365 protein-coding genes, 1 other RNA gene, 5 pseudogenes, 2 riboswitches and 1 other annotated feature (1 of these 374 running past the window's edge) are annotated in these 377756 nt (G+C 39.9%); of the genes and pseudogenes, 59 read left to right on the top strand and 312 right to left on the bottom strand.

Annotation, left to right across the window (positions count from 1 at the left end; all coding sequences use genetic code 11):
• Nucleotides 1-580: 580 nt before the first annotated feature.
• From ACSR9O_RS10695 to yeiL, 5 genes and pseudogenes are all read right to left on the bottom strand, one after another.
• Nucleotides 581-988, bottom strand: a pseudogene (locus ACSR9O_RS10695) (FMN-binding negative transcriptional regulator); the annotation flags it as partial.
• Nucleotides 989-1162: 174 nt separating this feature from the next.
• Entirely contained in the window at nt 1163-2935 is a 1773-nt protein-coding gene (locus tag ACSR9O_RS10690; RefSeq protein WP_491724370.1) for an amidohydrolase, read from the bottom strand.
• A 1289-nt stretch (nt 2936-4224) separates the two neighbouring features.
• Nucleotides 4225-5037 (bottom strand): permease prefix domain 1-containing protein, encoded by an 813-nt coding sequence (locus ACSR9O_RS10685; RefSeq protein ID WP_491724369.1) that lies wholly within the window; start codon nt 5035-5037, stop codon nt 4225-4227.
• Nucleotides 5034-5375, bottom strand: coding sequence for a PadR family transcriptional regulator (locus ACSR9O_RS10680; protein WP_056527747.1), 342 nt, complete (start codon nt 5373-5375; stop codon nt 5034-5036). The genes ACSR9O_RS10685 and ACSR9O_RS10680 overlap by 4 nt, the downstream gene beginning before the upstream one ends.
• 862 nt (nt 5376-6237) lie before the next feature.
• Complete coding sequence (gene yeiL / locus ACSR9O_RS10675) at nt 6238-6909, bottom strand: transcriptional regulator YeiL (RefSeq protein ID WP_491724368.1); 672 nt, start codon at nt 6907-6909, stop codon at nt 6238-6240.
• A gap of 77 nt (nt 6910-6986) precedes the next feature.
• Here yeiL and ACSR9O_RS10670 point away from each other — a divergent pair, with 77 nt between their 5' ends.
• Nucleotides 6987-7682 carry a YjjG family noncanonical pyrimidine nucleotidase gene (locus ACSR9O_RS10670; RefSeq protein ID WP_402937807.1) on the top strand — a complete coding sequence of 232 codons (696 nt, stop codon included), beginning with the start codon at nt 6987-6989 and terminating at the stop codon, nt 7680-7682.
• 2 nt (nt 7683-7684) lie between these two features.
• Complete coding sequence (locus ACSR9O_RS10665; protein WP_491724367.1) at nt 7685-8314, top strand: YczE/YyaS/YitT family protein; 630 nt, start codon at nt 7685-7687, stop codon at nt 8312-8314.
• 181 nt (nt 8315-8495) lie between these two features.
• Here the strand turns inward: ACSR9O_RS10665 and ACSR9O_RS10660 are convergent, their stop codons facing one another.
• The 7 genes from ACSR9O_RS10660 to ACSR9O_RS10630 form a co-directional block, all read right to left on the bottom strand.
• Complete coding sequence (locus tag ACSR9O_RS10660) at nt 8496-8942, bottom strand: hypothetical protein (protein ID WP_491724366.1); 447 nt, start codon at nt 8940-8942, stop codon at nt 8496-8498.
• A gap of 190 nt (nt 8943-9132) precedes the next feature.
• Nucleotides 9133-9912, bottom strand: coding sequence for a CPBP family intramembrane glutamic endopeptidase (locus ACSR9O_RS10655; RefSeq protein WP_491724365.1), 780 nt, complete (start codon nt 9910-9912; stop codon nt 9133-9135).
• Between the two features lie 634 nt (nt 9913-10546).
• Entirely contained in the window at nt 10547-10981 is a 435-nt protein-coding gene (locus tag ACSR9O_RS10650; RefSeq protein ID WP_491724364.1) for a hypothetical protein, read from the bottom strand.
• 155 nt (nt 10982-11136) lie between these two features.
• Nucleotides 11137-11589 (bottom strand): hypothetical protein, encoded by a 453-nt coding sequence (locus tag ACSR9O_RS10645; protein ID WP_491724363.1) that lies wholly within the window; start codon nt 11587-11589, stop codon nt 11137-11139.
• Between the two features lie 105 nt (nt 11590-11694).
• On the bottom strand, nt 11695-12204 hold the full coding sequence (locus ACSR9O_RS10640) for an ankyrin repeat domain-containing protein (RefSeq protein ID WP_101226092.1): 510 nt from the start codon (nt 12202-12204) through the stop codon (nt 11695-11697).
• A gap of 1267 nt (nt 12205-13471) precedes the next feature.
• A complete protein-coding gene (locus ACSR9O_RS10635; protein WP_101226095.1) occupies nt 13472-14011 on the bottom strand; it encodes a GNAT family N-acetyltransferase in 540 nt (179 codons plus the stop codon).
• 182 nt (nt 14012-14193) lie between these two features.
• Nucleotides 14194-14628: a GNAT family N-acetyltransferase gene (locus tag ACSR9O_RS10630; RefSeq protein ID WP_491724362.1), complete on the bottom strand. Its 435-nt coding sequence runs from the start codon at nt 14626-14628 to the stop codon at nt 14194-14196.
• A 1007-nt stretch (nt 14629-15635) separates the two neighbouring features.
• Here ACSR9O_RS10630 and ACSR9O_RS10625 point away from each other — a divergent pair.
• Nucleotides 15636-15902, top strand: coding sequence for a hypothetical protein (locus ACSR9O_RS10625; protein ID WP_397330305.1), 267 nt, complete (start codon nt 15636-15638; stop codon nt 15900-15902).
• 33 nt (nt 15903-15935) lie between these two features.
• On the opposite strand, the gene ACSR9O_RS10620 is transcribed toward ACSR9O_RS10625, so the two are convergent.
• From ACSR9O_RS10620 to ACSR9O_RS10610, 3 genes are all read right to left on the bottom strand, one after another.
• Nucleotides 15936-16085 (bottom strand): hypothetical protein, encoded by a 150-nt coding sequence (locus tag ACSR9O_RS10620; protein WP_094246623.1) that lies wholly within the window; start codon nt 16083-16085, stop codon nt 15936-15938.
• Nucleotides 16086-17032: 947 nt separating this feature from the next.
• Nucleotides 17033-17281: a hypothetical protein gene (locus ACSR9O_RS10615; RefSeq protein WP_491724361.1), complete on the bottom strand. Its 249-nt coding sequence runs from the start codon at nt 17279-17281 to the stop codon at nt 17033-17035.
• Nucleotides 17282-17684: 403 nt separating this feature from the next.
• Nucleotides 17685-17894 (bottom strand): hypothetical protein, encoded by a 210-nt coding sequence (locus tag ACSR9O_RS10610; RefSeq protein WP_057276960.1) that lies wholly within the window; start codon nt 17892-17894, stop codon nt 17685-17687.
• A gap of 202 nt (nt 17895-18096) precedes the next feature.
• Here ACSR9O_RS10610 and ACSR9O_RS10605 point away from each other — a divergent pair, with 202 nt between their 5' ends.
• Nucleotides 18097-19554, top strand: a complete 1458-nt coding sequence (locus ACSR9O_RS10605) for a S8 family serine peptidase (protein ID WP_491724360.1) — start codon at nt 18097-18099, stop codon at nt 19552-19554.
• 397 nt (nt 19555-19951) lie between these two features.
• Here ACSR9O_RS10605 and ACSR9O_RS10600 read toward each other — a convergent pair whose 3' ends face one another.
• Both ACSR9O_RS10600 and ACSR9O_RS10595 read right to left on the bottom strand, forming a co-directional pair.
• Entirely contained in the window at nt 19952-20308 is a 357-nt protein-coding gene (locus ACSR9O_RS10600; RefSeq protein ID WP_260358911.1) for a VOC family protein, read from the bottom strand.
• A 211-nt stretch (nt 20309-20519) separates the two neighbouring features.
• Complete coding sequence (locus ACSR9O_RS10595; protein ID WP_260358912.1) at nt 20520-21710, bottom strand: YhgE/Pip domain-containing protein; 1191 nt, start codon at nt 21708-21710, stop codon at nt 20520-20522.
• Nucleotides 21711-21884: 174 nt separating this feature from the next.
• Here ACSR9O_RS10595 and ACSR9O_RS10590 point away from each other — a divergent pair, with 174 nt between their 5' ends.
• Nucleotides 21885-22502, top strand: a complete 618-nt coding sequence (locus tag ACSR9O_RS10590; RefSeq protein WP_491724359.1) for a TetR/AcrR family transcriptional regulator — start codon at nt 21885-21887, stop codon at nt 22500-22502.
• A 431-nt stretch (nt 22503-22933) separates the two neighbouring features.
• Here ACSR9O_RS10590 and ACSR9O_RS10585 read toward each other — a convergent pair whose 3' ends face one another.
• The 9 genes from ACSR9O_RS10585 to ACSR9O_RS10545 form a co-directional block, all read right to left on the bottom strand.
• A complete protein-coding gene (locus ACSR9O_RS10585; RefSeq protein WP_491724358.1) occupies nt 22934-25825 on the bottom strand; it encodes a hypothetical protein in 2892 nt (963 codons plus the stop codon).
• A 474-nt stretch (nt 25826-26299) separates the two neighbouring features.
• Nucleotides 26300-27388 (bottom strand): tetratricopeptide repeat-containing glycosyltransferase family 2 protein, encoded by a 1089-nt coding sequence (locus ACSR9O_RS10580; RefSeq protein ID WP_491724357.1) that lies wholly within the window; start codon nt 27386-27388, stop codon nt 26300-26302.
• A gap of 622 nt (nt 27389-28010) precedes the next feature.
• Entirely contained in the window at nt 28011-28328 is a 318-nt protein-coding gene (locus ACSR9O_RS10575; protein WP_491725460.1) for a YnaG family membrane protein, read from the bottom strand.
• 139 nt (nt 28329-28467) lie between these two features.
• Nucleotides 28468-28809 (bottom strand): hypothetical protein, encoded by a 342-nt coding sequence (locus ACSR9O_RS10570; RefSeq protein ID WP_101226114.1) that lies wholly within the window; start codon nt 28807-28809, stop codon nt 28468-28470.
• Nucleotides 28810-29056: 247 nt separating this feature from the next.
• The gene (locus ACSR9O_RS10565) at nt 29057-29554 is read right to left on the bottom strand and encodes a hypothetical protein (protein ID WP_230176865.1); all 498 of its coding nucleotides are present in this window, start codon (nt 29552-29554) and stop codon (nt 29057-29059) included.
• A 277-nt stretch (nt 29555-29831) separates the two neighbouring features.
• A complete protein-coding gene (locus tag ACSR9O_RS10560; protein WP_230176866.1) occupies nt 29832-30353 on the bottom strand; it encodes a hypothetical protein in 522 nt (173 codons plus the stop codon).
• Complete coding sequence (locus ACSR9O_RS10555) at nt 30346-33090, bottom strand: DUF3289 family protein (protein WP_230176867.1); 2745 nt, start codon at nt 33088-33090, stop codon at nt 30346-30348. The genes ACSR9O_RS10560 and ACSR9O_RS10555 overlap by 8 nt, the downstream gene beginning before the upstream one ends.
• 912 nt (nt 33091-34002) lie before the next feature.
• Nucleotides 34003-34665, bottom strand: coding sequence for a hypothetical protein (locus tag ACSR9O_RS10550; protein WP_232782907.1), 663 nt, complete (start codon nt 34663-34665; stop codon nt 34003-34005).
• 223 nt (nt 34666-34888) lie between these two features.
• The gene (locus ACSR9O_RS10545) at nt 34889-35434 is read right to left on the bottom strand and encodes a TetR-like C-terminal domain-containing protein (protein ID WP_101222270.1); all 546 of its coding nucleotides are present in this window, start codon (nt 35432-35434) and stop codon (nt 34889-34891) included.
• A 183-nt stretch (nt 35435-35617) separates the two neighbouring features.
• On the opposite strand from ACSR9O_RS10545, the gene ACSR9O_RS10540 reads away from it, so the two are divergent.
• The 3 genes from ACSR9O_RS10540 (at nt 35618) to ACSR9O_RS10530 (ending at nt 38647) form a co-directional block, all read left to right on the top strand.
• Nucleotides 35618-36364, top strand: a complete 747-nt coding sequence (locus ACSR9O_RS10540; protein WP_101222271.1) for an SDR family oxidoreductase — start codon at nt 35618-35620, stop codon at nt 36362-36364.
• A gap of 261 nt (nt 36365-36625) precedes the next feature.
• Nucleotides 36626-37798 (top strand): MFS transporter, encoded by a 1173-nt coding sequence (locus tag ACSR9O_RS10535; protein ID WP_491724356.1) that lies wholly within the window; start codon nt 36626-36628, stop codon nt 37796-37798.
• A gap of 141 nt (nt 37799-37939) precedes the next feature.
• Nucleotides 37940-38647: an SDR family oxidoreductase gene (locus ACSR9O_RS10530; protein WP_101222273.1), complete on the top strand. Its 708-nt coding sequence runs from the start codon at nt 37940-37942 to the stop codon at nt 38645-38647.
• Nucleotides 38648-38786: 139 nt separating this feature from the next.
• Here the strand turns inward: ACSR9O_RS10530 and ACSR9O_RS10525 are convergent, their stop codons facing one another.
• From ACSR9O_RS10525 to ACSR9O_RS10500, 6 genes are all read right to left on the bottom strand, one after another.
• Nucleotides 38787-39014, bottom strand: a complete 228-nt coding sequence (locus ACSR9O_RS10525) for a hypothetical protein (RefSeq protein ID WP_101222274.1) — start codon at nt 39012-39014, stop codon at nt 38787-38789.
• Between the two features lie 791 nt (nt 39015-39805).
• Nucleotides 39806-39964: a hypothetical protein gene (locus ACSR9O_RS10520; protein WP_260358924.1), complete on the bottom strand. Its 159-nt coding sequence runs from the start codon at nt 39962-39964 to the stop codon at nt 39806-39808.
• A gap of 81 nt (nt 39965-40045) precedes the next feature.
• Entirely contained in the window at nt 40046-40990 is a 945-nt protein-coding gene (locus ACSR9O_RS10515) for a sporulation protein (RefSeq protein WP_491724355.1), read from the bottom strand.
• Between the two features lie 803 nt (nt 40991-41793).
• Nucleotides 41794-42222 (bottom strand): MarR family winged helix-turn-helix transcriptional regulator, encoded by a 429-nt coding sequence (locus ACSR9O_RS10510; RefSeq protein WP_101222280.1) that lies wholly within the window; start codon nt 42220-42222, stop codon nt 41794-41796.
• Between the two features lie 250 nt (nt 42223-42472).
• A complete protein-coding gene (locus ACSR9O_RS10505) occupies nt 42473-43099 on the bottom strand; it encodes a fumarylacetoacetate hydrolase family protein (RefSeq protein WP_491724354.1) in 627 nt (208 codons plus the stop codon).
• 534 nt (nt 43100-43633) lie between these two features.
• Nucleotides 43634-44269, bottom strand: a complete 636-nt coding sequence (locus ACSR9O_RS10500) for an FMN-dependent NADH-azoreductase (RefSeq protein WP_101222282.1) — start codon at nt 44267-44269, stop codon at nt 43634-43636.
• A gap of 243 nt (nt 44270-44512) precedes the next feature.
• On the opposite strand from ACSR9O_RS10500, the gene ACSR9O_RS10495 reads away from it, so the two are divergent.
• Together ACSR9O_RS10495 and ACSR9O_RS10490 are read left to right on the top strand one after the other, a co-directional pair.
• Nucleotides 44513-45331 carry a histidinol-phosphatase gene (locus ACSR9O_RS10495; RefSeq protein WP_260358930.1) on the top strand — a complete coding sequence of 273 codons (819 nt, stop codon included), beginning with the start codon at nt 44513-44515 and terminating at the stop codon, nt 45329-45331.
• Nucleotides 45332-45649: 318 nt separating this feature from the next.
• A complete protein-coding gene (locus tag ACSR9O_RS10490; protein WP_161784845.1) occupies nt 45650-45811 on the top strand; it encodes a hypothetical protein in 162 nt (53 codons plus the stop codon).
• 320 nt (nt 45812-46131) lie between these two features.
• On the opposite strand, the gene ACSR9O_RS10485 is transcribed toward ACSR9O_RS10490, so the two are convergent.
• Entirely contained in the window at nt 46132-47112 is a 981-nt protein-coding gene (locus ACSR9O_RS10485) for an MBL fold metallo-hydrolase (RefSeq protein WP_491724353.1), read from the bottom strand.
• A 275-nt stretch (nt 47113-47387) separates the two neighbouring features.
• Here ACSR9O_RS10485 and ACSR9O_RS10480 point away from each other — a divergent pair, with 275 nt between their 5' ends.
• Entirely contained in the window at nt 47388-47552 is a 165-nt protein-coding gene (locus ACSR9O_RS10480) for a hypothetical protein (protein ID WP_153246145.1), read from the top strand.
• Between the two features lie 236 nt (nt 47553-47788).
• On the opposite strand, the pseudogene ACSR9O_RS10475 reads toward ACSR9O_RS10480, so the two are convergent.
• Nucleotides 47789-48313, bottom strand: a pseudogene (locus ACSR9O_RS10475) (transposase); the annotation flags it as partial.
• 236 nt (nt 48314-48549) lie between these two features.
• Nucleotides 48550-49176, bottom strand: coding sequence for a hypothetical protein (locus tag ACSR9O_RS10470; RefSeq protein WP_034311227.1), 627 nt, complete (start codon nt 49174-49176; stop codon nt 48550-48552).
• A 519-nt stretch (nt 49177-49695) separates the two neighbouring features.
• Between ACSR9O_RS10470 and ACSR9O_RS10465 the strand changes: the two genes are divergently transcribed.
• Nucleotides 49696-50316 (top strand): NAD(P)-dependent oxidoreductase, encoded by a 621-nt coding sequence (locus ACSR9O_RS10465; protein WP_491724352.1) that lies wholly within the window; start codon nt 49696-49698, stop codon nt 50314-50316.
• 201 nt (nt 50317-50517) lie between these two features.
• Here ACSR9O_RS10465 and ACSR9O_RS10460 read toward each other — a convergent pair whose 3' ends face one another.
• Nucleotides 50518-51258, bottom strand: coding sequence for a YybI family spore inner coat protein (locus ACSR9O_RS10460; protein ID WP_491725459.1), 741 nt, complete (start codon nt 51256-51258; stop codon nt 50518-50520).
• Nucleotides 51259-51675: 417 nt separating this feature from the next.
• Here ACSR9O_RS10460 and ACSR9O_RS10455 point away from each other — a divergent pair, with 417 nt between their 5' ends.
• Together ACSR9O_RS10455 and ACSR9O_RS10450 are read left to right on the top strand one after the other, a co-directional pair.
• Entirely contained in the window at nt 51676-52257 is a 582-nt protein-coding gene (locus ACSR9O_RS10455) for a TetR/AcrR family transcriptional regulator (protein ID WP_491724351.1), read from the top strand.
• A gap of 25 nt (nt 52258-52282) precedes the next feature.
• Nucleotides 52283-53485 carry an MFS transporter gene (locus tag ACSR9O_RS10450; RefSeq protein ID WP_491724350.1) on the top strand — a complete coding sequence of 401 codons (1203 nt, stop codon included), beginning with the start codon at nt 52283-52285 and terminating at the stop codon, nt 53483-53485.
• 161 nt (nt 53486-53646) lie between these two features.
• On the opposite strand, the pseudogene ACSR9O_RS10445 reads toward ACSR9O_RS10450, so the two are convergent.
• From ACSR9O_RS10445 to murQ, 10 genes and pseudogenes are all read right to left on the bottom strand, one after another.
• Nucleotides 53647-54372, bottom strand: a pseudogene (locus tag ACSR9O_RS10445) (GntR family transcriptional regulator).
• Between the two features lie 115 nt (nt 54373-54487).
• Complete coding sequence (locus ACSR9O_RS10440; protein WP_101222289.1) at nt 54488-55354, bottom strand: MurR/RpiR family transcriptional regulator; 867 nt, start codon at nt 55352-55354, stop codon at nt 54488-54490.
• 25 nt (nt 55355-55379) lie between these two features.
• Nucleotides 55380-56276 (bottom strand): N-acetylglucosamine kinase, encoded by an 897-nt coding sequence (locus tag ACSR9O_RS10435; RefSeq protein ID WP_491724349.1) that lies wholly within the window; start codon nt 56274-56276, stop codon nt 55380-55382.
• A gap of 51 nt (nt 56277-56327) precedes the next feature.
• On the bottom strand, nt 56328-57413 hold the full coding sequence (locus ACSR9O_RS10430; protein ID WP_491724348.1) for a DUF871 domain-containing protein: 1086 nt from the start codon (nt 57411-57413) through the stop codon (nt 56328-56330).
• 14 nt (nt 57414-57427) lie between these two features.
• A complete protein-coding gene (locus tag ACSR9O_RS10425; protein ID WP_101222292.1) occupies nt 57428-57757 on the bottom strand; it encodes a PTS lactose/cellobiose transporter subunit IIA in 330 nt (109 codons plus the stop codon).
• Between the two features lie 80 nt (nt 57758-57837).
• Complete coding sequence (locus ACSR9O_RS10420; RefSeq protein WP_290370116.1) at nt 57838-59184, bottom strand: 6-phospho-beta-glucosidase; 1347 nt, start codon at nt 59182-59184, stop codon at nt 57838-57840.
• Between the two features lie 35 nt (nt 59185-59219).
• The gene (locus ACSR9O_RS10415) at nt 59220-59504 is read right to left on the bottom strand and encodes a hypothetical protein (RefSeq protein WP_101222294.1); all 285 of its coding nucleotides are present in this window, start codon (nt 59502-59504) and stop codon (nt 59220-59222) included.
• A 69-nt stretch (nt 59505-59573) separates the two neighbouring features.
• Nucleotides 59574-60863, bottom strand: coding sequence for a PTS sugar transporter subunit IIC (locus ACSR9O_RS10410; RefSeq protein ID WP_101222295.1), 1290 nt, complete (start codon nt 60861-60863; stop codon nt 59574-59576).
• A gap of 49 nt (nt 60864-60912) precedes the next feature.
• The gene (locus tag ACSR9O_RS10405; protein WP_061463755.1) at nt 60913-61218 is read right to left on the bottom strand and encodes a PTS sugar transporter subunit IIB; all 306 of its coding nucleotides are present in this window, start codon (nt 61216-61218) and stop codon (nt 60913-60915) included.
• A 40-nt stretch (nt 61219-61258) separates the two neighbouring features.
• A complete protein-coding gene (murQ, locus tag ACSR9O_RS10400; RefSeq protein WP_260358938.1) occupies nt 61259-62143 on the bottom strand; it encodes an N-acetylmuramic acid 6-phosphate etherase in 885 nt (294 codons plus the stop codon).
• 341 nt (nt 62144-62484) lie between these two features.
• Between murQ and ACSR9O_RS10395 the strand changes: the two genes are divergently transcribed.
• Nucleotides 62485-64095, top strand: coding sequence for a glycoside hydrolase family 10-like protein (locus tag ACSR9O_RS10395; RefSeq protein ID WP_101222297.1), 1611 nt, complete (start codon nt 62485-62487; stop codon nt 64093-64095).
• A gap of 117 nt (nt 64096-64212) precedes the next feature.
• Nucleotides 64213-65385 carry an anhydro-N-acetylmuramic acid kinase AnmK gene (gene anmK / locus ACSR9O_RS10390; RefSeq protein WP_230176882.1) on the top strand — a complete coding sequence of 391 codons (1173 nt, stop codon included), beginning with the start codon at nt 64213-64215 and terminating at the stop codon, nt 65383-65385.
• A gap of 92 nt (nt 65386-65477) precedes the next feature.
• Here the strand turns inward: anmK and ACSR9O_RS10385 are convergent, their stop codons facing one another.
• The 10 genes from ACSR9O_RS10385 to ACSR9O_RS10340 form a co-directional block, all read right to left on the bottom strand.
• On the bottom strand, nt 65478-66917 hold the full coding sequence (locus ACSR9O_RS10385; protein WP_230176883.1) for an NAD-dependent succinate-semialdehyde dehydrogenase: 1440 nt from the start codon (nt 66915-66917) through the stop codon (nt 65478-65480).
• Entirely contained in the window at nt 66914-68305 is a 1392-nt protein-coding gene (locus tag ACSR9O_RS10380) for a DUF3360 domain-containing protein (RefSeq protein WP_230176884.1), read from the bottom strand. Before ACSR9O_RS10380 ends, ACSR9O_RS10385 begins: the two co-directional genes overlap by 4 nt.
• A 14-nt stretch (nt 68306-68319) precedes the next feature.
• Nucleotides 68320-69471, bottom strand: a complete 1152-nt coding sequence (locus ACSR9O_RS10375; protein WP_101222301.1) for an iron-containing alcohol dehydrogenase — start codon at nt 69469-69471, stop codon at nt 68320-68322.
• Between the two features lie 133 nt (nt 69472-69604).
• Complete coding sequence (locus ACSR9O_RS10370; protein WP_101222302.1) at nt 69605-71209, bottom strand: sigma-54 interaction domain-containing protein; 1605 nt, start codon at nt 71207-71209, stop codon at nt 69605-69607.
• Nucleotides 71210-72471: 1262 nt separating this feature from the next.
• The gene (locus ACSR9O_RS10365; protein ID WP_230176885.1) at nt 72472-73965 is read right to left on the bottom strand and encodes an aldehyde dehydrogenase family protein; all 1494 of its coding nucleotides are present in this window, start codon (nt 73963-73965) and stop codon (nt 72472-72474) included.
• Nucleotides 73966-74015: 50 nt separating this feature from the next.
• Nucleotides 74016-74981 (bottom strand): PDR/VanB family oxidoreductase, encoded by a 966-nt coding sequence (locus ACSR9O_RS10360; RefSeq protein WP_230176886.1) that lies wholly within the window; start codon nt 74979-74981, stop codon nt 74016-74018.
• A gap of 5 nt (nt 74982-74986) precedes the next feature.
• Complete coding sequence (locus ACSR9O_RS10355; protein ID WP_101222304.1) at nt 74987-75505, bottom strand: hypothetical protein; 519 nt, start codon at nt 75503-75505, stop codon at nt 74987-74989.
• 16 nt (nt 75506-75521) lie between these two features.
• Complete coding sequence (locus ACSR9O_RS10350; protein ID WP_101222305.1) at nt 75522-76508, bottom strand: heme-dependent oxidative N-demethylase family protein; 987 nt, start codon at nt 76506-76508, stop codon at nt 75522-75524.
• 47 nt (nt 76509-76555) lie between these two features.
• Entirely contained in the window at nt 76556-77968 is a 1413-nt protein-coding gene (locus ACSR9O_RS10345; RefSeq protein WP_230176887.1) for a purine-cytosine permease family protein, read from the bottom strand.
• Nucleotides 77969-78050: 82 nt separating this feature from the next.
• Entirely contained in the window at nt 78051-78281 is a 231-nt protein-coding gene (locus ACSR9O_RS10340; RefSeq protein WP_063593935.1) for a hypothetical protein, read from the bottom strand.
• A 168-nt stretch (nt 78282-78449) separates the two neighbouring features.
• Between ACSR9O_RS10340 and ACSR9O_RS10335 the strand changes: the two genes are divergently transcribed.
• Nucleotides 78450-80285, top strand: a complete 1836-nt coding sequence (locus tag ACSR9O_RS10335; RefSeq protein WP_230176888.1) for a sigma 54-interacting transcriptional regulator — start codon at nt 78450-78452, stop codon at nt 80283-80285.
• Between the two features lie 367 nt (nt 80286-80652).
• Here the strand turns inward: ACSR9O_RS10335 and ACSR9O_RS10330 are convergent, their stop codons facing one another.
• The 9 genes from ACSR9O_RS10330 to ACSR9O_RS10290 form a co-directional block, all read right to left on the bottom strand.
• On the bottom strand, nt 80653-81429 hold the full coding sequence (locus ACSR9O_RS10330) for a YibE/F family protein (protein WP_230176889.1): 777 nt from the start codon (nt 81427-81429) through the stop codon (nt 80653-80655).
• The gene (locus tag ACSR9O_RS10325; RefSeq protein WP_491724347.1) at nt 81429-82565 is read right to left on the bottom strand and encodes a YibE/F family protein; all 1137 of its coding nucleotides are present in this window, start codon (nt 82563-82565) and stop codon (nt 81429-81431) included. Before ACSR9O_RS10325 ends, ACSR9O_RS10330 begins: the two co-directional genes overlap by 1 nt.
• Nucleotides 82566-83201: 636 nt before the next feature.
• Nucleotides 83202-83540 (bottom strand): VOC family protein, encoded by a 339-nt coding sequence (locus tag ACSR9O_RS10320; protein WP_230176890.1) that lies wholly within the window; start codon nt 83538-83540, stop codon nt 83202-83204.
• A 254-nt stretch (nt 83541-83794) separates the two neighbouring features.
• Nucleotides 83795-85210, bottom strand: a complete 1416-nt coding sequence (locus tag ACSR9O_RS10315) for an amino acid permease (protein ID WP_491724346.1) — start codon at nt 85208-85210, stop codon at nt 83795-83797.
• Between the two features lie 51 nt (nt 85211-85261).
• Nucleotides 85262-86023 carry a dimethylarginine dimethylaminohydrolase family protein gene (locus tag ACSR9O_RS10310; RefSeq protein WP_230176892.1) on the bottom strand — a complete coding sequence of 254 codons (762 nt, stop codon included), beginning with the start codon at nt 86021-86023 and terminating at the stop codon, nt 85262-85264.
• 198 nt (nt 86024-86221) lie between these two features.
• On the bottom strand, nt 86222-87400 hold the full coding sequence (locus ACSR9O_RS10305) for an amidohydrolase (RefSeq protein ID WP_491724345.1): 1179 nt from the start codon (nt 87398-87400) through the stop codon (nt 86222-86224).
• A 45-nt stretch (nt 87401-87445) separates the two neighbouring features.
• Complete coding sequence (locus ACSR9O_RS10300) at nt 87446-88789, bottom strand: YfcC family protein (RefSeq protein WP_397315844.1); 1344 nt, start codon at nt 88787-88789, stop codon at nt 87446-87448.
• A 166-nt stretch (nt 88790-88955) separates the two neighbouring features.
• Entirely contained in the window at nt 88956-90572 is a 1617-nt protein-coding gene (locus tag ACSR9O_RS10295) for a M20/M25/M40 family metallo-hydrolase (protein ID WP_230176894.1), read from the bottom strand.
• Nucleotides 90569-91447 (bottom strand): dimethylarginine dimethylaminohydrolase family protein, encoded by an 879-nt coding sequence (locus ACSR9O_RS10290; RefSeq protein WP_230177085.1) that lies wholly within the window; start codon nt 91445-91447, stop codon nt 90569-90571. Before ACSR9O_RS10290 ends, ACSR9O_RS10295 begins: the two co-directional genes overlap by 4 nt.
• Before the next feature lie 176 nt (nt 91448-91623).
• Between ACSR9O_RS10290 and ACSR9O_RS10285 the strand changes: the two genes are divergently transcribed.
• A complete protein-coding gene (locus ACSR9O_RS10285; RefSeq protein ID WP_230176895.1) occupies nt 91624-92364 on the top strand; it encodes an IclR family transcriptional regulator in 741 nt (246 codons plus the stop codon).
• Nucleotides 92365-92440: 76 nt separating this feature from the next.
• On the opposite strand, the gene ACSR9O_RS10280 is transcribed toward ACSR9O_RS10285, so the two are convergent.
• From ACSR9O_RS10280 to ACSR9O_RS10265, 4 genes are all read right to left on the bottom strand, one after another.
• Complete coding sequence (locus ACSR9O_RS10280) at nt 92441-92689, bottom strand: biotin/lipoyl attachment domain-containing protein (RefSeq protein ID WP_101222318.1); 249 nt, start codon at nt 92687-92689, stop codon at nt 92441-92443.
• Nucleotides 92690-92706: 17 nt separating this feature from the next.
• Nucleotides 92707-92997, bottom strand: a complete 291-nt coding sequence (locus ACSR9O_RS10275; protein WP_101222319.1) for an SAV0927 family protein — start codon at nt 92995-92997, stop codon at nt 92707-92709.
• A gap of 34 nt (nt 92998-93031) precedes the next feature.
• Complete coding sequence (locus tag ACSR9O_RS10270; RefSeq protein WP_230176896.1) at nt 93032-94309, bottom strand: Glu/Leu/Phe/Val family dehydrogenase; 1278 nt, start codon at nt 94307-94309, stop codon at nt 93032-93034.
• 688 nt (nt 94310-94997) lie between these two features.
• Nucleotides 94998-96344: an APC family permease gene (locus tag ACSR9O_RS10265; protein ID WP_290370117.1), complete on the bottom strand. Its 1347-nt coding sequence runs from the start codon at nt 96342-96344 to the stop codon at nt 94998-95000.
• Nucleotides 96345-96747: 403 nt separating this feature from the next.
• Here ACSR9O_RS10265 and speB point away from each other — a divergent pair, with 403 nt between their 5' ends.
• Complete coding sequence (gene speB, locus ACSR9O_RS10260; protein ID WP_230176897.1) at nt 96748-97716, top strand: agmatinase; 969 nt, start codon at nt 96748-96750, stop codon at nt 97714-97716.
• A 230-nt stretch (nt 97717-97946) separates the two neighbouring features.
• On the opposite strand, the gene ACSR9O_RS10255 is transcribed toward speB, so the two are convergent.
• Both ACSR9O_RS10255 and ACSR9O_RS10250 read right to left on the bottom strand, forming a co-directional pair.
• Nucleotides 97947-99011, bottom strand: a complete 1065-nt coding sequence (locus tag ACSR9O_RS10255) for a M14 family zinc carboxypeptidase (protein WP_101222322.1) — start codon at nt 99009-99011, stop codon at nt 97947-97949.
• A gap of 249 nt (nt 99012-99260) precedes the next feature.
• Nucleotides 99261-100454, bottom strand: a complete 1194-nt coding sequence (locus ACSR9O_RS10250; RefSeq protein ID WP_230176898.1) for a M14 family zinc carboxypeptidase — start codon at nt 100452-100454, stop codon at nt 99261-99263.
• 248 nt (nt 100455-100702) lie between these two features.
• Between ACSR9O_RS10250 and ACSR9O_RS10245 the strand changes: the two genes are divergently transcribed.
• Nucleotides 100703-101461, top strand: a complete 759-nt coding sequence (locus tag ACSR9O_RS10245) for a GntR family transcriptional regulator (RefSeq protein ID WP_101222324.1) — start codon at nt 100703-100705, stop codon at nt 101459-101461.
• Nucleotides 101462-101499: 38 nt separating this feature from the next.
• Here ACSR9O_RS10245 and ACSR9O_RS10240 read toward each other — a convergent pair whose 3' ends face one another.
• From ACSR9O_RS10240 to ACSR9O_RS10195, 10 genes are all read right to left on the bottom strand, one after another.
• Entirely contained in the window at nt 101500-102336 is an 837-nt protein-coding gene (locus ACSR9O_RS10240; RefSeq protein ID WP_230176899.1) for a PfkB family carbohydrate kinase, read from the bottom strand.
• Nucleotides 102337-102353: 17 nt separating this feature from the next.
• Complete coding sequence (locus tag ACSR9O_RS10235; RefSeq protein ID WP_230177088.1) at nt 102354-103160, bottom strand: carbohydrate ABC transporter permease; 807 nt, start codon at nt 103158-103160, stop codon at nt 102354-102356.
• Nucleotides 103161-103246: 86 nt separating this feature from the next.
• On the bottom strand, nt 103247-104125 hold the full coding sequence (locus tag ACSR9O_RS10230; protein WP_101222327.1) for a carbohydrate ABC transporter permease: 879 nt from the start codon (nt 104123-104125) through the stop codon (nt 103247-103249).
• A 41-nt stretch (nt 104126-104166) separates the two neighbouring features.
• Complete coding sequence (locus ACSR9O_RS10225; RefSeq protein WP_230176900.1) at nt 104167-105453, bottom strand: ABC transporter substrate-binding protein; 1287 nt, start codon at nt 105451-105453, stop codon at nt 104167-104169.
• Between the two features lie 114 nt (nt 105454-105567).
• Nucleotides 105568-106554 carry an SIS domain-containing protein gene (locus tag ACSR9O_RS10220; protein WP_230176901.1) on the bottom strand — a complete coding sequence of 329 codons (987 nt, stop codon included), beginning with the start codon at nt 106552-106554 and terminating at the stop codon, nt 105568-105570.
• Between the two features lie 225 nt (nt 106555-106779).
• Nucleotides 106780-107865 carry a GerAB/ArcD/ProY family transporter gene (locus ACSR9O_RS10215; protein WP_230176902.1) on the bottom strand — a complete coding sequence of 362 codons (1086 nt, stop codon included), beginning with the start codon at nt 107863-107865 and terminating at the stop codon, nt 106780-106782.
• Nucleotides 107866-107878: 13 nt separating this feature from the next.
• Nucleotides 107879-108112, bottom strand: a complete 234-nt coding sequence (locus tag ACSR9O_RS10210) for a hypothetical protein (protein ID WP_063575803.1) — start codon at nt 108110-108112, stop codon at nt 107879-107881.
• Between the two features lie 6 nt (nt 108113-108118).
• On the bottom strand, nt 108119-109306 hold the full coding sequence (locus ACSR9O_RS10205; protein WP_230176903.1) for a Ger(x)C family spore germination protein: 1188 nt from the start codon (nt 109304-109306) through the stop codon (nt 108119-108121).
• Between the two features lie 25 nt (nt 109307-109331).
• Entirely contained in the window at nt 109332-111020 is a 1689-nt protein-coding gene (locus ACSR9O_RS10200) for a spore germination protein (protein ID WP_230176904.1), read from the bottom strand.
• Between the two features lie 672 nt (nt 111021-111692).
• The gene (locus ACSR9O_RS10195) at nt 111693-112046 is read right to left on the bottom strand and encodes a GNAT family N-acetyltransferase (protein WP_101222333.1); all 354 of its coding nucleotides are present in this window, start codon (nt 112044-112046) and stop codon (nt 111693-111695) included.
• A 754-nt stretch (nt 112047-112800) separates the two neighbouring features.
• Here ACSR9O_RS10195 and ACSR9O_RS10190 point away from each other — a divergent pair.
• From ACSR9O_RS10190 to ACSR9O_RS10180, 3 genes are all read left to right on the top strand, one after another.
• Entirely contained in the window at nt 112801-113934 is a 1134-nt protein-coding gene (locus ACSR9O_RS10190; protein ID WP_101222334.1) for a GerAB/ArcD/ProY family transporter, read from the top strand.
• 73 nt (nt 113935-114007) lie between these two features.
• Nucleotides 114008-114574: a DUF2238 domain-containing protein gene (locus ACSR9O_RS10185; protein ID WP_491724344.1), complete on the top strand. Its 567-nt coding sequence runs from the start codon at nt 114008-114010 to the stop codon at nt 114572-114574.
• Nucleotides 114575-114591: 17 nt separating this feature from the next.
• Entirely contained in the window at nt 114592-115167 is a 576-nt protein-coding gene (locus tag ACSR9O_RS10180) for a DUF2238 domain-containing protein (RefSeq protein ID WP_230176906.1), read from the top strand.
• 128 nt (nt 115168-115295) lie between these two features.
• On the opposite strand, the gene ACSR9O_RS10175 is transcribed toward ACSR9O_RS10180, so the two are convergent.
• A complete protein-coding gene (locus tag ACSR9O_RS10175) occupies nt 115296-115772 on the bottom strand; it encodes a hypothetical protein (protein ID WP_491724343.1) in 477 nt (158 codons plus the stop codon).
• On the bottom strand, nt 115762-116142 hold the full coding sequence (locus ACSR9O_RS10170) for a hypothetical protein (protein WP_232782911.1): 381 nt from the start codon (nt 116140-116142) through the stop codon (nt 115762-115764). Before ACSR9O_RS10170 ends, ACSR9O_RS10175 begins: the two co-directional genes overlap by 11 nt.
• Before the next feature lie 460 nt (nt 116143-116602).
• Here ACSR9O_RS10170 and ACSR9O_RS10165 point away from each other — a divergent pair, with 460 nt between their 5' ends.
• Entirely contained in the window at nt 116603-117049 is a 447-nt protein-coding gene (locus ACSR9O_RS10165; RefSeq protein ID WP_101222338.1) for a DUF5392 family protein, read from the top strand.
• Between the two features lie 162 nt (nt 117050-117211).
• Here the strand turns inward: ACSR9O_RS10165 and ACSR9O_RS10160 are convergent, their stop codons facing one another.
• The 12 genes from ACSR9O_RS10160 to hmpA form a co-directional block, all read right to left on the bottom strand.
• Nucleotides 117212-118243 (bottom strand): aromatic ring-hydroxylating oxygenase subunit alpha, encoded by a 1032-nt coding sequence (locus ACSR9O_RS10160; RefSeq protein ID WP_491724342.1) that lies wholly within the window; start codon nt 118241-118243, stop codon nt 117212-117214.
• A gap of 60 nt (nt 118244-118303) precedes the next feature.
• A complete protein-coding gene (locus tag ACSR9O_RS10155; protein WP_491724341.1) occupies nt 118304-119746 on the bottom strand; it encodes an aldehyde dehydrogenase family protein in 1443 nt (480 codons plus the stop codon).
• Between the two features lie 135 nt (nt 119747-119881).
• Nucleotides 119882-121312, bottom strand: coding sequence for an amino acid permease (locus tag ACSR9O_RS10150; RefSeq protein WP_101222341.1), 1431 nt, complete (start codon nt 121310-121312; stop codon nt 119882-119884).
• Nucleotides 121313-121370: 58 nt separating this feature from the next.
• Nucleotides 121371-122552, bottom strand: a complete 1182-nt coding sequence (locus ACSR9O_RS10145; protein WP_491724340.1) for a Glu/Leu/Phe/Val family dehydrogenase — start codon at nt 122550-122552, stop codon at nt 121371-121373.
• A 54-nt stretch (nt 122553-122606) separates the two neighbouring features.
• A complete protein-coding gene (locus ACSR9O_RS10140) occupies nt 122607-124271 on the bottom strand; it encodes a thiamine pyrophosphate-dependent enzyme (RefSeq protein WP_491724339.1) in 1665 nt (554 codons plus the stop codon).
• Between the two features lie 79 nt (nt 124272-124350).
• Nucleotides 124351-125031, bottom strand: coding sequence for a sodium:solute symporter family transporter (locus ACSR9O_RS10135; protein WP_260358965.1), 681 nt, complete (start codon nt 125029-125031; stop codon nt 124351-124353).
• 81 nt (nt 125032-125112) lie between these two features.
• Nucleotides 125113-126087, bottom strand: a complete 975-nt coding sequence (locus ACSR9O_RS10130) for a hydroxyacid dehydrogenase (RefSeq protein ID WP_260358966.1) — start codon at nt 126085-126087, stop codon at nt 125113-125115.
• A gap of 187 nt (nt 126088-126274) precedes the next feature.
• Nucleotides 126275-128209 (bottom strand): sigma 54-interacting transcriptional regulator, encoded by a 1935-nt coding sequence (locus ACSR9O_RS10125; protein WP_157830995.1) that lies wholly within the window; start codon nt 128207-128209, stop codon nt 126275-126277.
• A 660-nt stretch (nt 128210-128869) separates the two neighbouring features.
• The gene (locus ACSR9O_RS10120) at nt 128870-129304 is read right to left on the bottom strand and encodes a general stress protein (RefSeq protein WP_101222347.1); all 435 of its coding nucleotides are present in this window, start codon (nt 129302-129304) and stop codon (nt 128870-128872) included.
• Between the two features lie 80 nt (nt 129305-129384).
• Nucleotides 129385-130632: a glutamate-5-semialdehyde dehydrogenase gene (locus ACSR9O_RS10115; protein ID WP_491724338.1), complete on the bottom strand. Its 1248-nt coding sequence runs from the start codon at nt 130630-130632 to the stop codon at nt 129385-129387.
• Between the two features lie 34 nt (nt 130633-130666).
• Nucleotides 130667-131755 carry a glutamate 5-kinase gene (proB, locus tag ACSR9O_RS10110; RefSeq protein ID WP_491724337.1) on the bottom strand — a complete coding sequence of 363 codons (1089 nt, stop codon included), beginning with the start codon at nt 131753-131755 and terminating at the stop codon, nt 130667-130669.
• 57 nt (nt 131756-131812) lie between these two features.
• Nucleotides 131813-132027, bottom strand: a binding site (T-box leader).
• 62 nt (nt 132028-132089) lie between these two features.
• Nucleotides 132090-133298, bottom strand: coding sequence for an NO-inducible flavohemoprotein (hmpA, locus tag ACSR9O_RS10105; protein ID WP_101222350.1), 1209 nt, complete (start codon nt 133296-133298; stop codon nt 132090-132092).
• 170 nt (nt 133299-133468) lie between these two features.
• Here hmpA and ACSR9O_RS10100 point away from each other — a divergent pair, with 170 nt between their 5' ends.
• The gene (locus ACSR9O_RS10100) at nt 133469-133933 is read left to right on the top strand and encodes an RrF2 family transcriptional regulator (protein ID WP_101222351.1); all 465 of its coding nucleotides are present in this window, start codon (nt 133469-133471) and stop codon (nt 133931-133933) included.
• Between the two features lie 15 nt (nt 133934-133948).
• Here ACSR9O_RS10100 and ACSR9O_RS10095 read toward each other — a convergent pair whose 3' ends face one another.
• The 3 genes from ACSR9O_RS10095 to ACSR9O_RS10085 form a co-directional block, all read right to left on the bottom strand.
• Nucleotides 133949-134926 (bottom strand): HD-GYP domain-containing protein, encoded by a 978-nt coding sequence (locus ACSR9O_RS10095; RefSeq protein ID WP_491724336.1) that lies wholly within the window; start codon nt 134924-134926, stop codon nt 133949-133951.
• A gap of 79 nt (nt 134927-135005) precedes the next feature.
• The gene (locus ACSR9O_RS10090) at nt 135006-135191 is read right to left on the bottom strand and encodes a zinc-finger domain-containing protein (RefSeq protein ID WP_101222353.1); all 186 of its coding nucleotides are present in this window, start codon (nt 135189-135191) and stop codon (nt 135006-135008) included.
• A 5-nt stretch (nt 135192-135196) separates the two neighbouring features.
• On the bottom strand, nt 135197-135868 hold the full coding sequence (locus tag ACSR9O_RS10085) for a ribonuclease H family protein (RefSeq protein WP_491724335.1): 672 nt from the start codon (nt 135866-135868) through the stop codon (nt 135197-135199).
• Nucleotides 135869-136088: 220 nt separating this feature from the next.
• Between ACSR9O_RS10085 and ACSR9O_RS10080 the strand changes: the two genes are divergently transcribed.
• Both ACSR9O_RS10080 and ACSR9O_RS10075 read left to right on the top strand, forming a co-directional pair.
• The gene (locus ACSR9O_RS10080; protein ID WP_101222354.1) at nt 136089-136502 is read left to right on the top strand and encodes a reverse transcriptase-like protein; all 414 of its coding nucleotides are present in this window, start codon (nt 136089-136091) and stop codon (nt 136500-136502) included.
• On the top strand, nt 136486-137394 hold the full coding sequence (locus ACSR9O_RS10075) for a DMT family transporter (protein WP_491724334.1): 909 nt from the start codon (nt 136486-136488) through the stop codon (nt 137392-137394). Before ACSR9O_RS10080 ends, ACSR9O_RS10075 begins: the two co-directional genes overlap by 17 nt.
• A gap of 44 nt (nt 137395-137438) precedes the next feature.
• On the opposite strand, the gene ACSR9O_RS10070 is transcribed toward ACSR9O_RS10075, so the two are convergent.
• The 8 genes from ACSR9O_RS10070 to ACSR9O_RS10035 all read right to left on the bottom strand — a co-directional run bounded on the left by ACSR9O_RS10070 (nt 137439) and on the right by ACSR9O_RS10035 (nt 146253).
• Nucleotides 137439-137720, bottom strand: a complete 282-nt coding sequence (locus ACSR9O_RS10070) for a DUF6123 family protein (protein WP_230176922.1) — start codon at nt 137718-137720, stop codon at nt 137439-137441.
• Between the two features lie 121 nt (nt 137721-137841).
• Nucleotides 137842-138717 (bottom strand): 5'-3' exonuclease, encoded by an 876-nt coding sequence (locus ACSR9O_RS10065; protein WP_101223445.1) that lies wholly within the window; start codon nt 138715-138717, stop codon nt 137842-137844.
• An 85-nt stretch (nt 138718-138802) separates the two neighbouring features.
• Complete coding sequence (locus ACSR9O_RS10060; protein WP_230176923.1) at nt 138803-139630, bottom strand: sulfurtransferase; 828 nt, start codon at nt 139628-139630, stop codon at nt 138803-138805.
• 12 nt (nt 139631-139642) lie between these two features.
• Nucleotides 139643-140404, bottom strand: a complete 762-nt coding sequence (locus tag ACSR9O_RS10055; protein ID WP_101222357.1) for a nucleotidyltransferase domain-containing protein — start codon at nt 140402-140404, stop codon at nt 139643-139645.
• Between the two features lie 15 nt (nt 140405-140419).
• Nucleotides 140420-144133, bottom strand: a complete 3714-nt coding sequence (locus ACSR9O_RS10050) for a dynamin family protein (RefSeq protein ID WP_491724333.1) — start codon at nt 144131-144133, stop codon at nt 140420-140422.
• Between the two features lie 192 nt (nt 144134-144325).
• Nucleotides 144326-144490 (bottom strand): hypothetical protein, encoded by a 165-nt coding sequence (locus ACSR9O_RS10045; protein WP_157830996.1) that lies wholly within the window; start codon nt 144488-144490, stop codon nt 144326-144328.
• Between the two features lie 144 nt (nt 144491-144634).
• Complete coding sequence (locus ACSR9O_RS10040; RefSeq protein WP_230176926.1) at nt 144635-145165, bottom strand: isoprenylcysteine carboxyl methyltransferase family protein; 531 nt, start codon at nt 145163-145165, stop codon at nt 144635-144637.
• Nucleotides 145165-146253, bottom strand: a complete 1089-nt coding sequence (locus tag ACSR9O_RS10035; protein ID WP_230176927.1) for a type III polyketide synthase — start codon at nt 146251-146253, stop codon at nt 145165-145167. Before ACSR9O_RS10035 ends, ACSR9O_RS10040 begins: the two co-directional genes overlap by 1 nt.
• Before the next feature lie 249 nt (nt 146254-146502).
• Here ACSR9O_RS10035 and ACSR9O_RS10030 point away from each other — a divergent pair, with 249 nt between their 5' ends.
• Both ACSR9O_RS10030 and ACSR9O_RS10025 read left to right on the top strand, forming a co-directional pair.
• Nucleotides 146503-146691: a hypothetical protein gene (locus ACSR9O_RS10030; RefSeq protein WP_260358972.1), complete on the top strand. Its 189-nt coding sequence runs from the start codon at nt 146503-146505 to the stop codon at nt 146689-146691.
• A gap of 11 nt (nt 146692-146702) precedes the next feature.
• Nucleotides 146703-146894, top strand: a complete 192-nt coding sequence (locus tag ACSR9O_RS10025) for a hypothetical protein (RefSeq protein WP_491725458.1) — start codon at nt 146703-146705, stop codon at nt 146892-146894.
• A gap of 343 nt (nt 146895-147237) precedes the next feature.
• Here ACSR9O_RS10025 and ACSR9O_RS10020 read toward each other — a convergent pair whose 3' ends face one another.
• A complete protein-coding gene (locus ACSR9O_RS10020) occupies nt 147238-148551 on the bottom strand; it encodes a nucleobase:cation symporter-2 family protein (RefSeq protein ID WP_101222361.1) in 1314 nt (437 codons plus the stop codon).
• Nucleotides 148544-149143 carry a xanthine phosphoribosyltransferase gene (locus ACSR9O_RS10015; RefSeq protein ID WP_260358973.1) on the bottom strand — a complete coding sequence of 200 codons (600 nt, stop codon included), beginning with the start codon at nt 149141-149143 and terminating at the stop codon, nt 148544-148546. Before ACSR9O_RS10015 ends, ACSR9O_RS10020 begins: the two co-directional genes overlap by 8 nt.
• 161 nt (nt 149144-149304) lie before the next feature.
• A riboswitch (purine riboswitch) is annotated at nt 149305-149406 on the bottom strand.
• Between the two features lie 661 nt (nt 149407-150067).
• Between ACSR9O_RS10015 and ACSR9O_RS10010 the strand changes: the two are divergent.
• Nucleotides 150068-150400 (top strand): annotated as a pseudogene (locus ACSR9O_RS10010) (transposase); the annotation flags it as partial.
• A gap of 168 nt (nt 150401-150568) precedes the next feature.
• On the opposite strand, the gene ACSR9O_RS10005 reads toward ACSR9O_RS10010, so the two are convergent.
• From ACSR9O_RS10005 to ACSR9O_RS09955, 11 genes are all read right to left on the bottom strand, one after another.
• Complete coding sequence (locus ACSR9O_RS10005; protein WP_101222363.1) at nt 150569-152086, bottom strand: carboxypeptidase M32; 1518 nt, start codon at nt 152084-152086, stop codon at nt 150569-150571.
• Nucleotides 152087-152216: 130 nt separating this feature from the next.
• Entirely contained in the window at nt 152217-154133 is a 1917-nt protein-coding gene (locus tag ACSR9O_RS10000; protein WP_491724332.1) for an ATP-dependent DNA helicase, read from the bottom strand.
• Nucleotides 154134-154343: 210 nt separating this feature from the next.
• The gene (locus ACSR9O_RS09995; protein ID WP_034307871.1) at nt 154344-154544 is read right to left on the bottom strand and encodes a cold-shock protein; all 201 of its coding nucleotides are present in this window, start codon (nt 154542-154544) and stop codon (nt 154344-154346) included.
• A gap of 193 nt (nt 154545-154737) precedes the next feature.
• A complete protein-coding gene (locus ACSR9O_RS09990) occupies nt 154738-155886 on the bottom strand; it encodes a THUMP domain-containing class I SAM-dependent RNA methyltransferase (RefSeq protein WP_101222366.1) in 1149 nt (382 codons plus the stop codon).
• A 574-nt stretch (nt 155887-156460) separates the two neighbouring features.
• An RNA gene (gene rnpB / locus ACSR9O_RS09985) (RNase P RNA component class B) lies at nt 156461-156850 on the bottom strand.
• A gap of 80 nt (nt 156851-156930) precedes the next feature.
• Nucleotides 156931-157242, bottom strand: coding sequence for a cell division regulator GpsB (gene gpsB, locus ACSR9O_RS09980; RefSeq protein WP_061463822.1), 312 nt, complete (start codon nt 157240-157242; stop codon nt 156931-156933).
• A gap of 203 nt (nt 157243-157445) precedes the next feature.
• A complete protein-coding gene (locus ACSR9O_RS09975; protein ID WP_101222367.1) occupies nt 157446-157997 on the bottom strand; it encodes an SLOG family protein in 552 nt (183 codons plus the stop codon).
• Between the two features lie 64 nt (nt 157998-158061).
• Nucleotides 158062-158661 carry a CotD family spore coat protein gene (locus tag ACSR9O_RS09970; RefSeq protein WP_491724331.1) on the bottom strand — a complete coding sequence of 200 codons (600 nt, stop codon included), beginning with the start codon at nt 158659-158661 and terminating at the stop codon, nt 158062-158064.
• A 457-nt stretch (nt 158662-159118) separates the two neighbouring features.
• Nucleotides 159119-160375, bottom strand: coding sequence for a ribonuclease H-like domain-containing protein (locus ACSR9O_RS09965; RefSeq protein ID WP_101222368.1), 1257 nt, complete (start codon nt 160373-160375; stop codon nt 159119-159121).
• Between the two features lie 36 nt (nt 160376-160411).
• Nucleotides 160412-162688 carry a DEAD/DEAH box helicase gene (locus ACSR9O_RS09960; protein ID WP_260358976.1) on the bottom strand — a complete coding sequence of 759 codons (2277 nt, stop codon included), beginning with the start codon at nt 162686-162688 and terminating at the stop codon, nt 160412-160414.
• Nucleotides 162689-162811: 123 nt separating this feature from the next.
• Entirely contained in the window at nt 162812-163576 is a 765-nt protein-coding gene (locus tag ACSR9O_RS09955) for an alpha/beta fold hydrolase (RefSeq protein WP_101222370.1), read from the bottom strand.
• A 141-nt stretch (nt 163577-163717) separates the two neighbouring features.
• Between ACSR9O_RS09955 and ACSR9O_RS09950 the strand changes: the two genes are divergently transcribed.
• Nucleotides 163718-164167 (top strand): Hsp20/alpha crystallin family protein, encoded by a 450-nt coding sequence (locus tag ACSR9O_RS09950; RefSeq protein WP_101222371.1) that lies wholly within the window; start codon nt 163718-163720, stop codon nt 164165-164167.
• Between the two features lie 69 nt (nt 164168-164236).
• On the opposite strand, the gene ACSR9O_RS09945 is transcribed toward ACSR9O_RS09950, so the two are convergent.
• The 4 genes from ACSR9O_RS09945 to ACSR9O_RS09930 form a co-directional block, all read right to left on the bottom strand.
• Nucleotides 164237-164851, bottom strand: coding sequence for a YppG family protein (locus tag ACSR9O_RS09945; protein WP_491724330.1), 615 nt, complete (start codon nt 164849-164851; stop codon nt 164237-164239).
• A 77-nt stretch (nt 164852-164928) separates the two neighbouring features.
• Nucleotides 164929-165297 (bottom strand): YppE family protein, encoded by a 369-nt coding sequence (locus ACSR9O_RS09940; RefSeq protein WP_157830997.1) that lies wholly within the window; start codon nt 165295-165297, stop codon nt 164929-164931.
• 69 nt (nt 165298-165366) lie between these two features.
• On the bottom strand, nt 165367-165642 hold the full coding sequence (locus ACSR9O_RS09935) for a hypothetical protein (RefSeq protein WP_101222373.1): 276 nt from the start codon (nt 165640-165642) through the stop codon (nt 165367-165369).
• 356 nt (nt 165643-165998) lie between these two features.
• Nucleotides 165999-166946, bottom strand: a complete 948-nt coding sequence (locus ACSR9O_RS09930; protein WP_260358978.1) for a DUF2515 domain-containing protein — start codon at nt 166944-166946, stop codon at nt 165999-166001.
• A 142-nt stretch (nt 166947-167088) separates the two neighbouring features.
• Between ACSR9O_RS09930 and recU the strand changes: the two genes are divergently transcribed.
• Nucleotides 167089-167700: a Holliday junction resolvase RecU gene (gene recU, locus ACSR9O_RS09925; RefSeq protein WP_101222375.1), complete on the top strand. Its 612-nt coding sequence runs from the start codon at nt 167089-167091 to the stop codon at nt 167698-167700.
• Between the two features lie 27 nt (nt 167701-167727).
• Nucleotides 167728-170478, top strand: a complete 2751-nt coding sequence (locus ACSR9O_RS09920) for a PBP1A family penicillin-binding protein (RefSeq protein ID WP_491724329.1) — start codon at nt 167728-167730, stop codon at nt 170476-170478.
• Between the two features lie 42 nt (nt 170479-170520).
• On the opposite strand, the gene ACSR9O_RS09915 is transcribed toward ACSR9O_RS09920, so the two are convergent.
• From ACSR9O_RS09915 to ACSR9O_RS09890, 6 genes are all read right to left on the bottom strand, one after another.
• Nucleotides 170521-171060, bottom strand: coding sequence for a YpoC family protein (locus ACSR9O_RS09915; protein WP_101222377.1), 540 nt, complete (start codon nt 171058-171060; stop codon nt 170521-170523).
• On the bottom strand, nt 171057-171713 hold the full coding sequence (nth, locus tag ACSR9O_RS09910) for an endonuclease III (protein WP_101222378.1): 657 nt from the start codon (nt 171711-171713) through the stop codon (nt 171057-171059). The genes ACSR9O_RS09915 and nth overlap by 4 nt, the downstream gene beginning before the upstream one ends.
• A gap of 22 nt (nt 171714-171735) precedes the next feature.
• Complete coding sequence (locus ACSR9O_RS09905) at nt 171736-172431, bottom strand: DnaD domain-containing protein (RefSeq protein WP_101222379.1); 696 nt, start codon at nt 172429-172431, stop codon at nt 171736-171738.
• 116 nt (nt 172432-172547) lie between these two features.
• Complete coding sequence (gene asnS, locus ACSR9O_RS09900; RefSeq protein ID WP_491724328.1) at nt 172548-173840, bottom strand: asparagine--tRNA ligase; 1293 nt, start codon at nt 173838-173840, stop codon at nt 172548-172550.
• Nucleotides 173841-174097: 257 nt separating this feature from the next.
• The gene (locus ACSR9O_RS09895) at nt 174098-175957 is read right to left on the bottom strand and encodes a XylR N-terminal domain-containing protein (RefSeq protein WP_491724327.1); all 1860 of its coding nucleotides are present in this window, start codon (nt 175955-175957) and stop codon (nt 174098-174100) included.
• 152 nt (nt 175958-176109) lie between these two features.
• Nucleotides 176110-177642: a 4-hydroxyphenylacetate 3-hydroxylase family protein gene (locus ACSR9O_RS09890; protein WP_491724326.1), complete on the bottom strand. Its 1533-nt coding sequence runs from the start codon at nt 177640-177642 to the stop codon at nt 176110-176112.
• A gap of 205 nt (nt 177643-177847) precedes the next feature.
• Between ACSR9O_RS09890 and ACSR9O_RS09885 the strand changes: the two genes are divergently transcribed.
• From ACSR9O_RS09885 to ACSR9O_RS09875, 3 genes are read left to right on the top strand one after another with little or no spacing between them, the layout of a single operon-like run.
• Nucleotides 177848-178636, top strand: coding sequence for a fumarylacetoacetate hydrolase family protein (locus ACSR9O_RS09885; protein WP_101222383.1), 789 nt, complete (start codon nt 177848-177850; stop codon nt 178634-178636).
• Nucleotides 178633-179421, top strand: a complete 789-nt coding sequence (locus tag ACSR9O_RS09880) for a fumarylacetoacetate hydrolase family protein (protein WP_260358982.1) — start codon at nt 178633-178635, stop codon at nt 179419-179421. Before ACSR9O_RS09885 ends, ACSR9O_RS09880 begins: the two co-directional genes overlap by 4 nt.
• A 17-nt stretch (nt 179422-179438) precedes the next feature.
• Nucleotides 179439-179825: a 5-carboxymethyl-2-hydroxymuconate Delta-isomerase gene (locus ACSR9O_RS09875; RefSeq protein WP_230176936.1), complete on the top strand. Its 387-nt coding sequence runs from the start codon at nt 179439-179441 to the stop codon at nt 179823-179825.
• Nucleotides 179826-179903: 78 nt separating this feature from the next.
• Here the strand turns inward: ACSR9O_RS09875 and hpaB are convergent, their stop codons facing one another.
• On the bottom strand, nt 179904-181376 hold the full coding sequence (gene hpaB / locus ACSR9O_RS09870; RefSeq protein WP_260358983.1) for a 4-hydroxyphenylacetate 3-monooxygenase, oxygenase component: 1473 nt from the start codon (nt 181374-181376) through the stop codon (nt 179904-179906).
• A gap of 162 nt (nt 181377-181538) precedes the next feature.
• Here hpaB and ACSR9O_RS09865 point away from each other — a divergent pair, with 162 nt between their 5' ends.
• Nucleotides 181539-182408 carry a LysR family transcriptional regulator gene (locus ACSR9O_RS09865; RefSeq protein ID WP_101222387.1) on the top strand — a complete coding sequence of 290 codons (870 nt, stop codon included), beginning with the start codon at nt 181539-181541 and terminating at the stop codon, nt 182406-182408.
• Nucleotides 182409-182575: 167 nt separating this feature from the next.
• Here ACSR9O_RS09865 and ACSR9O_RS09860 read toward each other — a convergent pair whose 3' ends face one another.
• The 20 genes from ACSR9O_RS09860 to ACSR9O_RS09765 all read right to left on the bottom strand — a co-directional run bounded on the left by ACSR9O_RS09860 (nt 182576) and on the right by ACSR9O_RS09765 (nt 202478).
• A complete protein-coding gene (locus ACSR9O_RS09860; RefSeq protein ID WP_434167312.1) occupies nt 182576-184141 on the bottom strand; it encodes a solute symporter family protein in 1566 nt (521 codons plus the stop codon).
• 3 nt (nt 184142-184144) lie between these two features.
• On the bottom strand, nt 184145-184483 hold the full coding sequence (locus tag ACSR9O_RS09855; RefSeq protein WP_101222389.1) for a DUF485 domain-containing protein: 339 nt from the start codon (nt 184481-184483) through the stop codon (nt 184145-184147).
• 462 nt (nt 184484-184945) lie between these two features.
• On the bottom strand, nt 184946-185929 hold the full coding sequence (hpaD, locus tag ACSR9O_RS09850; RefSeq protein WP_101222390.1) for a 3,4-dihydroxyphenylacetate 2,3-dioxygenase: 984 nt from the start codon (nt 185927-185929) through the stop codon (nt 184946-184948).
• Nucleotides 185930-185958: 29 nt separating this feature from the next.
• Nucleotides 185959-187473 (bottom strand): 5-carboxymethyl-2-hydroxymuconate semialdehyde dehydrogenase, encoded by a 1515-nt coding sequence (gene hpaE / locus ACSR9O_RS09845; protein WP_491724325.1) that lies wholly within the window; start codon nt 187471-187473, stop codon nt 185959-185961.
• Between the two features lie 79 nt (nt 187474-187552).
• On the bottom strand, nt 187553-188470 hold the full coding sequence (gene hpaI / locus ACSR9O_RS09840) for a 2,4-dihydroxyhept-2-ene-1,7-dioic acid aldolase (RefSeq protein ID WP_101222392.1): 918 nt from the start codon (nt 188468-188470) through the stop codon (nt 187553-187555).
• Nucleotides 188471-188578: 108 nt separating this feature from the next.
• Nucleotides 188579-189256: a GntR family transcriptional regulator gene (locus tag ACSR9O_RS09835; protein WP_230176940.1), complete on the bottom strand. Its 678-nt coding sequence runs from the start codon at nt 189254-189256 to the stop codon at nt 188579-188581.
• Nucleotides 189257-189481: 225 nt separating this feature from the next.
• On the bottom strand, nt 189482-190666 hold the full coding sequence (locus ACSR9O_RS09830) for a pyridoxal phosphate-dependent aminotransferase (RefSeq protein ID WP_260358985.1): 1185 nt from the start codon (nt 190664-190666) through the stop codon (nt 189482-189484).
• A 19-nt stretch (nt 190667-190685) separates the two neighbouring features.
• A complete protein-coding gene (locus ACSR9O_RS09825; protein WP_063233239.1) occupies nt 190686-191162 on the bottom strand; it encodes a cell wall elongation regulator TseB-like domain-containing protein in 477 nt (158 codons plus the stop codon).
• 18 nt (nt 191163-191180) lie between these two features.
• On the bottom strand, nt 191181-191351 hold the full coding sequence (locus ACSR9O_RS09820) for a YpmA family protein (protein ID WP_064505144.1): 171 nt from the start codon (nt 191349-191351) through the stop codon (nt 191181-191183).
• A 155-nt stretch (nt 191352-191506) separates the two neighbouring features.
• Nucleotides 191507-194287 (bottom strand): ATP-dependent DNA helicase DinG, encoded by a 2781-nt coding sequence (dinG, locus tag ACSR9O_RS09815; protein WP_491724324.1) that lies wholly within the window; start codon nt 194285-194287, stop codon nt 191507-191509.
• Between the two features lie 161 nt (nt 194288-194448).
• Entirely contained in the window at nt 194449-194832 is a 384-nt protein-coding gene (panD, locus tag ACSR9O_RS09810) for an aspartate 1-decarboxylase (RefSeq protein WP_101222396.1), read from the bottom strand.
• A gap of 25 nt (nt 194833-194857) precedes the next feature.
• On the bottom strand, nt 194858-195706 hold the full coding sequence (panC, locus tag ACSR9O_RS09805; protein WP_491724323.1) for a pantoate--beta-alanine ligase: 849 nt from the start codon (nt 195704-195706) through the stop codon (nt 194858-194860).
• Nucleotides 195703-196539: a 3-methyl-2-oxobutanoate hydroxymethyltransferase gene (gene panB / locus ACSR9O_RS09800; RefSeq protein ID WP_491724322.1), complete on the bottom strand. Its 837-nt coding sequence runs from the start codon at nt 196537-196539 to the stop codon at nt 195703-195705. The genes panC and panB overlap by 4 nt, the downstream gene beginning before the upstream one ends.
• A 338-nt stretch (nt 196540-196877) precedes the next feature.
• Complete coding sequence (locus ACSR9O_RS09795; RefSeq protein ID WP_230176946.1) at nt 196878-197858, bottom strand: biotin--[acetyl-CoA-carboxylase] ligase; 981 nt, start codon at nt 197856-197858, stop codon at nt 196878-196880.
• A complete protein-coding gene (locus ACSR9O_RS09790) occupies nt 197843-199027 on the bottom strand; it encodes a CCA tRNA nucleotidyltransferase (RefSeq protein ID WP_101222400.1) in 1185 nt (394 codons plus the stop codon). Before ACSR9O_RS09790 ends, ACSR9O_RS09795 begins: the two co-directional genes overlap by 16 nt.
• Nucleotides 199028-199040: 13 nt before the next feature.
• Complete coding sequence (gene bshA / locus ACSR9O_RS09785; protein WP_101222401.1) at nt 199041-200180, bottom strand: N-acetyl-alpha-D-glucosaminyl L-malate synthase BshA; 1140 nt, start codon at nt 200178-200180, stop codon at nt 199041-199043.
• A 4-nt stretch (nt 200181-200184) separates the two neighbouring features.
• Nucleotides 200185-200898, bottom strand: a complete 714-nt coding sequence (bshB1, locus tag ACSR9O_RS09780) for a bacillithiol biosynthesis deacetylase BshB1 (protein ID WP_101222402.1) — start codon at nt 200896-200898, stop codon at nt 200185-200187.
• Nucleotides 200882-201307 (bottom strand): methylglyoxal synthase, encoded by a 426-nt coding sequence (locus ACSR9O_RS09775; RefSeq protein WP_101222403.1) that lies wholly within the window; start codon nt 201305-201307, stop codon nt 200882-200884. Before ACSR9O_RS09775 ends, bshB1 begins: the two co-directional genes overlap by 17 nt.
• Before the next feature lie 18 nt (nt 201308-201325).
• Nucleotides 201326-202126, bottom strand: a complete 801-nt coding sequence (gene dapB, locus ACSR9O_RS09770; protein WP_491724321.1) for a 4-hydroxy-tetrahydrodipicolinate reductase — start codon at nt 202124-202126, stop codon at nt 201326-201328.
• Nucleotides 202119-202478, bottom strand: coding sequence for a nucleotide pyrophosphohydrolase (locus ACSR9O_RS09765; RefSeq protein WP_101223448.1), 360 nt, complete (start codon nt 202476-202478; stop codon nt 202119-202121). Before ACSR9O_RS09765 ends, dapB begins: the two co-directional genes overlap by 8 nt.
• A 167-nt stretch (nt 202479-202645) precedes the next feature.
• Here ACSR9O_RS09765 and ACSR9O_RS09760 point away from each other — a divergent pair, with 167 nt between their 5' ends.
• Nucleotides 202646-203518 (top strand): YitT family protein, encoded by an 873-nt coding sequence (locus ACSR9O_RS09760; protein WP_101222405.1) that lies wholly within the window; start codon nt 202646-202648, stop codon nt 203516-203518.
• Between the two features lie 199 nt (nt 203519-203717).
• On the opposite strand, the gene ACSR9O_RS09755 is transcribed toward ACSR9O_RS09760, so the two are convergent.
• The 35 genes and pseudogenes from ACSR9O_RS09755 to ACSR9O_RS09585 form a co-directional block, all read right to left on the bottom strand.
• On the bottom strand, nt 203718-204212 hold the full coding sequence (locus tag ACSR9O_RS09755; protein WP_491724320.1) for a DinB family protein: 495 nt from the start codon (nt 204210-204212) through the stop codon (nt 203718-203720).
• 143 nt (nt 204213-204355) lie between these two features.
• A pseudogene (locus ACSR9O_RS09750) lies at nt 204356-204508 on the bottom strand (IS1595 family transposase); the annotation flags it as partial.
• 117 nt (nt 204509-204625) lie between these two features.
• On the bottom strand, nt 204626-205300 hold the full coding sequence (locus ACSR9O_RS09745) for a zinc metallopeptidase (RefSeq protein WP_491724319.1): 675 nt from the start codon (nt 205298-205300) through the stop codon (nt 204626-204628).
• Between the two features lie 85 nt (nt 205301-205385).
• A complete protein-coding gene (ypjB, locus tag ACSR9O_RS09740) occupies nt 205386-206171 on the bottom strand; it encodes a sporulation protein YpjB (RefSeq protein WP_101222408.1) in 786 nt (261 codons plus the stop codon).
• Between the two features lie 118 nt (nt 206172-206289).
• Nucleotides 206290-206886, bottom strand: coding sequence for a lipoprotein heptaprenylglyceryl N-acetyltransferase LhaT (gene lhaT, locus ACSR9O_RS09735; protein WP_101222409.1), 597 nt, complete (start codon nt 206884-206886; stop codon nt 206290-206292).
• A gap of 177 nt (nt 206887-207063) precedes the next feature.
• Nucleotides 207064-207831: a menaquinol-cytochrome c reductase cytochrome b/c subunit gene (locus tag ACSR9O_RS09730; RefSeq protein ID WP_101222410.1), complete on the bottom strand. Its 768-nt coding sequence runs from the start codon at nt 207829-207831 to the stop codon at nt 207064-207066.
• Nucleotides 207832-207887: 56 nt separating this feature from the next.
• Nucleotides 207888-208562 carry a menaquinol-cytochrome c reductase cytochrome b subunit gene (gene qcrB, locus ACSR9O_RS09725; RefSeq protein WP_034307974.1) on the bottom strand — a complete coding sequence of 225 codons (675 nt, stop codon included), beginning with the start codon at nt 208560-208562 and terminating at the stop codon, nt 207888-207890.
• A gap of 3 nt (nt 208563-208565) precedes the next feature.
• Nucleotides 208566-209072, bottom strand: coding sequence for a Rieske (2Fe-2S) protein (locus ACSR9O_RS09720; protein WP_034307977.1), 507 nt, complete (start codon nt 209070-209072; stop codon nt 208566-208568).
• Nucleotides 209073-209232: 160 nt separating this feature from the next.
• Nucleotides 209233-209694 (bottom strand): YpiF family protein, encoded by a 462-nt coding sequence (locus ACSR9O_RS09715; protein ID WP_101222411.1) that lies wholly within the window; start codon nt 209692-209694, stop codon nt 209233-209235.
• Between the two features lie 161 nt (nt 209695-209855).
• Nucleotides 209856-210407, bottom strand: coding sequence for a ReoY family proteolytic degradation factor (locus tag ACSR9O_RS09710; RefSeq protein ID WP_101222412.1), 552 nt, complete (start codon nt 210405-210407; stop codon nt 209856-209858).
• 41 nt (nt 210408-210448) lie between these two features.
• The gene (locus tag ACSR9O_RS09705) at nt 210449-211720 is read right to left on the bottom strand and encodes a tetratricopeptide repeat protein (protein ID WP_101222413.1); all 1272 of its coding nucleotides are present in this window, start codon (nt 211718-211720) and stop codon (nt 210449-210451) included.
• Between the two features lie 368 nt (nt 211721-212088).
• The gene (aroA, locus tag ACSR9O_RS09700; RefSeq protein ID WP_260358995.1) at nt 212089-213375 is read right to left on the bottom strand and encodes a 3-phosphoshikimate 1-carboxyvinyltransferase; all 1287 of its coding nucleotides are present in this window, start codon (nt 213373-213375) and stop codon (nt 212089-212091) included.
• 23 nt (nt 213376-213398) lie between these two features.
• Nucleotides 213399-214502 (bottom strand): prephenate dehydrogenase, encoded by a 1104-nt coding sequence (locus tag ACSR9O_RS09695; RefSeq protein ID WP_101222415.1) that lies wholly within the window; start codon nt 214500-214502, stop codon nt 213399-213401.
• Nucleotides 214503-214549: 47 nt separating this feature from the next.
• A complete protein-coding gene (gene hisC / locus ACSR9O_RS09690) occupies nt 214550-215662 on the bottom strand; it encodes a histidinol-phosphate transaminase (RefSeq protein ID WP_101222416.1) in 1113 nt (370 codons plus the stop codon).
• Nucleotides 215663-215743: 81 nt separating this feature from the next.
• Nucleotides 215744-216112: a chorismate mutase gene (aroH, locus tag ACSR9O_RS09685; RefSeq protein ID WP_101222417.1), complete on the bottom strand. Its 369-nt coding sequence runs from the start codon at nt 216110-216112 to the stop codon at nt 215744-215746.
• Nucleotides 216113-216137: 25 nt separating this feature from the next.
• A complete protein-coding gene (aroB, locus tag ACSR9O_RS09680) occupies nt 216138-217217 on the bottom strand; it encodes a 3-dehydroquinate synthase (RefSeq protein ID WP_491724318.1) in 1080 nt (359 codons plus the stop codon).
• A 3-nt stretch (nt 217218-217220) separates the two neighbouring features.
• Nucleotides 217221-218393 carry a chorismate synthase gene (gene aroC / locus ACSR9O_RS09675; RefSeq protein WP_101222419.1) on the bottom strand — a complete coding sequence of 391 codons (1173 nt, stop codon included), beginning with the start codon at nt 218391-218393 and terminating at the stop codon, nt 217221-217223.
• A gap of 245 nt (nt 218394-218638) precedes the next feature.
• Nucleotides 218639-219421, bottom strand: a complete 783-nt coding sequence (locus ACSR9O_RS09670) for a CheR family methyltransferase (RefSeq protein WP_260358997.1) — start codon at nt 219419-219421, stop codon at nt 218639-218641.
• Between the two features lie 188 nt (nt 219422-219609).
• Entirely contained in the window at nt 219610-220056 is a 447-nt protein-coding gene (ndk, locus tag ACSR9O_RS09665) for a nucleoside-diphosphate kinase (protein ID WP_034308008.1), read from the bottom strand.
• A 96-nt stretch (nt 220057-220152) separates the two neighbouring features.
• Complete coding sequence (gene hepT / locus ACSR9O_RS09660) at nt 220153-221115, bottom strand: heptaprenyl diphosphate synthase component II (protein ID WP_402938164.1); 963 nt, start codon at nt 221113-221115, stop codon at nt 220153-220155.
• A gap of 34 nt (nt 221116-221149) precedes the next feature.
• Nucleotides 221150-221860 (bottom strand): demethylmenaquinone methyltransferase, encoded by a 711-nt coding sequence (locus tag ACSR9O_RS09655; RefSeq protein WP_101222421.1) that lies wholly within the window; start codon nt 221858-221860, stop codon nt 221150-221152.
• Nucleotides 221861-221863: 3 nt separating this feature from the next.
• Nucleotides 221864-222694 (bottom strand): heptaprenyl diphosphate synthase component 1, encoded by an 831-nt coding sequence (locus ACSR9O_RS09650; RefSeq protein WP_101222422.1) that lies wholly within the window; start codon nt 222692-222694, stop codon nt 221864-221866.
• A 246-nt stretch (nt 222695-222940) separates the two neighbouring features.
• A complete protein-coding gene (mtrB, locus tag ACSR9O_RS09645; protein ID WP_076365643.1) occupies nt 222941-223189 on the bottom strand; it encodes a trp RNA-binding attenuation protein MtrB in 249 nt (82 codons plus the stop codon).
• Nucleotides 223190-223209: 20 nt separating this feature from the next.
• On the bottom strand, nt 223210-223776 hold the full coding sequence (gene folE, locus ACSR9O_RS09640; protein ID WP_063233209.1) for a GTP cyclohydrolase I FolE: 567 nt from the start codon (nt 223774-223776) through the stop codon (nt 223210-223212).
• A 36-nt stretch (nt 223777-223812) separates the two neighbouring features.
• Complete coding sequence (locus ACSR9O_RS09635) at nt 223813-223953, bottom strand: hypothetical protein (RefSeq protein WP_157830998.1); 141 nt, start codon at nt 223951-223953, stop codon at nt 223813-223815.
• 122 nt (nt 223954-224075) lie between these two features.
• Nucleotides 224076-224348: an HU family DNA-binding protein gene (locus ACSR9O_RS09630; protein ID WP_034308023.1), complete on the bottom strand. Its 273-nt coding sequence runs from the start codon at nt 224346-224348 to the stop codon at nt 224076-224078.
• Nucleotides 224349-224851: 503 nt separating this feature from the next.
• Entirely contained in the window at nt 224852-226330 is a 1479-nt protein-coding gene (gene spoIVA, locus ACSR9O_RS09625; RefSeq protein ID WP_101222423.1) for a stage IV sporulation protein A, read from the bottom strand.
• A gap of 232 nt (nt 226331-226562) precedes the next feature.
• Nucleotides 226563-227288, bottom strand: coding sequence for a YphF family lipoprotein (locus tag ACSR9O_RS09620; RefSeq protein WP_491724317.1), 726 nt, complete (start codon nt 227286-227288; stop codon nt 226563-226565).
• A 13-nt stretch (nt 227289-227301) separates the two neighbouring features.
• Nucleotides 227302-227499 carry a DUF2768 domain-containing protein gene (locus ACSR9O_RS09615; RefSeq protein ID WP_101222425.1) on the bottom strand — a complete coding sequence of 66 codons (198 nt, stop codon included), beginning with the start codon at nt 227497-227499 and terminating at the stop codon, nt 227302-227304.
• 692 nt (nt 227500-228191) lie between these two features.
• The gene (locus ACSR9O_RS09610; RefSeq protein ID WP_402938174.1) at nt 228192-229565 is read right to left on the bottom strand and encodes a putrescine aminotransferase; all 1374 of its coding nucleotides are present in this window, start codon (nt 229563-229565) and stop codon (nt 228192-228194) included.
• 303 nt (nt 229566-229868) lie between these two features.
• Nucleotides 229869-231974, bottom strand: a complete 2106-nt coding sequence (locus ACSR9O_RS09605) for a sigma 54-interacting transcriptional regulator (protein WP_230176956.1) — start codon at nt 231972-231974, stop codon at nt 229869-229871.
• 701 nt (nt 231975-232675) lie between these two features.
• The gene (locus ACSR9O_RS09600; RefSeq protein ID WP_101222427.1) at nt 232676-234010 is read right to left on the bottom strand and encodes an APC family permease; all 1335 of its coding nucleotides are present in this window, start codon (nt 234008-234010) and stop codon (nt 232676-232678) included.
• Between the two features lie 379 nt (nt 234011-234389).
• On the bottom strand, nt 234390-235442 hold the full coding sequence (locus tag ACSR9O_RS09595) for an NAD(P)H-dependent glycerol-3-phosphate dehydrogenase (RefSeq protein ID WP_101222428.1): 1053 nt from the start codon (nt 235440-235442) through the stop codon (nt 234390-234392).
• A 16-nt stretch (nt 235443-235458) separates the two neighbouring features.
• On the bottom strand, nt 235459-236769 hold the full coding sequence (gene der, locus ACSR9O_RS09590; RefSeq protein ID WP_101222429.1) for a ribosome biogenesis GTPase Der: 1311 nt from the start codon (nt 236767-236769) through the stop codon (nt 235459-235461).
• A 459-nt stretch (nt 236770-237228) separates the two neighbouring features.
• Nucleotides 237229-237849 carry a YphA family membrane protein gene (locus ACSR9O_RS09585; protein WP_101222430.1) on the bottom strand — a complete coding sequence of 207 codons (621 nt, stop codon included), beginning with the start codon at nt 237847-237849 and terminating at the stop codon, nt 237229-237231.
• A 111-nt stretch (nt 237850-237960) separates the two neighbouring features.
• Here ACSR9O_RS09585 and ACSR9O_RS09580 point away from each other — a divergent pair, with 111 nt between their 5' ends.
• Complete coding sequence (locus ACSR9O_RS09580; protein ID WP_101222431.1) at nt 237961-238092, top strand: YpzI family protein; 132 nt, start codon at nt 237961-237963, stop codon at nt 238090-238092.
• Between the two features lie 65 nt (nt 238093-238157).
• Here the strand turns inward: ACSR9O_RS09580 and fni are convergent, their stop codons facing one another.
• From fni to ACSR9O_RS09480, 20 genes are all read right to left on the bottom strand, one after another.
• The gene (gene fni, locus ACSR9O_RS09575) at nt 238158-239204 is read right to left on the bottom strand and encodes a type 2 isopentenyl-diphosphate Delta-isomerase (RefSeq protein WP_101223450.1); all 1047 of its coding nucleotides are present in this window, start codon (nt 239202-239204) and stop codon (nt 238158-238160) included.
• 19 nt (nt 239205-239223) lie between these two features.
• Nucleotides 239224-240363, bottom strand: coding sequence for a 30S ribosomal protein S1 (gene rpsA, locus ACSR9O_RS09570; protein WP_101222432.1), 1140 nt, complete (start codon nt 240361-240363; stop codon nt 239224-239226).
• 214 nt (nt 240364-240577) lie between these two features.
• On the bottom strand, nt 240578-241165 hold the full coding sequence (locus tag ACSR9O_RS09565) for a lysophospholipid acyltransferase family protein (RefSeq protein WP_202190568.1): 588 nt from the start codon (nt 241163-241165) through the stop codon (nt 240578-240580).
• On the bottom strand, nt 241162-241836 hold the full coding sequence (gene cmk / locus ACSR9O_RS09560; RefSeq protein ID WP_230176957.1) for a (d)CMP kinase: 675 nt from the start codon (nt 241834-241836) through the stop codon (nt 241162-241164). The genes ACSR9O_RS09565 and cmk overlap by 4 nt, the downstream gene beginning before the upstream one ends.
• 351 nt (nt 241837-242187) lie before the next feature.
• Nucleotides 242188-242385: a YpfB family protein gene (locus tag ACSR9O_RS09555; RefSeq protein ID WP_101222433.1), complete on the bottom strand. Its 198-nt coding sequence runs from the start codon at nt 242383-242385 to the stop codon at nt 242188-242190.
• Nucleotides 242386-242451: 66 nt separating this feature from the next.
• Complete coding sequence (locus ACSR9O_RS09550) at nt 242452-243111, bottom strand: flagellar brake protein (RefSeq protein ID WP_491724316.1); 660 nt, start codon at nt 243109-243111, stop codon at nt 242452-242454.
• A gap of 161 nt (nt 243112-243272) precedes the next feature.
• A complete protein-coding gene (gene ypeB / locus ACSR9O_RS09545) occupies nt 243273-244628 on the bottom strand; it encodes a germination protein YpeB (protein WP_230176959.1) in 1356 nt (451 codons plus the stop codon).
• 14 nt (nt 244629-244642) lie between these two features.
• Entirely contained in the window at nt 244643-245479 is an 837-nt protein-coding gene (sleB, locus tag ACSR9O_RS09540) for a spore cortex-lytic enzyme (protein ID WP_101222436.1), read from the bottom strand.
• Nucleotides 245480-245604: 125 nt separating this feature from the next.
• On the bottom strand, nt 245605-246291 hold the full coding sequence (gene prsW / locus ACSR9O_RS09535; RefSeq protein ID WP_101222437.1) for a glutamic-type intramembrane protease PrsW: 687 nt from the start codon (nt 246289-246291) through the stop codon (nt 245605-245607).
• 97 nt (nt 246292-246388) lie between these two features.
• Nucleotides 246389-247354, bottom strand: coding sequence for an asparaginase (locus tag ACSR9O_RS09530; protein ID WP_101222438.1), 966 nt, complete (start codon nt 247352-247354; stop codon nt 246389-246391).
• 26 nt (nt 247355-247380) lie between these two features.
• Nucleotides 247381-248349: a YpdA family putative bacillithiol disulfide reductase gene (locus tag ACSR9O_RS09525; RefSeq protein WP_101222439.1), complete on the bottom strand. Its 969-nt coding sequence runs from the start codon at nt 248347-248349 to the stop codon at nt 247381-247383.
• 152 nt (nt 248350-248501) lie between these two features.
• Nucleotides 248502-249779, bottom strand: coding sequence for a Glu/Leu/Phe/Val family dehydrogenase (locus ACSR9O_RS09520; protein ID WP_048681753.1), 1278 nt, complete (start codon nt 249777-249779; stop codon nt 248502-248504).
• Nucleotides 249780-250048: 269 nt separating this feature from the next.
• A complete protein-coding gene (locus tag ACSR9O_RS09515) occupies nt 250049-250624 on the bottom strand; it encodes a genetic competence negative regulator (protein WP_101222440.1) in 576 nt (191 codons plus the stop codon).
• Nucleotides 250625-250713: 89 nt separating this feature from the next.
• Nucleotides 250714-251607, bottom strand: a complete 894-nt coding sequence (locus ACSR9O_RS09510) for a MerR family transcriptional regulator (protein WP_101222441.1) — start codon at nt 251605-251607, stop codon at nt 250714-250716.
• A gap of 98 nt (nt 251608-251705) precedes the next feature.
• Nucleotides 251706-252521, bottom strand: a complete 816-nt coding sequence (locus tag ACSR9O_RS09505; RefSeq protein WP_491724315.1) for a metallophosphoesterase — start codon at nt 252519-252521, stop codon at nt 251706-251708.
• A gap of 94 nt (nt 252522-252615) precedes the next feature.
• On the bottom strand, nt 252616-253074 hold the full coding sequence (locus tag ACSR9O_RS09500; RefSeq protein WP_034308074.1) for a YpbF family protein: 459 nt from the start codon (nt 253072-253074) through the stop codon (nt 252616-252618).
• 142 nt (nt 253075-253216) lie between these two features.
• Nucleotides 253217-253999: a LysM peptidoglycan-binding domain-containing protein gene (locus ACSR9O_RS09495; protein ID WP_491724314.1), complete on the bottom strand. Its 783-nt coding sequence runs from the start codon at nt 253997-253999 to the stop codon at nt 253217-253219.
• Nucleotides 253977-254603, bottom strand: coding sequence for a CPBP family intramembrane glutamic endopeptidase (locus ACSR9O_RS09490; RefSeq protein ID WP_101222445.1), 627 nt, complete (start codon nt 254601-254603; stop codon nt 253977-253979). Before ACSR9O_RS09490 ends, ACSR9O_RS09495 begins: the two co-directional genes overlap by 23 nt.
• Nucleotides 254593-256095: a RecQ family ATP-dependent DNA helicase gene (locus ACSR9O_RS09485; protein ID WP_230176963.1), complete on the bottom strand. Its 1503-nt coding sequence runs from the start codon at nt 256093-256095 to the stop codon at nt 254593-254595. The genes ACSR9O_RS09490 and ACSR9O_RS09485 overlap by 11 nt, the downstream gene beginning before the upstream one ends.
• A 2-nt stretch (nt 256096-256097) precedes the next feature.
• Nucleotides 256098-257159, bottom strand: a complete 1062-nt coding sequence (locus tag ACSR9O_RS09480; protein WP_230176964.1) for a YpbB family protein — start codon at nt 257157-257159, stop codon at nt 256098-256100.
• A 290-nt stretch (nt 257160-257449) separates the two neighbouring features.
• On the opposite strand from ACSR9O_RS09480, the gene ACSR9O_RS09475 reads away from it, so the two are divergent.
• On the top strand, nt 257450-257698 hold the full coding sequence (locus tag ACSR9O_RS09475; RefSeq protein ID WP_034308087.1) for a ferredoxin: 249 nt from the start codon (nt 257450-257452) through the stop codon (nt 257696-257698).
• Nucleotides 257699-257823: 125 nt separating this feature from the next.
• Here ACSR9O_RS09475 and ACSR9O_RS09470 read toward each other — a convergent pair whose 3' ends face one another.
• Nucleotides 257824-258405: an ECF transporter S component gene (locus tag ACSR9O_RS09470; protein ID WP_101222448.1), complete on the bottom strand. Its 582-nt coding sequence runs from the start codon at nt 258403-258405 to the stop codon at nt 257824-257826.
• Between the two features lie 163 nt (nt 258406-258568).
• Nucleotides 258569-258704, bottom strand: a riboswitch (FMN riboswitch).
• Nucleotides 258705-259045: 341 nt separating this feature from the next.
• Here ACSR9O_RS09470 and serA point away from each other — a divergent pair.
• Nucleotides 259046-260620, top strand: coding sequence for a phosphoglycerate dehydrogenase (gene serA, locus ACSR9O_RS09465; RefSeq protein ID WP_491724313.1), 1575 nt, complete (start codon nt 259046-259048; stop codon nt 260618-260620).
• A 132-nt stretch (nt 260621-260752) separates the two neighbouring features.
• Here serA and ACSR9O_RS09460 read toward each other — a convergent pair whose 3' ends face one another.
• The 18 genes from ACSR9O_RS09460 to ACSR9O_RS09375 all read right to left on the bottom strand — a co-directional run bounded on the left by ACSR9O_RS09460 (nt 260753) and on the right by ACSR9O_RS09375 (nt 279122).
• Nucleotides 260753-261976, bottom strand: coding sequence for an RsiX family anti-sigma factor (locus ACSR9O_RS09460; RefSeq protein ID WP_230176965.1), 1224 nt, complete (start codon nt 261974-261976; stop codon nt 260753-260755).
• Nucleotides 261942-262502 (bottom strand): RNA polymerase sigma factor SigX, encoded by a 561-nt coding sequence (gene sigX, locus ACSR9O_RS09455; protein ID WP_230177091.1) that lies wholly within the window; start codon nt 262500-262502, stop codon nt 261942-261944. The genes ACSR9O_RS09460 and sigX overlap by 35 nt, the downstream gene beginning before the upstream one ends.
• Nucleotides 262503-262709: 207 nt before the next feature.
• Nucleotides 262710-264503, bottom strand: a complete 1794-nt coding sequence (locus ACSR9O_RS09450; protein WP_230177092.1) for an ATP-binding protein — start codon at nt 264501-264503, stop codon at nt 262710-262712.
• Entirely contained in the window at nt 264500-265216 is a 717-nt protein-coding gene (locus ACSR9O_RS09445; RefSeq protein ID WP_101222452.1) for a response regulator, read from the bottom strand. The genes ACSR9O_RS09450 and ACSR9O_RS09445 overlap by 4 nt, the downstream gene beginning before the upstream one ends.
• Before the next feature lie 296 nt (nt 265217-265512).
• A complete protein-coding gene (gene ccsB / locus ACSR9O_RS09440) occupies nt 265513-266691 on the bottom strand; it encodes a c-type cytochrome biogenesis protein CcsB (RefSeq protein WP_101222453.1) in 1179 nt (392 codons plus the stop codon).
• The gene (gene resB / locus ACSR9O_RS09435) at nt 266684-268333 is read right to left on the bottom strand and encodes a cytochrome c biogenesis protein ResB (RefSeq protein WP_101222454.1); all 1650 of its coding nucleotides are present in this window, start codon (nt 268331-268333) and stop codon (nt 266684-266686) included. The genes ccsB and resB overlap by 8 nt, the downstream gene beginning before the upstream one ends.
• An 18-nt stretch (nt 268334-268351) precedes the next feature.
• Entirely contained in the window at nt 268352-268882 is a 531-nt protein-coding gene (gene resA, locus ACSR9O_RS09430) for a thiol-disulfide oxidoreductase ResA (protein WP_144478468.1), read from the bottom strand.
• A 208-nt stretch (nt 268883-269090) separates the two neighbouring features.
• On the bottom strand, nt 269091-269831 hold the full coding sequence (gene rluB / locus ACSR9O_RS09425) for a 23S rRNA pseudouridine(2605) synthase RluB (RefSeq protein WP_034308106.1): 741 nt from the start codon (nt 269829-269831) through the stop codon (nt 269091-269093).
• Nucleotides 269832-270134: 303 nt separating this feature from the next.
• A complete protein-coding gene (locus ACSR9O_RS09420) occupies nt 270135-270662 on the bottom strand; it encodes a spore maturation protein (RefSeq protein WP_397315852.1) in 528 nt (175 codons plus the stop codon).
• A gap of 13 nt (nt 270663-270675) precedes the next feature.
• Complete coding sequence (locus tag ACSR9O_RS09415; protein WP_101222457.1) at nt 270676-271269, bottom strand: nucleoside recognition domain-containing protein; 594 nt, start codon at nt 271267-271269, stop codon at nt 270676-270678.
• Complete coding sequence (locus ACSR9O_RS09410; RefSeq protein ID WP_434167350.1) at nt 271262-272422, bottom strand: D-alanyl-D-alanine carboxypeptidase family protein; 1161 nt, start codon at nt 272420-272422, stop codon at nt 271262-271264. Before ACSR9O_RS09410 ends, ACSR9O_RS09415 begins: the two co-directional genes overlap by 8 nt.
• A gap of 158 nt (nt 272423-272580) precedes the next feature.
• Nucleotides 272581-274227 (bottom strand): FAD-dependent oxidoreductase, encoded by a 1647-nt coding sequence (locus ACSR9O_RS09405; RefSeq protein ID WP_101222459.1) that lies wholly within the window; start codon nt 274225-274227, stop codon nt 272581-272583.
• Nucleotides 274228-274405: 178 nt separating this feature from the next.
• Nucleotides 274406-274969, bottom strand: a complete 564-nt coding sequence (gene ahpC / locus ACSR9O_RS09400) for an alkyl hydroperoxide reductase subunit C (protein WP_034308115.1) — start codon at nt 274967-274969, stop codon at nt 274406-274408.
• 836 nt (nt 274970-275805) lie between these two features.
• Nucleotides 275806-276681, bottom strand: coding sequence for a superoxide dismutase (locus tag ACSR9O_RS09395; protein ID WP_230176969.1), 876 nt, complete (start codon nt 276679-276681; stop codon nt 275806-275808).
• A 122-nt stretch (nt 276682-276803) separates the two neighbouring features.
• Complete coding sequence (locus tag ACSR9O_RS09390) at nt 276804-277292, bottom strand: YpuI family protein (protein WP_101222461.1); 489 nt, start codon at nt 277290-277292, stop codon at nt 276804-276806.
• A 22-nt stretch (nt 277293-277314) separates the two neighbouring features.
• Nucleotides 277315-277731, bottom strand: coding sequence for a hypothetical protein (locus tag ACSR9O_RS09385; RefSeq protein ID WP_202190569.1), 417 nt, complete (start codon nt 277729-277731; stop codon nt 277315-277317).
• 55 nt (nt 277732-277786) lie between these two features.
• Nucleotides 277787-278368 (bottom strand): SMC-Scp complex subunit ScpB, encoded by a 582-nt coding sequence (gene scpB / locus ACSR9O_RS09380; RefSeq protein WP_230176970.1) that lies wholly within the window; start codon nt 278366-278368, stop codon nt 277787-277789.
• Nucleotides 278355-279122, bottom strand: coding sequence for a segregation/condensation protein A (locus tag ACSR9O_RS09375; RefSeq protein ID WP_101222464.1), 768 nt, complete (start codon nt 279120-279122; stop codon nt 278355-278357). The genes scpB and ACSR9O_RS09375 overlap by 14 nt, the downstream gene beginning before the upstream one ends.
• 214 nt (nt 279123-279336) lie before the next feature.
• On the opposite strand from ACSR9O_RS09375, the gene ACSR9O_RS09370 reads away from it, so the two are divergent.
• Nucleotides 279337-279429 (top strand): YjcZ family sporulation protein, encoded by a 93-nt coding sequence (locus ACSR9O_RS09370; RefSeq protein WP_081108854.1) that lies wholly within the window; start codon nt 279337-279339, stop codon nt 279427-279429.
• A 166-nt stretch (nt 279430-279595) separates the two neighbouring features.
• A complete protein-coding gene (locus tag ACSR9O_RS09365; protein WP_230176972.1) occupies nt 279596-280132 on the top strand; it encodes a DUF309 domain-containing protein in 537 nt (178 codons plus the stop codon).
• Nucleotides 280133-280160: 28 nt separating this feature from the next.
• Here ACSR9O_RS09365 and ACSR9O_RS09360 read toward each other — a convergent pair whose 3' ends face one another.
• The gene (locus ACSR9O_RS09360; RefSeq protein ID WP_101222466.1) at nt 280161-280505 is read right to left on the bottom strand and encodes a GNAT family N-acetyltransferase; all 345 of its coding nucleotides are present in this window, start codon (nt 280503-280505) and stop codon (nt 280161-280163) included.
• Nucleotides 280506-281086: 581 nt separating this feature from the next.
• Here ACSR9O_RS09360 and ACSR9O_RS09355 point away from each other — a divergent pair.
• On the top strand, nt 281087-281956 hold the full coding sequence (locus tag ACSR9O_RS09355) for a DUF1002 domain-containing protein (RefSeq protein WP_491724312.1): 870 nt from the start codon (nt 281087-281089) through the stop codon (nt 281954-281956).
• A gap of 38 nt (nt 281957-281994) precedes the next feature.
• Here the strand turns inward: ACSR9O_RS09355 and lysA are convergent, their stop codons facing one another.
• The 17 genes from lysA to spoIIM all read right to left on the bottom strand — a co-directional run bounded on the left by lysA (nt 281995) and on the right by spoIIM (nt 297724).
• A complete protein-coding gene (lysA, locus tag ACSR9O_RS09350; protein ID WP_101222467.1) occupies nt 281995-283323 on the bottom strand; it encodes a diaminopimelate decarboxylase in 1329 nt (442 codons plus the stop codon).
• A 275-nt stretch (nt 283324-283598) separates the two neighbouring features.
• Nucleotides 283599-285065 carry a spore germination protein gene (locus tag ACSR9O_RS09345; RefSeq protein ID WP_397315854.1) on the bottom strand — a complete coding sequence of 489 codons (1467 nt, stop codon included), beginning with the start codon at nt 285063-285065 and terminating at the stop codon, nt 283599-283601.
• Nucleotides 285046-285651 (bottom strand): stage V sporulation protein SpoVABEA, encoded by a 606-nt coding sequence (spoVAEA, locus tag ACSR9O_RS09340; protein WP_491724311.1) that lies wholly within the window; start codon nt 285649-285651, stop codon nt 285046-285048. Before spoVAEA ends, ACSR9O_RS09345 begins: the two co-directional genes overlap by 20 nt.
• A 43-nt stretch (nt 285652-285694) precedes the next feature.
• Complete coding sequence (locus tag ACSR9O_RS09335; protein WP_230177093.1) at nt 285695-286117, bottom strand: stage V sporulation protein AB; 423 nt, start codon at nt 286115-286117, stop codon at nt 285695-285697.
• Nucleotides 286107-286730 (bottom strand): stage V sporulation protein AA, encoded by a 624-nt coding sequence (locus tag ACSR9O_RS09330; protein WP_363320591.1) that lies wholly within the window; start codon nt 286728-286730, stop codon nt 286107-286109. The genes ACSR9O_RS09335 and ACSR9O_RS09330 overlap by 11 nt, the downstream gene beginning before the upstream one ends.
• A gap of 152 nt (nt 286731-286882) precedes the next feature.
• Entirely contained in the window at nt 286883-288172 is a 1290-nt protein-coding gene (locus tag ACSR9O_RS09325) for an NCS2 family permease (RefSeq protein WP_230177095.1), read from the bottom strand.
• 291 nt (nt 288173-288463) lie between these two features.
• Entirely contained in the window at nt 288464-289231 is a 768-nt protein-coding gene (sigF, locus tag ACSR9O_RS09320; RefSeq protein WP_101222470.1) for an RNA polymerase sporulation sigma factor SigF, read from the bottom strand.
• Between the two features lie 13 nt (nt 289232-289244).
• The gene (gene spoIIAB, locus ACSR9O_RS09315) at nt 289245-289685 is read right to left on the bottom strand and encodes an anti-sigma F factor (RefSeq protein ID WP_053346844.1); all 441 of its coding nucleotides are present in this window, start codon (nt 289683-289685) and stop codon (nt 289245-289247) included.
• 1 nt (nt 289686) lies between these two features.
• Nucleotides 289687-290037 carry an anti-sigma F factor antagonist gene (spoIIAA, locus tag ACSR9O_RS09310; protein WP_034308142.1) on the bottom strand — a complete coding sequence of 117 codons (351 nt, stop codon included), beginning with the start codon at nt 290035-290037 and terminating at the stop codon, nt 289687-289689.
• A gap of 131 nt (nt 290038-290168) precedes the next feature.
• On the bottom strand, nt 290169-291335 hold the full coding sequence (locus ACSR9O_RS09305) for a D-alanyl-D-alanine carboxypeptidase family protein (protein WP_230176975.1): 1167 nt from the start codon (nt 291333-291335) through the stop codon (nt 290169-290171).
• 206 nt (nt 291336-291541) lie between these two features.
• Complete coding sequence (locus ACSR9O_RS09300; protein WP_260359006.1) at nt 291542-292846, bottom strand: pyrimidine-nucleoside phosphorylase; 1305 nt, start codon at nt 292844-292846, stop codon at nt 291542-291544.
• Between the two features lie 66 nt (nt 292847-292912).
• Complete coding sequence (locus ACSR9O_RS09295) at nt 292913-293725, bottom strand: purine-nucleoside phosphorylase (protein WP_260359007.1); 813 nt, start codon at nt 293723-293725, stop codon at nt 292913-292915.
• Entirely contained in the window at nt 293726-294928 is a 1203-nt protein-coding gene (gene deoB, locus ACSR9O_RS09290; RefSeq protein WP_260359008.1) for a phosphopentomutase, read from the bottom strand.
• Between the two features lie 284 nt (nt 294929-295212).
• On the bottom strand, nt 295213-296106 hold the full coding sequence (gene xerD / locus ACSR9O_RS09285) for a site-specific tyrosine recombinase XerD (RefSeq protein ID WP_101222475.1): 894 nt from the start codon (nt 296104-296106) through the stop codon (nt 295213-295215).
• Between the two features lie 5 nt (nt 296107-296111).
• On the bottom strand, nt 296112-296339 hold the full coding sequence (locus tag ACSR9O_RS09280; RefSeq protein ID WP_101223458.1) for a YqzK family protein: 228 nt from the start codon (nt 296337-296339) through the stop codon (nt 296112-296114).
• Between the two features lie 159 nt (nt 296340-296498).
• Nucleotides 296499-296957 (bottom strand): ferric iron uptake transcriptional regulator, encoded by a 459-nt coding sequence (gene fur, locus ACSR9O_RS09275; protein WP_101223459.1) that lies wholly within the window; start codon nt 296955-296957, stop codon nt 296499-296501.
• A gap of 119 nt (nt 296958-297076) precedes the next feature.
• On the bottom strand, nt 297077-297724 hold the full coding sequence (spoIIM, locus tag ACSR9O_RS09270; protein ID WP_101222476.1) for a stage II sporulation protein M: 648 nt from the start codon (nt 297722-297724) through the stop codon (nt 297077-297079).
• Nucleotides 297725-297863: 139 nt separating this feature from the next.
• Here spoIIM and ACSR9O_RS09265 point away from each other — a divergent pair, with 139 nt between their 5' ends.
• On the top strand, nt 297864-298427 hold the full coding sequence (locus ACSR9O_RS09265) for a GNAT family N-acetyltransferase (RefSeq protein ID WP_101222477.1): 564 nt from the start codon (nt 297864-297866) through the stop codon (nt 298425-298427).
• 37 nt (nt 298428-298464) lie between these two features.
• On the opposite strand, the gene ACSR9O_RS09260 is transcribed toward ACSR9O_RS09265, so the two are convergent.
• Both ACSR9O_RS09260 and ACSR9O_RS09255 read right to left on the bottom strand, forming a co-directional pair.
• A complete protein-coding gene (locus tag ACSR9O_RS09260; protein ID WP_230176978.1) occupies nt 298465-299646 on the bottom strand; it encodes an endonuclease Q family protein in 1182 nt (393 codons plus the stop codon).
• Entirely contained in the window at nt 299647-300198 is a 552-nt protein-coding gene (locus ACSR9O_RS09255; RefSeq protein WP_230176979.1) for an NUDIX hydrolase, read from the bottom strand.
• A gap of 76 nt (nt 300199-300274) precedes the next feature.
• On the opposite strand from ACSR9O_RS09255, the gene mciZ reads away from it, so the two are divergent.
• The 3 genes from mciZ (at nt 300275) to ACSR9O_RS09240 (ending at nt 302085) form a co-directional block, all read left to right on the top strand.
• The gene (mciZ, locus tag ACSR9O_RS09250) at nt 300275-300436 is read left to right on the top strand and encodes a Z-ring formation inhibitor MciZ (RefSeq protein WP_076365517.1); all 162 of its coding nucleotides are present in this window, start codon (nt 300275-300277) and stop codon (nt 300434-300436) included.
• Nucleotides 300437-300492: 56 nt separating this feature from the next.
• On the top strand, nt 300493-301401 hold the full coding sequence (locus tag ACSR9O_RS09245; RefSeq protein ID WP_230176980.1) for an aldo/keto reductase: 909 nt from the start codon (nt 300493-300495) through the stop codon (nt 301399-301401).
• A gap of 258 nt (nt 301402-301659) precedes the next feature.
• Nucleotides 301660-302085, top strand: coding sequence for an organic hydroperoxide resistance protein (locus tag ACSR9O_RS09240; protein ID WP_230176981.1), 426 nt, complete (start codon nt 301660-301662; stop codon nt 302083-302085).
• A 44-nt stretch (nt 302086-302129) separates the two neighbouring features.
• On the opposite strand, the gene ACSR9O_RS09235 is transcribed toward ACSR9O_RS09240, so the two are convergent.
• Together ACSR9O_RS09235 and ACSR9O_RS09230 are read right to left on the bottom strand one after the other, a co-directional pair.
• Nucleotides 302130-302567, bottom strand: a complete 438-nt coding sequence (locus tag ACSR9O_RS09235) for a MarR family winged helix-turn-helix transcriptional regulator (protein WP_096337652.1) — start codon at nt 302565-302567, stop codon at nt 302130-302132.
• A 163-nt stretch (nt 302568-302730) separates the two neighbouring features.
• Nucleotides 302731-302991 carry a YqkE family protein gene (locus ACSR9O_RS09230; protein ID WP_101222483.1) on the bottom strand — a complete coding sequence of 87 codons (261 nt, stop codon included), beginning with the start codon at nt 302989-302991 and terminating at the stop codon, nt 302731-302733.
• 130 nt (nt 302992-303121) lie between these two features.
• Between ACSR9O_RS09230 and ACSR9O_RS09225 the strand changes: the two genes are divergently transcribed.
• Nucleotides 303122-304021: an alpha/beta hydrolase gene (locus ACSR9O_RS09225; RefSeq protein ID WP_230176982.1), complete on the top strand. Its 900-nt coding sequence runs from the start codon at nt 303122-303124 to the stop codon at nt 304019-304021.
• A gap of 43 nt (nt 304022-304064) precedes the next feature.
• Here ACSR9O_RS09225 and ACSR9O_RS09220 read toward each other — a convergent pair whose 3' ends face one another.
• The 3 genes from ACSR9O_RS09220 to ACSR9O_RS09210 all read right to left on the bottom strand — a co-directional run bounded on the left by ACSR9O_RS09220 (nt 304065) and on the right by ACSR9O_RS09210 (nt 306216).
• Nucleotides 304065-304388, bottom strand: coding sequence for an iron-sulfur cluster biosynthesis family protein (locus ACSR9O_RS09220; RefSeq protein WP_101222485.1), 324 nt, complete (start codon nt 304386-304388; stop codon nt 304065-304067).
• A gap of 209 nt (nt 304389-304597) precedes the next feature.
• Entirely contained in the window at nt 304598-304930 is a 333-nt protein-coding gene (locus ACSR9O_RS09215; RefSeq protein WP_101222486.1) for a YolD-like family protein, read from the bottom strand.
• A gap of 26 nt (nt 304931-304956) precedes the next feature.
• Nucleotides 304957-306216, bottom strand: a complete 1260-nt coding sequence (locus tag ACSR9O_RS09210) for a Y-family DNA polymerase (protein ID WP_101222487.1) — start codon at nt 306214-306216, stop codon at nt 304957-304959.
• A gap of 412 nt (nt 306217-306628) precedes the next feature.
• Between ACSR9O_RS09210 and ACSR9O_RS09205 the strand changes: the two genes are divergently transcribed.
• Nucleotides 306629-307288 carry a C40 family peptidase gene (locus tag ACSR9O_RS09205; protein ID WP_101222488.1) on the top strand — a complete coding sequence of 220 codons (660 nt, stop codon included), beginning with the start codon at nt 306629-306631 and terminating at the stop codon, nt 307286-307288.
• A gap of 50 nt (nt 307289-307338) precedes the next feature.
• Here ACSR9O_RS09205 and ACSR9O_RS09200 read toward each other — a convergent pair whose 3' ends face one another.
• The 3 genes from ACSR9O_RS09200 to ACSR9O_RS09190 form a co-directional block, all read right to left on the bottom strand.
• Entirely contained in the window at nt 307339-307866 is a 528-nt protein-coding gene (locus ACSR9O_RS09200) for a DUF3221 domain-containing protein (protein ID WP_101222489.1), read from the bottom strand.
• A 157-nt stretch (nt 307867-308023) separates the two neighbouring features.
• Nucleotides 308024-308839: an SDR family NAD(P)-dependent oxidoreductase gene (locus tag ACSR9O_RS09195; protein WP_101222490.1), complete on the bottom strand. Its 816-nt coding sequence runs from the start codon at nt 308837-308839 to the stop codon at nt 308024-308026.
• Complete coding sequence (locus ACSR9O_RS09190; RefSeq protein WP_230176984.1) at nt 308839-309807, bottom strand: MBL fold metallo-hydrolase; 969 nt, start codon at nt 309805-309807, stop codon at nt 308839-308841. Before ACSR9O_RS09190 ends, ACSR9O_RS09195 begins: the two co-directional genes overlap by 1 nt.
• Nucleotides 309808-310321: 514 nt before the next feature.
• Here ACSR9O_RS09190 and proC point away from each other — a divergent pair.
• Entirely contained in the window at nt 310322-311167 is an 846-nt protein-coding gene (gene proC, locus ACSR9O_RS09185; protein WP_057278877.1) for a pyrroline-5-carboxylate reductase, read from the top strand.
• A 74-nt stretch (nt 311168-311241) separates the two neighbouring features.
• Here proC and ACSR9O_RS09180 read toward each other — a convergent pair whose 3' ends face one another.
• Together ACSR9O_RS09180 and ACSR9O_RS09175 are read right to left on the bottom strand one after the other, a co-directional pair.
• On the bottom strand, nt 311242-311673 hold the full coding sequence (locus tag ACSR9O_RS09180; RefSeq protein ID WP_101222493.1) for a VOC family protein: 432 nt from the start codon (nt 311671-311673) through the stop codon (nt 311242-311244).
• Nucleotides 311670-311816, bottom strand: coding sequence for a hypothetical protein (locus ACSR9O_RS09175; protein WP_230176985.1), 147 nt, complete (start codon nt 311814-311816; stop codon nt 311670-311672). The genes ACSR9O_RS09180 and ACSR9O_RS09175 overlap by 4 nt, the downstream gene beginning before the upstream one ends.
• Before the next feature lie 139 nt (nt 311817-311955).
• Between ACSR9O_RS09175 and ACSR9O_RS09170 the strand changes: the two genes are divergently transcribed.
• Nucleotides 311956-312498, top strand: a complete 543-nt coding sequence (locus ACSR9O_RS09170) for a MerR family transcriptional regulator (RefSeq protein WP_101222495.1) — start codon at nt 311956-311958, stop codon at nt 312496-312498.
• Nucleotides 312499-312666: 168 nt separating this feature from the next.
• On the opposite strand, the gene ACSR9O_RS09165 is transcribed toward ACSR9O_RS09170, so the two are convergent.
• From ACSR9O_RS09165 to rnz, 5 genes are all read right to left on the bottom strand, one after another.
• Entirely contained in the window at nt 312667-313461 is a 795-nt protein-coding gene (locus ACSR9O_RS09165) for an ABC transporter ATP-binding protein (protein ID WP_101222496.1), read from the bottom strand.
• The gene (locus ACSR9O_RS09160) at nt 313436-314467 is read right to left on the bottom strand and encodes an ABC transporter permease (protein ID WP_095678594.1); all 1032 of its coding nucleotides are present in this window, start codon (nt 314465-314467) and stop codon (nt 313436-313438) included. The genes ACSR9O_RS09165 and ACSR9O_RS09160 overlap by 26 nt, the downstream gene beginning before the upstream one ends.
• 32 nt (nt 314468-314499) lie before the next feature.
• A complete protein-coding gene (locus ACSR9O_RS09155; RefSeq protein ID WP_101222497.1) occupies nt 314500-315495 on the bottom strand; it encodes an ABC transporter substrate-binding protein in 996 nt (331 codons plus the stop codon).
• A gap of 207 nt (nt 315496-315702) precedes the next feature.
• Complete coding sequence (locus ACSR9O_RS09150) at nt 315703-316518, bottom strand: squalene/phytoene synthase family protein (RefSeq protein WP_230176986.1); 816 nt, start codon at nt 316516-316518, stop codon at nt 315703-315705.
• A gap of 63 nt (nt 316519-316581) precedes the next feature.
• A complete protein-coding gene (gene rnz / locus ACSR9O_RS09145) occupies nt 316582-317523 on the bottom strand; it encodes a ribonuclease Z (protein ID WP_230176987.1) in 942 nt (313 codons plus the stop codon).
• A gap of 231 nt (nt 317524-317754) precedes the next feature.
• Here rnz and zwf point away from each other — a divergent pair, with 231 nt between their 5' ends.
• The gene (gene zwf, locus ACSR9O_RS09140; RefSeq protein ID WP_230176988.1) at nt 317755-319254 is read left to right on the top strand and encodes a glucose-6-phosphate dehydrogenase; all 1500 of its coding nucleotides are present in this window, start codon (nt 317755-317757) and stop codon (nt 319252-319254) included.
• Between the two features lie 44 nt (nt 319255-319298).
• On the opposite strand, the gene ACSR9O_RS09135 is transcribed toward zwf, so the two are convergent.
• Nucleotides 319299-319460 carry a hypothetical protein gene (locus tag ACSR9O_RS09135; RefSeq protein WP_230176989.1) on the bottom strand — a complete coding sequence of 54 codons (162 nt, stop codon included), beginning with the start codon at nt 319458-319460 and terminating at the stop codon, nt 319299-319301.
• A 304-nt stretch (nt 319461-319764) separates the two neighbouring features.
• On the opposite strand from ACSR9O_RS09135, the gene ACSR9O_RS09130 reads away from it, so the two are divergent.
• The gene (locus ACSR9O_RS09130) at nt 319765-319938 is read left to right on the top strand and encodes a hypothetical protein (RefSeq protein WP_034308217.1); all 174 of its coding nucleotides are present in this window, start codon (nt 319765-319767) and stop codon (nt 319936-319938) included.
• Between the two features lie 104 nt (nt 319939-320042).
• Here the strand turns inward: ACSR9O_RS09130 and gnd are convergent, their stop codons facing one another.
• The 5 genes from gnd to mce form a co-directional block, all read right to left on the bottom strand.
• Nucleotides 320043-321455 carry an NADP-dependent phosphogluconate dehydrogenase gene (gene gnd / locus ACSR9O_RS09125; RefSeq protein ID WP_101222501.1) on the bottom strand — a complete coding sequence of 471 codons (1413 nt, stop codon included), beginning with the start codon at nt 321453-321455 and terminating at the stop codon, nt 320043-320045.
• Between the two features lie 42 nt (nt 321456-321497).
• A complete protein-coding gene (locus ACSR9O_RS09120; RefSeq protein WP_491724310.1) occupies nt 321498-322772 on the bottom strand; it encodes a DNA polymerase IV in 1275 nt (424 codons plus the stop codon).
• A gap of 382 nt (nt 322773-323154) precedes the next feature.
• Nucleotides 323155-324276, bottom strand: coding sequence for a tripeptidase T (locus ACSR9O_RS09115; RefSeq protein ID WP_101222503.1), 1122 nt, complete (start codon nt 324274-324276; stop codon nt 323155-323157).
• A 231-nt stretch (nt 324277-324507) separates the two neighbouring features.
• The gene (locus ACSR9O_RS09110) at nt 324508-326058 is read right to left on the bottom strand and encodes an acyl-CoA carboxylase subunit beta (RefSeq protein ID WP_491724309.1); all 1551 of its coding nucleotides are present in this window, start codon (nt 326056-326058) and stop codon (nt 324508-324510) included.
• Nucleotides 326055-326480, bottom strand: a complete 426-nt coding sequence (gene mce, locus ACSR9O_RS09105; RefSeq protein ID WP_202190570.1) for a methylmalonyl-CoA epimerase — start codon at nt 326478-326480, stop codon at nt 326055-326057. The genes ACSR9O_RS09110 and mce overlap by 4 nt, the downstream gene beginning before the upstream one ends.
• Nucleotides 326481-326646: 166 nt before the next feature.
• Between mce and prli42 the strand changes: the two genes are divergently transcribed.
• Nucleotides 326647-326742, top strand: coding sequence for a stressosome-associated protein Prli42 (prli42, locus tag ACSR9O_RS09100; RefSeq protein WP_155726463.1), 96 nt, complete (start codon nt 326647-326649; stop codon nt 326740-326742).
• Between the two features lie 40 nt (nt 326743-326782).
• Here the strand turns inward: prli42 and ACSR9O_RS09095 are convergent, their stop codons facing one another.
• The 16 genes from ACSR9O_RS09095 to ACSR9O_RS09020 all read right to left on the bottom strand — a co-directional run bounded on the left by ACSR9O_RS09095 (nt 326783) and on the right by ACSR9O_RS09020 (nt 346518).
• Nucleotides 326783-327298, bottom strand: coding sequence for a L,D-transpeptidase (locus ACSR9O_RS09095; RefSeq protein WP_063233115.1), 516 nt, complete (start codon nt 327296-327298; stop codon nt 326783-326785).
• 31 nt (nt 327299-327329) lie between these two features.
• The gene (locus ACSR9O_RS09090; protein WP_230176992.1) at nt 327330-328319 is read right to left on the bottom strand and encodes an aromatic acid exporter family protein; all 990 of its coding nucleotides are present in this window, start codon (nt 328317-328319) and stop codon (nt 327330-327332) included.
• Nucleotides 328320-328510: 191 nt separating this feature from the next.
• Entirely contained in the window at nt 328511-329233 is a 723-nt protein-coding gene (locus tag ACSR9O_RS09085) for an amino acid ABC transporter ATP-binding protein (protein WP_101222507.1), read from the bottom strand.
• Nucleotides 329226-329885, bottom strand: a complete 660-nt coding sequence (locus tag ACSR9O_RS09080) for an amino acid ABC transporter permease (RefSeq protein WP_101223460.1) — start codon at nt 329883-329885, stop codon at nt 329226-329228. The genes ACSR9O_RS09085 and ACSR9O_RS09080 overlap by 8 nt, the downstream gene beginning before the upstream one ends.
• 117 nt (nt 329886-330002) lie before the next feature.
• On the bottom strand, nt 330003-330806 hold the full coding sequence (locus ACSR9O_RS09075; RefSeq protein ID WP_202190591.1) for a transporter substrate-binding domain-containing protein: 804 nt from the start codon (nt 330804-330806) through the stop codon (nt 330003-330005).
• A 561-nt stretch (nt 330807-331367) separates the two neighbouring features.
• The gene (locus ACSR9O_RS09070; protein WP_491724308.1) at nt 331368-331517 is read right to left on the bottom strand and encodes a hypothetical protein; all 150 of its coding nucleotides are present in this window, start codon (nt 331515-331517) and stop codon (nt 331368-331370) included.
• A gap of 114 nt (nt 331518-331631) precedes the next feature.
• On the bottom strand, nt 331632-332069 hold the full coding sequence (locus ACSR9O_RS09065) for a BrxA/BrxB family bacilliredoxin (RefSeq protein ID WP_034308239.1): 438 nt from the start codon (nt 332067-332069) through the stop codon (nt 331632-331634).
• Nucleotides 332070-332279: 210 nt separating this feature from the next.
• Nucleotides 332280-333407, bottom strand: a complete 1128-nt coding sequence (gene meaB / locus ACSR9O_RS09060) for a methylmalonyl Co-A mutase-associated GTPase MeaB (RefSeq protein ID WP_230176993.1) — start codon at nt 333405-333407, stop codon at nt 332280-332282.
• Nucleotides 333407-335599 carry a methylmalonyl-CoA mutase gene (gene scpA / locus ACSR9O_RS09055; RefSeq protein ID WP_101222511.1) on the bottom strand — a complete coding sequence of 731 codons (2193 nt, stop codon included), beginning with the start codon at nt 335597-335599 and terminating at the stop codon, nt 333407-333409. Before scpA ends, meaB begins: the two co-directional genes overlap by 1 nt.
• 1 nt (nt 335600) lies before the next feature.
• Complete coding sequence (locus tag ACSR9O_RS09050) at nt 335601-337511, bottom strand: methylmalonyl-CoA mutase family protein (RefSeq protein ID WP_491724307.1); 1911 nt, start codon at nt 337509-337511, stop codon at nt 335601-335603.
• Nucleotides 337512-338112: 601 nt separating this feature from the next.
• Nucleotides 338113-339399 (bottom strand): dihydrolipoamide acetyltransferase family protein, encoded by a 1287-nt coding sequence (locus ACSR9O_RS09045; RefSeq protein ID WP_491724306.1) that lies wholly within the window; start codon nt 339397-339399, stop codon nt 338113-338115.
• Nucleotides 339400-339425: 26 nt separating this feature from the next.
• Complete coding sequence (locus ACSR9O_RS09040) at nt 339426-340409, bottom strand: alpha-ketoacid dehydrogenase subunit beta (RefSeq protein WP_101222514.1); 984 nt, start codon at nt 340407-340409, stop codon at nt 339426-339428.
• Between the two features lie 12 nt (nt 340410-340421).
• On the bottom strand, nt 340422-341417 hold the full coding sequence (locus ACSR9O_RS09035; RefSeq protein ID WP_101222515.1) for a thiamine pyrophosphate-dependent dehydrogenase E1 component subunit alpha: 996 nt from the start codon (nt 341415-341417) through the stop codon (nt 340422-340424).
• Nucleotides 341418-341441: 24 nt separating this feature from the next.
• A complete protein-coding gene (lpdA, locus tag ACSR9O_RS09030; protein WP_230176996.1) occupies nt 341442-342863 on the bottom strand; it encodes a dihydrolipoyl dehydrogenase in 1422 nt (473 codons plus the stop codon).
• A gap of 131 nt (nt 342864-342994) precedes the next feature.
• Entirely contained in the window at nt 342995-344092 is a 1098-nt protein-coding gene (bcd, locus tag ACSR9O_RS09025; protein WP_101222517.1) for a branched-chain amino acid dehydrogenase, read from the bottom strand.
• A gap of 368 nt (nt 344093-344460) precedes the next feature.
• Nucleotides 344461-346518 (bottom strand): sigma-54 interaction domain-containing protein, encoded by a 2058-nt coding sequence (locus ACSR9O_RS09020; protein WP_491724305.1) that lies wholly within the window; start codon nt 346516-346518, stop codon nt 344461-344463.
• A 205-nt stretch (nt 346519-346723) separates the two neighbouring features.
• Here ACSR9O_RS09020 and ACSR9O_RS09015 point away from each other — a divergent pair, with 205 nt between their 5' ends.
• Entirely contained in the window at nt 346724-346960 is a 237-nt protein-coding gene (locus tag ACSR9O_RS09015; protein ID WP_101222519.1) for a DUF2627 domain-containing protein, read from the top strand.
• A gap of 43 nt (nt 346961-347003) precedes the next feature.
• Here ACSR9O_RS09015 and ACSR9O_RS09010 read toward each other — a convergent pair whose 3' ends face one another.
• The 28 genes from ACSR9O_RS09010 to ACSR9O_RS08875 form a co-directional block, all read right to left on the bottom strand.
• Nucleotides 347004-347738, bottom strand: a complete 735-nt coding sequence (locus ACSR9O_RS09010; RefSeq protein WP_101222520.1) for a glycerophosphodiester phosphodiesterase — start codon at nt 347736-347738, stop codon at nt 347004-347006.
• Between the two features lie 71 nt (nt 347739-347809).
• The gene (locus ACSR9O_RS09005) at nt 347810-348100 is read right to left on the bottom strand and encodes a hypothetical protein (RefSeq protein WP_260359025.1); all 291 of its coding nucleotides are present in this window, start codon (nt 348098-348100) and stop codon (nt 347810-347812) included.
• Between the two features lie 933 nt (nt 348101-349033).
• On the bottom strand, nt 349034-349825 hold the full coding sequence (gene spo0A, locus ACSR9O_RS09000) for a sporulation transcription factor Spo0A (protein ID WP_137016177.1): 792 nt from the start codon (nt 349823-349825) through the stop codon (nt 349034-349036).
• 329 nt (nt 349826-350154) lie between these two features.
• A complete protein-coding gene (gene spoIVB / locus ACSR9O_RS08995; RefSeq protein WP_101222522.1) occupies nt 350155-351447 on the bottom strand; it encodes a SpoIVB peptidase in 1293 nt (430 codons plus the stop codon).
• Nucleotides 351448-351608: 161 nt separating this feature from the next.
• Nucleotides 351609-353324 carry a DNA repair protein RecN gene (gene recN, locus ACSR9O_RS08990; protein WP_101222523.1) on the bottom strand — a complete coding sequence of 572 codons (1716 nt, stop codon included), beginning with the start codon at nt 353322-353324 and terminating at the stop codon, nt 351609-351611.
• 22 nt (nt 353325-353346) lie between these two features.
• The gene (gene ahrC, locus ACSR9O_RS08985) at nt 353347-353796 is read right to left on the bottom strand and encodes a transcriptional regulator AhrC/ArgR (RefSeq protein WP_034308279.1); all 450 of its coding nucleotides are present in this window, start codon (nt 353794-353796) and stop codon (nt 353347-353349) included.
• Nucleotides 353797-354125: 329 nt separating this feature from the next.
• The gene (locus ACSR9O_RS08980) at nt 354126-354953 is read right to left on the bottom strand and encodes a TlyA family RNA methyltransferase (RefSeq protein WP_101222524.1); all 828 of its coding nucleotides are present in this window, start codon (nt 354951-354953) and stop codon (nt 354126-354128) included.
• A gap of 4 nt (nt 354954-354957) precedes the next feature.
• A complete protein-coding gene (gene dxs, locus ACSR9O_RS08975) occupies nt 354958-356850 on the bottom strand; it encodes a 1-deoxy-D-xylulose-5-phosphate synthase (RefSeq protein WP_101223461.1) in 1893 nt (630 codons plus the stop codon).
• Nucleotides 356851-357098: 248 nt separating this feature from the next.
• On the bottom strand, nt 357099-357992 hold the full coding sequence (locus ACSR9O_RS08970; RefSeq protein WP_101222525.1) for a polyprenyl synthetase family protein: 894 nt from the start codon (nt 357990-357992) through the stop codon (nt 357099-357101).
• A 1-nt stretch (nt 357993) separates the two neighbouring features.
• A complete protein-coding gene (locus ACSR9O_RS08965) occupies nt 357994-358227 on the bottom strand; it encodes an exodeoxyribonuclease VII small subunit (RefSeq protein ID WP_034308286.1) in 234 nt (77 codons plus the stop codon).
• On the bottom strand, nt 358224-359576 hold the full coding sequence (gene xseA, locus ACSR9O_RS08960; RefSeq protein ID WP_101222526.1) for an exodeoxyribonuclease VII large subunit: 1353 nt from the start codon (nt 359574-359576) through the stop codon (nt 358224-358226). The genes ACSR9O_RS08965 and xseA overlap by 4 nt, the downstream gene beginning before the upstream one ends.
• Before the next feature lie 129 nt (nt 359577-359705).
• Nucleotides 359706-360581 (bottom strand): bifunctional methylenetetrahydrofolate dehydrogenase/methenyltetrahydrofolate cyclohydrolase FolD, encoded by an 876-nt coding sequence (gene folD, locus ACSR9O_RS08955; RefSeq protein WP_101222527.1) that lies wholly within the window; start codon nt 360579-360581, stop codon nt 359706-359708.
• 69 nt (nt 360582-360650) lie between these two features.
• Nucleotides 360651-361043, bottom strand: a complete 393-nt coding sequence (gene nusB, locus ACSR9O_RS08950) for a transcription antitermination factor NusB (protein WP_101222528.1) — start codon at nt 361041-361043, stop codon at nt 360651-360653.
• A 449-nt stretch (nt 361044-361492) separates the two neighbouring features.
• The gene (locus tag ACSR9O_RS08945; protein WP_222620245.1) at nt 361493-361897 is read right to left on the bottom strand and encodes an Asp23/Gls24 family envelope stress response protein; all 405 of its coding nucleotides are present in this window, start codon (nt 361895-361897) and stop codon (nt 361493-361495) included.
• A 37-nt stretch (nt 361898-361934) separates the two neighbouring features.
• Nucleotides 361935-363287: an acetyl-CoA carboxylase biotin carboxylase subunit gene (gene accC, locus ACSR9O_RS08940; RefSeq protein WP_101222529.1), complete on the bottom strand. Its 1353-nt coding sequence runs from the start codon at nt 363285-363287 to the stop codon at nt 361935-361937.
• Nucleotides 363288-363301: 14 nt separating this feature from the next.
• Nucleotides 363302-363793 (bottom strand): acetyl-CoA carboxylase biotin carboxyl carrier protein, encoded by a 492-nt coding sequence (gene accB / locus ACSR9O_RS08935; protein WP_101222530.1) that lies wholly within the window; start codon nt 363791-363793, stop codon nt 363302-363304.
• Nucleotides 363794-364408: 615 nt separating this feature from the next.
• Nucleotides 364409-365002, bottom strand: coding sequence for a SpoIIIAH-like family protein (locus tag ACSR9O_RS08930; protein ID WP_230177002.1), 594 nt, complete (start codon nt 365000-365002; stop codon nt 364409-364411).
• Nucleotides 365003-365016: 14 nt separating this feature from the next.
• Nucleotides 365017-365688: a stage III sporulation protein AG gene (spoIIIAG, locus tag ACSR9O_RS08925; RefSeq protein WP_230177003.1), complete on the bottom strand. Its 672-nt coding sequence runs from the start codon at nt 365686-365688 to the stop codon at nt 365017-365019.
• A gap of 7 nt (nt 365689-365695) precedes the next feature.
• Nucleotides 365696-366304, bottom strand: a complete 609-nt coding sequence (gene spoIIIAF / locus ACSR9O_RS08920; protein ID WP_101222533.1) for a stage III sporulation protein AF — start codon at nt 366302-366304, stop codon at nt 365696-365698.
• Nucleotides 366305-366320: 16 nt separating this feature from the next.
• Nucleotides 366321-367529 carry a stage III sporulation protein AE gene (gene spoIIIAE, locus ACSR9O_RS08915; RefSeq protein ID WP_101222534.1) on the bottom strand — a complete coding sequence of 403 codons (1209 nt, stop codon included), beginning with the start codon at nt 367527-367529 and terminating at the stop codon, nt 366321-366323.
• A 33-nt stretch (nt 367530-367562) separates the two neighbouring features.
• Nucleotides 367563-367943, bottom strand: a complete 381-nt coding sequence (gene spoIIIAD / locus ACSR9O_RS08910) for a stage III sporulation protein AD (RefSeq protein ID WP_230177096.1) — start codon at nt 367941-367943, stop codon at nt 367563-367565.
• A gap of 23 nt (nt 367944-367966) precedes the next feature.
• Complete coding sequence (gene spoIIIAC, locus ACSR9O_RS08905) at nt 367967-368170, bottom strand: stage III sporulation protein AC (protein WP_034308319.1); 204 nt, start codon at nt 368168-368170, stop codon at nt 367967-367969.
• Nucleotides 368171-368191: 21 nt separating this feature from the next.
• Nucleotides 368192-368707: a stage III sporulation protein SpoIIIAB gene (gene spoIIIAB / locus ACSR9O_RS08900; RefSeq protein ID WP_101222536.1), complete on the bottom strand. Its 516-nt coding sequence runs from the start codon at nt 368705-368707 to the stop codon at nt 368192-368194.
• Nucleotides 368700-369632: a stage III sporulation protein AA gene (gene spoIIIAA, locus ACSR9O_RS08895; RefSeq protein WP_491724304.1), complete on the bottom strand. Its 933-nt coding sequence runs from the start codon at nt 369630-369632 to the stop codon at nt 368700-368702. The genes spoIIIAB and spoIIIAA overlap by 8 nt, the downstream gene beginning before the upstream one ends.
• Before the next feature lie 753 nt (nt 369633-370385).
• Complete coding sequence (gene efp, locus ACSR9O_RS08890) at nt 370386-370943, bottom strand: elongation factor P (protein ID WP_034308328.1); 558 nt, start codon at nt 370941-370943, stop codon at nt 370386-370388.
• A 26-nt stretch (nt 370944-370969) separates the two neighbouring features.
• On the bottom strand, nt 370970-372031 hold the full coding sequence (locus ACSR9O_RS08885; protein WP_101222538.1) for a M24 family metallopeptidase: 1062 nt from the start codon (nt 372029-372031) through the stop codon (nt 370970-370972).
• Nucleotides 372032-372478 (bottom strand): type II 3-dehydroquinate dehydratase, encoded by a 447-nt coding sequence (gene aroQ / locus ACSR9O_RS08880; RefSeq protein WP_101222539.1) that lies wholly within the window; start codon nt 372476-372478, stop codon nt 372032-372034.
• A 95-nt stretch (nt 372479-372573) separates the two neighbouring features.
• Nucleotides 372574-373086, bottom strand: a complete 513-nt coding sequence (locus ACSR9O_RS08875; RefSeq protein ID WP_491724303.1) for a YqhR family membrane protein — start codon at nt 373084-373086, stop codon at nt 372574-372576.
• 332 nt (nt 373087-373418) lie between these two features.
• Between ACSR9O_RS08875 and ACSR9O_RS08870 the strand changes: the two genes are divergently transcribed.
• Nucleotides 373419-374372: a DUF1385 domain-containing protein gene (locus tag ACSR9O_RS08870; protein ID WP_491724302.1), complete on the top strand. Its 954-nt coding sequence runs from the start codon at nt 373419-373421 to the stop codon at nt 374370-374372.
• 137 nt (nt 374373-374509) lie between these two features.
• Nucleotides 374510-374884: an SA1362 family protein gene (locus ACSR9O_RS08865; protein ID WP_048677789.1), complete on the top strand. Its 375-nt coding sequence runs from the start codon at nt 374510-374512 to the stop codon at nt 374882-374884.
• 23 nt (nt 374885-374907) lie between these two features.
• On the opposite strand, the gene ACSR9O_RS08860 is transcribed toward ACSR9O_RS08865, so the two are convergent.
• Together ACSR9O_RS08860 and splB are read right to left on the bottom strand one after the other, a co-directional pair.
• Nucleotides 374908-375789, bottom strand: a complete 882-nt coding sequence (locus tag ACSR9O_RS08860; RefSeq protein WP_402938376.1) for a patatin-like phospholipase family protein — start codon at nt 375787-375789, stop codon at nt 374908-374910.
• An 83-nt stretch (nt 375790-375872) separates the two neighbouring features.
• Nucleotides 375873-376898 (bottom strand): spore photoproduct lyase, encoded by a 1026-nt coding sequence (gene splB, locus ACSR9O_RS08855; RefSeq protein ID WP_101222543.1) that lies wholly within the window; start codon nt 376896-376898, stop codon nt 375873-375875.
• 126 nt (nt 376899-377024) lie between these two features.
• Here splB and ACSR9O_RS08850 point away from each other — a divergent pair, with 126 nt between their 5' ends.
• Nucleotides 377025-377213: a hypothetical protein gene (locus ACSR9O_RS08850; protein ID WP_101222544.1), complete on the top strand. Its 189-nt coding sequence runs from the start codon at nt 377025-377027 to the stop codon at nt 377211-377213.
• Nucleotides 377214-377364: 151 nt separating this feature from the next.
• On the opposite strand, the gene ACSR9O_RS08845 is transcribed toward ACSR9O_RS08850, so the two are convergent.
• A protein-coding gene (locus ACSR9O_RS08845; RefSeq protein WP_101222545.1) for a vitamin B12-dependent ribonucleotide reductase crosses the window boundary here: on the bottom strand, nt 377365-377756 show its final stretch. The gene runs 2179 nt beyond the window's last position; the window shows 392 of its 2571 coding nt (coding positions 2180-2571); its start codon lies beyond the right edge, outside the window; the stop codon is at nt 377365-377367.

Raw genomic sequence — 377756 nt, 5'->3', positions numbered from 1 at the left:
TTCTTCAATATCTCCATCTGGCACAAGACTAACATACCTATCATACTCTGGATTTTCAATAGATAATGGTCGTGGTCGCACAAGAATCCTCCTCATCGGAATAGTTAATTATGGTTCTAGGCTAATATTCGACTGTCAGGAAGATATTTCCTTTATTTGATATTTAATTTCATTACCGCAAAATAATTGCAAATTAAACAACTTTATTATCTCTGTACAACTGATTTATGCAGTTAACTTAATACAGATAATAATGGATTAATTTTCACTTTTTATTCCACTAACCTGCCCCGATAGTTCTATAAGAAAAAGCTGCCTTAAAGACAGCTCCGATCTTCAGCTAACGCACCCGTTAGTTTAAGTGTATTTCTTCACAATCTTTCTTGTCTATCAAAAAGAGAGTAAATCCTTATTTGATTAACACTCACGTTAGTGCAGTAGCATTCAACGTTATTTTTTTAGGTTTACCTTCATTAAAAAAGGAAATTTTTTGGTAATCTGTATTTTGTACCTGTTCGTTTCTACCTTGAATAATCGAGAATCTTGAGAAGCTGTCAATATGACAGCTCCGTTCCGTTCTTTAATTCTTTCTCTTTTCCATCAGTTCCGCCATTTGCTTCGAATTTAGATCCCCTTCATTTTGTAACTTGTCAATGATATTATTATAATCCGTTTCGTTTTGGTGCTGACTTAATTTATAAGAAGCCTGAATTTCTTCGACCTTAATCTTAAATCCAACTAAGCCTTTCAGTTCACTTTCTAAGAGATGGGGAGAAAGTTTATCCCATAAAACAGGGTTTTCACGATTCCCTTCATATTTTTCCAGCATTATTGTTAATTCTTCTTTCTCTAAAATGCTTGCTTTACCATATACATGGACCGCTTGATAATTCCATGTTGGAACTTCTTCATGCCCATACCAAGAAGAAGCAATGTAAGCGTTCGGCCCCTGAAACATAACAAGGACATCATCACAGGTTTCAATTGTTCAAAAAAGAACTGCGAAGAAATATTGGATAAATCTTTTTCTAATTGTTTTAAGTTAAATGCCCTTTCCAAATAGGCATTCATATTTTCAGGTGTATTCTGATGCTTAAATGTCTCATTAAATGTTTCGAGGAGTTTTGGGAAATATACAATCAATATATTTTAAGATTGATTCTTATTTTCCTTTGTAAACAATCTTTCCGTCAACAATAGTGTAGACCACTGGAGTTTCAGAGATGTCTTTTGGGTCAATTTTGGTAATATTCTTTTTAAGAACTACAAAATCAGCCTTATTGCCAACCTTAAGACTACCTAGGTCATTACGGAAAATCTGGTAAGCCACATTTTTTGTAAAAGAATGAACCATTTCCTCAACAGTGAGAGCCTGAGAAGAATTACGAACTAAATCGGATTCCTGTTCTTTTAGATATGGACTATTTCTAGTGACTCCAGTTTCTATAGCGTTAAGTGGACGGTAATCGGGAGTTGGAGAATAGTCACTACTACTAGCAATAGTTACCCCGGTATCCCACATCTTTCGGGTTGGGTACATTGCAAGTGCACGCTTCTCACCTATCATTGACTTTTCCAACTCATAGTATTGATCCTTATAAAACCAGAAGGGTTGCATGCTTGCAATGACTCCCATTTCGGCCATACGGGTTATGTCACTATCTTGGATAGATGAAATATGAGTAATAGTATGACGGGAATCACGTTTACCGTTAGCTTTAATAGCCTTCTCGATGGAATTGAGACTCATTTTCACAGCTCCATCACCGATAGCGTGAAAATGCACCTGTATATCTTCTTTGTCCAATGTGGAAACCATATGATTAAATTCTTTAGCCTCCCAATTCGCTTCACCATGGTGGTTATGTCCCATACCAGCGTTCTTTGTATATGGATCAACGAATAGTGCAGTCTTACCTTCGGTTACACCATCGGCAAACAGTTTTACGGTATTGATTTTCAGCCAATCGGAGTTGTACTTTTGACGAGCATCTATAATCGTTTTTACAGCTTTATCTGGCTGGGTCCCTGGATCGAAGGTAATTGCAGTCGCAACTCGCATAGTCAATTTACCTTCTTTTTCTAGCTGATTCATTACTTTCAAACTCATTTCGCTACCGGACATGTTCATGATTCCAGTGATACCGAAACTATGCATTTCTTCCTGAATTGCTAAGAAAGCCTCTCTATACTGCTCCTCACTAATCTCAAACAAACTCCGTACATCAGCGAGCAAATCAATTGCACCTTCACGTAATACTCCTCGGGGAGATCCGTCTGGATTACGTTCAATCATGCCACCTTTTGGAACCTCTGAATCCTTTGTATCTTTGGTTATACCTGCCATTTCAAGTGCCTTGGAATTTACCCATACAGAATGGCCATCGATAGAATTAAGGATTACTGGAATATCGGAAACAACAGCATCCAAATCCTCTTTCTTTGGGCCTGGGTTTGTACCATCTGGTTGTTCATACTGTCCATTTAGCCATCCTGTACCTGTAATGATTTTGGCATCAGGGTTGTTCTTTCTAAATTTAGCGACAGCTTGAATATATTCTTTATGACTTTTTAGTTTTGAAAGATCTACTGCAAATAGCTTAGAGATCCATAGGCCTGGAGGATGAATATGACCATCCATAAAGCCAGGGGAAACCATCTTACCTTTTAGGTCAATGACCTGTGTGTCGTCCCCAACATATGTTTCCACATCTTTGATACTTCCAATAAAGATGATTTCACCATCTTTGGATGCTATCGCTTCAGCTGTAGGTTTAGCTTCATCCACGGTATGTATAAAACCGTTTTTAAGTACAAGTGTCGCCTTTTCCTTAGATGCCTCACTAGCTATTTCTTTATCTTTTTCCTTAGTTACGTCTGTTTGATTTGTACAGGCATTTAAGACCATCAACACAGGCAAAAGAATTGTAATCAAAAATGCAAGTTTGGAATTACGTAAGATACTGTTCAGAGTATTCACATCCTAATTTAATTATGTGCATTCACTATAGCTATAACTATCTGCCAAGAATTTCTATCATATGAAAAAGAAAACAAGTCTAGCTACTGATTTTTTCAATCAACTAAATAAATATCTCCTTTTAGATTAATATCTTTCATTTATCAGATTAGTAGAATAGAAAATGAAAGAAAAAATTATTTTATCATTCAGAAAGAGACCTATTCCAGTTACTAGGAAATATTTTCGTATAACTAGTTCATCCTTCACTTTTTATCTCTGATGATGACACTTCTTTTAGACAAATCTTTCAACATCAAAAGGTTTTTGTTATTTTGTCTTAATAGTGCATGATCAGTTTTGAAGCTAACATTTGAAAAGTGAGAGCGTCTTCATGTTACTCCATGTCATTTACGCTCATGTTCCAAAAACATAGTGCACGTCCATTTTCTTAGATCTAACTGAAAAACTTCTTTTTCCTCTCGCTGTTCCATACCAACTGATGATAATCGGGACATTTCCTCATGTTTATCGTGAATAAAGCAGGTTAAGCTTGATCAATAAGACCTGTAAAAGCATACTTGAAAAATAAACTTCAGCTTTTTTGTTGTGAATTCATATTAATTCCTCCTCTCAATAATTAAATTAGAGAATTATCAAGGATTATTTAAGAGCAAGTCCTGACATTTAGGTTAAGTGCAAATTTTATACCAATTGCGAGTAATAGAAATAATAATATAATCATTAAGAGTTTCTCTCAAAATAACATTTCAGATGGAATCAATCTTTTCCAAAAATGGAGATATATTTAATTCAGAACTTCATAATTTATGCAATTCAACATAGAAATTTGCACCATTCCTTCAGTGATTTCTTCATCTTGGCGTACCACCAACATTTCGCTGAAAACATACGCTAAGGGTATTTTCCTGACGGTACCACTACCATAAACCCTTGTTTTTGAGAATTTTCTATGACCAAAAGAAAAACCAAAAACAAATAACCAAAATAGTAGTTCGAGAACCGTTTTTGGTATAGATTTATAGACAAATTTTCCTTAACGTATGTTTTCCGCGTTTTGCTGGTAGGACCCTTTGTTGAACTATCCTGCCCCGTTAGTTCCATAAGAAAAAGCTGCCTTAAAGACAGCTCCGATCTTCAGCTAACGCACCCGTTAGTTTAAGTACAATATTTCACAATCTTTTCTTATGGAAAAAGAAAAAAGGCGACCATTCTTTTTGTCGCATCCGTTGTTCAAGAAGAAATCAACTAATTGTTTTAGATGGTACCTTTTTCCCAACTAAAAAATAAACCAAATAACCAATCAGATTGAATAAAGCAAAAGCAATAACCCAACCAGCATTCAATCGTCTATGATGATAAGCGTTAATGATTGCCCAAATTGCAAACAGTACCCAAAAAATACATACACTTAGAAACAATGCAGTATATGCTGTTTCTACATAACCTTTTGATTCAACCATGACATCCCAATTTTCGTTACCTGTACCATCAGCACGATAAGTTATAAAGTGGTTAAATATTGGTTTTTCTCTAAAACTATATTCTGGTTCTTCGCTTACAGTAGTATAAAATGTCTCATTACCATAATTGGTAACTTCAACAGCACTAATGGTTACTCCTGTAATGTTTTCATTTTCTTGTACAATTTTTTGAATATCCGTTTTAGCTTGCTCGGTTATTGTATTACCTAAACTATCAAGGATTTGTGAACTAAATTGATAACTCTCATTTTGTTGATTCCTTTCAAGTGGAATAAGAATACCATATCCGATAAAACTAATTAAAAGGAATGTTAATGCTGTATAAAGTACCCATTTTGCAAATGTTCTTTGTGCTTTAAACAACTGACCAACAATAGAACGCATTTCTTTCTCTCCGCCAAATCGTTCAATTGCAATTTCAATTGCTTCGTGTTCAGTCTTTCCTTCTGCTTTTAATTCGTGAACAGCCTCTATCAAATGACTTTTCATTTCTGCTTTTAGTTCTTGAATTTCTTTTTTATTTCCACCAATATTGTGGTAAAGCGCATCTACAAATGCTTCAATTTGTTTCATATTTTTTCTCCCCCTTCCAAAAACGAATCAATAATTTTTTTTACAAATTGCCATTCCGATCTCTTTTCTTTGAAACCATCTTCACCTAATGGTGTAAGTTTATAATATTTCCGCCTTCCTCCTGGTCCTTGTTCATCGCCCCAGTAAGATTCAATCCATTTATTTTTCTCAAGTCTTTTTAAAGACAAATAAAGCGTACCTTCTTTAAGTTCAAATTGACTTTCACTTTTTTCTCGCACGAATTTTGCCAATTCATAACCATACATATCCCTGCTATGTATTAACGATAGAATTAGTGTATCTATATGACCTTTCAAAACCTCTTTATTAACTTCCATAATTTCTCACCTCCTATTATTAATAGTAAATTGAAATACTATATAATACAAGGTACTTATTAAAAAAAATTCCAGTTTCTTTCTTCAACTAAACTGCCCCGTTAGTGCCATAAGAAAAAGGCTGCCGCAGCAACCCCTGTTATTGAAGTAAAGCACCCGTTAGCTCATTAAGGAATAGGCATTTTTTCAAACAGCAGAGGATCTTCTAATCAGAGATCCTTCGATTCTATGTTTATTGTGATTTATTAATTGATTTCTTTTCGTATCGTTTTGAAAAGTATAGAGTAAGGATAACACCTAATAAAACGATTCCTATACAAATATAAAGTGGAAAACCCCAACGAATGTAAGCAACTGTTGATGCTCCTAATACCGTGATCCATTCAAAAACTAAAAATGGTTTTATGTATTTATTCAATTAACTAACCTCTCCTTTCTTTATCCATATATTGTTAATTCATTTTAACATACCTGGAGTTAATAAAATCTAAAATAAATGGCTTCTAGAACTAAGTCTTATTAAACTATCCTGCCCCGATAGTTCCATAAGAAAAGAGCTGCCTTAAAGACAGCTCAGCTCTGATCTTTAGCTAACGCACCCGTTAGTTTAAGTGAGGAACATCACAAACAGAATATTAATTCATCTTAACAATATTTTTATTTTATTAGGCTATGTTAAAGACTTTGGTTGAATGAAAAAACGCAAAAGATTTGGTTAATCTTAAATTTTAATGGTGGTAGTAAATATTCTATTAGCTATTTTTTAATTTGAAAACGTATATTAGCAAAGCAGTATTCGTTTCTGTGATAAGAAAAAAGTGTAACAACTTGTTTATATTTCAAGTTATCAAATCATACTAAATTAATCCTTTTTTGAACTCAATCTTTCTAACTTTTCTTTATTAATGATAAAATATTTTCTTCCTTTTTTTTCTAATAATCCGTCTTCATGGAATTGATTAAGTGTGTATAATAAATGTCGATAGCTTACCCCCACGTATTCTGCTGTTTCGGTATGCTTCTCTTGAAAGCATCCATCGTTTTCTATTTGAAGAATATATTTGGCCAATCGATTTTTGAATTCATAATCCTGCATAGCTGTGTAATGATCCGTTCTTTTAAGTAATTTATCACCTAAATATTTTGATAAATTATGGAGGAAAAGATTGTCATTTAACAGACGCTCTTTCGATGAAGCCAATGGAACCGCTAAGCAAGTACAGTCATTTATAGCCACAACATCTTTTAAATTCTTTTCCACCTCAATCAAGGATAATTCACCAATAAAATCATCTTTCTTTAGAAACTGAATCAGCGCACGTTTTCCATTTTCGTGTACTATATATATTTTTGCCCGCCCATCCAATAATAAAAATAAGTACTGAATATCTTCATCAAAGCGCACTATATATTCATTAGAAGAAAACTTACAAATAAAAGCCTGATGTAAAACTGCTTTCGGAAAAGTTTCTTGAATATCATTATATATATCCACAAAATTTTCAGCGTAATCCTTCAAATTGATTTTTTCCATTTTATCACCTCAATATGAGATATCTCCTATTATTATATTGTTCCTTTCGATATATTACTACCAAGAGGTGGATAGGAATGAACAAATACAAACATATTATTTTTGACTTAGATGATACGATACTTGATTTTCAAGATTCAGAAGAAAAGGCTTTAAAACAAATTATTACGCTGTACGAGTTGCCCTATAACAAACAAACAATTGCATGTTATAAGCGCATTAATGATGGATTATGGCATCAATTAGAGGAAGGCTTGATTTCTCGTGAAGAAGTGCTGACAACGCGTTTTTCACTTTTTTTGAAGGAATTTCATATAGATGAAAACGGAGCAAAGGTTGAAGCTATGTACCGTGAGCATTTAAACCAAGGACATAAGACCGTTACCCATGCACATGAATTATTAAATGCTTTAAGTAAGCAAGATTATAAATTATATATTGGAACAAACGGTGTAGGAAAGACTCAAAGAAAAAGATTAGGAGGTGCCAAGCTACAAGGATATTTTGAACAACTTTTTATCTCCGAAGAAATTGGTTATGAAAAACCGAATCCCCATTTCTTTTACTATATTTTTGATGCCCTGCATACAAGCCGTAAAGAAGAATTCCTAATGATAGGTGATCGTTTAACATCGGATATTCAAGGAGCTATCAATGTCGGAATTGATTGTGTATGGTTTAACCCTAAGAGAAGCATGCCTAAATCATGTTCACCTAAGAGCACATATACGATACCAAATTTAATGCAAATAATGGACTTATTAGAGGAATAATCATGAAAAAAGTAATTCAATCGATTCTACTCTATATAGTAAGTGCTATTGGCATTAGTCTTACATTAAAAGCTGATGTTGGTGTCAGCAGTTTTAATGCGATGAATTTATCAATATCTGAATGGACTTCCATCAAAGTTGGCACAATTACATTCATTGCAAATCTCATTTTTCTATTCGGTTATATCTGCCTATGCGAAAAAAAGGATTTTAGAAAATTTACTTTGATGTTCATTTCCATCTTGTTCTTTGGAATGGTTATTAATTTTTTCCTCTATACTATTTTCGGTACGATTTACGTAGAGAATTATTTAGTAAGAATCGGACTATTTATTTTCGGTGCGATACTAGCCGGTGGAACAATAGGCATTATTTTATCATTAGATATTATTCCTTTTCCTATTGAAAGTTTATGTTTACGAATAGCTGAATTAACAAAACGCCCTTTCTCTCAATACAGATATTGTGTCGATTTATTCTCCATTATTCTATCAATAACAATATCACTACTATACAATTTACCAATCAATATTCGTGAAGGAACGATTATCAGCTTCTTCTTATTGTCCGGCATTATTTCATATACACGATTGAAATTTAAAAACTATCAACAGAAACCCCAAACTCAATAAATAGCATAACTAAAAAATAACCTCTTACGGTTGAGAATCCAAAGAGGTTATTTTTATCAAACTTTAATATAAATTATCGAACTTTATTCTAAATGATCAATTTTTTTTGTAACACTACAGTTAAACTAACCTGCCCCGTTAGTGCCATAAGAAAAAGCTGCCTTAAAGACAGCTCTGATCTTCAGCTAACGCACCCGTTAGCTGAAGAAGAAATTAATTTTTTCTCTTCTTTATGCGAAGGTCTTCTGAACAAATAAAACAAAATAGAACCAATAATTGTAATTGTATAAACTAAAGATAAGAACGAGGTGTCAGATTTAAAACCACCACCTTCGATTATTAAAATTATTGTTCCGTAAGTTACACCCAATAAACCAAATAAAATAACACCTGTTATGATTTTTTTTGATTTTACATATTTGTTATAAAGCATCTCTCCTAATAAGCACCCTGGTATGATTATGTACGAACCAAAAAAAATAATCCCTGGTAAATTAGAAGTGAAACTTTTAACTCCTAAATAGAAATTATGAAAGGATAGAGTTCGGTATGAACCTAAGCTATTATCAATAAAAAAATAAATAACTACAGTTAGATAAGCCCCTATACAGCCCTTTAAAAAACTCATTTTTCTCACCTCTCTGTCTTAAAATTGTATGTAATTATTTTAAACTAACCTGCCCCTTTAGTTCCAGAAGAAAAAGCTGCCTTAAAGACAGCTCCGATCTTCAGCTAACGCACCCGTTAGTTCATTAAGAAAAGCGATTCTTATTGAAGAGTCGCGCCCTTATGTGGAATAAGAGATTGCTACTAATAGATTATTCAATATATGTATCAACTTTTTTCATTATTAATGATCGGTTGCGATTGTTTGCGAATAGCAAGTAGATGAATAAAGAAAAAACTAATGCTATAATTCCTCCTAATAATGATTGATTGCTAACGAACACATTGAGAACACTATTACAAAAAGCGTGTGTCATAATACAAAGAAATATACTCTTTGTTTTGTAATAAACAGTTGATAAAAGAAAGGAAAAAGAAATAACACTTATGGAGAATACAGGAATATTCAAATATTCATATTGATAAGTTCCAATTATGAAAAACAATGGCAAATGCCAAAAAATCCAAACAATACTTACGAGTAATGTGCTTGTTAAAGCAGGTATTCTTTTTCTCAATTCTCGAAGCATAAACCCCCGCCATCCAATTTCCTCTAAACCGCCAATTAAAATAAAAATAGGAATTTGTAAAAGTATATATTGAACGGGTACAATTTGTTCTCCTCCGACTACGAAATACGGAAGTAAAGAAAAAACTAAAACGATCACGATAATAAATAAATACCAATTTAAATTTTTCGGTGGTTGATAACAACTCTTTAAAAACATACTAAAATCTTCTTTTGAATCAGACCTTTTGCTAACGGTTATACCAGCGATTGCAGGCCCTATTACACCTAAAATATAAAGAATATATAAAGCAATTGATGAACCAAAAGGAATATTTTCAATTTGCGTATAAACAGCAATCATTCCCCAAGAAAGAAAAGTGATTGAAAAAGTTGAAAATAGATATTTTTTTAATTTAGACAAATTTTTCTCTCCCTCAATCAAAACTTATTTTATTAAAATTTTCTATTCAGTTTGCAACAAACTTAATCACAAGAATTATCTTAACATAAAATCCGAAATTGGATTAAACTGTAATTTCTTTTATTTAAGAATTGCACCTCCGATTCTTGAATAACCAAGATAAATTGATTTCCCATTAAGGGTTTAACTTTATGAAGTTTCTTCAACAATATGGCCCAATTGTTGAACAAAGATCAAACAGCACTCTTGAACTAAACTGCCCCGTTAGTTCCATAAAGAAAAAGCTGCCCTTAAAAACAGCTCCGATTTTAAGCTAACGCACCCGTTAGTTACATAAGGAATTTCAGTGAATACCTATCGTTCTATCTCTTTGGTAAGAAGCTGTGGCGATAACGGTCCCTTTAATAATTGGTCTATTAGCATTAGGACATCTACTATCAAATTCAAATTGTCTTGTCAGACCAAAGCAAATACTTAGTTCGTCGGTGTTCAAAAGATTATATTTAAGTTGCTTTTTATTTGTAACATATTTCTCAGTATTGTTCAGGTTCCTAAAATATGAAATTTTCATAGATTTCCCCCCACTTTTTGAAGTAAAGCACCCATTAGCTTAATAACAAAGTGCCTAAATCGTTTACGGATGGTCTCTAGTCTCAGCATACAAATCAATCATATATTCACTATTATTTTCTGCCCCTTCTTCATCAAGTTCAAGGTCATCAATCCATTGATAATAATGTCCCACCTCGTGGGCAATAGTACCAAGAATAGCTGCAAGTGCATCATCTTGCCCATTCTCCGCCAATAATTCTAAATAGTCACCAGTAGCTATTCTTATATATGGTTCTTCACTTTTGTCAAAAGGACCAAAAAATGTACCCGATACTAATTCTTTATCGAACCTACTTTTAATTTGATAATCTTTTTTTAGATATACAACAACTCGAATGGGAAATTCAAATTCTATCCTTAACCACTTTGCAAATTCTAGACAAGCCCTTCTAACTTCTGGATAGACGCCTTGTTCACATCTTATTCTTAATCCTTGTCGTGGGTAATCTTCCTTCATTTAACCACCACCTCTAACATACCTCTGCTATACATAAAATAAAAAGGAATTATGCCTTTTATTTATTAGACTTCTTTAACTAACCCTTTAGTTCCATAAGAAAAAGGCTGCCTTAGCTCCCCCCTAATTGAATTAGGAATGAATATGGTAGTCTTTTAAACTGATTTTAGTTTTTCTTTTATGGATTGTAATTTTTTAAATTTCTTATCGTAGCTTTGTCTTTCTAACATCTTGTTTACTAATTCAATGGCATCTTTTTTACGATTTGCCTGCAAATAAGCTTCAACTACCTCGTCAAACCCTTTAGAGTAAGGAAACTTTTCTTCTTTTGCTAGTTCAAATGATATATCAAAGTAATCAGTTGCCTTTTTACATTGTTCTAACCTTAAATACATTCTGGCATTAGCTAAATTTAATTCAGCACGTTCCAGATTAGTAAGTGTATCTAATTCTAATGCTTGTTTTCTTAGATCAAGAGCTTTTTCATATTCCTTTTTTTCTTCAAGATAAAAAGCTTTGTCATAGAAATGTTCAAACTTTGTTAAAGGTCTTTTGGATTTATAAATTCTATATACGATATAAATTAGAAGTAATAGTAATGCTATCAAGTATTTTTCCCCCTAAATTAAATCTCCTTTATTGAAGTAAAAGCACCCGTTAGTTCATTAAGAAAAGTCTCCGTTTGTTGTATATTTGTAAATTCAAGTAATTCATTATGAACCTTGTTCTCTTAGAAATAATGCTACCTGTTCGTTTCCAAATCGCTCCGCAAATGAGAGAGCAGTATTTCCTTCATCTTCTTTAACGTTGATGTCTGCACCTTTTTCCACTAAATACTTTACTGTTTCTAAATTCCCGTAGCAGCTAGCTATAATCAATGGAGTAGTTCCATCGCTAGACCTAATATCAATTTTGGCATCGTTATTTAACAAAAATTCCACTAGTTCTATACGATCTTCAGAGGCTGCTTGATACAAAGGGGAAAAACCGTAATTATCCCTGGTATTGATGTTAGCTCCCATAGATAAAAGGAATAGAATAATCTCTTTTTGGCATTCTTGTGTTGCCCAATGGAGTGGAGCCCACCCATCCTCATCTTTGTTATTTGCATCTGAATCATTTCGTACTAACCGTTTCACTTTTCCAAAATGACCTTCGTAAATGGCTCTGACTAATTCTTCTCTAATCCTCTTTTTAAGTTTTTTTCTAATTCTTCTTTTCATAGGTTTCCCCCTTAAACTAATTAATTTTAACCCATCATTAATGTAGCCTCTAGGGTGATTGCAGTTAATTCAACAATCCTGCCCTGATAGTTGCATAAAGAAAAAAACTGCCTTTTTAAGACAGCTCCGATCCTAACCTAAAGCACCCGTTAGTTAAATTAGAATAGTGGTATTTCAATTCCCATTTATGTCATTGAAGATATATAAACCTACACCCAATATAAAAATAAGAATAAACACAATCCACTTTGTATAATACCAACCCTTTATTCTATCAATAACCACAGAAAGAGTAATAATAATAAGAGATATACCCAAGGATACACCCAATGCTGTCCATATGTTCCTATAATGGATAGGAAGTAATTCAGTTAATAGATAAACACTTCCAAAAAAAAACAAAATGCCTGGAGGCTGTTTCCTTTTATATTTTTCAGTTCGTTTAGGATATAATTCCATTTACTCTTACACCTCAATTATAATTCCTAAAGTGATAATGTTAAATTAACTCATATATTCTTCAACTCTTGCTACTGTTAGTGGAACAAGGTACTTACATTTAATAACTGTAATTTTATTATATCATCTTAATGAACTAAACTGCCCCTATAGTTGCATAAGAAAAAGCTGCCTTAAAGACAGCTCCAATCTTCAGCTAACACACCCTTTAGTTGAACAAGACAAATGTTTAACTCGTTAGCTTAACATTGAATTATTTCTTCATTTTTCTTAATTGAAAATATATTAAAACAGAAAGAAAAAAGCAGATTATGCTTATTATTCTTTCGACAATTTTATGGTCGAAAAACAAAAAAAGGTACTGATGCTATATCTAAGATTAGTTGTATATTAGGTACATCAATACCCATAATACCTAATATTACAGCACCTATAATAATACCAGCACAGCACAATACTAATATAATTAACAATTTTACGATATGTAATATTAAAATAAACGTTCTCTCAAAAAAATTTTGAAACATATAAACCTCTTTCTAACTACTTCTTATATAAAAGCAATTATAGGCTACTCTCCAAACTAGTAAAACAAATAAAAAACCCCAGTTTGTTCTTCAACTAAACTGCCCCGATAGTTGCATAAGAGAAGGAGATGCTGATCAGCTCCTGATAATGAAGTAGAGCACCCGTTAGTTGAAGAAGACCGATTGTAGAATTTTACATCAACTGTACATTAAATGAAAAAACCACTCATCTGCATTTGAGTGGTTGAAAATCAAATTGAAAGACGGGCAGACAATGAATATTAATCGTTGGGATTTATTATGGCTAATACCTGATGATCCTCCCAACGATCATTTATTTTTATATTTTGTTTTGCAATTCCTTCTTTATGAAAACCAGCCTTTTCTAAAACACGTATTGAACCTATGTTATGTGGCATAACTCCAGCCTCAATCCTATGTAAATTAAGAGTTCTAAAAGCATAATCTACAACCAATTTAACAGCTTCTGTAGTGTAACCATTACCATTATTTTTTTGATCTAAGTAATAACCTATCGTTGCACTTTGAAGGGGACCGCGAATAATTTCAAAAAGGCTGATAGTTCCTATTAGTGCATCATTCTTTTTTAGAAAAATCCCAAACTGGTATTTAATATTTTCTTTTGATTTTTGTTCCCAAGTTATTATTAATTCCTTTTGCTTTTCTAAAGAATAGTAGTTAGATGGACGTTTTATTGAGAATGGTTCAAAGAAATCCTTATTTTCCACTAGCAATTGTAGTAAATTTTCAGCATCTGATAAATTAAGTTCTTTTAAATAGACCATCTCACTGGAAAACACAATTAATCCCCTTCCTTAATGGAATATATTTCACTATATACTATCTATCAACAGCAAAGAGTATTTGTTTTTGCACAGTTCGTCTACACTACGCTTCTTCAACTAAACTGTCCCGTTAGTTGCATAAAGAAAGGCTGCCTTAAAGACAGCTCTTATAGAAGAGAAGAAAAACATATATATTCTTATAATTTTTTTTCATATTTAAATAACTGGAGTTTTTCAGTAACTTGTACTTCACCTATTTTTATATAACCTAGCTTTTCATAAAAATGGTGATTTCTTTTGTTTAAATAAGGAGTATATAAGCTCCAATCTTTTATAAACGGAAATTCGGACTCCATTAACTTGATTATCTTACTTCCAAGTCCTTTATTTTGAAATTCATTTCTTAAGAATAATTTACTTAATCTTAATCGGTTTTCATCCAAAGGGCGAATATCTATTGCTCCAATAATAGCATTGCCCGACAATATAGTGTAATGAAAAAAACGCTCAATGTTTTCGATTAATTTTGCTTCCGTTTCATTTACAGGGGTTAAATCGTGGTCTTCATATAAGGCATAATCTTCTGCAAAAACTTCTTTTTGTATAGCTAATAAATCTTCGACTTCATTCAATTTGGTCTTTTTGATACTGACTACCACCAATATTCACATCCCTATTGATAAATGATATAATATTCCAAATAATAACATATATCATAAGGGATAAATACAAAAACCATTCTTTTCATTAGAATGGTTTTCAGTTTTTTAATATATTCTTATTCAACTATCCTGCCCCTTTAGTTCCATTAGAAAATGGAGCTGTTTCCAGCCCTATAAAGAAGTTAAGCATGCGTTAGCAGCATAAGTAAGAGGTTTGAAAAAATAGCCTGTATATATTTGAACGATGAATAACTTACCTATTTTCTTGTGTTTACACAATATACAGAAAATTGGGAAAAACGTAATCAAAAACGTAACTAAGTTTATAAATTCATCAAAAAATACGTTAGAAACATTGATATATCAACAATTTAATAGATTGCATGTTATTTAATTGAGGTATATTTTTCCAATTATTTTAAATTATTCTATATTAGTTCATACGATGAATACAATGTTTCTTAACTATCGCAATTGACTAGAATTGATTTACAACCATTTAGAAACGTAACCAAAACCGTAACCATTTTTATAAAAAACTCGTCAAGCGTAAAATTGAAAGTATGAATTAAAGCAGCCGTTTCTATATTGGAATGCGTTGCTTTATTTTTTATTGGAGCACATCAGAAATGTTTTGCTGTGGTAAGAAAACTACTAGCAATAAAAGCTATTAAGCTAAACGCTGGTAGCTTGCTACATTCCATCTATGCTTATTAATCAGCTTTGTGTGTTCAGAAAACCATTCTAAGCGATTTTCAAACTTTCTAATGATGATTGATAAGCTAATTTTGACTAAGGCTAACTCTAACTCATCATCTATCTATTTTTTTATATAAAGAATTGCGTAAACCTGTAAACCTTTTAACCTATAAACGTTGATATAGTAGGTTTTTTAAAGGTTTACTCATTGGTTTACCTTTAAGTTATTAGAAGGAAATTCAGCGCATTGGTATTCCCTTACTTCCTTTGATTGTGGGGTGTTGAGAAAGTATCTTGCTGAAAAGATCGAGACTTATCTTTTTATTCAGCTACCTAAGCCAAGTGAGTATCCAAATGTTTTAAAAATTTCTGCTGGAGATTACTGGTGTATCCAAAATAACGGCTGGTCTATTGATTCTGCTACTGAAATTTTTAGTGAGGAATGGATATCTGATGACGAGTTTTTTGTCACCGAATCTGAAATTTATGGGAATAATAAACTCTATCATCAATTGAAAAAAGAACTTCGAATAAGAAAAACATAGGGAGATTTTAGTCTTCCTATGTTTTCATTCATATTATTTATCTGTTTGTTTTTGCTTCTTTTTCAAATACTCCGCACGTATTTTTTCAAGATGCTGCTTTTTATCAAATTTGGCAGGCGTCTGTTTTTCATGAAACTTTGTCACAGCTACCTTACCTTTGGTATCCAATTGATATTTTCCCACTTTGTTCACCTACTTTGCTTGTCTTTAAAGAAAATCTATTCAACAAATATAATATACCTTATTTTACTGAAGTAAACCTTATTACTTTATTAGTGTACTGCTAACTTTGCATATATATCAGTAAAAACATTAAAACTTAGTAAAATAATTCATCGCCAAATGGTATTCATTTCATTGTTATAATCAAAATAAAATGCCTTGACACTCTGCATAAGCCTCAATAATTCTATTTCTTGTTTGTTCAGCTCTCTTATAAATGCCAATTGTTCGGTAAATAAGGTTTAAAATATTAAAACAATCTAAGTCTACTCCATCTTTTAAATGGTTCTTAATGCTAATAACCATTACGTTCTCGATGACTGCCCCTTTAGTTCCATAACAAAAAGCTGCCTAAAAGACAGCTCCGATCTTCAGTTAACGCACCCTTTTTTGAATTAACACCTTAGAGAAAAATCACAATAAATAGTAATCCTACACCAATAAGAACTCCACCAATTAACTCAAAGTTACCCAATATGAAGAACAATTTACTTTTATTTTTTAAATCGAATGAAAGAATCCTTTTTCTTAACCAAAATCCAAAAATGACAATAAATAGAAAAGAAAAAAGAAGTAACATTGGATTATTTTTAATATAGAGTCACTCCCATTTTTTACACCTAGCAGCAATTATTAAATAATACTGATTGATTTTGTACTCATTCTTCATTGGAATAACTATACACTAAAATAATACCTTCTTGAACTAAGCTGCCCCTTTAGTTCCATAAGAAAAATAGCTGCTAATCAGCTCTTAGCATTGAAGTAAAGCATACGTTAGTTCAACAAGATTTTTTTATTTATTTCTTTAATTGGCACAATATTAGAAGGAGTTAATTCTTCAGACTCAATTACAATTGCAGTTAGTCCAGCGGGAGTTGGTGAATCATACTAAAAAATATAAATATTTACATTTTTTGATCTTTATCCATCCGTTTTGCCATTACGCCCCAAGAGAAATAAAGTAATAGAGTGATGGCTAAAATTATGATACCAGCTTGTGTGATATACATAAAGTCCCACTCTTTAATTTCCTTCTCTTCCTGACCATTAAAATCTTGAATTACATAGTTGGAAGTTTCATAATCCATAAAAACGCAACAAATTATTCCTCCTATTATTACTCCAACTAATAATGATAATAAGAACTTTTTCAATTTTGTGTCCTCCTGCCCTTTATCAAATATGAACTGAGGATAAAAATTAAAATAACCAAAAATCCCCATCACATAGTGGCTTTTTTCTTATAAAAATCTCCCCATAACCAACTTAAAAGTGAATGAAATACTACGAAACAGAATGCGTATGCTAAATTCCCTAACCAATTTATCGTTTGCCCCCTGAAGTATTGTAGACCAGAGTTTGCAATATATATGAGTATGAAACCCACTATATAACTAATGAAGAATCTTTTCTTTGTTATTGCCATAATACAAACCACTCCTATTCTTTGGCAGGTAATCCAAATAACCTGCCCCGATAGTTCCATAAAGAAAAAGCTGCCTTAAAGACAGCTCCGATCTTAAGCTAAAGCACCCGTTAGCTGAATAGTGCTTTATTTCAATCACTCTTTTTATCAACTTCTTCATAAGGTATTTCTTTTCTTGACTCTATTTCTTGAGGTTCGCTTGAGTAATTTCGAACTAATCCATTATTGATGTCATCAATAGGTGTATATTGATTACTTGGTATTGTTTTATTCTTCTTAAACATCCTAAAAAGAGTAAAAATAATCACCCCGATAATTAATGCAAGTACAAAGTATTGCATTTAACCTCCCCCAATCAAAAAGTCGATACCTAAATTTTACCATATATTTCATACTCCTTATGCAACTAACCTGCCCCTTTAGTTCCATAAGAAAAAGAGCTGCCAATTTCAATAATAGATTTATTAGGAAAACTTGGAATTTAAGTTGTTGTATATTAAGATAGTATATGATTAATATTTTCCATTATATAGGAGGAGACATATGAAAAAGAAAATTCTACATACGGTACTTTCGATAGCAGTAGGAGCAGGGATACTATCCGTTGGTGGTGATCCTACCCAAGCTAAGAGTCAAAATCAGGAGATGAATGACACATACGCAATAGCTTTTAAAAGTGGATTACCAGAGAATTATCAAGAGGTAATACGGAAAGCTGGTGGTAAAGTAACCAAAGTTCTTCCCGAAGTTGGAGGAATAGAAGCTCAATCTGACGAGCCTTCTTTTCTTAAAAACCTAAAAGGTAATTCTTCAATAGAAGCTGCTAACAGAGAAATTCCCCTAACCTTAAACAAATCTGCAGTCAGCCCTTATAACTATGGATCTAGTATCATCAGCCAGCAAAATTCAGAGAGCTATTGGGACTCCCAATGGGATATTCAAAGGGTGACCAACGACGGGAAATCATATGATTTAGAAACAGGCGGATATAAAAATAACGATGGCAGTATTACTCATAAAGCAGTGGTGGGAGTGATTGATACTGGAATTGATGAGTCTCATCCTGATTTAAAGAATAATATAATAGGTGGACGTAATCTTGTTCCTGCTGGAATGGATGAATCTGAAACAGGTGATCCTACTGATATAAAAGATCGCAATGGGCATGGTACTCACGTTGCCGGTATCATTGGAGCAAATGGTAAAGTAAAGGGTGTAGGACCAGATTTAGGAATCAGATCCTATCGCGTATTATACTCAGAGCAAGCCCTTGGATTACCAACTTGGATTATAGATGGAATAATTGCAGCAACAAATGACAAGGTAGATGTTATTAATATGTCTCTTCGTTTCTATAATAATAACAAAATGACAATTGAGGGAGAAAGTTATAAATCAGTCGCTGAAACGTTACTATGGAAGAGGGCAATTCAATATGCAGTAAAGAATGGAGTAACTGTAGTAGCCGGTAGTGGTAATGAAAGTTTAAATTTAGATGACAAGAAGGAAGTTAACGAATTTTTAAACAAATTGTATGAACCATATGGAATGAGCGTGAAAGGTCCTGCAACTGTGGTACCAGCACAAATGCCAGGAGTCATTAATGTGTCTGCCTCCACAAAATGGTCCACTCAACAGCTTGCTTTCTACTCTAATTATGGAAACAGTGCTATTGACGTGGCAGCTCCCGGAGGAGATTATGGGCCTGAATATGCAGAAACCAATGATCCTGCGGCGGCTGATCCAAGTAACTTAATCCTAAGTACTTGGCCTACCTATTTAGGTACTTCATATGAGTTTAATGCTGGTACTTCCATGGCTACTCCTCAAGTAGCTGGAATTGCAGGAGTTATTAAGGCAGCTCATCCGGATTATAAACCTGCCCAAGTAACAGCGCGCATTAAGCAAACAGCTGTTGACTATGGAAAGAAAGGACAAGATGCTTTATTTGGTTCAGGAGAAGCAAATGCTTATAGAGCATTAGAAAATATAAAGAAGTAGCTTATGTTTCAAAATAAGATGAAATATTAAAAGTACAAGGAAGATTCTTGATCAGAATCTGCAACACGAACAGTAATTGGACATGAATATATCCATAAAATAAGGTTTCTTTGCTCAACAAAGAAACTATATGCCCGAAATATAAAAAACAGAAACACATAAAATGCGTGAAGCCATATTCTAATTATCACAACTCACCAGTTAAAATTCATTCCCAACTTAATTGTTGGGATTTTTTTGTTTTATCGCTTAATTACAATTTCTAGTCCAAGTAAAAAAACATTCTCCAATTTGTGTTATGGACCTATACTGACCCCGATAGTTGCATAAGAAAAAGCTGCCTTAAAGACAGCTCTGATCTTCAGCTAACGCACCCGTTAGCTCAATAGCAAATGAATTACAACTCGTTATTCTCCCAAAGCTCGACCAGTCGACCTTCAGGATCTTCAATCCAAATAAACTTTCCAAATTCACTAATCTCTTTTTTCTTTGCAAGTGGTACACCAATATGTTCAAGATGCTTAATAGTCTCGTTAAGATTATGTACTTGGAAATTTAACATCACTTGTTGTTCTGTTGGAAAATAACTGTCATTCTCGGTAAAGAAAGAAAAGATAGTCTCATTCCCTAATTGGGGTTTTATCACAGTCCCATTCCAATTGTCTATTTCAATCTTCAACACTTCACTGTACCATTTTTTTATAACTTCAAGATTCTTAGTTCTCCAAAATATTCCTCCAAAACCTTTTATCATCGTATCTAACTCCTGTCTGTCTTCAAATTTTTAGCTATCCGATTACATTAGATATTCGAGATTTAAATTTAAGTTCCTTCTTCAACTATACTGCCCCGTTAGTTTACGTACATTTTTTCACTTACTCAATAAAAAGAGTCGTTTTCCCTATAAGAGAAACGACTCTTTTGGTAAATATGACAACAATTTGACCAACATTGTATCCCTGCAATTACTTTATATATATTTCAGAATCGGATACTACTTCCTTCACTCTATTGCGTTTTAAAGCAGTACTCATTATCACAATCATGCTTACTAATCCAATCCAAACAAGAACAGAAACAGGCGTACTCCAGGTTAAGCCTTCCCCAAAGAAGAATAATCCACGAAGCCCTTCTACCATAAATCGCATTGGCAACCAAGAATAAATCCAATCCCGATAAAATGGAGACATCATTTCAGGTGCCATTGCCAGTAAAGGTGCACCGAAGAAAAGCAGTAAGATAAAAATAGGCATACCTTTAAGCCCCAATAGTGAAAGTACAGCTAATATCATTAGAAAAAAGCTAAAGGATGTTATTGATAAAAATAAAGCCGTATCCATGAAATTCGGGATATTTAAACCAACCATACCATCTGCTATCCAGGTTAAGCCAAATCCAATTACCAGAGCTACAACGGCACCCATAAAAATTTGCCCCATCTTTGTGACAAGGTTTTCTTTTCTAGTGCGAATCGGCATTTTGCTAATGGAAATAAAGATTATCGCAGCACTTGCCAAACTAGCCATCCATAATGGCTGGAATAAGGAAACAGGAGCATTTCCATTCGCACTATTCGTGCCGATTTCATTGACATTTGTGACTTTCTTAGCGATTGGAACTGCAAGGCTTGCTGCCTGTTTTGCAGTCAAAGTTGCTCCTTGTTTTTCAAAACCATCAAGCAGTTGTTTTCGGACAGTGTTGTTCATGTTATCCACTACTCCATTCAAGAACTGTCCTGCCATCGTTGAAGCAGCCGTATTCATACCCTGATTAATAAATATTTGTACTTCAGTTGCAGAAGGTGCTGGTGTCCTTAATGATGCCTGATTAGCACTGAAGTCTTTCGGAATGACCAATGCTGCATAATATTTTTGTTCATCCATTCCAATTTGTGCTTCCTCTGCTGTTTTTACTTCAACCCACTTTACAACAGGGTCTTCATTTGTTGTTGTATTTTTATCCATTGTTTCAACGATGGTTTTACCCATATTCATTTCTGGTTGATTAGGAATTTCCACTCCTTCATCCTCATTTACGATTGCAATCGGCAGATTTTTCGGTTGTGATTGAACGGATGGAAATAATGTAAGTGAAAAAATAAAAATAACTGCCAATGCGATGATCGGCGAAACCAATACCAATTTATTTTTGAACATATTTTACTCTCCTTATTTGGGTTTATATTATAATAAAGAACAACCTGTTGTTTTATTTACTACATTCAAATTATAATTGGGGACTAGTTCTGTTTCAATAATCAAAAATGGCACATGTGTTGGTTACGGAACACCTTTTATAAATGTGTTGATTAAAATTAAGGAGGAAGTAGCTTGCGAGATAGTAATACGGATTTACGGGTCATTCGAACAAAAGAATCCATCCGAGATGCACTAGTTGAATTGATAGATGAAAAAGGGTTCGAAGCAATTACGGTTAAAGACATAACAACTAGAGCAAAAATTAATAGGGGTACATTTTATGCCCACTACAAAGACAAATTTGATTTAATGACGAAATGCGAAGAAGAAATCATGCTTGAAATGTCCAGACTTGTAAAACAGAACTTCCCAGGTGTTATTGCCGCACTTGAAACCAACTCACCGACTGCAACAACATTTTCCCTTTCAGTTTTAATATTTGAGTATCTTAATGAGAATAGTAGTTTTATGAAGGCTGTGTTAGGTCCAAAAGGCGATTTATCTTTTCAAACAAGATTGAAAGACTTTATGTGGAAAACATTTCTTGGAAATAATCCAAACGCACTTATTAAGGAGGAAAATTTACTTGTACCAGGACAATATTTTGCTTCTTACGTTGCATCTGCACATATAGGTGTAATTCAACAATGGTTGGATAGTGGCAGGAAAGAATCCCCTCAAGAAATGGCTCGTATCCTATCAACCATTACAGTTAATGGTCCCTTCTTTGCAGCTGGTTTGAAAAAATAAATCACACAGGGATTAAGGGACAATACTATGAAAAATAGGTACTGTCCCTTTATTATTAATATGATTATGCAACTAACCTATCACGATAGTGAACAATAAAAAAGCTGTCGCAATGGCAGCTCCTATCTTACTGTATGGCACTGTTAGTTTAAAAAATAATAGTTATTTTTAAAATAATCTTCTTATCAAGCCGTCACCAAAAAACAATACAATTGCACAAATTACTAAAAACTACCAACCAAGTCCTTTCCAATACGTTGTAGCTAAAATCGTAATCAGAAAATACCAACCTATAAAACCTTCATTTTAACGCCCTTTCTTATACAATTGTACTCAATCCAAATACAGTACATTCAAAAAGTATATGACCTTATAAAAAAGGCCATACCCTTCTTAAAAGGAATATGGCTGGTGATATAGAGTTACTTTCATTATGGAAAGCGTATTGCGTTAATATCGACATTTATAGCACTTGAGGAGGTTACATTTGTTGCTACTGTATAAGCGATTCTAATTTCATATGTTGTAGTCCCAGTGACAGCAGCAGTATTTACATTAGTAGATGCAACAGGAAATCTTGATGTACCTGCAGCACTTACACTTCTTTGAACGGAACGTGTATCGATTAAAACCCCATTACGATATAGCCTAACTTGAAAAGTGAAATTTGAGTTGGCCGTCGTGACCACATCAATTGATACTGCATAGTCCACTTTAATGGTCTGGCCAACAGTAGTTGGTACATTCATTGTAACCACTGTCGTTTCGGTTCCAGTAGATGTGAGAGCGATTGGACCAGCCACTTCTGCAAAAAATAATTGAGGAGTTGCACCTGTGGCTCCTGTGGCTCCCGTTGACCCTGCGACTCCCGTTGCTCCTGTTATTCCTGTGGCTCCCGTAGCCCCTGTAATTCCTGTGGCTCCTGTTTCCCCTGTGGCTCCCGTTGCTCCTGTTGCGCCGGTAGCTCCTGTGGCTCCTGGATCTCCTGTCGCACCTGGATCTCCCGTGGCTCCTGTGATTCCTGTGGCTCCTGTGGTTCCAGTCGCACCTGGATCCCCGGTGGCTCCGGTGGCTCCTGTGATTCCTGTGGCACCCGTAGCTCCGGTGGCACCTGTAATTCCTGTGGCTCCTGCGGCTCCTGTCGCACCTGGATCTCCCGTGGCTCCTGTGATTCCTGTAGCACCCGTGGCTCCTGTCGCCCCTGGATCTCCCGTGGCTCCCGTAATTCCTGTTGCTCCGGTGGCACCTGTAATTCCTGTAGCTCCCGTCGCTCCTGTAATTCCTGTGGCTCCTGTAATTCCTGTGGCTCCCGTGGCTCCCGTGGCTCCTGTGGCTCCCGTGGCTCCTGTAATTCCTGTGGCTCCTGTAATTCCTGTGGCTCCTGTTGCGCCTGTTGCTCCTGGATCTCCCGTGGCTCCTGTAGTTCCCGTTGCTCCTGTTACTCCTGGATCTCCCGTGGCACCTGTAATTCCTGTGGTTCCTGTTGCGCCTGGATCTCCTGTTGCGCCTGGATCTCCTGTCGCTCCTGTAATTCCTGTAGCTCCCGTTGCGCCGGTAGCTCCTGTGGCTCCTAGATCTCCCGTCGCTCCCGTAATTCCTGTCGCTCCGGTGGCTCCCGTAGCCCCTGTAATTCCTGTTGCTCCTGTTGCGCCTGGATCTCCTGTCGCTCCTGTAATTCCTGTGGCTCCGGTGGCTCCCGTAGCCCCTGTAATTCCTGTTGCTCCTGTTGCGCCTGGATCTCCTGTCGCTCCTGTGGCTCCTGCTGCACCGGAATCTCCTGTGGCTCCTGTTATTCCTGTAGCACCCGTCGCCCCTGGATCTCCCGTGGCTCCCGTAATTCCTGTGGCTCCCGTGGCCCCTGTGGCTCCTGGATCTCCCGTGGCTCCTGTTGCGCCTGAATCTCCCGTCGCTCCTGTAATTCCTGTCGCTCCTGTGGCTCCTGTAATTCCTGTAATTCCTGTTGCACCCGTTGCTCCTGTTGCCCCTGTTGCTCCTGAATCTCCTGTGGCTCCCGTAATTCCTGTTGCACCCGTTGCTCCTGTGGCTCCCGTTGCTCCTGTTGCCCCTGTTGCTCCTGAATCTCCTGTGGCTCCCGTAATTCCTGTCGCACCCGTAGCCCCTGTAATTCCTGTGGCTCCTGTTTCCCCTGTGGCTCCCGTGGCCCCTGCGGCTCCCGTTGCTCCTGTGGCACCCGTTACTCCTGTTGCGCCGGTAGCTCCTTTGGCTCCTGGATCTCCCGTGGCTCCTGTAGTTCCCGTGGCTCCTGTAATTCCTGTGGCTCCCGTCGCTCCTGTAATTCCTGTGGCTCCTGCGGCTCCTGTAGCCCCTGTCGCACCTGGATCTCCCGTCGCTCCCGTGGCCCCTGTAATTCCTGTTGCGCCTATTGCGCCTGGATCGCCCGTGGCCCCTGTAATTCCTGTGGCTCCCGTAGCTCCTGCGACTCCCGTGGCCCCTGTAATTCCTGTAGCACCCGTCACTCCTGGATCTCCCGTGGCCCCTGTAATTCCTGTAGCACCCGTCACTCCTGGATCTCCCGTGGCCCCTGTAATTCCTGTGGTTCCTGTCGCCCCTGGATCTCCCGTGGCTCCTGTAGTTCCCGTGGCTCCTGTGATTCCTGTTGCTCCTGTGGTTCCTGTCGCACCTGGATCCCCGGTGGCTCCTGTGATTCCTGTGGCACCCGTCACTCCCGTGGCTCCTGTAATTCCTGTGGCTCCCGTGACCCCTGCGACTCCTATAGCACCCGTCGCTCCTGTCGCTCCTGGATCTCCCGTGGCCCCTGTGGCTCCCGTTGCGCCTGTGATTCCGGTTGCCCCTGTTGCCCCTGTTGGCCCTGTTGGCCCTGTGGCACCCGTAGCTCCTGTTGTCCCTGTAATTCCACCAGCTATCGCATTAAAGCTCTCTGGACCAACACGCGTTACATCTGTATCAACTGAACCAGTAATGTTACGAACAAAAGCTGTATATACTAAAGATCCTGAACCTTTGGGGACATTGTAATCTGCAGCTGAAAATGAGTACTCATGCGGTCCGGCCTCAGAGCCATTAAGTACAATAGTCTTAATACCGGTAAAAATTGTATTAGCATTAGGATTGGTCCCTCTAACAATTTTAATTTCAATAGAATTCACAGGAACACTGGCTTGTGGATTTACTCTTAAGGTGATGATCCCATCAAATTGAACACGAATCATTGAAGTTGGATTTGCTTCGCTAACATTAAGGCCAACTTGTCCAAAAAATTGATAAGCAGACGAAGTGGGAATATTAATGGAGTTAGCATAGGAAGCATTTTGAGATGTTATTTCATCAAAGAATTCTGGCATACTTTGTTCCACCTACTTTTTTTATAAAAATACAAATGAATTTAATTTTCTCCAAATACTAGGTGTTTTAATTTGGCTTTAGAACCTTATAATACTTTATGAAATTTGCAACAACAGTGAAACGGCACAAACCCTTTGTCCTTGTAAAATACCCTGTGTTATACAAAAATAAGGAAAATATCAATCTGTATTTTTTATTTAGTCTAAAGATAATCAATATTTTTATAGAGCTATTCTGCCCTTAAATAAGGGTATTTTTTTCTTGGATTGCTGTAAAAAAAAAAACTGAAACCTACATTATGTAGTTTCAGTATTCATAAATTCTCGAACGAGTAAAAAAACCATTAGCATTCGTGTTTCTCCTTTTTCCAGTTTTCTACATGGCTAGTGGAATCATCCCCATTTTTACGATTAAAAGATCCAAATTAACTTTTCGAGAAGCAAAAAAAGGCTAATCCCTTGGCGTTCAAGGGATCAGCTTTTTTCCTTTTTTTCGATACTCTTAAAGTATCTGCGGTTAGAGTCGATGGAAGGGTGATCTGGAAAGTAATCAGCAGCTAACTCATTATGCCTTTTTGATTCCTCTAGCTTGCCGATGCGGTCAAAACATACGCAAAGCTGAATGTGCGGCAGCCATGTGTAACAATTCCGCTCGATAAAAGGGCTTTTTGTTTCAGGTATTTCTATTTGTGTTGCTAGATTGTACCAGAATATGGAGCGTTCATAATCATGTTGCTCCAAATGGATGTATCCGAGCCGACAGCAGATTTCCCCTCTTGGTGTATCGTACTCGAAAGACTTTAAACAGCTCTGGACTGCTGAAACCCAATCTTTAAATTGAATATGGCAGTCCGCCAACTTGCCGCATGCTTGAATGTTATCCTCACTCCATCCTTTACCCTCTTCAAGAAATTTACGATACCACTTGATGGCATCATCATATAAACCATGGTCATTGCATTCATTCGCATAGTAATATTTGTCGCGCGGTGAAAAATCAATTCCTGATTGAAGGAGCTTCTTGTAAATTCTCAAATTACGATCATTAAAGCTTTTTTCCTTTTTATGATGTATGGCAATATCCGATTGAAATGTGAGTCCGGTTACTTCAAGATACTCATGAACGAATCCTATCCATTGAAAGTTCTTTTCCCGTTTTACGAGCCGGTTCCGCCTGGAACTGAAGCTGGGGTTTCCATTCCCATCAAAAGAAAGATGATAAAACATCATGACAGAATCGAAGTGAGGAGGAAGCTCTTTTTTCAGGGTTGAAAATTTCTCCTGATTCTCTTCAGTTAAAATATCATCCGCATCAAGCCAAAATATATATTCTTTTGTCGCTTTAGAAAAAGCGAAGTTTCTCGCAGCTGAAAAGTCATCGATCCATTCAAAATCATAAACATGATCAGTGAAGGCTGAGGCAATTTGTTTCGTGTTATCTTTTGATCCTGTATCAATGATGATAATTTCATCGACTAGTTCCCTTACAGAAGCAAGACAGTTAGAAAGTGAATCTTCTTCATCTTTTACAATCATGCATAAACTAATTGAAATCCCGCCCATTAAACCACCTCCAATAACAGCATATTAGTTTCTGCCTGCTATAGTGTCTGGAGATAGCGTAAGTATGACCTAATTAAATTCAAGACATGACCAAGGAAAATCGTCAATTGCAGGAAATTTAAGATCTTTTTTTGCAAACGCATCTTTTGTTGCAATTCCTTTGCTGAAGGACTCTATTTGTTTATAATTTTGTTTATATTTTTAAACACCAAATGTATGATTATGTTAATGATCGTACATTCAAAAGGCCGCCAATTGGCAGCCCTCTTATGGCGCTAAAGCATCCATTAGTTTAAGTATAATACTTCAAAAAATTATTGAAATTGTTCAAAAATGAATTGAACAATACAGTATAAATTTAGTTAATGGTTAATAAACAAAATAGACAAATCAATACAAGATATTTGATAGGGGATATGTTTTTTCTTCTTAAAGGCACCTGTTTAAATCTCAATACTTAACACAAAAAGTAAAGATATCATGAGAAAACAAGTAACTGTTTCTTTCATAGAATACAGTCTACTTGATATTCCTATAAGAAGCCCTCTCCCTACTAAACACTCCAACCTTAACTCGTCCGAACATCTGTTAATTGAAGAAAGGTCTTCGGTATTATATAAACTTAAACACCAAATAAAAATGTTCCTAAAATCATATATACAAAAGGAAACATTAATAAGACCGAATTTAAAATGATAGCACCAAGCGTCAAAACATCCTTTTGTATTTTATGTGCTTTTAAAGCGAAGAAAAGACCAATAGCACAAAATACTAAAGGAAAAAATATAGGCAATCCTTGTATCTTTTCGAGTGTAACAATATCAAACAGAAAATTCACAATGAACATTAGAGGAAAAAGGAATAACAAATAAGAAACAATAATAAATGTCTTTTGCACAATGAGCTCCTTTGAAAAGTTATGTTTCTTAAACTTTAACATAAAACAAGTTATATTTGGGTCGATTTTCCATCCCTTTATGCAACTAACCTGCCCCTTTAGCTCCATAAGAAAAAGAGCTGCAAAAGCAACTCCCTTATTAGAAGTAAAGTACCTTGTTATCTGAATAAGTAGTTACCTTTTATTTCTCGTTTAATTGCTCTAACCACTCTATAAACCAATCTTGAGGTAACTTTACTTTTGAGAGGTCTAAGTTCAGCAATTCTTTTAATGAGTAAGTATTTACCAAAAATAAATCCCATTGACATTCAATATCTCGTGCTATTCCAAAAGCTATTTCATCAAATTCATTAAATTCTCCAGCTTCATCTTCCTCAAAAGCCATTGTGAGGTTATCACACCACTTAATTAACTCATATTGTGAAAATCTGTTTTCTTTTCTACATACGGTATTTAACAAGTTCTTTAAGTTTTTGGACGAGAATGGAAAATCTATAGTGGTTTCATTCCAGTTCCAATTCATATAAACATCCCCTATATCAACTGAATTACTTACTATCCGCATCACCTTTCAACTCTCTATTTTATAACATTTTCTTATTCAACTAAACTGCCCCGTTAGTTCCATAAGAAAAAAGCTGCCTTAAAGACAGCTCCGGTCTTCAGCTAACGCACCCGTTAGTTTAAGTAGATTTCTTCACAAACTTTTTAGTATTTCAGTTAATACAGGAATGCTACCCCGTTACTTGAAGAAGAACATGTATATAAAACTACCACAGTGCACTTCCCAACAAAATCATGCCAATAAATCCATATACAACAGTAACTCCCAAACCATACAAAAATAAGTTATCCTTTTTAAATAGTCTGATCAGTTCAAAGAAAGAAATTACAATCCGTATAACCAACAACAGTCCAAATATACTTAAAAATGACATTCCAATAGTCATTGGAATCTCTGTCACTAACCTCATACCATCTGACTTATCATTTGAGACTACCCCAATCCCCATTCCAATATAAATCCACAAAAATGACCTCAATATCAATGTAAAGAATAAAATGTAATAACGATGAACAGTAGGTGCCAAAGAAGAATCCACAGACGTTATCCATTTTATAAAATACTTGATACATAACCTACACGAAATAATAGGATGTAACCACGCAAATATAAAATCTGTTTCATCGTCCTTAACATAAGAATTCTTTCCAAATGTCATTTTAATTATATTTGATTCGTTTTTCTTCTTTTTCTTCCTTTTCATCTTCAACAACCAATCTAATAGTCATAGTATAATTCGATATTATTCAATCGAAATTATATCATAAACGAGAGTAAAACTTTTTCTGTGTTAGCGAACGAGTCATTTATGTATAAAACTACATTAAATCACTTGTTTCCTTCTTCCACTAACCTGCCCCAATAGTTCCAAAAGAAAAGAGCTGCCTTAAAGACAGCTCCGATCTTCAGCTAAAGCCAACCATTAGTTCACTAAGAAAGGTAATTTCCATTTTACCCCTTTAAGGGGTATGGATAGAGTATCACTCAACAAGCTGATCCTCAATAAAATGCTCACTCTTGATTACCTTTCCTTCCTTATTTTTATCATAAACATTGTATTCTTTTTGTGTTTCAGCATCTGACCAAATTATATATGCAATTAGATCATTCTTATGATGTTCTAGCCGATCTGTATTCATGTAACTTTCATCAAGCTGCCAGTCTCTTGGCAAATCCTCACTTTCCCTATAAAAGGATATATCAAAAATCCTGTTTTTTCCTTCCATTACTTTTATTTCTTCTTCAACTGGATGTTCCATACTGTATTTTTCAACTATTTCTTTCAATTCTATTAAATCTTTTGGTGGATTTAGAATCATATAATGCTTTTTAACAGTCACCTCTTCTTCATCCTTTTTACCAAAGATCTCTTCTGTATTTTCAATTTCGAAAATCTTTGTTTCCCCACTTGATTCCTCATTCTTTATACATCCAATTAAGTTTAATGGAATTAAGAATATACAAATCATTAAAACTATAATTTTCAAATTAACTTTAATCACTCAATTTCCCCTCAAATGGTACATCCATTTCCATTACAGTAACAAAGGGCTTATATTTGCCATTATATTCATCATAATGCTGTAAGACAAACCAGGAACGGAATCCTGCTAAGTTGACATACTCCTTCTCAACATCTGGCCGATCCAACCCAAAATGATCATATAAACGAACACGCATGACTCCTTTAAAGTGATTATTCTCTACAGAAAAATCTTTTACGGATACCGTATTCCCCCAAGTATCATTTACTGTAATTGTAAGTCCACCTACTCGATCACTCCAGGTGCTAAACGTCGGATAACTAGCATTTCTCTGTATCAAATTATAAAATTCATTTGTATTCTTTGTACTTTTATCCAACTTAAGTGCTGCCAAATTACCTCCATTTTTCTTTAGCTCATCAACTAAGGCATTTTTGACAAATTCAACATAGGCTTTCGTTGTTTCATGCTCACTTGCTTCTTTAGTTAAAGTCTGGTTTTTGTACTCTTTACCAGTTCCCTCTTTAAAATGATTAATCATATCTAAAATAACCTCTTCCATATCTCCCATGGAAAACAAGCTTGTTGTCATATCCTCGAACTCATAAAAGAGAATACCTGGGAAATAAGATTCAAGTAATTGGAATCTGAACATCCAGCTAATATCTTTTATTTCATCTTCTGTATAATCATTTGTTTTCATATCATTCGCTATATTTCCATTTTCATCATAGCCTTCTGGTCTATCTGATTGATAAATTTCTGTATCGGTAAAATCAGAGTACAACGGTCTCAAATCCTCATTATCAAACTTTCCATCTCCGTCACTATCTTTTCGGTCAGGGAAACTGGCTGGAAAGAAACCTTCATAATGAATTTTAACTCCAAAAATTTCTACCGTGAATGATTTTAATTGCCCCATTTCTTGCCCATCGGTTAATCCATCTCCGTCACTATCCTTCTTGTTAGGATCTGAGTAAATTATACCGTACGGTGTTTTCATTCCTTCAATTTCATAGCTGTCGTATAAGCCATCCCCGTCCGAATCTGTTTTATCAATTTCTACATCACCTGATATACCATTTTCGTCATCTCTTCCTACATCACCTACTGTCTTCGTTGCAAGATTGTTAAGCAGATCTTTATTTACATCATGCGTCCCTGAGTAGTCTATTTCCCTATTCCATAGCTCCAACCATTTTGCCTTATCAACAACCAGATATTCACCAAAGTGAGTAGTTTCCACACTTATTGTATTTTTACTTGTATCTAACACAGTGTTAATGCTTTCAAACATTTCCTCGTCTTCATTGTACCAAATGATGGCTAGATCATCTTCCAACGTGTCTCCGAGCTTCGCTTCATCAAACGTAAACTGAATGCTTGCTTTCTCAAATTCTGATTGCGTATTGATGCTTACAGGAGAACCAATAATACCGTGTAAATTAGTTGTTTTAATATTTATGTTGTTTGTGCTGCTAATTCTAGTCGTTTTATTAATATTATCCTTTGCACTAAACCCAACTTCTACGCTTTTAATTTCTGATTTATCAGGCTGAATCAATGATTTACTAATCGATTGTTTATAGAGTTCTTGTGAATCCTCGCTTCCGTCATTGTCGCCGTCTGCAGCATTCGGATTTGTCTTTAAAGCATATTCATCTCCATCACTTAACCCATCGTTATCTGTATCATACTTATTAGGTAATGAATCGAACTGATGTACTTCAAATCCGTCAGTTAAATCATCTTGGTCTGAGTCTCCTTTAATCAAATTTGTTTGATTAGCTTGCTCGTCTTTATTAATCAGGCCGTCTTCATCGATATCTTCATCTGCATCACTTATGCCATTACGATCTGAATCATATTTTGTCGGGGAAATAAATGATTTGACCTCATATTCAATATTGTCCTGCAATCCATCACCATCTGTATCCTTTTTAAATGGATTCATTCCCTCTAGGAATTCTATTCCATCTGTTAAAGTATCACCATCCGTTTCAGAGGTAGATTCAAAGAATTCTGTGTTAAATGAATAGCCTGCTTTTTCAAGTCCGAATAACACTTGTTTATATGCATTTTGATAGGATTTTGATGCAGGGACAGCTAGATCTTTTTCTAGAAACTCATTACCTTTTTCAGACATTTTACCAGCGTTATTCAAATGAGCTTTTAGTTTATTTCCTTTTTGATCTGCTTGATCGGAGATATCCTTTAAGATGCCGATAGCATTTTTATTGACAATTTTATCCGATAAATAAAAATTAAAGAGTATATCTGCAAGTAATACTTCAGTTGGTTCATTAAAATCGTTTTTTGTTACATACCCCCATAGACATATGGTTAACTTATGTTTGATTTCCAAGAGCCGATCACTTTTAAGAACCGACTCATGTATATACTCCTCTTGAACAGCTTGTTCATATTGGTTAATCAATTGTTGAAGTACATCAAGTTCATTAATATCTTTTTGTTTAAAGTCTCCGATTTCATCAAATTCCGCTATCAGTTTAGAATCAAACTTAGCATTAGTTTCTTTTATGACTGTCGCGAAACGCTTTAATTCATTTATTGCAATCTGATCATAGATTTTCGCAATTCTGGTGTCCTCATAGAATTCATATTCACTTAACCATTGTTTTACATTTTGCTGACTAGAGTTATTGCCCTTGGCAACCGCCGCTTGCCCAATTCCGCCGAAAATCATTGCAAAGATCAATAAAAAACTCAATATACTTTTTACTTTATTTTTCAACGTGATAATCACCTCTATAAGAATATTAATTTAACCTATTTACGATATGGTTCCCATCCAAAGAAATATTGTCAAAATCCTTGAGTTAACGTCATTAAATCAACGCCTTTACAATTGTAATTTTCTAATGCAACTAGTTAGTACCTATCAAAAGCATAAATAGGAATTTACTCCAAACGAAAATAATGCTGAATATTCTGAAATTTAATAAATCAGAAAGACACCTAGTTCATTGTCTTTTTAAATTAACCGAACATAAATAAATCTTTGATCCAATAGATTTTCGGACTGTAAACCAATTAATGAATCCCGTTTAGCTCCTCAACCGTTTATATGAAAAGTGTCAGGGGATGATGCTTTTTGTTCCTAAGACTGTGGCGAAAATGCAAAAAGCATTGAAGAGCATAAAATAAACAGTAACAGCTCTTATAGTTCCTTGAGGGATAAATTCATTTTTTCTCCTTTCCTCCCTAAAAATAATTTTTTCAACTAAGTATTAGTTTACAGATTAAAATTATGGAATATAAGGTAAAGATTTCCTATATATTTTTATCAGACTTATGAATTAATGATCTTATTTTAGAGATTGAACCAATATATAGCCAATTTTCTTTTAAGCCACCTTTTGATTCATATGTACTTTCCTTTTCCTATAAGAAAACCCCTTTAGATAACCACAAAGGGGCAAAGCATCGTAACTTTTTTGCAAACATCGCGACTTTATTCAAAATATCTCAGGTTTTATAAACAACGTGACTTTATTTTAGATACCACACTCTGTACAATTTTAGGGTTCATTTCTTTAGCCATTGCAGGTTTACTATGTAACCGATGAATGAACAAAAAAGACCTTCAATTGAAGGTCTTTACTCATATGAGGAACAATTTGGATAAAGGTCCCTCCTTAATGTGTCAATAAGACCATTTCTCATCATCTGTAACCCACTGATTTTTCTTTAAATCAAAGGATTCATAATCATCGTGAAGAGAAAAGTAGGCTGGCAATGTTATTGCTTGTCCATCTGCTTTTTTCCAGCAATCTGCGACCCAAGTAGCAAACGCTTGTTTTTCTGCAAGGTTAATTTCTTCTTCATTTTTTTCGTAGAAATCCCAAAAGTCTCCTGTTTGATTACCTAAAAGGTGGGTGTATCTTACATTTTCAATCATACCCTTACTACCTGCAAAGATAGTAGAATCCTTACCCTCGTTAAAGACTTCATTAGCCTGTCTATCCATTGAGAACATAGTAATGGATAAGTTAAACTCGGAAGGATCATCTACAAATGCTACAAAATCCAATAATTCCACTTTAGAGTAAATGGTGTATTTATGTAACTCCTTTATATTACTGATAAATGTTTCCGATTTTGCTTCAAGGTTTTCTTCGACTGACTTCATATAGCTGTCTACCGTATAAAGAGATTTGACTTCTTCATCTTCATTGACTGTTTTTTCTTCATCTTCTTTGACTATTTTATCTTCAGAATTGGCTTTCTTGTTCTCCGTGTTTAATGCTTCACAACCCAATAACCCCAATAATAAAATAGAAAATAAAACAAGTGATGCTTTTTTCAAATATTCTCCTCATCTCTATAACTTTTCCATCATACTTCAACCAATTATACCAAACCTTATACCTAAACGATCTCCGAAGCATACAAAAAAGTACCCGAAAAGGATTCCAAGCAGGTCATCTTTACCAGAGGCGCTAATGCCGTTTCCAATAATCCATAAGAAAAGAGCTGCCTTAAATACAGCTCCGACCTTCAGCTAAAGTAGATTTATCATGCGATACACTCTATAAAATCCTCTCTAATAAATCCCCCACTTTTTCTGCCATTTCCTCTGGTGGATAAGGCATGCCATTTTTTAGCCACCATTCCACTACACCTACGTAAGCATTTGCAACAAATTCAACAACTACATCTTCGCTTTGACCAAAATTTTTCCCTTTTGTTATATCGACGTCTTTTTTGAACTCTTCGATATTATGCTGAACAAACCGGCTGCGAAAGTACGGAGCTCCTTCACTCACCAACATCGTCGAAAAAAATAAATAATTACTTTCAAGATATTCCATACAGTGTACAGTCGATTCAATCCAATCCATTTCAGCTTCCGTTTCACAAAGGTTAACCATGTTATTTATATGTTCTTCTATGATCTTATCCAACAGATCAAATTTATCCAAGTAATGAAGATAAACCGTTGCACGGTTAATATTTGCCCTGTCAGAAATATCCTGAATGGTAATGCTATCGAAATTTTTTTCTGACATCAATTCAAGAAATGCTTTTTTTATTGCATCTTGAGTTCTAACAATTCTTCTATCCACTTTTGCCATGTTATTGACACCATACTTTCACTGAGATAGTCAACAATTTTTATTGATTTGTTGTTTAAACATCAAAACTGATTAAATTAACGATTTATATGCCTTGTTTTGTTTATATTTATATTTTAGATTATAGACAGGTGTAGAGAAAACATCAAATGTAGTTTTTTTTACATGAAGGGATGATACGAAATGACAATTGAAAACAAAGTAATTATAATCACTGGGGCCTCATCTGGAATTGGTGAAGCAACTGCAAAATTATTGGCCAGTAAAGGTGCTAAAGTTGTTTTGGGCGCTCGTCGCGAAGACAAATTAAAAGCATTGACTGAGGAAATTCAAAAAGCTGGTGGACAAGCTGCTTATCGCGTCACAGATGTTGTTAATCCAGATGATAGTCATCAGCTTGTTCAACAAGCTAAAGACACTTTTGGTGGTGTCGATGTAATCTTCTTGAACGCTGGAATAATGCCTAATTCACCACTTTCCGAATTAAAAACTGACGAATGGAACAGTATGGTTGACGTTAATATTAAAGGTGTATTGAATGGTATCGCCGCAGTATTGCCAACATTTACATCGCAAAAGTCTGGACATATCATCACTACTTCTTCAGTAGCTGGGCTTAAAGCTTACCCAGGCGGTGCAGTTTATGGCGCAACAAAGTGGGCTGTTCGTGATTTAATGGAAGTTTTGCGTATGGAATCTGCCCAAGAAGGTACTAACATCCGCACAGCAACAATTTATCCAGCAGCGATTAACACGGAATTGTTGGATACGATTACTGATAAGAATATTTCAGAAGGTATGACTGCGTTGTACGAACAATATGGTATTGCACCTGATCGAGTTGCCAATATTGTGGCATTCGCTATTGATCAGCCAAAAGATACGAACATTAATGAGTTTACAATTGGACCAACAAGTCAACCATGGTAATAATTACAAGATGAGATAAAACTAGCGCTATTCATTTTCTAAAGCTCAGGCTGTCGAGTAGACCTCGACAGCCTGGCACATTATACTTTGAAATTTATTCAGAGACAGGAACAAAGAGGATTTTAAAAAACTGATATTGTTTAAAAGGTCTGGATATTAATGGAGAAAACAGCTAAATTGAAAGTTATCTAATACCCTTAAAAATCTCCCCCTTTACGCAATTACAAAATGACACTGTACTGAAAGTAGGAGATCCATTTTATGACTAAACGAAATAACTTGCTGATTTTCATATTGACCATAGGAGTTTTCGGCATCTTAAATACCGAAATGGGGGTTATTGGGTTAATGCCCTCCATTGCTGATCACTTCAATGTCAGCATATCAAAAGCAGGATTGCTTGTGAGTCTTTTTGCTCTTACTATTGCTGTATCTGGACCAACGATGCCGTTATTGTTTTCCGGGATAAATCGTAAGAAGGTCATGTTACTTGTATTAGGAGTTTTCGTTATAGGAAACATTGTATCCATATTTACATCTAATTTTACCATTCTATTAATTGCTCGTATAATTCCAGCCTTCTTCCATCCAATTTATTGTTCTTTGGCATTTACAGTAGCTGCTTCCTCAGTAAGTAAAGAAGAAGCTCCAAAAGCTGTTTCTAAAGTATTTATCGGTGTATCTGCGGGTATGGTAGCCGGCGTACCGATCGCAAATTTTATTGATAGTGCCGTTTCGTATGAAATGGCGATGGCATTCTTTGCTATTGTTAATGCTATTGTATTCATTGCTACATTGATTTTTGTTCCATCTATACCTGTTGAGGAAAGAATTTCTTATGGTACACAACTTTCCGTATTAAAAAAACCTATTTTATGGCTTTCCATCGTGACTGTCATTTTATTAAACTCAGCTATATTTGGGGTTTATAGTTATTTTGCTGAATATCTGAAAACAGTTACGAATATGTCCCCGAATACCATAAGTTTAACGTTATTCGTCTTCGGTGGAGCCAGTATTATCGGAAACATTGTCGCAGGAAATTCACTTACTCATAGTGCCATTAAGTCTGTAGTATCTTTTCCTTTGTTATTGGGTGCTGTTTACATCATTTTATTCTTCACAGGACAATTTACCGTACCTATGGAAATTACAACTTTAATTTGGGGAATATTAGCCGGAGGAATAATGGCAAATATTAATCAATATTTGATTGCGTCTTCAGCTCCCGAAGCGCCTGATTTCGCCAATGGCTTATTTATATCATCCTGTAACGTAGGAACAACAATTGGTGCAGCAGCAGGCGGGTTATTTATATCAGAACTGGGTACACAATACGTCGTATTAGTAGGAATCCTATCATTGATACTAAGTTTGGTAACTATTTTTCTTAGAAACTACATGTTTACTCCTACACAACAACTATCTAGATAAGGAATAAGTTCAACATTCTATAAAAGTTCCCTGTTCATTATTGCTTTATTTTCCCTGCCCTACTTTCTTTTATTGAATTTATAGGGTGTGGAAAATTCTACTCTGGCCCAAGATTAGTAGCCGAAAAAAGGAGGATATATTATGTCAAAGGATATAAAAGTTGCACTTGTCACTGGTGGGAATCGAGGAATTGGATATGAGCTGGTCAAACAATTGGCTTTGAATAGTTTTAAGGTCATTTTGGCAAGTCGGGATCCAGAAAAAGGGCATGAAAGTACGCAAAGACTTAAGGATTCAAATCTTGACGTGTCGTTTCTGGTAATGGATGTAAACAATCAAGAAAGCATCCATCAAGCTGCGATTACTGTAAATGATCAATATGGAAGATTGGACGTATTGATTAATAATGCAGGCGTGTATTTGGATGAGAGTGAAAATTTAGTGACTATGGACACTTCCATTCTGGAGAAAACAATGGCAACCAATTTCTTTGGAGTTTACCATGTGATCCGTTCCTTTATTCCCCTCATGGAAAAGCAAGGCTATGGGAGAATCATTAATGTTTCCTCAGAATACGGGGCGATGAGCGAACTGTCATATCCAGGAGTAGGAGCTTATAAAATATCTAAATTTGCCCTTAATGGATTGACACGATTGGTAGCTGCAGAAATCAAAGGTGATATCACAATAAATGCGGTCGATCCGGGATGGGTAAGTACAGATATGGGTGGATCATCTGCTCCAAGAATACCCAAGCAAGCAGCTGAGTCTATCCTGTGGTTAGCAACTATTGGACCTGAAGGACCTAATGGTGGGTTTTTTAGAGATGGAAAACGAATCGATTGGTAACATTACAGTTTAAACACATTATTCTGTGTTTAAGTGTGGTTCGATACAATAAATACCTTATCTTTTATCATCAATATTAACAAGGCAAAATTTTTCCTCGATTAAGAAAATGACCAAAAAAAGAATCTAGTCCAATTGACTAGATTCTTTTTTTAATTTCTTCCCTTAATGATTCAATGATAGTACTTGATAAATTTGCTGGAAGAGATGAATTACCCTCAAAAACCCATGTATTAATTACTTCAAGATCTTCTTTTTTAAAAGTAATGCTATAATCTTTATATTTGTGAGTAAAATCAGCTGTAACCGATTCTTCACCATCAAACTCATCATCAATAATCATATTTTTTATTTCATATGGCTTCACGATGTAATCTCCTTTTTATCATTCTTGTATATAGAATTGGCTTTATATGATTGTTTATTCATTTTATTCACGCCAAAAACCGAAGGGCTATTTTCAGGTGATGAAAGCATTAAACCAAACAGCAATCAAAAAGTCGATATCAACATAACTTTGTGGTTATCTCTAAAGGAGTTATGTAGGTATAGTTGGGCTTTCTTATTTTCTTTTCTTCACTTCTACCCAAAAGGTTGTATAACAAAAAAACCTTATGTTTTAATTTAGGATGAAAAAGGTTACCTACATCAAACTGTAGAACCTCACGTCGATTGGAACTCCAGGCACTCGCTTTCCGCGGGCGGTCCGGGAGCCTCCTTTGCGCTTTTGCGCCTTTGGGGTCTTCTCCCCTCGACGCGCTTTTCCCTCAGGAGTCTCGCACCTTCCGTTCCAATCATACATTTGTCTACAAACTCAGTTACCTACATGTTTTTCTTTTCTTGACTCTTATTATCCACATAAAATGATTAGCTTCATGATTGCCTTCACCTAATCCTTTTATCACAATCGGCTAGATATGACTTCGTTTTTACTGAACTGTTCCGAGAAGGCATGAAATGAATGCTAAATTTTGGTGAAGAGTTTGCGCCGCCGTCCAGTTTCTTCAATAAAAAAAGCTCTGTAAAGTTTCCTTTAACAGAGCGTACCAACATATTAAAGTATTTTCACCAAGCCTTTTCTAGTACCCAAGCAAGCAATTTCCTGATAGCCTGATACACACTCTACCACTCTTTTTGAACCTAAAAAATGGACTTTTTTTATTTAGCCTCAAACGTAATTTGATTAGGCTGAAAGCGACTTTGACTAATGTTTAAGTGTTCAGGTCTTATTACAAGCTTTTTATCTGAATTCTTAACTTGCGAAAACTCTTTTGATAGATTTTCATTATTAAGGATTTCTAATAAATCCACTTCCATAACATTGGTTTCCCCAATAAAGTCGGCAACAAAAAGAGTCTTTAATTATATTGGTTAACATAGGACTATTTAATGGCTTACTTAGGATTCCCCATCCCCACTATCAAAAAATGAATCAAATCCCCCATCAAGATCTTCTATTGCTTCTTCAAACATTTCCCCAACATCAAAACCATCCATCATCTCAGTAAGTAACATCGACCCTAAAACACCTACTGCTAATCCACCAACCATTCCAGGTATAGCGTTTCCTAATTGGGAAGCGCGACCATGATGATGGTTGGTGGAATAAGAGAACGGCTGTGTAAAAGCATAAGGCTGATCAATAGCTTCCGATATATATTTTCCAAGTAGTTTATGAAGATCGGCTTCATGCTCGAGAACATTCTTACTTAAATAAAACTCACGTTTTGCTTCAATTTCCTTGTAGCCGCTTTTACAGTCAACTTCCATCCAGACCCGGATACCTGATTCTTCCTTGGCAAACCGCATTTCAACTTCATTTACCTGTCCCATGAATTGTTGAGTGGGAAAAAAAGCAAATTCCTGTCCATATTGGTCGAGTTTACCCGAGTTTGCTGTCTCGCGAAAACCTAATTGAGCCATTACATTAAAAATGGATGTGATAGATTTTTGGGATTGGATGACCAGCCGGTCTACATCTTTACGATCAACTCCGCCCTCAATATCAAGATGTGTATCCAGATAGTATGAGACAGTTCCCCTTGAAATAGGTATATTCGTAGGTAGGACGTAATGAAACGGAATGACCTTACGTTCTTTGGGGTGAATGCAATATCGATTAACTAATGGTATATGGGCAACTTCCTTAGAAACGCTTCCTTGTTTTAATACCACGTTCATCATCAACCGGACAGTCAATTGATTGATTTTCTGTTCCACTTCACCACCTTGAATGACTACCTCCCCTTGAATGCTATCTCCAGCTTGATAATTACGATTATCATATTGTAAATCTACAGTTGCTGCTCCTTTTCCTAAGCTTGCTAATATTTTCTTGAACATGCTTCCTCTTCCCTTCGTCAACCCTCTATTAGAATTCATATGTAAAATGGGCGTAATAAGATAGGACAAGAAATCTATTTATAATTCATGAGATTTCTTAATTTATCCCTGATAGTATTACGTCGAAAAATGAAAATAGTTTCAAATAATTTACCGCAGTAGGTGACTTCAGATTAATATGTTTTTAATGATATTGTTGATGGACTATTGGCTTTTATTTTTCATGTAATAGGCGAAAAAACAAATGATGTTCCTTTGACTGAATACAGCAAGTTAGGGTCACCCATTGAAAGACGGATGTATAATGCATTGGTGATGAATGGCTAATTATGTACAAACACAAGTGAAATTTGGTTCTTATCGAATTAAACTTTGCTAAACCTTTTATCGATTGAATGTGGTGGAATGGTGATGAGAATAATATATATTATTGTTTATTTAGGGTGAAAACCAGCAACTGTACGACGAAGCATATAGAGAGAGAGTTTAATTTTCGCTCAAAAAAATGCCAGGGGCTAACAATTTTGAAAGTACTCTAATAACAAGAACATCATCTTTGATAAGCTATTTTGAAATGGTCATATTCCCGATTTCTCCATTACTTTATAGCCATGGCCTTTAATTTATCCTCGCTGGTCAAAAAATCCCTTAAATGCATGCGCTTACATTTAATTCCGCATTATCCCTGCTCTCTTTCTCAACAGATCCTTTCATTATTACCTTACTGGGCTAAAGGGATATTCCTATCCAAGATATATAGAAATAACCGACTTCACTTATCACTTAAAATTACAAGAACCATATTACAATTTCTGGATTAAGGATTGTAATTCATCTTGAAGGTTTCCTTTTGATAGAGCAGAGTGAAGAATTTCATGAACAGTATTTAAGGAAATTTGTAGTTTTTCTTCTCCTAATGTGGTTAAACGTGTATAGATGCCTCTTCGATCATCTTCACATATATGCCTTTGTAATGCTCCGCAGCTTTTTGCTTCTAGCCTGCCCACCAGCCTTGATATAGCACTTTGGCTTAGTCCAACCATCTCCTGTAATTGTTGTAGCCTCAATTGTTTATCGCTTGTTTTGGATAAAAAGTAAAGAACGTAAAACTCTTTTAACGACAGGTTATGATTTTTTTGCAAAGCACTTTCAAGTTCATTCGTAATGCTCATTTGAATACTAGTAAGAGAAAGCCAATTATCTAAATACTTCTTTTCTTGGTTGTTCTTCATGCACATTCCACCCTGTTCTATCCTATATAATTAAAATATGGCACTTTAATTGATTTTCATAAGACATATAAATAGTTCTAACATACTCCAAAGCCAGAATTTAATGGTCAAACTTATTTGAAAAAGTGGTGTCATATTGGCCGTTTCCATGTATGTTATATGGTTCTTCTCATTTTAGACGAGTTTCTTCTTTTTGTCTAAGAATGAGTTATTCCATAAAAAAAACAGTCAAAATGACTGCCTTTATTCATTAACGCATTATAACTGAACAGGATCCTATTTCATTTCCACCCCAGTTAAGTGAAAGCTTGTCTTGATCTGAAAGAGGACCGACGCCACTTGGAGTACCGGTAAAAATTATATCTCCTTTTCCAAGCCCAAAATGCTCTGCTGTAAATTCTATAATGGTTTGCAAATCAAAAAGTAAGTCCTTAATATTTCCGACTTGTACACGCTCTCCATTTTTTAAAAGGGAAAAATCTGATTGTTCACTTGCTTCGACACCTGGAAACGGAATAAAATCACTAACAACTGCTGAATTTTTGAATCCTTTAGCCAAAAGCCAAGGATGCTGTTTTTGTTTTAACTGTGATTGAACATCTCTAAGTGTTAAATCCAACCCAATGGCCATGGCATCTACTATTTCATCTACTTTCATTCCTGATTCGTACTGTTTTGCGATATGTATAACAAGTTCAGTTTCAAAATGAACGGAACCCTGATTACTCGGCAACGTGATGGACTGTCCATTAGCTTCCACAAGCGAATGAGTCGGTTTTGAAAATAAAAAAGGGGAAGTTGGGATTTCATTATTCAACTCTTTTGCATGCAAGGCATAGTTTCGACCTACACAATAGATATTTTTAATGTCTTTCATTATTAAACTCACTCTTTTCTTAATAAATTTAATGATTCTAAAAATAGAAGTTTTATTAGTCTCCCAAATTACAATTTGTAAATAAAAAAAACTCTAATTTAAATACATTTTATATTTTTCTGATTTTTTATACAACCGTTATACTTATAATAAAGTATCCCTGCTACGGGAAAATACGTTAAATTTTCACTTGTGGTACTTTTACCAGTTACATATGGCAATATCATTGAGAAAAAATCTTATGTTGATATGCATGAGATTCTCCGGCAATTTGAACGCCTAACTTGATAACTTTAAATTATTTCTAAACTAGTCAATTTAGTTAATCAAGGTACCCTTATGGGCCTTTTTTAGCTTCTTCCCTCACTTTCAGCTATTTCTATTACAAGTTACCCCCTATAACCACTATTAGACTAAATAAAAAAGCATATTCCTTTATTAGAGAAATACGCATGATTGGTGTAGTGAGGGTAAATCCATATATCACCATTTCATTATGAAAAAAAGAGCCAACAAATTGTTGACTCTTTTTTTTTAAAAAGTAGAAGCTAAATCTTTTGATCGTGCTATTGCATTTTCTTTTATTTCTTGTGCTTTATCTGGCATTGCTGCATGTCCTTCAACGAATAAACCTTCAAAGGAAGGCACTCCGAAGAATTGCATAATGATATTTAGATATCGGTGACCCATTTCCAGTTCAGCTGCTGGTCCTTCTGAATAAATTCCACCACGAGCTTGAATATGCAAGGCTTTCTTATCAGTTAAAAGACCAACTGGGCCTTGTTCGGTGTATTTAAATGATTTACCTGCAACTGCAACGGAATCAATATATGCCTTCATTACTGGCGGAAACGAGAAATTCCATAAAGGCGTTACAAATATATATTTATCCGCCGCTATAAATTGCTCACATAACTCTGAAAGTCGACTAACTTTTGCTTTCTCTTCCGACGAGAGTTCTTCAAAACCCTTTCCAGATTGAAGTTTCCCCCAACCACTGAAAACATCCACATCAATTTCAGGAATATTTTCTTTATAAAGGTCAATATTCACAACTTCATGGCTAGGATTTACTTCTTTATAAGTGTCAAGAAATGCTTTTCCAACGGCCATACTGTAAGATTGCTTGTCATCATGAGGATGAGCCGTGATGTACAATACTTTTGTCATTCTATATATCCTTCCTTTCCTTTTACATATTTGAACATTTTATTTTGCCTAGGAAATTCAACACTTATACAATTACTCGAACTAAAATATCTTTAATTGATGGGTATAAAATTAAATCCGTAGGATATAAATTCGTTTTCGAGGGTAGTAAGGTATAAATCTTCTTTCATTTTGTGAGAAAGGATATGAATTTTGGATATGATAAAATAAGACAATCTGGTTCACTTTAGGAGGACTAAGTAAATGACGAATTCAATAAAATTTGATCTCCACACTCACCATGAACGCTGTGGACATGCTATCGGCACAATTGAGGATTATGTAAAGCAAGCCATCGAATACGACTTGCATTATATTGGGATTTCTGATCATTCTCCATATTTTTATAGTGAGGACGACCATCTCTACCCAACTATTGCAATGGCAAAAAGTGAACTTGTTCCTTATATTGAGGAAGTACTTCGCTTAAAAGAGAAATATGCAGGCAAAATTCACGTGTTATTAGGAATGGAAAGTGATTTCTTCCCTGATCACATTGAAGTCTACCGCGATCAATATCTTTTACACCCTTTTGACTACATAATTGGATCTGTTCATTATGTTCAGGATATTAGCATTTTTAAAAGAGGGCGTTGGAATGGCTTAACCTCTAAAGAACAGTCAAAAGTAAAGGATGAATATTATGAATTAATACAGAAATCGGCTAAAAGCGGAGTGTTCCAAATCTTAGGCCATATTGATGCAATGAAAGGTTTTTATCCAACCTTTTCTTCCATTGAGACAGACAGTATTGAAAAAACGCTAAAAATCATTAGTTCAGAAGATATCGCCATTGAGATTAATACCTCTGGTAAAACGAAAGATTGTGGTGGGTGGTATCCATCAGATGACATTTTAGAACGAGCTCTTTTCTATGATGTGAAGGTAACCTTTGGATCGGATTCGCATACACCGGAACGTATTGGCGATGAATTTGAACTAGTTAAAAAAAGACTAAAGGAGATCGGCTTTTCTGAGTGGGCTTACTTTGTTAAAAAGGAAAGGATTCTCACTCCACTTTAACCTTTCAATCAGAACAGGTCCGATCATTAGAGCTTCCTGTAACCACATGTGGAATGAACTTTTTCAATCCTTTTGCTACTAAGAAGGCCGAAGACCAAAACCCCTCAACTGATCAATGAATCGGTACCATTTTTTTTTATGGGCATAAAATAATCATTATGCATCCTGTCATAAAAATCATCACGATTGCTTACACGTTTTTCCCCGTTCATTTCAATGAATTCCAGTCATCACCATATTTTTTTGCATAAAATAAAAGTATTTAGGGAATTAATAACTAACCATTCGTTTATCTTATAAAAAGGAGTTGATTTTGGGATGATTGATAACCCATTGCATAAAGAGAATGACGAAACCCTTGTAGAGTCAGTTGAAGGTGGTATCAACTCTTCAATAGGGCGATCCGAAGCCCCTCCAAAAACCCAGTCAAAAGATCCTGAATTCGATCTTTTTGGCACAGTATTAAATGGGTATCTTTAATTTATACTTCCTTATTGAATAAACCTTATTTCAAGACCTAAAACATTATAAATTCCTAAAAAGAAGAGCACATATTAGTCACGCATAATATGTGCTTTCCTTTTATTAAATTCAAGCGCCCTTTTCGTTAATGATATTCCTTTTGCTCTTCATTGTTCTTCTGGAATTAACACTTCTCCAATTTTATCAATTGAGTTAACTATCGACATTTTTGAAACTGCCTGTCCCTTTATTAACATTAAGGAAAAGGTTGCATCAGCAACCTTCCTTGGAAGTAAGCCCTCTCATTCATGAAATAGCTGAAGCTGGTCCGTTTTAGCTTAGTTCGCCTCGTTAACCGGCTGTTGTACTTGTACCTTGTCCCCTATTTGAATGGAAAGCAAATCCTCCCCTACTAACACAGTTCCTTCATATGTCTTTTTAGTTCTTTCGAGCAAATCAGCTTTTTCTTCTGTTAATCCACCCAATAATACTATATGTGAGTACACAGCAAGTTTTGGTTGTATTTGTCTAAAGACTTTACCTGCTTCCTCCGGTGTAGTGTGAAGATCAAGTATATTGGCGATTGATTCTGATTCATTATCAGGTTTTGCCGCTGCAACCTCATGAATAACTACGTCAGCACCTTTAGCAAATGTAATTAGATTTTCATTATAGCGGGTGTCACCTGAGATAACTACTGAATGCCCTTTGTAATTAACCCGATAACCAAAAGCAGGCTCAATTGATTTATGGTCTACCTTGAAGGCTATTACTTCAATCCCCTTTTTGTTATAGACAACGCCCTCCTTGATATCATTTGCCATAATACTTGCTCCTTCAATGTTTCCATTTCCAGAGTCATCCCTTGCATCCAAATCGGCTTTAAATGCTTTATGCATATGTAACATCATTTTCTCGGTTCCCTTAGGTCCCCAAATGTTAAATGCTTGCTCCCTTTTCCCTCCTGTTGGTAAAGAACCTGTAAGCCATACGTCCGGTATGCCGATAGTATGATCCGAATGCAAATGAGTTAGAAATAACTTATCTACACTGCCTGGTAACATATTCGCTTTATATAATTGTAAAGCAGTTCCACGTCCAGCATCAAAGAGGAGTTTTTCATTACCAACTTCAACAAGAGTAGCTGGACCGGAGCGGGATGTACTTAAAAGTGGAGAACCTGTACCTAATAGGGTTACTTTAAAATCGGTTTGCTGGACCGCTGTTTGGCCAAATGAAGGAAGAAATAATGATAATGATAGAATTATGGTCACTACCAACAAAAAACCAAACGAAGTATTTCTTATTCTTTTCTTCATAACAAAAACCTCCTGTCAGATTATTTGACTGTACACAAGGAAAACCCAGTTGTTTTGAATATAAAACCTCGTTTCAAAAAAACAAATACGCAAAATAAATATTATAATATTTATAATATTCAGTCAATAATAACCGAAAGAATATCGTGTATGTTGTTTCAACCTTCCATTAAGACAACCGGACTCAATTTGGGAAAGAAGCGGAAATAATCTTAGTGAATATTGGATGAATCGTTCATACTAAATAAAAAATAACTGTTCAAGAAGGAGTTTATATGCCAAAAGAAAAAAATAATCCAGCTCAGCCAAAAAGTCAGGTTAGTCGATTAAACGACGTGATGGAAGTGGATACAGATGTCAATGAAGATCCTAATCGGGAAAAATTATTGGATGAATCCGTTGATGCTTTTCTAAAATCGAAAGAAGGACAGGGATATTAGGGGCAAAATTGTGGTCGCTATTGACTTGTTTTAAGACGTTTTTATATTTTTTTCACGTTAAATGGGCCCCTCATGAAGCTATTGAGCGGCCCGTTTTGTTTCCTTATCAACGAACGTTTTTCTTCTTGGGATACCGCCACATCGCCATCAAGGTACGCGCGCAAGAGATAATATACAAGGACGTTCTCTTTAATTTGCTATGGTAACGCTAAAAATACCGCATGACAAAAAAACCATCCATGTTGAAATTGATTCATAAGCTCTTCCGTTCTAACTGAATAAAGAGAGTACCTTTCTTCACAGTCCCATTCCAAAAAAACTCTGGTTCATCATTCTTACGATATATACGAGAATTCAACTTCAAACGTGAGATTTAGTAAGCACCTTCATCATTCATTTTCTGTAAGCGTGTAAGTCGAAATACCCTAAATCCCTTATGTATAAGCCTTTCGGTTGAATGGTTAGTAGACCCGTGGAACCGAAGGTGGTTTTATCATTTTCCCTCGCTTTTCCTACTAAACGTGGAGGAACTCCCCACCCCTCAGGGCTCATGAGGACACCTGTAGATGCTTCGAGGCGGCTACACAATTGTCTGAGTGGTGTTACTCGCGACTGTTGACTAAACCATACACATAAGCAATTAATTCTTGTGCTTGATATTTAGTTGTACGTTGAACAAAACCAACTTCTTTAGCTAATTGTTGTAGAGAAGATGGAGATAAGTAGTTTTGAAACTCTCGTTTTTTTATGATGATACAAATTCACCTTAGCTTGATGGCGATGGGGTCCCGCCAACATTTTAACGAAAATATACGCAATGCCTTCGGATGTTACCAGACCCGGCCGTCTCTCTTCTATAAAGTCTGTTTTTATGAAGTAAATCTTTTTGTTCGTGATAACAAAAAGGAAATATTTGTTTTTGTGTGAATAAGTCGAAAATATATAAAGGTGAACTAAACATTGTATATTTTCGACTTATTGCTAAAGTACCAGGGTTTCATTCACATCTGTACTTGAACTGAGGCTCTGTCTGTATATAAAAAGCATTTCTTACTTGTGCACTCCAATTTGCAAAGGCTGATCTCCATTCAGGAGTGTTAAAGAATTGATCTACAGTTTGAGTTTCAGAATGCCAAACTATAAATAGGTTGAGTGGGGCAATTCCTCCTGCCCAAATTCCATTATTTGCGTCAGTATCTTCTTCCCTTACTAATAATAAGGGTAGACCAAATTGAAAAGCCATTGAAGGTTCTACTTGTGAATAAACTGATCCTGTCCAGAATGGAGTGGAAGGTGGAAGGGGTCCTGCATTGACATCAACTGTTTGAATTTTAAAACGACGAAGGTTTACTGCCAACATTCCATAGCTTGATGAAACTAACCGACGAATATCAGTTAAAATGGATTCAGGATAACTTTCGCTTAATGGTAATGTACGCGGAAAAAGCAAAGCATTCTCAATCTCTAAAATTAGACGGTTTAGAAACCGTTGTTGGTTGTCATTTAAATGAGTCGTCGTACTTAAAAATATAGGAATACGATAAGCACGATCAATACACTCTTGGTGTGCCGATTCTATTTTCGCTTTATCTTTACGTAAAGAGCTATGCTCATTATTACTCACTTTCTCTTCATCCTTGCGTGAAGAGCTATTCTTACTTTTACTCACTTTCTCTTCATCCTTGCGTAAAGAGCTATTCTTACTTTTACTCACTTTCTCTTCATCCTTGCGTGAAGAGCTATTCTTACTTTTACTCACTTTCTCACCTCCTTTTTTTATTAGTATATGGAAAAGGAATAAGTGAGCTTGGACATAACAGGATTTCATATTAGAAAGGCTTTATAAAACAAAAATTAGTAATTTTGTCTAAATATGAATAATTTTATAAAAAATTTATTTAATTTATCTGAAGCAGGAAATAGGTAATCTTTCATTAAGCTATCCACAATAAGCTTTTGGATGAATTCAATGTTGAGGAAAAAATATACCCACAAAAAGATTGTGGGAAAATGCTCTTGGGCATGGGGTACCGCCAGCAAACACTGGATTATAATGATTTTATGCACAAAACTCCCCATTAGTTGAAAATGACGATACAATGTTAGTGGAATAATTATATTAGATAAAAAGGAGGTCGTTTCCATGAATATTTTAATTTTGGGTGCAACCGGACGAGTTGGGGGTCAATTAGTTACTTACGGCCTGCATGATAAGCATCATGTTACAGTTTTAGTACGCAATCCAGAGAAGATTGGAATAAGCAATGCCAATTTAACCATTATTCAAGGTAATGTATTAAATAAAACTGATATCGTTCGTGCCATGCATGGGATTGATGTTGTTATTAGTGCGCTTAATACTGATGGGACAACCACTTTATCAGCAAGTATGCCCCTGATTATCGAAGCAATGGAAAACGAAGGAATACAACGAATTATAACCATTGGAACAGCAGGAATCCTGCAAAGCAGAACAATCCCCAATTCTCTGCGTTATCAGTCTAGTGAATCGAAGCGAAGGTCTACCCGCGCAGCGAAAGAGCATCATAAAGTTTACGATATACTTAAACAATCAACACTTCAATGGACGATTGTCTGTCCTACGTATCTGCCCGATGGAGAAAGTGTTGGTACGTATCGTGTAGAAAGTGACTTTTTGCCGGAGGATGGGGTTGAAATATCGGTCCCGGATACAGCAGAATTTGCATTCAGCCAAATAAAAAGTAGCGATTATTTAAAATCACGTGTAGGCATTGCCTACTAATAATTCCAATTAGCGATACTCCCCTTTGAAAAAATTTGTTTAATCTTAGATGAAGTAAAGAAACCATCACGTCCTCTTTGAAAGCCGGTACAATTTTCGTAAATGCACACAATCAGCTGAACCATTGCAAAGAATATTTTCCGGTTTCATTAGGGCGAAGATTTCGCCTGTACCTTGTTCATGAACTTCTATTCCATTGTGCTATATTTCCCCTCCAAAAATAGCCACATTCTGCCGGTCAGGAGCAAAAGCAAGCCCGTTCCATTTCAATACGGTCTGTACAAATCCTAGTGAGTCGGCATTGTATCTCCCTGCGATCCTCTGATACGCTTCGAGCTCAAATATGCCATCCCTATTGTAATCAACCGGATATAAACCAGATAAAGGATTGACCCACCCTTCTATTGGCGCCTTCAGTACACCATCCTTGTTATATATTTCAGCTAAATAGTCCTTATCCTTATAAGTAAGGTCAAGAATGTACCTTTCTTTTAGGTAAGTACTATTCACCTTTGCCTTGTAATGGTTTTCATAATTCACATCGTATTTATAGGTTTCATTGAAAGTATCTGAATTAAAAATGGTCATGAGTTGACCGTTAAGATATGCAAAAACATACGCATAAATGGAGCCACCGCTTCCTCCTGTATCAATGACCACTAAAATGTCATCCCCCTTATTACCTGTAAAATCACCAAGAAAAATGGTCGGATTATATCCTGCGTTATTTTTCATGGGAACTTGTTGATATTGATGAGTCCTCCCATTTTGGATAACCAAAGTTATATCCCTCCAAAAGGGGCTATCAGGGGTTTTGTTTGCAGTTAGAAAAACATTGTCCTTTATCCCGTTCCCATCAATATCGCCTTGCTTTGATGTCACTATGACTGTTCTGTTGGAGTTCATTTCCCTTGTAAGAACAGTTTGGAGGTTCAGTTGCATGTCTTGCAGTTCCTGCCTTGAAGGATAAGGGTTTGGAAATGACAACGCGTTATCAATCGTTTGCATTGCTTCACTTGTTAACCCGGCCCTACTTTGAGTCTCAGCCAAACAGTACCAATAATAAGGATGATTCGTTTCTTGTATTTTTGTGTAATAGTATTGAATCACCTTTCTAATGTCATACGTATCCAACTTCATCCCACCTGTCTCTTTATTATCCATATAGAATTATATGCGGGAATTTAGTGAATAGCCTTGAGTGCATATCTATTGCTGGAAACAACAATATTGTCCTTCTAAAATATATCGCCTAATTATGATTTCTGGGCATAATACAATAAACAAATTCGCTTGCATAAATTTATTTAATTTGCTATTATAACTGACGAACGTTCGTTAAATTATGGGGTGATATTATTGAAAAGTAATGAAATTAAGGACGCCGCTCTAAAATATTTTACGATTCATGGTTATGAAGGAGCGTCGCTTTCTCAAATAGCTGAAGAAGTCGGCATGAAAAAGCAATCCATTTACGCTCATTTTAAAGGCAAGGATGATCTTTTTCTGCAAGTTTTACGTGATGCGAAAGAGACGGAGCTATCTTCGAAACTCCAATATTTCAGTAAAGTTGATTCAAAAAATCCTGAAAAAGATTTATTTGGATTCCTACAATTGGTCATCGATCTTTTCCAAGAAAATGAGCATATAAAGTTTTGGCTGCGTATGTCCTTTTTTCCCCCAGCACATCTTGAAAAAGAAATCGGGCAGGAAGTGATGGATATCGAGGAAAAAGTGCAGGAGATCCTTGAATGCAAATTCCATGATTGGATCAATGCCAAATTAATCGTCGATGAAGAAGCCATAACACCGACCTATGCTTTTCTGGGAGTTGTGGATTCCATTTTGCTTGAGCTTGTATACGGCAATGATGAGAAACGGCTGAAGGATAAATTAGCAGCCTCTTGGAAAGTTTTTTGGAGAGGTATTTCACAAGAATGATTCACAAAGAAAGTGGTGTTAAAACATGAATAAACCAATTAAAGAACAAAAGGCGGTATTAATCATTCTTCTAAGCAATATATTCATTGCTTTTCTGGGAATTGGACTCATCATCCCCGTTATGCCGTCATTTATGAATATCATGCATTTATCAGGAAGTACGATGGGCTATCTTGTTGCCGTATTTGCTGTTTCACAGCTTATTATGTCACCTTTCGCAGGTCGTTGGGTTGACCGTTACGGCAGAAAGAAAATCATCATCATCGGCTTATTCCTTTTTGGTGTTTCAGAACTTATCTTCGGTGTAGGGACAAACGTATCCGTGTTCTATTTATCAAGGATCCTTGGGGGTATCAGTGCTGCCTTCATCATGCCAGGTGTTACGGCATATGTTGCAGATATTACATCCGTTCAGGAAAGGCCAAAAGCAATGGGCTATATTTCAGCCGCAATTAGCTTGGGCTTTATAATAGGACCCGGGATCGGTGGCTTTGTTGCAGAATATGGTATACGCTTGCCCTTCTTCCTTGCGGCGGCCATTGCTTTTTTAGCATGCCTTTCATCGATATTCATTTTAAAAGAGCCGATGACAAAGGAACAGCTTGCAAAAGTTTCCGCTAATACAAAGCAATCAAACTTTATGGGCGATTTAAAAAAATCACTAAATCCGCTTTACTTTATTGCGTTCATCATTGTATTTGTACTCGCTTTTGGTTTATCAGCCTATGAAACGGTTTTTAGCCTATTTTCTGATCATAAATTCGGCTTCACGCCGAAGGATATTGCCATTATCATTACAATAAGCTCTATTTTCGGAGTTGTTGTGCAAGTCTTTATGTTTGGAAAGCTGGTAGATATTCTCGGCGAAAAGAAGCTTATTCAATTATGTTTAATCGTCGGTGCAATTTTTGCGGTAGCATCCACTATGATTTCCAGTTTTTCGGCAGTACTAGTGGTAACTTGCTTCATATTCCTTGCATTTGACCTTCTTCGTCCGGCTTTGACGACATTTTTATCAAAAGCTGCCGGGAAAGAACAAGGATTCGTTGCTGGAATGAACTCCACCTATACGAGCTTAGGGAATATCGCCGGGCCATCCATGGGAGGATTGCTTTTTGACGTAAACATCCACTACCCTTACCTTTTCGCTGCTGTCATTATCGTCATTGGCCTTGGCATTACAGTCATTTGGAAAGAAAACCGATTGACAGAAAGCTTAGCGAAATAATGAAAGTCCCGGATGGTTATTCGTACCTTTCCTTTTCGAGCTGGAAAACTCCCAAACTTGAAAGATGATATTCTACTAAAAACCCCCCTTGCCCATATTTGGGCAAGGGGGGTTTTTAGTAATCTTTTTGAGAACGGGATTCTTACTACTACTTTTTTTGCTCATGATAACCGCTCCAAATCGATTTCGAATTTATATCGATCTGCCCGGTAGACAGATCTGACAAGCCCAAGTGGTTGATTGGTATCCAGGGTACTTCTTCGTTCAATCAGCAATACAGGGGCACCTTCGACTACCTCGAGCATTTCCGCCTCTTTTTTTTGAGCAATCGCGGCTTCAATTACCTGGTCATGCTGAATTTTTAAACCAAACGTTTTTTCTACATAGTCATGCATGGAAGTTATGGCTATTTCTTCCGTTAGATCCAGGGCAAGATTTTTAGAGATAAATAGCCTTTCATATGCCATCGGCAACCGATCAGCAAGCCTAACACGTTCCAGCTCGAAAATAGGAGCTTCTGCTTCAACATCAAGCTTTGCAGCAAGATCATGATCAGCATTGATCTCCGTAAAACTGATAAATCGTGTACTTGGTTCAAGTCCTCTTGAAATCATATCCTTCGAAAAGCTTGTTAATCCTTGCAAGGGCCGCTCCAATTTTTGTTGGGCAACGAATGTTCCTTTTCCGCGCTGCCTATATAAATAACCGCCATTCACTAGGTTAGAAATGGCCTATCTCACAGTCATCCTGCTTATTCCATATTTTTCAGTGTATTCTTTTTCTGAAGGAATCATCTCTCCTGGCACCAATTCAAGATTTTGAATCGCTCCTTTAATCTCCTCTTCAAGTTGATGATAAATGGGACTGGGAGAATTTTTTTGGATCATTCAGCGTACATCTTCCTTTCATCGTTATGAAATTTCACAAGGCATACTGATTGGAAACATAACGCTCATCAATCTTATCCATGCATTTACACACGATAAGTAATGACTCGCCTTACTAAGTATCCAAATTCCTTTTTGTGAATTTCAATACCGATTCCCTTGAACGTTCAATTTCATTTTTATTTTCATTATAGAATTTTGAAACATATGCATAGAAAATGATGCTGACCGTTAGAAATTGTGCAAAAAGTGAACTTGTTGCAGCACTTCGGAATTTAGCCTCCGGGGCACGTACATGATTTAGGGACATATCAACTTTTTTAGTTAAGCCATTATTCCCCAGTCGCGATAAACCAATTGTCTTTATGCCATATGCTTTAGCAATATCAACGAGTTCAAGGACTTCTTCAGTTTCGCCACTATTGGAAATACAGAAAAAAACGGTATTCTTTGATGATGCAGCCAGTGCAGTTGCCGTAATATGCGGGTCTTGATTGGCACTTACAATCTTTCCTAACCGTAACCATTTTTGTGTAATATCTTCAGCAACGAGCCATGATGCACCTAAACCATAGACATAAATTACATCTGCACTCCTCATGGTTTCAATAATATTGTCAAGAACGGACTCATCCAAATAATGCGCAGTTTCTTGTATAGCTTGGACAGAGTTGGAAACTATTTTATTTTTAATGGACGCTATTGTTTCGTTAGGCTCAATGTCATGGAAACCTTTTTTCTCAGGTTGGGAAATTAGGGATGATAGGGATACCTTCAGTTCTGAAAAGCTGTTAACTTTTATAGAATGACAGAACCTCGTTACGGCCGAACTGCTGGCATTGGCATGATCAGCCAATTCATGTATCGTCATTCTTATAATGTCGTTTGGATTTTCTAAAATATATTGTGCAATTTTCCGTTCTGATTTAGGCAACTGGTTCAATAAGCTTTCAATTCTCAATATAATATTTTCGACGTGCATATGATTTACTCTCCTTGATCTATACTTACTTTAAATGCTTCATTGCTATGTAATAACAACCTAAGGTAGCTGATACGTCTTCCAAAACAAATTTCACATTTGGATTTTCAAGTTTAATATGATTGATGAAAGAGCTTTGCACCAATGGTATATTTGTCAAGATGCTACCTTTTATTGCAATTGTAACATTCCCACTTAACTTTAACTTCCTGATAACCTCAAGCGTTTGTTTTGAAAGGTGGTACCCAGCCTGATTCAGAATATTTTGCGAGATACCATCGCCCTTAACCGCATGTTGGACAATCAGGGGAACAAATGAGGCAATCTCGGATTTCGTGGCAGAATAAATGAATTTCTTCAGTTCCATTACACTATGATAGCCAAGTTTTTTCAGTATCGACTCGGTTAAATGGCTATATTCATACCCCTCATCCTCTTCTTTCGTCATTTTTATAAAAGCCTGCATGGCGATCCAATAGCCACTTCCTTCATCCCCAAGGATGTGTCCCCAGCCACCAGCCGATTTCTTGATTCCTTTATGGATGCCGATACTTACAGATCCAGTTCCGGATATGGTCAAAATGCCATCATTTCCTTTAAGCAAAGCAGCATGAGCGATAATTGCATCATTTACAATGGTGAACGGGGCCTTAAATGCCATGCTTAATGCACTTTTTATGCCCTGTGGATTTTCAACTCCTCCATACCCGGCTAATCCTAAGCAAATGTAATGGCAGCTTCCATTGATAATGGGCATTACGCATTCTTCAATCGCCTGTATAATGTTAGCGATGGCTTTTTTTTCATTAATAAGCAGGTTTCCAAATCCCGCTATGCCTTCACTAATTTTATTTCCATCTAAATCATAAGCCACTGCTTCAGTTTTAGTGCCTCCGCCGTCAACTCCGATAATATAATTCATATTATTCTCCTATTCAGTAAAAAAGGAAGGAATATCACCTTCCTTCCCTGATCAATTAATATTGAATTGGAATTTCCCCCATGGTTCCAAATAATCGAGAAGAAAAATTTCCTCTTCTGTTATTCGGCCAACCACATTTGTTTTCCCCGAATTCTTCATTTCCTTTAATGCAATCTGCAATTCCCCTTTATATTGTCCATAGAGCTCATTTTCAATTAAAATATCACCACGCCTGATATCAGGCGTATATGTTGGTTTAAATTCTTCGCTCTTATATTTCACACGTGATTGAGTCGAGCGAATTAAATAATCGGAAACATCTCCACGGTAAAAATGGAATTCTTCCAATACTATTTTTTTCTCTAGTGCTGTTATGGTTTCGTGAAGGTTAACATTAAATGTTAACAGACCGCTGTTTAACAGGCTAAGCTGCTTCAATTCATCTTCAGATGAGTAAGCATTTGCAATGATTACATCATCAATCAACCCTGTCGCATACAAATGTTTCGCTTGTGTTGTAATCGGCAATTCCCGGTGCATTTCTAAAGTACATAATCCTTCCGTTACAGGCCAAGGACCGTACGTTGCTGCATGTGAGCTGATGAAAGCTGCCGTGCGGATATTATGCTTTTTGAATGACTCACAGCATTTTATAAAATGAGGATAGCTCAATCCTGCATAGCGATGCGGATAGAAGTTATGCGATCCAACTAAATTCTCTTTATTTGGTTTGTAATCCATAATATTATCTAAATATTTTGTTGCATTGCTCATGTTTATTTCAATTTTCAGGTCATATGGATTATGTGTCATAACCGACTCTTCGTTACCTGTAAAACCCATGTCCAGCCTGATTCCATATGCACCTAATTCTGCAAAAAACGATAAGTCATTATAAGAAATGCCTAGCGAACCGAATACTCGGGGAGCAATATCGACCATCACTTCCATATTCAATTGATTGGCATAAACTATCGTTTCTTTAAATTCTTTTAATATCTTCTCTTTATCACCTTCGACAGAAAGCAAGCAAGTAAAGATCTTTTTGAATCCATATTTGTGTGCAAGTGCAATGTATTCCATGTCTCTTTCGACGGTTGAATGCTCTGGATAGATAGATATACCAAGTTTACCCATTTTTAATCACCTCTTTACTGTTGTGGGGCTAGCTTTTTTACAATGCGAATCATATGTTCAATTAGTTTTTGTTCGCTCATTGCCGTCATCAAGTGATCTTGAGCATGAATCATCAATAAAGTTTTCTCGCTTGGAACTCCATTCAATTCTGCTTGAATTAGCTTGGTTTGTGTCTTATGGGCCAAGTTCAATTCTTCCTGGCCTTGTTTAATTAGTTCTTCTGCACTTTCAAAATTAAATTCTTCCGCTTCTTTCAGTGCTTCGAATGCTAATCCTCTTGCATTTCCACTATGTGATATTATTTCAAAAATTTCCATTTCGTTATTGTTCATTTCAGTTGACATATCATTCCACTCCTATTTTAGGTTAGATTATGAAGGTTCATTGGATTACTGTAATCCATATTAACTGTTTAAAACACCATTCACTTGATGGTCGGAACAGCACTTTCACTGAAGAATCGCGGTAAGTATTCTTCATGCGCTTTTAAAAGTTTTTGTAAAACGATTTCCGCCAGGTCATCACTTGGAATAAGCGGGTTAATCGTTAAAGCCAATAATGCTTTATCATAAGAACCTGTAACGGCTGCCTCTGCACCAATTCTTTCAAATGATTTGATTTGTTGGATTAAGCCATGCACTTGTATGGGTAATTTCCCCATAGCCAAAGGAATTGGTCCATTCTTCGTGACGATACAGCTTACTTCTACTGCTGAATCATAATCAATATCAGTAAGCGATCCATTGTTTTGTACATTTAGCACTTGAATGTCTTTTTTATCATTATAAATAGAAGAAATGACGTTACACGCTGCATCACTGTAGTAAGCTCCACCGCGCTGCTCTAATTGCGGAGGCTTGATGTCAAGGGTTTCATCCTTGTATAGGTGAAACAAACCTTCTTCTAATCTTTTCACAATTTCAGCTCGAGTTTCCCCTGTTTTGAATGCTTCCAATTCTTCTTCTAAAATCGTTTTTGTTTTGTAATAATAACGATGGTACGGGCAAGGCACCACTCCTAAGGATTTCAAAAATCTTCTGTTCCAAGCCAATGGGGCAATATTCTTCATCGTCAGCTGAATCTCAGGATTGCCAAGCATTTCAAGCACTTTATCTGTTACTTCTTGATCATCAACGAATACATGCATCCCGAATACCATGTGGTTTAACCCGGCGAAATCTATATGAACTCTCTTCCTATCCACACCAAGCATGCTAGAAATAGACATATGCATATTAAATGGAACATTGCATACCCCAATGACTTTTTTATGCTTGCTGTAGCGGAGAAGGGCTTCCGTTACCATCCCCGCTGGGTTTGTGAAGTTAATTAACCAAGCATCAGGGCAGAGCTCCTGCATTTCTTCTGCAATTTCCAGAATAATAGGTATAGTTCGTAATGCTTTGGACAATCCTCCTGCACCGTTTGTTTCTTGACCAATCAATCCTAATTCCAACGGGATCCGCTCGTCCTTGATTCGTGCATCAAGTAATCCCACTCTCATTTGCGTCGTGACAAAATCGGCATTTTGCAAGGCTTGCCGGCGGTCTAACGTTAGATGTATTTCCATTGGAAGTCCTGCTTTTTCAACCATCCGTTTTGCTAAGGTTCCTACAATCTCCAGTTTTTCTTTTCCTGCCTCAATATCCACTAACCACAGTTCCCTAATTGGCAACTCATCATATCGTTTAATAAAACCTTCTATTAATTCTGGTGTATAACTGGAGCCTCCACCAATTGTGGCAATCTTCAACCCTTTTTTCATTTCCATTCCCCTAACACCTCATAGTTAGCTAATCTGAATTTTCATTTATAGATTATTACATAGCAAATCAGTGCGCTCACCGCTAATAAAGACAAGAATAATAGTGATGCATGTTTCTTGTTTTTAAACTTACCTTCAACAAAACAAACAACCATCGTCAATCCTGCGCTTATGGCAAAGGTATTTCCCAAGTACAGTGATAATTGTTTATTTATTTCAAAGGCATCCATTAATCCGTTAAAGATAAAATTAAAAACAAGAATGAAGCTAAAAAATAGAAAGGCACTTTTGTAACTAAAAAAGTGAATTCTGGATGTTGAATTCATATCCTTTCCCCCCTCAATTTATAAAAGGAGTTTGGAGCATTTAGTCCCAAACTCCCTTTTAGGTATTCCTTATAAAGCGATATTTTGATTATCCGTTGTTTCTACCACGTTTTCCTGCGCTAGAAGCTTTTTATCGTACATCTTAAAGAATGGCAGATAAATAAGGACTGAAATTGTTAAATTCACCATCACGAGAACAACGGCTCTCCAATCACCGCCTGTAGAAAGGTAGGCACCTATTGGAGCGGGCAATGTCCAGGGAACCATTACATATGTCGGGTTCACAAGTCCGATGGATGTTGCTATATATGCAAGTGTCGCACCAATTAGCGGTGTAATGATAAATGGAATAATAAGTACCGGGTTCAATACAATCGGCATCCCAAAGATAACTGGTTCATTGATGTTAAAAATGCTTGGCACAATTGTTGCTTTCCCCATTGCTTTACTATAGGTGGATTTTGCCGTTAAGAGCATGGCTATTACCAAACCCAAGGTTGCACCAGACCCACCAATCCAAATAAACCATTGGAAGAATGTTTCAGGAGCTATGTGGGGAATTGCCTTTCCAGCTGCAACTGCTGCCGAGTTATTCCCCAAGTATACTTCCCATACCGGACGAGCTACGGCACCTACTACTGAAACGCCATGAATACCAAATGACCAAAAGAATGTAATCAAAAATACTGGAATTAATACACCTGGCAATGTATCGCCTGCACTGATGAGTGGTGCAACCGCTTTATCAACAAGTGAATGTAAATCAACAGCAAAAACGACTGTAATTAAAGTCATGACAAGCAGTACAATTGAAACTGGTATTAATGCTTCAAATGAACGGGCCACTGAAGTTGGAACAGAATCAGGCATTTTAATCGTGATATTCTTTGTCTTACAAAGACGTAAAATTTCGACAGCAAAAATGGATACAATCATTCCTACAAAAAGACCATGGCCTCCGAGATTTGTCATTGGCAAAACAAACCCCACATCATCCATCATCTTTACACCAATTGTGAACAAGAAGGCTGCTAATGATAGTAAACCTCCAGATAGCGGGTCAAGTTTATAGCTTTGAGATAAACTGTAGCCTATACCAAAAGTAATATATAGCGTCATGATAAACATCGTTAATCGATATGGTATTAAAATTTCAGCGATATGTTTTGCAGACCATTCACCTAATGCAGTATCTGCTGCAACGGGCGGAAATGCAATGATCAAGAATAAACTTCCAAAGATGATGAAAGGTAACGCAGAAACCACACCATCCCGAATCGCGCGTAAATGTTTTTGCTCAGACAATTTAGCCATAGGTGTTGAAAGATTATTTTCTAAAAAAGCTACAAACTTGTCCATTCGTGTTTTCCCCTTTTACGTTTAGTGAAAAGAAATAGTAATTAGTTTATTATTTTGCTAGTTCCGTTACCAGTTTTAATAGTTTAGGTCCGCCAAGAGGGCTGTAAGCTTGGGCTGGAATGGCTTCACATGGGACGCCCGCTTCATCTGCCGATGCCTTAAAGCCATCGAAACGATGTTTGACTTGCGGGGCTACCATTGCAACATCCCAGCCATTTCGTACTTCTGCATCAAATTCTTGAGTGCCGACTGCCAATACTTCTATGGTTACACCCTGTTTTTCCCCTTCCTTTTTTAAAGCGCTTACAACGATTGCACTAGACATTCCACCTGAGCATACGAATAATACTTTCATTCTTTGTTCCTCCAATTTTTTTATTTTTTTATTAAAAGCGTTAAATCGTTTTTCTTATGAATCCTTGTGCTTTCACTAAACGATTTGAGGCTTCTTCATATGATACATTCGTTAAAATCATGACAATTGCAATTTTAGGCTGGGCATGTGCCTTTTCTAAGTATTCATCTGCAATTTCATAGCTACAGTCAGTAGCATCCATGATAATACGTTTTGCACGTTCAACCAGCTTTTCATTAGTTAACTGTAAATCTACCATTAAATTACCATAAACTTTTCCAACTCCAACCATTGAGGCGGTGGAAAGCATGTTGCATACTAACTTTTGCGATGTTCCAGCTTTTAAACGTGTAGAACCCGTCAGGACTTCAGGCCCGTTTACAACTTCAATCGCAACTTTTGCAATCTTACCTATCTCAGAACCTTTGTTACAGCTTATCGACACAGTTCCTGCACCAACTTGATTGGCATATTCCAATCCAGCAATAACATATGGAGTGCGTCCACTAGCTGCAATGCCCACTACGACGTCCCTGTTTGTTAATTCGATTTTCTTCAAATCTTCAGGACCTAATTCAAAACTGTCTTCAGCACCTTCAACCGCCTTAATGAAAGCCTTTTCCCCACCAGCTATAAGACCCACTACTTCACTCGGATCGGTATTGAATGTTGGGGGACATTCTACTGCATCCAATAAACCGATGCGCCCGCTTGTTCCTGCACCCATGTAAATTAATCTGCCGTTTTTATTCATGGCTTCAACGATCATCTCCACGGCTTTAGAAATTTGCGGAAGTTCTTTTTTTACACAATGGGCAACTTTAATGTCTTCTTCGTTCATCACCTCTAAAAATTCCAGTGTTCCCATTTCATCTAAACTCATGGTCTTTTCATTACGACGCTCTGTCGTTAAATGCTCAAGCATACATATCATCCTTTTTTATTTCAGTGGTGAAAGTGGTGAAACTTTATTTGCTATAGAGAATATATCACTATTAAAAATTAATTTCAATATTGTATATACATTTTTAAAATTTAATTTTAAAATAAAAGTAAGATACCTAAATTGATTGATTGAATGTTAGCTTTCTACTAAAAATAAAAACTGTAAACTGAGTAGCCATTTAGTGAACCAAACCTACGATTCTTTTTATTGTTAGATCTTATCTAACTATTCATAGATGACAAATTCATATATTCATTATTTGTTAACGCTTACAAATAATTAAATATAAATATTAGTAATGAAATGAGGTTGTACTATTGATGAATGAAAGAATTACTAAGAAAAAATTGGGTTCATTGGCTCTAGCCGCTTTGGTGGGGGGATCACTTCTCCTTCCAGCTGATTTGAAAGCAAATGCAGAATCTGGGACAATTCCTCAAACAACGACTTATGTAAAACAGGAACTTCGCGCAACTTGGATTGCAAGTGTGTTAAATATTGACTGGCCGTCCAAACCTGGTTTATCCATATCAGCACAGAAAGAAGAATTCATAAAATATTTGGATGAACAAAAAGCGATGGGAATGAATGCTGTCGTTATGCAAATTAAACCCACTGCGGATGCTTTTTATCCTTCTGAATACGGTCTTTGGTCAAAATATTTAACAGGAGTCCAAGGAAAAGATCCCGGGTATGACCCTCTTGCATTCATGGTAGAAGCAGCACATGAGCGTAATATGGAATTTCATGCGTGGTTTAATCCTTACCGCATTACTATGCCTTTAGGTAAAACCGCTGAAATATCGGATATTGATAATCTTCCAGAATCTCACCCTGCCAGAAAGCACCCGGATTGGGTCATACCATATGGACAACAATTGTACTTTGATCCAGGCATTCCTGGCGTACAGCGGTTTGTGATTGATGGAATAATGGAAGTTGTTAAGAATTATGATATCGATGCAGTCCATATGGACGATTATTTCTATCCTTACAAGATTGCAGGAGTACCTTTCCCAGATGAAATTTCCTATCAAAAATATGGAGCAGATAGATTTACAAATGTTGAAGATTGGCGCAGGGATAATGTAAATAACCTTGTTAAGAATATAAATGAAGAAATCAAGGCAGAAAAATCATATGTGAAGTTTGGTATAAGTCCATTTGGAGTTTGGCGCAACAAAGCAGTTGATCCCACAGGATCTGACACTGCCGCAGGACAAACGAATTATGATGATTTATATGCAGATACCCGAACGTGGATCAATAATGGATATATTGATTATATTGCCCCTCAATTATATTGGAATATAGGATTGCCAGTAGCTGACTATGCCAAACTTCTTGATTGGTGGACAAAAGAAGTCGAAGGTAAAAATGTTCAACTCTATATTGGACAAGGAGACTATAAAATTAATACAGAGTCCAACGGTGTGCAAAACTGGTTCAATCCTGAAGAAATGCCAAACCAGTTAAAACTGAATCGAACATATAAGGAATTTGATGGAAGCATGCATTTCAGTGCCAAAGATTTACGGAAAAACCCCCTTGGGATAGCAGATCGGTTAAGCGGGGATATTTATAAGCATCCCGCATTGGTTCCAGCCATGCCTTGGATTGATGATCATGCACCAAAGGCTCCAATGGTGAGAAATTCAACACAATCAGGAGATGGAATACAATTTGAAATTCACGATCATAAGAAATCAGATGCATCTTATTATGCCATTTATCGTTTTGATGGGAAGAAAAAAGGAAACATTGAAGATTCAACGAACTTACTTGCCACAGTGCATAAAGAAAATACAAGTCAATTGTTTAATGATGGCAGTGTAGAAAAAGGCAAGACTTACACATATGTTGTGACAGCATTGGACCGTACCCACAATGAAAGTAAACAAACTAGGCAGATTTATATAAAAGTAAAATGATCTTCAAGAAATAGCTTTATAGCTTAAGTGTTATATCTCAGTGAACAATGGCAGCATACACTGCTGCATATGCTGCTAAGTCAGGATTATAAAAGAATTGAAGTAGGTGGAATGACGATGTACATAGTTGGATTAATGTCCGGAACATCACTGGATGGAATTGATGCTGCACTTGTTCGGGTGAATAATAGTGGACTTGAGACTGAAATGGAAATGATTGAGTTCATGACATGCCCTTTTCCAAAAGATATTGAAAAAGAAATTATGCAGTCTTTATCTGCAGAAACATCCAATGTGCAGTTAATATGCAGTTTGAATTTTAAATTAGGAAAATTATTTGCCAATGCAGTAAAGGAAGTTTGTCATAAAGCTGGATTTCCCATAAATAAACTGGATCTTATTGGATCCCATGGACAAACCATTTACCACCAGCCTTTAAAAGAACAAAATTATATACCCTCCACTTTACAAATTGGGGAAGCTGCAGTAATTGCTCACGATACAAACACACTTGTAATCTCTGATTTCCGTACGATGGACATGGCTGCTGGTGGACAAGGAGCTCCTCTTGTTCCTTTTACCGAATACATTCTTTATAGAAGTGAAACGAAGGGAAGATTACTTCAAAACATAGGGGGCATTGGAAATGTAACCGTCTTACCCAAGCAGGCATCTCTGAATGACATGTATGCCTTTGATACAGGGCCTGGGAATATGATCATTGATGAAGTATGCCGCCAATTGTTCAATATTAGCTATGACGAAGGTGGTAACATAGCTAAACAAGGACAAATTAATGACGAACTTTTATCTTATTGTATCAGCCATCCTTATATTATGAGCCCTCCGCCAAAATCAACTGGCAGGGAATTATTTGGCAAGCAATATGTAGTAAAACTATTAAAGATGTTTGAATCACTTCCCAGTCATGATATTTTAGCTACAGTAACGATGTTTACAGCAAAGTCGATTGTGGAGAACTATCGAAAATTCATCTTTCCAAAAACCAATATTGAAGAAGTGATAATTGGCGGCGGAGGCAGCTATAACAAAACGTTATTAAATATGATGCAATCACTGCTTGGAAATTCTATTCAAGTTTTGACTCAAGAAGAGTTGGGGTACTCTTCTGAAGCGAAGGAAGCAGTGGCCTTTGCATTACTAGCAAATGAGACTTTCCATGGTAATACGAGTAACGTCCCCAAGGCTACCGGTGCTGACTTCGATGTCATCCTAGGAAGCATGACCTTCCCTCCTTCATATCTGAAGGAGCATAAAAATACTTTTTAACCATTTAAAAAAGTGGAAGGCACATCGATATTTGATGTGCCTTCCACTCTTTTTTGAACCTGAAGAATCATCGCGGACTCTTCTGTTTTATTTTACTGGCCAAGCTGCATGGATACATACTTCACTTCTAAATATTCATCCATGCCATAGTGTCCCCCTTCCCTGCCTAAACCACTTTCCTTCATTCCTCCAAATGGTGCTTGGGCAGTGGATGGGGCACTGTCATTAATACCGACAATCCCATATTCAAGAGCATCCGAATAGGCAACTGCCTTATTTAATGACTCGGTATACACATAAGCTGCCAAGCCAAAATTCGTATTATTGGCTCGATCTATCGCTTCTTGATCGGTTTTGAATGTACTGACTGGCGCAATTGGCCCAAACGTTTCTTCCTGCATGCACAGCATATCATCCGTTACATCGGAAAGTATGGCTGGTGCGATAAAATGGCCTTGTTTTTCATCGACTTTTGAGGTGTTATGGATGATAGCCCCCTTACTTGCAGCATCCTCTAATTGAAGCTGAACTTTTTTTACTGCGGCCCCATCTATCAATGGACCAAGATCGTTTCCTTCCATTCCATTTCCAACCTTCAAAGTTAAAACGGCTTCTTCAAAAGCTTGTAAAAACGGCTGTTCGATTGTTTCATGGACGAAAATTCGATTCGCACAAATACATGTTTGTCCAGCATTCCGGAATTTTGATTGAATCAAACCATTTACAGCTTCTTCGATATTCGCATCCTCAGCAATGATGAACGGAGCCAATCCACCGAGTTCAAGCGAGACTTTTTTTACTGTTTCTGCGGCTTTTTTCATTAGATGTTTCCCTACAGGAGTGGAGCCGGTAAATGTGATCTTTTTAACACGTGAATCATTCATCCACACGTCTGATACATCTCCCGGTTTCTGTGTAGTTACAATATTCATCACGCCTGCCGGAATGCCTGCTTCATGGGCACTTTCAACTAATAGCAAAGCGGTCAAAGGTGTTTGTTCCGCTGGTTTGATGACCACGGTACATCCTGCGGCAAGGGCTGGCGCCACTTTCCTCGTGATCATGGCAGCAGGAAAATTCCACGGGGTAATGGCAGCAACGACACCGACTGCCTGCTTTTGCACTAAAATACGCTTTGATGCAACGGAGGCTGGTATGATTTCCCCGTAGTTGCGCTTTGCTTCTTCAGCGTACCATTTCACGAAACTTGAAGCATATTTCATTTCACCTTTTGCCTCTGCCAATGGCTTTCCTTGCTCCAATGTCATGATCGTTGCGAGTTCATCCAGCCTGTTCTCAATGACCGTGTACCACTTCTCAAGTAATTCCGCCCTATGGTATGCACTTGTTTTCGACCAAGTATGAAAAGCAGCCTGAGCTGCATCCACTGCAGCCTTTGCCTCTTTTTCGTTAGCGTCCGGAACATAGCCCACTGGCTCCAACGTTGCTGGGTTTTCCACTACAAAATGACTTTCTGTATGAATAGATTCGCCGTTTATATAAATTGGCCATTTTTCCGCTACTTTTTTCATCCTGCTTTAATCTCCTCTTCTTCTTCTTCATGATCTGTAAATGTCTTATCATTTTCACCTTTGAAAAAGTCCTTGCCATATAAAAGGGCACATAATAAAATTCCTGCTGCAAACGCCATTCCAGCACCTTTTATAACAAGGATGGCAGCTACGACTCCTGCAATTCCCAGGTCGCGTTGGCTCTTTGCCTGCATGACGCCTACGCGTACGCTAACATATCCTTGAACCAAAAGCGTCAAGGCCAAGGCCACACCGAGAATTGGTTCCACCAGGCTTACTACCGGCAATAAGAATAACCCTGTATTCGTACCCCAACGGAACGAGCCGGCACCGCCGAAGAAAGAATTCATGGCTTTCTTGCCATTCTTGAATCGCTCCACAACCACGACCTGCATGGCTGCCCACAACGGACCGCACATTGTTATATCGGGTCCTATAAAACTCATGATCACATTTCGGCCACCAAAAATTAAATGGGCTCTGTTTGGATTATAGTCCACTTTTTCATCTTCCCTGACCTCATCGGATTCAGAAAGCAGCGCTTTCGTTTTGAGCACATCCCCGAATACGACTAAATAAGTAGCGAAAACAGCTGGAATCGCACTTAAAAAGAAAGTCAAGGCGGGAAAACCTAAACCAAAAACAGTATAGTCTGACCAAAGCGTAGCAAAATCCGGACTGCTGAATCCCCATTGGATATCAGGCCATTTTGCTTCTCCAAAAATGGGGGCTACAAAGACAGCAAGTAAGATTGCTGGCAATATCCCTAAATTGCCTATGAATATCCAAACTTTGTTTCGCATTTTCAATTTTCCAAAACTTTTCGAAAAAAGCAGATAAAAGGCAAAGCCGATACAAATGCTTATTGTATAAGGAAATAAATCAAACTTTCCACCCACTTCAAAAATGGAAACGACAGCACCAATACCCGCTCCTAAAATGATGCCTGATTTGATTGCATTCGGCACTAATCGCACGACCTTACTGGCAAGTCCGGTCATTCCTAGCAATATTGATAAAATACCTAATGTTAGTTGAAATGCAACGAGAGCATAGACCCGATCAGGTCCTTCGGGAAATTGCCCGACGAACAATACAAGCAATGGAACCGCAGGTGTAATCCAACCTGGTATAACAGGGTCCCCGAGTAAATGATGCGCCAAGTATAATAATCCATTCAAGACAACGACGGCTAGAGCCACATCAAAAGGCATACCAAGATGGTCTGCAAGCAGTGTAATCGCTCCAAGATCAACTGCACACATCAATAAGCCTTGAACATAGTCAGGCCACTCAAAACGATAATGGACAAATGGCAGTCTAATTTTAAAAGGTCCCGCAGGTATATACGATGTCTCTTCTCCATAGCGACGGTTTTTCCATTTCATGTTGTTTCCTCCACTTAAAAGCCATAGGCTGAACGGTAAATTTTTTCGATATCCCGGACGTTTAATGCACGGGGATTATTGCGAAGTAAACGGACTTGTTTGATGGCCTCGGCAGCCATTTCACTTAAAGCCGATTCAGGAATGTCAAATTCACTTAGTGACTCTGGTATATCAACATAACGGCATATTCTGGTCATCGCTTCTATAGCCTTATCCGCTGCCTCATCATCATTTAAATGATTGACTTTCTCTCCAAGTGCTTCAGCAATCTCGCGGAACCTTTCCAAACATGCAATTTTATTCCACTTCATCACAAATGGCAGTAATAATGAATTGCTGACTCCATGTGATAAATGGAAGCGGCCTCCAAGAGGATAAGCTAAAGCATGAACAGCTCCAACACCAGCATTTCCAAAAGCTAATCCTGCCATTAGGCTTCCAGTGATCATCGCTTCCCGTGCTTCCAGATTATCTGGCGCAGCATAAGCCTTTGGTAAATTTTTTGCGATTAACTTCATGGCCCCAATTGCCAAAGCATCCGTAACGGGCGAAGCAAATTTGGAAATATAAGCCTCGACCGCATGAACAAGTGCATCCACTCCACTCGCAGCAGTCACACTTGGCGGGCAAGTCAGCGTCATGACGGGCGATACAATCGCTACATCCGGTAAAAGATACGGACTTACAATTCCCTTCTTAACCTGTTCTTTCTTGTCCGATAAAATCGAAATATTCGTCACTTCTGACCCGGTTCCTGCCGTCGTCGGTATGGCTATTAAAGGTAGACCTGGGACTTCAATCAAGTTAGTACCGAAATATGTCTCGATGCTGCCTGAATTCGTAGCCATGACGGAAGAGGCTTTCGCAATATCCATCGCACTTCCACCGCCTACCGCAATCAGTCCATCATGTTTTCCATCCTTGATTGACCGTACACATTGCTCAACGATTTCAATTTCCGGTTCTGGATTCACATCCGAAAAAATACCACATTCTGCAGAAAGTAAATCCTCAACCCTTTGTACAACCCCAGCACCCACTAAAACTTTATCTGTAACTATCAACGGATTCTTCATCCCTAATCGCGTAACCTCATCAGTCAGCTGCTGTAAAGAATCTGCTCCTGTCACCAATTTGTTAGCCATAGAAAAAATAGAAATATTCATGGTTATCTCCCCTTTCATGTATTTACTAATGCAGGAATCATGCCAAAGTTTGAAAACGCTTAATTCATAAGGGGGATAACCTTTTTTTCATGGGTAACAGTATAAATAATGAGTGGAAAACAAATCAAATAAACTAATTCGATTCGTTTTCTAATCGCATGTGAAATTTTTTCATTTTTTGCACCAAAGCGCTTTGACTGATATCCAAAGAGATGGCAGCGGCCCTTGTAGTCCCATACTTCTTCATCGCATTCAGGATCAGGGAACGCTCCAGCTCGGAAACGGCTTCCTTCAAAGAATGTGTTGTCGTTTTTTTTGATAAGACCGGCTGGATGAAAGATGGTAAATTAGGCAAATCAATCGTATCATCATATGTCGTGACGACCAGCCGCTCTGCAAGACTCGCAAGCTCACGTATATTGCCAGGCCACGAATAGTTCGTCAGCCATTCATAGCATTCCGGTGTCATCTTTTTCTTTTCATCATATTTTTCATTGAATTTTTTCAAATACATTTCTAAAAGCGGGATCGTTTCTTCCTTTCGCTGGCGTAAAGGCGGGACTTCAAAGGAAACGATATTAAGCCGGTAATAAAGATCTTCACGGAAAGATCCTTCTTGCACGAGGGAGGCCAGATCGCGATGGGTGGCTGTAATTAACCTGACATCCACTTCTTTCATTTCGGTAGAACCAACTCTCATAAACTTGTTTTCCTCTACCACTTTCAAAAGTTTTACCTGTAGCTCTAAAGGTAAATCCCCTATTTCATCCAAAAATAACGTGCCACCATTCACTTTCTCAAAAATCCCCATTTTCCCATTCTTAAGGGATCCGGTAAATGCCCCGGGTTCATATCCAAAAAGTTCAGATTCCACCAAGTTCGCTGGGATGGCTCCGCAATTTAATTCAAGGAAAATTTTTTCCTTCCTGGAGCTTTTGGCATGTATGTATTTGGCGATTAAACTCTTCCCTACTCCCGTTTCCCCCTGTAACAAGATCTTCGCATCCGTTTTAGCTACTTTATCAGCCAATTTGAATAAAGGAGTTGTAGAGGGACCAATGATTATTTCCTGTAAATTCACCTGTTCCGAGCCAGGCAATAATTGAGAAATAGGTTGGAAAGATAACTTTTGGCTGTCAATCGTATACTTCATCCGGATTAATTCAGTAATATCCCTAACACTATTAATGACAAATATGACTTCATTCTGTGGCGATAGAATAGGTGTGGCCGATACGATGATCTTTCTTCCATTTCGAATTCTTTGTGTCAAAGTAACTTGATTCTTCGTTCGAATGGAGTCCAATGAAGCAGAGACGGATATCATGCCTTGCTCAATTAAATAACTCATTGGTTTTCCGATGATTTCCTCTTCTCTTATTCCAGTAATACGCTGATACGCTTGATTGATAAATAATGTCGTTCCATCACCATCCGTGATATACACCCCATCATACAGGGCATTAAATACAACCTTGCATAAATCACTCTCGAAGAATGCTTGAAATTGTTCATAGGGAATTGAGTAATTCCGTAAATTTTGCAGCGGTGCATTAACGGTAATGAAATGAGAAATTGGCTTCGTCAAATCACTCTGCTGCACTGCTGCAGATAACGCCTCTATAGTCAAAAATCCGATGAAATCCTCTGAATCATCCAAAACTTCCACTTCAGTGCTTCCTATCGGGAAACATGATATCGCTTCCTCCACTGTCATATCCGAATAAAACTTAGTCATCAATATCCACTCCCTGACCGGTCTTTAATATTTGATAGAGCACTTCCTCCTTGATTGAAGACTTTTTGAAAGTTCTGGCGGCTTCCTAGTCTTTTCAAATTAAAGAAGGCAATAAACTTATTAACTTATATTGTGTGAGCATTATGTAATGTCCATTTCTTTTTAATGATACTATGTACGACAATCAACGACACCAAGAATAAATGCTACACCGGTAAAAACGTTTCAATCTCAATATCCTATTTCTGTTTAAAACGATAAATAGCATTTGTATGTTACTTTTATCATATCAATGGTGTTTTTTATGCTCAAATCCATTTTCACTCATAACAGGAAATCTTGTCCTTTTGTTGTATAATAAAAATGCCTGCGAAATGGCTCATTCCTTGAGATTTTTTAATTCTCAGTTGAAGCTTAAGAGCAATTTTTGTTAAGTGCTTTAAAAAGCTTCTCTGCAGTTTGAAAAAACCTAATCCGTATTTGGATTAGGTTTCAGACTGTAGACAAACTCGATGAAAACTCAGTTTGCCTGCAGTTTTTTTATTGAAAAAAGTTGCAGCTGATTTAAGAGATCCGCCCCCTTTCCGCCGACTGTCTGCCAAGCCTCATCAAAGCAAGCGCCTGTGGGGTCTCGGCAGACAGTATTTCTGCAGGAGTGTCGCAAATCTCTTCAATCCAGTGAGGGTTTCATCCGTATAAACTAGTAAAAAACATGAAAGATACTCAAGTTTAATTTTAAAATCTTGGTTCGGGGCGAGTGCAACTCGAAACTCCTTTTTCCAAAAAATTGATGAAACCGCCAGACTGTAAACGAATTGGAGAAGAAGAGCCAGTTTCCCTACAATATTTCTTAAAAAGTAGTTCCGGTTGATTGGAACGTAAGGTACGAGACTCCTGCGGGAAAAGCGTGGCCAAGGGAGACCCCGCAGGCGAACAGCCGAGGAGGCTCCCGGACCGCCCGCGGAAAGCGAGTGCCTGGAGTGGAAATCATTACACATAACCCTTTCGGGAAATCCGCTCCCTTTCCGCCGACTTGTCTGCCAAGCCTCATAAAAGCAAGCGCCTATAGGGTCATGACTAGCCAGTAATTAGGCAGGAGTGTCGCAAATCTCTTCAATCCAATGAGGATTACAGTAAAAAAACATTCTCTCTAATCGGACTCCTAACCCCATTTTGTCGCCAAAATGAAACTTAATACTTATTTGGATTAGGTTTTTTGATTTGATTAAAGATAGTAATTTGCTTCCTTTCTAATCAGATGCTTAATTTGGAAACCAGCCGACCGGTTTTACATCGAGATTAATGTTGATTTGTTTAATTTCCTGGTATTCATCCAAGCCGTATTTTCCTAAACTGCGTCCAATCCCGCTCTGTTTGTAACCGCCCCATGGCGCTTCGACATATGTTGGATGATAATCATTAACCCATGTGATGCCTGCCCGTACCTTCTTGATCACTCGCAATCCTTTTGCCCCATCGTTAGTGAAGACGCCGCCTGCAAGGCCGTAGTCTGTATCATTTGCAAGTTTAATAGCTTCTTCTTCATCTTTAAACTTTTGAATGACAACGACCGGACCGAAGATCTCCTCTTGTACGATGCGCATGTCAGGTGTTACATCGGTGAATACAGTCGGTGCAATGAAGTATCCTTTGTCAAGGTCTTCATCAACAAGACGGTAACCGCCTGCTGCAAGTGTCGCACCTTCCTGTTTGCCGATTTCAATATAGTTCAAAATGCTATTCATTTGCGCTTCGCTGACAATTGCCCCCATGTTGCTGTCCTCCGCAAGGCCAGATCCTACTTTGATTTTATTTGCGCGTTCCACATAGCGTTTCACATATTCATCATAAATACTTTCCTCAACCAGGATGCGGCTGCCTGATGAACATACTTGACCGGCACCGAAAAAGATGCCGAATAATCCGTAATCGACGGCCGTCTCTAAATCTGCATCTGCAAAAACGATATTAGGTGATTTACCGCCAAGCTCAAGTGAAATTTTCTTTAAGTTGCCCGCGGCCGCCCTCATGATTGTTCGGCCAACATCCGTACTTCCTGTAAATGAAACAATGTCAACATCCTTGCTTTCTGCAATGGTTTGACCGACAACAGTGCCGCGGCCCATCACCATATTAGCAACACCTTTAGGGATGCCTACTTCCTCCAGTATTTCAAATAATTTCATTGCTGTAACAGGTGTCACTTCAGCCGGTTTATATACAATGGTGTTACCTGCCGCAAGGGCCGGTGCGATTTTCCAGACACTCATTAGAAGAGGAAAATTCCAAGGTACAATCAAACCGGCTACACCTACTGGCTCACGAACAACCATCGCTTGTACTGGAGCGGGAACTTGATAAGTTTCCCCTTCTGGATGAAGCACCAAACCAGCATAGTAACGGAAACACGCGGCGGCATCGGCAATATCGAAACCTGCCTCTGCTTTGAGTTTCCCATTGTCCATTGTTTCGAGAATCGTTAACTCTTCAGCACGTTCATCTATTTTATCAGCGATTTTATATAGGTAGGAAGCACGCTCCTGTGCTGTTAGGCCTGACCAGATTCCACTTTCAAAAGCTGCCTTTGCAACTGAGATTGCCTTTTCAGTATCTTCCTTGGTGGCACGCGGAGCCCTTGCAATGACTTCCTGTGTTGCAGGGTTGATTACCGGGATTACTTCATTTGAAGATGAGGTCTGCCACTTACCGTCGATGTAATTTTTAAGCTCTAAAACTGCCGTTTCTAAAATTGTCATGTTTCATTCCTCCGTTTTCATTATTTTTTAGTTTTATCTTTAAGGAACCGTTAAAGTTTTATAACAAGTCTGTCGTCCTTCGCACGTGAGCAGCATGTCAGGATTGAGTTGCGTGTTTGGCGGTTTTCTTCGCTAAGGAAGAAATCACGGTGATCCACTTCACCTTCTGCAACATCCACCTCACAACTTCCGCACCCGCCCACTTTACAAGAATAAGGTGCATCAATGCCTTCCCTTAAAAGCGCATCAAGCAGTGTTTCACCTTCATGAACACGGATGGACCGATCGCTGTCTGTAAGGTCGACAATGAAAGGTTCTTTCGGCCCGTCATGTTTTGTCGCAAATAATTCAAAATGAATCGCATGTTCCGGATAACCATATGAACTGGCAGCTTTTCGGTACTCTTGTACCATCTCGATTGGTCCGCAAAAATATACATGCGTGCCAATGCGATGATCCATCATCGTCTCAGGCATCATTCTGCGTTTATCTTCTGCCTGCGAAAAATAAAAGGTGCATTGATCAGGATATTTGGCTTTCAACAGATCATAAAAAGCACATAATTCCGGTGTGCGTGCTGCATAATGAAGTTCGAAGGTTTGTCCTTCGGCAGCCATATCTTCCATCATTGCCAGAAATGGAGTGATGCCGATTCCAGCTGCATAAAATGCATGATGCTTAGCTCGAAAGCTGAGAGGGAAGTTGTTTTTAGGGAAGCTGACTTCCAATCTGGAATCTATTGTTACATGATCATGCCAGAAAGCGGAACCTCCGCGTGACGCCTCATCACGCCGAATGGAAATAGCATATTTTTTACGGTCCCTTGGGTTGCTGATAAGGGAATATTCTCGCTCGATTATCGTATCCCCTACCGGCATGAAAGTGGTCAAATGCGAACCGCCAGTAAAAGCAGGCAATGGTTTTCCATCAACTGGAATCAATTCGAACTGTTTTACGAATGGAGTTTCTTGAATGATCTTGTTTACTTTCATTTGAATATTTCCTACTACCCGCATGATGATCAGCTCCCTACTTCTTCTTTTCCGATTGGGATGAATGGGTAACCAATATAACCTTCCCGTACGATTGAATAAAATGGTCCTATTTCAAGACTGGCTTTGCAATGGTCACATTCTGCAATTTCGGCTTCTTCTGCGATTTCCGACACTTCGAAACATTTCATGCAATATACATACCGCCGTTTAGGGCCGATAATCACCGTCTGGATCTCAGCTTCAGATAGACCAGCTTCCACCCCGAGCGAGAAGATCATTACGGCATTGTTCCAAGCTGCCGCAATATAAAATTGGGTGCCCATCTTTTGTGACAAGATGACTCTCTTAATCTCCTCTTTATCTTCCATTCCATTAATGGAAAGACATTCAACAGGCACTGTTCCTGCGATTTCAGAAGTGAAACTTTTCGCCTTTTCATATCCGGCTTGATCAGAAATGACGACAAACTTTCTTCGTTCATTCCGAGGAGTAAATTTATTTACGATCGTAATGGATTTATCAAACAATACTGGACTATTGTACAAGGCCCTATCCTCCTACTTATTGTTTATCTTCGCTTTTTTGTTTTTCATCAATACTCCTCAAATATTCGACCGATTGCGAAAGAAACGGGGCAATTCCTTTGTATTCAGCCATAGGTTCCGGAATATCCTGCAGTACGCTATATGTCAGATCAAACCACTCCTGGCGCATTGTCAAATCCTCCAGCGGCAGGAACTGAGTATTCAATACGAATAGAATGGCGTTGCTTCGTGGCATGCGATAAAATTTTTGTTCTTCAACGCGCAAACGAACAAGTTTACCTGCATTTTCCGGTGTTATTTCAGAGCGCTGCGGTCCCCATACATCCATCGTTTCATAGTTGACATCCCAACGGTCCGCCATCAGGTTCCAGTTAATGCGTGTCCATGGCTTTCCTGGCTCGATGGATAATAAAAACTTACGAACGCGATCTGCGAGTTCATCACCTTTCCGTGATACGAATGGAACAGGTGCATGGATCTCATCAAAGGACATGCCTTTATTCCAGTTAGCCGAGAAGAGTGCAGCGTATGAAACTTGCCCCACTTCCAAGTAGAAATTACTATCGCGATGAACCATTAAAACAAAATCATTATGGAAATGGCGGCCTATATAATCAAGCGGCTCATTTGGAAGCGTGCTGGCATCGCCATATACGAATGAATCGGATTCCCCGAATATGTGGTTCTTGAAAGTCCAGTTGTCACCATCTTTAATGACCTCGAAATGCTCCGGGTAGCGATCAGCTGCCATGTCAATCAGCATTTCCAATACTTCCCATTGCATTTCCATTGTGTGTGAAAAAGATTGAAACCTTATATGCGGCTGTTCTTGAAGGAGACGACGCTTCGTTTCCACTTGGAGTTTGTATTCTGGTGTAACTTCAATACAGTTAACGTTTGAGAGTTTTTTCAAGTCGTTTGAATAACGATAGTTACCTGAAGTGAATGGAAATGGGAATGTATCTAAATCTGTTGTTTTGAAATCTAAACTTTGTGTAAACATTAAACAATCTCCTCTCGTTCCCTAGATTCTTTAAAGTGAGTTTTTTTCTATTTAGCTTCCTTTAATTCCACGGATGGACGCTCCATGTCAACTTCATAACGGAAAATGTATTTAGATGAAACATAGTAGGTGACTAAAGCGACAAAGTATGTTGGAATTCCGGCAGCTGTATAAAGGAAAAAGCCACTTGCTTCAAAAGTCAATGGATTATAGAGTGCCCAGTAAACGGTCGTTCCGATAACCACCGTGAGAACGGCCGAAGGGTTAATGCCTTTCCAATAGGTATAAGAGCCTTGCGTGTCATACAAATCCCTTATTGAAATGCGTTGGCGCTTTACAAAGAAGTAATCTGCAACGACAATCCCGCCGAGAACAGCCATTATAAAAGAGATGACAGCAATGAATGAACCAAAGGCATCGTAGAACGTTGAGCTTAGAAGTAAGAATATAGTCGGTACGGTTGTACCCATCGCAATCATCCATGACTTTTTCGGGAATACAGTTTTAAAGCTGACAGCTTGTGAGTACATAAGGAATATGGCTGCACCGACATTCCCTACCGAAAGTAAAATCAAGCCAATGAAGCCGCCCCAACTTCCTGCGATGGAAAACATCCAGTCAGAAGGATTAAGAGAACCAGTGACTAATGCAGCAAGTGCCCCAACTAATGCGGCGATACAGACGATGATTCCATAGCTGTAAAATCCCGCTTTAAATGCTCCTCCTTCTGTTTTAGATAAACGGCTGTATTGGCCAAGGTACGGAAGCCATGAAAAGCCGAGACCGATGTTTAACTCCAGGGCTGTCGCGAATGAACGAGAACTCGTTTCAAATGGCTCAGAAGGAAGTATATGAGCCACTTCCGTGAACCCCTGTCCAAACAAGACTATTGCGAGCAGGCCAAACATGAGAACCATAAAAACTGGAACGGCTACTGCGGTATATTTTTGAATCGCTACCGGTCCCCTCACCGTTACAAGGAATGCACAGACGAAAAGCAAAATCGAGAAAAACGGCGCTCCCGTTGCTTGGCTTGAGAAAATCGCGGGCATGCCCATCCAATTAGCCGCCTCTGCTAACGCCTGGCCGGACATAAAAAGCGCGATGGAAATATAGCCGAGAGTTAAAATAAGAAAAACAAAGAAAAAGATATTCGATCCTAAATACCCAAGTGAACTTCTAAACCCTACAAAAGTGTCTATGCCATAACGCGCAAAATAAAGGGTAATGGGAACTATCAACAGCATAGGGAAGGCATTACCGAATAAAATCGCTGCAAGTGACTGCTTCGCGTCAAGCATTGTACCTGTGTATCCACCAGTTAACAGCCCAAAAGATGAGAGGCCAATAACAACTTGAACTAAAATTAAATCCCGAAGGTTAAAAATCCGGTCATTTTTACTTGCCGGTAAGAACCCAAAGGCCACATCCTTTGAAATGGAGGAATTCTCTTTGCTCACACGCTTCTCTCCCAACTATAGAATAGTGATTGTATTACTTGGAATAAGGCTGATATAGTTCTGGGTAATCGAAACAACTACATTAGACAAGTGAATAGATTAGGTAAGCGATGATTAAAATCATGAAAAAAATTGAACCTGCCGCATCACTCCATTTCATTTTGTCGATTTTCACGGCTTCTTCCTGCTCATACGCATTGATCCGCTCATTCAAATCTGAATATAGATTTTTAATAAAGGGATCTTCTGAATTGATATTCTGTTGAAACTGATTCTCTTTATTCAAAATCGCTTCTCCCTCCTTTGCAATCATGCTTTCTGGTCCCTTCTCTTTACTTTATTGCAATAACCATGCCAATCAGAAAACACTATGCTAACAGGGTTTTCAAAAGGAGGAATATTCATTTTTGAAACTATTGAACAATTGTGAAATTTCTGTAATATAAAACTAGGAAGTTAAATGAAAGGCAGGTAGACATAAATGGATCACTTCACCTCTGCACTCTTGTCTATTTACGATCAGCTTATTGTGACAGATAAAAATGGCACAATACTGAAATCGACCGGAACAGGGAATACCTTATTCCATACAATCAAATCCGCCAATATCGGTGGTTCCATCAAGGATGTTGAACAAGATTTATTTGCTACAAACTTTGCAGAAGAGATAATGGGCAAAAATGAAAAAAGATCCTTCATGCAGTCTACATGGCAGGGTCCAGAGCTTCTGATGACGGCATACCCGATTGAATCCGGGGCATGGGTATGGGCTTACAAAGAACTCAAAGATTCTTATCCAGATACATCAAGGGGGGAATCGTGGCCTTTATTGGAATCGAAGAAGCCATCTTTTCCATTTGTGATCCGCAGTAAACCGATGCTTGATGTTCTGCATAAAATGCAAATGGTTTGTGATGTCAGCGCAACCGTCCTATTATTGGGGGAATCCGGTGTAGGAAAGGAAATAGCAGCCAGGGCCATACATAATATGGGTAATAGAAGTGACGGGCCATTTATACCTGTCAATTGCGGCGCCATCCCGGAAAACCTGATTGAAAGCGAACTGTTCGGATATGTAGAAGGGGCTTTTACCAGCGCTCGGAAAGACGGCGCCAAGGGAAAATTCACACTTGCCCATAAAGGTATCTTATTCTTGGATGAAGTGGGCGAATTACCGCTTAATGTTCAGGTAAAACTGCTTCGCGTCCTTCAGGAGCGCATTGTCACGCCAATTGGGAGCACGGCCTCACACCCTGTTGACATTCAGGTGATTGCCGCAACTAATAAATCACTCGAAAAAATGGTAAAAAAAGGAGAATTCCGAGAAGACTTATATTATCGTCTTCATGTCGTGCCTATCCATCTTCCGCCGCTTAGGAATCGTGTAGATGAAATCCCTCACCTGGTTCAGTTTTTTTTACAAAAGTACAATACACTATACAATCGAAAGGTAGCTTTCACACCGGATGCAATCGACTTGCTATGTATCTATCAATGGCCCGGCAACGTGCGCGAGCTTGAAAATACAGTTGAAAGGCTTGTGATTACTAGCGGAATACCGGAAGTGGATGTTGCGTTGGTTAGAGAGGTGCTTCCTTTTAAAGGACCCAACAAACCCACTTCACTACCTGTCATCGATTTTCTAATGCCTTTGCAGGAAGCAGTCGACCTTGTGGAGGAACAGCTGATCAATATGGCGATGGAACAATACAAATCATTAAAACTAGCGGCAAAGGTATTGGAAGTCAGCCAGCCGACGATGAGCAGGAAATATAAAAAATTACGTAATAAAATCGAAGAGGCAAGCTTTTCACCAGTGGATAAACGGGCCATTTTAGAAGAACAAATAAACCAGCGGCTTCGATCCATAGCCGTTGTAACCGCAGCTATCATTCCAGCTGAGGAGGTAATCAGTCTACAAAAAAATATGAACCGGCAAAATTCCTATTCCCAGAAATTAAAACAAAAACTTACCATGATTCAAGAAAAGGAAGGCGTAATTGAATGGGTCTTTATATTTATCATGACGGATGATGGACGTCTGATTCACCTCGTTGCCGACAAGGGCTTTGTAATTGAACCGGGGGAAGAATATATGGGTCCCCCGGAAATGGTTAATGTCGCTTACCAGGCGTTTAATGGTAAAGCGGGTGTTACTCCCATATACGAAGACAGGTACGGTGAGTGGAAAACAAGCTTTGCGCCAATCATTGATGATGATGGCACTATCGTAGGTATTATCGGATGTGATTACAGCAAAGCCTATTTCAATTCGGAAATGCAGCGTCTCCGTAAGCAACTCAATATACATGTTTGATTTCGGAATGCAGTCATGCGGTGAGTCTATTAGACCAACTGAATACTAGGGTAAAAAAAGAAAAGCTGATTACAGGAGCCGTCTAGAACGGGCTTCTGCAGTCAGCTTTTTCATTATTACCATATACATCATGAACGTTATGGAGGAATTAAAATGGCAGTAATGCCACCCATTTTTCGGTCTAACTGGTTTTCCCAAATTGACCACACCTATATAGGCAATTTTATATGTTGTTCTTCCACTAAATATAAACTGTTAAGAGGATTTGGCAGAGCATATGGATACTCATTCAATGATTTAATGGAACAACCCAATGACTTATTCCTATTATACAAATGAGTGCTCATAAGCCTTATTGCCATGAAACTTATATAACTTTCTCTTTATTTTCTCTATTTTTCACCAAAAAATAAGCAGTAATCAAGGCAGTAATAGGAATTATCAGGGCTACACCTGTTCCAGCACAAAATATAGTGATCATTTCAGCACTGAATATTTTTGAGTTTACGATTTCTCCAACAGAATAGGATAAATCTTTAAACCATATAAGCAATGCCAAATAGCCTCCAAAGAAAGCAAAAAATAGTGTATTCGTAGATGTCCCTAAAATATCCCGCCCAATACTCAATCCAAATGTGAATAATTCCTTCTTGCTAATGGATGGATGGTGATGATACATTTCTCGCATGGGAGATGCAATGGCCATGGCTGTATCGATAATCGCGCCAATAGTACTCATAATAATTACTGAAGCTCCAATTTTAACAAAATCCACCCCAATATAAAGGGAAAAGATGCTAAGCTCTTCTATTTCTTCTTCACCGAAACCTTGTATCATCGCATTTTCCGTCACAATGACAATAAAAAAGAGTACAATAACAATCGTGATAATAGTAGAAATGAATGCTGTTTTTGTTGTACTGTTCACTTCGTTAATGAAAAATAAATTAATATAACTAATCACCGTACATGCAATCAATGTTACGATATACGGATCAATATATGGATTAGTCATAAAAATGATGGTGAAAAGTAACACACCAAAGTTTAGGAACAAAGCAAAAAATGAACGTGCCCCTTTTTTTCCGCCAATCAAGATCATTAATATAAATAGTATAAACGCTAGCAACACTAATACATTCATTATCTTTCCCTCTTTCGATTAATGAAAAAAATAGAGACATATAGACCGATCGGGATAGTTAACACGATTCCGATACCACCTGCAAGAGCACGGGCCAATTCCAATGTTAGGTTCATGGAAAGGGTAAATCCCAATGCAGAATTATTTTTCAAATACAAAATAATCATAGGAATGGAACCACTTATATAGGCAAAAAACAAAATATTTGTCATGGTCCCCATAATGTCTTTTCCAATCTCTAATCCTGAAGTTTTAAGTGCTTTTACTGATATGTGGTTATTCTTTTCATACAACCCGAAAATCGAAGAAGACATGGTAATGGCTATATCCATTACAGCTCCTAAAGAACCGATAAATAACCCTGCCAAAAACACCATTTTATAAGGACGAGTGATAAATTGCATCTCTTCATATCGAAGGCCCTTTTCGGAAGTTAACCACATAACAAGATAAGCAATGAACAGCGATAAAAAAGTCCCTAACAGTGTCGCAATAACCGCTGCATAGGTTTTTTCATTAAAACCATTAACGAGTAAAAGGGAAAAGACCGTAAATAGTATGATACTTATACTGCATATTAAAACCAAACCAATGTTTGATGTATTCAAATAAAAATCTAATGCATATGACAACAATATGGCATTGACTGCCAAACTAATAATTGAAAGCAGGCCTTGTTTTTTTCCAACGATAAGTAATGTAAAGATAAAAACCCATGCTATTATCAACACAAATTTATCCCGTTTTACGTCTTTTATGGTTCCAGTCAACTCTGAATTTCCTTTTGTCTTCGTATCAATCGAAACAAATAAATCATTTCCAACTCGATATTCTTGATCATAAGCTCCGGATTTGGAATATTCATTCTTTAAATGAATAAGTTTTCCTTTTTCTTCTCCATTTTGTAATTCGGCTATTATACTCTGGGTAAATAGGCGATCTTCATTTTGATACATATCATTCAATTCAGTTGTATTTTCCAGATTTGTTTTGATGACTTTGGCTATTGGGCGTTCATAGAATGAATAATTGTGATGAACAAAGAAAACAGACAAGACAAAACAAAGTGCTATGACGGCGTACAAAGAAACATGCTTGTATCCCATTTTTTTAAATTTATTTACGATAACATTCAAAATAAAACCTCCAAATATCGGGTGGGCAAAAAAGCAGGAAGGAGCCAGAATTGACTGACTCCACCCCGCCTTACTAGTATTTGATTTATTTATCTTATCATGAATAGATTTAGTATGCGAACAACGTCCGATCTACCTCCTTTACGCCTCCCCAGATAAAACGCTAAGAAGAGATTGAGGTGACATCTCAGGAAAAACAAGCAGAGATCACATTGCGGATCATGAAGACACCCTTACCAGTAACAATCCGCTGACTCAATACCCATTCACGCATTAATGGACATAGAATTTTACCAGAGATGTTTTGTCTTAACTCTTTTGTTGTCTACCCTTTGTTCTCCTTACATATTTACAAACCACCGCTTTGTGTATTATCAAATTAAATATTCTAGCGAGGTCTATATCTAAATATATAATATTCTCTTGTCACTATTAGGCGTATCGTCAGGAAAATGCGGATTTACAACGTTAAGAAAAATACCATTATTAAAAGCCCAATTTCTCACCCTTTAAATTGAGGAATTGGGCTTCTTATAATGAACCTAATGCTGAAAATATGAATATACTTCAGTTGTTAAATGCTTAACTTGTAATACGGTTCACCGTACCTCACAGAACTGCGTTTTTTACTCCAATTTAACATAGTACTTCAACATTAAATCCTCCGGGCGCTTCTACGTAGAAAGTATATCTGTGTAAGTGTTGTGGGAGTTTTACCTTGTATCCATCATCTTTCAACCGCTTATTGATCCTGTTAACTTGTTCTTCATTTTCTTGTATGAATCCAACATGAAATGTCTTGGGGTATTGTACATCGCTTCCTTTCATTAGAGTCAATATGGAGCCATCATCATCTTTCATTGCAGCGAACCCATCTCCTCGACTTCCTGCACATGTTAGTCCAAAATATGTTTCTAAAAAATCACGTGAAGCTGTAACATCATTAACAGTTAAATTTAAATGATTGATCTTCATTACTTCCCCCAATTTTGGTATTATTGTTTTCTCTCGGTAAAAAAGTTAATTTTCCACTGGCTCGTTGTGATGTTGTTAGTCACTTTGTAATCGGACTTGTTATTTCTCCCTCCCTATTTTGTAAGGTATTCCTTCTTTTTAGTGAAAATGACAGTATCATCTTTCCGATTCAGTAAATAATCATCCAAGTTACCGCAATTACAAGATTTAAAAAGGCCAACCAGTAAAAACTGGCTAGCCTTCGATCAACTCAATTACAATATTTTTTCATTTTCAAAGTTAGTGTTTGACTCTACTTTCTTAGCCAATTTAAATTTATAGAATAATATACAGGCTACCAAAAATCCTATTCCATAAAACAGTCCAACTCGTTGAGTAGGGTCAAAGGCAAGGAATACTAGAATCAGTAAACAAAAGCCTAAACAAAATAACGGGACAAATGGGTAAAATGGTACTATGTATTGTAAATCTGCCGTTTTACCACCCGCTTTTATAAACTTCCTTCTAAACATATATTGCGATAAAGCAATCCCCATCCAAGAAATCGTGACGGAAATTCCAGCTATGGACATTAGTATCACGAACACAGTATCCGCCGCAATGAAGCTGGTCAATAACGATAGGAGCGAAAAGCATATCGTAAAAAGAAGGGCATTCAATGGCACTTTCCTTTTGGACAATAGACCAAACATCTTAGGTGCCATTCCATCATGGGCCATCGACCAAAGCAAACGTGTGGAAGCATACAGACATGAATTCCCCACAGAAAGAATGGCTGTCAAAATAATGAAATTCATGATACTTGCTGCATAAGGTATCCCCGCTATCTTCATTAAAGTTACAAAAGGGCTTTCCAATAAGCCTAATTCCGAAGAAGGGAATATGGCGGAAAGGATGATAATGGACGAAATGTAAAAAACAATGATTCTAACTAGTACGTTTCGAATGGCTTTAGGGATGTTCTCTTCAGGTTTTTCACTTTCCCCTGCCGCTATTCCTATTAGTTCTGAGCCTTGATAAGAAAATATCACATTCATCATTGTTACAAAGATAATTGTAATGCCTCCTGCTGGAAAAAGACCAGAAGGTGCCAAATTCTCAAAGAATGGGGTTGGACGATCAGATAAAGAGACAAAACCAAAGATGCCAGCGATTCCAATCAAGATAAACAAAATCACTGCAACGATTTTTATTCCAGCGAACCAATATTCCGCCTCTGCAAAACCTCTTGTCGTTAATGCATTCAATGTAAATAAAAGCACTATGAACACAGCACACCAAATCCAGGTAGGACTATAGGGGAACCATTGTTTCATCAATATTCCTGCTGCCGTAAACTCAACTCCTGCAGTTGCTGCTGAGCCTACGAAATACATCCATCCTAGAGAGAAACCAGCGGAAGGCCCAATATATTCGGCAGCATATTTTTGGAATGAACCTGTAACCGGCATATGAACGGCTAGCTCGCCAAGGCAGACCATGACCATATACAAAATAAGACCGCCGGCTAGATAACCGATCAGGGCTCCTCCTGCCCCCGCTTGGTTAATTGTATAGCCAGCATTTAAAAAAAGGCCTGTACCAATTACGCCGCCAAGTGAAAGCATAAATAAATGGCGTCTTTTCATTGAGCGTTGCAGCTGATCATTATTCTCCAGTCCATACCCCATAAAATCACGTCCTTATCTTATCTATTAGCCTATGCCTTCTCCCAAACCATCTTAGAACCTCAATGAGAGACAACTAAGGCCGCCATCTTGTTTTTGAAATTCAGTCATCTCCACTTCAATCACTGTGTATCCCAAATCTTCAATTTTTTTCTTTGTACCATCAAACCCTTTCGGGACAATAACGCAGTCGTTCATTCTGACGCAGTTACCCGAATATTCTTCTTCCTCTTTTACGATGATTTGATTAAAGCTAGAAAAAGCCTCGTGATTAATGAATTCCCCGGCCACTAATAAATTATTGTCTCCCAGGTAATTGACACCCGTTTTTAAATGAAAGAATTCCTTAAGGGGGATGATGGTCGTATCATAACCATACTTACCCATGATATCTTTGAACTGCAGAGCACCTGCTTCATTCGTTCTGGTTGAAAGGCCGACATAGAAGTGATTTTCAACTTGCATTACATCTCCGCCATCTAGCATACCTGGTGATTGAATATATTCGATTGTTTCATAAAAGTCCTTCAAAACTTCTTTCATTTCAATAATTTCACCATTACGGCTATCTGCACCAGGATTGGTTACAAGTGCACATTTTGGGGTCAACACTGCGGTATCTTCTACAAACGTAGAATCAGGGTATCTTTCATCCGATTCGAGAACGGTCACTTTCACACCGCAGCGTTTTAATGCTTCTACATAAGCCTCGTGTTGTATAAGCGCTTTTTCATAATCCGGGTTTCCTAAATCCGATGTTGTTAAGCCATTTACAAAACTTTTTCCAATCTTTCTTACAATCGCGTGATTAAACATATATTTTCCTCCTAAATAGGTAGTTTATCTTTTTAAAATGTGGAATACCTTTTTGCTCCTGCCGTACTTTAAATGGAGTTTCTTTTATTCCTGAAGCGGAATTATAAAAATATAGGCATGATAGAGAGAAGAGACAACCAAATTCCTCTCTTAAACTATAACGGGTGCCTCTTCTTAGCCCATGCTTTCTCAATTATTTTAATGACTGCACAATTTATCCGCTATTCCTACAAAATAGCTTACACCGTACCCTAAAGCCTTCTCATCGATTTTAAATTTAGGATGGTGTAAAGGATAAGCTTTTCCAAACTCATTATTATGGACGCCTAGAAACTGCATGGAAGATGGAACGATTTCGGAAAAAGCCGAAAAATCTTCTGTTCCAAACATGGGATCATCAACCTTGATGATGTTATTCTCTTCAAAAATACCTTCCATGACCGTTCTTGAAATATCAACAGCAGCTTTATCATTTACCACAGCTGGATACCCTAAATACCAAGTAATTTCACATTTTGCCCCATGCGCTTCCGAAATCCCCTTAACGATTTGCTCAAGATGCTCCCTTGCTTTCACTCGGCTATCCGAGTCCAAGGAACGAATGGTACCACCGATTTCCGCATATTCAGGTATGACATTGAGCGCACTTCCGGAATGGAACTGAGTGACTGAAATGACTGGTGTCCTAAGTGCTGAAATTTTTCTGGAAACGATATGTTGAATATTCGTCGTAATTTCTGCACCAATGATCAGCGGATCTACCGTTAATTCCGGAGTCGACGCATGACCGCCCTGACCAATGATTTTAATTTCAAAATCATCGGCTGCAGCACAGAATACCCCTTCCCTTAAACATATCGTTCCTGTTCGTTCATAAGGAGTAACATGCAGTGCAAAGGTATAATCCACTCCTTCCATGACCCCTTTTTTCACCAACTCCTGAGCTCCACCAGGCAGTACCTCTTCTGCGTGTTGGAAAATAAACCTGATTTCTCCATCAATCGAATCTTTTTTTCCGGAGAGGACTTTAGCAGCACCTAATAACATCGCAGCATGTGCATCATGTCCGCATGCATGCATAACCCCAGGATTTTTTGATTTGAATTCAATTTCTGCTTCCTCTTCAATCGGGAGAGCATCAATATCTGCACGAAAAGTTATGGTATTCGATTTTCGGGAAGATTTTTTAGTTCCTTTAAGAACCGCTAAAACGCTCGTTTCGGTTGGTCTCGTCACTTCCAATCCTGAAAAGGTTTTTAATTTCCTGTAGATAAATTCAGAAGTCTGGTGCTCCTGATATGAGAGCTCCGGATTTTCGTGAAAATGTCGTCTCCATGAAATCACTTCATCCACAACCGTCTCCTGTATTGTCTTCATCATAAACGCCTCCTTTTAGTGCCAATATTCAGATTTTTCAGATCCTTAAAAAGGGCCATACTGTATGCTTTGAGCAATGATCAAAAAGATAATCGCTATCGCAAACTGAATCAGAAGATATGGAAACACCCATTTTACCCATTTCGTAAATGATATGCCTGCCACTGCCAATCCAGCCAATAGCACTCCAGAAGTCGGAAATATCATATTCGAAATCCCATCCCCTAATTGGAAAGCTAATACTGCCGTTTGTCTTGTCACACCCATTAAATCCGCTAATGGAGCCATGATCGGCATCGTCAATGCAGCTTGCCCACTTCCGGATGGAACAATGAAGTTAAGAAATAATTGGACAATGAACATTCCGATTGCATTTATGGCGGGAGGAAGTTGTTCAACCAATCCTGCAGCATAATATAAAATGGTATCCAACAATCCGCCACTTGTAATGATGACCAGGATTGTCTGCGCAACTCCTATTATCAATGCCCCAGAAACCATATCGCCTGCTCCTGAAATAAAACCATTAGCCATCTTGGATGGAGTTAAGCCTCCAATTATGCCCATAATGATCCCGCTTAATAAAAACAAGCCGCCAATTTCACTTATATACCATCCTAATTTAATAACTCCGTATATTAATAGGATGAAATTCACCAATAAAATAATTAAAGCGGCGCTATGTCTTTTACTTATCCTAAAGTTTTTATCAAAATGTGCATGATCTTCACGCCTGAATTTCCCATACTCCCCCAGTTCAGGGTTTCTTTTAACCTTCATTGCATGGAAATAGATGTACAATACTGTAACGACATAAAACACTGCAAGAAGAGCGATTCGCAATCCCATTCCCGAATACATGGGCAGTTCTGCAATGCTTTGGGCAACTCCTACATTAAAAGGGTTCGTGATGCCCGAAATGAATCCAGTCGCCAATGTCCCAAGCATGACGATCGCAAAACCCGTAAGTGCATCAAAGCCTAATGCAATCGTCATCGGAACAATGATTGCGATATAAACTAATGCATCTTCAGCAGATCCGATCAGTGTCCCTAATGAAGCGAAGATCAATACCATCAACGGAATGAGCAATTTCACTTTTGTTCCGAATCGGACAGCCACAAACTTAATGAAAGAATCCAGTGCTCCAGTTGCCTGCATGATTCCCAATGCCCCGCCAAACAAAAAGACGAATAAGATAATTGATGCTCCTTCAATCATCCCTGCGTGAATGCTGCTGAACATTTCCAATAATCCCACTGGTGTTGATTCAATGAATTCAAATGAAGTTGGATCGACTACACTTCGGCCATCCTTTTCAATTCTTTCATATTGGCCTGCAGGCAAGATATAGGTTAAAACCGTCACGATTACAATTACGATAAACATTAAGACAAAGGGATTAATCCCTTTTTCCGGTAACTCCGTTAGTTGGTTAAGTGGCTTATTATTCTGATTAAGCGGCTCGGAAGTGATTTGACCATTAGGCAGGTCATTCATATAAATACCCCCAGTTAAAGTTTTATACTACTAATCCAGTTTTCCTGTCGGACCATCACTTCTCAACCAAACACTTAAACATACTCTTTATTAACTTCTCCAGCATAACGGGCGTATGGACGAAGGCACTATCGATGTGAAGGCGCTCAGTACGCTGGTGGGCATCCTTGCCGAACGGCCCCACATTAAGTACGGGTGCCTGAAGCCTTTGCATATCAGCAAAAGGAATGCTGTAAGTATCGCCCCAGACCGGTGTATTTTTTTCAAAAGCCGTCCAGCCATCAGACTCATCAGTATATTGAACATAGCTTAAATCGCAAATGCCATTAAAATAATGAATTTGGCTGACTTCTTCATCAAGCAATCTAGCAGTTTCCTTCATTAATTTCACAGATTCCATGATAAGCGGATCATCGGACGTATTGACGGCTGGATAATATGGCGGTGCGAACAGCAATACGATGGCGGGTGAAAGCTCCTGACATTGTATCATCAATTTTTCTGCGACCCTAAATGATTTTTCCCGCTCATCCAAATCCATGTTTCCTTTAACTTCACTTTTTATTTGCTCAACAAAACTGCCGCCAAATTTGTCCTCGGCATATGAAAGTAACTTTTCGTAGCGCAATACTTGTACTTCACCTACACCTTCAATATGTTCTCGCAGACAAAGAGCTTTATAAGATTCATTGCATTTTATCGCTGCTTCGTTTGCAACCTGCTCGAATAAATCCATTATTTCTGCAGCTGTCCTTTTCATAATGAACACATTATATAGCGCTGCTGCACGATAGGGTGTCTGTGTTGAATATTGTAGTTTCAGATCTTTTTGCTGAAGCGATACTGGTAAAGGTGTTTCCTCGCCAAGATCACTTTCCTGAAAAAGAGTGTTCCACTCCATGAGCTGCGTAAGGAATGAGGCTATATAGTTAGCCGTTATGCCCTTTAATGGCTCACCCACATGAGTTTCTTTCCCATAAAAAAGGGCAGCCGGCATGATTTTCCCCAAAGTTCCGGAATAAATATAATGTCTATTATCGCCCGGCTTCTGTGAAAAGGAAGGTTCACTATTAAAAAACATTTTATAGGAAAGGTCATATTTATCACGTAAAGACACAAGTTCTTTAACTGCAGCCCTCATTCCCGCAGAATTCACTTCCTCATCAGGAACGGTTAACAGCAGGAGATTGATCGGCCATTTTTCAACGCTTGCCTTTTCGATGATAGCCATATGAAGGGCAAGCCCCATTTTCATATCCATTGTTCCTCTACCAAACAAGTACTTTCCTGATTCAAGATCAATGCGCGCTTCTTCCGGCAGATCATCTTTTCGGTCATGAAGTTTTTTCGTGAGCTCCTCCGGCTGAAATGCAAGAGTCTCAAGATCACCGTATTCTTCAGTATGAACCGTATCAAAATGGCTGATTAATACAACGGTCTCCTTGCTATCGGGATGTTTATAAAAGGCATTGACAAAGTTTCTCCCTAAATCAGCCTCGTGAAGCGATAAGTACGCCGGATTCCTTTTAAAATATTCAAGCTCCCTCAATTTCTCTTGAACCTTATAAGGGAACACTAGCTCCCCTGGTGTAAGAGTACGGCTTTCCCAGCTAACAAGTTCACACAACAAAGCACGAAGCGTTTCTGGAGTACCCCATAGTAATTGACTCATTTCAATCCCCCTTCATCAATATTTGTACGAACCACCGGGCAGGTTAAACAAGTTGGACCGCCAGTGCCTTTGTAACTGATTTCAGTTCCTTTGTATTCATAAACCGTTGCTCCGGCATCAAGAAGCTGTTGCTTCGTGTAAGCGTTACCAGAAGATATAACGCAAACCCGCGGAGCGATGGCAAGCACATTACAGCCCAAGTTCAAGTACTCATCAACCGGCACTTCGATAAGCTGAATGCCTCGTTCAATAAGCAGTTTTCTGAAAAAGACAGGCATAAGGCGGGAATGAACTACGGCTAAATCATGGTCGACAAGGCTGATGAAAGACATTAGATGGAGACACTCTCCCTCTCCTTGATCATGCGGCAGCTGAACTACGATGAAATCATCCACAAGATGTGCGGTCATTTCCTTTAATTGCCGAATGGCTTCTGCGTTTGTACGATAACCATGTCCGACAACCAGGGTTTTATCATCAAGCCAAATGATATCACCGCCATCCGCGACCGCATCACCCGTTAAATACCCAATAATCGGGATGTTCTTTTCCTTGCAAAATTCCTTGTATACATTAGCTTCAGGCTGCCTCAATTCTTTCCCTGACTTTAAAATAATGGCCCCTTGGCTTGTGAATTTGATCGGGTCATGCGCATATAAGGAGTCAATCCCGACTACCGAAGATGCTGGCAAATAATCGATGTTTGGAACATATTTCTCCAAAATGGAAATAAAGTCACCATACTCGGTTAGAGCTTCGTTAAAATCTGGCTCTTCCGCAAAGTTGAAGTTCCGCCATGCTTGGCTTAAATGCTCTTGACTAATAAAAGCTTCTTTCGGATGTTTTACAATGACACGTTCCAATGGTTTGTACATGGACGAACAATAAGTCACTGCCTCCCCCTCCTTTTCCGCATATCGGAAAACGTTTCCGCTAATAGGAATATTTTCTTTTATTATAAAATTAGTTTTGGTATAATGTCAATATGTTTTAAATATTCAAATAAATCAACGTTTTATACAACTTGGAATGAAAGATAGGTGGTTTGTTTATGCAATCGATCGACCGTGCCATGAACGTTATAAAGGTGCTCGTTTCCAATTCATCGGAAAACTGGCTGTCAATTACGGAACTTTCTCAAGAGTGTGATCTTCCTGTCAGCTCCATGCATCGTTTGTTAAAAGCGATGTCCTCGCATGGGTTAATCCAACAGGACGGGCAAACCAAACAATATGGTTTGGGGAATATTTGGCTCGAATACGGTTTACGTATGTATGACAAAATGGATTACATCAGCCAAATAAGGCCTGAACTGGAAAGACTGATGAACAATGTGGAGGAAAGCGTCTATCTTAGCCAGCCAATCGGAATGGAATCACTTGTTATCGAACGAATCGACAGTGAAAAAAGCCAAATCCGGGTTTATGACCAGCTTGGCTCACGAGTTCCTATGCATATTGGGGCAGCCAATAAAGCGATGCTCGCCTATATGCCATATAAACAAGCGAAAAAAATTGTAGATGCTCTTCTGCCAACTCAAGAAAGAGCAGCTTTTTGGGATATATTGCAAGAGACTAAAATGAAGGGACATGGAATCAGTCACAGTGAAAGAACAGAGGGAACATGTTCTGTTTCCGTGCCGATATTGAACCATTTTGGGGAAGTTCATGGTGCGGTGAGCATAGGTTTTGTCAGCTTTAACCTGACAGAAGAAAGACTTGATTTCCTCATTAAGAATGTGATGGAAACTGGCAATCGGGTTTCTGCAAAATTGGGGTATAGGGGACAATGAATAAGCGGGCAGTGGTGGATTATCGGATAAGCCAAAAAAAGAAGATGAATCATTTCATCTTCTTTTCGTTTTTATATTAATCGCTGCCGGTCACGAATAAATCTTCCCTGAAATAGGCAAGGACCTCGCCGGCCACAACAGGTTCTCCCTCCAATACCTCTAATGATTCTATCTTTCCGCTGACACCAATATCAATGATTTCCACACAGCCATCTGCCTTCTTAATCTGAAATAATTGTTCCCATTCATAAAACCTGGAATTTTTGGATATTGAAATTTTTTCAATCCTGCCTTCACAAGGACTTAGAATCACATCAACGTACATTTAAATCATTCCTTCCTTCAGTATTCTTCAAAATGAAATGGGGTTTGTAACACTAACCTGAGAAAGTTTTGGAACTCAGGTATATCTTCTTGTTCAATGCCCAGGGTCGGAGCCCAGTACTGATCTAAATTAATATCATTGGCACAAAGCAGGATCATTCTTCCGCTTTGCATGGAAGTCACCATTGCTTTACCGAAAAACTGGCCCGAATATACAATGGTCACATCATATCTATAATCTTGTGACAATAAGCAGTAATGATGAATAGCCTGGTTTTCTTTATTTTCGGAAAGAATATCAAAATTCAACGGATTGCCTCCTTTCTTGTAAGCCCTAATTCGTTCAGAACCTGATCCAACCCCGAAGCTGGGATGCTTCAGCTATTTTGCGGATCCCTTCAATATAAGCCGCAACTTTCATGTTCACGGAATATTTTTGTGAAGTATGGTAGACATTTAAAAAGCTGGCCGTTATCTTTTCCTTCAATCGTTCATCCACAAGCTCTTCCGTCCAGTAATAGCCTTGGTTGTTCTGGCACCATTCAAAATACGAGACTATCACCCCTCCTGAATTCGCCAAAATATCCGGAACTAGCACTATACCTTTATCATCAAGAATCTTGATTGCTTCCTTTGTGGTCGGACCATTTGCTGCTTCAATCAGGATTTCACATTTTAATCGTATTGCATTATCTTTATTCACCACTCCGCTGATGGCTGCAGGAATCAGCACATCACACTCTTTTTCCAATAATTCTTGATTGGATAACGAATCTTTGTATAAGTTCGAAACGACCCCAAACGAGTCCCTGTTCTCCAAAAGGTAAGGAATGTCCAGGCCATTCGGATCATATAAACCTCCAAGCTCATCCGCTATTCCGACAACCTTAGCCCCCATTTCATGTAAATACATGGCCAAATGACTGCCAACATTACCGAATCCCTGAATGATTACCCGCATGCCTTCAATAGGAATCCCCTTTAAATCACATATCATTTGAAGTGTGTATAATACTCCTTTGGAAGTGGCCTTTTCCCTGCCCTTCGATCCCCCTAACCTCAGAGGCTTTCCTGTAATGAAGCCGGGTGAATCAAATTCCCTGATGTGATCGTATTCATCCAGCATCCAGGCCATGATTTGTGAATTCGTATACATATCAGGTGCCGGGATATCTTTTGTAGGTCCCACTATTTGACTTACTGCCCTGACATACCCTCTGCTTAATCTTTCAAGCTCAGAGGAACTCATCTGTCTGGGATCACACACAATGCCGCCTTTCGCACCTCCATATGGAAGATCTGTTATTCCGCATTTCAAGCTCATCCACCCGGCCAATGCTTTAACTTCTTCGGGAGTGACATCCGGGTGAAACCGAATCCCCCCTTTAGTTGGACCGGCTGCATCATTATGTTGAGCCCGATATCCTTGAAACATCCTTGTCTCCCCATTATCCATTTGAATAGGAATACAGACTTCCAGAAAACGCATTGGCGCTTTTAGAAAATCAAAAACCTGATCTGGATAGTTCAAAACATGAATCGCTTCTTTTAAGATATCCTGGAATTCTTGCAGTGGATTATCCAATTGACGTTTTTCAATTACCTTAATTTTCTCTGTCATCTTAGCACCTCACTTATATTCTTATAACTTATTAAGCAACTTTCATGCCAGCTTTGAGGATATTATGTGGATAGCAATATACCGCCATTTCCCAATCATCAGCATCATCAGGAAATATGTATTAATTCATAAGCAATTCAGATTTGCATATATAAACAGTAATGATTAAATACATAAAAAAAGCATCCTTTTTAGGTTGCGTCAGATTGTAGACAAACTCGATTTTCATCGAGTTTGTCTACAGTCATTTAAGGGGTTGTACAATTTGAAAGTTGCCTCCAGGCACTCGCTCCTATCAAATTTGTATTAAAATTTAGTTAGAACTCCTTTTTTTACAAACTGGATATCGAAGCGATTTTTACCACATTCTTAAAACTAAACCATTGGTTACCCTTTATTTATTTTTACTGTTTTATATGATGAAAACTCGCTGGATTGAAGAAATTTGCGACACTCCTGCCGAATAGTGGCTAGCCGAGACCCGGGAGAAGCTTACTTTAGCTGCCATGAATTTAAAGAAGATTTCCAACTGACAGGCAAGGGACGAAAATGGTTGCGGTCATCTGTTCTCTATACCTGCTTCAAATCCAATTAAAAAATCAAAAAGGTTTCGGAATGAAACCATTCCGAAACCTTTTTGTCTATAAACTGAAGCATCCTTATCGGATGCGTTTTTTCTTGGAAAATCTTATAGCTGAATTTCTTCAACTTGGTATTGGGGCGGAGCTTTCCGGAATGCCTTTGTGATATATAATAGATAACAAAAACCGATAATGAACCAACTTGTCCCCATTATTAGGGAACTTGTCTCAAGGTTGATCCAAAGAATGCCAATTGCTATAGCACCAATTAAAGGCATGATTAAGTATTGAATACACCCCTTTATCGTTCGATGCTTCTTTTCCCGAATGATAAAATGGCTGATCACTGACAGATTTACAAAGGTAAATGCCATTAAAGCACCAAAGTTGATCAGTGACGTTGCTGTCACTAGATCAAAGAATAAAGCCGACATTGAAATGACTCCAACTATGAGTACATTAATGGCTGGTGTCTTCCACTTAGGATGAATAAATCCAAACCATTTTTCCGGAAACACTTTATCACGGCCCATAACATACAAAAGACGGGAAACGCTGGCATGTGATGCTAGTCCCGAGGCTAGCGTATTGACGAAAGTCGTACAAAGAAAAATGGATTGAAATAGCTTCCCGCCTACATAAAGGGCGATTTCCGGTAATGCAGCATCCGGTTCCTTAAAACGGGATATATCCGGAAAAAAGAGCTGAATAAAGAAAGATGCGGTAATGAAGATGATTCCACCCCAAAGTGCAGTTAAAAATATCGCTTTTGGAATCGTTTTTTTCGGATCCGGCGTTTCCTCAGATAGTGTCGTTACCGCATCGAATCCCAAAAAGGAAAAACAAAGGATCGTGGCCCCGGTTATTATGGCCGAGAAATCCATTCCTTCATTTACGAAAGGGATTATTGTAAACACTTCTCCTGTACCTTCTCCATTATTCAAACCTTTGACAACAAGAATGATGAACACTGCCATGATGGCAATCTGAATTAAAACAAAAAGCGCATTAAAGTTTGCAAGTACATTGACGCTCCTGAGATTGAGAATGGTGACGATTGCTACGAACAATAATACCCAAATCCATGTAGGGACTCCTGGAAATAATGCAGTCAGATAAATTTTGGTTAACAATGCATTTACCATAGGTAAAAACAAATAGTCTAACAACGAAGACCATCCTACCAAGAATCCTAAATGCGGGTTTATTGCCTTTTGTGTATAAGTGTAGGCAGAACCTGCAGCAGGAAAAACCTTTACAAGTTTTCCATAGCTGGCAGCTGTAAAAAGCATCCCCACCAATGCAACGATATAGGCAGTCGGCACATGGCCGCCCGTAATCCCAGATACAATGCCGAATGTATCAAATACGACCATGGGGGTCATATATGCTAACCCCATCATAACGATTTGCCATAACTTCAGTGATCTTTTCAATGTAACCTCATTTTCCACCTATCATTCCTCCTTGAAACCGCTTTCAAACTAGTGGGTTCATTTTCTTAACTAGATAAATCTCCATGCCTCCCTCTTTTTTAAAAGTTTTACCTATATACCTAAATGCAATTTCTGTGCCACATGATTTCTGTTTACTTCGACAAACGAAAAACGCCTAAAATGCTACTTAATTCCTGTATTTTTAATCGAAAAAGATTGATTCATAGAAATGAAGTCTTTCAGCATCTCTTCCATCGGCGATTCAATCTCCCATAAATTATTCGCCTTTGCATATTCCAAGCACATGTTACCTGGTTAGAAACCGCAAGAAATCACTGCCTGTGACTTGGCATGGTAATTGCATAAATACCTATATGAGTTTCAAAACTATTAAGTTATAAGAAAATGGAGGAATAGAAAAATGAAATATCCTTTATCACCTGATGTTCAACCAGAGTTTTGTACCACAGGGTCATTTATGCGCTTACCTTCTACAAGAGAAAATGCCAAATTGGCAGTGGTAGGTATGCCTTTTGATACAGCTGCTTCATTCAGGGTAGGAGCCCGTTTTGCTCCACAGGCAGTCCGCCAAGCATCCATGACGTTGTTTCCTTATCATCCCATTCACAAGGTATTTCCGTTTGACGAATGTAATGCAATTGATATTGGGGATGTTTCGGTGATTCCCCATAATATACATCGAAGCTATGAGTTAATTGAAAAGGCCATGTCAGACTTGATGAAAAACGGGATCATTCCAATAGGAATCGGAGGAGATCATTCAGTAACATTGGCTAATCTAAGAGCAGCCGCAAAAATACACGGTCCTGTTGCACTTCTTCATTTTGATTCACATACAGATACCTGGGATACTTATTATGAAGAAAAATACTGGCATGGTTCGCCGTTTATCCGTGCATATGAGGAAGGTTTGCTCCAAACGGATAAAGTTTTCCAGATTGGCATCAGAGGTACGCTCAATCATCCAGGAGATTTAGATTCCAGTACAGATCTAGGCTACAATGTGATAACAACGCCCGAGCTGAAGAAGAGAGGAATCGAAGATGTCGTGAAGGAAGTCAAGAAAACCATTGGGGATACACCATGTTTCTTGACCTTTGATATTGATTTTGTTGATCCATCCTGCGCTCCTGGAACTGGCACATTGGAGGTCGGCGGTCTAAATAGCTTTGAAACCCTAGAGATGATACGCTCTCTGCAAGGGTTCAACTTTATTGGGTTCGACCTGGTGGAAGTCCTCCCGCCGTATGATCCAACACAAATTACTTCACTATTGGCAGCCACCATCATTCATGACTTTGCCAGTTTAGTAGCCTTACAACTAAAAGAAGAACAAAAAAAGGAGAATTCAACCGAAAAAAGCTTATAGGAGCAAACACCCACTATTAACGTAGGGACAAATCAGGTACAAACTGTAATCGTTCAAAAGGCATCTGCTTTTAGTGAAAGCAGATGCCTTTTTTCTATGTAATCTTTTATCTTGTCCTGCTATTTCCACTATAAATCATTTCATATAGTCTGATGAACAAGTTCAAGCTACTAGGGTGTAGGATAATAAAAAAACACATCCCATCTGAAAGAATGGAATGTGTCTTCATTTTATTCGTCCGATTCTAACCCGGGACGATTGGATTGTGTTGGCAGGGTGTCCCAAAAGCTTGCATCAACCGTTTCAATTGAATCATCGGCAATAGCTCTGACAGCTGCATCCAAAGTGGTTACCGTTTGCTTTATTAGATAGCCATTACTTTTTTGTCCAAGCGCTACTGACTCGACATTGTGGTCCGACATACCTCGCATCTCAAAAAGAAGTGTAGCAATATCATAGCGAACGGCTGCACCATTACGGCCTATATTTTCTCCAGAACCGCCATCATACCTACCAATATGCCCCCAACCAGTTGGTTCAATGGAGTTATATACAACAGCACCCAGTTTTTTTGAGGCTTCTAACACTTCAGGCTTTACGTTTGCGTTTGTAGGATAAAGAATTGAACCTGAAACAAGTTCACCGTCCGTTTCGCTTAGCGTCCCTTGATGATGTAAATCTATCATGTAGTCTATATCGTATTTCGCAAATACATTTTCGTGTAAAGCCTTTACCTCTACTTGCATGTTATCAGTTTTTTTATCATGCTCACGGTTCAAGTCGATCCCATTTGCATTTGCCCGTGTTAGATGCCGATCACCTTTTGCTAAATAGTCATCAAGAGGGAAATTAACATCTCCCATGGCCCCATCTGCGTTTAACATGGGGATGATCAGTATATTAACATTTTCCAAAATACCTTTAGTCTTGTTCGTGCCTAGATGTTTAATGAATTCAAGTGCACCCTCAGTAGTCAGTTGTTCATTTCCATGCTGTTGAGTCAAAAATAGTATAGTAGGATTCTTAGGATTTGAGATGTACTTCGCTAGGTAAATATCCCTCCCTTTTACCGTTTCCCCGATTACTTCCAGTGCCAGCCTTTCTTGTTTTGCATCCTGCGTTTTAAGATAGCTTACAAGGCTTTCATATGTATGAAGATTTGAAGTTGTAACTTGTCCATTTCCAGCACTGGGGCCATTTCCAACCGCTCCGACTGGTAGCGCAACAGCTGTTACTGCGCTTAAGGTCATTAAACTAGATAATGAAACTGATAGAACCTTCTTTTTAAAATTCAATAAAAACCCTCCTTATCAAATATAATAAACAGAAAAATAACTATTAATAATATTCTGACATTTTTACTACTTTATGTTAATAGTGAAAAATAACTATGTTTCCAAATAGTTTTCTTCTACACAATATAACTTGAAGGAATTACTTCTGCAAAGGCGATATTCAAATGTTCCCGATGAAGAAAAACCAGGCGGACACCCGTCTGGTTACTTCAATCTAGGCTGGAAGTTGATACACTCACCAAATATTTATTATTGCCTGCCCTCCGTTAATGGAATTGACTCGTATTGTTCCGGATTGATTTTATATACAGATCCATCAGTAACTCCATCAATAATTCCATATAACCCTCTTTCAACTGCTTTAATGAGCATGCCTTTTTTCTTTTGGCCAAAGGACTGTGTTTGGCCTCTAACTTCAAAGAGCACTGTCCCACTTCCATTTAAAGCAAAGGCTCCTAAAGCCGTTCCAGGAAGGTTTTGGTTTTGCGGATATAAGGATATATTTCCATATGGAGAATTACCTTGTTCTTTCATAGCATTATATACCGCTACATTCAATTGTCTGGAAAAATCATAATTATAGTTTTTTGCATATTTGGCATAATCTTGTCCTGAAGACGAGCTTGGATCTGGAACAAATTGAGCGGAAATCGAGTATGTGACTAAATCATCCGTTCCATCAACTTCATAATAGGGAGCTTGGTGATGCAAGTCCACAAAAATCTCCACCTTTCCGTATTGCTTCAGTAGAGACTTGTAAACATCACGTGTTGTTTGTGATTCAGGTGTTATGAACCAGCCAGGGGTGGATGATTTTCCAGGGAAGTCTTTAGCTTGGGGAATATAATTCAAATCAGGATTAAAGTCACGATTGACATCGAAACCAGGTTTGGACTCATAATCGAATGATTCATTTTTGTATGTATAATAGTTCCAAGATGGATTCGCTCCTGCTAACTGTGGAAACTGTTCCACGACCTCTGCCCAGGTCATGTCATTTCCCCGACGGTTCAATTCAGCAGCATCTGGATTCATTTTAGGCAAAGCGACCAGGGTAATTTCTTTACGAATTTTCTCTGCTTCAGGAGAGTTGGTCCCCAAAAACTTCAAGATATTCAAGATGGCATCCGTACCGGTTTTCTCATTTCCATGAATCTCACTTTGAATTAAAACGACTTTGTCGCCAGTTCCCACGGTTGCTTTATAGATTTCTCTATTTCTATTGGAATATCCAGCTATATCCACTTTTACTTTACCTTGGCTATCACTCGCAATTTGTTCTAGCTTTTTCCCTAGTTCAGCATGATCTGTAAAACCTGAAACCGAATAAGTTTGTTGATTGGGTGTTCCCGGGGCTGTTTCATTAGCTGCAAATGTTGGTGCCGCAATACTCGCCGATAAAATGGCAACTCCCAGAGTTGAAATAACTTTCCTGTTTTTCATATTACAACAATCACTCTCCCTTAAATTATTTTTCTATCTCATTATACAAAATGGGAAAGTAGAAATTTGTTGGAATTTGATGTCGTATTATGGCTATTTTATGATTTGGGCATCTGCTTTAAGTTCACGCAAAAAAAAACGTGACATTTTTATCGAGGATTGTTGTTCGCGGTCTGTCGAATTGATGATTTGTACTATAACATCACATTACGTTATAATTAAAGGAAAAATACGAGAAAGGGGAAAATATGAAACTCAACACTAATAGTTCTACGCCATTATACATGCAATTAAAGCAATCTATCATCGAAGATATAAACAAAGGGATTTACTCTTCTGGCGAAAGATTGCCAACCGAAACAGATTTATGCGACATATATGGAGTAAGTCGCATTACTGTAAGAAAAGCGGTTTTGGATCTGGTGGAAGAGGGGCTGCTAATACGCCAACAGGGAAAGGGAACGTTTGTCCAATACCCTAAAGTAAAAAGAGAATTATTTGCTGTAAATGGGCATGCTGAATATATGTCAGAATTAGGGAAGATACCTCAAACTAAAATCCTTTCATTTGGAATACTGCCTGCACCGGCTAATATTTCCAAATCCTTGGAGATTACTCCTGAAAGTGATGTTCTTGAATTACAACGGATCTTATACTATGATAATCAACCTCTCACCTTAGAAATTTCACATTATTCCTTAAAGATCCTGCCAAATTTAAATCAACATGTCCATAACTCTGTTTCCATGTATGATATCATAAAGCATAAATATAATATAACTCCTGTTCATAACACGAAACTTTTAAATATGGTATTGGCAAATGCAGATGAAGCAAAATATTTAGAATGCGAAGTGGGAGATCCCCTTTTCAAAGTGGAGAAAGTGGCATATGACGGTAAGAAGCAGCCTATCCATTCATCCTTCCTATATTATCCTGCTAATCGCGTGACCTTTACGATTGATAGTTCAATATCGCAAGAAAAAGGTAACGAATCCCCCTCCTAATCCGGGATCTCGTTACCTTTATTCATCGATGCATCATTTTAAACCATCATATGATCTGGATTATATACTTTGCCATACCCAAAAGCACCATAATCCTGACAGGTTTGGGAGGCGACTGATGCTCCTTTTTGTAAAGCTTTATATACATCTTGTCCTTGAACGTACGATGAGAGAAAACCAGCAATAAAGGAATCTCCCGCCCCCAACGTATCTACAACTTTGGTTTGGATAATAGCTTGTTCATATATTTGATTTTCAGTCGATAAAAGTGCCCCCTTTTCCCCACGAGTAACACATATCACCTTTGTGCCGAATGAATGAACCTTTTGAATAAGTGCGTTGCACTCTGCCTCGTTTAAATTGCTTCCGGAAAAAAATGCATAATTCACAAACGGACAAACCTTTTGTAAATAGTGATCCTCTTGATTTGTCGAAAAATCAAAAGAAATTTCAATGAATTGGCTTAATATTGGAAGGTTATGCTCTATACGGCTATATACACTTGTATGAAGAAGGTCATGTTGCCGAATATAATTCAAATCCTTGTCATTCAGTACGATCCCCAATCTGGATTGAATTCCCCCTTTATTCGAACCAATAAAAATTCGGTCCCCGTCCTTATCCAACGCGACGACTGCCATACCATTCTCTCCTACTGCTTGTCTTACTCTACTAATCTCTATCTTTTCCTTTTGCAATGCCTCTAACACATGGTCTGCTGCCCCGTCATTTCCTACAATGCCAATATATGAAGATTGCTCATCATTTAAACGATTGCACAATACTGCCACGTTTAATGAATTGCCGCCAGGATATATCTTTCCTTGATCTTTATAAAAATCTACTACGTTATCTCCAATTCCAATTAATTTCATACCTGTTCCCCCTGTTATCATTTTACACTTCCACTAGCAATTCCACGGATAAAGTACTTCTGCATGAATAAAAATAAAATGACGATAGGTGCCGCTGAAATCGTTAATCCAGAAAGTAACACTCCCCAATCTGTTTGCAGTGCATCCCGAAATTGCATTAAACCGGCAGGTATCGTCCGTAAACTATCATCATCTATAAAGATGATCGCGAACATGAATTCATTCCATGTATAGTAGGCTGTTAAAATTGCCGTTGTTAATAAAATAGGCTTACTCATAGGAATGAAAATTCTAAAAAGGATTCCAAGGTTTGTGCATCCATCCAACCGGGCAGCCTCTTCAAGTTCTTTCGGAATGGACAGGAAGTAGGCCCGAATCAACAAGATGGTTAGCGGAATTCTGTATGCTACATAAGGTAAGATTAATGCCCAATGGGTGTTATATATACCTAGCTTCTGAATTATATTATACAAAGGGATCAGGCTTACTTGGGGAGATAGCATCAACCCCCCTAAGCATATGACCAAAATGAAAGCCTTTCCACGAAAATCAAAGCGAGATAATCCGTAGGCACCTAATGCACTTACTAATACCGTTAGAATACATGTCAAACCAGTAACCATGACACTATTTAAAAAGTAGGAAGAAATCCCACTATTCCAGGCTGTTACATAATTTTCAAACAACCATGTATGAGGAAGGGACCAACTATGGTTAAAAATTTCCTCTGTGCTTTTAAAAGAACTGATGACCATCCATAATAAGGGATAGGCTACAACAAGAAAGTATGCGATTAAACCTGCATAGACTAGTGCTACTCTCATATTATAGTCTTTTCTTTTCCTTGCATATTTTAGATTTTTAACAACTAATTCCGGTACTCTGATCGTTGATTTAGGCATCTCCATTATTAGTCCCCCTTTCCTGTTTTAAATATTTTCATTTGAACAAGAGAAATAAGTAACGTAATAATTAGGATAACCGTTGCAATGGCTGAAGCATATCCCATCATATCTTTTGAAAAAGCCGTTTTATATAAATAGGTACTTAGGACTTCCGAAGAAGTTCCCGGACCCCCTCCGGTTAAGATATATGGCTCATTAAACACTGTAAAAGCACCTGTCAGTGTTAAGATTACGGCTACAAATGTCATTTCCTTCGTTTCTGGAACCGTAATGTGAAAAAACGTTTTTATTTTATTCGCTCCATCCATTTCAGCTGCCTCATATAGCTCAGGTGAAATTTTTTGAATGGATACGATATATAACATGGCTATATAACCAATCGATTGCCACTGTGAGACAGCAATGACTGCATAGATTGCCGTATCACTATCGCCCAACCATGGCAGTGCTAAATTATTCAATCCAATCATTTTAAGAAACTGATTTAACAACCCCACTTCCGGGTTGTAAAAAAATGAAAACAGCAACGCTATGACTGTCATTGAAACGACGACTGGTAAGAAATAGACCGTACGAAAGATGGGTGAAAATTTACGGATCAATTTATCTTCTAAAACAGCTGCAACAATTAACCCTCCAAATACCTGGAAAACAATTGAAATGACTGCATAAAGAATATTATTTTTTAAAGCTTCATAAAATACGGGATCTTTAAACAAAGTAAAGTAGTTGTCCAACCCTACAAATGCTTTATTTGGTGAAAAAGTACTCCAATTATACAGACTGTCGCCAATATTCTGGAAAATGGGGATATAAACTAGCAGTAAAAAAACTAACGCTGGAAGAAGATATAGATAAGGTACAAATTTATCGAGTTTTATCATTAAAAGATCACTCCCTTAATAAAACGGAAAAATGATTTCCCTTATTTTCCCGCTTCGATTCTAACAGTATCGGCAGCTTTTTGAACATCACGCATGATTTGTTTAGGTGTTTTATCTCCATTTAACATCATTTGTGCTCCTGTTAAATAAGCATCTGCAATACGCGCATCAATACTCATGTCAAACCATGGAGCCATTTCATTGGCGTTCAATATGCTTTGAACCGCTTCCAGCTGTTCCGGGGAAGAATTATTTTCATTCACTGTACCTTCAACTGCACTATACTTGCCCACATCAGTGACTAGTTTCTCTCCCATCTGTTTAGTGGTTAAAAACTTTAAAAACTCCATCGCCTCTTTAGGATGCTTTGTCTTGGAAGAAATCATAAAGCCCTCAGGCGAACCCGTTAGATTTGTTTGATTGCCCTTTCCGTCTTCTACTTCAGGAAAGTTAAACATTCCAAGTTCAAACTTAGTGGGTCCAAATAGCTTGATTTCTGCCGATTCAGCATAAATCATGGGTGCCTTACCGTTTGAAAATTGCTGCCTAGCATATTCGTGATCTATTGAATTCGTATTCTCATTAAAATAAGGTAATAACTCTTGGAATTTTTCAAGCGCTTTTATGTAGTCGTCATCCTTGAATTTTCCGGTTTTTCGATTATAATCCATTGTCAGCACTTCCGGTCTAACAAGGCGTTGATTCAATGTGCCCAAATAATGTGAAATTGTCCAAGTGTCTTGACTGCCGAATTGAATGGCTGTGTAGTTATTCTTTTTTAACACTTTTAACACGTCGATTAATTCATTCCAGGTTTTAGGCGGGTTTATGTTCAATTTTTCGAAGACATCCTTGTTATAGAAAAACATTTTCCCATCCATTGTTACGGGGACACCATACACCTTATTATTAAATGTATACGGTTTGACTTGGGATGGAACGAGTTGTGAAGACCATTCCGGATCGTTTTCATAATAAGAAGTTAAATCCAAAGCTTTATTCCCTCGCACAAACTGACTGGCAAATTCATCACTCCATGAGAAATAAACATCAGGTGGATTATTTGTACCAGTCATTACTTTAATTTTGTCTTTATACGAATCATTTAGCACTGCTTCGGTTTTAATATTGATATCGGGGTTTTGTTTTTCAAATTCTTTTACAACTTCATTAAAGTAAGTTTTTTCAGGTTCCTTTGGCCACCTATGGAAAAATGTTAAGGTGGTTTTTCCAACATCTGATTCTGAAGATGTTTTTTCACCAGAACATCCCCCTAGCATTAAAGATAAACTTAAAAATGATGCGATTATAAGTTTTGTTTTTCTCATGAATACCCTCCTTATTATAAATGCTTTTATCATCAGGAAATTATACTATAATGTTATAAAACATTATAGTATAATTCGTAAAAAATATACAGAATATTAAGTTTTCTTTAATTATTAGTATTCTACTTTCCACATATAACGCCTCTTGCTTAAAGGATGATTACGCGCTTCCGCTAATTCTTCTGCATATTGACGCAATACACGATTTAAGATAAGCGGCGCAATATAACCTTTTACTTCTTCATCGATACCATCAAGATCATACTGTTTTGCATCTAGCACCGTTAGCTTTTTGCCATAACGCTGAGAAAAAGATAACGCTCTTTCTTCTAATGGTCTTGTTTCATCCAATCCCAATAGAATGATAAACGGTACATTTTCGTCAATAATTTCAAATGGTCCATGGAAGTACTCGCCCGCATGAATGGCATGTGAGTGTATCCATTGCATTTCCATTAAGATGCAAATACTAAAAGAATAGGCTGTCCCGTAGTTGGAACCACTTGCCATTGTATAGATAACAGGTTCTTTTGCGTGAGATTGGGCGAATACTCTTGCATTAGAAGCTTCTTGCTCTAGGGCTTTTTCATACACTGGTTGTAAATTCTCTAAACTAGATACTAGTTTTCCAAACTTCTCATTGTTTTCCGCTATATGAAGTACACCAAAAACTAGTTGATATAAAACACTCAGGTTTGTATCAAAGGCGTTTACACCATTACCCCATTCATATTTAATGAAAAGATCCGCATTTTGGGCTAATGGTGATCCTGGTTCGTTCGTTAATGCCACTGTAAACGCACCTTTACTTTTTGCAAACTTAGCCGCTTCTGCCGTTTCGGGAGTTGTTCCAGACATAGAGCATAAAATTACTAAGGATTCCTTCCCTAGTTGTTGTGGATTACGATGTATAAACTCATTTGAACTATATAGATCAGAAGTTATATTTTCAGCTTCACGATCCAGAATATACTTAGCTGAATACATGATGGCAGAAGATCCCCCGCATGCTACAAAATAAATATTGTTAATTTTCTTGCCCTTTAATTGATCCAATACTGTTTTTACATTACTTTTTACATTAATAACCGATTTACTCATTTTCCCACTCCTCTAATATTTGATATACAACATTATGTAATGTTATATATTGTTATATTAAATCATGAGCTTTCTTTAGTCAATCTATTTGTCAGAATATTTTATTTATTACTTTTTGTTGAATCAGTTAGTTACTATATCTCAGTTTTTTTTTCCATCAAGATTTTCATAAAAATTTATTTGTTTAAATAAACTTCCACTAGGACATCTAATGTGCTACACTTCTTACTTTTTTCTTATTTTCCCAACCATTAATAATATCAACGGCAGAATAAAACAAATCGTTAAGGATAATGGTGTCCAAGCTGTAGCCATAAAGTTTTGATAATGCACGATATCTGGATGCGAAAAGATGGTAAAAGTGAGAATTAGAAAAGCTAATGGGAATAGAAGAATTTTGTAATTTTTTAATCCTAGCAATTGAGCTATTCCTAAAGCGAGTCCATAAAAGCATATGGTCAACTTAAAATACTCTGTAAAAACCCAAATGAAGGCAACAATGACCTCGACCCTTTCAAAAAAATTACCGATGCTTATCCTCATCCCCAATTTATAAGAAGGATAGGACAATCTCGCTGTATTATCAGCACCCAATACTAGGATACTGAAAAGGATCACCAAGAATAGAACGCTGCCACCTAAAATTGTCCCTAAATAAAAGTTTTTCTTCACATTAGCCTTTTCGTTTACATATGGAGTGATCATTAAAAAGAAAACAAGCTGAACATAAGGCAGTGCTAAGGAGTGATATGATCCCCTCAATATCGGTTTCATGCCTTTTTCAAATATAGGTTGCAAATTTTCGATTTTGATATCAGGGATAAGAAATACGAATAATATGAAAAGCAGCAGTACAAGCCAAGGAAAAAAGATTAATGCAGTACGGCAGATAACTTCCAACCCTAGCCGTGCACCAAATAAGCTTGTTAATATAAACAAGATCATAATCATTTCCATAGGTGTCTCAACCAGAACCTGTGTTGAAAAAAAATTCCCAATTTCACTAAGTAACGCTGAAGAAAGGTAATATAAATAAAATAGGAAAAGGAGTGCAGAGATCTTCCCGATCCATTTCCCAAATATTTTTTCATTAACTTCTATATAAGTCATGGATGGGTAAAGTGATGCGAGCCGGGTAAATAAGAAAACGAAACATAAACCGATGAGAGTAGCTAAGATATAGGCAATCCAGCCATCCTGTTTTGCTAAAGAGACAAGTACGGAAGGTAAAGTAAGTATCGCTCCTCCTATGGTGAATATGATGACCATTATTAGAAATTCACCAGAGCTGATTTTTCCTTTTTCGAGCATATTCGATACCTCCCTAGGATAAAATACGATCCATGAAATGAGCGAGTGGACTATATATTTTCGTTATCCAGTCTATAGGAGTGGGAATGGTAACATCCTTGATAATTAAAATACTCAACGTCATGCCAACTAAAAGCAATAAAATGAAAATGACAATTTCCTTCCAGCATTTCTTTTTGATAAGGGGTGGTATTTCGAAAAATGAAATAATAGCTCCAGTACACACTGTTCCAATAATTGCCCACATTGATCTTTACTCCTCGATTTCTTTTTGAAAGGATTCTGATATGGTGCCTAAATTGCGAATCTTTGCTTTAACGGTTACATTCACGTCCAATTTTGCGAATTCCTGATCCCAATTTCCTTCTAAACGTTTCCATGCTTTAGGATCGGTTCTATGAATTTCGTCACCAAAACCGAAGATGTCACTTTGATACTTCTCTTGAAGCGTTTTTATCGATCCTTCTATTTTATCCTTAATGTCTTTTGCGTATCTTTTATTCAATTCTTCGATTTTTTCGGGTTTAGTTAAATCAATTGTGCATTCTACTTCACCTATACTCCCTTCTGACGTGACATTTATATCAATTTTCGGATTTCCTTTTTCCATTTTTCCCTTGATTTTCGTTTTTGTACTTGTCGTGTTGACCGTAATTTGGTCACCTTCACATGGAATATTTACCGCGGTGGACTTAACATGATCCGTAATGTAACTAACACCTTTACTGTCGTTCCTGTTTAACCAGCCGACAAGTTTATCCTTCTTGAATACTCCAAGATAATCCAATCGCAGGCCGGATTTCGGGGAGATATCTTGTGCATTCGTTACATTGCTTCCTGCTTCGGGATCACCATAAACGAGAATTCCCGTTAGCATGGCCTGTCTGCCTTTGCTGACGATACTGCTGACCAGCTCATCCAAAGTGACCGTCCTTGTAGGCGCCCATCTTGTCTCTGAATTTTCCAAGGAGTCAAAAACTTTATTTGCCGGTATTTTTTCAAGGGCCGTTTGCACATTAAGCGTATCAAAAGCAGTTGAACCCTTCGCAACGGTCATATAGAAATCGGAACGCAACTCCTTTTGCCGGGAAAGGACATCCAGAGGTTTTGCAATTCCTGCCCTGGCCATTTCCTCACCAAAGACAACTTCACGAAGATGTGCGACATATAACCTTCTTGGTACATCAGTTGATAGGCTTCTTATTGCTTCAGCAATGGTTGCACCGCTTTTCCTGAAGGTTACAACTTCCGTGCGGCCGGACCTGGCATCACCTGCAAGCTCACTCGAATTTAGAACTTGGACGGTTACAAGATACCCATCTTCTTTTTTATCAATTCCCATGGCAGTAACGATGGCAAGTTCGTTCAACTCAATGCTGCTCCAACAGCCGGATAAACAAATTATAGGTAGCATTAAAAATACCTTTAGCATTTTTTTCATCATGAACCCTCATAATCTCATCATTTTATCTAGGTGGTTTAGGAGTACTTACTTCTCCTCTGTCTGTATCATTTTTACTGATCAAACGAGGCCGCTTTAATAATGACCAATGTGGCATACGAATGATGTTGTCTTTTTGATCTTGTAAAATGAATGGTGCATTTGGAGCTAAATATGGTAAACCAAAAGATCTTATGCTATTTAAATGCAGGACCATCACGATCAGCCCTAAAATGATTCCGTATAACCCAAATGTAGCGGCAAGGATCATAAACAAGAATCGAAGCATCCGAAAAGCCATGGCCATACTATTGGCTGGGAACACAAAGCTGCAGATGGCTGTTAAGGACACGATGATAACCATTGTTGCTGAAACGAACCCTGCTTCGACAGCAGCCTGTCCAATAACTAATGCACCAACGATGGAAATGGATGAACCGATTGCCCTAGGCATCCTCACACCTGCCTCACGCAAGATTTCAAATACTACCTCCATCAGCATCGCCTCTACAAAAGCTGGAAAAGGAACACCCTCTCGCTGTGAGGCTAGACTTATGAGTAAAGGAGTAGGAAGCATTTCTTGATGAAAGGTCGAAACAGCAATATAAAGAGACGGTGTAAGCAAAGCAAGGAAAAAGGATAAATACCGTAATACTCGAATTAATGTTGCAATGTCCGCCCGTTGATAATAGTCTTCACTGGACTGGAAAAAATGCACCATCAGTGCTGGAACGATAAGGACAAACGGAGTTCCGTCAATTAGTATCGCAATCCTTCCTTCTAAAATGGCAGCGGCTACAGCATCAGGTCGTTCCGTATTATAAACGGTTGGAAAAGGAGTGTATACTTCATCCTGAATAAGCTCTTCAATGTAACCACTCTCTAGAATCGCATCTATATTGATTCGATTTATCCGGCTTTGCAATTCTGAAACCGTTTTATCATCGGCAACACCTTTTAAATACATAATCGCTACGTCTGTTTGCGTTTTTTCTCCAATCTGTTTTGTTTCAAGCCATAGGTTAGGATCTTTTATTCTCCGTCGTATTAAAGCAGTATTTGTTCGCAGCGTTTCAGTGAACCCATCCTTTGGTCCTCTGACTACTGTTTGGGAGGAAGGTTCCTGAACTCCGCGATCGGCCCAATCTCGTGATCCGAGTGCCATTCCTTTTGGGGAGCCGTCAATCAATAACATCGTGTCTCCCGATAAGACATGGTTAAAAAGCTTTTGAAAATCATTTATTTCCACTATCCCCCCGACAGGAAGAATATGTGATTTTATCATTTCAAAACAGTCAGTGTGATTAAGGAGCGCTACGTCCAACTCCGAATTCCGAATTTCAACCATCAAAGTGTCGAGGATGAAATCTTGGATGGAAGCTGAATCCGTTAATCCATCTGTATAAACGACGCCTAATTTAATTTGCCCATTTTTACCTGCTTGAAAATCCCTTATAACTATGTCTGAGCTATTTCCTACCGTTTTCTTAATATGGTCTAAGTTAAATTGAAGGTCAGAAGAGATAAGTTTTGTTTCATGTTTCTTTGAGTCTTCACTTCGGTTTTGGGCTTGAACCGGATTTTGGTTGTGATTATTAGTTTTGCTGGAGTTTGGATTTTCGTTTTGCTTTGGGTCTGCTTCTTGTTTTTTACTTTTCACTGATTGTTTATCTTCAATTAATTTCCTCAATGGGATAGGAACTCGAGATTTCAATGCTAACCCCCTCATAACCAAATGCCTGTTAAAATTATGTTTTCACCTTGGCAGCAATTATATCCATCTAAGTAAAATAAATTGCAATTAATTTTCAAGCGCAAAATCCAATTAAAGGTTGCTGAAGATGCCTCGAATATTAACCTTTTTGGACCTATTTTTTCCAACAAAATTAAATTACATTAACCACTTCCCGTCATTACTGCAAACTTGGAAGCAACTTCTCTTTTGGAGTCAGTTCAGTAAGCATAACATTAAAAATGGATTTTCTTTGACAACCCCGTTGTAGGCTTTTTCTGATGAAAATGCCTTAAGGTAATTTTGTATATTAATTGTCTTTTATTAATCTAAAACTTTCTTGCTGAAGCACAACTAATGAAATTTATTGGAAGTTATGTTTAAAAGTATCCTATGAGTAAATGCATAGATTGCCAATATTCGCATAATCTATTATCATTTTCGAGGCAACGATTTTAACTTTTGCTTGTTGGACTAAAGTAGTATGAAGTTGGGCTGGTTTAGGGGCACGAAAAAAGATAAATGAAGAAAAACCCTGCAGAGATATCTCCACAGAGTTTCTATAAGAAGCTTTTAACTAATTTTTTGGTGCAGGCACCTTGCCTTTGAAAAGGCGAATGGCGACGAACTATATATGGTAACAAGGCGCCGAATTCAAGATTCCAATGTAATATATTCAGCTCCCTGGTCTTTTGCCCAATTATGTATATAACTTAGCAGATTATATCCAAGGCCACTAGGACGATGATTTACATCAGTAACCAAATCTTGAACATAAACATAGCGCTCATTATGTGAATCTTCACGCCAGCTAATACCTGCTAACGCTACGATGCTCGTATCATGATATAAAGCAAATAACTTTTTACCCTCCTTACGCATATCATTTAATAATTCTAGATATTCCTTAAAAGTCAAATCAGTACGCAACTGACTTAATATAGGATAAGCCTGTAAGAATTGATGTTCTACAGTTAACTCTACTATATTTTCTACTGGTATTTTCATTCTAAAGTTCCCCTACCTTTTTTTCACTTTAATGGATTCGCCTTCCTGATTAAATTTCTGACATATAACCAAGGGCAAACTAAACATCAAATAAATGTTTCAATAATTGTGTGTCTAACAGTTTCCCATTCTTCTCCTTTCTCCATATTTATTAGAAATACACACATAGATATACACATAAATAATATGCAAGAATCGCGCCAACTCAAATCTATTACAAATCAAATATTGTTGCATTTTCCCTTATTTGACTTATCGAAGCAGGTTAATCGGAAAATCTCACCAAATGATATTTGAAGAAAAATTAGGTGTAAGTTAAATCAAATATTCAGTTCCTAAAAAATTATGATGTTGGGGAATTTAAATACTTTCTCTTGGACCAATAGGAGAAGCTGCATAATGGAAGTGGGACAAGTAAAATTATTCTGCTATGTTTTTTCCAGTAATTTACCCAACTCTCGTTTTCAAATTATTTTCCTATGTGTTTGACAATTGTATATTTTGTCTCAGCTTTGAGAAACGACCATATACACATATTTCAAATACAGATTGTTTATTTTTGATTTTGATTCCGGAATAAGAAATAAGAATAATATAAAAAGCAGCAAAATCGAGCCTGAATAATGAGATGGCAATGGATTGTCGAAGTAAAGCCATGACGATTCAAGTTAATTTCCTTGTGAATAACTTGAACATGAATAGCCAAAACTAAGTGGTATTAAGTAGGAAGGAACAAACATTAAGGTGAAAAATAATGCCTGGTAGTTTCAAAATTTCATCACATCAAATGATGATTTTAATCCTTTTGTATTCGGTAGGAACGGTTATTTTACATACTCCTTCTCCTTTAGCTGGTTTTGCAAAGCAGGATGCGTGGCTTGCTGCATTATTTGGGACAGGAATCGCATTAATTTTTGTATGGTTCTACATCAGGGTTGGTAATTTATATCCTGATCTCCCTTTAGATCAAATAAATGAAAAGGTTTTTGGTAAGTTAGTCGGAAAGATGATCAATTTCACATTTTTTATCTGGTCTTTTTCAACTGCTGCCGAGACTATTTATTATGTGGGGAAGTTCATTGAAACTTTTTGGATGCCAGATACCCCACTTGCAGCATTGAATTTATTGTTAGCTGCAGTTGTGATCTTGACAGTTCGCCTTGGTATTGAAACTTTTACACGCACGTTGGAAATATTCTTCATACCCGTATTAATATTACTGACTATTTTTTTGGTATCCATCATTCCTCAAGCCAATATCCAAAACATTCAGCCGGTATTTGAAAATGGAGCCAAACCTGTCATACGGGGGACACTTTTTTTCATAAGCGTGTTCACGCTGTCTCCTGTTATGTTTTTAATGATTTTCCCTTCAAAAGTCAATGATAGTAAAAAAGGGGGTAAAGCCTTTTATATTGGCACATTGATCGGTGGAATCATTTTAATTCTAGTTATCATGCTGGATATTTTGGTTCTTGGACCCGATAACACAGCAAGAAATATCGCTCCAAGTTATACGATGGCAAAAAAAATAAATGTAGGGAATTTCCTAATGCGAATCGAAGCTATAATTGCCACGATTTGGATCTTTACAACCTATACCAGGACGGTTATGTATTTTTATGTTTCGGTTGTTGTATTTTCAAACATATTCAATATAAAAGATTATCGTCCATTTACTACGGCTTTAGGGATGATAATGGTTTTTTATTCATTGATTGTTTTTCCGACGGTCCCTTCATCCGGGGAATTCAATAAAAATATATGGTTATTCCATGCAGCGACTTTTGGTCTGGTCATGCCTTTATTATTATTTATCACGGCTAAATTTAAAAACATCATTAAAAAGCACCATGGCACCAACAATGATAATATCCATAACGGTTAAAAAGAACATAATAAAAATATTCCAGAAGTCCTAATTTACCGGGTAATGAATATTTACGAATGAGGTGAGTATATTGAAACATAAAATAATCATCATTTTTAGTGTTGTTTTTATAGCGTTCATGACTGGTTTACTCATCTTTTACCTCATAAAAGATGATTCTTCCCGATGGATGGTAGCTCTTGGAGGAATATTGGTAAGTGCCCTGCCCATTATATTATTGTTTGTAAAAAATAATCCTTTTAACATTCCAATCATAATCGGTTACTATGTTTTTATTTTCTTTACGACATTTTTAGGGTCCATCGCAAATTTTTATGTGGATTTTAAATGGTGGGACTCTGGCCTTCACTTCTACAAAGGCATTTTCGTGGCCTTTGTTGGAATTGCTCTTTATAAACAATTCATTCCTCAAAAAGCGAGAAAAGATGTTTCAAGGTGGGTCACCTTTCTTTTTGCTCTCTCACTTTCAGCCATCGCCACTGTCCTTTGGGAGATATATGAGTTCGTAGGAGATCTCACTTTTACTCATACCATGCAACGAGGCGGTAATAAAGACACCATGTACGATATAATTTTCGGTCTTACGGGCGGCCTGCTTATCTCCGTTTATTCTATTTTACAAAAATCAAAATTATAATTTATTGAGGTAATCATATGAATCGTAAGCTAGTTATTTCTATAAGTTCAGTGTATGTACTTTTCATGGCAGCTTTATCTATTTTTTACTATACAGACGATGAAAATTTTAAATCACTGGTTTCGATAGGCGGTGTGGTATGTGGAGCAATTCCCCTTTTATTGGCCCTATTTACCAAGCTTCAATTCAATCTGCCAATTATCATTTCCTATTTAATCTTCTTATTCGGTTCACAATATTTAGGATCTATTTTAGGCTGGTATGGACTGGGATGGTGGGATACACTCTTACATTTACTAAGCGGTTCCCTTCTAGCTTTTACGGGAATTGCTTTATATGAACGATTGGTATACAGAAATGCAGGCAAAGATATATCCCCTTGGTTTGTCTTTTTGTTTACCCTCTCCTTCTCAGCACTTGGTGGTGTCATTTGGGAGATTTACGAATTTAGTTCTGATCAATTATTCGGAATGACCCTGCAAGGCGGGGGAAATAAAGATACAATGATAGATTTAATCGCAGATACTGTTGGAGGGCTTATTATTGCAGTATGGGCCGGAGTGCGGACAAAGATTAAGTTAAAGAAAACATAAAAAAACGTTCCAGTTGATTTCAGAAACCTGCTCCCTTTCCGCCGACTGTCTGCCAAAGGGTTGGGGATAACGATATCCCTTTTGTAGACAAACTGAAACGACCATCTTATCGATGGTCGTTTTTACGTTCATTTAAATATGATGGAAATTATTTTTTCCGTCGTCATCGCACTATCCACCACATATGTTCCAGGTCGTAAACCGTTGGCCTTGCCTTTCTTTTCAACCGCGTCAGAAAACTCATTGGCATTTTTAATGACCTTTGCCCTTTGTAGGTTTTTACCCACATCGATGCTTGTCGAGCCTTTAGACACAGTAAGAACTGTACGGTATATGATTTTTTCTGTTAGTTCTTTTACCGCTTCTTTTTCCGCTACCGCTTCCGCTTTATCTTTAACCAACTGCGCTTCAGCAATCTGATCTTCCCATTCTTTTTCTGAATGTATGACATACCCTTCTGAAGCCAGAGACTCTTTCATTTCATCTTCTGATAGTTTCTCTGATGTGCCGGTCGCTTCTCCTGGACCAAAGAAGTACACTGCACCGCATAAACCTGCTGCAACAACAAGGCCTCCGGCAAAGCTGCGCATTGATTTAGATGTCATTGGCCACATTTCTCCTTTCATTCTTCGTTTTTATGTAAGGAGTAAGCATGCTTTCAATTTCATCTTCCGGCTGTTTTGTCTTTAGTGCGATGCTTTCAAATGAGTAGCCTCGCTTATGTAGGTCGAGTACTTCACGCAACAAGTTCCGCTTTTCGGAAGTCATTGCTAGAACGCCTGCCTCTTGCACCGTAATTTCAGCATCTATCTCGATGTTCCTGATTTTTTCCTGTAATACATTCATTTCATCTCCAAAAGTGATAGCAAGCTGTTCCAATTGACTGTCCACTTTTGCAGAATCCTTTTTAATAAACGATAAAATGAACAGTAATACTGCTGCTGCAAACAAAATGATCAGAGCCCATTCCATCATTTTATGTCCCTCCTTAATCTTTGAATCTAATATCTCGCTTTCTAATTATATATGGATTTGTTCCAAAACTCGATTTAAAAGTACTAAATACCACAATAGTCACGTATTTATGACAAAAAAAGGCGCGGCAAGGCCATCCATAACTAATAATAAGCAAAAAACGAAAAATATAACTTCCATTTGAGGACCATTTTACCATAATCCATTCATCATTAATACCATTGTTAGTATATTAAGGCTACATACTGCAATAACGCTGTCTAACTGGGTTATCAAAGTATACATGGCATTCTTATTCACATCCTTGCTGTACTTTTCCCTTTATAAGAGTCCAAGGGTTATATTAAATGACAAACACGTTACCAAACGATAAGATATATATTATTAGGTTCCTTTTCCTGTTTCATTGAATAGGTACGATTTCTCAGTGCCATTTTTGAACAATATTAAGGAGGATACAATGAATATTAAAATAAATAATATACCGAGTTTCATGCAAGCCGAGATCGAACAACTTCAATCAAAATTATCCCCCTTGTTGAAGAAAAATATGAAATACGGTTTTTTTTCGACGGTGATGATAGGCTTTTCCGTCATTAATCTTTTTTTCCTTTTATTTAAGAACGAATCTTTACCCATCTCGAAAATTGCACTTGGAATCTATGCATTGGTGGGAGCTGTAGGATTTGCCTTATTAAAAGAAAACAAACACAACCAAAAAGAAATAGTGAAAATTAGTCAACAATATATGTTGGATAGAATCAAAAAAAGCAGCTATTTAACAGATGCCAGAAAAAGTAACTACTTTAAAAGAGTAAATGAGCATCCGCTTACTGCCATGAATGTTTTTTTTGAGTTTCTTGCTGAAGAACAACAATGGAAGAACAAATCCTCACACCCGGAATAATATCGGTAGAAATAAGCAAAAAACTCAGCACGAAAAAGACAACTCAACAAGTGTGATCCGATAAACTGCCGAATCACACTTGTTGGTTGCTTAGGCTATTAAATTCAAAAATCCTCTGTATCACGTTTCTTCTTTAAGTGCATTCCGTTTGCAGCTTAGTTGTTAGTTCTGGAGCTTTTTATCAATAAGTTCATGAAAATAGACTGCAGCATGTTCAGTTGGAGAAAAGATACCATTTGTAAATGCCTCGGAACTTAATCCTTTTTGCAGTTTTTCCACCAGTTCAAAGTCTTCCTGCCGTACTTGATCAACAAATTTAAAATATTCTTCTTTTTCTATGGTTATTTTTTCATCGAGGGAGTAATCACGATAAATTCCTAACGACGTCACGGCATCAACAGGAATTACTTGGATGGTATTCACATTCCCGTCTCCTGGATAAACGTTAATCATCATATTTGGCCAGACCCAATAAAAACGCGCTTGATCACCTTCGCCATTCTTACTTGCTGTCATATATTGATAGGTGAATTTGTCGTGTGTCGTTGTGCAAAAATTTGATATATCAAAGGATTTTGCAAAGCCAGGATGAGCAATGGAACAATGATCACATTCAAGGTAATTGTCAACAACGGCTTTCCAATTAGCTTTTACTACACGCCTAGTTTCCCTAACTAGTTTCAGTGAATCAAAGAAGGGATACTCTTTCATTTCCTCTAAAAATTCCTGATATGCTTCTGCCATAGGAGGTGCATTTTTATCTAGATTGACAAAAATCATAGCATTCTGAACTTCTAAGCGAATGGATTTCATACAACTGTGTATTCCCAGTTCATTCGTTTTAAAATTGGGAGCTTTATGCACACTTCCATCTAATTTGAACGTCCATCCATGGTAACCGCATTGTAAAATTTTCTTATTTCCTTTATCGGAGTTTTCCACTTTCATTCCGCGATGAGGGCAAATATTATAGAAAGCACGCAGTTCACCATCAGTACCGTGAGAAACGATAATAGGCTCTCCGGCGATGTCTATTGTCATGAAATCGCCTACTTTTTCAACTTGGCTTGCATGACCAGCTAATATCCAACTCTTTCTAAAGATTTTTTTTCTTTCTTCATTGAATGCCTCTGGTTCGACATACCGTGAATAAGGGAGTGTAGGGCTGAACTGTACATTTTCTTTAATAGACATATTGAAAATCCCTCCTGATTATCATCTAATTTAAAAGTTTAATGCATGGTACCATTTTAGTTATACCCGATCCATATAGACTGTCTTGACCTCTGTATAGAATTCAACGGCACTCTTCCCTTGTTCACGGCTGCCTGCACTTGAATTTTTACATCCACCAAATGGCATTTGCGGTTCGGTTCCTGCTGTTTCCGAATTGACATGAACAAGACCCACCTCCACATCTTCAATAAACCGTTGAGCCAACGTTAAATTGTTTGTACAAATTGCTGCGCTCAATCCATACTCTGTATCATTGGCCATCTTAACTGCTTCCTCATAATTTACGGCCTTAAAAAGGGCGATGACTGGTCCGAAGATTTCTTCACGTGCAATGCGGGCATGTTGTGGAACATTTTCAAAGATAGCCGGCCGGACATAAAAACCGTTCGCCAATTCCTCTTCTGCCGGAATCTCCCCTCCACACAACAGCGTAGCTTCTGATTTCCCAACATCGATCATTTCAAGCACGCCATCACGTTGTGATCTAGAAACCGCGGGACCGATATATGTTTCTTCTTTGAGCGGGTCGCCCACTTTTAATTCTTTAGTACGCGCGATAAGCCGTTCCCGGAATACTTCATAAATTCCTTCTTCCACAATCACCCGGCTAGTGGCTGTGCATTTTTGCCCTGTGGATTTAAAAGCTCCGCCTATAGCTATTTCCACTGCTTTTTCAAGATCAGCATCGGCGAGGACGACAAGCGGGTTTTTCCCTCCCATTTCCGCTTGCACTTTCTTTCCATGCTCAATGGCTTGTTTTTGAATTTGCTGACCTACTTGATTCGAGCCGGTAAAAGATATGGCCTTCACATCCGGATGTTCCACTAAAGCAGCACCAATGACGGAGCCCCTTCCGAATACACAATTGATGACACCAGGTGGAAGACCCGCCTCATCGAAGGCTTTCATCACATGGTAGACCGACTTAGGTGTAAAATCAGCCGGCTTAATCACGACTGTATTCCCGTAAATCAGGGCCGGCGCCAATTTCCATACAGGGATGGCGATAGGAAAGTTCCAGGGGGTAATCAACCCCACCGGACCTAGCGGGGTGCGAATAGTGTATAAAAATGTATTGGCATTTGCTGAAGGAATTACTTCCCCGATTGGCTGTCGGGCTTCAGCAGCATAATATTCAAGTATGCTGGCAGCACGATTGGCTTCCCCCATCCCTTCCAAGAATGTTTTTCCTTCTTCCTTTATCAAATCTTGACCTACTTCCTGAATATTCTTTTTCAAAATATCAGCTGCTTTCTGCAAGTATGAAGCCCGTTGCTGAAACGACAGCTTTTTCCAGTCAGGAAATGAATTTTTTGCTGCTGCCACTGCATCATGTAAATCAGCCGCAGCACTTGATGGAAATTCCCCTAATTTTTTTCCATTATGAGGACTAAGATTTTCCTTATACTCACCTGTAGTGGGTTCTTTCCATTTTCCATTAATATAATTTAAGTAACGCATACGATTTCCTCCGTATTCTATTTTTCTACTTTTAAATAATAGGATTACTTATAACCGGTAACTTCTAAATGGATACTTCAACGACTCCTGCATACCCTAACGTTTTCTTTTGTCGGGCACATTAAGAATATTCTCCTATTGAACAAAATCATTGGGCTGATCATTTGTTAAGGCTGGCACCTCCACTTTCCTTCTCGCATATCTAAAATAGTAAAAGATATAGCAAGCAATGACGAAACCTAATCCCCAATACAACGAGGTTCGCTGTGTCGGATCATAAGCGGTGAACACGAAAATACCTAGACACATAATGATGCAGAGAATCGGGGCAAACGGGAAAAAAGGTACTCTGAACTTCAGATTTTCAACCTTTCCGCCTGCTCTGATATACTGCTTACGGAATTTGTATTGTGCGAACGCAATCGCCATCCAAGTAAGCACCCCTCCAACCCCGCTTATGGAAAGTAGTACAACGAATAACGTTTCTTCCGCTACTACACTAGTAAGTAAGGACAGCAAGGCAAAGACCATGGTGACAAGTAAGGCGTTAAAAGGTACACCGCGCCGATTGAGCTTTCCAAATGCAGAATGCGCCATACCGTTTTGAGAAAGGGAGAAAAGGATCCTTGTACAAGCAAACAGACCCGTGTTTCCTACAGAGAGGACCGCCGTCAAAATTACGAAATTCATAATGTCAGCTGCATAAGGAATGCCTACCATTTCAAACACGGTAACAAATGGACTTTCCAGTACCCCAACTTCTTTCCAAGGAACGATGGCCGATAGAACAAAGATTGCCAGTACATAGAAAAGCAGCACACGTATTACGATATTTCTAATCGCTCTAGGAATGCTTTTTTGCGGGTTTTCCGTCTCTCCTGCTGCAACACCCATGATTTCCGATCCCTGGAAAGCATACACAACTGTCATCATCGATATAAACACACCCGTGAATCCTGTAGGGAATAGTCCATCTCCTATAAAATTGGAAAAGAACGGGGCAGGCTGTGCATCCTCCATATGAATCAATCCAAACATCGCTGCTGCACCGATAATAATGAATAGAATGACGGCAAGTACTTTAATCCCGGAGAACCAATACTCTGTCTCAGCGAAACTTCTCGTTGTTAATGCATTTATAGTGAATAAAAGTACCGTAAATATCACACACCATATCCATACTGGTGTATTGGGAAACCATCTAGTCATGAGCAAACCGGCCGCTACAAATTCCAGGCCTACGTAAAGAGCCCAGCTCAGCCAGTAAATCCAGCCAATGACAAATCCAGTGGCGGGACCGATAAATTTCGTTGCATGAACCTGAAAGGATCCGGATACCGGCATCACTACCGATAATTCACCGAGACAAATCATCGCCAAGTACATTAATAAACCACCGACCAAATAGGCAACAATCGCTCCTAAGGGTCCAGCTTCACCGATGGCATATCCTGAGCCCAGGAAAAGACCTGTTCCAATTACCCCACCTAAGGAGAGCATGAATAAATGTCTGCTCTTCATTGAACGCTGTAATTCTTTTGGCTGATTTTCATGTTCTGTTTGCATGATTTCCCCCCCGTTTCTGATCGATAATCAGCTTAAACACTTTTATGATTAACACAAGTTAACGAGAGTTCCACGATAACGCTTCGGAAGGCACTGCATATTCTGGAAGGTCGCTGATTGTCGGTTTAAATATTTCATAGGCTACTTCTCTTTGATATTTTTTTTGTTTTTTAGCTTGTGTAAATAAATGATACGTATTTTTCCTGCATAGTTTTTCTATATCATCAACGACAGCTTGTGGATTTGGTTTAACCAGTCCGAAAATAACCACATCATAAAATCTTATCGCCCCAAGGTTGGCAACGAAATCATTGACAACATCTATTCCTCTCTGTTTTATGATTTCGTCTCCCTCTGAAGAAAGGGGAATGTTTGCCGCCTCAACGATCAAGCTCGCTTTTACCCTTTTGGCATTGGATATGTGGATGACATCCTCCAATGCGGACGGAATTAAAATGTCGCAATCTATGTCGAGCCATTCCGTGTTTGACCTTACATCATAATGCGGTTCAAAAAAGGCCTTATCCATTTCCCCGTACATATTCTTATGATCAATAAGCTTTTGGACATCCAATCCTTCTTCACACGTAACCAAAAGGGCTGCATCGGAAATTCCCACAACTTTGTATCCTAACTGGGACATTTTCAATGCGCAGCTTGCCCCTACACAGCCGAATCCTTGAATGACAACTCTCGCTCCACCTTTTCCGCTTTTAAATTTCCATGCCTCATCTGCGGAAAAAGCCACACCATAGCCTGTTACGACATCGTTTAAAAACAACCCGTCGATTTTTGTCGTCAATAATTCATCGAAGTCTTTTATCCCTTGCAGAACATCCGGATTCTGCTTCATTGATTTCGTTAATGGGATATCAATGCCAAATTCATTAAATATTTTGAGCACATCTTCATACTTGGTACCTAAATCACTTCCTAACGATACCCCTATATCTATATAAGGCATCATCGCAATCAGAAATCTTCTTAACACTGCATATGCGTCTGGCGCTTTATAATCATAGGCAATGCCCGCTTTACAACCGCCAGTCGTCTCAGACTCACAGGCTACATACTTATAAGCCATAGCCTCGGCCAACCTCTCGACCTCTTCTCTTGTAACCGTTGGGTGCATTCTAGTACCGCCGCCTGTGTAACCTTTGACAAAGTTATGGACGACCAGCCAGCCTTTAGCATCTGTTTCCGTATCATTCCATTCCACAACTAAATATGGTTTTAACAACTATGAAACCTCCCTAAATATCTTCTTTTTATTGGTTCCTGCTAACTTCCAATGTTAATTGTTCGACATTAGCTTTTCGTGGACTTCCTTCTTGTCTTGGCCTACAGATTGAATCTTTGGATTGACTGCAACTTCGATTACAGCAGGCAGCCCTGAAGCAATCGCCCTTTGCAACGCTGGCGCAAAATCACTATTTTTTTCAACCTTTTCACCATGTGCTCCAAATAAACGCGCCAATTCAGCAAAATCAGGATTAGACAAGTCAGTTCCAACGACCCGATTTGGAAAATGCCTTTCTTGATGTACACGAATTGTTCCGTAAATATTGTTGTTCACAACAATTGATATAGTCGGAATTTTATACCGTACAGCGGTTTCAATCTCTTGGAGAGTCATCATAAAGCCGCCGTCTCCTGAAATAGAAACAACATGTTTGTGAGGCTGCGCCAGCTTTGCCCCAATAGCAGCAGGCAGTCCATATCCCATCGCACCCGACGTTGGCCCCACGTATGTGTTTTCTTGTTCAAAACGATAATATCTGGATAGCCATCCAAAAAAGTTTCCTGCATCATTTGTAATGATGGTATCCTTCGGCAGACCGACGGCAAGATCATGCATCAATCCGTCCATATCCACGAAATCTTCTGTATAGTCGGCCTTGAGTTCAGAAAATTCCATATATTTATCGTGCAATTCCTTCAAATGATCCTCGCTTGAAATAAAAGATTCTGATTCTGGCGTTAGCATTGCTTGTTCCAAGAAGCTCTTGGCGTCTGCTTCAATGGCAAGGGAAGGAGCATACACTTTACCAAAAATTTCCGGACAAATATCCACATGGATCAGTTTAGTATTTTTAGAAAGCAAGGTGTAATCTTGGGTTCCTACTTGAGAGAATCGTGTCCCTAATCCCAAAACTACATCTGCGTCACGGATTGCATCAAGTAAATATTGAGGTGTCCCAAACCCAAGCCATCCTGCATAGCAAGGGTGTGAGTTCGGAAACGCGTCAAATCGACGGAAAGCTGTAACGACAGGAAGTTTCATTGTCTCTACAAATTGTACAAGCAGCCTGTTGGCCTTAGCGTGAATCACACCTCCGCCTGCAATCAATACGGGGCGCTCCGCGTTTCGTATCGTATCCATCGCCCGCTTCACATCTTCCATATGTGGTTGAGGAGGACGCGGGCGATAAGATGGATTAATGTTCAACTCTGCCTCATCTTCTAACATGTCATGCGGTAAAGCCACTAATACAGGGCCCGGCCGACCCGATCGCGCAATATGGAAAGCCCGCTGCAATAATTCCGGGATTCTTTCCACACGATCGATCTCTACCGTCCATTTACATAAATGACTGAAAAAACCCGTCAAATTCACTTCCTGAAATGCTTCCTTCTCTTTAAAAGGGCGTTCGACTTGGCCAATAAGCGCAACCAAAGGGGTTGAATCTTGAGCAGCAGTATGAATGCCGATAGCTAAGTTTGTAGCCCCCACTCCACGCGTTGCCATACAAACTCCTACCTCCCCTGAAGCCTTGGCATAACCTTCCGCCATAAAAGAGGCACCGCCTTCATGCCTGGCGGAAATAAGTTCTATTTCAGGATGTTGATATAGTGCATCCATTACACTAAGATAACTTTCACCTGGTACACAAAAAGCTTTTTTCACCCCTTCTATAGCCATTACTTCTACGACTGCTCTTCCTCCACTGACTTTCATAATCAAGCCTCCCGCTTTCAAGTACGTGTTTTTGTTCTCGTAATTTATGATTATATTAATATTGAACTCATTCCCACTATCATTTAATAAGTTTTTCCATACCGGAAACTTGTTTTTTCTCTTCCATCCGAATTGAAGTTTTTCCAGTAACGGCACTCACTCCCAAAGTTACTGCAATGTTGATGAATAATACAGCTAACCCCACATCAAGATCTTGTATTCCTTGCGGTAGAGATGGAAATAAAGTAGCAAGCGTCGTACCTGAAGTAGTCGAGTATATGACAATTAGGATTCCAACGATCATTCCGGCAAAAGCTCCTTGAACGGTAATCGGATTCTTTTTCCACAGACTGAAAAATAGTGCTGGAAACAACTGTGCCATGAAGCTATATGCCATAAGATATAACGTAAAAATCGACTCCCCGCCATTGAACGTAAAATATAGAGTCACTATAGAAATGACAGGTACTAACATCCTGCTCAGTCTTTGAAGCTGCTCATCTGTTGTATTCGGCTTCCACACCTTATATACATTTTTTGAAAGGATCGTGGCCGTAGCCGTCAACACGAGTGAACTGGGTATAAGGGCGGCCATCGCCCCTGATGCTCCAATAACTCCGACAAACCAGGGATCAAATGACATCTTCGCCATTTTAAATAAAGCTAAGTCTGCTTCCGCTCCCTGTAAATTCGGAACTTGGAGAATCGCAGAAAAACCAATAAATAACGAAAAAATGATGATTACTTGATAAATTGGCATAATCATCCTTATCAACAAATGCTAAACTCGAATCTTCCAAACCCTATTTATCAGAAAAAACAGATAATTATCACTGTATTATTACATTGACACCCCTTTAGTTAAGGGCTCATTTACAGCCCAGTTCGGTTTTACGCCAGTAAGAACTTGTTCCACCTGCATTGCTGCATGTACAGCCATGCGTACGGAACCTTCCTTCGTCAATGCCGCATTATGAGGACTGACAATCACATTATCCAATTTAAAAAGGGGATTCCATTTATCAGGAGGTTCAACTTCAAATACGTCTATTCCAGCTCCGGCAATCTCGCCTGCTTGCAAAGCGTTTACTAAATCAATTTCCTTCACCACTCCGCCCCTGGAAGCGTTTACAAAAAAGGAGGAAGGTTTCATCCAGGAAAACTCACGGCTTCCTATTATTCCTTTTGTTGTTTTCGTTAACGGCAGATGTAGACTAATAACATCAGAGTTTCTGAATACCCGTTCTAAATCTGTTGCTATCTCCAGCTCTGAATTCGGGCTGGCTGTAACATAAGGGTCGTAGCCAATCACTTTCATATCGAAGCCTTCGGAAGCCTTTTTTGCCAGTATTCTACCGATTCTCCCTAGTCCGATAATACCCAAAGTCTTGCCTTCCAAGTCCATGCCAAAAAGTTGATTACGGATAGCAAAATTCCCGCTGCGCAGCTCTTTATCAGCCAAGCTTAAGTTTTTGGACAATGATAAAATTAATGCCATTACATGTTCAGCTACAGAATTCGCATTCGCCTCTGGGGTATTTGTTACATATATGCCACGCTCTGTAGCGGCTTCGATATCGATATTGTCCAAGCCCACTCCATACTTAGCTATTACTTTGAGGTTTTCAGCTGCTGTAATAACTTCTCTATTTATTACAGCCGTTGATCTCGTTAATACTGCATCACAACCCTTGATTTCTTCCATAAGAATTTCTTGCGACAAATCAGACCCTACTTTAATCTTAAAGCCTTTTTCTACTAAATAACTTTTCCCCTCTTTCTCAATATCTTGAGGAATATACACTAAATGACTCACATTCCCACCAACCTTTCATGTTAACCTTGAAGGAAAAACCTTTCCTACTACATTGTTTATATACAATTATTGTGCCAACATAAAAAAACATCCGTTTATTCAAGAAAGAAGCCAATTAGTCCTCAAATTAAGAGATAAATAAAGTAAACAATTTGTTTCATAATGAATTAATTTGTTTCAATACGTTTCAATTTATTTCAATCTTCAAGCTTTTCATCTTTCTCCATAATGTCGTGCGACTCATGCCTAACTCAAAGGCGGCTTTTCCTTTATTAAAATTAACCTTCGTTAACGTTTGAACAATTCTTTCACGCTCGGATAAATGTATTCCGGGTGACATATCGCTCTCTCCGTCTTGTTGCGACAGCGGTATTTTCTTTTTAACTCTATTCGGAAAATACATTTCGATATCGTACACATCAATTAATTTGTTCTTATAAAGAGCACATAATCGCTCACAAAAATTTTGCAATTGGCGAATATTCCCCTCCCAATTCCCTTCACTTAGCTTTTTCATGGCACTATCCGTGATCTTGATTTGTTTTTGTTCCGAATGACCTTTCCGAATAAAGGCATTCACCAATAACGGAATATCTTCTCTGCGTTCCCGAAGCGGAGGCAATACAAGGTCCAGCACACTCAAGCGATAATACAGATCCTCCCGAAAGTCATTACTTTTTACCATTTGCATGAGGTCTTTGTTCGTTGCCGACACAATTCTCACATCAACCGGAATTACTTTATCATCACCGATGCGCATGATTTCCCGCTCCTGCAGGACACGTAGCAGCCGGCTTTGCATTTTTGGGGAGATTTCTCCGATTTCATCTAAAAAAATCGTACCTCTATGGGCCAGTTCAAAAAATCCTTGCTTTCCGCCTTTCATGGCTCCCGTGAAAGCTCCTTCTGCATATCCGAAAAGCTCACTTTCCAATAGATTTTCGGGAAGGGCTGCGCAATTAATGGCTACAAACGGGTTATTTTTACGGTTGCTATGATTATGTATGCTTTGGGCGAATATTTCCTTGCCCGTTCCAGTTTCTCCAATTATAAGAATGTTTGAATCTACTTCACTATAACGTTGAGCCGTTTCAATCGTCCTCTTGATTTCCGAACTCCGATACAATATATCATCAAATGTGTACTTCGCCACATGTCCGCGTGAATGAAGCTTTCTAAAGAACTTCCCTTCCATCTCCTGAATGCGGGTAACATCTTGAAAGGCGACCATATCCCCCACTTTTTTACCTTTTAAAAATATCCCGACTTTTTTTACCGATAATTGAATGGATTGGTAAGCAACCGTATCTTTTTCGTATTCATCATCGCTTAAAAGCATATTACGAAATTTCCCGGGCTTTATTATATCGTATATGGAATTTCCAATTAAGCTCCCCTTGGCAATGGACAAAATCTCCTGAGCCGCCGTATTAAATACGGATATTTGTCCCTTTAAATCTATAGCAATAACCCCTTCATAGGCATAATTAAGAATCGTTTGGTAACGCTTGGTCTTCTCCTGTTCCCTTCTGCTGACAAGAGCTACTCGTTTCGCCTCAATCAACGCCTGCCGAAATGATTCCTTTCCAGTATCAACCAGAATGGCTCCCAACCCTATTTCTTCGGCATATTTACATGTACTTAAACCACTTAACACAACCTCACAGCCATCTCTGGCTGCTAAATCCACTAAACTGACTGAGGACTCGATATCATTTAATATATAGGATTGAATTGGCAAATCAACGATATCCGAAAGGTTTTCAACACCATAAATCATATTTAACGCACCTATGACAGCCACTTTTTTACTGCCAAAACGAGCCTTGCAATCATACAGGGAACGAATGAGATCGATACCCTGCACTGGTATATCAACGATTGGAATGAATTCATTGCTTTCTTTTAAAAGTTTCGTGATTAACCCCCTTGAGATGATTACATCAGCATCAAGCTTCAGCTTTCCAATCTTATCGGCATCCTCAACTACCTCCTCTAATACAAACTTCACCGATCCGTTATCATTGTTTTCCGATGCTTCCAACTTGTTGAATTCCTCAAATCTTTCAAAGGCGTCCGTAATATACCCTTTTCGAGGAACAACGAGTTTTATTTTTATCAAAACACCCACCTCCAACCTAAAATCATTTTGCTTTATTGGATAAAGCTCAAAGCCCTGGTCATACAAGGTCTTGATAGTTCGAGTTAGCTAAGAATGCCGTAAAGTTTTTCAAAGCCAGAATATGAAAAGTTAATGCCTTAAGTACGCATGAGATTAATTCCCCATTTTATCAAGATATTCCATCTTTCACTTTTAAAAATAAAAAACCCTGTTATCGTGGGTTTTTTCATCACAAGGATTTCGATTGGTATTAAATATCACAATAAGAATGGTCATTCAATTCTTCTCAATAAAACTTGCTTTTCATCACTGGAAAACGCTTTTTAACATTATAATCAGTATAATGATTCTCAAGGGGAAAATCATCATATATAAAATATCTATAATTTCTTAAAGTGGCATCGGCTTCTGCTTTTTCACCATAATCCCCCTCCCTTTCTCGCTAATAGGACTATATTCCTTTATTCTTCATACCAATGTGGAATTCCTTTTGATTTTATCGTTAGTGACAATAAAATTAGCCTACAAAAAGATTAACCCCGTTCAAGAATTCTGAACGGGGTTTTTAAATAAATAAGAGCTGTTTAATTTTGAGTTTTTATGGAGTTTAGTTCTCAAACATCATAAGTCTGTTCATTCAAGGTGGTTTTACTTGCGAACTTAAAAAGGATCGGCTATGACAAGGATTTTCCCTGCTTTAATATCCTCCATATATTGATCGACTTCGGCTTCCTCCAGCCCAAGATCCAATAATGGCTTCCTCAATCCGCCTGCTCCCGATGCTGCCCCGGCTGCGGCTCCGCCAAATGTGGTGAAAATCGGACCCGCTGCCAATATCGGACCAATTCCTGGTACGGCTAATGCACTCATTCCAATAAGCAGGCCTGTCAACCCGACAGCTCCGCCGGCTGCTGCCCCAGCTACTAATCCATCAGTTTTTGCCGGGCTGACTTCCTCGGCTTCAGTTGGTAATTTATCGATGTTTTTTGCCACTACTGATATTTGATCGGATGTATATCCTTGTTCCTTTAAATTTTTGACTGCTGAAGTCGCTTCATTTTCATTATCATATATTGCTATAAACCTCTTGTCCATGGTATCTGCTCCTTTAAAAGTAATGTATTGTACAATACCCTTAATTGAGGTTTAATAACCTTCCATGAAAGAAATGAATTTCATTCCCGGATTTGCCCCTGGCCGTATATGAAGTACTTGCTTGATGTTAAGGCCGGTAACCCCATTGGTCCACGTGCATGCAGCTTTTGTGTGGAAATGCCGATTTCTGCGCCATAACCGAATTCAAAGCCGTCGGTAAAACGGGTGGAAGCATTGTGATAAACTGCTGCGGCATCTACTTTATTCAAAAATGCGTAAGCATTTTGTTCATCCCTCGTTAGGATTGCTTCAGAATGCTTGGAACCGTATCGGTTTATGTGATCAATGGCATCGGATACACCTTTTACAGTTTTCACGCTTAGTTTTAAAGCCAGGTACTCAGTTGACCAATCTTCCTCCGTAGCCGTTTTCGCTCTCGGAAAGGAGCTGCAAACCGCTTCATCTCCATATAATTCAATACCCTTTTCGTCCAGGAGTTCCAGAATACGCACTCCATTTTCTTTAAACCATTCTTCATGGATTAGAAGCCCCTCAATAGCATTGCATACGGATGGGCGCTGAGTTTTTCCGTTTAAGACAATTTTCTCGACCATCGTGATATCTGCGGTCTGATCGATGAAGATATGGCAATTGCCTGCACCTGTTTCAAGGACAGGAACAGTGGACTCCTTAATGACCGTTTCAATTAAATTCTTTCCGCCGCGGGGAATCAAAACATCTAAATACTCATTAAGATGAAAAAGTTCCTTAGCGGTTTCACGACTTGTATCCTCGATCAACTGAACAGCTTCTACAGGGATTTCCGTATTCTCCAATGCTTTATGAATGGAAGAGACTAGTGCCATATTGGAGTATTTGGCTGACGAGCTGCCTCTTAAGATGACAGCATTCCCCGTTTTCAAGGATAATGTAGCTGCATCGATGGTCACGTTAGGCCTTGCTTCATAAATCATTCCGATTACCCCGATCGGTACCCGTTGCTTTTTAATCAATAAACCATTCTCTTTTTCAATCGTCTCCAATCGTTCCCCAATCGGATCATTTAAATCGATTAAAAGCATAATGGCCGCTGCCATGTCATCAATACGGTTAACATTCAACATAATTCGATCTAATATAGACTCGCTGAGACCTTTTTTCCTGCCATCTTCCAGATCCTTTTGGTTTTCCTTTATCAAAAAATCTTTATCGATAATAAGTTGTTTAGCAATTTTTCCAAGTGCCTCATTCTTCTTTTCCGTACTCAAACCGATTAGCTGATAACTGGCTTTTTGGGCTGCTTTTCCTTTCGCCGTCACTTCACTCATTTCTAATTCCCCCTTTTTTCTTGAAATTGATTTTTTATGCTTTCACCCATTTATCGCGATGGATAACTTCTATGGAAGTGATTATAAGCTCGGATGTCCTCTTTCCCATCGCCTGTTTTAATTCTTCGTCGGAATAAAGGACCTCACCCCGCCCTAATAACCCATTTGCACCAAAGACTTCGACAACATCACCCTTATTGAAGACTCCTTTAATTTCATAAATTCCAGCTGGCAGCAGACTGCTGCCATTTGAAACTAAGGCCCTTTCGGCACCTTCATCAACGAAAATTTTCCCTGATACTTTTGAATGAAGTGATATCCATTGTTTGTTTTTCGTTACCGTCGTCAAGAGATCATTCCCAATATACGTGCCATCACCATTGCCTTCAAGGATTGTTAGAAGTTTATCACTCCCCAAACCAGAACCGATGAATACTTTCACCCCTAGAGACAATGCAGTTTGCGCTGCAATCAGCTTCGATTTCATCCCACCGGTTCCGACATTGGAACCTGCACCTTCTGCCATTTGCAATAAATCATCCGTTATTTCGGATAGCTTATCAAATCGTTTAGCCCCTGGATTTGTCTGTGGATTGGAATCATAAAGCCCATTAATGTCCGTTAATATGATCAAGTTGGACGCGTGGACCAGGCCGCTTACTAAGGCGGATAGCATATCATTATCACCAAAAGTCAACTCCTCGACCGATACTGTATCATTTTCATTTATGATCGGAAGGATGCCGCGTTCAAGCAATTCCATCAATGTGGCATATGCATTTTTATATCTATCTTTTTTCGAGAAATCTTTCCTTGTTAATAAAATCTGCGCCGGAACGATTCCAAAATACCCCAATTGTTCCATATACGATTGAATCAATAGGCTTTGACCTACAGCTGCAGCAGCTTGTTTTCCTTTGAGAGTGACAGGTCTCGTCGGGTAGCCAAGCTTGCGAAAACCTGTTGCTACAGCACCTGATGAAACAAGGACAACTTCATGTCCGGCTTTCCTTAAAGCTGCCACTGCCTGGATATGATCGGAAAATTTATTCTGGTCGATTTCACCTTGTGTGTTGGTCAAAGAACTACTTCCTATCTTTACAACGATGCGTTTCTTTTCCATCGATTACTTCCTCCAATAAATATCTAAGACATGAAAAAAAGCCCTTTTCATCCTCGAAATAAGGACGAAAAGGGCTGCTCTCCGTGGTACCACCTTCATTGAATGCAAATTCATGCATTCCACTTTGCCTGATAACGCCAGGATTTGCGCCTATGTTTTGCATAGGACTCAAGAAGCAGGTTCTGCGCATTCCTGTCGCGGGCCTTCCAGCAATTGACGCCGCTCTCTGTCACAGTGATTCTCGCATACTAATCTTCTCTCAACGTTCATTGTTTTAATATAGTATGCAAAATTATCTTCTTGATGTCAATAACATTCCTTCGATGAATGAACCTTATAGCGCCATGGCTGGGCCGAAGAATTCATAGTGGATTTTATCCGTATCTACCCCAAGCTCTTTCAGGTAAGTGATGACGGCCTTCATGAAAGGCACAGGGCCGCACACATAATAATCAGCCTCAGGTTTAACAATACTGCTCAATAATTCCTTATCAACATACCCTTGCTTTGCAAAATTCGGCAGGTTCTTATCATCCTCACTTGGATTTTTAAAGACAAAGGATAAATGATAACTGGCAAGCTTGTGCGTTAGTTCTGTCAGTTCCGTTCTGAACGGCTGTAAAGTGCCTTTATCGGATGCGTGAATGAATTGGACATCACGCTCAGGTGTTTGTTCAGCTACTGCATGAACCATACTCATGAAAGGCGTTATGCCAACGCCTCCGCTCAAGAATACTGCCGGAGTTCGTTTTCCCAAATCAATGGTGAAATCACCTGCAGGAGCCGTTACTTCTATACTGTCACCCATCTGAATGGATTCATGCAAGTAGTTAGAGACCCTTCCATCAGGAGAGGTTCCAGGCTTTTCTTTTTTAACGGAAATCCGGAAGTGATCTTTTCCCGGAACATCAGACAAACTATACTGACGGTTGAATAAATAGCGTTCACCCGGTATCTCGATACGAACGGTAATATATTGTCCAGGAAGAAATGCTGGAACCTTGTCACCATTTGATGGCTTTAAATAAAAGGAAGTGATTACGTCACTTTCCCGTACTTTTTCCACCACTGTGAATCGTTTGAAATCAGACCATCCGCCGACCTGATTGGAAGCTTGATCGTACATTTCCTTTTCAATGCTAATGAAAACATCGGCAATGACTCCATAGGCCTCTCCCCAAGCTTGGAGGATCTCTTCTGTAGCCGAATCTTGTAACACTTCCTTGATTGCTCCTAATAGATATTCTCCAACAATAGGATAATGCTCAGCTTTAACAGCAAGACTTCTGTGTTTTTGTGCTATTTGCTTCACGGCAGGTAAGATTGTTTCAAGTTGATCTATATGTTTAGCCGCTGCCAAAACCGTGTTGGCAAGTGCAGTTTGCTGACGCCCCTTTTTTTGATTGGCGTGATTAAAGACATTTAACAATTCAGGATGTGCTTCGAAAAGATTTTTATAGAATACAGTTGTGATAGTTGCACCATGCACTTCTAATACGGGTACGGTTGATTTGATAACATCGATAGTTTTCTGGGATAGCATAGGTAAACCCCTCTTCATAAACAAGTATTTTAAATACATGTTTATATTAGAACTTAAATGCATTAAAAGCAATATTTTTTATACATCTTTTTATATAATAAGTTTTCATGTTTATAAAATGTTCACATTTATGATATAGTCTAATGGGGATAGAATGTGAGGCGATAAACATGAGGTTGACGAGTTATTCCGATTACTCACTAAGAGTGTTGATTTACCTGGCTTCCCACGACCAAAGCAAATTGTCAAATATTAAAGAGATATCTGAAGTTTATCAACTGTCTAAAAATCACTTGATGAAGATTGTTCATAATCTAGGTAAATTAGGCTATATTGAGACGATACGTGGAAGAAATGGCGGTTTCCGGCTTGCAAAATCACCCGCCGAAATAAATGTAGGGGAACTGGTACGGAGAACTGAAGAAGATTTTTATTTAGTGGAATGTTTTAAAGATCACGATAACTGTGTGATTTCTCCCGTTTGTTCATTGAAATTTGTCCTTAATAATGCCTTGGATGCTTTTTTAAAGGTCCTTGATCAATATACGATTGCAGACTTCAGCGAAAATAAAGTGATGCTCAAAACTTATTTCGATTCAGTTAAGCAGCATGACGAAAAGCCCGATTTTTTATAATCGGGCTCTTTTTCATTAACCGATGATTCGTTCAATCTGCCATTCCTTTTCCATTCGCAAATCCATGATCCCTGAACCCGTTTTCAATAGGACTTTAAGGGGATCGTATGGATTGATCATGATGATCGTCCCGTTTCGCCCATTGGTAAGCGTGACTTCTTTTCCGACTAAAGTGGACATTAATCGGTTTACAAACTCCAGCAGTATCTCTGGATTGAATTTACCGAACTTATCGCTGTTCATTTGCTCAATCACCTTATAAAACGGCATGGCCTGATGATATACACGATTTGAAGACATCGCATGGAATACATCGGCTATTGCGACGATTTTCGAATGATGATGGATATCATTCCCCATCAGACCATGTGGATAGCCTTTCCCATCTTCCCGTTCATGGTGCTGAAGGGCTGTTAATGCAATCGATGGTGGGATTCCTGGGATACTTTTAAGTAATTCATAACCATAAATGGCATGGCGTTTCATTTCTTCATATTCTGCCGCAGTCAGTTTACCCGGCTTTTCCAATATACTATCCGGAATCCTTGTTTTACCCACGTCATGCAGTGTGGCTGCCAGTGTCAGTGCTGAAAGGTTTTCTTTCGATAATCCAAGCTTCATCCCTAGATAAGTGGCAATGATTCCGACACCGATATTATGCTTATACGTGTACTCGTTATTTGCTTGCAGCTCTTCGAAAAGGTAATAAACATCAGGATTCTTTGCAGCTTGTGCAATGACAGGTGCTACCTCCGCTTTAATCTCTTCAACATTTTCAAGCTGTATTTTTCCTTCATTACGTATATCTTGAAAGATGTTTTTGATTTGAATAGAAGCTTTATTGATTCTTTCATGAATCTTTACTTTAGGTTGTACATGATCTTCAGTTAGATTAGATTCACCTTTTTTCAATTCTTCCATTTTGAAATCAATTTCAGGTATGGTAAGAGGCGGATTCGCTTTATTAATCAGCTTCCCTCTTCTATTTTTCATCGCTCTCACACTTTTCTCTATTTTTTACCTATAATACCATATCTGACATTGTGTCTTAATGAAAACAATTTTTTGGCACTTAAGTTCGGTCACTAAGTTCATTGCCTAGGCGTTTTAATTTTTCACCAACCGTACATTCTGAAATACAAAACTGATGGGCATACGTACGCCCCTTCTCTTTTCGAAAATGCTTTCGTAAAAAACAATCCTGGCAAAATGAAGCAAGAACATCTTCCACTTCTTCATATATTTTTTTCCTGTTCATTGTTGTTATGGCTCCTTTGATTCAACAATCTCTATTTTGCTGAAAATAGCTTTTCCCTGCAGTGCAAGTGTTGCCAGGCGATCAGCTTCCTGGTTTTCCTTCCGAGAAATTGGTTTGCAGACCGGAATGATCTTTAATTTATCCAGTTTCGATTCAATGCGGTCCAGCCATTTATTTAAGTTTTCTTCCATACAGGGCCATTCACCGGAAAGTTGATTTAAGACAACGAGAGAATCCCCTTTAAAGACACAGCTTTGATGATGCACCCCAAGTTCTTCCATCTGACTGACCGCTTCATGAAATGCCGCATATTCCGCTTCATTATTGGATTCGAATTGGTCCAATTTCACGTTGGTGCGTAACCGCCAGAACTTCTTACCTTGTCGAAAGTAAATAGCTACACCGAGTCCTGCCACCCTTTCATCTTTTTGAAAACCGCCATCAAAAAAAACCGTCACATCCTGCGGCTCTTCCTCAACTTCCGTCAGGAGTTTCTTTAGCTCTTTCTTCGTCCATGTTGTATCGAATTCATCCTTGAATTCCACTTCTTTCAGCCTTCCTGCCTTTTCAAGATCCTCCGTAATGACCAGTGCAGTCCCGGCATCAAGCCAATCTGAAACGAAATCGGCAGATGGTTTTTTTGAAGCATGATATGTCCATTGCATAATTACCTTCAAAGATTTCCAGCTCCTTATCCATTCACCATTCATGCAGAACAGCTTACAATTTTCATACCTTTTTTTCGTCATACCCTTTATAATATATTGTAAGCATTTGAATCACTCTTTTTAATTATAGTTCCCATATCAGCCTGAAATTCTCATGTTTCAATCTTATTTTATATGAAACATTTTTTATAAAGGCATATTGACAGTTAAACTCGAGGAGGAGCATATATTGATCGAAGTGTATATTGATGGTGCCAGTGCGGGCAATCCCGGGCCGAGCGGCGCAGGTGTTTTCATAAATAATAACGGTGTGGTCGAGAGGCATTCATTTCCGCTTGGAAATATGGAAAACCATGAAGCGGAATACCATGCTTTAATCAAAGCATTGGAAATTTGTGTAGCCAATAAGTATCAAGTCGTTTCTTTCCGTACTGACTCCCAAGCCATCAACCAGGCCATTGAAAAAAGATTTGCAAAAAATAAGTATGCGATATTGCTGGAACGGGCGCTAAAGCTTTCCGACGAACTTGAATTATTTTTCATGAAATGGATTCCAAACCTTGAAAACAAGTCCGCGGATGAATTGGCGAGACGGGCCATTCGCATGAATAAGGCTGAGGAAATTCATGAACAAGACAGCTGATTTTTCGTTATTATTCGTTGTATTCATCTGGGGCGTGACTTTTGTTATGGTTCAAAACGCCCTGTCATTTCTTGACCCATTCACGTTTAATGCCGTCCGTTTCTTCATGGCCTTCGTTTTCTTGCTCATTCCATATATATCGACTTTACACAAAAAGGGGAAAACTTGGAATAAGGGCCTCATTATAGCCGGGTTTCATATTGGGGTTTGGCTTTTTCTGGGATATGGGCTTCAAACGATCGGATTGAATTATACGACTCCTGCGAAGACAGGCTTCATAACAGGATTAAGTGTCGTCATGGTACCGGTTTTTTCCTTGCTGCTTTTAAAACATCGGCTTTCCCGCAATACATTGATCGGTGTCGCAGCGGCAACCATTGGGCTTTATTTAATGACTTTCGCTGACCGCTCCAATTTGAATATCGGTGATTTACTGGTATTTTTATGCGCAATCAGTTTTGCCATGCAGATCATTACTACCGCTAGATATGCCAAGACCCTACCCGCTTTACCGTTGACGCTTATTCAGGTTTCGACCGTATCTTTATTATCATTTGTTTCAGCCTTCATTTTCAACGAGAATCATTCCGTCATCTTCAGCTCAGAGGTCATGTTACAGAAGGATGTATGGACTGCTTTATTGGTTACTGCAGCCCTTGCCACGGCGTTCGCCTTTTTCGCACAAACCTTCTTCCAAGCTTATACGACACCTACAAGAGTGGCGCTGATCTTTTCTATGGAACCGGTTTTTGCTGCGTTATCCTCATACATATTGATAGGGGAAAAATTGAGTACCGCCTCCATCATCGGCTGCGCATTCATTTTCTTGGGAATGATTTTCGCTGAACTGCCTGTTAAGAAAAAGAAATCGGTGACACAGGAGTTTTCTTGAAAAGCCCAATTAAATAAATCGGACTCCCAGTTACGAAGTCCGATTTATTTAAGCAGCCCCTGTTCTTTTGCAAACGATACTGCTGCACTACGCGTTTCAATGCCATTTTGTTTTAAGTTTTCCAAAAAGGAAATATAAAAACTGCCATCAAAATTCTTTTGTACCTTCAATGTCAATTCTATTGCTGCATTGACTAAAATATCACTTGCATCCGTGTAGCGCTTACCAAAATAAATAAAACCAATAGCGTCATTACCAAAAGTGAATCCCTTACCCTCTAAAAAACTAACATACTCTTCAGTTGACTTCGCCAATTCTGCATCCACTCCATACTTCATACCTTATTTTCATCTTACCGTATATCAAAGATTTTGACTATCCATTTTTCGACAAAAAAATCACCATACAAAATAACGGAGCTCCCATTGGGAAGCTCCGCTTGTTTGATTAAATCATTCGCAGTAAAGCCCTGAATTCATGATCATTAGCCAGATTTTTTACCTTCTCGCGATCATACTGATAGACCGCATCGTCCAAAGAACATGAAATTGGTACATCACATTTTATTTCTGCTAGCTTTCTGGATAAATGAAGCATATCGACGGCGGATTCAATTTTAGCCCGCTGCCCATTCGTCAATGAAGCAACATTTTCAAGAATCCCTTCGATATTTTGATACTGGATCAATAATTTCAACGCTGTCTTTTCCCCTATTCCTTTAACTCCGGGATAGTTATCAGCTGTATCACCCATTAAAGCTTTTAAATCGATCATTTGTCTTGGTGTAATCCCTTTCCATTCAAAAAAGCTATCGGGATTATGCACCTCATAGTTACCATACCCTTTTTTTAACAAAAGTACGGAAATGTTTTCATCTATTAACTGCAGCATATCTTGATCGCCAGTCAATATACCCACCCGGCTATTTTGGGCAGATGCCTTGGCAATTGTCCCGATACAGTCATCCGCCTCATATCCAGAGAGCCCTATGTTAGGGATATCAAATGCTTCAACCGCTTTTTTCGCCAGGTCGAATTGAGGAATCATTTCGACTGGAGCTTCTGATCGATTAGCCTTGTATCCATCAAATAATTCATTTCTGAAGGTCTTGCTGCCCATATCCCAACAAACCGCTACATGACTGGGTGAAAAGTGATTCACCGCCGTCAGCATATGCTTCAAAAAACCTTGAACGGCATTGGTTGGTATGCCTTTCGAGTTAATCATGAATTGACCAGTAACAGCCGTTGCATAAAAAGCTCTAAATAAAAGCGCCATCCCATCGACAAGCATAAAGGAAGGGTGCTGCTCGTTTTCTTTCATTAACACATTATCACCTCTATCATGATGTACTTCCATTTTAACATAACCGTCCCCTTTTTTAAGGATCGTTTAATTGGAAAAAATATTATTCAATTGGATTATCATCATAGGAGATCCAGTCACTGAAACTGCCAATATAAATCTTCACATCTTTAAAACCCGCTTCTTTCAGGGCGATATAATTTGGTGATGCGGTTACACCTGAACCGCAGTATACAATGATTTCATTATCATTACCGATGCCTGTGAAATTCGACTGAAGATCTTCCTTCTTTTTAAAATAGCCATTTTCCAGAACGTTCGTCCACACCTTATTTACGGCACCAGGTATATGGCCGGCTTTTTTATCAATCGGCTCCTCAATTCCCTCGTAGCGTTTAGATTCCCTTGAATCGATTAAAATGACATCGTCTGGCCTATTCATTGTGTAATTCTTTACTGTTTGGAAAGAAGCAAAAACGGACTCATTTAAATCGATATGATATTCAGCTGGCACATAATTCGTTTGATTCGAGTCAATGGGATAGCCCGCATCCCTCCAGGCGCGATATCCCCCGTTAAGAACAAAAACTTTCCTATGTCCAAGGTAGCTCAGCAGCCAAGCAAACCTGGAAGCAAAAGAACCTTCTCCGCCATCATAAGCAATGAGTACCGTATCATTGGTGATTCCATCTGATTCCAGTTTACCTTTAATGGTTTCCAGGTCAGGAAGAGGATGTCTTCCTCCATGTTTTTTAACCTGACCCGATAAGTCCTTTTCTAGATCGAAATAAACAGCGCCTGAAATATGGTCTTTTTTGTATGCCTTATACCCTGCATCAGGAGTGCCTAGCTGAAAGCGGCAGTCACAAATTCTGATATCATTGGAATTCAACAACGGCAACAGCTCTTCTTTTTCGATTATTAAACTCATCTGTATAACCCCCTACTTCAAAATGGCCCAAATTAATTCATTAAGCTCCGTTTCCATGCTCTTCCCTTGATGTAGCCCAGTTATCTCATTCTTTAAGGAAAGTGATTTCCCTTCCAATAGCAAATGATTCTTTTCACTTTCATTGTTGCTTATACATTCTTCCATTTGTTTTGCCTTGAATATCCGGGTCATCCCGGTTTTCAATTCTTGATCAATTGAAACCAAATCAAGTAATTCCCATACCGATAAAGGTGGCAGTGAACCCCGTTGGATGATATATTCCAAGATTAAATATGAACGGCATACTTGTACCCATATTTTTAGTTCTTTTCTTTTGGATTCTTTTGTTTTTGTCAATTGTTGAAGATTGTCGCTCATCATCCGATAATAATGGTGCCCCAGTGCCTTTTTGGAATAGCAATCCGCTATCAAACCATTCATCTTCCTATAATAATCCGGATGCATAATCAACTTGATTTGCGACTGAAATAATTCAAATAAAGCAGGATTACTCTTTAAGGTAAGACGTGATGTTTTAAATAGATCCCAGCCTTCCATGTCAAATTGGCCTTCTTTCATTTGAATGACTTCAACTGGCTGACTTAAGCTGAGGTATGATCGCTTATCATTATGAACATATATAAATCGAACATCATAATCAGATTGGCCGGATGCTAAACCAAAAGAATGGCTGCCAGTAACAGCAGCCATCAAAATGGTCATATCCTCTTTCTTTTCCAGGTATCTCAATCTTGAAATAAGGTTTTCTTTCATGAATGAACCTCGTTTCTATTTCGAATGCATTTTTGCCAATTCAGCTACAGCATTTTCATAATACGGTAAATCGACCGTTTCCTCCAATGCTGCACGTAAGCCTGCAAAGATATCCGATATTTCCGTTTTAAACTCTTTTTGAATCGCGAGTAACTCTTGATCGAGGACTTCAGTATACATTTCGAAAATCCGCTCACCCTGTTCTTTAACATATATAAGGGCAGGTTCATCCAAACTCTTCTGAAGCCCTTCGCTCATTTTCGCTTTCTCATTTTTTTCAAAGAAAGATTTTGGATTTTTAAATAATGATAATTCCTTTTTGAATTCTCCCGTATCCAATTGGGCAAAAGCTCCTGTAAATTCAATGGACTCCCTCTCATTAGGCTCATATGGCTGCAATGAAAGGGTTCTTCTTACTTTTTGCATTTGCTGAAGCAAACTGCTTTGTTTCTCATTCAGTAATTTATTTACGAACATTTCCGTCCTTAATGCCGTTGCCCGCATTTCCTGGGCAAGGTCAAAGCCTAACGCATCCAATAAGTTCTTCATCGATTGCTTGAGGGCAATTTTCAGATCGCCTCCATCATCTTTTAAAACAGCCGGATTGAACGATTCTTTAAAGAAATCATTAAACCGGAAGAAGACTCGTTGTTTACTATAGAAGGTCAATTCGTCGACTTCTTTTTTCAAACGCTGCCTTTCTGCATCCCCTTTAATGACTGAGAGGAGTTCCGAAATGGACTGTGACTCTTGAGAAAGGGTTTCCAGGGCATTTCGTTTCGCTTTCTCATCCTGCCTTGAAGCTGTAATTACATCTCGTAGCAGTTCTTCCGTTCTTTTTACAGCCGCTTGAGCCGATTCAATTGCAAGTCCAGTTAAATCGTTTTCTATGAAAGAATCGAATTGGCCTTGGAATTCGGAAATTCCGCTATTAGGAAGGAAAGAATGCTTAAATGAACCAGGCGTTTGTTTTTCCATCAACGCTCCCTTACTCGTAAGCGGGAACAGTTTTGGAAAACGGATTCCGAATCCATTCAATTGATCTGTGACATAATCCATCACTTCGTCCAATTCGTCAGTGGTTTGAGCCAGATCGACGGCATTGACAATGAAAAACATCTTATCCATAGCGAATGAATCTTTCACACGTCCAAGTTGTATCAAGAACTCCCTGTCCGCCCGTGAGAATGGGTGATTATAATAGGTCACAAAAAGAATGGCATCCGAATTCTTAATATATTCGAAAGCTGCTCCTGTATGTCGTGCATTTATCGAATCCGCCCCAGGCGTGTCAACAAGGACCATCCCCTGCTTTGTCATTTCACAGTCATAACGCAATTCAATCAGATCAACAAGACATGACTTGGACTCTTCTGCAGCAAAACGTTTAAATCCTTCAAGATCTACCGTAACCACATTTCCTAGATCATTTTGGTACTCTGGCAGCCCTTGATGAAAAGCCCTTAGAAAGGATAAATGAGTCTTCCCCTTATCGACTTCCCCCGCCTTCGCAATGATTTGCCCTGCTAGTTGGAGGGCTTCATCTAGAGTCTTTGCCGATTTATCAAAAGCTGCCAAGGCCAGGCTTACATCTTCAAACAGCATCGCTTCGGTCTTTAATTTGACGGTTGCCGTTCCATGTGGATGCTCAGCGTCCGAAGACATGATTTTGTTGATTGCGGCAGTTGTCGGATTTGGTGAAACAGGAAGAACGCTTTCTCCCATCAACGCATTGGCAAAGGAAGATTTGCCCGCACTGAATGCACCGAAGAGGGCAACCGTGAACGTCTGCTGTTCCAAGCGATTTGCCTTCTCTTTCAATTCCTTATAAAGTGATTGAAATCCTCTCAAAGGTTGTATAAGCTTGGCTGCCTGTTGTAAACTCGCTGCAGTCTCCATCAGCTTTTCTTTTCCGCGTAAATCAGCAGCATCAGATGAAGAAACTGTCACGGAAGGTACAGCTTCCTTGTTTTCTTTATCATAATCACTTTCAGGTTGTTCGTTGACGGACCTTGAATTACTTCCTTTTTCGGTTTTCATGATTTTGACCGTAATATTTTTTTCCTCTTCATTCCATTGAGTTAACAGCATATCGATATCACGCTCATCTGCTAATGATTCAGTTTGATGGGCAATGGCCTCTAAACGCTCCGTTTGGTAAACGATTTCCGCGTTCATCGCAGCAGTAACTTTAAGGGCTTCCGCAAATTCAGAATATCCTTCAAGCTCCTTATCGATGGATATAGACTGCTGTTCCACTATTCCTTCCATAACGGTAACCATTTCATTCAAAAATCCTTCAGATACATCACGTGCTTTCTTTTTGATGGCTGATGCTAAATCATTCGTATAGTTTAAAACGTATTCACCCGTAATATCGACTTGAGGCCTCAAAGAATTTTTTATGTAAGATTCCGTTACCTCGATCTGAAGTGCCTGAGCCTTACCTTCAAGTGTTGAATCATGGATCTCCGCTTGATTAAGCATTTTAACTGCTAATTCTTTAATATGCCATTCAAGCTGGGTTTTTACCTTTTCTTGTAGATCGCTCAAGAACGCCTTGATACGTGCCTCACGTTCGGCATCCGTTTTTTTCTTGGCAAATAATAGACCCATTTTAAAATCTGGCTGAGCCGATTCCAAGAAAGATTTACCCAGGTCCCGTGTTGCCGCGGGCATGATGTACGCACCTTTCAAAATCGTTTCTAATGCATCAGCGTATTGGACCTTGATGTCCTCTATGCGTCCCGTTAATGATTTTTTTTCTTTCAATAGGCTGTCCACTTGATTCGTCAGGTGTACTCGTTCTTCATGAGGAAGTTCTGACAATACTTCAAAATCATCGGCATGTTCCTCTTCATACTGCTCCTTCAGCCAATTAAGATGCCTTTCGACAAGGGCATTAGCAGATTGCATGATGGCATCTTTGCCATCATTTAGACCTTTGCCAGCCATTTCATATATGAATTGCTTGACCACTTCTATTTCATTTTCACTATTGTTCAAGTCTCTTACGGAAGTATAAAAAATCCCGTCAGGATATACATTCCAGTTCGCAAATGCTTCAGAAACGGAAAGCTTGAAGTCTTGAAAGCTAAGCTCGTTCTCATCATGCTTATCAATCATATTGATAATTAAGTATGTCGGTTTTTCAGCCTCTAACAGCTCTTTAGTGAATAGGAAGTTCACCTCTGATTGGACGTGATTGTAGTCCATGACATAGAAGACGACATCAGCTAGATGCAAGGCAGATTCCGTAGAAACTCTATGTGCATCATCTGTTGAATCAATTCCTGGAGTATCCATGATCGCACATGAATCCGGCAGTGAAAAATCATTGGAGCTTATCGTTATTGCCGATACTGAGTCTCCATCCTTGGCAAATTTCTTGACCTCTTTAAAATCATAAGGTGCAGGAAATAATACTGGTGGCTGATGATGGTAATAGACCTTGGCATAGTCTTCGCCTTTTTGGACTTTTACCGTATTTGCACTCGTTGGAATCGGACTTGAAGGCAGTACTTGATCACCAAGGAAAAAATTGATCATACTGGATTTCCCCGCTGAAAAATGCCCGCAAAATGCAATGATGAACTCCTCTTTATTCACTTTCATGATTAACTGTTTCAGTTTATCGGCATTGCCTGTATCACCTGCCGATTGAAATTTCTCATACATGGCAGTCAAAATCCCCAATTTGGACTGTTGCTTTAATGTTTCTTGAATCATGAATCCATACCCCTTAATCTATCGTCATTTTGATATTCTTATTGTAAACGATTTCGTTTGTTATTCATACCATCAGCTTTATTTTTACTATATGATTCATTACAGTCCATGTTCAAAAAAAAAACCACCGATTGGTGGATTCATGCAGTTTGATTCATATTGACTTGGAATGCAAAAAAAAAACCAGGATGTTTACCTGGTTGTAGGGGTGGGGTTAAAAGCAGCTCGGTTTTCAATTGGTGACTCGGTATAAGGTTTTAATGCCTTTGCCGGTTTTTGAATATTATTCAATACATGTTTCATCACAAAACCATATGTAGCGATTGTCAATAAAATGAATACCCAAACCATTACCAACACCATCCTCTTATATATTGTTTAGCTTTTAGTTATTAGTTATTTAAATAAAATTATCGAGATCCGAATGAGAATAATTTTCATCTTCATTTAGAATCTTATCACGAACGATAATCATTTTCAATAAGAAATTAAATTTATTTATTATTTTCCCTTAAAAACTGTAGAATATTCCGTATGTTCCTTTAATGCCTTCTCTTCCAGCGGGATTCTTACCGTCATCATCCAAACATTCAATAAACTAAAGATGATAGCAGTATAATATGCATTGAATAATAAGGAAATAACTAAAATCTCAGTTGCGACTATGATATAGTTCGGATGTTTGAAATATTTATAAGGACCTTTAATGACTACATCGGCATCAGGAACCACTATGATTTTTGTATTCCAATGTTTTCCCAATGAACGGATTACCCAAATCCTGCCTGACTGCGCAATTATAAAAAGGGTCAGCCAAATTGGCCAAAGTCCAGACATATTCCTTTCAAGCACGATCACTTCAATAATGAGAACAATAAAAAAACTAAGATGCATTAGAACCATCCACCTGTAATGGGACTCACCGTATTCCACTGCTCCTGCAGCTTTCAGCTGTTTTTCATTTTGTTTGGCGATATATAATTCAACCAGGCGCTGTATAGCGATCAAGATAATGAGAATGGCAAAGATCATCACTTCCACCTCATTAACACAAGTTCAGATGAAAACCCAGGCCCTAATGCAGCAGCCAGGCCCATCTCACCTTTATTCCCGCCCCGCTGCATGAACCTCTCCAGAACATACAAAATAGTCGCTGATGACATATTGCCAAATTCACGCAATACGCTCATTGACTCTGCCGTCATGCTTTCATCGAACCCGAGAGCTTCGTGATATGCATCAATTACTTTCTTGCCTCCAGGATGAGCGATGAAATCTTTTATATCATTTAAATCGAATCCATTCTCCATTAAGAACTCTTGAACATTCGGTTTAAGCCAATCCTTGATGATTGTAGGGATATCTTTCGAAAAGATCACGTATAACCCTTGATCTTTTACATCCCAACCCATGACATCCAATGAATCCGGCATAAGCGTCGATTGCGAATCCAAAAATTGCAAATGTCTTACTTTTTTTGAAAACTGTTCATTCGGCACTTCATCACCGCAAACCAAAACACAGCTTACTCCGTCGGAAAATAAGGAAGTCCCAATTAAATTGCTTTTGGAGATATCATTCCTTTGAAATGTCAAACTGCATAACTCCACGCTTAAAACAATGACCTTCGCAGTCGGGTATGCTTGGCAATATTCAAAAGCACGTGATAGTCCACTCGCTCCCCCTGCACAGCCAAGCCCCCAAATCGGAATCCTTTTAGCATGCGGGTTAAATGGAAGTTCATTCATTATCCTGGCATCAATGGTCGGGGTCGCAATCCCCGTGCTTGAGATAAAGAAGAAAGCATCTAACTCGTTTGCCGGCAGTTCTTCTTTTAAAAATGCTGTGTTCGCTAAGCATTTTTCTATAGCTTCTTTCCCAAACTTGACTGCCTGCTGTATATATAAATCATTCCGCTCGGCAAAAGAATGATCCTCTTTAAACCAATCGAGATCATTTGAAAAATATCGATTCTCCACTTGTCCATTCTTAAAGGCCTTCAGTAACCGTTCTATATTCTTAAAAGATGTTCCAAATATTTCTCTCGAAAATTCCATGATTTTTTCCTGTGAAAGTAAATATGGCAGCTTTACATGTGATGCAGATAATAAATACGGCATGATTCCACCCCTAATTATTCATGATATGGTTAATATACCCACCAGGATATCAATTATGCTTTATAGCTAAATGGTTATATTTATCTGGATTTTATAATATTTTTTCTTTTTTTCTTATAGAAAAAAAAGACTATAAATTCGATAAAAGAACATAACCATACAAGTGGGAATGAAATTGGAAATCAACACTATAATCACAAAATTGTTATATGGAACCATCCAGGGCGGTAGTCCCTTATTCCTTTCTCTTTGGACATTCAAAAGCCTTACATTATAAGACAGCCTTTCGAACAGGAACCCAATAGCGTCCTTATTGGCATGACAGGGGATATCCGTGGGAGAATAATGATTGAGGGGACTAACGGATGCATGAGTAAAATAGGTGAAAGTATGTTTGGCATGCCGTTAGAAGGTGAAATGCTTGATCTTATGCAGTAGAATTCGGCAACATAATTGCCGGTAATATTACCGCCCCTTTAGCAGAAGAGAATCCATTGATTGATATTACACCGCCCACCGTCATTGTGGACAATGGCGAAATGCATGTTACCCATATCATAAAAAGGCGTAGGTACCCTTCTTATCATCTTAATGATCGAAATGTAATTCACGAAACAATAAAACCCCCTTACCGATTTTAGGTAAGGGGGCACTTTCATTCTTCCTTCTTTACTGAAGATTGATTTTGCACTTGTATGATGATATTTTGAAACTCCTCTTTTCCACACACACTGCACCTATACTCCTGGCTTAGAATGGTCCGACAATGAATACAATATTTTTTCTCCATCCCTATCACTACTTTCCTGAACATATACTATCAATATATTCAAAAAGTGAAGAGAGTTTCCTTTTATCTGACAAAACGCCAATTTGATTATCAATGATATTATTCGGCCTAAATGTAAAAATGCCCAAAATCCTCATCATCTGAGAAATTTGGGCATTTAATGGGTGAATCTATCAAGTTTAGCGAAACTATATTCAGGCTACATTTTGACCTTCAATACGCGTTTCCTTCACTTTACCTTTTGTAGGGACGATGTTAAAGACAATATTCAAGAAAATGGCTGTCAAACTTCCGGCTACAATACCGTTTTCAGTTAAGATTTGAAAGCTTTCCGGAATTTGTGCAAATAACTCAGGAACGACCGTCACTCCAAGTCCCATACCTACTGAACAAGCGATGATCAATAAATTTTCTTGAGAAGCAAAGTCCACTTTGCTCAACATCTTAATTCCAGCGGCAATTACCATCCCGAACATCGCAACCATTGCACCGCCAAGCACGGATGAAGGGATAATAGTCGTGAATGCACCGATTTTCGGAACAAAACCTATGAAAATGAGAATGCCGGCTGTTGTGTATATGACATTTCTTGTTTTAATGCCTGACAATTGAATCAAGCCGACATTTTGTGAAAAAGCTGTATAAGGAAACGAATTGAACAAACCGCCAATCATGATGGCAAGTCCTTCAGAACGATATCCGCGAGCTAGATCGTCTTCTGAAATCTCTTTGTCCGTGATTTCACCAAGGGCATAATAAACACCAGTCGATTCCACCAAGCTGACGATCGCCACCAATGTCATTGTAATGATTGCCGTGACGTTAAATGTCGGAGTTCCAAAGTAGAAAAAATGTGGCATATGCAGCCAATTGGCACTGACCACTGAGCTAAAATCCACTTTTCCAAGGAAGAAGGCCGCAAAGGTTCCGACTAACAGCCCCAATAAAATAGAAATGGAGCGTACGAATCCCGTCGAGAATTTATACATGAATATGATGAATAACAAAGTTCCAAAACCAAGAGCTACATTATTCAAGTCTCCGAAATCAGCAGCTCCCTGGCCTCCACCTAGGTTGTTGATGGCAACAGGAATAAGCGTAATGCCAATAATCAAAACGACCGATCCAGTGACAATGGGCGGGAAGAACCTTGCCAGTTTTCCGAAGAACTTACTAATGATAATGACGATCAATCCCGACGCCAAAATAGATCCATAAATGGAGTTGATTCCATATTGCGTACCAATTGCAATCATCGGGCTAACTGCTGTAAATGTGCAGCCTAGGACGACCGGAAGCCCAATTCCAAAGAATTTATTTTTCCACACTTGCAATAAAGTTGCTATCCCGCACATCAAAATGTCTATCGAAACTAAATAAGTTAACTGCGCTGCAGTCAATTCCAGCGCCCCACCGACAATCAATGGAATGACGACGGCACCGGCATACATGGCGAGAACATGTTGTAATCCTAAGGATGCAACTTTTAATGGTGATTGATTAGACATTGACGGCTGCTCCTTCCTTTTCATCAGTGAACGTTATCTCACCGAATTTCAACTCAGCAATTCTCGCAAGTGATTCCACTTGGAAGCCTTGTTCCCTAAGATCCTTACCACCACTTTGAAATGCTTTTTCAATCACGATGCCGATTCCGGCCACTTCTGCTCCAACCTGCTTACAGATTTCCACCAAGCCCCTGGCTGCCTGTCCGACCGCAAGGAAGTCATCGATGATCAAGACCTTATCTCCAGCTTCAATATATTTATTGGAAACCGTAATGGTATTGGTTTCTTTTTTTGTAAAGGAATGAACGGAAGCCGTCACTAAATCATTTGTTAAAGTAAGTGATTTACGTTTACGGGCAAAAATGAGCGGAACTCCCAATTCCAAAGCAGCCATCAAACCAGGACCAATGCCTGATGATTCAATTGTCAGCACTTTCGTGATTTCCTTGTGTTCGAAACGTTTAACGAATTCTTTACCAATTTCTTTCATTAGCATAGGATCCATTTGATGATTTAAGAATGAATCTACCTTTAAAATATCTTCTGATAAAGCTTGACCCTCGGACAAGATTTTTTCCTTTAAAAGTTGCATGAAGGTTCCTCCCAATCTTGGATGTTTATTGACCCATAAACCACACAATTATTTCCCGGCATATAAAAAAGCCCAAGAAACATTGCGGCACTTTTTTGGAGTGAAGCAATACTTCTTGGGCATGAATGAAAAATGAATCAACAAAAGCCTTCATTACGCAACAAGATCTATTACTCACCCATAGTCGAATTATTTACGGTAATTCGGTAGAAACTTGCAGGCCATATCCCTGCTATTATACGAGTGAAACATTATATTATATTAATATCTGAATTATACCAACGCTGGCTCTATTTGAAAAGTAATTTTTGATAAAAAGCCGAACTTTAAATTAAAAAAATAAATCATTATTCGTATTATTAGAAAATTGTGAAATCACCAAACCTAAATAACTTGGATTTCCTATCAAAAAGAACACCATTTTCCATTTTACTGGTATATACCATGCGTTTTTGTAGCGACCCTAAAAAAAGAAGAAGGGTTTGAGATTTAACCCAAGTCCTTCTCAGACTGTAGGCAAACTTCGATTAAAATCGAGTTTGTCTACAGTTATTTATGGTTTGTACAATTTGACCGTTGATTTCCTCTACAGGCACTCGCTTTCCGGGGACGGTCCGGGAGCCTCCTCGTCGCCTTTGTGCCTCCGGGGTCTCCCCTGGACTCGCTTTTCCCGCAAGAGTCTCGCACACCCGCACCAATCAACTTTTTTTTAACTTTTAGATAGAATCCTTTTGCTTAAAGTCTTGATTGTTTTTAAATTTATAAAACTTGAGGGAATGAGGATGCTTTCTATCATGATTCTATTCAGCGAAATCAAATGAAAATGATTCCTTTAAATCAACTAGTGCCAGCGAACCATTTGGTTCGTGAAATGGAGGCTGCCATTGACTTTTTTTCATTTATGATTTGGTGAAAGATATGTATTCAACATATAAAGAGGGCTATCGTGAGTACAAATCACCAAAACACCTCTGTGCAACATGCTCATCATCTTTATCACCGTGTACAAAAGAATATCAAAAAGTGGTGACACGGCCTATCTGGCAAACATATGCGGAAGAAGCAGATCATCTGCGTCATCATTAAGATGTAAAACCTATATATGCGAAACGTAAAGAAACGATTGAGCGTGTATTCGCAAATGCAAAAGAATGGTATTCAATGGACTACTTTAAGGGGACTTAAAAATTGTCAATGCAGGCGATGCTTACTTTCGCTGCTGTTATTTTAAAGAAGATGGCCAATTGGACATGGTAAGGTCCAAAAATGGCCTAACCTGGTGGGCTTGTAGAGCCCCAATCTCTTAATTTCAGGCGGAAATTTAAAGGAAATTTCAAAAGGGGTTTCGGAATTTTTAATTCCGAACCCCTTTTGTCTACAAACTGAGAAGGGCTTGAGATTTAATCCAAGTCCTTCTTCTTTGATTCATTTGATTTTATAAACTTCTTTATATTTATCTTCAAGATACTTTATTAAATACTGAACATTCAGGCCTTCCCCTGTCGTTTCTTTCAAAATCTCCAGAGGCTTTTTTGTTTTTCCGTATTTATGTATTTTTTCATTAAGCCATTTCCTGATTGGTTCAATATCACCCGCTTCCAACAGTTCATCAAAATCAGGCAAATCTTTAAGCATCGATTGCTTGATTTGAGCTGCATACATATATCCCAATGCATAAGAAGGGAAATAACCAAAGCTGCCATCTGCCCAGTGTACATCTTGCAACACGCCCATTGCATCATTTTCAGGCACAATTCCCAGATAATCCTTGTATTTTTCATTCCAGACTTCCGGTAAATCCTTCACTTCAAGTTCCCCATTAAAGAGGGCCTTTTCCAGTTCATACCGAATCATAATATGTAGAGGATACGTCAGTTCATCTGCGTCAATACGGATGAACGATGGTTTTGATTCGTTAATGCCCCGGTAAAATTCATCCAGCGTCACATCTTGGAATTGTTCGGGAGCATATTCCTTTAATAAGGAAAATTTATTTTTCCAAAAGCTATGGTTCCGCCCAATGAAGTTTTCAAAAAACAAAGATTGTGATTCATGGATCCCCATTGATGTCCCGCTATCGAGAAGTGTTCCGGTTAACTCTTCAGCGATATTCTGCTCATAAATGGCATGTCCACATTCATGAATGGTACCAAAGATTGCCCCCCTAAAATCATTTTCATCGTATCGGGTCGTCACCCGGACATCGCCCCTATTTATTCTAATTTCAAAAGGGTGAACTGTTTCATCAAGCCTGCCAGCCTTGAAATCGTATCCTAGCTGTTTTAAAATTTCCAAGTTGAATTGATGCTGTTTTTCTTTTGGAAATTCTTTATATAGGAACGCTGTTTCCGGTCTATGTTCGCTTTTTGCAATCTGTTTTACCAAGGGAACGATCCTCGACCGAAGCTCACTGAATACGCCATCAAGTATATCTACAGTCATTCCTGGTTCATATATGTCTAAAAGGGTATTATATTTCGTCCCTTCATATCCCCAGTACTCTACGAACCTGCGGGTATATGCTACAATTTGCTCCAGATAAGGTTGAAATAAAGAAAAATCAGCTTTTTCCCTTGCCTCTTCCCATGCACTTTCGGAACGCGATTGTAAAATGACGAATTCCTTATATTCGTTCACAGGAATTTTCTTATTCCTTTCAAACTCTTTTTTACACTCTTGTACCATCTTATTCGTCGATTCACCAAGAATGGCTTTATCCATCGAAAGTTCTGCAATGAAGGATTCCATTTCCTTACTTGTGCTCATATTAAACACTTCGGAGGAAAGCATACCGATAACTTCGGAACGCTGCTCAACTCCCTTTTTAGGTGCACCTGTACGCAAATCCCAAAAAATTAACGCGAGAGCTTCATTATAAGCAGAGATTTTCTTTACATATTCTTTAAACTCTTTTTCTATCAGATCTATACCCTTTTTTTTCATATTCACTGCTCCTTCCAACTACACTTTACCATATTATACAAAAGTCTTTCATATCAGAACCACTCCGATTAATAAATTAAAATAAAAAAGAGCCAAGGGGTTCCCTTGGCTCTTTTTTTTGGGGTTATATTTAAATCGTTACAGGAAGAATGGATACAATCTTCTCTTTCACATGTTCCGAAAGATTCTTTTCAATCAAAATCTGGACGGTTCCCGAATCATTGCTCGTCCTGATCAAACGCCCTATTCCCTGGCGCAATCGAAGGAGCATGTATGGAAGATCCACCTCTTCGAATGCATCGGTAACCGAGTTACGTTTGGCTTCGAAAACCGGATCGCGAGGCGGGAATGGAAGCGAGTGTATCACTACATTTTGTAATGAAGGTCCTGGAACATCAAGACCCTCCCATAAATGATAGGAGAAAAGGACAGATTGCTCATCCTCTTGGAACTTCTTAACAAGCTCGCTGATTTCCGCTTCCCCTTCAAAATAAAATGGATAGGATGATACTGGGCAGTTTTCCTTGAACCATTGCAATTCTTCTTTTGAGTGGAATAACACTAGTGTTCGACCTTCATTTTCCTCAATTGTATTCATTGTATATTGAAGTTTTGCCAATTGGTCTCCATTTTCGAAGACCGGCATGTTCATATTCATGACTTCATCGTAATCAAATGGTGATTCAACGGAAAAGCTGTCATACTTTTCTATCCCTAAACTATCTGCAATATATTGGAAGGATTTATTATCCGATAATGTTGCCGATGAAAAAATGTAAGGGATTTTTTTCGAGAATACCTGTTCAGACAAGATATCCTGCACTAGCCTTGGCATGATCACCAATGTTTTGGTCATTTCATTTTCTTCAAACCAGGAAACGGCCTGTTCATCCTTCACAAATAGAGAAAGGGAGTAGCCCAGCTGCTCTAAATACTCTTCCGTTACTTTTAAATCATAATCATTGATCGTGTACATTTCCGCTTCAAAAACTAGGTTCTCCTCTAACTCTTCAACCTTTTTATGAAGCTTTTGGGCAAAGCTTGTTATTTCTTTTGACATTGGGATTTCATAACGATTAGACCCGCTGACAAGTATCGCTTTTTCATCCAACAAATCAAAAAACTCTTCATTGATATCAATTAAGTCCTCGATGATGTATAAGGTTTCTTCACGAACCTGATTGGCTGTTAGCAATTCCAGAACCGAAGCGAGGGTTTGTTCCCCAACTTTATAAGTTAAAGCCTTTTGAGCAGCAAATTCCAAAAGATGGCCTTCATCAAAGACAACACAGCTATGTTCAGGCAGTAATGGTAACTGTCCTTCACGCTTACGCTTTTCCTTAGTCCATACATGCTCCATGAAGAAGTCATGTGAACAAATGATCAAATCACTTGATTTTCGATAGTGGTCCCGTGATAGGGTTTGCCCACAACGATGGCGTTTATCACAAGTAAAACAGTTTTGAAGCTGATCCCAGCCAACTTTAGACCAGTCTTCATCATTTAAATATGGATACTGTTTACGGTCCCCATATGGTGTATAGGCGTTCATGGATGAGTTATCATGAACAAACTTGGGAAGTTCATCATAGAGCTGATCTATCCCCTCTGAATCCTCATGATTCACAGCATAATCCAATTTCTTAAGACATACATATTGATCGTGATATTTGGCAAGCCGGACATCAACTTCAATACCTAAAGCATTCTTGATTTTTTGGATGTCGCCTTCCTCTTTGACAAGCTGTTCAATCAACGTTTCATCTGCACATGAAATAATTGCCGGTTTATTCGTATATCTCGCATAACAAATCGCATACAGTAAATAGACCAAAGTCTTACCAGTCCCTACCCCTGCTTCAGCAAAACTTATATTTTTTTCTTTAAAGGCTTTTTCTAACTGAAAAGCCATGAAGATTTGTTCGTCACGCAGCTCAAATCCTTTTTCGGGAAGAATATCGTAAAAAACATCACCGATCCATTCTGAAAGCTTATCGTAAAAAGAATCTTCCTTTGTTACCGAAAAAGGCAGTGTTTTAAGCATCATGGTCTCCCCTTTTATCTATCATCATTATATAAAATCCGAATCATTATTATCTTAGGCAAAAGTATATTATCCTTTATTTCACATTAGTAGTCAAGATATTTACCTATTATCAGAATGAAAGGCAATATTATGTATGCTGTCTGGTTGCCCGATTCGTAAAATAAAAGACAGGCTCCAAGAGAGCCTGTCTGTAAATAATATAGGGTTGAATTAAGCTTTGTTTACGTTTGATGCTTGTGGTCCACGTTGACCTTGTTCTACATCAAATGTAACGTCTTGGCCTTCTTCAAGTGTTTTGAAACCTTCGCCTTGGATAGCTGAGAAATGTACGAATACATCGTCTCCACCTTCACGTTCGATGAATCCAAAACCTTTTTCTGCGTTAAACCATTTTACTTTACCTTGTTCCATTTTTGTTGCCTCCTAGTGTGTTCTCCACACATTATATTACTATCCTTGCTCAAAAGAATATTAAGGTATTCCTTAAATCTGAACAAAAATAATTCATTATTAGAATAACAGAAAAGGAAATGATAAGCAAGACTGGAACCTATTATGAATAAATCGTCCTGACTAGCAAAATCCTCCATTATATTCTACCTACTCATTCACCTTGAGGCTGCCTTGGCGGCCTTTTCCCCCAATATTGATAAAGGTCAGCACGGATGAAACCATTGAACAATTTCCTTTTTTTCGTTGCAGGCTTACCATAATGCTGTTCGAAGTCAGGATTGGAGGTAATCATGTATACCGACCATGTATCAAGCTTCTTGAAGGCTTGGCCCATTTCCCTATACATCTGCTCTACCGCTTTTTTCTCACCAAGACGTTCTCCATAAGGCGGGTTCCCGACAATGACACCATACTCTTTCTTGGTTGAGATATCCCTTACCTGCATTTGTTTGAATTCAATCAAATCACCAAGACCGGCTTCAAAACTATTCGCTTTAGCTATATCGACCATTCGATGGTCAATATCACAACCGGTTATGTCCAAGTATTGATCATAGTCGGCTAAATCTTCAGCCTCAATCCGCGCTTCATCCCATACCTTGCTGTCCATCCATGACCAGGTTTCAGAAACGAATTCCCTGTTAAACCCCGGTGCTATATTCTGTCCAATTAAGGCCGCCTCGATGGGAATCGTTCCAGATCCACAAAATGGATCTATGAAAGGTTTATCAGGCTTCCAATTGGTCAGCATGATTAACGCAGCCGCCAATGTTTCTTTAAGGGGCGCCTCTCCCTGCCCTGTCCGATAACCCCGCTTATGCAAACCCGCACCTGAAGTGTCTATGGTAAGTGTCACTACATCTTTTAAAATAGACACTTCAATTTTAAACAAAGGACCTGTCTCTGCAAACCAAGATACTTGCTTATATTTACTTTTCAATCTATCAACAATCGCCTTTTTTACAATAGCCTGACAATCAGGGACACTGTATAGCTTTGACTTAACGGATTTTCCACTAACAGGGAACTCGACATCGGCTGACAAGAAATCCTCCCAATTCAAGGCCTTTGTTTTTTCAAACAACTCATCAAATGAATATGCTTTGAATTCCGCGACTTTAATTTTCACCCTATCGGCACTGCGCAGCCATAAATTAGAGCGGGCAATGGCGGATTGATCCCCTTTATAGGTGATCTTACCATTTTCGACTTGACAATCGTAACCAAGATCCCGCACCTCCTTGGCAACAATTGATTCCAATCCCATTGCTGATGTTGCAATTATATCGAATTGTTTCATTAATCCTGCACCTTCTTTCCATTAATCCAATCAATGGCACTTTTTCCCGAATTTCTTTCATTTATGTATTTAGAATCAGGCATTGATTTTTTACATGTAAACCTTATGGCCCACCGCGTTTTTATATTTCAGTTAGCCGATCATGTAGCGTATTAATCACCGTGATGTAAAGCTATACTCAATTATCCATGTACCTTAGGATACATGCTGCAATTAAATCATCCGACCAATTATGTATGCTTCCCATCCATTATCCTGAAGTTTGAAGTTCTGTTTTTGTTACCTTCATTTTAGGGCTAATAAGGAACCTTTATAAATAGGATACCCAGAATCAAAGAAATGCTTAACATTCCAACACTATTTTTAAAAACGTTACCGACAGACTTCATTTAAGCCATTTTCCTAATCATTCGAACGCAATGAAAAACTTGCCAAGTTTTAAGTTTAACACAGCCATGTTTCAGAAAACGAAAAATAAATGGAAATGCCCAATCTTTTTATTATAATGCATTCTCCATAAACAAAAACTCTCCTTTTAAAAGGAGAGTTGTGCTTTTGGTGTTATATGATAACGTTTTGTAAGCCATGTTTTGTTCCTCAGTACTGCAAGCGACTCGCGTCTCGTACTTCGGCGGTAATCATCTATCTACAGAAGCATATGCTTCTGTCCTTCTCCTCGTTCAATTCCAAGGAAGAAAGCGCCCCTACCATTAATTTGGGTTTCTCGCTCGTGGGGTTTACCTCGTTCCACCCTTTACATTTCTGTAAAGGCTACGTCACTGTGGCACTTTTATAGGTATTCATGCCATATCCAAAAGGACTTAGGCATTTTCCCAGCCGTCAGCAATCCAAGATTGCTGCCCAAGCTTATTTTTTCGCCAGGCACGAACACTACGGACATCGCAGTCCGTGCGAGCATGGACTTTCCTCAACTGCATAAATGCAGCAGCAATTACCCAAACGTTAACATAACATAATTGATTATACTCCATTATTCACGAAAACACAATACCAAAATCATTTTCACTTTTACAATGCAAAATCTCAGTCAAAAAGCTTGTTACCAAAAACGTGCTTTTCCAAGTTGGATAACCGTTTAAGGATGTCAAAGTTAGTGGTTCCCGGAGTGGCACTGGGAGCAGGTTGATTTGGACGTTTTGTACTCTCTTCGGCTTGTTTTTTCAATTTAAGATTTTCTTGTTTAAGATCTTCAATTTCCTGATGGAACACTTCATAATCTTTAATGATCAGATCCAGGAATTGATCCACATCTTCAGGTTTATAACCGCGCATGGCTGTTTTAAAATCTTTTTCAAGAATATCTTTAGCCGTTAATTTTATCTTATCGGATAGCATAAGACTTCACCTCAATACTTTCGCCAATACAATCGACTTTTTATTATTTTTTCAAATCTGCTTGGGTTTGTCAACGAAACACCATTTTGTAAGCTTACTGTTTCAGAGAACGATATGTAATCCCATTAAATCTGTATCTAAATTTCATCATAATATGATTATGCTTTAGAAACAACTTTTAATCCATAATTATTTTCACTCCATCATTCTTCGGACCAGCTGGCTTCTTCCGCAGCCAGTTGCAGATCATCAAAGTTTATCTGAAAGATGGGGTATGGCTGTGTTTCCGCCTTTTTCATCGCCTCGAAATAAGGATATCGGGCTGATCCTTCTTTTTCAGCTTCGAAAATGATGAGCATGGCATCGCTTTTATGGACCATATACCTATTTTTGGTTTTCAGCTGTTGTGGCCCTTCATATGGTTTGTTGAAAATGGATTCGACAAAATCGGCACGGGCCAATATGGATCGGTAGTAATCTTGATTCGTCTCGTTCCATGACTCTTCCTGTTTCAGAAAAGGAGTAAGCACCCCTAATTTAAGCTGATGATATTCTTCCTGTAATTCGAACACCACTTCGGCACCCCATAGTTCCGTACCCAACTGACCTGAGATGATCACCCATTCCAGCCCGTCTTCCACCAATGGCAGGAGACGCTCCTTCATCGCTTTCTTTATATATTTTACGGCTTCATGGTCATTTTTGAATATCCCGAATTCAAAAGCTTTGTAGCCCGTCATATACAAAACCTTCATCTCTTGGCTAATCTCCTTTAACATGATTATGTATGAAAACAAGGGCTTAATAAGCCCTTATTTTTTAGTATCCGAAATGCTTAGGTGGACAGCATGGGTTTTGCGGCGGCCTGCCACAAATCAAGTGTTGATTATAGCACTCGTTCACCACGGATTGAGTATGCGGGAAATAATGCTTATACGTGTTCACATGTTTATTGACATTTGTAGTATGTGATGGATGAACGACAGGGATCACTGTGTTCGATACATTCGTATTGACATATTGCTGTGTTGGAGAGACTTGCGCTGGGGCAACTTGAGATGGAGATGTTTGGGTTGGACCATATTGCGCTGGAGACACAGCCGATGGACCATATTGCGCTGGAGATACAGCAGATGGACCATATTGCGCTGGAGATACAGCAGATGGACTATAGGCTCCCATTACGTTAGAGTTTTTACCAGCTGACGCTCCCATTACGTTGGAGTTTTTACCGGTTGATGCGCCCATTACTCCAGGTGCGTTCCCGTATGCTCCCATTACATTGGATGCTCCCATTACATTGTTAGATGCGCCCATTACATTGTTAGATGCACCCATTACATTGTTAGATGCACCCATTACATTGTTGGATGCTCCCATTACATTGGGGTTATTTCCTCCACAATTACGAAAATACATTTATAATACGTCCCCTTTCATCATGATAAGTTTAGTCTTACCATTACAGACTATGAAAAAAAGGGGATACGTGTACTGATGAAATGACCTATTTATACAGAATAAGTATAAAACGATGGATGGCTGTCAATAAGTACACTATCATTATTATATCTGGCTAACCGTCAAATGAAATGAGGAATTTTCTATAAAAAGGAATAGAGACTGTCTTTTAATGAAGTAAACAAAACTATCGTTAAACAAAGAACTACAAAAAATAGAAATAAAGTCGTTTTATACATTTCTCCGCTCCGCTTTCACCTTAATTTTATATGATGTAAAGGCATGAAATGAACGCTTCGGAATTTCACCCTCAACTCTTTCCATTTTACACACAATAGTTGAAGGCTACAATAAATGTATACATATTTTTTATTTTCGGCCTTTTGCACTAAAAGAAGTTTCTCACTCCCTAATCTTATACAGAAATATCCTTTGATTCCTCTTTCTTTTCGAGCCGCCGGATCCTCTTTTCCAATTCCAACTGTTTTTTCCCCAGGGCGGTCCCTTCCCTAACCATCTCTTGATGCGCGATTATTGAACATTTTAGAGCATGACCGACGTCCTTAAATTGATGTTCGTATAATTTCGCACATTCAATCTGTGCCTGTACCCTAATTTGCACATTCCCTTTTAAGGCGACTTCCTTCCAAATTTCCAAAGCTTCATCGAATTGTTTTTGCTTCTTTTTCTGGAAGGCTAATGCATGGCCAGCTATAATCCGATCTTCCTCATTACCCGCTTCCAATATTTTTTGATATGTCTCAACTGACTCCTCTTTTTTCCCCAAATAAGCAAGCCATCGTGCAATTTCCATGGACTCTTCCGTATATCCATCGATTTGGAGGATTTTTCGGGACAAATGAATATACAAAGTGATCAATGATAAGATATCCAATTCATTATGCTTCATGATTCCAAACAGTATTTCCGGATTCTTCCTCTCAACAAAATCAAAATAAATCATCGGTGCCAAATATCCAGGAATATCATCCTCCCTATGTACACCTAGAATATCTGTTTCGACAGCTGATAATTTCACTCGTTCCAATTTGTTTCTCCATAGGCGTCTTGAAGCATGATACAAATCGAAATGTCCGAATTCCGGTAGTTTTGGCACATGTTCCTTTATCAAGGTATGTCTCGTTTTTAACTGTGGCCAATCAAAGGACTTACCATTATAAGTGACAAGTGTTTCGTAATTGATGTTTTCCAAAAAGCTTTGATAAAGCGGTATTTCACTTCCAGGCTGCGGAAGGATATGTTGCTTCACGACTACTTCTTCACCTTCTAAATAGGCATACCCTAGTAAAAAAATGGTATTGCCGGCTCCGCCTCCTAGTCCTGTCGTTTCCGTATCGAAGAAAAACAGATCTTCACTTTTAACGCCCCTGGCGGAAAGTGGATGCTCCAATGAAGTTTGATTCCACTCTTTTACGACCTTTTTCAGCTCGGAAAATTCATATAACCCGTGTTTGTGATTTATAGGGTAGCGGACTTCCCTAATGAAACAATAGTCACCGTCGAAATGAAAGGAAACGGTATCGTTCTCAAGCCACTTTTCAAAGTAAGGAATTTCTTCATTCACTTTCTGGTCATTTTCTTCTACAGGAGAAGGTTGTTTCCCTAGGTTCATATGCGTTTTCATACGGTTCAATTTATTTTTTAAAGACATGAAATTACACCTCTTTTCACCTATCAATGCAATCTATTAATGTTTTTGCTTACAAAATTGACCTAATAATTGTTTGGCATCACTCTTGGCTGTTTTCGTTGCGGATTCCGTACCGATACAGGAAGGGCAGCCACTCTCACAAGTGCAATTTTCAATCATTGATATTGTTTCCAGCAAAATGACTTCAGAGTTTTCATATACTTTATCACTTAACCCTATGCCACCCGGATAACTATCATAGATAAAAATGGTCGGTTTTTCATTATGCGCTGCTTTAACCTGCGGATAAACATGAATATCATGCGGATCGCACATAACATATAGCGGAATCATGTAATTAAGTGCATGCGACGCACCTATCATTCCTTGTTCTATTCGATTTTCGTCCCACTTAAATATATCAGGATCCATGGAAAGCATGGCCGAACTCGTATGCAGTTCCATCTCAGGGAGACTGATTGGACCTGAACCAATATTTTCATGAGTTTCGAATTTGATTTTTTTGAAGATCGTAGGCATCGCCCGGATTGCGACATCACCAAAAGCAGCTGCTGTGGAAGCGAAAGTTCGCTGTTTATCGACTTCCAATACAGACAATTGAACAGCAAGGTTAGCATCCGTATAATAGTCCACATTGACTTCACGTACATAAGCCTTCTTTTCATCCCAATCAAGTTCTTCCACCTGAAATTGAATACCCTGGTGCAAATAAATGGCTTCATCGTGAAGAAGGGTCATTGCACTGAAAGTATCCATTTCCCCTATGACCCGATTAACCGGTGCATTCGTTTGGTCGATGATCACGACATTTTCCTGTGCCGCTGAGCGCAGGCTGATATTGCTTGCGGGAAAAGCATCATTCATCCAATGCCATTTGTCCCCATTTAGGTGTAAGACCCTTTCTTCCGTAAGGAATTCAAGAACGTCGATAATCTCTGTTTTCCCAAAAGTATCGCCTTTTTTAAATGGCAGCTCATATGCTGCGCATTTTACATGATCAACCAAGATCAAAAGATTATCCGGATTGATTCTTGCAGTTTCTGGATTTCTGGTAAAGAAATAATCGGGATGTTGTACGATATATTGATCAAGGGCACTGGAACTGCCGACCATGATGATCAATGCTTCACCATGCCTTCTTCCTGCTCGCCCAGCCTGTTGCCAGGCACTCGATATGGATCCAGGGTAACCTGTCATTATGCAAACCTGAAGCTGACCGATATCGACACCCAACTCAAGTGCATTTGTGGAAACCACCCCATAAATGGAACCATCCCTGAGGCCTTGTTCAATTTCCCTACGCTGTGTTGGCAGATATCCGCCTCGATAGCCCCTGATCGATTTTGGCCCCAATTGCTTTGACACAAGTTCCTGTAAATATGTCAATAGAATTTCCACTCGAACCCTGCTTCGCGCAAAAACGATGGTTTGTATTTTATTTTTCAAAAATTCATTTGCCAGCTTCCTGACTTCCAATACCGCACTCCTTCGTATGTTGAGCGGTTTATTGACTATTGGGGGATTATAAAATACAAAATGCTTTTTCCCACTTGGGGCTCCGTTATTATCGATCAGGACCATTTGTTTTTCCGTAAGCTCTTCTGCTAACTCCTTTGGGTTATTGATCGTAGCGGAAGTACAGATGAAAACAGGGTCGCTTCCATAAAACTTGCAGATCCTTTTTAACCTTCTTATGACGTTGGCTGTATGACTTCCGAAAACGCCGCGGTAAATATGAAGTTCATCAATGACCACATACTTCAAGTTTTCAAACAAAGAGACCCATTTCGTGTGATGGGGCAGGATTCCCGAATGTAGCATATCAGGATTGGTGATCACGATATGCCCGGCCTGGCGAATTTTTTGCCTGATGTTTGAAGGTGTGTCCCCGTCGTATGTATAACTATTTATATTAGCATCCATTTCATCAATCATTTCATTCAATTCGCTTTTTTGGTCATAGCTTAGCGCTTTTGTCGGAAATATATAAAGCGCCCTGGTTTTTTCATTTTCCAGTATTTTTTGTAGGACCGGCAAATTATAGCATAATGTTTTACCAGAAGCTGTTGGTGTGACCGCCACAAGGCTATTGCCACTGACAGCAGTGTCGAATGCAGTTGCCTGATGGGTGTACAACCCATTTATCCCCCGTATTTCAAGAGCATGCTTGATCTTATCATTCATTGCAGCGGGAAAAGGGACATGTTTTGCCTCTTTCGCTTCAATTACTTGCCAATGTACGATGTTATCTTTAAAATCCTCATTAGTTTTTAAATCCTTAATAACTTCTTGTAAATTTTTTCGCAGTTTCATATAACCACCTCATAATCCTATTCTACCGAATGAACGTTCTATGCAAAAGGGAAACTATTTCCTATTCAAAAAAAAAAGCTGGAAACGGCAACATCCCGTCTCCAGCTCTGTCTTTTTTATCATTTAATTCTTTTCGGCAAAGCGAATGATTTCTTCGAGTAGTCTGCTTGGAGCTTCCAGCATTCCCATATGGCCGCTACCCTTAAGTATAACTTCATGGATATGGCTACCTTTTGCAGAAAAGGTTTTTTCAACGGGAATTAGCTTATCCTCTTCACCTGCAACCAATAAGACAGGCAGCTTTGTGTCTTTGAGTACATGATTTCTGTCTATTCTGTTCCTCATGGCATGTAAAGACCCTATCGCACCGCTTTCACTTGTTTTATATCCGATTTCCTTAGTTTGTTCAATATTGGAATCTTCGGGATTAGAGAAAAGCTTTGGTATAAGTCCGTCAATGAAAGCGGGAATTCCTTCACTTTTGATTTTCTCGACAGATTTTAAGCGCCCAGCCTTTCCTGTTTCATCGTCCGGCAAAGCTGTAGAATGTACCAATGAAAAACCAGACAATTTCCCAGGAAACCCTTCTGCGAACGCCAAGGTGATATATCCCCCAAGCGAATGACCAAACATATATACCTTTGCGATTTCCAGTTCGTCCAGTAACGACGCAATATCAGCAGCCATATCATCAATCGAGAAAGATTCCCCTATTTCCTCACTTGCACCATGCCCCCGTAAATCAACGGCAATAACCCGGTAATCATCCTTTAATTCAGCAATGATGTCACTCCAATATTCATGACTTCCGCAAAATCCATGAATAAACAACAATGTTTTATTTCCTTTCCCGGTATCTATGTAGGAAAGCTTGCCATTATCTTTCATATAAATCCCTCATTTCCTTTTCTAATCATTCAGTAACGTTATTCCCTATAGTCCTTTATCTGAAACCCAACAGCGCATTCACATTTCTTAATTCCTCACATAGCCTATAGGCAAAGGAATTTTTTAGAAAGGAGCACCGTGATGACCTCTTCTGAAAAAAATAATAATCGGAGAATAGAACCCTTTACCCACTTCATTAACAAAATGGATCGGCTGTTTTCCGAAAGGCCTCCTAAAGGCATGCTGCAATCTCTTGACGATTTCTTCGGTTCGGCGAAAGAACGCAGCTTTCCGGTTGATGTTCACGAAACGCATTCAGAATATACACTTACCGCTACTTTGCCTGGAATTGCACGCAGCCAAATATCAATTGATGTACTGGCCCATGCTGTAACCATAACTGCAAAGCAAGTAGATAGAAGACATAAAAATCAAGGAATGTTTCAAAAAGAAGTTTCAGCAGGTACTCTTTCAAGAACCATTTCTTTTCCAAAACCCATTGATGAAGCAAAAGTCACCGCTCGACATCGCGATGGCATCCTCACGCTTCAGCTACCCAAAATCAGGGGGAATCGGATTGAAATCCATTAGACATGAATAAAAGCAGACTTAAAAAAGTGGCTGGGTCACTTGTAAGTCTGCTTTTCCTTTATTCACCATCTAAGCTTTGAAGAAGCCCCCTACTCCTTTGACCATTGAAGATACTTGAGAAACTGTATTCATCATTTGTCCAGCTGTATTCATCATCTTCGTTATATCCATCGAGCCATCTTGTGTTTTGAATTGATTCATGACCGATTTGAAACCCGATGGCTGGGGTTTTTGCATGAACTGCTGCTTAGGATATGGATTATGAGCCTGCTGCTGACCTTGCGGAGGTCTTTTAGCTGGCTGTAGCGGATTGGCGAACGGGCTAAAAGTTTGCGGCTGCTGATTGGACTGGATTGGCTGCATTTGTGCCATTGGCTGGCTTTGTGCCATTGGCTGCATTTGTGCCATTGGCTGCATTACACTGCTGCCCGGATAAGCTCCCACAGGCATCGCCTGCTGCTGGACAGATTGGAATGGATGATAGGCCGCTTGCTGATAAGGATCATGATATGGTGTCATATAGCCCCCTGTATCCTGGAGATGATATGGATACATAAATGGTTGTTCATGATTATTGGGCGGAGGATACGGCATTGGCTGCTGGTACCCTCCCCAATATTCCGTCATTGATTGAGGAAACTGTCCTTGATTTGGGGAGATATGGTTAAAACCGGATCTCATCATGTCAATGAGCCCTCCTCTTTTTTCATTACATGGTTCTGATAATATATGAAAAAAAGGGGAATAAAGTGTAGGTATTTTTATGATAAAATCCGATTGATTTCCGTTCTTACATTATTAAGGATGAATTCCACCGATTGAACATGGCTTTTAAATCGCTTATAACTTGTTTTTGGAAAAAATGCCTGTACGGCCACATCAGAAAGGTTATGGGCGGTTTGTTCGATTTGCTCGGGGAAAAGATGCCTAAATTCAGTTTCTTTCATCCACTCCTTCATTCCGGTTTCCCATTCGATGCATGCGGTCCTTACCTGGTCTGCAAACGGCTTGACTTCCGAAAAAAAATCCTTTTCCTTTCCTTCCTTCCGTACACCCTCATAGATATCATCCACTTGGTCCGTATATTTTATTAATTGTTCTGTTAATAGCTGCAGTTTTTCTTTTTGCACAATATATTCCTCCGCACAATTGTTTACCTTATTATAATCCAGTTCATTATAAAATGATATTCCTCTGGCTTATACGTGCAATTCAGTGAGAACATTGTGCTTTATTATTGTTTTTTTCGGGACAATGGAAAAGGAATGGTTTACACCTTCAGCATTCACCCAATAATCCTCGGCTTTCTCAATGGCTTCCTGGGCTTCGTTAACTAATGTATATTGCTCCGCCCATAGTTTGCACCGCACTGTATTTACAGTTTCCCCATATGAAATTTCCAAACGATCCAGGCTGGTACTGATCTCAGCTATCATCCTTAATATCTCCTCTGTTGCGACACTTTTATTGACCATGCTGATCCCTCCCATTCTTTACCTGTACTATTCTTTTTTTTATCAGAAAGCCCTTCATGACTGACAAAACTAGAAGGGAATCGGCAAAGAAAGTGCAATTCGCTTAATTTATTATGCCCTTCGACAACAATGGCAGAATGAAGAATGAAGTTTTAAACAAGAATACAGACAGGAGGTGATTTTATGCAGTCGAATGAAAGCAGACAGCAAAAAAACGAAAAACGACAAAAGCCGCCCACTAAAAAGGCTGGAACGGGAAATCCGAAGCTTAGCGGAGAAAACCGCCCCTCTACGTAAGACATAAATACTGACTGATAAAACAGGGGAGGCTTACATGACGCCTTCCCTGTTTGCTATTATAATATCCAATTTTTAATCATTGCTGCCGTATGTAGCTGCTTTTGTTTAAGGTCATACCAATCGGTCAAATGCGGGTCTTCTTCCCATTTGGGTTCAATGAACCATTTTTTTTTAACCTTTTTTTTCATATCCCATTGCTCTGTCATTCCTGCTTGATGATGAATCAATGGATATACTCCCCTCAGCATCGGGGTTTCATGGTACCTAGGATTTTTTCGATATTGTTCATAATCATATCTGGCACCCGTTGGTTCTGTCCTGCAGGAAAATTCATAGAATAGCGGAAACAAATCTTCAGAAAATAAAAGGCCGGCCAACCTTTTCCCCAATTCAATCCTTTTATCGATATTTCTAAAATGCGAAACGGACGATCCATATAGTTCTCCATTGCAAGCAGGAAATAAAACCGTGCTAAAATGCATCCAGTCCTGCAGGAAAAATAAGAGAGAATGAAATACGAAAGATTGTTTTTTAATAACCGGTTCTTCTATGATGTTTTGTTCATTTATGATGAGCGCAGTGACTAATTTTTCCCGATTTCCATGTTTCCAAAAGGAATACCATTCGTTCGTCATGAATTTGGTAATAAAAAAATAATGACATAAGTGAAACAAAGGACGTCCATACTTCGTCGAATAATGATAGAGAAGTAATTGCGGATAAGCATCTTGGAATATTCTCCAGTTGGCTTCTTCATACGTCAGGAATAAAAGATGCCTGTATTTCTGGCCAAGCAAATGGGAAAACCAAATCCCTTCAAGATCACACATATTCCAGCCTGCATTTCTAGAAACCATCCCCGCTAAAAAAGACCATTGTATTTCGGGATGCATTTTGAAAAATCGTTCATATGCCTTTGTCCTTGATATATTATCCCTATTTCCTTTAGCGGTTTGGGCTTTTATGGAATGTAGCAATTGCTTTTCCGTCATTAATATTCGCATCTATGTGTCCGCCTTTCTATAGAGATGAATTGTGACATATAGTTGTACATAAATCCTATCGTTCTAAGAAACAATTCTTTTTATTCACATTTTGGATTCTTTTTTTGCTAATATAGATAAGTGAAAAAAAGGAGGGGTAAAAGTGGCATTTCATTATCCCAACGGACGAAGATTTGTACCGCAGGCTATGGAAGAAAAGAAAAGCCCACTTAAAAAAATCAGTTACAGCAACCGGGGAAAAACATTGGAAGACGATTTGAACGAAACCAATCAGTATTATTTAGCACACGGCATTGCCGTCATCCATAAAAAACCGACACCCATTCAAATTGTCGATGTCCACTATCCGAAAAGAAGTGCTGCAGTCATTAAAGAAGCTTATTTCAAACAAGCATCGACCACCGATTACAATGGTGTTTATAAAGGAAAGTACATTGATTTTGAGGCAAAGGAGACGAAAAACAGCAGTTCTTTCCCTCTGAAGAATTTTCATGACCATCAAATTGAACATATGAAACAAATCGTTCAGCATGACGGAATTGCATTTGTGATCATTCGGTTTTCAGCAATGGATGATATATATGTAATGAGTTCTGAACAACTGAGTTTTTATTGGAAGAGAATGAAAGAAGGCGGGCGCAAATCTATAACTCTTCAAGAGGTTGAAAGCAGTTCACGAAAGATTACTCTTGGCTTTCAACCGAGAATTGACTATATTAAAGTAGTAGATTCGCTCATCGCAGAAAATTTTTAGTTTTTTTAGAAAGGCAGGTTAGCTGTAATGGCTGAAAAATATAATACTAGAGAAGAACGCCGAAAGCAGGGGCAGACTCAAAAAAAGGGACAGAAAACAGGTCCTAAAAAGCCAACAAATATGCTTAAGCGAATTTTCCTTATACTTGTTACAATCGGAATAATAGGCCTTGTTGCCGGAGGAGCTGCAATGGCTTACTTTATCAGCGACGCTCCAAAACTTGACGAAAAGCTTTTGAAAGATCCGGTCACATCCAAGATTCTCGATGAAAATGGTAAATTGTTAGCTGAAATCGGAAAGGAAAACCGGGATTATGTAAATTATGAAGACATACCCGATCTTGTCGAGGAAGCTTTCCTGGCAACGGAAGATTCCCGCTTTTATGAACACCACGGGGTCGATTTCTTACGTCTGGGCAGTGCCGTCATAGCCAACGTCAAAAACGGATTCGGCTCAGAGGGTGCAAGTACATTGACCCAGCAGGTTATCAAGCGTTCTTATTTAACACCTGATAAGACCATCAAAAGGAAAGTCCAGGAAATGTGGCTATCCATACAGCTTGAAAGAAAATATACAAAAGAAGAAATTTTCGAAATGTATGTGAATAAGATTTTCTTTGCAAACCGCGCAAACGGAATCTTAACTGCATCGCAAACTTATTATGGAAAAGATCTAAACGAATTGAAATTGAACGAAGCGGCCATGCTTGTAGGATTACCGCAAAGTCCAAGCAGGTATGACCCGTATAAATACCCTGAACGTGCAAAAGAACGCCGTGATATTGTCCTGCACTTAATGAATAAACATGGATATATCACCGAAACGGAAATGAAAAATGCACAAAGCATCGATATAACAGAGGGACTTCAAGAAATCGATAAGAGTCAAATCGATACGACGGCTTACGATGCATTCATCGATTTGGTAATTGAGGAAGTCGGGGATATGGGTGACTATAACGTCTTTACCGATGGTTTGGAAATCCAAACGACAATTGATAAAGATGCCCAGGAATATGTCTATAACATGTTGAATAGTGATGAAATCATCAATTATCCAAGTAAAGATCTCCAAGCCGGAGTCACATTACTCGATACAGAAACTGGTGAAATTAAAGCAGTGGGCGGCGGCAGGAACACGACGGTTAAACGCGGCTGGAATTACGCAACGGATGCCAAGCGATCACCTGGTTCGACCATCAAGCCGATTCTGGATTATGGTCCTGCCGTAGAATATTTAAATTGGTCCACCTACCATCAAATCAAGGATGAGGAATATTCTTACAGTGATGGAACATCGCTTAAAAATGCTTCCGGACGACATTATGGTACTGTAACGACTCGTGAAGCACTGGCACGGTCATTAAATATTCCTGCCTTAAAAACGCTTCAAGCAGTCGGATTGGACCGGGCACGTGATTTCGCCACTGAACTTGGCATTCCTTTTGACAAGGAAATTACCGAATCTGCAGCATTGGGCGGCGGTAAGGATGTTTCAACACTTGAACTTGCCGGTGCATACAGTTCATTCGGAAACAACGGTATATATAATGAACCGCATAGTGTGAAAAAGATTGTTTTACGTGATAAAACAACCATCAAAAACAAGACGGAATCAAAACCGGTCATGAAAGATTCCACAGCTTTCATCGTGACGGATATGTTGAAAAGCGTCATGAAAGAACCTTATGGAACAGGAAGGTTAGCCAATATACCAAGTCTACCTGTAGCCGGTAAAACGGGTTCAACCAATTTCACACCTGAACAGCGTGCAGCGAACAACATCCCATCTTCCGGTGTAAAAGATAGCTGGATGGCAGGTTATACAACCAATTATACTGTCGCGGTTTGGGCTGGTTATGATAATGCATCTGGTGAGAAAATGGAATATCTGGGTGAATCATCTCAAAGGATCCCTAAATCCATCTTTAAGAACTTAATGGAACATATGGCTCAATCAAAAGAAACGAAAGACTTTGATCAACCTGACAGTGTTGTGAAGGTTGGAGTCATCAAAGGTTCGAATCCAGCTGTTAAAGCCAATGAATACACACCAAGCAGTAAAATCACTTATGAATATTATGTTAAAGGTCACGAACCGACACAAGTGACGACAGAATATGAAAAAATCGACTCACCTGGCATTAACGCTTCTTACAATCAGGAAAGCAATGAAATCAATCTTTCATGGTCATATCCTAAAGGAAATGGGAATACCCAATTCGAGGTTAAGATGTCCGTTGATGGCGGAGCAGAGAGCGTATTAAAAAAATCGAAGGATACTAGTTTAACGATCCCTAATCCAACCCCTGGTAGTAAATATACTTTCTCAGTGGTAGCTTTAGTGGATAACCAACAAAGTGATCCTGCGAGTACATCAGTCAAAATACCTGCTGAAGCGGAAGCTCCTGAGGATACTGAGGACGAGGAGATTAAAGATCCGGCCGAAGGTGAAGATCCTGAACAAGAAACGCCTGCTGAGGGCGAAGAAGATAAGCAAGACGAAGACAAAAATAACAATGGCGAAAACGGCAATAATGGAAATGACGAAAATAACGGCAATAATGGTAATAACGGTAATGGCAACAATGATAATAATGGTAATGGCAACAACACTGATGATGGAAATGGAAATGGAAATGGCAATAATGGTGGTGATGAGGACGTCGAAGGCGGGGATGATGCCACTGACCCTGGAACGGTAGAAGAGGAAAAACCAGTCGAGACCCCTGACCCTAACCCTAACCCGGACCCAGATCCAAACAAAGATACGGAATAAATATATATAAGGATTGACTTAAAAAACGTCTAAGCTAAAAGCTTAGACGTTTTTTTGGATGTTCTTATTTTTGATCATGAACTTCACATATTGCTTTTCAAATTCTCGGAACAACTCACTAAGCTGTCTATATGAATGAAAAAAAGCGGGTCTAGCAAGGATGAAAGAAAGCCTTTCAGCAAGGTTCACCGGAATATTGGTAAAGGATTCTATTTTTGCCCGTAAATCACTCAAAACCACTGGCTTTCCATGCATCCAGAAGATTGCGGTTAAAAATAAACCGATCCCCTGCTTCATGAGTAACAAAGTCTGCCCCACTTTTCGCTCGGAAAATAGCAAACTGCATTCTGAATCAATTCCCTTCCATTTTTCCAGCAGTTCCTTTATATGCAATGCCCCCATAGTCCAAGGAGCATAAGCCTCTACATTATTATAATAAAGTAACTCATACGGAAAAGCCTCGAATGGGATCGTTCCACTCCAACCTGCAAAACGCTCTTTTTCCAAGTTGGTTTCCTTTTCAGGAAAAAACAAAGGGTGGTCCAATACTTCAGGGACTTTTAATGATATGGACTGCGTCAATTGGCTTCTTTCCTTTTCATTCTTTTTTTTCCTTCACGGCATAATTCAAGAAGCGGGCAGGTTTCACATCTTGGTGACTGGGCCTTGCAATGATAGCGTCCAAAGAATATCAGGCGGTGATGCGTAACGGACCATTCATCCTTTGGTATCTTAGCCATCAACGTTTTCTCAACATCAAGGACACTATCCTTCCAACGGCATAATCCCAGACGCTTGGAAACACGCTCTACATGGGTATCCACAGCAATCGCAGGCACATCAAAAGCAACGGAAACGACTACATTCGCCGTCTTTCTGCCAACGCCAGGCAATTTAACAAGCTCATCACGATCTCTGGGAACTTCCTTACCGTATTCTTCGATCAGCATGCGCGACAACTTTTGTATATTCTTAGCCTTGTTACGAAACAAACCGATTGAGCGAATATCATTTTCCAGCTCTTCTATCGGAACGCTTATGTAATCCTCAGGCGTTTTATATTTTTGAAATAAATCCTTCGTTACTTTATTGACTAATACATCCGTACACTGAGCTGACAGGGCAACAGCAATCACCAATTCAAATGGATTGGAGTGATTCAGCTCACAATGGGCATCCGGAAACATTTCACCCATCGTATCCAGACAATATCGAATTTGAGCTTTATTCAACATATTGGTTCTCCTTCAATTTACATTACTGCTCGAGCCAGTTATAGAAAGGCACATCTTTCAATGGTCGTGCATTTTCCGTCTTTCGGTCCCTCTTTTGGTGAACTCTAAATTTTTGTCCTTGCTCCCTTGCCTGTTCCAAGGTTTTAATTCCATTCTTTTTCCACTCGAATAAAATTCGATCAATATATCGGAAATTCAATTTTCCGGAAATGACAGACTCCCTCAAAGCTGACTTAATGATTTCGGGTTGATGGTCATCCTCCATCCACATTGCCAATGTCTCACATTCATAAGGAGATAAAGGGCGGCCGAACTCCTGTTCAAAAATCGTATAAAGGCTCTCCCCCGCTTTTTGGATTTCAGCAGACTCTGTCTGTTTCAAAGTTTTCAAGAAACAGTCCATCATTTTTTCATAAAGTGGAGACAACGAGTATTTTTCCTGTCCGATTTCTTGGCTATCCTCAACCATCATTTCAATAAATCCCCTTTGGACCAAACGCTGGATCAAGAATAGACATTCCGTTTCCTGCAATGTCATTCGGTCAGAAAGTTGGGATGGTGCAGGGAAATGGTTACCTTTATCTATGAAGCTTTGCAATTGTAATAAAAGGACCATTTCTTGTTCATTTAGTCCCATTGTACTATAGTTAGTCAGCAAAAAGGATGGAATCGTTATCGTTCCTTCCTTAAACCACGCATATAAATGTTCTTTATTCATGTTTTTGGACACCTCTGGTTAAGTATAACATGAATACGGCTCCCCGAATAAGTTTATAATTTTAACAAAAAACGGTTATCTGCCAAATATGGCAAGATAACCGCTTCATTACGGAATCAAGGATATAATCGATTTAATAGGCGTGGGAACGGGATGGTTTCACGGACATGCTCGACTCCACTGATCCATGCAACGGTACGTTCCAATCCCAAACCGAAGCCTGAATGCGGTACAGAGCCATATTTTCTTAATTCCATATACCATTTGTAAGCATCCTCGCTCAAGCCATGCTCATTGATTCTCTGCTCTAGCAATTCCTGATCATGAATCCGCTCTGAACCGCCAATTATTTCTCCATATCCTTCTGGAGCGATCAAATCGGCACAAAGAACGACTTCTTCCCTGTCAGGGTCTGGCTGCATATAAAAAGGTTTGATTTTAGTTGGGTAATGAGTTATGAAAACGGGCTTATCATAACTTTCCGCAATCGCAGTTTCGTGCGGAGCCCCAAAATCATCACCCCATTGGATATCATTAAATCCTTGTTCATGAAGGAACTTAATGGCCTCATCATATGTAATACGCGGGAAAGGAGCTTGAATTTGTTCAAGCTTCGCTATGTCACGGCCCAGTGTATTCAACTCAAGCTGACAGTTTTTCAATACGGATTGGACGATCGAAGAAACGAATTGCTCCTGAACCTCCAGGTTTTCTTTAAATTCGATAAAAGCCATTTCTGGTTCAATCATCCAGAACTCGATTAAATGTCGTCTTGTTTTGGATTTTTCTGCCCTGAAGGTAGGTCCAAATGAAAATACCTTCCCAAGTGCCATGGCAGCCGCTTCCATATAGAGCTGACCACTTTGTGAAAGGTATGCATCCTCATCAAAGTACTTGGTCGCGAACAATTCACTCGTTCCCTCTGGTGCGCTTCCAGTTAAAATTGGGGGATCCACTTTAACGAAACCTTCTTCATTAAAGAATTCATATGTAGCACGGATTATTTCATTACGGATCTTCATGACTGCATGCTGCCGTTTTGAACGCAGCCATAAATGGCGGTTATCCATTAAGAATTCAGGACCATGCGCTTTAGGTGTAATGGGATAATCCAATGATTCATGAATGATTTCAATATCTTTCACCTGTAACTCAAAACCGAACGGCGAGCGTTCATCCTTTTGAATGACACCTGTTACATACAAGGATGACTCTTGCGAAACCGATTTCGCAAGAGCGAATATTTCTTCACCCACATCAGCTTTCACGACCACACCTTGAATGAAACCAGAGCCATCACGGATTTGAAGGAAAGCAATTTTCCCACTGGAACGTTTGCTGGCAAGCCAGCCTCCAATGGTTACTTCTTGTTCGACGAATTTGCTAGCATCTTTTATTGTAATTTTCACGGAATTTACCTCCAAAAATAGCTTAACTTACTAAGGAATTTACTCTACTTATTATACCCATAGCCCTGCTTACAAGCAAATAAATCAATTGAAGTAGAACTTCCATGCCTTTTCTATCACTCTTATTATGTTTGGAGCATACCCGCCAGATTATATGGTAGATTATTTTTCACTATCGCCCAAAGCTCATTACAGTAAAGTCATCTTGGTATATGTATCATTCGACATTTCCATTTTCAACAAGGGATTGAATCCTATCAACCAATGGTAATCATTTTCGCCTTCAACAAAGTTTCAAATGATGCATATAATTGAAAAGCACTTTTAGGATCTCTTATTTGGCAGGAAAGCAGCTCTTCAAGTCTTTTGATCCGATACCGTAAACCACTCATTGAAATGTTCAATTCTTTCATACTGCATTCAAGATTTCCACCACATTGCAGGAATACATAAAGCGTTTTCAATAATTCCTTCATTTTTGGGTCATCTTTAATTAATAAAGGAGCCAGCATTTTCTCTGCCTTTTTTAGTACCGCTGGAGTACTCCCCGTATGCATTAAAATGGATAGCAGATCTACTTCTTCAAATTTGATAATATCCCGAGTTCCTTCATTCATATTCAATGCGGTTAAAGCTTCTTGAAAAACCTCGTGAGCCCGTTCCAATTCATCACTTATTGTGCTAAGACCCATTTTAAAGTTATATCCGCTAAAAACAGTATATAAGTGATTGATGCATTCCTTGGTGCGAAGCTGATATTCAGTTCCCGGACTCAGCGGTATAAGCAATACGATATTACCATCCCTTAAGGCTGTTAAGACAACTTGATTCCGCTTTTTAAAGAAACTATAAATCTCCTCGATGATTTTCTGCTGAATGAAATAGTCATTCGCTGTCCCCCGATCGGAGGAAAAACCATAGCCAAGCAACGCAATGGTGAAAGGATGATCCAATGAAGCGTCTAAATACATGCTTTTTTTAATTATTTCTTCTCTGGAAGCAAACTCTCCATTTAATATTTGTTCAAGAAATAAACCTTTTACCCTTTCAAGGGCTTCAAAACTGCTTTTCTCATTTAAGAGGAATAAGGAACCGGTCATGGAAACCCTTTCAAGAATCATTCGATTGATTTCCAGGTTCGTTTTTCCTTCAACCGGATCCGATTGCGCAAAAACACAATAGCCGTAAGTTTTATTTTGTAACGTTATGGGAGTATAAAGCAGCTCCATCCCATCTTTTACGATTCTTCCGGTCCCCAATGTGACAGGACCATTTTCCCTCATCAGTTTGAGCTGATTCCTGACTTCCCTTACCTTCCCTATGTGAAACCCAGCATGATAAACCTGATTGCTATTGAAATTCTCCATCAACAAAGGAATTTTCGTTTTCTGATAAACCATCCTCACTATCGATTGAAGGCTTCTTCCGTTAATTAACTCCTCTGTCAGCAAATTATGAATATCCATCACTTTTGATAAACTATTGCGTTCCTCCAGCAGCTTTTCATATGTTACGGCAAGCTCTTGTACAATCGGTTTGGTTTTATAATATTTCAACTCATCTTGAATCTCCATGCCCCATAAATGTATCGATTTACCTTCGTATCTACACTCTGATTGCCCTGCTCCCTTACAGGCACTTTCTTTAAAAATCACTTCGTGACCGCAGACCGTCGAATAAAATCCACTTGCATAACCCGTCAATGTATAACAGACTGGCTTTTCCGCAATGCCTGTCTGGGTGATATGTTCCTCTGCCTCATAGGAATTCACCCAAACCCCTTCCACCTTTACAGAGTGTACATCCGTTTGATTATCCATTGATAATTCCAGGTTCGTAGTATTAACTTTTGTATAACCCTGCAGCATATGTAAGATTGGACCTTGCCTCAGTATTTCCTTTACCGTTGACAAATCCCTTTTTAGTACCTTTTTAGCATCATTGACTCCGATATTCCAGCCATAACGTATTAAAAAAGACTTCATTCTTTCAAATCCAATATTCTCGATCAAGTCTTTTCTTAGGGTACCGAAAATTGAAGAGGAAGTCAGGATCATCCTCTCATCATTTAAATGAATTTCTCCTTCATCATTCTTAAGATTCAAAAGATTCGTCATGATTCCCCACGGCTTTCCTTTTACATAATATTATACTTTTTCCACACCTTACCTATCAAGATAAAAATGTAAACGCATTCATATCATGCAGTGGTGGAAAAGCCGGTGGGAGTCCGATACAAACCATTCTTTTTCACGTTTTTCTACTCAGATTAATTCGTTCGGAGCCGGATCAAATCAGCATCAATGCCTTCATCTTCATTTATCCACTTATCGTTTGTCCAGCCATGAAGGTCATAATCGTCCATTGCCAAGTCCACAAAAGCTTTGAATTTATCTGATTGTCCATTTGAATCTGCCATTTTCATGGTTTCCAGCCTAATATTTTCATGGTTACCCGCATAATTGATTTCATATAATTCATTCCTGCCACCAAATTCCGTTCCGATGGAATCCCATATAAGTTTCATCAGTTTTACCCTTTCCACTGCCGAAACCCCGCCAGAACCCTTATAATATTTTTCGAGATACGGACGGACCTCAGGGTTTAAAAAATCCTTGGAGCTTGATGGGAGTTGAATGAGATTACCTGCTACAACCTGTTCAAATATCTGTTTTACCTTTGGCCATACCATAGGTGCAAACACCCTATATGCAGTTGCGTATGTGCTATTGGGCAGAACAGTGCCATACGGCCCTTCCATCGGATCTGTAGCCATCGCTGTCGAGATTGCCCAAAACATATTCCTGTAAGCAAGCACTTCCCCGATGTTGGCTTGTACTCCCCTAAATTGATTCGTTCCCGCCATCTCCGTAGCCTTCATCAGAAGCCCAGCCATAAAGTCCAATTTCACCGCATAGCGTGTACAGCCATGAAATGTATATCGGTTCATCCACCCAGTCTTGGATCTAAATCCATTGGCAATTTCCACATTATTATAGGCGAATACATTCTCCCATGGGATGAAAACATGATCAAGGACGATTACTGCGTCATTTTCGTCGAACCGACTTGAAAGCGGGTAATCGAAAGGAGTGCCTGTCTTGGAAGCCGTTTCTTCAAAAGATTGTCTGCTGATCATTTTTAAACCCGGCGCATTCATCGGCACAAAGAAAATCAATGCATGGCTTCTATCCCCTTCCCCAAGATCGACAGGAGAATAATTCGCGACAAAATTATAATTCGTAAGTGCAGCTGAAGTTCCAACCATTTTAGCTCCACTTACGATTATTCCATCATCCCGCTCTTCCACCGTACGTACAAATACCTCTTTATTTTCATGTAGCGGTTTATTCCTGTCCATTGCCGGATTTATAATTGTGTGGTTACAGAAGGGAACGTCCTTTGTGGTTTTTTCATACCATCTTTTCGCATTATCTTCAAATCCCTTATAAAAATCGCTATACGGTCCCAATGACCCTGTAAAAGCAGCTTTGTAATCAGGGGTACGACCCATGAAACCATAGCTCAATTTTGACCATTCTGCTATGGCATCCCTTGCTTCAAGCAGCTCTTTTGCGTTCTTTGAAGCCTTGAAGAACTTATGGGTAGTATGGCCTTCATCTGTCTTAGCCGTTAAAATCCGAGCACTAACCGGATCATGGAGAGCATCATATAGTTGGCCAATTGACCTGGCAGAATTGCGATATGCTGGGTGTGTCGTCACATCATCTACCTTATCGCCGTTCAAGAATACCGTTCTTCCGTCTCGTAAACTTTCTAAATACTCTTTGCCATTCATCATCGGAACATCCCCCATTCACAATCTTTCAATTTGGATTTCTAGCTTTATACTAACTAAATGTTCAAGGCATTTTTCTGTTGAAACCCATCTTTTTTCTAACATTTTTTGTCTGATTTTACTGAATAATCTAAATATGTTGAACTTGAACAAATAATCATATACGATATCATATATGATTATTAATAAAATCAAGGGGTGAGTGTCCATGGCAAAAGCAAGAGTGAAACTCAAACAGTCAGATTATTCGGAAGAAATGGAAATACTGTCGAACCGCTATATATTAATGAACGGTGATAAGTATGAGGTATCACAAATCAATTTGGATAACCCTATTTCAGGAACGGTATATGGAACATTATTAAACTATAAAGGATCATTGGAAGCATTGAAGGGAAAGATCGACCATCCTCCTTATAATGAACCTCCTAAAGGGCCGATCCTATATATTAAACCTAGAAACACGTTTTCTTCTTTTTCAAATCCAGTTCCCCTTCCAAACGGCATACCTGAATTGGAAATCGGGGCCGCACTGGGAATTGTAATCGGTAAAACGGCTACAAGAATCAAGAAAGAACATGCATTGGATTATATAGAAGGTTTTACGATCGCCAATGATATTAGCGTTCCACATGAAAGTGTTTTCCGTCCTGCTATCCGCCATAAAGCCCGTGATGGATTTTGCCCGATCGGTCCATGGGTCGTATCCAAGGAATCGATATCCAGCCCCGATTCTTTAGGAATCCGTGTATATATAAATGGAGAGCTAAAGCAAGAAAATTCAACTTCAAATCTAATTCGCTCCATATCCCGCCTTATTGAGGATGTAACAGACTTCATGACTTTGAGTACGGGTGACGTCCTTCTAGTTGGAGTTCCAGAGAATGCACCGCTGGCAAAAGCCAATGATCATGTCAGAATAGAAATAGACGAAATCGGGCATTTGGAAAATACTATCATTTCCGAGGAAAAACTATCACTGGAGGGGATTTTATGAAGAGAGCACGTGTAGCCTATGCAGGTGCCGTACATCCAGCAAGTGAATATTATGGCCAGCTCAAATTGGCGGATGGACGGATTGTCAATGAGCAGGATGTTGTCTGGCTTCCCCCGGTGGAACCACGAACTGTCTTCGCGCTTGGCCTGAATTATGCAGACCATGCGAAGGAGCTTGCTTTTAAAGCCCCGGAAGAACCCCTTGCGTTCTTAAAAGGTCCCAATACCTTTATCGGCCACCGGGGGCAGACAAGACGGCCTGCTGATGCAGCTTATATGCATTATGAATGTGAACTTGCAGTCGTCATAGGTAAAAAGGCGAAAAACATAAAAAAGGAAGAAGCCTATAAGTATGTAAGTGGATATACGATTGCAAATGATTATGCAATACGTGATTATCTGGAGAATTACTACCGACCAAACTTAAAGGTCAAAAATCGCGATACCTGCACCCCCATTGGACCTTGGCTAGTCGATGCCGAAGATATTCCAGATCCTTCGAACCTTGCCATCAAAACTTACGTCAACGGAAAATTGACTCAGCAAGGCAACACGAAAGACATGATTTTCGGCATTGCTGATTTAATTGAATATTTCAGCAGCTTCATGACATTGAGTCCAGGCGATATCATTTTGACAGGCACACCTGAAGGATTGGCGGATACCGCTGTAGGCGATGAAATCATTACTGAAATTGAAGGAATCGGGAAACTCGTCAGCACAATAGTCGGTGACGATGCATTTACTGAAGGCGGGGATCGGCCGCATCTAAAAATCCATAATTAACGGAAGGGACTAATCACATGCCTCATATAATTATTGAATATACGGATAATATCAAAGATGAAATCCAGATTGATGGCTTATTAAAGAAGGTGAATGATGTCCTGATATCTTACCCTTCCATCTTTCCAATTGGCGGCATTCGATCCCGGGCCATTGAATTGAAGCATTATCGTGTTGCCGATGGTACAGAGGATGATGCCTTTGTTCATGCCATCCTAAAAATTGGCGCTGGACGCCAGGACAGTGATAAAACCAAAGTATGTGACCATCTATTCGAAACGATGGAATCTCATTTGGCATCCCTCTTTTCAAAAAGATATCTTGCACTCTCCATGGAACTTACGGAATTCAGTAATTTTGGCACATATAAAAAGAATAATATCCATGATCGATATCATAAATGAACAAGATTTCATATTTAAAGGCCTCCCCCTTCATTGGGGAGGCCTTTAAATTATTATGTTTTGCCACTGCTGCCGCTATCAGTTGATTTCTGCAAGGTTTTCAGTACGGTTCAAGAACTCCTTGACACGATCCACATATTCCTGTTTATCATAGCCGTTATATAAAGCGCTCGCCATACGGACCGGATCTCCAAAAAAGAATCTTTCGTACAGCGTTTGCCTGGATCCAAATGAACTCATGCATACATCCCATGCGAGACGATACAATTTGACCCTGTCATATGCTCCACCATTCGCGGCTTGAAGATATTTATCCAAATCCGGTCGAAGCTCCGAATTGAAATCGGCTTCATTTGGAATCGCCATTAAGCCGCTAGCTCCAAGAAGCTGCATTATTTCACTGAATCTAGGGTAAATCTTCGGATAATAATTACGGGCAATGTTTAATGGTGTAAAATCAGGTGTCATCATTCCCCATTTATCCAATTTCGCGTTTGCCTCCGAAGCTGTTATGAAAGCCTTTAGCGTTTCAAGCGCCATGATGACTTCCGATATTTTCTCCTGAACATGCTGGTATTGCCCGATATTGATGGTTTCCGCCATAAGTTGCAAAATCCCCAGAATGAACTCGGTTTTGGCGATATTCTTCGATACCACCTGATGGGTCATATGAACAACTGCATTGCTTTCATTATATGCCTGGTTGCAAATGCCGACATCCCCATATGCAAATACCCGATTCCAAGGAACGACTACATCATCAAAAACGATAATCGTATCCATCTCCTCAAATCGTGAACCAAGTGGATGGTCAAAATGTGATTTGCCATAGTCGAATGATTCACGACAGATGAATTTCAACCCCGGTGTATTATTTGGAATGGAGAATGCGAATGCATAAGGGTTTTCTTCTTCTGATTGTTTTAGCAATGTCGAAGGGAAAACCATGATTTCATCCGTTATTCCTCCTTGTGTAGCTAATAATCTGGCTCCCTTTATAATAAGCCCTTCTGAATTCTTGCCAGCAATTCTTGCAGCGATGTAAGGATCCGGAAGCTTTGCGGCACTAACTCCCCTATTAACCTGTGGTTGAATCAAGGTATGTGTCAACGACAAATCCTTTTCCCGGCAGAGCTCATAATAATCCTTCATATTTTTTGAAAATGCCGAATCCTGAGTGCCGAACATATCCGCTGCAGTACCGTACGCCATCATCCCACTGTTGATATAGTCAGGGGAACGTCCCATCATTCCATTATTATGCCTTGCCCATTCTTGAAACATCTTCCTCCTTTTTTCAAGGTCTTCCTTTGTCCGCGGCTGCATGAATGAGGTCCCTACTCTTTCGTTTGAAGTTGGTGAAATATAAGTCATGATGTCATTTTTCGCGGAATCATGCTGCAAATCATATAATTCAGCCTGTGTTTTCATGACCCCTTTAAAAGCTGGGTGTTGACTGATCTTATCTTTTACTTGCTCTCCATTGATCCATACATTCGCCTTTGCTTTGTCTACCCTATCGATATATTCTTTACCTGTTTTAGCCGGCATGCTTGCATCCCCCTTTTAAATCGATATAAATGAAGCGCTTACAATTAAAATTCCAAATATTGAATTAATTTATATAACAAAATATACCATGTGTTATGATATATATAAAATACTTTAAAAATTCAATATGTATATGTAAATCATATGTATGAGGTGTATAAAATGGACATCCGGCAGTTAAAATATTTTGTGACAATCGTTCAGGAAGAACAAGTAACCAAAGCTGCAAAAAAATTACATATGGCCCAACCGCCTCTTAGCCAGCAACTTAAATTGATGGAAATGGAAATTGGTGAAAAACTTTTCGATCGGAATGGAAAGAAACTTAAACTCACTGAGACTGGTCAGGTTTTATATAAAAAAGCTGAAGCTCTATTGAATCAGTTTGAAGAAACACTTCTGGAAGTGAAGGAAGTCAGTAAAGGGGTAAAGGGCACTCTTTCCATAGGGTCTGTAAAAACCTGCTTTTCTTACATTCCGCAAAGGATGAGAACCTTTAGAGTAAAATACCCTGATATACGATTCAAGTTAATGGAAGGTGATACGTTCCGTTTAACGGAAGGCTTAATAAACAGGGAAATCGAGTTGGCCATCGTGCGACTCCCAATTAATGGTAAGCAGTTTTCGTCGGTTAACCTTCCACCGGAAGATTTTGTACTTGTCACCCCACATGATTGGGATATCCCAGACTTCATCGAATTTAAACAAATCAAGGAATTTCCCCTCTTGTTGCTGCATAGGGTAAGCGGTCAAGGTACATATGAGCTTATAGTGGATGAGTGCTTCAGACATGGATTTGAACCTACGATTGTATGTGAATGTCCTGATGCTGCAATGATATTATCTTTAGTGAAGGAAGGAATAGGAGCTACCATCATGCCACGTACCACATCCAATTCGTTTTCAACCCAGGGTATAAATATAGTCGAATTGATAGATTGTGAAGTACAATCCGAAGCCGCCCTTATTTGGCTCGAAGAACGCTATCTTTCCAAAGGCGCCGTCAAATTTCTAGAAACTTTTTCCGAATGAATGGCCAGTTATCCTTAAATCTTCATTTCATTTGCACCTTTTCTAATAATCTATGGTGTTGGTTGGAATTTCTATTCCATTGAAAAGAAAAAAAGCAACCTAGATGGCTGCTTTTAAAAATCGATTCACAAGTTCGATGAGCTGCACTTTATTTATATGCATACCATTCAATGTCGCAAAACACCCTTAACATCATGACCCGTATTGGACTTTACGAGGATTTCATTATAATTGTCTTTTGTAACCGTTTCCAAATCTGTCCTGCGGTTACTGAACAGGGAACCTAAATAGCATGCGAGGAACCCAAGAGGAATGGAAACGATTCCTGGTGAATTCAAAGGGAAAATCGGGTCACCTGTCATGATGGTGGCTCCGGGAACCGGGTTCCAGACATTTGGACTTAAGGCCACGAGCAAAAGTGTACCAAAAAGACCTGTCATCATACCGACCATTGCACCGGTTTTATTGAATTTTTTCCAATAGATGGTGAGAAGGATGACCGGCAAATTCGAACTGGCTGCCAATGTAAAAGCAATCGATGCCAGAAACGCTACATTGAATTCCTGTAGACCTAATGATAAAACGATTGCAAGTGCAGTCACACCAATGGACGCCCATCTAGCCATCGTCATTTGCTGTTTTTCCGTTGCTTTTCCATCTTTTAAAATTTCATTGTAAAAATCATGTGAAAATGCCGTAGCACCTGTTAAAACGATTCCCGCAACAACTGCCAGTATCGTTGCAAAGGAAACGGCCGCAATAAAGGCGAATAAGATGTCCCCGCCCACAAGTTGGGCCAATAATGGTGCAGCCATGTTACCCGCTGGATTAGCGGTCATGATATTCGATGTTCCAACCAACTTCGCAGCACCGAATCCGAGAAAAATGACCATGATATGAAAAGCACCCATAATCCACATCACCCAAACAACCGACTTCCTTGCCACTTGTGCATTCGGGACAGTCAGAAAACGTATTAAAATGTGCGGTAGACCTGCCGTTCCCAGAATTAGGCCCAGGGACAAGGAAGCTGCATCCCACCCACTGGCATATTTAATACCTGCCTTCAGGTAAGCTGCTCCCATGGGTGTCGCTGTTTTCATTTCCGTGAAAATTCCGATGAAACTAAAATTCAACTTCCACATGACGATCATAAATAATATAAACACGCCGCCAATCAGCAGGATTGCTTTAATGATCTGCACCCAGCTCGTCGCCGTCATCCCCCCAAATAGTACAAATACCAACATTACAATACCTACGATAATGACAGAGGTATTATACGGGATGTCTAAAAGCAATTTAAATAAAGCACCTGCCGCAACAAGTTGACCCAGCATGTACATCACTGATATCACCAAGGTATTAAAAGCGGTCACTCCCCGGACCTGTTTATATTTAAACCTTGTAGTCACCATATCAGCCAATGTGTATTTCCCTAAGTTCCTTAAAGGTTCAGCCACCAGGAATAATACAACAAGGAATGAAACAAGTGCTCCGTACATCAGGAAAAATCCATCATACCCCGTTAAGGAAAATGCTCCAATCAACCCTAAAAATGTGGAAGCCGACATAAAATCCCCGGCCAATGCAAGTCCATTTTGCCTAGCTGTCAAACCGCCCCCAGCCGTATAAAAAGAGCCTGCCGTTTTAGTTTTTTTGGAAGCGAAATACGTAATGAAAAGGGTGCCTATCGACATTAGTGCAAAAAGAATAATAACTGTCCAATTCATGTTTCAAAGCCCTTCTTTCTCGATGATTTCTTTTATTTGTTCATCGATTCTTTCGGATTTCCTTACATATACGCTGCAAACCCATACAGACATAACCGTGATGGAGACACCGTACACCCACGCCCATGTTATGTCTCCAATGAAAGGGTGATCCAGGATATCAGTGTAAAAAACTAAGAAGGGCAAAAGCAGGGAATATCCCATAAAGAATATCGTAAAAGGGATGACGAATTTCTTTTTATCGGAAAGCATATTCTGAAACTCTTTGGAAGCAACAATCCTTTCATAATCCACTAGATTAGTTTGTTCCGATTCTTGAAGGTTTTTTTCCAACCGAACCAACTCTTCACACCTCTTCTGATATTTATTTTTCAAAGGACGGTACTATAAATAGTATTGAGCCTTTCCATTGCCAAATCATTTTCCAAAAACCCAAACAACTTATCTGCACAAGAAGGGCTAAGCCCATCCCTAAGCTTTCCGAACGCATTTTGTCTAACCGGTGACACATACAGATAGGGCAGCAGTTAGTTCCCACTGCTGCCCTGTCCCAGACTATATCTTATAGAAGGCTTGCACTTTCGCAATAGACTTAGCTTGCATATCCTTCATCCGTTTTAGTTTATTTATACTTTCACGTTTCAAATCTTCCAGTTTTCCATCAAACTTTCACCAATTCCCTAAACGGTGACAATTGGTCTTGGAACAGGTATATATAAACAAGCGCCCTATCAAAATGACAATGTGCGGTCAATGTATGTTTTTGCCGAAACACTCGATCATTCATCCTGAATCCCGCTTTTTTCAGATGATGAATTCAGGCTTGCTTTTTGCCAGAATCGGTTCTTTAAGAGGAACTTCTTCGCCTGATATTATATCAAGGACAGCAGAAGCCTCATCAAACCATGAATCCGGGGCTTTTGCTCCCCAAAATGTCTGGCGTCTTGGATCATTCAAATCCCAATGAATCGGTTCGATATCCGGGTCAGATGTTAAGTAATCCCCATTGTATAATTCGATTCTGTGACCGTCCGGGTCTCTTAAATATAGGAAGAATGCATTGGATAGGCCATGCCTTCCTGGTCCGCGTTCTATGGACTGTGCATATCCAAGTGATGCCAGTACATCACAGGCATGGATAATTGCAAGGGGGTCAGGTAGAAAGAAGCCTACATGATGAAGTCTTGGACCGATTCCGTTCATGAATGCCTGGTCATGGACGGTTTGCTTTCTATGTAGCCACGTAGCCCATAATTGGCCCGACTCATCCACTGTATCTTCCGAGCAGGCAAAACCTAATTCTTTCACATAAAAATCATAGGCTTTTTGGACATTTGTTACATTACAATTCACATGATCGATCCTTTGGACCCTTGACCCCCTATGCATATCGAATCTTTGCAGCAATCTCTCTGCTTTATCCATTTTGCTGAAAAACTCGATTGGCAATCCGGAAATATCCTGAACTCGGAGCGACTTGCCTAGTGCATGCTGTGTTCCTTCCTTCATCCACTTCATTTTCATTCCCTTGGACAGGAAGAAAGATTCCAATTCTTCAAGGTCTTCCTCTTTTTCAACCTTGTATCCTATCGCTTCAACGCTTGGCTTTTCTGCCTTTTGCAAGATAAGCGAGTGATGATGCGCTTCCTCTAAACCACGTAAATATATGTGATCATTCGTTCTTTCCGTTTCAATAAAACCTAAAGCATCCACATAAAAGGCTCTTGATTTATCTAAATCCGTTACATTAAGTATCGTTCTCGCAACACGAATAATAGAAAAATTCATTGTATTCTCCCCTTCTTTATGACACCCGATTATTTTTCAGCAGAAGAAACGGCATTTCGTTTTATGTCCCCAAATTTCGGAATGTGATGTTCTCCAATTGCTACGTGGATAACTTGTGTTTCCGTATAGAATTCAAAGCTATAATGGCCACCTTCACGTCCTACCCCACTATATTTCGATCCTCCAAACGGTATCCGCAAATCCCTTACGTTTTGGGAATTCACCCATACCATCCCACTATCGACAGCTTGAGCAAACCTATGTCCCCGTTTCATATCATTTGTCCATACATATGCAGCAAGCCCATACTTTACATCATTAGCCATTCTCAGTACTTCCTCTTCGGTCTTGAAAGGAATGACTGCCATGACTGGTCCAAAAATCTCTTCTTGTGCTACCGTCATATCATTTGTACAGTTCAAGAGAAGCGTCGGGGCAATATAATTCCCTTCGTTGAACGCACTTGGTATCGCACCGCTTACAATTTCAGCCCCTTCATCTTTTGCTATATCCAGATAACGGGAGACATTATTAAAGTGGTCACGATGGATCAGCGGTCCGATTTCCGTATCTGGATCCATTGGGTTTCCAATTTTGATATTATGAACACGTTCCTTCAATTCTGCAACGAACTGGTCTATTATCGATTCATGGACAAATAATCTGGAATTGGCTGTGCATCGCTCCCCATTGAATGAATAGATTCCCCAAACCACCGAATCCAGGGCCTTTTCCAGATCGGCATCTTCAAAAATGACGGCTGGTGATTTACCTCCGAGTTCCATGGAAAAACGTTTCATCGTATCCGCACCATTTTTAATGATTTCAGCGCCAGTTGTCGTTTCTCCGGTAAAGGATATCAATTGGACCTCTGGATGGGCAACCAAGGACGCCCCAGCTGTCTCCCCAAAACCGTGAACGATATTGAATACGCCCTTTGGCAGACCGGATTGGTCAATGATTTGTGCTAATTTATTGGCAGTCAATGGAGACCACTCCGCCGGTTTAAGGACACATGTATTACCTGTAGCCAGAGCCGGGGCGATCTTCCAGGTTTCTAACATGAAAGGCGCATTCCAAGGAGTGATTAATCCTGCGACTCCTATCGATTTATGAATCGTATAATTGATGAAAGTGTCATCCACTTGATACGACTCCCCTATCAGCCTGCTTTTCACCATTTCAGAATAAAAACGGAAATTCTCCGCTCCCCTTGCCGCCTGTTTTTTTGTCTGGCTAATCGGCAACCCTGTATCAAGGGATTCCAAAAAGGAAATTTCTTCGGCATTCTCTTCAATTAAATCAGCAATCCTATTAATGTACTTCAATCTTTCTTCCACTTTCATCGTTCTCCATGGACCGTTATCGAATGCAGCTCTTGCGGCGGCTACCGCTTGATCAATATCCTCTTTAAATCCTTCTGCCACATTATTGATTGCTTGATTATTAAAAGGGCCTAGATTTTCAAATGTTTTTCCTGAGATTCCATCAACAAATTGACCATTGATGTAATGCTTGACATCTTGCACCGGAAAAGTTTGCATGAATAAATCCTCCTTTAAAAATTAATTCAGGAAGATGACAATAATCGTTTGGATTTGTGCAATCTTCCCAATCTAGCAATTATGACTGGATTTTTTGGTCAATCAAACCGTATGATTGAAGGGTTTCACGCAGTTCTTTTTCCAACGGTTCCGAAGGCGGTCCCATCGGCGGCCGTAATGCAGGATTGATTTTCCCCATCATCCCCATCGCAGCTTTTAATGGTCCTGGATTGGTTTCTTTAAACAAAACATCATTCAATGGCATTAATTTGTAATGGAGGTCAAGTGCCTTTTCCACATCACCCTCCACCCAATGGTTATAAATTTCAGCCACTTCTTTAGGAGTGATATTAGCTGTAGCACTAATATGTCCTGCTCCTCCAATAGCCAGCATCGGATAGCATAATAATTCGATGCCAGAATATAAGAGAAAATCCCTTCCGCAATTCAATAAGACACGGTTCACATGTTCAAAATCTTTATTAGATTCCTTTACGCCAATTATATTTTCACAATCTTCAGCAAGGCGTGCCAATGTCTTAACTTCCAAATTCGTTGCCGTTCTTCCGGGAATGTTATAAACGATAAGCGGGATATCAACGGAATCGGCCACCGTCTTAAAGTGATTGTAAAGTGCCTGCTGATTCGGCTTATTGTAATAAGGAACGATGACTAAAGCAGCATCAGCCCCCATTTCCTGTGCCCTTTTAGTCAAATGCAATGTTTCTTTCTGATTGGCAGATCCAGTACCTGGTGCAACCGGAACACGTGCTTTTGCTGCTTTGATTGCCGTTTCCATCACTAATTCCCGTTCCTCAATCGTTAGAGAACTCGGCTCGCCGGTAGTCCCGCATACCGAGATTCCATGGGAACCGCTTTCAATATGCCAGTTTACTAGATTTTCAATGGCCTTTACATCCACTTCCATCTTGTCATCAAATGGAGTGATAATTGGAGCTATGGATCCTCTTAAACGACTTTTGATTTCCTCGTACATTTTTTCTACCGCCCTTTCGTTATTTGAATATTCGGAATAATTAAACGAAAAAATCGGCCTTGCTTTTATGAATAATCGATTGACTATTATAAAACAAGGCCTGGGTCATCAAAGTGCCTGATCGTGATTAGTTTCCGACCTCTGCTTGAATGTATTGATGGCATTCAGTTTATGCTTTCTCACCAGAGATTCAATTTCTTCAAAAGATGCTTTTTCCTTTAAAAGCTTTATGATGCTTTCATGTTCGCGAATCGATTGGACTGCGCGTTGCGGTACCATGGTGAACATGGACTTTCTGACTCTATTCATTCTTTGTTGAGCCTGTTTAATTTCCTCCTTCAAAAAGGAATTTCCGCACTTTTCATAAATTTCCTCATGGAAACATTCGTTTAACTTACCAAACAGCTCTAATTCAAAGTTATGGAGGGCTTTTTCCATTTCCTTGTTTAAATTAATCAGATTTTCAAAATCATCATCTTTCATCGTTAAAGAACTAAGGGCAGCTGCATATCCTTCAAGTAAAGATAGAACTGAAAGAGTTTCAATGTATTCGCTCTCATTAATACTTGTAACCACTGCTCCACTATAAGGCTTATATTGAATAAGGCCGTCGGATTCCAGTTGTCTGATCGCTTCCCTGACAGGGATCGGACTTAGACTAAGTTCTTTTGCCGTTTGATCGATAATGATCCGCTGTCCAGAACCATATGTTCCATCCAAAATTAATTTACGAAGGTGCTCATAAGCTATTTGCTTTTTGCTGGGTATTTTGTTTTTCTCTTCCATATTTTCATCATATATGAAATCATATATGATTGCAACCGATTTTTATTAAAAATCATATATGATTTTTTCTTAATGTACTGTTTCTCTGCAGGACTTAATGGGACAAAAACTCATTTGATAAAAAGGGAGATCAGTAATCCACCTTTTCCTGTGCCATAGATATAATTCAACTAAAATAACCTGCAGACACTGATGTAGCCAGGTAGTCTGCAGGTTATTTAAAAATTATGCCATTTTTGAATTAACGAATGAATGTATTCTTTCAACTGCTGCTTCCAGCAGCTCCAGTGAAGTTGCATAAGAGAGTCTGATGTTATCAGGTGCACCGAACCCTGAACCTGGAATAACAGCCACTTGAGCTTCTTCCAGCAACGCAGTCGTAAAATCTTCGACATTGCTGTACCCTGTTAATTCAACTGCACGTTTAACGTTCGGGAATAAATAAAATGCCCCTTGTGGTTTAATGCAGCTTACGCCTGGAATTTCAACCAATTTATCATATATCTTATTCAAACGGCCTTCAAATGCCTGACGCATTTCCTCAACAGGCTCCTGCGTACCTTCATAAGCCGCAATCGCACCATATTGAGCAGTTGTGGTAGGATTTGATGTGCTATGGCTGGCAAGGTTCGCCATTGCTTTAATGATGGACTCATCACCAGCTGCATAACCTATTCTCCAGCCAGTCATCGAATGCGATTTAGAAACACCATTGATGATGATCGTTTGCTTTTTCAATTCAGGTGAAATCTCTGCAATGGATGTATGTTTAGCATTTCCATATACCAATTTTTCGTAAATTTCGTCGGAAACGATCAAGATATCATGAGCCAGGCAAACTTCCCCGATAGCCGCCAATTCTTCCCTGGAGTAAAGCATGCCCGTTGGATTGCTTGGCGAGTTGATGATAACCGCTTTCGTTTTTTCGGTAATTGCTTGTTCTAATTGTTCTTTAGTGATTTTATATTGATTTTCTTCCGTACCGACTACATAAACCGGCTTTCCGTCAGCAAGCTTGATTTGCTCAGGATAGCTCACCCAATATGGTATCGGAACAATGACTTCATCTTCTTCGTCCAGGATAGCTTGAAACAATGTGTAAAGCGAGTGCTTTGCACCTGAGCCAACTACAATTTCAGACGGTTTGTAATCCAAGCCTTGATCACGCTTCAATTTAGCCGCAATTGCTTCTTTTAGCTTCGGCAGACCAGCGGATGGCGTGTATTTAGTTTGACCTTCATTCATGGATAGAAGTGCTGCATCTATGATATGTTGGGGTGTATTATAGTCTGGTTCACCAGCACCCAAACCAATTATATCCAGACCTTGGGCCTTAAGCTCCTTTGCTTTTGCCGTAATGGCCAATGTTGTTGATGGCGTTAATGACTGAACCCGGTTCGCTAATTTCATATTAAATTAATCCTCCATTCTAAATGCTTCGATAATACTTTAGCCATTCCCCAGTTTTAAAATCATAATAGTCATAGTTAAAACGCTCGGATTCATCAAGATACGTTACTTCCCAAAGCGGAACGTTTTTTTCCATGCCTAGCTTAACCGAAATGATTTTTTGGGGATTAAGCTTTTCTTTGACAATGTTTAAAATCTCTTTTTTTGATTTACCATCTTTATAGTTTTCCACTACTATTTCTTTCTTCTTGTCCTCAGGAAGCCAGACTATTTTTTTAGTCCCTTTTTCTCCCTTACCAATGATGACGGAGTATGAATCCTGCCCATTATAAAGGTAGAATTCTTCCATGGTCACAAGGCCGCCCTCTTCCTTCGCCTTTTTAAAAGCCTCATTACCAGCCTCTTTTTTAGGCTGCAACGCTTTAATATATGCCCCGCTGACAAATCCGATAAAACAAAGGACCAGGATGGAAGCAATAATCAACCATTTTTTCAAAGCTGCTTTTCCCTCTTTCTATGTACGATAAATTGTAAATATCGCTTTTTCTTGATCTTCGGAATCCAATGCCAGACCGAACATTAAATCATCTTTTTTCAATGTTCGGTTCAAGGAATCCACAATTTTATACAGATCAGGAGAATGTTGCAACCTGACTGTTGAAATTACTTCGATTTTACTTTCCATGAGACGCCCCTCCATTTTAATAAATTGTCAACAACCACTGGTATGAATAGGATTTGAAGGCTTTACCACCTATCACATTATACCAGTTCAAAGGTTATTTTTCTTTATAAATTCATAAAAATCCATTTTAGATTAATGAAATATCTAAAGATTCTTTAAATCCACTTCTCTATCATTTCAGCCATTTCTGTTATTGAGGCTTGGTGCCAGTTCACTTCGGGAATGGCCTTTTGAAATTCAGGTCCGTATTTGGCAGTGATTATGCGGCGATCAAGTATAACCAAAACCCCTTTATCTTCTGGCGTCCGTATAAGCCTGCCGAATCCTTGCCGGAACCTTAACAGGGCCTCAGGTAAAGAAAAAGCAGAGAAAGGATTACGCCCTTGCTTCTCGAGAAGTTGACATTTTGCTGCTGTCACTGGTTCATCCGGTGGCGAAAATGGCAGCCTGACAATGATTAAACAAGATAAATCCTCGCCTGGGATATCGACGCCTTCCCATAGGCTGGTTGTTCCAAACAGGACTGCTTTCTCGAAGTTTTGGAAATTCCTGAGCAGCCTCATCCGGCTTCCGCCAGAAATCCCTTGTGCAAACAGGGTGAACTCATCCAGAACCCCACTGTCTTTGATGGAATTATAGGTCGCCCGCAGCATTTCATGCGAGGTGAATAATACCATCATCCTCCCTTTCGCTGCTTGAGCGGCAGCAATAATATGGTTTGCAGCGGTTTCGGAGAATTCCTCCACCGATAAGCAATTGATATCTGGTAGATCATTTGGAACCAGTACCTTTACGAGTTCCTTATAAGGAAAGGGAGAAGGAAAACTTGCTGTCTGCATCGGTTCATTCTCTAAACCGAGTTGTTCTTTAAAATACTTAAAAGAATCTTTCACAACGAGGGTTGCCGATGTCATGACCACACTTTTTTGGCGTCCGAAATAGGAATCCCATAACCGTTTGCTTCCTGCAATCGGCTGAACCGTCAAAGTCACCCCATGCTGGGGTGCTGCATTCGTATAATCAAGCCAATAAATATTTTCTTCATGCGGCTTGATGAAGAATTCATGCAAGGAGTCCCTGGTATCCTGTAAATGTCCAAGCAGCACCTCGATATCATTCAAATGAAATAATGAATTTTTTCCTAATGGGGACTCATTATTCAATAAAAGGGCCAATCTTTTCTCTAACTCCGTGATGATGTATCCTAATAAATCCACCAATCGCTCAGCGACCAGAATCGCTTTACCCCATCTTCCATCATCTATTTTGAATGAAAGCCGTTTCGGACTCATGGAACGTGAAAGTTTTTCCGCCTGATTGGAAATGTAATAAAAAAGCTGTTCGAATTCATAGGAAAAATCACTAAGCTTTTGATCTAATTCGTGCGTGGACTTCCCCTCGGCCAGTCCATTATTTAAGAGCATCCTGTCCAATTTATATAATAATTGCTTTTGATCTGATGTCCCTAGTCTGTTTAAAACCGTCTTCACCGAAATGTAATTTAGCCTGCTCCCAAGCTGTTTAGATGCTGCCTGTTCCAAATGGTGTGCTTCATCGAGTATCAAATACCCTTTTTTTGGAATCAAGGCATCTTCTGTAAGCAGATCCGTCATTAAAAATGAATGGTTAGTAATGATGATATCCGCCTTGGCGGCTGTTCTTTTTGCCCGTTCAAAAAAATCCAATTCAAGCCAGGGCTGTTTTAATCCTGCGTATGTAAGACCATCACTTTGCAGCCGATTCCAAAATAGCTGACCGCCGCTTGTAAGATTCAATTCATCTTTATCGCCTGTTAAGGTTTCGGTAAGCCAAACCAATATCTGCATTTTCGTTAATGCCGTTTCATAATTATCTTCCTTCTCACGCAATGCCCTTTCAAACTTTGCCAAGCTCAAATAATTACTTCTCCCCTTTAGCAAAACAGCTTGAAAGGTAAAGGGAAGTATTTTTTTAAGCTTGGGAACCTCATTTTGAAGAAGTTGATCCTGTAGCTGAAGCGTGTATGTTGAAACGACGACAGGTTTATGATGTTTTTTTGCAAAATAGACGGCCGGAAGCAGATAGCCTATGGATTTCCCAATACCTGTCCCAGCTTCAATGATTGCATCCTGGCTGGATTCGAAGGAATGGTGAATCATGTTCATCATATCAAGTTGTCCGCTTCTTGCTTCAAAGGCAGGGTATGCACTTTGAAGCATGGCTATTTTTTTCTCATCATCAAGCGGAAATTCCGCCCCCGTGTCTTTTTGATCACCTTCGTCTTCGGCCTTTTTAAATGCAAGGCCCCTATAAGTAATAAGATCAGGTGAATGGACTTCTGCTTTAGCAAGTTTGCTTGCAATGCAAGCATCTATCAATTCGGAAATCTCACTTTGTAAGGAATATGATAATCGATATAACTGTTTAAGTGTCATCACTGGAAGATTCATCAGCTTTTTTTTCAATTCCAATAATAATAAAGCGGTCGCATATGCATCACTATCCGCTTGATGGGGCCTGGAATGATCTAGATTTTCTTCTTTAGCCAGCTGGTGCAGCTTATATCCATCGGATGTTGGTTTTAATATTTTCGCTAACTCCACTGTATCAAGGGTGGAACCATAAAACGGCTCAAACCCGCATCGTACTAGTTCTTCCTGTAGAAAAGATAAATCAAATAATACATTATGGGCAACAAAACAAGCCCCTTCTATAAGCCGGGCAATATTTCCTGCAACATCTTCAAAGTCAGGTGCATTTTTTACCGTCTCGTTGCTTATTCCGGTCAACTCTTCAATAAACAAGGAAATTTCCTGTCCAGGGTGGATATATGTGGAGTATTCATCCACAATTTGGTCATTTTCGATGACCACGCCAGCAAATTGAATAATCCTATCCCCTTTTTTCGGAGAATTCCCTGTTGTTTCCAAATCGACCACTACATATCGTTGCATCATGAATTGTACACCTCAAACTTCACTTTCTCCACTTCCTGATGGAATTCTCTTATCTTTTTTATACCATAATAATCGTAATAAAGGAAACAAGCGGTTCATCAACGGGCGAAAAGGGCCGGCACCTGTATGCATGATCCATGCATATTGTGCCGGCCCTCCGCTTACATGACAGTAGCTGCAGGTTCGTTTGAAATCAGATCAATGATTTTGTTATTTTCATCCATGATCGCAACTTTTGGTTTATGATCCCCCAGTTTATCCTCTGAAACCATCACATAAGAAATGATTATCACGATATCATCCGGCTGCACCAGTCTTGCTGCCGCTCCGTTCAAACACACGACACCGCTGCCCCGTTCTCCCGCAATCACATATGTTTCAAGTCGTGCACCATTATTATTATTCACGATGGCGACTTTTTCATTAGGCAGAATACCCACCGCATCAATTATATCTTCATCAATCGTAATGCTGCCTACATAGTTCAAATTAGCCTCAGTAACCCTTGCACGGTGGATTTTTCCATTCATCATCGTTCGAAACATCTCAATACCCCCTGATTTTCATGAATTATTCTACATTTAAAGTGATATTATCAATTAGTCTTGCATGCTTGAACTTTACAGCCATTGCAATGATGATATTTCCAGCCAGCGATTCAAGCGGTTTAAGTTCAGGGTATTGATAGACTTCAATATAGTCGATCACTCCACTTGTGTGGGCACCAATATGTTCACTTAATAGAGCCGTGACTGTTGCTGCATTTCTTTCACCGGATTCAACCGCCTCTTTGGCCTTCAATAAACTTTGGTACAGCTCTTTAGCCTCCAAGCGCTCCTGAACTGATAGGTTCACATTTCGCGAGCTCTTCGCTAACCCATCTTCTTCACGTACAGTATCCACTGCAATAAGCTGGATAGGGAAATTGAAGTCTTTGATCAGTCCATCTATCACGGCGACCTGCTGGGCATCCTTCTTACCAAAGTAAGCTCTATCAGGAAGGATGATATTGAAGAATTTCGTTAAGACTGTCGCAACACCATCAAAGTGTCCGGGCCTTTGTCTGCCGCATAAAACATCCGTCCTGCTTTGGACAACAACTTTTACAGATGGTTCTTCACCGTACATTTCGTGGACAGTTGGATAGAAGAGATAATCAACTCCGCCATTGGCTGCGACTTTTTCATCCCGTTCCAAATCCCGCGGATATGTTTCAAAATCCTCATTGGGTCCAAATTGCGTCGGATTGACAAAAATACTTAATACCACAATGTCATTTTCTTTACGCGCCTTTTCCAAAAGGGTTGCATGCCCCTCATGTAAAAATCCCATTGTCGCTACATAGCCAATGCTTTTGTTATTGTTTTTTTTCTCTCTAAGTGCCAATTGCAAAGCAGCTGCTGATGTAAATGTTTTCATCTTTTCCCTCCGTAAAGTTCGGAAAGTTGCTCTTCCTTCATCGTGAATGTATGTTTCTCCGACGGAAAAACTTTAGATTTCACTTCATTCACGAAGCTTGTAAGCGATTGGCCAATCAGTTCATTTGCATCTCCATAAACTTTTACGAATTTCGCCAGCCGGTCTACCCCGTACTTGATGACATCATGGTAAACGAGGACTTGACCATCCGTTTCAGCTCCTGCCCCAATTCCAATGGTTGGAATGTCAAGGTTCCGTGTGACGAGTTCCCCCACTTGATATGGAACACATTCTAAGACTACTGCCATCGCCCCCGCAGCTTCACACTTTCTCGCATCTTCCAAGAGCTGTGCTGCACTTTCGGCATCTTTTCCTTGTACTTTATATCCGCCCAGAACGCCGACTGATTGAGGAGTCAAGCCAAGATGGGCTACAACCGGGATGCCCGCCTTGGTCAATGCTGATATTTTTTCAACAACATCATCCGCTCCCTCAAGCTTTACGGCATCCGCATGACCTTCCTGCATGATCCGGGCTGCATTCTTGAGTGTTTCATCCATAGATAGGTGATAGCTCATAAATGGCATATCCGTTACGACAAATGTATTTGGTGCCCCGCGTTTTACTGCCTTTGTATGATGGATCATGTCATTCACCGTAACTGGAATCGTTGAATCATATCCCAATACGACCATTCCTAAAGAATCTCCGACTAAAATCATGTCTACACCTGATTGTTCGGCTAACTTTGCTGACGGGTAATCATAAGCCGTCAGCATGACAACCTTCTCTTGATTTTGTTTCATTTTCAAAAAATCTCCGGATAATTTCATTACGTTTCCTCCTTTTGATGGAGGAGATGAAAACATCAGCGTAAACTGGTGTCTATACATTCATCCGCAAAAAAAGGACTGACTAAAAAAGTATCTGTTTCGCTACGAAAAATGGCTGAAAAAGCCACAATTCGATCAATAAACAGACTCATCTTTTAGTCAATCCCTTTGTTTCATCAGAAGTTTCATCCCTCCGTCCCCGTCCAGTTCTCTGGATCAAGGCAGATTTTCAAATAATTTGGTATTTATGGGGGTGCAGTTCACATGATACTGCCCACTTGCATTATATCAAGCCAAATTGAAAATTTCTATTTAATTTTCACGAATTTGACAAAAATCTACTGAATTTCAATATCTGCAGAATATATCGAATGTACGGTTCCTTTGCCGTCTTCAAGAAGTAAAACGCCTGAATCCGTTATGCCCAACGCTTTTCCGACAATCGTGTCATTAACGGTACTCGCTTTGATTACCTGTCCAAGACTGATCGCATAACTCTCCCATAAATCCTTTATTGGCATGAAGCCCTGATCTAAATAGAGTTCGTACAAATTTTCCAGACGAAACAATGCTCGTTGAATGACCTTGGACCTTGAAACCGTCACTCCACTTTCTATGAGAAGGGAAGACGCTTTTTCCTGCAGATCTTCAGGAAAATCCTCTAATTGCTGATTGATATTCATTCCAATTCCGATAATGACAGAATGGATCCTATCTGATTCCGCCTGCATCTCCGTAAGGATGCCCACCACTTTCTTGCGATTCACCAAAATATCATTCGGCCACTTTATTTGCGGCTTCAAATCAGTGGTATCCTCTATAGCCTGAGCAACAGCGACCGCGGCCAATAATGTAAGCTGTGGAGCCTCATGAATCGGGATTTTCGGCCTCAAGATGAGACTCATCCATATGCCGCTGAATTTTGGGGAATGCCAAGATCTCATTAGCCTTCCTTTTCCGGATATCTGCTCCTCGGCAACGACGAGGGTCCCCTCCTGAACGCCTTCATTTGCGAGTTGATGCGCAATTTTTTGCGTGGATTCTACAGTTTCCTGATAGTGGATCAGCTTGCCGATCGTTTTTGTTTCCAAGCCAAGCTGTATTTCGCTCTCGGACACTTTTTCCGGCGCTGATATGATCCGGTAGCCTTTTTTCCTTACGGCCTCAACATTATACCCTTCACTGCGCAGGTCTTCTATATGCTTCCAGACAGCTGTGCGCGAACAGCCAATGTATTCAGCAATTTCCTGACCGGATATAAACGCACCATCCGCTTTTGAGAGGGCTTCCATCAGCATTGTTCTTAACTCAGATTGCATTTCACCAGCCACCTCTTTATTTCTTCTTTATCATTTCTTAATTCTTCATTCAAGACAGCTTTCAATACTTTTCCCAAGTATTCCTTGACCCATGGACCTGGCTTTTCTTGTTGCCAATTCAATAAATCCGTTCCCGTAACGGCAAGATCCGACATTTGTTTAATAATAAGTCCATTATAGCTTTGATGTGCATTCTCCTCCGCATCCGATACATTCCCGCCAGTCATCGCCGCCCTGACTTTTGCAGCTTGTACAGTTACGTCATGCCCTGCCTGAAATACATCGATGGCTGATGGATCTTCTTTCTTCACTAGCTGTATCGTACGTTGAACGTTTCTTATGCTTTTCAATGGCAGCTTCCATTCCCTCAAAGCCTCTTCCATTTCCTGATCTTTTGTGTGAACCATGATTATAGACCATATTTCTGCCGCTTTCAGTTGATGAAGCGGCAGGTTCAGTAATTCCATTAAATGTTCCTTTTTACTGGAAAATAGAGGTAGGTATTGATATAAACCGCTTTCCAGCAAGAGTGAAAAAGCCCTTAACTTATTCGAGCCTGCCAATAGTTTCTCAAATTCAACCAGGATTCTTTCGACAGCAATTTCACTGATGATCTGGGCGTTTTCTTTAAGGGAATCAAAGGTTTCTTGATCCAGTTCAAAATCAAGTTGACTGATGAATCTTAATGCACGCATCATTCTCAATGCATCCTCATGAAACCTTTCATGCGGGTTGCCAACCGTGATGATCCTTTTTTCAGCCAAATCTCGCTTACCATTAAATGGATCGATGATTTTACCGGTCTTATCCATTGCCATTGCATTCATCGTAAAATCTCTTCTTTGCAAATCCTCAGTCAAAGAACGGACAAATTGTACAGCATCGGGTCTGCGAAAGTCCGAATACCCGCTTTCCGTTCTAAACGTCGTAATTTCGTATGTACCCGTATCCGTTATGACGAGCACTGTTCCGTGGTCAATCCCGATATCAGCCGTATTAGGAAAAATCCTTTTGATTTCCTGGGGTGTTGCGGAAGTCGCTATGTCCACATCGTTAATGGGTCTGCCAAGGATATAATCCCTTACAGAGCCGCCAACGAAATAAGCCTCGTATCCTGCTTCTTCAATCAATTCCAGAATGGGTACTGATTTTAAGAATAACCGATCCATTAGCATCCCCTCCCTATTCGATGGATTTACCTTCAAGTGCTTGAATATAGATGGCTTCATACTCAGCCATAATCGTATCACTGTGAAATTCAGTATTGGCCCTTTCCAGCGCAGCTTCAGAAAAGCGTTTATGTAAAACCGGGTCGCTTAAAAGTCCAATCGCTTTTTCAGCAACCATTTTGACATCTCCCAATTCACAAATATAACCAGTCTCCCCGTCAACGATGACTTCAGGAATTCCCCCGATATTTGTCCCTATACAAGGAACTCCACATGCCATCGCCTCGAGTAGCACAAGTCCGAAACTCTCTTTTTCCGATAACAGGAATATCAAATCACTGATTGAATATAATTCGGCAAGGTTATCCTGCTTACCAAGAAACAAGACCGAATCATCGATTCCAAGATCATTAGCCAATTTCAAAACGGTTGTCACTTCCGGTCCGTCCCCTACGAGCAGAAGCTTTGCAGGCATTTTCTTTTGAGTTAGATAAAAAGCTTGGATGACGTCTTTCACTCGTTTGACCGAACGGAAATTCGACACATGTATGATCACTTTTTCATCTTCACTGATTCCGTATTCATCCTTAAGGTAATCGGAATTGGATTTATGGTAATCTCTTTCATCAATAAAATTATAAACGGTTTTGATTTCCTTATCCGGTGCGATTAATTCGTGCGTCTGCTGAACTAGGGAATTAGATACTCCTGTAACGACATCCGATTGCTCTATCCCGAATTTTATCAAATTGGTCAATGAGGGATCATGGCCTAATACGGTTATGTCCGTACCATGCAGTGTGGTTACGATCTTTACTTCATTACCTGACATCTGCTTTGCAAGGATTGCACAAACAGCATGGGGAATTGCATAATGAACGTGGAGAATATCTAATTTCTCCCGTTTTACGACATCCGCTATCTTGCTCGCAAGCGCCAGGTCATATGGTGGATATTGAAAGACAGAATACGAGTTCACTTCAACTTGGTGATAAAAAATATTACAGTACATCTTATTCAAGCGAAAAGGGAGGCTTGAAGAAATGAAATGTATCTCATGTCCTTTTTCTGCAAGCATCTTGCCTAATTCAGTTGCTACGACACCAGAACCCCCAACTGTAGGGTAACAGGTAATTCCAATTTTTAATTTCATAAGATTATTTTTCTCCTAACAAGTCGGCATCGATCAGTAACGGTTTTTTAGTCATGAATCCCTCCGCATAGGCGACACCCACTTCTTTACCGAACATCCGCTCCCGTGCCTCGACAGTCTCGATATAGCCATTAACCAGCGGTGTTTCTACAGATACTTGACTTTCTTCGAATTGGCTGCGATATGCCCTAAGGCTATCCAGTTTTTTCGATATTGTGGAACTGATGTCCACGACGAAGTCCGGTTTGTGAAACCCATTGATCATATAATAGTACATATTTTGGACACGATGAGAATCCACGTCTGCTTCTTCCATATATTTCCTTACTCCTGCCGAAAAAACTGCTTCCTCCACTAATTTGGCACAGTTACCATGATCGGGATGGCGATCTTCCAAAAATGGTGCAAATACAAGTGCAGGCTTATATTGGCGAATGACCGTAATGATTTGATTTATGTATTCCGCTTTCATGTATAGGCCCCGGTCGGGTAAATCAAGGGAAATCCTCTTCACCCCAAGGATTTCAGCAGCCTTATGTGCTTCCTCCTGACGCAATGGAACGGTTCCATTGGAAGACATTTCAGCTTTTGTCAAATCACAAATGACAATTTCCCTGCCTTGTTGCGCATATTTGGCGATCGTGCCACCCATACCGATTTCAACATCATCCGCATGTGCGCCAAAAGCCAGAATATCTATGTTACTTTTGTTTATCATTTATCTCACCTTGTTTTTTCCGTAGTTTTAGCCAGTCCATATACCCATGCTTCAAACCTTGTATCAGCACTTCTGCCGTGCCCATATTTGTCGCCAAGGGAATTTCATAAACATCTGATAGGCGTATAAGCGCCGATACATCAGGTTCATGTGGCTGTGATGTCAATGGATCGCGGAAAAATAGGACCATGTCCATTTCTCCACGCGCGATCATCGCACCTATTTCCTGATCCCCTCCAAGAGGTCCTGAATGAAAACGATGGACAGGCAGCGATACTTCTTCCATGATTCTTTTCCCGGTCGTTCCTGTAGCATATAATTCATGCTGCTCAAATACATCTTTATAGGCTGTTACAAATTGAATGATATCTTCTTTTTTCATATCATGGGCAATTAAGGCAATTTTCATCGTAAACCCTCCTGATCCCTATTCAATAATATTTTCCAGGCCGTATACCAGAACATCCAATTTCATGACAGTATCGACAGCAAGTTTGACTCCTGACATGAAGGAAGTTCGATTAAAGGAATCATGCCGAACCGTCAATAACTCTCCATCACTTCCGAAAAGCACCTGTTGATGGGCAACCAATCCAGGTAGCCGGACACTGTGGATATGCATGCCATCTACATTTGCGCCTCTTGCCCCCTGGATGGTTTCTTTTTCATTAGGGTGCCCCTGTTGTTTCGTTTCACGTACTGCTGCAATCATGTCTGCCGTTTTTGAAGCAGTTCCAGAAGGTGCATCCAGTTTTTGATCATGGTGCATTTCTATGATTTCCACATCCGGGAAGTATTTTGCGGCCATTTGGGAAAACTTCATCATCAAAATGGCTCCAATTGCAAAGTTTGGCGCGATGATGCAACCAATGCCCTTTTCTTTTGTTAATGAATCCAGCTTCGTTAAATCTTCCTTAGTAAAACCAGTCGTTCCCACTACAGGGCGGATGCCATGATTAAGTGCCGTTTCGGTATGAAGCATCCCCACTTCCGGTGTGGTCAAATCAATCAATACATCCGCCTTTACGGAAGAAAAGCATTCATTTATATCAGAAAAAACAGGTGCTTCAATACCGTGAAAACCTTCTATTGCGGAGAGGCTTTCCCCGTTATGCTTGCGATCTATGACAGCTGCCAATTCAAACCCTTCTGTCCTATGTACAAGCTTCACCGCTTCATTACCCATTCTGCCACGTGGACCAGCTACAATCACTTTAACTTTACTCATCTTTACCTTCCTCCTCCATTTTTCCTTCTTTTCTTGTCCATCTATCTTTATCACGGGTTGTGAACTTTTTCATGACCAAATCATGCGAATTTTGAAGGTCGATCCCTAAAGAATTGGCAAAACAAATCAACACAAAAAGCATGTCCCCCAATTCCGCTTCAATCGTATTCTCTTCTTCTGTTGCCTTCTTTGGTTTTTCACCATGGTAATGATTGACTTCCCTAGCCAACTCCCCAAGTTCTTCAGACATACGGGCCAGCATGGCCAGAGGGCTGAAATATCCTTCTTTAAATTGTCCTATGTATTGGTCGACTTCCGCTTGCATTTGTTGAATCGTCTTATGGTTTTCCATATAGTCACCCATTCTTGAATTTCGTTTTCAAACATCATACCTTCTCCATGTTAGCTAAAAGTGAAACAGATGACAACAGATACGTTCACGAATCAAAATTGCCCATAGTTGGTTAATTAGTTATAATAAGTAAATTAATGAAATGTAAACCTTTGGAGGTATAGGACATGCTTTTGGGCTTAAAATTGAAAAATATCATCTTCATCCTTTTTGGGGCTGGAATCTTCGCCTTTGGCCTTGTGCATTTTAACATGCAGAACAACTTGGCCGAAGGCGGATTCACCGGTCTCACATTGATTATATATCAACTTATCGGGATAAATCCTTCTTATTCTAATTTGATTTTGAATATTCCCTTATTTTTAATAGGGTGGAAATATTTAGGACGCACTTCTTTCTTTTATACGATTATCGGAACGGTTGGCCTCTCCGTTTGGCTATGGGTTTTCGAGAGATACGAAATCGAAATCGACCTCGGAAACGATTTGATGCTGGTCGCATTGTTCGCCGGGGTCTCTGTTGGTGTCGGGCTGGGCATCATCTTTCGTTACGGCGGGACAACAGGCGGAGTGGATATCATTGCCCGTTTTGCCCACCGTTACTTAGGAATGGGCATGGGACGTACGATGTTCATCTTTGATGCAGTCGTCATTAGCCTGTCCATCCTTACCTACCTGGATTACCGTGAAGCGATGTATACCCTCGTTGCCGTATTTATAGGTGCCAGAGTAATCGACTTTATGCAAGAAGGAGCCTATGCTGCTAGAGGTGCAATGATCATTAGTGATAAAAACATGGAAATTGCAGAAAAAATCATGAATGATATGGAGCGGGGCGTAACTGTATTAAGGGGATATGGATCCTTTACACGCAATGACCGGGAAGTACTCTATTGTGTTGTCGGGAAAAATGAGTTAGTCCGCTTAAAAAATGCCATAACATCGGTGGACCCTCATGCATTTGTATCAGTAAGTGAAGTTCATGATGTATTGGGTGAGGGCTTTACCCTTGATGAGAACAAGAACCCCATTGAAAGGTAATCCATTGATTAATGTTGCCCTGTCTAACTGCATTTTATTAGCAATGTGCAGCAAAAACTCTTTAAAATGAAAGGCTTTGTTAAGTAGTATTGTTGTTGTTTTTCAGGAATAAGAATGGGAACGTCCGATTTGGACGTTCCATTCTTATTCCATTAAAGCCCCCTATAATGGAATAACCGTAAAGCTAATGAAGGTTTTTTTAAAAGCTGCGTTTCCCTGGCCAAGCTCCTTGCATTTTACTAAGGAATACAATTTGCCCAATATGATATGCGTCGTGCATTGCTAAACTCTTCAGTTCAAGCACTAATGAATTATCTTCTCCTGGGATCTGTCTATACAAATCTTCATGTTCTGATTTTGCTAGTATTTTTCCAAGTTCACGATGAACATGAAAGTATTCTTGTTTTGTTTCCTTCCAATTTTCTAACGTCTCAGTTGGTAATCGAAATGTAGATTCATTATTTTCTGCCTGTGGTTCATTCGCTGTTTCACCAAGAAATCGCATCAGAAATCTCTTTTCATAGAAAAGTAAATGACAAACTAATTCCCAAATGGAATTCATTGCCACATCAGCTGGTTTCCAAATTGCCTGTTCAAAAGTAATATCCTCTAGCACTTTTTCAAGTGGTGGAAACCAGTCTTCTTCATCTAAGCAGCTTGCCCATTGTTGTAGCAAAAGTGTCTTTACATCCATTTTCTATTCCCTCCAATTTAACCCCTTTAATAGATAATCCCTTTGGTCAAAATTCATTTGCGGCGTGTTGTAGATAGCTCACGGTGTCATGCCAATTCCTTGTTCAATTAAACTGGCCCTTTAACGGAACAATGAATGTTCCGTTATTTGGAAAATTCTGATAATATTAGTTTATCATAAGTTGTGTTAAGTGAGAAAGAACAACTGTCTAAAACCATTTTGGTTTTCGTAAAGTTATCTTTTATATGTTTGAAGGTGTCTAAGAATTGGAACCAGCTCAAAAAATGGTCTAGATATTAAGTCGCTACATCATCATTACTTAACGACCATTCGATCAAATCAAATAACAACATTATTCTTTAACAAAGCCAAATGAAAAGGACCCCATCCCAAGATGGAGTCCTTTTTTCAAATTAATCTTCTTCCCTCATTCCTGTATACATAAGCAGAAGACGAACTAATTCCAGTACAGCTACAAGAGCGGCAGCAACATAAGTCATCGCAGCAGCACTTAATACTTTTTTCGTTTCCCGTTCTTCATCATTCCGGATGACCCCAGCGGAAACGAGTTGATCCATAGCCCTAGAAGAAGCATTGAATTCAACCGGAAGTGTTATCACTTGGAACAATACAGCAGCTGACATAAATACGATACCCGCCAAAAGCAAACCAGGAAGTGAAGCTAGCATCCCGATTAAAATCAATATCCAAGATATGTTAGAGCCAAAATTAGCTACCGGTACTAATGCATGGCGGAAACGCAAGAATGCATATGCTTCTTTATCTTGAATCGCATGTCCCACTTCATGGGCTGCAACAGCTACGCCGGCAACTGAATGGCCGTGATAGTTATCCGTTGATAAACGCACCGTTTTATCCCTTGGGTCATAATGGTCCGAAAGCATTCCAGGTGTCTCTTCGACCCTGACATTGAACAATCCATTTTGATCCAAAATGGCACGAGCCGTCTCAGCACCATTCATTCCGGAGGAGGCCGATACCTTTGAATATTTTTTATACGTGCTTTTCACTTTCATTTGTGCATAAATCGGGATTAAAATAATAATCGCCAAATAAATGAAATACATGGAATCCTCCTATAACTCTTATTACCCTTAATTCTATGGATTGAAGGCAACCCTGTCAAATATAGTGTTCTCTACCCGTGTCTTTTTAATCATTATGCTCTTTCCTTGGTTTTTCCCTATCACCTTTATATTTTCTCCAGCCTACATAAGAAAGCGTCATGATAATAATTGAGCCTGTCGAAATGATGACCCACCAAAGGGAAGGATCTGCATCATCCTCACCCATATCATCAAAAATGGAGGTTAGTTCGTTTTGCAACGCATCCAGTTCCTCTTGATTATCGCCATCACTGATAACCTCCGGGCGGTATTGGTTGATGTATTGAATCCTCGTGTCCAGTTGCTGCATCGTTTCTTTTGAAAGGTCGACTTTCAAGCTTGGATATATCATTTCATATTGTGATAGGAATAAGTTCAATTGGCTATTGAATGTAATTGTGTCTTGTTTGATGGCGGCATTCTTTGTCTGCTGGAAAGAATTCATCATTTGATCCTCCATCTCTGTCCAAAGTGGCTGATGAGTGGACTTGACCGCATCAACAACAAGCCGGAACTTTGTAACAGAATTAACCTTTTCGGAATCTCCCTTGTTCATATCCTTTATTGTCATCAACGCCTCATTATGAGCTACAGTGATAATTCGAAGTTCGTCCATGTCAAGGATCTGCTCTTTCGCTGTATCTTTTAAAAACCGGTCAGAAAAAAACGTCAGCATCTTTTCCGAATCTCCATATCGCTTCAACTTGGTCATTTCCAAGGCTCTATCGGAAATGTCATCTAATTGCTCCAAACTTGAAGAGGATTCTGCATAGACAGGGAAATGTAAGACGACAAATAAAACAGCAATGGTTAATATGAATTTTTTCAACATGCTACTCGTCCCTCCTCATATCTCTACTAAAACGATATGAAAGAAAAAACATGAGTAGACCTCGTTCAACATAAAAAAGTTAACCATACTTTTACAAAGCTGTATTTAGTGTTGATTTTTAAGAGATGAAGGACAGGGTGAACCGCTTTTTCCTATATCCAAAGAACCAGCCGACAAAAATGGAAAGTATGCTGAGCCAAAAAGTGAAATAACCTATCGAGTCCATATACACCAATAAATCACGGTATATTGGCATCATTTCAAAAACATAGTCGATTATGTCATTATGTATGGTCCAAATCCCTGCAACTATCAAATGCCAGGGTTTTATTCGATAAAACGGTGCATATAATACCCCTTGAATCGCCATCCCCAAATGAGAAGCCATTAACATATAACCTTCCCAAGGCAATGAACCTGTTGTCACGAGGGTCATCAAATTCATTGCAACTGCCCATATGCCATATTTGAATAGTGTCATTATCGCCAACGCTTCAATAAGTCCAAAATTCCTTCTTAACAGGAACCCCAATAAAACAAAAACAAAAAACAGGCTAGCTGTCGGACTGTCCGGTACAAATGCCAAAAAAATCGCAGGAGTGTTTTCCAATTGACTGCCATACCAATAATATCCATAGGCAGTTCCGAATATATTTATTATTAATAACAAAACGAGCATTTGCCGATTTGCAAGCCAACTGTAGATAACATTCATTCTTTTACCCTCACTAACATTCTCATGTATTCTCATTTTACAGGCCATCAACCAGAAAACCAAGCATTCATTTCAATTTCTTCTCATTTACACTTCAATTTACCAATAAAAAAGCCGACAACCGTAGTCGTCAGCTTCATTTGCAGCATATGAAAGAAAATGCTGTGGATGGATATATTATTTTGCCGATAAACCAGATACAAATTCAGCTAATGTTGCCAATTCTTCATCTGTACCTTTGAACATGCCAGCTGGCATAGCGCCCTGGCCTTTGACTGCGATTTTAGAGATTTCTTCTGGGCTCAAGCCAGTGTCAATTAAGCTTGGCGCTCCTGCTCCACCAGTTAATTCTGCTCCATGACAGCTAATACAGCCATTAGAATCCATCAATTTATACCCATCGCTCTCTTTATCAATATCTGCACCTTCCACGATTGCTCCTTGCTTCTTGGAGGCTTCCCAATCGTGATGGGCTGCGGACTCCCATGTTAAATAGAAAACGCCGGCCATTGCCAATAGCATGAAGCCTACAGCAAAAGGACGTTTCGCCGGGCTCCGCTCTGGACCACGATCTAGAAAAGGTGCCAAGAGCAATGCCCCGAAAGCCAAACCAGGTATTACCATGGACCCGATTGCGTTATAAGGACCTGAAGCATAGGTATACTTAAGTAATTGGTAAAGGAATAGGAAATACCAGTCCGGCAGCGGAATATACCCTGTATCTGTAGGATCTGCTATCCTTTCCAATGGTGAAGGATGTGCAATTGTCAGGCAAAGATAACCTACAAGAAATACGGCTCCTACCATCCATTCTTTTAAAAGGAAATTAGGCCAAAATGCTTCAGTTTTCCCAGGATATTCTGAATAATCTTTCGGAATATTCGGTTTACGGTCCGCGGAGATACGCGAGTCACCTACGAATTTCATACCTTTCCCACGATGCATTGAACAATTCCCCTCCTTTATGAAAAGGTTTTTTTGGTTTTTGGTTCACCATTCTTTTATAGCGGACCTGAAATACCTTGTTTTCGGATCATCAGGAAATGAGCCGCTAGTAAAGCAAATAATGCTGCTGGCAGGAAGAATACATGAATCGCAAAGAATCGTGTCAATGTCTGTGCACCAACGATTGTTGGATCTCCTGCTATCAAAGTCTTGAGTGCCGGTCCCATTAAGGGTACCGATTCGACAATTGTCAAAGTAACTTTCGTTGCGAATAGCGCTTTCATATCCCATGGCAATAAATAACCAGTCAAGCCTAGCGCCAGCATAATGAAGAAAATCAATACGCCGACCATCCAGTTCAATTCACGCGGTTTTTTGTAAGCTCCCTGGAAGAAGACACGAAGAGTATGTAAAAACATCATAACGATAACTAGACTTGCTCCCCAGTGATGCATACCACGGACAATTTGACCGAAGGCAACTTCATTTTGTAAATAATAAACAGATTCCCAAGCGTTTTTAATGTCCGGGACATAGTACATCGTCAAGAACATGCCTGACAAGATTTGGATGACCGTAATAAAGAAAGTTAACCCACCAAAACAATATACGAATGCAGAAAAATGATGTGCGGGGTTAACATGTTCAGGAACCTCATGGTCAGCAATATCCCGCCATAACGGCGTAATATCTAAACGCTCGTCCACCCAGTCATATAACTTTGTTAGCAATGTTTACGCCTCCCCGTGCGGTTTTAGTTGACCCAAATAAAGTATTCCATCTTTTTCTTTCGTGTCAAAGACATCCAATGGTGAAACCGGCGGTGTCCCTTTGACATTCATCCCATCTTTCGTATACCTGCCATAATGGCAAGGACAGAAAAATTGATTCGGATTAGTCTTATCCGTATTCCAGCCTACCGTACAGCCTAAATGCTTACAGATTGGAGATAAAGCAACGATCTTACCGTCATCCGTTTTGTAAACCCAAGCTGTATTTGTTTCTTCAGACTCATACCACCCATCGACCTGTTTAAAACTAAAGTCGACACGGGTTGGTTCGGTAGTCAGTTCACCTACCTTCTGTTTAGTTGCAACGTAATCCCCGCCTTTATCTGCTGATAATACAGGATCAATTGCAAACCTAACCATAGGCATCAACATACCGGCCGCCATAAATCCACCAACGCCAGTAAGTGTGTAATTAAGGAATTGACGTCGTGAAACATTATGCTTGCTCATGCGTTTTCCCCCCCTCTATTACTATACTGAGAGCCCAAAGGACCAATAAATAGCGACACTATAAAACTAGGACATTTCCATGATATCTCAATAATTTACCAAGGTCAATATTTGTAAAACCCAAAAGGTGGCAACTATGTGTCAAATAATGCGAAAAATCCTACTTTTTTTCATTTTTCCAATTATAAGAGAAAATATCAAGGATTTGGAGAACTTGCTGGTTAATCATTTCCCTTGCTTGTTCAATTTCAAGCCCTTCCAAGGGGATGGCAGGAATCCATACTAAATTATTTTCTAATTCCCGCTCTTCCTTTTTCCACTCGAAATCCGATGTAAGAAAAAAAACATGCTCGAAATTATTTTCTTTCACTTCATTGGCCCAACGCTTTAACCGCTCAACCTTATCCAATTCACCACTTAAGTAGTGAAATGTTGGCAATAGAAGAATCCTTCCTTTCATCTGCTTTTCAATTTCCAAGCTTAAAATGGTAAGAAATTCATTCATTGAGCCCGTTTGCTTCATTTGCCCTCGAAAAGAAAGGGGAACCAAAGGAATTAAAACGGTATCCACATACTCTTTTGACTGCATATACATGTCAAGATCTTTTGCTGTCCACTTCATGTTTTTTCTTCACTCCCGATTTTTAAATCAACTCCTTATCATTTTACCATTATTTTTATAACATCTTTACCATATACCCATAGTCTTTACAAAAATGTGGATTTTATCAATGTTTTATAAAAAATAAAAACCTTTCCTGATTACGGAAAGGTCAATTTATTTCATCCAAGTACTTTTAATTGATTCAATTGTTCGGTTAAGTTCTTAAATGCTTGTTCATCATGCTTATCAAGGGCTTCATCGATTTCCTTAAGCAGACGGTCCCTTTGAAAATACAACATGCTTCTTTCCAAAAATTGTTCAGCAAGCAGCTGGTCTTTTTCATTCGATGCCGTTGATTTCGGCATGAAGGGATTGTTCTCGAGTACCGCTGCATATTGATAGGAAGAATAAGACGATTTAAAATTAAGCTGAATATAAATGTCTTCATCTCGATTTAAACGGATATCATGAAAAGATTTCTCTGCATCGGTCGTCATGATATTGGACTTATAGAACCTGAAAGGGACCTCATCCACACAATGTGTCGACATAATCAATCCACGTGGGCAATATTGTGCGTTTTCTACAAAATGAACCTTTTTCATTAGTTGATCATGACTCATTAAGTAATTCAATATCCACACACATTCTCTTCGTTTCAGTTGATAATGATTTAAAAACCACCGAATAAAATCCTTCTTCTCATTCACAGAAACAGGGGCAGCCACCATGAATTCCCTCCTCTGTCTAGATTTAGTTTCGTTTCACTTATCTACATTTCATCTTTGCTTTCACCTAGCCGCTCCAAAATCATCGCATACTCATCATTCGCCGGGTTCATCTCAAGGAGCTTATTAAATACTTCTCTAGATGTGGCTCTGTCTCCTTCTTCAATTAAAAAGAAACCATAATCTTCAAGGAAATCTTGATTGTTCTTGAATGAATTATATGCTTTATGATAGCTGGTTAATGACTCTTTAAATTGTTCAGTATGCTGATATGATACAGCAGCTATCCACTCAAACTGCGGATCATCCTCTCCATATCGCCTTACTTCACCAATACACTCCAATACATCTTCATACCTTTCGTGGTGCATATACAATTTCAAGAGGGTGAGTGCAGCTTCCAGGTATCCCGGATCAATGGCTAGTGCTTCTTTAAATAGATTTTCCGCCTCTTCATCAAGCCCGCTTTTCAAGGCAATCTTTCCACCGAAGAAGAAAAGTTCCTTATTGAATTCATCAGCCTTGATTCCTTCTTTGACTGTTTTCAAGGCATTTTCCAAATCTTCAAGATGTTCATAACTCTTTGCCAGGTACAAATATAAAGAATGGTATTCATGATCTAATTCTTTCAGTTCAATGAACTTTCGTACGGCTGTGTCATAAAGACCTGCCTGAAATGCTGTAAATGCATATTCAAATAGGGTATTGATTTCAAGTCCATCCTTTAAGGCCTTTTCAAAATGCGGAAGGGCCTCCTCGAACTTCCCCGAACTGCTTAATGCTTCAGCAAGCCTCTGATTGACATTAACACCAGCGATTTCTTGTTCCTGTTCCAAAACCTTTATGTAATTTGCAATGGCTTCCTGATCCCTTCCTTGATGAAAGAACAGTTCAGCTAGTGCAAAATCAATGATGATCTCATCTGGAAGCATTTCCTTGGCCTGCAGTAATTTCCTTTCGCTGACCTCGTCCATCCCCTGTAATTGATAGAGGTCCGCTTCCAAAAGCAAAGCACTTGGATATACTTCATCATCTGCACTTACTTTTTCAAGCATCAGCATCGCTTCATCTTCCTGGTCCATGTCAATCAGGATTTCTGCCAACGAAACAATTAATTCTCCTTCATTGGGATAGAGTTGCAGCAGATGTTCAAAAAGATCCTTTGCCTCCTCCGCAAAACCAAGCTGGAGCATTTCTTCGGCCAGCAACAATATGTCCTCTGCTGACTCTGATGATTTAATTCGATTTATATGTTTAAGAGCTTCTGTTAATTCCCCTTTTTTTAAATGCTGTATAACTTGTTCCACTGTGTTCATTGTTGAATCCTTCCTTTTGCATGATAGACTTGGTCCCTAGTCATACACACTCACGCCATAATGTAACATACTCTGCCATTAAGAACAAAATACCATATAATCGCGAGATGCATAGTAAACAGTATTCATTAGTTTACCATACTGTAGCCCTGTATTCCATCGATGAAGTCCCCTCCCATTCTCATTAAAAAAAGGTTACTAGTTAATTCTCCACGCTATGGTAAATCTCCTTTTTGATCATGAACACCATTTTCATTATTTTCATGATCAATACAGATAGAAAAAGCCCAAATGTTAGCGCTTTCAACACTTTCCGGCATTTAAAAAAAGTTTACAGACCAAATAAGGTATGTAAACTTTTTTTATATTCACTTTATCAATTGCGTCAAATGCCCAAAAAATTGTGGATATGATACATCTATGGCATCAGGGTCGGCAAGTTCCACTTCCCCATCCGTTATCAATGCCGCTACAGCAAGCATCATCCCGATACGGTGGTCCCCATGGCTTGTAACCTTACCACCATTCAAGGCTTTACGCCCTTTGATGATCAATCCGTCTGCTGTCGGGGTTATATCTGCGCCCAGGACGGAAAGCTCATTTGCAACAGTATCAATTCGATTCGTCTCTTTTACTTTAAGTTCTGCTGCATCCTTGATTGTCGTTATCCCTTCAGCCTGTGTTGCCAGGAGTGCAATTACCGGTATTTCATCGATGAGACGGGGAATTAAATCACCGCTGATGGTCGTTCCCTTTAGCCGGGAGCTTCTGACAGTGATGTCTCCTGCAGGTTCACCCTTACTCGTCTTCTTCTCAATCGTAATATCCGCCCCCATCGATTTCATGACTTCGATGATTCCAGTCCTTGTCGAATTAAGGCCGACATTCTTTAAAACCACTTCACTATTTTCCGTAATCGCTGCAGCCACCATGAAGAAAGCCGCTGAAGAAATATCACCCGGGACATGGATGGTAGTCCCCTTGAAGACTTGGTTTCCGCTTACTTTAATCGTTTGACCGTCTTTTTCGATTTTTCCGCCAAACTCTTGAATCATTCGTTCTGTATGATCCCGGGTCTCTTCCGGTTCGATAATGATCGTTTCACCTTCTGCCTGTAAACCGGCCAAGATTATCGCTGATTTCACCTGCGCACTTGCCACAGGCAATTCATAGCGAAACCCTTGTAACTTGCCTCCTCTAATGAAGAGGGGGGTGTATTCGGCTCCTTTGCGACCGTCAATGACCGCTCCCATTTGACGAAGAGGGTTGACTACCCGGGTCATTGGACGTTTAGCTATCGATTCGTCACCTGCCAAAACGGCCGAAAATTCCTGTCCTGCCAAAATGCCCATCATTAACCTGATCGTGGTACCAGAGTTTCCGACATCCAGTACTGATTCCGGTTCCTTTAATCCATTAAAACCTTTGCCTTCAATTTTGACGTGCTGGCCATCTTGTTCAATATGAACTCCAAGCTGCTTAAAACAGGAAATCGTACTTAAACAATCGGCTCCTGGAAGAAAATTAGTGACTGTCGTTTCCCCCTCGGCAAGGGCTCCGAACATTATCGAACGATGGGAGATCGACTTATCTCCAGGTATGGCAATCGAACCACGTAATGATTGGATGTTCGTTTGTAATTTTTTTGTATTCATAAAACCATCCTTCCCTATAAATGTTATGCCAGGATCGTTTCATAATCTGTATGTCTTGAAATACACTCTGCAGCTTTTATGCGGTCAACATCCGTTTGGAAGCTGATGACCAGCACACCGTATATCTCTTCCCTGGTTTCAATGATCCTTATGTTTGTAATGCTGATACCTTCTTGTGCCAAATATCCGGTAATCTCAGAAATTATTCCGGCATAATCCGGTATATCGATATATAAATCATAAAACGCTGGTATGGCGCCTTTCGCATGTGTTGGCAAATCATCCCTGAAGATCTTGGCATCGGTAAAGAATCGAAGGATTTCTTCACTATCTTCATTCGCGACCAGGCCTTTTATATGCTCCATTTCATTCAGCCAATCATTCATTAATTCAAGTAACACATCCCGGTTATGTAACAAAATGTCACGCCACATTTCCGGACTGCTTGAAGCAATTCTTGTAATATCCCTAAATCCACCTGCTGCAAGCCTTGAAATCAACTTATTTTCCTTACTGTAATTTTCTGCCTGCTTAACGAGCCCTGATGCGACAATATGCGGGAAATGACTAATGACCCCAGTCAGCTTATCATGCATGGCAGGACTCACAACCAGAAAGTTCGCTCTTGTTCCTTGCAGCCACCCTTTCAGCTGCTCGACTTTTTCTTCTTCGATGGAATCTCCAGGAGTAAGCAAATAAAATGCATGTTCGAATAAATGCAATTTGGCTGCCGCAGCACCGCTTTTATGGGAACCAGCCATAGGGTGCCCCCCGATGAAGGCCACCCCTTTATCTATCAATGGTTTTGCTGCCTTAACGACTGTATCCTTCGTACTTCCTGCATCCGATATAAGGACATCACTTTTTAAATCCATTTCAGCCAATTGAGCTAAAATCTTCACGGTTTCATTGACAGGCACAGCAAGTAGAATCAAATCAGCATCACATGCTCCCGCTTCCAATGATGATACAGAATCATCAATGATCCCCAATAGCATCGATAGTTGAATATTCTTTTCACTTAGGTCCGTACCAACAATCACGGCTTCAGGATGTGCATGGCGTACAGCCATGGCCAATGATCCGCCAATTAGACCTAGACCTATTACAAAAACCTTACCTTTCACTCTTCTCTCCCCCGCATCTATTGTGCTCCTCTAGGTTTGATGAAACGTTAAAGCAGCGAATCAGAAGGTGCCTCAACTTCATTCAAAAAAGTTTTAATAGCGTTAATCATTCCTTCATTTTCTTCCGTCGAACCAACCGTGACCCTTAGGCTGTTAGGAAAACCGAAAGATTTCCCCGACCTTGCAATGTATCCGCGCTCAAGCAAATATTGAAACACCACATCGGCATCCTGTTTAAAATGGATAAAGATGAAATTACCTTGTGACGGGTAATAAGCTAAATTTACCTTATTGCAAAATTCATAGTACTGCTTGAGCCCTTTTTGATTTTCTTCCTTGCATTTTTCAATGAAGGCTTGATCTTCCAAAGCGACGATAGCAATATTCTGTGCGAATGTGTTGACATTGAATGGTTCCCGGGATGGATCCAGTTTCTGGATGATATCCTCATCCGCCAATCCGTACCCTACCCTAAAACTGGCAAGTCCATAGATTTTTGAGAATGTCCGGAGTATGATCAAATTTTTATATTTATTAATCCATTGATTCGTTCTCGGGTAATCCTCAGCCGTTGCATATTCACAGTAAGCTTCATCCAAAACGATAAGTACATCTTCCGGCACTCTTTCAATGAAAGATAATAAGTCCTGTTCCGAAATGTATTTACCTGTTGGATTATTTGGTGTACAAAGCCAGACAACAGCTGTTTTTTCATCTATAACTTTAAGCATTCCTTCTAGATCATGAGCACCATCAATATGAGGAACTTCCCTGATTTCCGCACCTTCAAGCGTGGCATTATGGCGGTACTGTGAAAAAGTGCCTGTTGCCATGACCGTATTCTTTCCAGCTCCCAAAAGGCTTCTGGAGATGATTTGAATGTTCTCATCAGATCCATTTCCAAAAATAAGCTGAGTTTCTTTCACACCTGTATGTTTTGCAACAGCTTCCCTTAGCATCGTTGCATACCCATCTGGATAGATGGCAAACGAATGGGTTGAATTCCTAACGGACTCCTGTACCTTCTCCGAACAGCCGAAAGGATTTTCATTTGAAGCTAATTTCGTGATTTTTTCCAATCCGTATAATTTTTTCACTTCATCAGTGGATTTTCCCGGTTGATAAGACTTCAAGGAAAGGACCGCTTCATTCCATTTCATGTCAATCACCTCTATATTTTTATCACTTTAAAGTAAGAAAGTGTGAGAATAGTATATCATATTCATAGATTTAAAATCATCTTATATCTGCTTTGTCAAATCTGGCCGTAATACCGTAGCCCCTGCCTGGTATACATGCTGTATCTCTTTTTGAGATTTCGTCGTATTTACATGGATCATGACCCGAATGCAAAATGGCAAGGAATTGCTGACCGGTATTTCCTTCATGCATGTAACCGGTACATAAGTCCAGCCTTCGAATTTCCTCAAGGCTTTGGCAGGGAAGACAGAACGAATCTCTTCCGTAGCAGAAAAAAACACAGAAGCTACCATTTCGGGATCAATCTCGTTGACCTGAATGATCTCTGCCATCAACTTTTCGGCAGCGGAAATCACTTCCATTTCCGTGTCTCTTTCTACAGTAGTGGCACCCCTTATTCCTCTTATCATACATAGTCCCCCCTTCTCCTGAACTCTATATCATATCGGCCATTTCCTCTATCAGCTCAGTGTCGGCTATATCCATTAATAGCGGTGACCCCACTTCGTTTAGCAGGACAAAAGTAGCTGAATCATTGACCGATTTTTTGTCTGTTTTCATTAATTCAAGCAGCATTGCATGTTCAAGCCTGGTCGGAATCGTTATTTGATAGCCTAAAGAAGATACCCAGCTAATAAACTCATCCAGTTTAAAATCGAGATCCACTTTCTTTTTGCTTAATCTAAGAGCATATACCATCCCGATTAAAATGGATTCCCCATGCGTAAAGTTTCCGTATCCCATTGAACCTTCCACTGCATGACCGAGCGTATGACCAAAATTCAAAAAGGCACGAATGCCGTTTTCCTTCTCATCCTCTTCGACAATTTTAGCTTTGATTCCAATCCCTTTTGTAATCATTGTCAGAAATTGCTCATCCGTTATATCATTCAAATCAACAATATTCGACTTTAACCATAGATAAAATTCATTATCGGCTATCAATGAATGTTTAATGACTTCTGCAAAACCTGACCTTAATTCTTTAAGGGGCAGAGTTTTTAAAAATTCAAGATCATAAATGACCGCTTCAGGCTGATGAAAGGCCCCAATCATATTTTTCCCTAGCGGGTGATTGATGGCAACCTTGCCGCCCACTGCACTATCGTGGGCGAGTAAAGTCGTCGGAACCTGTATAAATGGAATCCCTCTCATAAATGTAGCCGCAACAAATCCAGCCAAATCACCTACTGCACCACCGCCAAGGGCGATTATCAATGACTTGCGATTAATCTGTTGAGTTAAGCAGAAGCTTTGGCATTCATAAAACACATCGAAGGTTTTAGCATGCTCCCCTTCTGGCACTACATGATGCAGAACAGGTTTCCCCGTCTTGATCAGGGCGTTTTTCACGGTCTGCAAATGAAGTGCCGCCACTTTCTCATCAGTTATGATCAGAATCTTGTTTAGATGATTTAATTCATGTGATATTAATTCGGGCAATTCATTTATTGCCTTCTTGCCAATTAAAACCGGATATTGCTTGGAAGCCGTTTTTATTTGGATGGATTCCATGATTTAAAACCCCTTTACTTCTTCCCGATATGATCTTATGTATTCCGCTAATTGCTCATAACGATCTGAAGGGAATTGATCAACGATGGCAGCCGCCAGTTCCCATGCTACTACCGCCTCAGCAACCACCGCTGCTGCAGGAACCGCACAACTATCGGAACGTTCGACACTTGCTTCAAACACTTCCTTCGTATCAATATCAACGCTTTTCAAAGGTTTATATAAAGTGGGGATCGGCTTCATCACACCGCGTACAACTATTGGCATTCCAGTTGTCATACCGCCTTCAAAACCGCCAAGGCGATTGGTTTTCCGGTAATAGCCCTGTTCTTCGTCCCATGCTATTTCATCATGGACATCACTGCCAAATAGATGGGCAGCTTCAAATCCAAGACCTATTTCCACCCCTTTAAATGCATTGATGCTCATTATCGCTGCGGCTAGTTTTGCATCAAGCTTACGGTCATAATGCACATAACTTCCTACACCTACCGGCATTCCTTCTACAATCACTTCAACGATGCCGCCGATGGAGTCTCCTTTTTGTTTCGCTTCATCAATTGCATCCTTCATCTGCTGTTCTACGTTCTTGTCAAAACATCTAACAGAAGATTCTTCTGTTACTTGTTGCAATTGCTGAATATTTTCGTATTTTGGCGGTTCTGCCTTCACTCCGCCAATTTCCAAGACATGAGATGCCACTTCTATCCCCAATAAAGACAATAGTTTTTTAGCGACAGCTCCTGCTGCCACCCTTACTGTCGTTTCACGGGCTGAAGAGCGTTCCAGAACATTTCTCAAATCGCGGTGCCCATATTTAATCCCGCCGTTCAAGTCGGCATGACCAGGACGTGGCCGGGTGATTTTACGTTTAATTTCTTCAGCTTCCTCTTCTGAAAGCCCTTCGCTTCCCATAATCTTTGTCCAATGCTTCCAGTCATCATTCTCAACCACCAAAGCAACCGGTGAACCGAGTGTGTAGCCATGTCTGATTCCCGAAGAAATAAAAGCCTGATCTTTCTCGATCTGCATCCTTCTTCCACGTCCATGCCCTTTTTGCCGGCGTCCTAATTCTTGATTGATATCCTCTTTCGAAATCGGCATTCCTGCCGGTAATCCTTCAATGATAGTAGTCAGTTGCGGACCATGTGATTCTCCCGCTGTTAAATATCTCATCTTCCAGCCCCCTTTTAGCACTTTAAAGTGTATATGTATCAATATACCACAATTTTATGAAATGTGGGTATATGTAAAACGTAAAAACCATATTGTTTGAATTTAATCACTTTTCTTTCTATTTTACAAGTACTTAAACATTTTCGATATAGTTTATTCTTTCAAATTAGAGTTCTACTGGAATTGCTATTACACGGCAAACGAAAAGGGACTGAATGCGCACGTGCAGAATCAGTCCCTTTTTTCTAAAGTATTTCCTTTTTCTTATAAAAAAATGTATCGATCGTTTCAAATTGATAGTTTCCTGGGGTGAATATTTGCTCTGTACTTCCTACAAAAAATACACCGCCGCTTTTTAGCGATACACTGAATTTTTCATATAATAAATTCTTGGCTTCTTCAGTGAAATAAATTAAAACATTGCGGCAAACGATTAAATCGAAGCCTTCGTCGAATCGGTCAGCAAGAAGGTTTTGTTTTTTAAAGGTCACCCTTCTCTTGATTTCATCATCGACACGATAATAATCCGCTTTTTTTTCAAAGCATTTCCTTTTTATTTCCTCTGGCACTTCATTTAAGGAACGTTCGGGATACAGCCCCAATTTCGCTCGCGCCAATACATTTTCATCCAGATCCGTTGCCAATATCTCTATTTGGCTAAGTGGGACCAGATTGGATAATATCATGGCAATCGTATATGGTTCCTCACCAGTTGAGCAGGCAGCACTCCAAATTTTCAACTTTTTTTTGCTTTCTAATAACCTAGGCAGGATTTTCCGCTCCAACACTTCCCATCTTTTCGCATTTCTATAAAATTCGGAAACGTTGATTGTCATTCTATCCAAAAACTCATTTAAAACACCGGGATTGGTTTGCATGTCTTTGTAGTATTCACGAAATGAATGATATCCTCTTTTTTCATATAGAGATGTTAGTCGCCTTTTCATTTGTCCTTCCTTATATAATGCCAAATCAATGCCTGTCAGCATTTTGATATTACGAATAAACTCTTCATATTCTTGAGGCATTCCCACGACTCCCCTGCACATAATTATTTTAGTGATTCTTACCTATATATATATATCGGAGAGTGCCATATTTTCTTTAAACTAAAATAATCCCTTACGTTGCTGCTTGAAACTAAAAAAGCAATTAAAAAAGCGGGTTCCATCGCATAATGACGATGGAACCCGCTTTTTTAAAGAAATCGTATTAATTAATAAACCCACTCGTTAACAAGTTTAGAGTACTCAACAAGTTCTTCTTCTTTGAAGAATAAACCGATTTCGCGTACAGCGCTTTCAGCTGAATCAGATCCGTGAATGATGTTTTTGCCGACAGTTACGGCAAAATCGCCACGAATTGTTGCTGCTGCTGCATCTTTAGGGTTAGTGGCACCCATCATTTGACGTGCAGTAGCGATTACGTTTTCACCTTCCCAAACCATTGCGAAGACAGGACCTGAAGTAATGAAGTCCACTAGTTCGCCAAAGAAAGGACGTTCTTTGTGCTCGCCATAATGTTGCTCAGCCAATTCTTGAGAAATGACCATTAATTTTGCTCCTGCAAGAAGGAAGCCTTTCTTTTCAAAACGGGAAACGATTTCACCGATTAAATTGCGTTGAACGCCGTCAGGCTTTACCATTAAAAATGTTCTTTCCATGAATGTCACTCCTAATATGTATCATTGTTATTTGCCTATATAAGGCAATACTTTTAGAATATTACCATTGTTTGATGAGTTTCGCAACTCCCATTATCAAAACTTTCTTTTTCCGATATTTTTCGCGATATCCGATAAAGTTTTTCTAGCTTTAATGGCAGGAAGACCTTTCAACTCGGTAAAAGCCTTTTCTAAATACATATCACTGATCCTCGCTGCCTGTTCAATGGCACCGGAAGTTTTTATCGCATGAATTATATGGGACATTTCGTCTTTTGGCGTATCTTCCCGAACTGTTTCGATAAGCTTTTTTAACTTTGGATCTTCCATAGCAATCAATACGGGTAAAGTGATATTACCTTGAATCAAATCACTGCCGGCAGGTTTCCCAAGTTCTTCTTCCGAAGCAGTAAAATCCAATATATCATCGGTGATTTGATAAGACATACCGACATAATATCCGAATTTAAATAGCTTTTGGTGAATTCTCTCTTCAACACCCGCTGAAATGGCTCCCAACTGGCAGCTGGATGCAATGAGCAGTGCTGTTTTCCGTTTGATCCTTCTAAAGTATATCCGCCAATTCTGTTCGAAATTGTATTTATCTTTTATTTGTTCAATCTCCCCAAGACATAGTTCAACCATAGTATCAGCGAGAATTTGATGCGCTAGCGGAGACTCGATAACCGCCATCATTTCCAGTGCACGAGCAAAAATGAAGTCGCCTGTGTACATGGCGACACGATTATCCCATTTTGATTTAATGGTAGCAGATCCCCTGCGTAAATCCGCATCATCCACAACATCATCATGCACAAGGGAAGCTGTATGAATTAGTTCCAAAGTCGCTGCGACATGCTTTACGACATGAATATCATAGTTGCCAAACTTCGCACCCAATAGGACGAATACCGGACGGATCCGTTTTCCACCGGATTGCAGCAAATGCAGGGAAGCTTCCCTTAAAACCGTGGAATCCGCTTCGATTGCGGCTTCCAGTTCTTTTTCTATTAATTGCAAATCTGCATTCAAAAATGAATACATCATTTTAAATTTCATACATTCCACCCAGCTTTGTCCATTGCTATTATGCTTATTTTGAAGGCTTGTACCCGAAATGTGTTGCTGCTACCCCACCGAAATGGGCCTTATAACTGACTTTTTCCATTCCCGCCTGCTTGAACATGTTTTCAAGCTTTTTCATGCCAGGGAAATCCCGAGCCGATTCTTGCAGCCATGAGTATTCACTATAGCTTTTTGCGAATAATTTACCGAACATGGGCATGATGAAACGGAAATAAAAATAATAGCCCTGTTTAAAGCCAAGCATCGTAGGCTGTGAAGTATCCAGGCAAACGATCATTCCACCCGGCTTGGCTACCCTGTTTAACTCTTTAAGCACTTTCATGTAATCGGGGACATTCCGCAGCCCGAAACCGATCGTGACATAGTCAAAGCTATTATCCTCAAAAGGAAGCTCCATTGCATTCCCATGCATTAGGGACACTTGCTCTAGATTGAGTTCATTTACCTTTTGTTCGCCGATTTTCAGCATGTTCTTACTAAAATCCAGACCAACAACCTTTCCTTCTGGTCCTACTTCATTAGCAAGGGCAATGGTCCAGTCCGCTGTTCCACAGCATACATCCAGTGCATGGGCGCCTTTTGGGACATTCATGATGGCCATTGTAGCCTTCCGCCATTTAAGATGCTGTTTAAAGCTGATGAGGGAATTCATCTTGTCATAATTTCCGTAGATCTTTTCAAAGACATGATGAACTTTTTGCTCTTTAGACTGCTCCATGATTCACCCTTCTTTCACATATGAATTTGCTATACTCTCTGTTTGTTCCAAGATGGCCTTCACTCTTTCAAGAAGTTCATCATCCAACTTTGCCAGCTTCCGCATCGAGCACTGTACGGATTGCCTGGCATCCCTCAGGCACTTGTCGAATTGGGTGCGTACCTGTTCTTCTTTTTCCGAAATGGTAACTTCCCCGCCAATCGAGTCATCGAGAGGCATTTCCCTTAGGACATCAAAAACTATCGATTGCCCCGACTCCATATAACTGCTCTTCTCGGCATGCAACCGTTTTAAAAGCAGCAGATCTTCCGCTACTTCTATCCAGGCAGGCTCATTATAGTAATCCGCGAGTTTATGAATCAGGGAAGCCTCGATCGCTTTGATCGTCATTAAAAGCGTTGGGACATCATTAATGGACCCTTGTTGGTAAAGAATGATTTTATTGTCATTTATTTTTTTTATTGCGCTCGAAAGTATACGGATCATATCAACATTACCTACACTGGCAAGCACTTGATAATATAAGCCACTATAGTAATCACCGGCAAGCACTTGTAATTGACGATTTTTCAATACCTCGGGCAACTCGGTTCCTTCTCCTGAATTCGAGACGATTTCATGGGTATCCAGAGCTATTTGCACTAACATGGTTGAAATGATGTATTGATTGCGTTTTTCGCTTAAAACGTCCAAATCGTTAAACAATCCCCAAAGCAATATCAGTTTATCTTCGTCCAGGCTTGGCTTTTGTATATACTTCAATAAATATGGATGTTGAGCTTTCGTTTCTATTAATCGCTTTAATTGCCTTATGTCGTCCGTTATGTTTAACAATTGAGATCACCCTTGCATCCCCGAAAGATAATTTTTTTCATACATATTGGTTTCTGTCTGTGTAAAATACACATTATTATACCATAAAAACAATCAGATGAAATGGTCAACGTTTATAAAATGAAACTTCCAAAGGTAAGGAAATTATCGACTTTTGCTCTTCAAAAAAATGGATGCGGGAAATTTACAGCTTGTTAAACGTGATATCAGATGATTGATTTACTAATTAACCAAGTATTGAGAATATCATTTGTCAGGTGAATTCTTTTTGGAATCACTTTCTATCTCGCCGAATGGAGTATAGACTTTTGCATGGCCCCTGATTTTAATTGCCGAGGTATGTTCCGTGAATTGTGCGATCATCACCTCTCCTGAGTCAAGTTTTTCGGAGTGATGAAACTTGGTGTCCGTTCCCCTTGTCAACCCGATGACGTTCACACTATCCTCAATGGCTTTGATTACGACAAAATCATTCAAGATCTTTTTTTCATTCATTTTTTCCTGCCCCCATGTCCTTAGTCTTTAATGAATGCCAGCACTTCAGCTCTAGTACGATGATCCTTCGCAAAAGTTCCCCTTACAGCTGAGGTCACTGTTTTAGATCCAGGTTTTTTTACACCTCGCATGGTCATGCACATATGTTCAGCCTCTACTACAACCATTACACCATGAGGCTCGAGCTTTTCCATTATCGAGTCAGCAACTGTGGAAGTGATGCGCTCTTGAAGCTGCGGACGCTTCGATACAGCCTCAACCGCCCGTGCCAATTTACTTAAGCCAGTCACTTTTCCGTTTTTCGGAATATATGCTACATGGGCTTTCCCGTAAAAAGGGACTAAATGATGTTCACATACTGAGTAAAACGGAATATCCTTTACAAGTACGAGTTCTTCATGGTCCTCTCCAAAAACAGTATCGAAATATTCCTTTGGATCCTGATTAAGTCCAGAAAAAATTTCTTCATACATTCTGGCTACACGGCCAGGAGTATCCAGCAGTCCTTCCCTCGTTGGGTCTTCCCCTACAGCCTCAAGAAGCATTTTAACCGCTTCTTCCAATTTGGCATGATCAACATTAGCCATTTTTGTACCTCCTAAAAAATCAATAATATTATGTATTCAGATAAAAAATCCAAAGCGCGTTGCACCCGGATATCCATAATTGCAATTATTAAAGAAGACCCCTACATTGAGCCCTTGAACGGCAGTTTCGCCGGAAGCGGTTTTTGGATGGTCATTTCCTTGTGACGGATTAACCATCTACAGCGTTCCTAAAATATTCACTGTCTTTTATATTATCACAGATGGAATTTAAGAAGCAAAAAAAGGGCCGCGTTTTCACGCGGCCCTTTTCGGTTAAGCACCCGTATGTAATGGTAGAATTACTTCACTGCATCTTTCAGCGCTTTACCGGGTTTGAAAGCTGGCACTTTGCTAGCTGCAATTTCGATTTCGTCACCAGTTTGTGGGTTACGGCCTTTACGAGCCGCACGTTCACGAACTTCAAAGTTACCAAAACCAATCAATTGGACTTTATCACCGTTTTTTAGAGCTTCTAAGATTGTATCAAAAACAGCATCAACAGCTTTTGTAGCGTCTTTCTTAGAAATTTCAGTTGCTGTAACAACTTCATTAATTAATTCTGTTTTGTTCATGCCATTCACCTCCTCCCAAAAGGAATCTTTATAAAAAATCATTATTACAACACTATAATAGTGATTTGATATTAGCTTCGGTCCAAAATTTTCATTCCCTGGCAATCAAGGATTACCAAGCCGAATTGATTTCCAAATAATTCATACGAAAAGTTTATAAATACGTTGAAATCGCTGTTATAACGCGTTTTCTGTATGTAGATTATCACAAACCCTATTAGCTTAGCAAGGGAATTCAAAAAATAATGGGAATCTTTTCATTAATAATTGTATATATTATAAATTTTGTCTTTCGCTATTCATCATTTCCCTTTTTTATAGAAATTAAACTTATTATATTGCTGAAAATCGCTTAACCACAGGGTTTTTTCAAGATTATACTAAAAAACAGCAGATTATTTCAAATTTTAGCGCTCATAAATGATATTTTTCTTGTGATCCTGAGTATTTCGCATGCAAAAAGACCAATCCATAAATGGAGTTGGTCCAGCTTTTAAACATTTTTATAAGATGATGGCAATCAATCCCCCACTGCCCTCATTGATAATCCTCTCCAGTGTTTCTTTCAATTTGTAGCGGGCATTGTCAGGCATCATCGCTAATTTCACCTGTATGCCTTCCCTTACATAGGAACTTAGGCTTCTGCCAAAAATATCTGAGTTCCAAATGGAAAGTGGATTGTCTTCGAAATCCTGCATCAGATACCGGACTAATTCTTCACTTTGCTTTTCAGTACCGATGATTGGCGAGAATTCGGATTCGACATCAACCTTGATCATATGGATGGAAGGAGCTACGGCTTTTAGCCTGACACCGAATCTGGCTCCCTGACGGATGATTTCCGGTTCATCAAGACTCATATCGTTGAGGGAAGGGGCTGCGACACCATATCCTGTTTGTTTGACCATTCTCAATGCATCGGCCACCTGGTCATACTCTGCTTTGGCATACGCAAAATCCTGCATTAAAGATAATAGATGATCCTTGCCCCGAATCTCCACACCGACAATTTCCTTCAGAATATCATCATAGAGTTCATCAGGGGCGTATAGGTCGATCTCTGCAACACCCTGCCCCATCTCAATGCCTGCAAGCGCTGCACGGTCAATGAACTCGAATTCATTGAAATGACCGACAACACGATCTACATCCCTCAGTCGTTTAATGTCCTTGACGGTCTCTTTAACCGCTTCCTGGTAACTTTCCCTCAACCAATGATCCTCGCGCAAAACCATTACCCAGCTCGGAAGATTAACATTGACCTCGAGAACTGGAAATTCGTACAGGGCCTCGCGGAGTACGCTGTAAACGTCCGATTCCCGCATACCTTCGACACTCATCGCCAATACAGGGATATCATACTTTTCCTGCAGGGATTCCTTCAGGGCTATCGTATTCGGGTGGTGAGGCTGAACGGAATTGACAATCATGATAAATGGCTTGCCAACCTCCTTCAATTCTTCGACAACCCGTTCCTCTGCCTCTAAATAATCACTTCGCGGGATTTCTCCTATCGACCCATCCGTCGTAACGACCACGCCTAATGTGGAATGATCCTGAATTACTTTGCGAGTACCGATTTCAGCAGCTTCATTGAATGGAATCGGCTCTTCATACCAAGGCGTATGAATCATCCGGGGACCATTTTCATCTTCATACCCTTTAGCCCCAGGTATTGTATAACCGACACAATCGACTAAGCGGATATTCACGTCGAGACCTTCAGCCACTTGAATCGATGCTGCCTGGTTCGGTACGAATTTGGGTTCCGTCGTCATGATCGTCTTTCCAGCAGCACTTTGAGGCAATTCATCCTGTGCCCTTGCGCGGTCCGCCTCTGACGGAATATTCGGAATGACGACTAGCTCCATGAATTTTTTAATAAATGTGGATTTCCCCGTCCTGACGGCACCGACCACCCCCAAATATATGTCGCCACCGGTCCGTTCAGCTATATCTTTAAAAATATCTACCTTTTCCAAGGTATCCCCTCCCGAATTAGAGTTTTGGGATTTCGTTTATCCATTTGCATTTATTTAGGACAATATATATCTATGATGTTGTCCTAAAAATTTATTCCAATTATTTCCCTGGTTCAATCCCTTCCTCCACCAGAAATTTTATATAAGGGTTGTTATTTTAAAAGTAAGATGAAATAAAGATAAAAGAAATAACCCTTCCCCTACAATATATTTTGTAGAAGAAGGGTTATGCCTATTTTGTAAGAAATATTGGATTTTTTGTTTTTTCATCAATTGTATATGGCAATGAATAGGCAGGGACGAACTCCGAACTCTGCACCAGCAGTTCCCGGATATCTTCACCTGGCTTCATTTCCCCCTCATGTTTCTTCAATGCCTCAATTAAATCCGGGGTATAATCAACAAAAATACTGCCTTGACCATCAACTACGAGATATAAGTCTTTTTGTGAAAATGGACTCGTGACCGTCGGAGCTTCCTTCAGGCCCATTTTTTCATAATCAAGCGTGAAGACATTACCGGATAACCTTTCCTTAAATGGCGGATATCCGTTGCTTTGCTGATAGGCAGTCAATCTCAAGGAAACATCCTGAATCTTTTGCGCCATCCTGACATCCAACAGCTTTACGGTCGGATCATTTTCAACATTAACGAGGATGTATTGAAAGACGCCTCCTGATTCAAATGCATTGTCCGGCGGTTCAGCCATATACCTCGGTGAAATCTTCGAAAATTTTATGACATATTTTTGATAAATCGGTGTATCAGCATCTTTTGTAACGATGGGCAGTATGCCACCTTCATCTTTCTGAAATTGATCCACTGCACTTTGGACGGATTGTATTTGCTCTTTATAAGGCAATTGGTTTTGCATTTTTTGCTTCTCTGGATATAAGCAGCCAGATAATGATACAAAGATGCAAAGTAAACATAATATTTTGAAAAAATTTCTCATCATTTCTCCTCACCTATCAAGTGGTTGGCCCGCTAAGAACAACGATAAGGATGATCAATCCGGCCAGAATCATAAGTATGTATGCGATAATTGCTGTCAAGACTCTCCAAAAACCTTTTAATTTATAGCGGCTTAAGTAAATTAGAAATATAGAGATAATCATAAAGCCCATTGCTATAAAGGATATCCACATTTTTTGCAGAGCAGGTGTCATATCTTCATCACTCCTTTTTCCAGAAATTATTATAACATACCAAATTACGTTAAAGGAATTAAATCCTTTTCCAATCTGGGTAATTCCCGTTTTCATGACGCATTTTCATGAAAAAAAATATAAAACGGGAACTAAGTGTAGTAAAAGTGATTTCCATACCTCCTCCCTCCAAGCAACAAAAAAAGCCCAAAGGCTGTTTCAGTTTATAAACAAACTCGATAATAACTGAGTTTGCCGACAATTTTTTAAGGCGTTTAAAATTTACCGTTGATTGGAACGCAGGGCATTCGCTTTCCGCAGCCGGTCTTTGGAGCCTCCCCGGTGCTATTAGCGCCTGCGGGGTCTCTCTTGGACCGCTTTCCCCGCAGGAGTCTCGTACATTCCGTTACTCCTTAATTAGAAGGATGAAAACTTGAGGTGATGAGGGTACCTTTGATCAGCTTGAAATGTTTACTTTAGACCACCTGGTGCAGCAAACCATTTGGTTAGTTAGGCTGCCATTAATGTAAAGAAGATGGCCGACTGGACTTGACGAAGGGTAGAAATGGTCTAAATAAATGACCTTGGAGTTCACTATTCCTAAAATTGCTACAAAGCAAAAAATAACAAAAAGGTTTCGGAATAAGACCATTCCGAAACCTTTTTATCTAAAATCCGAATCAGCCCAAAGGCTGTTTTTCTGCTTTTTTAAATTAAGATTGAAGCGTCGGCAAGACCTCTTTAAACGCTTTAATGACTGTATCGACTTCATCCAACTTAATAGTCAATGACGGCTCAATCCTGATTGTTTTGGAATTGATAAGCGTACCTGCCACCAAGATGCCTTTATCAAAGAGGGCTTTTGAGAATTCATAACCCACTTCATCTTTATGGAACTCAATACCAATCATCAATCCTTGGCCGCGGATTTCCAAAACCTTATCTTTGTGCTCAGCAGCAACTTCCCTTAACCCATTTAGGAAGTATTCACCAACTTCTGCAGCACGCTGCGGTAAGTTTTCTTCCAAAAGTACGTCGATCGTAGCAATGGCCGCAGCACAAGCGAGTGGATTTCCTCCAAATGTAGTTGTGTGCATGAATGGATTGTCGAACCAGCTTTTAAACACTTTCTCATTGGCTACGACAGCCCCTGCAGGCATTACTCCGCCGCCAAATGCTTTCGCTAAACAAATAATGTCCGGAACAACATCATATAGCTCAGAAGCGAACATTTTACCTGTCCGTCCCATCCCTGTTTGCACTTCATCCAAGATCAATAACGCATCATATTCGTCACATAATGCCCGAACCTGCTTTAAATAATCTTGCGGAGGAAGAATGACCCCTCCTTCACCTTGAATAGGCTCCAACAGCACAGCAGCAACATCTTCACCGACCAATGCACAACTTTCAAACGTTTTTCTCATCATATCCAGATCACCGAATGGTACATGACGCACACCTGGTACCAACGGGATGAAAGGTTTTCTGAACATGCCCTTTGCCGTTGCCGATAGGGAACCAAGGCTTTTCCCATGAAATGATTTTGTCGTGGAAATGATCGTGAATCGGTCACTGTACATTTTAGCCAGCTTAAGTGCAGCCTCCACGCTCTCGGTACCGCTGTTCGTAAAGAACGAGTATTTTAGATCTCCCGGTGTGATGTCGGCAAGGATCTTGGCAAGCATTGCACGTAATGGATCAAGTAAGTCCTGGCTATGAAGGGCTTGTCTTTGCAATTGATCGGTTACGGCCTTTACTACTTTAGGGTTACGATGGCCAACATTATAAATACCAAAGCCACCTAAACAATCAATATATTTTTTTCCATTTACATCGGTAAAACAGGAATCTTGATCAGACCACTCCACGGAAGCGAATTGCGTGTCTTTAGTGACCGTCTTCCGATATTCCAAAAATCCAGGGTTTACATGGTTACGGAAATTCTCGACCGTTTCTCTTGTTACCCACTGCGCGTCTTCTTTTGAAATTTCTTTTTGTTCGATTAATTGAAGCACTTTTTTAATATAATCTTGGGTTGCTGATTGGTTAGCTTGAGTGTTTTTACTTTCTACGTTAATTGACATTTTATAAGCTCCTTTTTTTTATAACTTTAGTGGATGGTTAATTGAGATTGCTTCTTTTATAAACTTTGATGCTTACCTCCCTTTTTTCTTATACTTACTTATCAAGCAAGAACCATGCCAAGTTAATTTACCAACAAAACAGCATTCTTTTTGTTAAATTACGTTATAATTATGCAAATTTGCATAACGATATTTCAATTCGCATAACCATCCTTGTAAATCATAAAAAAGACTGCCCAAATGCTACTATAAAAATAAAAGCCGTTGACAAGCGATTTTTCATCACTCGGCAACGGCTTTTATTCAATATGCATTTTTTTCGATTTTCTTACTCTGTTCAGCTAACACTTTTTGATACTTCCTGCTCACTGACGATTGACTTATACCGAGCGCTTTTGCCGCTTTGGTCGTAGTTTTATACTGTTTCATGGCAAGCATGATCAATTGCTCTTCGACATGATCCTGTGCTTCCTGCAGCGGAAGGATTCTCGTAATGATGGGTTTCGATTGTTTAAAGTCACTGCCCACAGGTATGAACCTTTGAATGAAATCAGCATCGATCGTCTCTTCATCTGCAGAAACAACCAACCTTTCAATCATGTTCTGCAATTCACGGATGTTCCCCGGCCATGTATAGACTTCCAGGATATTTAATGCATCAGGGGAAAAGTGGTAATTCCGCTGATACCTTTCATTCAGTTTTTGCAGGAAATGAAAGGCTAGTGGCGGTATATCCTCCGGCCTTTCCCTTAAAGGGGGCACATGTATGGGTATGACGTTTAATCTATAGAATAAATCTTCTCTGAACGTCCCCATCTCGACCATTTTTTCCAGACTCTTATTCGTGGCCGCAACAATTTGAACATCAATGGAAATGGGTGTAGTGCTGCCAATCGGAATCACTTCCTGTTCCTGGAGGACCCGCAGTAGCTTGACTTGCAGGTGTATGGGCATGTCACCCACTTCATCAAGGAATAAAACACCTTTATTGGCCTGCTGAAAGTATCCTACCTTCCCATTTTTATCTGCTCCTGTAAAGGAACCCTTCGTATAACCAAACAATTCACTTTCGAGGAGGTTTTCCGGAATCGCCCCGCAATTTATCTTTAGGAAAGGCTGCTTGGACCGCCTGCCCATTTTATGAATGGCTTCGGCTATCACTTCTTTACCTACTCCCGACTCCCCGTTGATCAATACGGTTGATGAGAAATGAGCGATTTTCTTGACTTGGCTGATTATCTGCTCCATTTTAGGACTTGCAAAAACCAACTCTTTATAAAATTGATCCTGTTTTTTGAATGAATCCAGTTCTTTCCTCATTTCATTTAATTCAGATTTCAATTGTGTCGTTTCCGTTATATCCCTTGATGCAATGACTATTCGATCTATATCCCCTTTTTCATTGAACACAGGGGTGCCGACGGAAAGGACTTTCTTATTCATTTTCGTATCTTGGACAATCGATACTTTCTTTTTTTGTTCAAGGACTAACCGGGTGACCGAAGGATTAAAAATCCCTTCATCTTCTAATTGCAAAAGATTCTTCCCAATATAATCTTTTAAATCCTTACCCCAGAATCCTGAGATGATGCTGTCACTATAACGCAGCAGCTCTCCTTTTTGATTGACTACAAGTATTTCATCATAGATATTCGCTAAAATGGCATTCAAGTCTTTATTCGAGCTTTTTATCAATTCTATTTCCATGGCCATTTCCTCAACCATCGGTAAATCCTGAACGATGATGATCAGGCCTTCAACTTCTTTTTCATGGTTCAGAATCGGGCTATAGTCGACAAGCACACTCATGACATCAGTAATCTCCAACTGATTCAGAATACTGCTCCCACTGGCAAACACGCTATGTATATGCTGCTTATTGAAGATGTCCGCAGCAGGTTCATTTAGGACTTGTTCAGAAGGCTTTTTTATCATCTTCAAGCCTGATTCATTGAAGTTCACGATATTTTTTTCTTTATCAGCTACAAAAATCCCCATAGGTATGGAGGTTAAAATAACATTTAGCAGGTCTAAATTCTGTTTGCTGTCCTGCTTGAATAATTCTGCTAACACATCTTCCCTTTTTACATAACCGGTAAGCAGGCCATCATCCGTTTTTATCAGCACGATAGGTTCTCCGATAATTTGAAACAGAAGCGGCAAGGATATGTTAGGGGTTAATTTACAGACATTATCAATCGAAAAAGCATACTGTAAAAGCTGATCGACTGTCGTTATTTTTTCATTTAACGGGAGGTCATCCATGCGGATATACGCAAACACATGATTTTCCTTCATAAGAAAGAAGAAAGGTTCCTGTATCTCATGAATTTTTTGGTCTGATAATGTAGGCTGATCAATTGTAATAGTTATGAATGGTCTTATTTTATCATCCGGAATAGATAACACAGTTTCACTCTCCTTTTGTAACCTAACCTATATTTTATCACAATTCTGAATTGCTAGATAAGAAATAACATGTACGATTACTCATATCCAGCATTTACCTTTATCCATTCCACAACAAAAGGGTCCTTTAACGGACCCTTTTGACCTAAAAACCTGCTATGCACTCTAGACTTATTTTATAAAGGATCATTCACCTTTTCTTATTATTCCTGATCAGGATAGATAAAGCGATGAATATGATAATGAAAAAGCAGCCTTAGTACAGAACTCAGCCGGCTTCACCTATATCATATTGATAACAGTCACAATAATCAGTAAATTCAGTACCTCTGCAAAAGCCGGTACAGAAGGTAAAGCTGCTGAAAAGAAAAATGCTGAACAAGTAATTGCCCTTTGAAATGAATAAATAATCCATCTAAGAAAACCGGCATATGTATTGATGGAACTTTGCGCATACGCTTATACCGAACCTGCCGCAGGAATGACCTTTTCCTTCTGTCCATAATATACGCTGTGAGAAGCATCACCATTAAAGCGAGCAGGCAGGCCTCCGGAACCATTCCATATGACATCTATGCAGCAATCCAATTTGCGCTAAATCACTGTTGCTAATTCCATGTACAAAAAAACGAATAGAAAGACCTTTTCATCTTCTAATCAGCGATATTAAACCTCCTTCGTTCATGAAGTGAGTAAATTCACTATGCCTCTTCAAAACGGAATAACGGAGGGGATTCCGTAAACCATTTTGTTCGATACAGAAGATAACCAATCCCAATTACCGCCCATACAATTCCTAGGATCAATGAACTCGTCTCGAGATTAAGCCAAAGGATGAAGACCGATGCAGCACCTAAAACCGGGGACAGAATTGTTGAAAGAAATCCTTTAATCGTTCTGAAGCTTTTGTTTCTTATTGAATGGACGATTACACAAATATTCACGAAAGTAAAAGCAATTAATGCCCCGAAGTTTATGAGGGAAGTGGCGGTAACCAAATCAAGGAATAAGGCAACCAATGATATGGACCCGACAAATATGACATTAAAAAATGGCGTGTTGTATTTTGGGTGGACAAACCCAAATAGTTTTTTCGAGATCATTTGGTCACGTCCCATGACATATAGCAACCTAGAAACACTAGCATGGGATGCAAGCCCAGAGGCAAGTGTACCGCATAAAGTTCCTGCAAGAAAGAAGGCTTGAAATAACTTCCCGCCCACAAAAAGGGCTATTTCCGGAGAAGCTGCTTCTGGATCGCTAAAACGGGAAACATCCGGGAAAAATAACTGTGTAAAGAATGATGCCGTCACAAATAAAACCCCTCCGATAAGGGCGGTCAAAAAGATGGCCCGGGGAACCGTTTTAGATGGATTCGGTGTTTCTTCCGATAAAGTTGTGACAGCGTCAAACCCCAAGAAAGAAAAACACAGGATTGTAGCACCAGTTATGAGCGTCGACATCTCCATATGATGCCCGAAGAATGGCTGAACCGATAAGACCTCTCCAGTCCCTTCTCCACCCATGACCCCTTTTACGACAAGCGCCACAAATATAAGGATCACCAACATTTGAAAAAATACAAGGAAGCTATTAAAGTTGGCTGCAAAATTAACATTGAATAAGTTAATGCCTGTCATTAAAAGGACAAATGCCACCACCCATATCCACGGGTACACCTCCGGAAAAAGAGCGGTTAAGTATATTTTTGTTAATATGCCATTCACCATCGGTAAAAATAAATAATCAAGTAACGAAGACCACCCGACAAGGAAGCCTAAATGTGGATTGATCGTTTTTTGTGTGTAAGTATAGGATGAACCTGCCTGCGGATAAATTTTTACCATTTTCCCATAACTTGCGGCAGTAAACAACATCGCTAAAAGAGCAATGACATAAGCGGTTGGCACATGCCCCCCCGTTTTTTCGGAAACTATCCCAAATGTATCAAAAACAACCATCGGTGTCATATATCCAACACCAAGCAATACGATATGCCACAAGTTTAAAGACCTTTTAAGATTACCTGTTTGCATGTATCATTCCCCTTCCTTTTTTAGCGAGAAAAGTTAACCAACTTTTCTGGCCTCCCTTATAATTCTTTGGTCATATTACACCTCGCAATTTTCATACCAAAAAAAATAGTCGATTTATAACAAAAAACAAGGAAATATGTAGAATGTTTTATGCAAACTTGAATAACCTATTCAATTATTCATAATAGAACAGATGATTTTTTGCCCATAAAAAAAAGCAGAAGATATTAGATATCTTCTGCTCATTTGACTAAATCCCCCGTGCCGAGGTCAAATTACTAGTTTACTTTCGTTGCATTGTATGCTGATACACGGCAAGGCGCATCATCAAATGCCTAATTTAATGAAATTCTTTTATGAAAATCAACAGATTCGGATTTCAATCGTGCTGTCTGCTATCCAAAATGTTATAAAGTTCTTCCATTTCATTCGTTTTTGAACGATTCATCAAGAGGTCAACTGCCTTTTTCACTTCTTCCCCATTGAATAAAACATCGTACAGGGCTTCAGTGATCGGCATGTTCACTTCGTACTTTTGAGCTAGTTGATAGGCGGCTTTAGTGGTTCTGACACCTTCAACGACCATACCCATGTTTTCCAAAACTTCTTCAAGCTTTTGCCCTTTTCCAAGCATATTCCCAGCTCTCCAATTACGGGAGTGTACGCTTGTACAAGTGACGATCAAGTCGCCAATCCCAGCTAAACCTGAAAACGTAAGCGCGTTAGCCCCCATGGCCACCCCTAGACGGGATATTTCAGCCAATCCTCGTGTCATTAATGCAGCCTTGGCATTATCCCCATAGCCTAAACCATCCGTAATTCCGGCAGCCAATGCTATGATGTTCTTTAATGCCCCTCCGATTTCAACACCAATCAAGTCCGGATTTGTATATACACGGAAATTATTATTGATGAAGATGTCCTGAACCCTTTCGGCAGCCTTCATATTCTTGGAAGAAACGGCAACTGTTGTCGGGTGACGTAGACTGACTTCTTCAGCATGACTCGGTCCTGAAAGAACCACTATATCTTTAAGCCAATCCGCCGAAGAGACTTCTTCAATCATTTCCGATATACGAAGCAGGGAATCAGGTTCAATCCCCTTACTTACATGAACGATTGTCAATGGCTTATCATGAGCCTCTTCAATCTGACCAAGCACTTCCCGGTAGGCTTTGGTCGGCACAGCCAAAATTATTATTTCAATCCCGACCAATGCTTCCTTAATCGAAGAATAACCTTTAATCCCCAAAGGCAATTCAATCCCAGGCAAGTATTTTTCATTCGTATGTTTTTGATTTATTTCATTGATTTGATTCTGATTATGTCCCCACAATCTCACTTCATGCTGGTTATCAGCGATCACGAGCGCTAAAGCAGTTCCCCAGCTCCCTGCTCCGATCACTGCGATACTTTCTTTATCTTTCACCATGGTATAACCACCTTTACTATTTTCTCTGACGTCCAAAAATTCGTATTGGTGTTCCTTCAAAACCAAAGGCATCCCTAATTCGATTTTCTAAAAATCTCTCATATGAGAAATGCAATAACTCCGGATCGTTAACGAATACAACGAAAGTTGGCGGCTTGATCGCTACCTGAGTCGTATAATAAATTTTCAAACGGTTGCCATTATGTGTCGGTGTCGGATTCATCGCCACGGCATCCATGACCACTTCATTCAATACATTTGTCTGAACCCGGATAGCATGATTCTCACTAGCCTGATCAATGACCGGTATCAAGGTATGTGTCCGTTTTTTCGTTAAGGCAGAAAGATAAATGATTGGCGCATAATCCAAGAATAGGAAATGGGCACGGATCTTCTCTTCAAAATCCTTCATCGTTTTTTCATCTTTCTCGATGGCATCCCACTTATTGACGACGATGATGACCGCCCTACCCGCTTCATGGGCATATCCGGCAATTTTTTTATCCTGCTCACGAATTCCTTCTTCAGCGTTCAGGACTACAAGAACAACGTCTGAACGTTCAATTGCCCTTAATGCACGAAGTACGCTATATTTTTCCGTGCTTTCATACACTTTACCTTTTTTCCGCATCCCTGCTGTATCAATAATGACATATTCTTTGCCATTGTATTTATACGGAGAGTCAATCGCGTCACGAGTCGTACCTTCAATATCACTGACAATGACACGTTCTTCACCTAACAATGCATTGACCAGAGAAGATTTACCTACGTTCGGTCTTCCAATCAAACTGAATTTAATGACATCATCAGCATAATCCTGGCCGTCGAATTTAGGGAAATGTTTAGCCGCTTCATCCAGAAGGTCACCAAGACCAAGTCCATGAGACCCGGAGATTGGGAATGGATCGCCAAAACCTAACGCATAGAAATCATAAATTTGATCCTTCATTTCTGGATTATCTACTTTGTTTACTGCAAGGACAACTGGCTTTCTCGATTTATAGAGAATCTTAGCGACTTCTTCATCAGCAGCCGTTACCCCTTCACGACCATTCGTCATAAAAATTATCACATCAGCTTCGTCGATGGCTATTTCAGCCTGCTGGCGAATTTGTTCCAGGAACGGCTCGTCACCGATATCAATTCCACCTGTATCGATAATGTTAAAATCATGTGTCAACCATTCACCAGAACTATAAATCCTGTCCCGGGTCACTCCAGGAACGTCTTCGACAATCGAAACCCGTTCTCCAACTATTCTATTAAAGATTGTCGATTTTCCCACGTTCGGACGACCGACTATCGCAATTACCGGTTTTGGCATTGCTCTTCACCCTTTCTGCTACTATATCTCTGTCAAAGTCACGAAATTCATGAATGCATTTATACGGTTGCTTTGCATTATTGATTTTCATTATTTCCTTTTAAAGGAAAGAGCTGTATCCATCATCATTTAAAGGAATCTTTCATCAGTAAAAAATTCGCAACTGATGTTCATTTAAATGCAAGTATTCACGGGCAGTTTGTCCACTTGACGCCCCAATTCCTGAGGTGACGTGAAGCTGACCCTCTGCTTGCTCAAACTTGATTATAAACAGCCCAAAAAAATGAAGAAAGCTTCGGCATACGGCTTCCTTTTTTATTGTTTAGAGCATTTTACGATTATCTACAGACCTCTAACTATCCTATAGTAACAAATTTCTCGCCAATCAACAATGATTGTATGAATAAAAGCCTTCTAATTCCAGTTTGCACCATTTTGATAAATTTTTCACCATACTCTTCATTGATTAAAATTCTCTTTTCCTTGTTTTGATAAAAATCTCGATTGAGAAATTGAATAAATGTATTGGCCAGCCAGTTCCAATATTCTCCACAATATGTTTGCGCCCAAAACCAGCACTGCATTATCATGCCATGCGTAAGCAAGGGCCACATAAGGTAAAGAGTGGTAAGCAAGCAATCCAGAATATATGATATCTCCCATCATCATCCCAATTAAAAGGACGAACAATCGATGTTTCCAATTTTTAAAAAGTAATAGGATAAGATAATTCAGGAAAATACACAAAAGATAAATCGGTTTCATGATGAGCCATATCGGATCAAGCAAAGAAAAAAGTTGAAAACTGGCATAAGCGAGAGTGATAATAAGACTTCCGCTGATCAGTTCCATCATCTTGATGATTGATTCCTTCCTAATATACACACACAGTATAAAGAAAAGATACGGCCCGCTCAAATGCACGGAAACCAAGGGAGCATCCAGTTTATAGCCAGCTAATACCATAACGGCTAATAGATGAAATAGAAAATCAAAACGAAAGGGAACCGTTTTCGGAATAAAAAACATGACAATGACCCAAACTATCCATGAAATCCAATAAAATATTATTCCATCCATGCAGCGCCCCCCTTTTAGGAACATTATGGCTTGTTTATTCAAAGTATAAACGTATAGCACGGCATTTAATGAGGAAACCTTTGTCCTATAATTAGAAAAGGAGGTGTAAACATGGGAAAAGATCGGCAAGAGAAGAAATTGAAAGAAAGTAAACGGGTGGAGTCCGACAGGGACCAATCACTGGAGCATAAAGGAGCAACTAGAATGGAAAGCCCTGAAGAGGCTCGAAAAAGGAATAGTTAAGTCTATCCCTGAACAAAAAGAAGCATCTCAATCCGTTCAATTGAGATGCTTCTTTTTCTGGTCATTCATTTAGCATATGCCGAACAATCAATGCCTCTTTGAGATAACCAATGATAGGTATTGCCCTTGATGACTAATTTCGATTTCCTTAGGTCTGAGATATTACCGCACCCGAGCGCAGTCATGATGATCTTTAAATCTTCATGTATGTAATTTATTTCTTTAATCAGTTGTTCCAAGCCCAGCTCTTTATAGAGCTTGAGGAAATGCCCGGCCAAGCCGACACCCTTCGCTCCTAATGCCAGGCTTTTTGTAATTTCCAGAGGACTTTGAATTCCGCCTGATCCAATGACTGATAGCTGTGGTGAAACATTAACTGCTTCGACGATCGAAGCGGCTGTCGGTATGCCCCATTCATTGAAATATCCGAGTATTTTTGCGCGTCTCTCATTCTCGATTTTAGCAAAATTCGTTCCGCCAAACCCGCCTACATCAATGATCGAAATACCAATAGAATGTAATTGCTGCACCGTTTCCATACTCATCCCAAATCCAACCTCTTTTACGATGACAGGGATTCCGATCGTTCTATTGATTTTTTCAATTCTCGAAAGGGTACCGGCAAAATCCCTGTCCCCTTCAGGCATCGTCAATTCTTGAATTACATTGATATGAATCTGAAGGGCATCTGCCCCGATCATATCGCTGGCCCGCTTAGCCTGTTCGACTGTTGCTTCTCCACCGAGATTACCAATCAACACACCATTAGGATTTTCCTGCCTTACAACTTTAAAAGAAGCCTGCTGGCTAGAATCCTTGATAGCTGCCATTTGAGATCCGACCGCCATGGCGATTCCTGTTTCCCGAGCAGCAATGGCTAGGTCACCATTCAATTTTTCGGTTTCAGGGCCCCCGCCCCCGGTCATGGCATTTATGAAAATTGGCGAACTTAATTCAAGTCCGCCAACTTCTGCTGTGAGGTTCACATTATTCAAGGAAATACCTGGTAAGCTTTGGTGAATAAACGAAATATCTTCTAATCCTGTTTTATGCTGCTGCCCTGTCTTTAGCGCAAATTCTATATGATCTAATTTTCGTTGTTTTCTCTCCAAGGACATCACCATTATTATCTTATTTTAGTTTTTTCAATTGATCGCCGATCATTTCACCTAGCTGAAAGCCCTTCGATTCCTCAGGGATCTCATAATCCGATGTATTGTAATTAGCTTGAGGTTCTTCAAGTTCCTTAATGCTCAATGATAGACGTTGATCCGTTTCATTGACTTCCAGTACCTTCACTTCGACAGACTGACCTTCTTTAAGCACTTCTTGCGGCGTGGCAATATGCTTGTGGGAAATCTGGGAAATATGAACAAGCCCTTCCACCCCTGGGAAAATCTCCACGAATGCTCCGAAAGAAACAAGGCGTTTGACGATCCCTTCCAGTGTAGAGCCTTTGGCCGCTTTTTCTGCAATGCCTGCCCAAGGTCCCGGAAGGGTATCTTTAATGGAAAGTGAGATCCTTTCGTTATCACGGTCGATGGATAGTACTTTAACTTGCACTTTATCCCCTTCGGAAACGACATCGGATGCCTTGTCGACATGCTGATGGGAAAGCTGGGAAATGTGGACAAGACCGTCTACGCCCCCAATATCCACGAATGCACCAAAATCGGTAATCCTTTGGACCACGCCCTCAAGCACTTGCCCGCTTTCAATCTTATCCAAAACGTTTGCTTTTTGCTTTTCCTTTTGTTCTTGGACGACTGCCCGATGCGAGAGGATTAAGCGATTCTTGTCTTTCTCAAGTTCAACGATCTTGAATGTTAAAGTTTTGTTTTTGTAATCAGAAAAATCTTCAACGAAATAGTCTTCTACTAGAGAAGCCGGAACAAAACCACGTACGCCTAGATCTACAACAAGCCCGCCTTTGACGACATCTTTAACTTCAGCCTCAAATACGTCTCCATTTTCAAATTTCAATTCCAGGTCATCCCATGCTTTAAGAGCGTCAATTTTACGTTTTGATAGAATGAGAGCTTCTTCTTCGACCTTAATGACTTCCAGCTCCAATGCATCACCTTCCGAAACGGCATCTGATGCCTTTTCGACATGAAGGCTTGAAAGCTCACTGATTGGTATGATTCCATCAGTCTTGCTGTTTTCCACATCGACAATGACCTGTTTTTCTTCTACCTTTGAAACGGTTGCTTTAACTTGATCCCCAACTTTGTAATTGTTCACTTCTACCTGGTTCATATCTTCTGTCATTACTAACTCCTCCTTAACCCATGACTGATCAGCAAAATTCCTCTTCATCGGCCACATTTTTTATTTAAAGTGGTTCAATAAAAACACTTTCCTAATAAAGATAAAAACAGTTTTTTTAGAGTAATAAAGTTATATTCCTTTTTATCGGCAATAAGGAACAATACCCTTATTTTATAAATTCTAACAAAATCAGAAAATTGTCAAGTATGAAGGACTATTTATGCTCGGAAATCAATTTCCCGATTTGGTCCATGATGATTTTGGTAGCTTCATCGGCTGATATTTTCTGTTCGCGATATTCAGTAAAATTTATTGGAGGACCGTAAACGACCTTCAACGGACGCAAAAATTTATATGGGCCGATGATTGCACATGGTATGATAACGGCATCAGACCGCAAAGCGAAAAATCCAGCACCCGCCAACCCTTCTCCCAATTCACCAGTCTTGCTTCTGGTTCCCTCGGGAAACAGTCCGATCGCCTTGCCCTCCTTCAAAAGCTTTAAACCTTTTCTCAGGGATTCCCGATCGCTATTGCCCCGCTTCACGGGAAATGCATTTACTCTGGGTAATATACCCTTTAAAACAGGTGCTTGAAACAACTCTTCTTTCGCCATGAAATGAATATCCCTAGGAGATGTCATTCCAACTACGGGCGGATCAAAATTATCAATGTGATTGGCACAGATCAATACTCCGCCCTCTTTAGGGATATGTTCCTTTCCGAGCGCTTTAACCCTAAACGAAGGCGTTAAAACGCCTTTTACGATGTTCTTGGCAAATGTGTAAAAATCCAATGTCATCTTTTCCTCTCTTCTATTAAAGACATGATACTTTCTGCAACTTCCTGAATCGATAATGAAGTCGTGTCGATTTCGATAGCATCCGCAGCCTTTTTCAGTGGCGATACCTCGCGTTCCGAGTCCAGCTTGTCCCTTGTTGCAATTTCCTCCCTTAACTTTTCAATATCTGAAGGAAAACCTTTCAATAAATTTTCCTGATGCCTCCGCTGTGCCCTTTCGTCCACAGATGCGATAAGAAATACCTTAACTTCGGCGTTGGGTAAAACATGCGTACCAATATCCCTGCCATCCATGACGACACCGCCATTTTCACCAAAGATTTGCTGCCTGCGAACCAATTCTTCCCGGATGCTTCGGTGCTTTGCCACTTCCGATACGGAACCAGTCACTTCATTATTCCTGATTTGGGCTGTCACGTCCTCATTATCCAAGAACACCAACTGTCCATTTTCACTTGGTCTTAATTCGATTTCCGTATTGATGAGAACTTCTGATAACGCTGGTTCATCATCAAGAAGAATCTTTTGATTAAGGGCCTTATAGGTAAGGGCCCTATACATTGCACCTGTATCCACATATATGTAATTAAACTTTTCTGCAACAATTTTAGCAACCGTGCTTTTTCCAGCAGCAGCTGGTCCATCGATTGCGACTGATAATTTTTTTTCCATAAATCCTCCCAAGCATCCTACAATCATGCTGATTATTTAGTACCCTTTCATTTTATCACAACTAGCGGGAAAATCATTAATAAAAGGGATGTGTAGGTTCAAAATCACCTTAGTTCTTTTTTTATCACTACAGCCATCAATAGTTATCCTTTTTTGAAAATCTTCATACAAAAAAGCGGATCACCGCTTCAGACTGTAGACAATTCATAGAAAAACGAGTTTGCCTGCAGTATTTTCATTAAATTGTTCAATCTAGGTAGGGGTTTTTTCCATATAAAAAGGAAAATAAATATCACTTCTAAATCACGGTTCGGAGGAGATTCCTAACCTCATTTTGTCGACAAGATGAAATTAATCACCGCTTTTACTATCGGTCCCATTGAATGTTTCAATGATTTTCGTATAATTATTGCTGGTGACACCTTCATATCTCGAGAGCTTGGTCAAATCAATGATTTGATCCTCCCTGCTCAAAAGGAACTGGAAAAAAAATAAGCAGGCCAATTGAATGATGATCACTTTAATTAATAGTCTTTCAAATGTTTTCATAAGCCGCACCCTCCATCTGTTTATATTAGCAGTATGGATGGAATCGCTGTTTTTCATTCAATCATGTTAAACGTGCAAGCCTTTTTTCTTTAATTCGACCTGCTTTTCAAATATAAACCTCATTAATGTCTGTACATCATTTTTTGTAGGTTCAAGAAATTTGACGTGCAGCAGCATATTTCCATGCTCTTTCTCCGTTACGCGAATGATTTTGCTTTTTAACCTTAAATAATGAATCTCACCTAATTTAAGCGTGAGCGCCATCCACAGGTATAAGTGGGAAACCGATGGTATATCAGTGCCTTTTAAAAGCCTTATCGAAGCCCCGCCTGCACTTATATCCTCTGTTAATGCGCGAAAAGGGGGAAACTCGGAATGTTCTGGATGAATGGCTGTATCCAGGGTTACATCCAGGCGCACGTATTGCCTCCGTTGGATTTTCACAAACGTTTCTGCTTCGGGCAGCAAAATTTGCATCATGGGTATCCTGCCTTTCACTTTTCCAAGCACTTCAGAATCAAATATATAAACAGCCTGCTCTTCATTGGAAAATGTGACGTTCAATAGTGTCCCATCCATAAGGAATGCAGTTTTACCAGTCTCTAAATTGATGGGAAAGTCGGTATAGACACAGCCCTGTCCCATTTCGACAACCATACAATTGAACTTTTCCTTCTGTGATGAGTATTTCGGTTCGAGCATTAATATATCACCAATTTTAAACATTGTTATCCACGTCCTTTGATAGAAAGGAAACTACGTAATATTACCTATTGATTCCCCATATTATCCAATGATCTTTTACGTTATTATGCCATGAAATAAGAAAAAGGGAAAGTGACTAAGCACTTTTCCCTACAACTAATGATTCATGTTAACAATTAACATTAAATTAAATTCTCGTATATCGGTTCGGAATTCTTTAATTTTTCCACCTTTTCTTCTTGACCGGTATCTGCATTAATGAAAATACGGTAGGTATCATCTTTAATCGTACCGAGAAATTCATAACATAGGACTTCTTCACCAATATCATTGGTGATTAACGCCTTTCCTTCTTCCATTATTTTTACATTACTGTTGATTTTGTCCTTAGCTTCTTTCTCGGATATGTTCGGATTCGCTAATTCCCTGGTTTTATGTGATTTTAAATACTCGTCGGCTGAAAATCCAATAATTGATCCATCATCCAATGCGACTTTGACCTTGACTGAATCCGGATAAATCTTGACGCCATTTTCTGATGTCACGAAATTCAATAACGCGATATTATCGTACTGAGCACTTTCAAATAATTCAAGTGAACTGAAATCATGTTCCTTTAAAAATTCTTCGGCTTTTGTATAGGCTTGATTCAAATCAATATTTGTTTTGTTCACGTCCCTATTATTGATATACCAAATAGGGTAACCGCCTTTTTTTGTCAAATCCATATTCAATTCGGTATCGGAATCTTTATCGAGGATGCTCACACTATAAAATCCAAAATCGGAACCTTTTCCGTTTTCCTCCACATTCACCTGCAAATTTCTGCTTTTTGAGTGTGCATAGTTTTTAGCTGTCGCAATGGCTTCTTTTTTTGTTATGGTTTCACCTTGCAAATTTTTAAAGTTTTCATCCCTCTGTTGTGCAGATGTAAAAGTCGGATTCATCTCATTCGTTTCGCCGTACCCAGATACTTTTTTCTCCACCGTCTTTAATCCGTCGATGATCGTGTTATCCGAATTTTCTTTCCCTGATGCAAGAGCCATTTCGACATCCATCCATCTTAAATTGTTTTTCAGGACTAGATATTGCACTTTTCTTAATTCGCCCTGGATGTCCCCTGCCTGTGTGTACAAGGATTGTAGAGTCGCATATTCCTTATCATTCAATGGTTCTTTTTCAAGGTCACGTACCGCTGTTTTATAACTGAAGTCTGCAATTTTCGATAAAAATTCTTCTGTCTTATTAAAAGGAAGCAAGGTCAATGGCAACTGCCCGACATCACTTTGGGCTTCGGAAGTGATACGCCAAACATCCGTTAAAGCCGGACTTAATGAATAACGTGAATTCATGGCCAAAGTACCGCCGACCTTATCATGCAATAAATCCACTTGATAGCTTAAATCATGAAAGGCTCGCTGATACGTATTTTCCGCGTTGATTAATACAGCATTTTTTTCCTTATGTTCTTGATAGCCCCAGAATGCAGTTCCCGCAACAACTACAACAAGCAGGGCAATCACTATATTCCTGATCATTTTCCTTCACCTCTTTACTTACAAAAGATATGTTTTCCGATTCTTTTAATTTGTTCCCTTGACCAGATCCATTTGCTTGTTGCCGTGTCGGGGTTAAAATAATATTCTGCATTACCGCTTGGATCCCATCCATTGATAGCATCCACCACGGCTTCTTTCGCCCTTTCGTTCGGTGTCAGCCAAATCTGTCCATCCGCAACAGCCGTAAACGCCCCAGGTTCAAAAATCACTCCCGAAATGGTATTAGGAAATGCAGCACTTTCCACTCGATTCAGTATTACTGCCGCAACGGCAACCTGACCTGTATATGGCTCCCCTCGTGCTTCTCCATAAACTGCATTGGCCATCAACTGTATATCGTTTTGAGAATATCCTCCTGGAAGATTGGCTGTAGTTGTTTTGGAAGGAGCTTTTCCGGAAGCGGCCCCTCCAGACGTAGTGCCATTTCCTTTCGCTTTTACCTGATTTTCAATGGGGACTCCCCCATAATAGGTGAACTCGTTCCCTTTATTGATCTGTTCGTGAACAAATTCTTTATTGAAATTAGAGGCATTCGTCAACTTCTGTTTTGTTGTAGTCCCTGCCAAACCATCTATTGGAAGCCCGAAATCTTGTTGAAAATTCCGAAGTGCCCAATAAGTGCCCCATCCATAGGCTCCATCAATCTTTCCATTATAGTAACCGATGTTTTGTAGGCGTGCCTGCAGTTCAATTACATCGTCTCCAACCGCACCTTTTTGAATGATTTGGCTCGAAAAGGCGTTTGTTCTTGTTTCCGGGTAAATTCCGAAACAAATAGTAATACACGAAAACAGCAAAAGCCATTTCCAATTTGACGAAATTCCTTTCATCAAAAACACTCCTCTTTTTCTTGAATTAATGTAATTCTATTTTCTTCTTTACTGGCTTTTTTATTCCAAACATAAAAAAAACGGAGCGGGCAAAATATGCCAGCACTCCGTTTTGATAGTATTCTTCATTTGCTAAGGAATTGATTTTGAGAAAGTTTTTCAGCATGAAAGTCAGACAACAAACGTGCTTTCTTTACTTTTTTCATGCCTAGCCACCATAGATAAATCATGAATGGCATGATAAAGTAAACCCAAAATTTTTGGGAAACTAAAATATAATCGTAAACCCCATGTAACGAAATTGGTATGATCAATGCCAATGATAAATAGACCTTATTATTCGATGCTGAAAATTTCGCCTTGCCCAAATAATATCCCATGATCACACCGAACAAAGCGTGACTGGATACAGGGAGAATGGCCCTGAGAAAAGCATGTTCCACCCCGTTGGCCAACAGGTACAAAATATTCTCCATTGTAGCGAATCCAAGGGAGACTGCAGCTCCGTAAACAATCCCATCATACGGCTCATCGAATGCTACATGCTGATAAATGACATAAATGAGTATGAACCACTTGAAGAATTCCTCAAGCAGTGCAGCCCATAAAAAAGCATTTGCTAAATCGGTATTCAAGATATGTTCGGTTTCGAGCACATACTGTATGAACATAATCGGCAATACAAGAAAGACACCGAATAAAAATGTTTTGACCACAACCGATATCGGTTCGGTTTCATATTGATCTTTCAAATAAAAATAGCTCAGTAGCGCCAATCCAGGCGCAATGGCCGCTGACAACATGACCAGCATTAGCTGACCCTCTTTTCATCTTCGTTTCCTTAATCGTACCATGGAATGAAGAAAAACTGAATCCAAGAATCAAGTCTTCCAAATTTTATTTTATCCTTCAGTATTTAAAGAAGGTCTCATCTATAGTGTTTTCGCTTGCCAGCATGACAGCTAACTTGATCCGGGCCTTCTTGCTGTCATAGTCTGCGCCTAATATCACACCGCGTTGTTTTAGATCAAATGCGCTGCCTTCATAATCATAAGCTGGGTAAACTTTTCCTTCTTCTGCACTTGTAGTCATGATGATCGTTATGCCTTTATCGATTGCAGCCTGTATGGAAGTTACCATTACAGGGGTAACCTGTCCCCTTCCTACACCCTCGAGCACGATGCCTTTCGCACCGTTTGCAACCGCAGCATCAATAAAGAGGCCATCAGCGCCTGTATGGCACTTGATGATATCCACCCTGGGAATGCAATCCCCAATATCATAACACTCCCTATGTAATGGTTTTTGATAGATGCTGACGACATCATTATCAATTATCCCCAAATATCCATAGCCAAAAGATACGAACCCCTGCAAATTGGAAGCATGAACTTTTTTGACATACTTGGCTGAATAGATCCGCTCATTAAAAACGACTACTACTCCGACATCCCTTATAAGATCACTCGCAGCGCATAATATCGAATTCCTTAGATTGGAGTATACATCGGTGCCCACGTCTTGAGGAGAACGTTGTGAGCCGGTTATTACGATTGGACGTTGATCCTTAGTCGTGACATCAAGGAAATAAGCCGTTTCCTCAAGTGTATCCGTACCGTGGGTCACGACGATTCCCGTAACATCAGGATCCTCCAATTCCTTTTGAATGGCTGATTTAAGCTGCTGCATTTTCTCGAAGGACATGGACATGCTTGAAATCTGGAAAAGATCAACCACTTTAACCTCGATATCGTTGGGCAATTCGCAAAGTGCTGCCAATTCATGGCCAGTCAATGCACCAGAGGCCAACATACCATTCGCTGTTGCTTTGCTGGCAATAGTCCCACCAGTCGTTATTAATGATATTTTTTCCATACGGTCCCAGCTCCTTATTTATATAATCACTTTTCTTTAACAGCCAAATGATAAGCAATCAATCCACCATGGAACCTGCCGTTCTCGATGAAGATTTCGTTCGCATTATTTCCGGCTGCCAGAACTCCTGCAATATAAAGACCTTTAACGTTCGTCTCCATCGTTTCCTCGTTATATGCGGGCCTTCCAGTCTCCTTATCAATAGTAATGCCCATTGAAGCTAAAAATGAATGATCAGGATGGTATCCAGTCATAGCAAATACAAAATCATTTTTAATGACTTTTTCCTCATCGCCGACATGATAGATGACGCTGTCTTCCGTTATCCTGTCAACATTCGCATTAAACTCCATCTTGATCGTTCCATTGCGTACCAATGATTCGAATTCGGGAAGGATCCAAGGTTTGACACTTCGAGAGTAATCCGATCCTCTATAAAGGACTGAAACCCTTGCTCCTGATTTGACCAATTCCAGAGCTGCATCCACGCTTGAGTTTTTGCCACCGATGACGGCAACATCACAATTAAAGTAGGGGTGGCCCTCCTTGAAGTAATGAAACACTTTTGGAAGCTGTTCACCCGGTATGCACATATAGTTCGGATGATCATAGTATCCGGTCGATACGATGACATGCAGAGCAGTATAGTCACTCTTCGATGTCTTGACTAAAAATTTCCCATCTTCACGCTTTTCCACTTTCTCCACTTTTTCGAATTTATTGACCCGCAATTCTTTCCTTCTGACTACCTCCCTATAATAGGCTAGCGCTTGATTGCGGACCGGTTTACGGTTTTCGATTATAAAAGCGATATCACCAATCTCCAGTTTTTCACTCGAACTGAAAAATGTTTGATGTGTCGGATAACGGTAAATGGAATCAACCACATTGCCTTTTTCAATAATCAGGGACTGTATTCCCACTTCTTTAAGAGCGATTGCAGCAGCCAATCCACAAGGGCCCCCACCTATGATAATGACTTCTTCAACATTCATCTTTATTCCACTGCCTTTCCATGCACTATGTAATTCGTTCGTCTAACTATAAAAAACTCCTATCAATACATGATAGGAGTTTTTACAAATCATTTCAATGATAAAGCAATGAACATGATTTTAACTATAAATTAATACATGATTTGAAGTTTTTAGATCCAACCGCGGAAGCGAGAAGCTTCAGCCATTTTTCTTACGCCAATCATATAAGCAGCTAGGCGCATATCTACACGTCTTGATTGTGCAAGTTCATATATATTATTAAAGGATTTCACAAGGATTTTTTCCAGCTTTTCGTCCACTTCTTCTTCAGACCAGTAATACCCTTGGTTATTTTGTACCCATTCGAAGTAAGAAACCGTAACACCACCAGCAGAAGCAAGGACATCAGGAACAAGAAGGATTCCGCGATCCGTTAGGATTTGTGTCGCTTCAATTGTTGTTGGTCCGTTAGCTGCCTCGACAACGATCGATGCTTTGATATCTGCAGCATTTTCTTCAGTGATTTGGTTTTCAATTGCAGCCGGAACTAGAATATCACATTCCAATTCAAGCAGTTCTTTATTAGAAATTGTGCTTTTAAACAATTTCGTTACGGTTCCGAAACTATCTCTCCGATCGAGAAGATAATCGATATCCAAGCCTTCAGGATCATGAAGAGCGCCATATGCATCCGAAATCCCAATAACTTTAGCACCAGCGTCGTGCATGAATTTAGCTAAGAAACTACCTGCGTTACCAAAACCTTGAATGACGACCCGTGCCCCTTTAATATCGATGCCGCGTTTCTTGGCAGCTTCATTGATACAAATCGTTACACCCTTGGCAGTCGCTGATTCACGGCCATGGGAACCACCAAGCACTAGCGGTTTACCCGTAATGAATCCTGGCGAGTTGAATTCATCCATACGGCTGTATTCATCCATCATCCAAGCCATGATTTGAGAGTTTGTGAAAACATCAGGTGCCGGGATATCTTTAGTCGGCCCAACGATTTGGCTAATTGCGCGAACATAGCCCCGGCTCAGCCTTTCAAGCTCACGGAATGACATATTACGAGGATCACATACGATACCGCCTTTACCCCCGCCGTATGGCAAATCAACGATGCCGCATTTCAAACTCATCCAAATGGATAATGCCTTCACTTCACGTTCCGTTACATTAGGGTGAAAACGGATACCACCTTTTGTAGGCCCAACAGCATCGTTATGCTGTGCACGGTAACCCGTGAAAATCTTAACCGAGCCATCATCCATGCGGACTGGTATCTTCACCGTTAATAAGCGCAATGGTTCCTTCAACAGCTCAAAAACTTCTTCCGGGTAACCCAGCTTATCCAAAGCTTTATGTATTACAGTTTGGGTAGACCTCAGTACGTCGTGTTTTTCTTCTTCATTTACATGGCTATTGCCTTTTGCCGATTCCATTAAAGTACCTCCTAGAAAATCTCATCCATATATAAAATCTATAATGTACAAATAGTCCTCTTCATGTGCTAGTATACACCTTCGATACAGATATGCAAGAGTAAAAATGGGAATTTAAAAGTTGGAAATATTCTAAAAATGAAAACGTTATCATATCAACTGTTTTCATACACTTTAACCGTATATCTTCTTCGGCCGAGGGCTGAGACAAATAAGGCAAACCGCATTGTTTTTTCCTAATGTGGCTGCCTTGTCTCATTCGTTTTACATCAACTGAAGTGTGTGAGCAAAACATGTATCGCTTCATTTTCGATTATACATGTTCCGTATTCGTTGATGCGGCAGAGTGTCAATGTAGATGCATGGCCATACTCAGCCGCTAAGGATATGACCGTGTCGTAGGTGGTGTCTTTAACATTTTCGATAAGTAAATAGTATCTTCCCTCAAAATGATAAAGAGTACTTTTAAGCAAACCTTGAAAAGATAACCTGTGAGATAATTGGACGATATCTTCAAAGTCATTGAAAACATACAGAATATGGGGGAAGTCATCAATTTTCACTTGTAAATCCAAGTACTCCTCTTCATCTGTCAATAATTCCTCTTCGTCCTTTGTCACAATGATTATCAATCCTTGAGCAGGCAAGGAGAAAATTTCAATTGCAATGGAGCCACTCATTTTAAAGCTGAGTTCTTCGCATGCTTCTTCGACCATATCCTGAAATAGCTTGTGGACCTTTAAGGAATTCCCTAAAATATCTTCTTTTGTAATGCCTCTATCAATTAAATCATCAAGGGTCAAAAAAATCTTGATTTTATTATTGGTTAATCGCTCCAGCTTCATAAAAAAATGCCCCCTGGTTACCATCTTCATACATCATATGAAGCCTTGGTCGCAGGGTGCATATCCATTATTTCGCCTAAGCGGCGCAGCTAACCTTTCAGCCATTCCTCCCATTTAGATTGCGTGTCCCCCATTAAAACTCCGCTGAAGGCCGTACGGTTTTCTTCGGATATATCGCTCAGCGCCGCACCGCCAAGACCCACCTTCAAATCCGGGAAATCCTTTATTAACGATTCAAGCAGCATAAATGTTCCATCAAGATTCTCTTTCAGTGAACATGACATGAATAGGTATGAGGGCTTTATGATGTTTAAAACGGTGAAAAGGTCCTTATCAGCAATGGATTCACCTAAATAAATGGTTTCATACCCTTTCCGCTTCAAAAAAATGGTGAAGACCAACAGTCCAAATTCATGTTTTTCACCGGGAGCACAAACGGTAAGGGCTTTCGGAAGGAAACCATTAGTCGGAATCGCATGCATGACTGAACTGATCCTGGATTTTAGGATGTTCGACGCAAAGTGTTCATGAGCGGAAGTAATTTCTCCCCTTTCCCACTTATCCCCAATCTGAACCAATATTGAACCGAGTATTTCAACTATGGTTTGTTCGATTGTATACATACTGAATGCTTGGCTTATCAGCATATGGGCTTTATTTTCATTGAAATTTAATAGAGCTTCAATCAATTCATCCGATAACTTAACCGTTTGTTCATCCTTACGGTTCGTTTCAGGAACTCCAGGCGCTAGAGTGCCTGTACTTTCGAGAAGTGAAACGGCTTGGCTTATTGTAAAACCTTGCTTTGTTTTAGTAATGAGCCACTTAAGGATTTGCAGATGTTTTTCAGTATACAGCCGGTGCCCCGATTCATTCCTGACAGGTTCGATAAATTTATAGCGCCTTTCCCAAGCCCTAAGGGTTCCCGACTGAATGTCCAGCAGTTTTGATACTGCCTTTATATTATATTTACCTTCTTGCATGGTTTTACAAGGCCTCCAATAACTGTACGATCATTTGATGAAATTATAGTGGATTTTTCAAGGTCTGTAAAATCCCGGTATGCTCGCTTAAAAGCAGCCTAATAGGTTTTTTCCACAGCTTCGCCTATTTCAGTGTCCGTCCCCCTTTTCAGGGTGAAGAGGTGCGTTTCAGGCTTAGCTTCAAGCCTTAAAGGCACTGCGCTTGTCCCATAGCCATTACTCGTCATATATATACAGTCCCCCTCTTTTTTAACGCTTCCGATTTGATAGGGCCCGAATCCGAATATGCGAATCTGCCCGCCATGGGTGTGACCTGACAGGACAAGACTAATATGGTGTTCCGGAGTCAACTGTTTCTTCACCAATGGATTATGGCTCACCAAAATCCGGAAATCTTCATTCCCGCAATCCGACAGGGCAAGGTCAAGCCTATCACGTTCTTCCGATATATCATCAATGCCCAGAAGAGCGATTTTACTGCCATTTTGAGACTCAAAAGAAACAGCTGTATTATCAAGGATCTTCACCCCATGTTTCAAAAGAGTCGCATCCAGTTCATGGAAGTCGCCTTCATAATCATTATTACCCCAAACAAAATAAAGGGGACCAAGTTCTTTTAGTTTCAATAAATTTTTTTCCACACGTTCTAAGGGAACCCCGCTTTCCCTAATGTCACCGCCGATTATCACCAAATCTGCCTTGTCACGTGTTTCCTCAATCAATTTATCCGCAACGATTCGCCGATGAAGATCGGATATAAAAAAAATCCGCACATCGCCAAAGCCTTCAGGAAAGTCTTTAAAATATAGGTCTTGAGAAATCACCCTATCTTGCATAGCCGTACGCCACATGTAAAAGATTGTGGCAAATGACAGCAGGATGATGATTAAAAATAATCCAGATAACCATAACATCTTCGTTAAACCTTCTTTCCATCCTTATCCAAACGTACTTTCATATAACCATAAAACGGTATTACCCGCAATTAAATATGATTTAACGCGAACATCATTTATTTTCATGATATAAGTTAATATCATAATTCTTCTTCATCATTTCAAAAACCTTATGGCGATTTTTCCATTCTTCCTCTTTTTCCCACAATTGCTTACTTTTATTAATGATTTCACAGCGTAGCAGTTGAAACTCCTTTTCAGCTTTATCTAGCTTTTTTTTAATTAAAACCATATATCCATATAGACCAATTGCTGCCGCCAAAAAAAGGAAATGGCTAAAATGGTCGACGAAAACACTAAACATACTGAAAAAGGAATAGGAATAAGGTACAACGATATAAAAATAAAGATAAATCATAAAAAGGACAGCAACAATCATGGTTGCCCATAAGCTTTGAAGGTGCTTCTTTTTAAGTGCCTCGAATTTTTTCTTCCGATCCACGACATTTTGCAGCATTTGTTTTGTTGCTTGATCCGTTTTCTCATCCAGTAAAATGATTGTCGATTCCATCGCATTTCCTCCTCTGCTCTTTCAAATCATGATATGAAAGAGTAGAGAAAAAAATGATAATGTACCTGACACGATTGCCTTCATACTTACCGAGTCAAACAATTTTAAAAACACCCTGCCTATAAAAGACAGAGTGCCATCATTATTTCTTGATTGGAATTTTCAATACTTGACCTTTGGAAATTTCATTGCCATTCAGCCCATTCCACTCCCTGATCAGAGCAATCCCTTCCTGTGATTTGTAGTAATTCATGGAAATGCGAAATAATGTTTCTTCACCTTGAACAGTATGTAAGACAACTTTGTATCCCTCTTTATCCGGTTTAGCGGCTTGTACATTTTTCTTTTCTGCTGCTGCTTTCTTTGCCTTTTCCTCAGCTTCTTGCTGTGCTTTGGCCTTTTCCGCTGCTTCTTGCTGTGCTTTGGCCTTTTCCTCTGCTTCTTGCTGCGCTTTGGCTTTAGCCTCAGCTTCTCGCTGCACTTTAGCCTTTTCTTCAGCTTCTTGCTTTGCCTTGGCTTTTTCCTCAGCTTCTTGCTGCGCTTTGGCTTTAGCCTCAGCTTCTTCTTTCTCTTTCTCCACTTCAGCCTTTGCCGACTCTTTTTCCTTTAAGTCCTCTGCCGTTGCTGTAGTTGGAATCGATTCTTTATCTTCCTCTTTTAAGACGATTTGGTCACTTTTAGTAACAGGTACAGGCCTATCCTGCAGATATGTATAAAGGGTATAAAATCCAATTGGAAGCAAAATAAAAAATAACGCTAATAATTGTATCATTGGGAACTTAATCTTCACTTTACTTTTTTTCTTTTTATTCTGGTGGACTTTGCTGCGCTTGGGCAATGATGATTTAGCCTTCTGACGTTCAATTCGCGAACGAAGTTCACCAGCCTGATCATTTTCTTTTTCATTCTTTTGTACCCGGCTCATTCAAGTCACCCCCTTTCTTGCTCAACCCTCTTTGCTTTTTGTTCCTGATTAAAATACCAAGGATAAAGTCAATCAAAAAGTGGGCCGTAATCGTCACGATGATATTATTAGTCATTTCAAATAGAAAACCGATAAAGAAGCTTAAAACCAAAACATTCAAAAATAAAAACCAATTAAAAAGGTAACGATAATGGACGGCTGCAAAAATGAGGCTCGTAAGAAGCAAACCAAAATGTGTTTGCAGCACTCCACGGAATAATAATTCTTCGCTAATCGCCACCACTAAAGCTACGACAAAAATCATCGGGTATGACAAATTACTGAAAATGCGTTCGTTAATACCACCATCATCCTGATAGGAAGAGGGTGTCACTTTCATAAGCAATAAGTCAAATAGCACGACAATGACTCCTGCGGGAATTCCAATCAGCAAAATGTTCAGGTCATCATAGATAAATAAGTCGAAAAAGGCAGAACGGTCTTTAAATAAAATAATACCTAAAAAGATGGCTAACGTTAAGAGAATAATTTGTGTAAGAAACAAATTAAATAGCAACTGTTTATCTGTAAGTTGTTTAATCATTTCAGCTTGCTTATTTTTCATTGCCATATTCCTTCTTTAATAAGATATAAGCCAATTCCTTTTTCCACGAGGAAAAGGAATTGACCGGATCCACCTTGACTTCCGGCCATACATCAGCCATTTTTTCGGTATCCATCCCACAAATATCACAACAGATGGGATTCACTTCCCGATGCTCTTCTCCAAAGTAGTCCAGTATTCCTAAACGTCGACATTCCGGTGCATAGATCCAGTGCAGGAAGTTATGCAGCTTTTCTTGATTCCTGGATTTCCTCTTTTGACAATACTCTTTCATCGCAGCCACTTGATGTAGGTTATTACCCGTAAACTGGGTAAAAAAACGCAGCTGGACTTCGTTTAACGAAAAGGATTGAGACAGCTGTTCTTTTTCTGAAAGGGTCAAATTCACCGGAATCTTTTGTGATGCATTAAGGAAAGAACATACACCATCGATTTGCGAATCCGAAGGCAACTGCTGCTCCATCAAATGCAGCGGAAGCCCTTCATCCCCTTCGCTATATAATAAGACAGCCACACTTTGCTTACGATCCCGTCCCGCCCTGCCTATCTCCTGAAGATATGCTTCCATCGTCGATGGGATATGAAAATGGATAACATATCTGACATCGGATTTATTCACACCCATTCCAAAAGCACTTGTTGCACATATAATCTTTAACTGGCCAGAAATGAATTGCTGCTGAATCAGCATCCTTTGTTCCTGTTCCATTCCACCGTGATAATAATTGACACTATCAATCCCGTTTTCCTGTAAAAATCCTGTGACAGATTCCGCCACTTTTTTAGAGGAAAAATAAATAATCCCGCTTCCGGTAAATTTCCTGACAAGCTCCAGCACACGTGCTAGCTTCTCATCGTAGCTGAACATTCGCTCGACAATAATTGCGATATTTTCCCGATCAACAGATGAGACTGTTTCATTGACCGGCTCAATATTGAGTTTACCAACGATGTCCCTCCGGACCTCAGCGGTTGCAGTTGCAGTCAGGGCAAGAGTCAACGGATTGTTCAATTCACTCCTCACTTCTCCTAAATTCAAATAATCCGGACGGAAATCATACCCCCATTGTGAGATGCAGTGAGCTTCATCTATGACGAACAAACCTATATCTATGGATTTCAAGGATTTTATTACACCATCCAGGCTTAACATTTCAGGAGATAAAAAGATAAAACGATAACTATGCAACCGGTCGAAAGCTTTCCTTTTTTGATTTAATGTCAAAAAAGAGTTGAGGGTCAATACACTTTTTTCGCCACTCATCTTCAGCTGATCTGCCTGATCCTGCATTAATGATAATAATGGGGAGACAATTAGGACAGTCTTATTTAAAAGATAAGCCGGCAGCTGGTAGCATAATGATTTACCTGATCCGGTCGGTAGCATCGCTAAGGTATGATTGCCGGACATCAATGATTCAACCACTTCCTTTTGTCCAGGACGGAATTCATCAAAACCGAATTTTTCTTTGAGGACTCGTTCTATATTCATCATCACTCACCTATTTTCGCAAGTACAAGTCTTATTTGGAAAAAGCTTATCTCTTTATTATCGACCATCTGCTTGATTGCTTTAAGCTTTTTTGTTCCAAGTTCCTTAATAGCTTCAGCAATTTTCCTCTCATCCTCGATATTCACATAATCTGAAATCGGAAAACTCTTGTCCGATAAGACAATTTCTACGAGGTGATCTTCGATGGTGTTGACTTTCAATCTGCGGATTTCAGCAATTTCACCCAGACTTTTCCCTTCATGGATGTATCGTAAAGTAGCCTGTGTAGATTGTGTCAAATGAGGATTCCCACTACTTTTCCAATCATTTGTTAATGTGGACAAGAGAGGGTAATCCTTTCCCGTTTCCATTTCAGCAAGCATTTGATGCAATGAATCAAGGAATGTAAAGCGGACATACTCTTCTTCTACATCCTTCCTTTTTGCAATCTGTTCAAACGTAAGTCCAATCCTGTTTATCCCGGTTATTTTCAAAATGAATATGTCTCGTTTCATATCACTTTGACTTTCTAAAAGGGATATCAGTTCATCATATAGATGTTGGGCAATCAATGCTCGATCCTGACGATTGGCATGTAAAAATTCCTTTACGAAGAATTGGATTTTGGGATTTCTTTGTATCGGATAAAAACGTCTTTCATTGTGGACAATATGGGATATGGTTTGAATGAGTAAGTTTAACCTTCCCCAGAAAACCGGGGTGATATTGTGATATTTCCAACCATTAATATACGCCGGAAAAGGATTATTTTTAAAGTAATCGACTAACATTCCTTCACCTTGCATACTAATTTCATATGCATCTGGTTTATCCGTTAATTTAATCAAGTCATGCTTAAGTAAATGTTCAATGTTTTGATTTAATTGCTGACGGGTAAATCGAGGTATTGTCCCAAAAATATCCGTTAGCCCGAATAAATGGGCATCCTGGATTGTTTGTGACGATTTCTTCCCCTGCAGCATATGGTATATAGCATAAATGGAGCGTTCGCCTTGAAATTTTTTTATCGCATATAGAATGATGGCCTGTAGATAATTATTCATGGGACTCACATCCTTGTTTCATTTAACCAATAAACCCATTGTAACAAATAACTGCAAAAATCGCCGTTATTATTGATGAATACAAGGAAAATTATGTGACTAAATGACGAATCATGGAAAGAACCAAGTTAAGTATTTCGATGTTTTCCGTTGACATTGTGCTACATGATAGTTATTATCAATACAATTTCTATTGAAAAGTTTGGCATTCGGTCTTACAATAAGAAAGAGATAATAATCTGAAATAAAAAGATTATCAGTTGTCAATCAACTTAGGAGGGGTTATATTCATGGCTAAATTTACTATTGTGGATAAAGAAACATGCATAGCTTGTGGAGCTTGCGGAGCAGCGGCACCAGATATATATGATTACGATGACGAAGGGATTGCATTTGTTACCCTTGACGATAACGAGGGAATCGTTGAAATTCCTGATGTACTTATAGATGACATGATGGATGCATTTGAAGGATGCCCAACGGATTCTATTAAAGTTGCTGACGAGGCATTTGACGGAGATGCACTTAAATTCGAATAACGTACAAGCCATTTTCAATCGAAAATGGCTTTTTTTTGCCATCTCCCCATCCCAAAATGAAACAGGCATAAAAAAACAACCGAATACGAATATCCGGTTGTTTTTTATTTCTATCGTTAATGCCATTAAGCATTTTTATATAATGTTTGTTTATTGATCCATGTCTGTAATTTAATGAACAGCAACATGAATACGGATGTGATGAGTACGCCTTTTATCACATTGAAAGGCAAGATTGCCGTCGTAACGAGCTTTCTTGACTCGGGTGCCGACATTGCATCCCATCCCATAAAGAAGGTATAAGCCGGTAAGAAGACATAATAGTTTAAAACACTCATGAATACTGCCATGGAAACTGTTCCCGCAAGTAAAGCGAATGTCATCCCTTTTTTTGAATTGATTTTCTGAAATACATAATAAGTCGGCAAGACAAACAGTATTCCGGCTATGAAGTTAGCGATATGCCCCACAGGTACAGCAGTCAAGGTCCCTGTCATGACTAAATCCAATAGGTTCTTAATGAACTCGACTAGAATTCCAGCCATCGGTCCGAAAATTAATGCCGCCATCAGTGCTGGTATGTCGCTAAAATCAACATTGAGAAAAGGCGGGAATCCCGGAAACGGGAAATTTAAAAGCATCAATAAATAAGAAATGCTTCCCATCATGGCAAGTGTGACCGTTTTTTTCACTTTGTTCTTTTTCATAGGTCTCTCTCCTTCTTTTTCCGATCTACCTGAAAAAGAGGTTAGGGTTCCATATGTTGATGTTCAATAAAAAAACCTTTAATTCCAATAGAATTAAAGGGATAAATTAAAGGTTACATCAAACAAACGTTCAGCAAATAACTGTTGAAACGCACTCAGGAACCTCCATCTTCTCCCATCCAGACTATACTGTCGGCTTTGGAATCGCACCAAATCCTGCCTTGTAAGGCTCGCGGGCTTAGAAGAAGAAACTCTTCATCACCGCCGGTGGGGAATTGCGCCCCGCCCCGAAGATAGATCTATAAAATTTTTTTATACTTCCCATTATATCTGAATTACTTGTTTTTTGATAGCACTTTTTTTCTCAGTTGATTCATTCAGGATGAATATCGATCATCACAGTGAATGGCTTAAAATAAATAGTGGATACACAAAATGAAAATTCGAAATAATGAAAATTATTTTTTATACTATTCAATCCTTGATGAAGCCATTTATATCGCGACATTAAACAGATGATCAGAAGATCACCATTCTATTAAGCGCTTACATCCGGTTAAGCCAAATTGACATATTCAGCATTTCAATTGTAAAATTAACTGAAATTTAAGATAATTTTTTCCTAGGAAGGTGTTAAGTCGTGTATCGGATTTTAGTAGCAGACGCCATTAAACCAGAAGGACTCGGACCGCTATCTGAGGCATCCAATATTCATCTCATTCAAAAGACCGTAGAGGAAGCTGCAAACGAACTTGATCAGATTGATGCAATTCTTGTAAGAAGTGCTACGAAGGTTTCAGAGGATTTAATGAACCGTATGCCGCAGCTAAAAATTATAGCACGCGCTGGTGTCGGTGTAGATAACATAGATATCCCCTCGGCGACAAAACGCGGGATTGTCGTGGTTAATGCACCTGACGGCAACACCATTTCAACAGCTGAACATACATTCGCCATGATGGCTTCATTAATGCGCCACATTCCGCAAGCTTATGCTTCACTGAAGAATGGGGAGTGGAAACGTTCTTCATATACGGGTACTGAACTTCGTGGTAAAACATTAGGAATAGTTGGCTTTGGACGTATCGGAGGGGAAATTGCCAAACGCGCTAAGGTATTCGGCATGGATGTCATTGTCTATGATCCGTTCCTTACTGTCGATCGTGCAAAGAAAATGTCCGTAACTGCCCTGCCGTTAGATGAATTGCTTCCTAAAGCAGACATCATTACTGTTCATACACCACTTACGAATGAAACTAGAGGATTAATCAATAAAGAAAAACTGCTTACCTGTAAAAAAGGGGTTTATGTACTTAACTGCGCCCGGGGCGGTATTCTGGACGAAGATGATTTATATGAAATGTTAGTTCAAGGACATGTCGCAGGGGCGGCACTGGACGTTTTCGTCGAAGAACCTCCAATTGGCCATAAACTGCTTGAACTGGATAGCGTCATTGCTACACCTCATCTGGGTGCTTCAACTAAAGAAGCCCAATTAAATGTTGCCGTACAGGTTGCCCAGGAGGTATTGACCTATTTCGAAGGAAATCCAGTCTCAAGTTCGATCAACCTGCCAGCCATATCTAAAGAAGTGTTTGAAAAGGTACAGCCATTCTATCAACTTGTCCAGCAAATGGGATCCATTGTTTCTCAGTGCATGAATGAAGGAATTCAGGAAATCTCCGTTACGTATGCCGGAGAATCATTGGATTTCGATACAGCGATTCTTACAAAAAGTCTAATCTCCGGCTTTTTCAGATCAAGAGTCGATGCATCTGTAAATGAAGTGAATGCCTTGTTGATCGCAAAAGAGCGTGGCATAACCGTTGGTGAAAAAATCTCTACGGACTCTTTAGGTTACTCGAATTTGATCAGCCTTAAAGTAAAAGGTGACCACCGTGAATTAACAATCAGTGGGACCTATATCGAAAATTACGGTTCTCGAATTGTAAGTTTGAATGGTTTCAAAATCGACTTTCATCCAGAACCGAATTTACTTTATATCCAGCATACCGATAAACCTGGTGTAATCGGTAACGTAGGTAAGGTCCTGGGTGATCACGGAGTGAATATCGCCACCATGCAGGTTGGCCGTAAAGAAGCTGGCGGGGAAGCCATCATGGTTTTGAGCTTTGATTTACCATTGGAAGATAACATGAAACAATTTTTAATGGAAACAGAAGAAATTACATTCATGGCCCGTATTTCATTATAAGACAAAAAAGTGCCCGTCAGCGCGGGCACTTTTTCTGTGAATGCAAGGGGCTTTTGCTTACCATGGACAGTGTGTTTATAACGCACCAACATATGAAAAACCTTCATATTTATTAAATCTTAGCCCGCTGCATCAATTTACTTGGTTCGGAGCTTTGGGCACCAATATGTCTTCAGTTAAATTCAGCTGGCCTACCTCTTCAATTGGAGCATTTTCAAACTTCACTTTTTCAAAACCAAAATCCTTAGCTATGAAGAGGATGGCTTCTAAAGCTTGAAGGGATTCCTCACTATTTTCAATAGCAGCTTGATCTGATAATTGAATGATCACAAGATCTCCATTCGAGCTTATCCTTTCCCATTTCAGGTCAGGCGGGATTGCAGGTGAAATTCCCTCGATGTCTGCCTCCCCTTTTCCAGCCTGCAGCGCTTCCTCAAAGTCCTGATATCCCATATTGCTTGGAACAAGAAACCTTGGGGAGGACTCATCCTTCTGGTAAAGCAGGTATGTGCGATTTTTTTGATGAGGTATATCCAACTCCTTTAAATATCCCGCATGCGCAAACATGGCACCTTGCTCACCATCTGTAGAAAATGTCATTTTCTCTATATTATTATAGGAAAGAGTTTCCTCCAACGAATGGAGAAAAAGTGTATCTTCATCCAATAGTTGGCTTTTTTCTTGAAAGTCAATATGAGCAGTGGCCGTATCGTTTCCTTGGCTAATCTTTATATCAAGTGGAAAATAATCAGATAGCCCATATTGCTCTTCATTGATGTCGGACATTTGATTAACTAACTGTTTCAATGTATCACTTTGATCGTAATGTTTGAGTTTAATTGAAATGGGAACGATGAAATTCATTTGATCATCTGGGATCCCCATCGTAATGATCGATGCATCGTTAAGGTCATTTTGATAAATCGCTTGTGCAAAGTTTTTTTCCTTTTTCCCTTTTCCGGGTTCCATTTCTGAAACCTCGTCTTTAGATTCAATTTTTGCTTGCTTACTCGAAAACTCTTGATAATCCTGTTTATCTTCTGGAGGAATTTCTTTGTTGCTTGCATCCTGCCGTTCATGATCTGCCGTTTCCTTATTTTCAGATAGAGATAATTTCCCACTACTTCCGCTGTCCTCTTGACTTGTCGTTCCTTTTTTTTCGATAATTAACGATGATGCCAAAACAACCATTAAGAATAAGGAGGCAAAACCCGCAATTAGAGGTATCCAGTGTTTCTTTCTCTTTTTATCATGTATTCTCGCAAACACCTCTGCCTTGGCTCGGTCATCTTTAAATTTCGGAAGCTCTCGGAGCAAGTCTTCAATTTCGCTTTCTTTCCAACGGGACCTTCTCAATGCGGTGGCCCTCCTTTCCTGATAAATCCTCCATCAACTTTTTAATAGCCTTCAAAGCACGGTGCTGGGTTGTTTTTACCTTACTTTCACTCCAATTCAATACTTCAGCAGTTTCCGTAATGGACAATCCCTGAATATATCGTAAAATGATGACGGATCTTTGATTCGTGGTACACCGGTTTAGGCATTGATAAATATCTTGGATTTCATCGTTCATGATAGCCACTTCTTCGGGAATGGGTTCTTTATCTTTTATCAATTGCCTATCCCATTCAAAGTTGGGAAAGATTTTGTCTTTCCACCCTTTTTGTTTCCGAAAGTAATCAATCGTCACATTTCTAGCAATCGAATACATCCACGTTTTTTCACTGCTCTTACCTTCGAAGCGTTCATAGGCCTTCATCACCCGGATATAGACCTCCTGAACAAGGTCCTCAGCCGTTTCTCGATTCTTGGTCATATAAAAAATGAATTGATAAATTTCCTGATGATATTTCTCATAAAGATCGTGGAAAACGGAATCCATCATTTCCCCACATCCGTTCATAAATATAGTCGTCAATCCTAAATAAAAGTTACATACTTCGGCTTTTATATTATTATAAAATTCCGTTAATTTCCACATATTCGGGACTTTCCTAAAAAAAAACAAAGGCAAGTTGGAAAGAAATCCAATTGCCTTTGTCTTCTCAGTTCCTTATGAAACAAGATTTTTTGGCAAGCCACCCGTCATTCATTCAGCATTCTCCAAAATTCGAGGCAGGATAAAACTGAACGTTGTCCCTTTATCAGGTAAACTGTTTACCGATATGAAGCCATCATGGGCATTGATTATATTTTTTACGATTGCCAAACCCAATCCGGTGCCCGAACGCCCGCGGGTCCTTGCTTTATCCGCTTTATAAAACCTCTCGAATACAAAAGGTAAATCTTCTTCGGGAATTCCAGATCCAGAGTCCTTCACATCAATGATCAGACCCCTTCGATCACTTGTCCTCTGAATGACATCAATGTTACCTCCTGGAGGAGTATGACGAATCGCATTATCAATTAAATTGGTCAAAACCTGTTCAATACGGTCCGGATCGAAATGCCATTGAATTTGATCATCTTCAAGACTGGCTGAAATTGTGATCCCTTTTTCTTTAGCTAGCCCGGAAAACTTACTTGTAATCCTCTTTAAATAAGGAGAAATAGGTACGCATTCATAGCTAAGGTTCATTTTACCCGATTCCAATTTAGCAAGATCGAGCAGATCATTGACCAACCGTCCCATTCTCAAAGACTCATCATAGATGATGCGGGCCATTTCCACCTTTTCCTCTTCACTGCTCGCAATGTCATCTACGATCGCTTCACTATATCCCTGCAACATTGAAATCGGCGTTCTTAACTCATGCGAGACATTAGCTATGAAATCAGTCCTAAGTTTGTCCATACGTCTTTCATCACTCATATCCCGTATGATGGCCACCGCTCCCCGAATATTGTCGGCATTTGTGTATAGGGGACTGACAATCAATCCCCAATCTCGGCCCTGCAAGGTAATTTCACCGACCTTCTCCTTATCGAAGGATTCTGATTCATCAAAAAGATTCATTAAAACCAACGGGACATTCACATTATCTTCCCGGTTATAGCCCTTTTCAAAGTACCAGGATTGCAGGAACCTTTCCGCAGGCGGATTCGTTTCAAGAATTGTGCCATCTTTATTGAAGGTAATGACCCCATCTGCCATACTGCTAAGAATGCTTGAGAGATGTTCCTTTTCCTGACTAAGTGCATTCATATTGAATTTCAGCTGCTTCCTCATCTGATTAAACGCTATGGCCAGCTCACCGATTTCATCTTGAGTCAGAATTGGAACCTTTGTATCAAATTTCCCCCGGGCAATCGCTAGAGCGGCTTCCCTCATCTTCACCAATGGGGCATTGATTCTTGTGGATAAAAAGAAAGCAAAAATCGTTGTCAAAATAATGGCGATGCCTGCTGCCAATAAAATGAACTGTGTAGTGGATTTTGTGGTTTCTTCCATGGACTCCAACGATTGAAATAGAAATACCTCATCCTGTTCTCCATTCAATTCAAGTGGAATGCCTACTACGATTGCTGACAATTCCTCGTTACCCGCATCATCGGAAAGCGACATTTCCTTTTTCACAGTCTTTCTTTCCGTAAAAACCTTGAGTAATTCGGAATCATTTTTTATGAGTTCCGGTGTGATTTCGAACTCCTTATCTCCTCCGATGGACGAGAATATCATTTTGTCATCATTTAGAATGATCATTTTCGCTTCGTTGCCTATTAGTTCCGAAGCTATTTGTAAAACCTCATTGCTGGATCCCTGATGTTCATTGGTAACCTTTATGATTTGTTCAGCGGTTTTGGTTAAATCATTTTCAATATTTTCAATTTGGAAATTCTCAAAGAATTCGACCAGCAGAACAGTTAACACGATTAATACAAACGACACGAGCAATAGGATCGTTGCCCATAGCTTCCCTACAACACTGCCCCATAGCATCAGTCATTAACGACTTCGAACTTGTAACCTACACCCCAAACGGTGACAATCATCTTGGCTGCGTTTTCGGATATGCGGTTTAATTTTTCACGTAAGCGTTTAACATGCGTGTCTACAGTTCGAAGATCTCCAAAGAATTCATAGTGCCACACTTCTTTTAACAATTGCTCCCGATCGAAAACCTTATCTGGGGATTTCGCCAAGAAATATAATAATTCATATTCTTTTGGTGTTAATGAAACCTCTTTGTTATCTGCAAGTACACGGTGGGCATCATTATCAATGGTTAGATGTGGGAAGACGATCACATCTTTCGCCGTCGTTTCCGTCTGCATGTAACTTGTGCTTGATGATCGACGTAATAAAGCCTTAACCCTTAACACCACTTCACGCGGACTGAAAGGCTTTACGATATAATCATCGGTACCCACTTCGAACCCTTGAACGCGGTTCACTTCTTCACCTTTAGCAGTCAGCATGATAATCGGTGTCGTTTTCTTTTCCCTTAATTCACGGCAAACTTCGATTCCATCTTTACCAGGCATCATAATATCCAATAAAATTAAATCATAATCATTTTCAAGGGCTTTTGTTAAAGCCACATCTCCATTTTCAGCTTCATCGATCATGTATTCTTCTCTTTCCAAATACATCTTTAACAGCCGGCGGATTCTTTCCTCATCATCCACCACGAGAATTTTAATAGCGTTATACATTATGTAATCAGCCTCCTATCATATATTCTACAAAATGAAAACTTCCATGACTAATACTTTTTCCTCACAAAGTACGATAAAGAGCGTATTTCGCATGGCTTCCATGAACCTTTCACCATTTTGTCACAAAAAAAGACTTTGACCGCCCACTTAGAATTCTTAAATGCTATTTCAACGAAATATTGTTTTATTAAAGGGAGCGACAAAAAAGGGGGCATTTTCCAGAAAAATCGATAAGCCTACTCCTCGACGTTTCTATCAAAAGACCCCCTTCATCTAAATATTACAATACAGAATCAAGCATATGAATGCAAACCAGCAATAACAAGATTTACGAATATCAAGTTAAACATTATGATGGCAAAACCGATTACGGCAAGCCAAGCTGATTTTTCCCCTTGCCACCCCTTTGACATGCGGAGATGCAAGAAAGCCGCATAAAACAACCAAGTAACCAGTGCCCAGACTTCTTTCGGATCCCAGCCCCAGAATCGTGTCCAGGCCACTTGAGCCCAGATCATTGCAAAAATGAGGGCACCGAGTGTAAAGATCGGAAAACCGATAAGGACCGAACGATAACTAATCTCGTCCAATAAATTCAAATTCACATTTTTAACGATCGGTTTAATCAATGCCGCCACTCTTTTGCGAGCGATCAACCTTATTAAACCATACAGGACGAGTCCCGCACCGATTGACCAAATTACAGTATTCAGTTTCTTGGCATTGATCAGTGCAGGCATGTCCACCAGAGGTTCAAACCGATCCGTCTCGATAAGTTTCCCTTCATGGGGACCTACCAATGCCGGCAGGTTGAATTCCTGTTTGACCTCGGCACCATGTTTATCGACCCAATCAAAATTTGCCTTATAATCCATGGCAGCAAAAGAAGAAGTGATGATGACGAAACCGAGGGTGCAGACTAATGTAAACATGATGGCTTCAAGCCAGAACGTTCTTTTGCTTGATTGTGTCTGATCGACGAATTTGATTAAATAAATGATGGCAGTAACGAAACTTATGGCAAGGATTGACTGTCCTGCCGCAGCAGTCGTAACATGAATATGAAGCCAATCGCTCTGCAAAGCAGGAATGAGTGGCGAAATTTCTGTTGGGAACATACTTGCATAAGCGATTATCAATAATGCGATCGGTAAAGCGAATAGCCCAAGGGCAGGTGTTTTATAAAGAAAATAAATTAATATGAAAGCACCGACCAGCATCATTCCGAAAAAGGTCGTAAATTCAAACAGGTTACTTACCGGGGCATGGCCTGCAGCAATCCATCTTGTGATGAAATACCCAATTTGCGCTGCAAATCCGATAATGGTAATGAAAATGCCCAGCTTAGCCCATTTGTTTTGTTTCTTTTCCTCCGCCCCGCGTTTATCCTTGATCGATCCCCCAAATAAAAAGGTAGCGATCAGATATAAAATGAAAGCGGCATATAAAAGGTTACTGCTTAATTCAGCCATTTAAAACTTCCCCCTTACTAGAAGATTTCTCCTCTTCAAGTTGATCCATTGGTTCGGAAAGTGATGTTGATTCTATCGCTTGTTTTATATCTCTTTTAATGCCATGCCAGTTTTTGTTTGTATGGCCGGCCAAAAGTATCTCATCATCTTTCCTCTTAATCCATATACGCCGGTGATTCCAATAAGACCCTTGGACAACGCCGATCATGAAGATGATCCCACCAGTGAATAGGATCCAAAGCGTTAAATCCTTCCTGACGGTCAAAGCCGTGACATCTTGGGTTTCCACACCATTAAAAGCCATTTTATAAGTGTTTTCCCCTAAGGGCTCCACAGTCTCCTTAATCGCCACGAAACTGACTTCACCCTCTGGCTTATCCGGAGTATGCATTTTAAAGATAAATGCTGGATTATTCGGAATCTTCGATATCGTTCTAGGCTCGCCTTTTTCATCGAACTCGAAATCTGGGAAGTAACTGATCAAGTCAACGGAATATCCTTCTTTCAACTCGTATTTCTTTTGAGGATTATTCAAATCAACCTTTAAGCTGCCATATTTCTCTTCGGTTTTTTTATTTATCAAATTAAAAGCCATCGTACTGAGCTCATCCAATTTATAGTCTACTTGGTAGAGAGCATAATGATCATGTTTCAGAGGTTCATTGACTTTGATTTTGTAATCTTTAAGCTTATCAAGGTCCACTTTTTCCCCTGGTAAGGTTTCTCCCTTGCGCTCATAGAGCGTAACATCGGATTGATAGGTTTTTGCGATCGTACCGGTTTTATCAATTGCAGCACTGTACTGCTCATCTTCTTCATTCTCTTTGTCATACACCTCTAAGGTAAATTCATTATTCTGGAGGTAGTATTCACCATTTGTACCCGGGATTTCTTTTCTCTCGCCTTCACGCAGCCAAAGTACTTTGTCGATATACATCCCAGGGACGGAACGCAATAATGCTCCAATTAAGAAAATGATAAGTCCAATATGATTTACATAGGGTCCCCAACGTGAAAAACGACCCTTTTCGGCAAGTATATGACCGTTTTCCTCTCGTATATGATAACGCTGCCTTTTTAGTCTATCCTTTACTCCTTCAAGGTTTATATCTTGGTCTTCAAGCTTTGTCACCCCATAAATCCGCTGACGTTTCATGAACCCGTCATGACGTGTGACCCCTTGTTTTTTTAACGATCGATATAACGGAAAGAACCGGTCGATACTGGCAATCAATAGTGATATGCCCAGCATGCCTATGATAATCAAATACCACCATGAGCTATACAAGTTATGAAACCCGAGTTCATAATACACCATTCCGAACCAGCCGTATTCCAGTTCATAATGCTCTGCAGGCGTAGCTGTTGAAGGAATGTACATTTCCTGGGGTAGAATCGTCCCGATAGCCGAAGCGATCAAGGCAATGACAATGAGCGTCACCCCGACCTTAACGGAAGAAAAGAAGTTCCATATTTTATCGATGATCGTTTTTTTATATGTTTGTGAACGCCTGGCACTTCCTTCATATCTCATATCAATAAGCTTGTTCTCTTTTTCGTTATCAAGCACCATACCGCATTTCCCACAAATCTTTGTGCCAAACGGATTTACATGACCACAATCGCATTTTACTTCTTTCATGTCAAAAACTCCCCAATATTATGGTTTAATTCTCTCCATATGCTTTTGGATGCTCTCTTCTGTCAAAGCTCCAGTGATGATATCTATCACTTTCCCCTCTTTATCAACCAAAAAGGTGACAGGCAATATATCCACGCGATAAGCATTTTCCACTTCCCTACCTTTATCGATCATGACAGGAAAGGTAAGATCATGCTTTGTAATGAAATTATTGACAGCATAGTCAGATTCTCCGACATTAACCGCCAATATCTCAACGCCCTGGTCTTTAAAGTTTTTATATTGATTTTCCATATAAGGCATTTCATATTCACACGGCTTGCAATATGTACCCCAAAAGTTCAGGAAGACGCCTTTTCCCTTGTAATCGGAAAGTTTATGCTCTTTGCCTTCCATATCAGTCAAGACGAAATTGGGTGCATCGGATCCTTTTCTCAGGCTTTCATTCTTATCTTTAGTGAAGTTCGTATAAAGGGCAAACACTAAAGCTGCACCTAAAAGCAGGAGAATGATGGTTCTGCTAATTAGGCGTCGCTTCTTCTTATCCATAGAGATCCTCCTAAGGCCACACTAAATTTAACCATACCATTATACCATTTAACGCCATGTCCTTTTTATTTACATTTCTGAAGGTTTTGTGACATTCTTTCCCGATTCATGAAGGAAAAGGTATTTACAGGTTGTTTTCCACCACCCATTCTTCCAGGAGAAGAATGGGGTAGTGGTTTCAACCTATCAATACAGGAAAAAATCTTGTCTACATTCTCCGCTGTTTAGGTTCGGTCGTTGCTAATGTCCGCATTAATTTAACTTCATGTGGAGTCAGCTCCCGGGAATCTCCTGCTGTTAAACCGTCCAATGTCAAGAAACCATATTGTTCCCTCTTCAATTTAATGACGGGATGGCCAATTGCTTCGAACATCCGGCGGACTTGCCTGTTCCTGCCTTCATGTATTGTGATTTCAACGATGGCCGTTTCCTTTTTCTTGTCGGTAGACAATACCCTTGTCTTGGCTGGAGCAGTCTTGCCATCCTCCAACTTGATACCTTTATCCAGCTTTTTCAAGCTTTCACGCAAAGGCATTCCTTTCACTTTTGCCACATACACTTTATCCACTTCATGCTTCGGATGCATTAACGTGTTTGCAAATTCTCCGTCATTCGTTAAAATCAATAAGCCCGAAGTATCGTAATCCAATCGGCCAACTGGATAAATCCGTTCATTGATGTAAGGGAAAAAGTCCGTTACGACTTTTCTGTTCTTATCATCAGAAACTGCCGAAATGACGCCGCGCGGTTTATAGAATAGGAAATAAACCGGGGCTTCTTTTTCAAGCGGGACTTCATTAACCTCGACCTTATCATTAGGCCCTACCTTCACACCTAATTCCTTCACTACTTTGCCGTTCACTTTTACCTTACCTTCTAAAATCAACTCTTCTGCTTTACGGCGGGAAGCCAGTCCAGCATGTGCTATCACCTTTTGTAATCGTTCCATCTATCTTCACCCCATAGTATAATCATTCGTTTGTTATTGTCTATACATACACAATCATACAATTATTACATATTGAGAGGCAAAAACAAAAGGTTTTTCGCTATTAAGAGCTTTTCTTTTATTATTACACCAATAATGGGACGGTTAAATGGGTTGGTTTCCATAATGAGTGTAACATAGCTTATTTTTCCATACAAAAAAATGTTTCTTTTGATGAAATTTTGAATGAACCCTATTAATGGAGGACTAATTTTAAGAAAAAAGACAAAAAAAAAAGAAATGGAATCGCCCATTTCCCTACCTTTAATTCATACCGAAAACCAGTGTGACGACAATAACGGCAGCTATGATTCCGATCAAGTCTGCCAATAGGCCGACCTTAAGGGCATCACCCATTTTTTTGATTCCGACGGCTCCAAAATAAACGGTCAATACATAGAAGGTGGTATCTGTACTTCCCTGAATCGTGGCAGCCAAGCGCCCAATAAAGGAATCCGGTCCATAAACCGATATCAGGTCGCTGGTGATTCCTAAAGCGGCGGTTCCGGATATTGGTCTAATAATCGCAAGGGGTAAAACCTCAGACGGAAAATGAAGAAAGGAAAGCAAGGGCTGCAGTGATTGTACAATGAAATCCAACGCCCCTGATGCTCTAAATACTGAAATCGCCACAAGCATCCCTACCAGGAAAGGGATGAGGGAAAAAGACATGCTGATTCCTTCTTTCCCCCCCTCAACGAAGGTCTCATAGGTGGGAACTCTTTTCAATGTGCCGTAGAGTAATATGCAGAGTATCAAAATCGGTATCATCCAAATCGAAATGGTGGTCATCCAGTGCAACATCCTATTCCCTCCCGTTCCTCTTTCTCCTGTAATAAAAATATCGATCTATCGCGATTCCTCCAACGGCAGAAATGGCCGTTGCTATTATGGTCGGAAAAACGATGTCCGTCGGGGAGTGGGCATCGTAATTCATGCGGATCGCAATGACAGTAGTTGGAATCAACGTTACGCTTGAGGTATTGATTGCTAAAAAAGTGACCATCGAGCGGCTGACCGTTGCTTTTCCTCCATTTAGTTTCTTTAGCTGTTCCATGGCTTTTATACCAAGAGGCGTAGCTGCATTCCCCAATCCGAATGTGTTTGCCATCATATTGGAAAGTATATACCCCATAGCGGGATGATTAGGAGGAACTTCTGGGAACAGCCATCTCATGAATGGCTTGAACAAGTTGGATAGTTTATCTAACAGCCCCGACTCCTCCGCTATTTTCATCAGGCCCAGCCAAAAAACTAGTATGCTCATCAATCCCAGACAAAGGGTGACCGCTTCCTTTGCGCTGACAAAAAGAGCTTCATTCACCTGTTCCATCGTCCCATTAACCATGCCAAAGACAATACCGATCACAAACATCCCGAACCAAATGTAATTAACCATTTCGTCCGATTCCCAATACCGCTTCAAATACCTCAGCCCATGAAGATTGGAATGATTGTTGCTTGAAGCTTTCTTTTGCTTCCCCATAAAAAATCGAACGAGTGCCTATTTTCTTTCCATCGAGATAGATGGATGCTCTGCCAACCACTTCCGGGATTTTCCTTTTATCTTTCCAAGCCTTCTGGGGCTTCAGCAATTTCATTTTCACATTGACCATTTCTCTCTCTTCTTTTGTCAGTGGGTACGAAAAATCATTTTTAATGTAGACATGCCCTTTATATATTTCATTTTCCATATTTTTTACCATGCCTTCGGGTAAAATTTCTGTCGGCTTATAATCCTTAAAGGCGGATTCGTACATTTGAATATGATCATTCCAATCATCCGGGCCATTCAATGTCACAGCAATCAGGTCATGTTCGTTTTTTGTTGCCGTCGTGACCAAGGTACGTTTTGCTAGTTTGGTATAACCTGTTTTCCCACCTGTGCAATACTCATATAGTTGTGTAAGCAAACGGTTTTTGTTCTTCCATACATAATCCCATTGTTCTGTGGAATTAGGTGCCCTGTGTTCCTTTGTGCCGGCAATCTTTACATACGTTTTATTTTGCATGGCATAACGAGTGAGTATGGCCATATCATATGCGGTTGAATAATGGTTCTTCGTATTATCCAAACCATGCGGATTTGAAAAATGGGTATTTTTCATTCCGATTTCTTCAGCTTTTTGATTCATCATCCAGACGAATCCATCCAGGCTTCCGCCAACCTTTTCGCTGATCGCGACTGCTGCATCATTACCTGAACGAAGCATCAAGCCATAAACCAAATCTTCGAGCTTAATTTTTTCTCCTTCTTTTAAATAAAGGGAAGAGCCCTCCGTCCCGAAGGCATTGCTGCTTACCTTCACTTTTTCATCCATTTGTCCCGATTCAATAGCCAAGATAGCCGTCATTATTTTCGTAATGCTTGCAATACGGTTCTTTTCATGGGCATTCACTTCATAAATGACCCTTCCGCTATCCTCATCCATTAAAATCGCACTATGGGCACTTACGGATACATTTGCTTTGGCGCTTTGTACAGGAGCCATAAAAGACAACAGGAGAATGACGATACACAAACTTGATAACCCTTTATATGGAAAACGCATGAGTGCCCCCTCGTCTCTTTACTTGTTTTTGTACAAGTTTATGCAAAGGGACAAGGGTTATGAATAAAAGAATGTAATCCTTCATGTCATCCACTGATTTTCTCAGTGATTTCCCATAAAAAAAATCGATAGGGGACCCCTATCGATTTAGTGTTCTATCATACTAATAATGCAGCGATTTCATCAATTTTCTTAGCTCCGAATACCACTTCTTCATCATTGATGATCATGGCCGGCACGCTCATGACTTTATATTTCTTCTTGATTTCCTGGAAATTGCTTATATCGACCATTTCAGCTTCAACGTTAGGGTTTTCAATCGCTATGCGCTGAGCGCCCACTACAACGTCAGGACAGTAGTGACATGCCAATGAAACCATAACCTTAATGTTCGCTTTTTTACTGATACCCTTGATTGAATTCAATACGACTGAATCCAATGCTTGACCAGGTCCGGCCAGGTTATAGATAGCCAGAATGAAGGAATTCAACTCATGGCCGCCTGGTACACCGTGGTATTTGACGCCACTGTATTCACCATTCGAATTTAAGAGGGAAACGACAGGGAACTTATCTGCATTGATTTTTTCTTCAATTTCCGTATTTTCCCCTTTGTTGTATAACTCAAGATGGAGCTTATCTCCTAATTCCGCAACATCCAACAAGAAGTCTCGCAATTCGACTGATTTTGGCAAACTTTCATCGACGATGGACACTAATGTAACGTCGCTCTCCATCTTGCCGAAGATTCCCTTTAATTGGCCACGTAACGCATCACTCAATAAAGCGCTCTTGCCTGCTGGGACAGCGGCCTGTTCTTTTTTCGCCGGTTTCTCAACTTCAGGTTCATCTTTGATTCCCAGGCGATCTTTTTCTTCTGCAATATATTTACCGGCATCCGTTGCTGCAATCGCTCCATCAGATACAGCTGTGATAATCTGGCGCAAGGATTTGGGTCTTAGGTCGCCCGCTGCATAAACACCCTTCACACTAGTCTTCATATCATCATCGGTTAAAATGTAACCAGCATCATCCATTTCGATATGGCCATTGAAAATCTCTGTTTTCGGCTCGTAACCTATGAAAACGAATACGCCAAACGTACTGTCTTCTTCCTTCGCCTTATATTCAAACTCTTCTTTAGTCGCATTATTGATGAAACGGGCACTTTGAATCATCCCGTCTCCATATACCCCAAGGATTTCCGTATTGAATTTCACTTCAATCTTATCATTTGCCATTACTTTATCAACAATGGACGGGGCACACGAGAAGCTTGATTCCCGGGCGATGATTGTAACTTTTGTTGCAAAGCGTGTCAGGAAAATAGCTTCTTCAGCAGCTGCATATCCTGCCCCGATAACGAAAACTTCCAACCCTTCAAAGAATTCACCATCACATGTTGAACAATAAGCTACACCGCGGCCGGTAAATTCCTCTTCACCTGGAAATCCTAGTGTTCTTGGAGAAGCACCCGTTGCAATGATGACTGCGCGTGCATGGTAGTCCCCTCCAAGGGTTTTTACGACTTTCACCTCACCGGAGAAATCCACGCCCGTTACATCGGCTTTGGCGAACTCAACGCCAAAATCTTCATTTTGAAGCTTCATTTCTTCAACTAACCTAGGGCCCGATATATGACGGATACCAGGATAATTGGCTATTTCCGACGTAGTTGCAGCTTGTCCGCCGCCAGTTCCTTTTTCTAGGATTATTGTTTTTAGCTTGGCTCTTCCTGCATAAACACCTGCTGAGAGGCCTGCAGGACCGCCACCAATAATTAATAAATCATATATTTTTTTCATCTTTTGTGCTCCTTGCTGAATGATTATAACGTGCTAAAATGATTATTTTGAAAAACAAAAGGCACTTATTTTAGGTAAGTGCCTTTTGTCATTAGATCATGTCGGACGAATTGTCCAGTAATCGTAATCAATGCTGGGTATGTCCATTACCTTTAGAAACGGACCCTCCCATTAAAAATTAAAGTTTACCTACAAGGTCTAGGCTTGGTTCAAGTGTATCTTCACCTGGAGTCCATTTTGCAGGGCAAACTTTATCTCCATGTTCCGCTACGAATTGTGCAGCTTGAACTTTTCTTACAAGTTCTTCTGCATTACGGCCAATTCCTAAATCATTGACTTCGTATGCTTTAATTTGTCCTTCTGGATTTACGATGAAAGTTCCACGTAGAGCCAAGCCATCTTCTTCAATCAATACACCGAATTGACGGGATAAAACGTTTGCCGGGTCAGCTAGCATTGGATATTGGATTTTACCGATTGTATCAGTAGCATCAGCCCATCCTTTGTGGCTGAAATGAGTATCTGTTGAAACTGAGTAAACTTCACAACCGATTTCCTTGAATGTTTCATAGTTATCTTGAAGATCAGCTAATTCAGTTGGACATACGAAAGAGAAGTCAGCTGGGTAGAAAAAGAATACTGCCCATTTTCCTTTAACATCTTCAAGTGTAACTTCTTTGAACTCTCCTGCATGGTAAGCTTGTACTTTAAAATCTTCAACTTGTTTATTGATTAATGACATAATAAATTCCTCCAATAGCTAATTTTTTTATCTGCTCCTATTTATAATAATTATTAAATAGAAACTAGTCAATAAATATACCTTAATAATTTTTAAGTTCACAAATTGGTCACAGTTTTTATATTGATATAAATTAATTATTTTTAAAAACCCATAGTACTTCAGATATGCAGTAATAACACATTTCCAATGTTATTTCAAGGATTTCAATAAGACATGTACTCACTATTTCGTGAGATGATATCATCTCCCTTTCAATCTAATTATAATATCCAAATGAGAATCATAAGTCGCTTTAAAATTAAATTAGCAGGTTCTCCTTTATATCCTTGCCATAATTTCCCTAAAAAATTCTTGATACAAAATTTCAGGCAAAAAAACACGAACCTTTACGGCTCGTTTCAGTTTGGTGGCAAAATGTTGTTCGGATTCCAAATAGTAAGGTGAAGGTCGAAAAAAATTTGTGAACGGTCGAATATAGTGCCTCGACGGTCGAATACTGTGCGAGGTAGGTCGAATAAAGTGTAGTTTAGGTCGATAAACTGCGTTAACGTCCCACGACAGTGCTGCGGGTCGAAAAAAGCTCTCCGGTCTTTATGGTTTTTACTGTCATCTTCATTGAATTGAGAAATTTACGACACTACTGCCGAAAAACTGGCTGCAGAGACACCAAAGGCGCTTGCTTTGTTTTTGCTTGGCAGACAGTCGGCGGAACTTTTCAAATAAAAAACTGCAGGCAAACTGAGTTTTCATCGAGTTTGTCTACAGTCCGGAACGAACCTTTACGGCTCTGTATTTGTATTTGGTTCTCCAAAAACTTTACTATATTTTATCTGTTATTGCATTTTCCAAATAAGCTTTTTCGCTTCGGTGAACCTTACGGCTGTTTTCGGCCAGTTTACAATGTCCCACCATTTGTCCACATAGGCTGCCCGATTATTTTTATATTGCAGGTAATAAGCATGTTCCCATACGTCAAGAACAAGGATCGGGATTGTATCCCACTGAGTCAAAACCATATGCAATTCCGATTGAAGTATTTCTAGCCGCCGCGCACGCGGAACCCAGACTAAAATCGCCCAGCCAACACCTTCCACTTGTTTGGCAGCTTCACTAAAATGACTTTTAAAAGCGGCAAAGCTTCCAAAATCCTTCTCAATCTGGTTAAGTAAATCCCCCCTTGGCTGTCCGCCTCCTCCCGGGATCATCTCTTCCCAGAACAGCGTATGGAGATAATGGCCTGACCCATGAAAGGCTGCTTCCTTTTCCCAATGTTTCAACAAGGAAAAATCTTTTGTTTCCCTCGCTTTTTTCATCATCAATTCCGCTTTATTCAGACCATCGACATATGCTTGATGATGCTTATCATGGTGCAGATACATGATTTCCCTCGAAATCGTCGGCTCCAACGCATCATAGGCATAAGGTAACGGCGGTAGCGTATGTTTCCCAATCGGCACCGATTGCCTTTCCTGTATATTGAATTCCCTAGCGAGCTCTTCAATTTCCTCGTAAACCCGAGCCATCTCTTCTTCAATCAGGACCATATCCTCATAATCCATTTCTTCTGCATCCATATCTTTTGTCATCTCGGAAAGCCGTTCAATATTTGACAGCAATGGCGAATCGGTGATATCGATCTTCTCAAGATATTCCATCACTCCATCAACCCAATCACTTACCTCTTTAGCATAATCTCTTACATCAGACATCTTGCAACCTCCTCTTAGCCTTTATACACATAAATCATCAAAGTATTTTATGTTTCGAATAAGCGGAGATTCCATTTATAGATAAAAAAAAACAGCTAGGCCTATTAAGCCTAGCTGTTTCATTATCTTGACTGTAACATTTTCGTCCGGTAATCCGTTTCATAAAACTCCAATTCTTCACGCATGGTCTGGAATCCACTTTCCACTGCCTTCAGAATGGTTATTATGCTGTCAGGTACACTTTGGTGAAATTTAATCGAGTTTTTCCCTGTATAGGCAGATCTGCTGTCCTCAAACCACCGATCTGATTTTGGGGAAAAGTATTCTTCGATACATTGATGATAAATTCTATAAAGCGTCTTTTCAGCTGCAGCTTTATTGAAAACATCATTTTTCAGAACGATTTGGCAAGCCTCCAAGCCCTCTTCACAACTTACAAGCATTCTTCTTAAACTAGAAAGGATCCCTTTATAATAGGTTTCATCCCCGCTTTTTTCTTCTTGCAGCTTAGAATAGGTCGTCTCATTTATAAATTCCTCTAGCTGAGCCACTGTCGTTTCTAAAAAGCCTTTTACATCCTCAAGCTGAGATTTTACCAATGTATTCCCCAACCGTGAACCCTCCTCAAAATGATTAAGATTGAATATAATAGTCAACATGTGATTCTATATCATATGGTTTAGCTTGGTCAATAGATATAAACACTTTCTCCAATTTTTCAAAATCCATATTTTCGAAATAACCAGCCAGCTCTTTTTCTGCATTTATATATATACGTTTTCGGTTAACCAGGCTCGGGTCCTTGAGTAAACAGACCATGGCAATGATATCAGCCATATAAATATCCCTGTTAGGGCTTTTGAATATGGGATTGGCGGGATATGGGGTCCAACGAGTGACCATCTCATCAAAATAGCGAAGATACAGTACATTCAGCGTCTTTTCTTCTCCATCCTTTATGTATTGTATAACGGATCGATTAAAAAAATCCTCAGGTGAATTTGACTTTGACTTTTCAAGCCCAAATCCATTGCATGCTACAATTTGCACCCGCAATCCCCCCGCATTCATTTTTTTCTATATTATCACAATTTAAAGAAAAATGTTATTCGATTGTTTGCTGAAATTTTTCAAAAAACAGATCGGCTTCACCATTTTCAAAGCTATCATCCGAATTATCGGCTAGTGGCGGTAATTCTTCTATGGAATTCAGGCCGAAGTAATCCAAAAACTCTTTTGTTGTCCCATATAAATAAGCCCGGCCGGAGCCTTCAGCACGGCCGACCTCTTTTATTAAGACTTTAGTGACAAGTGTATGAATGGGGCGTTCCGTTTTCACTCCCCGAATTTCATCAATTTCCGCTCTGGTAATCGGCTGCTTATAGGCAATGATTGCGAGTGTTTCCAAGGCAGCCTGGGACAAGCCTTGAGTGCTTGATGTTTCCACTAGCCTTTTCAAGTAATCCGAGTGCTCTTTCTTTGTCGTCATTTGATAAACACCCGCTATTTCGATCACCTGAATCCCGCGTACATCAGATATATATTCTTCCTTCAAACTTTCAACGATGTCCGTTGCTTGATATTCCGTAATTTCCAGGACAGAGGCAATTTGTTTGACGGAGAGCCCTTCATCTCCGGCAGCAAACAATAATGCCTCAAGAATCCCTTTCCAATTAATAACTTCCAACTGGTTCTACACCTTCCTTAGCAGCAATCATGATTTCCGAAAAGTTATCTTCCTGTTCAACGATGATTTCATTTAGTTTCATCAGTTCCAGCACCGCCATGAAAGTGATGACGATATGCTCCTTAACCGGGAGCGAAAACAGTTCAAAAAAACTTTTCTTCCCTTTTATTGATTGTAACTCAATCATGATTTCATCCATTCGTTTCTCGATCGATATCTCTTGTTTCGTTACTTTCGTGTATAGCGGCTTTTGAATTTTTTGCCTTCGCAGCAGTTTTTGCAGAGCACCCAACATATCATATAGACTTATATTCAACTCTTGTTTATCACTTTCCGCTTCTTTAACATAAACAGATAAATCACTTGGGGGTTTGGTGAACAGCAAGCTGCGTTCTTCTTCCATCCCTTTAAATTCTTCGGCTGCATATTTATACTTTTTATATTCTAATAGTTTTTCCACAAGCTCGTCCCGTGGATCTTCCTCAAATATTTCCCCATCTTCATCAATCAATTGTTCATCTTCATGCTTTGGAAGCAACATTTTACTTTTGATGGCAAGCAGTGTTGCAGCCATCACCAGATATTCGCTGGCCACATCCAATTCCAGATGCTGCATCGTATGGATGTACCCTAGGTATTGATCTGTTATGTCAGCCATCGGAATATCATAGATGTCTATTTCCAGGCGATTAATCAAATGCAGGAGTAAATCCATCGGACCTTCGAAAGCGTCAATTTTAATATTATAACCCATTAAATTACCTCATTTAAATCTAATTGGCCGATAAAGGCCTATTTCTTTTACTTATCAAGTATAGTGGATTGCCGCCCTTTATCCAAATAATAATTTACTGTCCTCAGAAAAGTTCTTTAATGGATTTCCGACAAATGGGTTGATGCCCAATCACATTCCGAAATCCAACATAACCTAGAAATGTAAGAATAGCAGAACAAAGGAGGTACTCATTATGGGTGCAGGTGGTTTTGGACACGGCGGCGGATTCGCGTTTATTGTAGTATTGTTCATTTTATTAGTTATCGTCGGTGCTTCTTGGTGTTAAATGAAGGCTGATGAATCAAGCTGATTGCCTTGCAATCGGCTTTCTTTATTTTCCAAGAAAAAATTCTATGCTAAACTTGGTGAGTATACATAGTGGGTGTTAGGCTATAAGAAAATGTTATTTGCCTTACCTTAGATAATTCCATCAAACAAAAGGGGTGCTCCTATTGAATTACGCGGAAGACTACCTTTCTTTCCTAGTCCATTTCCATGGGACTAGGGATTACTTCGAATGTCATGAAATTCTTGAAGAATATTGGAAAGAAACCGCACCAAAAGAGCGTGACTCTCATTGGGTCGGGCTCATTCAAATTGCGGTTGCCCTGTATCATGATCGTAGGGGAAACAAAAAAGGGGCTGCAAGGACCCTGTCTAAAGCCCTATCAAATCTCCACCATAAAAAGGCCGAGCTCCTGGAGTTGGGACTCGATCCAGAACGACTGTACAAATTGCTCGAGGACACACATGAGCGAATGTTATCTCAAAAGCCATATGAAAGCATTAATCTGCCTATTGCGGATCAAGGCTTGATCGAAATTTGCCAGACCATGTGTTTGCAAGAAGGGTACATATGGGGTGCAGACAGCGACATGGCTAATTCCTCCATAGTCGATAAGCATCTAATGCGTGACCGTTCGGATGTCATTTCTGAAAGGGCTCGGCAGCTATCCCTTCGAAAAACAAGAAAGGAGGACCGCCCTTAAAGGTGGTCCTCCTTTCCAGCTTTCATATTCAGAATTCTTCACATCTGTCAAGAAAGCTTTCGGTAAACTCATTTGCTTTTAATTCTTTGTCAGGATATTGCTCCTTGATGGCCCTGACCATCGTTTTACCGATACCTTGCTTCCGGAAGGATGGATTTACAGATATATGTTGTATCTCAATGTGGTTTGGAGAGACTTCTATTCCGATCAAGCCCGTAATCTCTTCATCTTTCCATAAGAACAGCTGTAGATTTTCATCCGTTTCATAATTCTTCATCGTATTCCGAAGTGTTTTTATCTCTTTTTCATTTGGCATGAAAGATAATAATCCCATGGCAAACTTCTCATAACTTTTCTTATACTTAATCAACATAATATCCCTCGTTACTAAATAACGTTTTTATTATCTTCCTGTTTCCAATTAATTTGCTTTGAATAATAATCCTCACATATAACATTTACATCATACATAAAAACCTCGTTCGTTTCAACATCACTTTCAGCACTTGATTTATCGATGTGCTATGTGCTAAGCGATAAACAGCCAGTAAACGATTCCCCACATCAAAGCGATAATAAGCATCATAAGTAAAAGAGTCTTATTACTTTTCCTCATCCCATACTCCCTTTATGAATGGTCCAAATATTTAAATAACGAATTCATTCTACTATAACTTAACACAATCTGACAAATATCCTTGCAATCTTGCTTCGATTTTACTACATTGGTAAAGTGATCTAGGTTCATAGAATGCCCTCATAGGTATAAAAGACAAAGATACACCAAACTTTTTCGTTAAAAAAAACGTAGCTATCTTGGGCTATATAAATTTTTTCTAGAAAATATGTATCTTTTTTATCCTTTGTTTCGTCAAATACTATGAATCTGATTTAAAGTGCCGCCCTTTTATTGAAAGATTCCCAATTCAGCAGGAAAGGTTAAGGAGGATTATCATGAAAAAAATGAATAAATGGGTCATTGTAACCATTTTATTATGCCTATTATTGCCATATAAGGCTTTTGCAGATGCAGCTGTTGGTGAAATGATCGTCACACTTGGTGAGAATCTGACGAATGAACAAAAAAATATGATTTTATCAGAAATGAAAGCACCTAATGATGTTGAGGTTCTTACGGTTACAAATGCGGAGGAACATGAATACTTAGGAGACTATATTGCTAGCCGTCTGATCGGTACAAAAGCGATTTCATCTTCTGCGATTACTTTGGAGGAAAAAGGGACCGGACTTAAATTGGAGTCGAAAAACATTAACTGGGTTTCCGATGAAATGTATATCAATGCACTGGCAACAGCTGGAGTAAAGGATGCTACCGTTTATGTCACAGCGCCAATACCCGTCTCCGGTACAGCGGCTTTGACAGGGGTCATTAAAGCCTATGAAATCTCTGCCGATAAGAAGATTCCTGAAGATGTGAAACAGGCAGCGAATGAAGAAATGGTGAAAACAGCAAAATTGGGTGACGAAATCGGTACAGAAGAAGCCTCTGCACTTGTAACGAAAATCAAAGAGGAAATGGCTACAAATCCACCAGCCAATACTGAGGAGGTCCGCGAGGTTGTCGAGTCTTCAGCAAAAGACCTTGGAATCACCTTAAATGATGCTCAAGTCCAAAGTTTAATTGATTTATTCAATAAACTAAAAGAATTGGATATTGATTGGAACGCTGTCGGTGATCAGCTTACTGCAGCTAAAGATAAGCTTTCCAATTTTCTTGAATCCGAAGAGGGTCAATCATTTCTGGATAAATTGAAAGAAGTCTTCAGTAGTTTAATAGACGCGATCAAGTCACTTTTCAGTTGACTCCAATAAAAAAAGGATGGCCAATGCCATCCTTTTTTCTATTCTTTATTGACGACTGCCTCTTCATGAAGGGCCAAATCCAAATGGATAAGATCTTCGTACGTCTCGCGTTTGATGACCAACCGGGCTTCTCCATTTTCGGCAAAGACGACTGCCGGTCTCGGAATCCGATTGTAATTATTCGACATGGAATATCCATATGCCCCTGTACAAAATACCGCCAAAACATCACCGCGGCCGGCTTTTGGCAATGGTAAATCCCAAATCAGCATATCTCCGCTTTCACAGCATTTCCCGGCAATGGACACTGTCTCTTCTACAGGGTCAAGCGGCCGGTTTGCCAGAATTGCATCATACTTCGCCTCATAAAGAGCTGGACGTATATTATCACTCATGCCCCCATCAACGGCAATATATTTACGGACATTAGGAACTTCCTTTTCAGAACCGACCTTGTACAACGTCACACCGGCATCTCCGACTAAAGAACGGCCAGGTTCAATCCAGATTTCAGGCATTACTAAATCGGAATCAGCAATCAGGTTCTGCACTTCCCTAACGATTTCCTCAACATATTGAGACGCCGGTAGCGGATCATCCTCTTGTGTATATCGAATCCCGAATCCCCCTCCAAGATTCAATACCTTTGGTTGATACCCTACCGAATCGTGCCAATCATTCAGCTTGCCAATAATTTTTTGGGCCGCGAGAAGGAAACCTGTCGTTTGAAAGATCTGGGAACCTATATGGCAGTGCAGCCCTAGAACTTCCAGGAATTCACTTTGCAGCGCTTGCCTAAGGGCTGCTTCGGCCTGGCCATTAATAAGATCAAAACCAAATTTCGAATCTTCTTGCCCTGTCAAAATATAATCATGCGTATGGGCTTCAATACCCGGTGTTACACGAAGAAGGATTTTCACCTTTTGTTCACGGTTTGTACAAATTTCTTCCAACAGTGTCAACTCTGAAAAATTATCGACTACTATACAGCCAATGTCATAATCCAAAGCCATATGTAGCTCTTCTTCACTTTTGTTATTTCCATGAAAGTGAATCCGTTCTGTTGGGAAATTTGCCTTAATTGCCGTATACAATTCCCCCGCTGAGACAACATCGAGAGAAAGTCCTTCTTGCTCAGCCAACTGGATCATGGCAATCGAAGAAAAGGCCTTACTTGCGTAAGCAACTTGAGCCGAAATCCCCAATTCCTCAAAAGTTCTCTTAAACCCTCTTGCCCGTTCGCGAATTAGCTCTACATCATAAACATATAATGGTGTGCCAAATTGTTCGATCAATTCGATCGTGTCCACTCCGCCAATCTCCAGATGTCCACGTTCATTGACACCACCGGTTCCGTACAAATGCATGATAGCCTCACCTTCCTGACTTAAAACTAAAGATTAATAAGAAATGAGGCAGCCTCAAATAAAGAAACCCTGCTGTAAAAGGTTCTCTATATGAACAAGCCTCATCCGAATCGATTATCCCATGTAAATATTGTCCTCTATGACTGCTTAGTAGTTCGAAGGGAAAGACAGATTGGTTTAAACTCCAAAGAGTCATAGTAGCTTTATCTCTTTGTGAATCCTAACTTTACCGCTTTATCCGAATAAAATTAAATTACCACAACTTTTCGACAACATCAACCTTTAGATTTTCTTGGCTGCCTATATAAATCCTGGGGATGTACAATACTCGGACGTTCTATAGAACCTGGATAAGGTCTTCTAAATATTATATGTGACAAGGCTTTCGGCTGAAACGGTAGAAGCGGCCATAAATAAGGTGTATTTAACGTCTTTATGCTAGTAAGCATAATAATGTAGAGCGTGATGCCTATGACTAGGCCAGGCACTTTAAATATAGCGACCAAAACTATCAGTGCCAAACGGGAAATTTTATTCGCAACCCCTAGTTCTAAACTCGGAGTGACAAATGTACCGATTGTAGCCACTGAAGCGTAGAGAACCACTTCAGGAACAAAGAGGCCAACATCTATCGCTATCTGCCCTATCAAAACTGCCGCAACCAAGCCCATCGCCGTTGAAAGCGGGGTCGGAGTATGAACGGCTGCCATCCTTAGAAATTCTATCCCAATATCGGATATGAAGATTTGGACTACAATGGGTATATGCGTTTTTTCATTCGGTCCGATAAACTCGAACTTTTCCGGCAGGAGGGAAGGCTCTAAACAAAACAATAACCATATCGGCAGCAAGAATAACGAAACGAAAATCCCTAGAAACCGGACCCAGCGCACCAATGTCCCAACGGCAGGTGCCTGCCGATACTCCTCAGCGTGTTGCATATGATGGAAAAGAGTGGACGGGGTAATGATGACACTCGGTGAAGTATCCACATAAATAAGGACATGCCCCTCAAGCAAATGCGTTGCCGCCACATCAGCCCGTTCCGTGTATCTGACAAGCGGGTATGGATTATACCTTTGATTGACGATGAACTCTTCGATCGTTTTATCAGACATCGTTATGCCATCAACCTCAATATTATTCAATTCCTTACGAACGATTTCTATTAAATCGGGATCGGCAATATCTTTAATGTAGCCGATGGATATATCCGATTTCGATCGTTCCCCTACATGCAGCATTTCGAAACGTAATCTTTCATCCCGGATTCTCCGTCTGGTTATCGCTGTGTTAATGATGATATTCTCGACAAAACCATCCCTTGATCCACGGACGACTTTTTCCGTATCTGGTTCTACTGGCTGTCTCCCGGGATAACTCCTGACATCCACAACCAATCCTATTGGTTTGCCATCAACAACAACGACTATTAAACCGGATAATACCTGATCAACAAGCTCATCCATCGTCTTTATTTCCTGAACGGATTGGTGTACGAGCAAGTCTTTGACTACATCAAAAACTTTAGTAGACACGATATCGGCATTTTTGTTATGAATAAGAGAATCGAGGATATCAATGATGTACTCTGTATCCGTCAGCCCGTTTATATAGTAAATATGAACATCTTTTCTATAGACCTTTATCTTTCTTACTCCTAAGTCGAAGCTGACGCCTAGACCTACTTTCTCTTCCATGTACGCGTCAACTTCCGCTACCCTACTCGGAATCGGCATCATGTCTTGAGGTTTTTCTGAAGTCATCATGACCACTCCTTTCCAATATGATTTCCACCGCTAGCTTCGTTATCGGTGCTCCTCTTTTAAAATCGTCCTGATGGGACATTTTCCCTATATCTCCTATCCCCACTACGATGGGAACATGTAATTGATCAATGCAATACACCGTATCTCCTGTTATCTTTCCCAGTTCAAATTCCTCGGCGCCGTATTTATCAACCCCGTTCGGTGTCAAATTACCATCACGGTCAATACAGATATCCACCTTGGTCCATTCTTCCCTTCTAGTCTTTGAAGCGACCGCTATTACGCCAAGGACATTAATCTCAGGGTGTCCGGCAACTACCTTCATTGCCTGTTCGCCTGATCCTTCTCCTATAAAACCGCTATCATCAAACATGACCAATACAGGATCATACTTCGCCTTTTTTATTAATTCAACTAACTCCAAGCCCGTATATCGTGATGGATTACCTTGGGACATGGAGATACATCTTCCCCCAATTTCCTTGGCTACATGCTCGACAGCCCGTTTCGCATACTCATCTCCATCCGTAATCAATATCACTTTTCGTTTGGTCACCATCTTGGGCCTACCTTTCATCATCAGGAATAGTTACCTCATAATCTTATAAATCGACAAAATAAATCCATTGGAATAATGATCCGGCTATTTTCCCCAATACGAGTGCCATCAACAGATAAATGATCTTCTCTTGAATTCCGATTCGTTTTGAAAGAACCGGAAATACATTAAGGACTTCAGTTAAGGCAGCAGCAAGCATCCCATTAAATATCCCGTCAGCCAAACCGATTGGAATTAATAAAAAATGCGGGAGGTAAAGTTCCGTCTCCTGTAATCCTAACCAAGTTCCTGCGACAACTCCGGCTATGATGGCTCCTTCGTAGTAATGTATCATTTTCATTGTTTTTGTCAGCTGAGTCAGCCTCGGAATCACCCCAAGTACAGTTAAAAACGCTACAAAACCGGCACCTGTCGCAAAACCCCCGGCTAAACCGACAAAGATTCCGAAGATGATTTTACCGGTCATCAAGGTGGCGCACGTTCTCCTTATTTTCATTCATGATTACATAGCGGTCCAAATCCTGCTGATAGTTGAACATTTCAACCTCGAGCGGACTAGGCTCCTCATTGAAGCGTTTTTTAAAGAAGTGATTAAAAAATAGAATCATGCCCATACCAAGGCCGAAGCTATATGGGATTTGAATCAATAACGGCTTATCATCCACTTTTCCCGTTATTATAGTAAAGATTTTTTGATGCACTTCCCCCATGCTGACATCCACATGAAAATTCATTATCGTCATTCCGCCGCCGACAAATAATAAAAACCAAACTAAGGCGAATGTCAGGTATGACATTTTCTTTTTCGAGAGGATGATTTCGATGATCGTTTGAGATGGCCCGAATGTCTCCACTTCAATAGTCGAATCCACCTTGCGGATGGCCATGATAACTTGAGCCAAATCAATGACAATAATATTCCTATCTTCCTTCTTGACCGTTAATAATATGATTTCTTCAATTAAGGTGATCACTTCTTCAGGTCCGATTATCCTTGCAATATCTTTTATCCTCACCGTTTGATTTCCCTTTACTTGTACACGGTTCCTCATCCTGATATATACAACTGCCACTATCATCACATCCCGACCTTTTATTTCCTTATGCTAGTAGTATGGATTGGAAGCAGTTTGAAAATGCAGGAAGTGAACCATGTCCATATATTACTAATTTGAAAACAAAAAAAGACATGCTGCAATGACAGCATGTCTTTTTGATTTAGATTCATACTTTAATGAGTGGGGAAGAAAATCAGCTGAACCAAAAATATCAATCCAAAAATATAAATGAGCGGATGTACGGATTTTCCTTTTCCACTAAATACCTTCATAAGGGGATAAGTAATGAACCCGATTGCAATGCCTGTAGATATACTTGAAGTAAGCGGCATCGTTAAAATAATCGCAAATGCAGGAAATGCCTCATCGAAAATTTTCCAATTGACTTTAGCCAGCCCTTCCATCATGAAACATCCCACGATGATCAAAACAGGAGCTGTGATTGCTTGAACTGAAGAAATTGCCGATATCAATGGAGAAAAGAAAATCGATGCAGCAAACAAGATTGCCACGACTGTAGAGGTTAATCCCGTACGTCCGCCAGCGGCCACTCCCGTACTTGATTCAACATAGGCAGTCGAAGGGCTTGTACCAAACATCGAGCCGACTGTTGTCGCAATCGCATCACCTAAAAAGGCTTTCTTGGCTCGGGGGATTTTCCCATCCTTCGTTAGTCCTGCCTGTTCCGTCACGCCAATCAAGGTTCCTGTCGTATCAAAAATCGTCACAAGTAAAAAGGCGAAAACAATAGAATATAAAGAATTCGTGAAGACCCCGGCAATATCGATATCAAAAAATACCGGTGTTGGAGGTACAGATAAGACCCCATCGAAGTTGAGCAAACCGATAAAGTAGCCAATGATTGCCGTAACGATCATACCAATGAAAATTGCCCCTTTAATATTACGGGCCATAAAAATCAAGGTAATGAATAAGCCTGCTAATGCTAAAACGGTTCCAGGCTGATGCAAATCGCCAAGAGTCACCATAGTTGATTCATTAGGAACTACGATTCCTGCATTTTTTAATCCGATAAACGCAATGAATAAACCAATTCCTGATGTGATGCCATATTTTAATGAATTAGGAATCGCATCAATTATCATTTTACGCAAGCTTGTCACGCTAATTAGCAGAAATAGCAAACCAGCAATGAAAACCGTACCGAATACGGTCTGGTATGAAAGACCCTGAGCACCCACTACGCTGGCAAAATACGCATTCAAACCCATCCCTGGTGCTATCGCAATCGGGTATTTTGCAACGAGTCCCATGATAAGGGTACCGATCACCGCTGATATGACCGTTGCCATGAAAACTTGCTCAAATGGTATTCCGATTGAAGACAATAAAGCCGGATTCACGATTAGGATATAAACCATAGTTAAAAATGTCGTAACACCCGCCATGACTTCTGTACGGACATCCGTCCCATTTTCTTTCAGGGAGAAAAACTTTTCCATAAACATATTTTAGACCTCCAGATCTAAAGGAAACACCGACAACCGTTTGCACGAAAAGACAAGGTGTCCTAATATTGTACTGCATCAACGTTTTTCCTAATCAATATTGATTAAAAGAAAGCTAAAAAAACGAATGAAAAACGCGACCTTTACTATAATATTCGTTTTTAATCCTAAATTCAACTAAAAAATTCGACCCCGCTCATATTTTCATTCTACTTGATAAGAACCACTTTTACTTTTTCCTAAAATCAATCATTTATTTTCAAGCTCAATGAAAAACCACATGAATCATTGATTCATGTGGTTTTTCATTTGCTGAAGAATCTTCTTTTCCAGCCTTGACACCTGGACTTGGGAGATGCCAAGCCTTGCCGCCACTTCCGATTGCGTCTGATCTTTATAATACCTCAGGAAAACAATCAGCCTTTCACGTTCATTCAATTCTTGTATGGCTTCTTTCAAAGCAATTTGATCGAACCAGGAGGTTTCATTATTGTCGGCAATCTGGTCAAGAAGAGTAATCGGATCTCCATCATTTTCGTAAACCGTTTCATGGATGGATGAAGGGCTCCTGCTAGCTTCTTGGGCCATGATGATTTCCTCTGGCGACAGCTCTAGATGTTCCGCCAATTCATTGACAGTCGGAACTCGGCCATACGTCTTTGAAAGCTCCTCTTTGGCCCTGCGAATTTTATTCGCCATTTCCTTTAATGACCGGCTTACTTTAACCGTTCCGTCATCACGGATAAAACGTTGGATTTCACCAATGATCATAGGCACAGCATACGTTGAGAATTTCACTTCAAACGATAAGTCAAATTTATCCACGGACTTTAACAGACCAATACAGCCTATTTGATAAAGGTCATCCGGTTCGTAACCTCGATTGAGGAATCTTTGCACTACTGACCATACAAGCCTCAGATTGCTGTTGACAATCAGATTTCTCGCATCTTGGTCACCGCTCTGGCTGCGTTGGATTAAATTCCGCAATTCCTCATCTTTTAAATGGGGCTGGCCTTTCTTGCCCTTCTCGTTTTTAACCTCCACATCCATATGCAAGTCTCCCTTAATTGCACAAAGCTCTGCTTGTAGTTAAGTGCTTTTTTAATCGAATGATCGTGCCTTCGCCCTTATGGGAAATTATATTGATTTCATCCATGAAGTTTTCCATGATGGTGAATCCCATTCCGGAACGTTCAAGTTCGGGTTTTGTCGTAAATAACGGCTGTTTAGCCTCCTCGACGTCTTCAATGCCCAGTCCCTCATCCCGGATGGTCAATTCCACAGTATCGCCTTCGATGATCACTGAAATGTATACCCAACCTTCCGGGTCACTCTCATACCCATGGATAATCGAATTCGTAACGGCTTCTGACACGACAGTCTTGATCTCTGTCAATTCATCCATCGTCGGGTCCAATTGGGCAATGAAAGCCGCAACAGTTACCCTGGCAAAAGATTCATTTTGGCTAAGTGCAGAAAATTTCGTTTCCATTTTATTTTTCATTTTAGGCAACCCCCAGTCTTTGCAAAGCGTTTTTTTCGGATAGTTCCATTTTAACAATTTTAAACAACCCTGACATCTCAAATAACCGCTTTACTGCCGGAGAAATTGCACATACCACCATTTCACCTTGCTTTTTATTCACCTGCTTATAGCGCCCTAAAATAACTCCAAGCCCTGAACTGTCCATAAAATCCAATTCTTCCATGTTAAGGATGATATGTTTGATATTATGCTTTTGAATGGCTGCCTCTGCCTGGTTTTTCAATTTTTCTGCTGTATGATGATCTAAATCACCTTTGAGACGAATGCACAATACGCGATTTTTCGCCTCCATATTAATCGTAAGACTCATTATATACAGCCTCCTTCACTGTCTTATAAAGAGTCAAATTCTCTTTTTCACCTGCCGATTCCTCCTTACTAGCAAAACTAGTGGAGTTTCGCCTAAATTAGTACGATTAACAGGCATTGCGACAATTTATTCTATTTCGCTTGGGTAAACATGCCGAAAGCCCGTTTATACAATTGCCACCAGCTGGCATTTTCAACAGTTTCCTTCGCAACAATCGGAGATTCGACATACACCTTGCCGTTTTTCTTCAATTCAAGCGTACCAATTTCATCACCTTTTTTAATCGGGGCATCCAAATCTTTATCAAGCGTGATTTTTTTTGTAAAGTCCTTTGCCGTTCCATTTTTGGCTGTCAAAACTGAAATAGGTTCACTTGTCACACCCACCACCGATTTCTTGTCGCCTTTACTTACCTTTGCTTCACCTAACACCTCGCCGCGTTTATAAATCGGGTATGTGATATATTGTGAAAATGCATAATCTAACATCTTTGTGACCTGAGCATTTCGTTCCTTAGGAGAAACGGCTCCGAAAACGACGGCAATGACACGCATATTCCCTTTTTTTGCGGTCGCTGTCAAACAATACTTCGCTTCATTTGTGAATCCTGTCTTCAGTCCATCGACCCCAGGGTAAAATTTCACTAATCTGTTCGTGTTGACTAGCCAGAATTTCTTTTCGGTATTTTCACGGAGATAATCTTCATATGTACCCGTGAACCTTGTAATCGTATCGTATTTCAATAATTCCTTCGCCATGATCGACATATCATGTGCCGAACTGTAATGATCTTTAACAGGAAGGCCTGTTGCGTTTTGGAACTTTGTATTTTTCAACCCGAGGTCTTTCGCCTTTTTGTTCATTTTCCTAACAAACTCTTCTTCCGATCCAGCTAGACGTTCTGCCATCGCCACCGATGCATCATTCGCCGAACCAATCGAGATGCCCTTGAGCATTTGTTCTGTGGTCATTTCTTCACCTGGCTCGAGGAAGATCTGGGAACCGCCCATTGATGCTGCATACTCACTAGTCCTGATTTTCTCCTTCATGCTAAGTTCGCCTTTATCGATCGCTTCCATGATCAGCAGCATTGTCATGATTTTCGTCATGCTTGCCGGCGAAAGACGAACGTCTGCATTTTTATCATAGAGAACAGTACCTGTATCCCGTTCAATCAAAATAGCCGATTTAGCATTTGCCGCCAATTCGACTCCTTTTTCCTCAGCTGCTTTTGTATGTGGGACGCTAAAACCCATTGCTACCAATACGGTTAAAAATAGAGAAAGAATCCGCTTCATCTCCATACCCTCCAATCTTTATAGGATTTATTTTTTCCATTAAACCCATTTTTATACAAATAAAGATGAATTTTGAACATATACTGGATATAGGGTAACGAAGTGAACCAAATTAAAAGAGGATGCGCATGGGCATCCTCTTTTAAACATTCAATGAAATAAACGTAAAAAGGCCACGCAAAAGCGCGGCCTTTTTTGGAAAATATTTATTCCATGATCTCTTTATAGATCAATGTAGGTTTTTCTACTTTCTCTTTTGAAATCGCAATGCTTTCATACAATTTTTCTTTTACCTTTGAAACATCTTCAAAGTTGCTGTAAATCGTCACAAGGGATTCACCTTTTGCCACGGTTTCCCCTATTTTTTTACGAAGTACCAGTCCGACTGCCAAATCAATCTCTGATTCCTTAGTCGCCCGCCCGGCACCTAACAGCATGGCTGCCGTTCCAACTTCATCAGCGATGATCTCCGATACATATCCGTCCTCTTTCGCTTCCAGCTCGAAAGTATGGGCAGCCTGCGGCAGTTTTTCAGGCTGATCCACAACCGAACCATCGCCTCCCTGCGCTTCTAGGAAAACCTTGAATGAGTTAAGTGCAGAACCATCCTTAATCGCATTTTCCAGCAAGGTTCTTGCTTCCTTCAGAGAACTTGCCTTTTTGGCAAGGTATACCATATGGCTTCCTAGTGTTAAAGAAAGTTCCGTTAAATCTTCCGGTCCTTCTCCTTTAAGTGTATCGATGGCTTCCTTCACTTCTAAAGCATTTCCGATTGCGTAACCCAACGGTTGGCTCATATCGGAAATGACAGCCATCGTATTTCGCCCTACATTGTTTCCGATGCTAACCATTGCATGCGCCAACTCTTCGGAATCTTCAAGCGTTTTCATGAAAGCGCCCGCTCCCGTTTTAACATCAAGTACGATTGCATCAGCACCAGCTGCGATTTTCTTACTCATGATCGAGCCAGCAATCAAACCGATACTGTTAACGGTAGCCGTAACATCACGCAATGCATATAGCTTTTTGTCGGCTGGAGTCAGGTTACCACTTTGTCCAATGACAGCTATCTTATTTTTATTAACAAGTCGTATGAACTCGTCGTTTTCTATTTCGACATGAAATCCCTTTACAGACTCCAACTTATCGATCGTTCCGCCTGTATGGCCAAGACCGCGTCCTGACATCTTTGCCACTGGAACACCTACAGCAGCAACCAATGGCCCAAGCACTAATGTTGTCGTATCACCAACACCGCCTGTTGAATGTTTATCGACCTTAATTCCTTCAATCATCGATAAATCAATTTGATCTCCTGATTCGACCATTGCCATGGTTAAATCAGCACGTTCCTGCTCATTCATGCCTTTGAAGTAAACAGCCATTGACCAAGCGCTCATTTGGTAATCCGGAATCGATCCGTCGGTAAACCCTTTGATGATGAACTGTATTTCTTCTGTAGTAAGAGCATTTCCATCACGCTTTTTCTCGATTAAATCTACCATTCTCATATTAGAATCCCCACTTTTTTAAGGACACCGCTTCTCTTTAGGTGTACTTGTATTTTTTGGTCCGTTTTATATGTCTTTAACGATGTGCTTAACAAATTCCAGAAAGCTGCTTTTCACTTTTTCCGTCGTTTCAATTACCTCTTCATGCGACAAAGGCTGATCCAGAATGCCTGCGGCCATATTTGTAAGGCATGAGATTCCGAGTACTTTCATATCGCTATGCCTTGCTACGATAACTTCCGGAACTGTCGACATACCAACTGCATCCCCGCCAAGGATCCGTGCCATTCTCACTTCTGCAGGTGTCTCATAGGTCGGTCCTGTATTCCCGATATAGACACCTTCTTTAATATCCAATCCTAGTGAAGCTGCTATTTTTTTCGCTTGTGACCGAAGGTCTTTATTATAAGCTTCCGACATATCAGGGAATCTAGGACCGAAACGCTCTTCATTAGGACCAATCAATGGGTTTGCCCCCATTAAATTAATATGATCCGTAATGAGCATCAAGTCACCTGGTTCATAGCTTTCATTAACGCTTCCGGCAGCATTCGTTACAATTAACTGCTTAACACCAAGAAGTTTCATTACACGTACAGGAAAAGTGACCTTCTCCATGGAGTAACCCTCATAAAAGTGGAAACGCCCTTGCATGGCTACAACTTTTTTGCCACTTAATTGTCCAATGACAAGCTGTCCAGCGTGTCCTTCAACAGTCGATACCGGGAATTCCGGGATTTCGTGGTATGGAATCGTAATGGGATTTTCAATTTCATCTGCCAATACTCCAAGTCCGGAACCAAGAATCAGGCCTATCTCCGGAGAGCCTTCAATTTTACTTTTTATGAATGACGCAGCAGTTTCTATTTTATTAAACATCTATTTAATCTCCCCTAAATTTAGATCGCCCAATATATTTTTCCCGTAGGCAGGCATTTTCACATCAAAGTTAGCAGCGACCGTCGCCCCGATATCAGCAAATGTATCTCTTATCGGGAGTTCGGCACCTTCTGTAAATCGTTTGGAATAGACTAATAAAGGTACAAATTCACGTGTATGATCGGTTCCTTCATGGACCGGATCATTCCCGTGATCGGCAGTGATGATCAATAAATCATCCTCTTTCAGTTTATCAAGGACTTCCGGCATCCTAGCATCGAATTCTTCCAATGCCTTTCCGTATCCCTCTGGATCGCGGCGGTGACCGTATAAAGCATCGAAGTCGACTAGATTAAGGAAACTTAACCCTTTAAAATCCTGTTCCACCGTTTGGATTAATTTATCCATTCCATCCATATTGGATACGGTCCTTAATGATTCAGTGACGCCTTCCCCATCAAAGATATCCGAGATCTTCCCGATTGCGAGCACGTCATATCCAGAATCTTTCAATTCATCCATTACTGTCCGATTGAAAGGCTTCAATGCATAATCATGACGATTAGGCGTTCTTTTGAAGTTTCCTGGTTCACCTGTGAAAGGTCTGGCAATCACGCGTCCAACCTTGAACTCATCAGCCATTGTCACTTCACGGGCAATTTCACAAATCTTGTACAATTCGTCTATCGGGACGATGTCTTCATGTGCAGCAATCTGTAATACGGAATCTGCTGATGTATATACGATCAGCGCACCCGTTTTCATATGTTCCTCGCCGAGCCTCTCAATGATTTCCGTGCCGCTTGCAGGGACGTTCCCAATAATTCCCCGACCCATCTTCGCCTCGAGTTCATTGACTAATAATTCCGGGAAACCATCCGGAAATACACGGAATGGAGTCGATATGTTCAAACCCATGATTTCCCAATGTCCAGTCATCGTATCTTTTCCTGTAGAGGCTTCCTTCATTTTCGTATAGTATGCGAGAGGTTGCTGAGCTTTTTCAATCCCCTTGATTTCACGGATATTGCCTAAACCCAATTTTGCGAGAGTCGGCATGTTCAATCCATTCATTCTTTCTGCGATATGGCCGAGTGTATCCGCCCCTTTATCACCGAATAAATCTGCATCAGGTGCTTCACCAATTCCAACTGAATCCATAACTATTACAAATATTCGATTAAATGCTGAATTCCCTTTCATAAGTCATTCCTCCTAAAATAGTAAATCACTTTTTATACTCTCTATAATACCCTTATTCTGCTCATTTACTCTTCATTTTAAATGAAACTGCGAGAACGTCAGAAGTCTGACCTCTCTACATTGTAAACGATTACCATGATGGAGACAAATAATATATTTCGGAATAAACAAACTGACACTAGAGCATGCTTTAGAATCATCAGTAGCCTTACTGAAATAAAAAGGCTGCTCCTTCAACCGCTTCGCAGTTAAATTCACAACCTTTCTATCATTCTACTATTCTTTTAAGCGCGCGGATGGAATTTTGAATATACATCCTTGATCCGTACGTTCGTAATATGTGTATAAATTTGAGTTGTCGAAATATCCGCATGACCAAGCATTTCTTGGACGGCACGTAAATCAGCCCCGTTCATCAATAGATGTGTCGCGAAAGAATGTCTTAGTGTATGCGGTGTAATTTCTTTTTCAATTTGTGCCGATTTTACAAGTTTTTTTAGAATTTTCCAAAATCCCTGCCTTGTCAGCCTGTTTCCATGATGATTCAAAAAAAGTGAATCTGTCCTGTGCTTAGGGCTGGCCATTTTTCCTCGGGAACTTTCCATATAATGTTCAATCGCACCCAATGCAGTTTGGCCAATCGGAATGATTCTCTCTTTATTTCCTTTCCCTACACAACGGACAAAACCCATGGATGCATGGACATCACTTACATCCATGGATATCAACTCACTGACACGCATACCCGTCGCATACATCAGTTCTAGCATCGCCTTATCGCGTAAGCCGAATTCATCCATTTTCTTTGGGGCTTCCAATAGTGCTTCAACCTCTTCCATGCTTAATACCTTTGGAAGACTTCGTTCTGGTTTTGGCGTTTCTATATGTATGGACGGATCCTGATCGGTTACTTTTTCCCTTAGAAGAAATTGATGAAAAGACCGAATGGAGGCTATATGACGCGCCACCGTCTTCGATGATTTCCCTTGATCCTTCAAATGCACGAGAAAATGCAGGATGTTGACCCGCCGTGAATCATTCCAATCTTCGATGGCTTCAGCTTCTTTCAGAAAGCTCCAATATGATCTTAAGTCACGCTCATACGAAACGAGCGTATTCTTGGCAAGCCCTTTTTCAATGGTTAAAAAATGAATGAAATCCCTAATTTGATTCTCCATATTCATTACTCCCCGTTTAAATAAAACAACATTAAGCGTTCAAGCCATGCATCATCACCCGTATCTACTGCCTTCGATACTTTTACAGCCATGCCTTTCGGTTCATCATAACGATGATAATCTTGATATTCCTGATTTAACCATACCATTCCTATATAAAAAAGAACAGTGAAGCTAACAAAGAGAATCATCACTTTAGCCGTATGCAAAACAAGCGATAATGATGTTTTCATCATCTTTCCCCTCCCATTCGATCCTTTGTATCAATCTATGCCCAACAGGACAAGTTTTATACGTGTTTCGGAAAGGAGAAAACAAAAACAACTCTTACTTGAGAAAATAGGTTTTAAAAATGCAGAAAACCTTCTCCATTAAATGGAAAAGGTCCGACTTCATTCACCTTTATTTTCTTCTTTGTCATGACATCGATGACAAATGCCATGAAAGGTTAATCTATGGTCTTTTATCTTGAAGTTCCAGTCGCGTTCCACAATGTCTTCTACGTCTTCAAGTAGGTCTTCCTGAATCTCATCTACCGCACCACATTCCACACAAACAAGATGATGATGGAAATGCGCAGCTCCTTCTTGTCTTAAATCATAACGGGAAACCCCGTCTCCAAAGTTAATTTTATCTACTATCTTCAATTCAGTCAGCAACTCTAGTGTACGGTAAACTGTTGCCAATCCAATTTCCGGCGACTTTTCTTTGACAAGGAGGTAAACGTCTTCTGCGCTTAAATGATCCTCTTCATGCTCAAGTAAAACGCGGACGGTCGCTTCTCGCTGAGGCGTTAATTTGTAGCTGGACGAGTGTAACTGCTTTTTTATCCTATCAATTCTGTTTTCTATTTCCATACCTAATATTCCCTCCCGCGCCGCTATCCTATCCATTATATCAAAAGAGGGAAAACTGTCAAAATAGATTTCTTGTTAATGATAAAAAAATTTGCGGGAACGGCAAATTTCAATCAATGACCCAATAAACTTACGACATTTTTCATTAAAGAAGGGGATAGGTACGCTTCAAATGCAGCAGCTGTAATCAAAAATATTCCCGACAAGATCAATGAGAAAATATACCGTGAAATTATCGGCTTCAGCGGTTCACGAACCTGCTTTAGGAAAATCCGGCTGATCATTTTCATTGATAGCGAGACGGCAAGCACGGTTATCACGATGAATATCGGGACGATGAATATGTTTTGGGGCAAAATAGCGACAAACGATAATAAAAAACCGCTCCATCCCATTTGATTGACTAAAAAGCCGACTGTGAATCCAACAACCATCCCTTTTATAAATAACAAAACCAGGATGACTGGCAAACCGATGACCGATATTCCGAGAATCCAGATGACCCCGATATATTTTATATTATGCATAATACTTTGGCTGAACATATCATGCGAAGAGGCAAATTCACCTTTGGATACTTGTCCGAAAAATTGCGACAAATAATAGAACAAGTCTTCCTTTTGGGTAAAGCTCAAACTATTCACCAATATTGCTCCAAAAATGACACCCATCAAAAAAAGCACAGTGATAAAGACATATAATGAGGAATGTTCGTTAATATGTTTCATTACGGCATTTTGTACGACAGATTTTTTTTTCATCTTTCATCCTCCCAACTCCGCTTACTAGAATCTATGTTTTCACTCTCTCATTTATGCTAAGAAAACTTTCTCCCTCAGCCGAACACCTTGAGCTCAATTCATGTTATAATTTTCCATACTAACGATATGGAGGCAGGATATGAAAGCTATATTAATGGATTTCCCCGAAAAAATTGAAACCCCACGATTATATCTAAGGCCCTGTCAGCCTGGCGATGGCCTGGACGTTCACGAGGCCATTGTCCATTCCAAACCTGAATTGAAACAATGGCTGCCGTTTGCCCATCAAGATGTTTCTTTGGAAACTTCTGAACAGAATGTCCTTAAGTCCTTTTCGGATTTCATTTTAAAAGAGGATATCAGACTCCATATTTATAGGAAAGAAGACGATCAATTCATCGGCTCCACCGGTCTGCACCGAATTAACTGGGATATTCCCAAATTCGAAATTGGCTATTGGATTGATACGAGATACAGTAAACAAGGCTACATAACGGAGGCGGTAGAAAAGTTAACCAAATTCGCCTTTTACCATTATGGAGCAAAGCGGGTCGAGATCCGCTGTGATCCTAATAATATCGCCAGCAAACGGATTCCCGAAAAGCTGGGGTATACCCTTGAAGGAATTTTGCGTAATGACTTTCTTAGTGCAGATGGCAAGGAAGTGCGGGACACCTCCATTTATGCAAAAACAACTAACTAAAAAAGCCCTGACAGATCTCCATCTGTCAGGACTTTTTTCAGGTTAATTCCTTTTTGACCTTTCCGTACTTTCCTCCGCCCCCCACTTCAAAAGATAGCGTCCCTTTTCTGGCAGAATCGATATAGCCCGCCAATTTTTCAGGAACGATTTCCTTGAGCTGTTCAAGCGTAACTTCATGTAGGATATTCATCTCTGTTCCAAATGCCACCAGCAGTTTTTCCATGGATTTAGGACCGAGTCCCGGGATGAAATCAAGTGGTACTTGGTGGATATACGGCGGCCTTTCCCTGCCATTTCTTCCGTCCGTCCCGGAAATGGAGAGCTCTTCAATCCTGGACGATACCCCTTTTATAATGGATTTATTACCGCATTCGGGACATTGTTCACTATCCCTCAATACCTGGTGTAAGCACCCTGAACATACAGTTTGATGATACTTTCCCAATAAGGGGTTCAATCCATAATTAACGGTCACCTTACGATTCCCTTTTTCTTTAAGGGCTTTTGCCAGCTCATTGAAACTTGGTTCCTCAAGCAGGACTTTTTGATATTCCCGAGCGATTTTCCCAAGCGAATGCGCATCGGAATTTGTTACGAATACATAGGAGTCCAACTCCTCGATATCCTTGACCATTTCTGTATCAGAACTTAAACCAAGTTCGATGGCATCAATTAGCTCCGGATCGAATACTTCTGTAAGACTGGATCGCACCCCTTTTCCATATAAGCTTTTAAATGGGGTGAAAACATGTGCCGGGATAAACAGGCCGCCCAGTGATTTCACGATCTTTTGCAGTGTTCTTCCATCACAATAAATCCTTTGGGAGCTCAAGGTAATATTTTTAACATGTCCGCTCATCCATGAGGAGAATTCCTTCATCGCTTTTATAGTGGGAAAATAAGCGAGGACATGGATCGGTCCATTACAATTCTGATCATAAATTTCAATCTCCGAGCCTGGAATGATGGTTGTATTCTTGTATTGAAGTCCGCCTTCAATCTTCTCCGTGATTTCGCCGTCCAGCATCCCCGCTTCGATTTCTTCGATAATTTCAGGAGAATGGCAATCGATTATCCCGATTAGATCAAGGCCCTTCCTTTCACTTGCCACTTGCAGCACATTGCTGAAGGTTAACGTTTTAGCACCTGTTATTTTCACGGCACTTCCGCTTCTCGTTCTGCCTATATGGATATGCAGGTCAGCGTAAAACTCTTTCATTTACGATTTCATCGCCTTTTTCAACTGTAGATACTGAACTGCATATGCCGTTTTGGCATCTTTGATCTTCCCTTCATCCATATAAGTTTGAGCTTCCTCCAGCGTGAGTTCAATCATCTCGACGAATTCATCTTCATCCAGCGGGGCTGCATTTTCTTTCTTTTTCAAATTGTGGGCCACATATAGGTGGACCAATTCATCGGCGAAACCTGGCGATGTATAGAAGGATATGATGTGCTCCATTTTTTCACATTCATAACCTGTCTCCTCTTCCAGCTCCCGTTTAGCCGACAGAACCGGTTCTTCGCCTTTTTCCAGCTTTCCTGCAGGAATTTCCACCAAGCTTCTCTCCAGCGCTTTACGGTACTGTTCAACCATGATGATTTTATTTTCTGCCGTGAGAGCTATGATGGCAACCGCTCCCGGATGCTTGATTATTTCACGTTTACCCGTTTTCCCATCAGGAAGCTCTACATCATCCACTTGCAGGCTGATTACCTTTCCTGTGAAGATTTTTTCCGAAGACAGCGTTTTTTCTTCAAATTTTTTCATCCTGACCACTCCTCTGTTCTAATTGCAGCATGATTCCTCATACATTTTACCATAATAGAGATGGAGGGCGATTTTAATGAAAGTTTACGTACTGGAAAAAAGCGTTACTTTATCCGGAAAGAGTTGGGAAATCCTTCAAAAACTAAAACAATTGCAAAATCAATATGTCTATATCAATGATTGGATAGCCGACATACACGATCAGGTGCCGCCCACTCCTTTAAAACGGATCAAGTGAATTCTTTGAGTGAAATGGATTTCTCCTTTACAATGAAATGTAAGGGAGTGGATAACATGAAAAAACGCAGACTAGGAAATTCAGACTTGCTAGTTTCTGAAATCGGGCTCGGATGCATGTCATTGGGGACTGTTGAAAATCAGGCATCCGAAATCATACAGGCCGCTTTAGATGAAGGAATCAATTATTTTGATACTGCTGACTTATATGATTTCGGCATGAATGAAGAAATCGTCGGAAAGAATTTAAAATCGGTCCGCGATAAGGTATACATAGCCACCAAGGTCGGAAACCGCTGGAATGAAAACAAAGATTCCTGGAGCTGGGATCCATCTGGCGAATATATTAAAACGGCAGTAAAAGATAGCATAAAGAGATTGGGAACTGACTATATTGATCTTTATCAGTTACATGGCGGCACCATTTCAGACAATATCGGAGAAACGATAGAAGCATTTGAAGATTTGAAAAAAGAAGGCTATATCCGATATTATGGAATTTCCTCGATTCGTCCGAATGTGATCAAGGAATTCTCGGAAAAGTCTAAGCTTGATTCCGTGATGATGCAGTTTAATCTACTCGACCGCCGCCCAGAAGAGTGGATGTCCCTTTTGGCCAACAAACAGATCAGCATTATTGCCCGTGGCCCCCTTGCCAAAGGGCTGCTCAGTGAAAAAATGCTTGAAAAGGCAAATGAGGATGGATATCTTGACTATAGCTATCACGAACTTAAAGATTTGCTTCCGGAAATAAAGGACAAACTTTCCGATAGGAAGTTAAATGAAACGGCACTTCAATATGTATTGTCCCATCCAAGCGTCGCTACCGTTGTACCAGGAGCAAGCTCAGTACAGCAGCTCCGTGAGAACTGCCAGGCCGCTAACAGTCCTTCACTGTCCAAAATCGAGTTGGATATCTTAAAGCAGTTGACCAAAGCGAACAAATATGAAAGTCACCGGGATTAAAAAGAATGGAACTAAACTAAATGTTTCAAATAAATTAGGCTGCACTATCTCCGTTTAACAACGTGATAGGCAGCCTTTTTCCGTTCCAACGTTTTTTTTCGCCATACTCTCTTCTGTACAGCTTTCAAGTTTCCGATCATTCTAATTCCTTTCCAAACCCATTTAACGGTTTTAAACTTTTCATTGGACATCCCAAAATTAATATTATACAATTCAGTTGTGCACAATTAAAAATAAAAAGATAAGGGAGAAAAAATGATGACAAAAACATTATTTACAACGTCTGTAACAGTTGATGGCGGAAGAGAAGGAACGGCAATTTCTGCTGACGGCAACTTCACGGTTGATATTGCGATGCCTGGAACACCAAGGGCTAAACAGATGCCTGAAGCATCTAATCCGGAACAGCTTTTTGCAGCTGGATATGCTGCATGTTTTGATAGTGCTTTGCAATCAGTTGGTAAAATTGAACGCGTTCCCTTCGATTCCAAGGTTACCGCAAGCGTCAGCCTATTGATGGGTGAGATGCATCAGTACAGCTTGGCTGTAACTTTGGCTGTGAAGGGTTCCGGGGTCGATAAGGCGACATTCGAAACCCTTGTTCATAAAGCACATCAAATGTGTCCTTATTCAAAAGCAATCAACGGCAATGTGGACGTCACTTTTGAAATAGATGTAGATTAAATCCGACAAAAAGACGCTGGGGAACCCCAAGCGTCTTTTCTTTGCTAAAATTGCTGTAAAGTTTTCAATAGTTGGAGCAGTGAAGCTTTTAAATCCTCAACCACCTTCTTATCATCACCCGACATAGCCGAAATGCGATCGGGAATGAAGCAGGCCTCTTCCTGTAAACCAAGTCCCTTTTCCGTCAGCTTGATCATGACAGACCGTTCATCTTCAGTCGAACGTTCACGGACAATCAAGCCATTCTGCTCCATTCGTTTCAACATGGGAGTAAGCGTTCCTGAGTCGAGGGCAAGGAGCTCCCCAAGTTTTTTTACTGTAAGTGTATCCTGTTCCCATAATAGAAGCAGGACAAGATATTGAGGATATGTCACTTCAAGTTTATCAAGCAGCGGTTTATATTTCTTCGTCATTTCCCGCGAACTTGCATAAAGCAGGAAACATAATTGGTCTTCCAGTACTTTTTCTATTTTATTTTGCATCATATCACCAGCTAATAGTAGTCCATACGATATGAAAGCATATCGAACTTATCTTTAATATAATCGTTATACTTTATAAAATAAAGGAATATCAGCAAGGAATGGTCTTCCTGAACAGAAAAAGGGAGCCAGCCCACTTAAAACTTAAACTGCTCCCTGTCCTTCATTTATAGTTCTTCCAGTTCAGATTGCTTTCACCCAATAGTTCTTCAAATGATTTATTCTTCTCCCGCCGCTTTCTTTCTTCGCGTTTCTTTTCTTCTTCCGCTGCCCTTTTTTCTTGTTCAGCCTCATTAAGTTCCTTTTGCTTTTGACGAAGCTGGGACATGATATCTTGATTGATCATATCACCAAGTTTTAATGAAGATGAATCTTTATCTTGGTTTTTGCTTTGAGTTTGATTTCGCGGCTGTTTCTTTTTCATCCTTAAAACCTCCTGGCCATTTATGAAATTATTATATCACGACTGCCGTTTTCCTCGTCATGGTTTTCAAACAGTGTTTTCCCATTTCCCACATGGTAAAATAAAGAAAATAAACCTAGGAGGACCTTCCATGAAGAAATGGTGGTTTACACTCGCCGGAATCCTATCGTATATCATCGGCGTCGGCATTTATTTTTCCAATCGGATCATGTACATGAAAAAGAAGGAAGATGATTTTATCCAGAATCGTGAAATCATGGCTAAACGCCTGATCCGGGAGGATTTTGATAATCTGCCTAAAACGGAAATTTGGGTATCGTCACCATCCGGATATTCCTTGAAATGCTTGTTTATCGAACCGCATGACACCAATAAGTGGGTGATCATTTCTCATGGTGTGACGGAAAACAAAGTCAATTCGATTAAGTACATGAATATTTTTCTTAAGCGGGGCTTCAACGCAATCATTTATGACCACCGCCGGCATGGGGATTCCGGTGGCAAGACGAGCAGTTACGGACATTATGAAAAATTCGACCTGAAGGCCGTAATCGATGAATTGAAAAGACGTAAAGGTTCCGACCTTCATATTGGCATTCATGGTGAATCCATGGGGGCCGTAACCCTGCTTTTATATGCCGGAATGCTTGAAGACGGTGCTGATTTTTACGTTGCCGACTGTCCATTTTCAAATTTCGAGGATCAAATCAAACACCAGCTCAAGCATGAAGTCCCATTTCCTTCCTGGACCGTGTTTCCGCTTGGGCGTACGTTCATCAAACTCCGTGACGGATATTGGACCAACGAAGTGTCCCCAATCGATTATATAAAAAATATCCGAAACCCGGTGCTCTTCATCCATAGTGAAAATGACAGTTTCATTCCCGCTTCCATGACAGCGGAATTATATGCAGCAAAAGAGGGCCCAAAGCAGCTTTACATCGCTAAAAAAGGGGCCCACGCTCAATCTTATAATGAAAATCCAAAAGAATATGAAGATCAAATCGATCAGTTTCTAAAACTTGTCTGAGAAGAAAAAAGAGGGTATCCAAGATCCCCTCTTTGCTTTTTAGTCAGATTTTATTAAAATAACTCATCCTTGGATTCAAGATTTGATTCGGACTTTTTAATTGAAAGCTGTTCGCTTCCGGAACAAAGTCTATTTTCATGACTTCATCAAGAAAAATCATTTTTGATTTCTCCACATATAGTGGAATCCCGTTTGTTTCCACTTTTTCGGTACCTTCTTCAGGTTCGTTGACCCACCATAGCGCGGTCACACCGCTTACCACGCAGCCACAGCCATCAGTATCATATTTCAACTGTAAATATCCTTCTTGTCCCTGTACCTTATCGGCCATTTTCTCAGCCGCTGTTTCCGTCCATTCAATATACATGATTGCACGCCTCCCGATGTTTCCCCCATTATAAACGATAAATACGCTTCTGTTAAAGAAACTGCCTTCCTTTGCAAGCGTCAGCCGACACGAAAATCACTTTCTTCATTGACCGTGCTAACAAATGCCGATTCTCATACTCCTCCGTGATACCTTTCATCACGATGCCGTTTTGAAAGGCTGTCCCTTGGGAACAGCCCTTCGGCTCATCATTCCATTATCCTTACATCCGCGATATCGGAAAGCCTGATATAGTGAGCCTGCTGAAACCGATCGACGATATGAAGCTTTTGGGTGAGCTCATTATAATAATGGATCCTGCCGATTAACAGCTGATACCGGTTTCCTTCATAATGAGCAATCGTGACATCCTTTCTTTCCTCCATCGCTTCCCCCATTACCGCATTCATTTCTTCCAGTTGCTGCTCATCCAGGATGCGCTTCGTTTCATAGCCATCCTCCACCACCCAATCCCGAAGCATCTTCACATGCTCCGGCAACATCATCGATGTCCATTTGATACGGCCGCGATCACGTATCATTCTTTTCCCTCCCTTCAAAGTCAACCTTACGCCTTATGACCACCAAGCAGCTTACTTCGGTAAACGGCTGTACCTGCTTCTGTATACGAAACGGCACGCAATAACGATTTGGCTCCATATTTATGGCGGATTCGATCAACCGTGTAACTCAATTCCCGCTTCTTCCAGCGCGAAGCATCGAATAAAGTCAGCTGCATTTCGTTATCATCCACAATATTCGAGAGCCTGACCTCTATGCTCCGAACCGTTTTTTGCTTATAGTTCTCATGAAAAAGCTCCAGGCAAACTTTATATAGCTCCATCGTAATGTTGGTCGGTTCGCTAATTGAACGCGAACGTTGGAAACCTCCGCCGAACTCATCCTTGCTGTAACCAATGCTTAGGCTCACCGTCCTTCCTGCCTTGCGATGGGTGCGTGCCCTTCTTCCAACTTCTTCGCAAATTTCCAGCATGACCTGCTTTACCTCATGCTCCTCCTTATAATCCCGCAGCAGGATTTGACTTTTGCCGAAGCTTACCTGCCCTTCGATGATCGCTGCCCCCATATCGGATAAATCTATTCCCCAAGCATGGTGGTAAAGCTGATTGCCCATAATTCCAAACTTCGCTTCAAGTAATTCAAGATCATAATTGGCAAGCTGTCCAACCGTAAATATTCCCATTCCATGAAGGGTTTTTTCTACGCGCCTGCCGATCCCCCACATTTCACGAAGCGGGGAAATCGGCCAAAGTTTGCTTGGCACATCCTCATACTTCCATTCTGCAATCCCATTATGTTTGGCTTCCAAATCAAGGCAAAGTTTTGCCATAAGCATGTTCGGTCCAATTCCAATGGCACAGGGGAGCTGTAATTCCCGTTCGATTTCATCCTTTATCTTTTCAGCTATCATCCGGGCATCTCCCCATAAAGAAGCGGCACCATCGACTTTCACAAAACTTTCGTCCACACTATATACGTGAATCGCTTCTTTGGGCACATAACGGTTGAACAAGCGGGTGATTTCCGTCGAAACCCTTAAATAGGTCGCCATTTTAGGTTCAACGACGACAATCCTCGGATCATTCGGGATCTCAAACATCCGCGAACCTGTCTTGATGCCAAATTCCTTCTTCATCTTTGGAGAAGCCGCAAGCACAATGCTCCCTGTCCTCTTCAAATCACCAACCACCGCCAGATAACAATCAAGCGGGTCCAGACCAAGCATGACCGCTGAACAGCTTGCATAAAAACTTTTCATATCGATACACATAATTGATTGTTTCGGCATCGTCCCATAATCCATCACTTCTCACCCTAACAAGAATATACGTTCGCTTTTATTATATTCATAACTTTAACCGAATATACGTTCTTATTCAATGGAAGTTTTCATACAAATTTCTACTTTTTAATGTAATTTCCTTGAAAAATATAATAGATACTAAAAATGGTTAAAATACCATATTTAAACTGAATACCCAAATAGTTTTTTTAAAAAGAATCAATTCGTATCTTGAATAATTTTTAATGGATCCTTATACTTAGTTTTTTTAATTTTTTTCACCCTTTTCAACATTCTTTCGTCTATTTTAAACTTAGTCTTACTACTCATTTTTTGTAATAAAACTGTAACCAAAATTATGTCTAATTGTCATAATGGTATTGTAGGATAATATTGTTAAGAATATAGAGAGATAGATAGAGAGGAAATGAAAATTATGAAGAAATGGATCGCTTCAGCTGCTGTTGCTTCTGCCATGATGCTAACCCCGCTGCAAGCCTTTGCAAATATTGGAGATCAAACCCTCAGACCCGGAATGACACATAGTGATGTCAAACAACTACAACAACTTTTAAAAACCAAAGGTTATTTCACATATTCAGGTTCACTGACTACATATTACGGCACCTATTCTGTATCAGCAGTAAAAAAATTCCAAAAAGCCAAAGGACTGACTGCCGACGGAATTGCGGGCCGTAACACATTTAATAAGCTTGGTGTTTATAAGGTCAATAATACAAGCTTGATCAGCTATGCAAAAACCTTAATAGGCAAACCCTACAAATGGGGCGGAACAACACCAACTGGATTTGACTGCTCAGGCTTCGTCTATTACGTATTCCAGAAATCACAAGGAATCACCTTACCGCGTACAACATCCTTGCTTTATTCCAATACAGGTTTAAAAGTATCTTCACCAGCTAAGGGTGACCTTGTATTCTTTGATACTTCTTCTGGAAGAACAGGGGTATCCCATGTTGGTATCTATATCGGAAATGGTCAATTCATCAGTGCTACTTCTTCTAAAGGAATAACCATCACGGATATGGATAATTCTTATTGGAAACCAAAATATTTAGGTGCGAAAACTTTATAAAATCCCATAAAACAACCGGACAGAATTCATAGTGATTCAGCCCGGTTGTTTTATTTTATATATAATATTTCATCCGTTAAATCCTCAACTGTCACCATGAATGAAGCGTCCAAGTTGGAACGGTTCATCATTTCGATATTATAAACATGCTCTGACGGTAAATGGACGACTTCGAGAACCATGAATCGCTGACTTTCCGCTTTACTGACATGATTGAGGGCAGCAGTGACCGCCCTTTGTTCGGCCAAGCTTTTTACATCCGTCAAAACAAGAATCAGTTCCGCTTCCGCTTTCCCAGGAAATGATTTCTTCACCCCGCCCCGGTGCCATGGTTTCACTTTCATCCCGATTTCCAGGTCGGAATAATCGAGAGCGTTACCATGTTGATCTTGAATGGATGTATCAGTGGTCACCTTATAATACGTCCTTTTAATCAAAATCCTTTTATCGTCAAGATCCGTAATGAAACCTTCTTCCCCCTTACCGACGGCATCATCCCTGTTCCAATCAGGGGATTGACAGCTACCCAGAATAAAGGCAACGAATATGGATATATAAAGGTTTACAATCCTCTTCATACAAATCCCTCCTACTAGAAATAGACGGATCCCGCATGAAATAGTTACCAATTCATATGAAAACTTCGGTTATTTCAAAAAAGGGGAATGTCATCGACATTCCCCTTTTGCCTATTATATTAGACCATCTTTCGCCTTGTCCGACATCGAAAGTTGCTTACTTTTTAAAAAATGCTTTTTTTCCTAATGTTTCGGTGATTTTTGGAAACATGTTATACCATTTCCCAGCAAAATTCATCCAGCCAGGGAGATTGATTTCCCTCTTATTGGTCAGCATCGCCGCTACGATTTTAGCAGCGACATCTCCAGGCTTAAGCATGAATTTTTCAACATTTTTTAAATATGTACCTGATTCATCGGCAATGTTAAAGAAATTCGTTTCTATGGGGCCAGGATTGACGGTGGTCACAAAAACATGATCTTCCATCAGCTCAAGCCGAAGTGCGTTTGAATAGCCAAGAACCGCGAACTTAGTCGATGAGTACAATGTTGATTTAGGAGTGGCGATTTTACCGGCCTGTGAAGCGATATTGATGATATGCCCCGATTTTCTCTGCTTCATATACGGAAGAACCAGCTTTGTGCAGGCCATCAATCCAATGACGTTGACAGCAAACATTGCTTTCGTTTCATTTAATTCCGTATCCTGCGCTTCTTTAAACGTGCCGAAACCGGCATTGTTGACCAAAACATCCACTTCACCTATTTGCGCATGGATGTCATTAAATACATTTGCCACCTGATCAGTGTCTGCCACGTCAAGCTTATAGACATATGCATCAATTCCATATCGGGCGATCAATTCATTCCTTAGCTGTAGTAATTTATCCATACTTCTGGCCAAGAGGACGAGACGCCCCCCCTGCTTTGCACTTTGAATGGCAACTTCCTTGCCAATCCCTCCGGAAGCTCCAGTAATAACAATGACTTTGCCTTGCAACTTATTCAAAAAAGTGAGCCTCCTTGCGAACATTAAGCGATTGAATACAGAATGACCCCTGATTGAATTTCTGTTTCGACTTCACCCAAGTCTTCTAAATAGTCCAGCTGACCGACCGTTTCCGAAAGTGTCAGGCCCACTTCCTGAAGGTATACTTTCGGAAACAACTGCTGACATACTTCAAAGACCGATAAAGGCTTATCTTGAAGCATGCTTTTCACCTGCATGGCACGGTTATGCTGCCGCTCGAATCTATAGTGAATCAAGTCGGCAACCGCATCACCATCCACTTCAGATCCATGTCCGGAGTAAACGGTGGATATGGAAAAATCCAATAATTTCTGAAGTGATGCATTATACTGCAGTAACGGACGAGGCCTCATGCCTCCGGGAAGTAAAGGTGGTTCCATTAATGGATTAGGTGAAATCTTGGCAAGCAAATGATCGCCAACGATCATGACCCCGTCACTTTCGCGGTAAAAGGATAAATGGCTTTGCGCATGCCCTGGAGTCTCGATCACTTTCCAGCCTGGAAGACCAGGGAGCTCATCTCCCTCAGCCAAATATCCATGCAGCTTCCGTTCACTAAGGAAACTGATTTCGTCGCGATTGTGGATCAGTTTATTTTTCAGCTCTTCTGCCACTCCGAACTTTGCGGCATAATCAAGGAAAAAACGATTATGGGTTTCTAGGAATTCATCACTGATGGTCAGCCAGCGCTGATTGTTTTTGTGTCCATAAACCGGGATCTCTTTTTCAAAGAAATCGAGTCCACCAGCATGATCAGGATGATGATGAGTTAAAATGATTTGTTCGATATCAGTCAGTTTCAGACCCAAATCCCCAAGCCCATTAGTCAAGGCTTCTTTTGATCGTTTTGTTTTCACTCCAGTATCGATTAGCGTTAAAGCATCCCCTTTAACTACATAAACATTCACATCGCCCACTGCAAACGGCGTAGGCAAAGTAATTTTTGCAATATCTCCATTCCAATTCGCCATAATCTTTTTCCACCTTAGAAAATTATATTTATATAAAACTTTTTATACACTAAACAGAATTCTAAGTATACTTATCATGTATAATTACCATTTTACATGTATTTTTAATTACTGTCATTATTTTCACATAATTCATGTCTATTTTTTCTCGTCCATGCATATATTATCATTGACAGAGTGCTAATTTATCCTTCATAATCACAAGTAATTAAAGACGGCATGGCTTTGATTAAGGCCAAGTAAATTATTGATGGCGTAAAGAGAGTGAAGCTCGGAATGTGCTGAAAGGCTTCATCGCCCCCTCATTATTGAACCTACCTTATGAGCCTTCAGGAAAACCTGACGTAATTCCCGCGTTAGAGGATTCAAGTGCAGCTTTTCTGTTTATTTATTATGGGAAAGTTGAACAAAGGTGGTACCACGGAAGCTAGACCTTTCGTCCTTTATTGGATGAGGGGTCTTTTTGTTTTTTAAAAAAAGGCCGAAAACTTTAAAAGAAAAAGGAGCGGGAAATATGAAGAAAATCGCATTTATCGGAGCTGGATCGATGGCAGAAGCAATCATTTCGGGGCTGGTGACCCAACAGGTAATTGAACCGGCAAATATTTTTGTAACAAATAAATCAAATGATGATCGGTTCGATTATTTAAAGAACCAATATGGTGTAACTGCCACAAGATCGCTGCAGCTATTAGTACAGGATGCCAACCTTGTCGTGCTAGCGGTGAAACCGAAAGATATTTTAGAAACAATGCAATCAATAAAAGAATATATTCGTGAAGAAATGCTGTTCATTTCCGTTGTTGCCGGGGTCCATACAACAAGCTTGGAAGGTATCGCCAACAAACGGTTCTCCATTGTCCGTGCCATGCCTAATACATCGGCAGCTGTAGGGAAATCAGCAACGGCCCTTGCGGCTAACTGTCATACGAAAGAAGCGCAATTACAAACGGCGATTACCCTTTTTGAAACGGTAGGTACAGTGGCAGTTGTCGAAGAAACCCAGCTAGATGCGGTAACAGGCTTATCAGGCAGCGGTCCGGCTTATATTTATTACTTGGTCGAGGCATTGGAAAAATCAGCAGAAAAAATAGGTCTCGATTCCGAAACCGCTAAGCAATTGATTCTCCAGACACTGATGGGTGCGGCCGATATGTTACAGAAATCACCTAAAACGCCTGCCGTACTAAGAAAGGAAGTAACTTCACCAGGCGGAACGACTGAAGCAGGTCTGAAAGCACTTCAAGCACATCAGGTGGAAGAAGCATTCATTGCCTGTGTACAAGAAGCGACTGAGCAATCGAAGCGGATGGGCAATCAAATAAGTAAAGAACTAGCTAAATATGTAGTTTCGCAGTAAGGCGCATGATGATGATCGGCTGTTGCAAGGCAACAGCCCTTTTTTTCTAAGGGATAATCTTTCCGTAGTGTGCGTTACTTTATAATCAGCATATCATTTTCATCAAAACTCCAATCCTTCGAATACGCTACCTCCCAATAGTAACCATCGGGGTCTGAAAAATATCCGCTGTACCCTCCCCAAAAAACATCCTGGGGTGATTTCTCGATTGTTCCACCGGCCTTTTCAGCTTTGTTGATCACATCATCCACTTCTTCAATTGATTTGGCATTATAAGCAAGCGTAAGTCCCGGGAAACCATTTTTCTTAGGCGGTTCTTTCTCATTGATGTCTTTTGCTAGCTCCTCTAAAGGATACAAAGCAAGTTTCGTTCCGGCATTATTAAAAAAAACGATTGCGGGTTCGTCCTCTTTAACCGTTGTATGAAATCCCAACCCGTCCCGGTAAAACCTTAATGATTCAGCAATATCCCTGACACCTAAAGTTATAATATTGATCCTGTTCATACTGGTCCTCCTTTTTCATGTTTTAAGGGTAAATTCGACATCTGCATCACATTTCCCTTTTTAGCTTGATTACCATCATCCATGCCATCACAAATGCTTCTAAAAGTTCCTAACAACGCTACCATTTGCAAAAAGCTGTCCACAGGGAATTCCACCTTGGATTGCCCCTCATGCAAATTACGTAGGAATTCCACTTTCTTTGCCGAATGAATACATGTTTTGTCAACTGTAAAGGAATTCCCTTATACTTATCGAATTCAACAACCAAAAGGGGGAATCTCGATGAATACAAGTGCAGTTGCCCGGTTACTGAATGTTTCCCATAGTACGATTCAACGCTGGGTCACCCAATTGAACATGGAAGTAGAACGGAATCAGCTTGGCCACTACCAGTTTTCGGATGAAGACATTGCATTATTGAGAAAAATCCAAGATCAGCTGAACGAGGGCATCATTCTCCAAAAGGTCAGCATCTCAGAGAAGAAGCTTAGAAAAGCAACCATCCAGAAACACTCCGAACCGAATGATCAACTGCTTGAACGGGTCAACAGGCTTGAAAATGGCCTGAAAACAAAAGCGGACGATGTTGTATCTTATCAGCTTTTACAGCACAGAAGTGAAATGGAAGAAATGCACAAACTCGTTAAGAAGCTTGAAGCCCGTATCGAAGCGCTAGAAAAACCAATGGGTCAAAACTTTGATTATTTCCTCGCGGCTGAAGAAGCTGCTGCCACTAAAAAGACGAAGAAAAGGCCATTCATAAAAATGATTTTTGGAAACAGAAAGAACGATAGTTCATCATGGAGCACAGCCGACAGCGATTGACATCGTTTTTCAAGATTGCTCATGAACACCCACGATAGCCATTTTTCTTAAGCAAAACATTTCTTCAGTAACAGGACTTCAGTAATAGGACCTGACCTTATTAATTACCCCAAAATAAAAAGGCCCTGACCCAATATTAATCTATCTGGGTCGGGCCTTTTCATCATCTTAAATCAACACTGCACGGTCATTGAGCATTTTTTCGCCTTTAATGCGCTGGAATTCGTTAAGCAGTTTTTCGACGGTTAGCTTCTGCTTTTCAGCGCCTCTGGCTTCAAAAATGATCTGTCCCTTATCCATCATAATCAAGGAATTTCCAAGATCGATTGCCTGCTGCATATTATGAGTCACCATCAACGTCGTTAACTGGTTCTTTTCGACGATTTCCTTTGTCAGGTTTGTAACGAGCTCTGCCCGTGAAGGATCAAGTGCTGCTGTATGTTCGTCAAGTAGCAGGATTTTAGGGTCGGTGAAGGTCGCCATCAGCAATGATAGTGCCTGGCGCTCCCCTCCTGATAATAATCCCACTTTTGCAGTCATCCGATTTTCCAAACCTAAATGAAGGGTGCCCAAACACTCTTTAAAAAGTTCTTTCCGTTTTTTTGTCACCCCAAAGCCTAAACCTCTTTTATTAGTTCTGCCATAGGCAATCGCCATATTTTCTTCAATAGTCATATGTGGTGCCGTCCCCAGCATGGGATCCTGAAAAACACGGCCAATCATTTTGGCACGGGCATGTTCTTCAATGGCCGATACGTTTTCACCATCGATGATGACTTCACCTGCATCAGGGAGAATTTTACCGGAAATCATATTCATCAACGTCGATTTACCTGCTCCATTACTTCCGATGACTGTTACAAATTCACCTTTTGTCATCTGCAGTTCCAGATTTCCAAGGGCTAACTTTTCATCTGGCGTTCCCTCATTGAAAACTTTATAAATCTGATTTAACTGAAGCATATTCTTCCCTCCCTTTCGGTAAAGTCCCATCATGGCGCATCTGTATTTCTTTAAGCCGCCTTTTCTTCCGGGTTTTTTCCTTTTGTTTATCAGAAATTTTAGGAATGACAAGTGCCCCGACCACAATAAGTGCCGTAATTAATTTAACATCACCCGTTTCAAGGAATTCAACGCGAAGTGCCAAAGTTACGACGATTCGGTAAATGATCGCCCCTCCTATGACTGCCAGCGTAGCACGTGCAATCGTTTTTGCACCAAATAGAGCCTCACCGATTATGACGGATGCCAATCCGATGACAATGATTCCAATCCCCATGCCTATATCGCTAAAACCGTTATATTGGGCAACCAAGGATCCCGAAAAAGCCACTAGTGCATTTCCGATTGCAAGTCCCAGGATCTTCATGTTGCCGGTATGGGCGGAAAAACTCTTGACCATGGCCTCATTATCACCAGTCGCCCGTAAGGCAAGACCAATTTCCGTTTTTAAAAAGGCTGACATTCCTGCTTGGATGACTACAGCCACAATCAGCATAACGATTAATATGGCCCACGTTTTCGGCAGGCTGTCACCGAGACCCACGAATGATAAAAGACCATTCAACAAATTGTCCAACCCGGTGCCAGCCCAGGCATCCTGGATATTCGTGATAATGGTTGTTTGGGAAAGCAACGGAATGTTGGATGCACCCATGATCCTCAAATTGATCGAGTAGAGCGCAATCATCATTAAGATACCCGCCAAGAGAGGATTGATTTTCCCTTTCGTATGAAGGAACCCCGTTATCGTCCCAGCGATGAACCCTGCCACCATGGCACTCAACGTGGCAACGATCGGCGAGTAACCGTTAACGATCATAATCGCGGCAACAGAGGCCCCTGTCACAAAACTGCCTTCCACAGTCATATCCGGGAAGTCGAGAATCCTGAATGTTAAATAAACACCTAGTGCCATGATCGCATAAATCATTCCCGACTCAAAAGAGTTGAATAAGGCTGAGAACATTTTTTTCTTCCTTCCCCGAACAAAAGCAGAGTTTATTTTACAAACTCAGCATCTGCTTTCCATTCTTCTTTTATTTCAACACCCATATCTTTTGCTGCTTTTTCATTGATGACCAATTTCAGTTTTTGTGGATATTGAACCGGGATATCTCCAGGTTTTTTACCATCCTTCAGGATTTCAACCGCTTTTTGCCCCGCTTCATAACCAATGTCATAGTAACTGAAGCCATATGCTGCAAAACCGCCAGCATTCACGGAATCAAGTTCGCCGACAAACAATGGGATATCTTGATCATTTGCCACGGAAATGACCGATTCCAATGCCGAGACAACTGTATTATCAGTAATGATATAGAAAGCATCCGCTTTTCCGATTAAAGATTCCGTTGCCTGTTTAACATCCGCTGAAGTCGAGACGGATGCTTCCACGACTTTCAAACCAGCTTTTTTCGCTTCCGCTTTCACATTCTTTATTTGGACGACTGAATTTTGCTCCCCTGTATTATAGACAGTTCCAATTGTCTTCGCCCCAAGCTCTTCCGCTAGGAATTTCATTGACTTTGCAATGGCTTCAGGATGGGAATCCGTCGTACCCGTCACGTTTCCGCCTGGTTTTTCCAAAGAAGTAACAAGTTCACCCGCTACAGGATCGGTAACCGATGTAAAGACGATCGGGATATCCTTGGTCGCATTTAAAGCACTAAGAGCACTAGGAGTCGAATTCGCAAATATCAGATCCACTTTATCCCCAACAAAGTTATTGGCAATCGTCTGACTGTTGTTTTGGTCACCCTGTGCAATTTGAAGATCATATTTGGCATTGATGTCACTGTCCTTCAGTGCCGCCTGGAATCCTTCATATGCTTGATCGAGGGAATCATGCTGAACGATTTGCGTTACCCCAATGTTGAAGGTATCCTTTCCGCTTTCATCCTTTGCCGTATCTTTTTCCTTGTCATTTCCACACCCAGCCAATAATAAACCTGCGACCAATGTCATGGCTGCTGTTGAATATAATTTCTTTTTCATATTTTCCCCCCGCTTTTTCCTTATTTAAAATAATGTTTTTCTAATGATGCCAGCTTTTTTCGCTTTTATTTCCTAAATTATAATCGTTTAGTCCCAATTATTCCAATATATTTTTTAACTTTTTAGAATTTTTTGAGTTCTAAAGATAAAACATGAAAAAAGCTGCTGTGAAAGGTATGGTAACTTTCACAGCAGCTTTTTGAAAAATCAGTGTTCGACGACCTGGCTGACAATTTCGGTAACTGTAGCACGATCAATTTTTTCTTTGCCTTCTTTTAGGGCTTTCAATGTGGCTTTTGCCAATTCCAAAGGTATTTTACAGAATTGGATGATCTCTTTCGTTTCAATCTCTCCAATATACGCATCGGCTAATGCAAGATTATGTTCGGTATGGGCAAGCATCTCGTCGAAACCCCAGCCATCCGGATAAAAGTTCACACCACGTTCTGCATCTTCCTCACGGTTACGCAGGATATTGACCGTTTGGAGTCCACGGCCAAATGCGATGGCAAGTTCACGGTCCGTTTCGGTTCCATCGTACCAGTTCCACATATCGGACAGCATGACCCCCACTAAACCTGCAACATAATATGTGTAATCATCTAGTTCCTCTTCATTATGGATTTGCCAGTCCTTAGTAACCCATTTTGCCATGCCTTCGGCCATTTCCTTAGTCGACTCCAAGACTTTGGATTTTGCACCGGGAGGACAAAATTCAATCCAGTCCGAAAGAAACAGGGTCACCTCGGGCAGATCATCCTTATATGGTTCAAATAACGATTGAAGATCTTCTTCCCTGAAATCAGCATCAAGCTCACTAAGGGCCTGTAACAGGGAAACCTTAATATCTGCTGGAAGACCTGGGTGGTCCTCGATCTCATCGATGGCGCGCATGCAAAGGTATGCAGCTCCAATGGCCTCTTGTAATCCCTTTGGAAGATAGCTGATCGGAATGAAAAAAGTCCGGCTTGTTTTTAGGAGAAAATCCATTGCTTTAGTATGTAGGGCACTTTTGTCAGTCATATTTACACTCCTTTAAATATCCAATGAACAATTGATTAATTATATCAAACATTAGCTTTGATTTCAGCTGCCCGATTCCTCTGAATACAAAGGAATTTTAATGACCATTAGATCTTCACCCATAATCGTGTTTGGAAAAATCGCTTTACTTTCCTCTTTTAGCCTCTCAGCATCCTCCGGAGTATACCGTGAGCTGATATGCGTTAGGATTAGATGCTTAGCTCCCGCTTTCAAAGCCGTTTCTGCAGCCTGAACGGTGGTCGAATGATAATAGGCTGATGCCATTTCCGCTTCTTCCGCTGAAAATGTAGCTTCATGAACAAGGTAATCCGCCGATTCAGCAAGAATGAGCGCATTGCTGCACATTCTTGTATCACCAAGAATCGTGATGATCCGGCCTTTTTGCGGAGCACTGAGATAGTCCTTCCCATTTAAGACACGGCCATCATCGAGAGAGACCGTTTGCCCATTTTTCAATGCTTTAAAAAGAGGCCCCGGCTTCACACCTTCAGACCGCAACCGGTCGACCAGTAAGCTTCCCGGACGATCTTTTTCCACAATCCGGTAACCGATGCTGTAAATGCCATGATCAAGCGACATGGCCGTCACTGTGAATTGTTCGTCCTCAAACACTTCTCCTTCTTCTATTTCGATGATTTCCAAGGGATATTTTAAATGAGTTCCACTCACCTGTAAGCTCGTCATAATAAATGCCTCTATGCCTTGTGGACCATATACGGTCAATTTATCCACTCCGCCCTGAAAAGATCTGCTGCTTAAAAATCCAGGTAGTCCGAAGATGTGATCACCATGTAAATGGGTGATGAAAATTTTTTCAACCTTTCGCGGTTTGACTGCCGTTTTTAATATTTGATGCTGTGTTGCTTCCCCACAATCGAATAACCAAACCGTCCCACGTTCTTCCAATAATTGAAGGGCGATTGATGTCACATTACGCGCTTTAGCCGGAACCCCAGCGCCTGTACCCAATAAAACGAAATCCACTCATACTACCTCCGTTGCAAATACTTTATGACTTAACTATAGCATAACCAAGGTGCTCTTTCATTTATGACCCATTAAAACAGAAACCAGATTAAACTTTTAATGAAATATAGAGAAAAAATGCGCAAATTGATTGCTTTGAGGGAAAGCTAAACGTAAAATTAGAAATTGGTACACATTCGGGAATTCCAACTTTATAGACAGATTTAACGGAAAGTTGAGGTTTTAAACATGACAGAAAACAATAAACCCACAGCATTGATCATGATTTTTGGTGCTACCGGAGATTTAGCGAAAAGGAAATTGTTTCCTTCCATATATCGACTATTTCAAAAAGAGAAAATCAATAAGTTCGCCGTCGTTGGAGTGGCAAGGAGGCCATTGACGAACGAGGAGTTTCAAACAAGTGTCAAGGACTCGATACTTACGTTCGGACATGCGGAAGAAAAGGTCGACGAATTCATTTCCCATTTCCATTATCACTCCCACGACGTTTCCAGCTCGGAATCATACCTGCAGTTAAAAGACATTGCCGAACAATTAGACGGACAATATCAATTAGAAGGAAACCGGATCTTCTATTTGGCGATGGCGCCTGAGTTTTTCGGAACGATTGCCGAACAGATTAAAGCACAAGGCCTGAGTGACACGGATGGATATAAGCGCCTGGTCATAGAAAAGCCATTTGGACACAGTTTCGAAACAGCACAAAAATTGAATGAGCAGATTCGAACTGCATTCGCTGAAGATGAAATCTACCGTATCGATCATTATTTAGGTAAGGAAATGGTACAAAATATCGAGGTCATCCGTTTTTCCAATGCCCTATTCGAGCCGCTTTGGAATAACAGATATATATCCAACATCCAGGTTACTTCAAGCGAAACACTTGGCGTTGAAGAACGCGGGCGTTATTATGAAACCAGCGGTGCCCTAAGGGATATGGTCCAAAACCATCTGCTGCAAATGGTGGCCTTGCTAGCCATGGAGCCTCCGATCGCTTTGACGACGGAAGAGATTCGAAGCGAAAAAGTGCGGGCATTGCGTTCACTTCGACCAATGAAAGTGGACGAAGTCAATCAATACTTCGTCCGAGGCCAGTATGGTGAAGGAACGATAGACGGTCAAACACTTCCGGCCTACCGCAATGAACATAACGTAAATCCGGAATCAAACACAGAGACCTATGTTGCGGGTAAATTGATGATTGATAACTTCCGATGGGCCGGTGTTCCTTTTTATATCCGCACCGGTAAGAGAATGGATGTCAAATCAACGAATATAGTTGTTCAATTCAAAGATATCCCAATGAACCTGTATTATAAAACGGAAGAAACACTGAACCCGAATCTTCTCGTTATCAATATTCAGCCTGACGAAGGTATCACATTGTACCTAAATGTGAAGAAATCCGGGACGACATCCAATACAAAGCCAATGAAGCTGACCGTCTCGAACAAAGGGATCGAACACATCAATTCTCCCGAGGCATATGAAAAGCTACTGTTTGACAGCATGCGCGGGGATGCTACAAACTTTACGCATTGGGACGAGGTTGCCCTCTCATGGAAGTTCGTCGATACCATTTCCAATGCATGGGAAAACACTAAAGACGAGTCTTTCCCTAACTATGAAGCTGGATCCACAGGTCCACTTGCATCCGATGAACTCCTGGCAGAAGATGGACATATTTGGTGGCAAGTCAAGAAAAACGAAAATAATAATGATTGAAATGAAGAAGGGACGCAGATTTGAATCTGCATCCCTTTTTTCATTCATGAAACACTCTTCCTCAGCAATTTATCACGGATAATATGATACATTTCCTTGGGCTTAGAGATTTCTTCCCCCACTTCCGAATTGAGCCAAAATGAAACACCGAATTCCAAGGCGATGAAAAATAAAAATATGGCTACAGCCCACCAGATGATGAACATAAGTCACCCGCTCCTTCTCTCTTCTATCTGCCTACTGTATCCTACGGTCCGTCCATCTCTTTCAATGTTTATATTCCTTTTTCCGCAGGTGTTTAAACCTAAAAAGCATGGATGAATGACATACATCATACTATGTTTTTCCTAAAAAAGGTAAATTAATTGGAACTATTTACAACTAGTTCATCTTTACCATTTTAACCCTTCCAACCTCTTTATAGAAATAGAATGGTAAGTCCTTGCTAAGGTTACACTAGAAAAGGCGCCAGTGACGGCACCACTAACTTCGATGTGGAGGGATTAAACGATGGACATTCGTGAAGGATTAATTCCAACAGCCTTGGGCACAGCCGTGACAGCTGCGGGTTATGCAATGAAGCAGACCCGTGGCTCAAACAAAATGGTAGCTAATACGGTTTTTGGTTTCGGTCTGGCACATGTTGTATTAGGGGTCATTGACCTTGTAGAGCATCGGAGATAGTAAAAAAAGAGGGCGCCAAGCGCCCTCTTTTTTTACTACAACTGGATCCCGAAACAAAAAAGCCGGTTTAAAAGGGAATCCCCTTCAAAGCCGGCTTGAACTTTTTATTTTTCCATCCATTCGGTATGGAACGTTCCTTCTTTATCAATGCGTTGATAAGTATGAGCTCCAAAATAGTCACGCTGTGCCTGAATAAGATTAGCTGGCAGCGTTTCTGTACGATAGCTGTCGAAATAGGCAAGTGCTGATGACAAGCAAGGAACCGGGATTCCATTCATCACTGCCGTTGATACTACCTCACGCAAAGCTCCTTGATAGCTTTCGACGATTCCTTGGAAGTAAGGATCTAGAAGAAGGTTGTTCAAGTTCGCTTCACGATCGTATGCTTCCTTGATTTTTTGGAGGAATTGTGCACGGATGATACATCCGCCACGGAAAATCATCGCGATGTCCCCATATTGCAAGTTCCAGTCATTTTCTTCCGATGCTGCTTTCATTTGTGCAAATCCTTGTGCATATGAACAGATTTTGCTCATATAAAGTGCTTTACGGATACTTTCGATCAAAGCCTTTTTGTCGCCTGTAAATGATTCGGCTTTTGGCCCACGAAGGATTTTACTCGCTTCAACACGCTCGTCCTTGATTGCTGAAATAAACCGGGCGAATACGGATTCCGTAATGATTGGAAGCGGAACACCAAGATCAAGCGCACTTTGACTTGTCCATTTCCCAGTACCTTTTTGGCCAGCTTTATCTAAAATGACATCGACCATCGGCTTGCCGGTTTCTTCATCATATTTTTTAAATATATCAGCAGTAATTTCAATTAAATAGCTATCAAGTTCCCCTTCATTCCATTCAGAGAAGACTTCATGCAATTCTTGAGCAGATAATCCAAGAAGATTTTTCAGAAGGAAATAAGATTCGGAAATCAATTGCATGTCTCCGTATTCAATACCATTATGTACCATTTTAACATAATGACCTGCCCCATCCGGTCCGATATACGTGCAGCAAGCATCCCCATCGACCTTAGCTGAAATGTCCTTCAAGATCGGTGCAACCAGTTCATATGCTTCTTTTTGACCTCCAGGCATGATGGATGGACCTGTCAGAGCTCCTTCTTCCCCTCCTGACACGCCTGTACCGATGAAATGGATGCCAAGCTTGCTTAACTCCTCATTGCGGCGCTGAGTGTCCTTGAAGAAGGTATTCCCTCCATCAATAACGATATCACCTTTTTCAAGTAACGGTTTTAACTGCTCGATTGTTGCATCCGTTGCCGCTCCTGCTTTAACCATCAATAAAATTTTGCGGGGTGTTTCCAAAGAATTGACGAATTCTTCAAGCGTATAAGCGGCTGTTACGTTTTTGCCTTCCGCTTCCTTCATCATTTCGTCCGTTTTTGATCCTGAGCGATTATACACGGAAATTGAATATCCCCTGCTTTCAATATTAAATGCAAGGTTCTTGCCCATTACGGCTAGTCCGATAACGCCAATCTGCTGTTTTGTCATGATTCATCTTTCCCTTCTCTATATCTTTACACAGCCTGTACGCTAATCTTTGTCAAAAGAAGGATCATTCCTCCTGGTTTGCTCAAAGAAATCTTTACTGAAGCTAGTGTCTGTTCCAATTGAACGATTTTTCAAGGGTAATCCCTTTTTAATAATATTTTCTCCGTACTTATTTTGCAAGTGTTCCATCGCTTCATACAGAGGTTCTTTTTCTGCATCCTCTTGAAAGGAGAAAATATCCAGTTGCTTGAAGGCCGACTCTTTTTCGATGACATCATAGGCAGTGACACCAAGAAGCCTGATTCCTTCCCCATTCCAATTTTTCATGAATAGATCGATAGCTCCATCCAAAATATCCTTTTTTTCAAAAACTGGATTAGGAACCGTTCTGCTTCTCGTTATAGTGCGGCGGTCTTTGTAACGGATCGTCACACCTATTTTTTGACCAAGCAGGCGTTTATTTCTCAAACGGACGGCTACCTTGCCGGAAAGCTTATCCAATACACCAATCAGTTCTTTTTGATTGGCAGAGTCATGCGGAAGAGTTGTCGAGTTCCCAATGCTCTTATGCTCAAAAATCGCTTCGGGATCCACTACTCTGGGGTCGATTCCATTAGCCCTATCTTTCAAACGGATGCCATTGATACCAAGTAGCTGTTTAAGTTGACTATCATTGGCGTGTGCTAGGTCCCTTATCGTCTTTATCCCGATAGTTTGAAGCTTTTCCGAGGTCTTATCCCCGATGCCGTGCATTTCGCCAACTTGTAAAGGCCAGAGCTTTTCCGGAATGTCCCGTTTCCTTAACACAGTGATTCCCATAGGTTTCTTCATATTGGAAGCAGTTTTGGCCAAAAATTTATTAGGGGCAATCCCGATGCTGCAAGGGAGATCCATCGTATTAAAAATTCTTTCCTGAATGCTATTGGCTATATCTAAAGGCGAACCCAACTCGGCGCATTCACTAATATCCAGATACCCCTCATCAATCGAAACCGGTTCAACCATCTCTGTATATTGCCTCAATACATCGAAAATAGCCAGTGATGCCTTTCGATAGCGCTCGAAATTCGGTTTCTGAATGACTAATTGAGGACATAGTTTTTTTGCCTGCCAAATCGGCATGGTCGTTTTAACCCCGAACTTCCTCGCCTCATAGCTGCAGGTGACGATTATCCCCCTTCTCTCTTCAACATTGCCCGCAATGGCTAGCGGTTTGCCTTTCAATGAAACATCATATGACATTTCCACTGAAGCATAGAAACTATTCATGTCTACATGGAGAATGACCCTGCCATTTTTGGGATACATGTCCTTCATGTTTGACCGTCACATCCTTGTAAAAATAAGAAACACCGGATTATAGGGACAATAAAAAACCATTTCTATTAAGGTACCCCTATTTATCTTTGGTAACCTCGGTGAAAGATGCTCCACTCCAAGAAAAACAGCCATCATGTCATTGATGACTGTAATCCTTCAATACTTTGAACGCCTTCCAAATATATACGAGTTCTTGCTGATCAATGTCGTAATCAAACGGCAATACCGATTACTTAATAAGGCACCGTTCAATGGATATAAATCAAGAATTTCACGGGTTCAATCGAAAAGGCATATCCCTTATCCTTCGCAAGAAATGCGACCACCTTTTCGATTCACTCAGGAAAACTCCTACATTACACTGTCATATTGCAGGTGATTATTCCCCTGATACTTCTTTGATGATAGCGACGACCATTTCAGCTAGCTTCGTTAATTCCTCAACCGGAATTCTTTCATTCGTAGTATGGATATCTTCATAGCCCACTGCGAGATTGACAGTAGGGATGCCAAAGCCTGCAATGACATTCGCATCGCTTCCTCCGCCGCTTTTAACCAGCTCGCATGGACGGCCGATTTTCTCTGCTGCCTTCCTTGCAATTTCGACTACATGATCACCAGCACCATATTTAAAACCAGGATACATGACGTTAACTTCAACTTCAGCACGTCCGCCCATTTCAATGGCTGCAGTCTCAAATGCCTCTTTCATTTTCGCTACCTGTATTTCCATTTTTTCAGGAATCAAGGATCTTGCTTCTGCAAGGATTTCCACATGGTCACAAACAATATTGGTTTGCTGTCCACCCTGGAAACGTCCGATATTGGCTGTCGTTTCCTCGTCGATTCTGCCTAATGGCATTCTAGAGATTGCTTTGGCAGCGATCGTAATGGCCGAAACGCCTTTCTCAGGAGCGACACCAGCGTGAGCAGTCTTGCCTAAAATGGTTGCAGACACTTTCGCCTGAGTAGGTGCAGCAACAACCACATTGCCCACTTTTCCATCACTATCAAGTGCAAAACCGAATTTAGCCGTTACAAGGGAGCGATCCAATGCCTTTGCACCAACCAAGCCAGATTCTTCACCGACTGTTATGATGAATTCGATTGTTCCATGTTCGATATTCTGTTCTTTCAACACTTTAAGCGTTTCTAGCATGACCGCTAATCCAGCTTTGTCATCCGCCCCTAAAATGGTCGTTCCGTCTGACACTATGTATCCATCTTTGATGGAAGGCTTGATTCCATTCCCTGGAACAACCGTATCCATATGGGAGGTGAAATAAATGGTATCTACGCCTTCTTTCATTCCTTTTAAAGTACATACTAAATTCCCTGCACCATGACCGGTAACTGCTGTTGTATCATCTTCAAAAACTTCTACACCCAGTGCCCCGAATTTTTCTTTCAGCACTTTGGCGATGGCTGCTTCATTTTTCGTTTCGGAATCAATCTGCACCAATTCCATAAATTCATTAACTAAACGTTCTTCATTAATCATAAAATAAAACCTCCAAAAAAGTTTTCCTCTTTAATTATACTTCTAAAAGCCGCGCCCCGGCAAATAATGTGATAGGAAGAACCAGCCTGATAAAACATGCTGGTCATTTCCCTGCCGGGGGGCCTTGTTAAAAAGGTGAATGAAGACTTAAATATTGTTTTCTTTAAAATGATAGCTTCCCAGTATGGAAAAGAGCCCAAAACAGATGGTTTGGGCTCTTTTCCATGTTGATCACAACGGGATATTTCCGTGTTTTTTCCATGGTCGAGTTTCTTTTTTGTTGCGCAGCATTTCTAGAGATTGAATGATCTTAATCCTGGTTTCACGGGGATCAATAACATCATCCACCATTCCAAGACTTGCGGCAACATATGGATTGGCGAACTTCTCACGGTATTCTTCAATTTTAGCTGCACGTGTCGCCTCCGGATCTTCGCTATTTTGTATTTCACGGGCAAAAATGATATTTGCCGCTCCAGCAGAGCCCATTACCGCAATTTCAGCATTCGGCCATGCAAACGTAAGATCCGCACCGATGGATTTACTATTAAGTGCCACGTAAGCTCCTCCGTATGCTTTACGCAGGATGATCGTCAATTTTGGTACTGTCGCTTCCGAATAAGCATACAGGAGCTTTGCACCATGGCGAATGATCCCGCCATGTTCTTGTTTAACGCCCGGGAAAAAACCCGAAACGTCTTCAAACGTAATTAGCGGAATGTTAAACGAGTCACAGTAACGAATGAAACGGGCAGCCTTATCTGATGAATCAATATCAAGCCCCCCTGCCAACACCTTTGGCTGGTTACAGACAAGCCCCACTGATTTCCCTTTGATGCGCGCCAAGCCGACAACTATGTTTTTTGCAAAACCCTCTTGAACTTCCATAAAGGAATCCTCATCGACAACCTGCTCCAATACTTTCCGGACATCATATGGACGGATCCCTTCATAAGGTACTACATCCGTTAAGTCCGGACGGTAGTCATCTCCATCGTCAGCTTCCAAAACCGGCGGCTTCTCTTCATTATTTTGTGGAAGATAGCTCAGGAGGCGTCTAACGTCTGCCAGTACTTGCTCCTCAGATGCCCCCTTGAAATGGGCATTACCGCTTATGGTATTATGTACAGTCGCTCCACCCAATCCTTCAGATGAAATCTTTTCACCTGTAACCGTTTCAATGACTTTAGGCCCTGTTATGAACATTTGGCTCGTTTTTTCAACCATGAAGACAAAGTCGGTTATGGCTGGGGAATATACGGCTCCGCCTGCACAAGGTCCCATAATAACCGAAATCTGTGGGATGACCCCTGAATAAATCGAATTCCGGTAAAATATTTGGCCATATCCGTCAAGCGAAACTACACCTTCTTGAATACGAGCCCCGCCAGAATCGTTCAAACCAATGAATGGCGCTCCATTTTCCGCTGCCAAATCCATAACATTGGCAATTTTCAGAGCATGCATTTCACCGAGTGCTCCGCCAAAAACAGTAAAATCCTGTGAAAACAGATAAATGTCGCGGCCGTTGACCTTACCGTAACCGGTGACAACCCCTTCTCCCGGCCCTTCTTCCTTTTCCATGCCAAAATTGGTATTACGGTGTTTGATAAAAGGATTAAGCTCTATGAAAGTACCCGGATCAACTAAAAGTTCAATTCTTTCCCTTGCAGTTAGTTTGCCCTTTTCATGCTGCTTATCGATTCTTTCTTCACCGCCGCCCATTTCCACTTTACGGCGTCTGTCATATAGGTCATTGATTGTATCATATATGTCTGTCATTCCTGCTCCTCCTTTGATAATGCTTGTTCACAAAGCTCATATAATACACCCGCGGTTGACTTGGGATGAACGAAAGCAACATCCGCATTGTGCGCTCCCTTTCTTGATGAGTCATCAATCATGCGCAATCCAGATTCTTTGATTTCCTTTATTCTATCTTCAATATCATCGACCCCAAGGGCAACATGATGAATCCCTTCACCGCGTTTTTCAATGAATTTGGCGATTGGGCTTGCCGGTGATAACGCTTCCAACAACTCCAAACGCGTATTGCCTGCCAGGATGAAGGCCACTTTCACTCCTTGGCTCTCCACTGTCTCGATTCCTTCAAGTTGCAATTTCAACGTTTCCGTGTAAAGCGGCAAGGCTTCATCCAGGGACTTGACGGCAATACCGATATGATCGATATTTTTAATCATCATAAAAACCTCCATGCTATGTATTATTGGATGACTCCATTAAAATACTACTAATCTTGCATAAAACCTTTTAAGATTCGGAATAATATGAACATTATACTTTTACTTGTTTCTACTAAATGTTCAAGTTAAAATAAAATCAATTAAACTGTTTTAAGGGAGAGGGCATATGGGAAACAAGAAAATCAGAAAAATCGTCGTGTATTTAATGCTTATCTCAATGTTATTAACAAGCTTATTATCAGGTATCGCATTTCTTTTGTAATAGACACCGTAATCGGGAGGGAAGCAAAGCTTCCCTCTCTTTATTTTATCGCTCCATTTTTCTTTGCCAACGTTTTGAAATCCTCGTTCGATATGGTGATCAACACCTTAGTGCCGATGGGGACTTTTTCGTACAAACGCTCTACATCGGATTTATGCATCCGTACACAGCCATTTGATATGTATTTACCAATTGATGATGGCTGATTCGTACCATGGATGCCGTAAATCCTCCCATCGGTATTTCGTGCATCGAATCCAATCCACCGCGACCCGAGAGGGTTCCTTGGGTCGCCTCCAGGAATATTCTTTTTCCGGTAATATGGATTGACCGCTTTTACTTTTACCGTGAAAATCCCTTCAGGCGTCAGTTCCTGACTCTTTCCCGTACCGACCGGCAGAATCTCCTTGACCTCGTTATCATCAATGAACGCCAATTTATTGTTGGCTTTATTGATGATGATAAACGGATCGCCAGGCTTGACCGACTGAGGTTGGGCCTGTACCTGAAGCGGCCACAACGATAGCATAAGCAACAAAGAAAGGATCCATTTCATTTGTATCAATTCCTTTACTTTTTTGCTTAGTTTAAGCCAAGTGCCTCTTTTTCATTCGGTTGCTGGTCAGCTTGGGCAACCCCTTGAAAGAATGCTTCAACAATAAATAGCGCTCCATTTCCTTCATGAGCTGCAGTAATGCGGCCCTGGATTCGAACTCTTCCCGTGTCTGCGGCAGTGCCATTCCCCTAAAATGAATCTCCATTTCTTCAAGTTTTTTCAGATAAAGAATGGCCGTATTTTGCGGGTGGACGTTTTCTGCCAAATCTTCTATAAAATCAGCCACTATCCCGCTTTGCTTCACGACCAACGGAATATTCGTGACTAGGGGAAGAATTCGTTCAATTATTTCAAACTGCTTTTCACGCATTTTGAAATAATGGTAATACAGGTCTTCTTCCCTTAAAAAATGATTTTCCACATCCCTGAAGGCAAGGCTTTTGGCCTGATTAAGAAGATTGGCCGTTTCGGTGATTTCCTTACCATCCCATGTGTGATCATTATCCCTTAAGTAGCGGACAATCCCCATCAAGATCGCACTAAAATTAGTTTCGATACTTTCCTGATAGGCCAGCAGTTTGTCATCGACACTGGGCATGTACAGGTTCATGACAAGCGCCACTCCAACTCCAACTGCAATTAATATCGTTTCATTGATCAGCAGGGAAAAAGTGATGTCACCAGACCCATATAGGTGCATGATGATGACGCTGCTCGTTACAATCCCCTCATTAATCTTCAAGGCAACTGTCGTTGGAATGAAAATCAAGAGGATCAAACCTATTACCAGCGGGTGGAATGCGATGAACTGAAACAATAGGGATGCATAGGCCATTGCAATCAAACAAGCTAATAACCGGTGCCAGGAGGCATACACCGACTTCTTTTTCGTAACTTGAATGCATAAGATCGCAATGATTCCCGCAGCAGAGAAATATTCGAGATTAAGCATTTGTGCAATAATAATTGCCAGGGTGGCCCCCAAAGCAGTTTTAATCGTCCTGTATCCGATTTTAAACATTGTTATGTATCACCTGGCTCTTTCTCTATCTATTATAATACTATCAGGAAATGAGATATTTTCACAGTCCTTTGCGAGTTAAATTTCCAATTTTTCTAAATACATTCACGCAAAAATACATTATAGGAAAAAAATAAAAAAGGTAACCTAAACGTTACCTTTTTTCACAATTATATACTATTCACTTTAACTTATAAAACTTTTTCCAAAAAGTCTTTTGCACGCTGGCTTTTCGGATTGGTAAAGAATTCTTGCGGAGCACTTTCCTCAACGAGCAGACCTCCGTCCAGGAATAGTACTCGATCGGCCACTTCTTTGGCAAACCCCATTTCATGCGTTACGATCAGCATGGTCATCCCCGTATGTGCCAGTGACTTCATAACCTCAAGCACTTCTTTTACCATTTCGGGATCAAGCGCTGAAGTCGGCTCATCGAAAAGCATTACTTCCGGGTTCATTGCCAATGCCCGTGCAATAGCGACCCTTTGTTTTTGTCCGCCTGACAGTCGATTTGGATAAGCCGATTCTTTATCGGCCAAACCGACTTTAGTCAAAAGCTCACGAGCTTGTTTTACAGCCTCGGCCTTTGATAATTTTTTCACCTTCATTGGTGCATATGTCAGATTCTCCAGTACGGTTTTATGCGGAAATAAATGAAAATGCTGAAATACCATTCCGACATTTTCACGCACCTTCATGATATTGGTCTTTTTTTCAGTGATGATTTGATCTTTAAACCTGATTTGACCATCAGTTGGAGTTTCAAGCATATTGATGCAGCGCAAGAAAGTTGATTTTCCCGACCCTGATGGACCGATGATCGCTAACACTTCACCTTGCCCTATCTCGGTGCTGATTCCTTTTAATACCTCGAGCTTGCCATAGTTTTTTTTGAGTCCATCAATTTTAATCACTGCGTCTCATTCTCCTTTCAATCACTTTGCCTAAGATGGTGAGAACCATGACCATCACATAATAAATGAGGCCGGCAAATAATATCGGCTCGAAGAATTTATATGTCTCACCGCCGACAATATAAGAACGGCGCATGATATCCCCTAATCCAATAATCGTGACGACGGCTGATTCCTTCGTTAAGGAAATCAATTCGTTCACAAGGGATGGCAGGATATTCTTGATTGCCTGCGGTAGGATAATATTTAGCATCATTCCTGAATAGGGAACACCAAGTGCAAGCGAAGCCTCGCGTTGGCCTTTATCGACAGCTAAAATGCCTCCCCTGATAATTTCAGAGATGTATGCTGCTGAATTTAGCCCGAATGCTAAAAATGCTGCTTGGAACGCTTCGATTTGAATCCCTAATATTTGTGGTGAACCAAAATAAATCAGCATTAATTGCAGCACTAAAGGGGTACCGCGAAAAATGGATGTATAAAAGTCAGCAATCCAATTTAAGGGCTTGATTCTGCTGATCTTAAGTATAGATAATAATATTCCCAAAACAAATCCGATTACTGCCGCTACCGCTACAACCTTTAATGTAGTCGGTATCCCCTCCAGGATATATGGAAGGGAAGGAATAATCCTTTCAAATTCAAGATTCACTCCATTCATCCTCTCTTATGAAGGCCGTTATCGGGCCTTTCTCCTGCTTCATTTTATTAACAATAAAGCGCGGAAAAACGTTCAGAAGGCATTCTGAACGCTTTTCATCTCTCTGTTTTATTCAGTTTCACTGCCACCGAACCATTTTAATATTAATTTTTCCATTTCACCATTTTCCATCATTTTTTTCAACTCGGCATTGAATTCTTCAGTTAACTTGCTTCCTTTTTGGAAAGCGATTGCCGAACCGGCATCTTGATCACCAGACTTGATCAAATGGCCCACCAATTCTTTATTATCTTTCAAGTAGCCTTTTGCAACAGTATCTTCCATGATCACGGCGTCAAAACGTCCTGTTGACATTTCTTGAACAACCTCAGGAATACGATTCCGTTTTTCAACTTTCATCCCGATATCTTGGGATTTATTCAAGTCATTTGCCAATGTCTCCTGGATGGATGCAAGCTGTACGCCTACCGTTTTCCCTTTTAAATCTTCAACAGTTTTGATTTTACTATCCTCTGTCGTGATGATCATGTTTTTAGCTGTATAGTAAATATCACTGAAATCGACTGATTGCTCACGTTTTTCAGTTGGAGTCATTCCAGAGATAACGAAATCGACCGATTTATTTTCCAGAGCAGGCACAAGACTATTAAAGTCAATGTCCTTCACTTGGACTTCATAACCTAATTTTTTTCCGATTGCTTTAGCGATATCAATGTCAAATCCTTTGATTTCATCACTTTTAGACGTTTCAACAAATTCAAATGGCGGATAATCCGCAGATGTTCCCATTACCAGAACCTTTTTGTCTTCTTTGTCAGCTGTGTTCTTATCTTCTTTCTCTGATGTTCCGCATGCCGCTAAAATACCTACTAATAAAACAGAAGTAAGCAACAATGCTAACTGCTTTTTCAACTTCATTATTATTCCTCCAAAATGATATTTTCAATTCTCTTGTTATTAAATTCGGTTTAGTTAAATTTTGAATAACTAATATTCATACACTAATGTGTATTTTAACACACTCTAATAATTATTCAATAACGTAAATAATAGATTCATTTTTCAGAATATTAATATAACTCCATTTCTGGAATCGCGCTTTTTCCCCAAAGGGAATATTTCTGCTTCCTTATCTATCTTCTTTCCTAAATGTTCCTAACTTATGCAGATTCATTAATAAAAAAACCCGCCGATTGGGCGGGTTCAGACTGTAGACAAAATTCGAACAAAAGCCAGTTTTCATATAGTTTTTTTCTTAAAAAAGTATTTCTATTGATTCCAGAAATCTGCTCCCTTTCCGCCGACTGTCTGCCAAGCCTCCTCAGCGCAAGCGCCTGTGGGGTCTCGGCTAGCCAGTTACTCGGCAGGAGTGTCGCAAATTTCTTCCATCCATTAAGGAATACTATAAAAAAACATGAAGGATCACCTATTCTAAAACTTAGTTCGGGATGTGTCTTACAGGTTTTCTAAAAATTACATTTCTGTGATTCCAGAAATCCGCTCCCTTTCCTCCGATTGTCTGCCAAGCCTCCTCAGCGCAAGCGCCTGTGGGGTCTCGGCCCAGTTACTCGGCAGGAGTGTCGCAAATTTCTTCCATACATTAAGGATTACTGTAATAACCACCTATGATACACTAGCTTTGTTTTAAGATCCTGTTCAGGATGAGACCATTCCGAACCTCTTTTTGTCGACAAACTAAAACCCGCCGATTGGGCGGGTTTTAGTTATCGCTATGGATTAAACTTCTTCGCAATATTGATCGAAGTAGTCTTGTAATTTTTCCACTACAGACATCGGGTGGTGTCCTTCAATTTCATGGCGCTCTATCATCGTGATGATTTTTCCATCCTTCAGCAATGCAAATGATGGAGATGACGGCGGATATCCTTCGAAATAATCACGGGCTTTCTCCGTCGCCTCTTTATCTTGCCCAGCAAAAACGGTTACAAGCTGATCTGGGCGTTTATCATTATGGATTGCATGTGCCGCTGCAGGTCTAGCTATTCCCCCAGCGCAGCCACAAACGGAATTGACCATAACAAGTGTCGTTCCTTTTTGTGCAAATACTTCCTCAACTTCCTCGGGAGTAGTCAATTCTGTATATCCAGCAGTCTTTATCTCATCGCGAGCCTGTTTGACTACGTCGTTCATTAAAAAATTAAAATCCATATTCATGGCATGTGCTCCTTCCAAGTTTTCTCTTCAATCCTATCATAACAATTGCCACTTCGTGATTCAATAAATTTACCTGTCAAAACTGCATAAACCATTTCCGAACACGTTTAAAACGAAAGGTATGCGGGAATCATGTGTGTAACAACAAGACTTACAAAAGGATGGGGCAGGCGTGGGAGACAATCCACGCCTGCCCCATCCCATTTCTTTTTAATTTGACTTAAATGTATCGGTAAAAGATTGAAAGGCCTGCTTAACAGCAGCAGTGACCGTTTTATTCCCTGACATCACTTGGTTCTCGAGAATTGGGAGAAGATTCTTGACGGTTTCATTTTTATAAAACATCGTTTTAAGCTGGTGATCCATCAATGAATAAAGCCATTCCTTAGATTGCATTCTTCTCCGTTCTTGAAAAACACCCGATTCCTTGGTCAAATCGGAAAATTCATTCATTACATCCCAAAGCTCAGGAATTCCTTTACCGGTTATCGCTGAACAAGTATATGCCTTTCCTGCCCAACCCTTTGTTGCTGGCTGAAGGAAGTGCAAGATTCTGCTATATTCGGACTTCGTCCTAATCGCCAGCGGAATGTTCTCTCCATCGGCTTTATTGACCACAATTCCGTCCACAAGTTCCAGAATCCCTTTTTTCATCCCTTGTAATTCATCTCCGGCACCTGTAAGGACAAGGAGCATGAAGAAGTCGACCATACTTCGAACTATAGCTTCACTCTGACCGACACCGACCGTTTCAATCAGTATCACATCAAATCCTGCCGCTTCACAAAGCAACATCGTTTCCCTCGTTTTGCGGTGAACTCCTCCTAGAGTGCCTTCGGATGGAGAGGGTCTTATGAAGGCATGGGGGTTTCTTGCCAACTCCTCCATCCTTGTCTTATCGCCTAGTATACTTCCGCCATTGATCGAAGAGCTTGGATCGACGGCTAGAACGGCAACCTTATGGCCCCTGTCACACAAATAGGTTCCGAACGTCTCGATGAAGGTACTTTTTCCGGCACCGGGCACTCCGGAAATCCCGATGCGAATCGAATTTCCTGTATGAGGAAGGATGCTATGCAATAATTCCTGTGCATGATCCAAGTGGTGGGATGCATTGCTTTCAACCAATGTAATCCCTTTAGCTAGCTTGGCCCTGTCACCTTTTATGATTCCCTCTTTAAGTTCATGGACCGGTATGTTTACATTATGTTTTTTGACGAATTTGCTTTTAGAAGGTTTGTTATGGCTTGCTGCTAATTCTACACCTGGCTTTAATGAAGAAGCAAAACCTTCCTGATTGTTATGATCGACCCATTCGGGCTTCTTGTCTTCACTCATTATTGAGCCACTTCCTCATATCCAAGGCGATTGTATATTTCCTGAAGCACTTTCTTTGCTGCCTGCGGAATGACCGTACCAGGTCCAAAAATGGCTGTAGCGCCATTTTCCATTAGGTAATCATAATCCTGTGCAGGGATGACCCCGCCTACGATCACTATAATGTCCTCACGTCCCAAGTTCTTCAGTTCCGTCATAAGCTGCGGCAACAATGTTTTATGGCCGGCAGCAAGCGAACTCATTCCGACTACATGCACATCATTTTCCACGGCCTGGATGGCGGTTTCTTTCGGTGTTTGGAATAATGGACCGATATCTACATCATAGCCCAAATCCGCAAACCCCGTTCCGACTACTTTAGCTCCACGATCATGACCGTCCTGACCCATTTTAGCCATTAACAATCGCGGTCTTCTTCCTTCATTTTCAAGAAACTCTTCCGTCATGCGGACGACTTCTTCAATTTCCGCTTCCTTTGAGTATGCCGAGCTGTATACACCGCTGATAGAACGGATCGTTGCTTTGTGACGTCCAGCAACCTCCTCAATCGCATCGGAGATTTCACCTAATGAAGCCCGTACTCTTGCAGCTTGCACAGCCAGTTCAAGAAGATTGCCTTCGCCAGTTCTGGCAGCCATGGATAGCGCTTGAAGGGCTTCATCCACCTTTTCCTGATCACGTTTCGCTTTTAATTCGCTCAAACGCTTAAGCTGACTTTCGCGAACTGCTGTATTATCAATCTCCAGTATTTCAATCGGATCTTCTTTTTTCAAACGATACTTATTTACACCTACGATCGTTTCATCCTGAGAATCGATTTTAGCCTGACGCTTTGCAGCGGCTTCCTCGATCCTCATTTTTGGAAGGCCGGTTTCAATAGCCTTCGCCATTCCGCCAAGGCCTTCGATTTCTTCTATGTGAGCCCAAGCCCGTTCGATCAATTCATTTGTGAGTGATTCTACATAGTATGAACCCGCCCATGGATCGATTACTTTTGTGATCCCCGTTTCCTCCTGCAGATATAACTGTGTGTTACGTGCAATTCGTGCCGAGAAATCCGTTGGCAGGGCAATGGCCTCATCCAATGCGTTCGTATGCAGGGACTGTGTATGCCCAAGTGCAGCGGCATGCGCTTCAATAAGGGTCCTTGCGACATTGTTAAACGGATCCTGCTCGGAGAGGCTCCAGCCGGAGGTTTGGGAATGGGTTCTCAATGCCATCGCTTTATTATTTTTCGGCTCGAATTGTTTCATCAGCTTTGACCAAATGAAACGAGCCGCCCGCATTTTCGAGACTTCCATGAAATAGTTCATTCCTACAGCCCAGAAGAATGACAGTCGTGGTGCGAACTTATCGATATCAATACCTGCTTTCATTCCGGTACGTGCATACTCAAGCCCATCCGCCAACGTATAGGCAAGTTCGATATCAGCCGGTGCCCCCGCTTCTTGCAGATGATAACCGGAGATGGAAATGGAATTGAATTTGGGCATATATTTGGATGTATACTCAAATATATCAGCTATGATTTTCATGGACATTTCAGGTGGGTAGATATACGTATTCCGAACCATGTATTCCTTTAAGATGTCATTTTGAATCGTGCCTGAAAGCTTATCCTGTGTTACGCCTTGTTCTTCAGCTGTCACGATATAAAATGCAAGTATGGGTAATACTGCGCCGTTCATCGTCATTGACACGGACATTTGATCAAGCGGAATGCCGTCAAATAGGATTTTCATGTCAAGAATTGAATCAATGGCAACTCCCGCCTTCCCCACATCACCGACAACGCGTGGATGATCGGAGTCATAACCGCGGTGTGTAGCTAAATCAAAGGCAACTGAGAGCCCTTTTTGCCCCATCGCAAGGTTACGTCTGTAAAACGCATTGGATTCCTCAGCAGTCGAAAAACCTGCATACTGACGTACCGTCCAAGGACGATTGACATACATCGAAGGATAAGGTCCCCTTGTAAAAGGAGCGATGCCTGGCACACTTTCCATATGCTCCAAGTCACGATTATCTTTCTCAATATAAAGCGGTTTGATTTTTATTTGTTCATTGGTTTCAAACAAAAGATCCTCAATGTTTTTCCCAACGGCTTTTTCGGCTTCCTTTTTCCATGCCTCCACCGTACCTTTAACCTCAGACTTAGCAGGATTTATAGCAGAAAAATTCGGTTTTTTCATTTCAGTTCACCCCCAGCTTCTGCAATAATTCCGATAAAATGGCTATTGCATTCGTTTTGACATGGATAAAATCTTTGACTCCGGCTTCACTTAGTGTAATCTCAAATTCTTCTTGCTGCTTGCCGGCACTATAAATAGTGATTTCAGGGAATTGCTTTTTAATTTCTTTAATGGTGACTGGCGCCAATTCCGAATAGTCACCATCACTGCCGCAAACACAATAGATAGGGAGCTTGGTCGCAGCTACATAATCGACTGCTTCCTCAACGGTTTGACACCCCTTACTGCCGGTTGTTTCAATACCACCTGCTGCAGCAAGACTTGTAACGAAATCTGCACGAGGTTTATAAGATTTGAGATTTTTCAAATTAATTAAACCAATAGTTGGGGCCGTTCCACTTATTTCTTTATACTTTTCACTGCGTAGCCTTAACTGTTCGAACTGAATGGATACCCGATCCAAGTAAAGTGGTGTAATGCCAACCGGCTTCTCAACTTTCATATATGACACATGGTTATCCCGTGTCGTGGTTTTAATCTTATCAGCAGGATTCGGATATACATTCGTTCCGATGATACTTTCTTTTCTGAAAGCCGCATTTTGAACCTTTTCTTGGTAAACTTCAGCTATTTCCTTCTGAAGGGTGGCTTGTTTAATTAGCTCAAGAATCCCTCCAGCTGCATCGATTTCAAGGAATTCCGCCCAAGCCTTTTCAGCCAATTCATCCGTTAGTTGCTCAACATACCATGAACCGCCAGCAGGATCGACCACTGTTGTGATATTTGTTTCTTCTTTTAAAATCAAGTGAGTATTACGGGCAATTCTTTCTGAGAAATCATCGGTTTCACCAGTTGCGTGTGTGAATGGATGAATTTGAAGATATTGAATGCCTCCAATTGCGGCAGCGAAAGCTTGGTTTGTTGTCCGAAGAATATTGACGTGCTGATCATATAGCGTTTCTGTCAACTCGGAAGTAACGGCATGTATCGCCATTTTAAAATGGTCAGATGCTGTATCGAAAGCTTCTGCAAGACCTGCCCAGAGCCTTCTTGCAGCCCGTAGCTTAGCGATGGACATGAAGTAATTCGAATCCACAGCAAAAGAGAATACTATTCTTTCGGAAACCGAAGCAATAGGAAGCCCTTGCTTTTGCCCTTCCAATAGATATTGGACCGCTGCCGATAATCCGTAAGCTATTTCTTGTACGGCATTGGCTCCTCCATTATGGTAGACTGCCGTATTAATCAAAACTGTTTTTAAATCCCTGCCTACCTTCTGATAATCTTGGATTGTCTTCAGCCAGTCTGCAAAATAGTTATCCGTATCTTCTGGCAGCTGACCGCAAATGAGCCATTCTGCAATGGGATCTTCAGCAATAACGCCTGTCATTTGGGTATTTTGTGCTTCGGCAACCGCTTTGAATTGAGGGAATAATCCTTTTTGTTTCCCCTTAAGGTCAATGAAAACCGGTATTTCTTTTAATGGGATATCCTTAAACAATTTTTCAGCCCTTGCTCCCTCGGCAAGCAATCGTGCAGGGTATGCCACGACATTTTGACCGCGCTTGAATGAAGCCTTCATCTTTTCATTTGCTTCTTCAGCCGTGATACCGCTTACAGGTTGAACGACAAGCCAAGGTTTCTCATGATATCCCGTTGGGGACGTTCCTCGGGTGAAAGGGAAGAATCCTGGCAATTCGGCTACTTTTTCCGTTGATTCCGCCTTTTCTGTATAGAGCGGATATAAAGTAATGCCCTCATATGTATTCGTTTTTAGCTTTTCTACACTTTTCCCTTTTAAACTTGCTTCCGCAGCTTCTTTCCACTCTTCAAAAGAAGGCTTAGGAAAGGTTATGTTTTTTACATCTTTCAGTTCCATCTGTAATCGCTTTCTTATCTTTTGCCGCCTCATACGCCCGGTCCCTTCATTCGGAGAACGAACGCTCAGTCAGTTTTGGATAAGAAAACCACCCTCCCGTCAATTTAATCTGGATTATACTAACATTCTACCATATTTTTCTTTAAATTTAAGACAATAGAAATTAGCAAATCTGTTATAAGGGAAAACACTAGCCTATTTCGCCTCTTTATAAATCAAGTACAGCCCTGATCTGTATTAGAACAGCTCTTAATAAAATAATAGCAAAAATAAAATTTTTGTCGATGTTTTTCTACGGAAAAGAGAAATGACTGGGTTAAACTTTGGCGAACGAATCGGCATACTTCATCTTTGACTAAATCAAAAGTGAAAGGGAAATCGATAACTGCTAGACTAAATGAAGTTCAGGAACCACCCTCATCACCTTAGGTATGGTTTCAAAATTTTAAAACAATGGTGATTGAAACGGGTTTGCGAGACTCCTGCTTGGAAGAGCGCGTCCAGTGGAACCCCATGCCTGGAGTTCCAAACAACGTTCAAATTGTAGCAATCATAAAAAAACTGTAGGCAAACTCGATTCATCGAGTTTGCCTACAGTCTAAAGGAATAACCCTCGGCCTTCCTTTTTTTCATTTTAGTATATGGAAGTGTTATCTTTGGAAATCTTTTCGATGATTTCTTTAACCCTCGCGAGGAATCGTCCGCATACCAGTCCGTCCAAAACACGATGATCAAGTGATAAACAGAGATTTACCATATCTCGTACTGCAATCATGTCATTTATGACCACTGGCCGTTTTACAATCGTTTCAACTTGTAAAATGGCCGCCTGTGGATAATTGATGATTCCCATGGACTGGACAGAGCCGAATGAGCCAGTGTTATTAACAGTGAACGTACCACCTTGCATATCCTCTGCTTTTAACTTACCTGACTTCACTTTGGATGCAAGTTCCTGTATCTCCCTTGCTATACCTTTGATTGATTTTTCATCTGCATTTTTAATGACCGGTACAAATAATGCATCTTCAGTTGCAACGGCTATCGATATATTGATTTCTTTCTTTTGTATGATTTTTTCGCCTGCCCACATCGAATTGAGCTCTGGAAATTCCGTAAGGGCTTGAGCAACCGCTTTTACGAAAAAGGCAAAGTACGTTAAATTATAGCCTTCTTTTTGTTTAAAGTCGGATTTTAGATTATCACGCAATTTCACCATATTGCTTGCGTCAACTTCCACCATCGTCCAAGCATGCGGGATTTCGTGCTTACTTTTCAACATATTGGACGCAATTGCCTTACGGATTCCGGTAACGGGTATTTCCTTGTCACCAGCAGCAGTCGGCACATTTGTTACTGGACTGGTTTGACGACTAACTTGAGGGGCGACCTCTTTTGGAGCCGGATCGGATATCACGGAAGGCTCATCCGCCTTAGGAAGATTCCCTGATTCAACAAGTTTCAGTAAATCTTTACGGGTGATCCGTCCCTCATTCCCCGTTCCTTTAACCTTTGAAAGATCGATTCCATGCTCCTGGGAAAGTTTTAACACGGCAGGCGAATAGCGAGCTTTCCTTGATGGTTCGGCCGCTTGCTGCACTTCTCTTGTAACAGGTGCATCAACATTTTCCTCATTCTGAGAAACAGCTTGCTCAGCATTATCGTTATCCGTCTTTGCCGTTTCGACTTCAATCGAGCAAATGACTTCCCCGACTGCCAATGTTTGATTCTCATCCGCTTTCAATTCCTTGATGATGCCCGTAAAGGAAGAAGGAACCTCAGCATTTACTTTATCCGTCATCACTTCAGCTAGCGGATCGTATTTCGTGACATGATCCCCAGGCTTCACTAGCCATTTACTGATGGTTCCCTCTGTGACACTTTCTCCTAGTTGAGGCATCTTCATTAATTCCATAGCCATAAATCGTTCCTCCTTCTTAACAGTCATTAATACTCAGCCAATTCCCTCATTGCTTTTTCCACTTTATCAGGATTCACCATAAATTGTTTTTCCATCGTAGGCGCATATGGCATGGCTGGTACATCAGGTCCGGCCAATCGTTTTACAGGGGCATCCAAATCAAAAAGGCAATGCTCGGCAATGATGGCTGCGACCTCACTCATGATGCTTCCTTCTTTATTATCTTCCGTAACCAGTAATACTTTCCCCGTTTTAGAAGCCGCTTCTATGATAGCATCCTTATCCAAAGGATAGACGGTACGCAAGTCAAGAACATGTGCAGAAATTCCATCTGCAGCTAATTTTTCTGCTGCCTGAAGGGCAAAATGCACACAAAGGCCATAGGAGATGACAGTAATGTCTTCCCCTTCCCTTTTCACATCCGCCTTACCGATGGGAAGTACATAATCTTCAGTGGGTACCTCACCCTTGATCAAGCGGTACGCGCGTTTATGTTCAAAGAAAAGCACTGGATCTTCGTCGCGAATGGCAGCTTTAAGCAAACCCTTTACATCATAAGGAGTGGAAGGCATCACTATTTTCAAACCCGGCTGATTGGCAAAGATTGCTTCAACCGATTGTGAATGATAAAGAGCTCCATGAATCCCTCCGCCATATGGAGCACGGATTACCATTGGACAGCTCCAGTCATTATTAGAACGATATCTAATTTTGGCTGCCTCTGAAACGATTTGGTTAATGGCAGGCATGATGAAATCAGCGAATTGCATCTCAGCTATCGGCCGAAGCCCATACATGGCGGCTCCAATTCCCACTCCTGCAATTGCAGATTCAGCGAGCGGGGTATCGATGACCCTGGCTTCACCGAATTGGTCGTATAAGCCATTAGTGGCTTTAAAGACCCCACCTTTTTTTCCTACATCCTCACCCAATACGAATACACGGGAATCACGTTCCATCTCTTCCCTCATTGCCATTGTCACGGCATCTATATATGAAATCACTGGCATTCTATTACCCCCTTACTTTTGTGCATACACATGATTCATAGCACTTTCAGCCTTCGGATATGGAGCATTTTCAGCATAATCGGTTGCTTCGTTGACTATCTTCATGACTTCATCATTCATTTGTTTCTCTAGGTCATCATCCATGATTCCCACTTCTTTTAAATACGCTCCAAATGTCATTATGGAATCCTTCGTTTTGGCTTCGGCCACTTCGTCCGCCGTCCGGTAGCTTCGGTCATCATCATCACTTGAATGAGGTGTGAGCCTGTATGAAACGGTTTCTACCAGTGTAGGACCTTCTCCCCTTCGTGCACGGTCAGCCGCTTCTTTCACCGCTGCATACACTTCCAATGGATCATTGCCATCCACCGTTATTCCAGGCATCCCATAGCCAATCGCCCTGTCGGAAACATTTTCACACGATAGCTGTTTCGAAATAGGAACGGAAATCGCATATTTATTATTTTCACACATGAAAATGACCGGTAGCTTATGCACACCTGCAAAGTTGGCCCCTTCATGAAAATCGCCCTGATTGGATGAACCTTCCCCAAACGTTACGAATGTTACCAAATCCTTACCTTCCATCTTCCCTGCAAGGGCAATTCCAACAGCATGCGGGACCTGTGTCGTTACAGGTGATGATCCAGTGACAATCCTATTTTTCTTTTGACCGAAATGACCAGGCATCTGGCGCCCGCCGGAATTGGGATCTTCCTCTTTGGCGAAACCGGAAAGCATCAAGTCTTTAGCGGTCATTCCGAAGGTAAGTACCACACCTACATCCCGATAATAAGGCAGTACATAATCCTTTTGCCGATCTAGCGCAAACGCTGCCCCAACCTGTGCAGCTTCTTGCCCCTGGCAGGAAATCACGAAGGGAATTTTCCCGGATCGGTTTAAAAGCCACATGCGCTCATCAATTCTGCGGGACAAAAGCATTGTCCGGTACATATCTAAAACCGTTTCCTCATTTAAGCCTAATTGTTCATGACGTTTTTCTACCATCATAAAACCTCCTGACCTTATTCTTTAAGAATGTATGGCACGTCCATCGACAGCAAGGGCCGCCTCTCCGATTGCTTCAGAAAGACTTGGGTGCGGATGGATTGTCTTGCCTATCTCCCAAGGTGTCGCATCAAGCACTTTAGCAAGTCCCGCTTCAGAAATCATATCCGTAACATGTGGCCCGATCATATGAACGCCCAGTATATCATCCGTTTTCTTATCGGCGATGATTTTGACAAAACCATCCGCTTCCCCGAAAACAAGGGCCTTACCAACTGCACGGAATGGGAATTTCCCAATTTTAAGATCAAAGCCTTCCTTGTTTGCCTGTTCTTCCGTCAAACCGACACTTGCAGCTTCAGGGCTTGAATACACACATTTTGAAATGAGCGAATAATCCAGCCGTTCCGGTTTTTGGCCTGCGATATGTTCAACGGCCGTAATGCCTTCATGGGAGGCAACGTGAGCCAATTGCAGACCGCCGATGCAATCACCGATCGCATAAATATGTGTTTCCTTCGTTTGGAAGAAGTCATTGGTTTCAATAAAACCTTTTTCTTTCACAATTTCCGTATTTTCAAGGCCGATCCCTTCAACATTTGCTGATCTGCCTACGGACACCAACATTTTTTCAGCTATGAATTCCTCTACCGAACCTTTGACTTCAGCAGAAATGGTTACTGAAGCATCCGTTTTCAGGGTTTCAGGCAATACCTTGGCACCTGTAACGAACTTGACGCCTTTTTTCGTTAGGAGACGAAGCATTTCACTGGAAATATCATGGTCTTCAGTCGGGATGATTCTATCTGCATATTCGAGTACTGTCACTTCCACACCAAAATCATTAAGCATCGAAGCCCATTCAATGCCGATAACTCCACCGCCTACAATAATCATTGATTTTGGCAGGCTCTCAAGCTTTAGAGCTTCATCCGATGTAAGCACCAATTCCCCATCAATCGCTAAACCGGGCAGTGTCTTTGGACGCGAACCCGTTGCAATGATGACATTCTGGGGAATGAGCATTTCATTTTCACTGCCATCATTCATTTCCACGGAAATTGTCCCAGGCATCGGTGAAAATATAGAAGGACCCAGTATACGCCCTAACCCTTCATAAACCGTTATCTTTCCTTGTTTCATCAAGTGCTGAACACCTTTATAGAGTTGATCGACCACTTTATTCTTTCTTTCCTGCACCTTAAGGAAATCTACCTTTACATCCCCGGTAACAATACCGAATTCCTCACTTTTCACTGCAGTCTGATAAACTTCCGCACTCCTTAAAAGTGCTTTCGAAGGGATACAGCCTTTATGTAGACACGTTCCGCCGAGCTTGCCTTTCTCCACGACAGCCGTTTTCAATCCTAATTGAGCAGCCCTTATTGCCGCCACATACCCGCCTGTTCCTCCTCCGAGGATAACGAGGTCAAATTCTTCAGCCAAAACCACTCCTCCTCACAAATACATACAGTTTGTCACCATTTTTACTTGTCCTATGTTTATTACGTTATCCATGTTGAAAATTCCTGTGTTTATTAAAAAAAACACAGGAATCTAATCTTGTAAAACTACATTCATTTTCTTCCATTCAAGATATGTTTTTCATTTTGCAAGAATTGGCTCCTTGAATTCCTCATGCGAGCAATTCGCTCCTCTGCCATCCTATCCGCGGCTTTATAAGTTGGGATTTGATCACGTTTTGCAATCTCGATGACTCTTTCAATTGTATCATAAACCGTTTCCACTTTCTTAAGGGCTCTTTCCCGATTATACCCTAAAAGCTCATCGGCCACGTTTATGACTCCACCTGCATTAATAACATAATCAGGGGCGTATATAATACCTTTTTCATGAATTTGATCGCCATGAACAGTTTCTTTTAACTGATTATTGGCCGCACCTGCAATGACCTTCGCCTTGATTTGATTGATTGTTTGATCATTTATGACAGCCCCTAAAGCACAAGGTGCATAGATATCACAGTCGACTCCATAAATTTCATCCGGATTAACTGCGGACGCCCCAAAGGATTCAACCGCACGGGCCACGCTTTCTTTATTGATATCCGTAACGATCAGCTTGGCGCCCTCCTCATGAAGGTGACGGCATAAGTTATAAGAAACATTCCCGACGCCTTGGACCGCAACCACCTTACCTTCTAAAGAATCAGTTCCGAATGCCTCTTTTGCAGCAGCCTTCATACCGCGGTATACCCCATATGCAGTTACAGGGGAAGGATTACCCGAAGAACCGAACGCAGGGGAAATCCCAGTGACAAAATCCGTCTCCTCATGAATGAGATCCATATCCTCAACCGTTGTACCTACATCTTCAGCTGTTATATAACGCCCATTCAGCCCTTGGATATATCTTCCGAATGCACGGAACATCTCTTCATTCTTATCCTTACGCGGGTCGCCGATGATGACGGTCTTCCCCCCGCCTAAATTCAAACCTGCAGCGGCGTTCTTATATGTCATTCCTCTCGAAAGCCTTAAGGCATCTTCAATGGCATCTTCTTCAGATGCATACGTCCACATCCTTGTGCCTCCAAGCGCAGGCCCTAATGTTGTATCATGAATGGCAATAATCGCTTTCAAACCCGATTGTTTGTCCTGACAGAATAGCAGTTGCTCGTAATCATACTTCTCAAGATATTTAAAAATTTCCATAAAGGAATCCTCCCTAGATGTTTTAATACATGTCAGATATGAGGACACTGAATTTCTCCTCATTCCTACTTGTTCCCACGTTCATTTTAAATAAAATCCGCTACTCACATGATATTTTCCCTATGGGGAATGGTTCCCTTGAAAAATCCATACACCTTTAAATATGCAAATAACATGCCAATAAAATACATAATGAGAGCGTTTTTATCCAAAATAAGGAGATGCTGGTTTATATGTTGGGCAACTATAGCCTATAACAAATTGAAAAAAATTTCATGTTAGAAGTGGAGTCTCGCTTAAATTAAAATAAATCAGAAAATTCCGTGCAGTTTTTTTCATAGTGCGCAATTATTTGCGTGCAAAAAATTTCACAGTTTTAGTTTTTCCATTTTGTAATATAGATTTCTGACAGATATCCCAAGAGCTTTTGCCGTAAGTGTTTTATTTCCCTTGTGGGTATGGAACGCTTGCTGAATGATATCGGCTTCATACTGGTCTATTATCTCCGAGAGCGGTTTCCCCGATACGTAGCCAGAAGGGTTCATTAATAATTTCTCTTGCTTTACTGGAATCTCTTCGATAAAATCCGGAATATGCTGTATATCAATGATCGTCTCGTTCAATTTCATGAAAATGATTGCCCGTCCTAAGATATTTTCCAGTTCCCTAACATTACCTGGCCAGTTGTAGATTTGCATTTTATGTATAGCTGCTGCTGTAATTCCCTCTATGCTTCGTCCATACTCCTGATTGATTTTATTAATCAAATGCTCCGCCAATTCTCTCAAATCCTCTTTTCTCTTTCTTAATGGAGCAATGAAAATAGGCATGCGGTTCAGCCTGAAATATAAGTCTTCCCTGAATGATCCGTTTGCGATTGCCTCTTCGAGATTGATATTCGTAGCGGCTATGACCCGGACATTGATGGGAATCGGCTTCGTCCCCCCCACTCTGACGATTTCCTTTTCTTGTAAAACTCGAAGTAACTTAGCTTGGATGTTGGCTGGTAATTCACCAATTTCGTCCAAAAAGATACTCCCTTGATTTGCCTCTTCAAAAAAACCGACCTTTCCGCCCCTATTTGCTCCTGTAAAGGCTCCTTCATCATAACCGAACAGTTCACTTTCAAGTAATGATTCCGAGATGGCCGCACAATTTACACGAACGAATTTATTGAATTTCCTATCGCTCGCATTATGGATGGCATGTGCAAATAACTCTTTGCCAGTCCCTGATTCCCCTCTTAATAAGACAGTAGCAGGTGTTCTTGCCGATAATTTCGCCTGTTCAATGGGAAGCTTCATCTCTTCGGAAGCCCCGATTATATCATCAAAGGAATATTTAGCCTGCAATGTCCGGATGATCTGTCTTGCCCGATTCAGTTCGTGGGTCAGGGCTTGAATTTCCGATACATCATGAATGACGCCAACGCTCCCTTTCAGGCACCCGTCCACAATGATTGGAGCAACATTCACGATCACTTCCTTATGTTTTGGGCCGACACGCATATTGACACCCCGAACAGGCTTTTTTGTCTGAAGTACTTTCATATGCATACTTTCACCTTCATAAATATCGATGGAAGCCGGCTTACCGATCACTTGGGTCTTTGTTAATCCCGTGATTCTTGTATATGCCGGATTGATCAAAAGCCCCCTGCCTTGATCATCCACAACGGATATGGCTTCATCACTGGATTGAATGATCGCCTGAAGCATCGTCTGTATCTCTTTTAAATCGGTGATCTGCTCAGCCAATTGTACAGCTTCCGTTTTATTCCTAAACACTGAAAAAGCCCCTATGATTTCCTTATCGGCATTCACAAGAGGTATCCTTGTCGTTATGAGTTCCATTCCATTGCTAAGGGTGATTTCCTGATTCACTTCTTTTTGGTTTGTTTGCATCACTCGCAGCAATCCAGTTGAAGGGATGAAATCTTTGATATGTCTGCCTATCACATCCTCGCGCTTTGTGTCAGTTGCTCGTTCAGCACTATCATTGAACATGATGATGAATCCTCCATGATCAATCACCACCATCCCTTCACTGGTCGTATTAAGGATCAAGTCCATTTTTGCCGAGGTATTCTCCAATTTACTTATTAAACGATTTTTCTCTTCAAACAACTTAGTCATAATGAGGGCGACACTTCCAGGAATGAGAATCGTTTGTTCGTCCATGTCCCTTTTTATCTTTTTATAGACAGACGGGTCTCCGGTCGTATCAAAAATGATGTCCAAATCCCGCTCCAATCCTAGGCTCCAATTAGTCACTGAAGGGATCCCTCGTTCCTTTGCAGCAAGCATCCCTTCAGCGGATTCATTCTTATCAGCCATACAAACAATGGAGAATACTTCACTTTCCGATAGGAGTTTCAACACGGTTGTCCCTCCCACTCCTCCCCCTACTATCATGACCTTTTGCATGAGCCATCCCCCTTAAGATATAATTACCCCTTTTATTAGATCAATCTATGCAATTTTTTTCATACTTCACACCATTTTACCATATCGGCTCCCTTTAAAAACAGCCACCAACTCCCAGCCATTATCTACATTCCCGAAACTTGACAAATAATTTATATCCTTTATCATTTTTTAAAGACGGAATTTTCGGAAGGGATTTGACTGCATGAAACGTTTAATCGCTTTTTTGATTCTTTTTATACCCGGTGCCTTTGCTGCCTATGGCATAAAAATAATGAGGGACATGGTGTTCGGTATTCTACAGCCTCCCTATCCAGTCCTTTGGCTGCAATTTTTAATAGGACTTCTCATTACGATTGGCGGAATAGCCTTCATCGCCGGCTTCGTCCTTCATCGAGATCGAAAACAAAATAAGGTCCAAAGCAGGTTCAATAAATTTTAAACGCAAAAAGAAGGTGCCATGTATCATATGGCACCTTCTTTCTTTATCTTGATTTCAATCCTTCCCTGACCCGTACGGCTGCCTCGGGAAAATCGGTTATGATGCCGCTGCACCCCAATTTGAATAGCCTCTTCATCTCGGCTTCTTTATTAATGGTATATGGCCGTACAGGAACACCCATACTCACAGATGTTTGAATGAGCGCATCAGGGACAACCCGGATATTTGGATGGATTGCACTTCCTCCTATTGCCTTGGCATATATCCAAGGCATGTATAGACCATCCCTATAAAGCGGTGCGGTTTCCAATTCAGGTGCCAATTGATGGCAATTGACCAAGCTATAATGATTGAAAGAAGAAAGGATAATCCTTTCCTCCATATCGTAAGTACGGATGAGTCGGATGACTTTCTCTTCTAAGCCTGGATACAAAAAAAGTGTATTTTTTAACTCAATGTTGCAAAAAAGCTGATTATCGTCAAGCCAAATGAATAGTTCTTCAAGTGTCGGAATCTTTTCTTTACCCAATTTACCATTATAGTTTGAAGAAGCATTAAGGTTTTTCAACTCCTTCAAGGTCCTGTCTTTTACATATCCCGAGGCATTCGTGGTCCGATCGAGCTTTTCATCGTGAATGATGACCACTTCCCCATCTTTTGAGAGCTGGACATCCGTTTCAATACCGTCCGCCCCGACACGGGCAGCTTCTTTGAACGCCGACATCGTATTTTCCGGATGTGTTCCTGCTGAGCCTCGATGTGCAAAGATTAAGGTCATGGAGAAACGCCGCCTCTCTCAATAATGGTTATATCCCAATGTTATGAACAGAAACAGCAAATTATTTTCATCTAGTTCAATACTTTAATAAAATGCAGTTGATTATTTTCTGCATAGAAGGTTCCTTTCGTCAAATCACTCAATTTTTTTTGCATGCTTTTGATTTGCAAGCAAGCATCCGGAAAAGCCATTTGACCAATCGTAATTTCCCCTCCCCCTTTTGATTCAAGCATATCCATGATTGACTTCCGTTTTTCATCCAATATATATATTTGAACCATCAACCTCTCGTATTGATTTCCTGTTTGTTCATATTGAAAATTTTGCTCACAAGTCAATTCTCCAAGAGGCGTTTGATACACTTCAAGCTTTTCATTATTGATTCAAGTTTCATTATTATTGAAACATATTTTGTCTTCCCAATTCCTCAATCAGCGTCTATAAATAACCTGAAAGAAATTTTACCAAAAAATATCATAAATTTAGTTTAATATCCGTTTCAATAGTGTACAAAAAAAGATTGTCCAAAATGGAAAACCTCCAATATGTTTTGCGCCTCTGAACTTTATAACTTAAGATTAAACTATGCTTCTTTTTTAACGAGCTTCTTCTACTTTTTTAAACATTTCTCCCCTCCGGTCCTTTTCTAACAGGTTTCCGGATTCCCATTACACCAGCTTTATCACTCGTTTAAGTCCACTTTATTAACTGAGTTGAATCTGTTACGGAATCGAAAGGTAAAATAACCGACATTATTACGCAACTATTTTCCAACTGTGTTGCAATGCGCATAGTCGAGTGTTTGAAAATGTGCGTATAAAGATGCCTGACCTTACAAATTTACAAACGAAGTCGGCAAGTCGAAATCATAAAAAAAACGCCCAACAATGGACGTCATGACTCTTCCCTATAAAATATTTGATTGACCGTGATTTCCTTTCACTAATGAGCTTTGCATTGTTAAAAGGTTCACTGGCCTCTTTTTCGTAGCGGTTATACTGATATACGCTTAGCCCTATAATTGCGCAAATTCCGTTCGGGTCATACGATGGTCATGACGTCATTCTTTCAATCGATACGGATTGACATAAATACCAGGCCCCTATACAAAAATAATAGCCGCCCAGTTTGGACGACTGCGGAATTTTCCTATATACTGACTCGTAACGATGCCGTTTATCCGCAAAATACGATCAGTCTTTATTGATATTCCACCGGAAAGTTTATCGGATTAGCGATAAATTCACGGTTAAATTCCCGTCCAAATTGCCGTCAAATCAACGATCCTACACTTGTCAAGAAGCTTTGTGTTCGAGGCGCAGCTTATCGGCAACCATGGCAATGAATTCGGAATTTGTAGGTTTTGCCTTAGTCATGCTTACGGTATATCCGAAAAGGGATGAAATGGATTCTATATTGCCACGGCTCCAGGCCACTTCAATCGCATGCCTGATAGCACGTTCAACACGGCTCGCCGTAGTATTGTATTTTTTTGCGATATCCGGATATAAAACTTTGGTGATGGAGCCCAATAGTTCAATATCATTATATACCATGGATATGGCTTCCCTTAAATACAAATAGCCCTTTATATGTGCAGGGACTCCAATCTCGTGTATGATGCTTGTGATGCTGGCATCGAGGTTCTTCGGCTTGGATTCATTTTGGGGACGATAGCTAAACTGACTATGATTTTTTAAAACTGCCTGACCTTTACTGCTTACCTGACGTATGTGATTGGCCAGATTTTCCATATCAAATGGCTTCAGGATAAAGTAAGACGCACCCAAATCAACAGCTTTTTTCGTTACATCTTCTTGACCAAAGGCAGTAAGCATAATCACATTAGGCATGGCACCCCGTTTTACTTCACGAAGTTTTTCTAGCACACCTAACCCATCTAAATGAGGCATGATAATATCGAGGATCAATATATCCGGGTCAACGCTTTCAAGCATACCCAGGCAATCTTGACCGTTATGTGCCACCCCAATTACTTCCATGTCATCCTGTGCAGAAATGTATTCTTCCAGAAGGCCAACAAGTTCTCTATTATCATCTACAACGCACACCTTAATTTTTTTCACGCTTGATTTCCTCCTCAACTACAATTGGTCTTTTTTTCTATATGACTAAATTCTATTGTAATTGAACTTTTCGACAATGGAAACTAAATTCCTTTTATTTTTGAAAAAATATAAGGAATTCAATATTATTCTCCGGATATCTCTTGTTTTCGACTTCGTTTGCTATTCGAATAAAGCGATTGTCGAAAAATCTTCATTTCGTTATCATTTTATCACATCGTTTCAAAAAAACCTCTATTTTTCGAAGAAATCAATTTAATTCCTACCCAAAATCTATGCTAATCATAACTTTCCATTAAAAAGGGGCATCCAAAAGGATACCCGGATTCTTAGCTTGCCTTTTCATAATTATCTTTGTCGTATATATTAATACCGGCTTCGTTTAACATCCATTCGATATGGACTCCATACCCACTTGTAGGATCATTAACGAATACATGGGTGACTGCACCGATTAATTTCCCATTTTGTATGATAGGACTGCCGCTCATACCTTGAACGATCCCACCCGTTTTTTGAAGCAATTCCTTATCCGTCACTTTTAAGACCATTCCCTTAATTGCGGGGAACTTCTGTGGTATGGAACTGACGATTTCAACATCGAATTCCTCCACTTCAGAACCATCCACCACTGTAAGGATTTTTGCTGGTCCTTCCTTTACCTCATGGGAAAGGGTGATGGGGAGTGGCTTATCGTTAATTCCATTTTTAAAATCTTGATTTAACTTCCCAAAAATTCCAAAGGGACTATTGCGATTGATATTTCCTATTTTTTCTTTATTGGAAGAAAAGCGTGCAAGTTTTTCTCCCGGATCACCATTGCTTCCCTTTTCGATGGATGTGACCGTCGATTGAACAATCTGTCCGTCCTTTACAACAATCGGCTTCTTTGTATCCATATCGGATATGACATGTCCCAAAGCCCCGTATTTTTTCGAATCCGGGTGATAAAACGTCATCGTTCCGATGCCAGCTGCCGAATCACGGATATACAAACCCAATTTGTAAGTTCCTTCATTCTTATCTTTTAGAGGTAATAGGGTACTGTGAAGCACTTCATTATCACGGTTAATGACAAGATTCAACGCCTCACCCTTTTCACCTGCCTGCTGAACAAAAGGGGTTACATCCCCCATCTTCTTTATCGTCTGACCATTGATTTCTGTAATAATATCACCGATTTCAATTTTTGCTTTTTCTCCCGGTGATTTTTTCCCCTGCGCAGTATCAATAAGATGATGACCTACTACGAGAACCCCAAGAGTATTAAGCTTTACTCCAATGGATTGGCCTCCAGGCATGACCTTAAAGTCTTTTAACACCCTGATGTCGACCTTTTTGGCAGGTAAGCCTGCTACATCGAGTAACACTTCATTCGTACCTGGTTTCTCAGCACCAAGTGTAATCGAGGCTTGTTCATCATGAAGCGAAATTCCATCACTGGATCCCGAAGTTTTTGCAGTAACAGGCAATGATTTGGAAATACTATATTGACTTCCTTCAAATAGTACAAGATGATTTGGAATTAAAAAATATTCACGAGATGGCTGGTATAACCCTAATGTTAATAGCGAAACAAGGAGAATTCCACCGATGATCCTGTTTATCCATATAAATTTCAATCCATTCACTCTCCTCGCTCTCTGAAACTTTATGGCTACACCTTTAATTTAGCCCTCATGACAATCATTTATAACAGGTGCAAAAAATAAAAGCTATCCGTTTTTGGATAGCTTTACAATGAATGCTTATGATAAGTTTAAATAATGTTCTTACCGGCCCTTCATGATGTAATCTTCAGCCTTTTGGCCAGCTGGATTAATTCATTGGCATGCTGCTTCGTCAAATCCGTTATCTCGACTCCTGAAATCATCCTGCCGATTTCTTTTACTTTTTCGGTTTCAATTAGCGGCTTGACCGAGGTATTCGTGCGTCCGGCCCTTACATTTTTCGCTATAAAAAGATGGGTATCCGCCATAGCGGCCACTTGTGGCAAATGGGATATGCACAATACTTGTGATCCAGTTGCCACTTTATAGATCTTTTCGGCAATGGATTGTGCAACCCGTCCGCTCACACCTGTGTCAACTTCATCAAATATAATGGATGTTATGCCTTGATGCTTGGAGAAAATGCTTTTCAAAGCCAGCATGATCCTCGACAGTTCTCCCCCAGATGCGATTTTGGAAAGAGGTTTTAACGGTTCACCTGGATTGGTGGAAATATAAAATTCCATTGAATCCAGACCTGACTGATTAATGCCCCTATCTGACAATTCATCGAAAGTATAAGCCGTTTGAAGGAAATGTGGTTCGAAAATTGTCTTTTCCATGTATAAATCTTTTAATTCCTGATGGATCTTTTTGGTTAACTGCTGAGCGAATTTCTGGCGAAGTTCAGAAAGATTCTTTGCTTCGACAATTAAATCTGCCTTGATGGATTTCATTTCCTTTTCGAGCTTCGCTATATGGGTTTCCCTATTTTGCAGTTTTTCGACTTCTTCTTCTATAGCGGCTCCATATTCCAGGATTTCCTCGATGGTCCGCCCGTATTTCCGCTTTAATTGATTTATTTCATTAAGGCGGCCTTCAATGAATTCCACACGTTCTGTATCATAATCCAAGGAGTCTAATTGGTCTCGGATGTTTGACACGGCCTCTTCAAGCAGGAAGTAGCTATTTGAAACGGTTTCAGAGCTATTCTTTAAACCCTCATCAAGCCCTGCAGCTTCCTCTAAATTATTCATGGCTACGGAAAGCCAATCAATTGCATGCTGCTCACCATTTAAAGCATTATAACTGGTTTGCAGCGCTTCATGAATTTTTTCGAAATTATTAATTTTCTTCCGCTCTTCCATCAATTCTTCATCTTCGCGTAACTTCAAATCAGCTTTTTGGATTTCATCGAATTGAAATTGGATCAAATCAAGGCGATGGACCATTTGCTGTTCATTTTGGCTCAAGCCATTCAATTGTTTAGAAGCGGTTTCATAACGTTTAAATAGCTTTTGGTATTCAGTGAGCGCAGATGCGATTTTTTCACCGCCGAATTGATCGAGCAGTGGAAGATGGAGTCGTTCATCCATTAATTCCTGATGCTCATGCTGACCATGGATATCTATCAATGTCCGGCCTATCTCGCGTAAAGTGGAAATCGTTACAAGCTTACCATTCACCCTGCAAACGCTTTTGCCGCTTTGTGAGATGTCCCTTCGAAGTATCGCCATCCCATCATTCATATCCAGGCCAAACTCTTCCGCTTTGGCAAAGACCGGGTGTTTTTCATCTTCAATTTGGAATAATCCTTCTATTTCGGCCTTAGACTCTCCATGCCGAATGAACTCTGCTGAACCACGTCCCCCAACCAAAAGATGAACGGCATCTATTATGATTGACTTCCCTGCCCCTGTTTCTCCTGTCAAGACCGTCAAGCCTTTCTCAAATGAAACGGACAGGCTGTCTATGATCGCAAAATTCCTAATCGATAGTTCTGTTAACAAACTAGGTCACCTCACAACATTATTAGAGCATGTCCAAGAATTTGCCGGAAATGATCTTTGCATCTTCCTCAGAACGGCAGATAATCAAACAAGTATCGTCGCCGCCGATCGTCCCGAGTATTTCTTGCCAATTTAAATTATCAATCAATGCGCAGATTGCCTGGGCATTACCTGGGAGCATCTTCATAACCAGTAAATTGTTGGCTGAGTCAATGCGTACAAATGCATCGACAAGGATTCTCTTTAATTTTTGAAGTGGATTGAAGCGCTGGTCGGCCGGCAGACTGTATTTATACCTTCCATCCGTCAATGGAACCTTTACAAGGTGAAGCTCTTTAATATCCCTTGAAACAGTAGCTTGAGTTACATTGTATCCAGCTAATTTCAATTCTTCAACTAACTCATCCTGGGTTTCGATATCATTATTCGTTATGATGTCCCTTATTTTTATATGTCGTTGTCCTTTATTCATAAGTAGAAGCACCTCTTCTCAACTGTTGCTCATATTAATGGTAATTGGTATCACTTTCATTTTTCACTTAAGCAAGCTGCCCCAATATGGGATTGCTTCGTTATCTTCAGTACGTGCAAATAGGCCGCTTTAGAAAGTGGCTAATATTAATGTTATCGGATTTTTATGCAATTGTACAACTTTTTCTCTAAAAATGAATACAAGTCTATTTTTTGTACGTACCTATTTTATGTATGCACCCTTAAATGATTCAATGGGATGACCACAATGTAAAGTTAAAAAGCTCCTTTAGCCAACCATTCAGCCAAAGGAGCCCATACAAGTTCTAACTATTCTTTTTTAAATTGAGCATGGGCCTCTCCAACGATGTCATCAACCGTTTTCGAAAGCAATATCGCTCCATCATCCTTCGAACCTTGCCAGTGTAAATGAAGTAAGAATTCAATATTCCCATCACCGCCTGTAATCGGTGAGAAGGAGGCATCCTTAATATCATAGCCTTCCTTTATAGAAAAAGAAATGATCTTATCCAATACTTGTTTATGAATTTTGGGATCGCGAACAATCCCCTTTTTACCCACTTGATCCTTTCCAGCTTCGAATTGCGGTTTAACCAATGCAACGACATCACTATTCTGGACGAGCAAGGTCTTTAGCACAGGTAAAATTAACGTAAGCGAGATGAAAGAAACATCAATGCTTGCAAAGTTTGGCATCTCCCCATCGAGATCGGCGGGTGTAACATAACGGAAATTGGTTCGTTCCATTACTTTAACCCGCTCATCCTGCCTGAGCTTCCAGGCAAGTTGATTATAGCCCACATCAAGCGCATATGACATGAGAGCGCCATTTTGCAACGCACAATCCGTGAACCCACCAGTCGATGAACCGATATCAAGCAGTACTTTCCCATTCACTTGTAAATCGAATTCCCTTAATGCCTTCTCAAGTTTAAGACCGCCTCTTGAAACGTAAGGCATGACTTTTCCTTTGATCGTGAATTCGAGATCGACCGGCACTTTTTCCCCCGGTTTTTCGTACCTTTCTTCATTCGCGTAGACAAGGCCTGCCATGACCATACGCTTCGCTTTTTCACGTGTATCGGCCAAGCCTTGTTCTACAAGTAATACATCTACTCTTTCTTTCATCACTTTCATATTGTCAGGCCCTTTTTTCTTTTTTGGGTGTTATCATTTTAATCTTTTTGATCGCGGTCTCAGTCGTTAAACCGATTTCTTCAAGCAGTTCATCGACACTTCCATGTTCAATGAAATAATCAGGTATCCCCATTCGATCTATAATTGCCCCATAAAATCCTTGATCATGGGCATATTCAAGTACTGAACTACCAAAACCACCTTGAAGAACCGCTTCTTCTATTGTCAAAATCGGCATTTTTTCACCAAGGAGACTGCTTAGCATGTTCTCATCCAAAGGCTTAATGAACCGGGCATTGATCACCTTAACTGAATAATCCTCTTTCTCGAGCAGTTCTGCCGCTTCAAGAGCCATCGGAATCGTTGTACCGAACGTTAAGATGGCAGCATCCGTTCCTTCTTTAAGAACTTCCCACGAACCGATTGGAATCTGCTGTAATTCAGTATCCATCACAACTCCCCAACCATTCCCACGAGGGAAACGCATAGCAATCGGACCATCATTATAGTTTAAGGCCGTATTGACCATATGCTGACCTTCGTTTTCATCTTTCGGCATCATCAATACCATATTCGGTACATGGCGTAAGAAAGCAATGTCGAAAACGCCTTGATGCGTTTCACCATCGGAGCCAACCAATCCGGCACGGTCGATCCCGATGAATACGTTCAAATTCTGACGGCAGATATCATGCACCACCTGGTCATAAGCCCTTTGCAGGAATGTTGAATATATAGCCAGGAAAGGTTTCATTTTTTGCGTTGCCAATCCGGCTGCAAAAGTTGCAGCATGCTGCTCGGCAATCCCTACATCATAGAAACGCTCTGGAAACTCTTGGGAAAAGCCCACCAATTTCGAACCTACGGGCATTGCAGGTGTAATCGCGACAATCCGTTCATCGTCACGGGCTAGCCTGCTGACAGTATCGCTTACAAGAGCGCTCCAAGCAGGACCTTTACTAGGGGATTTCACGAAATCGCCTGTCTCGATTTTGTATGGGCCTGTCCCATGCCAGTTTCCTGTTGTATCCAGCTCGGCAGGTGAATAGCCCTTGCCTTTTTTCGTGATGACATGCAGCAGTACAGGTCCCTTCGTTTTCTTGGCATATCTTAAATTCTCCAGCAATTCTTCATAATTATGACCATCCACTGGTCCTAGGTATGTGAAACCGAGCTCCTCGAAAAAGATTCCTGAAACCAATAAGTACTTCATGCTATCCTTCAGGCGTTCAGCTGTAGCTGCAAGTTTGCCACCGACTGCAGGGATTTTTTTCAAAAGCAGCTCCAATTCATCTTTTGCCCAGTTATATTTGCCTGCTGTACGCAATCTTCCCAATATCGTGTGCAGGGCACCTACGTTAGGGGCTATGGACATTTCATTATCATTCAGGATAACGATCATGTCCTTTTTTTCATCACCGATATGATTTAACGCTTCAAGCGCCATTCCGCCTGTTAGGGCACCGTCCCCGATCACTGGCAAAATAAAACTGTTTTCACCTTTGATATCACGGGCAGCCGCCATTCCCATTGCAGCTGAAAGGGAAGTCGAACTGTGACCGGTTTCCCAAACATCATGGGGGCTTTCAATCATTTTAGGAAAACCGCAAAGACCTTTGTATTTCTTTAAGGTATCGAACTCCCCTGCTCTGCCAGTCAGGATCTTATGGACATAGGATTGGTGTCCGACATCCCATAAAATTTTATCATTCGGACTGTCGAATTCTTTATGCAAGGCTATAGTCAACTCGACGACACCTAAATTCGGACCAATATGCCCACCTGTCACCGATAATTTTTCCACAAGGAATTTACGTACTTCCACACTTAACTCGACAAGTTCTTCATTATTCATCTTCTTCAAAAAAGAAGGGTCTTTTATAGATAGAAGATCCAAACAGGACCACTCACTTTCTGTCATTTTCGGTTGTAAGCATAAACAAAGCCTCATAAAAGAGGGCTATGGGGGACTTGACCGAAAAATTGGTTTTAAGTTAAAAAATAGCCGCCAACACCCAGGTGATTTCGGCGGCTTAATATACCTATTTTATCACGTATCTCAATTAAAAAATTCATTATGATTTTCACATATTTTTGCACAATGAGTATACCATAAAACCTCAATTGATAACAAATTTAGCTCAATCAATGGTTACGGTTCGCTATTAAATCGGTTAGTTCATTCAACAAACCCGTTTGTAGGGTTGTTTTTCCTAAAGCGGCATGGGCAAGTTCTATATGATGCTCCAACTTTTCCTTTGCCCCTTGAAGCGTAAGTAAAGAAGGATATGTGCTTTTATGATTACCCACATCACTGCCAACCGGCTTGCCGATCAACTCGACGGACCCTTCAATATCCAGAATATCATCCCGAATTTGAAATGCAAGCCCCAGGTGGTAAGCAAAGTCACGTAAATGAAGTTGCTGTTCTTCATTCGCTCCGGATAATATAGCACCGGAAAGGATGCTTGCAGTCAATAACTTCCCTGTTTTATGTTCATGGATATACTCCAATTCCTGAAGGGTCAGCTGTTTATTTTCACCTTCCATATCGGCAACTTGACCTCCAACCATTCCTTCGGCTCCGGCAGACTTCGCAATTTCACTTACAAGGTTCAGCTTCATTTCAGCCGTCACCTCGGGATCGATCATATCCGTCACCAATTGAAAGCTGTATGTAAGAAGCGCGTCACCTGCCAATATTGCAACCGCTTCACCGAACACTTTATGGTTAGTCGGTTTTCCGCGGCGGAGATCATCATCATCCATCGCTGGAAGATCATCATGAATCAAAGAATATGTATGGATCATTTCAATGGCAGCCGCTGCAGGTATCCCGATCCTCAAGCTTTTCCCAAAGGCCTCCAGAACCGCAAAGACCAATAACGGGCGAATCCGTTTACCCCCTGCCTCCAGCGAATAGATCATGGCTTCTTTGACCACTGCCGGTGCTTTAAGTTTATTGACATATTCTACGATTTCCCGTTCTATAACCGTTTTATATTCTTTAGAAAACATTTCAAAGGACGCCGTACCCATGTCATTCTTCCTCCTGTACAGCGAAGTTTTCAAGTTCCCCATCTTCGCGTAAAATTTGAGTCAACTGATCTTCAACAGCCTTAAGCTTTGAATGGCAAAGCCTTGATAAATCCATTCCTTGTTTATATATGGAGATGGCTTCTTCCAAGGGCACATCGCCTTCTTCCAACTGTTCCACAATTTTTTCGAGATTCTCCATCGCTTCTTCAAATGTAGCTTCTTGTTTTTTTGTCATGGTTCAATCCGCTCCTTTATTTCTTTAATTTCACATTCAAGGGTTCCATCTTTAATCGAAACCGCTATCTTATCCCCTTTGGATACTTGCTGTGTACTTTTCACTAATGTCTCATCTTCAGCAAAAACCAATCCATAGCCCCGTTCCATGATTTTTAGTGGACTGAGGGCAGACAAAGTGGCTGTAATATGAACGAATTGCTGTGATTTTTGCCGATAGATGGCTTCCATGGCCCTACGTAAAACCTTTGCATGCTGCTGCAATTCATCTTTCGCATTTTTCACCGCTTGTTCAGGATGCTGCTTTTTCAGAATTTCGTTCAGCTGATTCAGCTCATCTCTCTTTTTCATGAAATATCGCGTGCTGGTCCTCCCTAGCCTGTCCATCGTCTTGTCTAGCTGTTCCAGCTTCTGTTCATACATTTTATGCGGATAACGGAAAGCATAAGACCTCTCCATCCTGGTCAAACGGGTTCGTTCAAAATTGACCGCTTCTTGAATGGAGCGGGTCAACCGATTTTTGCGGTTCATCAGGCGTTCGAGTATTTCATTTAAGTGAGGAACCGCTAACTCCGCTGCACCAGTCGGTGTAGGAGCACGCATATCGGCGACAAAATCAGCAATGGTAAAATCGGTTTCGTGACCGACAGCAGAAATTACCGGTATATCGGAATCATAAATCGATTCAGCCACTATCTCCTCATTAAAGGCCCATAGCTCCTCGATTGACCCGCCGCCCCTTCCAACAATGAGAACATCACTTTCCGCCCTTGCGTTAGCCATTGAAATTGCCTTGGCAATCGATTTAGCGGCATTATTCCCTTGTACAAGTGCCGGATAAACGATAATCCTGGCGATTGGATATCTTCGCTTGATGGTTATCAGGATATCTCTTAATGCAGCTCCGGTCGGGGATGTTATGACTCCTACAGACTTAGGGTACTGTGGGATCGGCTTCTTATGTTCGGCCAAAAACAAACCTGCCGCCTCCAGCTTTTTCTTCAGCTGTTCATAAGCAAGATACAAATCCCCCACACCATCAGGGGCCATGCTTTTCACATAAAGCTGATACTGTCCCCCAGCTTCATATAATGATATATCGCCCTTAACAAGTACCTTCATACCATTTTCGGGCAGGAATTTCATCCCTTTATTATTGGCGGCAAACATAACGGAAAGAAGTCGGGCCTTCTCATCCTTTAAAGTAAAATACATATGTCCGCTTGTATGTTGTTTAAAATTCGAAATTTCACCTTTTATGTATACATTTTGCAAATGGGGGTCGGCATCGAATTTCCTTTTGATGTACTTAGTTAAAGCCGACACACTCAAATATTGTTGGTTGCTCATATAATGTCTCCTTCCGATTGAAATCGGATTTAAAGAAAACTCACCTATGGATCCATGAATGGAAAAAAAGCGGTCTCCCGTTATTATAAAACAAGAGGTCCGCTTCTTTAAAATAATTTAACGTTTTTTTCAGCTTTTTAATGCTTGCTTGTTCAGTTCAAGTGCTTTTTGAGCAGATTTGACCGTATTCTTCATAAGCATCGTAATCGTCATGGGACCAACGCCTTTAGGAACAGGTGTAATGTATGAAGCCTTATTTTTCACTTCATCAAACGCCACATCACCGCAAAGCTTCCCTTCATCATTCCTGTTCATTCCGACGTCAATGACGACTGCGCCTTCTTTAATATGGTCACTCGTGATCGTGTCCCTCTTTCCGACAGCTGCGACAACGACATCGGCTTGCTTGGTATAATATGCAAGATCCTTTGTCCGTGAATGACAGTAAGTAACGGTTGCATTTGCATTCAAGAACAATTGTCCGGCTGGTTTTCCGACGATATTACTTCTCCCTACGATGACAACATGCTTACCTTCAAGGTCATAGTCGATATACTCAAGCATCACCATGACGCCGTATGGGGTACAAGGTAAAAATGCATCCTGTCCCGTCATCATCCGCCCAATATTAATCGGGTGGAAACCATCTACATCCTTTTCAGGGGAAATCGCTTCAATGATCGCTTTTTCCTGAATATGTCCAGGCAATGGCAGCTGCACCAATATACCATGAATGCTGTCATCCTGGTTTAATTCAGCAATGCTCTGAATTAATTCCTCCTGAGAGAGCTCCGCAGGCTTTTTAATTAATACGGAATGCATGCCCAAGTCCTCACAGGCCTTTTGCTTATTGCGCACATAGGTTTGTGATGCTTGATTGTCACCCACCAGGATTACAGCCAAACCTGGAACGATATTTTTTTCACGTAACTGTTGAACTTCCTTACTGATTTCCTGCCTAACTGACTCTGCAATTTCTTTACCATTAATGATTTGAGCTGACATGTGTTTATTCCTCCCAAGTTAATTTTGCTAAAGAAATTGCTGAGAGAATCCTTGCTCAAGGCTGCAGCTTTAGCTGCCGCTTTTCACCTTTACTTTGGATAAAACGGCATTTACAAAGCTGCTCGATTGATCATCACCGAATTTCTTAGCAATTTCAATAGCTTCATTCATTGCAACACTTACAGGAACATCTTCACTGTGAATCATTTCATAAACCGCGATACGCAGTAAATTCCGATCAATGTTCGCCAGTCTTTCCAACGTCCAATTCTCTAAATTGTCCCTGATCATTCCATCAATTTGTTCACGATTTTCCGTTATCCCCATTACTAATTTCTTGAAGTATTCATCAGTAGGAGCACCATCCAGTACGCTTTCCATTGCTTCTTCTGCATTCGAGTTGGCAATATCTATTTGATATAGTGCTTGAAGGGATTTTTCACGGGCTTCTCTTCTTTTCATAATCTTACTCCTTTAACATCTACTATTATATATGAAAATGCTAGAACAAACGAACATTAAATAACATTTTTTCAAAAATATTAAGATTTTCGCTATATTATTAAAAAAATAAGCTAAATCCCACTAAAATTAAGGCCAAAAGACTCAAATATCTTGATTCAGGATAACAATACAAGATTACATTCGGAATTAAACGGCCAACACAGTCCCATACTTTTTGAAAGTGTCAAAAAGCTCATGCCTAGCTTTCATGCTCATATTTCACCTTTTACACTCTAACAGAAATCACCCTTGAATTAAAGGGAAACTTCCAGACACCGCCTTATTATGTTCATTTAAATTTAATATTATAAGCAGGCCTCAAAAACGGGGTATCTGGAGTTAACATTCAAAAAAACAAAAACCCGGCTTTTGCCGGGTTTTTGCAGGTGCGAATCGAATGAAGCCACTTACACTTCTTGTTCGTAATCCGCTTCTTGTTTAGCGTTTTCAAACGCAATGCCCACTACATGAATGTTCACTTCGCCCGCGTCGATAGCGGTCATATTCAACAAAGCTTCACGAATGTTATCTTGCACTTCCTGAGCAACTTTCGGAATTGAAACACCAAACTTCATGACACAATAAAGTTCGACTTTGATGGATTCTCCCGTTAAGTCCACTTTAACACCTTTACCGTGGTTCTTTTTCCCAAGCTTTTCAACCACACCCGTGGCGAAATTCCCGCGCATATGTGCAACACCTTCAACTTCCGATGCAGCGATACCCGCAATCACCTCTATTACCTCAGGTGCGATCTCCACTTTGCCCAGCCCACTATTATAATCATTCATTTCGAGTAATTGGCCTTCCATTTCACTCATTCAAAAGCACCTCCTGTCTTCCTTTACATTATGAGTTCATTACATCATATATTTCAAGGAATTTGGTATTAAATTCTCCGGAAACAAATTGTTCATGCTGAAGTAACTTAATATGGAAAGGAATTGTGGTACTGATCCCTTCAATGACAAACTCACCTAAGGCGCGTTTCATCTTTTCGATTGCCTCTTCCCTAGTAGGTGCATGGACAATCAATTTAGCGATCATGGAATCGTAATACGGCGGTATCGAGTACCCAGGGTATGCCGCGGAATCAACACGAACTCCGTAGCCGCCTGGCGGTAAATACATTTGAATCTTACCTGCGGAAGGCATGAAATTCTTTTCTGGATTTTCAGCATTGATCCGGCATTCGATAGACCATCCGTTATAAGTGACATCCTCTTGCGAAAGCGATAGTTTGCTGCCTGAAGCAACTTTGATCTGTTCTTTAATCAAATCCACGCCCGTTACCATTTCTGTAACAGGGTGTTCAACCTGGATACGTGTATTCATTTCCATAAAGTAGTATTTTCTATTCACATAGTCATAAATAAATTCTACTGTTCCGGCACCTGAATAATTAACGGCAAGTGCTGCCGTTACTGCAGCCTGCCCCATTTCCGCACGTGTTTCACCATCCAATGCCGGTGAAGGGGTTTCTTCAACAAGCTTTTGCAAACGTCGCTGGACCGTACAATCACGCTCACCTAAATGGATGGCATTGCCATGATTATCTGCCATGACCTGTATTTCAACGTGTCGGAAGTCCTCGATGAACTTTTCAATATACACGCCTGGATTCCCAAATGCCGTCGCGGCTTCCTGTTGTGTGATGTTAATGCCTTTAATTAGCTCTTCTTCCGTCCTTGCGACGCGGATACCTTTACCGCCCCCGCCGGCAGTAGCTTTGATGATGACTGGATAGCCCATTTCATTAGCTAAAGCTACACCCTCATCCGTATCCTTGATTATGCCTTTAGAACCTGGAACGATCGGTACACCAGCTTTACGCATGGTTTCCCTTGCTACGTCCTTTGTTCCCATTTTATTGATAGCTTCGGGGCTAGGACCGATGAAAATGATATTGCATTCACGGCATAGCTCAGCAAAGTCAGCATTTTCAGCAAGGAAGCCATATCCTGGGTGAATCGCATCGGATCCGGTTTTCTTGGCTGTGCTGATAATGTTCGTTGTATTTAAATAACTGTCTTTTGATAATTTAGGACCGATGCAATATGCTTCATCCGCAAGCTGGACATGTAATGCTTCTTTATCAGCTTCTGAATAGACCGCAACAGTCTCGATTCCTAATTCCTTGCATGCCCGGATGATTCGGACAGCAATTTCCCCGCGATTGGCAATTAATACCTTTTTAATCATTTAGAAACAGCTCCTCATTCCGGCTTTACTAAAAATAATGGTTGACCATATTCTACAAGCTGGCCTTCTTTTACAAGGACTTCAACGATTTCACCGCTTACTTCGGCTTCAATTTCATTGAAAAGCTTCATGGCTTCCACGATGCAGACGATGGAATCCCCCGTTACTTTATCGCCTGTTTTTACGTATGCAGGTGAATCCGGTGCAGGAGATTGGTAGAATGTCCCAACCATCGGAGAAGTGATTTTATGTAAATTTTCAGTGTCTGCTGCAGCCGGTTTTGCAGGTTCAACAGCTTTCGGCACTTCAGGGGCAGGGGCCGCTGCGGGCTTGACCTCTACAGCTGCATTGGTTTGAACAACTGCTGGAGCTGCTGCTTGGTGTAATACTGTACCCGTTTCAGTTTTTTTCAATTTAATTTTCGTTCCTTCATTTTCAAAAACGAATTCACTGATATTTGATTGATCGACTAGCTTAATAATTTCACGAATTTCTTGCACTTTCATTTTGTGGCACCCCTTGTCTAATTTAATATGAGTTTGTGAGGCAATAATATTTTATGTAACCTTACCCTTAGCTTATCCTACTTTGTCCAATACTGCACAAAGTAGCCGCTTTCTTTATGCGAATGCGAATAAACTGAATACAAACCTCATCTGTATTATAACAGATATTTCACTTTCTCAAAATATTGTTTCCCTTAGAGAATTGAAAAGTTTATGACCAGCTTCTAACATCATACAATATTAGCTTATACAAATTCAATGATAGATTAGTTGTAACTTGTTATCCATACTTTTATATTACACCTTTATTATAATATTGTGAATATTTTTCAACTGGGGCACCTTAACGCTTTCTCTTGAATTTTGCATTTCATTCGTAGAAAATCAGCAATAATATCCACTATAATTACTTTTCTAGAATATTTCGGTGGATCATTATCACCGATTCTATTTGAGTTCCTGATATCAATTGACATAAAAAAACTTTTCCTCTAAAGTTTCCCGGTTTAAGCTATTTAAAAAAATCATAATAAAAAGCCTCCCTTTTTTTATTAAGGAGGGCTTTCTAATTTTTAGGATGTTGCACTGTTCTGTATCAGCGTTCTGTATGTGTCATCACTTTTCCGGTTGGAAATCGACCACTACATTTTGCGCATCGCTCACTTCTTTCCTTACGAGGCGGATAATGTTATTAGCCTCTGTTTTCGTTTGTTTATCGGCCTTGACACTCACCTTTACATCCGTTCCGTCCACCCTGACCAGTGCGGCATTGTAATCCATGGCAACAATTAAGTTTTCGATGATATTTTCTTTTACTTTCGTTTCACTTAATTGTTCGATTTTTGCATAAGCCTCGTCTCGTTCTTCAGCTGATAATTCTGTGTTGCCCATCTTTGCAGTCAATTCTTCATTCAGCTTCGCCCGTTCATCTTCAATCTGCATCCTTAAAGATTCGAACTCATCTCCAGATGCAATGGTTACAGAGGAACCTTCTGTATTTTTGGACGTTTCTTTTTCACTTTTAGTTTCCCCTTTTGTATCCGCTTTGTTCTCTGTTTTGCTTTCAGTTTTATTTTCTTCCTTTTCCATTTGCTCTGTTGACGTCATATCGGCGGCATTTTCTTCCGGAGCGGTTAAATAATAGACTGAAAGCACAACGACCAAACTTAGCATAGTCAATAACCAAACGGTTTGTTTTTTTAATAACATGTAGATTTTCCCCCTTATTTTTTAGGCATGACAGAAACCCTATGACTCGGTACATCAAGTGAGCGTGTGACAGCCTCGATGATCCACTTCTTTATTTGAATGTTTTCGGCCCCTTTTGCGACTACCAGGACTCCTCGTACACTAGGTTTTTTCGTTTCCGAAATGATCGGTCCTTCTTTCTCACCGCTCTTGACCAAAACGAGCTGTTCATCAACCGATGTGTCTTCGACCGTCCTTTTGCCGCCTTCCTGGTCGGTTTCTTCGGTGACTTGTTTTTGGGTGACTTTGTTTCGTTCATATACTTTCTTCTCGGATGCATCGACGTAGATTACGACTTTTACATCCTTGACACCTGCAATGGATTCAAGCGCTTCCTTCATTTCATTCTGTAGATATATTTCATAGTCTTTTGTAGTCTTGAATTCTGATTTCTTCTGACCGAATGTTTCAACATCCTCTTCATCATCCTGCTGTTTATCATTATTGAATACAGTCGTCACTTCAGATGTTTGTCCCGTCTGGTTGGTGGTTAACAAATTCCCGGCCATCATGATTCCCGATCCCAAAAGGACAACTATTAGAGCATAGACATACAGGGAAGGTTTTTTTTCCTTAGGCTCTTTTTGGTCAGGGTCTTTATTTAATAGTTTTTGCAGCCAGGATAATGGACCTTTGTCTTTGTTCAATACTCAGTCACTTCCTTTCCCCGGCGATTTCAATGATCTCTTCATCAACGGACCAACTTGTTGCCAGAAACCTTTTGACAGCATCCAGATTGGCATCATTTGAAGTGGATGGGCTATCTGCATTAATATCAACCTTCGCTACTGCCTCTATCTCCGAGTTTTCTTTCCCTTCTGCCTTTTCCAATGAGATGGTTATGTTCTGCAGATCATCAACACCAGGTTCTTCCTCATTCTTGACCCCTACATCAATTGAACTAATCTTCATGTTATAATCCACCATCAGCTCCTCTTCCACTTCTGTCTGTAATTGGACAGCCATTTGTTCTAAAATATATGCACCCTGTGCTGCTTGTATTTCTTTTTTCTTCATTTCTGTCAAATTTCCTAAATCTTTTTTTTTCTGATCCTCAAATTCACTAGTAGCCGCAGAGAGGATTTCGTCGAAGTCCTTATTGAATAATCCCAATATAGGAGTGATGATGATCGCAATCAGTAAAAGTCCGATTACCATTTTGGCATACTTCTGTAAAGCCGAATTCGGAAGAAGCATATCGATCACAGTAGCCAGCAATACAAATATGATGATGTTGGATACCCAGCCAGCTAAAAAACTCACCAAGCCCTCCTCCTTTCTAACGAACCATCAAGGTAATGTTTCCAGAGGCGATAATTACCGTGATACTTAAAAAAAACATGAGTGAGACAATGGCCAATGCAGCGAAAATATAAATCATGCTTTTACTAATAATGTCTAGGCATTTTATTACAGGTCCTCCGCCAAGCGGCTGCAAAAGGCTCGCTGCCAATTTATAGACAAAAGAAATCATCAGGATTTTTATGGCGGGAAACGTGGTAATGAGCAAGAGTATGATGACGCCAGACAAGCCGACTGTATTCTTCAATAGAACGGAGGCACTTATGACCGTATCCGTTGCATCGGTAAACATGCGCCCTATTACCGGTATAAAGTTACCTGTCACGAATTTGGCCGTCCTGATCGTCACTCCGTCAGCTACAGCAGATGATGCCCCCTGAACGGATATCACACCAAGAAATATGGTCATGAAAGCCCCAAGGATACCGATAGCAAAATTACGGAGAAGCTGTGCCAGCTGTGTCACTTTGTAATGTTCCGTCAGCGTACTGACAATGCTTAAAATCGCTGCAAAGAATAATAACGGAAGGACGACAAACTGGATCAAGATACCGCTTGTATTCATCAAAAACATCAAAACCGGATGAAAGAAAGCTGCCGATACAAGTCCCCCTGAAGCAGCTATCAATGCCAAGAGTAAAGGGATGAGTGCCATTAAAAAGGAAATCATCAAATCTATCGTATCTTTTGTATATTCAATCGCCACATGAAAACTGTTAAGAGCCAAAATGATCAGCACCATATAAACGATTGCATAAGCGACCTTACTCACGGAGCTTTGCTCGAACGCATTCTGCAAAGACTGGAGGAACATGCTGAAAACGGTTAATAAAATGAGTGATCCCAGCAGCTTTCCATTCACGAGCAGTTCATGAAAAATGAATTTTGTCATTCCCTTCATCCATTGCTCAAAGGAAAATTTCTTGTCACCGCTTACGAAGTCCATAAAGCTCCCTTTCTGGCTTTCCGGTAGAAATCCTCCATATTCCGTAACGATGTCATCCCAATATTGTTTGAGCTCATCGACACCCAGCCTTTCTATTTGGGCTTGTACCAGCTCGGACTGCATGATGGGCTCTTGTTCGATTTCACCATTTTCAGGATTTTCGGCAGCTTGTCCAATAGATGCATGCAAAAAAAAGAGTAAAACGAATAGAATGGATAAGTAAGGCATCCGCTGCTTCATACATTCACCTCATTGACTAGTAGGAGTAATCCGTTAACTTGGGAGCATCTGTATAATCGTTTCGATAATGACCGTTAAAATCGGAATCGCCATGGCAAGTATCAAGATTTTTCCGCTTAATTCTATTTTGGAAGCGAGGGAACCTTGCCCTGCATCTTTTGTAATTTGAGAAGCGAATTCTGCAATATAGGCAATTCCGATTATTTTTAAGATGGTCTCTAGATACACGGTATTTACATTTGCATTAACCGCAATTTTTTCTAACATTAAAATAATTTCGTATATTTTGTCAGCTAAAAAAAGAAAAATGGAACATCCTACAAAAACGACAAGCAGGAATGCTAAATTTGGTTTTTGCTCTTTGACGATCAGTGCCAAGAAGGTGGCAACTAGGGCAATGGCCACGATTTTTATGATTTCAATCGCGAATCCCTCCCTTACTGAAATAGAAATACAGATTTAATTTTTTGAAATAAATCCTCTACTACAGAAGCTACCATGAATAAAATATAGATGAATCCGAAAAGTGTCACCCACTGGGCATATTCCTTCTTCCCAACCTGATCGAGTATCGTGTGAAGAAATGCCACTACTAGCCCCACACCCGCTATTTTAAATATGATGTCCACATCAATGCCCATTTTCATTCCCCCCACATATTCCTACATCAGCAAGATGATCAATAATAGCCCAGATAAAAAACCAAGACTTTTCATCATTTTTTCATATTTCCCCTGTCGGTCGAGTGCATCGCTCTCTTCCCGTTCCAAGTGTGCCATCGTTAGCATGATTTGCTTTTGCTGATGATATTTATCGCTTTTTCCAAGCGTCTCCCCAAACTGTGAAAGAATCTCGAATTCTCCCTGTTTTAAAGCAAGGGATTGCCATATTTTCTTCAAACTATCATCCCATGCTTCCTTGACGGTGGTCTCTCCGGACTCGAGCCGGTTTGCAAATGCATCGAAAAAGATGGATAAAGGTTTGGCCATCTGTTTAGAAAGTTTCCTCGCCGCTTCTTTCAAAGGTGTATGACCAAACATTATTTCGGCTTCAAGCGATTGCATGGCGACTTTCAGCTGTCTCAGTTGACGAGGCCTCATACTTAATTTTTTCGCAGCTTCGAAACCTGCCCATGTCGTTGCAATAATAATGATCGCAGCTCCTATTAACTTAAACATGCGGGTTCACACCTTCCCCTAAGAAAATGGAAACTCCAGCAGCATCAAGGACTTTGTAGCTCCTCTTACCGGATTTACATCTCTGTAATTCTATAAAACGTTCAAAGATGTTTTGCTTTAATATTTCGGCTATAAAAGGTCGCTTCTTAATTTCATCCAGTGTATGGCCATGTGTAGTTATCATGAGTTTAATACCTGCGTTCACCGCTTCCAGCACAGCCTGCGTATCCGCCGCGCGGCCTATTTCATCCACGATCAATACATCCGGGGACATCGAACGGATCATCATCATCATCCCTTCCGCTTTAGGACATCCATCGAGCACATCAACCCTTGTTCCAAATTGGAGCTGCGGCACTCCATGAACACATCCGGCAATTTCCGAGCGCTCGTCCACTATCCCCACCTTTTGAGGGGCAATGCCGTGTTTTTCATTACCACTGGATATCATTCTTGCAATATCACGTAATATGGTCGTTTTTCCCGTTTGCGGAGCACCGATCAACATTGTATGCTGCCATTCCCCGTCATATAAGTAAGAAGTGAGCGGTTCAGCTGCACCTATTTTTTCACGTGCAACCCGAATATTGAAGGAGGAAATATCCCTGATCGCTTTGACAGATCCATTTTCCAAAATCACCTTGCCAGCAAGCCCCACCCGATGTCCGCCTGCTATGGTTATATAACCTCGCTTTAATTCTTCCTCAAGTGTATATAACGAAAATTGACCTATTTGATTCAATAATTGATCCGCATCCGAATGGGTCACTTCATAGGAAAAGAAGTATGGTTCCCCACCTACAATGACCTCAAGCGGCCTTCCAACCCGAATTCTCAGCTCTTCCATCTTATCGATCATCATCGGTGTCATACCCCGGAGTTGCTCACATATTTTTTTCGGTAAAAAAGAAAGAATCGTTTCCATTTTGACAATCCTCCTGTATACACCACTTTCAATAAAATATATGCCGACCAGCCTGCAATGATGACAGGCTATTAAAGAAACAGACCATTTATTGTTTTTTTTATACTTCGGGGTCTAAAAAACACACAAAAAAAAGCCGAGAAATTAATCTCGGTCTCAGGCTGTAAAAAAATTCGAACAAAGCGAGTTTGCCCACAGGTTTTTATGGCTTGTACAATTTGGAAGTTGATTATAACGTAGGGGCACTCGCTTTCCGCTGGCGGTCCGCCCTTGGCGGCATTGCCGCCTGTGGGTTCTCACCTGGACGCGGTTTTCCCGCAGGAGTCTCGAACACCCGCTCCAATCAACTTTTTTTAACTTTTAGATAGATCCCTTTTACCTAAAGTCTTTATTGTTTTAAAATAGAATTATTAAAACTTGAGTGATGTGTTTTCTTTTTTAACATGATTCTATTCAGCGAGATCAGCTTGAAATGATTACTTTAGACCAACTGGTTCCAGCTTGTAAAATGGAGATTTAAAGTACACAACAACAAATAAAAAGGGCTATCGTGAGTACAAATCCTACAGTGTACAGAAAATAAAGACCACCAGATAGTGGTGACACGCCATATTCGGCAAGAATATATGGAATCATCTGCGTCATCAAGAAGCCAAATCCACTAAAAAATCAAAAAGGTTTCGGAATGAGTCCATTCCGAAACCTTTTTGTCTACAAACTGAAACCGAGATCTTCATCTCGGTCGTCTTTCAATTATGCACGTGATACGTATGATCCTTCATTTGTATTGATCAATAGTTTGTCACCTTGGTTGATGAAGAATGGAACTTGAACCGAAAGGCCCGTCTCAAGTACGGCTGACTTTGTGCCGCCTGAAGATGTATCGCCTTTAATTCCCGGCTCCGTTTCCGCCACTTCAAGTTCCACTGTGTTTGGAAGCTCGACCCCAAGTGTTTCCGCTTGGAAAGTCATGATATGCACTTCCATATTTTCCTTAAGGAATTTAAGTTCACGTTCAATGCTTGATGCAGGCAGCTCGATTTGGTCATATGTTTCGTTATCCATGAATACATGGCTATCCCCACTTGCATAAAGGTACTGCATCTTGCGGTTTTCGATATGTGCTTTAGCAACTTTTTCACCAGCACGGAATGTTTTCTCTTGGATTGAACCCGTACGAAGGTTACGAAGTTTAGAACGTACAAAAGCTGCACCTTTACCAGGTTTAACGTGTTGGAACTCGATAACCTGCCAAATTCCATTATCTACTTCAATCGTAACACCCGTGCGAAAATCGTTTACAGAAATCATAAATTTGTCCTCCTACATGTACATGTTTACAGAATGATTAACTCTTTAGTTGAATGAGTAAGTGCTTCGTTACCATCATGTGTAACGATTGTATCATCTTCAATCCGCACTCCGCCTACCCCCGGTAAGTAAATGCCCGGTTCAACGGTTACGGCCATACCTGGTTCTAAAATGATATCAGACCTAAAGGATAATGCTGGACCTTCATGAACTTCAAGACCGATACCATGTCCAGTCGAATGTCCAAAATACTGCCCGTATCCCTTTTCTTCAATTAGATTTCGAGTTAGTGCATCCGCTTCCTTGCCAGTCATACCAGGTTTGATCCCAGCCATTCCTCGCAGTTGAGCTTCTAAAACAATGTCATAAATATTAATAAGTTCTTCACTTGGCTTGCCAACCGCTAATGTCCGAGTGATGTCAGACACATACCCATTATAGTATGCCCCGTAATCCAATGTGACGAAATCGCCTTTTTCAATGATTTTATCCGTAGCCACTCCATGCGGAAGTGCGGACCTTAAGCCGGATGCTACAATAATATCAAAGGAAGAAGAAGTTGCCCCTTGTTTCCTCATAAAGAACTCAAGTTCATTGGATACATCCAGTTCCGAGATCCCTGGACGCAGGAAATCGAGAATATGTGTAAACGCAGCATCAGCAATAGCAGCCGCTTCCTTTAATATCTTAATCTCTGAAGAAGTCTTTATCAAGCGTAAATTCTCAATAACCCCCGACACCGGCAAAAGTTGTCCATCAATGGCCGCTTCGTATGCCTTATATGTAGCATAAGTCAGGTGTTCTTGTTCAAAGCCCAGCTTGCCGATATTCATCGCTTTAGCCTGCTTGCCGACTTCTTCGATGATGGTTCCTTTATGTTGAACGACCTCATAGTCCGGGGCCTGCTTGCCCGCTTGTTCCACGTATCTGAAATCAGTGATGAATTTAGCTTCTTTTTGGGAAATAAGTACAACGCCTGCACTTCCCGTAAAGTTGGTCATGAATCGACGGTTATATGTACTGGTAATCAAAAAACCATCAATGCCCGCCTTTTCCATTGAGGCTCTTAAGCGCATTAGTTTATTCATTTAATTTCTCCCCTTTGCAATCTTTGTGATCGCCTGCAACGCCAATTCATATCCGTGTATCCCCAAGCCGACAATCTGTCCCGCCGTTACCGGTGCGGTCACTGATTCATGCCGAAAGCTTTCACGGGCATGTATGTTCGAAATATGCACTTCCACCACTGGAACATCAATTCCGGCTATTGCATCACGAATCGCATAGCTATAATGAGTAAAAGCTCCAGGATTAATGATAATCCCGTCGATCCCATGATCCTCTGACCAATGGAGCTTGTCGATAATCGCTCCTTCATGGTTCGTTTGAAAAGAAGTCAATTCCACTTCTAACCCTTGTGCTTGCTGCATTAATTGCGCTTCCACATCCGCAAGCGTCGAGGATCCATAATGCGCAGGTTCACGCTTCCCCAAGCGATTTAAATTCGGTCCATTGATTAGTAAGATTTTTGTCATCATCAAACACCTGCTCATGTTAAAAGAATGCCTTTCCATGAACATTCTATCATAATTACAAATTGTCTTACTACTTTTTTACAACCAAGAAGCAATCAGCTTTCCGATTGCTTCTCGGCTTTGTTTTTTTGACGGATATATTCCTGTTGATCGTATGAAATAGAAAACCCTACAAAAAGACCGTATATAATAAAAATGCATACACTAGTTATAACCGTATTTGCTGACATTTTAGAAAAGGTTGGCAAATCGACGAACATCGGTTTCAGGATAAATACCAGCAAAGCCCAGCAAACCACCCCAAAAATAATACCCGGAAAAATACTCTTCATCCTTTTAAAAAGACTATAGTATATAAAAGCGATCCCCACGGATAGAATTCCGAACAAAATTATGGTCATCACCGTACCGAGCCAATGATCGATCCAGGTCATATTGGACCACGAGGTAAGTATGAATTTTGGGCTAAAATCCATAAAGTTAATATAATGGGCTATGATTCCGATAAAACTGGCTAAAGCCCCCCCAACAAAACCGACAGCAAGTACATTGTAGATTAACATGCTTTGATATTCCTGTTGAATTTGTCCTTTTTCATTAGAAGACATATCAATCACCTCCGCTACGTAGTATGCCCTTTGTTAAATAGAACTATTTTTTTTTATTCTTAGGAAGGAGAATCACTAGAGGTTTTGGGATTTATTCTGTATGATTAAATCATAAATAATCTGCTTTTTTCAGAGGAAAATACCCATCCTCTGTTGAAGTTTATAATGTACACGGGATACTAGCTTCCTGTGATTCAACATTCATAAAGTAATTGCAGGGTTAAAGCTTCCATTCAATTTTGGAGGAGCGCCTTTACCCTTGTGATGCTTGATAATAAACATGTTAGCACCCTTGAGAGAGCTACGTGAATAACTATTAGGTTGGTGTAGAAATGTCTGAGGTTCAAAAACCCGTTTACGGAGGGCAGGCTGTTGTGGAAGGCGTCATGTTCGGCGGCAAACATCACACAGTCACTGCGGTACGCCGCAAAGATTCGTCGATTGTATATTATCATCTGCCTCGTGAATCGAAACCTGTTGTCAACAGCTTAAAAAGAGTACCGTTTCTACGGGGTATCGTATCACTGGTTCAGTCAAGTGCCACCGGCTCGAAACATCTGAACTTTTCAACTGAACAGTATGAAGAGGAAGATGGGGAAAAGCAGGAAGAAAAGAAAAACGAAACGAAAGAATCTTCTAAAATGAGTGTATGGCTTGGAGTTGCCGTAATTGGCGTACTTTCCTTCCTATTCGGGAAGCTGCTTTTCACTTTGATTCCAGTCTTTCTTGCAGAGTTGACAAGACCAATCTTCAGCGGCCATATGGCCCAGGTTTTAATGGAAAGCTTGTTCAAGTTGATATTATTGCTGGTATACATTTACGTAGTATCCATGACGCCATTGATCAAGCGGGTCTTTCAGTATCACGGAGCAGAGCATAAAGTGATCAATTGCTTTGAAAGCGGAAAAGAATTGACCGTAGCGAATGTGCAGGCAAGTTCACGCCTTCATTATCGCTGTGGCAGCAGCTTTATTTTATTTACAGTCATAGTAGGCATGTTCGTTTATATGTTGGTTCCGACCGACCCATTATGGCTCCGTGTCGTGGATCGCGTTTTGCTTATCCCCGTCGTGCTTGGCATAGCCTTCGAGGTATTGCAGTTGACCAACAAAGTAAGGGATATTCCCATTCTGCGTTACCTTGGTTATCCCGGCCTTTGGCTTCAGTTATTGACAACCAAAGCCCCGACAGATGATCAAGTCGAAGTCGCATTAGCCTCATTTCAAGAACTGTTAAGGATGGAAAAAGAGACCAAAAAAGGTTTAGAATCGGATGTAATTGTGTAAAACATCTATACACATTTTGATTATGAAAAATCATATACTAACTAAGGGAATGACCTTCATTTTTTTCAAATATTTTACATGAAGAATGTTTAAAATAAGCTAAAAATGCTTATGATGCTCTTAAGGAGGTGTCTTTGTTGAAACGTTTCATATCTTTCATGATATACGGAATCATCGCCCTCGGAGTCCTCGGACTATTGAGCCGACTATTTAATGACCCGATTGGCTTTTTTAGAAACATTCTCATAATAGCCATTGTCGCAGGGATTATTTATATGATTTATACCGGATTAACAAAGGGAAAACCAGTTAAGAAAGAGCAGCAAGCATTCCGAAAGGCTGCCCGCCAGTCGAAAAAAAGGCTAAAAAACCGAACTTCGAAAAAAGATAATGTGGCTAGCTTCTCTGCAGCAAAATCATCCAAGAAAATAAAATGGAGAAAGAAAACGGATAGTCACTTAACCGTTATCGAAGGGAAAAAGAATAAAAAGAAAAATCGGGCTTCTTTTTAAGAGCCCGATTTTTTTATTTATCATCAATAAGTCCATTTTTTAAGAAATTCTTTCGTGCACTGCCTACCCCTTTTCATCAAATCACCCTTTTGTTCATCATTCAGATTGAAATCCATCGCAGAAACGCCTTTCATCGGAATAAATACAATATTATGGACGTGTTTCTTGGAGATATATCGTGCATCATGGGCATCTTTCATCGTTTTGAATAGTGCGGAGAACAATTCAACCGCATTATCCACCTCATGTGGTTTCCATATCTCATCGACACTCAGCCGCAAGCCTATGACCGGCCGTTCCTTCCTTACATGATCTGAATTGAATAACCACATAGGAAAATTGCTCAAAACACCTCCATCAACAAAAAGGAACTTGCTTTTTCCGACATCGAGTTTGACTGGCTCAAAGAAATAAGGAATGCTACAACTCATTCTTACTGCCTTTGCAACTGGAAAAGTATTCGGATCAATGCCATAGTTCGGCAGATCATCAGGCAGAACCACCAATTTCCCATTTGTGATGTCAGAGGTTATGATACGAAGGGATTTCGGTCGTACATCCTTAAAGGTGACTACATTCCTTTCGGCAAGTTTGCTGGCAATCCAACCTTCCAATGCGTCGCCTTTATAAAGGCCAAGTTTCCAGTATACAAGGAGCCATTTGGCAAGCGGGATAGGCAAAAGACCACGCCTTTTATCCAGCAGGCCGCTTAAATCTATATCAAGAAATAGCTTTTCCATTTCTTTTCCGGTGTACCCAGCTGCCACGAAAGCTGCAATTATGGATCCTGCACTTGTACCTGCTGTCCGATGGAATAAAAATCCCCGTTCTTCTAATTCCTGCAGGGCTCCCACTAAACCATAACCTTTAATCCCGCCTCCGGAAAAAACGCCGTCAATAATCATAGCTGCCCTCCCCTAATCCGGTCTTTACATTTCTAAGCAGGATTAGAGGGATTTATGACAGTTTTAAATAGAAATTACCCTCATCAGGTAAAATACTGAATTTCCGCTTTCGGGAAAAATTCCGCGATATACCCACGAATGGTCGTTTCCAGTTCTGCGGCTTCTTCGGTTTGGTAAACATATTTACCAATGCCATATCGGCCCCATTTATATTTACGCTTCGTTTCGTCCAGTTCCAATTTTGTTTTCGGGTAGTTTTTTTGAATCACTTTTTTTGCTGGACCAGTGAACCGATGCTGGATTAATTCAAACGTCAAATCCGGTATATCCACCCCTTTTAACGCCTCGCTTAATCGTTCGAATAATTCATGATAGCCATCCTTCCATGCTTCGTGACGATATATGGGAGCTACGATAAAACCCAGAGGATATCCGGCACCTGCCACTTTGCGTGCCGCTTCCATCCTTTCCTCGAAGCTCGATGTGCCAGGCTCGAAATTCTTTATCACAAAACGCGAATTTATACTGAACCGAAATCTCGTTTTTCCATTATGTTCAGCATCCAACAGATGGTCGACATGATGAAATTTAGTTACGAATCTTAAAACCCCATATTCACTTTTGCCAAAATATTCTATGGCCCTTTTTAAAGAATGTGTCAAATGGTCAATTCCGACAATGTCCGATGTACAGGCTGCCTCAAAACGTGTGATTTCAGGCTTTCTCTCATTTATATATTTTTCGGCTGCCTCGAAAATCTCGTCAAGATTCACATATGTCCTAATATATGGTTTCGATCCGAGTGTCGTCTGTAAATAGCAATAGTGACAGTGCCCCATACACCCTGTAGCAAGAGGGATGGCATATTCAGCAGATGGCTTTGAAGAATCGAATTTCAATGTTTTTCTGATTCCTACCACAAGCGTCGATTTGGCGACGCGATATTTTTGCAAATCGTTTTCCCCAGGAAGGTCCCTAATTTGGTTATGGGATGTGGTCTCCCGGATTTCAATGTTCAAATCTTCGAATTTCTTCTTCAATTCCCGGCCAAGAGGGTATTCCAGTGCCCTGGGCTCTATATACACTAATTGTGGCATAAAGGGTTTCATTCCGTTCTCCATTCTGTTCATACTTTTAATCGAACTACACAATCTAATTCATAAGGATAGTTTTTCTTAATTCTGTTATCATCATGATTGTTTTTACTTGGAAATTCAAAATGAAGGAGATGCAATATGGCTAATAAAAAACGAGATTTCTTGACAAATGGAACGGGCAAACAAGCGATCACCGTCCAAACAGATAATAAATATCCAAATCCAAGGAATATACCTGGAGACTCGGTCGATGAATTTTCGGTATTGAAAGATGGAAACCAATATCTAGCCGAGAAGGAAATAGGGCAGCAAAATGAAAATGGTTGATTGAACGCAAAAAGAAGACCGAATTTACGATGATTCGGTCTTCTCTATTGGTTTGTAATTGAACAGACGGTAACTAACAAACATTTAAGACACTAAAAAAAGCCGTTAAGATAGGCTTTGCAGCATACTTAACGGCTTCCCTTACATCAGCTTATAGCCCGCATTTTAATTGTGCTCCGCAATTCGTGCAAGTATTGCATCCGCCCATTTCCTGGACTTCGCCTTTACGGCACACCGGACAAGTGTTGCCCACTTCCGACCCAATCGTAACGTTAGTCGAACGCAGTTCATTTATCGTATCGACCAATACGACTTTTTTCTTTACTTCCACATCTGTCAATTCATCCATTTCAAGCTGCTCGTCCATTTGGTTTTCTTCCGCTTTGAGCGTAAGAACCTGACTGTCACGGCTGCCATCCACATATACAGTACCGCCTTTTGCTCCGCCTTTGTATAGACGTTCATATACTTTTTCAACTTGTTCGACAGTATATCCTTTTGGAGCATTTACCGTTTTACTGATCGAGCTGTCAATCCAGCGTT

It is taken from the genome of Peribacillus sp. B65, from assembly GCF_058513295.1.
This window is presented reverse-complemented; position numbering and strand designations above follow the sequence as displayed.

Coding starts and splice junctions, on each gene's coding strand:
- ACSR9O_RS10685 (WP_491724369.1), bottom strand. CDS start 5,037: ATGAAACAAATTGAAGCATTTGTAGATGCGCTTTACCACAATATTGGT.
- ACSR9O_RS10680 (WP_056527747.1), bottom strand. CDS start 5,375: ATGGAAGTTAATAAAGAGGTTTTGAAAGGTCATATAGATACACTAATT.
- yeiL (WP_491724368.1), bottom strand. CDS start 6,909: ATGGAAAAAATCAATTTGAAGGATTACGCTGAAAATTTTGTGGATATA.
- ACSR9O_RS10670 (WP_402937807.1), top strand. CDS start 6,987: ATGAACAAATACAAACATATTATTTTTGACTTAGATGATACGATACTT.
- ACSR9O_RS10665 (WP_491724367.1), top strand. CDS start 7,685: ATGAAAAAAGTAATTCAATCGATTCTACTCTATATAGTAAGTGCTATT.
- ACSR9O_RS10660 (WP_491724366.1), bottom strand. CDS start 8,942: ATGAGTTTTTTAAAGGGCTGTATAGGGGCTTATCTAACTGTAGTTATT.
- ACSR9O_RS10650 (WP_491724364.1), bottom strand. CDS start 10,981: ATGAAGGAAGATTACCCACGACAAGGATTAAGAATAAGATGTGAACAA.
- ACSR9O_RS10640 (WP_101226092.1), bottom strand. CDS start 12,204: ATGAAAAGAAGAATTAGAAAAAAACTTAAAAAGAGGATTAGAGAAGAA.
- ACSR9O_RS10610 (WP_057276960.1), bottom strand. CDS start 17,894: ATGCAATACTTTGTACTTGCATTAATTATCGGGGTGATTATTTTTACT.
- ACSR9O_RS10605 (WP_491724360.1), top strand. CDS start 18,097: ATGAAAAAGAAAATTCTACATACGGTACTTTCGATAGCAGTAGGAGCA.
- ACSR9O_RS10600 (WP_260358911.1), bottom strand. CDS start 20,308: ATGATAAAAGGTTTTGGAGGAATATTTTGGAGAACTAAGAATCTTGAA.
- ACSR9O_RS10595 (WP_260358912.1), bottom strand. CDS start 21,710: ATGTTCAAAAATAAATTGGTATTGGTTTCGCCGATCATCGCATTGGCA.
- ACSR9O_RS10585 (WP_491724358.1), bottom strand. CDS start 25,825: ATGCCAGAATTCTTTGATGAAATAACATCTCAAAATGCTTCCTATGCT.
- ACSR9O_RS10580 (WP_491724357.1), bottom strand. CDS start 27,388: ATGGGCGGGATTTCAATTAGTTTATGCATGATTGTAAAAGATGAAGAA.
- ACSR9O_RS10575 (WP_491725460.1), bottom strand. CDS start 28,328: ATGTTAAAGTTTAAGAAACATAACTTTTCAAAGGAGCTCATTGTGCAA.
- ACSR9O_RS10570 (WP_101226114.1), bottom strand. CDS start 28,809: ATGAATTGGAACTGGAATGAAACCACTATAGATTTTCCATTCTCGTCC.
- ACSR9O_RS10565 (WP_230176865.1), bottom strand. CDS start 29,554: ATGAAAAGGAAGAAAAAGAAGAAAAACGAATCAAATATAATTAAAATG.
- ACSR9O_RS10545 (WP_101222270.1), bottom strand. CDS start 35,434: ATGGCAAAAGTGGATAGAAGAATTGTTAGAACTCAAGATGCAATAAAA.
- ACSR9O_RS10540 (WP_101222271.1), top strand. CDS start 35,618: ATGACAATTGAAAACAAAGTAATTATAATCACTGGGGCCTCATCTGGA.
- ACSR9O_RS10535 (WP_491724356.1), top strand. CDS start 36,626: ATGACTAAACGAAATAACTTGCTGATTTTCATATTGACCATAGGAGTT.
- ACSR9O_RS10530 (WP_101222273.1), top strand. CDS start 37,940: ATGTCAAAGGATATAAAAGTTGCACTTGTCACTGGTGGGAATCGAGGA.
- ACSR9O_RS10520 (WP_260358924.1), bottom strand. CDS start 39,964: ATGGAAGTGGATTTATTAGAAATCCTTAATAATGAAAATCTATCAAAA.
- ACSR9O_RS10515 (WP_491724355.1), bottom strand. CDS start 40,990: ATGTTCAAGAAAATATTAGCAAGCTTAGGAAAAGGAGCAGCAACTGTA.
- ACSR9O_RS10510 (WP_101222280.1), bottom strand. CDS start 42,222: ATGAAGAACAACCAAGAAAAGAAGTATTTAGATAATTGGCTTTCTCTT.
- ACSR9O_RS10505 (WP_491724354.1), bottom strand. CDS start 43,099: ATGAAAGACATTAAAAATATCTATTGTGTAGGTCGAAACTATGCCTTG.
- ACSR9O_RS10500 (WP_101222282.1), bottom strand. CDS start 44,269: ATGACAAAAGTATTGTACATCACGGCTCATCCTCATGATGACAAGCAA.
- ACSR9O_RS10495 (WP_260358930.1), top strand. CDS start 44,513: ATGACGAATTCAATAAAATTTGATCTCCACACTCACCATGAACGCTGT.
- ACSR9O_RS10490 (WP_161784845.1), top strand. CDS start 45,650: ATGATTGATAACCCATTGCATAAAGAGAATGACGAAACCCTTGTAGAG.
- ACSR9O_RS10485 (WP_491724353.1), bottom strand. CDS start 47,112: ATGAAGAAAAGAATAAGAAATACTTCGTTTGGTTTTTTGTTGGTAGTG.
- ACSR9O_RS10480 (WP_153246145.1), top strand. CDS start 47,388: ATGCCAAAAGAAAAAAATAATCCAGCTCAGCCAAAAAGTCAGGTTAGT.
- ACSR9O_RS10465 (WP_491724352.1), top strand. CDS start 49,696: ATGAATATTTTAATTTTGGGTGCAACCGGACGAGTTGGGGGTCAATTA.
- ACSR9O_RS10460 (WP_491725459.1), bottom strand. CDS start 51,258: ATGCAACTGAACCTCCAAACTGTTCTTACAAGGGAAATGAACTCCAAC.
- ACSR9O_RS10450 (WP_491724350.1), top strand. CDS start 52,283: ATGAATAAACCAATTAAAGAACAAAAGGCGGTATTAATCATTCTTCTA.
- ACSR9O_RS10440 (WP_101222289.1), bottom strand. CDS start 55,354: ATGCACGTCGAAAATATTATATTGAGAATTGAAAGCTTATTGAACCAG.
- ACSR9O_RS10435 (WP_491724349.1), bottom strand. CDS start 56,276: ATGAATTATATTATCGGAGTTGACGGCGGAGGCACTAAAACTGAAGCA.
- ACSR9O_RS10430 (WP_491724348.1), bottom strand. CDS start 57,413: ATGGGTAAACTTGGTATATCTATCTATCCAGAGCATTCAACCGTCGAA.
- ACSR9O_RS10425 (WP_101222292.1), bottom strand. CDS start 57,757: ATGTCAACTGAAATGAACAATAACGAAATGGAAATTTTTGAAATAATA.
- ACSR9O_RS10420 (WP_290370116.1), bottom strand. CDS start 59,184: ATGGAAATGAAAAAAGGGTTGAAGATTGCCACAATTGGTGGAGGCTCC.
- ACSR9O_RS10415 (WP_101222294.1), bottom strand. CDS start 59,504: ATGAATTCAACATCCAGAATTCACTTTTTTAGTTACAAAAGTGCCTTT.
- ACSR9O_RS10410 (WP_101222295.1), bottom strand. CDS start 60,863: ATGGACAAGTTTGTAGCTTTTTTAGAAAATAATCTTTCAACACCTATG.
- ACSR9O_RS10405 (WP_061463755.1), bottom strand. CDS start 61,218: ATGAAAGTATTATTCGTATGCTCAGGTGGAATGTCTAGTGCAATCGTT.
- murQ (WP_260358938.1), bottom strand. CDS start 62,143: ATGCTTGAGCATTTAACGACAGAGCGTCGTAATGAAAAGACCATGAGT.
- ACSR9O_RS10395 (WP_101222297.1), top strand. CDS start 62,485: ATGAATGAAAGAATTACTAAGAAAAAATTGGGTTCATTGGCTCTAGCC.
- anmK (WP_230176882.1), top strand. CDS start 64,213: ATGTACATAGTTGGATTAATGTCCGGAACATCACTGGATGGAATTGAT.
- ACSR9O_RS10385 (WP_230176883.1), bottom strand. CDS start 66,917: ATGAAAAAAGTAGCGGAAAAATGGCCAATTTATATAAACGGCGAATCT.
- ACSR9O_RS10380 (WP_230176884.1), bottom strand. CDS start 68,305: ATGAAATGGAAAAACCGTCGCTATGGAGAAGAGACATCGTATATACCT.
- ACSR9O_RS10375 (WP_101222301.1), bottom strand. CDS start 69,471: ATGAATATTTCTATTTTTTCTATGGCTAACAAATTGGTGACAGGAGCA.
- ACSR9O_RS10370 (WP_101222302.1), bottom strand. CDS start 71,209: ATGACTAAGTTTTATTCGGATATGACAGTGGAGGAAGCGATATCATGT.
- ACSR9O_RS10365 (WP_230176885.1), bottom strand. CDS start 73,965: ATGACAATTTTAGAAACGGCAGTTTTAGAGCTTAAAAATTACATCGAC.
- ACSR9O_RS10360 (WP_230176886.1), bottom strand. CDS start 74,981: ATGCGGGTAGTAGGAAATATTCAAATGAAAGTAAACAAGATCATTCAA.
- ACSR9O_RS10350 (WP_101222305.1), bottom strand. CDS start 76,508: ATGTTTACACAAAGTTTAGATTTCAAAACAACAGATTTAGATACATTC.
- ACSR9O_RS10340 (WP_063593935.1), bottom strand. CDS start 78,281: ATGATTGCAAAGGAGGGAGAAGCGATTTTGAATAAAGAGAATCAGTTT.
- ACSR9O_RS10335 (WP_230176888.1), top strand. CDS start 78,450: ATGGATCACTTCACCTCTGCACTCTTGTCTATTTACGATCAGCTTATT.
- ACSR9O_RS10330 (WP_230176889.1), bottom strand. CDS start 81,429: ATGAATGTATTAGTGTTGCTAGCGTTTATACTATTTATATTAATGATC.
- ACSR9O_RS10320 (WP_230176890.1), bottom strand. CDS start 83,540: ATGAAGATCAATCATTTAAATTTAACTGTTAATGATGTTACAGCTTCA.
- ACSR9O_RS10315 (WP_491724346.1), bottom strand. CDS start 85,210: ATGGGGTATGGACTGGAGAATAATGATCAGCTGCAACGCTCAATGAAA.
- ACSR9O_RS10310 (WP_230176892.1), bottom strand. CDS start 86,023: ATGTTTAATCACGCGATTGTAAGAAAGATTGGAAAAAGTTTTGTAAAT.
- ACSR9O_RS10305 (WP_491724345.1), bottom strand. CDS start 87,400: ATGAAGACAATACAGGAGACGGTTGTGGATGAAGTGATTTCATGGAGA.
- ACSR9O_RS10300 (WP_397315844.1), bottom strand. CDS start 88,789: ATGTTTATCGTAATTGTAATCGTGACGGTTTTAACCTATATCTTGCCT.
- ACSR9O_RS10295 (WP_230176894.1), bottom strand. CDS start 90,572: ATGAGTCAATTACTATGGGGTACTCCAGAAACGCTTCGTGCTTTGTTG.
- ACSR9O_RS10290 (WP_230177085.1), bottom strand. CDS start 91,447: ATGTACAAACCATTGGAACGTGTCATTGTAAAACATCCGAAAGAAGCT.
- ACSR9O_RS10285 (WP_230176895.1), top strand. CDS start 91,624: ATGCAATCGATCGACCGTGCCATGAACGTTATAAAGGTGCTCGTTTCC.
- ACSR9O_RS10280 (WP_101222318.1), bottom strand. CDS start 92,689: ATGTACGTTGATGTGATTCTAAGTCCTTGTGAAGGCAGGATTGAAAAA.
- ACSR9O_RS10270 (WP_230176896.1), bottom strand. CDS start 94,309: ATGACAGAGAAAATTAAGGTAATTGAAAAACGTCAATTGGATAATCCA.
- speB (WP_230176897.1), top strand. CDS start 96,748: ATGAAATATCCTTTATCACCTGATGTTCAACCAGAGTTTTGTACCACA.
- ACSR9O_RS10250 (WP_230176898.1), bottom strand. CDS start 100,454: ATGAAAAACAGGAAAGTTATTTCAACTCTGGGAGTTGCCATTTTATCG.
- ACSR9O_RS10245 (WP_101222324.1), top strand. CDS start 100,703: ATGAAACTCAACACTAATAGTTCTACGCCATTATACATGCAATTAAAG.
- ACSR9O_RS10240 (WP_230176899.1), bottom strand. CDS start 102,336: ATGAAATTAATTGGAATTGGAGATAACGTAGTAGATTTTTATAAAGAT.
- ACSR9O_RS10235 (WP_230177088.1), bottom strand. CDS start 103,160: ATGAGAGTAGCACTAGTCTATGCAGGTTTAATCGCATACTTTCTTGTT.
- ACSR9O_RS10230 (WP_101222327.1), bottom strand. CDS start 104,125: ATGATAAAACTCGATAAATTTGTACCTTATCTATATCTTCTTCCAGCG.
- ACSR9O_RS10225 (WP_230176900.1), bottom strand. CDS start 105,453: ATGAGAAAAACAAAACTTATAATCGCATCATTTTTAAGTTTATCTTTA.
- ACSR9O_RS10220 (WP_230176901.1), bottom strand. CDS start 106,554: ATGAGTAAATCGGTTATTAATGTAAAAAGTAATGTAAAAACAGTATTG.
- ACSR9O_RS10215 (WP_230176902.1), bottom strand. CDS start 107,865: ATGCTCGAAAAAGGAAAAATCAGCTCTGGTGAATTTCTAATAATGGTC.
- ACSR9O_RS10210 (WP_063575803.1), bottom strand. CDS start 108,112: ATGTGGGCAATTATTGGAACAGTGTGTACTGGAGCTATTATTTCATTT.
- ACSR9O_RS10205 (WP_230176903.1), bottom strand. CDS start 109,306: ATGAAAAAAATGCTAAAGGTATTTTTAATGCTACCTATAATTTGTTTA.
- ACSR9O_RS10195 (WP_101222333.1), bottom strand. CDS start 112,046: ATGAAAATACCAGTAGAAAATATAGTAGAGTTAACTGTAGAACATCAA.
- ACSR9O_RS10190 (WP_101222334.1), top strand. CDS start 112,801: ATGCCTGGTAGTTTCAAAATTTCATCACATCAAATGATGATTTTAATC.
- ACSR9O_RS10180 (WP_230176906.1), top strand. CDS start 114,592: ATGAATCGTAAGCTAGTTATTTCTATAAGTTCAGTGTATGTACTTTTC.
- ACSR9O_RS10175 (WP_491724343.1), bottom strand. CDS start 115,772: ATGACATCTAAATCAATGCGCAGCTTTGCCGGAGGCCTTGTTGTTGCA.
- ACSR9O_RS10170 (WP_232782911.1), bottom strand. CDS start 116,142: ATGATGGAATGGGCTCTGATCATTTTGTTTGCAGCAGCAGTATTACTG.
- ACSR9O_RS10165 (WP_101222338.1), top strand. CDS start 116,603: ATGAATATTAAAATAAATAATATACCGAGTTTCATGCAAGCCGAGATC.
- ACSR9O_RS10160 (WP_491724342.1), bottom strand. CDS start 118,243: ATGTCTATTAAAGAAAATGTACAGTTCAGCCCTACACTCCCTTATTCA.
- ACSR9O_RS10155 (WP_491724341.1), bottom strand. CDS start 119,746: ATGCGTTACTTAAATTATATTAATGGAAAATGGAAAGAACCCACTACA.
- ACSR9O_RS10150 (WP_101222341.1), bottom strand. CDS start 121,312: ATGCAAACAGAACATGAAAATCAGCCAAAAGAATTACAGCGTTCAATG.
- ACSR9O_RS10140 (WP_491724339.1), bottom strand. CDS start 124,271: ATGAAAGTCAGTGGAGGAAGAGCAGTCGTAGAAGTAATGGCTATAGAA.
- ACSR9O_RS10135 (WP_260358965.1), bottom strand. CDS start 125,031: ATGCCAATTTATCAAGTAATCATCATTTTTTCGTTATTTATTGGTTTT.
- ACSR9O_RS10120 (WP_101222347.1), bottom strand. CDS start 129,304: ATGGACAAGAGGTTTATAGCAATATATGATAATGAAAATGAAGCGACT.
- ACSR9O_RS10115 (WP_491724338.1), bottom strand. CDS start 130,632: ATGAGTGAAGTGACGGCGAAAGGAAAAGCAGCCCAAAAAGCCAGTTAT.
- proB (WP_491724337.1), bottom strand. CDS start 131,755: ATGGAAAAGAAACGCATCGTTGTAAAGATAGGAAGTAGTTCTTTGACC.
- hmpA (WP_101222350.1), bottom strand. CDS start 133,298: ATGCTATCCCAGAAAACTATCGATGTTATCAAATCAACCGTACCCGTA.
- ACSR9O_RS10100 (WP_101222351.1), top strand. CDS start 133,469: ATGAGGTTGACGAGTTATTCCGATTACTCACTAAGAGTGTTGATTTAC.
- ACSR9O_RS10095 (WP_491724336.1), bottom strand. CDS start 134,926: ATGAAAAATAGAAGAGGGAAGCTGATTAATAAAGCGAATCCGCCTCTT.
- ACSR9O_RS10090 (WP_101222353.1), bottom strand. CDS start 135,191: ATGAACAGGAAAAAAATATATGAAGAAGTGGAAGATGTTCTTGCTTCA.
- ACSR9O_RS10075 (WP_491724334.1), top strand. CDS start 136,486: ATGAACAAGACAGCTGATTTTTCGTTATTATTCGTTGTATTCATCTGG.
- ACSR9O_RS10065 (WP_101223445.1), bottom strand. CDS start 138,717: ATGAAAGAAAACGAGCAGCACCCTTCCTTTATGCTTGTCGATGGGATG.
- ACSR9O_RS10060 (WP_230176923.1), bottom strand. CDS start 139,630: ATGAGTTTAATAATCGAAAAAGAAGAGCTGTTGCCGTTGTTGAATTCC.
- ACSR9O_RS10055 (WP_101222357.1), bottom strand. CDS start 140,404: ATGAAAGAAAACCTTATTTCAAGATTGAGATACCTGGAAAAGAAAGAG.
- ACSR9O_RS10050 (WP_491724333.1), bottom strand. CDS start 144,133: ATGATTCAAGAAACATTAAAGCAACAGTCCAAATTGGGGATTTTGACT.
- ACSR9O_RS10040 (WP_230176926.1), bottom strand. CDS start 145,165: ATGATCTTTGCCATTCTCATTATCTTGATCGCTATACAGCGCCTGGTT.
- ACSR9O_RS10035 (WP_230176927.1), bottom strand. CDS start 146,253: ATGCCGTATTTATTATCTGCATCACATGTAAAGCTGCCATATTTACTT.
- ACSR9O_RS10020 (WP_101222361.1), bottom strand. CDS start 148,551: ATGTCTAATCAATCACCATTAAAAGTTGCATCCTTAGGATTACAACAT.
- ACSR9O_RS10015 (WP_260358973.1), bottom strand. CDS start 149,143: ATGCAACTTTTAAAGGAAAAAATCTTGTCCGAGGGTCAAGCTTTATCA.
- ACSR9O_RS10005 (WP_101222363.1), bottom strand. CDS start 152,086: ATGAAAAAAAAGGGTATAGATCTGATAGAAAAAGAGTTTAAAGAATAT.
- ACSR9O_RS10000 (WP_491724332.1), bottom strand. CDS start 154,133: ATGATGCTTAAAACACTGCCTTTTTCGGTAACAAAGGAAGATTCTTTT.
- ACSR9O_RS09995 (WP_034307871.1), bottom strand. CDS start 154,544: ATGGAACAAGGTAAAGTAAAATGGTTTAACGCAGAAAAAGGTTTTGGA.
- ACSR9O_RS09990 (WP_101222366.1), bottom strand. CDS start 155,886: ATGAAACAATTCGATATAATTGCAACATCAGCAATGGGATTGGAATCA.
- gpsB (WP_061463822.1), bottom strand. CDS start 157,242: ATGCTATCCGATAAGATAAAATTAACGGCTAAAGATATTCTTGAAAAA.
- ACSR9O_RS09975 (WP_101222367.1), bottom strand. CDS start 157,997: ATGAAGGTTTTGTATATGACGGGCTACAAAGCTTTTGAATTCGGGATA.
- ACSR9O_RS09970 (WP_491724331.1), bottom strand. CDS start 158,661: ATGTATTTTCGTAATTGTGGAGGAAATAACCCCAATGTAATGGGAGCA.
- ACSR9O_RS09965 (WP_101222368.1), bottom strand. CDS start 160,375: ATGTCTTTAAAAAATAAATTGAACCGTATGAAAACGCATATGAACCTA.
- ACSR9O_RS09960 (WP_260358976.1), bottom strand. CDS start 162,688: ATGAAACTGCGAAAAAATTTACAAGAAGTTATTAAGGATTTAAAAACT.
- ACSR9O_RS09955 (WP_101222370.1), bottom strand. CDS start 163,576: ATGAAAGATAATGGCAAGCTTTCCTACATAGATACCGGGAAAGGAAAT.
- ACSR9O_RS09950 (WP_101222371.1), top strand. CDS start 163,718: ATGACCTCTTCTGAAAAAAATAATAATCGGAGAATAGAACCCTTTACC.
- ACSR9O_RS09945 (WP_491724330.1), bottom strand. CDS start 164,851: ATGATGAGATCCGGTTTTAACCATATCTCCCCAAATCAAGGACAGTTT.
- ACSR9O_RS09935 (WP_101222373.1), bottom strand. CDS start 165,642: ATGGTCAATAAAAGTGTCGCAACAGAGGAGATATTAAGGATGATAGCT.
- ACSR9O_RS09930 (WP_260358978.1), bottom strand. CDS start 166,946: ATGCGAATATTAATGACGGAAAAGCAATTGCTACATTCCATAAAAGCC.
- ACSR9O_RS09920 (WP_491724329.1), top strand. CDS start 167,728: ATGGCTGAAAAATATAATACTAGAGAAGAACGCCGAAAGCAGGGGCAG.
- nth (WP_101222378.1), bottom strand. CDS start 171,713: ATGTTGAATAAAGCTCAAATTCGATATTGTCTGGATACGATGGGTGAA.
- ACSR9O_RS09905 (WP_101222379.1), bottom strand. CDS start 172,431: ATGAATAAAGAACATTTATATGCGTGGTTTAAGGAAGGAACGATAACG.
- ACSR9O_RS09895 (WP_491724327.1), bottom strand. CDS start 175,957: ATGACGAATCTTTTGAATCTTAAGAATGATGAAGGAGAAATTCATTTA.
- ACSR9O_RS09890 (WP_491724326.1), bottom strand. CDS start 177,642: ATGATGAATGGCAAAGAGTATTTAGAAAGTTTACGAGACGGAAGAACG.
- ACSR9O_RS09885 (WP_101222383.1), top strand. CDS start 177,848: ATGGCAAAAGCAAGAGTGAAACTCAAACAGTCAGATTATTCGGAAGAA.
- ACSR9O_RS09880 (WP_260358982.1), top strand. CDS start 178,633: ATGAAGAGAGCACGTGTAGCCTATGCAGGTGCCGTACATCCAGCAAGT.
- ACSR9O_RS09875 (WP_230176936.1), top strand. CDS start 179,439: ATGCCTCATATAATTATTGAATATACGGATAATATCAAAGATGAAATC.
- hpaB (WP_260358983.1), bottom strand. CDS start 181,376: ATGCCGGCTAAAACAGGTAAAGAATATATCGATAGGGTAGACAAAGCA.
- ACSR9O_RS09865 (WP_101222387.1), top strand. CDS start 181,539: ATGGACATCCGGCAGTTAAAATATTTTGTGACAATCGTTCAGGAAGAA.
- ACSR9O_RS09860 (WP_434167312.1), bottom strand. CDS start 184,141: ATGAATTGGACAGTTATTATTCTTTTTGCACTAATGTCGATAGGCACC.
- hpaD (WP_101222390.1), bottom strand. CDS start 185,929: ATGAATTTTTCTATTATTCGTGTTGCGAGAACGATACTTAATGTAACG.
- hpaE (WP_491724325.1), bottom strand. CDS start 187,473: ATGCAAACTTTTCCGGTGCAAGATGTCAAGCATTACATCAATGGTCAA.
- hpaI (WP_101222392.1), bottom strand. CDS start 188,470: ATGTACGAGGAAATCAAAAGTCGTTTAAGAGGATCCATAGCTCCAATT.
- ACSR9O_RS09835 (WP_230176940.1), bottom strand. CDS start 189,256: ATGGAAGAGAAAAACAAAATACCCAGCAAAAAGCAAATAGCTTATGAG.
- ACSR9O_RS09830 (WP_260358985.1), bottom strand. CDS start 190,666: ATGAAATTAGCGAACCGGGTTCAGTCATTAACGCCATCAACAACATTG.
- ACSR9O_RS09820 (WP_064505144.1), bottom strand. CDS start 191,351: ATGGAAAGTAAAATCGAAGTAATTTCAACAGTCAGGTTGCAACATTCT.
- dinG (WP_491724324.1), bottom strand. CDS start 194,287: ATGATGCAACGATATGTAGTGGTCGATTTGGAAACAACAGGGAATTCT.
- panD (WP_101222396.1), bottom strand. CDS start 194,832: ATGTTTCGAACGATGATGAATGGAAAAATCCACCGTGCAAGGGTTACT.
- panC (WP_491724323.1), bottom strand. CDS start 195,706: ATGAAAACATTTACATCAGCAGCTGCTTTGCAATTGGCACTTAGAGAG.
- panB (WP_491724322.1), bottom strand. CDS start 196,539: ATGAAATTATCCGGAGATTTTTTGAAAATGAAACAAAATCAAGAGAAG.
- ACSR9O_RS09795 (WP_230176946.1), bottom strand. CDS start 197,858: ATGCAATCTGAGTTAAGAACAATGCTGATGGAAGCCCTCTCAAAAGCG.
- ACSR9O_RS09790 (WP_101222400.1), bottom strand. CDS start 199,027: ATGGATCGGTTATTCTTAAAATCAGTACCCATTCTGGAATTGATTGAA.
- bshA (WP_101222401.1), bottom strand. CDS start 200,180: ATGAAATTAAAAATTGGAATTACCTGTTACCCTACAGTTGGGGGTTCT.
- bshB1 (WP_101222402.1), bottom strand. CDS start 200,898: ATGATAAACAAAAGTAACATAGATATTCTGGCTTTTGGCGCACATGCG.
- ACSR9O_RS09775 (WP_101222403.1), bottom strand. CDS start 201,307: ATGAAAATTGCCTTAATTGCCCATGATATGAAAAAAGAAGATATCATT.
- dapB (WP_491724321.1), bottom strand. CDS start 202,126: ATGAGTAAAGTTAAAGTGATTGTAGCTGGTCCACGTGGCAGAATGGGT.
- ACSR9O_RS09765 (WP_101223448.1), bottom strand. CDS start 202,478: ATGGAAAACCATAAGACGATTCAACAAATGCAAGCGGAAGTCGACCAA.
- ACSR9O_RS09760 (WP_101222405.1), top strand. CDS start 202,646: ATGCTTTTGGGCTTAAAATTGAAAAATATCATCTTCATCCTTTTTGGG.
- ACSR9O_RS09755 (WP_491724320.1), bottom strand. CDS start 204,212: ATGGATGTAAAGACACTTTTGCTACAACAATGGGCAAGCTGCTTAGAT.
- ACSR9O_RS09745 (WP_491724319.1), bottom strand. CDS start 205,300: ATGTATTTCATTTATTTGGCGATTATTATTTTAATCCCGATTTATGCA.
- ypjB (WP_101222408.1), bottom strand. CDS start 206,171: ATGTTGAAAAAATTCATATTAACCATTGCTGTTTTATTTGTCGTCTTA.
- lhaT (WP_101222409.1), bottom strand. CDS start 206,886: ATGAATGTTATCTACAGTTGGCTTGCAAATCGGCAAATGCTCGTTTTG.
- ACSR9O_RS09730 (WP_101222410.1), bottom strand. CDS start 207,831: ATGCATCGTGGGAAAGGTATGAAATTCGTAGGTGACTCGCGTATCTCC.
- ACSR9O_RS09720 (WP_034307977.1), bottom strand. CDS start 209,072: ATGAGCAAGCATAATGTTTCACGACGTCAATTCCTTAATTACACACTT.
- ACSR9O_RS09715 (WP_101222411.1), bottom strand. CDS start 209,694: ATGAAGTGGACAGCAAAAGATCTTGACATGTATATGCAGTCAAAAGAG.
- ACSR9O_RS09710 (WP_101222412.1), bottom strand. CDS start 210,407: ATGGTGGCTGCCCCTGTTTCTGTGAATGAGAAGAAGGATTTTATTCGG.
- ACSR9O_RS09705 (WP_101222413.1), bottom strand. CDS start 211,720: ATGAACACAGTGGAACAAGTTATACAGCATTTAAAAAAAGGGGAATTA.
- aroA (WP_260358995.1), bottom strand. CDS start 213,375: ATGAATACAAAAAAATTACAAACGAACATCCAATCATTACGTGGTTCG.
- hisC (WP_101222416.1), bottom strand. CDS start 215,662: ATGAAATGGAATGAAGCGGTCCTTTCCTTGAAGTCTTATCAACCGGGA.
- aroH (WP_101222417.1), bottom strand. CDS start 216,112: ATGATAAGAGGAATAAGGGGTGCCACTACTGTAGAAAGAGACACGGAA.
- aroB (WP_491724318.1), bottom strand. CDS start 217,217: ATGGAATCCATCCAAATAAAAACGGCTTCCAAGCAATATCCGGTTTTA.
- aroC (WP_101222419.1), bottom strand. CDS start 218,393: ATGAGATATTTAACAGCGGGAGAATCACATGGTCCGCAACTGACTACT.
- ACSR9O_RS09670 (WP_260358997.1), bottom strand. CDS start 219,421: ATGCCTCAAGAATATGAAGAGTTTATTCGTAATATCAAAATGCTGACA.
- ndk (WP_034308008.1), bottom strand. CDS start 220,056: ATGGAAAGAACATTTTTAATGGTAAAGCCTGACGGCGTTCAACGCAAT.
- hepT (WP_402938164.1), bottom strand. CDS start 221,115: ATGAAATTTAAAATGATGTATTCATTTTTGAATGCAGATTTGCAATTA.
- ACSR9O_RS09655 (WP_101222421.1), bottom strand. CDS start 221,860: ATGGAGCAGTCTAAAGAGCAAAAAGTTCATCATGTCTTTGAAAAGATC.
- mtrB (WP_076365643.1), bottom strand. CDS start 223,189: ATGAATGAAAAAAAGATCTTGAATGATTTTGTCGTAATCAAAGCCATT.
- folE (WP_063233209.1), bottom strand. CDS start 223,776: ATGGCTAATGTTGATCATGCCAAATTGGAAGAAGCGGTTAAAATGCTT.
- ACSR9O_RS09635 (WP_157830998.1), bottom strand. CDS start 223,953: ATGGTTAATCCGTCACAAGGAAATGACCATCCAAAAACCGCTTCCGGC.
- ACSR9O_RS09630 (WP_034308023.1), bottom strand. CDS start 224,348: ATGAACAAAACAGAATTAATTAATGAAGTTGTTACAGCAACTGAAATT.
- ACSR9O_RS09620 (WP_491724317.1), bottom strand. CDS start 227,288: ATGATGAGAAATTTTTTCAAAATATTATGTTTACTTTGCATCTTTGTA.
- ACSR9O_RS09615 (WP_101222425.1), bottom strand. CDS start 227,499: ATGACACCTGCTCTGCAAAAAATGTGGATATCCTTTATAGCAATGGGC.
- ACSR9O_RS09610 (WP_402938174.1), bottom strand. CDS start 229,565: ATGTCAATTAACGTAGAAAGTAAAAACACTCAAGCTAACCAATCAGCA.
- ACSR9O_RS09600 (WP_101222427.1), bottom strand. CDS start 234,010: ATGCAAACAGGTAATCTTAAAAGGTCTTTAAACTTGTGGCATATCGTA.
- ACSR9O_RS09595 (WP_101222428.1), bottom strand. CDS start 235,442: ATGGTGAAAGATAAAGAAAGTATCGCAGTGATCGGAGCAGGGAGCTGG.
- der (WP_101222429.1), bottom strand. CDS start 236,769: ATGCCAAAACCGGTAATTGCGATAGTCGGTCGTCCGAACGTGGGAAAA.
- ACSR9O_RS09585 (WP_101222430.1), bottom strand. CDS start 237,849: ATGGATGGAATAATATTTTATTGGATTTCATGGATAGTTTGGGTCATT.
- ACSR9O_RS09580 (WP_101222431.1), top strand. CDS start 237,961: ATGGGAAAAGATCGGCAAGAGAAGAAATTGAAAGAAAGTAAACGGGTG.
- rpsA (WP_101222432.1), bottom strand. CDS start 240,363: ATGACAGAAGATATGAACCAGGTAGAAGTGAACAATTACAAAGTTGGG.
- ACSR9O_RS09565 (WP_202190568.1), bottom strand. CDS start 241,165: ATGACATTGGATTTTTACACATTTGCCAAGAACATCGTAAAAGGCGTT.
- cmk (WP_230176957.1), bottom strand. CDS start 241,836: ATGGAAAAAAAATTATCAGTCGCAATCGATGGACCAGCTGCTGCTGGA.
- ACSR9O_RS09555 (WP_101222433.1), bottom strand. CDS start 242,385: ATGAAAACATTTGAAAGACTATTAATTAAAGTGATCATCATTCAATTG.
- ACSR9O_RS09550 (WP_491724316.1), bottom strand. CDS start 243,111: ATGTTTAAAATTGGTGATATATTAATGCTCGAACCGAAATACTCATCA.
- ypeB (WP_230176959.1), bottom strand. CDS start 244,628: ATGATCAGGAATATAGTGATTGCCCTGCTTGTTGTAGTTGTTGCGGGA.
- sleB (WP_101222436.1), bottom strand. CDS start 245,479: ATGAAAGGAATTTCGTCAAATTGGAAATGGCTTTTGCTGTTTTCGTGT.
- prsW (WP_101222437.1), bottom strand. CDS start 246,291: ATGCTGGTCATGTTGTCAGCGGCCATTGCGCCTGGATTGGCGCTACTG.
- ACSR9O_RS09530 (WP_101222438.1), bottom strand. CDS start 247,354: ATGGAAAAAATATCATTAATAACGACTGGTGGGACTATTGCCAGCAAA.
- ACSR9O_RS09525 (WP_101222439.1), bottom strand. CDS start 248,349: ATGAATGTTGAAGAAGTCATTATCATAGGTGGGGGCCCTTGTGGATTG.
- ACSR9O_RS09520 (WP_048681753.1), bottom strand. CDS start 249,779: ATGGAATCGGCAAAAGGCAATAGCCATGTAAATGAAGAAGAAAAACAC.
- ACSR9O_RS09515 (WP_101222440.1), bottom strand. CDS start 250,624: ATGAAGCTGGAGCGATTAACCAATAATAAAATCAAGATTTTTTTGACC.
- ACSR9O_RS09510 (WP_101222441.1), bottom strand. CDS start 251,607: ATGCAAGAAGGTAAATATAATATAAAGGCAGTATCAAAACTGCTGGAC.
- ACSR9O_RS09505 (WP_491724315.1), bottom strand. CDS start 252,521: ATGTTATGGTTATCTGGATTATTTTTAATCATCATCCTGCTGTCATTT.
- ACSR9O_RS09500 (WP_034308074.1), bottom strand. CDS start 253,074: ATGGAATCGACAATCATTTTACTGGATGAGAAAACGGATCAAGCAACA.
- ACSR9O_RS09495 (WP_491724314.1), bottom strand. CDS start 253,999: ATGAGCCGGGTACAAAAGAATGAAAAAGAAAATGATCAGGCTGGTGAA.
- ACSR9O_RS09490 (WP_101222445.1), bottom strand. CDS start 254,603: ATGAAAAATAAGCAAGCTGAAATGATTAAACAACTTACAGATAAACAG.
- ACSR9O_RS09485 (WP_230176963.1), bottom strand. CDS start 256,095: ATGAATATAGAACGAGTCCTCAAAGAAAAATTCGGTTTTGATGAATTC.
- ACSR9O_RS09480 (WP_230176964.1), bottom strand. CDS start 257,159: ATGAATAATTATCTACAGGCCATCATTCTATATGCGATAAAAAAATTT.
- ACSR9O_RS09475 (WP_034308087.1), top strand. CDS start 257,450: ATGGCTAAATTTACTATTGTGGATAAAGAAACATGCATAGCTTGTGGA.
- ACSR9O_RS09470 (WP_101222448.1), bottom strand. CDS start 258,405: ATGAAAAAGAACAAAGTGAAAAAAACGGTCACACTTGCCATGATGGGA.
- sigX (WP_230177091.1), bottom strand. CDS start 262,502: ATGGATTCCGTTTTCCACGATCTTTATGAGAAATATCATCAGGAAATT.
- ACSR9O_RS09445 (WP_101222452.1), bottom strand. CDS start 265,216: ATGTATAACGCTATTAAAATTCTCGTGGTGGATGATGAGGAAAGAATC.
- ccsB (WP_101222453.1), bottom strand. CDS start 266,691: ATGGCTGAATTAAGCAGTAACCTTTTATATGCCGCTTTCATTTTATAT.
- resB (WP_101222454.1), bottom strand. CDS start 268,333: ATGAAAGAAGTAAAATGCGATTGTGGTCATGTAAATCCGTTTGGCACA.
- resA (WP_144478468.1), bottom strand. CDS start 268,882: ATGGATAAGAAGAAGCGACGCCTAATTAGCAGAACCATCATTCTCCTG.
- rluB (WP_034308106.1), bottom strand. CDS start 269,831: ATGGAACGATTACAAAAGGTGATAGCACATGCTGGACTGGCTTCCCGC.
- ACSR9O_RS09420 (WP_397315852.1), bottom strand. CDS start 270,662: ATGACCACCATTTCGATTTGGATGATACCGATTTTGATACTCTGCATA.
- ACSR9O_RS09415 (WP_101222457.1), bottom strand. CDS start 271,269: ATGGTTAATTACATTTGGTTCGGGATGTTTGTGATCGGTATTGTCTTT.
- ACSR9O_RS09410 (WP_434167350.1), bottom strand. CDS start 272,422: ATGCGTTTTCCATATAAAGGGTTATCAAGTTTGTGTATCGTCATTCTC.
- ACSR9O_RS09405 (WP_101222459.1), bottom strand. CDS start 274,227: ATGAAAAAAATATATGATTTATTAATTATTGGTGGCGGTCCTGCAGGC.
- ahpC (WP_034308115.1), bottom strand. CDS start 274,969: ATGTCATTAATCAATAAACAAGTTGAAGATTTTAAAGTACAAGCTTAC.
- ACSR9O_RS09395 (WP_230176969.1), bottom strand. CDS start 276,681: ATGTCTGATGTAAGAGATTATGCTAAAGAGGTAAGTGATTGGGTTGAT.
- ACSR9O_RS09375 (WP_101222464.1), bottom strand. CDS start 279,122: ATGGGTTATAATATTAAAATTGACGCTTTCGAAGGTCCGATGGATTTA.
- ACSR9O_RS09370 (WP_081108854.1), top strand. CDS start 279,337: ATGGGTGCAGGTGGTTTTGGACACGGCGGCGGATTCGCGTTTATTGTA.
- ACSR9O_RS09360 (WP_101222466.1), bottom strand. CDS start 280,505: ATGTTGATTAAGTATAAGAAAAGTTATGAGAAGTTTGCCATGGGATTA.
- ACSR9O_RS09355 (WP_491724312.1), top strand. CDS start 281,087: ATGAAAAAAATGAATAAATGGGTCATTGTAACCATTTTATTATGCCTA.
- lysA (WP_101222467.1), bottom strand. CDS start 283,323: ATGCATTTGTACGGAACCGGTGGTGTCAATGAACGTGGACATCTGGAG.
- ACSR9O_RS09345 (WP_397315854.1), bottom strand. CDS start 285,065: ATGATGCCGATTCCGAGTAGGGTAGCGGAAGTTGACGCGTACATGGAA.
- spoVAEA (WP_491724311.1), bottom strand. CDS start 285,651: ATGGTGACCAAACGAAAAGTGATATTGATTACGGATGGAGATGAGTAT.
- ACSR9O_RS09335 (WP_230177093.1), bottom strand. CDS start 286,117: ATGACCGGTAAAATCATCTTCGGAATCTTTGTCGGTTTAGCCGGGGGT.
- ACSR9O_RS09330 (WP_363320591.1), bottom strand. CDS start 286,730: ATGATAGTGGCAGTTGTATATATCAGGATGAGGAACCGTGTACAAGTA.
- ACSR9O_RS09325 (WP_230177095.1), bottom strand. CDS start 288,172: ATGGAAAAGTTTTTCTCCCTGAAAGAAAATGGGACGGATGTCCGTACA.
- sigF (WP_101222470.1), bottom strand. CDS start 289,231: ATGGATGTGGAGGTTAAAAACGAGAAGGGCAAGAAAGGCCAGCCCCAT.
- spoIIAB (WP_053346844.1), bottom strand. CDS start 289,685: ATGAAAAATAAAATGGAAACGAAATTTTCTGCACTTAGCCAAAATGAA.
- spoIIAA (WP_034308142.1), bottom strand. CDS start 290,037: ATGAGTCTTACGATTAATATGGAGGCGAAAAATCGCGTATTGTGCATT.
- ACSR9O_RS09305 (WP_230176975.1), bottom strand. CDS start 291,335: ATGAAGCGGATTCTTTCTCTATTTTTAACCGTATTGGTAGCAATGGGT.
- ACSR9O_RS09300 (WP_260359006.1), bottom strand. CDS start 292,846: ATGAGAATGGTAGATTTAATCGAGAAAAAGCGTGATGGAAATGCTCTT.
- ACSR9O_RS09295 (WP_260359007.1), bottom strand. CDS start 293,725: ATGTTTAATAAAATAGAAACTGCTGCGTCATTCATAAAAAGTAAAATT.
- deoB (WP_260359008.1), bottom strand. CDS start 294,928: ATGAAAGGGAATTCAGCATTTAATCGAATATTTGTAATAGTTATGGAT.
- xerD (WP_101222475.1), bottom strand. CDS start 296,106: ATGGAGAATCAAATTAGGGATTTCATTCATTTTTTAACCATTGAAAAA.
- ACSR9O_RS09280 (WP_101223458.1), bottom strand. CDS start 296,339: ATGAAAACATCATTATCGCTTGTTTTGCATACGGCTAAAGTGATGATT.
- spoIIM (WP_101222476.1), bottom strand. CDS start 297,724: ATGAAAAAAAAATCTGTCGTACAAAATGCCGTAATGAAACATATTAAC.
- ACSR9O_RS09265 (WP_101222477.1), top strand. CDS start 297,864: ATGAAAGCTATATTAATGGATTTCCCCGAAAAAATTGAAACCCCACGA.
- ACSR9O_RS09260 (WP_230176978.1), bottom strand. CDS start 299,646: ATGAAAGAGTTTTACGCTGACCTGCATATCCATATAGGCAGAACGAGA.
- ACSR9O_RS09255 (WP_230176979.1), bottom strand. CDS start 300,198: ATGAAAAAATTTGAAGAAAAAACGCTGTCTTCGGAAAAAATCTTCACA.
- mciZ (WP_076365517.1), top strand. CDS start 300,275: ATGAAAGTTTACGTACTGGAAAAAAGCGTTACTTTATCCGGAAAGAGT.
- ACSR9O_RS09245 (WP_230176980.1), top strand. CDS start 300,493: ATGAAAAAACGCAGACTAGGAAATTCAGACTTGCTAGTTTCTGAAATC.
- ACSR9O_RS09240 (WP_230176981.1), top strand. CDS start 301,660: ATGACAAAAACATTATTTACAACGTCTGTAACAGTTGATGGCGGAAGA.
- ACSR9O_RS09235 (WP_096337652.1), bottom strand. CDS start 302,567: ATGCAAAATAAAATAGAAAAAGTACTGGAAGACCAATTATGTTTCCTG.
- ACSR9O_RS09230 (WP_101222483.1), bottom strand. CDS start 302,991: ATGAAAAAGAAACAGCCGCGAAATCAAACTCAAAGCAAAAACCAAGAT.
- ACSR9O_RS09225 (WP_230176982.1), top strand. CDS start 303,122: ATGAAGAAATGGTGGTTTACACTCGCCGGAATCCTATCGTATATCATC.
- ACSR9O_RS09220 (WP_101222485.1), bottom strand. CDS start 304,388: ATGTATATTGAATGGACGGAAACAGCGGCTGAGAAAATGGCCGATAAG.
- ACSR9O_RS09215 (WP_101222486.1), bottom strand. CDS start 304,930: ATGATACGTGATCGCGGCCGTATCAAATGGACATCGATGATGTTGCCG.
- ACSR9O_RS09205 (WP_101222488.1), top strand. CDS start 306,629: ATGAAGAAATGGATCGCTTCAGCTGCTGTTGCTTCTGCCATGATGCTA.
- ACSR9O_RS09200 (WP_101222489.1), bottom strand. CDS start 307,866: ATGAAGAGGATTGTAAACCTTTATATATCCATATTCGTTGCCTTTATT.
- ACSR9O_RS09195 (WP_101222490.1), bottom strand. CDS start 308,839: ATGTTCGCAAGGAGGCTCACTTTTTTGAATAAGTTGCAAGGCAAAGTC.
- ACSR9O_RS09190 (WP_230176984.1), bottom strand. CDS start 309,807: ATGGCGAATTGGAATGGAGATATTGCAAAAATTACTTTGCCTACGCCG.
- proC (WP_057278877.1), top strand. CDS start 310,322: ATGAAGAAAATCGCATTTATCGGAGCTGGATCGATGGCAGAAGCAATC.
- ACSR9O_RS09180 (WP_101222493.1), bottom strand. CDS start 311,673: ATGAACAGGATCAATATTATAACTTTAGGTGTCAGGGATATTGCTGAA.
- ACSR9O_RS09170 (WP_101222495.1), top strand. CDS start 311,956: ATGAATACAAGTGCAGTTGCCCGGTTACTGAATGTTTCCCATAGTACG.
- ACSR9O_RS09165 (WP_101222496.1), bottom strand. CDS start 313,461: ATGCTTCAGTTAAATCAGATTTATAAAGTTTTCAATGAGGGAACGCCA.
- ACSR9O_RS09160 (WP_095678594.1), bottom strand. CDS start 314,467: ATGTTCTCAGCCTTATTCAACTCTTTTGAGTCGGGAATGATTTATGCG.
- ACSR9O_RS09155 (WP_101222497.1), bottom strand. CDS start 315,495: ATGAAAAAGAAATTATATTCAACAGCAGCCATGACATTGGTCGCAGGT.
- ACSR9O_RS09150 (WP_230176986.1), bottom strand. CDS start 316,518: ATGACTGACAAAAGTGCCCTACATACTAAAGCAATGGATTTTCTCCTA.
- zwf (WP_230176988.1), top strand. CDS start 317,755: ATGACAGAAAACAATAAACCCACAGCATTGATCATGATTTTTGGTGCT.
- ACSR9O_RS09135 (WP_230176989.1), bottom strand. CDS start 319,460: ATGTTCATCATCTGGTGGGCTGTAGCCATATTTTTATTTTTCATCGCC.
- ACSR9O_RS09130 (WP_034308217.1), top strand. CDS start 319,765: ATGGACATTCGTGAAGGATTAATTCCAACAGCCTTGGGCACAGCCGTG.
- gnd (WP_101222501.1), bottom strand. CDS start 321,455: ATGACAAAACAGCAGATTGGCGTTATCGGACTAGCCGTAATGGGCAAG.
- ACSR9O_RS09120 (WP_491724310.1), bottom strand. CDS start 322,772: ATGAAGGACATGTATCCCAAAAATGGCAGGGTCATTCTCCATGTAGAC.
- ACSR9O_RS09115 (WP_101222503.1), bottom strand. CDS start 324,276: ATGATTAATGAAGAACGTTTAGTTAATGAATTTATGGAATTGGTGCAG.
- ACSR9O_RS09110 (WP_491724309.1), bottom strand. CDS start 326,058: ATGACAGACATATATGATACAATCAATGACCTATATGACAGACGCCGT.
- mce (WP_202190570.1), bottom strand. CDS start 326,480: ATGATGATTAAAAATATCGATCATATCGGTATTGCCGTCAAGTCCCTG.
- prli42 (WP_155726463.1), top strand. CDS start 326,647: ATGGGAAACAAGAAAATCAGAAAAATCGTCGTGTATTTAATGCTTATC.
- ACSR9O_RS09095 (WP_063233115.1), bottom strand. CDS start 327,298: ATGAAATGGATCCTTTCTTTGTTGCTTATGCTATCGTTGTGGCCGCTT.
- ACSR9O_RS09090 (WP_230176992.1), bottom strand. CDS start 328,319: ATGTTTAAAATCGGATACAGGACGATTAAAACTGCTTTGGGGGCCACC.
- ACSR9O_RS09065 (WP_034308239.1), bottom strand. CDS start 332,069: ATGAATATGGATTTTAATTTTTTAATGAACGACGTAGTCAAACAGGCT.
- meaB (WP_230176993.1), bottom strand. CDS start 333,407: ATGAGTGAAGACAAGAAGCCCGAATGGGTCGATCATAACAATCAGGAA.
- scpA (WP_101222511.1), bottom strand. CDS start 335,599: ATGAAAAAACCGAATTTTTCTGCTATAAATCCTGCTAAGTCTGAGGTT.
- ACSR9O_RS09050 (WP_491724307.1), bottom strand. CDS start 337,511: ATGAGGCGGCAAAAGATAAGAAAGCGATTACAGATGGAACTGAAAGAT.
- ACSR9O_RS09045 (WP_491724306.1), bottom strand. CDS start 339,399: ATGGCTATGGAATTAATGAAGATGCCTCAACTAGGAGAAAGTGTCACA.
- ACSR9O_RS09040 (WP_101222514.1), bottom strand. CDS start 340,409: ATGCCAGTGATTTCATATATAGATGCCGTGACAATGGCAATGAGGGAA.
- ACSR9O_RS09035 (WP_101222515.1), bottom strand. CDS start 341,417: ATGGTAGAAAAACGTCATGAACAATTAGGCTTAAATGAGGAAACGGTT.
- bcd (WP_101222517.1), bottom strand. CDS start 344,092: ATGGAAATTTTTAAATATCTTGAGAAGTATGATTACGAGCAACTGCTA.
- ACSR9O_RS09020 (WP_491724305.1), bottom strand. CDS start 346,518: ATGCAAAAGGTCATGATAGTAGGGGGAGGAGTGGGAGGGACAACCGTG.
- ACSR9O_RS09015 (WP_101222519.1), top strand. CDS start 346,724: ATGAAACGTTTAATCGCTTTTTTGATTCTTTTTATACCCGGTGCCTTT.
- ACSR9O_RS09010 (WP_101222520.1), bottom strand. CDS start 347,738: ATGACCTTAATCTTTGCACATCGAGGCTCAGCAGGAACACATCCGGAA.
- ahrC (WP_034308279.1), bottom strand. CDS start 353,796: ATGAATAAAGGACAACGACATATAAAAATAAGGGACATCATAACGAAT.
- ACSR9O_RS08980 (WP_101222524.1), bottom strand. CDS start 354,953: ATGAAAGTGATGAAAGAAAGAGTAGATGTATTACTTGTAGAACAAGGC.
- ACSR9O_RS08970 (WP_101222525.1), bottom strand. CDS start 357,992: ATGGGTACGGCGTCCTTTGAAATGTTTTCTAAAGAATATAAAACGGTT.
- ACSR9O_RS08965 (WP_034308286.1), bottom strand. CDS start 358,227: ATGACAAAAAAACAAGAAGCTACATTTGAAGAAGCGATGGAGAATCTC.
- xseA (WP_101222526.1), bottom strand. CDS start 359,576: ATGAGCAACCAACAATATTTGAGTGTGTCGGCTTTAACTAAGTACATC.
- folD (WP_101222527.1), bottom strand. CDS start 360,581: ATGTCAGCTCAAATCATTAATGGTAAAGAAATTGCAGAGTCAGTTAGG.
- nusB (WP_101222528.1), bottom strand. CDS start 361,043: ATGAAAAGAAGAGAAGCCCGTGAAAAATCCCTTCAAGCACTATATCAA.
- ACSR9O_RS08945 (WP_222620245.1), bottom strand. CDS start 361,897: ATGGAAGGCCAATTACTCGAAATGAATGATTATAATAGTGGGCTGGGC.
- accC (WP_101222529.1), bottom strand. CDS start 363,287: ATGATTAAAAAGGTATTAATTGCCAATCGCGGGGAAATTGCTGTCCGA.
- accB (WP_101222530.1), bottom strand. CDS start 363,793: ATGAAAGTGCAAGAAATTCGTGAAATTATTAAGCTAGTCGATCAATCA.
- ACSR9O_RS08930 (WP_230177002.1), bottom strand. CDS start 365,002: ATGTTATTAAAAAAACAAACCGTTTGGTTATTGACTATGCTAAGTTTG.
- spoIIIAE (WP_101222534.1), bottom strand. CDS start 367,529: ATGAAGCAGCGGATGCCTTACTTATCCATTCTATTCGTTTTACTCTTT.
- spoIIIAC (WP_034308319.1), bottom strand. CDS start 368,170: ATGGGCATTGATGTGGACATCATATTTAAAATAGCGGGTGTGGGGCTA.
- spoIIIAB (WP_101222536.1), bottom strand. CDS start 368,707: ATGTTTAAGTTAATAGGAGCTGCGATCATTATTATTGCAACGACATGG.
- spoIIIAA (WP_491724304.1), bottom strand. CDS start 369,632: ATGGAAACGATTCTTTCTTTTTTACCGAAAAAAATATGTGAGCAACTC.
- efp (WP_034308328.1), bottom strand. CDS start 370,943: ATGATTTCTGTAAACGATTTTCGCACGGGTGTTACGATTGAAGTAGAT.
- ACSR9O_RS08885 (WP_101222538.1), bottom strand. CDS start 372,031: ATGAATAAACTAATGCGCTTAAGAGCCTCAATGGAAAAGGCGGGCATT.
- aroQ (WP_101222539.1), bottom strand. CDS start 372,478: ATGACAAAAATCTTACTAATCAATGGACCGAATTTAAATCGCTTGGGG.
- ACSR9O_RS08875 (WP_491724303.1), bottom strand. CDS start 373,086: ATGTCTTCTAATGAAAAAGGACAAATTCAACAGGAATATCAAAGCATG.
- ACSR9O_RS08870 (WP_491724302.1), top strand. CDS start 373,419: ATGTCTGAGGTTCAAAAACCCGTTTACGGAGGGCAGGCTGTTGTGGAA.
- ACSR9O_RS08860 (WP_402938376.1), bottom strand. CDS start 375,789: ATGATTATTGACGGCGTTTTTTCCGGAGGCGGGATTAAAGGTTATGGT.
- splB (WP_101222543.1), bottom strand. CDS start 376,898: ATGAAACCCTTTATGCCACAATTAGTGTATATAGAGCCCAGGGCACTG.
- ACSR9O_RS08850 (WP_101222544.1), top strand. CDS start 377,025: ATGGCTAATAAAAAACGAGATTTCTTGACAAATGGAACGGGCAAACAA.